Here is a 451,023-nt window from a genome sequence, read left to right as displayed (position 1 = left end):
CACGGTAGCATAGACGCTGCGGCTGACGAGACCGTCGCGCTCCAGCTTCTTTAGAACCTGCGACAGCACCTTCTGCGAAATGCCATCGATCTCGCGCTTCAGCTGATTGAAGCGCACCGGCTGTTCGTCAAGCTTGCCGAGCACCAGGACCGCCCATTTGTCGGCAAGCCGGTCCAGCACCAAGCGGGTCGGGCAAGTCTGGATATAGACGTCGTATTCCATCAGGCACGCCCCCACGGCGGTTTCCGGCCGGAAACCATGTCACCAAAACCTGCCTCCTTTACAGCATTTTTCTGGATTTATATCTAGTATCCATCCGCAATATGGTTTCATTTTGATACTAAGGAGCATGACGATGGCAGGCAAGATTCTGGTTCTCGGGGCAAATGGAACGATCGGCAGCAAGGTGGTGCGCGCGTTGATCGCAGCCGGGGAAACGGTCAAGGCAGCATCCCGCAAAGCGACGCCGGTCGAAGGCGCCGAAGCCGTCGCCTTCGACTACCAGGACGCCGCGACCTTTGGGCCTGCGCTAAATGGCGTCGACCGCATCTTTGTATTGACGCCGGGAGGTTACCTCGACCCGGTGAGCCTGCTCGGCCCGATCGTCACCGCTGCTGCCGCACGCGGCATCAAGATCGTGCTGATGACCGTCATCGGCGTCGACGCGGATGACAAGATCCCCTACCGCCAGCTCGAACTGCTTGTCGAAAAGACCGGCGCGCCCTTCGTCATCCTTCGCCCCAACTGGTTCTCCGACAACTTCCAGACCTACTGGATCGAGGGCATCCGCCATGGCGCTATCGCCGTGCCGGCGGCCGAGGGCAAGACGAGCTTCATCGATACGCGCGACATCGCCGAATGTGCGGCAGCCGCCCTCACGAGCGACGCCTTCAACGGACGCGCCTACAATCTCACCGGCCCGGAGGCGCTGAGCTACGACGAAGCCGCCGCGATCCTGTCGCGCGTCACCGGCAAACCGATCGCCTATGCACCGGTCGACGACGATACCTTCGTTGACATTCTGACAGCTGCCGGCGTGCCGGCGGACTATGCCCGCTTCCTTGCCTCCATCTTCTATCCGGTGCGCGAGGGCTGGGTCGCCAAACCGACCGGCGACGTGAAGACGATGACGGGCCATGAGCCGCGCAGCGTGGAGACCTACGCCAAGGACAACATCGCGGCGCTCAAAGGCTAGCCACTATCTGATCGCTCCCGCCCGCCGACTGGCGGGCGGCATGCCGACAGAGAACTATATATTCCTAAAGTTGCGGATGAAGCTTTTTGAAGTCCTGCGTCAACACGTCGCTGGATAGCCGCTGCTTAGTCGATCAATAAACTTGAGTATTTTACTCACATATCTTAACCGCATGCCCAAGTGGCCTCGCCCAAGGCCACATACATGCGGAGTTAATGATATGAAAAATAAGAATATTTTTATAGCTGCCCTGGCAAGCAGCACCCTGCTTTCAAGCCCTGCCCTGGCCGTTGACTTCCGCCCCCAGGCGGAGATCGAAGGCGGCTTCTTCAGCGGTGGTTCGGGTGCCAGTGGCGGCTTTTTCCTGCCCTTCGTGCTCGATTCGGGCAATGCGATTTTCATCGATACACGCGGCGCGATTGAAAATGACTCCGTCCGTCAGGGCTCGATCGGTGCGGGCTATCGCTTCCGCGCCAGCGATCAATGGGTGATCGGCGCCTATGGCTATTACGACTATCTGAAGAGCAGCTACGGCAACTCCTTCAGCCAGCTGTCCTTCGGCCTTGAGGCGTTGAGCGGCGACCTCGAAATGCGCGGCAACTTCTACCTGCCGCTGACGGGTGCCAAATCACTCAGCGCGTTCAATACGGCCTACGTGCGCGACCACGTTGCTCGTCTTCCAGGAAGGCAAGGAACGGGCGCGGCGCGGCATCGATGCCGAAATCGGCGGCCGGCTGCCGGTTGTTCGAGGAAGACTCCAAGGTGCAGCTCAAGGTCTTCGGCGGCAGCTACTGGTATGGCGGCCGCAACCTCGACGACATGTTCGGCGCCAAGCTGCGTGCGGAGCTGACCTTCGCCGACCTGCCCGGCCTCTCCGACGGCTCGACGGTTTCGCTCGGCGTCACCGGCACCTATGACAACGAGGACAAGCTCAAGGGCGCCGTCATGGCCCGGCTGCGCATTCCGTTCGGAGCGACCGGTTCGACCGGCAACGCCTTCGACCCGATGACGCAACGTGTCGAAAGGTCGACCAGGATCCACACCCACGCAGGCGCCACCGGCGACATCGAAGCGGCCCAGCTCGCCAACAGCGGCCGCAACGCCGGACGGGTCGTCACAGTTTCCTCGGCTTCGGGCAGTGCCTCTGATATCAACGCCCTGATCGGAGCTGCGGGCGCCAACGCGCTGATCCTCACCGACGGCAATCTCGGCGTCGACCAAGCGCTCGCACTCGGCAACGGCCAGACACTTCTCGGCGGCGGCGGTGCGCTTGCCGTGCGCGGCACAAGAAGCGGCGCGACGGCCACCTTCGTCAATGACGGCGCGGCCACGACGATCACCGGCTACAATCCGGCCCAGGACGTGATCGCGATGGCAAGCGGCAGCACGGTCTCGTCGCTTGCGGTCCGCGGCGGTCTCGCCGGCATCTCGGCGACCGATGCAGCGAACGTGACGATCGACAACGTCGATATTTCCGCCACCAATCACGACGGCATTCGCTTTACGCGGGTCAATGGCGCGCTGGTTCAGGACAGCCGCATCCACGATCTCTTCATCTGCGAAAACAACACGACCTGCGAATTCTCGATCTACAATCCGAACAAGGCGCCCTTTGCCGCCGTCAGCTCCGTCGGCAGCCGCCACGTGACAGTACGCGACACCTCGATCGACAAGGTGACCTACGGCGTCTTTGCCGGCGGCGAATTCAGGAAGGTCGGCCGGACAGACTATGAGCTGGTCACCGGCACGGAAAACGTCACGATCGACAACGTGACGATCAGCAACTCCCGCCGCGAAGGTGTGCTGCTCGTCGCAGGCAAGGATGTCAAACTCGATCGTGTCTCGGTCGACAATTCCAAGCAGGATCGCGACATGGATCTCGTGGTGCTCCAAGGCACTTCGAATGTCGCCATCAACGACATGCGGCTCATGGGCGGCATCAACGGCCTGATGCTCGTTTCCAGCCCGAACCTCGATGCGACGACTACCGACGTCAACGTAAAGGGCCTGACGGTCGACGGCACGCGCAATGCCGGCATCTTCTTCAATCCGGTCTCGGGCATCTCGCTTCAGGACGTCGCCGTTACCAATGCCGGCACCTATGGCGCCTACATCTACGGCAACGAATACGAGTTCCTGGGAGGACCGGTGCGCGACATCGTGCTGAAGAACATGACGGTCGACAAGGCCGGCAAGGCGGGCCTCTACTTCTCCGGTCCGACCGAGGACATTACGGGCAATGTCAGCGTCACCAACACGCCGAAGGATTGCCTGCTCGACAACGGCTGGTCGGCGGGAACGATCACCCAGTCGCCCGGCTCGGTGCTGACAGTCAACGCTACCAAACTCGACCAGGGCAACGCCGCGGCCCGTTGCCGATAACGCGCAAGCCACGCCCGGACAGCTGGGCGTGGCTTCTCTTTGTTCCGATCGGGTTGACCTATTCTGGTTGACGGCACTCGAAGGTGACCGGGTGGTCACCGGCGATGCGGGGGACCGCCCCTCCCGGTTTCCGGGACGGTGCCCTGTCAGACCGGCAGGCGGCAGACTGCGCCGACGAGCCTGGCAACGAGCGGTCGCACGAGAAGCACGCAGATGAAGGCGACGGGCATTGCCAGTCCGTAGGAGCTGAGCACGCGGGCCGGATAACCGGCATCGATGCCTGTGTTGGCGCCGACGATGACGCAGCACATCAGAAACGCCATGATCGCCGACATGAAGAAGGCAAAGGCGATGGGCGCCGCTCGGGGCGGCAACTTGCGGCGACGCGCGATCCGCGGAGCCGATAGGGTGTCTTCCATCAGAAGCTCTCCTGAGATGACCGAGGGGACCACCCCCTCGCTTCGGACCGAACTTATACGGATCGCGCTGCGGCGATGTAGGCCATTGCAGCCTCCTTCAGAAATAGGCAAAACCATCGAATAGATACCAATATTCGATGGATGGGATTATGGACACGCTGCGCGGGGTGGAGAGTTTCGTCAGAAGCGTCGAAGAGGGCAGCATCGCCGCGGCCGCGCGAAAGCTGGGGATCACCCCCGCATCGGCAAGCCAGAACATTGCTCGGCTTGAACGTACGCTCGGCAGTCGGCTGCTCAGCCGGACAACCCGCCAGCTCGGGCTCACCGAGAGCGGCAGGATCTATTACGAGCGGGTACGCGGTGTCGTTCATGAACTGGAGCTTGCAGCCGCTGCCGTCTCGGCGCTCAACGCCGAACCGCGCGGACCGCTCAAGATCGCTTCATCTGTCGCCTTCGGCCGCCATGTCGTGGCACCCCTGGTGCCGTCCTTCGCTGCCAAATATCCCGATGTCTCGATCGAACTCGTCGTCACCGATCGGGAGATCGACCATATCGGCGAAGGGATCGACATCAGCGTGCGCTTCGGTCTGCAACTGGAACAGGGCTTGATCGCCCGCAAGCTTGCTTCCGTGCCGATGATCATCTGCGCCGCGCCATCCTATCTGGAGCGGCGCGGCCGTCCGCAACGGCCGGAAGACCTCATCCACCACGATTGCCTCGTCTATCGCTATGCCGGGCACGGCCGCATCTTTCGCTGGGCATTCACCCGCGACGGCTTGCGCTTCGAGCCGGAACTGAAAGCGACGATCGTCAGCAACGACATCGACACGCTTGCCGAAATGGCGATCGCCGGCGCCGGCATCACCCGCCTCGGAGCCTTTATCGCAGCGCCGCTGATGGAGCGCGGCCTGGTCGTGCCGCTGTTTGGCGGCGCACCTCGCGAAGGCGTTGCCAACACCGACCACGAGCCCTTCGACTTCTATGCCTGCTTTGCCGATCGCCAGGCGGAAACACCGAAGGTTCGGGCGTTCATCGACCATGCGGTGCAGTCGCTCAAGGGCCGGTGGTAGCCGTCACAATCGCCCGGTAGCCACGCTATAAGGCGGGCACCGCCTGCGGGACATTCTGCTGGTCGGCTTCCTCCGCGAGCTTTGCCTCGCGGCGAAGCTTGAGTTTATTGCCGACTTCGACGATCGCATGGATCGCCGGCACGAATTCCTCACCGAGGTCGCTGAGCCTGTATTCGACCGAAGGCGGTGACGTTGGCACGATCCGCCGTTCGATCGCGCCTTTCTCCTCCATCTCCTTCAGTCGTGTGCTCAGCACCTTCGCCGATATCCCGGGGATATCAATCTTGAGCTCACTGAAGCGACGCGGACCGCCGCTCAGATACCAGATGATGTTGGGCGCCCAGGCGCCGCCGAGCATGACCATGCACTCGCCGACCGGGCAGGTAGGCGGCAAGGGGGCGGCCCTATTCTTTCGAATTTTCAAGCTACGGAAAAAGCGTCTCCGAGCAGATGGGCGCGCCCATCGGATAGCAGCGTCTCGACGTTGCCGAGGCGTTTGCCGACCTGCGCTGCGGCGGCTTCCTTTGCGTCGGCGCTCGCCGTCTTGCTGAACAGTGGCGAGAACGCCTTGTGCAATTCGGAAGCGATGAAGTTCAGTTGCTCCTGCAGGCGAGTGCGCTCCAGCGTACCGTTGGCGGGCGCCAGCCCGGCCTCAGGAAAACGGTCGGCAATATATTGCACGACGGCCGCACCCTCAGTGACGACGTCGCCGGTTTCCAGCATAAAGTTATCTCATATACAAAAGTTATCGCCTGAGGTTAACCAGCGCCGGCACATAGCCTTTGGGATTGATCGCCTTGAAATCGGCGCCGCCTTCGGTGAGGTGGGTCGTGGTGTCGACCTTGACGATCTCAAAATCGACGCCGGCCTCGCGCAGGCTGATATGGGGCGAGAGCGAGCAGGCGCCGGGGGCATAAAAAAGCTTCATGGCCAAATTCCTTTTGCAATGGTGGTCTCTGTCGAAGACGGGCGGAACCGTTACCGATGTTTCCGGTTTCCCCGCGGTAACTGGAGAATTTTGCCCATGTGCCCTTCGGCTTGCATTGCCGCCTGCACGGACGGGCGCTGGCCGACCCGTTGCATATAGGCTGTCAGGTGGGGCCAAGGGCCAAGCGAAATACCCGTGACGCTCGTCCAATTGACGACGGTGAAGAGATAGGCGTCGGCTAGCAGGTCTTCCATCCGAAGGCACTCTACGCTACGGCGACGGACGGCACCCTGCTGGAACTCGACATGGACAGGTATTTCCCTGTTGTCGACAAGCGTCCCTCGCCCGAAAGCCGTGGCGAGGAGCGCGCCGACCGGATCCTTTCGATCGAATTTGCGGGACCGGTGACGGCACTTGCGAAGGTTCAATGCGCTATCGGCGAAAAGGCCTTCACCGATCTTCTGTCTCTTGTCTTCGTAGACGGCCGCTGGCAGATCATCGCCAAGGTCTTCCACGACGACATCAAGCCCGCGAAATGAGGAGATGCAAATGCCCTATGTAAACATCAAGATCACCCGCGAGGGCGCGACCGCCGAACAGAAGGCCGCCCTCATCAAGGGCGTGACCGATCTGCTGCAAACGGTGCTCAACAAGGACCCCGCCACCACCTTCGTCGTCATCGACGAAGTAGCGCTCGAAGACTGGGGTGTCGGCGGACTGCCGGTTGACGAATACCGGCGAAAGGTCGGGGAAAAGTCCTAGCTGAACGAGGCCCCTTCTCCACCAAAGGAGGAAGGGGCAACTCAGCCGCCCGATGGCCAACATCCGTTGGGCGGCTCGTTTGCGCTTGATCGCTTTCGACAGGCTCTCTATCTCATTGTCTCCCGCCGCATTGATCCCGGAGACGCATCTTGTCCGTATTCAGCAACCTCCCCAAAGCTCCCGTCGCCGCAAAAAAGCCGGTGAGCGACACGCGCCACGGCATTACCCGCACCGATGACTACGCTTGGCTGCGCGCGGACAATTGGCAAGCGATGTTCCGCGATCCCTCGATCCTCGATCCGGAAATCCGCAAGCACCTGGAAGCGGAAAACGCCTATATGAACGCGGCCATGGACGACACGAAGGCGCTGCAGAAGGCGCTGTTTGCCGAGATGCGCGGCCGGATCAAGGAAGACGACAGCTCGATACCGGTCAAAGACGGCCCGTTTGCCTACGGCCACGCCTATGTCACCGGCGGCGAGCAGCCGCGTTACTTCCGCATTCCGCGCAACGGCGACCACAAGGACGAGGCGATCCGCCAACTGCTGCTCGACGGCGACAAGGAGGCCGAGGGCAAGGCTTATTTCCGCCTCGCGGGCCTCGACCACTCGACCGACCACAGCCTCGGCATCTGGGGCTATGACGACAAGGGCTCGGAATATTTCACGCTGAGGGTTCGCGATCTCTCCACCGGCGAGGACCTGACCGATATCATCGAGAACACCGGCGGTGGCGGCGCCTGGGCGCCGGACGGCAAGAGCTTCTTCTACACCGTGCTCGACGACAACCACCGGCCATCGAAGATCTTCCATCACGTGCTCGGCACCAGCCAGGCGGACGACCGGCTGGTCTATGAAGAGGACGATCCGGGCTTCTTCATGTCTGTCGGCGGCTCGCTGCTCGACGACTTCATCTACATCGACATCCATGACCACGAGACGAGCGAATATCGGCTGCTTTCGACCAGCGACCTGACGGCAGAACCGAAGCTCGTCGCCGAGCGCGTCACCGGTCTCGAATATTCGATGACCGAGGGCGGCGACGTCTTCTACATCCTGACCAACGCCGACGGCGCCAAGGACTTCAAGATCTTGGAAGCGCCGGTAAATGCACCGGGCAAAGAGAGCTGGCGCGAGGTGGTGCCGCACAAGCCGGGCACGCTGATCCTCAGCCACATGGCCTATGCCCGTCATCTCGTCTGGCTGCAGCGGCGTGAAGGTCTGCCGGAAATCGTCATCCGCGACCGAAAGACCGGCGAGGAACATGCGATCGCCTTTGCCGAAGAGGCCTATTCGCTCGGCCTTTCGGGTGCCGCCGAATACGATACCGACGTCATCCGCTTCTCCTACTCTTCGATGACGACGCCGTCGCAGCTCTTCGACTACGACATGGCGACGCGTCAACGCACGCTGCTGAAGACCCAGGAGGTGCCTTCCGGCCACAACCCGGACGACTATGTCACCCGGCGCGTCTTCGCCCCCTCCTGGGACGGCACTGAAGTGCCGGTGACGCTGCTCTATCGCAAGGACACGCCGCTCGACGGCTCCGCCCCCTGCCTGCTCTATGGCTATGGCGCCTACGGCATCACCATTCCGGCCGGCTTCAACACCAATTGCCTGTCGCTCGCCGATCGCGGCTTCGTCTACGCCATTGCCCACATTCGCGGCGGCAAGGATCGCGGCTTTGCCTGGTACGAAGACGGCAAGATGGCCAAGAAGACCAATACCTTCAAGGATTTCATCGCCGCCGCTGACTATCTGAATCAGCAGAAGTTCACATCCTACGCAAAGATCGTTGCCGAGGGCGGCTCGGCCGGCGGCATGCTGATGGGCGCTATCGCCAACATGGCTCCGGAGAAGTTCACCGGGATCATCGCCGCCGTGCCCTTCGTCGACGTGCTCAACACCATGCTCGACGACACGCTGCCGCTGACCCCGCCGGAATGGCCGGAATGGGGCAACCCGATCGAAAGCCGCGAATTCTACGACATCATCGCCGGCTACTCGCCCTACGACAATGTCGGCGCAAAGTCCTACCCGGCGATCCTCGCGCTCGGTGGCCTCACCGATCCGCGCGTCACCTATTGGGAGCCGGCAAAGTGGGTCGCGCGGCTGCGCGAGAAGACCACCGGCAGCGAACCGGTCCTGATGAAGACCAACATGGATGCCGGCCATGGCGGCGCGTCCGGGCGCTTCCAGCGGCTCGAAGAGATCGCCTTCGAGTATGCCTTTGCGATCAAGGTCGCCGGCAGGATGTAACCAGTGCGGGATGAGGAAAAGTGTATGCGGTTTTCCGCCCGCATCCCGCTCTAGCTTATGGAATCGATCACGATGGATTTGGGGTCGATCCGACCCAAAATCATCGTGATCTAGGAGGCACTGCCATGCCCGTCCATGTCGCCCTGCTCCGTGCCGTCAATGTCGGCGGCACGACTTCGCTCGCCATGGCAGACCTGAAGGCAATCTGCGAGGGGCTCGGCTTTGCCGACGTCAAGACCTACATCCAGAGCGGCAACGTCCTGTTCCGCTCGGATCTGCCGGCAGCCAAAGCAGCAGCAATGCTGGACGGCGCCCTTCTCGAAAAGTTTGGGAAGGCGCCGGGCGTGATGGTCCGGACCGGCGCACAATTGCAGGCGATCGCCGATCGCGCCCCTTTCCCGGACGCCAAACCCAACCTGCTGCACATCGTGTTCCTCTCGGAGCCCGCACCCGCGGACGCGCTCGACAAGCTTGTCGTCCCGGATGATGAGGAAGTGCGGTTGGCTGGACACGAAATCTACATTCATTTCCCCAATGGCTCGGGACGTTCGAAGCTCAAGCTGCCGGCGGCAAAGGCCGGCACCGCGCGCAACCTCAATACGGTGCGCAAGCTCGCCGCTTTGGCGCTTGAGATGGAAGGTTAGGCGGCGGCCGGCTGGAACAGCAGCCGGACCAGGGATCGGAGTACGAGCAACTGCTGCGGCAGGCTTTCGGGCTGCTTCAGCGCTTTCGACAGGATGATGCCGCCTTCGAGCACGGTCGAAACCATGTCGGCCAATTGATCGACATCCAGCGGTTCGCGGGGCCGATAGACGCGCATGATCTCCGCGAACATCGCGCCGAAGCGTCGACGCCACGCCAACGCCGCCTGCCGGTTGATTTCCTGAATCTCGCGATCGAAGGCGCGCTCCTGGGTACACATCACCGCAACCAGACATCCGGGGTGGCCGTTCGGCAGGTCGGACAGAGTTTCGGACAGCAGTTTCAAACCGAGCAGGAACGCCTGCAGCGGGTCGTCGGCCAACTGATGGGCTCGACCGAAGATCTCATCGTAGATGCGCTCGTCGTTCTCGATGTAGCGTTCGAGCAGCGCCCGGGCGAGTTCGTTCTTGTCACGGAAATGGTAGAAGAACCCGCTCTTGGTAATGCCGATCTCGGCGATCAGTTCGTCGATCGAGGTCGCGCCGAAACCCTTCGCCAGCACCGCCGCCTCCGCGGTGTCGAGGATTCTCGCTCGCGTTTCCTCACCCTTTCGCATTAGCGGCTGCCCTACCATTGGTGCGGTTTCCGACAACGAAGGGGCCATCAGCCGACGACGCCGTGACGGAACCAACGCAGTAAGTGACTGATTTCGCTACAATATGCGGATATATTAGCAATAGTATACCTTAAGTCGTCTAGTTTAGAAGACGATAAAAAGGCAGTAATTTACGTGGTTCTGCGGGATTGGAGGCGTCCCCGAGCCCCATCAGCAAGACTGAACCGGTGGAGACCGACATGGCCAAATACCGACGGAGCCTGCCACTCTTGAAGGGTGGGCTGTTCCTGAGCGACGGCGGCATGGAGACGACGCTGATTTTCCACGAAGGCGTCACGCTTCCACACTTCGCAGCCTTCGTGTTGCTTTCGACCGCCGATGGGCGGCGTCGGTTGCTGAGCTACTACGCGCGCTACCTCGCGATCGCTCAGCAACATGGCATCGGCTTCGTGCTCGATACGCCCACATGGCGGGCAAGCTCGGACTGGGGCGTAAAGCTTGGCTACAATGACGAGGCACTGGCCGTCACAAACCAGAATGCCGTCTACATGCTTGCGGAACTGCGCGGCGAATATGAGCGCCCGCAGGCACCGATCGTGCTCAGCGGGGCGATCGGGCCGCGTGGCGACGGCTACCGCCTGGGCCGTATGAGCCCTGACGAGGCCGAAGACTACCATTCGCCGCAAATCTCGGCCTTTGCCGTCAGCGATGCGGACATGGTGAGCGCCTATACGCTGACCAGCATCGACGAAGCGACCGGCATTGCCCGTGCGGCCCAGAGCCACGGCATGCCCTGCGCCATTTCCTTCACGGTGGAGACAAATGGTCGGCTACCGGACGGCCGCACGCTTCAGACAGCAATCGAGACCGTCGACGCTGCGACCGGCGGCTATCCGCACTACTACATGATCAACTGCGCCCATCCGAGCCACTTCGAAACAATCCTCGACGCCGAAGGCACCTGGACGCAACGCATTGCCGGCATCCGGGCCAACGCCTCGATGATGAGCCATGCTGAACTCGACAATAGCGAAACGCTCGATGCCGGCGATCCCGCCGACCTCGGGCAGCGGTACAGAACACTGACAGCGCATTTGCCACGATTGCGCATCCTCGGTGGCTGCTGCGGCACCGATCATCGCCATATCGCGGCAATCTGCGAGGCCTGCCTTCCACCGACGGCGCTGAGCGCCTGAGGCACGGGGCCTCGCCCTCCCGGCCCTCTCGCGAGTAATCGCGGGAGGGCGCCGCGTTTTTGGGCTCCCGCAAAGCCATAGTGTTAGGGATGAGGAATGCGTGCGCGGCTTTCCGCCCGCATCCCGCTCACTTCCAAGAATCGATCACGATGATTTTTGGCCGCGCCGACCCACAATCATCGTGATCTCGTGTAGACTTGGGCGGAAAGGACGGCCCCGGGTTATCCCGGCAGACGCCGTTGACCGCTTGATCATGAACTACGCTCCCCCCTCACCGACCGGAAATGCTGAAGCCTTTGTCTTCGACAACAGCTATGCGCGGCTGCCACAGCAGTTCTTCGCCCGCGTCGAGCCGACCCCTGTTGCCGAACCCTGGCTGATCAAGCTCAATAAGTCCCTGGCAGAGGAGCTCAGGCTCGACGTCGCCGCACTCGAGCGCGAAGGTGCACAGATCTTCTCCGGAAACCATGTGCCTGTTGGCGCCGAACCGCTTGCCATGGCCTATGCCGGCCATCAGTTCGGCACCTTCGTGCCGCAGCTTGGCGACGGCCGGGCGATCCTGCTCGGCGAAGTGATCGATCGAAACGGAACGCGGCGCGACATTCAGTTGAAGGGACCGGGCCAGACGCCGTTTTCACGCCGTGGCGACGGTCGCGCGGCGCTCGGGCCGGTGCTGCGCGAATATATCGTCAGCGAGGCGATGTTTGCCCTGGGTATCCCGACGACACGGGCGCTGGCGGCCGTCGTCACCGGCCAGCCCGTCTATCGCGAACAGATCCTGCCCGGCGCCATCGTTACGCGCGTTGCCGCGAGCCACATGCGCGTCGGCACCTTCCAGTTCTTCGCTGCGCGCGGCGACATGGCTTCGGTGAAGATCCTCGCCGATTACGCGATAGACCGGCACTATCCCGACATCAAGGACAAGGACCGGCCGTATCTCGCCTTCTTCAAGGCGGTGACCGCGCGCCAGGCGGAGCTGATCGCCCGCTGGTTGCATGTCGGTTTCATCCATGGCGTAATGAACACCGACAACATGACGATATCCGGCGAGACGATCGACTTCGGCCCCTGCGCCTTCATGGACGCCTACGACCCCAGGAAGGTGTTCTCCTCGATCGACCAGATCGGCCGTTATGCCTATGCGAGCCAACCCGGCATCGGCCAGTGGAACCTCGCCCGCCTCGCAGAGACCCTGGTGCCGCTCTTCGACGATAATGCGGACACGGCGGTCGAACTGGCCAACGATGCGCTCGGCGAATACGGCGCAATCTTCCAGCGCCATTGGCTGGACGGCATGCGGGCCAAGATCGGACTGGCCACGAGCGAAGAGAGCGATCTCGATCTCGTGCAATCACTGCTGACCGCCATGCACAAAGGCGAGGCCGATTTCACTCTCACCTTCCGGCGGCTGTGCGACAGTGCCCGCGATCCGGCAGGCGATGCGATGGTCAGCGCTACCTTTGCCTCGGCCGAGGCAATCCAGCCATGGCTTCAGGACTGGCGCCAACGGCTTTCCCGCGAAACGGCAACGCCCGAAGCGCGCTCGGCGGCGATGAAGGCCGTGAACCCCGCCTACATCCCCCGCAATCACCGCATCGAACAGGCGATCGCGGCGGCAACCGACGACGCGGACTTTTCGCTGTTCGAAGCGCTGATCGACGTCACCGCGAAGCCCTCCGAGGATCAACCGCAATTTGCCGCCTACCAGGAGCCGCCAAAGCCCGAAGAGGAAGTGCAGCGAACCTTCTGCGGCACTTGACCGCCGCCTGAAGCAAGCCAGCTGATGCAACGTCGCCTTGAAGCGATCCCGCACAGTTCCTCCGGTATTGATTCACCGAAATACTCTATCTTCTTGTTTTTGCGCGCTGCGAAGGCCGTGCCGCTTCTCTGGCAGCGGGTTGAGCCGAAGCGCATGTCAGCCTTGCCTTCAGCTACCTCGGCGCCTTGAGCACAACCCCATCGCATACCTCTAAATTTCCGCGCTGCGAAATTGTGGCTATTGAAAGGCAGGTGCGGCGCGTTAGGTGCTACCGGTAAGGGTGCCAAACGCGCCATTCCACACCAGGCTGCCGCGACGTTGCTTGCGACCGCCAGCTCCGAAACAGACCTGTCTCACGCGGCCCCGAACGGGGACCGGCGTTATGGAAAAAACCGTGCCGCGGCACCGTTCTTCAATGCGGGAGTTTCCATCATGCTCATCCTGACGGCCACCGTCTTCGCTCTCATCGGCCTCGTGCTCGGTGGCGGCGGGGCCAAGCTGCTGATACTCGGCGGCAGCCCCTACTACCTCGTCGTCGGTATCGGCTTCCTGCTGACGGCCGTGCTCCTGTTCATGCGGAAATCGGCGGCGATCTGGCTCTATGCGTTCATTATCGTCGGCTCGCTCGGCTGGGCGATCTCGGAAGTCGGATTCGACTGGTGGCAGCTTGGCCCGCGCGGCGGCGTCATCGTGCTTCTGGGGCTCTGGCTGCTGCTGCCGGCCGTCCGTCAGCCACTCGGCTTCCAGAGCCCTACGGGCGAGCGCTATGCGGTGAGCGCCTGGCCGCTGGCGATCGCCGTACTCATCTCGATCGGCGTGGCGGGCTATGCCCTGATGCTGGATCCGCACGATATCCGAGGCGATCTGCCAAGCGATATCGTTGCCGCCAACCCGCCGCTGGGAGGCTCGGTGCCTCCGGGCGAATGGCATCAATACGGGCGCACGCCGTTCGGTCAAAGGTATTCGCCGCTCAACCAGATCACGCCGGACAATGTCGGCAATCTGAGGGTTGCCTGGCAGTACCAGACCGGCGACGTCAAACGGCCCGACGACGTCGGGGAGACGACCTATCAGGTCACGCCGCTCAAGATCAAAGACACGCTCTATGCCTGCACCCCGCACAACTGGGCGATCGCGCTCGACGCGGCGACCGGCGAGGAGAAATGGAAGTATGATTCCAACTCGGGCATGAACCCCGACCGCCAGCACCAAACCTGCCGCGGCGTCACCTATTGGGCCGACCCGGTTGCCGCGCCGGGCAGCCCCTGCGCCGAGCGGGTCTACCTGCCGACCTCCGATGCGCGCCTGATCGCGCTCGACGCCGCGACCGGCTCCGTCTGCACCAGCTTTGCCGATAACGGCGTGCTGCATCTCGAAACGGGCATGAAGTACAATCCGGCCGGCTACTATTATTCGACGTCACCGCCAGTGGCCGTTGCCGGCAAGCTCATTGTCGGCGGCGCCGTCAACGACAACTACTCGACCCAGGAACAATCCGGCGTCATCCGCGCCTTCGATACCAACACCGGCGCACTGATCTGGAACTGGGACAGCGGCAATCCGGATGTGACGATGCCCCTTCCCGAGGGCCAGACCTATACGACCAACTCGCCAAACAGCTGGTCGGTGTTCAGCTACGACGAAGCGCTTGGCCTCGTCTACATCCCCATGGGCAACCAGGTGCCGGATCAGCTCGGCATGGGCCGCAGCGAGCACGTCGAGAAATACTCGTCCTCGATCGTCGCGCTCGACATCAACTCCGGCGCCGTGCGCTGGGTGCGCCAGACCGTGCACCACGACCTCTGGGACATGGACGTGCCGGCACAGCCAGCCCTGCTCGACATCACCAAGGAAGACGGCACCGTGGTGCCGGCGCTGGTCGGGCCGACGAAGCAAGGCGATATCTACGTGCTCGACCGCAGGAGCGGCGAGCCGATCATTCCGGTTGAGGAGGTTCAGGCGCCGGGCGGAGCGATCCCTGAGGATTTCACCGCGCCGACGCAGCCGGTCTCCGGCCTCACCTTCATGCCTGCGCCGCTGCAGGAGAAGGACATGTGGGGCGTCACGCTCTTCGACCAGCTTGCCTGCCGCATCGAGTTCCGGTCGCTGAAATACGAGGGGCGCTACACGCCGCCGTCGATCGAAGGGACGCTCGTCTATCCCGGCAACTTCGGCACCTTCAATTGGGGCTCCGTCGCCGTCGATCCGGAACGGCAGGTGATGTTCGGCATGCCGACCTATCTCGCCTTCACCTCGCGTTTGGTGCCTCGCGACCAGGTTCCGCCAAAGGGACAGGACGAGAAGGGGTCGGAACAGGGCCTCAACCGCAACGACGGCGCGCCCTATGGCGTCTTCATGGGCCCCTTCCTCGGGCCGCTCGGCATTCCCTGCCAGGCGCCGCCATGGGGTTATGTCGCCGGCGCGGATCTTCGAACCGGCAAGATCGCCTACAAGCACAAGAATGGCACCGTCGAGGACATGACGCCGCTGCCATTGCCGTTCAAGGTGGGTGTGCCGGGTATCGGCGGACCAATGATCACCAAGGGCGGCCTCGCCTTCCTTGGCGCCGCGGTCGACGACTATCTGCGCGCCTATGACCTGACGACCGGCCGCCAGCTCTGGGAGGCACGCCTGCCCGCCGGCGGCCAGTCGACACCGATGAGCTATGCGGTCGGCGACAAGCAGTATGTGCTGATCGTCGCCGGCGGTCACGGTTCGGTCGGCACCAGGCCAGGCGATTACATCATCGCCTACACTCTGCCTTGAGGCGCGAGAATCATCCCTAACTCTCGCTAGAAGGTTGCAGCGGCAAGCTCCGCGCAAGCCGGCAAAAGCAGCTTCCCCCGGACGACAGATTCCGGGGGATTCCCATGAAGATCGACAACAGCATCTCGAACTACTACTTCTCCCAGCGCCGCCAGCAGATGGGTACGGTTTCGCCGATCGAAGAGACCGGCACCGACGCGCGCCCGCGCCAAGCCCCGACGATTGCGCCGCCGTCGACGTCGAACGCGCTCTCCAACGCGCTGTGGGCGACCGCGACCCGCGACGAAACCGGTACCGCCTCGATCACGGACAAGGAAGGGGCGGCGCCCTCGGGCAACTCGGTCAGCGACGAGTTCCTGAAGCGGGCGAAGATGAGCCTGGCAGAACAGATCCGCGCGCAGATCCTGGAGTCGCTAGGTCTCAGCGAGGAAGACCTCAAGGCGATGGATTCCGAGCAGCGCAAGGCCGTCGAAGACGAAATCCGCCAGGCGATCGAACGTGCGATGGGTGTCGAAAAGCAACGCGATAACGCGGCCACCGACATTGCCGATAGCGCAAGTGACGCCCTCTAAAAAGGCGGCACTGCCGGACGGACTTGTCTCGTTCCGGCAATGGATGATATCCAGCCCTCCTCAAGAGACCAAGATCCGTGCGCCTGATCCGCTAGCGACGTTCATCGCCAGAAAATTCACCGAGCCGGGCCCGCCCTTCGGCGGCTTTTGGCATGGCATTTTTCCGGCCGCATGAACGCCTAACATTGACATGACCGTTCACCGGCCATCGCTGGGATCATCTACATGACAACCAAAGACGGAATCATTTCCGAAACCGGCAGCCTTCGCGCCGGCCCCTTCGACCTTGGCTATGCGATCGAGGGTAGCGGCACGCCGCTGCTCGTCGTCGGCAGTGCCATCTATTATCCGCGCACCTTCTCAAGGGCGCTTCGCGAAAAGCTGCGGCTGGTCTTCATCGACCATCGCGGCTTCGCGCCCGCATGGACGAAATATACCGCCGGCGACATCGGCTTCGAGACGGTGCTCGACGACCTCGACCGGCTGCGCGCGCATCTCGGTCTCGAGCGGTTTGCCATCCTCGGTCATTCCGGCCACGGCTACATGGCGCTCGAATATGCCAAACGGCACCCGGAGCGCATCAGCCATGTGGTTATGGTCGGGACCGGCCCGAGCCATTCGGCCCGCCACATGGCGCTCGCCGACCGGATCTGGGAGGAGACCGTCTCGCCCGAGCGTAAGGCGATCTTCGAACGGGAAATGGCCAAGCTTGGTGCCGACATCGCCGCGCGGCCGGAGGAGCGGTTCAAATCGCTGCTGATCCGGCTTGGCGCGAAGAGCTGGCATCAGCCGGACTTCGACGCGGCGTCGCTTTGGCTAGATGTCACCGTCAACAACGCGGTCTTCGATCATCTCTGGGGAGAGGTCTTTCGCGACATCGATATCCGCAAGGGGTTGAACGCGCTGACGGCACCTGTGCTGCTTGCACTTGGCCGATCGGATTATCTCGTCGTGCCGGCCTCCACCTGGGACGAGTACCGGGAGGACTTCGCGGACCTGACGGTGCAAACCTTCGAGAAGAGCGGCCACACACCGCAACTGGAGGAAAGCGATCTCTTCGATGAGGTCTTGCTCTCGTTCCTCGGTAACAAACCTGACTGCGGCTGAGCCGGGCCAGCATTGCTGCCGGGGCCACAGTCTCGGCATTCGGGAAGGGCCTAGATAGGCCCTTCCCTCCCACTGCCATTGACACAAGGCAGCGTGTCATTATCTATTGCTCCAGAAGCTATAGGTTTGAGGCGAGCATGTATTCCATCGGCGATCTCTCACGGCGCACCGGCGTCAAAATTCCTACGATCCGCTATTACGAGCAGATGGGGCTGATCGCGGCACCCGAACGGTCCGAAGGCAACCAGCGGCGCTATGTGAAAAGCGAGCTCGAGCGGCTGGCCTTCATCCGCCATGCGCGCGACCTCGGCCTGTCGATCGATTCCATCCGCGACTTGCTCGCCCTCAGCCAACACCCGGAGCGCCCGTGCGGCGAGGCCGACCGGATCGCCAGCGAGCATCTGGCGACCGTTCGCGAGAAGATCGCCCGGCTGAAGAAGCTGGAGCAGGAACTGGAACGCATCGTCGCCTGCGACGGCAACCACACGGTGGGTGACTGCTATGTGATCCGGGCCCTGGCCGACCACTCGATGTGCGAGAACGAGCACTGAGACTGCCGCGCCACGGTCGCTCGCGCGAAAAAATTCCCGTTGACAAAATCGCGAAAACGAACAATCTAGCGCCCATGATCAAGAACGCACCCATTTGCCGCGTGTATTTTTGGCTGTTCCGATAGGAGCGGCCTGCTGATCATATTCAACAAGGCCGCCATCAGGCGGCTTTTGTTTTTCCGGCTCCTGATGGCGAGAAAACCCGAGGAGCCAAGACATGCTACAGACCGCCATCCCTACCCTACATTCGACACCGGCAACGCGACCGCCGATGATCACCATCCGCTGCGCCAAGCAGCGCGACCTGCCGGAACTGCGCGACATGATCGCGGAACTTTCCGCCCATCACGGCGACGCGGCGCCGATCACGCCCGAACAGCTTGAACGCGATCTCTTCGGCCGCACGCCCTGGATCACGGCACTCGTTGCCGAGGCCGGCAATCGGCTGATCGGCTACGCGATCCTAGTGCCGATCTACCGGGCAGCCGAAGGTGCACGCGGCATGGAACTGCATCACCTCTTCGTTCGCCCTGAAAGCCGCGGCACCGGCATCGGCCGTCACCTCGTTGCCAAGGCGCGCGAGCAGGCGAAGATGGCCGGCTGCGACTTCCTTTCGGTCAGCGCCGCCACGGGCAACTTCCAGGCGCATCATTTCTACGAATCCGAACGTTTCGTGCCTCGTCCGGTGACCGGCATGCGCTATATGCAGAAGCTTGGATGAGGATCGAACGATGCGTCTTGCAATCGTGCTCTGTGAAGGCTTCGCCGATTGGGAATGTGCGCTGTTGATGGCGGCGGCGCGCACCCATCTCGGCATCGATGTCGAGGTCGCCACAGCCGACGGCGCACGCGTGACGTCGATGGGCGGGCTCGACGTCTCGGCGCATCTGTCGATCGACGCGCTCGATCCTGCGGGCTTCGATGGCTTGGTGATCTGCGGCGGATCGATCTGGGACACGAATGAGGCTCCTGATCTCTCGACAACGATCCGCGCTTTCGATCGCGACAAGCGGGTGGTCGCGGCCATCTGCGGTGGTGTCAATGCGCTCGCCACAAGCGGTCTTCTCAACGGCATCGACCACACCGGCAACAGCGCCGAAAGCCTTGCGGCGCTGCCCGGCTATCGCGGTGGGCCGCACTATCGCGATCAGTCGCAGGCACTGCGCAGCGGCCACGTCGTCACTGCCGCCGGAACCGCGCCGATCAGTTTTGCCGGCGAGATCCTGCACGGACTTGGACTTGGCTCGACGGAACTCGACGGCTTTCTCGCGCTCTACGGACACGAGCATCGGACGAATGAAAGCGGCAGCGTCGGCTGAGACTTGCGCTAGAGCGCCGTGCGTTCTTATGAACGCACAAAGGTCGCTCTAGCATTTTGATTCTAGAGCATCTTTCTGCCCACAGCGATTCCACTTGAGGGCAGGATGCTCTAGAGCCAGTTCGAGATCTGATTGAGCGGTTTCTTCACCTTGCCGGCGACTGGAACGGTCGCATCCGGGGCGGGAAAACCGACAACCAGGATCAGGAACGGCTTTTCACTTTCCGGTCGGCCACAGATCTCGTTGAGGAAATTCATCGGCGCCGGCGTATGGGTGAGCGTCGCGAGCCCGGCATGGTGCAGCGCCGTGATCAGGATGCCCGTGGCGATGCCGACGCTTTCATTGATGTAGTAGTTCTTCTTCAGGTCGCCCGGGTTGGGGCCGCCGCGCTTCTGCGAGAAGATGACGATCAGGTAGGGAGCGGTCTCAAGGAAAGGTTTGTCCTCGTCCGTGCCCAGTGGCGCCAATGCGTCGAGCCATTCCTGCGGCGCCTTATCCCGATAAAAGATGCGCTCTTCCTCTTCCGCCGCGCGGCGCACCTCGGCCTTGATCGCGGCGCTCTCTATGACCGTGAAATGCCAGGGCTGATGATTGGCGCCGCTCGGCGCCGTGCCGGCCGCCTTCAGACAGGTTTCTATGACCTCCCGCGGCACGGCGCGATCGCTGAAATAGCGGGTGGTGCGCCGACGGTTGATCTCTTCGTAGAAGTCAGCGGCACGCGTCGCCATCTCCTCGGGGCTGCGCTCGATCCACTGGTCATAGGGCACGGTCTCGTGTGGGCGCATTCAGTCTCCTCCTCGTTGTCCTGCAGCAACGCGCGCGCCTCTCGACGCACAAAGGTCGCTGCAGCACTTTGAATTCCTGCATGTTTTTCCCCTCAACCGGTGACGATCAGGGAAAGCATGCAGAAGGAGTTGAGCGCGCCTCGACGCGAAGATCAAGGGTCAGAGCGCCGGGACCGCCTTGAGATAGGCGGCAATCGCCTCCCGGTCGGCCGGCGTCAGTTTCGCCATGTTCTTCTGCACCTCGACCATCGAGCCGCCGACGGAATCGAATTCCGGCGTGAAACCGGTTTCGAGATACGAGGCGATATCCGAGGCACTCCAGCCGCCGATGCTCTTGGAGCCGGGTGTGATGTCGGGGATTCGGCCCTGGCCCTCCGGATTCGGCGCGCCGGCCAGCCACTGATCGGGCTCGAAACCGCCAATCGCATTACGGGGCGTATGGCACTCGCCGCAATGGCCCGGCCCCTCGACGAGATACTGGCCGCGGGCAAGCTTTGGATCGTTGGCGTCCACCGCGACGCGTGGCTTGTCTGTCAGGAACAGCAGCTTCCAGCCGCCCAATGCCACCCGCATGTTGTAGGGGAACGGCAGTTCGTGCGGCGGCGCCACGTCCGCGCTCTTCGGCAGGGTCTTCATGAAACCCCAGAGATCGTTGACGTCCTTGGTCGTCATGCGCGCATAGGAGCCATAGGGGAAGGACGGATAGAGATGCTCGCCGTTGCGTCCCACGCCGCGGGTCATCGCATTGCCGAAGTCCGCAAGCGTCCACCCGCCGATGCCGGCGGTCTCGTCAGGCGAGATGTTCGGCGCATGGAAGGTTCCGAACGGGCTCTTCAACGGGGCGCCGCCGGAAAGAACGAGACGAGCGTCACCTTCGGCGCCCCGCTTGGCGTGACAGCTCACGCAGCCGCCGGCCCAGAAAACCTGTTCGCCGTTGGCAAGATCCGGTTCCCCGAGCCCCTCCCAATGAGACGCACTCCACGGCGCCGGCTTCGTCAGCCACCAGAAGGCTGCTCCGCCGACGAGGCCCAGCACCACAAGACCCGAAATCAGCTTTCTCGTGCGACGCCCCATTGTCACCCCTCATGCCTAGCCGCAGGCGGACCGGCCCTAAATGCAGATAGAGGCACGCGGCTCAAAGTCGCGTGCCTCCCTTGTCAACATGATGCGACGTCGCCGCCCGTCAATCCTTCTTCAGGCGATAGCTCTCATGACAGCTGCCGCAGTCCTTGCCGATGCCGCCAAGGGCCGCGCCGACTCCGGCCTGGTCAGCCGGGAGCTGTGCCAGAACCGTCGCGGTATCCGTGCCGAGCTTGGCGGCCTTGGCCTTGAAGTCATCCATGTTTTCCCAGATCTTCGGGCTCGCCTCGGTCTCATGCCCCGTCTCCGAACCGGCCGGGAAATGGTCAGGGAAGGTCTTTATCGTTTCGCTGATCGTCGTCAGCGACGCTTTGACGACCTCGGCGTCATAAGGTTTCTCACCTTTGGCGATGCCGGCAAGCGCGCCGGTCGCCGCACCCACCTTTTTCATCAGCTGCTGACGAACCACCTGCGGCTCGTCGGCTGCCGTGACGGCAGTAACCCCCAGGCCCGCAAGAGCGGCAGCCAACATCAGTGCGCGTATTTTCATCAGGTTCTCCCGGTCAATCAAATCTGTTTGGCGAATCTGCCTGGCAAGCCTTCATGTCCAATGCGCCGGCATGATGTCATCTTGATTATTCTGCGGAAGTAACATTTTTTTGATGTGCTTGTTACGACAGCAGAATTTCCAATGATCGCCTCGTATTTCCGGGATTTCGACCGGTCAGAAGTATAAATATGACATTTATAATCATGTTTATACTTCACTCGCGGCCACGATGGACATCAGTTCGCCCAGCCCTGCCAGATGGTGAACGCCGCGACCAGAATGAGCACCAAGCCGGCGGCGCGGCCGATCCACATCGTTGCGCCGGGGCTGCCAACCAGGAAATCACGACCGCGGCCGGCGGCAAGCGCCAGGCCGCCATAGATCGCGAGCTGCGTTGTCGCGATCATTGCGGCCATGACCAGAGCCTGCGACCAGATCGGCCCAAACTGGGGTTTGAGGAACTGCGGATAGACCGCCAGCATGAAGAGATAGGCCTTGGGGTTCATCAGGCTCGTCAGCGCACCCTGCCGGAAACTCGCCCAGCGCGAGAGCTTCCCCGAGCCTTCGATGCCGCCGATGGTGATCGAACTCCTGACGAGCGAAAAGCCGATCCAGGCGATATAGGCAGCACCGGCGACGAGCAGCACGTTGAAGAGACCAGGCACCAGATGCAGGATGACGCTGACCCCGAGCGCCGCATAGAGCGTGTGCAGCACGCCGCCCGCCATGATGCCGGCCGTCGCCGACAGGCCGGAGGCCCGGCCGCCGGTCAGCGAGTTCGCCAGAACGAAGACCATGTCCATGCCCGGCACGATGATGATGCCGAACAGCAAGGTGAAGAAGAGCCAGAGATTTTCCGTGTAGGTCATGTCAGTTGTCCGTCGCCTGATTTTTCATTTCTCTATACGAATTGCTGTTTTTTCAATTCGTTGGCTGATGGTATAAATCCGGGCAACTGACAAGGTATTGTCAGGAGCGTTGACGACGGGAGCGGTTTTCGATGCGCAAGGCGGCACGGCTTTTCGAGATCATCCAGATCCTCAGGCTTGCGCGAAAGCCCGTGACCGGCGCGGCGATGGCCGAGACGCTGGAGGTGACGGTGCGCTCGATCTACCGCGATATCGCAGCACTTCAGGCGATGCGGGTGCCGATCGAGGGCGGCCGCGGCATCGGTTATATCCTCAGGCCCGGTTTCGACCTGCCGCCGCTGATGTTCTCGATCGAAGAAACGGAAGCGATCGCCGTGGCGCTGGCGCTGCTTTCACGGACCGGCGACGAAGAACTGAAGGCGGCAGCCGGCCGCGTCAACAAGAAGATCACTGCCGCGGTGCCCGAGCCGCTCCGGCTCGCCTTCCGTTCCCAGGCGCTGCATGCCTGGGGAACGATCACCCCTTCGCCCGCCGGCATCGATCTCGCTTTGGTGCGCCGGGCGATCCGCGACGAGCAGAAGCTCGAACTCAACTATCGCGACGAACTCGGCCGCGCGACGGAGCGGATGATCCGGCCCGTGGCGCTGATCTACTATTCCGAAACTGCCAACATCGTTGCCTGGTGCGAATTGCGGCAGGCTATCCGCAATTTCCGCGCCGACCGCGTCGAACATTGCGAGGCGGCGGGCGCATATTTTCCGAGCGAAGGCAACCGCCTGAGGGAACTCTGGGTCAGCGGCTGGAAAACGCCACCGACCGCGGCCTGACGCATCTATTGCCGGAGCGCAGCCCAAATGAAAAGACCCGGCGCAAGCGCCGGGTCCAAACGTCATGCACGGAAAACGAGCGACTTACTTGGCCGCGGCTTCGTACATTTCGAGCACGTAGTCCCAATTGATCAGGCTGTCGACGAAGGCTTCGAGATACTTCGGACGGGCGTTGCGGTAGTCGATATAATAGGAGTGTTCCCAGACATCGACGCCGAGGATCGGCGAAGCACCGTGAACGAGCGGGTTTTCGCCGTTCGGGGTCTTGGAGATCTCAAGCTTGCCGTTCTTGACCGAGAGCCAGGCCCAGCCCGAACCGAACTGGCCGGTGCCGGCAGCGATGAAGTCGGCGCGGAACTTATCGTAGCCGCCGAGATCGGACTTGATGGCCGCGTCGAGCTTGGCCGGCAGGCTGGTGCCGCCGCCGCCCTTCTTCATCCACTTCCAGAAGTGGATGTGGTTGTAGTGCTGGCCGGCATTGTTGAACAGCGGCTGGTTGGTGCCATAGGACTTCTTGACGACTTCCTCGAGCGACAGGTCGGCAAGGCCGGCTTCTTCAGCAAGCTTGTTGCCGTTGGTCACGTAAGCGAGGTGATGCTTGTCGTGGTGGTATTCCAGCGTCTCGCGCGACATGTAGGGCGCCAGCGCATCGTAGTCATAGGGAAGGTTCGGCAATTCGAAAGCCATGTGGGCATCTCCTCTTGGCATGGGATTTCGTCAGGTAAATCTGTGAGCGGGAACATAGGCACCGGCCCCCATGGAGGCAACCGATGCAATGCCAATTTTTCCTCAACCCACGGAATATACTTTCAACATCATTTTGAAAGCATGACACTTTCGAGCACATTGACGCCACGGTTTGCCTGCAGCCTCGCCGCTCTTGCAATCATGCACTAAGGATCACCCATGCCACAGCGCTTGCTCCCCGCTCTCGTTCTCTCCACTGCTGCGGCCTTCACCGCATCCGGTGCCGCGGCCTCTTCCGGCGATGCGTGGGAGACGTTCCGGGCAGAGGTTTCGAAGAAGTGCCTGGCGGCCGCCACCTCCCTGCAAAAGGCCAGCGCCGTCGTCGATCCCTTCGGCTCCGAGAGCTTCGGTCTGGCGCTGGTGATCGGTACGCCAAAGGGCTCCAAGGCCGCGGTCACGCAGATCTGCGTCTTCGACAAGAAAAAGAAGACGGTCGAACTCGGCGGCGAGCTTACGCCCGACGCGGTGAAGGTGGGCGTGCCGACAAAGAAGAAATAGCCGCGAGCCGACCTGGACCACGAACTGCCTGCCGTTTGCAGCCAGCTGCCGCCCGCCACAATGAGCTGCGAATCGACGGCCGCTCGTCGCTTGAGCTTCAACCGACCCGTTGATAAGTCTTGGTCATGGTGAGCGATACCTATGAGAGGATCCTGGACTCAGCCGAACACCTCATGGTGTCGCGGGGCTACAATGCGTTCAGCTATGCCGACATCTCGGGCGAACTGGGCGTCGGCAAGGCGACCATCCACCATCACTTCCCGACCAAGGCTGACCTTGCAGCTATGGTGCTTGCTCGCTACCGCAAGAGCAATCGGCGCCACGTCGAGGGATTGTTTGCCGCCGTCAGCGATCCGGTCGCGCGGCTTGAAGCCTATGTCGGCTACTGGGAAGACTGTATCGCCAGGCAGGATTTGCCCTTCTGCATAGGCGCCCTGCTCGCCTCGGAGTTACCCTCGCTGCCGGACGCTGTCGTTCAGCAGGTACGCGGTCATTTTGCCGACCTTTCAGGCTGGCTCGGCGCAGTGATCGAGGACGGCGTGGTCAGCGGCCATCTGAAGGCGGTGCGAGGGCCGAAGGCAGAGGCCGAGACCCTGATGGCCACGGTCCATGGTGCGATGCTTGCCGCGCGCGTCGCCGGTTCCGATCCGGCCGTTTTCTCCGCGATCGCCCGGCCCGCATTGGACCGGCTCAAGCCGACAGTCGAAGCTTGATCGCCGACCCGAAAGCGCCGGCGATGAAACGAGCATGTGCAGGGCGCTGTTCCCGCGGGAACGGTGGACTGTGCAGACCCGGGCTAAAGATCAAAACCAACGGACGCGATGGGCAGCTAAATCCATCGCGTCTCCTTTTCGCCAAGTTGCCGACCAACTAGTCGGTCGAAATCCGAAGGAGCAAGCTCATGGCAAATCCGCTTTCCACGCTCGGCATCATTCATACCGCAATCAGTCTCGCGCCCGTCGTTGCCGGCCTCTACGGCTTTGCCCGTTACGGCGCGATCGTGCCCGCCACCCGATCCGGCAAGATCTACCTCGCCACACTCGTCCTGGCGGTCCTGACCGCTGCCGGGCTTTCAAGCACCGGCGGCTTCAACGAGGGTCATGCGCTTGGCATCGTGACGCTGGCGGTCATCGCCGGCAGCTTGGCGATCGAACGGTTGGCCTTCGTTGGCCACCTGAAACCCTACCTGACGACGTTGGGCTTCTCCTTCAGCTATTTCCTGCTGATCGTGCCGGCAATCGCCGAGACTCTGAAGCGCCTGCCCGCCTCGCAACCGCTTGCCAGCGGGCCGGAATCGCCGATCGTGCAGACCACGCTGCTCGCCTGGCTGGTCATCTTCCTGGCAGGCCTGTCAGTCCAGGCCTACCTGATCCACAAGCGCGCCTTGGTCAGGGCGCGCGCTCCCCGCTCGTACTGAGTGCCCGAACCGACAGCCATTTTGCCCCAGCGCCGAGCGCCGGGGCATTGCATGTGAGCGTGCGTCAGACGTCGCGTGCTGCGTGCGCCCAATCCATGTAGAGATCGCGCGCCTTGGCGGCGACCGGGCCGGCCTGCAGGTCTCGGCTTTTGAGGCGCGTGACCGGCAGCACCTTGGAATAGTTGCCTGTGGTGAAGATCTCGTCGGCCGTTTCGAAGTCGGCCATGGTCAGTGTCGCCTCGACCACTTCGAAACCGGCTTCCCGTAGAAGCGTCATCACGCGGAAGCGGGTGATGCCGGCGAGGAAGGTGCGGTTGGCGGCCGGCGTATAGACGACGCCGTCCTTGACCAGGAAGACGTTGGAAGAACCGGTCTCGGCGATGTTGCCGAGCATGTCGCGCACCAGCGCATTGTCGAAGCCGCGCGAACGGGCCTCGGTCAGGACGCGCGCATTGTTTGGATAGAGGCAGCCGGCCTTGGCATCGGTCGGCATCGATTCCAGCGTCGGCCGGCGGAAGGGCGAGAGCGTCAGCGACGAGCCGCCATGGCCGTTGCCCATCGGCGCCTCGAACAGGCAGAGCGCGAAACGGGTCGATTCCGGGTCGATGGCGACGACGCCGGCAGCGCCGTGCTCGGCCCAATACATCGGCTTCACATAAAGCGCTGTCTTGCCGTCGAACTTCTTGGCACCCTCCCAGGTCAGCGCCTCGATCTCTTCCGCTGCCATCGTCGGCTTCAAACCAAGCGCCGTCGCCGAGCGGTTGACGCGCTGGCAATGCAGATCAAGGTCGGGCGCAACGCCGTCGAAGACGCGGGCGCCGTCAAACACCGTCGAACCCAGCCACATCGCGTGCGAGGTCGGGCCGATCAGCGGCGGGTTGCCCGAGAGCCATTCGCCATCGACATAGGTCCAGGTCACTGAGCGGGGGGATGTATCGACGGCCATCGGCGTCTCCTTCAGGTTTTTTGTTCTGCTTACTCGGCATAACCCGAAAAAACAGCATCGTGGTGAATGGGTATATCAAAAAATGTCATGGCGGCCATTCTGGTACCTGGATGGCCTCTCGCTTAGTCTCATGCGCAAAGGAAAGGGAAAGCCGTGCGCATCAAGCATCTGGACGAGGACGACGTGGATATCTTCCGCCGCATACGGCTGGAAGCGCTCAACCGCGAGCCACAAGCATTCGCCTCGACTACGGCAGACTGGGAGCGCCTTTCGACGGAGGAATGGCGGGCGCGGCTGACGACCAACGCCGTCTTTGCCGCTCTCGACGGGGACCAGCCTGTCGGCATCATGGGGCTGATGCGCGAGCGCGCGAGCCGGCTGGCGCACCGCGCCACGATCATCATGGTTTATGTGCGCGACGAAGCCCGCGGATCCGGCGTGGCGCGGCACCTTCTCACCCATCTGACCGGCCATGCCCGCGCGTCCGGCATCCGCCTGCTGGAACTGGTCGTACGCGCCGACAACCCGACGGCCATCCGCTTCTACGCGCGTGAAGGTTTTCACGAAATCGGCCGTGTCCCCGGCGGCATGCTCGACGGAGGCGTAGAGGTCGACGAAATTCTGATGGCGCGGCACATCGACGGCCGCGCCGCACCCGCATTGCAAGGAGCGCCCCGATGAAAGCCATGTATTACGACGCGTTCGAGAAGACGCCCGAAATCCGGACCCTTCCCGATCCGACCCCGACCGAAAACGGCGTCGTCATCAAGGTCGAGGCCACAGGGCTTTGCCGGTCCGACTGGCACGGTTGGATGGGCCATGACGCCGATATCCGGTTGCCCCACGTGCCGGGCCACGAGCTGGCGGGGGTTGTCACCGCCGCCGGCCGCGGCGTGATGCGCTACAAGGTCGGCGACCGGGTCACCGTGCCCTTCGTTTCCGGCTGCGGCCGCTGCGGCGAATGCCGCTCCGGCAACCAGCAGGTCTGCGAGGCACAGTTCCAGCCGGGCTTTACCCATTGGGGTTCTTTTGCCGAATATGTCGCGCTCGACTTTGCCGACCAGAACCTCGTGCATCTGCCCGAAAGCATGGACTTCACGACAGCCGCGAGCCTCGGTTGCCGCTTTGCCACCTCGTTTCGCGCCATCGCCGACCAGGCGAAGGTGAAGGGCGGCGAATGGGTCGCTGTACACGGCTGTGGCGGTGTGGGCCTGTCGGCGATCATGATCGCAGCAGCGCTCGGCGCCCAGCCGATCGCGATCGACATTGCCGAGGACAAGCTCGCCTTCGCGAAGACGCTCGGCGCGGTCGCAACCATCAACGGCCGAGAGGTCGAGGACGTGGCAGCGGCGGTGAAAGACATCACCGGCGGCGGCGCGCACGTCTCGATCGACGCGCTGGGCAACCCGGTGACCTGCTTCAACTCGATCAAGAATCTGCGCCGGCGTGGCCGCCACGTCCAGGTCGGCCTGATGCTCGGCGACCAGGCGACGCCGCAGATCCCGATGGCGCAGGTGATCGGCCATGAGCTCGAGATCTATGGCAGCCACGGCATGCAGGCCTGGCGCTACGACGCCATGCTGGCGATGATCGCCGACGGCAAGCTGAGGCCGCAACAATTGATCGGCCGGGAGATCTCGCTTGCAGAGGCGATCCCTGCGCTGACCGCCATGGACCGCGCAACCGACCTCGGCATCAGCGTCATCACGCGGTTCTGATAGCGCCATGGGCGGCCGGAAAAGCACCGTCTACGAAAGGGTGCCGGCAACGCCCATTCCGACTCACTCCCTCAATGCGCTAAACCTTGTTCCGGATCGGGGGCGAGGCAGATGACCATTACGAGACGGCGAAGATTGATCAAGCGTCAGCGCACCGGCACGGCGCTTGCCATTGCCGCGACGATCTCTTTCCTTGCCGGCATGACCGACGCGATCGGGCTCTTGAGCATTGGCGACTTCGTCTCCTTCATGAGCGGCAACACGACCCGGGCAGCGATCGCCCTCGGCGACGGTAATTTTATCGGCGCCTTGCTGCTCGTCGGCGCGCTCGGGGCGTTCATCATCGGCAACGCACTTGGCGTGATCGCAGCCGCGCGCCTCGGCGTCGTCGGCGTGCTCTCGACGGTCAGCCTCGTGCTGATGCTCTGCGCCGGTTTCGGGGCCCTTATGCCGCGGCCCTTCTATTTCTACGGCGTCGTGCTCGCCATGGGCCTGGTCAATGCGGCGGTCGAACATATCGAGGGCTTACCGATCGGGCTTACCTACGTGACGGGGGCACTTTCCCGCTTCGGGCGCGGTCTCGGCCGCTGGCTGCTCGGCAACAGGAACCGTCAGTGGCTGGTGCAAATCGTGCCCTGGCTCGGCATGTTCTCCGGCGCGGTCGCCGGCGCTCTTTTGCAGCGCCACTTCGGCGCGGCCTCGCTCTGGGCGTCCTTTGCGCTCGCCACCGGGCTCGCGCTTGCCACTGTTCTCGTGCCGTCTCGCTGGTCGCGGCGCTATATCCATTCGGGGTGAGCCTCAGCTCCAACGGCAGCTTTTCACCCCTCCCAAGATTTTGCCCTTAAGCGCGGCGGGGTTTCAGGGCAAAATCTGCAAAGAAGAATCACGAGCGAGGTCCTGCCATGGCGCTTGCGGCAGCCGTCACCACGGATGAACTCTATCATCCCATCCTCAAGACCAATCCGGCGCATCCGGCCGGATGGCCGATCCGGGCAATCGTCAGCTCACAGACCGAAGCGCGACACAATCGCGCGCTCTGGGCGCCAACGCACCTGATCTCGATCCGCGCTCCCGGCAGCCGACTGCTCTCGATGATCGAGCTGCCGCCGGAAAAGCATCTGGAACTCTTTTTCGGCGACACCACCGATCCGGACGAGCCGGATGCGGCGCGCCCGCAAGCCATCGAAGCCACCTTCGCCTTTGTCGACCACCTGCCCGAAGACGCCCATCTGCTCGTCCATTGCCTTCGGGGCATTGGGCGCGCGACCGCGCTCACCCTCGGCATTCTGGCGCGCTACATGCCACCGGAGGACGCCGCCGCCGCACTCCATGCGCTGCGCCCGGAGGCCAAGCCGAACAGGCATGTCGTCAACCTTTGCGACACGGCGCTCGGGCTCAAGGGCAAGCTCGCCAAGCAGGCACTGCGCTTCCCGGCGAAAGTCTGGAAACCAGCCAAAAGCTGAAGCTACTGCATGTCTCCTTAAATCGACTTCGATTTAAGGACAAAGACATGCAGAAAATCAAAGTGCTACAGCGACCTTTGCGCGTCTGATAAGACGCGCGGCGCTGTAGAAATCTGCAGCTTTGCCGCCAGCCGTTGTGCATCGCACAAAGATTTGACATGATCCCACGAAAGAACGGTGACAGTTGGCTGCCTGATCAGGCATGATGCTGTAAGCCTTTGTTTTCGGACGGGCTTTGACGGGAAGATTCGACCTTGCCCCGCCAGCGCCGAAGACAAAAGACGGGAGGAAAAGATGTCCCACGCGGCCTATGTGTTTGACGCCTACGGCACGCTCTTCGACGTGCATGCGGCTGTCCGGCGCCACGCGCAGGAGATCGGCCCGGACGGGCAGGCTTTTTCCGAACTCTGGCGGGCCAAGCAACTCGAATATTCCTGGGTGCGCTCGCTGATGGGCAGCTATCAGGATTTCTGGCAACTGACCGAACAGTCGCTCGACTTCGCCTTCGCACGGTTTCCCTCCGCCGACCCGAAACTTCGCAAGCGATTGCTCGATGCCTACTGGACGCTCGACTGCTATCCGGAAGTGCCGGCGGTTCTGAAGGGACTCAAGGAACGCGGCGCCCGCATCGCCATCCTCTCCAACGGTTCACCGGCCATGCTCGCCTCTGCGGTCCGCAACGCCGCACTCGACATCGTCATCGACGACGTCTTTTCCGTCGACGCGGTGAAGGCCTTCAAGACCGCGCCCGCCGTCTACGACATCGTCACCACCGGCTACCGGCTCTACCCGCATGCCGTCTCCTTCCAGTCGTCGAACCGCTGGGATATCGCCGGGGCGACGAAATTCGGGTTTCGCACCGTATGGATCAACCGGGCGGACATGCCGGACGAATATCGTGATCACGGGCCGGCGCTGATCCTGCCCTCTCTCGAAAGTCTGCAATTCGGTATCTGAAGGATCTCCCCATGGTCTGGTCGCCTGCGCAGTATCTGAAGTTCGAAGACGAACGCACGCGCCCAGCCAGAGATCTCCTCGCCCAAGTGCCCGAGCTCCCGAAGGCATCGCCTTCGACCTCGGCTGCGGCCCGGGCAACTCCACCGAGCTCATCCGCGACCGGTTTCCCGAGGCCACACTTTCAGGCCTCGACAGCGACGAGAATATGCTCGTTGCGGCGGCGAAGCGGCTGCCGGGCATCACCTTCGAAAAGGCGGATCTCGCAACCTGGGTCCCGCCTGCCGGCGCTTCGCTGTTTTACGGCAACGCTGTCTTTCAATGGCTGCCGAACCACCTCACGATCTTCGAAAGACTGATGGGGGCGCTCGCTTCAGGCGGCACGCTTGCGGTCCAGATGCCGGACAATCTCGGGGAGCTGAGCCATTTGCTGATGGAGGAGACAGCTCGCAGCTCGGCTTTCACTGACGCCTTTGCCGGCAAGACCGTCCGCCGCAATCCCATGCCGGGACCGGCAACCTATGTCGAATGCCTGGCGCCACAGGCCGCCAGCATCGAGGTCTGGCACACGATCTACTACCACCGGCTCGCCAATGCCGAAGCGATCGTCGAATGGGTAAAGGGGACCGGCCTCAGACCTTATCTCGATGCCTTGCCGGAAGATAAACGCGACGCCTTTGCTGCCGACTACACGGACCGGATCCGCGCTGCCTATCCGGCCATGAGCGACGGCAAGGTCCTTCTGCGCTTCCCGAGATTTTTCATCGTCGCGGTGAAGGCTTAGCGCCGGGCGACGCTACATGCGTTCGACCAGGAAATCGATGAAGGCACGGATACGGGCGGCGAGATGCTCATGTCCGGCATAGACGGCGTAGACCGTCTCGATCTCGCCCGACTGATAATATTCGAGCAGCGGCACGAGCGTTCCGGCTTCGAAGTCCGGCTCGACGTGGAAACGGCCGATCCGGCCAACGCCAATGCCGGCAAGGCAAAGCTGGCGGACGATCGAACCGCTCGAGACCTGCATGTTGCCGAAGACCGAGCGCAATTCCGCAGCCGGCTGCCCCGGCATGCGGAACGCCCATTCGTCGACGCTGCGACGGAAATTGAAGCGGATGCAATTGTGACCGTCGAGTTCATCGGGCGTATTCGGTGTCCCGTGCCTTTCCAGATAGGCGGGCGATGCGATCACGACCGGACGGCTTTCCATGAGCTTGCGTGCCTTTAGGGATGAATCGCGCAGCGGGCCGGTGCGGATCGCCACGTCGGCGCGCTCGCCGACGACGTCGATCATGCTGTCGGTCAGCGTCAGATCAAGCTGCACCTCCGGATAGCGGGCGAGGAACTCTGGTGCGAGCGGCATGATGTAGCGCTCGCCAAAGCCGACCGCGGCGTTCACCCGCAACAGCCCGCGCGGCGTCATGCGGCCGCCGGCAGCGACCAGTTGTTCGGTCTCTGCGATTTCCGTGAGAATCCGCTGGGCGCGTTGCAGATAGACTTCCCCCTCCGGCGTCAGTTGCAGCGTCCGGGTCGAACGCACGAGAAGCCGCGTGCCCAACCGGTCCTCGATGCGGGTCAACAGTTTGCTGACTGCCGACGGCGAAAGCTTCAGGCGCCGCGCAGCGGCCGAAAAGCTGCGGGTCTCCGAAACGGCAACGAAGACCTCCATTTCACCCGCCCGATTGTCCATGCATCACCTTTGAATCAAATTCACAGTCCTTTGTACCATTATGCTGATTATCATGATGAGTGCCAAGGCTCATATTCCGCCCGACTTCAACAACAACCAACGCGCCCGGTTCCTCCCAGCCGGGTGGGAAAGGTCTCGTCGTGCCTATTGCTATCCTTGCGCTGACGATCGCGGCCTATGCGATCGGAACAACGGAATTCGTGATCGTCGGTCTGCTGCCGACGGTCGCCACCGACCTCAATGTCACCCTGCCGCTCGCCGGCCTGATCGTCAGCGTCTATGCGCTCGGCGTCACCTTCGGCGCGCCGGTGCTGACGGCGCTCACCGGCCGGATCGAGCGCAAGCCGCTCCTGATCGGCCTGATGGCGCTGTTCATCGTCGGCAATGCTGCGGCCGCCCTGTCGCCGAGCTACGAACCGCTTCTCATTGCGCGGGTCATCTCCGCCTTTGCCCATGGCGTGTTCTTCTCGGTCGGCTCGACCATCGCTGCCGACCTCGTTCCGGAAGACCGGCGCGCATCGGCCATCGCCATGATGTTCATGGGCCTCACCGTCGCGATCGTCACCGGCGTGCCGCTCGGTACCTGGATCGGCCAGACCTTCGGCTGGCGCGCCACCTTCTGGGCCGTGACCGGTCTCGGCGTCATCGCGCTCACCGCGATCGTCGCCCTGCTGCCGAACACGCTCTCCAAGGCCCCGCCGGCCAAGCTTATCGACCAGGTGCGCGTGCTCGGGTCCGGCCGACTGCTGATCGTCTTTGCCATGACCGCGCTCGGCTACGGCGGCACCTTCGTCGCCTTCACCTTCCTCGCACCGATCCTGCAGGACATCACCGGTTTCTCGGAAGGCGCCGTCAGCCTGATCCTCGTGCTCTATGGCGTTGCGATCGCCATCGGCAACATTGCCGGCGGCAAGATCGCCAACCGCGATCCGGTCAAGGCGCTTATCGGCCTGTTTCTGGCCCAAGCGGCCGTGCTGGTGCTCTTCACCTTCACGGCCCCCTCGCCGGTCCTGACGCTGGTGACGCTCGCCGCGCTCGGCTTCCTGTCCTTCGCCAATGTGCCTGGCCTGCAGCTCTATGTCGTGCAGCTTGCCAAGCAGTACCGGCCGGGCGCCGTCGATGTCGCCTCGGCGCTGAATATCGCCGCCTTCAACCTCGGCATTGCCGTCGGTGCCTGGCTCGGTGGCTTGATCGTCGCCTCACCGCTCGGTCTCGGCATGACGCCCGTCATCGGCGCCCTGCTTGTCGCCGCCGCGCTGCTGCTCACGCTTTTGAGCGGCGTTCTTGATCGTCGGGCCGGCGCCGCCTACCAACCGGCTTGAACCGCCGCCCCTGAGGACCACCTATAGATCGTTCCTTTCTCGCCCGGCCATCCGGCCGGGCGCTCGCCAAGTACAGCAGGTCAAGTACAAGGAGTTACCCACCATGCATTCCGTCAATTCAAACGGTGCCAACATCCCGGCGCTCGGCTTCGGTACCTTCCGCATGCCCGGCGCCGACGTGCTGCGGGTGCTGCCGGAAGCGCTCAAGCTCGGCTTCCACCATGTCGACACGGCCCAGATCTACGGCAACGAGGCCGAGGTCGGCGAAGCCATCCACAATTCCGGCGTGTCGCGCGCCGACATCTTCCTCACCACCAAGGTCTGGGTCGACAAATATGCGCATCGCGACTTCCTCGCCTCGGTCGACGAGAGCCTGAAAAAGCTGAGGACCGACCATGTCGACCTGCTTCTCCTGCACTGGCCGGGCGGCAGTGACGTGCCGATGGCCGAGCGCATCGGCGCCCTCAACGAGGTACAGAAGGCCGGCAAGGTCCGTCATATCGGCGTCAGCAACTTCAACACGGCACAGATGGAAGAAGCGGTGAAGCTCAGCGACGCCCCGATCGCCACCAACCAGGTCGAATACCATCCCTATCTCGACCAGACCAAGGTGCTCGAGATCGCGCGCAAGCACGGCATGTCGATCACTGCCTACTACGCGATGGCGAACGGCAAGGTCCCGAACGATCCGCTGCTGAAGGAGATCGGCGCACGCCACGGCAAGACGGCCGCCCAGGTGGTGCTGCGCTGGCTGGTGCAGCAGAAGGACGTGATCACGCTTTCCAAGACCGCGACGATCGATCGGTTGAAGGAAAACTTCGCGATCTTCGACTTCGCGCTCGGCGACGGCGAGATGGCAGAGATCCACGCGCTTGCCCGCCCCGACGGTCGCATCGTCAATCCGGAAGGTCTGGCTCCGGTCTGGGACAAGGCCGCCTGATCTACTCTCTTGTAGTGGAGCGGGATGCGGGCGGAAAACCGCTCACACTTTTCCTCATCCCGCTCCGCCATTTCGCCGCCGGCCAATTCCCAGCCGGCGGCGGATACGATATGGACATGCCCCGCAGACACCGATCAGAGGGAGGGGGCGATGTCTTTGCATGAGGCGCAGACGAGCGATTTCGCTCCCGATTGGCCGGCGATCATCGCCGTCGTCCTGGGGGTCACCGCCTTCTCGGTGGCGCAGGGGCTCACCTATCCGCTGATCTCGCTTTCGCTTGAAAGCCGTGGCGTCTCTGCCGGAATGATCGGCCTCAATGCCATGGGCTTTGCCGCCGGTCTCGGCGTGGCGACCCTGCTTCTCGGCCGGTTGACGCGGCTTACCTCCGCCGACCGGCTGATCATCGCCAGTCTCTGCGGCTGCTCCATCTGCCTCGCGACGCTTGCCTCGACGTCAGAGCTTCCCATCTGGTTTATCGCCCGCTTCGCCCTCGGCTTCTTCGTCAGCATGGTGTTCATGCTCGGCGAAGCCTGGCTGAATACGGCCTGTCCCGACCGGCTGCGCGGTCGCGTTTCCGGCCTTTACGGCGCCGGCATGTGCGGCGGCTTTGCCGCCGGTCCGCTGGCGATCCCGTTGCTCGGCACCAGCGGCGGCCTCGGCTTTGCGCTGCTGGCGATCTATATCGCGCTCGTCGCCTTCCTCACCGGGCTCCTGACCATGGGCGCACGCACGCGCCCCGAACCTTCCTCGACACGCGACCTCTTCGCCTTCTTCAAGAAGGCACCGATGCTGATCCTCATGGTGCTGATCTTCGGCTTTGCCGATATCGCAGCGATCTCCGCCATGCCGGTCTACTTCGTCAAGACGGGCCACAGTCAGGCCTTTGCCGCGCTCAGCGTGACGGCGCTTGCGATCCCGACCGCGCTGGCGCAGCCCTTCATCGGCGTGCTTCTCGACCGGCTGCCGCGCCCCCGCGTGGCGATCTCAGCAGCCGCCGTCGCCGCCACCGGTTACCTTCTGGTGCCGTTCCTGTCTTCGAACGTGGCGTTGCTGCTAACATTCGCCTTCATCGGCGCCGCCAGCTTCGCGCTCTACACCGCCGCCCTGACGATGCTTGGCGAAGAATATCGTGGCAGCATGCTCGTTGCTGGCAGTGCCGCCTTCTCGCTCGCCTATGCCGCCGGCAGCGCTGCAGGGTCGGGCGCCACCGGCGCGCTGATGAACTTCATCGACCCTATCGCCGGCCCGCTCGGCGTGGGCGCCGTCCTCGTCATCTTCACGCTGATGTTTGCAGTGGCAGGGCGCCGTTAGGCCTCGGCGCAGCGCAAGGCAAGCGCCTCACCGAAAACACGGGCAGCCGGCCCGAGCGGCTCATCGATCCGATGCACGAGATAGGCCTCGGCACCGACCTGACTGTTGCGGCCAAGGGCCGTCGTCGGCATGCGCACCAGCCGGCCCTCTTCGAGATCCCGCTCCACCTGCCAGAGCGGCAGCCGGCCCCAACCGAGACCGGCGCGGATCATCGCATGTTTCGTATCCTGGCTGCTGACGCGACATGTCTGCGGCGAGAGCACGCCGAAATCCCGCCCCACCGTGCGCTGCGACGGATCGGACTGCACGATCTGAAGGTGGTCGGCAAGCGCGGCATTTTCGAGTGCGCCATCGCCGGCACTCAGCCCCAGAGGATGATGCGCGGCAACGACCGCAACGATCTGAACCGTCGAAAGCGCCTGGCGGGCGATTGCCGGATCGCGGAAATCTTCGCCGACCATGATGCCGAGGGTGAAGCGGCGTTCGACGAGGCCATCCAGCGGTCCGCCCAGCGGTGAAACCGCAAGCCTGATCGAAACATTGGGGTAGATCGTCCGCATCTCGTTCAGGGCCAACCCGACCGTCTCGATCGGGAAGAGCGTGTCGACGATCACGGAAAGCTCCAACTCGATGCCCTCGCCAAGCCCGCGCGCGCGGGCCCGCATAGCGTCCACCCGCAGCAGGATATCGCGGGCATTGGCAAGCAGCGCCTGCCCTTCCTGTGTCAACACCGGTCTGTGTCCGGAACGGTCGAATAGGGCGACGCCAAGCTCCGCCTCGAGATTGGCGATGGCGTGGCTGACCGCAGACTGCACGCGTGAGAGTTTCGCGGCACCCGCACGGAAACTCCCGCTTTCGGCGACGGTCACGAAGGTCCGCATCTGATCGAGTGTCAGGGCATCCAGCATGATCGATTCCATAGATCAACTTGATGAAATTTATATCACTTCAACAGATCATGGAAAGCATCCATCTTCTTTTCCGAACAGCAAGTGCTCAGCAGGAAGGAAGGCCCGATGGCCAGGATACTCGTGCTCTACTACTCATCCTACGGTCATATCGAGACGATGGCGGGGGCGGTTGCCGAGGGCGCGCGCGCCGCGGGCGCCACCGCCGTGCTCAAGCGGGTGCCCGAAATCGTGCCGGAAGCCGTTGCCATCAAGGCGGGCTACAAACGCGCTCAGGACGCGCCGGTCGCGACCGTCGCGGAACTGCCGGACTATGACGCGATCATCATCGGCACGCCGACACGCTTCGGCAACATGGCCGCGCAGATGAAAAACTTCCTCGATCAGGCGGGCGGTATCTGGGCGCGCGACGCCTTGGTCGGCCGCATCGGCAGCGTCTTCACCTCGACCGGAAGCCAGCATGGCGGCCAGGAATCGACGATCCTCGCCACCCATACCGTGCTTCTCCATCTCGGCATGGTGATTGCCGGCCTACCCTACAGCTTCAAGGGTCAGATGCGCATGGACGAAATCACCGGCGGCTCGCCCTACGGCGCCTCGACGCTCGCCGACGACGGCAACGGCGGCGACCGTCGGCCAAGCGCCAACGAGCTGGAAGGCGCACGCTTCCAGGGCCGCCACGTCGCAGACCTGGCGGCGGCGCTGGTCGCCGGTCGTGCGCGCGTTGCGGAGCTTGCCTGATGGCCACGGCCACAACCTTCGTTCGGGAGAGAACAGATTGGGCGGGCGTGATGACGGTTGTTGCCGCCGGCGTGGTCGCGGCCATGCAGGTCGGCAAGGGGCTGATTGCCGGTCCGTTGCTTCAGTCCGACCTCGGGCTCGATCTCCCCGCCCTCGGCTGGATCACCTCGGTCTTCGCCATCGTCGGCGTCGTCGGCGGCATGACGGCGGGCGCGTTCGTCGCGTCGGCCGGCGATCGGCGCCTGCTCGCCATCGGGATGGCCATGTTGGCCCTCGGCTCCTTCGGTGGAGCGGCCAGCCACGCCTTCGCGCTGCTTCTTCTGTCACGCATCGTCGAGGGCTTCGGGTTCCTGCTCGTCGTCGTCGCCGGTCCGGCCATCCTGATGCGCCTGGTGACATCGGATCGCCGCGACCTCGTCTTTTCGCTCTGGAGCTGCTTCATGCCCGCGGGCATGGCGGTCGCGATGTTGACCGGGCCACTTTTTGCCGATTGGCAAGCGATCTGGCGGAGCAACGGGCTGATCACGCTGGCAAGCCTGGTTTCCATCTTCCTGGCCGTGTCGCCGTCTCGGGAAACATCCAGCATCGCCGCCAGCTTCCGGGATGATGCGACCGAAACGCTTACAAGCCGCGGCCCGGTGCTGCTCTTCGTTCTATTTTCGCTCTACAGCCTGATGAGCTTCACGCTTTCCAGCTTCCTGCCGATCCTGTTGGTCCAGCGTATGCACGTCTCGCTCGGGACCGTCGGCCTCCTCAGCGCCATCATCACACTGGTGAACGTCATCGGCAATCTTGCCGCCGGCCATCTGCTGTCTCGCGGCTTTGCCCGCGGCCGGTTGATCGCCAGCGCTGCCTTGCTGACAGGTGTGTTCGGCCTTTGGATCTTCCTGAGCCAGTCAGGCGGAAATCTGATCTTCGGACTTTGCGTGCTGTTTTCCGCGATCGGCGGCCTGATCCCCGCCACGCTGATCTCGTCGGTGCCGATCCTGTCGCCGCGTCCGGCGCTTGCGCCGTTGGCAATGGGGCTGCTGATGCAGGGCAGCAATCTGGGGCAGCTCGTCGGGCCGGTCGCGGTCGGAACGGCGATCGAACGCTACGGCTGGTCCTCGGGCGCGGCCTTCATCGGCGTCGGCGCCCTTCTCTGCATCGTGCTTGCAAACACACTGGAGCAGGCCCTGCGAAGCAAGGCCCAACGGCGATGATGGCCTGCATGCAAAGAGCGAATCGCAAAGAAAAACCCACCGGCGGCAAACCGGTGGGTTCGGCATTTCCGGCGAATTGTCCGCGGATCAGACGAACTGGCTGAGGCCCGGAACCGAGGCGACGACTTCGTCGACCACTTCATCGCCTGCCTTTTCCTTGGCAAACGCGATGGTCTCCTTGGCGAGCGAGGTGATTTCGCCCATGCCGAGACCCTGGCTCATCAGCTGCTGGCCGAGCGCCATGACGCCGCCACCGCCGATGGCCGACATCAGGCCGCCGAGCAGACCGCCACCACCCGTGCCTTCGCCATTGTACTGGGCGATGAGCTCGGAGGCGCCCGGAATCGCTTCGATCATCTGGGCAACCGGGCCGTCAGCGGCTTCGCGCTGCAGGAAGCCGAGGATCATGCCGACAGCCTTTTCGGCCGTCGCCGGCTCGATGCCGACATTCTCAGCGACGCGCGTGACCAGTTCATTCATGGAAAAACTCCCTCACTTGGATTTTTGACGTTGACGTCAAGGTAAATGATCGCCCACCAAATAACAAGCCGTGAGCAGTGACTATCGGCCCGTCGATACCGCCGCTTTCCGGTCGCGGGTGGGCACAGCATTGTTGCCGGGCGCAACCGCAGCACCTATAACAGAAAACCAGGCACATTTCGATGACGGGCACTTGCGATCAACCGCGAACCGCCCGCTTTCATTGATGAAACGGAGATGAAGCCCACATGTTGGAAGAAGGCAAGCTCTTTATCGGCACCAGCCGCAAGCCTGATGATTCGATCAACAAGGGCGAGTATCTGGAGCTGAAGTTCGGCAACCGCCATGGCCTGATCACCGGCGCCACCGGAACCGGCAAGACCATCACCTTGCAGGTCCTCGCCGAAGGTTTTGCCAATGCCGGCGTCCCCGTCTTCTGCGCCGACGTCAAGGGCGATCTCTCCGGCATCGGCGCGATCGGCGAGCCCAAGGATTTCATCCTGAAGCGCGCCGAGCAGATCGGCCTGCCGACGAACCCTTACGAGTTCCAGGAATTCCCGGTCATCTTTTGGGATCTCTACGGCGAAAAGGGCCACCGCGTCCGCACCACCATGTCGGAAATGGGCCCCCTGCTCCTCTCACGGCTGATGAACGCGACCGATGCGCAGGAGGGCGTGCTCAACATCGCCTTCAAGATCGCCGACGAGGGCGGCCTGCCGCTGCTCGACCTGAAAGACCTGCAGGCGCTGCTCAACTACATGGGCGACAATGCCAGCGCGCTTTCCAATCAGTTCGGTTTCATCTCCAAGGCCTCGGTCGGCTCGATCCAACGCGAACTCCTGATCCTCGAGCAGCAGGGCGCCGAGCACTTCTTCGGTGAGCCGGCGCTGAAGATCACCGACATCATGCGCACGACCAATGACGGGCGCGGCGCGATCTCGGTGCTGGCGGCCGACAAGCTGATGATGAACCCGCGGCTCTACGCGACCTTCCTGCTTTGGCTGCTTTCGGAGCTGTTCGAGGAACTGCCCGAGGTGGGCGATCCGGACAAGCCGAAGCTGGTGTTCTTCTTCGACGAGGCGCATCTGCTTTTCAACGATGCGCCGAAGGTGCTGACGGAGCGCGTCGAACAGGTCGTGCGCCTGATCCGCTCCAAGGGCGTCGGCGTCTACTTCGTCACGCAAAACCCGCTCGACGTGCCGGAAACGATCCTCGGCCAGCTCGGCAACCGCGTTCAGCACGCGCTGCGCGCCTATACGCCGCGCGACCAGAAGGCGGTCAAGACGGCCGCCGACACCTTCCGCCCGAACCCGGACTTCGACTGCGCCACCGTGATCACCAATCTCGGCACCGGCGAGGCGCTGGTCTCGACGCTCGAAGGCAAGGGCGCGCCGTCGATGGTCGAGCGCACGCTGGTGCGCCCGCCGCAATCGCGCGTCGGTCCGCTGACCGAGGCCGAGCGGCAAAAGGTAATGGATGTGAGCCCGGTCCGCGGTCTCTATGACGAAGATTTCGACCGCGAATCGGCCTATGAGATGCTGACCGCGCGCGCCAAGAAGACGGCCGAAGCGCAGGCGCAAGCACAAGAACAGGCCGAACAGCAGACAACGGAAGCGAATACCGGCGGCAGCCGCTGGACGCTGCCCGGCTTCGGCGACGACGAGGCGGCGGCACCAGCGGGCAAGCAGGCGCGGCCACGCAGCTCCGGCTACCAGCGCGAGACGGTCGTCGAAGCCGCGATGAAATCGGTTGCTCGCACCGTCGCGACCCAGGTCGGCCGCGCCCTGGTGCGCGGCATCCTCGGCAGCCTCAGCCGACGCTGAACATAGCCGCGGCAACCGGCAATGCTTGAGGTCGATATTTTGCCCGCGCCCTGATTTCGATCGAGGCGCGTCGTTATTTTGAAAGGAACATTCGCATGGACGTTAAGGATTCGAACGGCGCCATCCTCCAGGACGGCGACAACGTTACCCTGATCAAGGATCTGAAGGTCAAGGGCACCTCTACGACGCTGAAGCGCGGCACGATGGTCAAGGGTATTCGCCTCACCGACAACCCTGACGAAGTCGAATGCCGGGTGGAGAAGATCAAGGGCCTGGTGCTGCGCACCGAGTTTCTGAAGAAGGCATAGCCCACGGCCGACGGCCTTCTCCGTCGGCAGCCACCTGATGCAGCGCCCGCGTGGAACATCATTATCCCTGACAACACAAAAGCCCGGCGGAACGATCCGCCGGGCTTTTGGATTCCGACTGGAATTCAAATATCAGGCGACCGTCAGCTTGACGTCGATATTGCCCTTGGTCGCGTGGCTATAGGGGCAAACGATATGCGCCTTCTGGACGAGGTCTTCGAGAACCGCCTTGTCGACGCCCGGAGACGTAATCTCGAGCGCGGCATCGATACCGAAGCCGGTGCCATCTTCGCGCGGACCAATGCCGACTGTTCCCGTCACTTTCGTGTCTTCCGGAAGCTTTACCTTCTCCTTGCCGGCGACGAACTTCAGGGCGCCGAGGAAGCAGGCCGAGTAGCCGGCGGCAAAGAGCTGTTCAGGATTGGTGCCGCGGGCGCCGTCGCCGCCAAGTTCCTTCGGCACAGTAAGGGTGACATCGAGAACGCCATCGGCGCTCTTGGCCTGGCCAGCACGGCCACCGGTTGCGGATGCAGTGGTGCGGTAGAGAATAGGCATTGGCGGTCTCCTTTGCGTTTCCAAGTGGATGAGGGTTAGATAGCGCAAAATTCAATTGCGTGCAAATTAATTTTGCAAATTGCATTTTCGCCCTGTTTTTGCGAGAATGCGACCATGGCAAACAAAGCGGCACATATAGATACCATTCCGGAGGAGGCGCTGTCGCTCGGCAAGCAGCTCTGCTTTGCCGTCTATTCGGCGGCGCATGCCTTCAATCGTGCCTACAAGCCGCTGCTCGATCGTTTCGGCCTCACCTACCCGCAATATCTCGTGCTGCTTGCGCTATGGCAACAGGACGAAAAGACGGTGAAGCGCATTGGCGAGGAGATAGGGCTCGATTCCGGAACGCTGTCGCCGCTTCTGAAACGCCTGGAGGCAGCCGGCTTTGTCGCGCGCCAGCGCGACCCAGGTGACGAGCGACAGGTAATCGTTCGCCTCACGGAGAAAGGCCGCGATTTGAAAAGCGAGGCCTTCGGTATTCTCATAGATATCGGCAAGGCTTCAGGCTGCAGCCTGGAAGAAGCGGGCGAAATCCGCGAGACGCTGCATCAGTTGACGCGGCAGCTCAATTCCGGCCACGGCGCGGACTGACTGCAACCGGATTTGCAGAGGCCGCCCCTCGTGACTGGAGGGATGCCGCGAGCGACGACGCCCGTGGTTGTTAGATGACGAGGATCGGCGCCTTGCCACGCACGCGATCGTAGAGGTCCATGACATCCTGGTTGAGCATGCGAACGCAGCCGGACGAGACGGCCTTGCCGATCGACTTCCATTCCGGCGTTCCGTGGACGCGGTAGAGCGTGTCCTGACCATTCTGGAAGATGTAGAGAGCGCGTGAACCGAGCGGGTTGTTGAGGCCCGGCGCCATGCCGCCGTTCTTGGCCGAATAGGGTTTCAGCTGCGGCTGGCGGGCGACCATGCTGTCCGGCGGGGTCCAGCGCGGCCACTTCTGCTTCCACTGGATGACGCCGCGGCCCGACCAGGCGAAACCTTCACGGCCGAGGCCGACGCCGTAGCGCAGTGCCTGGCCGCCCGGCTGGATCAGATAGAGGTAGCGGTCGCCGGTATCGACAACGATCGTTCCCGGCTGTTCGCCAAAGGGATCGCTGACCTCCTGACGATAGAAACGTGCATCGATCTGACGGAACGGTACCTCCGGCACCTGATAGCCGCCGTCGTACATGGAGGCATAAATGTCCGAAACATAGAGGCCCTGCGGCGGCAGACCGGTCGGAACTGGCCCTGGGCCATCCTGTCTTTCATAGATGCCTTCCGCGCGCGGATCGGTAAAGCGTCCTTCGAGCGCAGGATTGCGGAACACAGGCGCCGTCTCATAGCGGAAGACGTCCGTGTTCATCGAGGAGGTGCAGCCTGCAAGACCGGCGGAGGCAAGAGCCAATCCGGACGAGCGGAGAAACTGACGGCGGGAGAAGACGACTGAAGAGGACATCGAACTCTGAAGGGCTTGAGTGCGGCCTGAGGAGTGCTGCATGAAATTGCTTAACGAAATACTACGCACAGCCCCTCGGAATGGGGCGATGCTTGCATTTCCGGCTGGACCGAAGCTTGCGTCTTGGCGTGAAACGAAGAGAACTCAGACGCTGTGAGCGTTGAAACGTGGCTGGCGCATCAGTGTTTCAAAATCCGGCGCGGAGAGCGGCCGGCTGAAGAAATAGCCTTGGATCTCGTCACAGCCGCTCTGGCGCAGGAACTCGACCTGGGCCTGGTTTTCCACACCTTCGGCGATGACGCGCAGGCCAAGATTTTGGGCGAGTGAGATGATCGCCGCGGTGATCGCGTTGTCGTCGAGATCGACAGGAATATCCGCAACGAAGGACCGGTCGATCTTAAGGCGGCGCACCGGGAAGCGCTTCAAGGCGCTGAGGCTAGAATAGCCGGTGCCGAAATCGTCGATTGCCAGGTGCACGCCGATCGCCTGCAGCTCATGCATGGTGGCAATCGCCCCCGGCACGTCCTGCATGATCAGGCTTTCCGTCAGCTCGAGCTCGAGACAGCAGGGCTCAAGCCCGGTTTCGGCGAGAATTGCCGCCACGTGACCTGCCCAGTTGCGCTCGCGGAACTGGCGCGCCGAAACGTTGACGCTGACGATCAGCGGCGGCAGGCCGTCATCCTGCCAGTCCTTGGCCTGGCGGCAAGCGGCGCGCAGCACCCAGTCACCGATCGGCACGATCAGCCCGGTTTCTTCGGCAAGCGGAATGAACTCGGCCGGCGAAACCGTGCCGCGCTCTGGATGACGCCAACGAAGCAAGGCTTCGGCTGCGAAAACGCGGCCATTCGCAAGGTTCATCTGCGGCTGGAACTGCAGAAAGAATTCTTCATGTGCCAGCGCCCTGCGCAGCTCCTCCTGCTGACGCAGCTTCTCGTGCGCCTTGGCGGCCATTTCCTCGGTGAAGACCTGCAGATTGTTGCGCCCGAGCTCCTTGGCCCGATACATCGCCATGTCGGCATTGGCGAGCAGCTCGCCGACGGTCTTGCCCTGATTGGGAAAGCAGGCGACGCCCATGCTGCAGGTGACTTGCAGGCTTCGGCCCTCGATCTGCATCGGCCCCGCGATGGCGCGGCGAATATCTTCAAGCCTTGCCAGCACGACATCCCGTTCGCAGGGAAGGCCGTTCAGAAGCAGAATGAATTCGTCGCCGCCGACACGCACGACCATATCCGACTTGCGCACCGACGAGCGCATGCGGGAGGCGGTGACCTTCAACAGCTCGTCGCCGGCCGCATGGCCGAGCGTATCGTTGACCAGCTTGAAATTATCGAGATCGAGGAAGGCGAGCACCGCCCATTGACCGGTGCCGCGCAGGGCCTCCAGCGCCTCGGCGACCTGCTCCTCGAACAGCGCCCGGTTGGGCAGGCCCGTCAGCGCATCATGATGCGCCATGAAACTGATACGGTCCTCCGCGTGCTTGCGCTCGATTGCAATACCGGCGAGATGCGTCGCCATCGCAATCAGCTCCTTCTGCCCTTCATTGGGAACGCAAACCGCGCCGGAATAGAGCGCAAATGTGCCAAGCACCTTGCGGTCGCGCGAATGGACGGGAGTCGACCAGCAGGAGCGGAAACCATAGGGTCGAACGAGCTCGCGATAATCGTCCCAGAGAGGATCGGCGAGAATGTCCGAGACGATCACCTGTTCGCCGCGCCAGGCCGCCGTGCCGCAGGAGCCCATGTGAGGGCCGATCTCGACGCCATGGATCGTCGCGCAATAGCTCTCGTCGAGGCTTGGTGCCGCGCCATGGAACAGGTGGCGGCCATCGGCCGACAGCAACAGCACCGACCCCTTGATGCCAGGCATCAGCGCCTCGATCAGCAGGATCATGTCGCGGAAGAATTCGTCGAGCGGTCGGCTGTTGGCGATCATTTCCAGTAGGCGGGCCTGCCCTTCGAGCAGGCGTTCGGCCGCCTTTCTGTCGGAGATATCGCGCGACACGCCGACGACGCCGACAATCTCGCCGCGCTTGTTGCGCAGCGGCACCTTGGAGGTCATCAGCCAGCGGTCGCGGCCCTTGCTGACGATCGCCCGTTCCTCGATGCCGAAAATCGGTTCGCCGGTTTCGATGACGCGGCGCTCGATGTCGGCGATCGCCTGTGCCATGTGCGGCGGATGGAGATCGAAGTCGGTCTTGCCGACGATATCCTTGAGACCTTCCAGGCCGTTGTCGGCAACAGTCACCTGGTTGGCGATGAGGAACCGCCCTTCGACATCCTTGGCATAGATGTAGTCGGGCACATGGTTGATCATCGTCTCCAACCAGTAGTGGCGGTCGGCGATGTCGGGTTCGGTCGGAAAGATCCGCGCAACTTCTTCCGCCAGCCGATGGCTGGCATCGATCAGGCGACGTGTATCCTCGTTGCCGCCAGCATTTAAGGCGGCATATCGCGGATTGCGAGACGTGTTCTTCGCCAAGCAAGGCCTCCCGACGCGCTCAGCCGCGTCGCTGGTCGATCTTTCCCCACTTCACGTTAGCAAGAGTTAGCCCTTCCTAAATAACTTGTAGAAAAATCGTGCAGAGGTTGCAATCTCCAAGTTGCGTGCCTGAAAAGAAGGGGTGACGGCGCCACCCCTTCGTCGATTTCAGGACAGACGTCGGCGCGCCGCCGGCGCGAGCATCAGCAGTTGGTCGGCCACCACCATGATAACGATCGCAAGCCCCGTCAGCGGAAAAGTGAGGCCAAAGAAAATGGCCATGATCCACAATCCTGCATAGACACTGCGCTTCGGCGGCATCGGCGGCACCCCGACGCGCCCCGCCGGGCGACGCTTCCACCACATGACGACGGCGGAGAGCGAGATGAGCACGATGGACAGGCAGGCGGCAAGCATCAACAACTGATTGGCGCGCCCCCACTCCTGCCCCTTGTGCACGTTGATGCTCCATTCGATCGCCTTTCCGAGCGCCGGGTAATCGCCAAAGGCTACATCGACAAGCGGTTTGCCGGAGTACTGGTCGATGTGGATCGTGCGCTCCCGTGCGAGCTCGGCCGGAAAGATCGCGGCCGTGTAGACGCCGCTCTCATCGGTCGGGAGCGCCAGCTCATAGCCGGGCAGCATGCCGGCCTCATCGGCGATCGCGACCGCGCGGTCTATGCCGACCGGCTCGGCGCCGACGCCGCTCGACGTCGGGACCGGAGCATTCTCCATCAGCCAGTTCGCCCTGGGGAGGACATCGGTCGAAACCTTGGTCGAGGTTGGCACCTGGTCCCAAAGCACCGCGGGATAGCCGAGCCCCATGGCCGTCAGCTTGCCGTTGACGGTGGCGCCCCAGTAGCCGGACCACAGAAGACCGGAGAAGGCGAGGAAGACGATCAGCAGCCCGGCGACGATGCCGGTCACGGCATGAAGGTCACGCCAGAACACGCGGCGCGCGGGCGTGCCGCGCACGGTCAGCACACCGCCGGTCTGCTGGCGCGGCCACCAGAGATAAATGCCGGTGAAGACCAGCAGAATGGCAAAGCCCGCAACAATCTCGATGATCGTTTCGACCGACTTACCGAAATAGTCGAGGCTGTGCAGGTCCTCGACCACCTGATTGAACTCTTCCGTGGGCGCGACGTGATCGAGGATGGCGCCGGTATAGGGATCGACGAAGACCAGCATTTTGGCCTTGCCGATACCCACCGTGACGCGCGCCGAGCGATCGGCACCGGCGGGTGTGCGATAGGAGACGGCGGCGCTGCCGGGCACGGATTCGACAGCGGTGGCGACGATCGCCGAAGGCGGCAGCCGTTCGGTCCCGGCAGGCACGATGTTGCGATAGGCGAAGACGGTATCGTCGATCTCGTCGTTGAAGAGATAGAGGCCACCGGTGACGGCCAGGCTGATCATGAACGGGATGACGAGCAGGCCGGCAAAGAAGTGCCAGCGCCAGATGGCGCGATAGAGGGAAATGCCGCGCTCGGCGGCGACCGGCTGCGCTGCGGCGCCGGTAAAGGATGCGGTTGTCATGGGTTTCTCCGGGAAATCCGCATTATCGCGGCTTCGCCTCGTGATGGTCGGGTCGGTCGCGGATCACGGCCGGCGACGTCGAACAGCAGTTTCGACGCCTGGGAGGCCGTCAGCCGCCGCTCAAGCGGATATCAGGGAGAAACCCGATGGTGGCGCCCTAGGCCCTGTGCCGCCGCGGAGCGCACCGCGAACAAACAGAAGTTCATTGGCAGGAACCGACACATGCCAGGCGAGAGATAGCGGTGGTGCGGCGATCGGATACGGCGCCGGCAGATCAGCGGGGGCGACGAGGCAGCAGGACTGGCATCCATGGCCTTTCGTACCACCTTTTCCGTCGGCATCGTCGTGGCCGGTGAGGCAGAGATCGGCAAACGTTCCATCGGGAAGCGCGTAGGCGGTCGTATCAGGCGCAACCGGCATGGCGACCGCCGGCTGCTGGATCAGGGCCGAGATGACGAGGACAAGCGCGCAGAGCAAACGCGCCGCCATGTCCGTCAACCGATCGCCTAGAAACCGTCGCGCCAAAAGTGCCCCCAAAATCGACTGCGACAGCTAAAGACCAACGGCGCGAAAGGCAAGCGGGCAATGGGCCGCATGGCCTATCAAAAGATTTCATGTGTGGTATCAGCGGCGCCGGCTTTCGCCGTCCAGCACGCTTGGCTTAAGACAAGGTCACGGCAACGACGGGAGGACGACATGCTGACGATCTACGGAGTCTATCGCTCGCGCGCATCGCGCAATTACTGGATGGCGCGGGAGCTCGGAATCCCCTTCACGTCCGTTCCGGTCATCCAGGCGCGCCGGGTTGCAGATCCGCTTGCCGCCGATGCGCCCATCAACACCAAGTCGCCGGCCTTCCTCGCCGTCAACCCGATGGGTCTGATTCCGGCGATCGAAGACGACGGCGTCGTACTGACGGAATCGCTTGCCAACAATCTTTTCCTTGCGCGCAAATACGGCGGCCCGCTGGGACCGGCTGATATCCGTGAAGAGGGACTGATGGGCAACTGGACGATGTGGGCGGCGACGGAGGTCGAGCCGCATGCGGTGCAGATCATCCTCACCTACGACTACGGCACTGAGGAAACCGACCAAGGCAGGGCAACGATCACTACCTGCGCCAAGTCCCTCGACAAGGTGTTTACCCGCCTGGAAGAGCACCTCGACGGGCGCGACTACCTGGTTGGCGATCGCTTCACCGTAGCCGACCTCAACCTCGCGGAAGTCTTCCGCTACGCCATGAGCCAGAAACAGCTCTTCGAGAAGCATCCACGCGTTTCGGCCTGGCTTGCCCGCTGCCATGCCCGCCCGGCTTTCAAGGCGATGATGGAAGAGCGGCTGAAAGAGCCGGCGGATTGAGCCGTCCGGAGGGGGGCTCGTTTCAAGTGATCAGCGCATGGTCGCCGCGTCGAAGCGTACGCGCGGCGCCCTGAGATCGAGCAGGCGCATGCCCTCCTCCACCTCGTCACGAACCCAGCGCTTGAAGGCGGCTGCGGCCTTGCTTTCCCGCCGCGATGGCGAGCTGACGAAGTAGTGGCCGTAGCCGGTGCCCACGCGGATACCGAAGGGCACGACCAAACTGCCTTGGGTGATCGCGAAGCCGGCGAGCGTCTGCCAGGCGAGCATGACCCCCTGCCCCGAGATCGCCGCATCGAGCACCAGCGACGCCTCATTGAACGTGTGGCGCACGCTCATTTCGGCACCGGAGAGGCCGACTTCGCGAAGCCACACCTCCCAGCTGAACATCGAGTGACCGTCGATCACGGCCGGGAGCTTTAGAATATCTGCAGGTACACGCAAGTTCTCCGCCATGGCCGGCGAACAGACGGGAAAGACCTCCTGCTGCAACAGCAGTTCGGATTTCACACCAGGCCAATCGCCCGAGCCCACACGGATGCCGACATCCACATCTGATGTATCGAGATTGACGAGCTTGGTCGTGGCGTCGATGCGCAAGCGAATGTCGGGGTGGCGCTCGGCGAAACGGTTCAGCCGATAGACCAGCCAGCGGGCGGCAAAGACCGGTGCCACCGAGATCGTCAGCACCGACTCGTCGCGTCGCCGAGCCGAGGCCACGGCCTCCGCCAGCTCCTGAAAGGCGTTGCTGAGGCGGACGAGGAAACGCAGGCCAAAGTCGGTCGGGACGAGGCCGCGCGGCGTGCGCTCGAACAGGATGCGGCCAAGCTGGGCCTCCGCCTTGGCAATCTGCTGGCTGACGGCGCCTGAGGTCACGCCGAGCTCCTCGGCAGCAGCCGCCAACGAACCAAGGCGACCGGCCGCTTCCACGGCGCGAAGCCCGTTCAAATGGACGGAATTCAGATCTCTCATATAGTTTTCCTAAACCCGTTCGGTGCTATTCTCAATTGAAAAGACAGCGAGACAGGCAGATCATCCAAGCATCGAAAGGATGGGCCGCCATGTTGAAGCTTCTCTCGATGTTGACCGCATTCGCCACTTTTGAAAGTCGGAAGCAGGATACGCGACTAGCCTGGGCGCGTGACCCGCTGCAGCACCCGGATCTCGAGCGGATGGACGAACGCGAACTCGGTGATCTGCCCTTCCCCGGCTGGCCCTGGCCGCGCGCGGCCGAGTGCGCCAGCGACTGCCTGCAAGCCGGGGGCCGGTGACGGACAATGACCCTGTGATATGCTGACGGGATGAGCGAGGATCTCGACCGCAATTTCGCACGGGTCGTCAAGCTGGCGGAAGCCGCCGGCTTGCCGGAGGTTGCCATCGGCACCTCCTACGGCACGCCGGCACTGCTGGTGAAAGACAAGAGCTTCGTGCGCATGAAGGACGGCGACACGCTTGTCGTCATGTGTGCGCTCGAGGAAAAGGAATTGCTGCTGGAACTCGACCCGCAACTCTATTTCGAGACCGATCACTACAAAGGCTGGCCGGCGATGCTGGTTCGGCTTTCGGTGATCGACGACAAGAGCCTGACCGGGCGACTGGTTGCCGCCTGGCGCCAGAAGGCGCCAAAGCGGCTTGCTGCGAAACTCGCCGGCTGACCGCTTTCAGCTTCGATCCCCGACCTTGTAGATCAGGCAAACCTTGCCGTCATCGACCCTCTTCACGTCATCGAGTTGCACGTAGTGGCGCTGGGCGATGGTTTCGAACAGCGCCTTGCCCTTCCCCACCACCAGGGGATGGATGGTGAGACGCAATTCGTCGATCAGGCCGTGATCCATCAGGCTCGACACGGTGCGAGCGCCGCCGACGACATAGATGGTCCGACCCGGCTGGCGCCTTAGCTGCTCGATCTCGGCAGCATCGCGAACGATGGTGGCGTTGGCCCATTGCACCTCCGAGCGCTCTTTCGAGAGAACATAATGCGGCGTGCTCAAAGCAAAATCCGTATATTCGATCTCCTCCTGCGTCGGCACCTTGCCGGCAAACTCCAGCGGCGCATGCGGATTCTGTTTGATCGCGCTCCAATATTGCTCATAGCCCGAATACATGCCGCTCCCGAGGACGCAGGCATCGATCTCAGGCAGGAGTTCGAAGGTGTCCGACCAGGAATCGACCCAGTCCGTATAGCCATCCGGTCCATCGATCATCCCGTCGATGGACATCTGCATGCCGGCAACCACCTTGCGCATCGTCGTTGTCTCCCTGTTGGCGTTACGCAACAAGGACGTGCGCGCGGCGACTGAGCCGACATAGGCGGTAAAAATCTCGCGCCGGCGGCTGGCGGCATCCAATGAGCGGCCTTCCATTTCAGAGGTCGCGCCTATACCGGTGGAAGCTGACGGCCACACAGGTGTTCTTCCATGATCGTTCGCGACCGCCCCAGCCTTCTGAAACTGTTCTTCATCCTCAGAGGATCGGTCATTCAGCGGATCTTTCCGCAGGTGCTGTTCGTCTTCGGCCTTTCCGCCTTCGTCGTCTGGGCGCACCGTGCCGATCCCGGCATCGTTCCAAGCGTCAACAGCGGCCCTTTCGCCTTGCTCGGCATTGCGCTCTCGGTGTTCCTCGGTTTCCGCAACAACGCCTGCTATGACCGCTGGTGGGAGGCGCGGAAGGATTGGGGACAACTGATCTTCACGTCGCGCGATCTTGCCCGGCAGACACTGGTCCTGGTCGACGCCAAAGCTTCGGAGAATGCGGCGCGGCAACGGCTCCTCAACATCGCCATCGCCTTTGCTCACGCCCTGGTTGGCCACCTGCGACCGGGCAATCATGCAGCCAGGGCGCTCGCGCGACTGCCCGACGATCTCGCTCCCGGCTACAAGGCAAGCCGCAACGCGCCGGACTACCTCTTGCGTGAGATGGGCCGCGATCTCGCCGGCTTGCGTGCTTCGGACGCGATCAGCGACTTTCAGTGGGCCCAGTTGGACGGCACGGTCGGCAGGATGTCGGCGACGCTTGCCGCCTGCGAGCGCATCCGCAACACGCCGGTGCCTTTCGGCTACACGCTGCTCCTGCACCGCACCGCCTATCTTTTCTGCTTCCTGCTGCCCTTCGGCTTTGCCGATGCGCTCGGTTGGGCCACGCCCTTCGTCACGGCGCTGGTCGCCTACACCTTCTTCGGCCTCGATGCACTCGGGGACGAACTGGAGGAGCCGTTCGGCGTGTTGCCGAACGACCTGCCGATCATGGCGCTTGCCGAAACGATCGAGATCAACCTGCGCGAGGCGCTCGGCGAGACAGACCTTCCGCCCTTGCCGCAGCCCAAGGACTACATCCTGATGTAGCCCAGATGGTCGCGCGGCTCAGGCCTTGAGCGTGGCCAGGACCCGGGCAACGGCCGGACGCGCGGTCATGCGGTTGCGGTGATCCAAGATTTTCGGGAAACGCGCGGGATCCACACCGTCCGATTCGAGCCAGCCGGCGATGGTGAAAAGGTAGGGATCGGCAACCGAATAGGTCTCGCCCAGGACGAAGGGGCCTTCGAACATCTTGTTCTCGATCAGCTCGAAGCAGGCCGCCATGTTGGAGGCGACCTTGGCCTTCATTGCCTCGTGCGCCGCCGGATCGTCGGCCCAGCGCGCGCCGCGACGTCCATGGGCATGGGCGACATGCACCGTCGAGCAGAGATAGTTCATGAACGACTGCAACTGCGCAAAAGCAAAGGCATCGCCCCTTGGTGCGAGGTTCGATGCCGGATGTGTCTCGGCGATATAGGTGAGGATCGCCGGCGTTTCGGTGATGACGCCCCGGTCGGTCAACAGCGCCGGCACCCGGCCCTTCGGGTTTACCGCGAGATAGTCGGGCTTGGTCTGTTCGGCGGTCGAAAAATCGACGCGGCGCGCCTCGTAGTCAGCGCCCGCCTCTTCCAGCGCGATATGCGAAGCCAATGAGCAGGTGCCCGGGGCGTAGAACAATTTCAACACTTCAACTCTCCTCTGCGATCACGCGGATCGGACGACGTGGTGCCGACAGACCCGACCCTGCCCTATCATTCTGGCGGACGGAAGCGGAATGCGTGCGATGAACCGTGCGCTTCCTAACGTTTCAACTCCAGACCAAAGATCGGCGGCAGAAGAAAGGAAGTCAGCCCGATTGACAAGCCCGAACGGATTTCAATAGAAGATCATTGTTACGTTATAACATTATTCGGAGTTGCTTATGAAAACGCTCTTTTCAACCCTCATCGCTGCTGGCCTGTTTGCCGCCGTCGCCACACCCGCCTTCTCCCATGGCGCATGGATCGGCGAGCGCTGGGGAACGCTGGCGGTGATCTACGGCCACGGCCCAGCGGACGAACCCTATGATCCGGCCAAAGTGAAATCGGTCTCGGCCGTTGGCGAAGACGGTCAAGCGCTGCCGGTGACGATCGAGGCGGAAGACAATCACGCTAGGCTGAAACTCGATGGCAAGCCGGCGCTCGTCGCACTGGAGTTCGACAACGGCTATTGGAGCGAAGGCGCAGACGGCAAATGGGTGAACAAGCCCAGGAACGAGGTGCCCGGCGCCAAACAGGCGAGCCATTCGGTCAAATACAGCATCGCGCTGGTGCATGCGCATGGCGCACTGCCGGCCTTCCCGGCACAGCCGCTGCAGATCATCCCGCTCGACAACCCTGTTGGCCTGAAGCCGGGCGAGAAATTTCGCATCCGCCTATTGCTCGACGGCAAGCCGCTCGAAGGCAAGGAAATCACCCTCGACTATGCCGGATTGCCTGAGCTCGTCTCTGAAAAGACGAACGCGAATGGCGAAGCGGAAGTGACGCTGCGCAACGCCGGCGTCAACATTCTTGCCGTCAGCCACGCGATCCCGCTCGAAAGCAACATCGCCGCCGACAAGAAAGGTTTAACGGCCACGCTGACCTTCGTCGCCGAGCCGCACGTGCACGAATAGGCCTCCCGCCTCCCTCACCGCAATGCGGACCCAATCCTCGGGTTGGGGCCGAGATTGAGGTGGAGTTCAGAAGCACCGCCACGGCCCGGCAGGTATCCCTGCCAGGCCGTTTCCGGTCAGGCAACCAGCGCCTCGCCGCAACCGGGCACGTCTTCCAGGCGGTAGTAGACGGGAATGCCGCGCTCACGGGCGATGCGCACGTCGTTGTCGGCACCCTTGCTGTCACCCGGCAGACGCAGCACCGCGTCGCACAATGCCAGCAAGCGGCCGGCGACGGGATGGAAAATTTCCTCGTAGAGGTCGTCTCCGACCCGCTCGCCACCCGCCGCATTCCACACCGGCAGCGCCACCCATTCGCCGATGACAGGCACGTGCCCGGCCCGAAACAGCGCATAGGACGGCTCCTCCAGTCGCTTCAGGTTGGCGGCCATCTTGGCCGGGTCGTCTCCGGTTCCCGAGCGATAGGGCCCCGCGATCAAAATCAGCATGATCTTCTCCAAATTTTTGCACGAAATATCCAGATCATTCTGGAATATTCACGATATTTCGTGCAATATCGTGAAGAGTCAAGGAGGTATTCATGCTGACAACACAGAGACGGGCTTTGATTTCGGCACGGTTGGCGCGCGACGGCGAGATCGTCGCCAAGCGCCTGGCGGACGAACTGGACCTCTCGGAAGACACGATCCGGCGCGATCTCCGCGAGATGGCGGCGGAAGGTTTGCTGAAGCGCGTACATGGCGGCGCGCTGCCGCTGGTCCCGCCGCTACCAAACTTTACCGCACGGCAGGAGATTGCCGGCGACGTCAAACACCGGCTTGGGCGAAAGGCCGCGACGATGATCGAGGCGGGCCAGACGATCTTTCTCGACGGCGGCACGAGCAACGCGGAAATCGCGCGGGCACTGCCGCGGGAGATGCGGCTGACCGTCGTCACCCACAGCCCGACGATTGCCGCCGAGCTCGAACGCCACGAAGCCGAAGTGATCCTGATCGGTGGCCGGCTCTACAAACATTCGATGGTTGCGACGGGCGCGGCGGCGCTCACCGCCATCGCCGGCATCCGCATCGACCTGTTCTTCCTCGGCGTCACCGCCATTCATCCGGTTCACGGAGTTTCCACCGGCGACTTCGAGGAGGCGGCCGTCAAGCGCGCGATCCTCGCCCAGGCCGCCGACACCTATGTGCTGGCGACAGCGGAGAAATTCGACGCAGTTTCGCCACATCGCGTGGCCGGAATCGCCGATCTCGCCGGCTTCATCGTACCGGAGGAAATCGAGCGCGAGATGCTAACGCCCTTTGACGACGCGAGCGTCGTGATGATCGGCGCCTGACGGTGCCAGCGCGCCGAGGCTGTCCGTGAGGGCTGCGGGCGTGAACCGTCGCCCGCGAACCTCAGGCGGCGAAGGCGTCCGTGACCCTGACGTCGCCGACATGGATGCCGTTCCAGTTGTACATCGAGTGATTTGCCTGCGCCATCAGGGCCGCGTGCAGGTCCGGCTCATCCCTGAAGAAGCGCGCAAGCGTTGCCGCCACCATCGCTTCGGCGGCGCGGGTCGTGCCGTCCTCGCATTTCAGCGCGATGGCGATGCCCTTTTCCGGGATGGCGGCACAGAACACGCCTTCGGCACCGGTCTTGGCGAAGATGCGGCCGGGGGCCGTTTTCATCAGCCGGGTGCAGGCGCGCTTGGTTCCGGCCACGTAGAAGGGCTCGACCATGCAGGCCTCGATCAGCCGCCTGGAGGCCCGGGCGCGTTCGGGTCCAAGACCGACGCCGGTCGCCATCTTGGCAAACCCGTGCGCCAGGCCCTTGAGCGGAACGGCGTAGGTCGGGATCGAGCAGCCGTCGACCCCGCAATTGTCCGTGCCGAGGATCGCCCCGGTCAGGCTTTCCATCGTGCCGCGGATTTCCTGCTGCAGCGGATGCTCGTAGCCGACATAGCCCTTCACCTCGGTGCCCGAATGGCAGCAGGCGCAGATGAAGCCTGAATGCTTGCCGGAGCAGTTGTTATGAAGCGCCGTCGGCGCCTCCAGGCTGCGGGCCTGGCCGATCAAGGTCTTCTGGTCGGACGACCAATGGGCGCCGCATTCGAGCGCCGAGACGTCGAGGCCCGCCGCCGCGAGCATCTTTGCGGCAAGCTCTACATGCTCCGGCTCGCCGGAATGGGAGGAGCAGGCAAGAGCCAGTTCCCTGTTGCCGAAACCGTAGGCGTCGGCCGCACCGCTTTCCATCAAGGGCAGCCCTTGCATCGCCTTGCAGGCGGAGCGCGGGAAAACGGCGGTGTCAGTCTCACCGAGCGAAAAGACGGTCCGGCCATCGCCATCGACGGCGATCACAAGTCCGCGATGGCGACTTTCAACGAGGTTTCCGCGGGTGACTTCGACCAGAACGGGATTCGACATGCCTTGCCCTCAAATTTCCGAAATTGCTCCGTGCATTTAGCAGGAATCTTAAGCCAGGAAACGGAGTTTTCATGAAATTCGCCCGCAGGCTCGCCGCCGCCTTTCTCGTCATCTACCTGCTGCCGGCGCTAGCCTCGGCCGGCTGGTGGTACATGCAGGACCGGCCACAGAGCTGGCGCTCTGCCGACTGGTCCTCGGCGGGCATCCTGCCGAAAACAACCGAGAGCCCCGATGCGGCGATCTACGTCTTTTCGGCAACGACCGGCGGCATGAAGGGCGCCGTCGCCAGCCACGCCTGGATCGTGACCAAGGAACAGGGCGCCCTCGCCTACGATCGCTACGACAAGGTCGGCTGGGGCAAGCCGATCCGCCAGAACGCCTATCCGGCCGATGCGCGCTGGTATTCGAACGAGCCGAGATTGGTTGTTTCGATCACCGGAACCGAAGCCAGCCGGCTGATCCCGAAGATCGAAGCGGCGATCGCAAGCTATCCCTATGACGCACCCGGCGGCTATCGGATCTGGCCGGGCCCGAACTCCAACACCTTCGTCGCCCACGTGCTGCGCTCCGTGCCGGAACTCGGCGCCGTGCTGCCGCCCGACGCCGTCGGCCGCGATTATCTGCCGGAGGGCAAGTTGTTCCAGATCGATGCCGATGGCCGTGACATGCACGCCACGCTCTATGGCGTCGCCGGTATCTCGGCTGGTGTTCGCAGCGGCCTCGAACTGCACTTTTTCGGCCTCGTCGCCGGATTTGATTTCGCGAAGCCCGGCATCAAGATCCCGGCGCTCGGACGCTTCGGGGTGTGATCTGCAAAGTTCCAACAGTTGAGGCTGAAGGCCCGGACGTGGAATACCGAAAATGGAAAAGGGCCGCCCGAGGCGACCCTTCCCTGAGTTCTGGCCAAGTGAGTGGCCCGGGCTTTAGGCCCGAAGGAAGGCGGGGATCAAGCCGAGGGCTGCCTCGACGTGTTCACCTCTCCCATGCCCTTCACCAAGACCGAAATCTCATTAGACATTGGATCACCTTCCTTTCTGTTCGTTTCAGATGGCAACAAGGTAGGTGATCCCACGGTATTTGCAAGACCGACTAAGGTTTAATGGCGCAAATCACGTGGCGATCCGGGGATCACATGGACATGATGATCTTGCCGATATGGTCGCCGGTCTCCATCTCGCGATGCCCGTCCGCCACCTTGGCAAAGGGCAGCACGGAGTGGATCACCGGCGCGACCTTGCCCGCCTCGAGCAGCGGCCAGACCTTTGCCACCAGACCATCGCGGATCGCCTGCTTTTCCGCCGGCGTGCGCGGACGAAGGGCCGACCCCATCACATGCAGCCGCTTCGTCAGGATTGGCGCGATGTTCGCCGCCTCGACCTTGGCGCCGCCGAGGAAGGCGATGATCGACAGGCGGCCGTCCTTCGCCAGCGACGCGATGTTGCGGTCGAAGTAACGTCCGCCGACCATATCGAGGATGACGTCGACGCCGCGTCCATCCGTTTCTTCGACAACGACCGTTTTGAAGTCCTCTTCGCGATAGTTGATCGCGCGCTTGGCGCCGAGCGCCTCACAGGCCTGGCATTTCTCGGCGCTGCCGGCAGTGACGAAGACCTCGGCGCCGAAGGCCTTGGCAAGCTGGATGGCCGTCGTGCCGATGCCGCTGGAGCCGCCATGGATGAGGATCGTTTCGCCCGCCTTCAGGCCGGCCATGTCGAAGACATTGGCCCAGACGGTGAAGAAGGTTTCGGGCAGAGCCGCCGCCTTCACCGCGTCATAGCCCTTCGGCCAGGCCAGCGCCTGGGTTGCCGGGACTGCCGCATATTCCGCATAGCCGCCGCCGTTGGCGAGCGCGCAGACTTTATCGCCGATCCGAAATCCCTCCGCACCCGCACCCAGCGCCACGACCTCGCCCGCCACTTCGAGGCCGAGGATCGGGCTTGCGCCCGGCGGCGGCGGATAGTCGCCCTTGCGCTGCAAGACATCGGGACGGTTGATGCCGGCCGCCTCCACCCGAACGAGGATGTCGCCCGGTTTGATCTCAGGTAACGGTCCCTTTTTCAGGACCATGTTTTCCGGTCCGCCTGGGGCCGGAAGATCGACGAAATTCATTTCTGACGGAAGGGACATGGCACCACCTCATGCTGCTGATGCGCCACATCTAGCGCTGACGGCGTGCCGCGAAAAGGGTGGCGTCAGTATTGGCCGATCAGGGTTCGGCCGCCAGGAAGGACAGGATCTCGCCAGCCACCAGTGCCGGGCTTTCCCAATGAGGGTTGTGGCCATGGCCGGCCAAGCTGATCGAGCGCGCCGAGCCGATGGTTTCCGCCAGCAGCCGGCGATGCCCAGCGTCGAACAGCGGATCCTCACTGCCGCCGATCGCCAGCACCGGCAAACGCAACTGCCGCGCGGCGGCGCGAAGATCAGTCGCGGCAAGGCCATCGAGGATAGCGAGCCACGTCTGCGTCGGTATCTCTGCGGCCTCCTTGCGCATGTGCGCAAGGAACGCCGGGTCGACTGGTTGGTTGCAGGCGTGCCAGACATCGAAGAACGGGTGTTCCTGATCCAGCGGATCCTTCAACGCGCGGATCGCCCGCGCCGTTGGACTCCTCGCGTCGAGGCCCGGCTGCAGGCTGCCGGATAAAAGAACGAGGGCCCGGACCAGGTCCGGGCGAAGGGCGGCAAGCGCAATGGCGGTCATTGCCCCCATGGAATGGCCGATGACGACGATATCCCTCAGCGCCAGCCTATCGGCCAGACAAGCGAGATCCCGCGAAAAATCGGCGACCGTTGCCCCCGGCCCCGCCTGCGACGCGCCGTGGCCGGCGAGATCCGGAATGATCAGTCGATAGCCCACGAGGTGGGGCGCGACCAGCGAGAAAGAGCGGCTATTGTCGGAATAGCCGTGGAGCAGCAACAGCGCCGGCCCCTCGCCGCGATCGACATAGGCGAACTGGCGCCCGCCGGGCAGTTCGAGCCGCCGCTTCAGCGGCGACCAATCTTGCTGGTCGATGACGATCACAGTCCGAGCGCGGCCTTGACCGCGGCAAGCCCCGGCTGCCCGTCGAAGGTCGTCACCCCGGAAAGCCAGGCGTCGAGCCGCTGCGGCTCCTGCTCGATGGCCTTCTTGCCGGCCTCCTCCGGCGCCAGCCCGTCGCTCATCAGGGAACCCATGCCGCGGTTCTCGAAGTCGATATCGAAGCTCAGATTGTTGAGGAGCCTGGCGACATTCGGGCATTCCTGCAGGTAGCCCTTGCGCACCTGGGTCGAAACGGTCGCCGCGCCAAAGTCCGGTCCATAGAACTTGTCGCCGCCGGTCAGATACTTGATCGACAGGGCCGTGTTCATCGGATGCGGCGCCCAGCCCTGAAAGACGATGAAGGACTTGTCGCGAACCCGGCGCGTGACTTCCGCCAGCATGCCTTGCTCGCTTGATTCCACCACTTCCCAGCCATCAAGCCCGAGGCCCTGGTCCTTGACGGCATCCAGCATCAGCTGGTTGGAGCCGGGCTCGATGCCGTACATCTTCTTCTCGAATTTGTCGGCAAAGGTCTTCAGGTCGGCGAAATCCCGGACACCCGCCTCCCAGACATAGTCGGGCACGGCGAAGGTGTACTTGGCCCCATTCAGATTGGTGCGGACGGTTTCGACCGAACCGTCGTCCTTGTAGGGCTTGTAGTAGGCAACCATCGCCGGGTCCCAATAGCCGAGGAAGACGTCGAGATCGCCGCTGCGCAGGCTGGTGTAGATGACGTCAATGCCGAGCAGCTTGCTTTCGGGTTCATAACCCAATGCCTTGAGGACTGTCAGCCCGACGCCCGTGGTGAACGCCAGATCGTTCCAACCGGGCTCGGCCAGCCGGACTTGCCGACAGGATTGCGCCTCGCCGGCCAAGGCCGGAGAGGCGACGGCGACAACGGCAATGGTGGACATCAACAGTTTCAGCTTCGGCATCGCATCCTCCAGTTTGTCCATTCGGACTAATAATTGCCCCATGGGTCAACATTTGATCTTTCCGGAAAGTTTGTCAATGTGGGAATCGTTTGGAGGCGGCTGATGCGACTGACGAGGATAAGCGAGATCAGGCGGCGCGAGCTGCGCCGCGCGGCCTTTGAGGTGCTGCAGAAAGAGGGCATGGCCGGCGCGACGCTGGAGAAGGTCGCGACACACGCCGGCGCCTCCAAGGGCATCGTGCTGCATTATTTCGCCAACAAACAGGAGCTTTTCGAACATGCCATGCGCGAGGCGAACGCCGCGCTCAAGGAAGCGGTGGTCGTTCGGCTGAACCGCGCACGCACGCCGCGCGAGCGGCTTGAGGCGATCATTGAGGCGAACTTCGAGGAGCGCTTCTTCCAGCCTTCGGTCTGCCATGCCTGGCTTTCCCTTTGTGCCGAAGTTCCGCGCGAGCCGCAGCTTGCCCGCATCCAGAAGGTGATCCACGCGCGCATGCGCTCGAACCTGCTTTCCGCGCTCGTGGATCTGTTGCCGGCAGAAGACTGCGAGGCCGTGGCGCTCGGCATCACTTCATTGATCGACGGCCTTTGGCTTAGGCTCGGATTGCAATCGGAAGGGCTGACGCGCGACACGGCGCTTTCCCAGATGCGCGACTATCTCGCCCATCGCATACCCGCGACCTAAGCGATCCCGAAGACGGGAAATCAGCCGCCGAGTGCGTCAATGACAAGACCGGCTTCGTTGGTCTTGGCGCGGGATTTGATTTCGGCGATGCGGGCGCTGACGGCCTGGGCATCGGAGAAGACGAAGCCCTCCGGCAGCCCAAGGACGGCGATCGAGCAGCGCATCAGCGCGAATTCCTTCGGCGCACCGTCACGACCATGGCCGCTGATGCGGCCCTCGGCCTGGTGCTCCGCCGAGTAGAGCTGGCGCACGTCGGAGCGGAAATCGTCCAGCAGGCGGTTCAGCACCGCCTCCAGCTCCTCGACCGAACAGCCGCTGATGCCGACGAAGAAATCATCTCCCCCGACATGGCCGAGGAACTTCTGCTCGCCGATGAAGTGGCGGCGCAGGAGTGCGGCAAACAGCGTGATCGCGAGATCGCCCTTCTGGAAGCCGTAGGTGTCGTTGAACGGCTTGAAGTCGTCGAAGTCGCAATAGCAGAAATAGCGGGCCTGATCGCCGTCGAGGATCGCGTCCTGGACGTAATCGCGGATGGCGCGGTTGCCGGGCAGGCCCGTCAGCGGGTTCTGCTCCTGCGCCATCTTGAGCTGCTTTTCGTTGATGATCTTCAGAAGCGACGAGGCCGAAAGCGTACCGGCATAACGCATGTTCTCCGTCAGGATCAGGCAATCGCTTCCGTCCATGCCGGCGAAGATCTTCAGCATTTCATCGGCCGGCGTATCGAGATCGGCGATCGGTGCCGGGCTGACGAAATGCGAGATCCGCCGCTGGTAGATCCGGTTCTTGAGGAGATCACGGCCAAAGGGGTGATAGATCAGCTCCTTGACGTGATACTCATGCAGAATGCCGCGCGGCTCGCCATTGGCGTTCAGAACCGGGAAGAAGCCCTGGCGCGGGTTTCGCCGGAAGAGATCGAAGACGGAATCGAGTTCATCGCTTTCGCGCACCGTCGGCAGTTGCTCGATCTGCTTGCGGATCAGGATACTGTCGAGCGAGGACGAGGGTCGCCTCACGCTGACGCTCTGATCGAGATGCGGATAGGCGGGCAGAAGCTCGCTGAGATGGGTGGTCGGCCGGGCGACGTAATAGCCCTGCACGAGATCGCAGCCGAGGTCGCGGCAGGTGAGGAACTCCGCCTCCGTCTCGACGCCCTCGGCGATGACCCGCGTACCAAGCACATGCGCGGTGTTGACGGTGTGGCGCACGAGGTGGCGCTTGCGGGCGTCAGCCTCGATGCCGGAGATGAAGTGCCTGTCGATCTTCACGTAATCGACCGGCTGGTCGCAGAGCAGCTTCAGCCCGTTGAAGCCAGCCCCGAAATCGTCAATGGCGAGCTTGAAGCCGGCGAGCCGGAGATCGCGCACGAGCGCGGAGAAGTCCGGCATCTTGCCGCTGTCGAAACGCTCGGAAAGCTCGAAGCAGAGCGACGAAGGGGCGATACCGGCGCGCTTCAGATGGTTGACGAGGCGCTCGACGATGTCGCCCTCGCCGCCGACGAGGCGCGAGTCGAAATTCAGAAACAGGGTGCGGGCGGAATGATCGGGCAGCGTCGCGAAGCCGGCGACGGCGCGGCTGTTGATCATGTGCTCCAGCGCCAGCAATTGCCCGGCTTCTTCCGCCTTGTCGAGCAGTTCCAGCGGCGAGGCAAAGCCCAGTTTCTGGAAGCCGCGCATCAGCGATTCGTAACCGAAGACGGTGCCGGTCGCCGCTTCGGCGATCGGCTGGAAGGCACTCTCGATCACCAGCTTGGCAAGCGTGACGATCTGGTCGTCGCCGAACCGGCGCAACGAGAGGATTTCGGCGGGGGCGGCGGACATGCCGGGCTCCAGAGACAGGGGAACGGACGATCGGACGCCGGCAGCATGGCGGCCAACTGTCAACGAAGTCTTTCCCCATTATGAAGCTTTGATGAAAGCTATATGACAGTCGCTACCGCTCTCGATCTACTGCAAACATTCTAATGAAATCAGTAGTTTCATGAGCAATTGCTGCGATTGCCCGGGCGCCGATAACGGCCGCTTTCGTACGGCCGGGCACCCAGCTCGGAACCCCACAGGAAGGGGGCGGTTATCCCTTCGCCAGCACGCCGAAGGCGATCAGCGACAGGCCCTGCATCACCAGGTCGACGGCGAGGAAAAGGCCGAGGATCCAGAGGCTGTTGACCGGCCAGCCGGCGGCGATGATGAGACCGGCGGCAAGCGTGACCAGACCGCCGAGCGCCACCCATCCCCAGCCTTGTACTGGCCTGAGCTTGAGACCGACCCAGATGCGGAAGCAGCCGGCGACGATCAGGGCGATCGCCATCACGAAGGTCAGGAAGGACGAGGCAAGCAAGGGATTGATGAAGGCAAACAGGCCGGCGATCGTATAACAGGCGCCGCTGAGCCCCCAGTAAAGTACGCTGTCCCAGCCCTTGACCTGGAAGGCGTGGGCGAGATTGAAAAGCCCGCCGACCAGCATGATGATCCCGACATAATAGACCGAAGCGACCGTGGCCATCAGCAGATTGCCGAAGGCAAGACCACCACACATGATGAGCAGCACGCCAAGTGCTACGAACCATCCCCATTTGCGGGCAACCGCCGTCTTGTCGGCCTGATCGAATGCATGGGTCATTTCAACCTCCAGTCCTTCAGATCGCAGGATCGCTACCGGGAGGATTGAGCCGGATTTCTTCGAAAAAGGGAAGCGAAAACACCGAAGATTTTTATTGATTGATGAGTCAATCAAAAATAAACTGACTGCCGTCAAGGGAGAGACGGATGCCGAAGGTCGGAATGGAGCCAGTGCGCCGCAAGGCGCTGGTGGACGCAGCGCTTCGCGTGATCGGCGACCAGGGCACGCTGACCGTCACCATGTCCGAGATCGCCCGCCACGCCGGCGTCTCCCCTGCCCTTGCCCACCACTATTTCGGCAGCAAGGAACAATTGCTGATCGAGACGATCCGCAGCCTTCTACGGCAGCTGCGCGACGACACGGTGACGGCGCTTCGCACGGTGGCAGGCCCACGCGAAAGGTTGAGCGCCTTGATCCGCGTCTCCTTCCAGGCAAGCCAGTTCGCCCCAGATACGATTGCCGCATGGCTCGCCTTCTATTCGGAGGCGCAACGGTCTGAGGAGGTGCGGCGGCTGCTCGTCGTCTATGCCCGGCGCCTGCGCTCCAACCTCATGGCGAGCCTCAAGGCCCTTTGTGCCGACGATGACGCGGAACGCATCGCTGAAGGCGCTGCTGCGATGATCGACGGGCTTTATATCCGCCAGAGTCTGCGCTCCGCGCCGATCAGCATCGAAGCCTCGATCGCGCTCACGGAAGACTACGTCAGCTCGCACATCGATCGGCTCAAATACCAGGGAACGGCCGCATGACAGCAAGACCGAACATCCTGATCATCATGGTCGACCAGCTGAACGGAAAGCTCTTTCCGGACGGACCGGCCGCCTTCCTGCATGCGCCGAACCTGAAAGCGCTCGCCGCGCGCTCGGCCCGCTTTCGCAACAACTACACCTCGTCGCCGCTTTGCGCCCCTGCCCGCGCCTCGTTCATGGCCGGGCAATTGCCGAGCCGCACCCGCGTCTACGACAACGCTGCCGAGTACCAGTCCTCCATCCCGACCTATGCGCATCATCTGCGCCGCGCCGGCTACTACACGGCTCTGTCGGGCAAGATGCATTTCGTCGGGCCGGACCAGCTGCATGGCTTCGAGGAGCGGCTGACGACCGACATCTACCCGGCCGATTTCGGCTGGACGCCGGACTATCGCAAGCCCGGCGAGCGCATCGACTGGTGGTACCACAATCTCGGTTCCGTCACGGGTGCCGGAGTGGCCGAGATCACCAACCAGATGGAATATGACGACGAGGTCGCCTTCCTCGCCAATCAGAAGCTCTATCAGCTCTCGCGCGAAAACGACGACGCGACACGCCGTCCCTGGTGCCTGACCGTCTCCTTTACCCACCCGCACGATCCCTACGTGGCGCGCAAGAAATTCTGGGATCTCTACGAAAACTGCGAACATCTTCTTCCCGAGATCGGCATGCTGGCGGAGGACCAGCAGGATCCGCATTCCAGGCGCATCATGCATTCCTGCGACTACGTCAATTTCGACCTGACGGAGGACAATATCCGCCGTTCGCGCCGGGCCTACTTCGCCAATATCTCCTATCTCGACGAGAAGGTCGGAGAGCTCATCGACACGCTGACGCGCACGCGCATGCTCGACGACACGCTCATCCTTTTCTGCTCGGATCACGGCGACATGCTCGGCGAGCGCGGCCTATGGTTCAAGATGAACTTCTTCGAGGGTTCGGCCCGTGTGCCGCTGATGGTCGCCGGACCCGGCGTCGCGCCCGGCCTGCACCTCGCGCCAACCTCCAATCTCGACGTGACACCGACGCTTGCCGATCTCGCCGGCATATCCATGGACGAGGTGAAGCCGTGGACCGACGGCATCAGTCTCGTGCCCATGATCAACGGCGAGGAGCGTAGCGAGCCGGTGCTGATGGAATATGCGGCGGAAGCTTCTTACGCCCCGCTCGTCGCTATCCGCGAGGGCAAGTGGAAATACATCCACTGCGCGCTCGATCCGGATCAGCTCTACGATCTCGACGCCGACCCGCTGGAACTGAAGAACCTGGCGGCCCATCCGGAAACGCCGGTGCAGGCAGCGACTTTGCAGGCCTTCCGCGAGATGTGCGCCGCCCATTGGGACATGGAAGCTTTCGACGCCGCCGTGCGCGAAAGCCAGGCACGGCGCTGGGTGGTCTACGAGGCGCTCAGGAACGGCGCCTATTACCCCTGGGATCACCAGCCGCTGCAGAAGGCATCCGAGCGCTACATGCGCAACCATATGAACCTCGACAATCTCGAGGAATCCAAACGCTATCCGCGAGGAGAATGACATGAAAGCCCAACCGCAAGCCTCGCACTTCATCGACGGCGAATATGTCGAGGACATCGAAGGCACCGTCATCGAGAGCATCTATCCGGCAACCGGCGAAGTGATCGCGCGCTTGCACGCGGCAACGCCCGCCATCGTCGAAAAGGCGATCGCCGCGGCCAAGCGCGCCCAGCCGGAATGGGCCGCCATGAGCCCGACGGCGCGCGGCCGCATCCTCAAGCGCGCCGCCGAGATCATGCGCGAGCGCAACCGCGAGCTCTCCGAGCTCGAGACGCTCGATACCGGCAAGCCGATCCAGGAGACGATCGTCGCCGATCCGACGTCGGGTGCCGACAGTTTCGAATTCTTCGGTGGCGTGATCGCCACGGCGCTCAACGGCGACTATATCCCGCTTGGCGGCGACTTTGCCTATACCAAGCGCGTACCGCTCGGCGTCTGCGTGGGCATCGGCGCCTGGAACTACCCGCAGCAGATCGCCTGCTGGAAGGGTGCGCCAGCGCTTGCCGCCGGCAATGCCATGGTCTTCAAGCCTTCGGAGAACACGCCGCTCGGCGCGCTGAAGATCGCCGAGATCCTGGTCGAGGCCGGCCTGCCGAAGGGCCTCTACAACGTCATCCAGGGCGACCGCACCACCGGTCCGCTGCTCGTCAACCATCCCGATGTCGCCAAGGTGTCGCTGACCGGCTCGGTCCCGACGGGCAAGAAGGTGGCGGGTGCGGCGGCGGCCGAACTCAAGCACGTCACCATGGAGCTCGGCGGCAAGTCGCCGCTGATCGTCTTCGACGATGCCGATCTCGAAAGCGCCATCGGCGGCGCCATGCTCGGCAATTTCTATTCGACCGGCCAGGTCTGCTCCAACGGCACCCGCGTTTTCGTGCACAAGGGCATCAAGGAGCAGTTCCTCACCCGGCTGAAGGCCCGCACCGAGGCGATCGTCATCGGCGACCCGATGGACGAGGCAACGCAGCTCGGCCCCATGGTCTCGATGCCGCAGCGCGACAAGGTCTTCTCTTATATCGAAAAGGGCAAGGCCGAAGGCGCGCGGCTCGTGACCGGCGGCGGCATTCCGAATGCCGTCAACGCAGAAGGCACCTACATCCAGCCGACGGTTTTTGCCGACGTCACCGACGACATGACGATCGCGCGCGAAGAGATCTTCGGGCCGGTCATGTGCGTGCTCGATTTCGACGACGAGGCCGAGGTGATCGCGCGGGCCAATGCCACCGAATTCGGCCTTTCCGCCGGCGTCTTCACCGCCGACATCACCCGCGCGCACCGCGTGGTCGATCAGTTGGAAGCCGGGACGCTCTGGATCAACACGTACAATCTCTGCCCGGTGGAGATCCCGTTCGGCGGCTCAAAGCAGTCTGGCTTCGGCCGCGAGAATTCGGTCGCCGCGCTCAACCACTACAGCGAGTTGAAGACCGTCTATGTCGGCATGGGGCCGGTACAGGCGCCGTATTGAGAATTGAGGCCCCTCTATCGAGAGGCGGCTCCACCTCCCTCATCCTCGGGCGAGCGAAGCGAGTTCCGGGGATCCAGCAGCGCCACGTCTGTGGCGCACAAGAGTCTTCAAGCGACAGACGTCGCTTGGCTGGATTCCTGTGACAAGCACAGGAATGAGGGGTGAAAGCGCCAGATAGGTCGAACGCGAGACGCTAGAAGAAAGACCACGCTTATGCAGGCAGATTACATCATCATCGGCTCCGGCTCCGCCGGTTCGGCGCTCGCCTACCGCTTGTCCGAAGACGGCAAGAACACGGTGCTGGTGCTGGAATATGGCGGCTCGGATATCGGCCCCTTCATCCAGATGCCGGCGGCCCTTGCCTGGCCGATGAGCATGAAGCGCTACAACTGGGGCTATCTCTCCGAACCGGAACCGAATCTCAACAACCGGCGCATCACCGCGCCGCGGGGCAAGGTGATCGGCGGCTCCTCCTCGATCAACGGTCTCGTCTATGTGCGCGGCCATGCGGAAGACTACAACCGCTGGGACGAGCTCGGCGCACGCGGCTGGGCCTATGCGGACGTGCTTCCCTATTTCAAGCGCATGGAAAATTCGCATGGCGGCGAAGCGGGCTGGCGCGGCACCGACGGGCCGCTGCACGTCAAGCGCGGCCCGGTCCACAACCCGCTGTTCCACGCCTTCATCGAAGCGGGCCAACAGGCCGGCTTCGAACTCACCGACGATTACAACGGCTCGAAGCAGGAAGGCTTCGGGCTGATGGAGCAGACCGTCTGGCAGGGACGGCGCTGGTCGGCGGCGAACGCCTACCTGAAGCCGGCAATGAAACGGCAAAACGTCTCGCTCGTGCGCTGCTTCGCCCGCCGGATCATCATCGAGAACGGCCGGGCGACCGGGGTCGAGATCGAGCGCGGCGGCAAGATCGAGATCGTCAAGGCGAACCGTGAGGTGATCGTCTCGGCCTCGTCGTTCAATTCGCCGAAACTGCTGATGCTCTCGGGCATTGGTCCAGCACAGCACCTCAAGGACATGGGTATCGAGGTGAAGGTCGACCGGCCCGGCGTCGGCCAGAACCTGCAGGACCACATGGAGTTCTATTTCCAGCAGATTTCGACCAAGCCGGTGTCGCTCTATTCCTGGCTGCCGTGGTTCTGGCAGGGCGTTGCCGGCGCGCAATGGCTGTTCTTCAAGAAGGGCCTCGGCATCTCCAACCAGTTCGAGGCCTGCGCCTTCCTGCGCTCCGCACCCGGCGTCAAGCAGCCGGATATCCAGTACCACTTCCTGCCGGTGGCGATCAGCTACGACGGCAAGGCGGCCGCCAACACGCACGGCTTCCAGGTGCATGTCGGCTACAATCTTTCCAAGTCGCGCGGCAACGTCACGCTGCGCTCCTCCGATCCGATGGCCGATCCTGTCATCCGCTTCAATTATATGAGCCACCCGGAGGACTGGGAGAAGTTCCGCCACTGCGTGCGCCTCACCCGCGAGATCTTCGGCCAGAAGGCTTTCGACCACTATCGCGGTCCGGAGATCCAGCCGGGCGAGAAGGTGCAGTCGGACGAGCAGATCGACGAATTTCTGCGCGAGCACCTGGAAAGCGCCTATCACCCTTGCGGCACCTGCAAGATGGGCGCCAAGGACGATCCGATGGCGGTTGTCGATCCGGAAACCCGCGTCATCGGCGTCGATGGCCTGCGCGTCGCCGACAGCTCGATCTTCCCGCATGTGACCTACGGCAACCTCAACAGCCCGTCGATCATGACCGGCGAGAAGGCAGCCGACCACATTCTCGGCAAGCAGCCGCTGGCGCGCTCCAACCAGGAGCCGTGGATCAACCCGCGCTGGGAGGTCAGCGACCGATAAGGATCGCGTGCACCAGAGCGCCGTGCGTTCAGACGAACGCACGGCGCTCTAGCACTTTGATTCTAGAGCATCTTATCCGCTTTCAGTGATTCCACTTGAAAGCGGGATGCTCTAGGCGGCACTTTTTCCTCGCATTCGACAGCCGCAATGTCTGCGGCATGTCACGTTCGCCGACGCTATCTCGTCCTATCTTCTCGAGTGCCCGAGAAGAAGGAGACGAACATGACACCGAGGCTGGACCTGCTTGCCGTTACTCCAGCGGCAATGACATCATGGCTGCTCGTGCCTGCCGGCCATGCCATAGCCGATTGCCCCGAACGGCGATGGGGGGCGTGATGACCGACGAAGACGTCAGAACGACCTTCGAGCCGCTGCGTCCCCGACTGATCCGCATCGCCTATCGGATGCTGGGTTCGGTCAGCGAAGCCGAGGATGTCGTCCAGGAGGCATTCCTGCGCTGGCTCGACGCCGACCGCACCGCCGTCAAGGATTCGTCAGCCTTCCTGCGCCGCATCGTGACGCGACTTTGCCTCGATCAGTTGAAGTCGGCGCGGCACCGACGCGAGACCTATGTCGGACCATGGCTGCCGGAACCGGTCGTCGAGGAAAACGACGACCTCGACGACATCACCTTGCCACTGATGATGGCGCTGGAGCGCCTGTCGCCGCTCGAACGGGCCGCGTTTCTATTGCACGATGTCTTCGGCGTCAGCTTCGATGAAATCGGCGAGACGCTCAGCCGCAAACCGGCGACCTGCCGTCAACTTGCCAGCCGCGCCCGCGTCAATATCCGCAGCGCTCGTCGCCGCTTTGTCATGCCCCGGGAACAAGGCCTCGAAATCGCCTGCGCTTTCTTCGCGGCTTCGCGCAGCGGCGACATGCAGCAGCTTCGCTCGCTGCTCGCAACGGAGGCGATCGTCTATGCCGACGGCGGCGGCAAGACAGTGGCGCCGAGACGGCCAATCATGGGCTTCGACAAGGTCATGAAACTCCACGCGTCGCTGGCGCTGATCTTTGCGGAGACGATGTCGCGGCTCGTGCGCTACGACTTCATCAACGGGCTACCCGGTTTCATCACCATCGAAGACGGCGAGATCCTGCAGACAACCGCCCTTGAGATCGAACAGAACCGGATCACCGCCATCTATGTCACGCGCAATCCGGAGAAGCTCAAACATCTCCCGGAGACGCTGAGGCAGTTCGATGGTCACGCCATTCATTGAACGACAGTGACTGCGTCCTGACGATCGCACGCGGTCGCTACGGCATGTTTCCTTAAATCGTAGCCGATTTAAGGACAAAAACTTGCAGCAAGGCAAAGTGCTACAGCGACCTTTGCGCGTCTCATAAGAAGCGCGGCACTGTAGAGCCCACCGGCCCCATCAACCGATCCTGACCAGCGTTGCCTTCAACGTGCAACGCGCCGCCGGCGCGCGTCTTCGCTCGCGCGCTGCAGATCCATCACCCAAAACCAATGGAGACCAAACCATGAGCAACATATGCATCGCCGTTATCTATCACAGCGGCTACGGCCACACCGCACGTCAGGCGGAAGCCGTCAAAGCCGGAATCGAGCGGGTCGACGGCACGCAATGCCTGCTCTTGACCGTCGACGAAGCGCCGGACCGGTGGAACGATCTGCTCTCGGCTGAGGCGATCATCTTCGGCACGCCAACCTATGTCGGAGGCCCGTCGGCCGCGTTCAAATCTTTCCAGGAGGCAAGTTCGAACGCGGTGATGGCCAAAGGCTATCTCTGGAAAGACAAGATCGCCGCTGGCTTCACCAATTCGGGAACCGCTTCCGGCGACAAGCTCGCGACGCTGATGCAACTTGCACTCTTTGCTGCCCAACACGGCATGCACTGGATCAACCTCGATCTGCCGCCGGCCAACCACTCGACCACAGGATCGCCCGATGATCTCAACCGGCTGGGCTTCTGGCTGGGCGCGGGTGCCCAATCGAATGTCGACCAGGGCGCCGATCTCGCGCCGCCGCAATCCGATCTCGCCACCGCAAGGCATCTCGGGCAACGCGTGGCCGAAGCGGCGCTGCAGTTCGTGCGTGGTAGAGCGGTCGAGCAGGAGCCAGCCCTCCCCGCATGGAGAACGGCCAGCGACCGATAGAACCAGCATCAGAGAAAGCCGATCCAGCGCCCAGCCAGAAGCGCTGCCGGCCACACCGTCAGCGAGACGGCTGCCGGGATGCGAAGACGCCAAGAGACCGGGCCGCCATTTACGGCGGTCCGCCAGGCGGCGCCCATATGCACACTGACAGCGTTGACGGCACCGATCCCCAGCAGAGCGATCTTTGCGAGAAAGGCAGCATTCGTGACATAGGCCGCCGGGCGCACGCTGAAGAGGCAGAAGCCAGTGGTGATCGCCAATGCTAAGCCAACTGCCGCAGCACGCGACAGAAACGGTCCGAGCACTTCAAGCGAGGTGTTGCCGAAGAAACCGAGCAACCGTAAATCCAACGGCACGATAGCGCCGATGAGCAGGCCGATCGCAAGAATGTGGGCCGCATTGACCAAGAGATAGAGAAGCGCTGAACGCCTGAGCGCAGCGCCGACCGGCCAGCCGGCAATCCATTCGACGAGTTCCACCCCACTCATCCACCGGCCCGGATGCGTTCCGGATAGATGTCATAGGTCTTGCCGGAGACCGTGATGCGCACCGCTTTCATGCGCTTTTCGTTCGGGTCGAGCGAGCGGTTGCCGAGAACGACGACGGCATCACCGGCCTTGGCTGATCCCTCGACAAAGCCTGAGCGCTCCGTCTGCCGGGGATTGCCGAGTTCGACGTGCCACATGCCATCCGCGGTCGTTTCCACCTGCAAGGTCGGATGCGGCGGCGCCATCGATATTTCGCGGATGATGCCCTTGAGCTCGATTTGGTCGGCCTCGGCCCAGGACCATCCGTGATGGGCATAGGCGCCGGTGACCAGAAGCGCCGTCAGGATACCCGCTGCAACGCCACTGCGTGAAATGGCTTTTAACATGTGCCTGCTCCTTCGCCTGTTCGGAGAGGTGGCAGCTTGAACCCGAAGAACGATTTGCGGAAGGACGTGATCTTCAACACTTCTTGAGCATCGCCATCCAACAGCCTCCTGCGGTTGCGATGACCACGGGTTGCACTAACACTGCTCAACACCTTAAAATTTAGCCATTCTTAATCTCCGGTTGTTATGTCTAGATAAGACGGAGTGAACGCTGGGCGAACGTGCCATGAGGGCAGTTTCGCCGCGTAGTAACGCGTGCTCCATCCCCATCATCGTCATTACTCCCTGCCAAGGCGAGCTCGCTTCCCGATGACCATGCGGCCTTGTCCGCGGTCACCGGCCGAGGATGATTTGCCTTGCGGGCAACCGAGGAGCGTTTTTCATGACAATCAAAGCACGCCTGCTCGTGTGCTTGTCCCTGCTCGCCGTCGCCATGCTGGTCATGATCGTCACGGCTTTCAATGCGATGATATCGATCTCCAAGCGCACCGAATCGATCGTCGCCGACCGGCTGTTGCCGGTGGCGCAGCTCGATACCGTCGCCGACATGTACGCCGTCGAAATCGTCGATACGACCCACAAGATGCGAAGCGGCGCGCTTGGGTGGGCTGACGGCAAGGAGAAGATCAACGCGGCGCTTGCCACCATCGACGAACAATGGCGCGCCTATGAAGCAACGAGACTGACGCCTGAGGAAAAGAAGCTTGCGAAGACCTTCGACGCAGCCCGCGTCGGCAGCGAGCAGGCGGTCAGGGACATGCTCGAGATCATCGATCGACAGGACATCGCCGAGTTCGGCCGGTTTATCGACAGCCGCCTTTACGCGGCCATCGATCCGCTGGCCGAACCGATCGGCGCCCTGGTCAAGCTCCAGCTCGCGGAAGCCGACCAGGAGCTGGAGGCGGCCAAGGTGGAAAAGGACACCCTGACACGCTGGCAGGTCATGATCGCCGCCTTTGCCATCGCGCTTCTCGGGGCAACAGTCTGGTTCGTGGCCGCCGGTCTCTTTCGGCCGCTGACGCAGCTGTGCGAGGCCATGCGGCAGCTTGCAGCCGGCAACCTCAAGGCCACGATCTTCGGCGAAGGCCGCCGTGACGAGATCGGCCAGATGGCGGGTGCCGTCGCTGTCTTCCGCGACAATGCGCTCGAACGCCAGCGGCTCGAGCAGGAAGCGGAGGCGGGTCGAACACTTTCCGAACGCGAGCGCGAGCAGCGCGAGGCGCAGAAGGTCAAGGAAGCTGCCGAGATCCAGACCGCGGTCAATGCGCTCGGCTTCGGTCTCGACCGGCTGGCGGAAGGCGACCTCACCTATCGCATCGACACGCCGCTTGCCGAACGGCTCGACACGCTACGCACGAACTTCAACAGCTCCGTCACCAATCTCGAAGATGCGCTGCGCTCGGTCGGCGAGAACGCCCGCAGCATCAATGCCGGCGCCAGCGAAATCCGCTCTGCGGCCGGTGACCTTTCCAAGCGCACAGAACAGCAGGCGGCTTCGGTCGAGGAAACGGCGGCTGCACTGGACCAGATCGCGACCACCGTGGCGGATGCCAGCCGGCGTGCGGAGGAGGCAGGCACCTTGGTGACGCGCACCCGCGGTGCAGCAGAGAAGTCCGGCGAGATCGTCGGCAACGCCGTCACCGCGATGAGTGGCATCGAAGCCTCGTCGCGGGAAATCTCCAGCATCATCGGCGTCATCGACGACATCGCCTTTCAGACGAACCTCCTGGCGCTGAATGCCGGCGTCGAGGCGGCCCGCGCCGGCGAAGCCGGCAAGGGCTTTGCCGTCGTCGCTCAGGAGGTGCGCGAGCTCGCCCAGCGCTCGGCGCAGGCCGCCAAGGAGATCAAGGTGCTGATCGCCACATCTGGCCAGCAGGTCAAATCCGGCGTCACGCTGGTGCGCGAGACCGGCACGGCGCTCGAAAGCATCATCACCGAGGTCAAGGAGATCAGCAGTCACGTGACGGCGATCGTCGAAAGCGCCCGCGAACAGGCCGCCGGCATCCAGCAGATCAACACGGCGGTGAACGCGATCGATCAGGGAACGCAGCAGAACGCGGCAATGGTGGAGCAATCGACCGCCGCGAGCCATAGCCTCGCCCGCGAGGCCGGCGCGCTCAACGATCTGCTGATGCGCTTCAAGACGGGCAACGGCCAAGCGGCGGCACCACGCCTCGTGACGAGCGAGATTGCTGCCCCTTCGCCCGCACGCGCCCTGGGCCGCAAACTCGCCACGGCCTATCGCAGTGCCCCGCAGGCACAGGAGGCCGGCTGGGCAGCGTTCTGACGGTCTGGCTCTCCCCTTGGCAGGAGGCGCGGGCCCGCAAGGTTCGCGCCTCCTCTTCAAGGGTTGCCGTCGTAGCCATACAGTATAAAATCTAGTAAATTACTAGTCTATATTCGGTTTTTCGCTGCCTTTCGTTCTGAGAGGCAGATTTGCTCCAAACAAACAGCATTAGAAACCGCTATTTCTGTCCATTGTCGCATTGGGCTGCGATATTCCGACCAAGTTGGAACAGGACGCAGCCATGACCACGTCATCCCTCGAAACCACCGCCAAGGCACTGAACGAGATGCTCGAAGGCCTGGATCTCGCCGGTCGGCTGGCGCTTGTCGCAAGCCTTGAAGGGCAGGCCGTCTTCACGACCTCGCTCGGTATCGAGGATCAGGTGATTACCGCGGCCATCGGCGAGAACAAGCTGTCCATCAATGTCGCGACACTGGAGACCGGGCGCCTGTTCAACGAGACGGTCGCCCTTATCGAAAAGACCGAAGAAACCTACGGGATCCTGATCAAGCGCTACCATCCGGAACAGGCCGACATCGACGCCTATGCGGCGCGCTATGGCCTCAACGGCTTTTACGAGAGCGTCGAGGCCCGGCATGCCTGTTGTGACGTGCGCAAGCTGAAGCCGCTTGCGCGCGCGCTCGAAGGGGCAACCTTCTGGGTCACCGGCCTGCGTCGGGGCCAGTCGGGCAATCGCGCATCGACCCCGTTCGCGGAAGCTGATGCCGAACGTGGCCTCATCAAGATCAACCCGCTGGCGGACTGGGACATCGAGACCATCCGTGCTTCCGTCGCCGCCAATGCCGTTCCGGTCAACCCGCTGCACGCCCGCGGCTATCCGTCGATCGGCTGCGAGCCCTGTACCCGCGCCATCAAGCCCGGCGAGCCGGAGCGCGCCGGCCGCTGGTGGTGGGAAAACGACGAGAAGCGCGAATGTGGTCTGCACGTTCCGGAAGCTGCCGCCAGTTCCATCATCCCGAATTCGAGCAGCGCCGCCTGAGGCTGGCGCGCTCGTCTGAAGACAAATCCTCCCGGAGACTGAAATGCCCCATATCCATCCGGAAACGGAACTGCACAATCCGCAGAGCGCCAAGCCGCCGCTCGATCCGCATCTGAAGGCACTCGAGAACGAAGCGATCCACATCTTCCGCGAAGTGGCCGCCGAGTTCGAACGCCCGGTCATGCTCTATTCGATCGGCAAGGACTCCTCGGTGCTGTTGCACCTCGCCCGTAAGGCCTTCTATCCCGGCCGCGTGCCCTTCCCGCTGTTGCACGTCAACACCGGCTGGAAGTTCGCCGAGATGATCACGTTTCGCAACGAGATCGTCGAGCGCTACGACCTCGACCTGATCGAGCACATCAACCCGCGCGGTGCTGCCGAGAACGTCACGCCCTTCAGCCACGGTTCGGCGCTCTACACCGACATCATGAAGACCGAGGCGCTGCGCCAGGCGCTCGACGCCGGCCAGTTCGACGCGGCCTTCGGCGGCGCGCGGCGCGACGAGGAAGCAAGCCGTGCCAAGGAACGCATCTATTCGTTCCGCACGCCGGATCATCGCTGGGATCCGCGCAACCAGCGCCCGGAACTTTGGAACGTCTATAACGGCATGATCCGCAAGGGCGAAAGCGTGCGGGCCTTCCCGCTCTCGAACTGGACCGAAGTCGACATCTGGCGCTACATCCAGGCAGAAGAGATCCCGATCGTGCCGCTTTACTTCGCTGAGAAGCGCCCGATCGTCGAACGCGACGGCATGATGATCCTGGCCGAAGACCCGCGCCTCGAACTGCTGCCAGGCGAAACCAAGCGCGAGGAAGTGATCCGCTTCCGCACCCTCGGCTGCTTCCCGCTGACCGGCGCCATCCGCTCCAGCGCGACGACACTCGACGACATCATTTCCGAACTCGAAACGGCGACCGTATCCGAACGCCAGGGCCGCGCCATCGACCGCGACCAGTCCGGCTCGATGGAAAAGAAAAAACGCGAAGGATATTTCTGATGACTGCTCCCGCAACCGCGAATGCCGTTGAGCACGTTGCTGCCGGCGAGGTTCTGGCCTTTCCGGCGCAGGAGCCGGCGCGCGCCGCGCGTGACAGCCGCCCGCTTCGCCTCATCACCTGCGGCTCGGTCGATGACGGCAAGTCGACGCTGATCGGTCGCCTGCTCTGGGACACCAAGGCGGTCAAGGAAGACCAGGCCGCGACGCTCCAGCGCGATTCCAACGGCAAGCAGAACGATCTCGGCCTGCCCGACTTCGCGCTGCTCCTCGACGGCCTGCAGGCCGAGCGTGAACAGGGCATCACCATTGATGTCGCCTATCGCTATTTCTCGACCGACAAGCGCTCCTTTATCGTCGCCGACACGCCCGGCCACGAGCAATATACCCGCAACATGGCGACGGGCGCCTCGACCGCCGACCTCGCCGTGCTGCTGGTCGATGCCCGCGTCGGCCTACTCGAGCAGACCCGCCGGCATGCGACGATCGCAACGCTGATGGGCATCAAGCAGTTCGTACTGGCGGTCAACAAGATCGACCTCACCGACTACGATCGCGCCCGCTTCGAAGAGATCAACCACGAGTTCCGGGAACTGGCATTGTCGCTTGGCGTGCGTCAGGTCACCGCTATTCCCGTCTCGGCTCTGAAGGGCGAGAATGTCGTCTATGACGGCCGCGCCTCCATGCCCTGGTATGACGGCCCGACGCTGATCGAAGTGCTGGAACTGGCAACCACCCGTTCGGCCCAGACCGTCGGCTTCCGCCTGCCGGTACAGCGCGTCTCGCGGCCCGGCGAAAGCTTCCGCGGCTATCAGGGCACGGTTGCCGGTGGCTCGGTGAAGCCGGGCGACAGTGTCGTCATCCTGCCCTCCGGCATGGTGGCCAACGTCACCAAGATCGTCACCTTCGACCTCGTGCGCAACGCCGCCGTCGCCGGCGACGCGATCACGCTCGTGCTCGACCGCCAGGTGGACGTGTCGCGCGGCGACATGATCGTGGCGATCGACAGCCAGCCGCTGACAGGCCTTGCCTTCGATGCCCAGCTCGTTGCCCTGCAGCCGGAAGGCATCCAGCCGGGCAAGCGCTACTGGCTGAAGAGCGGCAGCCGCCGCCAGCGCGTCCAGATCCAGCCGGCAAGCCAGCTCGACCTTAAGACCGGCAAGTGGGACCATGCCGAGCAGCTGCCGATGAACGCCATTGGCAAGGTGCATCTCGCCTTCGACGAACAGGCGGTCTTCGACACCTACGAGCAGAACCGCACGACCGGCGCCTTCATCCTGATCGATCCGGACACCAACAACACGGTGGCTGGCGGCATGATTACGGCCAAGCGCTCGGCACTCGGCGGCATCCACACGGAAGACGCCCGCGTCATCCTCTCGCTGCCGGCGGACCTCGCCGACCAGCTGATGGCGACCGAACTCTTCGCGGGCCGCCGCGAGGAGGCCGAAATCCGACGCGTAAGCGCCGGCAAGGCGGTCGAGATCATCGACGATATCGACGGCTGATCGAAAGCCGCAGCACACGCAAAAAAGGGGCCCCGAACAGGGCCCCTTTTTCGTTGCTGAAACCGCGGTTGCTACCGGTCGATTTGGGCCTTTTCAAACAAGTCCGTCGCCCTATCTCCCTGGCGCATGGGAGAAGCACCATGAAAATGGAACATCAAGGCGACGATGCGAGGCAAAAAGGCTTTCGCGGGCGCATGGTATCGATCGAAGCATTTGCCCGGAAATATCGGCTCGATGCGGAGGAAGCCGAGCGACTGGAGAACCAGTTCGGTCCGGTCGCCGGCGAAATAGACCTGCTGCAGGCGGCCAGGCGCAACGGCATGCCGGAGGAGTGAACTCCTGCCGGCATTCATCATCAAAGCTGCTGCTCAATCGCCGGGAGAACCATCGTCAACGGCGCCGGTTCGGCGTGCTGCCAAAGCTGATAACCGACGACGCTGCCAAGTATGGCTGTCCATATGGCGATCTCGCGAAACGTGAGTATCGGTTCCTTCAACATCTGAGCCTCTCGGGCAAGAACAAGTGTTGAGAGAAATATCGCCCTGATTGTTCACTTTGATAAGACATCATTCCGTGAACACGTCGTTTCAAAGTGAACAATAAAGCTGCGCATTGCTGCTGCAAGCGTGATCCGGCGCTGTTGAATCCGCTTCCCTGCGGGAGGCTCTCCGACGCCCTGAAGTCGCCACCGTCCCAAAACGGGACAGGGCTGGCAATCGCTTCACCTTGACCCGAAATCGCACAGATCGCACCTTTTCATCCGTCTCCGCATTCGTAAGTTGGCGCGTCGATCATGAGGATCGATAGGGCTGTTTCACCGTTCCTGGACGTTGTGGGACAGTCCGCCTGACCGTGGACCGGCAGCAAGGTTCCTGTCCGGCATGGGCGCTCTTCCCTGGCCTCTCCCCCGCCACAGCACCCCATCCATGCGGCGTATCGATGGACAGAACCGACCTCTCCGGCGTATCTGGACGACTTTCGCGCAACGATGCGCCGAATCAGGGGAGACGAGAAGGTGAGCACGGACAAGCAACCGGAAACCACCGTGAAGGTCGAGAAACGCATCAACGGCAAATGGTGCTTCGTTATCAAGTATCGCGGCGTCACCTATCCCGCCCAGGGCAATTTCACGTCGATGCTGCAAGCGCAGGCCGCGGCCCAATCGGCGCTAAAGACGCTCGAAGGGCAGGGCTGACAAGCGGACGGGGCGTTGCCATATCGACAATGGAAACGCTCTCCTGCTGCTGCCTGTCCGCTGCGCCCGCCTGGTCCCTACTCGACTGCGGAGCGGATGATGTTGCAGAGCCCCTCCTGCACCACCTGTTTGGTGGCCACCTGCCCCACCTGAATATCGAACATCGCATCAACCCGCGTGCCTGAACCGCGCTTGCGGGCAACGACGCGTAGCGTCTGCAGCCGTCCGGAGCCGGCGGTATCCTGATAGGCCTCGATGGTCCCGAGCGACTTGTTGATCTCGATACCCGAAAATCCTTCCGCCGCGACGCCCTGCGCCATCCGCTGCAAGGCGGCCTCGGGCTTCAGCTTCGGAAACTCCTGCCAGGTCTTGTAATAGACCGGCGTCACCAGCGGCACGCCCGAAGCCTTGAAATTCTTCTCGCAGCTCTGCGCCGCCGCCACCGAATGGCAGGCCAGAAGCAGAACCGCTGCAATGAATAGATGCTTGATCGACATTCCCGTTCCTCGTCGTCATTGATCGAATGACGGGAACCTAGAACCTTCGCCTTCGCGCAGACAGGCCGACCCGGGTGCGAATGCACGGCTATTCGACCAACGGCTTCGAGGGAGCGACGAACGGCTAAGATGGAGGACGAGTGGGCGTAAAAGATCGACGCCGGAACAGGCGCGCAAAACGCAAGCGCATACGCTGCGGCGCCGAGCGGCATGCAAGGGAATGATCGGGTAAAGGATTGATTTGGCTGGTCGGAGTGGCAAGATTCGAACTTGCGACCCCCACGTCCCGAACGTGGTGCGCTACCAGACTGCGCTACACTCCGTGACCAGCGGCGCCTCTATAGAACAGGCATTTTGATTTCACAAGCGCCTATCTCGAAAAACCTTGCGCCTTTTTCAAAAAACTTGTGACGGTGGAAAACTCTTGCGGAAATTGCCGTTTTCCGGGGGCGGCGGCGCCAGAAAGCCCGCCCGATAGGGACTTTGTGCAACGCTTCATATTTTCCTGAAACGCAAGGCGCGGCGTGGATTTCCTTTCGCCTGGTTTGGCGCTAGAGGCACAACGGAAAGCGCGGAAAACCAGGGGATACGGGCTTCCGCGCCATGCCTATTTCAGAACGAGAACCAAAGGGACAGAAACATGAACTTCCGTATGATGACGGTGGCGGGCCTTGCGCTCGTGCTTGCCGGCTGCACGACGACCGGAACGGGGATCTCCAAGAACGCGGTCGAAGCGCGTTGGCTCGGCCAGCCGGCCGGCGGCTTCTTCGCTCAATACGGTCCGCCGATCTCCGACGTCGAAAGCGGCAGCTCCACCGTCTATAGCTGGAAGGGCGGCTACAAGACCCGCAAGGTCCCGGCGCAGTACGAAACCACCAAGGACGGCAAGCGCGGCAAGCGCATCTCGTCGGCACGCACGGAGTATCTGAGCTGCTCGGTCCAGCTTACCGTCTCGTCCGACTATGTCATCCGCTCGGTCCGCATTGCCGGCGACCGCAAGCGTGCCGATGGCCCGAGCTGGTGCGAAGAGTTCCTGGGCGCGCCGGCGCAGACCAAGCCGGCCGCAACCGCAAGCTAAACGCCAAGAAACAAAAAAGCCCGCCGGTGAAAATCGGCGGGCTTTTTCTATGGAAAGAATGTCGAACTCAGCTGCTGCTGTTGTCCTCGACGGGTGCGTCGGGACCGTTCTTCTTGATCGAGTCGATGGCGTTCTGCGCGCTGGCCTTGGTCTTGTAGCCCTCGGTCGAGAACATCACTTCGCTGTTGTACTTGAAGCGAACCCGGTATTCACCAGCCTTGTCTTTGTAGATTTCGAATTTGTGAGCCATCTTCTCCCTCATACAAGTAGGAATCACCGAAACTAGCGTGTCAGTTGCAGCGTGACTTGACAAGAGTGCAAGTAGAGGCCCGGCCCAAAGCTGGGTTTGGCCGTTCGGGATCGGACGATTGGAAGAATGTGGCTGGGGCGCCAGGATTCGAACCTGGGAATGCCGGTACCAAAAACCGGTGCCTTACCGCTTGGCGACGCCCCAACTGGACTGACGGAAAAACAAGCCCGCCAAATCGAGCGCCTGATTATCAAAGCTCGCCGTCCGTCACAATCACTAAGTTGACACTAAGTTGGTTTTTCGGCGGATTTGTCGATCAGCTGTGCAAAAGGCCGGCGAGCACACCGCGACACAACGTCTGCCGCTGCCGCCTGCACCCTTCCCTTCCTGCATCGCACCTCCTATTGTCCCGCCGAAATGGAGAAGATCATGAGCCAGTTTCGCGCCCGCCCTCCTGCCGTTCCGAGCGTGCTCGTCGATGACGCGGTGGTGCGTATTACCCGCTGGGATTTCGAGCCCGGCGCCGATACGGGCCACCACGTGCACGGTCTCGGCTATGTCGTCGTGCCGATGACCGACTGCCAGTTCCTGCTCGAGGAGGAAGGCGGCAGCCGCCGTGTCGATATCGCCAAGGGAGCGGCCTATCGCCGCGAGGCGGGCATGGCGCACAATGTCGTCAATGCCGGAGCCGAGCCGATGTCGTTCATCGAGATCGAATACAAGTGAAAGCCAGGAAGAGACGCATGCAGGGCCCGGACTTCGATCTCGATTTCAAGCCGGCCCACGGCGAGGCCGTGACAGTTGCGGACGATGTGCAGCGCATCACCGTCAACAATCCCGGCCCCTTCACCTTCCACGGCACCAACAGCTATATCGCCGGAAAGCGTTCCGTTGCGGTGATCGACCCCGGCCCGGATGACGAGGCGCATTTTCAGGCGCTGATGGCGGCCCTTGCCGGCCGTGAGGTCACCCATATCGCCGTCAGCCATACGCATCGCGACCACTCGCCACTTGCGCGCCGGCTGAAGGCCGCGACCGGTGCGCTGATCGTCGGCGAAGGCCCGCACCGCTCCGCCCGCCCGTTGCATACGGGCGAGACCAATCCATTCGCCGAGAGTTCGGACATGGAGTTCGCCCCCGATCTCGTGCTTGCCGATGGCGGGCGGATCGAGGGCGATGGCTGGAGCCTGACGGGGCTGACGACGCCCGGCCACACGGCCAACCATATGGCCTTCGCACTCGACGGCACCGGTATCCTCTTTTCCGCGGACCACGTCATGGCCTGGGCGACGACGATCGTCGCGCCGCCGGACGGCGCCATGGCGGACTACATGGCCTCGCTTGAAAAACTGCTCTACCGCGACGAGCATCTCTACCTGCCCGGCCATGGCGGGCCGGTGACCGAGCCCGCCTCGTTTCTTCGGGGCTTGCGCGCCCACCGCAAGATGCGCGAACGTGCCGTGCTCGAACGTATTCGCGCCGGCGACAGCCATATCCCGGATATGGTCAAGGTCATCTATGCCTCGACCGATGTCCGGCTGCATGGGGCGGCGGCACTTTCGGTCCTTGCCCATCTGGAAGACCTGATCGAGCAAGGGCGGGTCGAGACCGATGGGCCGCCCTCGCTCCTTGGCGCCTACCGGCTGGCGGCTGGCGGAGCCGGCTGACCATGCGGCGGGTCGCCTACAGCTATCGCAGCGATGCCACGGTGCCTGCCTTTGCCGACGACAATCCCGTAATCGTCTTCGACGGCGAATGCATTTTCTGTTCCGGCTGGGTGCGTTTCCTGCTTCGCCATGACCGGCGGGCGCAATATCGCTATCTCACGGCGCAGTCGCCGCTTGGCCAGGCGCTCTATCGGCACTACGGCCTCGACGCCAGCAGCTTCGAAAGCAACATCCTGATCGAGGACGGCGTCGCCCGCTTCAAATCCGACGGCTCGATGCGGACGCTTGCGCGGCTCGGCCTGCCATGGTCGCTGGTGAACGTCTGCCGTATCCTGCCCGCTGCCCTTCGCGACCCACTCTATGATCTCGTGGCGAGAAACCGCTATCGCATCGCCGGGCGCCGTCAGAGTTGCATGGTGCCGACGCCCGAGGAGCGTGGCCGCTTCATCGCATGACGACGGAAATCATGGTCCAACAGCAGAGCCTCTACCGGCGGATCCTCGGACGCGATTGGGATCGCGTGCCGGCCTCGATCCAAGCCCTGCATGACAGGTCGGAAGGACACGCCACCTTTCGCGGACGTGCGGTCGTCGAGCGAGGCGGATCGATCTGGGCCCGCCTTGTCGCCTCTGTCTTCGGCTTTCCCAGCGCCGGTGCGGATGTGCCGGTCGAAATCCGCTTCGCCTGCGGCAATGGTCGGGAGGTCTGGACCCGGCGCTTCGGCGAAAAGATCCTGCGCAGTTCGCAGCAGAAGGTAGAGAAGCGAAACGAACAACTGCTGGCGGAGGATTTCGGACCGTTCCGCATCCTGTGTGCCTTGGAGCCTGCAGAAGATCGACTGCACCTCGCGGTTCGCGCCTGGTCCTTCCTCGGCCTCCCGCTTCCCTTGCGGCTCGCGCCGGGCGGTCGGACGTTCGAGGAAGATCGCGACGGCCTGTTTCACTTCCATGTGGAGGTCGAAAGCCCCTTGACCGGCTTGATCGTGCGCTATCGCGGCTGGCTTGCACCAGCCGATGAGTCGACGTCGTTGCGGGCGCCCGCCCTCGACCGAAAAGCTACCGCTCAATTCGATGGCCGCGGCGCCGCCGTGAACGACTGACGTCTCCTGGCGGTACTCTGCCGATCAATCGCCGGCAATGCCGAGCAGCTCGGCATCGAGCGCCCGCAGGAACTGATCAGCGAAGGCGGCGCCCATGCCGAGGTCATGCGGGCCATAGCGGGAGGCGACACGCAGGTCGACGAAGGTCGTTTCGGCCTCTTCGCGCAGCCGGATCAACACATCGAAACGGAAGCCGGCGATCAGCGTGCGCCATTCGCCCTGGAGCACGACGTCGCTGGCGCGGCGCCCCGCAATCGCCCCTTCGAGCGAGAGTTCCGGCCGCGCCGCCGGCACCGGTACGTTCTCCGGTTCGACGGTCGTCTCCGCCCCGGCATTCGGCCGTACGGTCAGATCCTCGAGATCGGCGCGGGCGTTTTCGACGCCAAGCTCCTCGGTGATGCCGACGCGGTTCTGTTCGATGACGGTGCGCACGCCCTGGTAAACGCGGTCGAGTGCGCCATCGTAGCGCCGGCCGGTGAGGCCCGGATAGGCAAGGATCTGCGCTTCCCGGTCCTCGGGCGTCACAGCGCCCTTGCGTTTCAGCCAGCTCTCTTCGGTCTGCGGTACCTTGAGCCATGGCGGCGGCGTCACCGTGTCGGTGCTGACATCGTAGATCGCCGGGCGGGTCAGATATTGCACGACGCCGAAGCCGATGAAACCGAGCGCCGGCGCGGCATAGACAAGAGCCGCAGCAGACGCGAGGCCGCCGATCGCGGCGACCTGCCAGAGGCGTGCAAGACCGACGACGGCAAGCAATACGCCGAGCAGCGCGAAAATGCCGGACAGGCCGACAAGAGCCAGGAAATGCGGTGTCGTCAGTGGCCCGAAGCGGTGCGCCAGCAGCGAGAGCACAAAGAGCACGAAGGAGACACGGGCGAAGCGACGCGCCCAATGGGCGGCATAGGAATAGGGACGCTCGTACCGGACCATCATGTAGTTGAATCAATCCCCTGCCGCGAAACAGATCGCATTCTTAGACCATGCCCCGTGCCGTGAAAACAGGCAATGCCCAGTCGGCCGCCGCGCCGCGGGCCACGCCTGAGGCTTCGCCGCAAAATCGCCATTCTCGTTAACCACCTATCAACACATGGGAATGTGCCCGCGCGCCCAAGAATCGGCCGGCGCGGAGTTTCAATCGGAGGCAACGGCCGCGCACGGCTTCATGCGAGAGTACGCGGCGATCGACGGAGAACCGACATGGGCGCATCGCAGGCAGCCGTGGCCATTGCCACCCCTACCCCTCTTCCCCCGCGTGACGGCGGAGTTCCGATGGGGCTCTTCGAGCTCGAACTCTCCCTCGACGGCTTTTCCGGAAACAAGGACGATTTCGCTGGTTTTGTCCGGACCGTTGCCGACAATGCCGGCGGCGAGTTTCTGTTTGCATTGCCTGCTTCGGAACTGGTCGAAGATTGCCTGAGTGTCGCCGTGCTCCGGCTTGGCGAACAGGACAGCGAAACATCGATCCTGTTTGCCTGCCTTGATGAGCAGGGCACGACCATCCGCCTCGAGCACCCGGGCGATGGCACGCGAGACCTCGAGCGCTTTGCCGAGTCCTTCGTCGGCGTGCTCGAACGCATGTGATCGCCGCCTGCCGGCGGCGGTGCAAACTGGCTTCAATCGAAAAACCTACGCGCTGCCGTGCCGGTGCTGGCGTGCTGATCACGTCGGGCCAAGCCTCAGAAAACCAACTTTCAGGACGACATCGTACGCCTTGCGTCTCCCCTGCGTGCGACCGCGCGCCTGCCGCAGAATTGGCGTGATCCGCTTCGATTTTTGGCGCAACTCCCTATATTAATTGCGATTCGAGACATGGACCCGAAGGCGGCACGCGCCGGCACTCAGGAGGCACGAACACCATGACGACCCGATTGACGATGCTCGTCGCAGCCGCCCTGCTGCTGACGGCGTGCCAGACGACGACACCTGAGGAACGGCGCATCGCCGACGGCAACACCTGCGCCTCCTACGGTTTCCGCCGCGGCACCGACGCCTTTGCCACCTGCCTGCAACGCATCGAACTCGACCGGCGCGCTGAATCGCGCGCCTTCCGCTATCAGAACGACGTGATGATGTGGGGCTGGGACCGCCCCGTCGTCATCATGCGCTGACGGAGGCGTTCAACCGAAGCAACCGGTAATGTCGCGGCTCGACGATCAGCGTATCAAGGCGACCCGGGCGCACAAGCCCGGGTCGCCAAGGAAGGCTACAGGCGGAGGGTCTTGACCGCGTTACCCCGCTCCAGCTCCTTGCTGGCCATGAACAAGGCCGTCTTTTCTTGCTGCTCGTTCCCGGCGGCGATGAGATCCAGAATGGCTTGAAGCCTGCGGATTGCAGTTGCCTTGTTGCGATGCTGCGATCGCTCCTCTCGGCAAACGACCGTGTGGCCCGTGGGGACATGCGTCGCCCGCACGGCGCTATCGGTGGTGTTTTGATGCTGGCCACCGGGCCCGCCGGCCCGCAAGGTTTCGAAGCGCAAATCCCCAAGCTCGATCGTCGGTACGACGCCCGCGCCGGAAAGATCCACTTGCCGGACACCAACAAACCAGTTCTGTCGTTGATGCCCTTTTCTAACCGGGCTCTTGAAAACAAAGCGAATCGTCCCGCAATAGGCTCTTGCCAAATCTTCGGATCGAGCGCCTGCCATCGTGACGATTGCGGATTTTGGACCGAACGCATCCGGTTGCCCGCCAAGGGCCAGGTCAAAGCTGCAGCCGTTGACCTTCGCTTCCTTGCCCAAGATGTCGATCAGCGCGGCCATGGCAATGCGACATTCCACCGGACCGTTGCCGGAGGTCAGAAAGAGCGTTACTTCACCCATGGCGCATCCTCCTTATCGTCGTCCGCTCCCACTTCGTTTTCTCGCGCACCCGTTCCTGCGGCTGCACGTTCTTGTAGGTGACGAGCGGCTTCATCGCCGCGATCGGTCGAATAAGCCCGAACGCCTCGAGGTCTGCGACAACCTTAGCGGCATCCTTGTAGGCGCCGGCCGCCTCCTCGATCAGCAGGTTGCGATCCTCGCAGATTGCGAGACCACCCCAGGCATTGATGCGCAAGGCATCACGCTCGGAGCGATTGCCACCCACGCGGCCGTGCATGGCCTTACGGTCATATTTCCGCCCCGCACCGTGCGAGATGCCCCAATGCGATCGCTCCGCACCGGCCAGGGCGCGCACCAGAAAGCTTCGCGTTGCGCGCGATCCAGCGACCGGCGCGACGGCATCCTCACCGATTGCGGCCGCGCCCTTATAGTGCAGGAAGCCCGACGCCGTGGCCCGCACCAGGTTGTGCGGGATATCGGCAACCAGCGACAGATCGGCGCGCAACGTCCGCGCTGCCCGCTCCGCCACCATTCGCCGGTTAAGCGAAGCCCATCGAACGCACTCGCCGCTTCCGGCGAGCCATTCAACGGCGGCGGCCGAACCGGCAGCCAGACCGTCCCGCAAGTGTTCTGTGCCGAGCGTGCGACCGAAAAGATTGGCGCCCAGCGAACGCGAGCCCGAGTGGACCAGAAGATAGAGCTTCTGCCGGTCGGCCACACTTTCCGCCTCGTCCTCGAACACTTCGTCCACGGCCTGCAGCTCACAGAAGTGGTTGCCGCCGCCGATGGTGCCGAGGGATTGCGGGCCCATGTCAGGCGAAAGATCGTGCTCCGCCAGGCGGGTTGCCATGTCGCCGAGATCGATCTGCTCCAGCCTGCGCAGTTGCTCGGCCGCCTTTTCGACCTTGAATTTGCGCAGCGGCAAGGAGAGCTCGAAGAATGACATGCCGCAGCCGATATCGTTGCCGATCAGCTGCGGGTAGAGCCGCTGCGAAAGCGCGACCATGCCGACGGGGCCATACTTGCCCGGGTGCAGATCCGGGAAACCGGCGACCGAGATCATGCCGGGGAGACTGGCAATTCCCGCCAGTTGATGAACTGCCGCGCCTTCAATCCAGCTGCCGGCAGTAAAATAATGCGTGACGGTCGCTCTGCGCGCACCATCGTCGCCTTCGGGGACGATGTCCCCAAAAGAATGATTGCCCATGAAAAATAATCCAGAACAGGGTCAAACAGCCGGCACATTGGCCAGCAGGACGGGCCCTTTCAGCGCATCAACGCTGATTAGCCGCGAAGCCCCAAGGGGCGTGTGGAAACGCACTGCGTCATTTTCCGCTCCCGTTCTGAACAAACCGCTATGCACATGCATAGCGAATGATCGCCCGCGCCGATACGGCGCGAACGAGGCGCTGATGCACTATCCGCTCGCCGCTTGCAACCAGGAATGCAGGGCTCCGATAAACCGGCGTCCGCGCGTTGCATCGTTGCAACACGCAGAGGGCGCCCCTACCCCTTGCCGTTGATCGCTGCTTGGGCGGCGGCAAGACGGGCAATCGGCACGCGGAACGGCGAGCAGGAGACGTAGTCGAGACCGGCGTCCTCGCAGAAGCGGATCGAGGCCGGGTCGCCGCCATGTTCGCCGCAGATGCCGAGCTTCAGACCGTTCTTGGTCCGTCGTCCGCGTTCGGCGGCGATCTGGATCAGTTCGCCGACACCTTCGAAATCGAGCGAGACGAAGGGGTCCTGCTCGATGATGCCCTTCTGCTGGTAGGTCGCCAGGAACTGCGAGGCGTCGTCGCGCGAGATGCCGAAGGTCGTCTGCGTCAGGTCGTTGGTGCCGAAAGAGAAGAAGTCAGCCGCTTCGGCGATTACGCCGGCGCGGAGTGCTGCGCGCGGCAGTTCGATCATCGTACCCACGAGATAGTCGATGCCGATGCCGGCCTCGCCGATCACTTCCTTGGCGACCGCATCGATGCGCTCCTTGACGTAGTCAAGCTCGGCCCGGAGGCCGACCAGCGGCACCATGATTTCGGGAACGACGGCCGCGCCGGTTTCGCGGGCGGCCTCCACCGCGGCCTCGAAGATCGCGCGCGCCTGCATCTCGGCGATCTCAGGATAGGAGATTGCCAGACGGCACCCACGATGGCCGAGCATCGGGTTGAACTCGTGCAGCTCGTCGACACGCTGGCGCAGTGCCGACGGATCGAGCGAAAGTGCGCCGGCAACATCGGCGATCTCTTCGTCGGTCTTCGGCAAGAACTCGTGCAGCGGCGGGTCGAGCAGGCGGATCGTCACCGGCAGGCCATGCATGATCGAGAAGAGCTCGGCGAAATCCGAGCGCTGCATCGGCAGGAGCTTGGCGAGTGCCAAGCGCCGGCCGGCCTCGTCGTCGGCGAGGATCATCTCGCGCATGACGTTGATGCGGTCATCCTCGAAGAACATGTGCTCGGTGCGGCAGAGGCCGATGCCCTCGGCGCCGAATGAGCGCGCCGCGCGCGCATCCGCCGGGGTTTCGGCATTGGTTCTGACAGTCATGCGGCGGCTGGCATCCGCCCAGGCCATGATCTTGCCGAAGTCGCCGGAAAGCTCCGGTTGCAGCATGGCGATCGACCCTTTCAGCACCTGACCGGACGAGCCGTCGATGGTGATGACGTCGCCCTTGCGGAGCGTCACGCTTCCGGCCGTCAGCAATTCGTTGCGAAGATCGACGCGGATGCTGCCGGCGCCGGAAACGCAAGGCGTGCCCATGCCGCGGGCAACGACAGCCGCATGGCTGGTCATGCCGCCGCGGGTCGTCAGGATGCCTTCGGCGGCGTGCATGCCGTGAATGTCTTCCGGGCTGGTCTCGACGCGCACGAGTATGACCTTGCGGCCTTCCTTGTCGGCCTGCACCGCCTCCTCGGAGGTAAAGACGATTTCACCGGTCGCAGCACCTGGCGAGGCCGGCAGGCCGGAGCCGATGATGTCGCGCCGCGCATGCGGATCGATCGTCGGATGCAGCAGCTGGTCGAGCGAGGCCGGATCGATGCGGGCGACGGCCTCCTGCTCGGAAATCAGGCCCTCCTCCGCCATATCGACGGCGATCTTCAGCGCCGCCTTGGCGGTGCGCTTGCCCGAGCGCGTCTGCAGCATCCAGAGCGTGCCGCGCTCGATGGTGAATTCGAGATCCTGCATGTCGCGGTAGTGCCGCTCGAGCGTATCACAGATCGACCGAAACTCGGCGAAGGCTTCCGGCATCAGCTTTTCGAGCGACGGCTTGTCGGAACCGGAGGCGAGACGCGCGGCCTCGGTGATGTTTTGCGGCGTGCGAATGCCGGCAACAACGTCTTCGCCTTGCGCGTTGACGAGGAACTCGCCGTAGAGTTCGCTCTCGCCGGTCGACGGATTGCGGGTGAAGGCGACACCGGTTGCCGACGAATTGCCGAGATTGCCGAAGACCATCGCCTGGACGTTGACCGCCGTGCCCCAGGCAGCCGGAATTCCGTGCAGATGACGATAGGTCACCGCGCGCGCGTTCATCCAGCTTGAGAAGACGGCGCCGATGGCGCCCCAGAGCTGTACTTCCGGATCCTGCGGAAACGGCTCGCCGAGCGCCTCTTCGATCGCTTCCTTGTAGCGGGTGATGACATGCTGCCACTCGACCGCGGAAAGCTCGGTGTCCTGTTCGTGGCCGAGCCGCGCCTTCTCATCTTCGAGGATTTCCTCGAAGACGTCGTGATCGACGCCCATGACCACGTCGCCATACATCTGAATGAAGCGGCGGTAGCTGTCCCAGGCAAAACGCGCGTCGCCGGCGTCATGACCGAGCGCGTGCACCGACTCGTCGTTGAGCCCAAGATTGAGAACCGTATCCATCATGCCCGGCATCGAGGCGCGGGCACCGGAGCGAACCGAAAGCAACAAGGGATGGCTGGTGTCGCCGAAGACGCGGCCCGTCACCTCCTCCATCCGGCGGATACCCTCGCGCACCTGATCGTGCAGGCCGTCAGGCATTTGCCTGTCGTTATCGAAGAAGTTGTTACAGGCATCGGTGACGATGGTCAGGCCAGGCGGCACCGGCAAGCCGAGGTTGCACATCTCGGCAAGGTTTGCGCCCTTGCCACCCAACCGCTCGCGGTCACCTGCACGTCCTTCGGCCTTGCCCCCACCGAAGGTGTAAACCCATTTCGTCATGCCTGCTCTCCACCCAGATACAGTGTTTTATGACGATTTACAGTATATGCTTCAGGCTGAAAATGCATCCGGCGAAGATTTATGCTGCACCGCATCATTTTCTGTAACAATGCAACATATTGGCAGGCCGAGGGGCAGAACCCGCACAACATGGGCTTTGCCTCTTATATCGGCACCACAAATGCCCGCCAGAGGCTTGAGTGTCGACATTGCCCGATCCATTATAAAAACCTAATATAAATGCACGCGATGGGGCGCATCCAAGAATATCCCGTCATGGCAATCCGTTTCAGTCCCGTGGGCTTGGAGGGTAGGTCATGCAATGGCGTGCGAAAGTGAGATCCTGGCTCCTCTCGGTCGCGATGGTCTTGCTCGTGGTCGGGCATGGCCTCGCCGAGGAGAGCGGCAAGCGGCTTGCGCTCGTCGTCGGCATGACGAACTACGTGGCGGCAGGAACGCTGCCCAACGCCTCACGCGACGCCGAAGCATTCGGCACCTTCCTCAACGGGCAGGGATTTGAAACCGATCTTGTGCTCAACGCAGATCGCAGGGGCCTTGCGGCCGCGCTTTCAAGCTTTTCGCGCAAAATCGGCCCGGAGGATGTCGCCCTCTTCTATTACGCCGGCCATGGCATGCAGTTGCACGGCGAGAACTTCCTCATCGGGACGGATGCGAAGCTCGAGAGCGAGTTCGATGTTCCCGCCGAAACCATAGCCCTGTCCGAGATCATTACCGCGCTGGAGAAACGTGCCCGGATATCGATGATCTTCCTCGATGCCTGCCGCAACAACCCGCTCGCCAACCGGCTGAATACCGAAGTCGAAGGTGCCACCCGAGGCGGCGCGACCAGAGGGTTGGCGCCGATCGAGACCCAGGGTGCCGGCACGCTCGTCGCCTTTGCCGCCGCGCCCGGGCAAGTGGCCGCCGATGGAACCGACGGGCACTCGCCGTTTACGCGCGCTCTGATCGCCAATCTCTCCGGCGCCGGCCTGGAGGTCAGCACTGCCTTCAAACGCGTCGTTCGCGACGTGCGCAAGGAAACGCAGGGCAAGCAGCAGCCTCAGATCCTGTCGTCGCTTTCGCTCGAATTCTATTTCGGACCGGAAGCGGCCGCGCCGCAGATCCAGGCCGCCCTGCCGGCCGCACAGGCGCCGGCCACGGAACCCGTGGACACTGAGGCAGAAGAGGATTTCAAGAAGGCGTTGAGGATCGGCACGCCTCGGATCTGGCACTTCTTCATCGAAAAGCATCGCACCGGCGAATATGCGGAACTCGCTCGCCAGACGCTGGCACAGATCGAGCCCGCGGCGGTGCGCAACCAGTCTCATCTGCCACAATCCGTCGAAGCACGGCTGTTGCCGGACAAAGACAAGCGGCGAAACGTCCAGCTCGCACTTGCCGCCCAGGGATTTGCGGCGGGCACGGCCGATGGAGTTTTCGGTGGACAGACGCGCGAAGCGATCAAACTCTTCCAAAGCACCAACCGCCAGCCGGCGAGCGGTTTCATTACCGAGCGCACCGCAGCAGCCCTCGGCATCAAGGTCAATGACAGCGCGGAAGGCATCTACAGCGCGACCAAAGCCCGACGCTACGATGTTGCCAATCTCGAAGGTCTCGAAACCGATAAACGTGTTCTGGAGGCTTTAACCTGCCTGCGCCACTTCGATACCGTATACGGCGTGTTCGGCGGGCATCTCTATGTCGCCGTGCAAACGGGAACGATTCTGGCGGTTTACGCGCGCGGGATCGCCAGCGGTTGCGGTGCGCATCTTGCGGCCATTTCCTCTCAAGAAGAGAACACTTTCGTCGCCTCGCTTTTCAACGCCGACCAAAGGTTCTTCCAGACGGGCTACGATCCCACCGGAAACGTCAGCTACAAGATGGGCCCATGGATCGGCCTTACGCAAGATCCACAAGGCAAGGAGCCCAAGGGCGGCTGGCACTGGGATAACGGCAAGCCGCTGACCTACACGAAATGGTTCCAGGACATGCCGAACGAAGGCAAGAAGGGCGACGATATCGGCATGTACTACGCGCATCGCAACGGCAGAGCCGACACGAAGTCCGTCTATGTCGACACCTGGGACGATATGGGGCCAACGGACGGTACGGGCGGTCTCATTCTCGAATTCGAGTGACCGCCTGGACCACCGCGCAGGTCGGCAGGCCCGCATAACTGGATAAATCACAATTATCTAATACAATTCACGCGATGGGGACGCATCCATGAATATCCCGTCATGGCAATCCGTTTCAGTCTCGAGGGCTCGGAGGGTAGGTCATGAAATGGCGTGCGGATCTGAGATTTTGGCTCCTCTCGGCGCTGATGGTCCTATTTGCTGCAGGGAACGCTCTTGCCGAAGGAAGTGGCAAACGGCTGGCGCTGATCGTCGGCATGAGCAACTACGTCGTTGCCGGAACGCTGCCCAATGCCTCACGTGATGCCGAAGCGTTTGACGCCTTCCTCAAGGGCCAGGGATTTGAAACCGACCTCGTGCTCAACGCGGATCGCAAGGGTCTCGCCGGCGCGCTTTCAAACTTTTCGCGCAAGATCGGGCCTGAAGACACAGCCCTGTTCTACTACGCCGGGCACGGCATGCAGCTGCGCGGCGAAAACTTCCTCGTCGGGACCGATGCAAAGCTTGAGAGCGAATTCGACGTCCCGGCCGAAACCGTAGCGCTTTCCGAGATCATCAATGCACTGGAGAAACGTGCCAGGATATCGATGGTCTTCCTCGACGCCTGCCGCAACAACCCACTCGCCGAAAGACTCACGCGCGAAGTTGAGGGTGCCACCCGCGGCGGCGCAACCAGAGGATTGGCGCCGATCGAGACCCAGGGTGGCGGAACGCTCGTCGCCTTCGCCGCCGCCCCTGGCCAGGTCGCAGCCGACGGAACCGACGGACATTCGCCGTTCACCCGCGCGCTGATCGCCAATCTCTCCGGCGCTGGCCTTGAGGTCGGCACCGCTTTCAAGCGGGTCGTTCGCGACGTGCGCAAGGAAACGCAGGGCAAACAGCAGCCGCAAATCCTGTCCTCCCTGTCGCTGGAATTCTACTTCGGGCCGGAGATGATAGTGCCGCATACCAATGCCACCCTGCCTGCAATACAGGCACCGGCAGTCGACCCGGCTGCGCTTGGGGCGGAAGCGGATTTCAAGAAGGCCCTGAGGATCGGCACGCCACGGATCTGGCACTTCTTCGTCGAAAAGCACCGCACCGGCGAGTATGCGCAACTCGCGCGCCAGACACTGGCACAGATCGAACCCGCAGCGGTGCGCAACCAGTCGCATCTTCCGCTGTCGGTAGAAGCGCGGCTCTTGCCGGACAAGCAACAGCGCAAAAACGTCCAGCTAGCACTCGCAGCCAAGGGCTTTGCATCCGGCGTGGCCGACGGCGTTTTCGGCGGACAGACACGCGAAGCGATCAAACGCTTCCAAAGCACCAACCGTCAGCCGGCGAGCGGTTTCATCACCGAGCTCACTGCAGCAGCCCTTGGCATAAAGGTCAACGACAGGGCAGAGGGCATATACAGTTCAACGACGGCGCGAATCTATGACATCGACGACCTTACCGGGCTCGAAACAGACGAGCGTGTCCTTGCCGCCATCAAATGCCTGGGTCACGAACCGTCCGTCTATGGTGCTTTCGGGGGCCATCTCTATGTCGTGGCACGAACGGGATCGACTCGCGCACCCTATGCCGAAACCGTCGCCAAGAACTGCGGCACATATCTTGCCTCGATCACATCGGACGCGGAAAATGCCTTTATCGCATCGCTGTTTAACGCCGACCCGGGCTTTTTCGATATGGGCTACTACGCTCCGGACAACATCAGCTACAAAATCGGGCCGTGGATTGGCCTGGTTCAGGACCCGCAAGGCAAAGAGCCAAAAGGCGGCTGGCACTGGGACAGCGGCGAGGCGATGACTTACACAAAATGGGTCCCAGGCGCGCCATACGAATTCAAGCCGGGCGCCGATTCCGCGATGTATTTTACCCAGCGTGACGGCCGGCAAGACATGAGGAGTACCTACCTCAACACGTGGCAAGACATGGGGCTCATCAACATGTCCCCGAGCCTCGTTCTTGAATTTGAGTAGTCACGCATATCGATTCCGGCGATGGGGTGCATTCAAGAATGTCCCGTCATGGCAATCCGTTCAGGCTCAGAGGCTCGGAGGGTAGGTCATGAAATGGCGTACAAAACTCACGTCCTGGGTCTCCTCGGCCCTGATCGTCCTGCTTGCAGTCGGGCACGCCCTCGCCGAGGAGGACGGCAAACGGTTGGCGCTGATCGTCGGCATGAGCAACTACGTCGTTGCAGGTATTCTGCCCAATGCTTCGCGCGACGCCGAAGCGTTCAAGACCTTCCTCGATGACCAGGGCTTTGAGGCCGACCTCGTGCTCAATACAAATCGTAGGGGTCTCGCCGAGGCGCTTGCGCGCTTTTCGCGCAAGATCGGCCCCAAAGACGTTGCACTGTTTTACTACGCCGGACATGGCATGCAGCTGCACGGCGATAATTTCCTTGTCGCAACCGATGCGAGGCTCGAAAGCGAATTCGACGTGCCAGCCGAAACCATGGCACTCTCCGAAATTGTCAACGCGTTGGAAAAGCGTGCGAAGATCTCGCTGATCTTCCTCGATGCCTGCCGCGACAATCCGCTCGCAGACCGGCTCAATCGCGAAGTGGAGGGCGCAAGCCGCGGTGGCGCCATCAGGGGGCTCGCACCGATTGACACACAGGGTGCAGGCACGCTCGTGGCCTTTGCCGCGGCACCCGGACAGGTCGCTGCAGACGGCACCGACGGGCACTCACCCTTTACCCGTGCGCTGATCGCCAATCTCTCCGGCCCTGGCCTTGAAATCGGCACGGCCTTCAAGCGCGTGATCCGGGAAGTACGCTCAGAGACGGACGGGAAACAGTCACCGCAGATTCTGTCTTCGCTCGATCTGGAGTTCTATCTCGGCCGCGACACAGCCGTTAGAGAGCCTGCCCATTCGGCGGCGACCACCGTGGATCTCGCCGCGCTCGACTTTGGCAAGGCGATGCGTGTCGACACCATTCGAACCTGGAAACGCTTCATCGCCAAACATGGCAGCGGCAGCTACGCCGACGCAGCCCGCCAATCCGTTCGGCGTCTCGGAGCAATTGACGACCTGCGGTCGCCATTGGTAGCGATGGCGCAGGAGCAAAAGGTGTTCGACAGCAGGGAAAAGCGTTCAAGCGCGCAAGAGGCATTGCGCAGCGAAGGGTTCGATACGGGCCAGACAGACGGGACCTTCGGTGGCCAGACGCGCCGGGCGGTAACCTCGTTTCAGACAGCCCGCGGTCTGACGCAATCCGGATTTCTCGACCAGGAGACCAGCGCCGCCCTGGGCCTGGGATTTGCTCGCGTCGACCACCAAATCCTCTCGGCTGCAATCGCACGCCGCTATGATGCCGCCGATCTCGAGGGGCTTGAGGATGCGGCAGTGGTGGCCATGGTGCGTTGCCTGTCGCCGTTGTCCTTGACCTACGGCATGTTCGACGGGCGCCTCTACGCGGCCGCCTACAATGCGCAGCAGATCAGCTGGCAGGAAGCCAAGGCGACTGCCGAACGCTGCGGCGGTCACCTTGCCACGATTGAATCCAGTGACGAAAATGCGTTCGTCGCCTCGCTGGTAAACACGGACGCCAGGTTCTTCAACAGCCTGTTCGAAGGCGGGGAACATCGCCGCGTCGGACCCTGGCTCGGGCTCGTCAACGAGAACGGCATCGGCGACGCATGGACCTGGGTGACGGGCGCCGTTGTCACCTACAGCAGGTGGTTCAGGCGACCGCCGGAGAAGGCAGGCGCTGCGACGCTATATGCGGCATATCGCGCAAACAAAGTTCCCCTGGCCGCCTACATCGATACCTGGGGAGCGCGCGATGCATTGCGGCCGGTGCCGGGGTTCATCACCGAATTCGAGTGAGTGGCTACACCACTTCCCTCAACCGCTCTGCCGTCTGCAGGTCGACGGAGACGAGTTGGGACACGCCCTGCTCGGCCATGGTCACGCCGAAGAGGCGGTTCATGCGGGCCATGGTGATCGGGTTGTGGGTGATGATGATGAAGCGGGTCTCGGTCGAGGCCGCCATCTCGTCCATCAGGTTGCAGTAGCGCTCGACATTGTGATCGTCGAGCGGTGCATCCACTTCGTCGAGCACGCAGATCGGCGCCGGATTGGTGAGGAATACCGCAAAGATCAGCGCCATCGCCGTCAGCGCCTGCTCACCGCCCGAAAGCAGCGTCATGGTCTGCGGCTTCTTGCCCGGCGGGCGAGCGAGGATTTCCAGGCCTGCCTCCAGCGGATCGTCGCTCTCGATCAGTTGCAGCTCGGCGGTGCCGCCGCCGAAGAGGTGGGTGAAGAGCCGCTGGAACTGCACGTTGACCACATCAAACGCGGCGATCAGGCGCTCGCGGCCCTCGCGGTTCAGGTTCTGGATGGCGCTCCTGAGCTTGCGGATCGCCTCGATGACGTCGTCGCGCTCCCTAAGGAGAAGAGCAAGCTTTTCGGAAAGCTCCTTCTGCTCCTCTTCTGCGCGCAGGTTGACGGCGCCAAGCCGTTCGCGTTCGATCTTCAGCCGTTCGAGTTCGCGCTCGATGTTGCGCATGTCCGGCATCGCCGCATCGACAGCGAGCCCGGTCAGGCGCATCACCTCGTGCGGCGCACAGGAGAGCGCTTCCTGGATGCGCGCTTCGATTTCGACACGGCGCTCACGGGCCGAAACCAGCCGCTCCTCTGCGCGGCCACGCTTCTCGCGCGATTCCGCCAGCTCGGAGAGCGCCGTCGCCGCCAGCCGATCCGCCTCGCGCTGGTGATTTTCGGCCTCGGCGAGAAGGTCGGCCGCCTCGCGCCGTGCCGCTTCGGCCTTCTGCAATTCGTTCATCAACGCACGGCGCTTGTCGTCGAACTCGTCGGGCGCGTCGATCAGTTCCTCCACTTCGTCGCGGGCTTCCGCTTCGCGGTCACGCAGCGTGGAGATATGCTCTTCGGCGCTCGCGGCGCGCGCCTTCCAGGTCTGGCGCTCGTTGGTTATCGCGGTGATGCGCCGCTGGCGGGCCTCGTTCTCGCGCGCCAGACCGTCATGTGCGGCACGGGCCTCGGCAACGGCGGCGCGATCGGCGGCGACATCGGCCGTCTGGGTGCGCAGTTTCAATTCGAGTTCGGAGAGATCGGGCGCATCCGCCAGTGCGTCGTTGGCCGTCTCGATCTGCTCGGCCACTTCCTCGACCTGGACCTCGATCTGGCTGCGCGTTTCCGCCAACACCGCACGGCGGCGAGCAAGATCGCCGGAGGCGCGCTCGGCGGCAGCAAGGGCGTCACGGGCTTCAGCTAGCTGCCGCGTGATCATGCGCTGCGCATCGCGCGAGAGCCGCAGTCTTTCGTCTTCGGCGCGGATGCGCGTACCGGCGGCCGCGAGTTCGGCCTCGGCGCGACGCAGCGCCTCTGCTGCGCCCTCGGCTTCGGCATCGAGTTCTGCCAGCCGGTTCTTCTGGGCCAGTCGCAGGGCGGCCGCACTCGGCGCCTCGGAGCCGGTCACGTGCCCGTCCCAGCGCCAGACGGAGCCCTGCTTGGTGACGAGGCTCTGGCCCGGCTTCAACAGCGGCAGCAGCCGTTCCGCGTCCGCTTCGCTTGCGACAATGCCGATCTGCTTCAGCGCGCGGGTCAGCGCATCCGGTGCTTTCACGTGCGCAATCAGCGACGTAACGCCCTCCGGCAGGCCGGCGTCGCCGGCATGATCTCCCGGGGCGCGCCAATGGGCCGGCGCGTCCGTTTCGAGCGGTGAATCGAGATCGTCGCCAAGGGCTGCGCCGAGCGCGATTTCGAAGCCTCGGTCGACCTTCATCTCCTCGACGACGGCGGGATAGGTGCCGCCCGATGCCGCTTCCAGCATCCGCCGGATCGTGCGCGCTTCGGTTTCGATGCCGTTGAGAGTAGCGCGTGAACGATCAACAGGCGGACGCGCCTCGACCTCGGCGCGGCGCGCCTCTGCCAGAGCCTCCTCGATCGCAAGCACATTGATTTCCGCTTCTTCGAGCGCGGCCTCGGCAACCTCGACTTGGCCCTGTTTCTCATGCGGATCGGGAAGTGCGGCCATCTGCCGGTTTAGCTCGTCGAGATCGCGCGACTGATCGGCGAGCTGACGCGCAAGCCGGGCCTGGCGCTCCGAGAGATCGCGCAGCGTGCGCTCGAGCTGGTTGCGACCGGCGTGTGCCTCGGCACGTTCGGCCGTCAGCCGCGCCAACAGCGCTTCGTTGCCGGCAAGCTTTTCGTTCGCCTCTTCCAGCCGCTCGCGTGCTTCCGTCGCACGGTCATCGGCCTCGGCCAGCATGTCGCTGAGTTCGGCTTCTTCTTCGTCGAGCCGCGCCAGGATGCCGGCATTGTCGACGACAAGCCTCTCTTCGCGGGCGATGTCTTCGGCAAGCTGCGCCAGACGGCGCTGCAACTCGTCGCGCCGCCTGAGGATACGGCCGGCATCCTCTTCAAGCTGCGAGCGGGCGATCTGCAGGCGTTGCAAGGCGGCGGCGAACCGCGCCTCGTTCTCGCGCAACTCCGGCAGCTTCAGGCTGGCAATCGCCTGATCCTTCGCCGCCTGCATCTGCGCTTGCGCCTTTTCCGCGACCAGCGCCGTGATCTGATTGAGCTGGCTCGTCGCCTCGGCCTCCGCCTCCTTGGCGTGCACCCAGCGGATATGGAACAGGATCGCCTCGTGCTTGCGGATATCGGCCGAAAGCATCTTGAAGCGATTGGCCTGACGCGACTGGCGCTTGAGGCTCTCGATCTGGCTTTCGAGCTGCGAGGTTACGTCGTCGAGGCGTTCAAGGTTGGTTTCCGCTGCCCGGAGGCGCAGTTCCGCCTCATGGCGGCGCGAGTGCAGTCCGGAAATGCCGGCTGCTTCTTCGAGGAGTTGCCGACGCGCCTGCGGTTTGGCGGCGATCAGCTCGCCGATACGCCCCTGCCCGACCATCGACGGCGAGCGCGCGCCCGTGGAGGCGTCGGCAAAGAGGAGCTGCACATCCTTGGCGCGCGCCTCCTTGCCGTTGATGCGGTAGACGGAGCCCTGTTCGCGCTCGATGCGGCGCGTCACCTGGATCTCGTCACTGTCGTTGAAGGCGGCCGGTGCCGTGCGATCGCCGTTGTCGAGATAGAGGCCGACTTCCGCCGTGTTGCGCGCCGGACGGTTGCCGGATCCGGAAAAGATCACGTCGTCCATGCCGGAGGCGCGCATGTTCTTGTAGGAGTTTTCCCCCATCACCCAGCGCAGCGCTTCGACGAGGTTCGACTTGCCGCAACCATTCGGCCCGACGACGCCGGTCAGGCCCCGCTCGATGATGAACTCGGTCGGTTCGACGAAGGATTTGAAGCCAAGCAGGCGGAGCTTGTTGAACTTCATGCGGGAGACGCTGGGGTGGAGTACCCCCCTCTACCGCGCGGCAAAACGAAAAAAACGGGCGCACGGCTGCTGCCGTCGCCCGTTTTCAGGAAAAGCGAAGGATCAGAGCTTGCTGTCGATGAGGGCCGACATAACGTCAACCGACATGTCCCCCGAATAGTGCTCACCATTGACGAAGAAGGTCGGCGTCGACTGTACGCCGAAATCCTTTGCGCCCCGCTGCATGACAGAGTTCACATCATCCAGAAGTTTTTGGTTCGTCAAGCAGGCCTCGAAGCTCTCCTGTGTAAAACCGGCGAGTTTGGACATTTGCAGCAGTGCATCGCGGCCGTTCTGGGCTGCGGCCCACTGCTGCTGCTGCTTGAAGAGCATGGAGACCATCGGGAAATACTGGCCTTCCGGTGCGCAGCGCGCCAGCATGAAGGCCGCGGCCGCGCGCGGATCGAACGGGAATTCGCGCACGATGAAGCGGACCTTGCCGCTGTCGATGTATTTCGTCTTGATCGCTTCGAACGTGTTGTTGTGGAAGGCCGCGCAGTGCGGGCAGGTCATCGACATGTATTCGACGATGGTGACCGGCGCATTGGCTTCGCCCAGCGCCATTTCAGGCAGGGCGCCCGGCTCGAGCAGCTTGGCCTGATCGACCGAACCTTCCGACGAAGGAAGCTCGACCTTCACGGGGGCGGCCGTCGACTGAGCGACTTCGGTGCCTGCAGCCGGCTTTGCCTCGGTGCTTGCCGGGGTCGTGGCCGTCGATGCCGTGGTGATGGCGTCCGTAGCGGGCTTTGCCGCCGTCTCGCTCGCCTCGGTCGGCGCGGTCGATGCCGTTTCCTTCTTTTCGTCGCTGCAGGCAGCAAGCACCAGGGCGACGGTTGCGATGGCGGCACCGCTGAGCAGGTGTTTCGTAAGGTTCATTGCGGAAGCGGACATGAATTTTACCCGTGTTCGGAGGGAATTGTGGTGCGGATTCGATATCTTGCTGCGCGCAGGGCGGCAAGTGGCCGGGAGTCAACAGAATTCAAAGAATTGTGACCGGCTGATGGCTCTATCGCCGACGCGGCGCGAGCACTGCCGTCCCAAGCCGACGCAAAGCCGCCTTCAGTTCTTCGCTCTCTATGCCCTCGACCATCGCCTCCAGCCGGCGCGCGGGCTCGCCCGAAAGCGGCTTCGGCTTGCCACGGTGTTTGTGCTGCGGCGACACGGGCTTCTGAACGATGCGCAGTTGGCCGATGGCATAGAAACCGAAGAAACCGTTGATGCGCTGGATCAGTTCGCCCTGGGCATGGGTCAGGAAGAGCGCACGTGCGCCTTCACAAGCGACCGTCAACACGCCCGGCTGGTAGCCGCCCTCGCCCGAGATTTCCGAGGCGCGGCGCGGCCAGGCGATCTTTTCCGGCCGCGTGCAATCGGCGAAGCCTTCCCCGGCAATTTCGTCCCAGGAGCCGAGCAGCATGGTGTTGATGCCTGCCCGCTTGGCGAGGACGGGGTCGATCAGGCCGTTGGCGACTTCGCTGATCTGGACGACACCCTTGCGGGGCTTCTGCTCACTCACGAAAGCGACTTTCTGTATGCAACGTCGATTGAGCCTTGATGCCGCGGCTCCGCTTCGCCAAGTATAGGCCGGAAAGAGAACTCCCGGCAAATCATGCACGATTCAATCCCAGCGGCCGACGCCGCTCCCCTACTTTTGGAATGGTACGACAGGCACCACCGCGACCTGCCCTGGCGGGTCTCTCCGCCTATGGCGAGCCGAGGGATCGTTGCCGATCCCTATCACGTCTGGCTGTCGGAGGTCATGCTGCAGCAGACGACGGTCCAGGCAGTGAAGGCCTATTTCGAGAAGTTCCTGTCGCTGTGGCCGACAGTCGAGGACCTGGCGCACGCCGAGAACGAGGACGTGATGAAGGCCTGGGCCGGGCTCGGCTATTATGCCCGTGCCCGCAACCTGAAGAAATGTGCCGAAGCCGTCGCGAACAGTCACGGTGGCCGTTTTCCCGACACGGAAGACGGGCTGAAATCCCTTCCGGGCATCGGCGATTACACCGCAGCCGCGATCGCGGCGATTGCCTTCAATCGCAAGAGCGCCGTACTCGACGGAAATGTCGAGCGGGTGATCTCGCGCCTCTATGCGATCGAAGCGCCCCTGCCGGCAGCGAAGCCCGAAATGCGGGCGCGCGTCGCCATCCTCACGCCTGATGATCGTCCGGGCGATTTCGCCCAGGCGATGATGGACCTCGGCGCGACGATCTGCACGCCGAAGCGGCCTGCCTGCTCGCTCTGTCCCTTCCGTGCGCACTGTCGCGCACTCTCGGTTGCCGATCCCGAGACCTTTCCGAGCAAGGCGCAGAAGAAAGAAAAGCCACTTCGGCGCGGCGCGGCCTTCGTCGCGATCGATGCCGACAATGCCGTCTATCTGCGCAAGCGGGTCGAAACCGGCCTTCTTGGCGGCATGACCGAGGTACCCGGCACCGACTGGACATCGCGACAGGACGGCGACACCTCGCTCGCCTCCCAACCCTTCGTTGCGCCCTGGGAAGACTGCGGAACCATCAGCCACGTCTTCACACATTTCGAGTTGCGTCTCTCCGTCTACCGCGCCAATGTCGCGCGCGCCGGAACGGAGGGCGACGGCTGGTGGGAACCCGTTCACTCCCTCGGGGCCCAGGCGCTGCCGACGGTCATGAAAAAGGCGATCACCCAGGCGATCCCTGACGCCTTCAAGGCTGAACGCTGAAAGATCGAGCAAGGAATGCAGCTATGAGCAGCATCGATATCCGCCATATCGTCTTCGACATCGGCAAGGTGCTGATCCACTATGACCCCAACCTGCCCTATAGCCGCATCATTCCGGACGAGGCCGAGCGCGAATGGTTCTTCGCCAATGTCTGCACCCATGACTGGAACATCGAGCAGGACCGTGGCCGCCCCTGGGAGGAAGCCGAAGCGCTTTTGATCAAAGACCATCCGGAACGCGAAGAGCAGATCCGTGCGTTCCGCAAGCATTGGCAGGAGATGGTGCCGCACGCCTATGTCGAAACGGTCTCGCTGCTGGAGCGGCTGATCGCCGAAGGGCGCGACGTGACCATGCTGACCAATTTCGCCTCTGATACGTTCCGTGAGGCCCAGCAGCTCTATCCCTTCCTGACATTGCCGCGCGGCGTCACGGTTTCGGGCGACGTGAAGCTAATCAAACCCGATATTGCCATCTACGAGACGCACACCCGCACCTTCGGGCTTACCCCCTCGGCCACGCTCTTCATCGACGACAGCGTGCCGAATGTCGAAGCCGCACGGCTCGCCGGCTGGCATGCGGTACACTTCGTCGATCCGGAGAAACTGAAGGCCGACCTCGTCGCCTACGGCATCCATCCCTGACGCAGGCCGTCTCGCCGAAAACCAGCCGATGGCCAGCTAAGTTGCGGTATCGTCAGCTTTCGGCTGAAACCATGCGCCACACCACCCAGCCAGCAAGCGCTGCGACCACCAGCCAGATGCATAGGATCGCGACCAGACCGCCGCGGCTGGACGGGCGCCCCTCCTGTGCCGTCGCCCGCTCCCGAAATTCGTGCATCAGCGCCGGCGGCACGAGACGCACCGCCAACAGGATGCCGAGCGGAACGATGACCAGATCATCAAGGTAGCCGAGCACCGGAATGAAATCGGGGATCAAGTCGACCGGCGACAGCGCATAGGCCGCCACGGCGCCGGCAACGAATTTCGCTGAAAGCGGCGTTCGAGGATCTCGTGCAGCGAACCAGAGTGCTACGACGTCGCGTTTGATTTGACGCGCCCATTGCTTCACGCGCTTGAGTCGATCGGGAGAGGTCATGCGGAAGGCACCCCATGTTCGGGTGAAGACTGGCTTCTCCGAACCCTATTTCCGGACGCAAGGACTGGCAATCAGGCGAAGCTTCGTTGCCTATCGCGTCAACCCGGCAAGCGTACCGGAAACATACAAATGCCCGGAATCCCCTTTTCGAGGATTCCGGGCATTTAAAGCACTCCTTCCGGGACTGAAGGTACAAAAACCGGTCGGAGCGCTTTTCGAAGGATCCGGCGAACTGGTTGATCAGTTCAGCTTTGCCAGATCATTTCGAATGACGGTTCTGAGTTCGTCGATGGGCTTCAGGGTGTTCCCGTCTTCGAAGTGCCAGAATGTCCATCCGTTGCATGCATCAAGCCCCTGGACCTTGGCGCCCAGGCGGTGAATTGAGCCGGCCTCGCCGCCGGAAGCGACCGTGCCGTCGGCGCGGACGATCGCGCTGTAGCGGCGCTTGGCGTCCGTGAGCACCGTGCCGGGCTTGATCAGCCCGCTTTCGATCAGCGTGTTGAAGGCGACACGCGGTTCGGCCTTCTTGCCGGTCATCACCGACAGCATGGCCTTGCCGAGCGGTTCGACCGCGTCGATGCGTGCCGATGCCGCGTCGATATAATCCTGCTCGCGCTCGATGCCGACGAAATGGCGGCCGAGGCGCTTGGCGACGGCACCGGTCGTGCCGGAGCCGAAGAAGGGATCGAGCACGACGTCGCCAGGCTTGGTGGAGGCCATGAGGATACGGGCGAGCAGTGCTTCCGGCTTCTGCGTCGGATGCACCTTCTTGCCGTCGTCGCCCTTCAAGCGCTCGTGACCGGAGCAGATCGGAAACAGCCAGTCGGAGCGCATCTGCACGTCGTCATTGGCCGCCTTCATCGCATCGTAGTTGAAGGTGTAGCCCTTGGCATTTGCGTTCGGCGTCGCCCAGATCAGCGTTTCATGGGCGTTCTGGAACCGGCGACCCTTGAAGTTCGGCATCGGGTTGGTCTTGCGCCAGATGATATCGTTGAGGATCCAGAAGTGCAGGTCCTGCAGGATGGCGCCGACGCGGAAGATGTTGTGGTAGGAGCCGATGACCCAGAGCGTGCCGGTCGGCTTCAGCACGCGGCGGCAGGCGAGCAGCCAGGCGCGGGTGAAGGCGTCATAGGCCTCGAAGGAGGCGAACTGATCCCACTCGTCATCGACGGCATCGACCACCGACTGATCGGGACGGGTCAGCATGCCGCCGAGCTGGAGGTTGTAGGGCGGGTCGGCGAAAACGACGTCGACCGAATTGTCGGGAAGCGCATTGAGCGCCGCAACGCAGTCACCCTTGATGATGCTGTCGAGCCAGCCCAGCGGGCGGGTGGAACGGGAGACTTCGGCAAGCGAAACAACTGAAGACATGGACAACTCGCAAATACGCTTACTCGGAACGGACTATGGAGCTTATGGTTACCGAAGATGGTTACCAAAGCCTGAAGGCCGTTCCGAAAAAGTTCGTATTCACGCCATGTTAGTGAGAACTTTTGCAGCGGCGTTTCATTTGGCGTCGTGAAACGTGCGGCTGTCGGCCGGCGCTTCACGGCGCTCGTTCAGCCCGTAATCACGGATGACGGAGGCGATGCGCAGGCGATAGTCGGCAAAGACGCCATGGCGTCCCGCATCCTGCGCAGCGCGATGTTCGGCGCCGTTCCGCCAAGCCTTCACCGCCTCCTCGTCGCGCCAGAAGGATAGGGACAGCACCTTGTCGGGATTGGCGAGACTCTGGAACCGCTCGATCGAGATGAAACCATCGATGTCGTCGAGCAGTGGGCGCAGATCGGCGGCAATGCCGAGATAGGTGTCGCGACAACCCTCGGCCGGCAGGACTTCGAAGATGACGGCAATCATGTTTCACTTACCTCCGGCAGGCATAGATACGTTCTTCAGGAAGATTCGCTCCTCCTTTAGGATAAACCGCTCGCGGCGGGAAAAGGCGTAATTCTCTCGGCCGAGCGGATCGGCGGCAAGCCGGGCGCGATAGGCCTCGTAAGCCGCGAGGCTCTCGATGTTGTAGACCCCGTAGGCCGTTGTCGCCGAACCCTCGTGTGGTCCGAAATAGCCGATGAGATCAGCGCCGCAGCGCGGGATCGCCTCGCCCCAGTTGCGCGAATAGGTGGCGAACTCCTCCTTCTTGAAGGGATCGATTTCGTAGCGGATGAAGCAGGTGATCATCGTCGTCTCCTTGTGGCCACGGCATTTTGCGGGCCTTCGATGAGTGGAGTATGCCCGCTTGTTCGATAGGGATGCTTCGACTACGATCGAAGTATGAAGGAAGGTCCTGACATCGCTCTCATCGGATCGCTGATCGGCGATCCCGCCCGCGCCAACATGCTGACGGCGCTGATGGCCGGCCGTGCCCTGACGGCGACCGAACTTGCGACCCACGCCGGCATCACGCTGCAGACCGCCAGTTCCCACCTTTCCAAACTCGAAGCCGGTGGCCTGCTCACCCAGCGCAAGCAGGGACGGCACCGCTATTTCCAACTCGCGGAAGACGAAGTCGGGCTGATGCTCGAGAACCTGATGGGTTTTGCCGCCAGCCGCGGCATGAACCGCCATCGACCAGGCCCTAAGGATCCGGCGCTCCGGAAGGCGCGCGTCTGCTACAACCATCTCGCCGGCGACTATGGCGTACGCATGTATGACAGCCTGATTGCCGAGAAGCAGATCGAGATCACCGGTGACGACCTGGCGCTGACGCCGGCCGGCCAGAGCCGGATCGAGGCGCTCGGCATCGACTATGCGGCACTGAAAAAATCTCGCCGGCCGATCTGCCGCACCTGTCTCGACTGGAGCGAGCGTCGCTCGCATCTCGCGGGAGTTCTGGGCGAAGCGCTGCTGACGCTGTTCATCGACAAGGGCTGGGCAAAACGCGAGGCCAACAGCCGCGCCATCCGCTTTACGGCCAATGGCGACAAGGCGTTTTCGGAGCTGTTCCCGCAGTAGTGGCTGCGCGTCTCAATCGACGCAATTCCGGACGGAAAACCGCTTCACACTTTTCCTGGAATTGCTTCGTAGTTAACGCAATTCCGGACGGAAAACCGTCTCACACTTTTCCTGGAATTGCTGCTAGCCGACGATCGAGAAGGCTTCGCGGGTTTCGCCGGCCGCTGTCCTCACCGGCGTCTTCCCGATCCATCCAACATGGCGTTCCAGGATCTTTGCAGCCTCGTCGCCGCGGCCTTCGCGCAAGGCTGCGAGGATCGCGCGGTGATCGTGGTCGGTGCGCGCTTCCCAGCTCGTGCGCCAGGCAGAGAAGAGAAAACGGGCGCTTGCCGCATGCAGATCGTCGATCGCGGCCAAGAGCCTCGGCATGCCGCAGGGCTGCAGGATCAATCGGTGAAAGGCGCGGTTCGCCGCTTCCCAGGAGCGCACGTCGCGCGAGGTGTCGGCGGCGACCGTCGCCGCTTCGGCCCGATCAAGGATCGCCGGCGTCAAATGCGGGATCGCATGGCGTAGAGCCAGAACCTCGAGAACCGCGCGCATCTCCGCAACCTCCCTCACCTCCTTGAGATCGAAGGAGGCGACGCGGACGCCGCGGCGCGGTTCGCTGACGGCAAGCCCCTGGGCCTCCAGCCGCCGAAAAGCCTCGCGAACGGGAACGTGGCTCGCGCCGAATTCCTCGGCGATGTGATCCTGCCGCAAGCGCTCCCCGGGCATCAAAATGCCGGAGATGATCCTCTCGGCGAGTGCCCTGCTGATGCGACTTGCAAGTGTGTCGTCCTGTTGCTTTTCCATCGCCTACAGATAGAGCCGCGAAACAATACTGTCGAGCAAGCGGAACAGCGGTTTCGATAATTTCCAAAGGTTGAGCTTTCGGCCGCCTTCGTATAAAGCTCTGGCGTACGAAAGCCCCGCGCCGCGCAAGCTATCCTCCCCCTGCCTGCGGCGCCTTCTTCTCCCAGGGAACTGTTTCAAATGTCCGGTATCGATCTCATCATTTTTGATTGCGACGGCGTTCTCGTCGATTCCGAAATCATCGCTTCGGAAGTCGAAGCCGCGCTGCTCACCGAAGCGGGTTATCCGATCAGCGTCGAAGAAATGGCGGAGCGTTTTGCCGGCATGACCTGGCACAACACGCTGTTGCAGATCGAGAAGGAAGCGAGCATCCCGCTTTCCGCGTCGCTGATCGGCAAGGTAGACACCATTCTCGACGAACGTCTGGAGCGCGACGTCAAGATCATCGACGGCGTCAAGCCGATGCTGCTGCAGCTCACACTGCCCCATTGCATCTGCTCGAACTCCACCTCGGCGCGCCTCGCCATGATGCTCGGCAAGGTCGGCATCAAGGACCACTTCGGCCCGCGCATCTACTCGGCGCGCGACCTCGGACCCGATCGCGTCAAGCCGAAGCCGGACATCTTCCTGCACGGTGCCAAGCAGATGGGCGTGGACCCGTCGCGGGTGCTGGTCATCGAGGACTCGGTGCATGGTATCCACGGCGCGCGTGCCGCCGGCATGCGCGTCGTCGGCTTCACCGGCGGCTCCCACACCTTCCCGTCGCATGCCGACAAGTTGACGGAAGCCGGCGCGGAGACCGTGATCTCGCGCATGACGGCCCTTCCGGGCGTGATCGCAGCACTTTCCGAATGGTCGGAATCGCTGACAGCCTGAGACGCCGCGGCCGACCGATTTTGCCCCCTTTCGCCCCGGCCTTCAGCCGGAGCGGGAAAGAAGCCTTCGGCCACCACGGCAGGCGTCCAATTAGGCGTCGAGGGACACGATGACACATTGCAGTCGCGTCGCGTCCCCTAGAAAATCTCCCCGGTTTTCGAAAAGCCGCGCACGAGGGCCATATCAAGCAAGCCCCATCAGGGGTATTTCTAGGAGGAAACACTATGCGTCTTTCAATGTTGACAGGCCTGACCCTGGCGGCCAGCGTCGCCTTCGGCCCGCTCGCCTTTGCCGATATCACCGTTGGCGTCATCACGCCGCTCACCGGCCCGGTCGCGGCCTATGGCGAGCAGGTGAAGAACGGGGCGGAAACGGCCGCTGAAGAGATCAACAAGGCTGGCGGCATCAACGGCGAGAAGATCGTCCTGAAGCTGCTCGACGATGCCGGTGATCCGAAGCAGGCCGTTTCGGTTGCCAACCAGGCGGCCGGCGAAGGCATCCGCTACGTCGTCGGCCCGGTGCTTTCGGGCACCTCGATGGCGGCTTCCGACGTTCTCGCCGAGAACGGCATTCTGATGGTGACGCCGACGGCAACGACGCCTGACCTCACCACCCGCGGCCTCTGGAACGTGCTGCGCACCTGCGGCCGCGACGACCAGCAGGCTGAAGTCGCTGCCGCCTATGTGGTCAAGAACCTCAAGGACAAGAAGATCGCCGTGCTGCACGACAAGGCACCCTACGGCAAGGGTCTCGCTGACGGCTTCAAGAAGGCGATCAACGCAGGCGGCATCACCGAGGTCGTCTATGAAGGCCTAAACCCGGGCGACAAGGACTTCAGCGCCATCGTCACCCGCCTGAAGTCCGAGAATGTCGATGTCGTCTACTTCGGTGGCTATCATCCGGAAGGCGGCCTGCTCGCACGCCAGATGCACGACCAGAGCGTAAAGGCACAGATCTTCGGCGGCGACGGCCTGTCGAACACCGAATTCTGGGCAATCGGCGGCGAAGCTGCGACCGGTACGGTCTACACCAACGCCAGCGACGCGACCCGCAACCCGGCATCGGCTCCGGCCGTCGAAGCGCTGAAGGCGAAGAACATCCCGGCCGAAGCCTTCACTCTCAACGCCTATGCCGCCGTGCAGGTGTTGAAGGCTGGCATCGAGAAGGCCGGCTCCGCCGAAGACGCGACTGCGGTTGCCACTGCGATCAAGTCCGGCGAAGCCATCGACACGGTGCTCGGCAAGCTGACCTATGGCGAAGCCGGCGACCTAACCTCGCAGGCTTTCTCGCTCTACAAGTGGGAAGGCGGCAAGAGCGTTCCGGCTGAGTAAGCTAGAACGCGATATAAAATAGAAACGCCGGGGCTTGCCCCGGCGTTTTTGTTTGCAGGCTGCAATCGCAGCTTACTTTTTCTTGCCCTTTGCCGGCGGACCTTCGTCGAAGCCGACATAGACCGTGGCATTGGAACCGGACCCTGCCGGTAGCGTCACGTCGGCCTTGGTGAAGACGAACTGCGTCGAACCGGTCGAAGGAATTTCGACCGCATGCTGCGTCAGCTCGGAATAGAGCGTCTTGTCGTCGTCGGTCGCAGCCACGCGGATCGGCATGGTGATCTTGCCGGGACCGCCGGCGGGACCGCTGACGACGCGGCCCTGGACCACGACAGTAATGGTTATCGCGCTCTCGCTCTGCACGCATTGGCGCGTCGTGTCGGCAAGAGAGGCTTGGTAGACGAGCTTCGACGGGTCGTTTTTGGCACCCTTGGCGTAGCTGGTGAACACATTTGTGCCGTCACGCAGGACGACCTGCGGGCATGCCGCCTGGACGACGGCTGGCGTCGGAGCGGTGGCGCTGCCGCCCGCATCGATCGCTCCGCCGGATTGCGTCTTGTTGCAGCCGGCGAGGACCGCGAGAAAAGATATTGCGAGAACAGGCCGGGATACTTTGCCAAACACGTTGAACAACCTCTGCTGGACCGGTTGAAACTCCTTGACCGAAATCTCGGCCGGAAGACCTTTCATGGCCTTCGGGCATCGTCTATAGCAGCGACAAACTGAAAAATCGATTGGGTCGGCGTGTCCCTTCCGAATTTTCCGAAACCTGATCTACGGTCGGAAATTGCGTCGGTGACAAGAATAGATGCAGACTTTGTCAAGGACTGACGCAATAAGACGGGCAAACCGCGGCGCCGCTTTCTAGGGTCGTCGCGATCGGCAGGTGGGACGAAGGACAATCATGGTGAAGTATATCTCGACGCGCGGCGAAGCCGCTCCTCTCGGCTTCTGCGACGCACTGCTTGCCGGTCTTGCGCGCGATGGCGGTCTTTATCTCCCCAAGGAATGGCCGAAGTTTTCGAAGAAGGAAATCCGCGGCTTGCGCGGCAAATCCTATCAGGAGATCGCGTTCGCCGTCCTCGAGCCCTTCACCAACGGTGAGATCCCGGCGGCCAAGTTCCGCGAAATGATCGACGAAGCCTACGCCACCTTCCGCCACCCGGCCGTGGCTCCGCTCGTCCAGACCGGCCCGAATTCTTTCGTCATGGAGCTGTTCCACGGCTCGACGCTCGCCTTCAAGGACGTGGCGATGCAACTGCTTGCGCGGTTGATGGACTACGTGCTCGCCGAGCGCGACGAGCGCGCCACCATCGTCGGCGCGACCTCGGGCGACACCGGCGGTGCGGCGATCGACGCCTTTGCCGGACGCGAACGCACCGACATCTTCATCCTTTTCCCGCACGGCAAGGTCTCGCCGGTGCAGCAGCGGCAGATGACGACGTCGAAGGCATCAAACGTTCACGCCATCGCCGTCAAGGGCAACTTCGACGATTGCCAGAACCTCGTCAAAGCCATGTTCAACGACGGAGCCTTCCGCGATCGCGTCAAGCTTTCGGGTGTCAACTCGATCAACTGGGCGCGCATCATGGCCCAGATCGTCTATTATTTCACCGCTTCGGTCGCGCTCGGCGGGCCGGATCGCAAGATCTCCTTCACGGTTCCCACCGGCAACTTCGGCGACATCTTCGCCGGTTACGTCGCCAAGCGCATGGGCCTGCCGATCGACAAGCTGGTGATCGCCACCAATGAAAACGACATCCTCGCCCGCACGCTGAAGACCGGACGCTACGAGATGCGCGACGTCAAGGCGACCACCGCACCGTCGATGGACATCCAGATCTCGTCGAACTTCGAACGGCTTCTGTTCGAGGCGAACGACCGTGATCCGGGCGAAGTGCGCGCGGCAATGGACGGCCTCAAGCAGTCCGGTTCCTTCACCATTCGCGATAAGGCGCTGAAGGCCATCCGCAAGGAATTCCGCGCTGGCCGCGCCTCGCAGAAGGAAGTGGCCAAGACGATCGCCAAGACGCTGGAGAAAACCGGCTATCTGCTTGATCCCCACAGCGCTGTCGGCGTCTTCGTCGCCGCCAAGCACGAGAAGCCGTCCGCCCCCATGGTGACGCTCGCCACCGCCCATCCGGCGAAATTCCCGGACGCGGTAAAATCGGCCAGTGGTATTGACCCGGCGCTTCCGACGTGGCTTGCTGACCTGATGAACAGGGAGGAGCGTTTCGATATCCTGGATGCGGACCTGAAGAGCGTCGAGACCTTTATCGGCGAGCGCACCCGTCTCCGGGGGTAAGAACGAGAAGAAACGTATGATGAAAGTTGAGTGCACCCGGCTCCCTTCCGGGTTGACGGTGGTAACCGAGCAGATGCCGCATCTCGAAAGCGTGGCGCTCGGGGTGTGGATCAAGTCCGGTTCGCGCAATGAAACCCTGGGCGAACATGGCATTGCCCACCTGCTGGAGCACATGGCTTTCAAGGGCACCGCGCGGCGCACCGCCCGCCAGATTGCCGAGGAAATCGAAAATGTCGGCGGCGAAGTCAACGCCGCCACGTCGACCGAGACGACGTCCTACTACGCCCGTGTCCTCAAGGACCATGTGCCGCTGGCGGTCGACATTCTCGCCGATATTCTCACCGAATCCACTTTCGACGACGAGGAGCTGCGGCGCGAGAAGCACGTGATCCTGCAGGAGATCGGCGCTGCCGACGACACGCCGGATGACGTGGTCTTCGACCGTTTCGCCGAGACCGCCTATCGCAACCAGACGGTCGGACGCCCGATCCTCGGCACGCCCGAGACGGTCATGTCGTTCTCCGCCGATCAGATCCGCCACTATCTCGGCCGCAATTACACGACCGACCGCATGTTCGTGGTCGCCGCCGGCGCCGTTGAACACGACGCGTTCGTTCGCCAGGTCGAGGAACGCTTCTCCTCGCTGCCGCGCACGCCGATCGCGACCCCGGTGCTCGAAACCGCCCGCTACACCGGCGGAGAAAGCCGCGAGACGCGCGACCTGATGGACGCGCAGGTCCTGATCGGCTTCGAAGGCAAGGCCTATCACGCCCGCGACTTCTATTGCTCGCAGATCCTCGCCAACATCCTCGGCGGCGGCATGTCCTCCCGCCTCTTCCAGGAAGTGCGCGAACATCGCGGCCTCTGTTATTCGGTCTATGCCTTCCATTGGGGCTTTTCCGACACCGGTATCTTCGGTGTGCACGCGGCAACCGGCGGCGAGAACCTGCCGGAACTGATGCCCGTCATCGTCGACGAACTGCGTAAGTCCTCGATGAACATCGAGCAGCAGGAAATCGAGCGGGCCCGCGCCCAGATCCGTGCACAATTGCTGATGGGCCAGGAAAGCCCGGCCGCCCGCGCCGGCCAGATCGCCCGCCAGATGATGCTCTACGGCCGCCCGATCCCCAACGAAGAACTGATGGAGCGCCTGTCCGGCATTACCATCGAACGCCTGACCGATCTTGCCGGCCGGCTGTTCTTCGATACGACGCCGACGCTCTCGGCGATCGGCCCGCTGGAGCAGCTTGCCCCGATGGGCGACATCCTGTCGACATTGACCGGCAAGGCCGCCGTACCGCACGCCGTCGCCAGCTAAACAGGCCCAGATCATTTCATGGTTTCATCGAAACCGTGAAATGAACTTGCCGTTTCGAGGCTAGTGCATGTCTCCTTAAATCGACCTCGACTTAAGGACAAAGACATGCAGAAAATCAAAGTGCTGCAGCGACCTTTGCGCGTCTAATATGGCGCGCGGCGCTGCAGGCAACTCTTGGCGGAAAGCGTTTGCCACTTTTCCTGAAATTGCCCCGGGCCGCCGAGGATGCAAACATCGTATCCAAATGGTGAAGTCTTTGCGTCTTTTCGCAAATTCGGATTCGATTTGCGCGCAAAGTTGTGCAACGTTTCGGTTTGTGACAGCGCAAAGGCGCGCTGCCGGGCGGATGATAAAAGGTCCCCGCACGCAAACTGGACGGCCTCGGAGGCAGCTATGACACGATCGGTTTTTCGGTTCCTGTCGCGGCAGCCGGAGGCGATCGAAATTGCCGACCAGAATTATCTGCTGCGGCTCCCGCGCTATGCCGATTATCGCCAATGGTACCAGCTCAGAAGCGAGAGCCGCGCCTTCCTGGAGCCTTGGGAACCATCCTGGCGTACTGACGAGATGACCGAGAGTTCCTTTCGCAGCCGGGTCATCCGCAACGAACAGGAATATTCGTCCGGCCAGGCCGTGCCGCTCTTTCTTTTCCACAAGCCAGACGAGACGCTGCTCGGCGGGCTGACCATCGGCCACATTCGCCGCGGCGCCGGGCAAAACTGCATGATCGGCTACTGGATGGGCGCGCGCCACGCCGGCAAGGGCCATATGTACGCGGCCCTGAGGCTCGCTATTCCCTACATCTTTTCGACCCTTGAGTTGCACCGTATTGAAGCAGCCTGTATTCCGGACAACTCAAGAAGCATCCGGCTCCTTGAAAAGGCCGGTTTTGAGCGTGAAGGCTACTTAAGACAGTACTTGAGAATCAATGGCCAGTGGCGAGACCACGTGCTCTTTTCTCTCCTGTCCGACGATGCCCTACCGAACAGGAATATGCCCCTTTGATGCCTCTAGCCCGCTCGCCCTTCGCCTGGTCAGCCTCGAAGCTGGCAGCGTTTCTGATTGCGCTCACGACGTTTTTCTGCGCGCTCGGCGGTGCGGCCCAGGCTCTGGAGCCGGTGAAGATTTCGCGCGAGGACACCGCGCTCGACCTGACGGCGACAACCGAGATCTACAGCGGCCGCAACGAGGCCTTCCAGGTCTCGACGGCACCCGGAACCGACGGCATCGTGCGCCGCATCGAAGTGCGCTCCAGCAGCGAAGACCATCAGGGCGACTGGGCGGTGTTCGCGCTCGCCAACGTTTCGGCCGAGCCGCTTGACCGCGTGATCGTGGCGCCGCATTTCCGGCTGGTGAATTCCAAGCTCTTCTGGCCGGATCTCGGCTCCAAGCGCATCCTTTCGATCACGCCCAGCGAAGGCTTCGCGCTCAGCCGCGAGCCGAGCGACGAGGCGGACGTCTTCCGCATCACGCTGGCGCCGGGCGTCATCATCACCTTCGTCGCCGAACTCGCGACGCCGGAGCTGCCACAAATCTATCTGTGGGAGCCGGACTCCTACAAGGACACGGTCAACGCCTTCACACTCTACCGCGGCATCGTGCTTGGCATTGCCGGCCTGCTCGCGGTGTTCCTGACCATTCTTTTCGTCGTCAAGGGAACCTCGATGCTGCCGGCAACGGCGGCGCTCGCCTGGGCGGTTCTCGCCTATATCTGCGTCGATTTCGGCTTCCTGTCGAAGCTCATCAGCGTCACCGCAGGCGACGAACGAATATGGCGAGCGGGCACCGAGGTTTTCCTCGCGGCGGGCCTCGTGATCTTCCTGTTCACCTATCTCAATCTCAACCGCTGGCACCAGCATCTGGGTTACGCCACGCTCGCCTGGATCCTGGGCCTCGGCCTGCTTTTCGGCGTCGCCGTCTATGATCCGGCGATTGCGTCCGGCATCGCCCGCCTCTCCTTCGCGCTGACGGCAACCGTCGGGATCGTGCTGATCGCCTATCTCGGCTTCAACCGCTACGACCGCGCAATCCTTCTGGTGCCCGCCTGGCTGCTCATACTCGTCTGGCTCTTCGGCGCGTGGCTGACCGTCACCGGCCAGCTCGCCAACGACATCGTGCAGCCGGCGCTCGGCGGCGGTCTCGTCCTCATCGTGCTCCTGATCGGCTTCACCGTCATGCAGCATGCGGTTGCCGGCAGCGGCTACCAGCAGGGCCTGTTCTCGGATCTCGAACGCCAGTCGCTCGCGCTCACCGGCTCCGGCGACACCGTCTGGGACTGGGACGTCGCCCGCGACCGCGTGGTGACCATGCCCGATATCTCGACGCAGCTCGGCTTGTCGCTCGGCAGCATGCACGGCCCCTTGCGCAACTGGTTGCCGCGTCTGCACCCCGATGATCGCGACCGCTTCCGGGCGACGCTCGACGTGCTTCTGGAGCGCCGCCGCGGCAAGCTCAATCATGAATTCCGCGTGCGCGCCGAGGACGGCCACTATCACTGGCTTTCCATTCGCGCCCGGCCAGTGCTCGGCGCCAACGGCGAAATCATCCGCTGTGTCGGCACTATCATCGACATCACCGAACAGCGCAATTCCGTGGAGCGTCTGCTGCACAACGCGCTGCTCGACAATCTGACCGGCCTTCCGAACCGCCAGGTCTTCCTCGACCGGCTGCAGGCGATCCTGCTGATGGCCGACGGCAGCAATTCGGTGCGCCCGACGGTGCTCGCAATCGACATCGACCGCTACAAGCAGGTCAATGATCTCCTGGGCATCGCCGCCGGCGACAACATCCTGATCGCCTTGACGCGACGGTTGCGGCGGCTCCTGCGCCCGCAGGACACGCTTGCCCGCCTCGGCGGCGACCAGTTCGGCCTGATCCTGATGTCGGAGCGCGATCCCGCCAAGGTCGCGGATTTCGCCGACGCGGTGAGCAAGGCGATCATGGTGCCGCTCAACTACGGCAACCGCGAAATCAACCTGACGGCTTCGATCGGCCTCGTCTCCTGGCTCGACCAGGAGCAAAGCGCAGCAGGCCTGCTCGACGATGCCGAGCTCGCCATGTTCCGGGCGAAAAAGGAAGGCGGCAATCGTGTCGAGCCCTTCCGCCCTGCTTTCCGTACTTCTGGATCGGACCGGCTTCAGCTCGAAGCCGATCTCAAGCGGGCGATCGAACGCAAGGAGCTCTCGCTGGTCTATCAGCCGATCGTCCGGCTGAATGATGCCGAGATCGCCGGTTTCGAAGCGCTGATGCGCTGGGATCATCCGAAGCGCGGCAACATCTCGCCGACCGAGTTCATTCCGATTGCCGAGAATTCCGACCTCATCAACCAACTCGGCATGTTCGCCTTCGACAAGGCAACGAGCGATCTGACGGAATGGCAAGTCCAGGCCGGCGACCTGCCGATCTTCGTCTCGATCAACCTTTCGAGCGCGCAGCTGCTCAACAACGAGCTCTATGACGACGTCCGCGCAATTCTCACCAAAAACCGCTGCGATCCCGCCAAGGTGAAGATGGAACTGACGGAATCGCTGGTGATGGAAAATCCCGAGCAGGCCCGTCTCGTTCTCGAAAAGCTGAAGGAAGCCGGATTGAAACTGGCACTCGACGACTTCGGTACCGGCCATTCGTCGCTTTCCTACCTCACCCGCTTCCCCTTCGACACGATCAAGATCGACAAGGCGCTGGTGCGCGACCCGAGCGACAAGCGCGGCATCCTGCTGCGCTCGGTGATCACCATGGCGCGTGAGCTCGACATGCAGGTGGTGGCAGAGGGTATCGAATCCGAAGACGATGCGATCCAGCTTTCACAGATGGGCTGTGACTACGGCCAGAGCTTCCTCTTCGGCCCGCCGATCGGCTCGGAATCGATCCAGCGACTGTTGAAGGAGCGCTTTCCGCTGATGAAGCGGGCGTGAGTTCGGCAACACGACGCCGCTCAGCGCGCAGATCGCCATAAGCCCGTCGGCTACAGCCCGGCGGGCTTTTCATTTCAGCATGAATGATTGAAGAACGCCGGCTAAGACGGCGATCAGGCGTGACCTGCGTCCACCGAGAGCATCGCGGCCGACACGCCCATCAGCGCCAGCGCCCGGTCGTATTTGTCGTCCAGCGCCTTGTCGAAGATCAGTTCCTCGCGTGCCGGGCTCGTGAGCCAGCCGTTCTGGGTGATTTCCGCCTCGAGCTGCCCCGGACCCCAGCCGGCATAGCCGAGCATCATCGTCGCCCTGACTGGCCCCTCCCCGCGCGAAATGGCGCGGACGATATCAAGCGTTGCCGTCAGGCAGATGTCATCGCTGACCGGAATGCTGGAATCGCTCAGATAGTCGTCGGAATGCAGCACGAAGCCGCGCCCGGTCTCAACCGGTCCGCCGGCCTGAATCTGGAAGTCTCGTGTCATCTGCGGAAGCCGGATCGCCTCTTCCTCGTCGAGAATATCGAGGTGGAGCAACACGTCCGGAAAGGTCAGTTGTTGAGGCCGATTGAGCACAAAGCCCATCGCGCCGTCGTCTGAATGGGCACAGATGAAGATCACCGTGCGGGCGAAATTGGCATCAAACATTCCCGGCATGGCGATCAGGAATTGACCGTCAAGGAAACCTCGCTCCCGTCTCTTCTGCGCCATCGGAGTCGACATCATGGGAACAGCCTACCAATTCACCGCGAAATGAAAAGCGCCTCAGCGTCGCGGCCGGGAAATATTGCACGCACGACGTTCACTTCGCCGTGTCCGATCAAGCGATTATGATCGTTGCTCTCTTCGCTGCGTCTGGAGCAGCATCGGCAAAAGCGATATTGCTTCCGACATGATCCAGCGCTCCACACATCAGAACATGGCCCAGTTCATTGGCGCGGCAAGCCTCATCGCCGCTTTTTTTCTTACCGTCGCTGCACAGGCGGCCACCAGCGACTGGGTGACCTCTCCAGGCGGCATGATCCGCCTCGTCGCAGCCCAACCCAGGCAGGATGGTACGATCCCCGCAACGCTCGAAGTCAAGCTTAACGCTGGCTGGAAGACCTATTGGCGCGAGCCCGGCGCAAGCGGCATCCCTCCGCAGGTGACGATCGATCCGGCGAGCGGCGTCGTACTCGAGAAGGTCGGCTTCCCCGTGCCGAAGACGTTCGACGATGGCGTGGTGCGCTATGTCGGCTACGACAAGTCGGTCGCTTTCCCGCTGACGCTGAAGCGCGTCCAGGGCACGGGCGACATCAATATTCGCGCCTCAGTGTTTCTCGGCATCTGCGAGGACATCTGCATCCCGGTCCAGGGCGAGTTGACGCTGGCGCTGAAGCAGGGCGATTTCGACAATCCGCTCGACAGCGCGCGCATCGATGACGCCGTTGCCGCCCTGCCGGAAGCGCCGTCCAAGGACTTTGCCGTCACGGCGAGCCGCTATGATGCGGAAAAAACCGTGCTGCACCTCTCCGTGCACTTGCCTGATGGCGCGGACCATCCGGAGCTGTTCTTGGCCGGCCCCTCCGGCGTTTCTTTCGGCAAGCCCGAGATCGCGATCGAGGGCGAGGCGGGCCTCAGCGCAGCCGTCCCGGTTCGCCTCTCCGGCAAGGACAGGGAACTCAAGGGCAAGCCGATCGTTGTCACCATACGGGCCAAGGGCCGCAGCATGGAGACGACCCTTGCCTTTGACTAGGCCGCATCTATAGTCCGCCGAGTTCTCCGACGAGTGCGGAGAAACGAAGACGCAAGCAACGCAAGGAGAGTGCCGTGACCATTGCCGTCGGAGACAAACTGCCAGCCGCAACCTTCAAGGAAAAAACCGCCGACGGTCCGGTGGAGGTCACCACCGATCAGCTCTTCGCGGGCAAGCGCGTCGTGCTCTTCGCCGTTCCAGGTGCCTTCACGCCCACCTGCTCGCTCAACCATCTGCCAGGTTACCTCGAAAACCGCGACGCGATCCTTGCCCGCGGCATCGACGATATCGCCGTGGTCTCGGTCAACGACCTGCATGTGATGGGTGCCTGGGCAACCGCATCCGGCGGCATGGGCAAGATCCACTTCCTTTCCGACTGGAACGCCGCTTTCACCAAGGCACTCGGCATGGACATCGACCTTTCGGCCGGCACGCTTGGCGTCCGCTCGAAGCGCTATTCGATGCTGGTGGAAGACGGCGTGGTGAAGTCGCTCAATCTCGAAGAAAGCCCGGGACAGGCGACCGTTTCCGGCGCTGCCGCGATGCTCGAGCAGCTCTGAGCGCGGAAGTACGTGCAAATGGAAACGGGCCTCAACGGGCCCGTTTTTCATTTCACGAGTAGAGAGTCCGGACGGCGCCCCTTCTTGTAGGGTTCCATGCCCTTGCGGGCGAGCTCGTCGGCGCGCTCGTTTTCCGGATGGCCGGCGTGGCCCTTGACCCAATGCCAGGTCACCTTGTGTCGGCGGTTGGCTTCGTCCAGCGCCTGCCAGAGTTCGCCATTCTTCACCGGCTTCTTGTCCGCGGTTTTCCAGCCGTTCTTCTTCCAGCCGTGGATCCACTTGGAGATGCCGTCCATCACATATTTGCTGTCGGTATGGAGATCGACCTCGCAGGCGCTCTTCAGCGCATCGAGCGCCGAGATCGCCGCCAACAATTCCATGCGGTTGTTGGTCGTCTCGGCTTCGCCGCCGGAGAGTTCTTTTTCCACCTCGCCGTAGCGCAGCACGGCGCCCCAGCCGCCCGGCCCCGGATTGCCGGAGCAGGCGCCGTCCGTGAAGATGTCGACGTGTTTCATGCCCGGCCCTCTTCGCGTCTCAGGCCGTATTCAGCGCTCGAAGCGATGGCGCGGTGGAAGCGGATCTTCGTCAGATATTCGAGCGGATCTTTCTTGACCACGAGCGCGCCGGCAGGCGTCATCAGCCAATCATAGAGCCGCGTCAGGAAGAAGCGCAGCGCCGAGCCGCGGCAGAGCAGCGGCAGGGCGTCGACCTCCGCCGGCGTCAGCTTGCGCACGCTCTCGTAGCCCGAAAGCATCGCCATGCCCTTGGTGATGTTGTAGGAGCCGTTTTTCTCGAAGCACCAGGAATTCAGGCAAACGGCAACGTCATAGGCGAGATAGTCGTTGCAGGCGAAGTAGAAGTCGATCAGGCCGGAAAGCTGGTCGCCGAGGAAGAAGACATTGTCCGGGAAGAGATCGGCGTGGATGACGCCATCCGGCAAGGACTGCGGCCAATGACGTTCCAGATGCTCGAGTTCCGCCGATATCTCGTCCTTGAGACCCGACTGCACCTCGTCCGCGCGCGCCTCTGAATTGACCCAGAGTGGCCGCCAGCCGCCAACCGAAAGCGCATTGGTGCGCTTCAGCGCGAAGCCTTCGCCGGCAAGATGCATGGCGGCAAGCGCCTTGCCGACCTCGTGGCAGTGTTTTGCCTCGGGCTTCCTCAGCCACATGCCTTCGAGGAAGGAGATGACGGCGGCAGGGCGGCCGGAGAGCTCACCGAGCAGCTTGCCATCTGCCCGCGGCAGAGGTAGCGGGCAGGACAGGCCGCCGTCGGCCAGATGGTGCATCAATCCCAGGAAGAATGGCAGGTCATCGGCGTTCACCCGCTTCTCGTAAAGCGTGAGAATGTAGGAACCCTTGGTCGTGTGCATCAGGAAATTGGAATTCTCGACGCCCTCGGCGATCCCCTTGTAGGAGGTCAGCTGACCGACGTCATAGGCGGTGAGAAAACGGGAGAGATCGTCTTCCGTGATATCGGTGTAAACTGCCAAGGGCTTCCACTCTCAAGAAAATGCGGGCAAGAAATGTGATTATTCGCCGTTGACGAAGGCCATGTCGGCTGCTGTCAGCGGCACATGGCGGATCTCGCGGTTGACGAGGAAGTTTTCGTTTTCCTCGACCGTATCGGCAAGTTCCACCTTCGCGTCGTAACGTTCGCGGAATGCCTCGATGATCTCGTTGACGATCACTTCGGGCGCCGAGGCGCCGGCCGACAAACCTACCGTCGAGATATCGCCCATCTCATCCCAGTCGATTTCCGATGCACGCTGCACGAGCACGGACTTCTTCGCGCCGGCCCGCAGCGCCACTTCGACCAGTCGCTTGGAATTGGAAGAGTTGGGCGCGCCGACGACGAGGAACAGGTCGCAGCCCGGCGCTGCCTGCTTCACCGCCTCCTGACGGTTGGTGGTGGCGTAACAGATCGAATCTGCAGCAGGCGCCGTCAGGTTCGGAAAGCGCTCGTGCAGCCGCTTGATGACGCCGGCCGTATCGTCGACCGACAGCGTCGTCTGGGTGACGAAGCCGAGATTGTCCGGGTCCGGCGGCCGGTAGACGTCGGCATCTTCGACCGTTTCGACGAGCGACACGGCGCCTTCCGGCAACTGCCCCATGGTGCCGATGACTTCCGGATGGCCGGCATGACCGATCAAGACGACGTGGCGGCCGAGACGGTTGTGGCGCATCGCCTGCTTGTGGACCTTGGAGACCAGCGGGCAGGTGGCGTCGAGATAAAAGAGATTGCGGGCGTCAGCATCCGCAGGCACCGACTTCGGCACGCCATGGGCCGAGAAGACCACCGGCTGCTTGCGGTGCTCCGGCGGGATCTCGTCGAGCTCTTCGACGAAGATCGCGCCCTTGGCCTCAAGGCCCTCGACGACATAGCGATTGTGCACGATCTCGTGGCGGACATAGACGGGCGCGCCGAACTCCTTCAGCGCCAGGACGACGATCTGGATCGCCCGGTCGACGCCGGCGCAAAAACCGCGCGGCCCGCACAGGCGAATGGTGATCGGGGATTTTGCTGCCGCTGATGATGCCATGGATCAGAATGCCATTAGAAGGAAAACAAGCGCTGCGATCGCCGGGCCGCCCTGGATTAAGAGGATGCGCGGCTTGACCGACCACGCGCCATATATAGCGGCAACGATCACGCACACAAGGAAGAACACCTTCAGCTCGAAGGCAAAGGACGGTTCCGACTGGATCAACGACCAGACAGGCCAGCCGCGAGAAAACCATTGTAGAGACCCTGGTTCGCCGCAAGGACGCGTGTTGTCTCCGCTTGCTCCGGTGTCATGCGGAAGACAGCCCTTCCCCGAGGTCCTGTCCACAGAAACATCTCGAGCACAAGAAAGCCGACATGCAGCAATCCCGTCAACGCAATCAGAGTGTTCGCGAAAATCGCCATCCTTGTTCCCCGCTGTCGATCCTTCAGCAGGGTTAGCACGGCGGCGCCGTCCGGGCTATCGCCCGCGGCGCGCCACGTAAATGCCGCTGACCAGCACCAAAGCTGCCGCCAACCCATACCAGGTCAGCGCGTATTGCAGATGGTTGTTGGGTAGGTCGAACTGGGTAACGCCGCCGATCGGCAGGCCGCCAGGGTTGGGTGTCGCATCGGCATCGACGAACATCGGCAGCACCTTGTCGGCCGGAAGACCGACCGATGATGCCATTGTGTCGAGATCCTTCCAGTAGAAGATGTTCTTGGCGAGATCATTGTCCGGAACGAGCGATGACGGCTTTTCGGTGAGCTTCGGCCTTGCGAGGCCGTTGATGCCAACGAAGGCCGGAAGCTCACCCGCGAGACGGGTCGACGAATCCTTCTGTTCGAAGGGCACGAAGCCGCGATTGACGAAGAGCACGCGGCCATCGTCGAGCGTCAGCGGCGTGAAGACGTAATAGCCGGTGCGGCCGTTAAATGTCGCGAAGAAATGCCGCTCCTTGCTGTGATCGAAGGTGCCTGTAACCGTGACGGTGCGGTAATCGATATCCACGCCGTCAGCGAGCATCTTCTCGATGTCGCCAAGCGACACCGGAGGCGCCGACCGACGCTCCTGGATCGCTGTCAGCAGGCCTTCCTTCCAGTGCAGTCGCTGCATCTGCCAGGTGCCGAGCGAGATAAGGATGGCGAAGGCGACTACGAGCAAAAGGAAGGCGCCGAGACGTCCGAAAAGGCTGCGCTTCTTGACTTCGATCTCAGCCACGATCGATTTCGCCCGGGCGCGCATTGTTGCGGTACTGCAGGTTGATCAGGACGCCCTTCAGCATGCGTGTCAGTCCGAGGCTGAGGATGGTCGCGAGCGGGATCCACAACAGGAAATGCAGCCACAGCGGTGGGCTGAAATTGACCTCCGCCCAAAGCGCCGCGCCGACGACGACGAAGCCGACGATCAGGATGACAAAGACCACCGGGCCATCGCCGGCATCGGCAAAGCGATAGTCCAGGTCGCAGCTTGTGCAGGCCGGTTTGACCTTGAGGAAGCCGTCGAACAGCCTGCCCTGGCCGCAGCGCGGGCAAAGCCCCTTGATCCCTGTCATCACCGGGTCCACCGGCGGGAAATGTGCCTTGTCTTCGCTCACGGCTTGATCTCGATTGGCGTGTTGTTGGGGACCATCGTCCAGATTTCTTCCATTTCGGCATTGGTAACGGCAATGCAGCCATTCGTCCAATCGAAGCGCTGCGTCAAAAACGCCAGCCAACCGAAATAATTGGGCTGGCCATGGATCATGATCATGCCGCCGGGATCGACCCCATTTGCGACCGCGGCCTTTGTATCTTCCGGCGCCGGATAGGAGACGTGGATGGACTTGTAGTAGCCGCTTCCCGGATTGCGCCAATCGAGGAGATAGAGCCCTTCCGGCGTCCTCTCGTCGCCTTCCTGCCGCTTGTGACCAACGGGGTTTCCGCCGAGCGCGACCGCATATTCGCGGATCAACTGGCCACCGTGGAAGAGCTGCAAGAGCCGCCGTTCCTTGTGGACGACGACCCTATCCGCAACGTCGGCCGCCGCAGCCGAGACGGAGCCGGCCAGCACCACCATGACCATGATCGACGCAACCCGCATTTCGCCCCCCCGTCGCGTTGCCATCATCACAAGCCACCTAAAGAACAAGGCGGCTGCATGGCTGCAACCGCCCTGTTCATAAAGATCGAGATGCTCGCGCTTAGCCGTGAGCGATCGGCGCACCCCAGCTGCCCCAGATGTAGATGGAGAAGAAGAGGAAGAGCCAGACGACGTCAACGAAGTGCCAGTACCAGGCGGCCGCTTCGAAGCCGAAGTGCTGCTTGGGCGTGAAATCGCCGCGCAGGGCACGGATGAGGCAGACGAGCAGGAAGATCGTGCCGACCAGAACGTGGAAGCCGTGGAAGCCGGTCGCCATGAAGAAGGTCGCGCCGTAGATCGAGTCCTTGAAGGCGAACGGAGCGTGGGCGTATTCGTAGCCCTGAACGAAGGAGAACAGCACGCCGAGCGCGACCGTCAGCATCAGGCCCGAGATCAGGCCCTTGCGGTCGTTGTGCAGGAGCGCGTGGTGTGCCCAGGTGACCGTCGTGCCCGAAAGCAGCAGGATGACGGTGTTGTAGAGCGGCAGGTGCCACGGATCGAGCACTTCGATACCCTTCGGCGGCCAGACGCCGCCGGTGAAGGTGGCGCGGGTTGCCTGGATGGCTTCGCCCGGGAACAGGCTCGCATCGAAGAAGGCCCAGAACCAGGCCACGAAGAACATCACTTCCGAAGCGATGAACATGATCATGCCGTAGCGCAGGTGCAGCGACACGACACGGGTGTGGTGGCCTTCATGCGCTTCCTTCACCGTGTCCGACCACCAGCCGAACATGGTGTAGAGAACGATGATCAGACCGGCGAGCAGGATCCAGACGTTGGCGAGCTCGAGGCCGAAGATCTTCAGCGAGCTGCCCGCGAGGTAGCGCATGTAGCAGATGCCGCCGAACGCCATGACGAAGGCGCCGATCGAGGCAAGCAACGGCCAGGGGCTCGGGTCGATGATGTGGTAGTCGTGATTCTTCTGATGCGCACCGGCCATGTCAGTAATCCCCGAAATGTCTCTCTCTTGTCGCCCTTTCGGCATAGCCGAAAAGGACCTCCAGTCAAAGTTTGTTCTCTTCCGTCTTCACCTGCGCCACCGGTTTCGACGGTTCGCGCGGGTAGAAGGTGTAGGAAAGCGTCAACGTCTTGATGTCCTTGGTCTCCACCGCCTTGACTATCTCCGGATCGACGAAGAATACCACCGGCATCTCCATCTCCTCTCCCGGCTGCAGCGTCGTCTCGGTGAAGCAGAAGCACTGTACCTTGTTGAAATAGGCACCGGCCTGCATCGGCGTGACGTTGAAGGTCGCCTGGCCCGTCGTCGGCTTCGACGACAGGTTCTTCGCCCGGTACATCACCTGCACGGTTTCACCGATGCGGATATCGATGTCGCGCTGGACCGGCTTGAACTCCCAGGGCAGACCGCCCGAGGTGTTCGCGTCGAAGGTGACCCTCACCTTCTCGTCCAGGATTACGTCCGAAGCCTGCTCGACGCGCTGCGTCGTACCGTTATAGCCGGTGACGCGGCAGAACATGTCGTAGAGCGGCACGGCGGCATAGGCCATGCCGACCATGCCGGCGACGAAGGCAAGGCAAGTGCCGACGACGACGCGGTTCGAGCGCTGTTTGGGCGTGGTTTCCGATGAACTCGTCATGCCATCCCGCCTCAGTTGACCATGCCGTTGCCGAACTTGATCAGCGTGACGATGTAGAACAGGACGACAAGCCCGAAGAGGACGAAGCCGAGCGCGATGTTGCGACCGCGGCGCGATTTCTTCTGGGCATCAGTGAGCTTGACGGTTTCCATCAGGCAATACTCCCGGCGTGCAGCCAGATATTGACGATCAGGTGATCCGCCATCAGGGCGGAGAAGATCACGAACAGATACATGATCGAGAAGGCAAACAGCTTCTTGGCGGGCAGCATGCGCTCATCCGCTTCCGGCATGCGCAGCACGCCGATCGAATACCAGATGAAGCCGAGACCGAGTGCCGCTGCCACGAGGCCGTAACCGATGCTCGCGAAACCGAGCAAGGTGGGACAGATACCGATCAGCGCGGTCAGCACGGCATAGATGACGATCTGCTTCTTGGTGGTCGCCTGGCCGCAGACATTCGGCATCATCGGCACGCCGACGGCGCCATAGTCGCCCATCTTGAAGAGGGCAAGCGCCCAGAAGTGGGCTGGCGTCCACAGGAAGGTAATCAGGAAGAGAACGATGCTTTCGATCGAGACGGCGCCGGTGACACAGGCCCAGCCGATCATCGGCGGGAAAGCACCGGCCGCACCGCCGATGACGATGTTCTGCGGCGTCGAGCGCTTCAGCCACATCGTGTAGATGACCACGTAGAAGAATATGGTGAAGGCGAGCAACCCGGCTGCGAGCCAATTGACGGCGAGCCCGAGGATGATCACGGAAAAGGCGGAGAGCGTCAGACCGAAAGCCAGCGCTTCCTGCGGCAGGATCTTGCCTGCCGGGATCGGGCGCTTGGCGGTACGGCTCATGACTGCGTCGATATCGGCGTCATACCACATGTTCAGCGCACCGGAGGCGCCGGCGCCGACGGCGATGCAGAGAATAGCGATGAAGCCGATGAAGGGATTGATGTGGCCCGGCGCGAGCACCAGCCCGGCGAGTGCCGTAAAGACGACGAGGGACATGACACGCGGCTTCAGAAGCTCGAAATAATCGCGCGCAGAGGCTTCGGACAGGCGCGCAACGCCTTCCATGCCGACTGCTTCGTGATTGTCGATGACCGTCATGTCGTGTCCCTGTGCAAGTCCCGGCCGCAATGGCCGTGTGTCGCCGGTTTCCCGGCGGGGTGAAGCCGCCGGAACCGGCGGCTTCTGTTCGTTGCCCGTCACTTGATGCGCGGGAGCTGCTCCCACTGGTGGAACGGCGGCGGCGAAGACAGCTGCCATTCCAGAGTGTTCGCGCCCTCGCCCCACGGGTTGTCGCCTGCGACGCGCTTCTTGGCGAAGGCTTCGAAGACGCCGAAGAGGAAGATCAGCACGCCGACGGCTGCGATGTAGGAGCCGTAGGACGAAACCATGTTCCAGCCGGCATAGGCGTCCGGATAGTCGATGTAGCGGCGCGGCATGCCGGCGAGGCCGAGGAAGTGCTGCGGGAAGAAGATCAGGTTCACGCCAATGAACATGACCCAGAAGTGCAGCTTGCCGACGAACTCGGAGTACATGTAGCCGGTCATCTTCGGGAACCAGTAGTACCAGGCCGCGAAGATCGCGAAGACGGCGCCGAGCGACAGAACGTAGTGGAAGTGAGCAACCACGTAGTAGGTGTCGTGCAGCGAACGGTCGAGGCCGGCGTTGGCGAGCTGAACGCCCGTGACGCCACCGACGGTGAACAGGAAGATGAAGCCGATCGCCCAGACCATCGGGGTCGTGAAGCGGATCGAACCACCCCACATCGTCGCGATCCACGAGAAGATCTTAACGCCGGTCGGAACAGCGATAACCATCGTCGCGAAGACGAAGTAGCGCTGCGTGTCGAGCGACATGCCGACGGTGTACATGTGGTGCGCCCACACGATGAAGCCGACGGCGCCGATCGCGACCATGGCGTAGGCCATGCCGAGGTAGCCGAAGATCGGCTTGCGCGAGAAGGTGGAAACGATGTGGCTGACGATGCCGAAGCCCGGCAGGATCAGGATGTACACTTCCGGGTGACCGAAGAACCAGAACAGGTGCTGGAACAGGATCGGGTCGCCGCCGCCTTCAGGCGCAAAGAAGGCCGTGCCGAAGTTGCGGTCGGTGAGCAGCATGGTGATGCCGCCTGCCAGAACCGGCAGCGAGAGCAGCAGCAGGAAGGCGGTGATCAGAACCGACCAGGCAAAGAGCGGCATCTTGTGCAGCGTCATGCCCGGAGCGCGCATGTTCAGGATCGTGGTGATGAAGTTGATCGCACCGAGGATCGAGGATGCGCCGGCGATGTGCAGGCCGAGGATCACGAAATCCATGGCCGGCCCGGGCATGCCCGATGTCGAGAATGGCGGATAGATCGTCCACCCGCCGCCTGCACCATAGGCACCGGCCGGTCCCTCGACGAACATCGACAGGAGCACCAGCAGGAAGGCCGGGATGATCAGCCAGAAGGAGATGTTGTTCATGCGCGGGAACGCCATGTCCGGCGCACCGATCATGATCGGAACCATCCAGTTGGCGAAGCCGCCGATCAGCGCGGGCATGACCATGAAGAAGATCATGATGAGCGCGTGCGCGGTCGTGAACACGTTGAACATGTGCTTGCCGCCGTCGATGGCAGCATCGCCCTCGAAACCGTAGACCATCTGTGCCAGACCGTGAAAGATCTGGATGCCCGGCTCCTGCAGTTCGGCGCGCATGAACACCGAGAGCGTGCCGCCGATGATGCCCGCGAAAATCGCGAAGATCAGGTACAGCGTGCCGATGTCCTTGTGGTTGGTCGACAGGAACCAGCGCTGAAAGAAGCTCAGAGGCTTATGCGCATGGTCTGCGTGGCCATGATCGGAGTGATCATGGCGTTGATCGTGATGAACGGCTGTTCCAGCCATGGGTCGAGCTCCCCTTCCGATTACTGTGCGGCGTTTGCGGCGACGTCGACGGTCTTGGCCGCATCGATGGACGCCATGAGCGCCTTGTTCGCATCGCCAAGATTGGTAGCGGCGGCTGCGAGCCAGGTGTCGTATTTTTCCTGCGAAACAACGCGGATCGCGATCGGCATATAGGCGTGATCCTTGCCGCAGAGCTCGGAACACTGGCCGTAGTACAGACCTTCGCGGTCAGCCTTGAACCAGGTTTCGTTCAAGCGGCCGGGAACGGCATCGATCTTTACGCCGAAGGCAGGCATTGCGAAGGCATGGATCACGTCGGCGGCGGTGACGAGGACACGAACCGTCTTGCCGACCGGAATGACAACTTCGTTGTCGACGGCGAGCAGGCGCGGATATTCCTTCTTGTCTTCCTTGCCGAGGGCGGCGCGATCTTCATCCTTCACCAGCAGGCTGTCGAAGGAGAGCGGGCTTTCGCCGACTTCATATTCATAGGACCAGTACCACTGGTTGCCGGTCGCCTTGACCGTCAGGTCCGGATTGGCCGGCGGCGTGAGCTGCGCGGTCAGGAGCTGGAAGGACGGAATGGCGAGGAAAAGAAGCACGATGACCGGACCGACGGTCCAGACGACTTCGATGGCGGTGTTGTGGCTGGTCTTGGAGGGAACCGGGTTAGCACTCTCGCGGAACTTGACCACGACGATGATCAGCAGGAGGAGAACGAAGAGGGTGATCGGAATGATGAACCACAGGGTATAATGTTCAAACCACGTGATTTCTTCCATGATGCCCGTAGCGGCCGACTGAAAGTTCGTCTGCCAATCGACAGGCTTGTCAGCAAAGGCGCTCGAAGCAAAAAGCAGACAGGCAAGCGCTGCCAGAACTGCATAAGCCTTGTTTTTCACAATATGTCTCCCCAATGCGCTTGATCAGGATCAAACCGGAACGCAGAATCCCTGCGATACTGCTGCGCTTCAAACCACAGTTTGTCCGATGCCGCAACATCTGACCAATCAACCCCATGCGGCATTTTTGCACAAACGCATCTTTTCACACAGGCACCCCTTAGAAGCCGTCACGAATCGACTTATATGACGTCTTCCGCGCCCCTAAAGGCGCGATCGCACGCGGTTCGCGCGGCAACACACGGGATAGGGCGTTAACCCGCCCAATTTCCGCCATATGACGCTGGAATGTGCCCCGCAGGGCTTTTCATTTATTCCCGCGCGCTTCAAGAATAGCCCTGATGATTCGACGTTTTGAGGTTTACATGGGCCTGCCCCTCTTTTCGCGACTGTCGGCCTTCGCCGCCTTCGGCCTTGCCGTTCTCGCTCTCCCCGCTCAGAGCCTGGCCCAGCAGCCCGCCGGAACACCCGGCACGGTCAAGTCCAACCACGGCGCGTGGTCGATCGTTTGCGATCAGCCGGCAGGCGCATCCACCGACCAGTGCGCGCTGATGCAGAACGTCATTGCCGAGGACCGGCCGGAAGTCGGCCTGTCGGTGGTCGTGCTGAAGACGGCGGACCGCAAGGCGAAGATCCTGCGCGTGCTCGCTCCGCTCGGCGTGCTGCTGCCAAACGGCCTCGGCCTCAACGTCGACGGCAAGGATATCGGCCGCGCCTACTTCGTGCGCTGCTTCTCCGACGGCTGCTATGCGGAAGTCGTGCTTGAAGATGAATTGCTGAAGACCTTCCGCTCCGGCGCGACGGCGACCTTCATCGTCTTCCAGTCGCCGGAAGAAGGCATCGGCATCCCGGTCGATCTCAAGGGCTTCGGCGAAGGCTACGACGCGTTGCCCTGACCGGTCGCCGGACCCCACACAAACAAGACACAGGGCCGCGCTCGAGCGCGGCTTTTTTATTGGCAGCCGCCGGCACAAACGACAAAGCCCGGATCGACGATCCGGGCTTTGTCGTATTCAGAGACGTCAAGCTTTAGATGATGTCGGTTCCGGCGATCTTGATGCCGAAGCCTTCGAGGCCGACATAGTGGCGCTCCCGCGAGGCAAGAAGGCGGATAGAGCTGATGCCGAGATCTTTCAGGATCTGGGCGCCGAGGCCGATTTCCAGCCATTCGTTCTCGCGCGCCTGCGCCTCGTCATGTGCTTCACGATCGTGTTTGCCCTTGCGGGCCGTTTGCGACACGCCGACGCCGACCGAGCCTTCGCGCAGGTAGACGATGACCCCCCTGCCCTCGTCGGCAATGCGCTTCATGACGCGATCGATCTGGCAGTCCTTGCCGAACACGTCGGCGCCGACATTTTCGAGGTGCAGGCGGACCGGGATATCGACGCCGTCGCGAATATCGCCGAAGACGACGGCGAGATGCTGCATCGGATCCCAGGGCAGCGAATAGGAATGCCCCTTCGCCGCACCGTAGGGCGTTTCGATATCGAAGGATCCGCCCTGCTCGATCAGGGTTTCCTTGCGCTGGCGGTAGGCGATGAGGTCGGCGACCGAAACCTGTTTCAGCCCATGGGTCTCGGCAAAGCTCGCGACCTGCGGTCCGCGCATGACGGTGCCGTCATCGTTGACGAGTTCGCAGATGACGCCGATCGGCGGCAGGCTTGCGAGCTTGCAGAGGTCGACGGCGGCTTCCGTGTGACCGGAGCGCATGAGAACGCCGCCTTCGCGGGCGACCAACGGGAAGATGTGGCCCGGGCGAACGAAGTCCGTCGGCCCGACATTGGGGTTGGCGAGGTTGCGCACCGTCAACGTACGGTCATCGGCGGAAATGCCGGTCGTGGTGCCGTGCTTGAAATCGACCGAGACGGTGAAGGCCGTCGTATGGGCAGAATCGTTTTCAGCAACCATGGCATTGAGGTTGAGGCGTTTCGCCTCCTCGCGCGGCATCGGCGTGCAGACGATGCCCGACGTGTGGCGCACGATGAAGGCCATCTTCTCCGGCGTGCAATGCACCGCGGCGACGATCAAATCGCCCTCGTTCTCGCGGCCGTCATCATCGGTCACGACAACGATTTCGCCGGCCTCGAAGGCGCGGATGGCGTCGACGACACGCTTCTGGTCATAGGACATGGTGCTCTTCCCGAAATAGAGGGCGAATTACTTACAGCGCCGCGCGTCTCGTAGACGAGCAAAGGTCGCTGTAACACTTTAAGTTGCTGCATAATTTTGTCCTTAAATCGATTCCGATTTAAGGAATTATGCAGTAAGCCGGCCGGTCTGGCCGCGGTCACGCAGGTAGTGATCGGCGATCGTGCAGGCAAGCATCGCCTCGCCGATCGGCACGGCGCGGATGCCGACGCAGGGGTCGTGGCGGCCCTTGGTGCGGACATCGACTTCCTTGCCATCGCTGTCGACCGAGCGGCGCTCGGTGAGGATCGACGACGTCGGCTTGATGGCAAAACGCGCGATCACGGGTTCGCCGGTGGCGATGCCGCCGAGAATACCGCCGGCATGATTGGAGAGGAAGACCGGCTTGCCGTCGGCGCCGATGCGCATCTCGTCGGCGTTCTCCTCACCGGTGATCTCGGCCGCACCGAAGCCGTTGCCGATCTCGACGCCTTTGACGGCGTTGATCGACATCAGGTTGGAGGCAATGTCCTGATCGAGCTTGGCATAGATCGGCGCGCCGATGCCGGCGGGCACGCCCTCGGCGACCACTTCGACGACGGCGCCGATCGAGGAGCCGGCCTTGCGGATGCCGTCGAGATATTCCTCCCAAACCGGCACGATCTCCGGATCCGGCGCGAAGAAGGGGTTGTTGCCCACCTCGGCCCAATCCCAGTTGGCCCGGTTGATCTTGTGTTTGCCGATCTGGACGAGGGCGCCGCGCACGACGAGCCCCGGAACGACCTTGCGGGCGATGCCGCCGGCGGCAACGCGCGCCGCGGTCTCGCGCGCCGAGGAACGGCCGCCGCCGCGATAGTCGCGGATGCCGTATTTCAGATCATAGGTGTAGTCGGCGTGGCCAGGACGGTAACGCTTGGCGATCTCGGAATAGTCCTTCGAACGCTGGTCGGTGTTCTCGATCAGCATGGAGATCGGCGTCCCGGTCGAGATCATCGTCTCGCCGTCCTCGTCGAACATCACGCCGGAGAGCACCTTGACGAGATCATCCTCGCGGCGCTGCGTCACGAAACGCGACTGCCCGGGCTTGCGCTTGTCGAGCCAGGCCTGAAGTTCGGCGAGCGTGAAACGGACGCCGGGCGGGCAACCATCCACCACGCAGCCAAGCGCCGGGCCGTGGCTTTCGCCCCAGGTGGTGACGCGGAAGAGGTGACCGAAAGTGTTATGCGACATGAAGGCTACCGGACCTTAAGCAAGCAACGGCCGTACGTTTCGTACGCGGATGCCCTCTCTTAGTGGAAAGCCGGGGGCGGGGAAAGACTTTTGCGCCTACCGCCGTCGCTTCGTCACGACGCCAGGCGCAGGCCGCGGTCGGTCGCAAAGGCGAGGAACTTCTCCGCGCTCAACGGCCGGGAGAAGGCATAGCCCTGCAGGACGTCGCAGCCGAGGATGCCGAGCATCTCCGCATGTGCCATCGTCTCGACACCTTCGGCAACGGTCTCGATGTTGAGCGAGCGGGCGATCTCGATGATCGAACGGACCAGGGCCTGCTCCCGCCGCGCGCTCAGAACCGGAACGACGAGCTGCCGATCGATCTTCAGCCGCTTCGGCTTGATCTTCAGCAGGCTGACGATCGAGGTATGACCGGTGCCGAAGTCATCGAGCTCGATATCGATGCCGAGTTTCTTGATACCTTCGATGTTGGTGGCAACGATGTCGTCGCTCTCGTCGAGGAAGATCGATTCCACCAGTTCGAAACAGATCTGGCCGGGCGCGATGCTCAAGCCTTCGAGCGAGGACAGCAGATCATCCTCCTGAAGCCGCTTCGCCGAAACGTTGACGGAAATCTTGGGAACTCTGAGGCCGGCGGCCGCCCAGCGCATGTGGTCGATCAGCGATTTCTCCAGCACGAGGCGATCAAGCGCCGCCATGACATTCAATTCCTCCGCGATGCCAAGGAAACGATCCGGCGTCAGGATGCCCTCACGCGGGTGGTTCCAGCGCACCAGCGCCTCCACCCCGCACAGCGCAAGCGTGGTCGCGTCGAACTGTGGCTGATACCAGGGTTCGAACTCGTCCCGTTCGATGCCTTCGAGGATCTCGTCGGCGATCCGCTTGGCCGTCACCACTTCGGCCTGCAACACCTCGGTGAAGAACTGATAACGATTACGGCCCGCCTCCTTGGCCCGGTAGAGCGCGATATCGGCATTGACGAGCAGCTTGCGCGCATCGATCTCCGCGCCACGGCCCACCGCCACACCGATGCTGACACCGAAGCGGCAGGGAAAACCGTTGTAATCGACCGGCTGGCGCATCGCGGCGATGATCCGGTCACAGCGCGCCGCCAGCGCCGCCTCGCCCGGCGCACCGGTGACCGCGACCACGAACTCATCACCACCGATGCGGGCGATGATATCGCCGGGCCGGATATTTGCCCGGAGGATTTCGGAAGCGTGGATCAGCATGGCGTCCCCGGCTGCGTGGCCGAGCGTGTCATTGATCTGCTTGAAACGGTCGAGATCGATATGGAGGATGGCGATATCCTCGAGATCACCGGCCCTCGCCAGCCGCTCCAGCGCCTTGTCGAGCATGCGGCGATTTCCAAGACCGGTCAGGGGATCGTGCAGGGCGTTGTGCTCGATCCGTACCCGCGCCTGCTCCAACTCGGCGTTCTTCGCATCCGCCATCGCCTTGGCTGCCCGCAACTGCTCGGTCATCAGCACGTCTTCGGTGACGTCGAGCGCCATGCCGACGAATTTGCGTGCGCCATCCGGCGCCACATGAAGCTTGCCGACCGACCGGATGTGGCGGACGCCGCCAGCCGGCAGAAACACGCGCGCCTGGTGCACATAGGTCTCGTCCGCCGCGATTGCGCGGTTGACCGCGTCCAGCGCCGGCGCCCGATCATCGGGATGAAGCGCGGTGAGCCATGTCTCCTCGTTGGTGGTCCCATCGGTGTAGACGAGGCCGTAGAGCTGGTGCATGCGGTCGTCCCAATAGGTCAGTCCGCTATCGAGGTCCGCCTCCCACATGCCGCATCGATAGGAATCGAGTGCCAGGTCGAGCCGGCGTGAAAGCAGTTCAAGATCCTGCTCACGCTCGTAAAGACCTTTCAGTGCCTGTTCGAGCTCGAGGTTCTGTTGATCGACCTGGGCCTTGGCCGCAGTCAGCCGCTCGGTCTTCATAACGTCGTCTGTGACGTCCCAACTGATGCCGGTGACCTTTGCGCGCCCATCGGCGCCGCGGTGGCTGGATCCGACGTTGCGGATGTGGCGCAAGGTTCCGTCAGACAGCACGACCCGGTATTGCGAGCGATATTCCAGGCCGTCGTCCAGGCTGCGGAACAGCGCGTTGGCGGCGATGCCGATGTCCTCCGGATGCACTGTTGCGCGCCACTCCTCATAGGTCGGTTCCTCCAGATGGACCTCCAGCCCATGCAGGTGGAACATGCGATCGTCCCAGGAGCGCTGCTGCGTTTCGACGTCGATCTCCCAGACGCCGATCTTGGACGCGTCGAGCGCGAGGTTCAGCCGGTGGGAGAGCGTCATCACCTCCCCTTCCCGCGCTTTCAGCTTGGCAATGTTGCGCTGCCGTTCGTTGAAGAGCCCGCCGGTCAAGAGGATCGGGATTACCACGATTGCGACAGCGGCGGCGATCGCCAAGCGAATGGCATCGATGTTTTCGGGAAGCTGGTCCCACTCGCCAACCGGCATGGCTGCGAGCTCCCAAGCGCCACCCGCCAGATCCAGCCGACGCGTCACCGGTGCCTTGCGGAAAAGCGCGTCGTCGCCGAAGAACGCATCCTGGATCCGCTCCTGCTCGGAGATATCCCTGATCGCGAGGTGAACGTCGACGTGGCGATGATCCTTCGTCAGTTCCGGCGTTTCGCTGCCCGCCTCCAAGAGGCGCGCGGCGCGATAGAGCGCCCTTTCATCGATGATGGCCTCGACATAGCCCCAGCGCTCCATCCGTCCCTGGATCTTGGAAAAGACAGGCAAGAAAAGCTCGAAGCCGTTGCGGCCGCTCGGCAAGCGAATGGGGCCGATCATCACGGGTCTCACCGTCGACGATGCGCGTTCTATCGCGTGCCTTGTCGCGCCGAACCTGTTGAAATCGGTGCCGACGAACCATTGCTGGCTTTCACGCGGAAAGGCGATCCGCACAACACCGGCGGGCGCAGCCGAAGCGCGCACCATCTGCGGGTTCTGGAGAAGAAGCTTCGTTGCCATGACGGTAAAATCGTCAGGCGTCATCGCCGGGTGCACGCCGATGCTGTTGGCAAATCCGTTCAGCGCGGCGATGTTGGTGTTTATCTCCGATTGCAACCGGTTGGCGATGAGGTTCAGTTCGTTCTCGACATCGATCCTGAGGTCACTCTGGAAGTTTTCGCGATTCTGCCGCTCATAGACGTACCCGCCGGCAAACACGACGAGGCCGGCGATCGCCGCTGGTATGAGCGATGGTTTCGCAAATCTGGCTGCCGCCCGAATGCGCTGGCGCAGAACGTCGATGATCTTCAATCTTTTCCCCTCGATCCCCAACCAAAGGTAGCGAGCGAACCTTAAGATTGGCTTTCGTCACAAATCCTTGGAAAACCCTATGATTCATGGGGAAATCAATATTCCGCCTCCCCTACTTCGACGCTCCCCCGCTTGAAAAAAACGATGTCGCCGTCCAGTCTTGCGGCGTCGGACAGGCCATCAAAAAACCGGGGCCTGACGGCCAAAAGCCAAGTTACAAGGCAATTTTTGCCACAATCGGGGACCAAGGGTGATGACAAGAATGTTCGCAGAATCGTTGAAAAGGGCAAGAAAGATGCGTTTTGTCATTGCCGCGCTCATGGCCGCCGCCGGCTTGCTTTCGCCTTTGTCCGCTCTTGCGGAAAGCGCCGACGTGGAAGCGACCATTACGGGTGTCGACACCGAACGTCTCAGCCTGCAGCTCGATGACGGCAAGAGCTACCAGGCACCCGAAGAATTCAATTTCGAGGGCCTGAAGGAGGGCGTGAAGGTGCTGGTCTTCTATACCGAAGTCGATGGCAAGCGGGTCATCAACGACCTCGAAATCGTACAGTAAGCAGCGACCCGTCCCTCAGATCACGCAATTCCGGACGGGAAACCGTTCCATACTTTTCCTGGCATTGCTTTGGGGCGGGTTATCGTTCCGGCCGTCAGATCCAGCCGATGGCACCGCCGGAAATGCGCAGAAGGCGATCCTGCGGGATCGCCGCAGACGCAGCCTCTTCGGCCTCCATTTCTCCAAAGAGCTTGAAAAGCGATCGGATGACACCGCCGTGGCTGACGCAGACGGTCGGCTTCGTCACGTCCTTTAGCCAGGCGGCAACACGCCAGGACAGGATTTCGTAACTCTCGGCATCAGGTCCCGGCGGAATGAAGTCCCACTTCACCGCGCGCCGTTCGGCGATCCTTTGCGGCGCCGAGCGCTTGAGCTCGGGAAGCGTGTGCCCTTCCCAGTCACCGAAGGATACCTCCTTCAGCCGTTCGTCGGTACGGTAGGCGGCGGGATCGAGCCCCATCGCCAGCCTCACGCGCTCCATAGTCTCGCGCGTGCGGCCAAGCGGGCTCGCGACGAAATCGAAATGCGCGGCGTCGGTGCCGAGGATACCGGCAAGTGCTGCGCCATTGCCGGTCGCCTGCTGGCGACCGAAATCATTGAGCGGGATATCCTTCTGCCCCTGGAGCCGGCTTTCGGCATTCCAGTCGGTCTGTCCGTGACGGATCACATAGATCAGCACAACATGTCTCCGGGCAGCGGGGCCGTCGAACCGGCAACGTGCCGATCAGTCCTTGATCACGGAGATATCGGGCGCGTCCACCGCCTTCATGCCGACGACATGGTAACCGCTGTCGGCGTGGTGGACTTCACCGGTGACCGAACGCGACAGGTCGGAGAGCATGTAGAGGCCGACGTCGCCGACTTCCTCGATCGTCACGGTGCGGCGCAGCGGCGCGTTGTACTCGTTCCACTTGAGGATATAGCGGAAGTCGCCGATGCCGGAGGCGGCCAGGGTCTTGATCGGGCCGGCGGAAATGGCGTTGACGCGAATGTTCTTCGGGCCGAGGTCGACCGCGAGGTACTTCACGCTGGCTTCGAGCGCAGCCTTGGCCACACCCATGACGTTGTAGTTCGGCATGACCTTTTCGGCGCCGTAGTAGGTCAGGGTCAGCATCGAGCCGCCATCGGTCATCAGCTTTTCAGCGCGACGGGCAACCGCGGTGAACGAGTAGACCGAAATCTGCATCGTCTTGGCGAAGTTCTCGGGCGAGGTATCGACGTAGCGGCCGGTGAGTTCGTCCTTGTCGGAGAAACCGATCGCGTGCACCACGAAATCGATCTTGCCCCATTGCTTTTCGAGCGTATCGAAGACGGCGTCGATGCTGGCTTCGTCGCTAACGTCGCAATGGCCGGCCATGAAGCCGTCGATCTCGGCGAGCAGCGGCTCGACGCGCTTCTTGAGCGCATCGCCCTGATAGGTCAACGCAACTTCACCACCCTGCGCGTGGATGGCCTTGGCAATGCCCCATGCGATGGAACGGTTGTTTGCAACGCCCATAATGACGCCGCGTTTGCCCTTCATCAGACCGGATGCCTGAGCCATGGTAAGTCCCCAATACTATTTCCAGCAACGGCCGGCGCCGGTGCCAAAGTTCACAAATGTCATACACACCCCACCGAACGGGTGCGGCAAATTGTCGAGAATTGCCTATGGCATAGTGGCAAGGGTGGTTCAAGCGCGCCTGAGATCAGGAACTGTTAGTCCCCGTAATATTGGTTCAAAGTGTCAGCGAACTGTCACAAATCGACCGTCACAGATAGAATCCGTCGCGCTGCGACTTCATCAGATCGGTCACCTTCTCATCCGGCGTGTCTTTCAGGACCAGCCGCAGCTCCACCAGGAGATCGCCATGGGTCCCGTAGGTTCCGGGCAGGCCCTGGCCTGCGAGACGGACGATCTTGTCCGAACCGGACCAGGCCGGCACGACGACGGTGACCGGACCAACCGGCGTCTCGATGCGCTCCTCGCAGCCAAGGACGGCACCCTGCAGATCGATCGGCAGGGTCGTGAGTAAGTCAAGACCGCGGGTGCGGAAGGTGCCGCTCTGATCGACCCTGAGTGTGACGACGACATCGCCGCGGCTCATGCCGGTGACGCGATAACCCTGTTCCGCCAGGCGAATGGTCTGCCCATCGACGGCACCCGGGGGAATTTGAACCTTCAGGCTCTCGCCATCCGGAAGTTCGACCGTCAGGCGCTGGCGATTGATCAGGTCCTGGATGCTGACAGCCAGATCGACGGTAAGGTCGGGCACCTTCTCGGCGGTCTTTGCTGCGCGGCCGCGGATACGCCGGACGATGGCTGCGACGAGTTCGGCTGCGGGCGCTGCGGCGCGCTGCATGAGCGGCGTATCCGTCCTGGCGACGGCTTCCGGCTGCGCATCGGCCGCAGGTTCAGGCTTTGCCTCGGCAGCTTGAGCCGGGCGTTCCGGCTCCTTGGCCGCTGCCGGTTTCGGCGCGGGCTTGGGCGATGGGTTCGACGCCGGCTTCGGCGACGACCGGGCCGATTTGGCACGTGCTTCGGCGCCGAAGATCTGCGAGATGGCGTCCTCGGCAGTCTCCGCGTCGACGGGCGCCTCCTCCTGGACATTGCCACGCATCTTTGCCTTCATCGCCTCCATGCGACGAAGCTCGGCCTCGCGGCGCGCATAGTCGTAGCGGCTCCTGAGCTTCGGATCGCGCAGAAGCTCGTAGGCCTTGCCTGCCTCGGCAAAGCGCTCGGCGGCGGTGGGATCGTCCTGGTTATGGTCCGGATGCACGGCCTTTGCCAGCGAACGCCAGGCCGCCTTGATTTCGTCCTGCCCGGCGTTGCGCCGGACACCGAGGATCGCATAGGGATCACGCATGGCTTCTACCATCTTCTCTGATCGGCGGCCTCTCCCTGATGCCCGCCTTATGCCCCGATTGAAGGCGTCATTGCCGCCCGTCCACTGAGCACCGATGATCCGGAGAACTTGCTAAATAGTGGTTAGCCGCAACGGCGCCACCGGCTCTGGAATGAGCGCCGCGGACGATCGTTCGCATTTTTAGAGAATTGTGGTTAATCGCCGATTGCCGCGCTATCTCAGGCGCGCGGGCCGAAGCTCGTCAGATACCAGGCGCCATCGCCGCCCTGGCACGTGCTGCCGTCGAACTTTGCTATGCCCTCGTAGGAATGGCGCGTCGTGGTGAAGCGGCGGCAGAGCATACCGCTCGCGCGGTCTTCCTGAATGATGCTGATGACACCGGCGCTGCCGGAAGTCGCGTTGGCCCAGGGGATCGGGTTGATCGAGCCGCCACCGAGTTCGGCCGATGTCACGGCATTACGAACCATCACGGCGTCGGAGAGGCCATCGGAGGTCTTGGCAACGGGAACGGTGCCCGTCGAGACCGTGCGGTCGACGCCGCTGCCAAAGAAATCGAGACCCGCGCCCATGCAGCCGGAAAGCGACAGGACCGGCAGGCAAATTGCCGCGCCACGCAGCAAGGCGAAGGAATACCCCTTCTTGGTATCGATCCACTTTGCTATGTCTTGCACGGCAATCCTGTCAGACTCGCTGGAGCCGCACGCTGCTCGAGAAGGTCAACGTACAGGCTCCGACATTTTTGATGCGGAAATACCGGTCGGGCTCATCCCGAAGCATTTCCGCGCCAGACATCACGGCATTGGAAGGCAATAATGGCGGCGAATGAGTTAACAAGCGGTGACTTCACCGAATCAAATGAGCCCTTTTCCCTGTTTGGCACATGGCTGAAGGACGCGGAAGGCAGCGAAATCAACGACCCGAACGCGGTTGCGCTCGCCACCGTCGACAGCGACGGATTGCCGAATGTCCGCATGGTTTTGCTGAAGGGCTTCGACGAACGCGGCTTCGTTTTCTACACGAATTTCGAGAGCCAGAAGGGCCAGGAAATCCTTGGCGCCCGCAAGGCAGCCATGTGCTTCCACTGGAAATCCCTGAGGCGTCAGGTGCGCGTGCGCGGTCCGGTCGAGATCGTGACCGACGAAGAGGCAGACGAATACTTCAAGAGCCGGCCGCGCGGCAGCCGCATCGGCGCCTGGGCATCGAAACAGTCACGCCCGCTTGAAGGCCGCTTCGCACTGGAAAAGGCCGTCGCCGAATACACCGCCCGCCACGCGCTCGGCGAGATCCCGCGCCCGAGCTATTGGTCCGGCTTCCGCATCCGCCCGACCTCGATCGAATTCTGGCACGACCGCCCGTTCCGGCTGCATGACCGGATGGAGTTCCGTCGCGCAACACCCGAAGGCGGCTGGGAAAAGGTGCGCATGTACCCTTAATTGGCGGCCGTTCAGGCGCCCGCCAAGCGGAATGGGATGCCGGACGCCAGCGCCGAGACGTAACGTGCCCGCTGGAAATGACCATTCAGCGAAATGCGCGGCAACGCATGAAGGCTGAATTTCGCGCGTTCGACGAGCGTGCCGGGCTGGGTGGTGACCGCGAGGGAAAAACCGAGATCGGCGACGATGCGATGATCGCGTGCCGAGACGGCTGGTGCGTCGCCATAGGGATAGGCGAAGGCCAGAGGCTGCCGGCCGGTAATGGCCTCGACACGCTCCGCCGACTGGCGAATTTCTCGCCTTGCGTCGTCGCCGCTCAGGCGCGCGATTGGGCGATGGCTGATCGTGTGCGCGCCGAGGCTGGCCAGCGGGCTTTCGATCAACCGCCGAAGCCCTGTCTGATCCAAAGTCAGCCGTTCGGTAATCGCCAGCGGATCGATGCCGTGTTCGATCGCTACGGCGTTCAGCAATGCAATGGCCGTCGCTTCATCGCGGCTATGAACGACCGCCGCGACACGATTGAAGGCCGTCTGCTTGTCCGCAGTCGTATGCGTTGGCAGCGTCTCGACACCGTGACCGAAGTCGAACCGCAGCGTCTCCTTCGTCGCGAGCACGTCGGCGAGCGTTTCCCACCAGAGCGTATGGGTTCGATCGATGAAGCCCCCAGTGACAAACACGGTGAAGGGTGCGGCATGGCGCTCGAACACGGGCAGCGCATGCACGAGATTGTTCCGGTAGCCGTCATCAAGCGTAAGACAGGCGATCGGCCCGCCTCCGGCGGCCAGCGCATCCGGCAACTGTTCGAGCGGGACGAAGCGATAGCCGTCACGCTTCAGTGTCGTCAAAGCTGCGTCGAGGAATTCCGGCGTGATCTCCAGATGGGCGTTGGGATCGAAGGCACGCGCAAGCCTCGGCCGGACATGGTGCAGCGTGAAGATCGCCCCCTTGCCGCGCGCACCACCCATCAGCCCGACGCGGCTCAGCCCTCCGGCGACCTCCAGTCCGCCGGCGATGGCGGCGCGGCGAACAATTGTCGCGATCGTGCTCTTGATGTTCGGCCCCATGTTTCCCCGCGGCATACAGGCCTGGAAAGTTAACGGCGAGGGCGTTAAACCTTGTTGAACGGAGAGGACATTCATTGGCCATTTACCACGGCCCCGAAAACAGGGCGGGACCGCCACATTCCGCCCTAAAGTTGCAACAAAGACACGCACCTTGTCACAAAACGAAACAGCTTTGCGCCCGGCCGACGGCGCTTTCCGACGGGGATCGACATGAAAACTTTGCGCTGCCTCCTGCTTGCGATCTTCGCTTTCGCGCTTGGGTCCGCAACGGCAATCGCCGGAACCGCCTCGCTGGTACTGGATGCGCGCACCGGCAAAGTCCTCTCGGCCGAAAACCCTGACGTGCTCAACCATCCGGCCTCGCTGACCAAGATGATGACGGTCTACATGACCTTCGAGGCGCTGCGGCGCGGCGAACTTTCGTGGGACAGCAAAATCAAGGTCTCGAAGACGGCGGCGGCCAAGCCGCCGATGCGCCTAGGCCTCAAGCCCGACATGACCATCACGGTCCGCGAGGCGGTGCTCGGCATGATCGTACGTTCGGGCAACGATGCCGCGACGGCAATGGCGGAAAAGCTCGGAGGGTCGGAGGCAAACTTTGCCAGGATGATGACCGCCAAGGCGCGGCAGCTCGGCATGCACAAGACGGTCTTCATCAACGCCTCCGGTTTGCCGGCCAGCCAGCAGGTGACGACAGCGCGTGAGATGGCGACGCTTGCCGTCGCGCTGATGCGCGACTTTCCCAGGGAATACCGGCTGTTTGCCACCGAGAGCTTCAGCTTCCGCGGCCGCAAGGTCCGCGGCCACAACAATCTGATGTATCGCTACGAGGGCATGGACGGCATCAAGACCGGCTATACCAACGCTTCCGGCTTCAATCTCGTCAGCGCCGTCAAGGACGGCAATCGCCGGGTGGTCGGCGTCGTGCTCGGTGGGCGGTCGGCGCGCAGCCGCGATGCCAAGATGGCGGCACTTCTCGATCGCCATGTCGGCAAGGCTTCGACGAAGACCGGGCGGCAGCTGGTCGCGTCCACCCGCGGCGGGAAGGTGGTCGAAACGCCGGTCGAGGTGGCGTCGGCGGCGACATCGGACGTTCCGATGCCCTTTGCCGCGCCCCAGCGGGCGAAGCAGGATTCCGTTGCCGCTTTGATTGCGGCGACATCCACAGCCGCTATACCTGCGGAACGTCCCACCGAGGTGGCCGAGATCGAAACGACGGCCGCAGCACCTGCTGCAGCTGGCGGCTGGCAGATCCAGATTTCGGCGGCACCGTCTGCCGAGGCAGCCCGCATGCTGCTCGCTCAGGCACGCTCCGAAGCCGGCGCTCCCCTCGCCGGAGCCACACCCTACACTGAAGCGGTCGGCAAGGGCGCCAATGCGATCTACCGCGCCCGCTTCGTCGGCTTCTCGAGCCGGGACGCTGCGGCCGCGGCCTGCGATGCGCTCAAGCAGCGCTCCTATGATTGCATGATGCTGCCGTCACGCGGGTGAGCGGAGGCGGCGACAGAGGCAGCCCTCATCAAGTTTCCGCGATGATCCTGCGGAAACGATTGGCGAGCCACCAGTCACATTGCTCCTCGCTGTAGCCAAGGAGCAGTCCTTCCTCGCGCTCATCTTCCGCGGCGCCGCACGATCTCGCCAGCATCCCCGTTGAACCTGAGTTCGTGGCTTGGCGTGGCGGTCTCCGGTGACAGAAATCACAGCTTGAAGACCGCTATCGCTATCCTTACGCCTGCGTGCCGCCGACGGTGATCTGATCCATGCGCAGATGCGGCTGGCCGACGCCAACAGGCACCCACTGGCCGGCCTTGCCGCAATTGCCGATGCCGGTGTCGAGCTTCGTGTCGTTGCCGACCATGGTCACGCGCTTCATGGCGTCCGGGCCATTGCCGATCAGCATGGCGCCCTTCACCGGCGCACCGATCTTGCCGTTTTCTATGAGATAGGCCTCGGTGCAGCCGAAGACGAACTTGCCGGAGGTGATGTCCACCTGGCCGCCGCCGAAGGAAACGGCATAGATGCCCTTTTTGACGGAAGCGACGATTTCCTCCGGCGTCCTGTCGCCTGAGAGCATGTAGGTGTTGGTCATGCGCGGCATCGGCACATGGGCGTAGCCCTGACGGCGGCCATTGCCGGTGGGCTGCATGCCCATCAGCCGGGCGTTCTGGCGGTCCTGCATGTAGCCGACGAGCTTGCCGTCCTCGATCAGCACGTTGTAGCCGGACGGCGTGCCTTCGTCGTCGATGGAAATGGAGCCCCGGCGCGCCTCGATGGTGCCATCGTCGACGACAGTGACGCCCTTGGCAGCGACCTGCTCGCCCAAAAGGCCGGCGAAAGCCGACGTTTTCTTGCGGTTGAAATCACCTTCGAGGCCATGGCCTACAGCCTCATGCAGCATAACGCCGGGCCAGCCGGAGGCGAGCACCACGTCCATGGTGCCGGCCGGTGCATCGATCGCGTCGAGATTGACCAGCGCCTGGCGCAGCGCCTCGTCGGCACCCATCTTCCAGTTTTCCTCGGTGACGAAATCGCCGAAGCCGCGACGCCCGCCGGTGCCGAAGGAACCACTTTCCTGGCGGTCGCCGTCACCGGTGACGACAGAGATGTTGATGCGGGTCATCGGCCTGACGTCATGCACGCGGTGGCCGTCGGCGCGGAGGATGTCGACAACCTGCCAGCTTGCCGCGATCGACGCCGTCACCTGGCGAACCTTGGGATCCTTGGCGCGCAGATAGGCGTCGATCTCCTGCAGCAGGGCAACCTTCGCCTCGAAGCTCGGCTCGCCGATCGGGTTCTCGTCGCCATAGAGCTTTTTGTTGGTGCGCTGCGGCGCGGCCGCATAGGAGCCGGCATAGCCGCGGGTGACCTGCGCCACCGCATCGGAAGCACGGCGAAGCGCCGACAGCGAAAGCTCGCCTGAATGGGCATAACCGACTGCCTCGCCGGCGACGGCGCGGAGGCCGAAGCCCTGATCGGTGTTGAAGCTGCCGCCCTTCAGGCGGCCGTTGTCGAAGGACAGCACCTCGGCTTGCGCATGTTCAAGAAAGAGCTCGCCGTCGTCGGCGCCGGCGAGCGTCTCCGAGAGAACCTTGCGGATCGTTGCCTCGTCGGCATCGAAGAGGCTCATCAGATCGGTGTTCATGGTGGTGCGCTCCCGCGTCGAGAAATTCTATCGCCTCCATTTAGGAAGGCCGCGGGTTCAAGCCAAGGAAAATATCACGTAAGCGATGCGTCCCAGCCTTCGAGGCGCTCCACTTTTTCGACGCCGGCAAAACGGGCAACACGCTCGAGCTCCGCATCGATGCGCTCCAGGCGGCCTGCCGACGCGCGGACGCCCGTCTCGAGCCAGAGCTTGCGCACGTCGAGGCTGCCGCGCTTGCGGTCCGCCTTCATGTCGATGCGGCCAATCATCCGGTCACCTTCGATCAGTGGAAAGACATAGTAGCCGTATTCGCGCTTGGCCTCGGGCACGAAGATCTCGATGCGATAGAAGAAGCCGAACAGCCGCTCCGTGCGGTTGCGGTCGCGCAGCAGCGGGTCGAAGGGGCTGAGCACCCGGACACGGCCCGGAGGTTCCGGGATATCGCCGAGCGCTTGCGGAAAACCGGTGAAGGCGAAGGCGGCGCGCGGGCGGCCACCATCGATCGCCTCGATCAACACTTCGCAAAGTTCATCGCGATGCTCGGCAACCCAGGTCTTCGCCTCGTCGGGGGATACGAGATCCCAGAAGGCGGCGATCTCGCCGTGGGTGGCAAAGCCCAGGCGTTCGAGCGCACTGCGGCAAGCCCAATCGATGAATTCCTGGTGGCTGACGTCGCCATCCTGATGATGCGGCGGGATCACCCGCTCGGTCAGATCATAGACCTTCTGGAAATTCTCACGCCGCGCGATCGCCAGTTTTCCGGTGCGCCAGAGCACTTCGAGTGCGGTCTTCGAGGGATGCCAGTTCCACCAGCCACCGGATTCGTGCTCGGCTTCCTTGAGGTCGCGCGCCAGCACCGGTCCGCCCTCGGCGATGCGCTGATATGTTTCGTCGCAGCCTTTTTCGAAGCCCTCGCCGCGCCATTTTTGCCAGCGCTCGACGATCGTCTCGCCTTCCCATTTGAAGCGGTGCTTCCAGTAGCGGAAGAAGCTGCTCGGAATGATCGAGGCGTCGTGCGTCCAGTGCTCGAACAGGTCTCGATCATCTTCCAGAAGCGCCGTCAGATGTTCGCGGCGATAGGTCTGGTTGCGAGCAAACAGGATCTGGTGATGGGCGCGCTCGACCGTGGCGATGCTGTCCACCTGCACGAAGCCGATGTCGTGGATGAGCTTCAGCAGCCCCTCCTTGCCGAGCGCGCGGTTCGGAGCGCCGGAAAGGCCCTGCTTGGCGAGGAAGATGCGACGGGCGTCGCTGTTGGAAAGGCGAATCGTCATGGCGATAAGAATAGGCTTTTATTCCCATAATTCAAACTGGAGCAGGATGAGGAAATGTGTGCGCCGTGTTCTGCTCGCATCTCGGTCCCGCTCCACCGCATTGCCCTTGTTGTCGGACTTGGCCTATAGAGCACCCCGAAAGCGGCGCGGGCCGAAGATAGCGAGGGACGGAATGGACATCCGCTTTACCGATTGCGCGGTCCGCTTCGGCGAGCGGGTGGCCTTGCACCCACTGAACTTGGCGCTCAGTGAAAAGCGCGTCGGTATCATCGGTCTCAACGGTTCCGGCAAGACCACTTTCGCCCGGCTGATCAATGGCCTGGTCAAGCCTTCCTCGGGTCGAGTGACGGTCAACGGGCTGAACACGGTCGAAGACGATCGCGCCGTGCTTTCCGAAGCCGGCTTTATCTTCCAGAACCCGCAGCACCAGCTGATCATGCCCATCGTTGCCGAGGACATCGCCTTCGGCTTGAAGAACCGCGGGCTTCCTCGCGAGGAAATCGACCGCCGCATGCAAGGCGCGCTGTCGCGCTTCGGTATCGAACATCTGGCACGACGGCGTGTGCACGAGCTTTCGGGCGGCGAGACGCAGCTCGTCGCCATGGCAAGCGTCGTCGTCACCGATCCGAAAATCCTCATCCTCGATGAGCCGACGAACCAGCTCGACCTGCGCAATCGACGCCGCGTCGCCGAAACGATCGAGGGGCTGCCGGAGGATACGGTGGTGATCACCCACGATCTTGCACTCGTCGAAAACGTCGACCGGCTGCTGCTCTTCCACGAGGGGCGGCTTGCGGCCGACGGCGACCCGCGCGAGACGATCCGCCGCTACCATGAGATCGCCGGATGCTGACGAGCCTGCACATCGAAGGCGACAGCCTGCTGCACCGCCTGCCGGTGAGAGTGAAGCTCATTGCACTCGTAGCCCTGAGCATCGTCCTCTTCCTCAGCGGTTCACTGGTGCTGCAGGCGATCGCCTTCGTCCTTGCCGCCGGCCTCTATCTTTCCGTCGGGCTCCCCCTGAAGGAGGCAATCGCGCGCGTCGGCTTCGTCTTCCTGACGATCTTCTTTCTGGCCGCGGTCAACCTTTTTCTGCTGCCGGTCGGCGAGGTCGCGACCCTGACGCTGAGGCTGATGGCCCTGGTGCTGTTTGCGGCCGCCGTCACGGCGACGACGACGATCAGCGCCTTCATGGACGAGATCACCATCCTGCTGATGCCGCTCGAACGGCTGGGCTTGATGCGGGCGGCCGATGTCAGCCTGGCGCTCGGGCTGGTGCTGCGCTTCGTGCCCGACATCTTCGCGCGCTACGAGGCGATCCGCGAGGCGCACCGCGCCCGCGGCCTGCCGATCCGACCGTTGACGATCATCGGGCCGCTGATCATCCTGACGCTCAAAGATGCCGACACCATCGCTGCGGCAATTGACGCGCGCGGATTTCGTCGCCAATAGATGCGAAAAATCTAATACACAGGGAACCGAACGTCATGAACACCAGAGATCTCGTCCTCATCGCCCTCTTCGCCGCGATCGTCGTCGTGCTCGGCCTCATTCCGCCGATCACGCTCGGCTTCATTCCGGTACCGATCACCGCCCAGTCGATGGGCGTGATGCTCGCCGGGTGCATTCTCGGCGCCAAGCGCGGCGCACTCGCCTTTCTGCTGTTCCTGCTTCTGGTCGCCATCGGCCTGCCGGTGCTCTCGGGCGGTCGCGGCGGTCTTGCCGTGTTGGCCGGCCCGTCCGGCGGCTTCATCATCGGCTGGGTCGTCGCCACCTTCGTCACCGGCCTGATTGCCGAGCGCGCGGTGCGCGAGGGCCAGGCGGAAACGCGCCAGTTCATCGGCTTCTTCCTCGCCTCCGTCCTCGGCGGCATCGTCGTGCTTTATGCAATCGGCATGCCCTGGGTTTCGGCGGTTACCGGCACGCCGCTCCTGACCGTCGCCACCGGTTCGCTCGCCTTCATCCCGGGCGACCTCTTGAAGGCAGCGATCGCTACGCTGGCAGCCCGCGCCGTCTACGCCGGCTATCCGCTGCTGCCGGCACGCGCCTGAGCCGATGCCGTTTGCCGCCGCGATCCATCGCCACGCGGACGAACATCCGTATGCCCCGGCCTTCCGTATGGAGGGCCGGGTTTTCACTTTCGATGAGCTGAAGCGCTTCGCCGGACAGCTCGTTGCGGCATTCGACGATTTGGCGGGGGTTGCCGGGCACCGCAGCGTGCTTGGCGCCCGCGCATGCCTGATCGTACTTGAGGCCGGCAATCATCCACTCTTCGCCGCCGCCTTTCTCGCCGCCACCAGCCAAGGTAACTGTGTCGCGCTCATCGACCCGCATCTGCCGGCCGCAACCCGCCAGGCCATGCGCGATCGTCTGTCTCCCGATCTGATCGTCAGCGCCAATGGCGCGGACTTGTCTCTTCACGCTCCGGCAAGCGGCGAGACGCGATCCTTCCGCGAGAGCAACGGCAAAGAGCGAGCGCCACTCGCAGCCGGCAAAGAAAGCGAGCCGTTTCTGGTCGTTTTCACCTCGGGAACGACCGGCGCGCCGAAAGCGATCATCCGTGATCGCGGCTCGTGGCGCAGGAGCCTGGCCACCGGCGCGCGCTTTTTCGGCATCGACCATGGCACCCGCACCTTTGCTCCCGGTCCGCTAGCGCACGGGCTGACGCTCTACGCGCTCGCCGAAACGCTCTGCGCCGGCGCCGAATTCATCGGGGCGGCTCATTTCGACGCAGCGCGAGCGCTGACCATCATCGAGACGGAGAAAGTGCAACGCCTGGTGCTGGTACCGACGATGCTGCGGCGGCTCTGCGCAGCGGCCGCGAACAGACCGCAGGCCTGCGTCACACATATCACGGTCGCCGGCGCCAAACTGACGGCGAGTGACCGCGCTGTCGCCGCACTCGCTTTTCCGAAGGCGGAGGTCATCGAATATTACGGCGCCTCGGAACTGGGCTTCATCAGCGTCGCAACAAAGGACGACACCGCTTCGGCCACCGCCGTCGGCAGCGCCTTTCCCGGCGTTGCGCTAAGCATTCGCAATGACACAGGGGATGAAGTGCCCATGGGCGAAACGGGGACGATCTTCGTTGACAGCGCCCTCATCTCCGACGGTTATGTCGGGCAAAGCGATGGCGCCGGCTTCCGTCGTCTTGGCGAGCTTGCGACGGTGGGCGATATTGGCTTCCTCGACGACGACGGTACGCTTCATCTTCTCGGGCGCGCCGGCGGCATGGTTCTGTCGGGCGGCAACAACATCTACCCGCAGGAAGTGGAGGCGACACTTGTCGCCTACCCTGACGTTCACGCTGCGCTCGTCCTCGGGCTCGATCATCCGGACCTCGGCAGCGAACTCGTCGCCGTCATCGAGCCGGAGGGCAGCATATTTGACCGAGACGCACTTGAGCGTCATCTCGCTGCCCATCTGCCGCGCTACAAACATCCGCGCCGCATCTGGCTCTGCCCGAAGATGCCAATGACGCAGTCGGGCAAGGTGGCGGCGGGCACGCTCAGGCAATGGATCGCGGATGGAAACGATGCTCTCGAACTCATCGACTGAGCCGGCACGCATACCGGTGATCATCGCCGCGCTCCGGACGCCAATCGGCCGGGTCAACGGCACGCTTCGCGATATCGAACCGTCGCAGCTGGCAACACCGCTGATCGCCCGTATTCTCGGCGACGTCGGGCTTGAAGCGACCGAGATCGACGACGTCATTCTCGGCAATGCCGCAAACAGCGCCGGCAATCTCGCCCGGCTCGCAGCGCTCGAAGCAGGCCTGCCGGTCTCGACGCCGGGCGTGACCGTCGATCGGCAATGCGGCTCCGGGCTGGAGGCGATCGCGCTCGCGGCGCGGATGATCCAGGCGGGTGCCGGCCGCTTCTACCTGGCCGGCGGGACCGAGAGCGCCAGCCGCGCGCATATCCGTCTGAGGCCGCCGCTGGAGCGCGGCGGCGAGCTCGCGCCCGTCAAGCGCGCCCGCATGGCGCCGGACGAGATCGGCGATCCGGACATGGGCGTCGCCGCCGAAAACGTCGCGACCGCCTGTAGGATCTCTCGCGAACGGCAGGATACCTTTGCGCTTCAAAGCCATCGCCGCGCCGTTGAAGCCGAGCTTGCCGGCCGTTTCGTCCGCGAGATCGTGCCGATCGAGACGGCGGCGGGCTTTGTGTCTCGCGATGAGTGCCCGCGTCCGAACGCGTCGATGGAAACACTGCAGCGGCTGAAGCCGGTCTTCGTCGAGGGTGGCACGGTGACCGCCGGCAATGCCTGCCCGATCAATGATGGCGCGGCCGTGGTGCTGGTGACCAGCCTTGCCGAGGCCCAGCGACTTCGCGTTCCCTTCATGCTCGAATTCGTCGATGCCGCGACGGCCGGCGTCCATCCCAATCTCCTCGGTCTCGGCCCCGTGCCGGCTATACAGAAGCTGAAAGTGCGGCAACCCGCGCTCGATCCGGCCAAGGTCGATTTCATCGAATTCAACGAGGCCTTCGCTTCACAGGTGCTTGGCAGTCTCGACCAGCTCGATATTGCGGAGGAAAGGGTCAATCTCGATGGCGGCGCCATCGCGCTCGGCCATCCCTATGGCGCATCAGGAGCAATCCTTGCGGTCCGGCTTTTCTCGCAAATGTCGACCGCGCCCGCCGGCACCGAAGGACTGGCGATGATGGGCGTTGGCGGCGGCATGGGCATCGTCGCCCTGTTTCGCGCCGTCTGAGCGCGCGCAGTTCCAGACGGAAAACCGTTTCGCACTTTTCCTGCAATCGTAGCTGGAGGGTACGCAATTGCGGACGGAAAACCGCTTCGCACTTTTCCTGCAATCGTACTGAAGGGTGCGCAATTGCGGACGGAAAACCGCTTCGCACTTTTCCTGCAATTGCTTTGGTTCAGACCGTATAGGCCGCCAGCCATTCCCGTGTCGCGGTCGGCAGCGGCAGCGGAGTGTGGCGTTGCGGATCGACCGCCACCCAGACGACCTCCACTTCCGCCACAAGTTGGCCGCGCGCCTCGACCTTGACGGCAAAACTGATCGAGCTGCCGCCGATCTTTGTTACGTTGACGGTAAAGCGGGCCGGTTCGTCGTAGCGCAGGCCGCGGTGATAGACGCAGGCCGAGCGGCGCACGAGATAGCTCGGCTCGTTCACCACATGCGGGCGGTGGCGCCAGAGACTGGAAAGGGCTGCTTCCGCATGGGCATAATAGGCGGCATTGTGCATATGGCCGTGCATGTCTATATCGCGAAAAGGAATACGGATTTCCGTAACGTTCTCCAGCTCCCTGCCGTCCATGCGAGGCTCCCCGACGATGCGCTCCACCCTCGTTAGACAGTTCGGCGACCCCCGGCAAGTGATTGCGCTCGTCGATGGGGAACGCGTCGCACCGGGACCGGGCGAAGTCGAAGTAGCGCTGTCGCTTGCCGCCATCAACCCGTCCGATCTCATCCCGGTGACCGGCGCCTACAGCGCCCGCACCACCCTGCCCTTCGTTCCGGGCTTCGAGGGCTTCGGTACGGTGACGCGCGTCGGCGGCGGCGTGACTTCCCTGAAACCCGGCGACCGCGTGGTACCGATCGGCGCCAGCGGCCTCTGGCAGGAGTATCTGCTGCGACCGGCCGAATGGTGTTTCACACTGCCCGACGACATCAGTGAGACCGATGCCGCGACCTGCTACGTCAATCCGCTGACGGCGCTGCAGCTGATCGAGGCACTGCGCGCGCATTTCGGCGCGCTCGACCGGCGCCGCATCGGCGTCACGGCGGCAGGGTCCGCGATCGGCGGGATGCTGATGAAGCTGCTTGCCGGCGAAGGGGCGAAGGCCATTGGCATCGTTCGCAGACAACGCAGCGCCGAGCGGCTTGCAAGCGAGGTTCCCGGCCACGTCGTTCTTGGCGACGAGAGCCGCATACCCGAACTCCGGCTCGACGCGATCATCGACGCCGTCGGCGGTCCGTTTGCCGGCGATCTCATTCTTCGCACCCTCGAACCCGGCGGCGCCTTCATCCAGTACGGGGCGCTGAGCGGCGTGCCGGTATCTCACGCAGTGATCCAGTCGCGGCCGGATATCCGCTTCTCGTTCCTGTGGCTCCGCACCTGGGTGCATTCGGCCGGACGGCTCGCGATTGAGGCCGCCTTTGCGAAAAGTTTCGACGGCCTGCGCACCGGTCTCTTTTCCAGCCGGATCGCGGAGATCTATCCATTGAGCCAGCTCGGCGCGGCGCTTGCGCATCAGGCAGATGCGGGCCGCGACGGCAAACTGCTGCTCGATCCGCGCTGTTGAAAATTCCGCCTTTCGACTGCCTCGCCATGGACCTTGCAGGGTGACAGCACTAGGTTTCGCGACATGACCACGTTCCTCTATGAAAATCCGGTCTTTCTGGAACACGAGGTTCCGGAGGGGCATCCCGAACGGCCGGACCGGCTGAAGGCGCTGAACCTTGCGCTCGAACATCCGAACTTCGCCGATCTCAAGCGGATCGAGGCGAAGAAGGCGAGCGAAGATCTCGTTCTGCTCGTTCACCCGGAAGAACACCTGCGTAACGTCAAGCGCGCCATCCCGGAGGAAGGCCTCAACCATTTCGAGGCGGATACCTATGCCAGCCCCTTAAGCCTCGACGCCGCCTTAACGGGCATCGGCGGGGCGACTGCGGCCGTCGACGCGGTCTTTTCCGGCGAGGCCGACAACGCCTTCATCGCGGCGCGCCCGCCGGGACACCACGCCGAGAAAAACAAGGCGATGGGCTTCTGCCTGTTCAACACGGTGGCGATTGCCGCCCGGTACGCCCAGAAGGCCCATGGCGCCGAGCGCGTCGCGATCGTCGACTGGGACGTGCACCACGGCAACGGCACGCAGGACATTTTCTGGAACGATCCGTCCGTGCTCTTCTGCTCGACGCACCAGATGCCGCTTTATCCCGGCACCGGCGCCAAGGACGAGACGGGCGTCAAGGGCAACATCGTCAACGCGCCGCTGTCGCCGAACATGGGCAGCGAGCAATTCCGCGAGGCGTTCCGCAGCCGCGTGCTTGCGGCGCTCACCAATTTCCGGCCGGACTTCATCCTGATTTCCGCCGGCTTCGACGCCCATCACCGCGATCCGCTGGCGCAGATCAACCTCGTCGCCGAGGATTTCGACTGGGCGACGGGACGCCTGCACGAGATCGCCGACCGCAGCGCCGGCAACCGCATGGTCAGCCTGCTCGAAGGCGGCTATGACCTTCAAGGCCTGGCCGAATCGGCCGGCCTGCATATCTCAAGACTGATGAGAGGGTAACCATGAACAACACCACGCAACCGGACGTTTCCGCCCTCACCTTCGAGCAGGCCGTCGAGGAACTGGAGCGGATCGTCTCGGCGCTGGAGCGCGGCGACGTCGCCCTCGACAAGTCGATCGAGATCTACGAGCGCGGCGAAGCGCTGAAGAAGCATTGCGAGGCGCTGCTGAAGGCTGCCGAAGACCGCATCGAAAAGATCCGCCTCGACCGGGCCGGCAAACCGCAGGGCGTGGAGCCGCTCGACGCCGATTGAGAAGCGGATTGATTGCTCCGCGGAAACGCTTCGTATCGGATTGGTCCCTAGCCGCCTCACCGCGCAGGCGCTAGTTATTGATATGACAGCAAGAAACGGGAGCACGCGCCATGTCTTTCTTTCCAGGCCCCGATCCGCTCGCCGGCGACAAGCCCGCCTGCGACGCCATCGAACATCTGATCGTTCCGCGCACCAGCGATATCGGCGGGCTGCAGGTTCGCCGCGCCCTGCCGTCGGCGAAGCGGCGCCTGGTCGGTCCCTTCATCTTCTTCGACCGCATGGGCCCGGCGCTGCTCCGCGCCGGCGAGGCGATCGACGTGCGCCCGCATCCGCATATCGGGCTTTCGACCGTCACCTATCTCTTCGACGGCGAAATCAAGCATCGCGACAGCCTCGGCACCGAGATGGTGATCCGCCCCGGCGACGTGAACCTGATGACCGCGGGCCGCGGCATCGTGCATTCCGAGCGCTCGCCCGAAAACCAGCGCGGCCACGCGCGCTCGATCTCCGGCTTGCAAACCTGGCTGGCACTACCCGACCACAAGGAAGAAATCGACCCGATTTTCAGCCACACCGAGGAGCGCATGCTGCCGCATATGAGCGATGACGGCATCAAGGCGCGGGTGGTCCTCGGCAATTTCGAAGGCGCGAAGTCGCCCGTCTCGGTCTTCACCGACACCATCTATGTCGACCTCAACATCGCTCCGGGCAAAAGCGCCCCCTTTGCCGCACAGTGGGAAGAACGCGCGCTCTACATTCTCTCCGGCGAGGCGATCATCGCCGGCGACCACTTTGCCGACAACCAGCTGCTCGTCTTCCGTCCGGGCGACGAGATCACGGTGACCGCCGGGCCTGAGGGCTGTCACGTCATGCTCTTCGGCGGTGCAGCACTTGGCTCCGCCCGCCACATCTGGTGGAACTTCGTCTCCTCCTCCAAAGAGCGCATCGAGAAGGCCAAGGAAGAGTGGCGCACCGGCCGCTTCGACATCGTGCCTGGCGACGAGGAAGAATTTGTTCCCCTGCCCGAAAGCTGATCTCGACCGCAAGTAGAACGGCATGAGCGCATAAAACCGCGCAACATTGCCTCATGGCGCTTGAATCGATTTCGATTCACAGAATCATGCGCTAGTCTCTTGGTTGACGACGCAGGAACGCCTAATTTTGCATTCAGCAACGATTGCGTCTAAAGAGCCGCTTCGACGGTACCACCAACTATCGCGCGCCTGATCCCACGGCGCGCATGAGGCATGCAGCGTGACACAACTGCCAACCAATCCGATGCCGGCTACTCCCTTGCTCGACAAGGTGACTTTCCCCGACGATCTGAAGAAGATCGACGACAAGGATCTGCCGCAGCTTGCCGGTGAGGTCCGAGCGGAAATGATCGACGCGGTGTCGCGCACCGGCGGCCATCTCGGCGCCGGCCTCGGCGTTGTCGAACTGACGATTGCCATCCACAAGGTCTTCAACACGCCGGATGACCGGCTGATCTTCGACGTCGGCCACCAGTGCTACCCGCACAAGATCCTGACCGGCCGTCGCGACCGCATCCGGACGCTGCGCCAGGAAGGCGGCCTTTCCGGCTTCACCCGCCGTGCCGAGAGCGAATACGACCCCTTCGGCGCCGCCCATTCCTCGACCTCGATTTCCGCCGGCCTCGGCATGGCGGTCGCCGCCGATCTCGACGGCAAGAACCGCAACGTCATCGCCGTCATCGGCGACGGCGCGCTTTCGGCCGGCATGGCCTATGAGGCGCTCAACAATGCCGGCGCGCTCGACGCCCGCCTGATCGTCATCCTCAACGACAACGACATGTCGATCGCGCCGCCGACCGGCGCGATGAGCGCCTATCTGGCACGCCTTGCCTCGGGCCGCACCTATATGGGCATCCGCGAGGTCGGCAAGAAGCTGACCGCCTATCTCGGCAAGACCGTCGACCGGGCGATCACCCGCGCTGTCGAGCATGCCCGCGGTTACGTCACCGGCGGCACGCTCTTCGAAGAGATGGGCTTCTACCATATCGGCCCGATCGACGGGCACTCCTTCGACCATCTCCTGCCCGTGCTGCGCAATGTGCGCGACAATGCCAAAGGTCCGGTGCTGATCCATGTGGTGACGCAGAAGGGCAAGGGCTATCCGCCGGCGGAAGCCGCGGCCGACAAGTATCACGGGGTCAACAAGTTCGACGTCATCACCGGCGCCCAGGCGAAGGCTAAGCCGAATGCGCCGGCCTATACCTCGGTCTTTGCCGATGCGCTGACGCAGGAAGCCGGTTTCGACGACAAGATCGTCGCCGTCACCGCCGCAATGCCGTCCGGCACCGGTCTCGACAAATTCGCCAAGGTCCATCCGTCGCGCTGCTTCGACGTCGGCATTGCCGAGCAGCACGCCGTAACCTTTGCCGCCGGTCTTGCTTCCGAAGGCTACAAGCCCTTTGCAGCGCTTTACTCCACCTTCCTCCAGCGTGGCTACGACCAGGTGGTGCACGATGTAGCGATCCAGGGCCTGCCCGTGCGCTTCCCGATCGATCGCGCCGGCTTCGTCGGCGCCGACGGTCCGACCCATGCCGGTTCGTTCGACACGACCTATCTGGCGACGCTGCCCGGTTTCGTGGTGATGGCTGCCGCGGACGAGGCGGAGCTCAAGCACATGGTGCGCACTGCCGCCGCCTATGATGCCGGCCCGATCTCGTTCCGTTATCCGCGCGGCGAAGGCGTCGGCGTCGAAATGCCCGAGCGCGGCCAGATTCTCGAGATCGGCAAGGGCCGCGTCGTCAAGCAAGGATCGAAGGTGGCGTTGCTTTCCTTCGGCACGCGCCTTGCCGACTGTCTGCTGGCCGCCGAAGACCTCGACGCCGCCGGCCTTTCGACGACCGTTGCCGACGCCCGCTTCGCCAAGCCGCTTGACCATGACCTCATCCGCCAGCTGGCCCGTAACCATGAGGTGCTGACCACCATCGAGGAAGGCGCCGTCGGCGGCTTCGCCAGCCATGTGCTGCAGTTTCTCGCTGAAGACGGCCTGCTCGACGGCGGCCTCAAGGTCCGCCCGATGGTCATGCCCGACATCTGGATGGAGCAGGCCAAGCCCGAAGCGATGTATGCCGCCGCCGGTCTCGACCGTGCCGGCATCGTCTCTACTGTTTTCAAGGCGCTCGGCCAGAAGCAGGATATCGGCATCGGCGCTGCCGGCTGACACGAACGGCGCCCCGTTTAAAAGCAAAACCCCGGCTCTGGTCGGGGTTTTGCTTTTTGTGGATACCGTCGGAGTTCCCGTCTGCGCCATCGCTGTGTTCCCACGAGACAAAGATCTGCGGGGTTGAACCACTCGGCGGAGGCAACTGGTGTAGCGTGGCGCAGGCGGCGGACGGTAAGTATTCCCCGATTTCTTGGGTTTCCTAGCTGTTAAGCCCAAAGCGGGTCATCGCTCCGAGCGCGAGGGGCTTGCCATTGGGGCGGCAAGTCGCCATGAGAAGCACATGTCAGAAGAACGCCAGAATGAAGAACACAGAAACAGGGTGCGCCTGGATCAGTTGCTGCTCAACACGGGACTGGTCGCCAGCCGCGCCCGCGCCCGAGACGCGATCCAGCGCGGCACCGTCAAGGTCGATGGCCGCACAGTGACCAAGCCGTCATTGATGTTCGCCGAAAGCGTGACGATCACCATTGATGACCCGGCGCAGGACTATGTCTCCCGCGCGGCGCTGAAACTTGTCGCGGCACTCGATCATTTCGCGCTCGATCCCTCGGGCGAAAGCTGTCTCGATATCGGTGCCTCGACCGGCGGCTTCACCGAAGTGCTGTTGAAGCGCGGGGCAGAGCACGTGGTTGCCATCGACGTCGGTCACGGCCAGATCCATCCGCGCATCGAAGGTGACCCGCGTGTCACCAGCATCGAGGGCCTCAACGCCCGCGCGATGACTGAGGACGACGTCGACAACCGAGAAGTCACCTTCGTCGTCTCGGACGTCTCGTTCATCTCGCTGAAGCTCGCCCTCCCCCCGGCGCTCGAGATGGCGCTTCCCGGCGCGCACTGCATCCTGCTGGTCAAGCCTCAGTTCGAGGCCGGCCGCGACGCGATCAGCAAGGCGGGGCTGCTCAAGGACCCCGACAGCGCGCCGGCCGTTGCTGCCGAACTCGAGCGTTGGCTCGTGGAGGACATGGGCTGGCAGAGCCTCGGCCTCATCCCCTCGCCCATTGCCGGCGGCGACGGCAATGTCGAATTCCTGCTGGCGGGCAAGAAGCCATGAGCACCGAGACCGTCACCATCAACCGGCTCGGCGCCCAGGGCGACGGTATTGCAGAAGGCCCTGACGGGCCGATCTATGCGCCCTTCACGCTGCCCGGCGAAAGTGTGGCGCTCGCGGTCAACAAGTCGCACGGCACGCTGATCTCGCTGAGGGAACCGTCACCCGAGCGCATCGAGCCGCACTGTCGGCATTTCGGGCCCGATGGTGTCAACGGCACCTGCGGCGGCTGCACGCTGCAGCATGCGTCGGACACGCTCTATCACGGCTTCAAGCGCGATCTCGTCATCGCTGCCTTGAAGTCGAAAGGCCTGAAGCCCGAGGTGGCCCCCCTCATTACCGCCCAGCCGGGCCAGCGCCGGCGCGCGGTCTTCACTGCCCGCAAGACCGAGAAGGATCTGCTTCTCGGTTTCAACCAGGCCGAAAGCCACCACATCGTCGCGATCTCCGAATGTCCGATCGCGAGCCCGGGCATCGTCTCGAAGCTCGCAACCATCGCCAGAATCGGCACGGCGATGGCCGTCAATGCCGAGCCTTTCCGTATCACCGTGCTCGAAACGCTCTCCGGCCTCGACCTCGCTGTCGATGGCATCAAGAAGCTCGACGACCGCGAGCGCCGCCGCACGGTCGAAGCGGTGCTTGGCGAGCGTGGCATCGCCCGCGTCAGCCTCAATGGCGAAATCATCGTCGAGCCGGTGAGACCGGTGATCGATTTCGGCGGCGTTTCCGTTTCACCGCCCCCAGGCAGCTTCACCCAGGCGACGGCGCAAGCCGAGGAAGCGATGGCGAAGCTGGTGCTCGACCATCTCGGCAAGGCCAAGCGCGTCGCCGATCTCTTTGCCGGCTGCGGCACCTTCGCACTGCGCATCGCCCGCAAGGCGCGCGTTCATGCGGTCGAGGGCGAGGACAAGGCGCTCAAGGCGCTCGATTTCGCCGCGCGCAACACGCAAGGGCTGAAGCCCGTGACGATCGAAAAGCGCGACCTCTTCCGCCGCCCGGTCATGGCGCAGGAGTTGAAGGTCTTTGACGCGATCGTCTTCGACCCGCCGCGGGCCGGCGCCGAGGCGCAATGCCAAGAGATCGCCCGCTCCGGCGTCAAGAAGATCGTGGCCGTTTCCTGCAATCCGGTCACGCTGGCCCGCGACCTCTCGATCCTGACCGCCGCCGGCTACCGCATCACCTCGGTGACGCCGATCGACCAGTTCCTCTGGTCGTCTCATGTCGAGGCGGTGGCGACACTGGAGAAATAAGACAAGGCCGAGAAGTCGGCGGACGGCGTCAAGAACACCCCAATGACAAGGGCCCGGTTTCCCGGGCCTTTGTCATGTCAGGCTTGAAGCACTTGCGACACCGATTCACGACAGTGGTCTTATCGCTTTGTTATTGCAGCGTTCTGTCGATGGCCACGCTGAGCTCCGCTCAAGCTGCGCGACGACGGCCACCACTTACCGTCGGCACTTCGCCGAGGTTGAACTGGGCGAGCAGCGCATTGAGCGAAGCGGCTTCGGAGGCGAGACCATGGCTTGCCGCCGTCTGCTCTTCCACCATCGCCGCGTTCTGCTGGGTGCCCTGGTCCATGGTGTTGACGGCCGTGTTGATCTCCTGAAGACCCGTCGACTGTTCGCGCGTCGCGGTCACGATTGCGCTCACGTGCTTGTTGATCTCCTGGACTTCGGCGACGATCGTCTCCAACGCCTTGCCGGTATCGCCGACGAGCGTCACGCCGTTGCGCACCTGGTTGCCCGAGGTGGTGATCAGCGCCTTGATCTCCTTGGCGGCATTGGCCGAACGCTGGGCAAGCTCGCGCACTTCCTGGGCGACGACGGCAAAGCCCTTGCCGGCCTCGCCGGCACGGGCGGCTTCGACGCCGGCGTTCAGCGCCAGCAGGTTCGTCTGGAAGGCGATGTCGTCGATGACGCCGATGATGTTGGAGATTTCGCCCGAAGACTTCTCGATCGCGTGCATCGCCTCGACAGCGTTCGCAACGACTTCGCCTGATTTCTCGGCGCCGGCACGGGTGCGGGCAACGAGAGCGCCGACTTCCTCGGCCCGGCGGGCGGAATCCTTGACGGTCGTGGTGATCTCTTCCAGAGCAGCAGCAGTCTCTTCGACCGAGGCTGCCTGCTGCTCGGTGCGGCGGGCAAGATCGTCGGCGGCCGAGCGGATTTCCGTTGCACCGGCATCGATGCCTCGGGCGTTGGCGCCGACAGCGCGGAGCGTGTCGTGCAGCTTGGCGACCGAGTTGTTGAAGTCGGCCCTTAGACGGTCAAGGCGATCGGCGAACGGGTTGTCGATCCGGTAAGCGAGATCGCCTTCGGCCAGGCGGCCGAGGCCGGACGCCAGACCATCGACGGCCTGCTGGATCTCAGCTGCATCCCGCGCCTTCTGCGCCTCGCGCTCCAGACGCTCACGTTCCGACAGCGAACGGTTCGCATCCGCTTCGTTTTCGAGCTGCATCTTCGCAATCGTCGCGTCCCGCAGAACGCGCAGCGAGCGGGCGAGATCGCCGATTTCGTCCTTGCGCTCGGCCTCCGACAGGTCGACGTCGGTCTCGCCAGCGGCAATCTGGCCGGTAACGCCAATGACGTTGGCGACGCGCTTGCGGAAGCGGCTGGCGAGCGTCCAACCGGCAAGGATCAGGATCAAGGCCGCGACCGCGATCACCGCGATGGAGATCATCGCCAAATGGGACAGGCCGGCAAAGACCGTTGCCTGGGGCACGGACACCACGACGTACCAGGTCGTATCCGGCAGGAGCTTCACCGGCACGGCGACGGCGATGTGAACCGAGCCATCCGTATGCGTGATTTCGATCGCGTGTTCGGTCTTGCCCAGAAGCTGTCCCCAACCACCGGCTTCAAGCCCGGTGTCCTTGAGCGACTTTCCGAGGAAGGTCTGGTCTGGATGGCTGATGATGCTGCCGCCCTGGCTGATGAGCGAGACGAAACCGTCGCCGAACGGCGCCAGCTTGCCGAGTTCCTTGGAGAGCTCACCAAGGGCCATGTCCACGCCGTCGACACCGACGAAGGCATTGTCGAGCTTCAGTGGCACCATGATCGACGTCATCAGCACGTCCTGGCCGTTGATCTTGTAGAAATAGGGCTCGGTGATCATGTCACGGCCGGTCTTCTTGGGGACCTGATAGTAGTCGCCCGCGCCCGGCTTGTCGTAATCGACCAGCGCCTCGTGAACAATCTTATCCCCCGAGCGGGCGATGTAGGGAACATACCGGCCGCTGGCGTCATGGCCCGGCTTGCCCGCATACTCCGCGTCCTTGCCATCGAAGGCATTTGGTTCCCAACCGGTGCTGAGGCCGACGGCCAAGGGGTTGTCGGCAATCAGCTTCTTCAGCAGTGCCACCGTGCCTTCGCGCGAGGCGGTGCCGCCGTCTTTCATGGCATAGAGGGCGGAACGCATATTGTTCGCCAGCGTCTTGGTTTCTGCGAACCTCGCCTCAACATTCGCAGCGCTGGTATAGGCGGCGTTAGTCATCTCAGCGATGCTGCGTTCCTTCAGCTGCTGATAGGATAGCCAGAACACGATGGCGGCCGTGACCATACAGGTCAAAAGGCCAGTCATCACAATGGCAAACATGTTTCGTGCCGTCGCAGTCTTGAGAATCACCGTTCGTCTCCCTTCGCGCGATCGCTTGAAAAAGCAGATCGCGAGCAAACTTCGAACGCGTGAAGGAAAGCCGAAACACGCGCAGCGTGAGGCAGGTGTCTGGAACACATCGGCTGCCCCGAGGCGACCTTTTCGGGAGATGGACTCTATCGGCGGATGTGCGGTGCGAAGTCATTTCGCGGCAGTCGAAAGGTATGCTTCGACACTTTATCAAACCGTAAAAAAGGAAAGACGGAACAACGAATTAGGGCACGCCGACCGATTTTCGAGAAGCGGGCGCCAAAACGCAAAGACCCGGAGTTGCGCTCCGGGTCTTGTTTCGCATTTAAGGTGTTTTTTTGCCTATGCAGCGCGGCGACGCGGTGCCGGCGCATAGGTACTCTGGGTATCGCCGAGGTTGAACTGGGCGAGCAGCGCATTGAGCGAAGCGGCTTCGGAGGCAAGACCATGGCTTGCCGCCGTCTGCTCTTCCACCATCGCCGCGTTCTGCTGGGTGCCCTGGTCCATGGTGTTGACGGCCGTGTTGATCTCCTGAAGACCCGTCGACTGTTCGCGCGTCGCGGTCACGATTGCGCTCACGTGCTTGTTGATCTCCTGGACTTCGGCGACGATCGTCTCCAACGCCTTGCCGGTATCGCCGACGAGCGTCACGCCGTTGCGCACCTGGTTGCCCGAGGTGGTGATCAGCGCCTTGATCTCCTTGGCGGCATTGGCCGAACGCTGGGCAAGCTCGCGCACTTCCTGGGCGACGACGGCAAAGCCCTTGCCGGCCTCGCCGGCACGGGCGGCTTCGACGCCGGCGTTCAGCGCCAGCAGGTTCGTCTGGAAGGCGATGTCGTCGATGACGCCGATGATGTTGGAGATTTCGCCCGAAGACTTCTCGATCGCGTGCATCGCCTCGACAGCGTTCGCAACGACTTCGCCGGACTTCTCGGCACCGGCACGGGTGCGGGCAACGAGAGCGCCGACTTCCTCGGCCCGGCGGGCGGAGTCCTTGACGGTCGTGGTGATCTCTTCCAGAGCCGCAGCAGTCTCTTCGACCGAGGCTGCCTGCTGCTCGGTGCGGCGGGCAAGATCGTCGGCGGCCGAGCGGATTTCCGTTGCACCGGCATCGATGCCGCGGGCGTTGGCGCCGACAGCGCGGAGCGTGTCGTGCAGCTTGGCGACCGAGTTGTTGAAGTCGGCGCGCAACCGATCGAGGCGATCGGCAAACGGGTTGTCGATGCGGTAAGCGAGATCGCCCTCGGCAAGGCGGCCGAGGCCGGACGCCAGACCATCGACGGCCTGCTGGATCTCAGCTGCATCCCGCGCCTTCTGCGCCTCGCGCTCCAGACGTTCACGTTCCGACAGCGAACGGTTCGCATCCGCTTCGCTTTCGAGACGGGCACGCTCGACGGCATTCGCCTTGAAGATGGCGACGGCCGCGGCCATCGAGCCGATCTGGTCGGTACGCTCTTCGCCGGGAATTTCGACGTTGTGGTTGCCCGAAGCGAGCTTCTCCATCGCGCCGGTCATCTCCGTCACCGGACGGATGACCAGACGGTTGAGGAAGGTCGCAAGGAAGACCAGCATCACGCCGACGGCCAGGATGGTGGCGATGGTGGCGGCGATGCGGAACTGGTCGATCGCCGAGTAGGCGGCGTCGGCATCAATGACGAAGCCGACATACCATTCGACCGACGGCAGACCCTGGACCGGAACGAAGCTCACCAGCATCGGCTTGCCGCCGAGCTCGGTGTTCATGATGCCGGAGCCGATCGTCGGCGTGTCGATCGGGAAGGCGTCGGTGAGCGACTTGGTGACGAGCTTGGCATCCGGATGCACGAGGATCTGGCCGTCCTTGCTGGCGAGGAAGGCGAAGCCTTCACCGCCGACATCGACGCCCTTGATCATTGCCACCAGCGTATCGAGCGAAAAGTCGCTGGCCGCAACGCCATAGAGCTTGCCATCACGCTTGACCGGGACGGCGGCGCTGATGATCAGCGCGCCACTGGAGGCGTCGACATAGGGCTCGGTCAAGACGCGGGCGTCGGCCTTGACGGCCTGCTGGTACCAGGGGCGCTGGCGCGGATCGTAGCCGGCCGGCATCGGATTGTCCGGCCAGGTGATGAACTTGCCGCTTTCATTGCCGACATAGGTCGACATGAACTCGCTGGTCAGAACGTCGTTCTTCAGGATCGGCTGGATGGCGCTATCGTCCGCGACGTTGCCGGTGGCATTGGCCACCATCGCCGTCAGCGTAACGCGGCCGTTCAGCCACTTGGCGACGCTCTGGGCGGCCTGCGTGCCGGATGAGGCAATGTTCTCCTCGACGGCCTTGGTCGTGGTGCCACGCTGCAGCGTGTCGATGTAAACGGAAAAGCCGGCAAAGGCGCCGACAACGACACAGGACGCGGCAACCAGAATGCGCGTCATGAGGTTCGATCGCTTGGACAAGATGGGCTCCCAATGGGTGCCGGCGCTCACCGCCGGACATGAGCTCTCGATGATTTTCGCGCAGCACCCTTCGCCCGTCTGGATGACGGCGAGCAGATGCGTACGGAAAACGTTGAACATGCCAGAAGGCGGAGCCAGCCATGCTTCATGCGGCTGGGGCCTCTCAAAATGAGGATAGGCCTATCGCGCCGCACGCTAGCGATCGCTATTTAAGAACAAATTAAAATTGAACTATGCAAGTTCGCGATGCCGACGGCAACGCGATCTTTACTGTCCGGAGGCTAGGACATCCCCCCGAACGCAAAACGGGCGCCGTTCGGCACCCGTATCTCGCCTCGCAATGGGCAAGACGTATCAGCGGCGCATAAAGGCCTCGAATGCGGCACGCGCCTCGGCACTCTTCAACTGCGCGGCGAAATGCTTGGCTTCCTCGTCGATGCGCGCAAGAACGTCGTTGCGGTCGCCACGGACGAGGTCGCGGGCGATGCGAAGCGCTTCCGGCGGCTTTTTGGCGAGACGGGCGGCGAGTGCCAGCGTTTCTTCTTCCACCGCGTCCTGGCCGACGATCTTCCAGATCAGCCCTGCGTCCAACGCACCTTTGGCATCGAGCGGCTCGCCCGCCGCAAGCAAGGCGAAAGCCCGCTGATGGCCCATGATGCGCGGCGCTATCAGGCTCGACGCGGCTTCCGGCACCAGCGCCAGATCGACGAAGGGCGTCTTGAACAGCGAACGTTCAGAGGAGATCGTCAGGTCGCAATGCAGATGGATCGTCGTGCCGATGCCGATCGCCAGGCCATCGACGCCCGAGACGATGGGTTTGGTTGCGGTCGCCAGCGCCTTCAGGAACTCGATCACCTCCATGCCCATGGAGCCACCCATGGCGAAGGCGAGAAAATCGGCCATGTCGTTGCCGGCGGAGAAACAACCATCGGTGCCCAGGAAGGCGGTGGCGCGCACGGCCGGATCGCTTGAGGCAACCGTCAGCGCATTGGTCATCTTCGCGTACATGTCGCGAGTGATGGCGTTCTTCTTTTCCGGCCGGTTGAAGCGGATCACCTGGACGCCGGGATAGGCTTCCGGCCGCTCGATGAGCACGTGGTCGGTCATGACAATTCCTCTCAAGCCAGAACGGCGCGGGCGACGGCCAGGCTGTCGGCGCCGTTGACGACACGATCCTTCAGGGCGGTCGTTTCCGCCAGGAGGTTTTCGGCGGTGAAGCGGCAGAGTGCGATGCGCTGGTCTTCCTTGCCGTCAGCCACTTCGGCCAGACCGCCCTTCGCCAGATAGGCGCCGCTCAGCGTCAGGCCGAACAGGCGCTGATAGGCCGTCGCGCCAGCGAGCGCTTCGGCGAGCTTGCCGCCGGCGACGGCCGCGATCAGCCACTCCGTCGCAGCCGAAAGATCATCCAGTGCCGCATCAAGGCGCGCCGCCGTCTCGCCGAAACCATTCCGGTTCGAGGCGCGCACGGCCTGCGCGATCTCGCGCAGTTCGCCGATGAAGCCGCGCACATGCGCGCCGTCGGAGAGCGGCAGCTTGCGGGTGACGAGATCGATCGCCTGGATGCCGTTGGTGCCCTCGTAGATCGGGGCGATGCGGGCGTCCCGCAGGTAGCGGGCGGCACCGGTTTCCTCGATAAAGCCCATGCCGCCATGCACCTGGATGCCCATCGAGGCGACGTCGACGCCGGCGTCGGTCGAGAAGGACTTGGCAATCGGCGTCAGCAGGCTGGAGCGCTCCTGCCAGTATTTTGCTTTTTCGCCTTCAGCCGCATGCGCCATGTCGACGGCGTGGGCACAGGCATAGGAGATCGCGCGCGACCCTTGCGTCAGCGCCTTCATCGTCAGAAGCGTGCGGGCGACATCGGGATGCTCGATGATCGGGCTCATGCCCTGCCCCGTCCAGCCGGGCGCTTTGCCCTGGGTGCGTTCCTTGGCAAAGGCGATCGCCTTCTGGGTGGCGGCGTCTGCGATGGCGACGCCCTGCATGCCGACGGCGAGACGCGCATTGTTCATCATGGTGAACATGCAGGCGAGACCGCGGTTTTCCTCGCCGATCAGATAGCCGATCGCGCCCTTCTCTGCGCCGAACTTGCCGTCGCCGTAGATCATCGTGCAGGTCGGCGAACCGTGGATGCCGAGCTTGTGTTCGAGCGAATGGCAGAAGAGATCATTGCGTTCGCCGAGCGAACCGTCATCCTTGACCAGGAACTTCGGCACCAGGAAGAGCGAAATACCCCTCGTCCCCGCCGGCGCGTCGGGAAGCCGGGCGAGCACCAGATGGATGATGTTGTCGGTGAAGTCGTGTTCGCCCCAGGTGATGAAGATCTTCTGGCCGAAGATGCGGTAGGTGCCGTCGTCGCGGCGCTCGGCGCGGGTCTTCAGCACGCCGAGATCGGAGCCGGCATGCGGCTCGGTCAGGTTCATCGTGCCGGTCCATTCGCCAGAGACCATCTTCGGCAGATAGGTGGCTTTCAGCGCTTCAGAGCCGTGCTTTTCCAGCGCCTCGACGGCGCCCATGGTGAGTGTCGGACCAAGCGCGAAGGCCATGGAGCCGGCGTTCCACATCTCCATGGCGGCGACATGCAGCATGTGCGGCAGGTTCTGGCCGCCGAATTCTTCTGGAGCCGTCAACCCGTTCCAGCCGCCAGCGATCCAATTGTGATAGAGGTCACGCCAGCCATCCGGCGTCTCGACCTTTCCTTCGACCAGACGCGAGCCCTGACGGTCGCCGACGTCGCCGAGGGGCGCCACCTCCTCCGTCGCGAATCGGCCCGCTTCCGACAGGATGGCATCGACCAGATCTTCGCCGAGGTCGCCGAGCGCACCCGATTGCAGCGCGTCGCCCATGCCTGCCACGTGTTTCAGCGTAAACGCGATCTCGTCGACGGGTGCCTTGTACATGATGATCCTCCCAGATAGCCAGGTCGCGCAGGGCGCATCCTCGTTGCGCCGAACACTATTGATTTTTACGTAAACGTCAACGTCAATTGCCGCACTCTGCCACGACGTCGCGCCGCTTCGACTGTAACAAAACTGTCATCAACGGCGCATAGAAGCCAAGGCATAAGGCTTTTGCCAAGGCGTTCAGATGAACCTGATTTCCCCCGAAATACCCGGCATCGTCTGGGCCTATCGTTTCCTGCCAGGCGAAAGCCGCTGCCAGCGCATCGCCACCGACGCTTCGGTCGACAGCCTGCTGACTGGCGAAGGATGGGTCTGGGTTCATCTGGCGCTCTCCGATGCACGCACGCCTGCCCTCATCGAGCGGATCGGCAACCTTCCGCCACTCGCGGTCACCGCGCTGACCAGCCACGACACGCAGGCCGCGATTACGGTTTCGGATGATATCGTACACGGCACGCTCGTCGACTTCGAGCGCACCTTCGATGCCGTGACCAAGACGATCGGCTGGCTGCATTTCGCCGTCAGCGACCGGATCATCATCACCACCCGTCTGCATCCGTTGCGCAGCATCGACCGCGTCAAGGCGGCCGTGGAGAAGAGCACGAAATGTGCCCGCCCGATCGACCTCTTCGAGATGATCGTGATCGAGTTCCAGCGCACATTGATCTCGCTGGTTCTGGAATTGACCGAGGAACTGAACGTCATCGAGGATCATGTCTATGGCGCGGCCGGACATCGCCAGCAGCCAGGCCTTGCGCCGCTCCGCCGCACGGTGGTGCGGCTTCATCGGCATCTGCGCACGATCCTGGCTTTGCTGAGGCGGGCGGCCGCCTCGGATGAAGACGAGGTGCCCCCCGGTTTCATCGACGTTGCCGAGCGGCTTTCCGACCGGCTCGAGGCGGTCGACCGCGACGTCTTCGCTTTGCAGGAACGGGCACGACTGCTGCACGAAGAAATCGACAGCAAGATCTCCTCGGAAACCAACCGCCACCTCTACATCCTGTCGCTGATGACCGCATTCCTGCTGCCGCCGACGCTCGTGACCGGTTTCTTCGGCATGAACACCGGGGCGCTCCCCTTCGCCGACGGCACCGGCACGCTCTATGCGGCGCTGTTCATCGCACTTTCCATGGCCTTTGCCTGGTGGATCCTCAGGCGGATCGGCATTCTTTGAATGTCAGAGAAAAGGCCGGCAGCGAAAGCCCCCGGCCCTGCTCACCCCTTAGCTATAGGGCGAATAGCACTGCTGGCGCGGGCCGCCATAGGGCTGATAACTATTGTCATAGGCCCTGTAGGACCGGTACCGGTTGGCGCACCATTGCACATGGCGGCTGCCGTAGACGGGAGCCGGACGCTCGTAGCGCGGCGGCTGGGCGATTGCCCCGCCGATGATCACGCCGGTGCCGAAGGCGGCCATCGGGTACCACCAACCGTTATAGTAACGGTATCCCGGACGGCGGTAGTTATAACCGCGGTAGCCATTGTAGTAGTAATAGTTGCCGCGGCGTTCATACCCCGGCCTGCGATACTGAACGTTCGTCGCCTCGTTCTGCCGCTCGACGCGAGGCGGCGTCGGCATGAACGCCTGCGACGGGGCCGCGGACGTCAACAGAACTGCCGCGGCAATAATCGCAGAAAACCACCGGCTCTTCCCGGTCTTCAGCAAAGTCTTCATCAAAACCTCCATAACCGAATCCACGCTCCGCAGGGTGCCAAAAAATCGGGCGACCACGGGAACTTCAGCCTCTGCGTGATTTCACCCGGTTCGCTGCAAAACCGGGGATGACCCTCAGCCGGGAAAACCGAAACCAGCCAGCAACGCATAAGTCACCGGTTTTGTTCCATCTTCAGACATCGCGGCTGCTGCGGATCAATAGCTGCAGATCGGCAGCAGTGACGGCTTCGGCGCATTCGTTCATCCGCCTGTCGGCGTCGAAGGCATCACGCGACACACCAATATTATGCAAGGCATTGCTCATATACAGCCGGAGGTCGGTATACTTTCGCGCGCCGCTCCAGCACAGTCCGCCTCGGGGGCTGGGATTTACGATACATTAACGATACTGTCGGCAATCTCAGAGAATGGCAAAGCGGTATATCTCCACCACAGGGATGATTCTGCGCCTCGCGACCTTTCTAGGTCTGGCTTTCGCGGCGGCGATCGCACGCGCCGGTGAACTGGAACCCTGGAAGACCAAGTCCAACGCCATCATCGTCGATGCCTATGAGATGAACAGCATCGACTGGGAAACGATGCTTGCGGACAAGCGCATCTCCGGCTTCATCGCCAAGGCCTCCGATGGCCTGCCCGAGAGCTTCTCCTGCACCGGCGACCACAACGGCGACACCTTCAACCACTGCAAGACCATGTGGCGCAAATACGCCGTCAGCCGTGAGCTCTACCAGACCCGGCGCATGATCGCCCGCACACACGGGCTGCTGTGGGGTGCCTACCATCTCGCCCGTCCCGGCAATCCCGTCGACCAGGCGAACCATTTCCTCGACTACGCCGAGCCGCGCGACGACGAGTTGATGGTCCTCGATCTCGAGGGCATCGATGCGGAGAAATACATGTCGCTAGAGGATGCCGCGATTTTCGCCGGCCACGTCAAGACCCGCACCGGACGTTATCCGATCCTCTATACCAACCACATCACGGCCAAATATATCGCCGCGCACCGCGCCAAGCACCGGCTGCTGTCGCGCCTGCCGCTCTGGTACGCGCGCTACAAGCCGGATATCCGCCAGGTCTTCCCGATGGGCAATTGGGAAAGCTATGCGTTGTGGCAGTTCTCGTCCGGCATCAATTGCGGCAAACGGCGTTGCCCCTACCGCGTGCCAGGGACGCTCGACGATATCGACGTGAATGTCGCTGCAAAGTCGCCGCTAGCGCTGAAAGCGATTTGGGCGCAGGGTGCCTTGCTACCTGAAAAGCCATTGCCGCTCACCCTCGTTGCTCAAGCCGAGCAGGGGACGGGCATGCACGCGGTCGCACGGGCCTCCGCAACGCTTGGCGAGCCGCTGCTCGTCAGCCGTGCCGGTGCCACGAGCGGCGCCGGCAGCGGCGTCGACAGGCTGGTGACGGGCTCGATCGACTTCGCTCGCCACGAGCGCGCCCTACAGGTGGCGGTCGCCGCCGATGACGCGGCACAGGGCGGTTGTATCGGCGCGGTTGCCAATGCCGACAATCTACGGCGCGTTGCAATCAAGCCTGCGCCCTGCAACACGCCCTGATCCTTCAGGCTTCGATCTGGACATCTCCCAGCGGCCGCGAGCAACAGGCGAGGATGTAACCCTCGTCGATCTCGTCATCGAGAATACCGCCATTGTGGTTCATCTCGACCTCGCCCGCGACCTTCATCACCCGGCAGGTGCCGCAGATACCGCCCTCGCAGGCAGCGCCGATCCTCACACCGTTGGCGCGTGCCGTCTGCAGGATCGTTTGGCCGGGTTTCGCCTCGACCTCCTTGCCGCTCATGGTGAAGGCGACCTTGGCCGCCTGAACCTCACCATCATCGCCGGCACCGGCGCGCACGGCGATCTCTTCCGCGGCAGGTGCTGCCGCCGGCTGGAAGCTCTCCTCGTGATAGCGGGCCATGTCGAAGCCGGCTGCCTTCAGCATCTCGCGCACACCGCGCATGAACGGTTCCGGACCGCAGCAGAACACCGTGCGCTCCTGGAAGTCGGGAGCGAGCAACGGTAGCTTGGCACCGTCGATGCGGCCGCGCAGGCCGTGCCAGCCGTGACGCGCCTCGTGCCCTTCGACGATGAAGCCGAGATTCAGCCCGGACATCTGTGTCGCCAGAACCTCGAGCTCCGAGCGAAACAGAAGGTCGTCCGGCCGGCGAGCACAGGAGATGAAGGTGACATCGGTCTCCGGCACGCAGTCGGCCATCCAGCGCGTCATCGACATCATCGGGGTGATGCCGGATCCGGCGGAGATAAACAGGTACTTTTCGCCGGGATGACGGACGAAGCTGAAATCTCCGAGCGGTCCAAAAGCCCGGAGCTTCATGCCCGGCTTCAGGTGATCGAACATCCAGCGGGTGCCGACGCTGTCGGCCTGCGCCTTCACCGTGACGGCAATCGACAGCGGTCGCGATGGCGTCGACGACAGGGTGTAGGTGCGCATGACCGGTTCGTCGGCGACCGGCAATTCGAGGGTGACGAACTGGCCGGGCAGATAACGAAACCAGGCGGGCTTCTCCGCACGGAAGGTGAAGGTCATGACATCGGCGGTTTCGACAACCGCCGATGTGCATTCGAGCATCTGCTGCCGGTCGATCCAGACATGCAGTTCGTCGAAATGATGGAAGGAGGACGCCATCTGCATGTCAGGCGACCTTTGAGAGCGGAGCCGCATCGCCCTGCAGGCGCTGCTCCATGAACTTGCAGTACCATTCGACGAACTGCATCACGCCACCCTCGTGCTCCGGCGAATACGGACCGGGCTCATAGGCCGGCGAGCGGATGCCGAAGGCATTTTCCTCGACGATCTGGCGATCCTGGTCGTTGGTCTCGGTCCAGACATGAGTCAGATCCTCGAGCGTGTAGTCGACACCTTCGACCGCGTCCTTGTGGACCAGCCACTTCGTTGTCACCTGCGTGAGTTCCGGCCCCAGCGGCAACACGCGGAAGGTGATGGCGTGATCCGAAAGCACGTGGTTCCAGGTCGTGGGGTAGTGGAACATCAGGAGCGTGCCGATCTGCTTCTGCCTGACATCGGCCGACAGCGCCCTTTTTACGGCGGGCGCACCCGACATGGTGTAGCTTTCGGCATTATCGACCAGCGGCATGCGCGCGGCGCGGAACTGGCCGGTCGGCGACATCCGGAACTCGCTCGGCAGGCCCTCGGCCTCGCACTTCGCCCAATGGGCGGCAATCACCGGATCGTCCTTGGCGCCCTGCACCCCGGTCGCGGTCGGCGCTTCCGGATAGGTCCGGCAGAGTTCGGGGTGATTGGCGGCGCAGTGGTAGCACTCGCGGTTGTTCTCCCAAACGAGCTTCCAGTTGCCCTTTTCGATGATGGTGCTTTCGAAGGCGACCTTGGTCTCTCCCAGCCGGTGCGGCGCGAGGTAGGGGAATGCCAGCTCGCGGAAGGCGGCGAAATCCGCCGGCGTCTCCGACAGGTTGATGAAGATGTAGCCGCCGACCGTTTCGCAATGGATCTGCTTCAGGCTGTGGGCAGCCTTGTCGAAGTCCTCGCCCATCTGGCGCGCAAAGAGCAGCGAGCCGTCGAGCTCATAGGTCCATTGATGATAGGGACAGACGAGCTTCGCCGAAGAGCCCTTGTGCTGCGTGCAGACGCGGGAGCCGCGGTGGCGGCAGGAGTTGTGGAGCGCGCGGATCGTGCCCTGGCGATCGCGGGTGATGACGACGGGATAGTCGCCGACCTGGACGGTGAAATAGTTGCCGGCCCGCGGGATTTCGCAATCGTGGCCGATGAACAGCCAATCCCGATACCAGATGTTTTCCAGGTCCTGCCGGTAATAGTCGGGGTCGATGTAGAAGGCCCGATCGAGGCTGTAGCCGTCACGCCGGCCCTTCAGCTTGCGAAGCATATCGGTCTTGGTATCCATGTCCTGTCCTCATGCGCCATGTTTCGGAGAGGCAGGACAGGAACCCGCATGGGCGCACGCCCATGCGTTTTAGGCTCCGATCCGGCTGCCCGCCGCAACCCGTTACGGTTATGTCTGTCAAGGCTGGTTTCCGGGCTCAGGAGCCGTCCTTCGAAGGACCAGCCCGGCGCCTTCCCGGACGGAAAACCGTCCAGTGGCCTTTTGCCGAGGCTTTCGCTCCACCACCGTTGCGGGGGCAGCGCCGGGATTTGACCGGCTTCCCAATTCTCCGCCTTCCCCTTTGGAAGACGACACCTTGAGTAAGGATATGTAAGCGCGGAAGGCGCCTCGGCAGGCGCCGGATAGCGACATTCAATTCCAGAATGACGACACGATCGAAACCGCCTTTTGGAAACGGATGCGAGAATTTTTCACTTTATAAACATATAGATAGATCAAAAATTGGGCAGATGCCGTCTTTTGTGACTGACATGACGCAGACACAGGAAGGCTTCGCCCGTTTGCGACATTCCCATGAATGTGCAGGGGCATCTTCCGCGAACGAAAGGAAATCCTTCATTAACCATAAGCCACTAGGCTTGCCGGCGGACGAAGATGTCCGGCAGGCAGATGGCACACTGACGATCATGGCAAAGTTCAGATATTACGACGCTGCGGCCGAGAAGCCGCCGGCGGTCATGCCGAAGACGGCCGTTCACACCGAGTTTCTGCGCACCGGCAGGATCAACCGCCGGCAATGGCTGCCGAGCGAGCGACGGTATCTGAGCTACGAAGAAGTCGCGGACAGGACCGGCAAGAAGCTCGCGACCGCCGGTGACACGACGCACAAGCGGATCAACGGCTTTCATGCCTCGATCCAGTTTCCCAAGCTGATTTTCCACCGCACGCTCGTCGGCAAGCCGCATCTCGGCTATTGCCATGTGACGGCGGCGCGGACGGCGGTCACGCCTTCCAAGGACATCACCTGGTCGTTCTACTTCGCCAATTTCTTCAGCGACCTTGGTGATGAGACGCATTTCTTCGACCGTATCCAGAGCGGCTATTCCCGCATGTATTTCGCGGTCGCGATCGAGCCGAACGCCGAAGACGGACAGATGGTCATCAACCGCAACGTCCGCGACAACGGGCTCCTCTTCCGCACGGACGACCCCAAGGTTGCTCTCAAGAACGTGCTGATGCTGGGTGCCCGGGACTCCGCGCTGCGCCGCATCATCCGCAGTCTCTGAGGCAGCAACCGAACGCCCCAAAAAAAATCGTTCTGTTTTCCCGGCACGTCCGTTAAGGAAGCGTCGGAAAGGAAACGGCATGGCAGAGATCATCGACACAGGCAGGGAACCGGACCGCGCGATCGAACGCGCCTGCGCCGTTCTTGCCGAAGGCGAACCGGTCGCGATTCCCACCGAAACCGTCTATGGCCTTGCCGCCGACGCCACCAATCCCGATGCGATCAGCCGCATCTACGAGATGAAGGGCCGGCCGCGCTTCAATCCGCTGATCTCGCATGTCTCCGACATGGCGATGGCCGAGGCCCATGTGCGCTTCGACCCGATTTCCCGACGCCTGGCGGAAACCTTCTGGCCCGGACCCCTGACGCTGATCTTGCCGCAGCGGCCCGATAGCAGCGTGCATGCGCTGGCCTCGGCCGGCCTCGACACGCTTGGCATCCGCATGCCCGACGGCTTTTCGCGCCGGGTGATCGCCCGCTTCGGGCGGCCGCTCGCAGCGCCCAGCGCCAACACCTCGGGCAAGATCAGCCCGACCAGTGCGGTCCATGTCGATGCGGATCTCGGCGAAAAGCTGAAACTGATCCTCGACGCAGGCCCGGCCGAAATCGGCTTGGAGTCCACGATCATCAAGGTCGATGGCGACGAGATCCGGCTGCTCCGCCCCGGCGGCCTCGATGCCGCAGAAATCGAGCGCCTGCTCGATCGTCCGGTGATCCGACCGGAAACGGCGGGAGCAACGATCGAGGCGCCGGGCATGCTGGCCTCCCACTACGCGCCCGGCGCGGCCGTCAGGCTCGATGTTGCCGATGTGCGTGCAGGCGAGGCCTTGATCCGCTACGGCGGCGGCCGGATCGCCGGCGAGGAACAGGCGGCCATCGTTCTCGATCTCAGCCCGACCGGAAATCTTCACGAAGCGGCAGCCAATCTCTTCGACTACATGAAGCGGGCCGACGCCAGCGGCGCTGCGACGATCGCCTTCGGGCCGATCCCTTCGGAAGGATTGGGAGAAGCGATCATCGACCGGCTGCAGCGTGCGGCGGCGCCGCGAGGGTGAGATCGCGTGCGGCTTCTCCTCCGCACCCCGCCCTCACCGGACGGCCGCGATTGCGGTTATGATCGCAGCCGATAGGAACCGAGGATCGTGTCTTCAGATCGACCGATCCGATAGCGCGCTCAAGCGCAGTGCGAAGGCAGACTCATGACGACCCTTCCCTCTCCTGAACTCATCGCCTCCTTCGTCGAGATCGTCGGCAGCGCCAATGCGCTCACCGCCGAAGCGGACAAGGCGCGCTATCTCGTCGAATCCCGCGGGCTCTTTCGCGGCACGACGCCGATGGTGCTTCGCCCCGGTTCGGTCGACGAGGTCTCTCGCATCATGAAACTCGCCAGCGCGACCCGCACCGCGATCGTACCGCAGGGCGGCAACACCGGCCACGTGGCCGGACAGATCCCGCGGGAAGGCAAAGCGGACATCGTGCTTTCGCTCGAACGGCTGAACCGGATTCGCGACGTGGATCCGGTCGGCAACGTGATCGTCGCGGACGCCGGATGCATTCTCGCCGACATCCAGAAGGCGGCGGACGATCACAATCGCCTGTTCCCGCTGTCGCTCGGATCGGAAGGCTCCGCGCGTATCGGCGGCAATCTCTCCACCAATGCCGGCGGCACGGCGGTGCTCGCCTATGGCAACATGCGCCAGCTCTGCCTCGGCCTCGAGGTCGTGTTGCCAACCGGCGAAATTTGGGACGGGCTGCGCCGGCTGAAGAAGGACAATACCGGCTACGACATGCGCGACCTCTTCATCGGCGCCGAGGGCACGCTCGGCGTCATCACCGGCGCGGTGCTCAAGCTATTCCCGAAACCGCTTGGACATCAGGTAGCCTTCGCCGGTGTCGGCAGTGTGGAGCATGCGCTCGCTCTCTTCGAAAAGGCCGCCAGCCTTTGCGGGCCGGCGCTGACCGGCTTCGAGCTGATGCCGCGCCTCGGCGTCGAATTCACGACGAAACATATTCCCGGCGTTCGCGACCCGATGGACACCGTCCATCCTTGGTACGCGCTGATCGACATCTCGACCTCGGATTCGGCCGAAAGCGCCGAGCGCATGGTCAACGACCTCCTGGAACAGGGCTTTGCCGCCGGTCTGGTCGAAAACGCCGTGATCGCCGCCAACGAGACGCAAGGCAAGGCGCTGTGGCATATGCGCGAAAGCATGTCGCCGGCGCAGAAACCCGAGGGCGGCTCGATCAAGCACGACGTTTCAGTGCCCGTTTCCAGCATTCCTGCCTTCATGAAGGAGGCGGACGCCGCCGTCATGAAGGCGATCCCAGGCGCGCGCATCTGCTCTTTCGGCCACATGGGCGACGGCAACATCCACTACAACATCTCGCAGCCGGTCGGCGCCGACAAGCAGGCCTTCCTCGATCGCTGGCGCGAGATCAACGCGATCGTGCACGGTATCGTTCTGAGATATAACGGCTCGATCTCGGCCGAACACGGCATAGGCCAGCTGAAGCGCGACGAGCTCGCAGAAATCCGCGCACCGATCGAGATCGAGCTGATGCAACGGATCAAGCACGCCTTCGATCCGGCGGGCATCATGAACCCTGACAAGGTGCTGCGCGCCGACCGGTGAAGCGGGCAGTCTTCTGCGGCAGGCTTAAGCACCTGCCGCAAAGGGCTCGCTGCACTTCAGGCGACCCGCGTCAGCGACCGCCTGCGCGCAACTGCGAAAGAGACAGGAGCGTCTCGGCGCTGACGCCACCTCCGCCGCTACCGCTGAGGATCGCCAGCCCCGGTGAGACGTCCGTGTTGTTTTCGACGTCATAAAGTGCCGTGAACCGCTGCAGGAGCTTCTCGAGCTTCGCGGGATCCTGCAGATCCTTGATGTTGACGACGCGCTCGATATAGGCGGCCTGCGCCTCGATCTTGGCGTTCTGCAGCCCCTCCGGCATGCTGTAGGCCGTCTTGATAACCTGGAACAGGGCGGTCTCGGCCAGGATGTCGTAAGCCGTGTTGATCTCCGGGGCCTTGCGCTTGAAATAGAGCGCCAGGCGAACGCCGCCGTTGTCGGCGCCTTCGGACTCCTCGAGCGACTGATTGAGATAGAGGTCGACCGTGGTGATCAATCCGCGCCGGGTCTGGATCTGGCCGGCCTCGCCCCGGACGATCTTGCCGTCTGTGTCGAAGTTGAAGGAGGCGACGATCCCGCGGTACTTCAGCCCGTTCGGATCGGTATTGATGAAGCTCTTGGGATCGTCCAGGTTGGACGTGAACATGTCCTTGAGGTATTCGGTCTTGACCGTTCCCGGATCGATGCCGGACCCGACGAGCACGAAATCGACCAGCCGCCGGTTCGCCAGGAAGGCGTCGAGCGTCTCGATCTTCTCGATCTCGGCCGTGTAGTACTTGGCTTCCTCCTGCGCCTTGACCTTGGCGACCTTCTTCTCTTCATCCGTGCCGAACCGGGACTTGGCGATCACATAGGCCTTGGCCGTATTCATGATGTCGGCTTCGCTCTGTGCGAGCTTTGGTGCGCCGAGCGTGCCGTCCGGATTGAAGTTGAATGCCTTTACCAGCTTGACGTAGCGCTCATCGCGCAGCGTGTTGGCATAGCTTCTGGGATCGTTGAGGTCGCTGGTCAGAATCCGCTTCAGCGTTCGGCTGCTCAGATCCTCATTCTCGAGGCCGAAAGCACGCAGCATGAATTTCTTCATGTCGTTGTTGGCGAGCAATTCATCGACCGATTTCATCGTGCCGATCAGGAGTTTGAAGCGTTTGACCAGCGCTTCGTCCTCGGCATCACTCTTGTCGTTGTAGCGCACCATGTAGCCGTCGGACGTCGTCTTCATCTGGTCCGCATCCTGCGCGGTCTTGCCGGCTGGCAGCGTACCGTCACTCTGGAAGTTGAAGGCGGCCAGCATCTTCTTGTAGGCGGCGTTGTATTCGCCGCCATATTTGTTGACGTAGCTCTCCGGGTCGTTGATGTCGCTGGTGAGGATGTTTTCGACCGTAGACGGCATCGTCGTCGCGGACGGCAAGCCGAAGGCGGTGATGATGTAGTTGAGCAGGCGGCTATCGGCGACCAGGTCCGAGACCTTGGTAATGCTGCCGATCTTCTGCTCGTAGTATTCCTTGTTGAGCAGCGCCCCGGCGCCGGTCAGTCGCGCAGCGCCCGACGGTGTGACGCCGGGCCTCACGAAGACATAGGCCTCGTTGAGCAGCGCCTTCTTTTCGTCGCTGATCGCCTTCTCGCCGGCAGGCACGCTGCCGTCGGCATTGAAATTGAATGTCGAGGCGAGTTGGATATAGATATCGAGACCGCTGATCTGCCTGGCAAGCGTGTTGACCTCCAGGGAGAGCTGCGCCTTCAGCGCCGGCGCCTGGTCGCGCGGCGGCAGCCGTGCATCGAGGTCGGTGACGATTGCGTTCTGCTCATCGATCTTCGTCTGGATGGCAGGCTTGTCGGCATCGGGCGCCGCGGCCAGTTGGGCTGTCAGGCTGACGATCTGGGCGAGAGCGGTGTCGCGCGCGCCGAGATCCGTCAGCTGCTTGCTCGCTTCGGTCAACCGCGTCTTGGCTGCCGTCTGGTTGGCGGTCAAGGTCGCGGGATCGCTGGTCAACGCATTGCGAACTTCCGTGTACGAAAAGGTCTTCGGGTTCAGTCCGAACACGGTGAAGGCAAAGGAGCGCAGCTTTTCGTTGCCCAGGAACTGGTCGACATCGGTGACCAGATCCATGGCCGCGCCAAAATAGGCCATCTCTTGCCGCATGACTGTATCGAGATCGTTGATGCGGTCGTTGTAGAGGCCGATCAGCGCATCCTGCTGTGCGCTGGTTTGAGCCACCGCGGTTGCCGAACTGAAGTTGAAGGCCTGCGCAAAATTGCGGTAGCGTTCATCCGTGAGACGGTTGGCAAAACTGTTATCGTCCTTCAGGTCACTTTCCAGAACCTTGCGCATGAAGGCCTTGGCATAGGTCATGTCCTCCAGGCCATGCGCCTTCATCGCGTAGGAGTAGAGCCGGTAGTCGTCGAGGAACGCGTCGACGGTTTTCACGCGGTCGATGTTTTCCCGGTAATATTGGGCCTCGCGCGCGATCTGCGGCTGCTGGGCAACACGATTGAGGCTGCTGCGCAAATCACGCGTGATGCGACTATAGTCGAGATAGGTCGATACCATGCCTGGCCACGTCGGTTACCCATGGGGCGGCCGAACCAACCCCGAAACAGAATTCTGACGCGTCATGATTGCAGCACTGGCTTGTGTGTGGCTTTTGGCCGGCCGCCGACAGGCCGCTTGTTGCGTCCGATCGGAACAAGACCGTCCGACCCGTTGACGAAACAGAAACCCTGAGCGGTCGGCTTTTGCTAACCATCGAAAAACGCAAAGTTTTCTTAACCGCGATTCTTAAGCCGTTCGGAAAGGGGGGCGCCTATTCTCAGCCCATAGAGGACGAAAAAGTCCCGACGAGAAGACCGGAAACGGCTCTCAAGGAAAAACAAGGGCGATTGAAATGCGCAACACACTCTCTCAACCCGCATGGGTCGAAAACACGCTCCGTCTTGATCCGAAGCGCTTTCCACAGCAGGCAAGCTACGCCTTGCGCGGTCACACGGGTAATGTCACGATCAGCCTGGACGAGCGTGGCGCAGTTCTGCGCAAGGTGCTACCATCGAGCGGCCTGCCGCTTTCGATCGCACTGCCGGCGCGGGCATTCAAAGGGGTCGCGGCTCGCGCGATCGATCACGGCGACGGAGACGTTACAGTGACGCTGGAACTTCATCACGACGACCCGGACCTCTGCGTTCCGCTGCTCGTCGCACACGACCTGTCCGACATCGCGGCCGACTGGCGCGCCTGGGCGGAGGCCTATCGCATTCCCATGCTGATGGTCGAAGCGGATGGCGTCGCAAGGCCCCTCGAAGAGCATCTCGGCGACGTGCGCACCGCGCCGGTCAAGCCGCGGCGCCGCCACTCCTTCTTCGCCGAGCGCCGGCCGCGTTTCCTCGTGCGCCGTTCCACCGGCACGCTTGGCGTTCACATGAAGATCGACGGGCGCGAGATCATCGCCCGCAGCTAATTCCGCAGCAGTACCTCCAGCGCAACAGCCGGCCGTTCCCTGCGGCCGGCTGTTGTCGTTTGATCTCCGCGCTGCCGATTTTGGGGCTGCCGATTTTGGGATGCCGTTGCGGACGGCAAGCCATTTCACAGGTTTTCTGGGATTGCTCGAGATGTTCCCACGGAAACAGCTCCGCCGCCTTCTTCGTGCCATATCGGGTTCATAGCCAAGATCACGAAAGAAGGAGAAACCTGATGCGCAAGCATATCGTCGCCGCCGTTGCTGTCATCCTGTCCAGCTTCCGTGCGCGTCACGAGGCGAAGGAGCGCAAGGCCGCCCGCGAGATCAGCTGGGCCTGAAGCTTCTGCGGCCCGCCACTACAGCGCCGCGCGTCTTTTCAGACGCGCAAAGGTCGCTGTAGCACTTTCAGGGCTGCATGTTTTTACCCTTAAACCGGCTACGTTTTAAGGAAACATGCAGAAGCGGGACGGACCGAATGCATGAAAGAGGATCCTCCGCCGCGACGGAGGATTTTTCATATCAGGCGAACAAGAAACGCCAGCACCAGGCCGACAAAGATGATCAGGCCCACGACCCCATTGAACTTGAACAGCGCCAGGCATTGCGCCGGATCGTGGATGTTCAGCACCAGGATCTGATAGGTCAGCATCGCCGCCGCAATCAGAAGTCCGATATAGGCAATGGCGCCGGCACCGGCAGCCACGAAGGACATAAGCAACAGCAGCGTCGCGATGCCATAAAGGCCGATCAGCCACGGACGCGGATTTTCGCCGAACCGCCTTGCCGTCGAACGCACGCCGATCAGCTCGTCGTCCTCCCGGTCCTGGTAGGCGTAGATCGTGTCATAGCCGATCGTCCAGGCAATCGCCGCACCGTAGAGCAGCACGGCTGCCAGCGACAGTGTGCCGAACGCGGCTGCCCAACCCATCAGCGCGCCCCAGGAGAAGGCGAGGCCCAGGAAGAATTGCGGCCAATCGGTAAACCGCTTGGCGAAGGGATAGATTGCGACGATCGCCAGCGACAGGATGCCGAGCACGATCGAGAAAGTATTGAACTGCAGCAGTACGACAAGGCCGACGAGCGCCTGCAGCACCATGAACACCTTCGCCTGAAGACGCGAAACGCGTCCCGACGGCAGCGGCCGCGAGCGGGTGCGCGCAACCTCCATATCGATGTCGTGGTCGACGATGTCGTTGTAGGTGCACCCGGCGCCGCGCATGGCAATCGCGCCGGCGGTGAACAGGAAGCAATGATACAGGAAGCGGCCGAACGAGAATTCTTCGGTGCCCGCCGCTGCGCCCGTCGCCAGCGCCACGGACCAGAGGCAGGGCAACAGCAGCAATTGCCAGCCGATCGGACGATCCCAACGGGCAAGCTGCGCATAGGGCCAGAGCGCACGCGGCAGCACGCGATAAACCCAGTTGTTGGAGGGCGCGTCGTGGACGCGGCCGGAATCGGCGGAGAACGTGTTCATCCCCCTGTTTGACGCCGCCCGTCCGGCCGGTCAAGCGGCGAGATCGTCGCGGCGCCGGACCAGCGCAATGTCAGGGAAGGGTGAAGTCGAAGCGGTAGGTCGCCGACAGACCGACCAGGACCTGGTTGCGGCTGCCACGCTCTTGAACGAGGCTGGAATCGGCGGCAGGGCCAAGCAGGCGCCGATACTCGGCATAGGCACTCGTCTCAAGCTTCTCCGTTGCCTGCCAGGTGATCGCGGCGCCGACGCCGGCGGATCCGACGCCGCCATGCGGATAATACGTGGCGAGGCCGGATGCGGCAGACTCGCGGTCGTTCACGCCATAATAGGCGCCGTAGTAGTCGCTGGTCGCAGCGGTCAGGCGTGGACCGCCGGAGATGCGGACATTGCTGCTGACATCGGTGAAGGCGTCGGCCGCAACGTCGGCGACGATACCGTGGTGGCTGCGAATGCCCTGGCGAACTTCGGCGCGCACCCGCAGCCAGTCCGTCGGATAAACCTCCGCAAAGCCGCCGACTTCACCGCCGAACTTGATCGGATCGAGGCCCCTCAGGTCGCTGGACGTGCCGGCGTCGCGCTCGAAGATCAGCTTGCCGACGAGACCGGCGCGGAAACTTCCTTGGTCGACCAGCGCATAGGACATGTTGTCGTTGCGCGAGGAGAAGCGGACCGAGCTGCCGGCCTTGCCGAGCGAGATCAGGGGCGCGACCTGGAACATGCGCTTCGAGGCGCCTTCATACTTCGGGCCGAGGAAGCCGGTGGCACCGACCTTCAGATACCAGTCACCGGACCAGAAATACTGGCCGTCACCGGCAGAGGCGGCGTTGGCCGACAGCAAAAGGGTTCCAGAAAGGAGGACGAGAGAACGGATACGCAAGAAACAACTCCGGAAGAATCATTCGCCGGGGCGAAGTTTGACCGTGCCGTTGCGCCGAGGGAGGGAGGTGGGCAGGAACGACACGAGGGCGGTTTATTGCGGCTTGTTCCTACGATTCCGTTAACCAGGTCAATTCAACCTTCCTTTGCCATACCCGGTTGGCGAACCCCGGTCACTGGCCAAGATAGGTCTTGAGATAGACGCTCGGCGGGCTGCCGAGCATGCGGCGAAACATGGTGGTGAAGGCCGCGACATTCTCATAGCCGGCATCAAGGGCCACATTGGTGATTGGCTCGCCATCGGCAAGGAGCGGCAAGGAAGCGAAGATACAGGCCTGTTGGCGCCAGGTGACAAAGCTAACGCCCGTCTCCTTGCGGAAGAACCGCGTGAATGATCGCCGGCTGAGGCGCATGCGATCCGCCCACTGGTCGATGCTCGCTGCCGCCGATGGCGCCTGCAGGAACTGTCGGCACAGCGCCGCGAGCTTCTCGTCGCGCGGAAACGGCAGGCCGAGCGGGCGTTCCTGCAGTCGGCCGATTTCTTCCAGAAGCAGATCCGTGACCAGTTGTTCGCGCCGCTCCGACATCGTCTCGTTCTCGACGCTGACGAGCGCATCGACAAGGCTGCCGGCGAGCGGATTGATTTCCATGACCATCGGCCGTTCGGCGCGCAGCAGTTCCGGCGCGAAGTAGATCGAGTGCATGCGCACGTCACTGATCATCTCGGCCGAGTGCTCCATACCGGCCGGGATCAGCAGGGCATGGCCGGGCGGAACCATCCACCGCCCGCGCTCGGTGCGCATCAGCACGACGCCGCCACGCGCCCACCAGAGCTGCGTGCGCGTATGGCTGTGGAAGGGAACCAGAAGACCGGCGCTATAGTCTCGTCCGAGCGCCAGCACCGGGGCGTTTCCCGTCTCGACCCAATCGAGGTTCCGGAAGTGATCGTCATCGGGAAGCTGCGGCAAGGGATATCGGCGGATCGGCATTTGGCCCACTCACGAAAGAAATCGACCAGATCACAAAAGCAGGCCAATCGCAACCTCAGTACAGATAGCCCTTGCCGCATACAACCTTCGAGACGGCAAGGAATCACCCATGTCTACCGTGACCTCAACTTCCGGGATTTCGCCGGAAAAGACGGCTTTCTCCGTCATCCTGGCCGTCAGCTTCTGCCATATGCTGAACGACATCATGCAGTCGCTGCTGACCGCGCTTTATCCGCTGCTCAAGGCGAACTATTCGCTCGATTTCGTGCAGATCGGCCTCTTGACCTTTACCTTCCAGCTGACGGCGTCGATGCTGCAGCCGGCCGTCGGCATCATCACCGACCGCTGGGCGCTGCCCTATTCGCTGCCGCTCGCCATGCTTTCGACCTGCAGCGGCCTGATCCTGCTGGCAAATGCGCATGACTTCTGGGTCCTGCTGGTGGCAGCGAGCCTGATCGGCATCGGTTCGGCGATCTTCCATCCGGAATCGTCCCGCATCGCCCGCCTCGCCTCCGGCGGTCGCCACGGATTGGCGCAATCGCTGTTCCAGGTGGGCGGCAATGCCGGCAGCGCCATGGGTCCGCTGCTTGCCGCCTTCATCGTCATTCCCTTCGGTCAGGGAAGCCTCAGCTGGTTCTCGATCGTCGCGATCATCGGCTTCTTCGTGCTCTCCTGGGTCAGCACCTGGCATGTGCGCCATCGCCGCACCACGATGAGCCGGCCGGCGCCGAGCCGCGCCCTTCCGCTGCCGAAGGGGCGGGTCATGTGGGCGGTCGCCGTGCTCGTGCTCCTGACCGCCACCAAGAACGTCTACATGGCGAGCATCTCCAGCTACTTCACCTTCTTCGTCATCGAGAAGTTCGGCATCGACGTGCAGCAGGCGCAGCTCATGCTGTTCCTCTTCCTCGGCGCGGCCGCGGCCGGAACCTTCCTCGGCGGGCCGATCGGTGACCGTTACGGCGCCCGCTTCGTCATCTGGTTCTCGATCCTCGGCGTCATCCCCTTCGCCTTGCTGCTGCCCTATGCGAACCTCTTCTGGACCGGCGTCCTGTCGGTCATCATCGGCCTGATCTTCTCCTCGGCCTTCTCGGCGATCGTCGTCTTCGCCCAGGAGCTGGTGCCGGGTCGGGTGGGGCTGATCGCCGGCGTCTTCTTCGGTTTCGCCTTCGGCTTCGGCGGCATGGGCGCGGCCGTGCTCGGCATCTTTGCCGACCGGCAGGGCATCGAGTTCGTCTACACCATCTGCTCCTATTTGCCGCTGCTTGGCATCCTCACGATCCTGCTGCCGAAGATCCCCACGCGATAGGCTCTTCGCGCCGAAATCGCTTCCGTTTTTCACCGGGCGCTGCCATGCGACGCCCGGTTTTCGTCTTGCGCCACAAGCAGCACGCGACACCCCATCCCCGTCGCAGCCCCACGTAATCATTCATCAATTTTTGCGCGCTACGGTCGTCTGACGGGCTTGGGCAGGGGTATAGAATGCAGGGGCGAACGGCGATTCCGGCCTTTCTGGCGACGTTGCTATTTGCAACGGCGGCACCGGCCGAGACCCTGAACCTGCTGATCTGGGAATCTTATATCGACCAGAAGATCCTTGATCGCTGGACGTCGATAACAGGCGTCGCGGTGCACCAGGTCTATTACGATAGCGGCGACACCCGCGACGAGGTGCTGGCCGACCCGAACAGCCGCGTCGACCTGGTGGTAACCGGCGAAAACAGCGCCGCCCTCTTCGGTCGCAAGGGCGTGCTCGAAAAGCTCGACGAGACCAACGTCGCCTCGCTGCGGGACTATGACGAAAGCTGGCGCAAGCGCTGCTCGGGCCGAGGCCTGCCCTATCTTTGGGGCACGATGGGCATCCTCTACCGATCGGACGTCGTTCGGGAGGCGCCGGCCTCCTGGCAGGATCTCATGCGTCCAGCCCCGGCGCTCGCGAAGCATGTCGCCATGTACGACGACCACAACGAGGCCTTCGTCGCGCCGCTGATGCTGCTCGGCCAATCGATCAACACCAACGACAGCGCCACCTTGAAGGCCGCCTTCGACCTGATGAAGGAACAGGCGCCCTCGGTGCTCACCTACGAATATATCATCAGCTCGATCCAGAACCCGACGGTCAGCAAGGACATCTATATGGCGCTGGGCTATAGCGGCGACCAGCACGTGCTGAACGACAAGGCAGGTACGCCCGGCGTCTGGCGCTACGCCGTTCCCAAGGAAGGCACGCTTTCCTGGCTCGATTGCATGTCGGTCGTCGCCAAATCGCCGAACAAGGACCGCGCGCTCGCTCTCCTCGACTATCTCGGTTCGCCGGGCAGTGCTGCCGCGAACGCGCTGGCGCTCAACATGCCGACGGCAAGCCGGGCAGCCTATGCGCTCCTGCCGGAAGAAGTCCGCGCCGACCCCGCCATCTACCCCTCACCCGACATCCTGGCCAAGAGCCAGTATCAACAGGAACTGTCCACAGAGTCGGTGCAATTGCGCCGACGCATCATCAGCACATTGGCGAACTTCCAGTGAATCTCGGCAAACGCGCGCTCATCCTGATCTTCCCCGTCGTTCTCGCTGGCTACCTGCTGGCGGCAGTCTCGGTCCACGTCACGCAGAGCCGCTCCATCCGCGCGCTCGAACACGCCAAACTGTCGCAGCGCCTGGAACATGCGGCCGCCGTGTTCCAGAACGAGATCGGCCGCAGCAAGGGCTTCCTCAATGCGCTCTTGAACGGCAACTCGCTGCGCCAGTATGTGTCCGAAACGGATGAGAACTACCGCGCCAATGCGCTTGGTGTCAGGCTGCAGGAAAGCATCAAATCACTCCTGGACGACCCGACGGGCTACGTGTCGCTGGCGCTGCTGACTTCCGATCTGAAGACGGACTACTATTTCGAAAACAGCTGGGACCCCTTCGCCCAGATCGACGAGGCCCAGCTCAACCTCGCCCGCCGCTTGATCCGCGAAGACACGCTCGCCGACTGGACCTATCTTTACGAAGCGGGACAAAGACCACGCATCGTTTATTCCTTCTTCCTCGATCCGGTCGCCTTCACCCGGCCGCTGCCGAGCAAGAAATCGAGCGCTCTGCTCGTCCAGGTCGCGATCCAGCCGGACCGCTTCCTCGACATGCAGCAGGCACTGAAGAAGGAATACGGCTCCGACATCGTGCTCCAGCCCTGGCCGCTGGCGATTACCGAAGACCTTTCGGCAAGCGTTCATCTCGGGCCCTCGCTCTATGCGACGCTCACGGTTTCGAGCGAACATTTCGATGCGCTGTTGGCCAGGCAGAAGATCCTGCTGGCGCTCGGCGCCGTGGCGATGAGCCTGTTCTCGATCTGGCTGATCATCATGCTGATCCGCCGCTTCATTACCGACCCGATCGCAAGCCTCGACGCCAACGTGATGGCGGTGATGGTGGGCGCGCGCGACGAGATCCGCGACATGGAGGAGAAAGGCGAGATCGGGCGGCTGACGGAAAATATCCGCGAATTGCATCGGCAGTCGGTGCAATCGCTGAAACTCGTGCAACGCAGTTCCTGGACCGACACCCTGACCGGCATCAGCAACCGCGGCCATTTCAACGCGCTTGCCGCCGGCGCCGTGCGCGAGGCAATCGCCGCCGGCGAGAAGTGCAGCCTGCTGTTTATCGACATCGACAACTTCAAGTTCGTCAATGACAAGCACGGCCACGAGATCGGCGACGAGCTCCTGAAGACGCTGGCCGTCCGCATCGGCGAGTGTGTCGATGCCATTACCGAGCGGCGCGGCCAGAAGCCGGCCATTCTTGCCCGCCTCTCCGGCGACGAATTCGCCGTTTTCGTGCGATCGCGACCCGGCGACGGAACGGTCCGGGAAATCTCGGCCGCCATTCTGGGATTGTTCGAGGACGGCTTCGAAGTCTCCGACAAGCGCTACCCGGTGACCGCAAGCATCGGCGCGGCGATCTGCCCGGACGATGCGACCAACCTTGCCGAGCTGATTTCGAATGCCGATGCCGCGATGTATCAGGCGAAGACCAGCGGCAAGAACCGTTCGGCCCGTTTCTCGCGCGCGCTTCACGATAAGCGCACGCGGCTGCGCCAGATCCAGGACGAGCTGCGCGCGCTCGATCCGGACGAACAGTTCCATCTCGTCTACATGCCGATGGTCGACACCGAAGGCCGCGTCACCGGCTGCGAAGCGCTGCTGCGCTGGTACTCGCCGGTCCTCGGCAATGTTACCCCGGATGAATTCGTGCCGATCGCCGAAAGCTCCGGTCTCTTCACCAAGATCGACTGGTGGGTGATCAACAAGGCGATGTCCGATTGCCGGCAGCTCAAGGCGCTGTTCGGCCCGGAAACGGTGCTGGCAATCAACATCTCCTCGGCCGAACTGCACTCCAAGGCGATTGCCGACCATTTCTCTGACTGCCTGGAGCGACATGGGCTGGAGGCGCGTTCGATCGAGATCGAGCTCACCGAAACCTTCGCCGTCAAGTTCAGCGACCAGCTTCGCCGCAACATCGACGCCCTGCGCCAGAATGGCTTCCGCCTTTCGATCGACGATTTCGGCGCCGGCTACACGTCCGTGCAGCAGATCATCGAATACACGGCCGATACTATCAAGCTCGACCGGGCGCTGGTCTCGAACCTCACCGCGTCGCAGTCGCTGCCGGTGCTCAAGGCGCTCATCGCGCTCTGCCACGCCAAGGACGTCGCCGTCGTCGGCGAAGGCATCGACACGCCAGAGAAGCTCTCGATGCTGACTGCAGCCGGCTGCGATCTGTTCCAGGGCTATCTCATCAGCAAGCCGCTGCCGATTGAAGATCTCGGCATCTGGGCGCTGACGCGCACAGCCCGCTACGCGCACGACGAAGGGCTGGATGACGTACAAACTCGGCAGGCCATCGCCTGAACGGTGGCGATTGCGGGAATCGCTGCCTGGACTCCCGTTTTCCCTTGACCTTGCCGCCCTGCCGTCCTAACCGCAGCGCAGCAATTTCGGGATATCGGGGGCTGCAATGAAGGTTCTTCTCATCGGATCGGGTGGGCGCGAGCACGCCCTTGCATGGAAGATTGCGCAGTCTCCCAAACTGACGAAGCTCTACGCGGCACCGGGCAATCCCGGCATCGCCGAAGAAGCTGTCATCGTCGCGCTCGACACGGACGATCATGCGGCCGTCACCGATTTCTGCCGCAAGGAAGCAATCGATTTCGTCGTGGTCGGTCCTGAGGGCCCGTTGGTCGCCGGTCTCGCCGACGTCCTGCGCGCAGCCGGCATCGCCGTCTTCGGCCCGTCTGCCGCCGCCGCCCAGCTCGAAGGCTCCAAGGGCTTCACCAAGGATCTTTGCGCCCGCTACGACATTCCGACCGGCGCCTATGGCCGCTTCACCGATGCCGAAAGCGCCAAGGCCTATGTGCGCGCCCAGGGTGTGCCCATCGTGATCAAGGCAGATGGCCTGGCAGCCGGCAAGGGTGTCACCGTCGCCATGGCGCTCGATGAGGCGCTCGCTGCCGTCGACGATTGTTTTGCCGGCGCTTTTGGTGCTGCCGGCGCCGAAGTGGTGGTCGAGGCCTATCTCGATGGTGAGGAAGCAAGCTTCTTCTGCCTGTGCGACGGCAAGACCGCGCTGGCGCTTGCCTCCGCGCAGGATCACAAGCGCGTCGGCGACGGCGATACCGGGCCGAATACCGGCGGCATGGGCGCCTACTCGCCCGCTCCGGTCATGACGGCCGAGATGATCGAGCGCACGATGAAGGAGATCATCGAGCCGACGATGCGCGGCATGGCGGAAAGCGGCCATCCCTTTTCCGGCGTCTTCTTTGCCGGCCTGATGATCACCGCCAAGGGCCCGGAGCTAATCGAATACAATGTCCGCTTCGGCGACCCGGAATGCCAGGTGCTGATGATGCGGATGAAGAGCGATCTTCTCCCGTTGCTCTATGCCGCGGCGACCGGCACGCTCGCAGGCATGGTGGCCGATTGGCGCGAGGAGACGGCGCTGACCGTCGTGATGGCCTCCAAGGGCTATCCTGGCAGCTACGCCAAGAACACGCCGATCACCGCCCTGCCCGTGGCCTCGGCCACCACCAAGGTGTTCCACGCTGGCACAGCGATGAAGGATGGCGCCCTGGTCGCGACCGGTGGCCGCGTGCTCAACATCACCGCAACGGGCGCAAATGCAGGCACGGCCAAGGACAGAGCCTATGCGGCGGTCTCGGCCGTTTCCTGGGACAACGGCTTCTACCGGCACGATATCGGCTGGCGTGCGGTTGCACGCGAGAAAGCGTGATCCGGAGCGGAACTCATTTCCGGATCATTCTATTTTTACCAATTCTCCTGACGGGAAAGTAAGGGAGTGCGCATATTCTCGCCGCTAACAATTGCGGGAGAAAGCGTATGCGCCTGTTGCTGATCACCACCGTCCTCGGGCTTGCCGCCGGCAACGCAGAGGCGTCGTCGATCGAGGCGCTCGCGTCGGGCACGACCGACAACGCCAGTGTCGCCACCGTCTCCTGCGCCGCGTGCCCGCCGCTGCAGTCGAAGAAGAAGGTGACCTATGTGGTACCCACGATCGCTGCGGGCGACGAAACGGTCGAGCTCAAGAAAATCAACGGCGAGATGAAGATGGTGCGCACCGAAGCCTGGCTCGGTGGCTCCCCGGTCGTCTTTGTCAGCAAGCCTTCGCAGGAGATCATCAAGGCGGCTTCCGCCGACAGTGATGCCTCCCCGACGGTCGTCGTCTCGACGAATGCGGACGACCAGAACCCGGTGGCGGACGACGCGAAGATGATCGCGATCGACCAGACCGCAAAGACCGCCGCGGTCACGCCGATCGGCGCCTCCATGGGCGGCACGGTTGCACCGCCAACCGAAGACGGCTCACAGCAATTTGATCCGTCCACCCTCGAACTTCGGCTAGACTGATCTCCTATCGGGAAAGTTCCCTGCCCGCTCAGCTGTCCCCTGCATGCAAGGCTGACGGGCGTTTCGCTGCACAGCGAGAGATTGCGCCCCTGAGAGAAGCAGGGGCGCAATCTTTTATTGTGGGCCTTCCAATCCTTCGATCCGCGCGACCAGCGCCTCGATCTGCCTGTCCGAATAGACTTCGATGCCATTGCCGGCGAGCAATGCTGCCGTCACACCTTCGCCCGGATGGCGAGCGCCGGAAAAGCTGCCGTCATAGACGAAGCCGGATCCGCAGGACGGGCTGCCATCGATCAGCAGCGCAAAACGACAGCCGGTTTCCTTCGCCAGCGAAAGCGCGTTTTCGGCGGCCCGCACGAAGTCTTCGGTCATATCGCGGCCGTTGATCTCCACCACCCTCGCCTCGCCTTCGAGCACATCCTTGCCGACGGCGCCTGAAGCAATTTCCGCTGGCAGGCGCGGCACCGGCATGCCGGCAGACATTTCCGGACAGATGGTCACGAGACGGCCTTCGGCGCGCCAGCGATCGACCGCCGGATGAATGAGCGGTTTCGACTGACCGTCATAACGGACGGCATGGCCCATGAGACAGGCGCTGACGAGGATCTTTGCGGGCATATGCCTTCCTACTCCGAGGCGGGATGGTCATCAAGCGCGATCCCGACCCTACAGCGCCGCGCTGCATGAATTCGTCCTCAAATCGAGGTCGATTTGAGACATGCAGTGAGCAGCCACGCGCGTCAGATCCAGCGATCGTTTTCCGCCGTGCGTTCGCCGCCCTCATGGCCGGTGTTGAGGGTGCCGCGCGGCTCGATCAGCAGCATCTTCACCTCGCGCTCCGCATAGGGCTTGTGCTCGACGCCCTTCGGCACGACGTACATCTCTCCTGGCCCAAGCGTCACCGACCCGTCGTGGAAATCGATGCGCAGTGTACCTTCAAGCACGATGAACGCCTCGTCGGTATCCTTGTGATCATGCCAGATGAAGTCGCCCTCGATACGCACGATCTTGAACTGATAATCATTGAGTTCGGCAATGACGCGCGGCTGCCACTGATCGCTGAAGAGCGAGAGTTTTTCGGCGAAATTGATCGGCTTGTGGGTCCTCGTCGCGGTATCCATCGGCTGTCTCCATCTGCGTGATGGAGACAGGTTATAGGTCGCCTCACGGCGACCCGCTTGAACGTTTGTGCGGGAGCAACAGCGGATGCTTCCGGAGCCGGCAGCCGACCGCTTCGCCTTAGCCTGCGATCTTGGAGAAGTCCGCGACAGTGCCGGTTGCTGAACGGATCAGGCCAAGCAGCGCCAGGCGGTTCGCACGGATCGCGGCATCGTCATCATTGACCAGCACGTCGTTGAAGAACTGATCGACCGGTTCGCGCAGCCTTGCCAGCGCTTCCATCGCCGAACGGAAGTCTTCCTTGGCGATCGCGTTGCGCGCTTCGCCCGAGCCGGTTTCGACGGCCTGGTGCAGCGCCTTTTCGGCATCGAGACGGAAGAGGCCGGCATCGACAGCGTCGGCGACGGTCGTTCCCTTCTTCTCTTCGGCCGCGAGAATCTGGGTCGCACGCTTGGTGCCGGCCAGGAGGTTGCGGCCTTCCTCGTCGGTGATAAAGGCCGTTAGCGCCTCGACGCGGCGGGCAATCATCAGGAGGTCGTCCGAATCCGACGTCAGAACCGCGTCGATCAGGTCGTGACGGGCGCCGAGATCGCGCAGATAGACCTTGAGGCGGTCATGGAAGAAGGAGAGCAGATCGGCGGAAACATCGCCTGCAAGCGCCGGCTTCTGTGCTCGGAGAGCAACGAGCGCGGCTTCGAAGGCCGGGAGCAACGCCAGGCGCGCCTTTCCTTCCAGGATCAGGCGGATAACGCCGAGTGCCGCGCGGCGAAGCGCATAGGGATCCTTCGAGCCAGTCGGCTTTTCGTCGATCGCCCAGAAGCCGACGAGCGTGTCGAGCTTGTCGGCAAGCGCGACGGTCACCGCCACCGGATCGGTCGGCACGCGATCGGACGGGCCCTGAGGCTTGTAATGATCCTCGAGCGCATCGGCAACCGACTGCTCTTCGCCTTGAAGCAGCGCGTATTTGTGACCCATGATGCCCTGAAGCTCGGGGAATTCACCGACCGCTTCGGTGCGCAGGTCCGCCTTGGCGAGCACCACGGCGCGGTCGACGAGCTTCTGATCCGCGCCGATCACCTTGGCGAGTTCGGTGGCAAGCGCCCGGATGCGGGCGACGCGTTCGCCCTGCGTGCCGAGCTTGGCGTGGAAGGTGACGTTCAGCGCGTCGAGCTTGGCCATGCGCTGGTCGAGCGGCTTCTTGAGATCGAGAGCGAACTTTTCCGCCGACGCTTCCAGCGTTTCGAGATCCGGCAGGTTGCCCTGGTCGCGGTGCCAGAAATGGGCGGCGTCCGAAAGGCGGGCGCGCACGACCTTGCCGTTGCCGTGCACGATCTCTTTACCGCCGTCCTTCGCCTCGATGTTCGAAACGAGGATGAACTTGTTGGAGAGCGTTTCGGCGCCAGGTGCGCGGGTGACGAAGCACTTCTGGTTGGTCTTGATGGTCAGACGGATGATTTCCGAGGGAATTTCGAGATAGGCATCCTCGAAGCTGCCCATCAGCACCTGCGGCCATTCGACGAGGCCGGAGACCTCTTCCAGGAGACCCTCGTCCTCGACGAGCTCCAGGCCATTGGCGAAGGCGACGTTACGCGCGTCGGCAAGGATCATTTCCTTGCGGCGCTCGCCATCGAGGACGACCTTCGCCTTTTCGAGCTTCTCGGCGTAGTCGGCAAAGCGGCGAACCGTAATCGCCTCAGGCGCGTGGAAACGGTGCCCATAGGTGACGTTCGAGGCAACGATGCCGTCGACTTCAAACGGGATCACATGCGTTTCCTCGGTTTCCGAGCCGAAGGTGCAGACGATCGACTGCAGCGGGCGGACCCAGCGAAGCGCACCGGGCTTTGCCGACGCAACGCCGGAGCGCATCGGCTTCGGCCAGGGGAAATTGCGGATGATGCCGGGCATCGCCTCGGCGATGATCTCTTCGGCCGGACGGCCCGGCTTGACGATATGGGCGACGTAGAAATCGCCCTTCTTCGGATCGCTGTGGACATGCGCCTCGCTGATCGAGGAGAGACCGGCGCCACGCAGGAAGCCTTCGATCGCCTTCTCGTTGGCGTCGGTGCGCGGGCCCTTGCGCTCTTCGCGAATATCGGCGGAGCGGGCGTTGAGGCCACGGATATCGAGCGTCAGCCGGCGCGGCGTCCAATATTCGCGCGCACCCTCATAGGTCAGGCCCGCCTCGACCAGGGCATCGGTCAGCAGCTTCTTGAGGTCGCCGGCCGCCTTGCGCTGCAGGCGGGCAGGAATTTCCTCGGAGCGGAGTTCGATAAGAAGATCGGGCATGGGAGCGACTTTTTCTGTTCCTGACGGTTGCGGCGGACTTAGCAATCTCTGGCAAGAATGTCACCAAGCTCGTCGATGAATTTGGCGGGACGCCTGCGTTTGGGGCCGGTTTCACCAGCCGCCGCCGCCACCACCGCCGCCACCGCCGCCGGAGAAGCCGCCGCCGGTCGAAAAGCCTGACGATGACGATTTGGGCGGCGGAGGCAGGGACGAGGTCATCGTGTCCGCCATCGAGCCGGCAAAGCCGCCGATACGGTCGCCGAATGTGCTCGAGCCGAAGCTGTCGCCGTGGTACCAGCTCGGCTGATAGGCGGCTGCGGCCGCCGCTCCGGCAGCCGCGGCAAGCAGCCAGCGATCGAAGGTCGCGGTCCAGGGCTTTTCAACGCCGAGCGCTACCGCATAAGGCAGAAGCGTCTCGAAATGCCGGGGCGACATTTCAGGTGCGCCCTGCATGTTCATCCGGTCCTTTTCGGCGAGCGTCATGTACTGCCTAAGCCCGTCGATACCATCCATCATCCGCGTGCCGAGCGGCGTCGGCGCACCCATCAGGAAGAAGAACAACACGTTGACGAGGACGATGGCGCCGATCACGAACAACAGCGGCAACTCATCGGTTTCGGCTGCCGAGTAGAAGACGGCTGCGAGGATCGCCGAGAAGATCGTGAAGGCCACGAAGCCGATGAAGGCGACCACCACGATCGACATGATCCGGCTCATCAGGCTCTTCTCACGGCGCAGCGACTTGCCGAATGAGACGGCGAGGATCGACACGAAGAAGGCGATGAAGACGGGAACGATTAGCAGCGGCAAGCTGTCTTCGCTGAGATCGCCGAAGAGGAAGACCGCCGCGACCGCCAGGACCGACAGGACGACCCCGGCGACGATGTAGCCGCTGTTCGCCAGGTAGTACTTGCCGCGATGCTCGCGCTCCATGGCATTGCGAAAATCCGCACCGGTCGCCTGCACTCGTGTGCCATGAGCGCGATCGATCGTGAGCGTGCCGCCGGCCGCATTGACCGCCTTCATGACGGCCGCTTCGCCGGTCGGCAGTTTTTCGTTGCTTCCCTTGCCGGTGGCGGCGATGACGATGGCGTTCTTGAGATCTTCGAGAACCACGTGGCCCTTGACCGCGAGGTTGAGTGCTGCCGCCGACAGTGCGGTCCAGCCTTCGCCGGAAAAACCCTTGTTGTCGATGTAGTTGACCAGCGCCGGCGAGATGCCTTCCGGCGGATCCCAGCGCGGCACCATGACGCCGCGGTCCGGGTCACGCCCGACCCGCAACCAGGCCTGGCTGTAGTAGATGAGGACGAGGACGAGCCCGGCACCGGCGATGACAAGCGCGAGGTGGTCACGCAGCCACCAGGCGTTCTCCTGGCTGGAGGACGGCCGGTCGATGCTGCCCTTCGGCATCTTGATGGCGATCGTCAGCCCTTCGCGCGGATCGAGACGGCGGGTGGTGGCGAAAAAGATCTCGCTGCCGTCCCGCGAGGCTCGGGCGTCCTTGCCGGTCGCGCCGTAGCCGCCGGTGAAGAAATCGAGTGCTTCGGCCCTGACGCCTTCCGGTAGGGTCACCGTGGCGCTCGCCTCGTCGATCGGGAAATCCCACTCCGTGCCGGTCACGTTCCAGTAGAGTTCGTCGTGATCGTCGAAGAAACGGATCTGCCGGCCGGTCTCATAAGTGAACTGGAAGGTGTGCTCTCCCGGCTCAAGAAAGACCTCGGCCGATCCGGTGTAGATGCGGATGCCGCCGCTGATCGTCTCGGTGCGGTACGGCTCCTCCTCGCCGTCGCGCTCGACCGAAAGCAGCTTGAAGTCCACCTTGCTGCGCTTGCCCTTCGCATCGGTGAAGGTCAAAGGCAGGTCACGGTAGATGCCCCGGCGGATCTTGTCGCCCTCGACCGTCGCCGTGATCGTCTCGGTGACCGTCATCGTGCCGTCCTTGGCAAGGTCGATGACGGAGCGATAGGCGGAGAAGACTTCCTCCGCCCGCCCGATACCCGCCGTCGCCAGCAAAAGAACCAGAACGGCGAATGCGGCAGCGAGACGGGCCATGCGGATCAAGCTTTCTTCCGGTTGAGGGTCAAGTTCCGGTTGGGGGTCAAGGCGTGGCGATTTGATAAGTTAGAGCGGGATGCGGGCGGAAAACGGCATACACTTTTCCTCATCCCGCTCTCGATCACGGCCGATCGCCGGTGAATTCGACGCCGAGGGATGCGAGCGCGTCCCAATAGGCCGGATAGGTCTTGGCGACGCAGCCAGGGTCCTCGATGGTGATGCCATGGATCTTCAGGCCGGCAAGCGCGAAGCTCATGGCGATGCGGTGATCGGCGAAGGTGTCGATCGAGGCCGGCAAGGTCTGGCCGGCAAGACCCGGGTCGGAAGAGACGATGAGGTCGTCGCCTTCCTCATGCGCAAGGTCCGGCCGGATGGCGGTGAGGCCGAGCGACAGCGCGCGCACGCGGTCGCATTCCTTGACGCGCAGATTGGCGAGACCGACGAAGCGCACCGGCGTGTTGTTGAAGGCGGCGAGCACCGCGATCGTCGGGATCGCGTCCTGCATCTGCGAACCGTCGATGACAGCAGGCAGGTTCGGGAAGCTTGAGATCACCGCATGGGCGCGCGCATCCGGCTGGGAGAAGGCCGTTGCCGGGACGCCTAGGTCGATGGCGCCGCCGGTCAGCACTTCCGCCGCCCAGAGATAGGTTGCAGCCGACGCGTCAGGCTCGATGACATAGTCGGCCGCACGATAACCGGTCGGGGCGACCTGCCAGACGGACGGGCTCACCTGCTCGACCTCGGCCCCGAAGGCGCGCATGGCGGCAACCGTCAGGTCGATGTAACCACGCGCGCCGATCTCGTCGCCGGCAAGCTCGATGCTGACAGGCCCCTTGGCGCCCGGAGCCGCCATCAGCAAGGCAGAGACATACTGGCTGGAAAGGCCGGCATCGATGACGACGCGGCCGGCCGGAAAGCCGCCGGTGCCCTTGACGGTGACCGGCGGGCAGCCGGTCTCGGAGGTGACCTCGACGCCGAGGGCGCCGAGTGCTTCGACCAGCGGCTTGATCGGGCGCTTGCGCATATGCTGGTCGCCGTCGACGACGACTGTGCCATCGACGAGAGCGGCCGCCGCCGTCAGGAAGCGCGTCGCCGTTCCGGCATTGCCGAGGAACAGCGGTGCAGCCGGCGGGAGCAGCTTGCCCGTGCTGGTCACGACGAATGTGGTTTCATCCGGCTCGCTGACCTCGACACCCATCGCCCTGAGCGCATCCGCCATGTAGCGGGTGTCGTCGCTCTTCAGCGCACCCGTCAATCGGCTCGTGCCTTTCGCAAGGCCGGCCAGCAAAAGCGCGCGGTTGGTGATCGACTTCGAGCCCGGCGGGCGCACATGGCCGCGCAGCGGATGGTCGGTCGGCAGGATGGTCAGCTTCTTCATGGTATCGGTGGTCATCGAATGAGGTCTCTTGATGCGAATGAGCCGCGGCGGGAGCCCGCGGCCGGGATGTTCGTGGCGATCGGAACCGCGGATGGAAAGGTCAGAACTTGACCTGCGGCACCGCGCGATCGGCTTCGTTGGTGATCTCGAAATAGCCGGCTTTGACGAAACGGAAGGCGTTGGCGATCAGGTTCGACGGAAAGCTCTCGACCTTGACATTGAGATCGCGGGCAGCGCCGTTGTAATAGCGGCGCGACATCTGGATCTCGCCCTCGATCGTCTCCAGTGAGCGCTGCAGTTCGGCGAAATTCTCGTTGGCCTTCAGATCCGGATAGGCTTCGGCAAGCGCGAACAGCTTGCCGAGCGCCTGGGACAGCGCGCCTTCGGCCTGAGCCCGCCCCTCGACATCGCCTGATGGCACAGCTTGCGCCCGGTTGCGCATGGCGATCACCTCTTCCAGCGTCGACTTCTCGTGCGCCGCGTAGCCCTTCACGGTTTCGATCAGGTTGGGGATGAGATCGGCGCGACGCTTCAGCTGCACATCGATCCCGGACCAGGCCTCCTCGGCGATCTGCCGTGCCTTGACGAGACCGTTATAGACGAAAACCAGATACAGGATCACGACGACGGCGATTGCCAGACCGATCATAGGGTGCCCTCCAAAATTGCCCGGCCGAGATTAGCACCGGCTTTCAAGCTGCAAAGGCCTTTCTACCGCAATTGCGCGGAGAAACGCACTCCTCCCCAACTGTCGCTGCGAACGGAGGCAATGCGCATACCCCTCGTGAACACAGTGTTCGCGTGCGGCGTCCAATCCCTGTTCCTGCGGGAACGGCAGCATTGCTGACCTTCAGCCATATTCCAGTCCAGAGAGAAACTCCTGGAAAACGAAGCTAAGGTCATGAAAACGTTCGCAACCCTCATCAACGCAATCGCCTTCACGGCGCTTTTCGTTGCCTATGCGAACGTGTCCATCGCAGAGGAAAAGCCCGTCGGCGTTCGTCGCGCCTTGCAGACCTACGCTGGTCAGATCTACACCGGCGCCTACCCCACGCTGGATCAGGCCAGCAAGGCCGCCGCCATCGTCAAAGTTGTTTGATCACGCAAGGATACGGCCGGCGATATGCTCGGCGGCCTCATTGGCGCCAAGCGTCGTTACATCGATCTCGACTACCGCGTGACCATTGCCCCGCAGCAATCTGTGTTTGGCCCTAAGGTCCAAAAGGATCGCAGGATCGGTCAGCTTGTTTTGCTTTGACCGCCCGGCCCGTGTCAGCCTCTTGAGATTTTCCTCGACATCGCAATCGATGACCACCGCCACGAAGCGGGCGCCGCGCAGGCGCGCAAGCTCGGCGTAGTCTTCGAAGGCGCGGGTGTCGGAGGCGTCATCCGAGAGCGCATCGGTAAAAACGAAGGATTGTTCTGCCGGCGCCCTCGCCAAATGGTCCAACACACTCTCACGGATCGCCGCGCGCAGAGATCGATAGAGCGGTGTGCCGCGCGCAAACAGCGCCTCGGCCGGATTGATCAGCGTGTGGTTGTCGGCAAGCCGCGCGCCCAGCCTTTCGGCCAGATGGCGCGCGATCGTCAGCTTGCCGGTTCCCGGCCAGCCGTTGATGTGAACGACGAGGCCGGACGGTTGCGTGGTCAAGCCGCGTCCCGGTTGAAGTTCGCGCCACCAGCGTCGGTCAGCAGGAAGGCTTCGCCGCAGGCCTTGGCCAGCGTACGGACGCGCAGGATGTAGCTCTGGCGTTCGGTGACCGAGATGACGCCACGGGCATCGAGCAGGTTGAAGACGTGGCTCGCCTTGATGCACTGGTCATAGGCGGGGAAGACGCATTTGTGCAGCTGATTGTTGCTGTGATCGCCGGGTGCGCCGGCCGCCAGCAACGCCTGGCACTCCGCTTCGGCATCGATGAAGTGCTGATGCAGCATGGCGGTGTTGGCGTATTCGAAATTGTAGCGCGAATATTCCTGTTCGGCCTGCAGGAAAACGTCGCCATAGCTGATCTTCTCGGCGCCTTCGCGGCCGTTGAAGTTCAGGTCGTAGACGTTGTCGACGCCCTGAACGTACATGGCGAGACGCTCGAGACCATAGGTCAGTTCACCGGATACCGGCGAGCATTCGATGCCGCAGACCTGCTGGAAATAGGTGAACTGCGACACTTCCATGCCGTCGCACCAGCACTCCCAGCCGAGGCCCCAGGCGCCGAGCGTCGGGCTTTCCCAGTCGTCCTCGACAAAGCGGATATCGTGCAGCAGCGGATCGAGGCCGATCGCCTCCAACGAGCCGAGATAGAGCTCCTGCAGGTTGGACGGGTTCGGCTTCAAGAGCACCTGGTACTGATAGTAGTGCTGCAGGCGGTTCGGGTTTTCGCCGTAGCGGCCGTCGGTCGGGCGACGCGACGGCTGCACATAGGCGGCACGCCAGGGGCGCGGACCAAGCGCGCGCAGGGTCGTTGCCGGATGGAAGGTACCGGCGCCCACTTCCATGTCGTAGGGCTGCAGGACGGCGCAACCCTTGTCGGCCCAGTAGTTGTGCAAAGTCAGGATCAGGGCCTGAAACGAGCGCTTCGGGTTCATATGATCGGGCAGAGTGGTCATGGATCGCGTCCGGATTTCTTCATAAAAATTGAGCCGGACAGGTGCCACGCCTGATGAGAAGGGTCAAGCAACTACAGCGCCGGCCCGCCAATTAGACGCGCCGGAGCCTCCGCGCCCTTTGATCTCGCTACTCGTCGTCGCGTTTCAGCCTGTACTCACCGGTCTCCGGATCCTGGACCAGCGTGCCCTGCGCCCCGGTCCGCTCCTCGCGGCGGGTCTGTTCACGCTGGCGCGTCAATTTCTGCGCGTCGGCCACGAACTTGCGATAACCGAGCCAGAAGATGAAACCTGCGATCAGGAGCAGGATGAGTTGCGGCATTTTTCCTCCAAGGCCATGGCGCGCGGGCTAGGGCGTTTCCGATCAAAGGAGCCGGTGAACGCCCTATCTCATTGTTTCTACGCGATTCCGGGTGCGAAACCGTCTTACAATTTCGCTGGAATTGCTTGGGCTCAAAGCCCGAACCGCGCCCACAATGCCCTTTCCTCGATTGCTTCGGCAAGACCCGCTGCCGCCGACGCCGCCAAGGGCTCGACAAGGGCGCCGGCAACGGCCGTGCCGGTCTGCCGTCGGCCGAAAAGGCTGCGCACCGGCTGGATGAGTTCTAGCCGCGCCTTGTCGCCGTAACGCTTCTTCACCTCGCCGCGCAGATCGCCGAGACCATCGATAAGCCCCAGTTCCAATCCGCGCCGACCGGTCCAGAAAAGGCCGGAGAAGATATCCGGATCATCGGCGAGCATCTGTCCGCGACGCGCCTTCACCATCTGGATGAAGGTATCATGGATGTCGAGCTGCAGGTTCTTCAGAAACGCGATGTCCTGCTCCTTTTCCGGCTGGAACGGGTCGAGCATCACCTTGTTTTCGCCGGCGGTATAAACGCGCCGCTCGACACCGATCTTCTTCAGGAGTTCCGGAAAGCCGAAACCGCCGGAGACGACGCCGATCGAGCCGACGATCGAGGTCGGATCGGCGATGATCTCGTCACCGGCGAGCGCGATCATGTAGCCGCCAGACGCTGCAACGTCCTCGACGAAGATCAGGACGCGCTTCTTCTTCTCCTGGGCGAGATCCCGGATGCGCTGGTAGATCAGGCGCGACTGCACCGGGGAGCCGCCGGGCGAATTGACGGAGATCGTAACAGCAGGTGCTTCCTTAATTGCAAAGGCCTTTTCCAGCAGCGGTGCCGCCGTTGCTAGGTTGAGCGCCGGCCGGAATTGCCCGCCGCCGGCCATGATCGCACCGTGAAGCCGGACAACGGGGATCGTCACGCCTTCCCTGCGAAATCGCCTCGGCAACAACCGTCTCAGGAACGCCTTCATTTCAACTCCTGCCTACTGGATCGCCTTGGAGCAGCGTGAGGAAAACCGCATGGCACCTTTCCTCATGCCGCTCCGATGGCCAAGTGTATTGGCCCATCCATGGCATGTATGCACTGCCACGACAAACGCAATGCCGCATACGGTAAATCAGCGGCGGCGATAGGCGGCGCGACCATTGTTGAGGTCGTCGACATGATCGGCGAAACGATGCCCCTCCTCATGCATGACGAGTGGCGCGCGCAACACCAGCCGCTTGCGGCTCTGCTTGATCGCCGTCACCAGGATGCGCACCGCGTTTTCGCCGACGCGCGGATGCAGCGCCGTGATCTCGATGCCGCCGAAGCGGCGGCCGCAGGCGGCGATGATCTCGGCGATCGATTCCGGCCGGGCAACCAACGACAGTTGCCCGCCCGGCTTCATGATCGCACCGGCCGTCTTCACCCAGACCTCGAAGAGCCCGTCGCTCATCGCATGGGCCTCAGCCTTGAGGCTGTCCGGCGTCTTTCGGTCGGAAGCGTCGTTGAAGGGCGGGTTCATGATCACGTGGTCGAAGCTGTCATCCGCCAGACCCGCCGCGACACGGGCCTTGCCGGCAAGCGAAACGTCGGTCTCCAGTACCGAGACCCGCGAAGCAAAGCGGGCATTCTCAGCCAGCAGCAGGCTGCGACGGGCATAGTCCGCCATGACCGGTGAGCGCTCCACCAGCACCACCTCCGCAGCTGCGATCCGCGAAGCGACGGCCATGCCGGCGGCGCCCGCACCGGCGCCAAGATCGGCGATGCGGCAGGGATGATCCGAGGAAACGAGCGATGCCAGCAGCATCGCGTCCATACCGGAGCGATGTCCCTGCCCCCGCGGCTGAACGACATGGAACTTGCCGCGATGGAAGGCATCGACGGTTTCGGTTGCGGCCGCCAGCACTGGGTCCGAGTTCACGACCGCAACTCCGCCTCGAGCCCGGCGTCGATCAGGATCCGCCGCGCAGCTTCCGCGTCCTCGTCCGCGACCAGAAAACGGCGGGGCAGCAGGCCGAGCGAGCCTTCCAGAATGCTCATCCCCTGATCGGCGATGAGACTTGCGATGCCGGCATCCTTCATCAGGCTCTCGGCAAAGGAGAGCACGACGGCATCGTTGGTACGGATCAATTCCTTCATCCGGCGGTTTTTCCTGTCCTATTTCAGCAAGCGGGACAATTCGCCTCTTGCCGCACGGGACACCCCTTCCTATTGTCGAAAGCGACAATGAAAACAGGAGTCCCGGTGTGGGCGTAGTGATACCGCTGGAAGACAGCAAAAACAAACAGGCGTCCGTTAAGCCGCTCGTCGACCTGACAGCGCCGGACATGGAGCGCGTCAACCAGCTCATCCTGTCGAAGGCCGGTTCCGACGTTCAGATGATTCCCGAAGTCGCCAACCACCTGATTTCTTCCGGCGGCAAGCGCCTGCGCCCGATGCTGACGCTCGCCTCCGCCTCGATGTTCGGTTACGAAGGCGACGCCCACGTCAAGCTCGCCACCAGCGTCGAATTCATGCATACGGCGACGCTGCTGCACGACGATGTCGTCGACGAAAGCGACCTTCGCCGCGGCAAGTCCACCGCGCGCACGATCTGGGGCAACCAGGCGAGTGTTCTTGTCGGCGACTTCCTGCTCGGCCAGGCCTTCCGCATGATGGTCGATGTCGGCTCGCTCGACGCGCTCGATGTGCTCTCGACCGCGGCTTCCGTCATCGCCGAAGGCGAAGTTCTCCAGCTTTCCGTCGCCAAGAACATGGAAACGACCGAGGACGATTATCTTCAGGTCATCCGCGCGAAGACCGCCGCACTCTTTGCCGCTGCCGCCGAAGTCGGACCGATCGTCGCCCAGACGAGCAAATCCGACCGTAATGCGCTGAAATCCTACGGCATGAACCTTGGCCTCGCCTTCCAGCTCGTCGACGACGTGCTCGATTATGGCGGCTCGTCGAGCGACCTCGGCAAGAATGTCGGCGACGACTTCCGCGAAGGAAAGATCACGCTTCCGGTGATCCTGTCCTACCGCCGCGGAACGGCGGAAGACCGGGCCTTCTGGCGCGAGGCGATCGAAGGCGGCGACAGCAGCGATCAGAACCTCGAAAAGGCGCTCGGCCTGATCAAGCGCTACGGCGGCTTGAGCGACACCATCGCGCGCGCCCAGCACTACGGCACGATTGCCCGTGATGCGCTGGCACCGCTGCCGGCGTCACCCTGGAAGTCGGCGCTCACGGAAGTGATCGACTTCTGCATCGACCGGGTAAGCTGACGGGACCTCAACCCTACCGGGACGACCGACAGGATTTTCTTGCCGCATTGCGCCAAAAAAGCCATTCTGTTCCTCAAGAGTTGTGCTGGGCTATATGTGGCTGACTCCGGAAACAACCCTCAGTGGTGCGCAAGACCGAGCAATCGGCACGAAAGGTTTGACATGCGGCAATTGACGATCCTCCGCCTCCTTAGCGGCGCAGCACTGCTGGCTCTCGCCGCAGTCAGCGGCAGCCACCAGGCCTTCGCGGAAGACAAGGTCGCCGCTGTCGAGGAAAGCGAACCCTTTGACATCAAGACGGTGAACACTTTCGCCGGCGCCTTCCTCGCTGCCCGCACCGCCGATACGGACCGCGACTTCGCGTCCGCCACCGAGCTCTACAAGATCGCGCTGCAGTTCGAACCAAACAACAACGACGTCAAGCAGCGGCTGATGATCACCCTGCTGATGGCCGGCCAGTTCGATGAAGGCGCCAAGATTGCCGAGCAGCTGAAGTCAGACCCGGCCGTCGAGCGCATCACCACCGTGATCCGCGCGATCGAAGCGATCCGCAAGCGCGAGTATCGCAATGCGCAGAAACTCCTGAACTACCAAGGCCCCAACGATCTCGACCGGCTGATGAACGGCCTGCTTTCCGCCTGGGCGAAGTTCGGCCAGGGCAAGCCGAAGGAAGCGCTGGCGCAGATCAACGGCCTGGAAGGCCCCGACTGGTTCCGCGTGTTCAAGAACTATCACGCCGGCGCGATCGCGGTTGCCGCGGGCGACAAGCAGACCGCACGGACCAGGCTCAACGATGCCATTCTGGATCGGGAAGGCGGAAGTGCTGCGCCTGACACCTTCATGCGGGCGGTCGAAGCGCTGGCTCGTTTCGAGGCGCGCGAAGGCAACAAGCAGAAGGCGCTCGATACCGTCGCCGTCGGCGAGAACATGGTCAACAACTACACGCCGCTGCAGGCGCTGAGGACCGACATCGAGAACGGTGTTCCGCAAGAACAGCAGGTCAAGAATGCCAGCCAGGGCGCTGCGGCCGTGCTCTTCTCGATTGGTGCTGCGCTCAATCGCGACGGCGCCGAGGATATCGTTTCGCTCTATCTGCAGACCGCCCGCCGGCTCGACCCCGACAGCGCCGACATCCTCGTGATGCTCGGCGGCATCGCCGAAAACCTGAAGAAGCCGAACGAGGCGATCGAACTCTACAAGGCTATCCCGGAGACCTCGCCGATGCGGCGCGTCTCTGAACTGCAACTCGGCCTGAGCTTGGCCAGCATCGGCAAAGTCGACGAAGCGAAGAAGCACCTGAAAGCGCTGATCGACGTCGATCCGAAGAACATCCGCAACTATCTCGCCTATGGCAGCGTGCTCTCCGACGCCAAGGACTACAAGGAGATGGGCACGCTCTACGACCAGGCCGTCGAACAGATCGGACCGGTGCCGAAGCGCAGCGACTGGACCGTGTTCTTCCAGCGCGGCATTGCCTACGAGCGCCAGAAGCTTTGGGACAAGGCCGAACCGAGCTTCAAGAAAGCGCTGGAACTCAACCCGGACCAGCCGCAGGTTTTGAACTATCTCGGCTATTCCTGGGTCGACATGAACATCAATCTCGACGAAGGCCTCGAGATGATCCGCAAGGCGGTCGAACTGAAGCCCGACGACGGCTACATCGTCGATTCGCTCGGCTGGGCCTATTTCCGCATGAACCGCTTCGACGATGCGGTGGTGGAACTGGAAAAAGCGGCTGAACTGATGGCCGGCGACCCGACGATCAACGATCACCTCGGTGACGCATACTGGCGCGTCGGCCGCAAGCTCGAAGCGGTGTTCCAATGGACACAGACGCTTGAGCTGAAGCCCGAGGAAGCCGAGATCCCGAAGATCAAGGCGAAGATCGAAAACGGCCTGCCGCCGCTGAAGGAAGAGGTTCCGGCCTCCGCCGATGCCAAGGAAACCGCGCCGAAGAAGGTGACCCCGGAAGCGGAAGCGCCGGCGCCGGACAAGAAGTCCTGATCGATCCATGATTGATGACGGCATCGCGGGCTTCACGCTGACGCGCGCGGCGCCCGCAAAGATCAATCTGGCGCTCCACGTCGTCGGCCAGCGGGCCGACGGCCACCACCTTCTCGAAAGCCTCGTCACCTTTGCCGATCGCGGCGACCGGATCGGCTTTGCATCGGCAGACGCCGACCTCTTTACCGTGTCGGGGCCCTTTGCCGCAGAACTGCCAATGGATGCCAGCGCCCAGGGCGGCAATCTGGTCCTAAAGGCGCGAGATGTCCTGCGTGAGGAACTGCGGTCCCGCAACCTCGCCGCTGCCGGCCCTGTTCATCTGCATCTCGAAAAGAATTTGCCCCTCGCTTCCGGCATCGGCGGCGGTTCCGCCGACGCGGCGGCGACGCTTCTTGGGCTTCTCCAACTTTGGCACGCCGCGATCGAACCCTCCCGCCTCGATGCAATGGCATTGGCGCTCGGCGCCGACGTACCGATGTGCCTCGCCGGCATTCCTCTCGTGGCGAAAGGCATCGGTGAGGACATCACGCCGCTTGCCGACCTTCCATCCCTGCCCCTCGTACTGGTCAATCCGCTCGTTGCCGTTTCGACGCCGGTGGTGTTCCGGACGCTCGCGAACAAGACCAATGCGCCGCTCGTTTTGCCTCAGGCTTCGGGAACGCTCGACGCGTGGCTGGCGGCAATGGCAACGATGCGCAACGATCTGCAGCCGCCGGCGCAGCAGCTGCAGCCTGTCATCGGCGACGTCTGCCAGTCGCTGATGGAGGCCGGGGCCCTGCTGGTTCGGATGTCGGGCTCAGGCGCCACTTGCTTCGGCATTTTCGACAACGGTGAGCGTGCGGCTGCGACAGCGCGTACTCTTTCGGAGGCGCAGCCCGGCTGGTACGTTCTCGCCTGCAACACGATAGGAAGAGGCAAGTAGAATGGCTGGCATCGACGAAAAACGCCCCTTCGTTCCCGTCGGAATTGCTGTCCTCACGGTGTCCGACACCCGCACGCTCGCCGACGACAAATCGGGCGACACGCTGGAGGCGCGGGTGCGCGACGCAGGTCATCGCCTGGAAGCGCGCGCGATCGTGCCGGACGATCGGGCGCAGATTTACGACCAGGTGAAGGCCTGGACGCTCGAACCGACGATCGACGTGGTGATCACGACCGGTGGCACGGGCTTCACCGGCCGGGACGTGACGCCGGAGGCGCTGGAGCCGCTGTTCGAAAAGCGCATGGACGGCTTCTCCGAGGTTTTCCATCGGATCTCCTACGAGAAGATCGGCACCTCGACGATCCAGTCACGCGCAACTGGCGGCGTTGCCAACGCCACCTTCATTTTCGTTCTGCCCGGCTCACCCGGCGCCTGCCGCGATGCGTGGGACGGCATATTGAAGCAGCAGCTCGATTACCGGCACATACCCTGCAATTTCGTCGAGATCATGCCCCGGCTCGACGAGCACCTCAAACGCGGTTAAGCCCGGATCCTCCACGTCCCATCGCACTTTCGGCCCGTCTGTTACCTTTGGAACTGACAGCCATTTTTCGTGCCTTTAGCGTCCGATCATCAGCCCACCGAAGATCGGACGCCGCACGTTTCTCTTCAGGCTGCAAAGACGCCTCCCCGCCGATATCCCCGGGCGGGGAGAACAAGGGGATACGACGTGCAGCCAGAATGCTGCCCGGCAAGAAATTTACCAGACAAGGTCATTTGAGAGCCACCTTGAGGTGCCGTCCCCTGGGACTGGCACCTTTTTAGTGCACAGCGATCAGGAGCGTCCCGGCGTCGGCTTGCTTTCGGTGACGACCCAGGCCGGAACGAGCTCCGTCGAGAGTTTGCGGACCGCCCGGACATTCGTCATGTCGCCGAGGCATCGATTGCCATCGGCCGCTGCGAGCGCATCATGTTTGTTCACCAGGAAACCCGTTTCCAGCGGCTTTCTTCGCCGGATCAGGCGGCGGAAGAACGGTTTGCGGTGCATTCTGGAATCGGAGAAGCGCGCGGGCGCCCTGTTGAGCGAGACGTATTCAGCAAGCTCGTCGATCCACCGGCCGATCGGACGGGCACCGGGTTCGAGCAGCATCAGCCATTCGCCGCGCGCCGAACGCACGACGTCGCCGAGATTCCAATCGACGTGAAAGCGGCAGCCGGCCGCTTCCGCCACACGCGACGAGCCGTCCTTGGAGCCGTGATCGAGGACAATCACATCACTGACGAGGCCCTCCACGGCGCCGGCGACGAGCACCGACAGCGTCTGCACCAGCTCGGCTTCGTTGTCCCGCGTTTCCATGATGATCGTCAGCATAGCCCGTCCTACCGCATCACACTCACAATTGCTACACGCACTGCTGGCTTGGCTGAAAACCAAACCGGGGAGCACGAAACTCCAAACGTACTGCTCCCGCTTTTTGTTCTTGAATTGTTCTCGTATTCGGGATAGGAAAATAATCAGAACAAAACGGGATCAAAGATCTGATTCCGGGGAGATTCCAATGAACGAGCTGTCTCAGATCAGGCAGGGTGCGCTTGCGCCCGCCAATACGGCAGATGTCGCCGAAGCGATGATGAGCGCAACAGGCTTGCGGATCGATATCGACCGCCGCCGCGGACGCGGCGCCGGGCTCAACACGTCCGGCCGCTTCGAGCCGCAGGCGCGGGAAAGCTTCGACGACGGCTGGGAAAGCCTGGAAGATCTGCCCCCCTTCAAGACCGAAGTCCAGGTCGAGAAGCCGCGGACGGTGATCACCCGCAACGAATCTCCCGATATCTCCTTTGACCGTTCGATCAACCCCTATCGCGGATGCGAGCACGGCTGCATCTATTGTTTCGCCCGCCCCACACACGCCTTCATGGGCCTGTCGGCGGGTCTGGATTTCGAGGCGAAGCTCTTCGCCAAGCCGGATGCCGCGCGGCTCCTGGAGCGCGAACTGGCGCGACCGGATTACAAGGTCAGGCCAATCGCCATCGGCACCAACACCGATCCCTATCAGCCGATTGAAAAGGAATGGCGCATCATGCGCCAGATCCTCGAAGTGCTGAGGGACGCCAACCACCCGGTCATGATCGTCACCAAATCGGCGATGGTCACCCGCGATATCGACATTCTCGCGCCGATGGCCGAGAAGGGACTGGCGCGGGTCGGCATTTCAGTCACCACGCTCGAGCGCAAGCTGGCGAGGACAATGGAGCCCCGCGCCGCAACGCCACCCAAGCGGCTGGAGGCGATGCGTGCCATTGCCGAGGCCGGCATCCCCGCCGGGGTTCTCGTCTCTCCGATCATCCCGGCGCTCAACGACCATGAGATCGAGCGGGTTCTCGAAGCGGCAAGGACGGCCGGTGCGACGGAGGCGAGCTATGTGCTGTTGCGCTTGCCGCTCGAAGTCAGCCCGCTGTTTCGTGACTGGCTTCTGCGCAACTATCCGGACCGCTACCGCCACGTCATGTCGCTCGTCCGCTCCATGCGTGGCGGCAAGGACTATGACGCCGAGTTCGGCAAGCGCATGAAAGGCGCCGGCCCCTATGCCTGGCAGATCGGCCGCCGCTTCGATCTCGCCACCAAGCGCCTCGGCTTCAACCCGACACGCCGCCAGCTTCGCGACGATCTGTTCGTGCCGCCGCTCGGAACGGGGGTGCAGCTCTCGCTTCTTTGAAGGTTTTCCGGAATGGCCTGCGTGATGGCTGTTCCGGGTTTGTGGCCAGCGATAGGCACCGAGGATGCCCGGGCAATGGGGGAGTTTTCGTCACCGCCCCTCAGGCAAGCCGGTGTGAACGCTAGAAGGTCGCAAAACAGTTCCGGTGCCCCGCCCCCGCCTGGGGCATCGGCCATCCCCCCCGTCCGCCGCCGCACTCGGACCTGGGGGCTTGAAGAGAATCGGTCGATCATGCGAATTAGACTTATGTCTCGCAGGTCGTCCGATTCTCCCCTTTTTCCCGATATCATCGAAGCACCCGATTTCAGTTTTGAACTCTCGGCAAGAGGTGATGGATATTGGCCGGTCGCCGGCGCCGATGAAGCTGGTCGCGGCCCGCTCGCAGGACCGGTCGTAGCGGCCGCGGTCATTCTCAATCCCGACGCCATTCCCGAGGGCCTCGATGACAGCAAGAAGCTCAGCGCGCAGGCGCGCGAGAAGCTGTTCGACGAAATCCTCGCGACATCGGAGGTATCGATCGCCTCGGCCTCGGCCGGCACGATCGATGCCACGGATATCCGCAAGGCAAGCCTGGAGGCGATGCGACGCGCAGTGGCGGGTCTTCCCTCGACCGTACGCTTCGTACTCGTCGACGGCCGCGACGTGCCGCCCGGGCTTTCATGCCATGCCAAGGCAGTCGTAAAGGGCGACGCACGGTCGCTATCGATCGCCGCCGCTTCGATCGTCGCCAAGGTTACGCGCGATCGTATGATGGCTCGCGCCGACCTCGCGCATCCCGGCTACGGCTTTGCGCTCCATGCCGGCTACGCGACCGTAACCCACCGGCGCGCCATAGAAACGCATGGTCCCTGCGCCCTGCACCGCATGAGCTTTCGCCCTCTGCGGCGGGACTAGTAGCGGCTGAGCAGTTCTTGGGAGCGCCGGCTCCGTCTCGCCCGTTTGCAGAAGAAATCTTGTCTGAGACACCAGCGCGTGCCCCCATAAGGTCACGCGCCGACGAATATGCGCGCGCGTAAAGTTTTAACGGGGTCACCGGCGCCGCGTGAGGCGGCCCGCCGTGAACCGGGGGCATGCGCGCTATCGTCTCAGCGATCGCCCGGTGTAACCCCGGGAGGCCGGCGCCTGCAGCCAAACCCGGTGCATGGCCCAAACAAAAAGCCCCGCACAGGGCGGGGCTTTTCAAATCCGGAATGTCCTGAGGACTAGTTCAGGCGTGCCTTGACTTCGCCAAGCGCCTTCGTGAACAGATCGCTCTGTGCACCGGCGTCGGCCTTGGCGGCGACGACCTTCTCGGCAGCGGCAATCGCCAGATCGACGGCAGCGGAACGGACGGCGTTGATCGCGTCGCTTTCAGCCTGCTTGATCTTCTGCTCCGAGAGAGCCGTGCGGCGAGCAACGTATTCCTCGGTCTTCTGCTTGGCTTCCGCCGTCAGCATTTCGGCTTCGCGCTGAGCGGCAGCGACGATACCGGCAGCTTCCGCTTCGGCATCCTTACGCTTGCGCTGGTACTCGGCGACAAGGCTCTGTGCTTCTTCTCGCAGACGCTTGGCTTCGGTCAGCTCGTTGCCGATCTTTTCGGCGCGGGCGTCGAGCGCCTTGCCGATCATGCCCGGAACCTTGAGATAGGCGATCAGGACGAAGAACAGGATCAGGCCGACGAGGGCATAGAAGGTCGCATCAAGATGCATGGTTCAGTGCTCCTCAGTTACCGGCCGATGCCTTGACGGCAGCGGTGATCTCGGCCTTGGTGACGGTTCCACCGATCAGCTGCTTGACGACAGCGGTCGCGGTTTCCTCAGCGATGGCGCCGACGTCAGCCAGTGCCTTTGCCTTGATGTCGGCGATGCGGTCTTCCGCAGCCGAAATCTTCTTGGCGAGATCGGCTTCGACGGCCGTGCGGTCTGCATTGGCCTTGGCCTTTGCGGATTCGCGAGCGTCGTCAGCGATCTTGTGACCCTTGGACTTGGCCGTTGCCAGATCCTGCTCGTAGGAAGCGATGGCCGCGTCGGCTTCGCCTTTGAGGCGGGACGCTTCATCGAGATCCTGAGCGATCCGATCGTGACGGGTTTCGAGAATTCCGCCGATACGCGGAATGATGACCTTCGACATCAGGATATAGAAGAGGCCGAACGTGATCGCGAGCCAAAGCAGCTGCGATGCGAAATGGGTCGAATCGAAGGGCGGGAACACGCCGGAGCCAGCCTCGCCTTCGTGGGCCACACCCGTTTCGGTGTGCACCTCACCGGCCGCAGCGGCATCGTGTGCTTCGGCGCCTTCAGTGGTGGTTGACTGCTGGGCATAGGCCGCGGTCACAAACATGCTCACCTCCAGGTGCACTCAAGAATATGCGCGGCCGCGGCCTTTTGACGGGCCGCGGCCGAAACTCCAGCCGATATTAGACGGCGAAGAGGAGGAGCAGGGCTACGAGCAGCGAGAAGATGCCCAGAGCTTCCGTAACGGCGAAGCCGAATACGAGGCGGCCGAACTGACCGTCAGCAGCCGACGGGTTGCGCAGTGCGCCGGACAGGTAGCTGCCGAAGATGTTGCCGAGGCCGAGAGCCGTGCCGGCCATACCGAGGCAAGCGAGACCTGCGCCGATGTACTTTGCTGCTTCCGCTTCCATGTTTGAACTCCTTCGAATGGTGTTGCGGCTTAGGATTGTGCTTCCGGCGGAGGGCCGGCCGAAAGCAAGCGACTGTTATTCCTTAGTGGCTTCCGGGATGGACAGCGTCGTTGAGGTACATGCAGGTCAGTACCGCAAAGACATAGGCCTGGAGGAAGCAGACGAGGAACTCAAGACCGGTGATGGCGACGGTCATGATGAGCGGCAGGATCGCGCCACCGATGCCGAGCGCGCCAAGGGCGCTGAGCGACGTGACGAAGCCTGCAAAGACCTTCAGCGTGATGTGGCCGGCCAGCATGTTGGCGAAAAGACGGACCGAGAGGCTGATGGGGCGGGAAAGGAACGAGATGATTTCGATCGCGACGACAAGCGGCAGAAGCACGCCAGGAACACCATGCGGCACGAAAAGCTTCAGGAAACCGAAACCGTGCTTGTAGAAACCATAGAGAATGACGGTACCGATCACAAACAGCGCCAGTGCGAAGGTGACGATGATCTGGCTGGTGATCGTGAAGAAGTACGGGAACATGCCGAGCAGGTTCGCCGTCAGGATGAACATGAACAGCGAGAACACCATCGGGAAGAACTTCATGCCGCCGCTGCCGGCGCCTTCGCGCAGCATCGAGGCGATGAACTCGTAGGACATTTCGGAGACCGACTGCATGCGGTTCGGGATCAGACCGCGCTGCGACGTCGTCAGATACAGGAAGCCTGCGGCAGCACCCACGGTCGCGACCATGAACAGCGACGCATTGGTGAAGGAAAAGTCAATTCCGCCAATCTCGATCGGGACAATCTTGTTGACCAGGAACTGGTGGGTCGGATCGTTTGACACCGCGCTTCTCTTTCGTTCTGCCCGCCCAAGAGCGGAAACCGTTTTCTTCGGGACAACGCCTCAGTGGGCGTCTCCGTCCTTCTTGTCATCCTCAGGGCCGCCTCTTCCAGCTTCCGGTGTTGCCACCATACCGGCCGAGCGCAGCACATTCAGCACGCCAGCGCAGAAGCCAAGAAGCAGGAGGATGATCATGCCCCACGGCCCTGTACCCGCAAAGTGGTCCAAAAGATAGCCCAGAAACGCGCCGACAACGATGCCGGCGATGAATTCGCTCGACAGCTTCATCGCCGCCGCATAGCCCTTACGGCTTTCGGCGGCACGGGCCTCCGCTGCATCAGACGTATGAGGCTTCTTGGCCTCAATCTTATCGCCGAGCTGCTTCAGCCGCGCTTCCAGACTTTCTTCAGGTTTCTCCGCCACGTGGCCACTCCCTTGCCGTCCTGATCGGGTCTCAGACCGCGATTTCGGTCATACAATAGGCCATCGTTCAAGCCACGTTTCGGCCCCATTTGAAGTCGCGCGCAACATAGTTTTAGGCACCCGCATAGTCAAGGCATGCGGGCAGCTTGACCGTGGACAATATTATTACGATAATTCAAATAGTTAGAATTGCAAAGCACGATCCGCGACAAGGTTGTCGCAGGATTCCTGCACTCTGTCGGCTGGAATCTCGGTTCTACGGGTTAGACAGGAAAAGACGGCGGAATCGCGCCAGGCGCCGATCAACTCCAGCCGCCGCCATAGGTCCGGTAGAAGATGTGCATACCGATCTTGCCGACCCGCTTCATCGTCTTTGCCCAGGGCGGATTGACGTAGGTCGCATGGTAATGGGTGGCAGAGCCCACTTCTGGCAGCCAGATCTTGCCGGCCGTGACCGCCATCGCGACTTCCTTGGCCATTTTCCAGTGCGAGCGCGAATAGATCAGGTCCCGGATCATGTCGCAGGCGAAGGAAAACTGGCAACGGTTGCGCCAGGTCTTGTTCTGATAGACGACGCCGCAGATGGTTTTCGGATAGGTCGGATTGCGGACGCGATTGAGAATCACTTGAGCGACGGCCGCCTGGCCCTTGAGCGACTCGCTGCGCGCTTCGAAATAGATGCCTTCGGCCAGGCAGGCCTGCTCTTCCTTGCTGAATACGGCCGAGGGCAGCACCGTTGCCGCCCAAGCGTGGTCGTCAGGCGCGATTTCGGGAATGAAGCGGCCAGCGTTCTTGTCCTCGCGCAGGATCGAATCGAAGGGTGATTCACGCGCATAGTCCGGCTCGGGCCGGACGTAAGCAGTCGCAAGAATGTCGGGCTTGTCGTTCGTCACGAGCTTGGCCAGCATCGGCGAAACGCCGGGATCCGCCTTTGGCGGCTTCTTTCCATAGAAGGCCGTGGCGATCTCGATCTCCTTGCCCTTGATGCGCGCCTTGGCGAAGACCATTTTCTCGCCCTCCTCGAAGCGCGGCTCCGTGAGGGAACTCGTGCGCTGCAGGATGGAGCCGGCGCTGAAATCCTTGGGCGGCGTCATCGGCGTGACGGCGACGATGCGTCCCTTCTTGTCGCGGCGGTTGATACGCTCTTCGTCTGGCGTGCCGGAATGCTTGGTCTCGGACGTGAGTGCGACATGGCTGCCGTCGGGCATGTTGATGCCGGCGCCGCCATCGAGCGCGCCCGTCGTGATCGGATCGGCAAAGACCATCTCGACTTCGTGGATCGAGCCCGCCGGCGACGGCGTCATGTACATGCGCCAGCGCTCACCGCCACGATTGATGCCGGAAAGAAAGGTCGCGAGATCCGCATAGGCCGCTACGGAAGGGAAGCCGAGATAGAGCGCGAGGCCGATGATTGCAGGCGCCATCCACGTGGACACGTTCAGGCGAGACTTTTGACGCAGGTTCCGACTCTTACGCACCAACCGACTCCACGCAACGCTTGACGAACGGCACGGCTTTGCCCGCGCCGACAAGAAGCCAGCGTCGGAGATTCCGCGCGGGAAGCTAAGACAATGAGGCGGCCGGACACCCCGCCGGAGCCGCTTCGTTCGAGCTTTGAAAATGAAGCATTAACCTTGATGTTTGGTTAATGCAGCCTCGCTGAAGAACACGGCCGTCATAACGCGAACGGAGCCGCCCCGGCCGGGAACAGCTCCGTTTTATCCGACTGTGTGCGCGAAGCCCCTGCCCGGCACACCCGGTTGAGGGACGCGAGGATCAGATGATGACGTGCGAGCCGAGTTCGACGACTCGGTTGGTCGGCAGGCGGAAATAGTCCGAGGGGTCGATCGCCGCATTGGCCAGTGCGATGAACAGCCGGTCTTGCCAATGAGGCATGCCGGATTCGGCATCGGGCACGAGCTTGCGGCGACCGAGATAGAAGGAGGTCGACATGATGTCGAACTTCAGCCCCGATTTGCGGAAAAGGCCGAGCGCCTGCGAGACGTTCTGCGTTTCCATGAAGCCGAAGCGCATCTCGAGCAGCGTGAAGCGATCCGAAAGCGGCTGCATGCTCACCCGCTCCGACTTCGGCACTTTCGGCGTGTTGGCGGTACGGATCGTCAGAATGAAGTTCTGATTGTGCAGCACATGATTGTGCTTGATGTTATGGAGCAGCGCGGCCGGGGTCGACTCCGGATCGCTCGTCAGGAACACGGCCGTGCCGGGAACGGCCACCGGTGCATGCTCGCTCTTGCGCTCGATCGACTTGATGAAGCTTGCAAGTGGAATGTCGATGTGGCGCGTCTTGGCGTGCAGGATCTCGGTTCCGCGCCGCCAGGTCCACATGATGACGATGAAGGTGGCGGCGATCAGCACCGGCACGTAACCGCCGTCGTGAATCTTCAGCATGTTGGCGCCGAGGAAGATGAACTCAAGCCCAAACAGCGGCAGCAACACCGCCGCCGCCCAGAGCCCGGACCAATTCCAGCGCGTGCGCAGGAACTCGAACGAAAGCACCGTCGTCACCACCATCGCGCCGGTGACCGAGATGCCGTAGGCGGTGGCGAGCGATTCGGACGAACCGAAGACGAAGACGAGCGCCATGACGCCGAACATCAGCAGCGTGTTGACGTTCGGAAGATAGATCTGGCCCGTATGCGTCTCCGACGTGTGGAAGATCGCCATGCGCGGCAGGAAGCCCAGGTGGATCGCCTGACGTGTCAGCGAAAAGGCCCCTGTTATCACCGCCTGGCTGGCAATAATGGTCGCCGCCGTCGCCAGGATGACGACCGGTAGCAGCGCCCATTTCGGGAACATCAGGAAGAACGGATCGGACATCGCTTCCGGGTTCTGCAGCACGAAGGCACCTTGCCCCAGATAGTTGAGGGTCAGCGCCGGGAAGACGACCAGGAACCAGGCCCATTGGATCGGTCGGCGACCGAAATGTCCGAGGTCGGCGTAGAGCGCCTCCGCACCCGTCACCGTCAGGAAAACGGCGCCAAGGACGATGATGCCGACATAGCCTTCATTCAGCATGAAGCTCACGGCATAGTAAGGATTGAAGGCCTTGAAGATCGTCAGGTCGTCGGAAATGTGGACGAGGCCGATCCAGCCCATCACCAGGAACCAGACCAGCGTGATCGGCCCGAAGAAGTTGGAGACGGCCGCCGTTCCCTTGGACTGCACCGCAAACAGCATGAGCAGGATGACCACCGCGATCGGAACCACGTATTCCGATAGCGCCGGCGTCACCAGCTTCAGACCTTCGACCGCGGAAAGAACGGACAAGGCCGGCGTGATCATCGCATCGCCGATGAAAAGTGCTGCACCCGCGATCCCCATGAAGAAGAGGATCGATGCGTGCCCGTTGGCGGACTTCATCAGAAGAGCGAGCAACGACAGCGTGCCGCCCTCCCCCTGGTTGTCGGCGCGCAGCAGGAACAGCACATACTTGATCGTGACGATAATCGTCAGCGTCCAGATCATCAGCGAGATCAGGCCGATGATCTCCACGTCGGTCACGCCGTCGTGGGAAACCGGGCGCAGCGCTTCGCGAAAGGCATAGAGCGGGCTGGTGCCGATATCGCCGTAGACGACACCGATCGAGCCAAGCCCGAGGATCAGCAGGCGTCGCAGATCCTTCGGCTCGTGGGAGGGGGCATGCGGTTGGGTCATGCAAACCTACTGGCGTTCACAGCCAGCCTTTCCAGCGGAAAAAGAAAAAGGGGATGACGGCCGATATCACCATCGCCGCAATCGCCCAGGGATAGCCGAAGTGCCATTCCAGTTCGGGCATAACGCGGAAGTTCATGCCGTAGACCGAAGCGACCAGGGTCGGCGGCAGCAGGACGACCGATGCGATCGAGAAAATCTTGATGATGGCGTTCTGCTCGACGTTGATCAGACCCAGCGACGCATCAAGCAGGAAGGTGATGTTGCCGGAAATGAAACTTGCGTGCTCGGAAAGCGACTGGATGTCGCGGGAGATCGAACGGCAGAGTTCGCGCGTGTCCTTGTCTTCCTGCACCTCCGGAACAGTGTAGACGAAGGTCAGCAGGCGCGAGAGCGAGGCAAGGCTGTCACGCGTCTTGGCGACGAGGCGATGATGGCCAGCGACATCACGCAAGCGCGCCTCGAGATAATGCGGCGACCGGCGCTTGCCTGCAGCCTTGTCGCTGAAGACGTCGATCGACAGATCGTCGATCTTGGTGACCGCCTGCTCGAGAATCTCGGCGGTTCGGTCGGCGACCGTTTCCAGAAGCCGGGTCAGGACAACCGCGCCATCGCGGCAACCGCCCGGGAAGCGATGCATCGATGTCTTGAAGAGGGTGAACGACCGGGGCTCGGCATAGCGGATGGTGACAAGCCGGCCACCCGACAGGATGAAGCCGACATCCGTCAGTCCGGGGATATCCGTATCCGAACGGAACACCAGTGACGCCGTCATGAACACGGCACTCTCCTCGACATAGAGGCGGCTCGACGGTTCGATGTCCTTCAGATCGTCGCGTGTTGGGATGGAAATGCCGAGAAGCTTCTCCATCATCAGGTCTTCTGCCTTGGTGGGTTCGACCAGATCCAGCCAGATGACATCGGGACGCAATTTTTCGGGTGGTTCGGCCGGTGTCAGAACGACGGCTGTCCCATCGGCGCAATAGCCGGTGATCATGCGACCGTCCTCGTCATGCGAAGCTGACAGCGCCGCCCGTCTTCCGAGACGCGCAAGGGTCGCTGTAACACATTGAGCGGCTGCATAATTTTATCCTTAAATCGATTCCGATCTAAGCAATCATGCAGCGTGCCGAACCGCGAAGGCGAAAGGTCGTGCGCCACAAAATACCCGCAATAGAAATCCATCGGATGGAGCGTTCCGCCAGTCAGGACAAAGTCTTCAACTCAGTCATCGCGCGAGGCCAAAATCTCCGGCGAGCGGGCGTCAAGTTGGGCACCTTCGCAAGTGCGGCAAGGCATATGGCGCAACGCAAACGCAAAATCAATGCCCCCTTGCAATCCAGCACGCGGGCATGTGCCGCCATACCGGCACCACCCTACCGCATGTTTGCTTAAATCAAAATCGAATCAAGGGCAAAACGATTCAGTGCCGAGCGTCACGTCATGCCTGACGTGCAAAGTCGCTGCAGCGCCTTGAGTTGCGGCCTGTTCCGGAACGGGGAGAACCGCGGCCCGGAAAGACCAGACGGCCTCCCTGCAAACCGTCACTCGAAGACAATGGTCGGCGCGGCGCGGCTCTTGTCCTGCTGCGCGGCGGATATCTGATCCCAGACCTTGGTGGCGATATCGCGATAGACACGCGCGATCTCACCGCTCGGGTCGGACGCGACGAGCGGTGTCCCGGCGTCCGACGTTTCGCGAATTCCCATGGTCAGGGGCACTTCGCCGAGGAACGGGACGCCGATGCGCTCGGCTTCCTTGCGCGCACCGCCATGGCCGAAGATATCGTAGCGCTTGCCGGTGTCGGGCGCGATGAAATAGCTCATGTTCTCGACGATGCCGAGAACCGGGACTTCTACCTTGCGGAACATGGCGAGGCCCTTGCGGGCATCGATCAGCGCCAGATCCTGCGGCGTCGAGACGATGACGGCGCCGGCGAGCGGCACCTGCTGGGCCATGGTGAGCTGGGCGTCGCCCGTGCCGGGGGGCATGTCGACGACCAGCACATCGAGATCGCCCCAGGCGACTTCCCGCAGCATCTGCAGCAGGGCCGACTGGATCATCGGTCCGCGCCAGATCATCGCCACTTCCTCATCGACGAGGAAGCCCATGGACATGACCTTGAGACCGTAATTCTCCATCGGGCGGATAAGGCGCCCTTCGATCTGTTGCGGCCTTCCGGAAATCTTCAGAAGGCGTGGCATCGACGGGCCGTAGATATCGGCATCGAGCAGGCCAACCCTCAGGCCATTTGCCTTCAGCGCCAGCGCCAGGTTGACCGAGGTCGTCGACTTGCCGACACCGCCCTTGCCGGAGGCGACAGCGATGATGGCGCCGACGCCCGGAATTCCAGCCTTGGCCGGCGGGCCGCCGGCGGGACGCGGCGCATGGGAATGGCCGGCATGAGGCGCTGCCGAGGGCTGCGGACGCTGCACCGGGGCGCCGGCGGGCGCCGCCTTGCGGTCGGCTGTCAGTGCAACCATGGCCGCCGTGATCCCCGGGATGTCGCGCACGACGCGCTCGGCTGCGGCCCGCATCGGCTCCAGTTCCTTGGCGCGGTCGGCCGGCACGGTGATCGAGAAATAGGCCTTGCCATCGGAGATGAAGACATCAGACACAAGTCCGAGGTCGACGATGTTGCCTTCCATGCCCGGGCCACGCACCGTGCGCAGCTTCTCAAGGACCACTTCTTTCGTGACTTCCGGCATCGCGCCCTCTCATTCTTTTGTTATCCCTTAGATAGTCGAGGCGGGGCGCTTCGCCAATGCGACATAACGGAAAAAGGAAGGGCCACCGTCCACCCCGGTGTCCGTACATCCGGGATCACCTTGAGGCGGGCAGTGGCCCTTTCGATCGCGACCTTCGTGGGCGCTGTCTTCTTTTTAGTCCCCTCTGGACATGCCAATAGAAATGCAGGATGCGTGCCAGATTCAAATTCGCCAAGAATATCAAGCAATTTCAAATAGATGATCGATTCTGCAACATTCAAGGCGGCCAGAGCATCTGCCCAGATTCTGAGCAGCTCTGTGCAAATCGTCCAAGGATGGAGCAATTCGGCTGCGGCGGTGGGCGATCTCAGCGGGATAGGAACGCAGGCGCGGCGATTGCGGCAGCCTTCGTGATCGCAACGGAGACGGAGGGCACGCGAGAAGAGGAAAACGGCCTTCGACGCCGGGAGGGCTAGCTGATGTAGCCCTTCTTCATCGCCTTTACGACCGCTTGGGTGCGGTTCACGGCGTCGAGCTTCTTGGTCACGTGATTGAGGTAGTGATTGACCGTATGTTCGGAGAGCCCGAGGATGCCGGCGATCTCGGCACTGGTCTTTCCGGCCGCCGTCCAGCTCAGGCACTGGATCTCGCGCTCCGAAAGCGCCGCGCCGCTGCTCTTCCACACAGAGCCGATCTCGGCGAGGCGATTGTAGACATGGATCGCAATCATCTGCAGTTCCATGGTCACCGTCATCGGCAATTCGACCAGCGGGCCCATGAGAATGACCGCGCCGCGGCCACCCTCGGCGTCGTGAACAGGGAAATAGCTTGCCTGGAAGATACCGTTCTCGCGCAGCATCGCGATGTACTCGGCCGCCGTCTCCGGCTTGCCGCCCTCGCCTTCCCAGGCGTCCAGCGTCACCTGGAACGGCGTCGTCGTCTCGCGCAGGCGGCGCACGCCGGTGCTGAAGCGCAGCATCGACAGGCTGTCATATTTGTTCAGCAGTTCCGCCGGCATATTGGAGATGACCGTGCTCGCGGCCAGCCGCTCCACGTCGATCGAGGGGATCGAGCAGATCAGAAAGGTCTTGAAGCCAAAGACCTGCGTGATCCGCCGCATATAGCGGATGATATCGAACTGGGTCTCAAGCTTTGCGATCTCGGACGCGAAATCACCGCCCCGGGGCAGATCTGCGTCAGTCATCCCGGTCGTCATCGTATCCTGCATTCGCGCGTTCCATGGCATTCATCAAGTATCAAATAGACCGAGCGGCCTGCCAATGCCAACAGATGATCGAGATTCCCTGCCTCCTCGGCCCAAAAGTCTGTGTATTTCTCTCGCGAAGCGCAGACCGTGCCGTTCGCTTCAGGCGCAGCCGGCACCGATCTCAATTGATGAGACCAGCGCGCATGGCCTTGGCGACGGTCTGGACGCGGTTGACCGAATCCAGCTTGCGCGTCGCACGATTGAGGTAATGGTTGACCGTATACTCGGACAGCGCCAGGATTTTCGCCATCTCACTGGTGGTCTTGCCAGCAGCCGCCCAGCGCAGGCACTCCACCTCGCGGCGCGAAAGACTGCCCGGCCCGCGCCGATCGCGGTCGCGGTCGCGAACTTCCATGTACTTGCTATAGAGCAGGCCCGCCCACAGATTGAGTTCCTGCAACTCATCGTTCGAGACGACGGAACGATCACCGCCAAAAGCGATGGCCGCGCGATGGCCGCTCGCATCATGTACCGGCAGATAGAGGCCACGCGGCATGTTCGCCTGTTCAAAGACACAAATGGCCGCATCGCCCTTGCCGTCGGACCGACGGCGCGCCAGCTGATGCGCGTCATAGGTGAAGGGAATGGTGCTGCGGCGCAGGCGCTGGATCACCGGGCTGCCACTAATCAGGCCAGCGCTGTCATACCCCTGCAAGAACGCGGTCGGATAATTGGTCATAAGTGCATTGGCCGTCAGGCTGCTGCAGCCCGTCTCCGGAACTGCAAGAACCAGAAAGCCGCGGAAGCCATAGGCATCCGCTACCTGGGCGATCACTCGCCGAAAGTCTTCTTCGCAACAGATTGGCCCCCTGATGCTCCGCCCATCAGGAAGCGTCAATGACGACAAATTCGCGCTGAAATCGATCATCTTCCGCCCTTCTCCACATCCGGCGCCAAAGAAAGGCCGGCCGCTGACGCCGCATGAAGACCACGTCAATAATTCTATAAATACCAAAACCAAACCAGACTAAGACCATCCACGAACCTGAGTCTGATATATTAAAGCTATCGAGCTTGACGCGCCGCGTCCAGTCGATGTTTCTAATTTACCGTAAAGTGAATTCAAGGTCCACCACGTCCGGGCCCAAGCCGGATCGCGGCCTCCTCGGCAATCGCCCGAGCCGCTTCGCGCACAGGTGCCGCCCAAGCCACCAGTTGCTCCATGCTCACCCTGTAGGCCGGCCCCGTCACCGATATCCCCGCCGCAAGCTCGCTACCGGGGATAGCAATGGGTGCAGCCACGCAACGAATCTCGGCTTCATGCTCCTCGCGATCGAAGGCATGGCCGTCGCGCCTGATCTCTTCGACTTCCGCCAGCAGCGTCGCCGCCGAACGATGCGTGTGCGAAGTGAAAGGGTGAAACGCGGTTCTCGCCAGCACATGCTTCAGCACCGGCTGCGCCAGCAAAGACAACGCTGCCTTGCCGATGCCGGTGCAATAGGCGGGCGAGGCCTTGCCAATCTGCGAGCTCATGCGCACCGTCTGACGGCTCTCGACCTTGTCGACATAGACGATCTCCGTTTCGCGCAGGATGCCGAGATGCACGGTCTCGCCGGTCAATTCGTGCAGGCGCTGCAGGTGCGGTTCGGCAACGTCGCGAAAGCGGTTGGCAGACCAGGAACGATAGGCAAGCGTCAGCAGCCGGAGGCCGGGCTCATAGGAGAGATCCCGGCGCTGAATGAGCAGCCCTTCCTCGACGAGGTGGCTGAGCAACCGGTGCAATGTGCCGCGCGGCTGGCCGGATCGGGCAAGAATATCGGTAAAGCGCTGCGGGCCGTCTGCCGTGACCACCGCTTCCAGCACGGCAATCGCCTTGCCGAGCGTGCCGGTACCGGCCTCCCCTCGCCCCTCGTCCGCCACCATCATGTCGTTTGTCATCGTCGTTCGCTTGTCTTCAAGTGGCGTCGCGTCGCGCGCCTGATCTTGACAAGATAGACGCTTCGACACGATAATTCCACATACTAAAATCAAGTTCCAAATAATGGAACAAATCATAGGCTTAAAACGGTCTTACGAGGGAATGAGGGACATGCCGGCGCCCAAGGCACAATTTCACGATTTGCGCGACCGCTGCGTGCTGGTAACCGGCGGCGGCTCGGGCATCGGCGCGGCCCTGGTCGAGGGCTTCGTGCGCCAGGGCGCGCGGGTCGCCTTCGCCGATATCGACGAGCGGGCAAGTGCCGAGCTCGTCGAACGGCTTGCTGATCAAACGGGCTACAAGCCGCATTTCATCCCCGGCGACCTGCGCGATATCGAAGCGGTGCGTCATACGGCGGAAGCGGCGGCAGCATCGCTCGGTGCGATCCATGTGCTCGTCAACAATGCGGCGCGCGATGATCGCCAGGCATTGGAAGCCGTGACTGAAGAGATCTGGGACGAAAGCCAGGCCGTCAATCTCAGGCACCTCTTCTTCATGAGCCAGTCGATCGTGCCGCACATGCGGCAAGCGGGCGGCGGTTCGATCGTCAATTTCTCCTCGATCGCCTTTCTGCTCAACATGGGCGAGATTCCAGCCTATGCCACGGCGAAGGCCGGTATCGTCGGTCTGACCAAATCGCTCGCCGGCAGGCTCGGGCCCGACAATATCCGCGTCAACGCAATCCTGCCCGGCATGATCGTCACCGAACGGCAGAAGCGGCTGTGGCTGAACGACGTGGCGATCGCCGAGATGCAGGAAAGGCAGTGCCTGAAACGCAGCCTAACCGCCGACGATCTCGTCGGGCCCTGCCTTTACCTCGCGTCGGACTGCTCCGCGGGCATGACGGCGCAAACAATGATCATCGATGGAGGCGCACTGTGATGACGGCAGCCTATTATGCGGCAGTCGACTGGGGAACGACGAGTTTCCGACTGTGGATCATCGGCGAGGATGGCTCGGTGCTTGCCGAACGCCGCAGCGGCGAAGGCATGACGACCGCCAGCAAGGCCGGTTTCCACACGATCCTGGAACGCCACCTCGCTGCCGTCGACGCGCCGAGCCACCTGCCGGCGATCATCTGCGGCATGGCCGGCGCCAAGCAGGGCTGGGTCGAGGCCGGCTATATTGATACCCCCGCGGCCCTTGCCGACATCGCTTCCCATGCGGTTGCGGTGCCGGATCGCGATCGTGACATCCGCATCCTGCCGGGTCTCGCGCAACGCGACATGCGGCACCCGGACGTCATGCGCGGCGAGGAGACGCAATTGCTCGGCGCTGCCGGCGAACTCGGCCGCGGCCGACACCTCGTCTGCATGCCGGGCACGCACAGCAAATGGGTTCGCCTCGAAGACGGCGCCGTGAGCGGCTTTTCCACTTTCATGACCGGCGAACTGTTCGACGTGATTTCGAAGCACTCGATCCTCAGCCACTCGATCGCAGATGCCCATGCGTTTTCCGGCGATCACCCTGCCTTCGCGGCGGCGGTAGCCGAGGCACGCACCAATCCCGCCTTGGGGACCAGCTTGGTCTTCGGCGCGCGCGCCGGACAATTGCTGCACGGCGCCAGTGCGACCGACGCCAAGGCCTTGTTGTCGGGCACGTTGATCGGCCTTGAGATCGCCGGCGCGCTGGCGTCAGCCAAGACGATCGACAGCATCTGCCTCGTGGCCTCCGGTTCACTCGGTACACTTTATCAAGCCGCGCTTGAAAGCCTCGACCGCCCGCTTCGGGTCGTCGACGCCGACACGGCAGTCCGCGCCGGCCTTTCGACCGCCGCCCAGGCGATCTGGCCTCTCTGAACGAAAGACAAGCTCATGACCCGCATTCCCTTCCCGCCGATGAAGTACCCGCTGATCGCGATCCTGCGTGGCCTCAAGCCCGAGGAGACCGAAGGCGTCGTCGGGGCGCTGATCGAAACCGGCTTCACTGCGATCGAGATCCCGCTGAACTCCCCCGATCCGTTCCGCTCGATCGAGACGGCGGTGAAAATGGCACCGGAAAATTGCCTGATCGGCGCCGGCACGGTGCTGACGACGGCACAGGTGGAGCAGCTTGCCGATGTCGGGGGCCAATTGATGGTCAGCCCGAACGTCGAACCGGCGGTGATTTCGCTTGCGGCACAGAAGGGCATGGTTACCATGCCCGGCGTGCTCACCCCGACCGAGGCGCTTTCGGCCGCGGCAGCGGGCGCGACCGGCCTCAAGTTCTTCCCGGCAAGCGTGCTCGGGCCATCGGGCATTACCGCGATCCGCGCGATCCTGCCGCCCGACCTCGAGATTGCCGCCGTCGGTGGCGTTTCCGATGCCAACTTCGGCGACTACGCCAAGGCCGGCATTCGCAGCTTCGGCCTCGGCTCGAGCCTCTACAAGCCGGGCATGAGCGGCGCCGAAGTCCGCGAACGCGCCGTCGCAACGATCAAGGCCTATGACGCCGTCTACGGAGCACGCTGATGAGCGATACCATTCCTTTTTCCGGCAGCATCCTTTGCGAATCGCCCTCGATTCTCGGGGAAGGCCCGACCTATGACCCCGTCAGCGGCACCGCCTGGTGGTTCAACATCAAGGGCCAGGAACTGCATGAGCTACATCTCGAAACCGGCCGCAAGACTGTACATAACCTGCCATTCCTCGGCAGCGTGCTTGCCGTCATCGATCCATCCCGGCAACTGATTGCCTCCGATCAGGGGCTTTTCCTCAGGGATACGCAGACAGGCACCTTCAGCCTCCTGACCACGCTTGAGGACAAGCCCGGCAATCGCTCGAACGACGGCCGCGTGCACGCTTCCGGTTCGCTGTGGATCGGCACCATGGGCCGCAGCGCCGAGAAGGGCGCCGGCGCGATCTATCACGTCGCCGGCACGAAGGTGACGAAGCTCTACGACAGGATCACCATTCCCAACAGCATCTGCTTTTCGCCGGATGGGACCATCGCCTACTTCGTCGACACCGACATCAACCACCTGATGCGCGTCGATATCGATGCCGAGACCGGGCTGCCGAAGGGTGAACCTAGCCTGCTAGTCGACAGTAGTGGCGAAGCCGGCGGCATCGACGGCTCCGTGTGCGATGCCGATGGTCTGATATGGAATGCCCGCTGGGGCAGCAGCACGGTCGACGTCTACAGGCCCGACGGTGCACGGATCGCGCGCTACGCGATGCCGGCAACGCAGCCGAGCTGCACGGCCTTCATCGGGGCGAAGGCCGACCGCATGTTGGTGACATCCGCCTGGCAAGACCTGGACGATGCAGCGCGCGTGGCCGATCCGCATGCCGGCATGACCTTCGATCTCGGCGTCAGCGTCAACGGCCGGTTTGAACCATCGTTCCGCCTCTGAGCGGAAGCGCGACTAACCTCTTGGCGAAGCGCCAATAAAAAGTCATACAATTCGGCCACGCGTTTCATCGCATGGTGAGGAGGAAGCTCGCATGAGCGAAAAGAAGAAAGAACTGCGCAGCCGTCACTGGTACGGCGGCACCGACAAGGATGGATTTATCCATCGCTCCTGGATGAAGAACCAGGGATTTCCGGACCACGTTTTCGACGGCCGTCCGATTATCGGTATCTGCAACACCTGGTCCGAGCTGACGCCCTGCAACAGCCACCTTCGCATCCTTGCCGAAGGGGTGAAGCGCGGCGTCTGGGAAGCCGGCGGCTTCCCGGTCGAGTTCCCGGTGTCTTCGCTCGGCGAGACGCAGATGCGTCCGACCGCGATGCTCTTCCGCAACCTGCTCGCCATGGACGTCGAAGAGGCGATCCGCGCCTATGGCATCGACGGCGTGGTTCTGCTCGGCGGCTGCGACAAGACGACGCCAGGCCAGCTCATGGGTGCGGCCTCCGTCGACCTGCCGACCATCGTCGTCTCCTCCGGACCGATGCTGAACGGCAAATGGAAGGGCAAGGACATCGGCTCCGGCACGGATGTCTGGAAGTTCTCCGAGGCCGTGCGCGCCGGCGAAATGAGCATGCAGGAATTCATGGCGGCCGAAAGCGGCATGTCGCGCTCGCCGGGCGTGTGCATGACGATGGGCACCGCCACCACCATGGCCTCGATCGTCGAGGCGATGGGGCTGTCGCTGCCGACCAACGCGGCGCTTCCCGCCGTCGACGCCCGCCGCATGGCGCTGTCGCACATGACGGGCAAGCGCATCGTCGAGATGGTGCATGAAGACCTGCGCCTGTCGAAGGTGCTGACCAAGAAGAATTTCGAGAACGGCATCATCGCCAATGCCGCCGTCGGCGGCTCGACAAATGCTGTCGTTCACATGCTGGCGATCGCCGGCCGTGCCGGCGTCGATCTCTGTCTCGAGGACTTCGACCGCGTCGGCAGCCAGGTTCCGTGCATCGTCAACTGCATGCCGTCGGGCAAGTATCTGATCGAAGACCTCGCCTATGCCGGCGGCCTGCCGGCGGTGATGAACCGCATCCAGCATCTGCTGCATGCCGATGCACCGACCGTCTTCGGCGTGCCGATCAGCAAGTACTGGGAAGATGCCGAGGTCTATAACGACGACGTCATCCGGCCGCTCGACAATCCGCTGCGCGCTGCAGCCGGCATCCGCGTTCTCAAGGGCAACCTTGCGCCGAACGGCGCCGTCATCAAGCCATCGGCGGCGAGCGAGCATCTGCTCGTTCATGAAGGCCCGGCCTATGTCTTCGAAACGATCGAGGAACTGAAGGCGAAGATCGACGATCCGGATCTGCCGGTGACCGAGGATACCATTCTCGTGCTCAAGGGCTGCGGACCGAAAGGCTATCCGGGCATGGCCGAGGTCGGCAACATGCCGATCCCGCGGCGGCTGGTGGAAAAAGGCGTGCGCGATATGGTGCGCGTTTCGGATGCCCGCATGTCCGGCACCGCCTTCGGCACCGTGGTCTTGCATGTCAGCCCGGAATCGAATGCCGGCGGGCCGCTCGCCATCGTCAAAACCGGCGATCGTATCCGCCTCGACGCGATGAAGGGCGAACTCAACTTGATGATCAGCGAGGAAGAGTTTGCGACGCGCATGGCCGCCTGGCAGGCGCCGCCGCAGAAATGGACGCGCGGCTACTACAAGCTCTACCAGGATACGGTGCTGCAGGCCGACAAGGGCGCAGACCTGGATTTCCTCGTCGGCGGCAGCGGCAGCGAGGTTCTGCGCGAAAGCCACTGACGACGACGCGTCGCAACGGTAATTCGCGAAGTGTTCAGATACCCCGCCACTCCGGCGGGGTATTTTTATCCGGCGAGCGGATGCGAATTGAAGGGGCGTGTTGCAGCCGATGCCGTGACGGGCGAACTCAGACGCGACCAGATCTGAACGCCGTAAAGCGCCAGACCAAGGGCAATGAAGAACTCCTTGTATTCGGTCGGGTCCCAGAGCCGAACGAGCAGTGAAGCCTGCAGGATAAACAGCTCCTGGATGGCAACAATCAGGACGGCGCCGATCGTCAGCACGATGAACTCGCGCCAGTGACCCGCCTTCAACGCGATATCCGCAATCACCAGCAGCATGATCACGGTCATCATCACCATCATCTGCGTCGGCAGTATGCTCCAGTTGTCGCTGTTGAAGGCGGCCATAGGCGCACTTGCCACCAGCACGAGCACGCCCGGCGCGAAGGCGTCGAGCCGGCCAAGGCTCACGCCCTTGCGAAGGTGGAGCCAAATGAAGGGCGCAAGCGTCAGCAGCACGAAACTGCCGGTGTAGTAGAGCAACTCGGAAAAGCCGGTTGAAATGTTGTGCAGGTTCAACTCCTGCTGCTTGTTGACGGCCAGGAGCCCTTCCGGCGTTGAGATGCCGAAGATGCGCTGCATCCAGGATATCTCCTCCATGCCAATCACGAAGAAGCCGGCGCTCAGAAGCGCCGCGGCGCTTGCGGCGATCCACGCAAGCCGCTCTCCCCCGGCGAGGGCTGCACGAAGCTGGCCCGTGGCCGCTGCGGCAAGGAACCCGCTGACGATGAAGATCAGCAGGGCGGACGACCACTCGACCAGGCCGTCCTCGCGCGCCAGGACACTGAAAACTTTCGGATCGATCGCGAAGACCAGTGCCATGAGCGTCGCAAGCGTCCATGTCGCCGCGCAGATCCACAGCTCGCGACGCGAGGCCAGCCGGAGCACCGGCTCTCCGAGCCTGGAGACATCGCGGGTAAACCCCTGAACCGCGGCGAGCGACAGGCTGAGCGCGACCCAGGCATGCCAGAGGCTATAGGGCTGAGCCTGAGGCGCACGCTCGGAAAAATAGCGAGCGCCGAAAAGGTTGCGCTCGATGGAAACGAGAGCGGCCATCGCCAGGACAGACAGGAGGGAGACCGAAAGAAAGCGCCGCGGCAGAAACATGGTGATGTCGTCCAGGATGACAGGACGAAGCAGCTCTGCGTTCTATATCCTGTGTTCCGGGAAGTATCTGCAAGAACAATCAAGAATCCGTCAACGAATAGAAGACCATTATAAACCTCTAAAATACCTGAGTGCAGAATATAGAGACAACTCCCGTGATAAATTGGCCGGTAATCTCCCGCTAAGTTCCAAAGGACATCGGGGATGAACGCAAGTGCGGCCTTACCCATTGAGATTTTGACTGTTTTTTCCGGAACCGTTTGGGCGCTTAGGCGTTGACGTCATATCACCGGTGCGGTGGATCTGGCGACAGCAGCCAGGCCCGTACCTTGATCTGAAACGTCAAGGAAAGGCAGTTTGACATGACTAAGAAACTCGTAACAACCGTCGCGGCTGGCGCGCTCTTCGCGGGTCTTGCTGTCGCCCCGGTAGCTTACACCCAGGATACGACGCAGCCTCAGCCCGACCAGACGCAGACCATGCAGCCGGCACCGACCACGGAAGCTCCGGCTAACGAGGCTCAGACGACGACGCCTCCGGCCGCAGGTGAAGCACCTGCCGACGTCGCGAAGTCGGATGCCACCTATCTGACCGAGCAGGCGAGCGACCAGATTGCAGCCAGCACCTATATGGGCCAGACCGTCTACAATGCCGGTGACGAGAGCATCGGTGAGATCAACGACCTGATCATCAAGAAGGATGGTGCCGTCGAGGCGGCCGTGATCGGCGTCGGTGGCTTCCTGGGTCTGGGCGAAAAGAATGTTGCGGTCCCGTTTGATCGCATCGCGATCGCCGAACAGCCCAATACGGACGCATTGAAGCTGACAACGACGGAAACCGCCGACACGCTGAAGGCGGCACCGGAGTTCAAGACAAAGGCGCAGCAGGTGGCCGAGCAGAACGCCAACCAGCCGGTTGACACCTCGACGACCTCTTCGACGGGCACGGCACCGGCTCAGCCGCAGCAGTAATCAGTATCAGGCTGTCTTCAGTGCACCTACAGAGAGCGGCGGTACCCATCGCCGCTCTATCCTTGTTCAAACGGGCTTTGCTCAGACGAGCACTCCATAACGAAGGGCGTCATAGATGCCCGCATGGATGTTGCGGCTGGACACGGCGTCGCCGATCCGGAACATGTCGAAGCCGGCCGCGGGGTTTCGCTGCGGGATCGGGTTCTCGCCGCGAAGCAGGGCCTTGTAATCGACAGCGCCCAGATTGCGCGACAGCGGCTTCAGTTCACGATAGAGCTCATCCATCGGCAACGTACCGTGCTCGACCACGACCTGGGCCACGCGCCGTTCGACGACGGCCTTCCCCGAAAAGTCCGACCCCAGCGTCGCAATCAGCCCATTGGCATCGCGGCGGACGGATTTCAGCCGCGTGTTGATCGTCACCCGGACATTGTGCTCGGCGAAGGCGGCCGCATAGGGCACATGGTTCATGCCGCCGATCTCCGGCGCGAACATGCGTTCGGGCGAAACGATCTCGAGCTCGACGTCGGCACGCGCGATCAGTTCGGCAGCCGTCATGCCGCTATGGGCACCGTTGTCGTCATAGAGCAGCACCGGGCCTTCCGGCTTCACCGCTCCGGCTATGATATCCCAGCTCGACACCACCAGGTCGTCGCCTGCATCGAGCGCAGGATTTTGCGCAATACCGCCGGTCGCAACGACGACGAGATCAGGGGCACGTTCCTCTATGTCGTCCACGCCGGCAAAGACGTTGTAGTGGATTGGAACGCCCAACCGCTCCAGCTCGGCCAGCCGCCAGTCGACGATGCCGATCAGTTCGCGGCGCCGCGGATTGCGCTGCGCCAGTAATATCTGGCCGCCGGCTGCTCCCGTCGCCTCCAGCACCTCGACCTGGTGGCCGCGCTCGGCAAGCACCCGGGCGGCTTCGAGCCCGGCCGGACCGGCGCCGACGACGACCGCCTTGCGTTTCGGCCCTTTGCTCTTCCGGATGACGTGCGGCACGATCGCCTCGCGCCCGGTCGCAGCGTTGTGGATACAGAGCGCCCCGCCGCCTTCATAGATACGGTCGAGACAGTAGGTCGCGCCAACGCAGGGACGGATTTCCGCCTCCCTGCCCTCTTCGATCTTCCGGACGATATGCGGGTCGGCGATATGGGCGCGGGTCATGCCGACCATGTCGAGCTTGCCTTCGGCAATCGCGTGGCGGGCGGTCGCGACATCGGCGATGCGCGCGGCATGAAAGACCGGAAACTTCGTCGCCGCCCTCACCTCGCCGGCGAAATCGAGATGCGGCGATGCGGCCATGCCCTGGATCGGAATGACCTTGGTCAACGGCGCGTCATGATCGATATGGCCTCGAATGATGTTGAGGAAGTCGACCCTGCCGGAACCCGCCAGCCGCCGGGCGATTTCGATGCCCTCCTCCTTTGAGAGCCCCTTGTCCCAATCCTCGTCTGCGACCATGCGGATGCCGACGATGAAATCCGCGCCGACGGAGGCGCGGATTGCGTCGAGCACCATGTTGGTGAACCGCAGCCGGTTGTCGAGCGAGCCGCCGAAATCGTCGTCACGATGGTTCGTCGCCGGTGACCAGAAGCCATCCATCAGGTGGCCATAGGCCTCGAGCTCGATGCCGTCGAGGCCGGCGGCCTGCATGCGCGCGGCGGCCGCCGCATAGTCGCCGACGATACGCTCGATATCCCAGTCCTCGATCTCCTTGGGAAAGGAGCGGTGCGCGGCTTCACGCACCGGCGATGCGGAGAGAACTGGCAGCCAGTCACCCTTGTTCCAGCCGGTGCGGCGCCCGAGATGGGTGAGCTGGATCATCACCGCGCAATCATGCTCGTGACAGTCGTCGGCGATCTTCTTCAGCCACGGCACGATCTCGTCCGAATAGGCGTAGAGATTGCCAAAAGCCGGCGGCGAATCCTCAGACACGATCGCCGAGCCCGCGGTCATCGTCAGCGCCATGCCGCCCTTGGCCTTTTCCAGGTGATAAAGCCTGTAGCGATCCTTCGGCATGCCGTCTTCGGAATAGGCCGGCTCGTGCGCCGTCGACATGATCCGGTTCTTGAGCGTCAGATGCTTGAGGCGATAGGGCTGGAGCAGCGGGTCTTTCGATAGTGTCATTTCATATTCCTTGAGACGCGACGGATCGTGCCGGTTTCGTCAGTACCAGGCATCCGCCATGCTCTCCTTGCGGCGCGTGACATAATCGATCAGCGCCTCGTCGAGCGCCACGTCCAGCGGCGGCGCTTCGTATTCGGCAAGCGTCTTCTTCCAGGCGCGGTTGGCGCGTGTTGCCATATCGGTCTCGCCCTCCTCGACCCACTTCTCGAACGGTTCGTTGTCGGAGAGCGCCGAATCCCAGAAGGCCGTCTGGTAATTGCGCATGGTGTGATCGCAACCGAGGAAGTGGCTGCCGGGACCGACCTGCAGGAAGGCGTCCATCGCCAGCGTGTTGTCGTCGACGACGACGCCGGCGAGATAGGAATGCAGCGCGCCGCAGAAGTCCGTGTCCATGACAAACTTCTCGTAGGACATGGCGAGCAGCCCATCGACGAAACCGGCCGAATGCAGAATGAAATTGGCGCCGCAATGCACCGCCGACAGCATCGACATCGCGCCTTCCTGCATCGCCTGCGCGTCGGGCAGCTTCGAATTGGAGAAGTTGCCGGCGCAGCGCAGCGGCAGGCCGAGCCGGCGTGCGAGCTGGCCGACGACCATGCTGCCGATCGCCGGCTCCGGCGTGCCGAAGGTCGGCGAACCCGAGCGTAGCGACATGGACGACAGGAAATTGCCGAAAATGACCGGTGCACCCTTGCGTTCGAGCTGGGTCAGCGCACAGCCGGCGAGCGTTTCGGCATAGGACTGGGCGATGGCGCCGGCATTGGTGACCGGCCCCATGGCGCCGCCCAGAATAAAGGGCACGATGACCGCCGCCTGGTTTGCGCGCGCATAGGCGCGCAACGATTTCGTCATCGTCCCGTCCCAGACCAGCGGCGAGTTGACGTTGACGTTGCCGAGGATGACGCAGTTGCGGTCGACGAAATCGCGGCCGAAAAGAATGCGTGCCATCTCGATCGAGTCCGCGGCCCGCTCTTCGGCCGTGATCGAACCCATGAAGGCGCGGTCGGAATATTTGATGTGGCTGTAGACCATGTCGAGGTGGCGCTTGTTGACGGGCACATCGACCGGCTCGCAGATCGTGCCGCCGGAATGGTGCAGCCATGGGCTCGATTGCGCCAGCTTGATCAAATTGCGGAAGTCCTCGATCGTGCCGTAGCGCCGGCCCTTGTCGAGATCCATGACGAAGGGCGACCCATAGGCCGGGGAGAAGACGACGTTGTTGCCGCCGATCTCGACATTGCGGACGGGATTGCGGGCATGCTGGGTGAACTGCCGTGGTGCCGAGGCGACGATTTCCTTGAGCATACCGGGCTCGAAGGTTACGCGCACGCCATCAATCTTGGCGCCGGCCCGCTTCCAATGGGCGAGCGCCTCGGGGTCGTCGCGGAACTCGATGCCGACCTCGGCAAGGATACGATCGGCGACCGCTTCGATACGCAGCAGGCTCTCTTCGCCGAGGATATCGTAGGTCGGGATGTTGCGGACGATGTAGGGAACGCCGAAGCTTCGGCCCGCGCCTTCGCGCCGTTGCGGTCTTGAGCCCCGCGTCCGTCTCGGTGCCGCCTCGCCCGCTACCATTGCCGTGTCCATGCTCACATCCTCCCATCATCTGAGATGATGCTATTGACGAAAAATTCCATTGTAACGCTGGAAAAATTCGAGCCATGCGATAAGCATGATTTATGGAAAACCTGCGCCGCCTGCTTCCCTCCGCCGCCAGCCTCATCGTTTTCGAGGCGGCCGGCCGTCACCAGAACTTCACCCGAGCCGCCAGCGAGCTCGGCATGACGCAGGCGGCAGTCTCCTACGCCATCCGCGGCCTCGAAGACCAGTTGGGCGTGCCGCTGTTTCACCGCGTGCACCGGGCGGTGGAACTGACCGAGGCGGGAGAGAAGTTTCACGCCGACGTGTCGGTCGGTCTGTCGCGCATTCAGAAGTCGGCCGAGGACATCCGCGCCAAGGGCCGCGAAACCAACGTGACGCTTGCGGCGTCGACCGCCTTTGCCTCGATGTGGATGCTGCCGCGCCTCAACCGCATGCGCGAGGACCTGCCGGAGATCGACCTTCGCATCCAGACGAGCGTGCGCGATCTCGATCTTGAGGAGGATCCGATCCCGCTCGGCATCCGCGGCGGCGACCCCAGCCACTGGCCGCGCTATCATGCCGCCCAGCTCGCCGAGGAGGTCGTCAACGCCGTCGCAACGCCGGCCTATATCGAGGAGCACGGGCTGCCGGGGACCGCAGCCGACCTGCAGCGGCACAACCTCATTCATCTCGAGGAACCGGTGCGACGGGCCTGCGACTGGACCGAATGGTTTGCGAGCGCCGGCCTCACCTATCCCAAACAGGCACGCCGCCTGACGATCAACGATTATGTTCTGGTCATGCAGGCGGTGCTCGCGGGCGAAGGCGTGGCGCTCGGCTGGGAACACCTGATCAACCCGCAGATCCGCTCCGGCGCCCTGATGCCGGTCGCCGGACACGTGCTCAAGACCGGTCTCGCCTTTTATGTCGTCTGGCCGCGGTCACGCGAACTCAACGCCCAGGCAAAACGGGTCCGCGACTGGTTGTTGGAAGAGGGGCGTCGGGATCGCGTGGCGCTCTCGGGAACCGGTGAATAGACCGATCAGGCCTGGACCGAAACACCGCTATAACGATCGGAAAGGTAGCGCATCGTCGCCACGGCATCGGCCGGTTTTCCATAGAAGTAGCCCTGCCCGAGGCCGCAACCGAGCGCCTTCAGCTTCAAGGCTTCGGAAAAGTCCTCGATGCCTTCAGCGACGACTTCCAGTTCGAGGCCCTCGCACATCGAGACGATCGCCTTGATGATGTGTTCCGAAGCACGGTCGGCGGAAATGCGCGAGACGAAGGCGCGATCGATTTTGACCTTGTCGAAAGAAAAATCGCGAAGGCGACCCAGGCTCGACTGCCCGGTGCCGAAGTCGTCGAGCGAGACGCGCACGCCGGCGGCACGCAGTTCCGCAACGATCTTCTGGGCGATGTCGGCATCGGCCATGACAGCCGTCTCGGTGATCTCCAGTTCCAATCGCCTGGGATCGAGGCCGATCTGATGGATGATCGACAGCAACCGGTGGCTGGTCGCCGGATCCATGAGCTGCGCCGAGGAGAGATTGAAGGAGAGGAAAAGCTCCTTCGGCCAGGAGAGCGCCGCATGCGCCGCCTTGCGCAACAGCACTTCAGCGAGAGATTCGATAAACCCGCGCTCCTCGGCCAGCGGCACGAAAACAGCCGGGGAAACATAGCCGAGATCGGCGTCGCACCAGCGCGCCAGGGCTTCGAAACCGACGACTGCATCATTGCGCAGATCGACGATCGGCTGGAAATGCACGTCGACCTCATTGGCGATGATGGCATTGCGCAGCGCCTGCTCGAGCTGCGTTGCGCGCTTCATTTCCTGAGCGATTTCCTGCGAATAGACGGTGATCTGGCCACGGCCGCGCCGCTTCGAACGATAGAGTGCTGTATCTGCGCTCTTCAGCAGATCCTCGAACACTTCTCCGGCAAAGGGGTAGACCGCAAATCCGAAGGACGCGGACAGACGCACATGGCGGTCGCCGAGATCGAAGGGCGCCGACAGCACCTCCTTCAACATCTGCCCGACCTTCTCCGCCCCCTTGCGCTCGAAGACGAGCGGCAGGACGAAGGCGAACTCGTCACTTTCCGAACGGGTGATCGTCGCCCCCTCGGGCGCGCAGGCTTTCAGCCGGTAGGCCACCTGGCAGAGGATCTCGTCACCAGCCGCCGGCCCGAACAGGTCATTGATCGGCTTGAAACCATCGATATTGGCAAGGCCGATGGTGAAGGGCGCGGGATCGCTTGCACGCTCCCTGGCGAGATCCAGCACGGTCTGGCGCAGGCAGCGGGAATTACCGAGCCCCGTCAATAGATCGACGTTGCCCGTCACGGCGGGCATCTCGAGGCCGATGCGATGATAGGGGGTCTCAACCGCCGTCATTGCCGCGTCTCCGCAGCTCGGTCAGCAGTATGCGGGCGACGACGCTCCGCTGCCGGCGAAACCGAACGCCACGGCGCGAACCGGCAATGTCGTTCCGACACGGTCCGGACATGGGCAACGGGATGGGCGCAATGCATTCGGGCGGGCTCTACACTTTAACGGCAATTCGGTGCAGACGATCGCAATCGGCGGTTAACAATCCGATATCGCTCTGCTCCTAGATCTGCCATTAGCCTCCCCAATTCTAGCGAGTTGACACGTCTTTCATTCAACCTGCCGTTCGCATCGCCTTTGCCGGCATGAATTTTCTAAGCACCGCCTCGATCATGTCGGGGCTCACGGGCTTCATGATATGGTCGTCCATGCCCGATGCGTTGCACTGCTGCAGGTCGATATCCAGCGCCTGCGCGGTGACCGCGATGATCGGCGTTTTCTGCCCTCTGGTATTTTCTGCCGACCGGATGGCGACCGTGGCATCGAAGCCGTTCATGATCGGCATCGAGACGTCCATCAGCACCAGAGCCGGTTGCAGTTCATGCCAGAGCTCGACGGCCTCGCGGCCGTTGGCGGCGATCCGATGCGAGACGCCGAGCCCCTCCAGGATTTGCGTGAACACGAACTGGTTGATCTGATTGTCTTCGGCAACGAGCACGTCGACCTGTGGCGTCGGCGGCGGTGCAGCAATCCCCTCGCCTTCAAACGACAACGACCAATCGGGCTGCAGCGTCGGAGACGCCGTAGTCCGCTCGGAGCAGACGCGGAACACTTCGGCCAGCACCGCAGCGCCGTCCTGCTGCGCGGAAAGCGGCAGGACCGGGCAATGACGCCAGGCCGAAACGATCTGCTGTCTCTCGGAAAACGCCAGGTCGAGAAGCAGGACATCGAGCTTGATGCCGGCGTCCTCGACCGCATGTCCGAAGGCACGAAGCTCACCCGCATCGCGAACAGCGCAGGCGTCGAGCCCAGAGCCACGCAGACGCCCGACGAGCCGGTCTTCCATCGCCCGGTCGGTCGTGGCAACCAGGACACGAAGACCGCGGGCCGGCAAGGTCTCGATCATCGATCCCGCTTCCACGAGTTGCTGGACATTCAGCGCCCGGAACGGGTCGTAGAAATTCTGCGCCGCCGCGAAGATGCTGTAATCGCGGATCTGCAGGCCAACTTCGGCCGGAGGTTCATCGCTACTCTGATGCAAGAGGGCGATATCGGTGACGTCGTTCATGCAGGTCACGACGAAATGACGGCCGGGCATGCCGACGCGGTACTTGCGCGTGAGCACCCAGAGATCGCTGCCATCGGCGCGCACGATGTGCTCGGCCTGCGAGTATGGCTTGCCGGTCTCGAGCACCATGCGGTCGGACTGCTCGAAACGTTCGGCAAGCTCGCTTTCGACCAGATCCCAGGCGGAACGGCCGAGAATGGCATCCTGCTGCAGATCATGGATCAGGCAGAAGGCCTTGTTGACGGCGATATAGTTGAGGTTGCGATCCTTGACGCAGATCGGATTGGGCTGGGCATCGAGGATCTGTTCGGTCAGCTCGACGCGCTCCAGGTCCGTCTGAAGCTGCTCGTCGCGCTTCTTCTGATCGGAAACGTCACTGATCGACAGGATGCCGATGCCGCTCGATAGCCGACGCTTGCGCATCGAAACCCAGCGGGTACGGCCGGCGCGCTCGACGCTTTCGTAACGTTCGCGCCAGTGCAGCGCCATATGCTCGGCAATCCAGTCCTCGCGATTGGTGCGGCGGCGGCTGCTTTCCGGAACGGTGCCCGGGCGAACGCCGGTGTCATAAACGGCGCCGAGAAAATCTCGCAGACGCGTGCCCGGCATCAGGATTTCCGACGGCACAGGGAAGAACTGCAGCATCGTGCGGCTGGCAAAGAGAATGGTGTCGTCTCGACTGCAGACAAGCACAGCGATGCCGAGTGCGTCGCAGCTCGACTCCAGAATGATCCGGTTGATGTCCGCGCCGTTCGACGCCCCATCGCTCATTGCGCTGTCCTCACTCGCCTACCGCATGCTTCAATCGTCCCCGATCTGAGGAAACATGCGGCCATTCACAGTGCTACAGCGACCTCAGCGCGCCCAGTAGGACGCGCGGCGCTGCGGCGGCGGTTCATTTCGGGACATGCTGGGAAGGCCTTGGCAGGCGTCTCTTCGAGCGGCGGGAGTACGGCGTCCAGCTACGCCGCAATGCTCAAAAGACAAAACCCGTGATCATTCAGGTTGTTGTGGAAAATCGCAGCAGAGTGTTAAGGGGCGATTAAACCGCCCGCTCATTTTTCCGCAACGAAGACCGCGTTCATTTAAGGCCGCGGACGAGGCGCCATTTCCCCTTTCGTTTCCCAAGCGAATCCGGGAAAATAGGACATGGCCATCAAGCAACTTTCAGAAACCCTCATCAACCAGATCGCCGCCGGCGAAGTCATCGAACGCCCCGCCAGCGCCGCCAAGGAACTGATTGAGAACGCCCTCGACGCCGGCGCCACGCGCATCGAAATCGCGACCGCAGGCGGCGGCAAGACGCTCCTGCGCGTGACCGACAATGGCTCAGGCATGACGCCGAACGATCTCGAACTGGCGGTGCGCCGGCACTGTACGTCGAAGCTCGACGACAGCCTGTTCGACATTCGCACGCTCGGCTTTCGGGGCGAGGCGCTGCCTTCGATCGGCTCGGTCGCTCGCCTCTCGATCACCACACGCACGGTCGGCGCCACTGAAGGCGCGGTCATCGCCGTCACCGGCGGCAAGACCGATCCGGTTCGCCCGTCACCCGCCAATACCGGCACGGTTGTCGAGGTGCGCGACCTCTTCTTCGCGACGCCGGCGCGGCTGAAATTCATGAAGTCCGAGAAGGCGGAAGCGGCGGCGATCTCCGAGATCGTACGCCGCATGGCGATCGCCTTCCCGGCGGTCCGCTTCGTGCTCTCCGGCAGCGACCGCTCGACGCTGGAATTCCCGGCGACCGGCGACGATCGTCTGGCGCGCATGGCCCAGGTGCTCGGCAAGGATTTCCGCGACAACGCGATCGAAATCGATGCGACACGCGAAGATGTCGGGCTCACCGGCTTTGCCGGCGTGCCGACCTACAATCGCGGCAACTCGCTGCAGCAATATGTCTTCGTCAATGGCCGCCCGGTGCAGGACAAGCTGTTGCTGTCGGCGATCCGGGCCGCCTATTCCGAAACGATCCCGAGCGGCCGCTATCCGGTCGCGGTGCTGTCGATCGCGCTCGACCCGGCGCTCGTCGACGTCAACGTGCATCCGGCGAAATCCGATGTGCGCTTCCGCGACCCGGGCCTCATCCGCGGGCTGATCATCGGTGCCATCCGCGAGGCGCTGACGCGCGAAGGCGACCGGGCGGCAACCACCGGCGCCAGTGGTCTGATGCGGGCCTTCCGAGCGGAGTCCTATCGGCCGCAGGCGCCGTGGAAGCCGGAAACTTCGCCATCACGACCCATGCAATTCGAGACGGTGAACGGCCGCTTCTCCGAACAGCCGCAGGCGAGCTTCGCTGCTTTTGCGGCACCATCGGCACGGACTGGCGCCCCGTCCGAGCGTGAGGCAGCGGTCGCGCAACAGGAAACGCCGGCACCGCCATCCTTCCCGCTCGGCGCGGTCAGGGCGCAGCTCCATGAGAACTACATCGTCGCCCAGACGAATGACGGCCTCGTCATCGTCGACCAGCATGCCGCCCATGAGCGGCTGGTGTTCGAGGCGATGCGCACGGCGCTGCATTCACGGCCCGTCGCGGCGCAGGCTTTGCTGATCCCGGAAATCGTCGATCTGGCCGAAGACGATTGCGACCGGCTGATGGCGCATGCGGCGGAGTTCGCCCGCCTTGGCCTTGCCATCGAACGCTTCGGCCCGGGGGCGATCGCCGTGCGCGAGACGCCTGCCATGCTCGGCGAAATGGATGCCGTCGGCCTGGTGCGCCAGCTTGCCGACGAACTTGCCGAATGGGACACCGCCAACGGCCTCACAAGCCGGCTCGAATATCTTGCCGCGACGATGGCCTGCCATGGATCGGTGCGCTCCGGCCGACGCATGCGCACCGAGGAAATGAACGCTTTGCTGCGGCAGATGGAGGCGACGCCCGGCTCCGGCCAATGCAACCACGGGCGGCCGACCTATATCGAGCTCAAGCTTTCCGATATTGAACGGCTGTTCGGCCGAAGCTGATCGCGCGCGGCGGCGAAATGCGGCTGGCATTTTGCCGGATGGCGAGCTAGACCAGAGAACAGACCACAGAGACGCGATAGGCAACGAACATGATGAACCGGTTTGAAGGAAGCGCGTCGCGCGAGGCGAAAATCCGTTATCTCGACGGCGACTTTCAGATCATTCTCGCCGGCTCGCATGTGATCTGCGCGATGACCGGCAAGACCATTCCCGTCGACGAGCTGCGCTACTGGAGCGTCGCCCGGCAGGAAGCCTATGTCGATGCGGAAGCCTCGCTCGAGGCGGAAAAGCGCGCCGGCGCGCTGCCGAACCAGCGCCGCTAAGGCTCAGCCCGGCTTCTCCCACACCGATAAGTGATTACTTGCTCGCGCCTTCGCGCAGCTTTCGCGCGCGCGCGGCAGCAAGTGCCGTCTCGATAATCTTCTTGGGCGCCATAGGGTCGTCGAAGCGCACGTCGATTTCGATCACGCGGCTGGCCGCGGCCAGCTCGGCGGCGCGGCCATGGCCGGGCTCGAGCCGAACCATGTCCTTGGCGGTCGTGACAAGCGTGCAGCCCAAGGCCGCCGCTCGATCGAGCAGGTCGGCGATCTCGTCGTCGGAGAAATGGTGATGATCCGGAAAGCTGCGGGTTTCCTCGACGACAGCACCGGTCTCGCGCACCGTGCGGTAGAATTTCTCCGGATCGGCGATACCGGCCCAGGCAAGGACCTTGACGCCTTTCAGCGACCCGTCGTCGAGCCTCACCACATCGGCCTCGTAGATCTGCTTTCCGGCGCGGGCTGCGCGGCGGATCAGGGCATCGGCCTCCGTGCCGCCGCCGATCTTCAGCAATGCCGTGGCGTGCCGAAGTTGATTGGGCAGCGGCGCCCGCACCGGGCCTGCCGGCACCAGATAGCCGTTGCCGATGCCGCGGCGCGAGTCGATCACCAAAAGGGCAAAGTCGAAGGCGAGCCGCGCGCTCTGGAAGCCGTCGTCCATGATGATGATATCGACACCTTCCTTCACCAAGCGGCGAGCGCCATCGACACGGCGGCGGCAGACGACGGTCAACGCCTCACGCGCCAGAAGCAGGGGCTCGTCGCCGACATCGCGCGCACGGTGATGCTCCGGATCGACGACGGTCGTCACGTCGAGCGAGCCGCCATAGCCGCGGCTCAGGAACCCGGGTTTCAACCCTTTCTGACGGATGACGCGGGCAAGCGCGATCGCGGTCGGCGTCTTGCCGGCGCCGCCGACGGTGAAGTTGCCGATGCAGATGACCGGAACCGGAACCGAGGCTCGATGGGCGCGGTCCATGCGCAGGCCGGCAATGCGGCCATATACCCATGAAAACGGCCACAACGCGCGCGCGCGCCAATCCGCCTTTGTCCACCAGAATGGCGGCGCTTCCGATACCATCTTCGTTCCGCGGCCCCCAGCCGGTGTCGTCCATCCGCTCCGGGAGGACATATGTCGTTCTTACCGCCGGAAGCCGACGGATCGCCCAAAAAACGTCAGAATGTGAAAAAACGCAAGCTATGGATACGATTGCAGCGACCTGGGCCGGCGGCCGCGAGGCAAAATCGCCTGTCGACAGACAAGTGCTTCACGCTTTTCCCGGATTGGCGACTAGAGCATCCCGCTTTCAAGCGGAATCACGTGACAGCGGAAAGATGCTCTAGAAACAAAGTACTAGAGCGTCCTTAGTGCGTTCATCTGAACGCACGGCGCTCTAGAGGACAGCCTCAAGTTCGGTGATGTCGGCAAGGCAATGGTCCGAGGCCGCCGCGAGCGACTGGCGCGAACCGGTCCCGGTCAGCACCGCGACCGTCATGCCGACGCCGGCACTGCGGCCCATGTGCATGTCGTGATTGTTGTCGCCGACGACGACGACCTGATGCGGCTCCAAGCCTGTTGCGGCACAAAAGCCGAGCACCATGCCAGGCTCCGGCTTGACGCCGTAGCCGCTGTCATAACCCGCTACATAATGCAGGTAACCATCGAAACCGAAGCGTTTGGCGGTCTCGCGGATCGATTTTTCGTTGTCGCTGGAGGCGACCCCAAGCCGATAGCCCTTGGCATGCAGACCGGCGAAGAATGTGCCAAGATCGGTGACCGGGACGGCATATTCCGCCGAGCGCGCGAACAGGCTGTCGAACAGGGTGGTGAGATCCGCCACGGTAAAGGGCGCGCCCGCCCCCACGAAACCGGTCGCGATCTCAACCGTGTTGCCCGCCGCAAGCAGGCTGTCAGGCAGTACATGGCCGGTGTCGGCGTCCATGCCGCCCGCTTTCAGCAATACGCGGGCCAATGCCTCATCACCCTTGGCCGCAAGCCGTGCCAGCTCATAGTTCACCGGCACCCAGCTCTTTGCGTAGTCGAGCAGGGTTCCGTCCTTGTCGAACAGGATGCCGGCTATGGCCTTGGGTGCGGTCATGATGAGGGATCGTCTCCTGTTTGTGTCAGCTTTCGGTCGGGGGATTGAGACGCGCCTTGACGATGAGCGGATTGATATAGGGCTCGAGCCCCTTCATCGTCGCCGACAGAGCGCCGCGCATCTCTTGCACGGTTTCGAGGCCGGCATCGATCATCGAGCGACGCATGTCGTCGTTGGCGAGCAGATAGTTGACGCCCTTCGCCAGCATCTCGACGTCGCGCACGATCTTGGCGCTGCCGTTCTTTGCAAGCGTCTGATAAGTCTCGCGAAAATTCTGCACATTGCCGCCGGACAGGATAGCGCAGCCGAGCATCGCCGGCTCCAGCGGGTTCTGGCCGCCTTCGGCAAAGAGCGAGCGGCCGACAAAGGCGACTTCGGTCAGGCGCAGATAGAGGCCCATTTCACCGATGGTGTCGCCGAGGAAGACATCGACATCCGGCGTCAGCGGATCACGCCGCGTGCGCCGCGCGACCTTCAGGCCCTTGGCCGTCAGCGCCGCCTCGATCGCATCACTGCGCTCGGGATGGCGCGGCACGATGATCGTCAGGAGGCCGGTGCGTTCCTTCAGCGCGCGGTGCACGACGCCGGCAGCGTTTTCCTCGCCGTCGAAGGTCGAGATCGCCGCCCAGGTCTTCCGCGTGCCGATCTGCTGCTCATACTCCTTCAGCGCCAGCGGATCATGCGGCGGCGCATCAGTGTCGACCTTCAGATTGCCGGAGACCATGACCGGCAGCGCGCCGAGCGTGCGGAAGCGCTCCGCATCGACGTCGGACTGGGCGATGACCAGCGCCAGGTTTTCAAAAAGCGCGTCGGCAAGCGCCGGCCGCCGCTTCCACCGGGCGAAGGTGCGATCGGACAGACGGCCGTTCACCAGAACCTGCGGAATATGGCGCCGGCCGAGCTCCAGGATGGTCATCGGCCAGATTTCGGACTCGGCGATGATCGCGAGATCCGGCTCCCAATAGTTCAGAAACCGGCTGACCGCCGGCTTGAAATCGAGCGGGACATACTGGTGGATGACGCCTGTTCCCAGGCGCTGGGCAACGACACGTGCCGAGGTCATCGTACCCGTCGTCAGCACGACATTGATGCCGCGCCTGCGGATTTCCTTGATCAATGGGATGACCGCATTGGTCTCGCCGACACTGGCGGCGTGAAACCAGACGAGCGGGCCTTGCGGCCGCGGTGCGCTCGCATGGCCGTAGCGCTCGCGACGGCGAGCCGGATCCTCCTTGCCCTTCGCCGCGCGAATGGCAAGGTAGGACCAAACCAGGGGATAGATGGCCGAGCCGATCCAGCGATAGCTGGAGAGCGCCAGGCGCGCGCGAAAGCTGCTCATGACGAGACACCTTCCCCAGCCGTCTCAGCGGCGAGAAACTTAGGGGCGACTGGCATGCGGGTTTGCGCCGCGCATCCCGACCTCATCGGCATCAGCCGTTTTCCGGGTCGAGCAGACGATGCATGTGGACGATGAAATAGCGCATGTGAGCGTTGTCGACGGTCATCTGCGCCTTGGATTTCCAGGCAACGAGAGCGCTATCGTAGTCCGGGTAGATGCCGACGATATCGAGCTTGTCCAGATCGCGGAAGTGGACGTCCGTCAGCGTGGTGAGTTCACCGCCAAAGACGAGGTGCAGACGTTGTTTCTTCTCGGATTCGTGAGCCATCGGAATTCCATTTTTCTTTTTGGGTATGGGCGTTGATTTGAGGCATTCGGCCCCAAAGGTCAATGGGGCTCCATCGACCGCGATGCGGCGATCAGGCCTGGCAAGAGCGGCTTTGCCGCTGCGCAGAGAACGCCGTGAACGACGCTGGAGCGATTGTAGGACAAGGGCTGCTCGTCGAGATCGACGAGCGCGCCACCGGCCCGGGCGAGAATGAGATCGGCCGCAGCCAGATCCCAATCATGGGAATTCTTCTTCACCAGCGTACCGTCGATCCGCCCGTCGGCAACCATGGCCAGCCGATAGGCAAGCGACGGAACATGCGGCACGCGCGTGACGGTGTTGCGATAGACGGCCGGAAGCTTGCCGACCGTATCTTCGGCGGCCGCCAGATGCAGCGTTTCCCCGGCCTTTGCCTCTCGCACCGAGATCGCCGTGCCGTTCTTCAGCGCGCTACCGCCGGCGACCGCCTCGAAGAGTTCGTCAAGCGCCGGGGCATAGAGGACGCCGGCGACGGGCTGCCCCCGGTGGACGACGGCAACACTGACGCACCAGAGCTCCTTGCCGGCGATGAAGGCACGCGTGCCATCGATCGGATCGACGACGAAGACCGTTTCGCGGGTAAGGCGGCTGGAATCATCGTCGGTCTCTTCCGACAGCCAGCCGTAGTGGGGCCGCGCCGCAAGCAGCCGCGTCTTCAGCACATCGTTTGCCGCCAGATCCGCTTCGCTGACCGGCGAGCGGCCCTCGTTCTTCCAGCGGACATCGGGCGCTTTGCGAAAATAACCGAGCGCCGTTTCGCCGGCGACGACCGCGGCGGCTCGGATCAATTCGAGATCCGGCTTCCAGTCCGCGCCCGATGGTGCTGTGTCAAACATTCAAAACCCCGTCAGCCCGCCTCTCCTATAGCACGAGAGCCGGATCGGCGCGGGTCCCCGCGCCGGTTTGTCTTCGGCCTGTTTAGAGACCAGCGAGCGTCATGCCCTCGATGGCAAGCGTCGGTGCGGCAACGCCGAACTTGCGATCGATGTCGTCTGCCGGCGTCAATGCCATGAACATGTCCTTGAGATTGGACGCGATCGTCACCTCGGAGACGGCAAAGGTGAGTTCGCCGTTCTCGATCCAGAAGCCGGAGGCGCCGCGGCTGTATTCGCCGGTCACCATGTTGACGCCCTGGCCGATCAGTTCGGTCACGTAGAAGCCGTTGCCAACACCGCGGATCAGATCCTCACGCGAGATCGAACCCGGCTCGAGCGCCAGATTGGTCGAGGCCGGGTTGACCGTCGGGCCGCCGCGCACACCGCGGCCGTTGGTCTCCAGACCGAGTTCGGCAGCGGCGGAGGTCGACAGGAACCAATGGTTCAGCACGCCATCCTCGACCATCGCCAGCTTCGAACCGCTGACGCCCTCGCCGTCGAAGGGACGCGAAGAGGAGCCGCGCACGATCAGCGGGTCGTCGGTCACCGAAAGACCCGCCTTCATCACCTGCTTGCCCATCCGGTCACGCAGGAAGCTCGTCTTGCGGGCGACGGCCGCACCGTTGATCGCGCCCGCCAGATGGCCGACGAAGCCGCGCGCCATGCGCGGATCGAAAACGACGGTGACGTTTTTGGCCGTCGGCACCTGGCGCGGATTGAGGCGCGCGACCGCACGTTCGCCCGCAAGGCGGCCGATCTCCTCGGCCGGCCGGAGATCACCGACATAGAGGCGGCTGTCGAAATCGTAGTCGCGCTCCATCTTCGTGCCTTCGCCGGCAATCGCGCTGACGGAGCAACCGAAACGGGTCGCCATGTAGGAGCCGGAGAAACCGTGCGAGGTAACGAGAACCAGACCGCCCATGCCGGCCGAAGCGCCGGCACCGCTGGAGTTGGTGACGCCTGAGACCGCAAGTGCTGCCTCTTCGGCAGCCAATGCCGCTTCCGTCAACGAATCCGTGGAAACGGCGGTGGGGTCGAAGAGGTCGAGGTCGGGATAGGAGCTTGCCAGCCGGTCCGCATCGGCGAGCGAGGCAAAGGGATCCTCCGGCGAAGCCTTGGCCATGGCGACGGCGCGTTCGGCGAGCAGCTTCAGATCAAAGCCCGGATTGGCCGAAACGCTGGCGACGCGTCGCCCGACGAATACTCGGAGCGAGAAATCGTCGCTTTCGGAGGCTTCCGTCGCTTCGACCTTGCCGAGGCGCACGGAGACGGAACGGGAGCGCCCGCGTACCACCACCGCATCCGCCGCATCGGCGCCGGCCTTGCGGGCGAGGTCCACGAGTTCGGAGGCGCGTTTTTCGAGGTCGGCAGAATCGATCGTGTCTGACATGATGTAGCCTTTCATTCCTGCCCCATTTATTGTGCAGTGACGCAGGCATCAAGGGCATCGGCCTGATTCCCGCCCATACACCGCAAATGACCGCTCTCGAAAGCTCCCTCATCGGGGCCGGGTGCCCAATAGTGAAAGCCGCAGGCATGGCAACGACACCGATCATCTATTCTCAGGCGCTGATGCTGCTCGGCGGCGCAGTGGTCGCCGCACCAATCTTCAAGCGGCTCGGCCTCGGCACTATCCTCGGCTATCTCTGCGCCGGCGTGCTCATCGGTCCGGTCGCCCAAAGCATCACCGATGGCGAGCAGATCCTGCATGTCTCGGAGCTCGGCGTCGTGTTCCTGCTGTTCATCATCGGCCTCGAATTGAAACCGTCACGTCTCTGGCAGATGCGGCGCGATATCTTCGGCCTCGGCACGGCTCAGGTCGTGCTGACCGGCATCGTGCTCTCTTCCATGATCTATGCCCTCGGGCTCCTCGGCCAGGGCGGCAGCATCATCGCCGGCTTCGGCCTGGCGCTGTCGTCGACCGCCTTTGCCATGCAGATCCTCGACGAGGGCAACGACCGCAACACCCGCTACGGGCAGCGATCCTTCTCCATTCTCCTGCTGCAGGATCTCGCGATCGTGCCGCTGCTGGCGCTGATCCCGCTTATGGCGGCGCAAGCGCCTGAGGATACGACACCGCCGCTCGAGGATTTTGCGATCGCCACCACAGCGATCGTCGTGCTCTTCGCTGCCGGCCGCTACCTCGTTAACCCCCTGTTCCAGATCATCGGCCGCACGGGCGCCCGCGACGTCATGATCGCCGCCGCCCTGCTCGTCGTCATGGGCGCGGCGACCATGATGCAGCTTGCCGGACTCTCCATGGCGATGGGTGCCTTCCTCGCGGGTGTGCTCTTGGCGGAATCCTCCTATCGCCATGAACTCGAAGCGGATATCGAACCGTTCCGCGGTATCCTGCAGGCTCTGTTCTTCATGGCCGTCGGTCTGTCGCTGGAGCTTGGCGTCATCGTCGAGCGCTACCAGCTGATCATCATCGCCGTGCCGCTCTTGATGGCGTTGAAGAGCCTGGTGCTCTACTGGCTCTGCCGGCTCACCGGATCACACCACAACGACGCGGTGCGCATCAGCCTGCTCCTGCCGCAGGGCGGCGAATTCGGCTTCGTGCTGTTCACCGCGGCGGCAACCGCTGGCGTCTTCTCGGATGGCGACGCCTCGTTGCTGGTTGCGATCGTGACGCTGTCGATGGCGCTGACGCCGCTTGCCTCCATGCTGGCCGCAAAGCTGATGCACGAACAGGACGAGATGGACGAGGAGATCGAAGAAGATTTCGACGGCGCCAATGCCGACGTGCTGATGATCGGCTTTTCCCGCTTCGGCCAGATCGCGGCGCAGATCCTGCTCGCCGGCGGCCGCGACGTGACGATCATCGACCATTCGGCCGCACGCGTGCGCCAGGCCGCGACCTTCGGTTTCCGTATCTATTTCGGCGACGGCAATCGTCTCGACGTGCTGCGCGCGGCCGGCATCGAGCGGGCCAAGATCGTCGCCGTCTGTACCCAAAAGAAGGAAACGACCGACCACATCATCGACCTCGTGCAGTCCGAATATCCAAATGCACGCATCTACGCCCGCTCCTACGACCGCCTGCATACGCTGGAACTGCGCGCCAAAGGCGTCGACTACGAATTGCGCGAGACTTTCGAGTCCGGCCTGCTCTTCGGCCGCAAGACACTGGAGGCTTTGGGGGTCGGCGACGACGAGGCAATCGCCATCATGGACGACATCCGCAAGCGCGACGAGGCCCGGCTCGTGCTGCAGGAGGCCGAAGGCATCACCGCCGGTCGCGACATGCTGCATTCGCGTCCCGTCAGGCCGGAGCCGCTGGTCAAGCCGAAGCGCGAGGTCGATCACTCCCAGGAGACGGGCGAACGGATCCTGCCGGGGCTTCCTGCCGACGAGCGCGAGAGCGCGTAGTCTCGCTCAGGCGAACCGCCCCTCAGTCGTCGGCGTTCACTTGAGCGTCGGCGCCCGCATCCGCTCGTCGAGCGCCCGTTTCAGCTGGTCCTTGATGGCGACGGTTCCGTTCAGCACGTCCTGGGCCCGCAGAAAATCCATCACCCGGTAGCGGCCGACATCGGGGCGCAGCAGGATATCCGGTGCCCCTTCCTTGAGCTTCATCGCGATGATCGACTGCATCATCAACTGGCTCGCACCGAACAGGCTGTCGATGCGGCTCGGGATCGTCTTGCCGTCGCCGTCAGGACCACCGACGACGTCGACGGCGATGACGATGTCCGCCAGGCCGCGCAGATGATCGAAGGGGATAGGGTTGTAGATGCCGCCGTCGATCATCACGCGCCCGCCGATCTTCACCGGGATGAAGATCGCCGGCAGGGCAGCGGAGGCAGCCAGCGCCTGCCACAGGTCACCCTTTTCGCAGATATGTTCTGTCTGGCCGTAATAGTCGGTAGCGACCACCTTGAGCGGAATGCCTAGATCCGAGAACTTCGGCGGAATGGCCTCGGGCAGAAAAGCCCTGAGAACGCGCTCGACATTGAATTGCCCGAAACGAAAACCGTTCGCCATGGCTTCGGAAAGGCTCGACGGCCGCAATTGCCAGAGCCGATTGAGGACCTCGCGGCGATGGCCGATGGTCGAGAGCGTGTGGCCCCTGATCTCTTCGCCGCGCATGCCGGCCGCCATGCCGGCACCCATGATTGCGCCTATCGAAGAGCCGGCGATCGCCACCGGGCGAATGCCGAGCTCGTCCAGGGCCTCGATGACGTGAATATGCGCAAGCCCGCGCGCGCCGCCGCCGCCAAGCGCCAGGGCCACCGTCGGTTGGCTCGTCACCTGCGTCGGCGCCTTCGTCATCGAAAGATCCTGCTTCATCGGCATGTCCTCCGCTTCTGCATGATTCCCTAAAGCGGAATCATTTTAAGGACAAATTATGCAGAAGGTCGCCGTAAGGCGCGGGATAAGGAAACGTGTATGGTCGGCGTCAGCCTATCTTCGCAAAGAAATCGAAAATATGACGGTCAGGCACCGCGGAAGCGGTAGAAATGCATGCGTGTATCGCCGAAGGCTCTGACATCGAGCCGCTCGAACACGGCCGTCGGCGCGGGCTGAACATCCGCCCGCTCTTCGAGGATCACCAGTGCATCGGGGACGAGCCAGTTGCCGGCGGCGGCAGATTCCAGCGCCTTCTCGCCGAGACCCTTCGCGTAGGGCGGATCGGCGAAAACCAGATGAAACGGCTCCATGGTTCCGACGCCGCCGAGGCTGGTCGCATCACGGCGGAAGACCTTGGCTCGGCCCTGGAGGCCGAGCGTTTCGATGTTCGTCTGCAGAAGTCCCCTGCCCTCGACGCCCTGCTCGACGAAGAGTGCCTGCCGGCACCCGCGTGAGAGAGCCTCGAAGCCAACGGCGCCGGTGCCCGCAAAAAGGTCGAGCACCCGGGTGCCGTCGAGCGCCTCCGGATAGGAATGGCTCAGGATGTTGAACAGGCTTTCGCGCGTCCGGTCCGTGGTCGGACGGATATCGTTGGACTTGGGGGTCGCAAGGCTGCGCCCCCGAAACTCTCCACCGACGATACGCACCGCCGCTTAGTTTCCTCTGCCGCGCGGCTTGCCGCCGCCGGCCGGGCGTCCGCCACCACCGGAGCGTCCAGCGCCGCCGGGGCGCCCACCGCCGGGTTTGCCGCCGCCGGGCTTGCCACCGCGCGGACCGCCAGTGCGTTCGCCAAAGGACTTTCCACCGGACGGCTTGCCCCCGAAGGACTTGCCGCGGGGTTTATCGCCGAACGGACGGTCCCCGCCTTCACGGCGCGGCGGACGATCGCCCTCGGCGCGTGGGGCTCTTGGCTTGTCGGAATAGCTGCGCGGGCCGCCGTCGGCGCGGGCAGGCCGATCACCGAACGGTCGGTCTCCACCTTCGCGGCGTGGCGGACGATCGCCCTCGGCACGCGGGGTCCTCGGCTTGTCGGAATAGCTGCGTGGACCACCCTCGGAGCGGGCAGGTCGATCACCACGCGGGCGGTCGCCACCTTCGCGGCGGGCAGGCCGGTCGCCATCGGCGCGCGGGAACCGCGGCTTGTCGGAGAAGCTGCGCGGCCCGCCTTCAGAACGAGCAGGACGGTCGCCGCCTTCACGGCGCGCAGGACGGTCACCGTGATCGCGCGACCTGCGGTCTCCCGCGTCGCCCGCCTTGCGCCGACCGAAGCCGCCATCCCGGCCCTCGTCCTTGCCGCGACGGGCAGGCTCGCTGGCGCTGATCCATTCGCCCTCTTCGTCGCGACGCTTGACCGGCGCGGCCGCAGCGGGACGATCGAAGTCCCTGTGCGAGCCGCCCTTGCGGTCCGGGTCGAACTTGCCGGATGTCTTCGTCGCAAAGCCATCCTTGCTGCGACCGTAGCGCTTGGTCTTCGGCGCGCCTTCCGGACGCTCGCGACGGGCGGGCTTCTCCGTGGCGTCGCCTTCAGCGGATTTCGGCTTCTTTTCGGCCAGCGGACGGGCGCCCGGCGCCATCCAGACATTGGCGGTGCGGGCGCGCTGCGCCGGCGCGCGCTTCGGCCGGTCCTCAAACTTGGCGTCACGGTCGTCGCGGGAGCCGCCCTTGCCACGAGGACCGTCCTTGCGGCCGCCGTCACGGCGATCGTCGCGACGCGTGTCGAGCCGGGCCAGAGCACGCTCGCGCTTGTCCTCCGGCTTTTCCCAGCGGTTGGCACGTTCAGGCCGGCGCGTATCGGCGGTATCATCCTCCGGCGCGTCGCCGGCTACGGTCGCTGCCTGATCGTTGTAAAGCGGTGCGTCGAAGTTTGCCTTGGCATCCTCGATCAGGCGCGGCCCGAGCTGATCGCGGAGCGTCCGGCCACGGATTTCCTGGACATGTCCCTCCGGCAGTTCGCCGAGCTGGAAGGGTCCATAGGAAATGCGGATGAGGCGGTTGACGTCGAGACCGAGCGCGCCGAGCACGTTCTTGATCTCGCGGTTCTTGCCTTCGCGCAGCCCCATGGTGATCCAAACGTTCGAGCCCTGCACCCGGTCCAGCGTCGCCTCGATCGCGCCATAGAGCACGCCGTCGACGGCGATGCCGTCCTTCAGCCGGTCGAGCGCTTCCTGATCGATCTCGCCGTGGGCGCGAACGCGGTAGCGGCGCAGCCAGCCGGTCGACGGTAGTTCGAGCACACGGGCAAGACCACCATCGTTGGTCAAAAGCAGCAGGCCCTCGGTGTTGATGTCGAGGCGGCCGATCGACAGAACGCGCGGCAGTTCGTCGGGCAGGTTTTCGAATACGGTTGGGCGGCCTTCCGGATCGGCATTGGTGGTCACTAGGCCGGCCGGCTTGTGGTAGAGCCAGAGGCGCGTGCGCTCGATGCCGCGGATCGGCTGACCATCGACCTCGATCGCATCGGCAAGCGTCGCGTTGACGACCGGCGTATCGAGAATGACGCCGTTGAGCTTGATGCGGCCTTCCATGATCATGCGCTCGACGTCGCGGCGCGAGGCGACGCCGGCGCGCGCCAGGATCTTGGAGATGCGCTGCGGTTCGTCGACACCCGGAGCAGCCGCGTTCGGGCGCTCCCTGGCCGGACGCGAAGCGCCGGTCTTTGGTCCGAAGGACTTGGGGCCGTCAGCCCTCGGTCCGGAGGTCTTGGCGCCAAATGTCTTCGGGCCTGCAACCTTTTTCGGTGCTCCAGCCTTCTTGTCGGCGAAATGCGGTTTCTTGTCCCGGCCGGCGGACTTGCCGCCAGGCCGTGTGGCCTTGTCTTTGGATGTCATTTGTGTTGCCTGCCTTTTGCGGCTGTCCTATCAGGTCGCGGCCCGTGGGTTAAGAGAAATTATTGTTTGAGCGATGGCTGAGACGACACACTTCATGGATGTGGCCCTTGAGGAGGCCAGGAAGGCGGCAGAACGCGGCGAAGTGCCGATCGGCGCCGTGGTCGTTTTCGATGGCCAGATCGTCTCCCGCGCCGGCAATCGCACCCGTGAACTCAACGACGTGACTGCACATGCGGAGATTGTCGCCATCCGCGAGGCTGCTGCCGTCCTCAAGGACGAAAGGCTGACGGGCGCCGATCTCTACGTCACCCTCGAACCCTGCACCATGTGCGCCGCGGCGATTTCGTTCGCCCGCATCCGCCGCCTCTACTACGGCGCGGACGATCCGAAGGGCGGCGCGGTCGACAGCGGCGTGCGCTTCTTCGGTTCTCCCACCTGCCATCACGTGCCGGACGTTTATTCGGGCCTCGCCGAGCGCGAGGCTGCCGACCTTCTCAGGAATTTCTTCGCCGGCAAGCGGTGAAACCAATCCCGACTCTGAACGCGAGCCCGTTTCAGATTTTCTTGAGGTCGCCTCAGTCGGCCGCGAAGCTTTCGAGGGCCGCGCCGGAGAGACGGTAGCGCGTCCATTCGGACATCGGCTCGGCACCGACCGCCTCGTAGACCCGTATCGCCGGCTCGTTCCAGTCGAGCACGCTCCATTCGAAGCGGCCGCAGCCTTCCTTGACGGCAATTTTCGCCAGATGCTTCAGCAGCATCTTGCCAGCGCCGGAGCCACGGCAATCCGGCGTAACGTAAAGGTCCTCAAGGTAGAGACCCTTGCGTGCCTGCCAGGTCGAATAGTTGTAGAACCACATGGCGAAGCCTGCGGGCTTGCCGTCCTTCTCGCAGATCACGGCGCGGGTAATGGAACCCGGACCAAAGAGCGAGGCCTGCAACATCTCGACCGTCGCCTCGACTGCGTCGGGCTCCTTCTCGTAGATGGCAAGTTCGGTGATGAAGCGCAGAATGGTCTGCGCGTCTTCCGGGCGAGCGTCGCGAATGCTGATCGTCATGGCTTATGCGCTGCTTAGAAAGGCCAATACCACTTGGAGCCGGAATTCTTGATCTGCGCCTCCTTCTTGCGGCGGCGCTCCTTGTCCTTCTCCGGCTCGCCGAGTTCGGTCTCGGTACCCTCCGGCAGGCGGCGGTAATCAAGCGGCGGATCGCTGAGGAAGCGTCGCTTGTCGGAATAGGCGCCCATCTCGATCTTACGGCCTGCGCGATAAGCTTCCTGCTGCTCCTTGGCCGAGAGCCGGCGGCCGTTGGCGCTAGCCTTGGCAAGCGGGGAAACGTAGTTCGGGTTGTTCTTGTTCGCGTCGGCCTCTTCGCGCAGACGGTTGCGAACCTCTTCCGGAGACTCGACCCATTCCGGGTTAGCCTCACGGCTGGCAAGCGACTTCTGCGGCTCGACGAGAGCAGTCTGCTGCGCCGACGGCGGCAGAACGAGGCCGGGGCGCGGCTGATACTTGACCGGATCACGCTTCGGCGGGCCGAAGCTGGCGACGCTGCCGAGGTCGTCCATGAGCTGTTCGCCGGCGGTCTTGTCCGTGCCATAGGTCGGGCCGCCGATGCAGCCCGAAAGCACCAGGCCGCTCGTCAAAATGGCGGCCACGCTGGCAAACACTCGCAACTCTCGCGTCATTTCCATGAGATTCCTTCCAGCCGGCCACCGGTCAGCGCGGCCACTCAAGCGCCCATGGCGGAGAAATCCGCCAAATTTCGGGCAGGTTTTACCGGATGAACGCAACGAGTGCAATTCATCCGGTAACAATGCGTTAAGCCTTGAAACCAAGTTCGCGCAAGGCAGCGGCGTCACGGGCCGACACGTCGGGGTAGATCGGGTCGGAACCGACATCGGTCGTGATCCGCCAGGAGCGGGCGCATTTCTGGCCTTCGGCAAGCTTCGGCACGACGCTCACCTTGGCCACGTCGGCAAGGCGGAACGCATCCGCAGGGCCTTCCGCGGCTTCGATCACGATGCCCGACGTGATGCAGATCTCGGCGAAGTCCTGGCCTTCCAGCGCCTTCAAGAGTTCCGGATCGGCGACGTAGACGACCGGAGCCGCTTCCAGCGACGAGCCGATGCGCTTGTCCTTGCGCTCGATCTCGAGCGCACCGGTGACAACGGTGCGGACCGTACGGATCTTGTCCCACTTGGCTTCGAGCGCATCGTTCTTCCATTCCGCCGGGATCGCCGGGAACTGTTCGAGATGCACCGAAACCGCATCGGGCTTCCGCGACAGCCAGGCTTCTTCCGAGGTGAACGGCAGCATCGGCGCCAGCCACAGGACGAGGCAATCGAAGAGCTTGCGGATGACGGCGAGTGCCGAACGGCGGCGCAGGCTCGACGGCGCATCGCAGTAGAGCGCGTCCTTGCGCACGTCGAAATAGAAAGCCGAGAGCTCGACGTTCGAGAAATCGATCAACGCACGGGCGATCTTCTTGAAGTCGAAGGCATCGTAGCCTTCGCGCACAAGCTGATCGAGTTCCGCCAGCCGATGCAGCATCAGCTTTTCGAGTTCCGGCATGTCGGCATAGGCGATCTCTTCACCCTTGTCGTGGGCAAGCGTGCCGAGCATCCAGCGGACCGTGTTGCGCAGCTTGCGATAGGCGTCGATGTTGGTCTGGATGATCGTCTTGCCGAGACGCTGATCCTCCCAATAGTCCGTCGTCATCACCCACAGGCGCAGGATATCGGCGCCGGCATCCTTCATCACCTCCTGCGGTGTGACGGTGTTGCCCTTGGACTTCGACATCTTCTCGCCCTTCTCATCCATGGTGAAGCCATGGGTGACAACGGCGTTGTAGGGCGCGCGGCCGCGCGTCGCGCAGGCCTCGAGCAGCGAGGAATGGAACCAGCCGCGATGCTGGTCCGAACCTTCGAGATAGACGTCGGCCGGCCACTTCAGGTCCGGACGGTCTTCGAGCGTGAAGGTGTGGGTCGAACCGGAATCGAACCACACGTCGAGGATGTCCATCACCTGGTGCCACTTTTCGTGGTCGTGGTCGTTGCCGAGGAAGCGATCCTTGGCACCTTCGGCAAACCAGGCATCGGCGCCCTCCTGCTCGAACGCGTCGAGGATGCGGGCGTTGACGGCCTCGTCGATCAGGATCTCGCCCTGGTCGTCGGCAAAGATCGCGATCGGCACGCCCCAGGCGCGCTGACGCGAGAGCACCCAGTCCGGGCGTCCCTCGATCATCGCGCGCAGGCGGTTCTGGCCGGCGCCGGGAACGAAGCGGGTGTCGTCGATGGCCGAAAGCGCACGCGAACGCAGCGTTGTGCCGTCGCCGAACGCCTTGTCCATATAGACGAACCATTGCGGCGTGTTGCGGAAGATGACCGGCTTCTTGGAACGCCAGGAATGCGGATAGGAGTGTTTCAGGCGGCCGCGGGCAAAGAGCGCATGACGGGCGATCAGCGCCTTGATGACGCGATCGTTGGCGTCGCCCTTCTTGCCCTTGTCGTCGATGACGCGGCCGGCGCCACCTTCGGCATCGGGACCGAAGCCATGGGCGTCGGCAGTGAAGTAGCCGGCATCGTCGACCGTGAACGGGATCGCCGAGGAGATACCGCGGGCTTCGAGCGCGCGGGCACTGTCCATCCAGGCATCAAAGTCCTCGCGGCCGTGACCGGGGGCGGTGTGCACGAAGCCGGTGCCGGCATCGTCGGTGACATGATCGCCATCGAGCAGCGGCACCTTGAAAGCGTAACCGCCACCGAGACCATGCAGCGGATGGGCGCAGGTGACGGCAGAAAGCTCGTTGGCCTCAAGGTCGCGAACGAAATTGAAGGTGAGCTTGGCCTTGGCTGCGGATTCGTCGGCCAGGCGCTTGGCGAAGATCAACTTCTCGCCCGGCTGCGGGCCGAAGTCGTTCTCGGCGGTCGCCACTTCATAGAGGCCATAGGCATAACGCGACGAGAAGGCGATGGCGCGGTTGCCCGGGATGGTCCAGGGCGTTGTCGTCCAGATCACGACGAAGGCGCCGGAAAGCGCGTCCGGACCTTCGGTGACCGGGAACTTCACCCAGATCATGTCGCTCTCGACATCGGCATATTCGACTTCGGCTTCGGCAAGCGCGGTGCGCTCGACGACCGACCACATGACCGGCTTGGAGCCGCGGTAGAGCTGGCCGAGCTTGGCGATCTTCATCAATTCGCCGGCGATGCGGGCTTCCGCATGGAAGTTCATCGTCGTGTAGGGATTGTCGAAGTCGCCCTCGATGCCGAGGCGCTTGAACTCCTCGGCCTGGACCTGGATCCAGCCGGAGGCGAAATCACGGCATTCCTTGCGGAATTCGTTGACAGGGACCTCGTCCTTGTTCTGGCCCTTCTCGCGGTACTTCTCCTCGATCTTCCACTCGATCGGCAGACCGTGGCAGTCCCAGCCGGGCACATAGTTGGCGTCAAAGCCGCGCATCTGGAACGAGCGGTTGATGACGTCCTTGAGGATCTTGTTCAGCGCGTGGCCGATGTGGATGTTGCCGTTGGCATAGGGCGGGCCGTCATGCAGCACGAACTTGTCGCGGCCGGCGGCCGATGCGCGCAGCTTCTTGTAGAGGCCCATCTGCTGCCAGCGGGCCACCGTTTCCGGCTCCTTCTGCGGCAGGCCGGCGCGCATCGGGAATTCCGTCTGCGGCAGATAGAGGGTCGAGGAGTAGTCGATCTTTTCAGCGGTGTCGGTCATGGTCTTTGCAATCGCTTCTTCGCGCGAGGGGCCGCGCATACGAAATGGGCTCGGTATCGAGAGATGACTGGGGCGTCGGAAACGCCGAAATCCCGGACCTTCCGGCTGACTAAAGCGCGCGGAAGGCCGGGCCAATAATTCGCTGATCGATGATCAATCGACGGTGCCGGGTCATGGTGGCCGGTTGTTTAAGGCGTTTTCGGGCTTTTGAAAAGGTCCGCCGCCACAGCAACGCCGAAATCTTTTATCGGGCGAAGTTGAGCTTGCGGTCGATGTCGCCGAGCGGCTGCACACCGGAGAGCAACGCCCGCGCCTCTGCCTCGTCCTGGCGGATCTGCGCCACCAGCGGATCGAGCCCGTCGAATTTCAGCTCGTCGCGCAGGTGGCCGAAGAAGGTGACCGCACAGATCTCGCCGTAGAGATTGCCCGAAAAGTCGAAGACGAAGGTTTCGAGCAAGGGCTCACCGTCGCTATCGACTGTCGGGCGGCGCCCGAAGCTCGCGACGCCGTCGTAGAGCGAGCCGTCGGCCCGACGGAAACGCACGGCGTATATGCCAGGCCTCAGTTCCACCTCGGGCGCAAGCCGCATATTGGCGGTGGGAAAGCCGAGTTCGCGGCCGAGCTTCTTGCCGCCGATCACTTCCGCCTCGACCAGATAGCGATAGCCGAGCATGCCGGCAGCTTGCGAGACATCACCTTCGCCAAGCAGCGAGCGCACGTAACTGGACGAGATGACCGATGCGTTTTCGTCGCGGAAGGCATCGACGAGCGTCACGCCAAATCCGTTATCGCCGCCGGCCGCCATCAGGAAGGCGGGGCCGCCCTCGCGCCCCTTGCCGAAGTGAAAATCGAAACCGGTGACGACATGCGAGGCGTGCAGCCATTCGAGCAGGATACGGTGGATAAAATCCGATGCGGAAAGCTGCGAGAAGGTGCGGTCGAACGGATACTCGATGACGGCGCCGAAACCCATGCCTTCGAGAATGCGCGCCTTCAGCGGTGCCGGCGTCAGTCGGAAGACCGGGGTTTCCGGACGGAACACGGTTCTCGGATGCGGCTCGAAGGTCAGCACGAGCGCCGGCACACCGCGCGCATTGGCCTCCTCCAGCGCCCGATTGAGCACCGACTGGTGACCACGGTGCACGCCGTCGAAGTTACCGATCGCGACGACGCCGCCGCGCAGATGCTGCGGAAGCGGATCACGGGTCTCGTTGCGATGAAAAACCGTCATCTCCGTCTTCCCGTCAGGCGAGCCGCGGCATCCAATATTTCGGCGACGCGCCTTCCTTCTTCAGGAAGGCGGCGAGCTTCGCCTCGTCGGTGCGGCTTTCGTTCATGTATTCCTGGGCGTGGATACCGGCACTGATATAGAGCAGATCGAAGCCGGCATCCTGGGCACCCTTGACGTCCGTCGGCATGCCGTCGCCAACGGCGATGACACGCGACAGGTCAAGCGCGCCGCGAACGGCCTTCGCCTCGGTCAGCGCCGCACGGTAGATGGCGATATAGGGCTTGCCGGCAATGCGCGCCTCGCCACCGAGCTCTTCATAGAGCTTGGCGATTGCGCCGGCACAGGGGATCAGCCTGTGGCCGCGCTCGACCACCAGATCCGGATTGGCACAGATGAACGGGATCTTGCGCTTGGCAAGCCCCGTCAGTGTCGCGCGGTAATGCTCCGGCGTTTCGGTTTCGTCGTCATAGAAGCCGGCACAAACGACCGTCTCAGCATCTTCCGACGAAACGATCTGCGTTCCCAGGCCTTCGAGCAGCGGCAGGTCGCGCTCGGCACCGATGAAGAAGATCTTTTTGGCGGCGGCGGCGATCAGCGCGCGGGTCACATCGCCCGAGGTCACGATCCGGTCGTAGGCTTCGTCCGGCACGCCGAGACCGCGGATCTGGATCTTCACACCCGGATGCGGACGCGGCGAGTTGGTGATCAGCACCACAGTCAGGCCGGCGGCACGCGCCTCGGCCAACGCCTCGCAAGCGGAGGCAAAGGCCTGCACGCCGTTATGAAGAACGCCCCAGACATCGCACAGCACCACGTCGTAGCGCGCAGCGATTTCCCGAAAACTGTTGATCCTTGCGGCCATTCTGGCTTCCTGCAAACACGGTTTCCGGCTTGCATGGCAAGGAAGGCAGGAGATTACAAGTCTCGGCGCCCGAAAAAGGCGCCCCCTCCCAAGGATTCCGGCGGTGTCGGGCGTCAAAGAAAAGTGCATTGCCGATGCCGCCCGCTTCGCCAAAGCACTTTGTAGCGGTTATCAACCGTCAAAATCCCGCCAATGCCATTCGTCGACGCGATCGCCTACATTTCGCCAAGAATGGGGCTAGGCTGCCTACGCCCTCGCCTGCTGCGCTCGCCCAAGGCTACTGCCGCCGGCAAAAAATCTAGGCGCCGATCCTTGACTCACCCCATACCCAGGCTTATCTCGGCATCGCTAGCACTCGATAAATGAGAGTGCTAACACCCATCCATCGGGTCGATCAGCGATCCGTAATGTCATTTGATCGAGGGATTAGACTAATGGCAAGCACCAACTTCCGCCCGCTGCACGACCGCGTCGTCGTTCGCCGCGTCGAGTCTGAAGAGAAGACCAAGGGCGGTATCATCATTCCGGACACCGCCAAGGAAAAGCCGCAGGAAGGCGAAATCGTCGCCGTCGGTTCGGGCGCCCGTGACGAAAGCGGCAAGGTTGTTGCTCTCGACGTCAAGGCTGGCGACCGCGTTCTGTTCGGCAAGTGGTCGGGCACCGAAGTCAAGATCAACGGCGAAGACCTTCTGATCATGAAGGAAGCCGACATCATGGGCATCAGGGTCGGCTGATCAGCCGTCGTCCACCAAAGCTGCCTGACGGTGATTTATGACAACCAATGGGCAATGAGCCCGGGAGTTTTCTCTAATGGCTGCAAAAGAAATCAAGTTCGGCCGCACCGCGCGCGAAAAGATGCTGCGTGGCGTCGACATCCTCGCTGACGCGGTAAAGGTCACGCTCGGCCCGAAGGGTCGTAACGTCATCATCGACAAGTCCTTCGGCGCTCCGCGCATCACCAAGGACGGCGTATCGGTCGCCAAGGAAATCGAACTCGAAGACAAGTTCGAAAACATGGGCGCCCAGATGGTCCGCGAAGTTGCTTCGAAGACCAACGACATCGCCGGCGACGGCACCACGACTGCAACCGTTCTTGCCCAGGCGATCGTTCGCGAAGGCGCCAAGGCCGTTGCTGCCGGCATGAACCCGATGGACCTGAAGCGCGGTATCGACCTCGCCGTCACCGAAGTCGTCAAGGATCTCCAGGCCAAGGCCAAGAAGATCAACACTTCGGAAGAAGTCGCACAGGTCGGCACGATCTCGGCAAACGGCGAGCGTCAGATCGGCCTCGACATTGCTGAAGCGATGCAGAAGGTCGGCAACGAAGGCGTCATCACGGTTGAAGAAGCCAAGACCGCCGAAACCGAACTCGAAGTCGTCGAAGGCATGCAGTTCGACCGCGGCTACCTCAGCCCCTACTTCGTCACCAACCCGGAAAAGATGGTCGTTGAGTTCGAGGACCCCTTCATCCTCATCCACGAGAAGAAGCTCTCGAACCTCCAGGCCATGCTCCCGGTTCTCGAAGCTGTCGTTCAGACCGGCAAGCCGCTCCTGATCATCGCTGAAGACGTAGAAGGCGAAGCTCTTGCAACGCTCGTCGTCAACAAGCTGCGTGGCGGCCTGAAGATTGCTGCTGTCAAGGCTCCGGGCTTCGGCGATCGCCGCAAGGCCATGCTCGAAGACATCGCCATCCTGACGGGCGGCACCGTGATCTCCGAAGACCTCGGCATCAAGCTCGAAAACGTCACGCTCGACATGCTCGGCCGTGCGAAGAAGGTTTCGATCTCCAAGGAAAACACGACGATCGTCGACGGCGCCGGCCAGAAGGCCGACATCGAAGGCCGCGTTGCCCAGATCAAGGCCCAGATCGAAGAAACCACCTCCGACTACGACCGCGAAAAGCTGCAGGAACGTCTTGCCAAGCTCGCTGGCGGCGTTGCCGTGATCCGCGTTGGCGGCTCGACGGAAGTCGAAGTGAAGGAAAAGAAGGACCGCATCGACGACGCTCTCAACGCGACGCGCGCTGCTGTTCAGGAAGGCATCGTACCGGGCGGCGGCGTTGCCCTGCTGCGTTCTTCCGTCAAGATCACCGTCAAGGGTGCCAACGACGACCAGGAAGCCGGCATCAACATCGTTCGTCGCGCTCTGCAGGCTCCGGCCCGCCAGATCGCAGAGAACGCTGGTGACGAAGCTTCGATCGTTGTCGGCAAGATCCTCGACAAGGACCAGGACAACTTCGGCTACAACGCCCAGACCGGCGAATATGGCGACATGATCGCCATGGGCATCATCGACCCGGTCAAGGTCGTTCGCACCGCCCTTCAGGACGCAGCTTCGGTTGCCGGCCTCCTCGTCACGACGGAAGCCATGATCGCCGAACTGCCGAAGAAGGATGCACCTGCTGGCATGCCGGGCGGCATGGGCGGCATGGGTGGAATGGACATGATGTGATAAGGCGATAGCCTTTTCACATTAGCGATCCATCCGGATCGGAAGGGCGGCCCTCGGGTCGCCCTTTCTCGTTTTTTATCAATGCCGTTCGCGGCTGGGCGAGCCCCCCGCCAATCTCTCCGCAGAAAAAAGCCGCCGGTTGTAGTCCGGTTTCAAAAAACCGTTGAAGTCGAAAAAAAACGAACTATAACAGCGCCCCAAGTGGGCGGAGATTGATGGGAGATCGGGTAGCGAACTCAAGCGGGCGAACAATCGCCGAAGCTTTTTCGCACTAACCGAACATCCGAGACCTCTTCGAGAATATCACGAAAAGCATATAAGTATTTAATCGCAAATTGAGCCGACCTCCCCGACGAAATTACTTCGTAGGCGAGCTTCATTACTATCTCGCGACCTTTCGAGTTGAACAAACGCCCGCAATAGGTGGCGTGTACTCTTGCATTGGTTGATGGTTGGGCGGAATTTGCACAATAGGACGTGTTTCCTGGGGCGTCGAAGACGATGTCCAGGAATGCTGCTGGGGTAGACCGTGTTCAAGATCACGAGAGCAAATTCCGTTCCCCTCGGCTCTCCGGGACAGCCGCACCTCGACCTGCCACATCATGAGTTCCTGCAACAGTTCTGTGCGGCGGAAGGCTGGTCGGGCGACTTGTCCACGGGGCTGTTCCGGCTTGGCGAGAAAGCTGCCGCCATCCATGGCCTGCGCGACGGCGAATGCGGCCTGCTCAACTTCGTGCGCTGCTACGACCCAGCCGACCGCAACCACGTGCTCGAGCTTTTCGAGCAGGCGGCGACAAGCTGCTCATCCTTCTGCTTTTCGACGACGATCGCACTCGAAGAGCACGGCCAGAAACAGCCGCTGTTCTGCATCGGCGAATCCTCAGGCCTCGAACAGCGCTATTCCGGCACGATAACGGGTGTCTTCTTCTTCCCGCGCTTCGTGGTGGAAGGCGCCGGCCGGACGTTGCTGCGGCAATAGCGCAAGCCTGACCCGGCCGACAGTTCGCGCAGACAAGGCGCTCGCCATGGACGCGACCCTCGCGATGATGACGTCCGCCGATCAGGCGGCGGCCGCCTCTTCGTCGCCGCTGAACAGGAGCGTTATCGGGGCCGGCCGGCCGAGCAGATAGCCCTGTGCCTCGTCGCAGCCTTCCGCCTGCAGGATATCGAGCTGCGTCTGCGTCTCGACGCCCTCGGCAAGGACCGGCACCGACAGGCTCTGTCCGAGCGCCAGGATGGCGCGGACGATCGCCTTGGCCTGCGGGCTGCCCTCCACTTCCCACATGAAGCTCTTGTCGAGCTTGATCTTGTCGAAGGGGAAGGAGCGGAGCGTTTCAAGCGACGAGTACCCGGTGCCGAAATCGTCGATCGCGATCGTCACGCCGAGCTCCTTGATCTGACGCAGGGTCAGCAGGGCGCGCTCCTTGTCGTCGATGATCGTCGACTCCGTGATCTCAAGCTCCAACCGGTTCGGATTGAGCCCGGTCTCGGCAAGCACGTCCTGCACCAGGCTGACGATATCGCCATTGGCGAGCTGGACCGGCGACAGGTTGACCGCGATCTTGTGGTTGCTCTCCCAGCCAGCCGCCTCGCGGCAGGCTTCGCGCAGCACCCACTCGCCGATCGGCAGGATTGCACCGCACTCTTCGGCGAGTGGAATGAATTCGCTGGGCGGCACCATGCCGCGTTCGGGATGATGCCAGCGCAGGAGCACCTCGTAGCCGATGACGACGCCGGTCATCACCGACTTCTGCACCTGGTAGTGCAGAGCAAGCTGCTTCTTGTCGACGGAATCCCAGAGATCGTTGGCAAGTGCGCGCCGCTGGCGGGCAGCCTCGTCCATCGAAACCTCGTAGAAGCAGACGGTCTGGTTGAGCGCGGCCTTCGCCCGGTACATCGCAAGGTCGGCATTGTTGATCAGCGTATCGGCCGTTTCCGCATCCTGCGGGTAGATGGCGACGCCCATGCTGCCGCCGGACTTCAGCTCGAAATCGCCGAAGCGCATTTCCTCGTGCAAGCTCTTCTCGATCCGCCGCAGGAAGTCGTTGAGTTCGGCCAGTTCCTCGAAGCGTTTGACCGCGGCGAACTCGTCGCCGCCGAGGCGCGCCACGAACTCGCCTTCCTGCAACAGGCCCTTCACGCGCTGGGCAATCGTCACCAGCACGAAATCGCCGGCGGCATGACCGTGCAGGTCGTTGACTTCCTTGAATTTGTTGAGGTCGATGCCGATGACGGCAACCTTGCGGTTGAACCAGGCGGCCGCATCCAGTTCCTCTTCGAGGTAGCTGCTGAACTGCAACCGGTTCGGCAGGCCCGTCAGGCTGTCGTGACGCGCAAGGAAGGTGATCTGTTCCTCGGTATCCAGGCGCTCGGTAATGTCTTCATAGGTGCTGACCCAGCCACCATCGGGCAGCGTGCGGTGCTTGGTCAGGATCGAGCGGCCGTTGGCGAGCTTCTCGACGATATCGCCACCGCCCTTGCCGACCATTTCGATCCGGTGTTTCTGATAGAGTTCCTCGGCCTTGGCTCGCGCAATTTCGGGCTCGGCGTAAATGCGGGCGAAGACGATATCGACGATCTCGCGGAAGGTCAGGCCTTTGCCGGCAAGCGTTTCGGAGAAGCCGAAGATCTCGCGGCAGCGTCGGTTCGACAGGAGCAGCCGGTCATCGCTATCGAACAGGCAGATACCCTGCGACATGTTCTCGAGCGCGACATCGAGGTTGTTGCTGACCTCGGCAATGCGATCGGCATCGGCCTTCGCCTTGGTGGTGTCCTTGACGATCTTGATGAAGCCGGCGTGCTTGCCCTCCTCGTCCAAGAACGGATCGATCACCACATGCGCCCAGAAGCGAGAGCCGTCCTTGCGATAGCGCCAACCCTCGTTCTCAAACTTGCCCTCGACCATGGCAACCTCAAGCGCGCGGCGCGGCAGGCCATCGCGCTGATCGTCGTCCGAATAGAAGCAGGCGAAATTCTTGCCGATGATTTCCTCGGCGGCATAACCCTTGTTGGCCTCGGCGCCGGCATTCCAGCTCGCCACGCGGCCATCGACGTCGAGCATGTAGATCGCGTAGTCCTTCACGCTGCGGACGAAGCGCGTGAACTCCCGTTCGGTTGCGGCGGCGGAGAGCTCGGCATGATGGGCAAAGCCGGCGGCAACCAGCACCAGGGACAGAAGGAAGAAGGCGGTTCCGGCAATGACGAAGGCGAGCAAGTGCGGCTGGATCATGCCTTCATAGGTCGGGGTGATGAGACCGACTTCGATCGTCACGGCGCCCATGGCGGTGAAGTGCAGCGCGACGATGCCGAGCGTCATCAGGAGCGTCGCGATGATCTTCGCCTTCAGCGGCTTGCCCATACAGGCAATCGTGCCGAGTGCGCCGATGTCGAACAGCGAGCCGAGCACGATCGACGCGACAACGAGCGTGGCGTCCCAGCGCAGGTTGCCGGGAACATCGAGGGCCGCCATGCCGAGGAAATGCATGCAGGCAACACCGGCGCCGAGCACCAGGCCGCCGGCAATCCACGCCTGCCGATCCTGCACGCAGGTCGCGATCAGCAGCGCCGTCGTGGTCAGCACGATCGCAACGGCCAACGACAGGGCCGTCAGGTCCGTCTGGTAGCCAAGGACGACCCCGGGGTCGTAGGCAAGCATGGCGATGAAGTGGGTGGCCCAGATGCCGAAGCCGCTGGCAATGCCTGCAGCCACCGCCCAGATCGTCCGCGCCTTGCCGGAAGATCCACGCGCGCGCTGCAACAGCGCCACCGCGCCGTAGCTGGACAGGAAGCATATGAGCGCCGCCAACGCGACCAGCTTCGGATTATGCTCCACCACGAGGCATGTAAGAACCTTGAACATCGCAATCGCCTAAATCAACAACCGCCGGGGGAAACGAGACCTTTCGCCTCCAGTTAAGCGGCCTGTGTTGACGTCAGGTGATTTAAGGAAATGATAAATCGTCGCTCCGGCGCACAGTTGCGTGGCAAAACAGTCGTTTCGTCGTTAACGAAATTTGAAATCGGACCGCCTGCAAGTTGCAGCAGGTGGAAAGCGCGGCCAGGCGCGGTCCCGCTCAGGGCTGGGATAGCAGCGCCTTGAGGTCCGATTGCGGATCGGCAATGACGGCCCGGTCGGGATTGATGCCGGTTTCCAAGAGTTTCTTGCCCGTCACATAGGCCTTGGCGTCATTGATCGCATCGACCGCCACGAAGCGTCCCTGCCTAAAGTACCAGACGGACACACTGCCCTCGCGCTGACCGGGCCTGACGATGGTTTCGTCATGACCGAGTCCAAAGCCGGCGATCTGCAGCTTGACGTCGTACTGGTCGGACCAGAACCAGGGCTTGGGTTCGTAGGGGTGTTCGCTACCGGCGAGGATTGCCGCAACGGCCTCGGCCTGCTCGACGGCGTTCTGCACCGATTCCAGCCGGATGCGCAGGTCCTCCCAGGGAAGCACGGCACAATCGCCCATAGCGAAAATCGCCGGGTCGGCAGTTCGCCCGAAGGCATCGACGACGATGCCGCCGGCGGCTTCGAGGCCGGCATCATGCGCCAGGCGGTCATTGGCGGTGACACCGATCCCGACAATGACGACGTCGACCGGCAAGGTGGACCCGTCGGAAAGTTCCGCTGCGGTCACCCGCCCGCTTTCGCCGACGAGACGATTGAGGCCGGTCCCCTCGCGGATATCGACGCCGCGGGCGTTGTGAATATCGCGCACCAGGCCGGATGTCGCCGACGAGGCAACGCGCTGCAGGATGCGGTCGGCCATCTCGATGACCGTGACCTCGAGCCCGCAGGTCCGGGCGACCGCCGCCGCTTCAAGACCGATATAACCGCCGCCGACGACCAGGGCGCGACGGCCGGGCTTCATTTCCTCGGCAAGGCGATCCGCATCCCGGAAGTCGCGCACGACGAACACGCCCTCGAGATCCCCGCCGACGGAAGCCGGCAACCGGCGCGGCGTGGCGCCGGTCGCAAAGGCGAGCACCTCGTATTCGAGCGAGGTCCCGTCGCTGAGCGTCACGCGCTTGCCGGCGCGATCAAGGCCGGTCACGGTCGTCTCGAGCCGTATGTCGACATTGTGCTCGCCGTACCAGGCCTCCGGCCGATAGAGCAGCCGGTCGAGGCTCATCTCGCGCAACAGGTATTTCTTGGAAAGCGGTGGGCGTTGATAGGGCAGGCTCGCTTCGGAGGCGACGATGGTGATCGGCCGCTCGTCCTTGAGGGCACGCAGCTTGGCAACCAGGGCAAAGGCGGCCTGACCGCCACCGACAACTACAAGCCTTCCCGACACGCTTCTCACCTGCTTCTTATTCGTCTGTACAGCAAGGCCTAGCCTTGCGCCCGAGCTTCGTCAACTCAGGCACAGGGCTGTCGTGAATGCTATTCCTTGCGCGGCACTTCCATGCCCTTTAGAGCCGCCGGGCGCGACAGACCGCGCTCGACCCAGGCCATCACGTTCGGGAAGCTCTTGTAATCCAGGACCTCGGCGCCGCCATAGAACCTGCGAGCGCCTTCGACCCAGGGGTAGGTGGCGATGTCGGCGATCGTGTAATCGTCATCCATCAGCCATTGCCGCCCCTCAAGACGCGCTTCCAGCACACCGAGAAGGCGCTTCGCTTCGTCACGGTAGCGCTCGACGGGATAGGAATTGTTGGCAACCTTGTCGGCAGCGAACTTGAAGAAATGGCCGAACTGACCGAGCATCGGGCCAATGCCGCCCATCTGGAACATCACCCAGCTGATCGTCTGGTAGCGAGCGGCCGCGTCGGCCGGCAGCAGCTTGCCGGTCTTTTCCGCCAGATAGATGAGGATCGCGCCGGACTCGAAGAGACCGATCGGCTTTCCATCCGGGCCATTGGGATCGATGATCGCCGGGATGCGGCCATTCGGATTGAGCGAGACGAACTCCGGCGATTTCTGCTCGTTGGCATCGAAGGCGACCCTGTGAGGCTCGTAGGCGAGACCCAGCTCTTCGAGTGCGATCGAGACCTTCACGCCGTTTGGCGTCGGCAGCGAATAAAGTTGGATAATATCCGGGTTTTTCGCCGGCCAGCGCTTGGTGATCGGAAAGGCGGAAAGATCGGCCATGAAGGTCTCCTGGAAACGAAGCGGCAAGGGCGCCGTCTGCACGCCTTACATAGGAGCGGAGGGCGCGCTTTGTGAGGGCCCTACTTTAATTTTTGCAGTCCGCGAGGCCAGCGAGATAGCCGAAGGCTCCGCCCTGCCCCGTTCGCAGCGTCAAAGCACGCCGCGAACCGCCGCAATAACCCGTGCCACGACCGGATCGCCGTCATGCGCCGATTTACGCGCCCGCACTAGGCAGGCCTCGGAACGCAGGATCACGCCGTCCGTCAGGATCTTCAGATGGTTCGCCTTCAGCGTCGAGCCGGTCGAGGTGATATCGACGATGATGTCGGCCGAGCCGGACGCCGGCGCGCCTTCGGTCGCACCGAGGCTTTCAACGATGCGATAGAGCTGGATGCCGTGGCTTCCCGAGAAATGGTTCTGCGTCAGCCGCCAGTACTTGGTCGCGATCGCCAGGCGGCGGCCATGGCGGGCACGAAAGTCGGCGGCAACGTCGCCGAGATCGGCCATGGTGTCGACGTCGTACCAGATCTCCGGCACTGCGACGACGACATCGGCATGACCGAAGCCGAGACGGGCGCAGAACTCGACGCGGGCATCGGCATTGGCGAGCCCCTCGCGCACCAGGTCTTCGCCGGTGACGCCGAAATCGATCGAGCCGTTGCCGAGTTCCCGCGAGATCTCGGAGGCCGACAGGAACGCGATCTCCACATCATCAGAACCTTCGACCCGGCCGCGATAGGAGCGATCGTTGCCGACGGCGACGATCTTCATTCCGGCCCGTTCGAAGATCGCCGAGGCGTCATCCTTCATCCGGCCTTTGGACGGCAGCGCGATGGTGATGGTCATTGAACGCCTCCCTGGGAGGTAATCGCCTTTTCGATGCGGTCGAGCCAGAGCGAGAACCCGACGGCGGGAATGTGTTCGCGGGCGCCGAGCAGCGTCAGCAGCCGGTCAAAGCGACCTCCGCCGGCCAGAACTGCCTGAATGCCGGCGACTTCGACCTCGAAGACGAGGCCTGTGTAATAGTCGAGCGGACGACCGAAGGCCGCGCGGTAGCGGATCGCGCCGATGTCGGCACCGGCCGCGGAAAGTGCTGCGACACGGGCATCGAAGCGGGCGAGCGCCTCATCGAGCTTGAGGCCGGACTTCTGCGCGAAGGCGAAGAGTGCCGCCGGAGCATCGGCGAGCGGAACGTCGAGCGCCAGGAACGCGCCAACCTGGTCCAGCGTCTTGCGATCGAGCTGCGTGTTCGCCAGCTCCATCTTTTCCTTCAGCCGCCGGGCGATGTCCTGCGGCGAGCGGCTGGCATTGGTGGAGTAGCCGGTCGATTCCATCGTTTCGGCGATATGGGCGATGAGGCGGGCTTCATCCTCAAGCAATCCGTCCATCGACAGGCGCACGACCTCGGGACCGAAGACACCGACCGTCCGCGGATGAGCGAGTTCGGTGAGCAGCTTCTGCAGGTGCTTCTGGTCGCCAAAGGCATGGATCAGCCGCTTCTGCCAGCCGGCCGGCAGGCCGCAGGCGCCGACGACGGCTTCGAACACCGCCTGGTCACCGAGCGTCACGTTGAGACCCCGGCCCGGCAAGCGGTTGGCAACGACACGCATCGCGTCACCGACAATGCGTGCATCGGCTGTGGCGATATCCGTATCGCCGAGATCCTCGATGCCGGCCTGGTAAAATTCGTTGCCGCCCTCGCGGCGCTGGCGGAAGACCTCGCCGAGATAGGCGTAGCGCTTCGGCGTGCCGGTCACCGTCTCGATGTGGCGCAGGCAGACGGGAATGGTGAATTCCGGGCGCAGGCAGAGGCTCTCGCCGGTCTCGCTCTCGGTCATGAAGATACGGCGGCGCAGATCCTCGCCGGCCATGGCGAGGAAGGGTTCGGCCGGCTGGATCACCGGTGTGTCGACACGCAGCGTGGCGAGGCTTTCGAAGTCGGCAAGCAGATCGTCGGCGAAGGCAGGCAGATTGATGAGGGCCATGATCGTCAGCCCCTTGCCCGATCCTCGGCCTGCGCCGCCAGCATTTCGCGTACCTTTTCGACCAGCTCGGCCACAGGCACGGAAACCTGGGCCACGCGCGCCTCGCGCCAGGCCGCATTGTCCTCGATCTCGCCCGACAGGCGCTTGCCCTCGATCAGGTCCTTGATCTGCACGAGACCGGCGGCGCGTTCGTCGCCACCCTGGATGATCGCCAGCGGCGAGCCGCGGCGGTCGGCATATTTCAGCTGATCGCCAAAATTCTTCTTGTTGCCCTGATACATTTCGGCGCGGATGCCGGCATGGCGCAACTGCTGCACGAAGCGCTGGTAGTGGCCCATGCTCTCGATGTCGCGGTCCATGACACAGACGACGACCGGGGCGAGCACTTCCGACGCGCCGAGCTTGCCGAGGTTCTTGAGCGCCGTCATCAGACGGGAAACGCCGATCGAGAAACCGGTGGCCGGCACCGGCTGGCCCATGAAGCGCGAGACGAGGCCATCATAGCGGCCGCCACCGCCAACCGAACCGAAGACGACCTTCTCGCCCTTCTCGTTGGTGACGGCAAACTGCAACTCGGCCTCGAAAACCGGGCCGGTATAGTATTCAAGACCACGCACGACCGAGGGGTCGATCTTGATGCGGTCAGCCTCGTAGCCGACGCTCAGCACCAGACTGCGGATGGTGTTCAGTTCTTCGACGCCTTCGCCGCCCTTCGACGTTCCCGCAACGAGGGCCGCGAGCTCGGCAGCGCTTTCGGCGTAGTCCTTGATGCCGACGAAGAAGAGCACCTTGTCGATCTGTTCGCCGTTGAGGCCCGCGCCCTTGGTGAAGTCGCCGCTCTCATCCTTGCGGCCTTCGCCGAGCAGGAGCCGCACGCCTTCGGTGCCGAACTTGTCAAGCTTGTCGATGGCGCGCAGCACCGTCAGGCGCGCGTTCGCCTTGTCGTCACCGCCAAGACCGATCGCCTCCATGACGCCGTCGAGCACCTTGCGGTTATTGACGCGGATCACGTAGTCGCCGCGCGCGATGCCGAGGGCTTCCATGGTGTCGGCCATCATCATGCACATTTCCGCATCCGCCTGGACGCCGGCGGCACCGACCGTATCGGCGTCGAACTGCATGAACTGGCGGAAGCGGCCCGGGCCCGGCTTCTCATTGCGGAAGACGTAGCCGGCACGGTAGGTGCGGAACGGAAGCTGGATCTCATTGAAGTTTTCGGCAACGTGACGGGCGAGCGGCGCCGTCAGGTCGTAGCGCAGCGACATCCACTGGTCGTCGTCGTCCGTCAGCGAGAAGACGCCTTCGTTCGGCCGGTCGCTGTCCGGCAGGAACTTGCCGAGCGCATCAGTATATTCGAACAGCGGCGTTTCGACCGGATCGAAACCATAATGCTCGTAGACAGCCCGGATCTTGCCGATCATTTCGTCGGTCGCACGGATATCGGCGGCGGAGCGATCGACAAAGCCGCGCGGAAGGCGCGCCTTGAGCTTCTGCGGTTTCTTCTGTTTCTCGGTCATGGGAGCATTCCGGACTGTCAGCGTGTTGGCTGCTTTCCCTATCGGATCAAGTGGGGGGCGGCAAGGGTTTGGACCGCGCAAAGCGCGCGTTGCGCCGGTCGTAGCAAGCGATGCGGGGTACTCGGCGCGAGACGAAGCTGGAGCCGGCTGTCTCGACGTATCGATCGGATCGGGTTGACTTCAACCATAAGGCGCATTAAATCGCCCGCAATCACTAAAAGTTTATCACCCGATCGATCGCCGACGTTTCGATCATGGAGATCATCGGCTAATTTCGGTCCGGAGCATTACCCGCAGGTCACTCCGGATGCAATGAGAGCATCGGACCCAATACCCCAACGGCAAAATGGAACGGCGAACCATTTCATCGGGAATGGCGGATTTCTGCGGAGACGTCTCGCGGTCGGCGCGAAGAGAGGGATGGGCATCATGTTGAGATTCAGGACACCTGGCTGCGGGACGATCCGGCCCGGACATCTGGGCGCACATCACAATTGGATGCGGGGCCTCGACGAGGGGACCTACCTCATCGAAGCCTGGCGCTGCGATCTCGCGACCGGCATTTTCCAGCTCGGCCAAAATACCGCCGCCTTGCTCGGCATCTCCGCTCCTTCCTGCGGCATCATCGATCTGGTTCGCGCCTATGACCGCAAGGATCGCCCAACCGTGCTCAACATACTCGAACAGGCGACCGCCTCGTCATCCTCGTTCTGCTTTACCGCCATGGTGCGCGCGCCGACATCGCAAGCGGCGCAGCTTATCTGCGTCGGTCGGTCCGTGCTCGATACGCCAACCGGCGAGGAACTGCTGCAAGGCGTCTTCGCCTTTCCGCGCGAGCGCGTGATGCTCTGCGCTTGAGCGCAAAGCTTGAAACCGCGGACACTTTTCCCTGGGTTAAAGCAGCTCTATGAAGCGCCTCGCTGGCGCTCCCTCACCGGGAAACGCCCATCGCCAAGCTGACGACGGGCGCATCAATCAGGCCACGCGAGCCCTGGGTCTTGCGAGCTTGCCACGCAGTTCCTCGACAACCACGCGGCAATGGCAGCCTTCGATGTGATCGTTGACGAGGCCCATGGCCTGCATGAAGGCGTAGATCGTCGTCGGGCCGACGAAGGTCCAGCCGCGCTTCTTCAGGTCCTTGGAAATCCGCGTCGAGGTCGGGGTCGTAGGATTGGCAACGATCGCCTCGTAGGTCACCTGTTTCGGGCGCTCTTCCGCGGCGGGTTCATAGGACCAGAAATAGCCCGCGAGCGAACCGAACTCCTGCCTGAGCTCCTGGGCGCGGCGCGCATTGTTGATGGTCGAGACAATCTTGCCGCGGTGGCGCACGATGCCCGTGTCTGCCAGGCAGCGCTCGATATCCGTCTCATCGAATGTCGCGACCTTATCGAAATCGAAACCGGAAAAGGCCGCGCGGAACGCCTCGCGCTTGCGCAGGATCGTCAGCCATGACAGGCCGGACTGGAACCCTTCGAGGCAGATCTTCTCGAACAGGCGGCGATCGTCGGTGACCGGACGGCCCCATTCGTCGTCATGATAGCGACGGTAGTCGTCGAGATTGCCCTGCCAGGCGCAGCGCTGAAGTCCGTCCTCGCCGATCACTATGCCCTTGACCGTCATCGCTTACCTCGCTCCATCCCGTTCATTTCCCTGCCTTTACCATTTGCAAACCAGATTCCTAAAGCGGCGGATAACCCTACCCAAAGCTTTATCGGCGCCTTCGCCTTTTAATGAAGCGCCGTTTACCATTCGGTGGCCCCCCGGTGACACGATCGCGCCATTGCCAAGGCGCATACCCCCCCGCTCGAGCGTCCGGTTCTTCGGCTGTCTGCGCCCCCTTGATGAATTTCGGCGAAAGGTAGCGAGTCCGTCCGATGTTGAAAAAATCCCTTCTTTTAGCAGTCTCCCTGCTGACCCTCGTCGCCGCTCCCGCCGTGGCGCAGGATCGGTATCAGAACCGGCCTCCGGTGGTCGTCAGCCCCGACCTCACCGCCCCCTGGGTAATGCAGCTCGGCGGGCAGCAGGCCCGCACGCGGCAGGTCATCTACCGGCAGCAGATTCCGGCAGCCACCCGAAAACAGTATTATCAGGGACAGGTCGCACAGCCGCAGGTCAAGCGCCGCACCATCAACCCGCTGATCCAGCCGGCCAACGCCATGCGCGCCCAGCGGCCGGTCAAGTCGAAATTCGACCCGCAATACCTGCCGCAGACGGTCGCCTATGAGAGCAAGGAAAAGCCGGGCACGATCGTCATCGATACGAACAACCGCTTTCTCTATCTGGTGACTGGCAACGGCGAGGCACGGCGCTATGGCGTCGGCGTCGGCAAGCCGGGGTTCGAATGGGCAGGCGCCCACAAGGTCACCCGCAAGGCGGAGTGGCCGAGCTGGACGCCGCCGCAGGAGATGATCAGCCGCGAGGCCTCCAAGGGCCACTACCTGCCGGCGCGCATGGACGGCGGCCCGGAAAACCCGCTTGGCGCGCGCGCCATGTATCTCGGCTCGACGCTCTATCGAATCCACGGCACCAATGCGCCCTGGACGATTGGCTATGCCGTTTCCTCCGGCTGCATCCGCATGCGCAATGAAGACGTCGTCGACCTTTACGAGCGCGTGAAGGTGGGCACGAAGGTTATCGTCATATAATTGGAGCATAGCATAGAATATTCCCTCCCCCTCGCACGTTTTGCTATTGCCTATGCGTGATTTTCAGGCAACAGCAGCATGAACAGATATAAGTTCGGCGGTCCGCCGGCTGTATGGCAGGCTTGAACTTCGGCGCATTTTGCTTAGCCTGCCTGCAACGAGGGTTAGAGGGAATCGTATATGAAGCGTCATGCCAGCAAAGTGGTCGCGATCGCCATCGCGACCAGCACTATTCTTGCCGCCGCCAGCGCCTCGGCTTTCACGCCGACGCCGGCCACAGGCCCTAAGGTCAAATCATCAGACGTTGTACTCGTGGCCACGCCGAAGAAGCCGGCAAAGCAATACTGGCGCACCAAGGTTCGCTTCCGCACCGACGAAGCCCCCGGCACGATCATCGTCGATACCAACAACAAGTATCTTTACTACATCGACGGCCCGAACCGCGCGACGCGCTACGGCATCGGTGTCGGCCGCGACGGCTTCGGCTGGTCGGGTGTCGTGAAGGTTGGCCGCAAGGCCGAATGGCCGACCTGGACACCGCCGGCGGAGATGCGCCAGCGCGAGGCTGCCAAGGGCCGCATCCTGCCGGTCACCCAGGAAGGCGGCATCGACAACCCGCTCGGCGCCCGCGCCATGTATCTCTACAAGGGCGGCCGCGACACGATCTTCCGGATCCATGGCACCAACCAGCCCTGGACCATCGGCCAGAACATGTCATCCGGATGCATCCGCATGATGAACGACGACGTGGAACACCTCTACGACCGGGCCGACATCGGCACCAAGGTCATCGTCATCGGCCCCGGCAGCAAAGCCGGCGACACCTATTTCGACGATCGCGGCGTCGACATCTTCCGCCAGATCTTCGGCGGCTGACGGTCATCGACCATGCACAGTTTGAAAGGCCGGTTCCTCACGGAGCCGGCCTTTTGCCTGTCCATCAGAGCCCCTTGGGCTTTGCTCCACCATAGGCCCAGTCGAGCAGTTCGACCGTATGCAGGATGGGGATCGCAGTGCCGCTGGCGATCTGGGTAATGCAGCCGATATTGCCGGTCGCGATCGCATCCGGCTTCGTCGCCTCGATGTTCTTGACCTTGCGCGCCTTCAGTTTCGCCGAGATTTCCGGCTGCAGGATGTTGTAGGTGCCGGCCGAACCGCAGCAGAGGTGGCCTTCGGCCGGATCGCGGACGACGAAGCCAGCACGCTTCAAAAGCTGCTTCGGCGCCACGGTGATCTTCTGGCCATGCTGCATGGAGCAGGCGGAATGATAGGCAAGCGTCATGCCCCTCGCATCCTGTTCCGGCAGGTCTAGCGTAGACAGGTACTCGGTGATGTCTTTTGCCAGCGCCGAGACACGTGCCGCCTTTTCCGCATACTCAGGATCGAGCCGCAGCATGTGGCCGTAGTCCTTGATCGTCGTTCCGCAGCCCGAAGCGGTGACGACGATGGCATCGAGCCCGCCCTCGTCTGCGACCTTCAGCCAGGCGTCGACGTTGCGGCGCGCCGCCTCAAGCGCCTGGTTCTCGCGGCCCATGTGGTGCACCAGGGCGCCGCAACAGCCTTCGCCGGCCGAAACAACCACCTCGACACCAAAGCGCGTCAAAAGACGGATCGTCGCCTCGTTGATCTCCGGCTTTAGCACCGGCTGCGCGCATCCGGACAGGAGCGCGACACGACCGACACGTTTTCCCTGCGCCGTGTGGACGCCGGGCACGGCGGAAGTGGAGGGCTGCGGCACGGCGCTTGGCGCGAGATCGAGCATGACGCCGAAGGTCTTCAGCAACGGCATGCGCTTCATCATCCCTGCGAAGGGCCGGGCAAGGCCGACCGCCTTCAGCGACAGGCGGAAGCGCGCGGGATAGGGCAGCACCGCCGCCAGCACGGAACGCGCCAATCTATCCCTAAACGGGCGCCGATAGGTGTTTTCGATGTGGACGCGCGCATGGTCGACCAGATGCATGTAGTCGACGCCGGAGGGACAGGTGGTTGCGCAGGCGAGACAGGAGAGACAGCGGTCAATGTGGGTGACCGTTTCCTTGTCGGCCGCCCTGCCGTTTTCCAGCATGTCCTTGATGAGATAGATGCGCCCGCGCGGACTATCGAGTTCGTCGCCGAGCGTCACATAGGTCGGACAGGTGGCGGTGCAGAAGCCGCAGTGCACGCATTTGCGCAGGATGGCCTCGGATTCGGCCACATGCGGGTCGGCAAGCTGCGCGGGGGTAAAATTGGTCTGCAAACGCGAACTCCACTTTCCGGTTCCGCGGTAACGGGCACTTGCGACGTGCTTCGGTCACCGCGGCATTCTCATTTCAGCATCCTTCGACCGGACCCGGTTTCCGGGTTTGCGCCGTGGTCTACACCATCCAGCTTTCGGGATTGGTGATCGGCTCCTGGCGCGCGGCCCGTTGCAGGCCGACGACGCAGCGCACGACGATCCAGACGGCGGTGGCGATGAAACCGAGAACGCCGATCAACAGCACCGTCAGCAGCAACGATATTACGCCGAACAACAGGGCGATCCAAAAGGTCCGGATCGCCCATTCATAGTGCGTCTGGACCCACGGCGCACCCTTGCCGCGATTGAGATAGGCCATCACCACGCCGATGATCGGAGTGATCCCCACCGCAAAGCCCACGAGATAAAGGACATAGATCACCTGGACATTGATCTTGCCCGGCTCCAGCCAGCGATCAGTCTCGCGGGAAAACGGTGTCTGCGGACCATTATCGCTCATCAACTCCTCCCATGTTCACCGCCGTCGCCTCAGGAGACCGCAGCCATGCGGCCCGGATTGAAGATCCGGTGCGGGTCGAACTTCGCGCGGACGCGCTCGCTCAATTGTGCCACGGCCAAGGGTTGTGGTTCAAACGATGGAATGGCGGCACGATAACCTTCTTCGGCCCTGACCAGCGTTGCATGTCCGCCACCGAGAACCTTGATATAGCGACGCACGAGTTCCGCTTCTGGGTCGGCCTCCATGCGCAGCCAGACGAGACCGCCCTGCCAGTCATAGAAGGCATCGACGCCGGTCTGCAACCGGAGCGCCGCCACCAATTGATGGCCGAGCGACGGGGCGACGGAGACGCGCCAGAGCGGCTTCCTGGTGCCGTCGGCATAGGGTTTGACGTCGCGGATCTCGGCCCAGAGCTGCCGAGTCTGCGGCGCATCGAGCCGGGTCACCGCACCGAAGCGGCCGACCGCGTTCGTCAGTTTTTCAGCCCGGAGCGCAACCGATGCCTCCAGTCCTTCGAGCCGTAGTACCGTCGCGGCGCCGTCCGGAAGCCCGCCATCCAGGAACCGCCCACGCACGCTCTCCGGCAGATGTGCGGCACCCGAAACCTCCACCGTCTGCGCCATCGCCTCGGCCATGACCGCCGCGGCTTCGGCATCGTTGAGCCCGGAGACCACAATGGTCTCAGACGCTGGCGGCAGCGGCAGGACGCGGAAGGTGACTTCGGTGAGGATGCCGAGCGTGCCGTGCGAGCCGGCCAAAAGCTTGACCAGATCCAGGCCGGTGACGTTCTTCATCACCCGTCCGCCGGCCTTGATTGCCTCCCCCTCACCGTTGACGAAGCGAACGCCGAGCAGGCTGTCGCGGGCGGCACCGGCGACATAGCGCCTGGGGCCGGACACGTTGGCGGCGAAGACCCCGCCGATCGTCGGCTCGCCCGACGCGGCGAAAATCGGCCGATGGTCCATCGGTTCGAAGGCAAGCATCTGCCGGTTTTCCGCCAGTGCCTCTTCGATCGCGCGCAGCGGCGTCCCCGAAAGCGCGGTGATCGTCATCTCGGCCGGATTGTAGCTGACGATGCCGGACAAGCGGCGCGTCGACAGTACCCGGTCGGCACGCACGGGATTGCCAAGACCCGAGCGCGTGTTGCCGCCGATCACCGCGAGCGAAGCCCTATCGGCCGCCATCGCGCGAACGACGGTCGCAATCCCCTCTTCGCTTGCCGGTTCGAAATGCACGATCATGCGGCGGGACGCCCTTCGAGCGGGAAGACCTTGGACGGGTTCAGGATCCATTGCGGATCGAAGGCGGCCCGTGCCGCCATCTGCTGGTCGAGGTCGATCCGGTTGTACTGGTGCAGCATGAGGTCCCGCTTTTCGATGCCCACGCCGTGCTCGCCCGTCAGGCAACCGCCGGCGTCAACACAGAGCTTGAGGATATCGTTGCCGGCGGCTTCGGCGCGCGCCGCATCCTCCGGGTCGTTGATGTTGTAGAGGATCAGCGGATGCATGTTGCCGTCGCCGGCGTGGAAGACATTGGCGACGCGCAGGCCGTAGCTCGCAACGATCTCACCGGTGCGACGCAGCACATGCGAAAGCTGGCTGAGCGGCACCGTACCGTCCATGCAGATATAATCGGCGATGCGGCCGGTGGCACCGAAGGCGGATTTCCGGCCTTTCCAGATCGCAGCCGCTTCCATGGCCGACTGGCACTCCTTGATCGTCGCCACCCCATGACGGCGCGCGACCGCAACGATACCGGCAAGCGTCGCATCCATTTCCGGCTCGGAGCCTTCGACTTCGACGATCAGCAACGCTTCGACATCGAGCGGATAGCCGGCATGGGCGAAGGCTTCGCAGATCTCGATCGCCGGCTTGTCCATGAACTCGATCGCGACGGGGATGATACCGGAGCCGATGACATCGGCGACGCAAGCGCCGGCCGCTTCGGAAGAGGCAAAGCCGAAGAGCACGGGACGAGCGCCCTCCGGCTTGGCAATCAGTCGCACTGTCGCCTCAGTAACGATGCTGAGCTGCCCCTCGGAACCGCAGACGAGGCCGAGCAGATCGTAGCCCGCCGAATCCAGCCCCTTGCCGCCGAGCTCTATGACCGTGCCATCGAACAGCACCATCTTCACGCCGAGCAGATTGTTGGTGGTGACGCCGTATTTCAGGCAATGGGCGCCGCCGGAATTCATGCCGATGTTGCCGCCGATCGTGCAGGCAAGCTGCGAACTCGGGTCCGGCGCGTAGAAGAAGCCGTCAGCTGAAACCGCCTCGGAAATATTGAGATTGGTGACGCCTGCCTGGACGGTGGCAGTGCGATTGAAGACGTCGATATCGAGTATGCGCGACATCTTCGAAAGGCCGATGACGACCGCATCCTCCTGCGGGATGGCACCGCCCGAAAGCGAGGTTCCAGCGCCGCGCGGCACGACCGGGATGCCATAGCGGCTGCAATATTTGAGAAGGGCTGCGACCTGCTCGGTCGTCTCCGGCAGCGCGACGGCAAGCGGCACGCGACGATAGGCGATAAAGGCATCGGTCTCAAACGGCTTCAGCCCGCGCTCGTCGCTGATCAGACAGCCCTCGGGCAACAGGTCGGCGAGATCGGCGACGATCTCGCCGCGCCGGGCGATAACAGCCTGTTTCGGTTGCAGAAAACCGATCGTCTCCGCCATCAGTTTCTCCCGCCGCATGTCAATTGGTCTATTTTCTTTACCACTAGGCTAGAGTCCCTGCAAATGCTATTGAGCTTTTCCGTTTTGGAAACAATGGCAACGATTGATGACGAATTTAGGCGATCTTGAGATTTTTGCACGGGTCGTTTCCACCGGCAGCATGTCGGCAGCGGGGCGGGCGCTGGGGTTTTCCCCAGCTGTGATCTCCAAACGCATCAAGAGGCTCGAAGATCGCCTCGGAACGCGGCTTCTGCAGCGCACGACACGCCAGATCTCTCTGACCGAAGCCGGCCAGGGGTTCTACGATCGCGTACTCGGCATTCTCTCGGGCATCGAGGAGGCCGAGGCCTATGCCTCCGGACGCTCGTCGCATGCGCTCGGCGTGCTCAGAATCTCAGCGCCCACCTCCTTCGGCCGGATGCACATCGCGCCGCACCTGACGAAGTTCATGAAGGACCATCCGGAACTGAAACTGCACATCGTGCTGACGGACGAATTCACGGATATCGTCGCGGACGGCTTCGACATGGCGGTCAGGATCGGCGAATTGGTGGATTCGTCCCTGGTCGCACGGAAACTTGCGCCCGTCCGCCGGCTGCTCTGCGCCTCGCCGGAATACATTGCCCGCAATGGTGCGCCGACGGAAATTGGCGACCTCGCAGACCATCTCTGCCTGCCGGCGCACAACAACGACAACTGGAAGCTTGAAGGGCCGGAAGGCGCGCTGGTCTGGCACCCGGAGGGGCCGCTCGTGACCAATTCCTCCGAGATCGTGCGCGCCGCCGTCATCGCCGGCGCGGGCATTGCGCTGCGCTCCACCTGGGACATCGGCCCGGAATTGCGCAGCGGCCAGCTGGTACAGGTGCTGCCGCAATGGGAGGGTTCGAAGCAACTGACGCTCTCGGCCGTTTACCCGAGCCGGCAGTTCCTGCCGGCCAAGGTGCGCCTTTTCATCGACTACCTGGCCGGGCTTTACGGGCCGATCCCCTATTGGGAGCAGTAGTTTTGTTTCTGGCAACTCCGGACGCAAAACCGCTGCACACTTTGCTGGAATTGCTTGTTTCTCGCAATTCCCGACGCAAAACCGCTGCACACTTTTGTTGGAATTGCTTGTTTCTCGCAATTCCCGACGCAAAACCGCTGCACACTTTTGTTGGAATTGCTTACTTGTGCTCACCTTCCTCGTGATGGCGGCGGATGCGGCGCACGATCAGCCAGACGCCGGCAACGGCGAAGGGAACGGCAAGGCCAGTCAAGAGGCCCGGATCGATCGGCAGCTCGTGGCTGACGGCCTTGGCGAGATAGCCGAACAGGCCAACGACGTAGTAGGAAATGGCGGCGACCGACAGGCCTTCGACGGTCTGCTGCAGGCGTAGCTGCAGCTTGGCGCGCCGGTCCATCGAGTTCAAAAGCGCGCTGTTCTGCCGTTCGAGCTCAACATCGACCCAGCTTCTGAGAAGAGCGGTGGCGCGGGCGAGCTTGCGCGACAGGTTGGCCTGGCGCTCCTCGACCGACTGGCAGGTGCGCATCGCCGGCGCGAGGCGTCGTTCGAGGAAGGTACCGATGGTCTCGTAGCCCGGAAGCGGCGTCTCGGAGAGCGTGCGAATGCGCTCCTGCACGATGCCGTAATAGGCGCGGCTGGCGCCGAAGCGATAGAGGCTGAGCGCGGCACCCGCCTCGAGGTCGGCGGCAAGCCGGGTAATCTCGGCCAGCATGTCGTCGGCCTCCTCGCGCACATTTTCCTTCATGCGCTGGGTGATTCCGGTCAAGCCATCCTCGGTCCGGCGGATCTCCGGCGACAGCGACTGGGCGAGCGGCAGGCCCATCATCGCCAGTGTCCGGTAGGTCTCGATATCGAGCAGGCGCTGAATGAGCGCGCCGGTGCCTGCCTCGGTCATGCCACGGTCGATAACCAGTATCTGGGTCAGGCCGTCGCCGTTCTGGCGGAAGTCGGTGACGATTACCGCCTGGCCGTTCTTGGTTTCGCTGTAGCAGAGGCTCGTCGGATCGAAGAGCCCGATCGCGTCACGGGTTTCGGGCGTGTCCGGCCGGATCTCCAGGCGGATGCCCGAGATCAGCGAGCCCGGCGGCGAAAAGCCGTCGCCGAAGGGATGGATCGGCACCTCGCCGCCGAACTGCTCCGGCGGCGGCGCATCCCAGAAGTAGGTGGAGAACTCGGTGTGACGCTCCCAACGCAACGTGCCCTGCCCCCAGGGCATTGCATGATGGTTCGCGTCCCGCCCCGGCGGTGCGATGCCGCGTGCGCGCGACAGCTCCGACAACACGGCATGATCGACGATCGAGCCGCCATCCGTCAGGAAGGCGAGCTGAAAGATCACCCGCGGCGTGGTGACCAGCGCATAGGGGCGCGAATGAACCTCGCCCAAGGCCAAGGCGCGCATCGGCGCCACCGGAAATGCAAAACTACCCTTTGCCATGAAGCGCTCTTGTCCCCCTCACGCGTTCATCACGACTCTCTTATCAATCGAACGAGCAAAAGAAAAAGGACGCATTGCCGCAGTTTGACTTTTGTCAGCCGCACAAAGTGGACAAGCAAATTGACCACTTGCCGCCGGCTGCCTAGATTGCGGCGCAGAGCGGTGCGAGCAACCTAGGCGCGGATTTCCGTCCCCTCCCGCTCTAACCTATGAGAATCATGATCAATTTTGGGCCGAAAAGACCGAAATTCATCGTGATCCGGGAGACCAAGACGTGACCGACGACCAGATCGACCTCTTCGCCCGCATCAGCCACAGCCGCACGGCGGACGAAGTCGTGCATCAGATCGAGCTCCTGATCCTCGAAGGCGTGCTGCGCGACGGCGATCGTTTACCGGGCGAAAGGGAGCTTTCCAAACGCTTCGACGTATCGAGGCCGATCCTGCGCGAGGCGCTCAAGGAACTCGAAGGACGCGGCCTGGTCGAAAGCCACCATGGCGGCGGCACCTTCGTCGCCGATGTCGTAGGGAAGATTTTCTCCAGGCCGCTGATCGACCTGATTGCCCGTCATCACAAGGCGACCCAGGATTATCTCGAATACCGGCGCGAGCTGGAGGGCCTGACCGCAGAACTGGCCGCCACCCGCGCCACGGATTTCGACCGGGACATCCTGACCAGGATCATCGAGCGCATGCGTACAGCGCACGCCGCCGGCGACTTCGAGGCGGAGCTCGAGGCCGATATCGAGCTGCACCAGGCAATCGGTGAGAGCGCCCACAACATCATCCTGATGCATACGCTGCGCGCCTGTTATCGGCTGCTTCAGCAGGGCATCTTCTTTCACCGCAACTCGGTTTTCGATGCACCGGGCGCGCGCGATCGGCTGCTTGGCCAGCACGAGGCGATCTACGACGCGATCATGGCGAGGGATCCGGCGAAAGCAAAGGCCGCGTCGCAGAACCATATCGACTTCGTTGCCGCCGCAACCCGCGAGGCGGAGCGCACCGGCGAATGGAACCGTATCGCCCGCCTGCGCTTGCAGCAGCGCGACCGCGCGAACTGACGGAGCAGGCCTACGCCCACTTGCCCGCGATTGGCAAACCGACGCGGAAACACCATATCCTGTCGTATCTGGACAACAGTTCAGCGGAAAGCTGACTGCATATCCGGCTGCCCGCTGGCCGCGACATTTACACGCAACAGGACGCTGCCATACTGGCTTTAACAGAAAACAAGAACACTGATTCGTCGAGAGGAGCGCAGACGACCTTGAACTTCTTGAACAGACTCGCATCCGATGTCCAACTGATGTTGCGCCGCCCGGCGCGCATGCAATATGCCGCGCTCTGCTATCGGATCCGCAAGAAGACCAAGGCCCTCGAAATTCTCATGATCACCAGCCGCGACACCGGCCGCTGGGTCATTCCCAAGGGATGGCCGATGCAAGGCAAGCGCGCCCACGAGGTGGCCGAGCGCGAGGCCTACGAAGAGGCCGGCGTCAAAGGGCACGTGCAGAAGTCGACGATCGGATTCTATCTCTACCAGAAGCGCATGGACCATGGCCTGAAGATTTCGGTCAAGGTGCAGGTCCACGCGCTGGAAGTCGACGACCTCGCAAAGCACTTCCCCGAGGAAGGCCGCCGGCAACTCGAATGGGTCGACTACAAGGAGGCCGCTTCACGGGTGGCCGAGCCATCGTTGAAGGACCTCATCCTCGCCTTTGGCGAACGCATGGCGGCGCCGCCTGCGTCGATGCTGAAGGCTGCGAACGGCTAGCCTTCCGGGCCATCCCCCCGGGCACGCAATGCCCCTGAATGCGGGTTCCCGACGCACGCGGCACCGATGTCCATCAAATCCACTTGAATGCTTGTTGCAGTGGCCTTAGTGGCCATGGTGACAATGGAGTTCCAGGCAGTGGCACAGCCGCGCATACGCCTCGCAAAACAGACGATTGACAAAGACCTCGACAAGCTGAGCCTTGCCGAAGAGGCGTCGCAGCATGTCCGCCGCAGCCTGGCGGCGCCGGCGCTCGCCGGCCTCTTTCTGCTCCTCAGCATGGCCTTTGCCGCGAGTTTCGTGACCCATTCTGCGAGCGCGCCGATCATCATCGCCGCGGCAGCGATCGCCGGCTACATGGCCATGAACATCGGCGCCAACGACGTGACCAACAACGTTGGTGCGGCCGTCGGCGCCAAAGCGATGTCGATGGCGACGGCGCTCATCATCGCTGCCATCTTCGAGATCGCCGGCGCGATGCTTGCCGGGCGCGAGGTCGCGCTGACGATCGAAGCAGGCATCGTCTACGGCGAAGATGTGCTCGGCCCGCAAGCGATCATCTGGATCATGATGTCGGCACTCGCTTCGGCTGCGGCCTGGATCAATATCGCCACCTATTCAGGGGCGCCTGTATCCACCACACACTCGATCATCGGCGGCATCGTCGGCGCCGGCATTGCCGCGGCCGGTTTTTCCAGCGTCCAATGGTGGTCGCTTGCCGGCATCACTTTGAGCTGGTCGATCTCGCCGCTTCTCGGCGGCGCAATTGCCGCCGCATTCCTCGCCTTCCTCAAGGAATTCATCATCTACCGCGAGGACAAGATCGCTGCCGCAAGGCGATGGATGCCGGTCATTCTCAGTGTCACCGCGGGCTGCTTCACCGCATACCTCGCGGAGATTGCCCTAGTTCAGGTTGCGGCAATCTCTTTGCCAACAGGACTCAGCCTGGGCGTCATCATCGGTACTGCCGTCTATTTCCTGACCAAGCCGTGGATCTACAAACAGTCAGAGGGGCTGGACAACCGCAACCAGTCACTTCGCAAACTATTTCGCGCGCCGCTCATTCTGGCTGCAGCACTTCTCTCCTTCGCGCATGGCGCCAACGACGTCTCCAACGCAATCGGCCCGTTATCCGCGATCGTTTCGGCCCTGGACGGCGTCATCACCACGGAGAAATCGCCGGCTCCCTTGTGGGAACTGGCGATCGGCGCGCTCGGCATTTCGATCGGTCTTCTGCTCTATGGCCCGAAGCTTATCCGCGTCGTCGGTCAGGAAATCACCAAGCTCAATCCGATGCGCGCCTTCTGCGTCGCGCTCGCCACCGCGGTCACGGTGCTTTTGGCATCGGCGCTCGGACTGCCGATCAGTTCGACCCACACGGCCGTGGGTGCCGTCTTCGGCGTCGGCTTCTTCCGTGAATGGTACATCCGCAATTCCAAGCGTCGCCTACAATATGTCCGACAGCGCACAGGGCAGGCCGACTTCATGGAAACGGAAGAAACCAACTTCGCCGAAGTCCGGCGCCGGCGCCTTGTACGCCGTTCGCATTTCCTGACGATCGTCGGCGCCTGGGTCATCACCGTTCCCGCCTCGGCCGCGCTATCGGCCGTCCTCTACCTCATCCTCTCCAGCATTTTCATGTGAAGGCCCCGATATGCGCGCCAATTTTCGCATGCAGCGACTGTTCGTCGAACATACCCTCAATGCGGGCTCCGCCCACGAGGCGACCAAGGAGCAGTTCAACTACCTGGTCAACGTTCTTCGCTATGAGGAAGGCTCCTCGATCCTCGTCTTCAACGGACGTGACGGCGAGTGGCGTGCGGAACTCTCCTTCGCCAGCAAGAAGAAGCTGGTGCTGACCGCTGTCGAGCAGACGCGCCCGCAGCCCGAACCTTGCGATCTTGTCTATCTTTTCGCGCCGCTGAAGGTCGGCAGGCTCGACTATCTCGTGCAGAAGGCCGTCGAAATGGGCGCAGGCGTGCTGCAGCCGGTCATGACGCAGCATGTGCAGGGCAAGCTCGGCAGCATCGAGCGCGTGCGCGCCAACGTCATCGAGGCGGCCGAACAATGCGGCGTGCTCGGCATTCCCGATGTCGAGGAGCCGCGACGACTGGAGGACGTGCTGGCCACCTGGCCCACCGACCGACGCATCATCTTCTGCGACGAAGGCAGCGACAGCCAGAACCCGTTGCCAATTCTCGCCGCCGTCAAGGAGAAGAAACTCGCTTTGCTGATCGGTCCGGAAGGCGGTTTCTCCGAGACAGAGCGAACGTTGCTGCGCAGCCTCGATTTCGTCAGCAGCATTCCGCTTGGACCGCGGATCCTCAGGGCCGACACCGCCGCTGTCGCAGCCATGGCGGTCATCCAGGCGACTGTCGGCGACTGGCGATAGCCGGTCGCTCCGCAGCAAACCGGGAGCCGCTCGTTCTCCTAGAAGATGGCTCCTAGAAGAAGGGGACCTCTCAACACAAGGTATGGTTGGGTCGACGATACCCAGTTCCACGGAGCTTGCTCCAGCGCAAGCAATCGTCCTACTTTTTTTGATGAGATCTTGAAAGAAATTGACTTGCACCGCACCTGAATACGGTTCAAGCAGCCTTCATCAACTCCCGCTATCCAGTGGGAGCCGCCCAAACAAAAGAAGACGCTCATGGCCCGAGATACCACCGACCAGACGCCGGTAACCTCTGTCGCTGACCTGACCGCCTATCTGGCAGAAGGTTCGAAACCGGAGGAGCGGTTCCGGATCGGCACGGAGCACGAAAAGTTCGCCTTCTTTAAGGCGGACAACAGCCCCGTCCCCTATTTCGGCGAGGCCAGCATCCAGGCGCTTCTGAATGGAATGGCCGCAAAGAGCGGCTGGGAACCGATCGTCGACCAAGGCAACATCATCGGCCTTGCCGAGCAGTCGGGCAATGGCGCGATCTCGCTGGAGCCGGGCGGCCAGTTCGAGCTTTCCGGCGCGCCGCTCGAAAACCTGCACCAGACCTGCAAGGAATCGAACCAGCATTTGGCGGTTCTGCGCGAAGTCGCCGAACCGCTCGGCATCCGTTTCCTCGGCATCGGCGGCAGCCCGAAGTGGACCTTCGCCGAGACACCGCGCATGCCGAAATCGCGTTATGGCATCATGAGCCGCTACATGCCCAAGGTCGGCACCAGGGGCCTCGACATGATGTACCGCACCTGCACGATCCAGGTGAATCTCGACTTTTCCTCCGAAGAGGACATGCGCCGCAAGATGCAGGTGTCCTTGAAGCTGCAGCCGCTTTCGACGGCGCTGTTTGCGAGCTCGCCCTTTACCGACGGCAAACCGAACGGGCTGCTCTCCTGGCGCGGCGATATCTGGCGCGACACCGACAACCAGCGCGCCGGCCTGCTGCCGTCCGCCTTCCGTCCGGATTTCGGCTTCGCCGACTATGTCGAATGGGCACTCGACGTGCCGATGTACTTCGTCGTGCGCGACGGCCACTACCATGACTGTACCCACGTCACCTTCCGCCAGTTCATGGGCGGCGCGCTGAAGGGCGAGATCGCCGACTGGCAGCCGAACATGGGCGACTGGACCAACCACCTTTCGACGCTGTTCCCCGACGTTCGGCTGAAGCGCTTCCTCGAAATGCGCGGCGCCGACGGCGGCCCGTGGCGGCGGATCTGTGCGCTGCCGGCCTTCTGGGTCGGCCTGCTCTATGATCGCGAAGCGCTCGATGCCGCCGAGACACTGACCCGCGACTGGACCCTCGAAGAGGTGAGCGCGATGCGCGACGCCGTTCCGGTTCAGGCGCTTGCGACAAGGTTCCGCACCGGCACCCTCTACGACATCGCCCGCGAAGTCATCGCCATTTCGCGCGGCGGCCTGAAGCGCCGCAACCGGCTGAACGGGGATGGCGTCGACGAAAGCCAGTTCCTCGCGCCACTCGACGAGGTGCTCGCCAAGAAGGCGACGCTCGCCGAAGACCTGCTGGCACTCTACAATGGTCGCTGGAACGGCTCGGTCGATCCGGTTTTCGCCGAATACCAATATTGAGGCGCCCGCTAGGCGCTCTCAAAAAGCGGTTTCCAGCCCCCGATTTCCCGTTATAGTGCAAGGATATGCGTCGCTTACAGCGCCGCGCGTCGAGATGCCGAAGGGGAACTGGGATGGCACCGCTTTTTGACATGTTCGCACAGGCCCAGAATGGTAAGGCCATCGAACTGATGGCTCAACAATTCGGCCTCGCCCAGGAGCAGATGACGAAGGCGACGGCAGCGTTGCTGCCCGCCTTCTCGGCCGCCTTCAAGCGCAACACGGCCAATCCATATGATTTCGGCGCGTTGCTCACGGCGCTCGGCAGCGGCAACTACGCCAAATACTTCGAAGACATGAGCCAGGCCTTCACGCCACAGGGCATGGTCGACGGCAACGGTGTTCTCGGACAGCTGTTCGGATCGAAGGAAATGTCGCGCGCGATCGCCGCGCAGGCCGCGCAGGTCACCGGCATCAGCCAGGAGATCTACAAGCAGATGCTGCCGGTCATGGCCGATACGCTGATGGGCGGACTGTTCAAGCAGACGACCGGGCAATTCGCCGCCGCAAGCGACGCCTTCGCCAACAACCCGATGGCAGCGGCGATGCGCCAGTGGATGGAAGCGGCCGGCTTTGCCAAGAAGCCGGAACCGCAGCCGAACCCCTTCGACAACCCCTTCACGCAGGCGATGCAGGGCTTCTTTGGCATGGCCAAGAAGGAAGAGAAGGCCAAGACATCAGACGTCTTTGCCGACAACCCCTTCGTCAAGGCATTTCAGGACATGATGCAGGCGGGCGCCGCCGGCGCGCAGAAGCCGGCATCGGACAATCCGGCCCTTGCCCAGTTCTCCCAGGTGATGAACAGCATGTTCGACACCGGGCTGGAAATGCAGAAGGAATATCAGAAGAACGTCGAGTCGCTGTTCGATATCTACAAGACCGGACCCGGCGCAAAAAGCTGAAACGCCCTTCCCTGACCACGCCTCCGTTGGACGGCGCAACCTTCTGCGCCAGAGAGGGCGCGCGCGCCCTTGCGCAAATTTCAAAAGAAAAAGGCCCGGTACATGTCTTGGTCATGTACCGGGCCAAGCGGCAGGGTCTATTGGCTCTACCCTGCGGGGAACGTTTGGGCGCGCGACCTCTAACGATCAGCAGCGCCGAACTCTGAAATTCGCAGCATGATCCGCGGCGGCGGCTGGCTTTCGCGGATCATGCTCGACTGGCACACCCTAAGCGGCGGGATGCGCCGTGAAGCGGGCCGAGGATGCGGTTTCCCGCTTTCATCCCGCTCCAACTCGTCAACGGTCAGTCGTGGCGGGTCCCCTTGTAGAAGAGGCTCGCCCGGTTTCGCGAAGCGCGCGTCAGGTAACTCGCCGGATTGTCGAAGAAGGGCGAGGTGATCGCCTCGCGCACATCTTCTCGCTTTAGCCCCATATCGAGGAGCTGGCGGTCATCCATGTCATTCAGACGGCCGATCGCATATCGGTTTCGGAGCTGGTGCCACGCGGACGTGAGCATGCCTGTCACGCCGACGGCGCGGGACTGCTTTCCTGCAACGAAGTCGAGATCGAGGACGTGCTGTGTCGTGCGCATGACAATTCTCCTTTTCAGGCACGAAGAGGCCCATCCCCTGCGGGGAGGTCAAACGCAGGGGCGGGCCAAAGGGTTTGGGAATCGCCGGCGAAATTGCCGGCCGGGGATCGATGAATTTGCCCCTAATTGATCGCAAATCCTTATTGATCAGTCCAACGAATGTTTTTAATGATATTCATCAAACAATTTTATGGATGCATCACGGCCATGTCCGCACCGCTCGATATCGACCAGCTCCAGACCTTTGTCGCGATCGCCGACACGGGCAGTTTCACCAAGGCGGCCGACCGGGTCTTCAAGACTCAATCCGCCGTGTCGATGCAGATGCGCCGCCTGGAAGAGCGCATCGGCAAGGCGCTGTTCATGAAGGATGGCCGCGGCAACCGGCTGACGGTCGAAGGCGACCGTCTGCTCAATTTCGCCCGCCGGATGATCCGCCTCAACAATGAAGCGATCGCCTCCTTTGACGACAACCGTCTTGAAGGAACGCTCCGCATCGGCACGCCCGACGACTACGCCGACCGCTACATGCCCGAGATCATCATGCGGTTTGCCAAGACGCATCCGAATGTCGAGCTCTATATCATCTGCGAACCTTCGGTGGATCTCGCCGAGAAGATGGCGAAGGGCGACCTCGACATCGCGCTCGTCACGCACAATCCGCGTGCACGCGCCTCGGATGTCGTGCGGACCGAACCGCTCTGCTGGGTGAGCTCGATCAACCATCCGCTGCCGGAAAACGCGCCGATCCCGCTCGCCGTCGGCCGGCGCGACTGCCTCTGGCGGCAGGCTGCCTGCGCGGCACTCGACGCGACCGGCCGCGAATACCAGATCCTGTTCACAAGCTGGTCGTCGACGGTCGTCGCCGCGGCCGTGCTTGCCGGCATGGCCGTCTCGGTCCTGCCGGAATCGGCGCTCCGCCCCGGCATGAAGGTGCTGACGCTCGCCGACGGCTTCCCGGCGCTGGCACCGGTGCAGATCGGCATCATGAAGCGGCCGGGCCTTTCGCCCTCGCTCTCCAACGCGATCAGCAACCACATCACCGCCTGCCTCGACAACATCACGCCGATCAGCGCCAATGACGACCTCGAAGCCGACATTAAGGGCTTCCCGCGCTATCCGCGCCTGCGGCAGAGCCACATGCTGCCGGGCTGGTAAGAGCCGGTAGAAACCAAAAAAGGGCCACGCACCGACAGGTACGTGGCCTTTTTCTTTTCCGAAGACTGGCGCCCGCTTCGAGCGCCCGTCCAGCTCACTCCGCAGCCGTGCCGATCGCCTCGGCCTCATAACGATGCGCTGCACGAAGAGCCACACGTACGCCGGCCTCATAGTCAGGATGGACAAGCTTGAAATGGGCAAGCTGACGCTCGACGATCATCCCCGGCACCCCGCCCATGGCGGCCGCGATATTGGAGAACAGCCGCGCCTTCTGTCCCGCATCGAACAGGTTGAAGAGCGCCCGCGGCTGGCTGTGGTCGTCGTTGCCTTCACGGTGGTCGTAGCGGGCCATATCGCCGCTGATGCGCAACGGCGGCTCCATCGCGGAAGGCTGCTCGACCGGGCCGTTGAACGAGTTCGGCTCGTAATAGGCATCCGGATTGCCGGTCTGGATGCCGCCGAACGTGTTCATCTGGCCATCACGGTGATAGTGATGCACCGGGCATTTCGGTCGGTTGACCGGGATGTGCTCGTAGTGTGTGCCGAGCCGATAGCGGTGGGCATCGGCATAGGAGAAGAGCCGCGCCTGCAGCATCTTGTCCGGCGAGAAGCCGATGCCGGGCACGATGTTCGACGGCGAGAAGGCGGCGTTCTCGACCTCGGCGAAGTAGTTCTCCGGGTTGCGGTTGAGCTCCAGCACGCCGACCTCGATCGGCGGATAGTCCGCATGCGGCCAGACCTTGGTGACGTCGAAGGGATTGTAGGGTGTCTTCTCCGCGTCGAGTTCCGGCATGATCTGCACCTGCAGCGTCCAGCGCGGATAGTTGCCCTCCTCGATCGCGCCATAGAGCGCTTCCTGATAGCTTTCGCGCGTCCGGCCGATCACCTCGGCGGCCTCGGCATTGGTGTAGTGCTTGTGGCCATGCTGGGTCTTGAAGTGGAACTTCACCCAATAGCGCTCGCCGGCGTCGTTCCAGAAGGAGAAGGTGTGCGAACCGTAGCCGTTCATGTGCAACGGCGATACCGGACATCCGCGATCGGACATCAGGATCGTGACCTGGTGCAGGCTTTCCGGCGAAAGCGACCAAAAATCCCACATGGCGGTCGCCGAACGCAGGTTGGTCTTCGGGTGGCGCTTCTGTGTGTGGATGAAATCCGGGAACTTGTAGGCATCGCGGACGAAGAAGATCGGCGTGTTGTTGCCGACGAGATCCCAATTGCCTTCCGGCGTATAGAACTTCAGCGCGAAACCGCGCACGTCGCGTTCGGCGTCGGCGGCGCCGAGTTCACCGGCAACGGTGGAGAAGCGCGCCAGCATCGGGGTCTCGGTGCCCGGTTGCAGAACCTTGGCCTTGGTGTATTTGGAGATATCGCCGGTGATCTTCAGTGTGCCATAGGCGCCCCAGCCCTTGGCGTGCACCGCGCGCTCGGGAATGCGCTCGCGGTTTTGATGCGACAGTTTTTCGATAAGCTGGTAGTCCTGCATCATGACGCCGCCGCGCGGACCGGCCGTCAGCGAATTCTGGTTGTCGGGCACCGGCGCTCCGGCACTCGTCGTCAATATGGGTCGATCTGACATCGCGTCCTCCTGTCAAAGGGTTCGCGCCCGGGAGATCGGACAGGCCGAACCGCCTTCCCGACAGCAGCCTGAGAAGGCTGCCAGCCGCCACTCCGGCGGCGCTCAAAGCCCGGACGCCTTGGCCAGACGGTTTTCCCACAGAGGTTCGATAATCTCCAATTGCATATAAATTAAAAATCGATAAGATTTTCTTATCATGCTTACACTTCGACAGATGCGCTATTTCGAGGCTCTTGCCTCCGCTCGCCACTTCGGCAAGGCCGCCGAACTGGTCCATGTCAGCCAGCCGGCGCTCTCTGCCCAGATCATGGAAATGGAAAACCACCTGGGGGTGAAACTGGTGGAGCGCAGCCGCAGCGGCGTTTTCCTCACCCGCAAGGGTGAAGAGGTTTTGGCCCGCACCCGCGCCATCCTCGCCGAGGTGGACATGCTGGAGCAGAGCGCACGCGCCAGCTCCGGCACGCTCGAAGGGCGGATCCGCATCGGCGTCATTCCGACGCTTGCGCCCTATCTCGTGCCGCGGCTGGTGCCGCATCTGCGCCGCGTCTATCCGGCGATCGAGATCGAGTTGAAGGAATCGGTGACATCAAGGCTGGTCGCCGATCTCGGCGAGGGTCTGCTGGACGCTGTCGTTGCCGCCCTGCCGATCGAAACCGATGGCCTCTCGACGAAACCGCTCTTTTCCGACCGCTTCTACATGGCGATGGCGGACGACGAGCGAAACATCCTGATGTCACCGCTGACCGAGGATCAGGTGGATGTCGAACAGCTGCTCCTGCTCGAAGAAGGCCATTGCCTGCGCGACCAGGCGCTCGCCGTCTGCAGCACCGCGGGCAAACGCCGCCTCGTCTCGTTCGGCGCGACCTCGATGACGACGCTCCTGCAGATGGTTGCCAATGGCATGGGCATGACGCTGATCCCTGAAATCGCCATCGCGACCGAGGCCGCACGCAATTCGATCCGCATCGTGCCCTTCGCCGCACCCGAGCCGGCGCGCGAGATCGGCCTCGTCTGGCGGCGCAGCAGTCCGCGCGAGCGCGACATGGAAGCGCTCGCAACGGCAATCAGCGACTGCGCCGACGATATTATCCGGGCGGCTGCCGCCTGAGTTAAGACGGGCTCAGGCGAGCTTGGCCTTCAGGAATTCCACCGTCCGGCCCCAGGCGAGATCGGCGGCAGCCTTGTCGTAGCGGGCGGCCGAGGTGTCGTTGTTGAAGGCATGGTTGACGCCGTCATAGACATAGATCGTCGCGTCCTTGCCGTCGTCTTTCAGCGCCTTTTGATAGGCGTCGATGCCGGCATTGATGCGTTCGTCGAGCCCGGCATAGTGCAGCAGCAGCGCGGCTTTGATATTCGGCACATCCTCCGCCTTGGGCTGCGCGCCGTAATAGGCGACGCCGGCCTTGAGATCGGGCGAGCCGACCGCGAGCCGGTTGACAAGACCGCCTCCCCAGCAGAAGCCGATGGCACCAACCTTCCCCGTCGATTGCTGGTGCCCTTCCAGGAAGGCCACGGTCGCAACTGCGTTCGCCGTCGTTGCTGCCGCATCCAGCGCGCCGATCATCTCGCGTGCCTTGTCCTCGTCCGTCGGCGTTCCACCCGACGGCGACAGGAAGTCCGGTGCAAGCGCCAGGAAGCCTTCGAGCGCCATCCGTCGCGCAACGTCGCGGATATGCGGATTGAGCCCGCGGTTCTCGTGAATGACGATCACCGCCGGCAGTTTTCCGCTCACCTCCGCTGGGCGAACGAGGTACCCCTTCATGTCGCCGCCAGCCCCAGGGTAAGAGATATCCTCGCCGGTGATACGGGTATCGGTCGCCGCAACGATTTCCGCCTTGGCGCCGTTGGCGGCAAGCAGCGGCGCGATCGCCGCGGCTGCAGCCGCGGAACCGGCCAGTCCGGTGAGCTTTTCCATGAAGCGGCGGCGATCGAGGGTCAGATGCGTATATTCGTCATAGGCGTCAATCATCGCCTGTGTGATTGTCGGTTCCTGCATATCAGCCTCCTTCGGTTCGTTCTCCCGCGGCGGCAGACAGAACCGCCCGCGACAGAATAGGTCGGCGGGCGGTTGCGAACATACAAACTTGCGTTACTGCTGCGTGTTTTGTTTTGGCCGATCAGCCGTTGAGATCGAGCACGATCCGACCGTCGATCTTGCCTTCCTCCATGCGCTTGAAGATCGCGTTGATGTTCTCGATCTTGTCCCAGGTGAAGTGCGAGGCGACCTTGCCTTCGCCGGCGAACTCCAGCGACTCCTCGAGATCCTGGCGCGTGCCGACGATCGAACCGCGGATCGTGATGCGCTTCAGTACCGTATCGAAGATCGGCAGGCACATCTGGCCTGGTGGCAGGCCGACGAGCGCCATGGTCCCCTTGGAGCGCAGCATGTTGAACGCCTGCTCCATCGCCTTGGGTGCCACCGCCGTCACCAGTGCGCCGTGCACGCCGCCGGTCGCCTTCTGAACCTGCTCGACCGCGTCCTTGTCACGCGCATCGACGACGAGGTCAGCACCGAGTTTTCGCGCAAGCGCCAACTTGTCCGGGAAGATATCGACGGCGGCGACATGCATGCCCATTGCCTTGGCATATTGCACCGCCATGTGGCCGAGCCCGCCGATGCCGGAAATCAGCGCCCATTCGCCAGGACGCACTTCGGTTTCCTTCAGGCCCTTATAGACGGTGACGCCGGCGCAGAGGATCGGTGCGGCCGGTCCGAATTCAAGCTTTGCCGGCAGGCGCCCGACAAAATCCGGATCGGCAAGGCCGTATTGGGCAAAGGTGCCGTTGACGGAGTAGCCGGTGTTCTGCTGGCTGCCGCAGAGCGTTTCCCAGCCGGTACGGCAGGGCGTGCAACCGCCGCAGGCCGTGTGCAGCCACGGCACGCCGACGCGGTCGCCTTCCTTCAGGTGTGTGACGCCGCTGCCAAGCTTGGCGACATAACCGACGCCTTCGTGTCCGGGGATAAAAGGCGGCTTCGGTTTTACCGGCCAATCGCCGTTGGCGGCGTGCAGGTCCGTATGGCAGACACCGGTCGCTTCGTATTTGATCAGCACCTGGCCGGGGCCCGGCTCCGGTATCGGCACATCCTCGATTACCAGCGGCTTGCCGAATTCGCGTACCACGGCGGCTTTCATCGTTGCGGTCATCTCGTCCTCCGATGCGTTGTCGTCCAACTCGGAAAGACTACCCGCAAAGGCGGCATCGGGTATTTGATACGCATCAAGGCGCGAGGATTGTTCGCGCAGACTGTCTCAGATTTGCGCCAATTCGCTTGGGGTGCGAACCGGGATCAGCTCATCGCCATCCAGACGGCAAGCCACACCCACATGGCGAAAAGCGTCGCGACGCCGCCCATGAACAGCGGGCGGCGATAGCGGATGCGGTTGTTCGTGACATGTACGAAGGCGTGCACGTAGCGCAGGACGACGAAAAGCCAGGCAAGCGCGAGGGAGACGATGTTGTCGGCCTCGGTGATGTAGAGCAGCACGCAGCAGACGTAGAAGAGAACGGGCAGCTCGAACTGGTTGGCGATGCTGTTCTTCACCACCAGGCTTTCGCCCGGCTCGTCACGGTTCTCGCGAAACTGGGCCGCATGCACCTTACCGGCGCGCACCAGCCGCCTGCGGCGGAAGGATAGGAGAGCGTAGAGGCAGAAGACGAGAAAGACATGGACCACGATCGGCCAGAAGATCTCGAAACCCGTCATGCGCTGCTCCCTGAAAAAAGCTTATTCTGAAAAACACTTAATCTGAAAAGGCGAAGGGCGCCGCGAGATGACGCGGCGCCCTTCGAATGCAATCGCGATCAGTGCGCGCCCGGATAGTTCGGGCTTTCGCGGGTGATCGTCACGTCATGGGCGTGGCTTTCGCGAAGGCCGGCGCCGGAGATACGTACGAACTGCGCGCGCTCCTGGTATTCCTTGATGGTCGGGCCACCGACATAGCCCATGGAGGCCTTGAGGCCGCCGGCGAGCTGGTGGAGCACGCCTGCAACCGGGCCCTTGTAAGGAACCTGGCCTTCGATGCCTTCCGGAACGAGCTTCAGCGTGTCGCGTACTTCCGCCTGGAAGTAGCGGTCCGCCGAGCCACGGGCCATGGCGCCGACGGAACCCATGCCGCGATAGGCCTTGAAGGAACGGCCCTGGTAGAGGAACACTTCGCCCGGGCTTTCATCGGTACCGGCAAGCAGCGAGCCGATCATGACGGCCGAAGCGCCGGCGGCGATCGCCTTGGCGAGGTCGCCGGAGAACTTGATGCCGCCGTCGGCGATGACCGGAATGCCGGCAGCCTGGGCAGCTTCGACGGCGCTCATGATCGCGGCCAGCTGCGGAACGCCGACACCGGCGACGATGCGGGTGGTGCAGATCGAGCCCGGGCCGATGCCGACCTTGACCGCATCCGCACCGGCATCGATCAGCGCCTTGGTGCCGGCGGCAGTGGCGACGTTGCCCGCCATGATGCGAACGGAGTTGGAGAGCTTCTTGACGCGGGCGACGGCGTCGAGCACGCGCTGCGAGTGGCCGTGGGCGGTGTCGACGACGATCAGGTCGACGCCGGCATCGATCAGACGCTCCGCACGCTCAAAACCATCGTCACCGACGGAGATGGCGGCGGCGGCACGAAGGCGCCCTTGTGCATCCTTCGAGGCGTTCGGGTTGAGCTGCGCCTTCTCGATGTCCTTGACGGTTATGAGACCGACGCAGCGACCGTCGGCGTCGACGACCAAAAGCTTCTCGATGCGGTGCGCGTGCAGGAGGCGCTTGGCTTCCTGCTGGTCGACGCTTTCCTTGACCGTGACCAGGTTCTCATGGGTCATCAGCTCATGGATCTTCTGGTTTGGATCGGAAGCGAAGCGGACGTCACGGTTGGTGAGGATGCCGACGAGACGACCCTGTTTCTGGCCACCGGCGCCGCCGTTCTCGACGACCGGGATACCGGAAATGCCGTGCTGCTTCATGAGGCCCAGCGCATCGGCGAGCTTGGCGTCGGGGCCGATCGTCACCGGGTTGACGACCATGCCGCTTTCGAACTTCTTGACCTGACGAACCTCTTCGGCCTGCTCGGCCGGCGTCAGGTTGCGGTGGATGACGCCGATGCCGCCGGCCTGTGCCATGGCGATCGCGAGGCGCCCTTCGGTCACCGTGTCCATCGCCGAAGACAGGATCGGCAGGTTGAGGTCAATGTCCTGCGCAATGGTTGTTGCGATATTGGTCTGACCCGGCATGACTTCGGAATGTCCGGGCAGGAGCAGGACGTCGTCGAAGGTCAAAGCCTCCAGACCAGTTGCCGTTTCGATGATGCGCGCCATGGCCAATTCCCTTCAATAAACGAAAACCCCCGGGGACGGGCTGCGATTTGTCCACCGGGCGACTTCAAAGCGTGTCTTGGAAGTTGGCGAGGGCTCGTAACACGGATATGTCAGGATGAAAATAGCCAAAGCCTGGAAATGTCCCGCCTTCGGCCGATATTTGTTGCAGAGCAGCAATTTCGCGAGATGCAGCCCCTCACCCGGCTCGATACCGATCAGATATCGAGCTGATAGCTGACGGGAACGAAGCGGTAGCCTTCGCCCTGCTTCTCGACGAAGCCGACGGCCGGGAACGGCATGTGGTAGCCGATGAAGGGCAGCCGCTCGCTGGCGATCATGTCGAAAACCCTACGGCGCGTCTCGGCCGCCTTCGTCTTGTCCATGTCGAAGCGCACTTCCCAATCGGGGCGCTGCAGCGCCAGCACATAGTGGTTGGCGGTATCGGCCGTCAGCATCATGCCCTTGCCGTCGGAATCGAGGCGGAACACCATGTGACCCGGCGAATGACCGAAGGCGGCGACGGCCGAGATACCGGGCACGACCTCGGCGCCGTCGCCGATGAAAGTCGTCTTCTCCGCCAGCGGCACTATCTTCTCCAGCACCGCCTTGTGCCCCGTTTTCCGCCGGCGTGCCTGCTCGTGCCGGGTCCTTCCAGAAGGCATATTCGGTTTCACCCATCACGTAGCGGGCATTGGCGAATGCCGGCTTGCCGGCCTCCATGAGGCCGCCGATGTGATCGCCGTGCATATGGGTCACCACCACGACCGAGACCTGCTCCGGCGCATAGCCGGCGGCGCGGATGCCTTCGGCAAGGCGGCCCATACCGGCCTCGCGGCCGCCCTCGCCCATGCCGGTATCGAAGAGCACGACATCCGTTCCGGTATCGACGAGAACCGGCGAGAAACTGTTGACCAACGCTTCGGTCGGCAGAAAGTTCTGTTGCAGCAGTTCCGCCACCGCCTGCTGCGACTGGTTGGTGCCATAGATCTCATGCGGTTTCTCGGTGACGCGTGCGCCGTCATTGACCACGATGACCTTGAAGGCTCCGAGCTTGAGAGATCGGATCGGAGGAGCGCTTTTCATGTCCGTGTTTTCCGCCTTTTCCTCAGCCACCGCAGCACCTGTCAGCAGCGACGGCGCCGCGAGCACCCCAGACGTGCCCGCCCCCATCAAGGTCCGGCGCTTCATCGACATCTCACTCATGGTCCATCCCACTTCGTTGCCCTGTTGAATCCGGTTGCCCCATGGACAACTGGGCCAGAAGTAGCGTCTTGACAGCAAAGGCCAGCCGGGATCACAGGCTTTTGATCCGCAATCACCGGTTTCGCCCCGACAAAAGCCATCACCGGCATTAGCTTCTCACTATCGCTGGCCGTCTTCGAAGCACATTCCATGAACCGTATCGTCCCGATGATCCTTGCCGTCGCTCTTTTCATGGAGCAGATGGATTCGACCGTAATTTCCACGTCGCTGCCGGCAATCGCCCGCGACATCGGCGTCGGGCCGATCACGCTCAAGCTGGCGCTGACCGCCTATATGGTGTCTCTTGCGATCTTCATTCCCTTGAGCGGCTGGATGGCGGACCGCTTCGGCGCCAAGAAGATTTTCCGCGCGGCGATCCTCGTCTTCATCGCCGGTTCCATTTTCTGCGCCATCTCCAACAGCCTTGTCGCCTTCGTCTTCTCGCGCTTTCTGCAGGGCATGGGCGGAGCGATGATGACGCCGGTCGCCCGCCTGGTGCTGGTGCGCGGCACGCCGCGCAGCGAACTCGTCTCGGCCATGGCGCTTCTGACAATTCCAGCGCTTGTCGGGCCGCTCGCCGGACCGCCGCTCGGCGGCTTCATCACCACCTATTTCTCCTGGCACTGGATCTTCCTGATCAACGTGCCTGTCGGCATCGCCGGCTACATCCTTTCCGGCATCTATCTGCCCAAAATGGAGCCGCGCGATCCTCCACCGGTCGACGCTCTCGGTTTCCTGCTCGGCGGCATCGCCGCCTCCGGCATCGTCTTCGGCCTGTCGGTGATCAGCCTGCCGGCCCTACCGCCGATCGTCGGTATCGCTTCGGTGGTCGTCGGCGTGGTCGCGACCCTGCTCTACATCCGCCATGCCCGCCGCCATCCGGCACCGGTTCTCGACCTCAACCTCTTCAAGGACAGCGCCTTTCGCGCCGCCTCGATCGGCGGCACGATCTTTCGCATCTCGGTCGGCGCGGTGCCTTTCCTGATGCCCTTGATGCTGCAGGTGGGCTTCGGGCTCAACCCGTTCCAGTCCGGCATGATCACCTTCATCGGCGCGGTCGGAGCCATCACTACCAAGTTCTACGCGCGGCGCGTGCTCGCCTTCGCCGGCTTCCGTACGACCCTGATCCTCGCCGCAATCCTCGCTGCGATTACCACCTTCGCCAATGGCTTCTTCACGCCGGCGACGCCCTATCTGGTGATGATCACCATCCTGCTGATTGCAGGCTTCGCCCGTTCCTTCTTCTTTACCAGCGTCAACGCGCTTTCCTTCGCCGATATCGACGATGCGGACGCCAGCAAGGCGACCTCGATGAGCGCGGTGCTGCAGCAGATCAGCCTGGCGCTCGGCGTCGCCGTTGCCGGCGCGATCCTGGAAATCGAGACCAAACTCAGCGGCGGCCCGCTGCAGCTCGACGATTTCCACACCGCCTTCATGATCATCGCCGGCGCCAACCTGATCGCGGCGATCCCGTTCCTGACCATGGCGAAGAACGCCGGCGCCTCGGTTTCCGGGCACCGGCTACCAGTGCGCGAAGTCGAGTCGGCCGCGGGGAAGTAAGGATATTTCAGGGAAACGCGCGGCGATTTTCCGTCCGAAAGGACGGCGCCATAGCGAGTTTATTCAGGGCGCTCGCACACGGCGGCGATCTTGTTGCCGTCGAGATCGCGAACCCACGTGCCGTAGAAGTTCGCGTGGAACGGGCGCAGCCCCGGCGCACCCTCGTCCGTGCCGCCATTGGCAAGGGCTGCCGCGTGGAAGGCATCGACGGCTGAGCGCGTCTCGGCGTCAAACGCGATGCTCACGCCGTTGCCGTAGGTGGCGGGCGCGCGGTTGAAGGGCGTCACCACCCAGAAGCGGATGCGGTCGCCCGCAGCACCATAGCCGATTTCGGTTTCGTCCTGCCGCTGACGGTGATAGCCGAGCGCTGGCAGCACCGCGTCATAGAACGCGCCGGCGCGTTCGAGATCCTTGGTGCCAACGGTCACGTAGAGCAGCATGCTATTCCGCCGCCTCGTCTTCGGCTTCCGTCTCGCTGGCGGCCTTCTGGCGCCCCTTGAAGCCCTTGGCGAGCAGGAACATTTCGACCGATTCGGACCGCGACGATGCCGGCTTCACATGGATGACCTGACGGAAATTCTGCTTGAGCATATTGAGCAGTTCGCGCTCCGTGCCGCCCTGGAAGGTCTTCGCCAGGAAATGCCCGCCCTCGGCAAGCACGTCGACGGCGAAATAGGCGGCGACCTCGCAGAGATGCATGGTGCGCAGGTGGTCGGTCTGGCGGTGTCCGGTCGTCGGTGCCGCCATGTCCGAAATCACCAGATCCGGCGTACCGCCGATCGCTTCCTTGAGCTTTTCCGGCGCTTCAGGGTCGAGGAAGTCCATCTGCAGAATACGCACGCCCGGGATCGGGTCCACTTCGAGGAAGTCGATCGCCGCAACGCGGGGATCGGCATCGGTCGAATTGGTGACCTTGGCGGCGATCTGCGTCCAGCTTCCGGGGGCGGCACCGAGGTCGATGATGCGGCGAGCGCCGTTCAGGATCTTGTGCTTCTCGTCGATCTCCAAAAGCTTGAACGCCGCACGGGCGCGATAGCCCTCGAGCTGGGCGCGCTGCACATAGGGATCGTTGATGTGGCGCTCCAGCCAGCGGCGGGAGGATGCCTTGAGCTTGCCCTTCTTGACCTTCTGGCCAAGCTTGCGGCCGCTGCGGTTGCCGCCAACAGGGGGTTTCGTCATGCCTTGTTTCCTTCCTGGCTGCCGGCGTTGGCGCCGCGCTGGTGACGGCGCGGCCGCGAGCGGCGCCAGGCTCCGTCGTCCGCCATCATATCGGTGAGCAGCCCTTCGCGCAGGCCGCGATCGGCGACACGCATGCGCGTCGACGGCCAGCGGCGGCGGATCGCTTCGAGGATCGCACAGCCGGCCAGCACCAGGTCGGCACGATCCGGACCGATGCAGGGATTGGCGGCACGCGCATTGAAATCCCAGGAGAGCAGGCGCGCCTGCATGGCGGAGACTTCGTCATCGGTGAGCCACAGGCCATCGACGCGGCGGCGATCGTAGCGCGGCAGGTCGAGATGCACGCCGGCAAGTGTCGTGACCGTGCCGGATGTGCCGATCAGGTGGAAGCCGCTGCCGGAGGCGCCGTTTGCCAGCGCCTCGACCGGTGGGCTGTCGAAGCGGGAGAGCATGCCCTCCACCTCCTGCACCATCGCCTCGAAGCTTGCCGGCGTCACGTGCTGGCCGCCATGGCGCTCGGAGAGCGTGACGACGCCGACCGGCAGCGAGGTCCAGTGGGTGATGTGATTGGCAAGCCGGTTCGACCTGGAATCGCCGATGCGGATGACGGCGATCTCGGACGAGCCGCCGCCGATATCGAAGAGCACGACCGAACGGGTCTCGCGATCGACGAGCGACGAGCAGCCGGAGACGGCAAGCCGCGCTTCGGTTTCGCGGTTGATGATCTCGAGATCAAGGCCGGTCTCCCGCGCCACCCGCTCAAGGAAGCTTTCGCCGTTTTCGGCGGCGCGCGCGGCCTCCGTCGCGATCAGGCGGCTGCGGCGAATCGTGCGGGCACCGAGCTTCGAGGCGCAGATCTTCAACGCTTCGACCGCGCGCTCCATCGCCTCGTCTGACAACCGGCCGCTGGCACCGAGCCCCTCGCCCAGGCGAACGATGCGCGAAAAGGCGTCGACCACCCGGAACTGGCCGGGGCGCGTCGGCTGAGCGATCAAAAGCCGGCAATTGTTGGTGCCGAGGTCAAGCGCGGCATAAAGCGGCGCCGGAGGTTCGCTGTCGGCAACATAGGGCGCGCGCGGTTGATCGGCGCGCTGGCCCGGCCGCTGCTGTGACGCCGTCTGCCCGTTGGAGGCGGAGGGCCCCGATCGCCCATTGCCGCCATCGGTAGCCCTTTGCTGGGCCGGCTGGCGCTCGCCGCTCGTGAGCGGACGCCCCTGGAGCCCACGGCGATGCCGCGCCTTCTTGCTGCGCTTGTGGCCCTTGCGCTCGCCGAGCGACGACTCAACGAGTTGCGCGCTGCCGCCCTGCGGCGCGGACGCGACTGCGGCCTGTTGTTTTGCGGATTTCGAACGACGACGCCGTTTGCGCTTGCGCGCCGGTTCCGCCTCGTTCTCTCCTGCGGGACGCCCTGCCATGCCGGCAGTGCCGGGCTGGCTGGCAATTGCAGACGGCGAAGCAGACGACTTGCGTCGTTTCCGCTTGCCCTTGCCGTTGCGCGGACCGAGCTTCGATCCATCACTGCGGCCTGCTGCCGACGCCCCGGATTCGGACGGCTTTTCGCCGTGATCGGGGTCTTTCACTTGTCTCAACCATGGCGCCGCGCAAGCCCAGGGGCCGCTCAAGGCGCTCTCTCGATTTTCGTTGGCGCGACTGTACCAGCGCCAGCCCCATTCGCCAAACTGTTTTTGACTGCGCCGCCAAGGGCTAAGCCCGCATACCGCCAACATTGCAGACGGCGATCCCGATCAGCCTCTTTTGTTCGGCACGCTCACCTATGCCGTTCGCCCACAAATGCGCGGCACCACGACGTACCGTCGGCACCGGCAAATCGGTGCAAAAGATCCGGCCGCCACATCGAGATCGCATTTTTTTGCCAAAAGGTATTTGCATTGGTCGCGCTTTTGTTTATAAGCCCGCCACACCGACGCGACGGGCAGCGCCCGCCAGCGACCTTGGGGAATAGGTTAACGGTAGACCAGCGGACTCTGACTCCGTTAGTCCTGGTTCGAATCCAGGTTCCCCAGCCATTCAATATTCTTCGTTATATTTCAATTATTTGTAGATCCCGCCATCTAGGCATCCGGAACAGTTGACCACCCCATATTTCCGGATAACCTGGCGTTAAAGCATCAACGCAATAAGAGTCATCGAATATGCTCGGGCGGGCCATCTCTAGGCTGCCCATTCTCAACGCCCACGCATTTCATGCAGGCGAGTACCGTAAAGATCGGCAATGCCTACCGCCCCCCCTTCTCCAAGCGACGATTGAGGGTGCGTTGAGACGGAAGGTCGCGCCGAAGGTGAGCATGACGCCCCACCGCGCACGATGAGCCACCTACATTAATCCAAGTCTCTGATGGCAATTCGAATCACACGCGCGACAAGCGAAGCTATAAGAAAGAAAATGATTCCCAGCTGGCTTGTCTCCATGGCCAAACTTATATTTCCGGTTATCGGACCGATTAGCGTTGCTTTCTCAACAGGATCCGAAATGTCGATCGCGCCCAAAATCCACAGCGCTTCCGACATGCCATATATTGTGCCAAAAAAACCGATATAGGGAACGAGATCGATCCAAAACTCGGCAGCGTTTACCGCAACAAGAACGCTAGAAAACCCAAGCATAGACAGCAATATCTCAAATAAGAACACAAGTATGCAAAATACACAGGCCGCGATGATTATCTGCTCTACAGTGCCTGAAATCAATCTTAGTTGCCAATATTCGTTGCCCCAAGTGGAAACCCCATGGCATTCATCAACCAATTGGGAAGTTCGCAGCGCCAAATCTCTGGCGTCTTCGTCTGAGATGACCTGCTTTCCTTGGGTTGAAAGTGACCGCGCCAGTGCTCGAAGCTCGGCATTGAGCGGGCCTCGTGGGCGTTCAAAAACAATATCACGATTGAATCGGAAGAGCGCGCCTTGCGAGTTAAGCGCTACTATTGGAATTTCCCTCAGCAAACCAAATCTATTGGGCTCATCAACTACCGAGGGATCTATTTCGATCCGCAGCTTTATTCCACCTGGGCCCATCTTAGTCTCGGCTAACCACACACGCCTAAATTCTGAAGTTTGCGCAACAAGTTGGCAGCTTGCCTCATCCTTCCCCTTAGTTATCAAGAACCGGAGGTGAAAGGGATTCTCGACGGATGACACATCTTCCTGAATAAGATTGAAGCTGTCGAAGTAAAGTCTGCCGCTTTCTGTCCACCAAGCATAAAGGTAAACCGTTATTAGCCAAGATACCCCAAGCAGTATTGGTAAAGCAACCATATGAACAATCGCGAAGGTGCGTCTATTCATCTATAGAACTCCGCAAGCGATAAGAGCAAATGGCACAATAGAGTCGTTCCCATACTGAACAACCCGCGATACAGCCTCCTCAACTTTTGTTGGAAGAGAAAGGCCTGGAGGAATAACCCCAACAGATCTCAAGCGCTCAGAAAACTGATCTGGGCTACAAAGGTGAAATGAAACAACATTCTTGCTAAACCTGTCAAACAAGCTAACCACGTTATCTGCTCCGTAGCTCCCCACGATACCAATAGGACCAAGTACGGAAACACTTGACGGCTTTGCGCTGAATACCATAGCTACTGACGGCCAAGCTAACGCCTCAACCGGCTCACCCAGCGGGAAACCTTGAACATTACCTACTGTAACTCGGTAACCTGTGGATGATATCAATCCTTCCACCGAGGATGCAGACGACAAACGAAACACAATCAGATATGGCACCTGCTTGTCGTCTAGTCGAAGACTACCTATGCATCCAACGGATTCCGGAAAAATGTCGCGAGCATTGAGGATGATTTCCTTTATGCCAAGGTTGAGCCGATCGGGAGAAACAATCGTGGCCAATCCGTCTGCGCGCTTAGCTGGAGGAGCGGAGAATAGGTTAGTGCTTCCGTCCAAGTATACTTCGCAAGCTGTCTTGCTCCGCAGATTCACAAGGTCAAAGGTCGCGGTCTCTCCTTGAAGGACAATCGCGATCTCTGCGCATCTAAAGAGAACCACCTGCACCGGTTCGTGTGTGTGCTGCCAGCCGTTCCTCTCCAAGCTAGTTAGCACGTCGACGCTCGCGGTGTCCGGCGCAGGGTAGCATTCCCCGGCGTTGCTACGGTGCGCCGAGATCAACGGAAATAACAGGTGTATCACCAAAAACCAAAGGTACCACCTTTTCCACGGACTGTGATGGAGAGAGCACCGCATCGATCTTCGCCGTTGTTTGAGATTGAAGGAACTTTGGAGACAACACGTTTGTAGGAAAGAAGGTCAAAGCCAATTTCTTGTCAGCGCGCGACGGGAACACTATGAGATAGCCATCATAGGACGGCGAAATCCGAACCCGGTCGGCTTGAACCACCTGTTTGCCTTCAGTAACTAGAAAGCCCAGCTCAACCAGCTGCGTGAGCGCGACTTGCTCAAGTCCTGCTTTCTTCACAAACTCCTTTTTGTCTATCGATAGCGAGATACTAATCAAGGATCCTTGGTTAGTAACTTCGCTCGACAAGTCGCTATCTGGTTGAACAAATTGAAGGATAAAAAACGCCACCGATATCATGACAAAAAAGTCCAGCATGATAATCGCCAAGGTCTTGTTCATTGTACTTTGGCCAAGCCCCCGGAAACCAGTTCCTCGAGGTTCGTCGTCTCAATCGAGCCATCCCTACGCACTAAGAGTTGGAATTCTCGTAGCGGGTGATCGGGTATCGCTCCGTCGGAGTCAATCGTGAGCCAGCCATGAGCCTTCCCCCGCTCCGCCGCCATCTCAAAGTGGTTGTAAGCAACCAGCGTCTTGGAAACTGCACCCTTGGCAGAAAATGTCACTACTGAAATCGTGGACGGATGAGGGAACCGAAGGCCAAGCGCTGTCCCCTTATTCTGTAGGCCACAGGCACAGGTATATATCGCTATCCGCAGCGGCTCTTTTAAGTCCGTTAGGTATCCGGCGATGGATATATCGAAACCAACTTCGGCGCCCTTCTTGCGTGAAATTATTACCTTCTGAAGTGCAAGCGCCTGCTTTACGTCCTCATAGGCAGCATCATCGCTTATGAGAAACGAGTTCGCCTTTTCGCCACTCGCCACTGTAACTCGATCAGGCGGCCCTAGATCCCAAGAAGTCCGAGTGCCATCCATGTAGTGATAGCTCTTCGGATCTGCAGAGACAGGGCAGTTGCTACCCTTATCGCGGCTAGCTCCCATATCCAACATGAGTGACCCCACCTGAATATAATCCACGTGATTTGTCGTATCATTAGCAGTCTGAAGCTGGCGAAAGTCGATGGCGTAAAATTGCGCTACGGTAACCGGATCCGATGTTCCACTTGAGATTCCAGACACGATGTACTGAAGCATGAACAGCAAACACAGTATAACGAAAGCTTCGATGAGAACCACATTTCCCTTTTTGCCGGTCGACAAAGGCTACTCGCCTACTGGCTTTTCTGCAGACGACGCTACGTAGGCTCCATCTCTAGCCTCAAATAGCGCCACCGCGGATGCTCGTGTGGGAAAAGTTCCTTTGAAATTTAGCAGTACAAAGTTCCCGCTTGTGTCGATGGACCAGTCTGAAAGCGCTGTTAAATCGGTAAGTTTAAGATCTTCCGCCCAAACGCCCGGTCCTCCGGTTTTCGCTTTCGATAGCTCGATCTTGACAATCTGTTCAGCAGTATCAACCTGAACCACGATGAGGACTTTTTCGGCACCATTAAACATGAGCAGTAGGTTGCCTTTTGGTGCCTTTGACTCGACCGTGGTGAAGCCTTGCGGGCCAAACTTATTCTGGGCGGCGGTTGCGTCTACTCCACCTTTCCCCTTCTGGTCTGCGTCTTTTACTTTTGCGGCAGAGTTTGTCGGCTGCTCGTCCTCTTGACCGGCCACGGCTGCTGCATCACTACCGGGTTGCCCTCCCGGCTTTTGTCTCTTCTTTTTTCCCATTCCCTCCAAGATCATCGCGAATCCGCCAGCGACCAAGGCCCATCCCTGTGGAATGCCAAAGTAGAAGACCACGATCAGCCCTGCCGCGATCATGATCAAGCCTGAGATGATGGCCCATGTATCGACACCTTGCTTCGCTTCGTCGGTCTTTCTCTTATCATTTACTTTTTGGTCCTTCTGTTCCTGGTTTTTCTTGAGGAGCTCTTCTCTCTTCGAGTCACCAGGCTTGTATTTCTGTTCAATTTCCTTTGCCTGTTTTTCTAACTCCTCTATGTCTTTACCAAGCTTATCGCTTTTCTGAGCTAACTGAGTCGAGAGCGCCTGCGCTTCCCCTTGACATTTCAAGTAGGCCTCTCCGTTAACCCCTTTCAACTGGGCCTCGAAAGGCTTCAACTTTTCAGCCTTTGCCTTGTCGTCCCCTTGTTTGCTATCAGCAATTGCAAACGCCCCTTCTACCGCACCGAGAGGTGATCCGAGTTGCTGCATGCAACGTGTCCAGAATTCAGGCGAGATATAGCCCTCGTATTCACCTCGCTGGACTTTGATGCTGAAGCTCCGGAGGGATTGCTTCGACCGTTCGATGCTACCCATAATCGACGACAGATCTGTGCGAACCTGGTCGCTTGTTGGAGTGTCCGGCGTCTTTTGGTTTTGGTAGTCCTCCATTGGTTTCTTTAGGTCGCCGAGAGCCTTCACGAGGTCTGTTAGTTCTGGGGCGTCAATGTTGTCCATTCGGAGCAGTGACGCTAAATCGACTCTAAACTCCTCGCCCACGAGGTATGTCCAAAGCTTTTCGTATGGGGTTTGGGCGTAGAGGCTGAGTGGGACGAGGCAGAGCGTCGCCACGAGAACAACATGCATGCTCTTTGACAAGATGTTGGCTAAGCAGTCAAATGGAGTACGGATAGCGCGTCGACGGGAAAACATGGACTTTCTCCATGATTGGTTGTATATAGAAAAACACAGACCCGAGACAGAAGCAATCACAAAATGCAGTATAGATATTTACTAAACTCGAGCAGCTATGCTTTAATAAAGCTTAGCCATCAGTACTAGATTGACTTTCGCATTATATTTATCTTGATGCCTTACATCGTAGTAGATTTTGGTTTGGCCGGTCACTGTTTTCAGACTAATTATCCATCTCAACTTCAGTCACGCCAAATCTACCTGCCAGCCCGCTCTGGATATTTATAATTTACTTAAAAATCAACCATTTCAATGGAAAGAGTCAACCGCATCCTTAGGTTCTGGCGTCGGCCAGCTGAAACGCTTGCCTGGGCGGGTGTTGGGAATGGCAGCGATCCTAGGGACTGCTCGTCCACTTCCATCAAATCCCTCGAATATGCTATGCCGAGGGCTGAGCCTTGGCCAATGCCCGCACGAGACGCTTGGCCATGCTGCTCGGCTCGGCAACGGGACCTTCAGCCGTCGATCGAATTTCATGGAGCCACTTCTGCTCCTCCTTCGTCATAGGCGTGCCAAGCATCCGTTCGAAAAGGCGAATTGCTTCCTCATCGTAGAACTGGCGCGCGGCCAAGCGGAAGAGCTGCCGTGCATCACAGCCCAGAACCGCGGCAGTCTCCTCGACGCGATCAAGGGGAAGCTTGGCTTCTCCGCGTAAGACCAGATGGAAGAGCGGGCTTGCCAGAACGCTGCCCGAAGGGACCGGCACCGACACTTCTGCGATCCGCATCTTCAGGAAAGCGACGAGATCAATAGTACGGTTAATATTAGTCATTGATAGCTCCTGCGCTTGCATCGATACTTCATTTATAGCGCGCAACAGTTGGGGCAGCTGAGCTCCCTTCGATCTGGCAAAAGAACCGTCGATCCGGTCAGTCGACGTCGAAGTTGTCGGGGCGCATATTTCGCTCGATCAGTTCCATGGCCGGCCCGACACAAGACTGCGCAAGACACATCAGAAGGACACGCCGTTCATCACGTTCATTGAGTTGAAGGGCCTCTACAACGTCAGGTAGCTGAGAAAGTGGCAGTTTCGAGTAGCCTCGTAGATAACGGGTCAAAGTGGATTTCTGGATGAAGCCAGCGTCGCGTACAAAGTCAGCTCGGTCCACGCCAAGTTCATCGATCCGTTCCTCGATCAGTCGAGCGAGCGCGATCCTCGCATCAACCTTGGGCATCAACATGTCCTCGATTCGCTGGGTTAGATTTGTGCTTCTTTCTCCAGCTCCGTAACATCGCGTTGACCTTCGGCTGTACACGCCCGCGTGCCTTCTCGCGCTCCATCCCTTGCAGAAGGAGCGTGTCGTAATCCGTCATCTCATGACGGAGGAAAGTCTGCATGGTGATGCCGACGGCCTGGCCTAATGGAGCATCTTGCCAGTCTCTCCCGGCTATTTCGCTGGCGAAATATGAGACAGCAAAATCGGGGCAGCCCGGATGATGATGTCGGATGTGCTGCTCTATCGCAGCCACAGGGAATTTTGCCATGTCGCCCTCCAGTAAAGAGGACGTCTATATATTACGATGTGCGGACGATTGATACGAAAGTAAGTAATTACTTAAGTAGTTTGTCCACAGATTTCGCCATAACAGCCTAATTACTTGGGAAGAGAGCTTTCGGGCGTTAGACCAGCGCCAACACACCAAGCACGAAGTCCTAGATAAAGTCCTTTTGTGCGACGGGGATGCCTTCCGTATCGGCGAGCTCCGGGCGTCCTATCCTCCTCAGCCGACGAGCTGAATGCTCCTTTTGATTGCATTTCTACCTTTACATACAATCTACTTGACCTTTACATAGGTAAAGGTATGGAGCGCAAACTCCGTAGAAATAGCTATTCGAAGGGTGAAAATGTAAAGGTGCGACTGGTGAAGAACCCTGCATTTCCCGGCGCAACCTTGACAGAACTTTCCGCAAACTTGACGAAAATGACGGTTTTCGCAGTTTTCGGAAAAACGTAAAGGTCACTGTGCTTCAACGCCTTGATGACCGGCATACTTTCGTCGTCAAAACTGGACTGCTTCAACCGATAGTTTTGAGGGATGGACCGCTGCCCCGTCCAGAGCGGGCTACACGCTCATGGAAGGCCTTACCAGGCCAACCCGAAAACATATCCGCGAGCAGAAACGATCCGGCTTCGGCAGTGAGTCAAAAGAGCGAAAAAACACTGGTTGCTAGCATCGACGCAGCGACCGTGGCCATGGTGCTGAGATCGACCACGATATGTCCGCCGGTATTCAGAGGAGCATCGGTGGAGAAAACCGTCTCTATCTTGGTACGATGTGCCACACCGGCCCTCCTCCCGTTGCTGGCCGGTTCGGAAACCGGCCAGTCGAGGGTCAGTTAAAGGGCGATCGCTGCGATCTCGCGCCGGACGCGGGTAACGTCTTCGCTCATTTCGTAGTAATACGCAGCCTTCTCCAATTCGTTACGAAGCCAGTCGAGTGCGGCGATTGCGGCGTTGGTATTACCCCGATGAATCTTCTGCTCGTCGGTCAGGTCGTCCCAATCGTTGGCATCGCCAACCCAGTTGTCCCGGCTGTCGCGCTCCATAATATCGCCTTCGAAAGTGTCAGGGTGGTAGTCGGCGATCTTCCGTAGCACAGCGGCTTCCTGCGGATCGGTGTCGTCGAGCTGGCGAGCATGGAGCAGATAGTGCTCCCGGATGGAGAACACCATTCCTGCAGATCCCGTCTTTTTCGCGACCTCCTCCGGATAGGGAAGCATGAAGTGGGCACAATTCATATCGGGGATGACAGGTTCAGACATTTGAAATCCTTCGAATCTAAGGTCCGGCCCAATGCCGGAAACCTTTGTGGATTTCCCAAGATTTATAGCTCCTTGAACATCGCATACCGTGGACCGAGACCAGTTCCGAAAACAATTCGGTTGCCATTAAGGACACTCCTTGTCGTCATGTGGTATTTATAGCGAGAAAGCCACGCGCCCGCGGTGAAAGTTGAGGCTTTTCAGTCACAGCATGAGAGCATCCAGCCTACACCGCGGATGCACTCAACGTCTTAGAGGCTCAGCAAGTCGCCATCGCATCGGGCGGCGCCTAAAGCTGCCGCCCCACCATCCGCACTGGTTAGCTCGTGGTGTCGTTGCAATGGCGCTCACTGATCCGGTCGAGTCCCTCAGCCATTTCCCGATCCTGCTCCATCACATTTCCATCCAGCAGATAGAGAACACGATCCAGCGGGAGCGTGGTTCCTTCCAAGCCGAGTTCCCGGGCCTCCAATAAGGAGAACATCACGACCGCGACGCTCTTCTGGGCCGTGGGCGACGTGCTCCTGTTCTCATCGGTCGTATGATCGGTCGCGCGTACGTTATCGTTCAACATGATTTTGCTCCTACGGGTCGCCGGTATGGCGAATAGGTTGGAGCACCAGGCTGAAAGTCTTTCTCGTTCGCCCGTGTAGTTTCAGAACGTTGCTTGCCATGCTGTGCCCCTTTGTCTTCGCAGGGACTTTTAGCGAAACACCGATGGCGATGCACAGAAATATGTGCTTTTCCGGCAACAGTCAGCGGTTTCGACACTCGACCCCTTTCAGTTGGCTTGTTTGATCCGAGCCAGGAATCAGCTTACCCACACATCGGAGTGCGCACGAAACCAGAGCAGAGAAATGCGTTGAGATACGATGTCCCCCTTTATCGTGATAAGGGAATGAAAAAGCCAATAATCCTGACCTACGTCGAAAAGACACTCAGGAGCTCGCAGGCGCGCTTGATCAACCGGACGACGCTGACCCCGCAGATCGATCTCGAAGCCTACCAGTGCCGCGCTGTGATCGATTGGATCGACATCCATTTCGAGCTGTCTCGGCGCACGCAGCATTGGCACTTGAACGATCGCATTGAAAAGCTCACCGGCCGAAAGGAGTATCCCGAGGCTCTGGACAGTGGTGAGGGGAAGACGGCTACTCGATACAAGCTGCGTGTCCAAGAGCCAGACTTCCAGAACGTCCGGAAGGTGCTCGATGAGCTTGAGAGCGTGTATGGCTTCGTTGCGCCAGCTACGATCAGTGGGATCGAAGTCAGTATCGACTTCTACCCAAAAACGCCGAGCGAGGAAGCAAGAGCACAGATGCACGGGGTTCTGGTCCGGCACTTCTTCCCAACCACCCGCGTATTGAGGAGCAATCTGATGTGGCCGCGGTTCATGCCGGGCAGTATCAAGAAAACAGACTACACCATAGGTCGCAACGAAAGCGATGAAAGCCTCGACATAGGAGACCGCATGACGCCGGGACTGGACCGCCCGGCACTCTACGGTTCAACCTACTACGTGGGTGAGCGAGATGATCCACGAGCCTTCTGGCGCATCCAGAACAAGGTCCTGGACAAGCAGAACAATGCTGCAGGCACCCGGGATAAGCTAGCTGACGACAAGAAGCGTATCCGGATCGAGGTTGCTCTTGGACAGGAAGGCTGCCGAGAAATTGGGCTCCAACAGTTTGGCGATCTTGAAGCAGTGGGGATCACGCGCCTGCAGAAAGGCTTCTTCCAGTTCATGAAGCCGACTTTCGCGATCGTCCGGCCGGGGAGTGCTCGCCCAGGATCAGCGGCAGTCAAGCGGAAGGTCGAGGAAAACCGAAGGGAAAGGTTTCTGAACGCGGGCGTGCTGGGGCTGCAGATCCGCGAAGATGCGAGAGACGAACTGCGGGCGCTGGAAATGCGAAAAATCAGAAGATGGCATAGGACAAGCGGAAGTAAGATGCCGCCCAAGATGAGAGCGGGCGCCGGCGCCTACGGAACGATGATCGCGTACGAAGAGCTGACCAGGATGGTGGAGCGGGCTTTGGCTGGGCTTCAGAGGAAGGTGCGGAGAGAGATGGGTGTTTAGGTGATCTACTAAGGTCGAGTAAGTCTTCGTATAACAAGTTATTAGGCCTGATCCCGATCCGTTTATCAATAACCATGACAGATAGGCTCAGCAGCGGACCAACAGCGTTTAGCGGCTCGACATTCTTCGGGAAAAACTTGCTTCCTCTCCGAACGAACCAAGAGAATAACAAAAATCGATGCTCGCCGTCGCGGTTCATTATTCCTCGCTGAAGAAGTCCTCGTCTAGCCGCTTGAACTCAACGGTCCGGTAGCCTCGCACTCCGACATCATGCTCAATCATCAGATCAGTTAGCTCTTGGCCGTCGATTAGAATGACACGTTGTGCGAGGTGCTTGACGTAATCGCGGGCAGGTTGGCTGAAGGTCGAGGTGGTGACGAAGACGCCTTTGGTAGCGCCAAGACCGACGAGGCTACCGACGAAGCCATTGACGTCAGGACGGCCTACCGGATTGCTGGGAGCATAACGCTTCGCCTGCACATAGATGCGGTCTAGGCCAAGGCGATCCTCGTTTACAATCCCGTCCACCCCACCATCGCCGGTGCGTCCGAGTTGGGCAGCGGCATTTTTATGGCTGCCGCCGTATCCCATGGACACCAGCAGATCGACGATAAGCTGCTCAAAAAAAGTTGGGCTGTTTGAGAGGATGCGTTCGAGAAGCTCGTCACGCAGGGCCGCCGCTAGCGCGGCGTGGGCATCGTCGATTTGCTCTTCCGGGGTAGTATTGGGAGGAGTTACCGCGACGGGCTTAGTGGTGACGCCTTCTTCTTCGATAGCGCTACCCTCGTTCCTGTAGAACTCGCGGAATTCCGGCTCACGCATTAGAAGGGCAACATCGATCCGCTCAGGCGCGGCAGCCAGGAGTGCTTTGCCCTTATCAGTCGCGATAAAACGGCCTCGTACAGGCGACGAGATCAGGCCGGCCTTACTCATGTAAAACTTGGCCCAGTGAATTCGGTTGTGCAAAACACGCTGTCGCCCGCTCGGGAGAAGCTCGTCTCGCTGCTCCGGTGTCAACGCCAAGTCATCGGCTATGCGCTCTGCAACGTCGGCGACCCGTGCTTCTCCGTCAGCGGCAGCGCGCAAGACCGGTAGCATGAGTGTCTGGTAGTCGGGAATCATGGATCTCGCGCCCTGTGCAAAGGATTGGTGGTGATTTTCAGGCACCGGTGTCAGGCGCTCCTCACCACGTCCATAAGCCGAGAATAATCTGTGACGACATCATACTTCACCTGATCGGTAGTCACCTTGCTGCCAACCTCCTCGAAGAACCGGCGGGCGCACTCGATCTTTGTGGTCTCGAATTCTCGCATCTTCAGGGACGACAGGGTGCCCTTGGTCTCTGCGACGAAATAGATATGCCTCACGGAGCCTTCCTTGAACGAGATCGCCCAGTCCGGATTGTAGTCGCCGACGGGCGTCGGGATCGCGAACCCCCTGGGAAGTTTGGCATAGACGACGATCTCGTTGCTTGTATCCAACTGCTCGACGAAACGGCGCTCGGTGTCAGAATCGAGGAGCGCGTAGTCGTACACGTGCTTCTTCAGCTTCTCGCTCGCCCTGGAGAAGTCCTGAACGGTCTGGCTCGCGGTAAAGATATCCGTCTCGTATCGCTCCGATACCGCATCGTAGGTGAGGCGCTCGATCACCATCGAGGCCTTTTGCTCGATGATCAAACGCGAAGCTTCACTGATAAAGTGCTCCGGGTTCTGTTTGAATTGGTTGAAGACGTTCGACTGGATCTTCGACAGGATCTCCGCGATGGTCTGCCGCGTGAGCTGCGTGCCCTCGGCGAGCTTTGCCAGAAGATCGTACTTCACCAGCGATGTGACGCTATCGGCCTGATAGGTTGCCTGCTCCTTCTCGCGGAAGCTCTTGCCGTCGCCAATCGTGTCGTAGGTCAGGCCGTCCTGCTGGATCCCGCTCGTGACGGTATATTGCAGTGGGGTCACGCGAAGATGACTGTCGATTGCGCCGGCACTCTTGCGGATCAGCTCGCTGGGATCGAACTCGACCCGATATACGGCCTTCTGGTTGATCCTGCTCCAGAGCTCCTGGAACTCCTTGCGGTGGAAGTTGTCGTTCAAGGGATTGATCTTCGAGCGGCGGTCATCTTGCAGCTTCGGCAACTGCCGTTCATTAAAGACGCCATCCACGAGGTCCAGGATCTGGTCCGTGTAGGGCTTCAGATCATCGGGCAGCTCTGCAATCGTGCCGCTTTGACGGGCGGTCTGGTATTTTTCGGTGATGTTCTTCTGACGGTCGACGTACCCGTTTTGCACGAGGAAGAACTCGATACCTGCCGCCATGTCGGACGATACCTCGACGGTTCCATCCTCGGCGTGCAGCACCTTGCCCTTGAAATACTCTTCATTCGCCTGGCGCGGACGCGCTGTAAGCGCCTCGACCATCTCTTTCTGCAAGGCGTCAACGAAGTTCCTGTAACTCTCGCTGGCGACAACTGTCAGCACGTTGATGTCATGCACCGTGGCGGGATAATCCATCCGGTCGCCATTCTGATCGACGCTCAAGCGCAAGCCACGCCCGACTTCCTGCCGGCGCGAGATTGTGTTGTCACTATGCTTCAGCATGCACATAACGAAGACATTCGGGTTGTCCCATCCCTCGCGCAAAGCCGAATGCGAGAAGATGAACCGGGTTGGCTCCGCGAACGAAAGCAGCCGTTCCTTGTCTTTCAGGATGAGGTCGTAGGCGTCCGAATCTTCAGACTGCCCTTTGTTGTCCCCCGTCTTGGCGACGTCGGGGTCCTTCAGGCGATTGGTCTTTTTGTCGATCGAGAAATACCCATTGTGGGTCTTCGCAGCGTCGATGCAGGCCAGATATTTCCGGTAGGCTTCGTTGTCGATCGCCAGCTCCGACAGATATTCCTCCTTCAGGAGCGTATACTCTTCCTCGAAGACGCGGGCATACTCGCCCTTCTCGTCGGCCTGGGCGTAGTCGCGATACTTCACCACCTCGTCGATGAAGACGAGCGATAGCACCTTGATGCCGCGGGAGAAGAGCTGCCTCTCCTTGTCGAAATGCGCCTTGATGGTCTCTCTGATCTGGATGCGGCGAATATCGCGCTCCGAGACGTCGCCGTTGGCTTCGCCAGCCTTGAGCACGACGCCATTCGTGAACTCGACCGTTTCGCTGACCGCATCGATCTGGCTAATCGTGAAGCCGCGATATTGGTCCAGGTCACCCGACTCGACGAACAGATCATCCCGGAACTCCAGGCGCCGAAGCTGCCGCTTGATCTCACCGGACGCCAGCTTCACCTCCAACTCGACGCGGGCAACAGGTGCCTTCTTCGAGATGTCGATCCCTTCGAGATAGAGGTAAGCATTTGTGCCTGCCAGCCCGCGGGTATGGATTCCGCGGACGGCGATTTTCTTCACCAGCTTCTGGTTATAGGCGTCGAGCGCGTCTAGCCGGTGGATGCGGCTGTGCTGCGCCCTGTGGGTAGCTGAGTAGCGCAGGATCATCAGTGGCTTGAACTTCGGCAGAGCCTCTGTCGTTGCCGCGCCTTCCATCTTCTGCGGCTCGTCGAGGATCAGTATGGGCCGGTTCGAGGCGATGACGTCGATCGGCTTTCGCGACTGGAAGTCGTCCAGCTCGTCATAGATGCGACGATTGTCGGCGCCCCGCGCGTTGAACGCCTGGATGTTGATGATCATCACGTTGATGCCGGCATCGGACGAGAAGCTCTCCAGCTCATGCAGGCGCTTGGAATTGTAGATGAAGAACCGAGCCTTTTTGCCATAGCTCTCGGTGAAATGGTCGGCTGTGATCTGTAGCGACTTGGCAACGCCTTCGCGAATGGCGATGGACGGCACCATGACGATGAATTTCGACCAGCCATAGCGCTTGTTCATTTCGAAAATGGTCTTGATGTAGCAGTAGGTCTTGCCTGTCCCAGTCTCCATCTCGACGTCCAGATGAACGCGGGTCGCAGCAAGGGCGTCCCTCTTGTAAGATGCAGCCACAGGCACGCGCTCACCACGGTTGTTGAAGGTGGTGAAGTCCGTCAGAGACTGCGACAGAGGCAGATTCTGACGCCGCTGGACCTTCTGGATGTTCTCCAGGATCTGTGTCTCGCTGAGCGCAAAATCGGCATTCTTGAAGCCTTCCTCAAACGCGCTCGCCTGTGCCTTCCGACCGGGGTCGATCCGATAGCTGAGGCCATCGTTCCTCGGCTGACCCGCGAAGCAATCAATGACTGCATCCACGGCGTTGGTTTGGTACGGCTGGAGCTTGAATTTTAACTTCATGGGAAGTCGGCTTTCTTAAATTTCTTTCGTAGCTCTCTTACGGCTTTCGTAGAATGTTCACTGTTTAGTCCGTCAGGCGCCATTCGGGAGTAGCTTTGGATCCGGCATTGTAAATTCGTCCCTTTATCCTCAAGCCGCTCAAAAGATTGCCTATTTTGTTTCTTTTCTGCGAATCGTCGAGCGCTTCGCTGAGCTTATTCCGGAGAAGGTCGTCGATTTCCTTTCTTGAAGCCTGGCCAAACTCTCTTAGAAATCCGACGATCATTTCCTCATAGTGGTGGTCATCGAATGCCCGCGTCTTGATATAGCGAGCCTTCTGAGACGTCGCATTCGCTACGCTGGCAGATATGAAGAAATTCGGCTTTCGGCCTTCGATCAGATGATTTCGGCGCAAGTGGCGAACTGCATCGTCGGTGATCGGTAGCTGCTTCTGTACCCGGTCCAAAGCAAGGACATCTGCCAACGGCAGCCCGGTCTGCTGCATGAGAAGCTGGCTATAAGCGGGATCGACAACCCTTCCATGGATTGTCAGGCGGACAACATTGGGCTCGCTGAGGTCGTAGTCCGGCAGGGGAAAGAAGCGCTGGCGCTGCCGACGATAAATATCCTGAATGCCGTAACCCATATGGTCGATCATGTTCAGTTCCGTCATCGCCTGGGTCAGGAACGGGTTTCGATAGCGCCGGGGCACGCGGTCGTGCAGGACATAGTCCTCGGGCTGCCCCTCGAAGAAACCACCCTCATTCTCCATAATCAGTCGATCCGGTCGCTCAGTCACGATAACACGCGCCAGGCGAGCATAGTCCTGATGGGCAATGCAGTTGTGCAGCGCTTCAAGAACGACTTTCTGATCGTATTTCGCCACCTCGTGGGCAAGCAGTTCGTTTTCCGGAAGCAGTCGGAGCTGAATGTTGCGGATGCGGGCAAAGACCTGTGACGACGTCAGCAGGAAGGGCGGCCCGAAATGCTCGTAGGCGCGCTCTTCGCCTTCGAGCTTCCAGGTAATCTCCACAGGATGCGGATTGAGCCTCCAGGCGGATTCGGGCTTGCCCAGCAGCAGAAGGGCGGCACGGGTTATCGCACCGTCCTGCGTTAGCCTTGCTCTGTTGAGGAAGGTTGCATCGCTCCAGCCGATGACTTCTTCTGGGCTAAAGCGGTTCGCATGTTTAGCAACGAAACGCGCGCGGGCCACCTTCAACGCTTGCGGATCGAGGTCGGCAAGGGTAGCGCCTTGGACAAGCTGGGCCGTCCAATCGTGGGCCAAGGTCTGCTGGCGGATATCATCCAACTTGTCGAGCCCGAGAGACACCAAGCTCTCGTTAGCGCGCGCATAGTAGTGACCTTTCCATGCGATCGGTATGCCCCGTGGCGCGGCCGGGATCTCAAAGAGGATGACACGACCCGCCGGATGATCGAGTTCGTAGATGTTGCGAAAAGTGACGCTGGGTTCCGTGCCTTGAGCAACCTGAAGCTTCAGGCCGTGCAATCGTTCCGGCTCTCGGCGGTAATCTGTACCCACAACTGCCCGTGTCTTGTTGCTGACGCCGAAGACAAGCCACCCGCCCTCGAGACTGCGCAAGTTAGCTTCATTGCTGAGTGCTGAAAAATACTCACCAATCTTATCGGTGTCATAGTCGCTGCCCGCCTGCTTAAACTCAGCAACCTCGTTTTCCCAGGTGCTGATCAGCCGATCAAGCAAGTCCTTCAGCGCCAACGGATCCATGTCAGATGCTCTTCACCTCAGTGGAAGGTGAAAGCTGGCGGAAAATCTGCTCGACGTTGATCTTCACCGCGTCCGAGACGAAGCCGTTGTCGCGGAAGACGACACGCAGCGGCTCGCGCTTTGCCAGGTCTTTGACAAGTTCCTCGGTTACGCCCTTATCGAAGCAGGCGACGAGAGCATTGTCGTCGACGAAGAACACGGTCTTGTTCTGCACGGTCTCGCGACGGATCGGAAGCGTCAGGTCGACACCCCAATCAACCAGCACCTGGAACAACAGGTCTTCGGCCGTCCGATCCTCTTTGACGTTGTCGACCATATCCAGCAAGTCGCCTTGCTTCAGCTCGTCAGGGCGGTAGTAGACGTCCTTCATGTTCGACGTGTCGATCGCTAGGACGCGGAAGCCGACGTCCTTGTTCCAATCTGATTGAGCTTCTTCCCGGAGAATCCTGTTGCCAGAACGACGAATGCGCTCTTTCGAAATCTCAGCGATGTTTGGCCTTAGTCCAGCCTTCATGCAGAAATTGTAGGCCTCCTTTGCGTCCTTGCTGTCCTGTCCGATCTCCTCCGGATACTGAATACTTATGAAACGGCGACGCCCACCCTCACGCCGCGCCAGTTCCATAACAGCTTGAGCAAGTGTGGAAGATCCCGCAAAGAGATCAACGCTCAGATCGTCCGCTCCTGTTGCAAAAGATAAAAGCCTTTCCATCAACACTACCGGTTTCGGATTGGAGAAAACCTTACTTGCTTCAGGAAACAGCGCCCTGAGGTCATACGCGCCCGACCTTCCGTCCAAATCGAAAACGCTAGAGAGTTTATCCTCAAATTCTGAGGCATAGACCTTAAGCTCAATTAGTTTGCTTTCGTCATCACCAAATAGCACCCGCCCTTCCGACAAGAGACGCTTCATTGTCTCTTCCGGAAAACGATACCCCATAAGGGGTTGCTTGCATGGTTTGCCAGTCTCCGGGTGAGGGACATCATAGCGGTATCCCTCTTTTCCCGGGTTATGGACGCTACGACTTCCGGCATACACCCCATGCGCATCGATAAACTTGTAATCAGCGAGAGGGCCCAATTGAGACTTGTTTTCCCGATACCAGGAGGAGTACGCCACCTGCAAATCGTCTATGTTTCTGTGTTGCGCAACCAGGTCGCCGCCCACTCGCAATAGGACGTCTTTGATGTCCGAAACTGAACTTTTCCAAACACCTTCCAAGGTCGCTTTGCTTTTGGCAAAAACGTGTATGCTCTCATGTTCTATTGCTACGTTCGTCGGATTATTGTCCGTCGCGTTCTTCCAGATCAGAGTTCCAACGAAATTGCTCTCCCCGAAAATCTCATTGCAGATGTGAAGAACATTTGCGGTTTCAGCATCGTCGATTGAGATCATTATCACGCCGTTTGGAGCCAAAAGATTCTTCGCGACGCGGAGCCTCTGATAGATCATGCTCAGCCAATCGGAATGGAAGCGCCCATTAGCTTCAGTGTTTGCAATCAACCGATTATCAGATTCATCAACCTGGTTTGTTTTCTCAAGATATTCATATGTATTTCCGACGAAATCATCTCTGTATACGAGATTATTTCCCTTTTTCCGATTATATGGCGGATCGGCGTATATAAGCTTAACCTCACCGAGATAGATCTCCTGAAGAAGCTTGAGAGCTTCCAGATTGTCCCCTTCAATGAAGAGGTTTCGGGTGGATTCGAAGTTCACACTCTCCCGAATTGCAGGACGAAGAGTCTTGGCGATGGGCGCATTCGAGGCCAGTAGTGCCTCTCGCTTCCCCGGCCAGTCCAGCCGATAACGCTCCTGCGGTCCTTCCACGATGCTGTCGCTCAACTCCTGACGAAGCTGGTCAAAATCCACTGACAGATACAGTTGCCCCGTCGCCCCGTCGCGCGCCTCGGTCACGCAGCCAGGGAATAGGTCGCGGATCTTGGCGATGTTGTCCTGACTCAAGTCCGGACTGTGCATCTTCAGCTTTTCCATAAATCACTTCTTTCCAATTTCTACGACGTCGTATTTCCAGCCAAAGTAGCTGTAGAGGAAGTCACCCGATCCTTCTCGGTCGGTCAATTTCGCGCGAATCTTGAAAACTGTCCCTACAGGATAATTGCGGCTTAGGCTTTTCGAACATTCGACATGCATGGTGACCGGAAAGCCCTGTCCGGGACGAGGACGGACGTGGACGTCACCGTGTAGACCTGACGTGCGGTTTGGACGATAACTTTCGACTAACACCATCCGATAAGGTTCATTCGCCTTCGCCATCCATACCTCCACTCAACCTTCTCAACTCTTCCCTCGCAGTGCGCAGCTCGGCATTGATCGTCACACGCTTGTTGAATTGTTTCTCACGAGCCAAACGCGCGATGATCCTTTCAACCTCGCGGGTCTTCGCCTTCATCGCCTCTAGGTGTGCAATCTTGGCTTCCAGCGAGAGAGGCTCGACAGCAGGCGGTGCGGCGAACGATGCCTGCGTGGCTTCCGCAAAGCCGGTTGTAGCGCCAGGAGCTAACTGGGCTGTCTGCCCCTCGACTAACGGGCTGAGGAGCTGCTCGTAAAGAGCGCCCATATTGAGCGCTACCGGCAACGCCGTTCGAGGCGTAGTATCCGGAAGCCACTCGCTCTCGAAATAGTCCCCCAGCACCCATTTCGTGCTGTCGGCTTCGCTCGGCCGTTTATATGCAGCGGCGAGCTTAACCTTGCCACCGTGCGTCAGCTCGAACAGCAGCGGGAACGGGATAGCCCGATCGATGGCACGCAGCGCATCGAAGCTGAGGTCCTTTTCCCGTTGCATGATCCGAAACACCTGGATTTCGGCAACCGCCTTGGTCGCTGGCAGATTGATCGTCTCGGGGGCCAGCTTGTGCGACCAGACGATCTGATCCACCTCACGCACGAACAGGTCCTTGAGGGCGGTGGTGGCGCCCACATGCTCATAGATCTTGTTTTTGGGGATCACGCGCCCGAAAGCGCTGGCGCGGGGCCAATCGTAAAGGGTCACGACGCGGCTCCCTCGACGCGAAGGAAGGCAATCAGCTCGAAATCGTCCAGCCCCTTGATCGTATGGGTCAGCGCGGTCGTGCGGCCACCGCTGAACAGGCTGTCTATGTCCTTCTCTTCCTTCACCTCGATCATCGAGCGAATCGCCTGGCTCAGCAGATCCGAATAGCGCCCCATCTGACGGCCATCCTCTGTGCGCTCATTGAAGAGGCGGCAGACATCCGGGATCGGCTCGGCCCGCCCCTTGCAACTGCTGCGGATCAGGTCGAGCAGCCTCTTGACCTCGGTGTGGTCGGCGACGATGTCGCCGCCGTCATCGATGTAGACTAGGTAGAAGGGATGGAGGCGGTTCTGCTGGTTGATGTTCACACTGTCGTGGATGTTCTTAAGCGCGAAAATCACGCCGGGCCACAGCCCAAGCTCCTCTGCAGCCGGCACGACCGCGTGCATGCCGAAGGGCACGTTCTCGAGGTCACCATTCTCCTTCACATAGTTGAGCAGGTCCATGCGGAAATCGTTGAGGCCAAGGTCGGTGATCGAGATGCCGGCCTTAACGTCTTCCAGCTCGATCACCTCTTCCTGCATCCGCTTGAGCTGTTCCTTGCGGTAGGTAATGTCGCTGGACTTGGCGGTGAGCACATTGTCGTCGCCGGTCGCGGTGACGTCGGCAATCACCATCCGGTTTTCAACGCGCTCCTTGAGATTGATATATTCGTCCAGCGTGATGTCAGGCCAGTAGTTCACGAGTTGGATCTGATCGTTGGGTGAGCCGATACGGTCGATACGTCCGAAGCGCTGGATGATCCTGACCGGGTTCCAGTGAATGTCATAATTAACCAGAAAATCGCAGTCCTGCAGGTTCTGACCTTCTGAGATGCAGTCTGTGCCGATCAGGATATCCAGCTCGGCAGTCTCATGGGGAAGGACGACAGCCTTTTCCTTGGAGCGGGGTGAGAACAGGGTGAGCACGCTTTGGAAGTCGTAGGACTTCTTGAGTGTGGTCTTCGGGGCACTCGAGCCTGTGACCTGACCCACATGCAGGCCAAGGCCATGGGCGAATGGCGCGAGGTTTTCATAGAGGTAGTTCGCTGTGTCGGCGAATGCCGTGAAAACGATGACCTTCCGGTTGCCGGGGTTGAGCGGTTCCGCGACCTTCTGCGTGAGGAGCGAAATCAGGTGCTGAAGCTTGGCGTCGTCTTCTGGAGCCACCTTGTCCATTGACGCGATCAGAGCTTCGATCAAGGCGCGATCCGCCGCGAGATCATGCTTCCAGGACGGCAGGTCCATGTCGCCAAGGCTGATCTGCACCTTCTTGCCGACGGTGAACTCGTCGAGCCCGCTCAGGTCATCATCCTCCGGATCGAAGTCGCTGATGTCTTCCAGGTGGTCGCTGATGCTCCCGCCGCGTCCTGTTCTCTCGTACTCAGCGATGGCATCGAGCGCACGCGTGACGTTACCGCCAAGAGCTCGCAGGGTGAGCCGGAAGGCCTCAACGGAGCTTTCGAGGCGCTTAAGAAGGTTGGTCGTCATAAGCGCCTGAAGGCTGCGCTCTCGGTCGGCTTGCCGGAGTTTCCCGCGGCCGCCTTCGACCTGGGTGTCGTAGATCTCCTCGTACTTCTTGAGCCTGCTCGGCAGGATGTAACTGATCGGTGCATAGACCGCGAGCTTCAGCACCGACAGCTGGCTGAAGATCTCGTTCAAGCCCATCACATCCGGTCGCTGCGTGATCGGGCAGTGGAACGACAGTGGCTTACGGCGCTGGGGGAATTTGCCGATGTCCTTCGTGTCGTAGAAGGTCTCGATGTGTTTTCGCGACCGCGCGATGGTCACGGCGTCGAGCAGTTCGAAGAAGTCGAAATCCAGCGTCCGCAGGATCGAGGCAGCCGTTCGCTCCTCTGGCGGCAGCGCCGACCATTCGTTGAACGCCTTCTGGGCGCGCCGGAAGATCTCCTCGACGCTGGTCTGCGACTTTAGGCTCTTGCTGAGTGCGTCCGACTGCCCTTCATAGGCGAGAGCGAGCTGATTGCGCAGATCGTTGAAGCGGTTGTTCACCGGCGTCGCCGAGAGCATCAGCACCTTGGTCTTCACTCCCGCACGGATGACCTTGTTCATCAGCTTCTGGTAACGGGTCTCCCGATCTTTGTAGACGTCGTTGTTCCGGAAGTTGTGGGACTCGTCGATCACCACGAGATCGTAGTTACCCCAGTTCACCCGGTTCAGAGGAATGCCGAACGACTCTCCCGATGTGCGCGACAGATCGGTGTGGCAGAGGACGTCATAGTTGAAGCGATCCTTGGCGAAGATGTTGGTGGTGAGATTGGTGTTGTAGTTCCGCCAATTGTCCGCCAGCTTCTTCGGACAAAGCACCAGCACAGACCTGTTGCGAAGCTCGTAATATTTGATGACAGCAAGAGCCGTGAACGTTTTCCCGAGACCGACAGAGTCCGCCAGGATGCAGCCGTTATAGGTCTCAAGCTTGTTGATGATCCCCGTCGCCGCGTCCCGCTGGTAATTGAAAAGCTTGTTCCAGACGATGCTATCCTGATAGCCGGTCAGGTCATTCGGCAACACATCCTCATCGACGTCCTCCAGGAACTCGCGGAAAATATTGTAGAGCATCAGGAAATAGACGCGTTCGGGAGCATTCTCCTGATACACAGACTCGATGTGGTCGCAGATGGCGTCCGTGACGTCTTTTAGCTTATCTGCATCGTTCCAAATTTGGTTAAAGAGCTGGAGGTAGACCTCGGCATGGGCCGGCTCATCCATCCGGGTCACAAAGTTCGAGACGGCATTGCCCTTCTGATAGCCGAGGTCGACCGCCGTGAACCCGCTTATCGGCATATAGGCAACTGCCGCAGCACCGGTGTCCACATGTGCAAACGGCTGCATTGCTGCTAGTGTCGCGTTAGATTTGAACCGCGCCTTCTTCCGGATCCATTCCGCGCATTCTCGCGCTACGGCCCGCTGAGTCAGCTTGTTGCGGAGCTTAATTTCGAACTCGGTGCCATAGAGGCTGCTCTCCCTGCCGGCCTTCGGGATGAAGAACTCACGCCTCTCCTTTCGCAGCCGATCCGTCGCATCCGTCGGCACAAAAGTTGGCGACGTAAAAATGAATTGCAGACTTTCAAGCTTGGAGAGCTCTGACTTCAGCGCTTCGAATGCGTAGATCGAGAAGCACGATGCAGCGATCTTTACTCGCGAGCCGCGAGCGAGCGTTTCCTTCAAGTCATCACCAAGCAGTAGCGAGGTGTTATCCAGAATCTTCATATCGACCCGCATTCCGCTGTGACGGCTCAAATACAATCAGATATCAATGGCTAATTGCATCGATGAGTTGTGTCTATATCGCAAGCTGTTTAAGTCACGGTGAAAACCCCGAATTCAGGAAGAAGGGTCAACGACCGAGATGCGCTCTCAGGCCGTTTCAATGTCGGTCTTTAAGTGGTCCAACATTAATCCTGGATAAGCGATCGAGTTAATGAGCTCAACTCGTTGGTTAAGCATACCCTGTGGCAACGTTCCATAGCGCTGCGTCATTGAGCCCGCTGTGTGACCTAAGATGAAGCCAAACTGCTCATCCAGATAGCCTGCGCGTCGAAGAGCGTCCGCGGCTCCGTGACGAAAACTGTAAAGAGAAAGGCCGCGCCCTTCCTTCAAACCAATCTTTATCAGGTAGCGTGGGAAATCTCGGCTGAAGTCAGCGATCATCTGCCCCCGTTCATTGCGTTCAGCGGTTGGGAAGAGCCGCTTTTCACCGCCTTGTTTCAGTTCAGCGTGGTAACGAAGGAAACCAAGCCTCGCGAGCTCGGGGTGAACAGGAACTACTCGCATAGATCCATCGGTCTTAACGCTTTTGTTTCCCTCTCCTTCTGTGGTGATGTGCATGATCCAGTGCACACCTTCCTGACGCACGTCACTAATGGCGAGCTGGGCAATCTCGCCCGGGCGCGCGCCGGAGAAGAGCATCACAAGCGGCACCCAGTAACGATGATCGCGGATTTGTACGTTTCCCTGCTTGCTCCAAAAGCGAGGAGCTTTGTCCGATTGGCAGCCGGTAAAAAATGGCGATCTGAAAAGGGCGTTCATTTCGTCGACGGTGAACGGCTTTGTTGTCTTGTCCTTTGACTTCTTCAAAAACATGTCGGATGCCGGGTTCTGCGTCAGATAGCCGTGGTTGGTCATCCATGTGCAAAATGCGCTAAAGCCCGATAAATAACGATTCACGGTCGTCGAGCTGATCACAGGCTTTCCGACTGTTTTATTGTGCTCAACAATCTGCGTGATAGTCATTCCCTGAAAAGCCTTCGTTTCCGTCGCTTTTACTGGGTACTGAAGCAGGAGAGCCTTCCACTCGCGAGCAGCCTTCTTATCGATTCGGTGAGCAGGGAATGTGGAGCCAACGTATTCGACAAACAGTCCGACGTCACGGCGAGCCTGCGCCAAGGTGTCCTGCTTGATTTGGTTCGGGTTCTCGCGCGCGTAAATTTCGAAGAGCTCCATGATCGTTTCTCCAGGAGGAGCGGCTTCATGGACCGGGCGGTTCACAGGCTTGACGATGGGATCCTTGGGCGCCCCGGTAAAGTCTCCCTTATCGCGCTCAAGAGTTCGCTGCAGACCTTCGATCTCAGCACGCGCCATCGATGCACACAGATCGCGGTAATGGTCCGATCCTGGTTCGACGAGCAGGTTATTTTGCTTGATGAAAATCTCGACCGCTGGCTCGATAAGCCGGACATCTCCTGAACCGACTGCGGCCTTGAGGGCCGTCAGGCGACGGGATCGCAGGTTCGCGTCGTCGTCACGCGCTCGAAGCATCAGTTCATGGTCTACATAGGCATTGATCATGGCATACGGGTTTTCGCCGTTTATCTTTCCCTCGTCGATCAGGCCGTAGAGCCTCTGCAACTCCGCATCAATCTGAGCGCGGGTCGGCATGCGCTGCTGTTTTCGATCATACCGTTCAATTGTCGTCTCATAGTGCTGCCAAACTGCAAGTCCGCTATCGTCAGCTGTGATCTCGCGCCGTGCACGGATTTCCTCGAACTCCGTTCGCCAAGCCTCGACGACGGGCCAGAGGCGCTTCTTCGCCTCGTTCTCATCCTTGGTGCGGAGTGACTTCTTGCGCGTCGTGGTGCCGTAGTGGCTCACCAGATCGAGCGGCACATCCAGCCTCGCGTAGTAGGTCGCTCCACGTCTCTCGAGATACGTAACCCTTGCCAATTTTGCCCATCCGTAGCACTATTCCGGAACACCCAACCGGAACAGTCCTAGAAAATAAGCTTTTTATTTGCAATAGGTTGTTGCACATCAAAGGCTTGAGAGAAGTTGGATTATTTTCCAGGTTCCCCAGCCAAACTCTTCCTGCAATTGAACCAAATTTACGGCGAAACGAGTGCCCGCGGCCCAGCGGCATCGCGCCTTGTCTCGCGCGCAATCTGCCCGATGGCAGTCCGCCAAGCTTAGAAAGCCAGGGCGCAGCCGTCCTTGCGCGGGTCCGAGCCCGCCTGCAGCACGCCGTTGACCGAATCGATCATAATCGCCTGGCCGCCGCCGTGCGGCATCTCGGCGCTCTTGATCTCGTGGCCGAGTGCGGCGAGCCCTTTCAGCACGTCCTCGCGGATGCCGCGTTCGGCCTCGAAGCGGCCCATCTGGTGGAAACCGCGGGCGCAGTCGATCGCTTCCTGCACGTTCATGCCGAAATCGACGATGTTGGTCAGCACATGGCTCTGCCCGACCGGCTGGAAGCCGCCCCCCATCACCCCGAAGGAGAGCCACGGCTTGCCCTCCTTCATCGCCATGGCCGGAATGATGGTGTGCAGCGGGCGTTTGCGCGGCCCCACGCAATTGGGGTGGGCGGGATCGACGCGAAAGCCGACGCCGCGGTTCTGCAGCAGAACACCGGTCTTCGGGCTGCTGAGGCCGGTGCCGTAAGGCCAGAACAGCGAATTGATGAAGGAACAGGCGTTGCCCTTTTCGTCGACGACGCCGATGTAGACGGTGTCGCGATAGGTGGTGGCACCGGCTGGACCAACCGCCGGCATGGCCTTCTTCAGGTCGATGCGGCCGCGCAAATCGTCGGCAAAGGCGGCTGAAAGCAGCTTTTGCACCGGCACATCGGCAAAGTCGGGGTCGGCGACATACCTGTCACGCGCCTGGAAGGCCAGCCTCGTGGCCTCGGCTTCGATATGGAAACGTTCGACGCCGACCGGATCGTATCGACCCAGATCGAAGCCGCTGAGGATATTGAGCATCAGCAAGGTGGTAATGCCGACGCCGCTTGGCGGGATTTCCAGAAGTTCTATGCCGCGATAGGTCGTGGAAATCGGATCGACCCAGAAGGCCTCCTGCGTGGCGAAATCGTCGAGCGCGTGCATGCCGCCGAGGCTGCGCAGGTAGCCCACCATGTCCTCGGCGACCCAGCCTGAATAGAAACCATCGCGGCCCTTGGCGGCGATCTCCCGCAGGACTTTCGCGTGCTCGGGCTGGCGGAAGACCTCACCGGTCCGCAGGGCGCGACCGTCCTTCAACCACATGCGGGCGCTGTTGGGGTCCGCCTTCAGCTTGTCTTCGTTGCGGTTCCAATCGACGGCGACCCTTTCGGTGACCGCAAATCCCTCCTCCGCGTGGCGGATGGCGGGCTGCAGCAGTTCACCGAGCGGCATGGAACCGAAACGCCGGTTCAGCTTGCTCCAAGCATCGACCGCGCCGGGGATGGTGACGGCGTGCACCGAGGTGAGCGGGATCTCGTTCAGTCCCTGTTTCAGCAGGTGTTCGGCGGTGAGGCCCTCGGGCGCGCGACCCGAACCGTTGAGGCCATAGACCCGACCGCCATCGGCGAGATTGGTGCCGGCGGGGGCGAAGAGAACGAAATTGTCGCCGCCGATGCCGGTCGAGCCCGGCTCGACCACGCATTGCACGGCGCAGGCGGCAATCGCGGCGTCGGCGGCATTGCCGCCGCGACGCAGAATCTCGATGGCGGCGAGCGTGGCAAGGGCGTGCGACGTGGCGGCGGCGCCATGCCGGCCCATGACGACGGAGCGGCCAGGCAAGTGCAGGTCACGCATGGAACGGGAACTCCCGGGAACAACGACAACTCAGGCTCGCGAGCCTATGCGCCTGCCGGGCGGATGAAAAGGCCGATGTTGACGCGCCGGGGGACTGGTGCGGCGCATCCTGCAGAGGCGATTGGCGGGAGAACACGTCCGGGCTGCCCAAAGCTACGCAGCAGGCGCATAATAGCTCACTTGCAAGCGATCACAGGCGGAGGACGGCCCATGTTCGATGCTGGCAGAAAGACGGACGCCGAATATGCGATCGAGTATATCCAGGAAAATCCGGAAGCCGGTCTTTGTTGCGAGGATCGGCGCTGGTGGATTACGCCAAACGCGAACGAAACCGATCGGCAGATCCTGTTTCTCGACGCCGCAGAGGCAGAACGGCTGAAGGACGATGCGCGGCTTCAAGTCGTGCCCGACATCGCCCACCCCGGCCGCGCTCTCTGGGTCATGCGGAAGATGACATAGCCGCCCGCGACCGGAATAGGTCGGGCAACGGAAGCGGCCGGTCGCGCTAAAGCAGGCCGCGTCCCGCGAGGTTGCGCATCAGCGCCGCAGCACCGAAATTCCAGGGCGCGCATTCCGTCGAAAGCCTGACGGTGTTGGTCAGCCGGCCGAGTTCGGCATTGGCAATCGTCACCACGTCGCCAAGCTTGTGGGTAAAACCCTGGCCGGGTTCGTCGCGGTCTTCGACAGGGGCAAAGAGCGTGCCCATGAACAGCATGACGCCATCGGGATATTGGTGGTGCGGACCGATGGTCTGGGCGACGAGATCGAGCGGATCGCGGCTGATCTCCGCCATCGAGCTTCGGCCGGTGAGCCGGTAGCCGTCCTCCCCTTCGACAAGCAGGGTGAGCTCGGCCTTGCGGACATCGTCGATCGTGTAGGTTTCGTCGAACAGGCGAATGAAGGGGCCGATGGCGCAGGAGGCATTGTTGTCCTTAGCCTTGCCGAGAAGCAGCGCGGAGCGGCCCTCAATGTCGCGCAGGTTGACGTCGTTGCCGAGTGTTGCGCCCTTGACCTGGCCTCTGGAGCAGACCGCGAGCACGATCTCCGGCTCCGGATTGTTCCAGCGCGAGGCAGGGTGCAGACCGACAGCGGCACCAGGGCCGACCGCCGAGAGCACCTGGGCCTTGGTGAAGACTTCGGCATCCGGGCCGATGCCCACTTCCAGATATTGCGACCAGACGCCCTCCTCCTGGAGCGCTGCCTTGACGCGGGCTGCTTCCGCCGAGCCGGGCTTCAGGTTGCGCAGGCTGTCACCGATGACGGCGGTGACGCGGCTGCGGATCGCTTCGGCGCGGGACGCATCGCCCGCCGCCCTCTCCTCGATGACGCGCTCGATCATCGAGCGCGCGAAGGTGACGCCACAGGCCTTCACTGCTTGCAGGTCCGAGGGCGCGATGAGATGGAGGGTCGATGCATCCGCTTTCCGCGCGAGACACTCTTCAAGCGAGGCAAGCCGCTCGCCGGCTACGGAGCGCACATGCGCGACCGGATCCGGGAGCTCAAGCAGGTCGCGCATCGTCGGCGTTGCCTTCGAGGTGATGTCGAACAGAGCGCCGTCGCGGATCGTGACAAGCGACGGCCCGCCGAGATCGGGACGCCAGACGCGGCCGACAAAAGTGCCCTTGCCAAACGCTGTATCGCTCATGCCGCCCATCCTCCGTGCGCACTCTATTTCTTGCAGCCGAGAAGGGAGATGTAAAGCCGACGGCAGCGCGCAAGCGTCCCTTGGGTTGTAGCGTCCGGAACATTGCATATTTTCACGCGTTTACGGTTATGCCACGCGCCCTCCGGGCGCCCTTGTCGCTTCGCGACGGCGCGAAATCCGCTGCCTACGGCTGCCCGGAAGGTTCAGGAGCAGTCGCCTGAGGCCAGGAGGACGCCAAGAAAAGGATGAACGCAATGAACCAGCACGAAGAGTTCAAGGAAAAGCCGGTGATCGATCCGGTGACAGGGCAGCCTCTGCCGCAGACGCAAGCGCAGATGAGCGATGTGCCTCCGGCCCGGTCGGGGCGCAGCAACTGGCCGATCGTCATCATCCTGCTCGCCGGTCTGGTGTTGGCGCTGATCGCCTGGCTGCCGGCTGAACTGAGCCGGGATACCGCCGATACCGCGGCACCGCCGCCGACTACGGACCAGCCGGCAACGGGTCAGGCAACTCCGGACACGACGGCACCGGGTACCGCGACACCAGGCACGACGGGTCGGGTTACTCCGCCGGCCGATAGCAGCACGGCGCCCTCTGGTGAAACGACGACCCAGCCGGCGCCCGAAGCGACGCCGCAGCAAGGCACCCCGACGCCCGAAACGCAGGGTTCGACCCCGAACTCGACGCCGGGCACCACGCCCGGCATGACCCAGCCGGCACAATAACGGCTGACCGACGGCCTTGGCTGGAGGGCTCTCCCTCCGGCCATTGACGCTTTAAGACAAGCGCTCAGTTCGGCCGCTCAGTTCGGCCGCTCAGTTCGGCTTGATCGATGCCGCGACCATGGCGTCCCAGCCGGCGGCGGCGCAGTCGGCGATCGCCAGCAAGGTTTCCCGTGTTGCCCCGTCGCGGGCTTCGATCGACATTCCATGCTGGAGCGAGGCGACATAGGCCGCGATTGCCGCGCACGGCGTGCCCTCAGGCAGATCGCCGTCCGCAACGCCGCGCTCAAGCCGCCGCTCCAGTGCGACCTGCTTCTCAAGCCGGCGCGCCTTCAACGCCTCACAGACCTCCGCATCCCCGCCCGCCATCTGCGGCGCCGAAAGCACGACCATGCAGCCGCGCGGCTCCGCGCCGCGGGTGAAATTGTCAGCGGTCCGTCTCAAGAGGTCATGGACCGCCGCCTTGGCCGTTGGGGCCGTTTCCAGCTCATCCCAGATGCCGGCGCCGTCCGTCCGGCCATAGAGATCGACGGCCTCGATGAAGAGCTGTGCCTTGCTGCCGAAGGCGGCGTAGAGGCTCGGCGGTTTCAGCCCCATCGCCTGGGTCAGATCGGTTAGCGACGTGTTGTCGTAGCCCTTGTCCCAGAAGAGCCGCATGGCGCTCGCGAGCGCCTCCTCTCGGGAAAAATTGCGTGGACGGCCACGGCTCGACATCGGAACGGCTCCTTTCTGTATCGATCAATACATAAATCGCTTGACAGCGACTGGCAAGTCGTCTCTCCATATATGTATCGATCACTACAGATATGGAGAGACCAGTGACGAGCTTAAAAAACAAGGTGGCTCTGGTGACGGGCGGCAGTCGCGGCATCGGCGCGGCGATCGCAAAACGTCTGGCGGATGAAGGCGCAACCGTCGCGGTGACCTACAGCCAGTCCAAGGCAAAGGCTGAGGCACTGGTGGCGGAGATCACCAAGGGCGGCGGCAGGGCGCTGGCGATTCTGGCGGACAACCGCGATCCGGGCGCGGTCGAGGCTGCTGTCGGCGCGGTTGCCGAGAAGCACGGCCGCATCGACATCCTCGTCAACAATGCCGGCGTGTTCGATGCCGGAACAGTGACGGAGGTGACTGCCGAGGATTTCGACCGGACGATCGACGTCAATGTGAAGGCGGTGTTCCTTGCAACGCGTGCTGCAGCGGCGCACATGCCCGAGGGCGGACGCGTCATCTCGATCGGCAGCAACCTTGCCGCCCGCGTTCCGTGGCCGGGGATGAGCCTCTATGTGCTGAGCAAATCCGCGCTCGTCGGCTTTACCAAGGCGGTGGCGCGGGACCTCGGGCCGAGGGGCATTACCGTCAACATCGTCCATCCCGGTTCGACCGATACCGACATGAACCCCGCCGATGGTGAGCACGCCGGTCCGCAGCGCGGGCTGATGGCCATTCCCCGCTTCAACGACGCCACAGACGTGGCGGGTCTCGTCACCTGGCTTGCGGGCCCCGATAGCCGCGGCGTCACCGGCGCCGAATTCACCATCGACGGCGGCACCAACGCCTAGACCGGCTTGTCAAAAGCAAACAAGGCCGGAAGCATTACTCCGGCCTCGTTCAAACATTGCCGGGCAGCCTCCCGCACGTGGCTTATTCTCCTTGAAACGGTGCAATTCCGGGAGAAAACCGCTTCGCACTTTTCCTGGACTTGCTTTAGACGAGGAAACGCTCCGGCCGGTAGGGCGCGATGTCGATGACCGTCTTTTCCCCGGTCATCGCTTCCGCCAGTGCCCGGCCGGTGACTGGCCCGAGCGTCATGCCGTGATGCGCATGGCCGAAGGCAAACCACAGGCCTTCGTGGCGCGGCGCCCTGCCGATAACGGGCATCATATCCGGCGTGCAGGGGCGCGCGCCCATCCACGGCTCTTCGTCGCGGCGTTCGGCAAGCGGGAAGAATTCGCGCGCCACCCGTTCGGCGCGGGTCAATTGTACCGGCGTCTTCGGCGCATCGCGCCAGGCGAATTCGGCGCCGGTCGTCAGACGGATGCCGCGCAGCATCGGCGCCAGGAAATAGCCTTTCTCGGCATCAAGCACCCAGTTGTTGAGCTGCGCGCCCTCCTGCATGCCATAGTGCATGTGGTAGCCGCGCTTGACCGCGAGCGGGATATGGTAGCCGAGCTTGCGAGTGACCGTGTCGGCCCAAGGACCGAGCGCCACGACGACTTCGCGGGTCTCGAGCGGGCCCTCCGGTGTCGCGACGCGCCAACCGGGACCTTCGAGGATATGTTCAGTCGTGGCTGCGTCGCCGGAAACGAGGCGCCCGCCCAGCGATTGGAAATAGGCGAGATAAGCCTTGTTGAGACTGTGCGGGTCGCGGATCGACCAGGGATCGCTCCAGCGCAGACCGCCGACGAGATCAGCCTTGATGGACGGTTCGATCGTCTTCAGTTCGCTTGAAGACAGTTTCTGGTGATTGACGCCGAAGCCAGCCGAAAGCTTCTCCGCCTCCTTGTAGGCCGAATCGCGCTGCTTCTCGGTGCGGAAAACCTTCATCCAGCCGTCTTTACGGATGAGTTCGCCCGCGCCTGACGCCGCGATCAGGTCCTGGTGTTCGCTGATCGAATGCTCGATCAGCGGCGCATAGAGATGGGCGATGCGTTGGTGCTGGGTAAAGCCCGAATGCCACCAGTACCGCGCCAGGAACGGCACCAGCCCCGGCAAGGCCCGGAAATGATAGGACGCGTCGATCGTGTTGTTCAGCGCGTAACGGAAGAGCGCGCCGAAATCATGCGGGAAGCCATAGGGAAACACACCCTCGCGCTGGATCAGCCCCGCATTGCCGTAGGAGGTTTCCTCGCCGGCGCCGCGACGGTCGAGAAGCACCACCGACTTGCCGCGCCGCGCCAGATGGATGGCGGTGGAGATACCGACGATGCCGGCGCCGAGAACCACTACGTCAGTCTTCATTTGCAGCTGCCCCGTTTTCCGATCAAGACAAGCCGCGGCTTTGCTCGAGCCACGGCGCCAACGTCATTTCTTCTTCAGCGAGCGGCTGGAGAGGATGATCTGCTCGACGAGCAGTTCCAGCGATTTCATGATCTTCGGTATCCTCAAGGCAAAAGCGGCGGTATCGGCATCAATAGCCAAGCGGGCCTGCAAGGGCAAGCAAGGCGAGCCGACGGAGCGGACCTGCGGATGCAAGAAGGGCGACGTTGCCGCCGCCCATGTCCAACTACCTTGCGTTTGCGACCGCTCCGTCAGCCTCGACGCACCAGGCCCGCGACCAGCGAAATCACCAGGAAGACGAGGAAGAGGAAGAAAAGGACCTGCGCGATACCCGCCGAGGTACCCGCAACGCCACCGAAACCAAGTACACCCGCTATGATTGCCACAACGAGGAAGACAAGCGCATAGTATAACATAGCAATTCTCCTTGCCAGGATTACTGCAAAGCAAACGCCACAACTATCACTTTGTTCCAAATATCTTATGAAATGCGCTCTGAGAAAATCTTCATTCCCACGGACATTAACCATTCATTTACCATGATAGACAAAAGAGTCCCAAATCGAGACGGTTTGTACCGGAAATGCCCGGAACATTCGAGATACTCTGACGTTCCTCCTCCATGGAATATGCAGGGTCGAAATGAAGATGCCGATAGCACATATCTGGAAAACGGCGGTTGCAGCGGGTCGGGAGAGAAAAGATCTCCAGGCTGGCAATCTTCACATCGGTAAGACGATGCGCGATCTTTACGTCAATAGCAGCGAAGATCAGAGTGCGAAACTCGAACATCTTCTCGAACAACTTCGCCGGCGCGAACGGATGGCACAGAAGAAATAACCAAGCTTCCGCAAGACAATTGAAAAGCCGCCGCGGCCAGGGCCGGGCGGTTTTTCTTATGTCATCGCCTGTCTTCTTCTGTTTGCAACTTTACGCACCTCTGGTTGCCGAGCTTGTGTCGACCCTTTTCCTAGCGCCGTGACATCCACTCGTCGATCTGACGCTCCGCCTCGTCGCGTGCGACCCCGTAGCGGGCCTGAATACGCCCCGCAAGCTCCTGCCGACGACCATCGATGACGTCGAGATCGTCGTTGGTGAGCTTGCCCCATTGCGCCTGCACCTTGCCTTTCAGTTCATGCCATTTGCCTTCGACGATATCCCAATTCATTGCTTTGCCTTTCGGTTTGATGGGCCGCCACACGCGCGGCCCGTGAACTCAGTTGCGGGTCTTCGCATGGCTGTCGTGGCGCGCGGCAACCGTGTAACTGCCATCATCGACCTGCACCTTGACCTGCAAGCGGCCCGCAGGAGTGACGTGCCATTCGATGGTCGCGTCCTCGACAAGCAGAGCCGGGTCAACCTCGGCGCAGGCACCATAGGCGTGCTTGAAGGCCCCGGCGGTCGCCTTGGTCGCCGGCGAAAGCAGTTCGCGGCATTCGTCTACGGTTTCGAACGCCTCGGTCGGCGCCGGCACCTCGCGGCAGGCGTCCGTGGCCTGCATGCAGCCGACCAGGACCATGATGGCAGCTATGTGTTCCATGGGCATGCTCCCCAACGTCAAACTTGAGAACGGCAAACGGGGACGACTGCCCTCCTGTTCCACCGGACGAGATCTAATTTTTGTTGGAACCTTTGCCCACGTAGCGCGTTCGCCGCGCCCATGCCTCGCGCTTCAGATGCGCATGGACGCCGTTCCGGCAGCCGTCGCTGCCGGCGAGAGATGCTATGCCGGACCGGCGGCTATGGAACAAAACGCAGCAGTCGTCGTTTTCGCAACGATAACAAGTGCTGCGACTGCGGCCGAGCGATGGAGGAGATGCTGGGAGGCAAGGACACACCACACGTAGCTCGCCCATTGCGAGCAAGTCAAAGCTGGCCAATGACGCGGCACCGGGTGCGACAGATGCCTCATTGTCGTCATTCTGTTCGTCATCAGTCCCGACAAATCAATTTCAAGTAACCGATTCTATGTTCAACAGAGCAACCGGATAGGAACGCGTCATGAAGAAGATACTGATCGTAGCAAGCCTCATTCTCCCGCTGGCCGCCTGCACGCAAACAGAAAAGGGTGCGGCAATCGGCGCAACCGGTGGCGCCATTGTCGGCGGCGCAGCAACGGGCAATGTCAGAGGTGCTGCCGTGGGCGCAGCGATCGGCGGCGTTGCCGGTGCACTCATCGGGAATGCCAACGAACCGGGCCGCTGCATCTATCGCGACCGCTACGGCCGCCGCTATGAGGCCGCCTGCTGATCGGCACGAACAATGGAGAAACGGGCCTTGGCCCGTTTCTTCCGTTAAGGCGGGTTAGGCTCAAGGCCCGCGCTCAGCCGCCGCCGCTTCCGCTTTCTCCAGCTTTTCAAGCAGATCGACGAAGAGCTCAGGAACCGGCTCCTGTTCCAGCGCTTGATAGAGCGCCTTCAATCTGGCGCCGATCAGCCCGTGGGCATCCGAATTTTCCGCGGCCACACCCGGTCCTCCGCCCTGCCCTTCCCGTCTTTCGGTCCCGTCGTCCATGTTCTGAATCTACCGCCGCTTGCGGCCTTCCCGTTGTTTTCCACCCATCCGCACAGAAGACCGCCTGGCGAGTGTGCCGGATTTGCTCTAGGCCGAAAAACGTGTTCAAAACCATTCACGTATTCCGCCAGATGTCCCCTATCCTCAGAAAACAAACGAATCGTATTGCACCTAAGGAAGTCGTTGATGTCCCTTTCGACCCGGATCGCGCCACACCTGCCCTTCCTGCGCCGCTACGCCCGCGCCGTCACCGGTTCGCAGGCCGCGGGTGACGGATATGTGGCCGCCGTTCTCGAAGCCCTCATCGAGGACATCGGCCTCTTCCCGGATACGTCGAACGATCGAATCAGCCTCTACAAACTATTCTGCTCGCAGTTCGAGAAGATTTCGATCGATCTGACCGAAAACGCCTCGCCCTTTGCCTGGGAACAACAGGCGGCCGCGAACCTGTCGCTGATCGCGCCTGCGCCGCGCCAAGCCTTCCTGCTCGTCTCGGTCGAAGGCTTCTCGATCGCCGATGCGGCGGAGATCATGGGTCTGAGCCAGGGCGAATTTTCGAAGCTCTTGACGGTTGCCTCGGAAGACATCTCACGCCAGGTCGCAACCGATGTGTTGATCATCGAGGACGAGCCGCTGATCGCGCTCGACATCGAAGACATGGTGACAAGCCTCGGCCACAGGGTGACGGGCATCGCCCGCACCCATACTGAGGCGTTGGATCTCTATCGCAAGACATCCCCGAGGATGGTGCTCGCCGACATCCAGCTCGCCGATGGCAGCTCGGGCATCGATGCCGTCAACGAAATCCTCACTCAGGCGACGGTGCCGGTGATCTTCATCACCGCCTTCCCCGAGCGACTGCTCACTGGCAAGCGGCCGGAACCGGCCTTCCTCGTGACCAAGCCGTTCAATCCGGACATGGTGAAGGCTCTGATCAGTCAGGCGTTGTTCTTCGACGAGCACGCCCGCTCGGCTCGGCGCTGATCTTTCCCCTTCAGCCAGGCAGTTGCCGTTCCGGCGGCTGCTCACGGATTTCTTCGACGATTGCAAGGACGATGAGAGAAAGCGGCAGCGCCAGCATGGCGCCGACCGCGCCCCACATCCAGGTCCAGAAGACGATCGCAATGAACACCAGAAACGGATTCACCTCGAGTTCACTGCCGAGGATGGCCGGAATGGCGAGATTTTCCATGGCCAGGTGAACGACGAAGAAAGCCACGGCCGGCGCCAGCGCCAGCCACAGCACCTCGTGCGTCATCAGCCCGCCGACGACAAGGCTCAGCGTCATCACCGTCACGCCGAGATAGGGAATGAAGCTTGAGACAAAAGCAAACAGGCCCCAGAGCGGCGGCATGGCGAGGCCACCGACGAGTGCGATGACCATCGTCACAGTTCCGAGTGCCAGATAGATCAGGCTGGCGATGGAGAAGTACCGCGCCAGTGCATCTTCAATGGCATTCATGATGCGGATGGCGCTGAGGCGCTGCTCGCGGCCGGCAAAGGCGAGAATGATGGCTTTGCGCAGTTCCAGCCGGCCAAGCAGAAACAAACCGAGCGCTGCGAGAAAGATCAAAGTCTGTACGAGGGCCGGTGTCAGTCCCCCGACGGTGGCAGCGAGCATCGGGCCGGCGTTCTTCATAACGGTATCGGCAATCGCATCGTTCCCTACGCTCCGCGCGACCGCCAGCCGCAACCACTCAAACCGGTCGACAAAGGGCATGATGCGCGCCACGACGCCCTCGGCAAGCTTCGGCGCTTCGGAGGCGAGTGCCGTCAGCGGGCCGAGCAATGCGTTGACGAGGAAGGACAGACCGATCACGAAAATCATCGCCAGCAGCAGGCCGCCGAAGATCGGCGGCAAACCATAGCGCGCCAGTGCGTCAGCCGTGCGCCCGAGAACGATACCGACAACGATCGCGAGCGTGATGGGCAGCAGGATCGTCTCCATGGTGTAGATGGCAGCGGACCCGGCAATGACGAAGAGGCCGACGATGCTCCAGGCAACCATCAGATCGATACCGTCACGCCGCGGCGCGGTCGACGGCGCCGCCGTCGCAACGGCCGCCTCCTCTTCGACAATGCGTCTTGCGCGCTTGTACTCGTGTGAAGCACCGGCTCGCCGCAAGGTTTCCAAGATCACGCCTCGCTGTCCCTCAGGCATGCCTCGCTGTCCTTCATGCACGGACGCGCGACTGCCGTCCGGTCTTGCGGGCAGGACATCGAACTGCCCAGCCGCAGGCTTCGCCTCAGATTGCGGCACGCCGCCTGGATCGCGCTCGATCAATGACGTTCCGGTGGAAAGATATGCAGGGTCAGCGAGAGCAGACCGAGGCCGAGAATGATGACGAGCAAGGTGTTAGCGACACCCGCAGCGGTGTCCGGAATGAGACCGAAAGCGATCAGGACGCCCGCGAAAAGAAGGACACAGACCCGTGGTAGCCAATAGAGCATAGACAGTCCTCCCAAAGGTTGGCCCGGTTTTTTGGCCAGATTCTTGGTTCGGACGATAACGTGCGGGCTCGCCAATTGGTTCCCTGCGCGACCCAAGCGGCGCCACGAAAAACGCCGCCGGACAGGAGGTCCGACGGCGCTGAAAGCGTGATGCGGAAAAGCCCGTACCGCAGGGCTTAGGCGGCAGCGACGACGATGACCTCGACGAGGTATTCCGGGGTCGCAAGCTTGGCTTCGCCGGTAGCGCGCGCGGGGGTATGGCCCTGCGGAGCCCAGGCATCCCAGACGGAGTTCATCTTCGGGAAATCGGCCATGTCGGCAAGCCAGATGGTGGCCGAGAGGATGCGGGTCTTGTCGGTGCCGGCGAGCGCCAGAAGACGGTCGACTTCGGCAAGCGCCTGCTTCGTCTGCGTCACGACATCGTCACCGGCGTTACCGACCTGGCCGGCGAGGTAAACGGTGTTGTTGTAGACCACGGCCTGGCTCATACGGGGGCCGGTTTCGAAACGCTTGATTTCCATGATCGTGTTCCTGAGGTTGGGCCGAACGGTCGTCCGGCCGAAAAGCGGCTGCCCGCCGCCCAGAGGCGAGAAGTGAAGGCGGCGCGACACCTCTACACCATCGTGTCTTGATGTCAAAGAAGCCGGGCAGTGGCTGCCCGGCTTCTCTTGTTTCCTCGGCGAAAATCAGCGGTGATGGATCAGGCCGCCTGCTTCTTCTTCGCCAATCGTGCCTTGATGCTCTCCACGTCCGCACGCGGCGTCGCGGCAAACAGCGTCCTGGTATAGCTGTGTTTCGGATCGGCGAAGACCTCGTCACGGCTGCCATATTCGACGGCTTCGCCGAAATACATCACCATGACGTCGTCGGCGATGTAACGCACGACCGAGAGGTCATGGCTGATGAAGACGTAGGTCAGCTTGAGCTCGTCCTGCAGATCGGCGAGCAGGTTCAAGACCTGTGCCTGAACCGAAAGGTCGAGCGCCGATACCGGCTCGTCGAGCACCAGCAGCTTCGGGTTCAGCATCAGCGCGCGCGCAATGGCGATACGCTGGCGCTGGCCACCGGAGAACATGTGCGGGTAGCGGTTGAAGTGCAGGTCGGTGAGACCGACCTTCTTCAACATCGTCATCGCCCGATCGCGACGCTCGTCGGCGGGCGTATCGGTATTGATGACCAGCGGCTCCATCAGGATGTCGCCGATCTTCTGACGCGGGTTGAGCGAGCCGTAAGGGTTCTGGAAGACGATCTGCACCTTGCGGCGCATCTCCGGCGTCATGTCGCCCTTGGCGATGTCGATCTTCTTGCCTTCGATCAACAGCTCGCCCGAGGTCGCCGGGTCGATCAGAGTGAGGATGCGGCCAAGCGTGGACTTGCCGCAGCCGCTCTCGCCGACGATCGCCAGCGTCTTGCCCTGTTCGACGCTGAAGCTCACGCCCTTCAAGGCATGAACGGTCTTTGCCTTCTTTATAAGGCCGCCGGGGATATGGTAGTCGCGCACCAGGTTGCGCGCTTCAAGGATCACGCTCATTGGGCCGCTCCTTCATCGACGAAGAGTTCGGAGATCGTCGGCAGACGATCGCCGGTCGCGTTGTCCGGCAAAGCCGCCAGAAGTGCGCGGGTATAGTTGCTCTTCGGATTTTCGAAGAGCGTCAGCACGTCGGCCTCTTCCATCTTGCGGCCCTTGTACTGCACGACCACCCGGTCGGCGGTCTCCGCGACCACGCCCATGTTGTGCGTGATCATGATCAGGCCCATCTTGTGCTCGGCCTGCAGCTTCATCAGCAGGTCGAGGATCTGCTTCTGGATCGTCACGTCGAGCGCGGTGGTCGGCTCGTCGGCGATCAGAAGCTTCGGGTTGCAGGCGATCGCGATCGCGATCATCACACGCTGGCACTGGCCGCCCGACATCTGATGCGGGAAGTGACCGAGCCGCTCGGCCGGATCGGGAATGCCGACCGCCTCGAACAGTTCGATGGCGCGCTTGCGGCGGCCGGCCTTGTCGAGACCCATGTGGATGCGCAGCACTTCCTCGATCTGGAAGCCGACGGTGAAGCACGGGTTGAGGCTGGCGATCGGCTCCTGGAAGATCATGGCAATATCCTTGCCGATGATCTTGCGTCGCTCGTTCGCCGACATGCCCAAGAGGTCGCGGCCGTTGAAGGTGAGCTTGTCGGCCGTCACCTTCGCCGTCCAGGGCAGAAGTCCCATGGCGGCCAGCATCGACACGGACTTGCCCGAGCCGCTCTCGCCGACGATCGCCAGAACCTCGCGTTCGTGGACCTTCATGGAGACGCCGTTGACGGCGCGGAAGGGACCGGCGGCCGTCTGGAATTCGACGACCAGGTTTTCGATTTCGAGAAGCGCCATGATCAGGACCTCTTCAGCTTGGGATCGAGAGCATCGCGCAGGCCGTCCCCCATCAGGTTGATTGCCAGCACCGTGATCAGGATCGCGATACCCGGAAGCGTGACCACCCACCAGTGGCTGCTGATGAACTCGCGGGCCTCGGCGAGCATCGTGCCCCATTCCGGTGTCGGCGGCTGGGCGCCCATGCCGAGGAAGCCGAGGGCTGCAGCGTCGAGAATGGCGCTCGAGAAGGAGAGCGTCGCCTGGACGATCAGCGGCGCCATGCAGTTGGGCAGGATCGTCTTGAACATCAGGCGGCCATGTCCGGCGCCGGCGACCTTGGCGGCAACCACGTAGTCACGGGTCTTTTCGCTCATGACGGCCGCACGCGTCAGGCGCACGAAGTGCGGCTGGAAGACGAGCGCGATCGCGATCATGGCGTTGACGAGGCCCGGCCCAAGAACCGCGACAAGAACCAGGGCGAGCAGCAGCGACGGGAAGGCGAGGATGATGTCCATCACGCGCATGATGACGGTATCGACCCAGCCACGGAAGTAGCCGGCGATGACGCCAAGCGCGATGCCGCCGACGAGCGACAACGTCGTCACGATGACGCCGACGAACAGCGAGAAGCGCGTGCCGTAGATCAGACGGGACAGCATGTCGCGGCCGACGGCGTCGGTACCGAGCAGGTAGGCGGCGCGGCCGCCCTCCTGCCAGACCGGCGGAACCAGAACCGCATCACGGTACTGCGCCACCGGATCATGGGGCGCGATCCACGGCGCAAAGACCGCCAGCAGGACGAGGAGCAGGAAGAACACGAGGCCGATGACAGCGCCGCGGTTCTCGGAGAAATAATACCAGAACTCGGCCAGTCGCGCCCGGCGGGACGGATCGGTCGAAACGGCGCTTGTTGCAGCAGCTTGAGACATGACGCCCTCCTTAGTGCCGGATACGCGGATTGATCAGACCGTAGAGCAGGTCGACGATGAGATTGACCACCATGATCACCGCAGCGATGACCAGCAGGCCCCCCTGGATGACGGCGTAGTCACGACGCGACACCGAATCCACCATCCACTTGCCGATACCCGGCCACGAGAAGATCGTCTCCGTCAGGATCGCGCCGGCGAGCATGACGCCCACCTGCAGACCGATGGTGGTGACCACCGGGATCAACGCGTTGCGCAGCGCATGGACGCCAACGACGCGGAAGGTCGAAAGGCCCTTGGCGCGCGCCGTGCGGACGTAATCTTCAGAGAGGACTTCAAGCATCGCCGAGCGCGTCTGGCGCGCGATGACCGCAAGCGGAATGGTGCCAAGCACGATCGTCGGCAGGATCAGGTGGCTGACCGCCGACTTGAAGGCGCCGGCCTGGCCGGACAACAGCGAGTCGATCAGCATGAAACCGGTAACCGGCGGGAAGAAGTACATCAGCGAGATACGGCCCGAGACCGGCGTCCACTGCAGCATGCCGGAGACCAGCATGATGAGCAGCAGGCCCCACCAGAAGATCGGCATGGAGAAGCCGACGAGTGCGGTGCCCATCATCGCCTGGTCGATGGCCGAGCCGCGCTTGATCGCCGCAATCACGCCGGCCGGAATGCCGAGGATGATCGCAAACAGGATCGCGCAGAGCGAAAGCTCGACGGTGGCCGGGAACAGCTCGAAGAACTGGTCGATGACCGGCTTCTTGGTCACGATCGAAGTACCGAAATCCCCGTGGAGCACGCCCCAGAGATAGTCGAGGTACTGAACCACGATCGGCCGGTCGAAACCGAGCGCATGTGAAATTTCCGCATGCCGCTCCGGCGACATGACGCGCTCGCCCGAAAGCAGCGCAACCGGATCGCCCGGAAGCAGGCGAATGAAGGAGAAGGCGATGATGGAGACCCCGACGAAGGTCGGTATCAGGACAGCCAATCGCCCCAAGAGAAATCGGAACATGTTAAACCCCGCGCCATGTTGCCGCGGCATTGTATCCCGCCGCTGGCACCACTGCATGCTTTCCCACTTAACGGCGAAGCATACAGCAAGTCGAAATGCCACAGCGACCTTTTGCGCTCCAGGAGGAACTCGGGTCGCTATAGTGGATGCAAAGAGGGGCGCTTGCCCTTGGCAAACGCCCCCTTAAGGATCAGTTAACTAAATTACTCGGTGATGTCCACGCCGTCGAAGGCAAAATCGCCGAGCGGGCTCTGAACGAAGCCCTCGACATTCTTGCGCATCGGCACGACGGAGAGCGAGTGGTCGATCGTCGCCCACGGCGCCTCGCGCTTGAAGACGGCCTGGGCCTCTTCGTAGAGCTTGGTGCGCTCGGCGATATCCGAGGTTTCCTTCGCCTTCTTCACGAGGGTGTCGAATTCCTGGTTGCACCACTGCGCACGGTTGTTGCCGCCGACAGCATTGCAGCCGAGAAGCGTGTCGAGGAAGTTGTCCGGGTCGCCGTTGTCGCCGGTCCAGCCGAGGATGACGGCACCGTCACGATCCTTCGCCTTGGACTTGTCGAGGTATTCGGCCCATTCGTAAGAGACGATCTCGACCTTGACGCCGACCTTGGCGAAGTCCGACTGCATCAGTTCAGCTGCGCGGCGAGCGTTCAGCATGTACGGACGCGAAACCGGCATTGCCCAGAGCTTCATCGACAGGTCCTTGACGCCTGCGTCCTCGAGCATCTTCTTGGCTGCTTCCGGCTCGTAGGTGTCGTCTTCAAGCTTGTCGTTGTAGGACCACATCGTCGGCGGGATCGGGTTGACGGCCGGCTGGGCAGCGCCCTGGAAGACGGCGTCGACGATTGCCTGCTTGTTGATCGCCTTGTTCAGCGCCTTGCGCACTTCCGGCTTGTCGAACGGAGCCTGGGTCGTGTTGTAGGCGAGGTAGGCGACGTTGAGGCCGGCCTGTTCCATGACCTTCAGGTTCGGGTCAGCCTTCATCTTTTCGACGTCGGCAGCGTTCGGATACGGCATCAGGTGGCATTCGCCGGCCTGGAGCTTCTGGAAGCGAACCGAAGCGTCGGTGGTGATTGCGAAGACGAGGTCGTCGATCTTCTGCTTGCCGCCCCAGTAGTCCGGGTTCGCCTTGTAGCGGATGACAGCATCCTGCTGGTACGCGACGAAGGCGAACGGACCGGTGCCGAGCGGCATCTGGTTCATCTGCTCCATCTTGCCGTCAGCCTGCAGCTTGTCGGCATATTCCTTCGACAGGATCGAAGCGAACGGCATCGCGATATTGGCGAGGAACGGAGCTTCCTTGCGCGTCAGGGTGAACTTGACGGTCAGGTCGTCAACCTTTTCGACCGACTTGATGACTTCCGGGAAGCCCATGCCGGCTGCGTATTCCCACGAAGCGCCGGTGATGTACTTGTTCCACGGATTGTCGGCCTTCAGCTGGCGCTCATAGGAGAACACCACGTCGTCGGCGGTCAGCTCGCGGGTCGGCGTGAAGAACTCGGTCGTCTGGAACTTGACGCCCGGACGCAGCTTGAACGTGTATACGAGACCGTCGTCGGAAATCGTCCAGCTCTCGGCAAGGCCCGGCTCGACTTCGGTCGTGCCCTTCTTGAACTCGAGCAGGCGGTTGTAGACCGTGTGTGCCGCCGCGTCGAACGTCGTGCCGGCGGTATACAGGCCCGGGTCAAAACCCTCAGGCGAACCTTCCGAGCAATAGACGAACGTCTTCGACCAGGCAGAGCCGGCCATCAGCGTGGCAAGCGCCGTCGCTGCAAACAGAGTAGTGAGCTTTTTCATGAGCTTTGCTTCCCAGATTTGTTTTTGTTCTCGTGTTTTCCTGACGCGGAATGCCGTTGCCCCCCGGTCAAGGCCGGATGGAACGACATTTGGCGTCGCATTGCAATAAGTCGCCGCATAAATTTGTCTATGCGAAAAATTCGCCCGCAGGTAGAGCCGGGATCTCTGTCCACTGTTTTAGAATCGACTGACGAATCAATGCAGCGCGACACCTTCGAACCAAGGCTTCCCGGCTGTTTCCGCAGGGTTTACAACGTGCCTTGTTCGTCCCTCCACCGGGGCTAGTCTCGCCCCGGATGCCCGCCTTTATTCTAGCGCGAACGGCGGGCCTGCGGAATACACGATCATCCGCCTCACGAGAGTGAGATTCGGTACCGACAGGTTTCCGTCAATCCCAAGATACTATGGTAGAAATCACCAACAGGATTGTGCAATAGAATGTATACAAAACTCGGGGGAGACAATCGACGTGCCCAGACGTCCTTGGGAGGGACTGGCAGCCGCCTTTTACAGTTTGCCGTCTTTCGGCAGGTTTGCCGAGGGACGGGCATGATGCTTGCTGCCAGCAATGCCGGCGCCGATCTTTGCCGGTTGATCGCTCCGGCGCGCCGGATAGACTGCCGCGCGACGACAAGGGGATAGCCATTCCGTGGCGGCTTTGCTGGAAAATCACAGGCGATACGATCTTCGCGACGAACTTGAGAAAGCGCTGAACCGCGTAGACTTCTTCCGCATCTTCCACACGATGGCGCTCAGGTTCGGCTTCAGCCATTTCGGCATTCTTCAGCTCGGCAACGAGAACGACGCGTGCATGCTGTCCACCCGCCTGGTGCTGCATGATCTTCCCTCCGGGCTTGCCGAGGAATACGACAAGCGCCACCGCTTCGGTGACTCCCTCTTCTACAAGACGCTGCACCGGTCGGCGATTTCCTCCGTCTGGCGGACGGACGACCCGGGCTGCGACACCAGCCAGAATTTGCTCGTGCAGCTCGGTTTCGAGCTGCTGCTCAGCGTGCCCGTGCATACGGCTGCCACCGGCGCGCGCTACGCCGTTCTCTTTCTCGGTGATGGCGATGACATCGGCCGCACCGAGCATGTCGAAGTCGCCTATGACGCGGTCTCAGCCTTCGACTACTTCTATCGCATCGCGCTGGCCAACAAGACCGGCATGGGCCTAACGCCGCGGGAGACCGAAATTCTCAAGTGGATCTCGCACGGGAAGACGGCAAGCGAGATCGCTCTCATCGTTTCCGTGTCGGAGCACACCGTGAATTCCCACACCGCAACGATCCTGAAAAAGCTTGATGTCGTCAACCGCACCCAGATGGTGGCGAAGGCGATCCGAGAACAGATCATCCAGTGACAGCCGATGCGTGGTATCCCACTACACCACGCCCAACGAACAGGACGCCTGCAAATCAGCAAGGGTATCGGTCATGACGCGAAAAGCTCACATCCTGCTCGTTGACGACGATCCGACTGAAAACCTGATCCTGCGCGCCTTGATCCGCAAGGTGAGCAATATCGAGATCGAGCTGCATTACTGCCAGACGATGGAGGGCGCGCTGGAGTTCCTGCGCTCGGGCAAGCCGGTGTCGATGATCCTCCTGGACAACCGACTTCAGCCGCAGCGCGATTTCCGCGAGACCGTGCCGGCGCTTCGGCACCAGGGTTACATCGGGCCGATCGGGGTGATTTCGGCGTCGCTCGCCGATCCCTACTTTCAGAATCTGGAGGAGTACGGTGCCGACTTCCGCATCGACAAGGCGGAAATCGACCCGACCGCGATCGATTTCATATTGCGGGAATATCTGCCGCAGGGGTGAACCCAGCGAAGCTCCGCTACAGCGCCGCGCGTTCTATCAGACGCGCAAAGGTCGCTGTAGCACTTTGATTTGCTGCATATCTTTGTCCTTAAAACGAGGTCGATTTAAGGTGACATGCACTAGGCCCTGGATCGTCAGGCAGCCGTGGTCTGCGGACGCTTCGTTTCTTCGAGACCGAGCAGGAAGTTGATCTGGGGACGCGCCTTGACGAGGTCGTCGATCGTGTAGCCCTGAAGCACCTCAAAGAAGGCGTTGAGCGCCTTGCGGAGCGCCGAATTGAGGCCACAGCTATCGACGAGCGGACAGTCGATCTCGCCGGCCTCGAAGCATTCCGCCATGGCGAAGCTGTCTTCCGTTACCTTGACGACATCGAACAGGGTGATGGCGGATGCGGGCTTCGGCAGGCGCACGCCGCCATTGCGGCCGCGGACGGTCTCGACAAGGCCGGCCTTGGTCAGCGGCTGCAGGATCTTGAAGAGAAACAACTCGGAAACGCCATAGGCCCTGGCGATTTCGGGAATGCGGCTGAGCTTTTCTCCGTTGGCGGCGCAGTACATCAACATGCGAACCGCGTAGTTCGTTTGTTTCGTCAGACGCATCATTCACTCCGGCATTCGAGAGGTTCACGAGTTCATCATATAGGACGGATCGTAGTTTGGAACAATTCCAAAAAGCTCGAAAATTCACTTCTTGTTGAGTGTTAACCGTTTCCCGATTGACTGTTCTGGGCGCTGAGGTCAAGAAAGATGAGCATTTTTGTTAACTTAGCTCAAACAAGAAAATGGAGGAAGCGATGTCCGTTTCAAGAGCAGCGATGGGCGTTTTGTCCCTGACGGCAACCCTGCTTACGACGAGCGCCGCCTGGGCCGACGGTGAGGTCAATATCTATTCCTACCGGCAGCCCGATCTGATCAAGCCGCTGCTCGACGCCTTCACCAAGGAAACCGGCATCACCACCAACGTGCTCTTCCTCGACAAGGGCCTCGTCGAGCGCATCCAGGCCGAAGGCGCCAACTCGCCGGCCGACGTGATCCTGACGGTCGACATCAGCCGCCTGACCGAAGCCAAGGACGCAGGCGTCACCCAGCCGGTCGTCAACGAGACGATCAGCAAGGACATCCCGGCACATTTCCGCGATCCTGACGGCAACTGGTTCGGCCTCACCACGCGCGGCCGCGTCGTCTACGCTTCCAAGGACCGCGTCGCCCAGGACGACATCACCTATGAAGAACTTGCCGATCCGAAGTGGAAGGGCAAGATCTGCACCCGCGACGGCCAGCACTCCTACAACATCGGCCTGTTCGCCTCGATGATCGCCCACCATGGCGAAGCCGAAACCGAGAAGTGGCTGACGGGCCTCAAGAACAATCTCGCCAAAAAGCCCGACGGCGGCGACCGCGACCAGGCCAAAGCGATTCTCGCCGGCGAATGCGACCTCGCACTCGGCAACACCTACTATGTCGGTCTGATGCTGACCAACGAGAAGGAGCCGGAACAGAAGGATTGGGCTGCCGCCATCAAGGTGCTCTTCCCGAACGCCAAGGACCGCGGCACGCACGTCAACATCTCGGGCATGGCACTCGCCAAGAACGCCCCGAACAAGGACAACGCGCTGAAGCTGATGGAATTCCTGTCGGAAGGCGAAGCCCAGAAGATCTACGCCGAGCAGGTCTACGAATATCCGGTGCTCCCGGGTGCCGAGCCCTCCGACGTGGTCAAGTCCTTCGGCACGATCAAGCCCGACGAGCTGCCGTTGGCCGACATTGCCGCCAACCGCAAGAAGGCATCGGAACTGGTCGACAAGGTCGGCTACAACGACGGTCCGCAGGACTGATCAAAACCATCGCATGAATTGGAGGCAGCGGGCCGTGTGCCCGCTGTTTTCGTTTTGATGACAGCATCGCGCCTTATGTGGCGACGCGGCTCGACGGGCAGAGGCCTACTGACCCTGCGCCCTCAGTTCGCCGGCATAATCGAGGATCGCCTTGCGCCGTTCCGGCGTGCCGGGATGGGTCGCCAAGATGCTGGTATCGGAACTGTCGCCAAGCTCCTTTTCGAGCAGGTCGAAGAACCGTGCGATCGCGGTTGGGTCACGCTTGGCCTTCAGCATCAGTTCCACCGAATGCCGATCCGCCGCCCCTTCCGCGCTACGCGAATAGGAGAGCGTAAGGAGGCCAGCGCCCTGCACCAGAATGTCTTCAGCACCGGACCCGATGTCGCCGCCGATCATCATGATCAGCCCGGCGACGCCGGCGGCACGGTAGATCTGCCGCAGGCTATGCTCGAGCTCGACGTGACCGATCTCGTGCGCCAGCACACCGACGATCATTTCGGTATCGTCGCCGGCAAGCTCGATCAGCTCATCGGTGACAATCAGCGTGCCGTCGGGTAGCGCGAAGGCATTCGGGCCGATGGTGCCACCCTTGCGGAAGTTGAGGCTATATCCGCCCTCGCCGCGATCGGACTGGCGCGCGATCGCGTTGAACCCGTCACGGATCTTGTTCTGCCGCTCAGCTGCAAGCGCCGACGTGTCGAGCAGCGTTCGATCCATTGTTTCCAAGGTGCTTGCCGACATGATCTTCGGCACGATCGGCGGCGTCACCAGCACGGCGACTTCGACGAGCGCCGGCACGGCATAACGATAGATGGCCACGCCGCAGAGCACGGTCGCCAAAACGACCGCGATCAGGCGCGGGTGGAAACGCTCCCACTCGTGGACGAGACTGGTTTTTCCCTTCCGTTTGAGGAAGCGATCCATGGCGTCGTTGTCGGTCGTCTCGAACAGCGAACCGTCGGGAAACTCGACACGACGCGGAATGGCGCCGACAGGCGCGGAAATGTCGACGGCGGCAAGCACGCCGCCTGCAAGTTCGACACCGTCCTCACCCAAGGCCTTGACGCCGCCGCCATCTTCGATCAGCCGCGAGGGCACCGACCGGCTGGAACCGGCCGGATGCCACTCGCCAACAGCAATCTCTGTGACGCTAGAAGCCAAAGTCGAAGCCTTCGAAATCCATGAACTCCGAACCAACGGCCGAACCTTCCTGGGCGATCTTGTCGAACATCTCGCCGACATTACCTTCGAAATGTACACCCGTATGTTCATTGACATAGCGCGTCATGCGCACCGCAGCCCAGGGACGCATCAGGCCCAGTGTGAAGAGGGTGACGATCACGTTGGTGATCGCGATCCAGGCGTAACGGCCCCGCGACAGATCGCTCGTCAGCTGATGCTTGCCATCGAAGGTCGTTGCCGACCAGGCGACGTTGCGAACGCCAGCACGATAGAACAGCGTCGCGACCCCGAAGATCGAGAAGAACGCGATGTAGCCGATGACGAACACCGCAATCAGCGAAACCTGCATTTCCGGGGTGGCCACATAGGAACCGTCGAACAGCGTCATGATCACGGCCAGGTTGAGGAAACCGATAAAGGCGATGATCAGCAGGCCAGCAACGATGATGGCCGCCGACAGGAACCAGGACTTGTAGATCGCACCGACCGATGGATCGGTCGTAAATGCCCTTTGTCCGTAACGCAGGTTGCTGCCGATGTAGCGGTAGGACCAGCGGCTGGCGAGCGGCACCAGGATTCCGAGCGTCAGAACCGAGATGACCGGACCGACGATAAAGGCGAGGAACGCACCACCGACGCCGCCGACGAAATCGAACCGCACATTGCGATAGCTGGTGACGCGGGCGCTGAAACGCAGGCCCCTAACGACCAGCCACGGCACGAAGACCACCAGCAGCAGCGCAAGGATGATGCCGGCGATCGGTACGAAGGTCAGCATGACGTTGTAGAAAATCAGGTAGGCGAACACGATCACCCGGCCGATCAGGATCTGCTTGCCCTTCGCATGATATTCGAAGGCGCGCCCGAGCAGCACAGTATTGCCATAGAAATAGCGGTTGCGGCGGACTTTTGCCCAGGCGGAATAGATGCCGAGCGTGATGATCGTCAGCAGCACGTTGACGATCCAGATGCCAAAATACTCTTTTCCGCTACCGCTGAACGACAGGCGGTGGAAATTGTCCGGTACCCTCTGCGTCGACGTCCCTTGCATCGACGCCGTTTCGGCCACGACCATGATAAAACCTCTCAATGAAATCAGCTTGCGGCCGCCCGCTAACAGACAGGCGCCGCGTTGCGACAGGATGACGTCATTTGTGAACCCAGCGAACTGTGGCTATCCCCCCGGATGAGCCTTCCATGCAAAAGAACGATCGAAATGCCTGCAATATTCGACCGAGGCGCGAATCAATTTTCAGCGCCTCGGGGATATCAAATTAGTTGCAGCGCAGCATGGCATGCAACAGGAAAGGAGCTCCCGAGGGAGGTCCCCGGCGCGCAACAAAAAAGGGCCTCCCGAAGGAGGCCCTGGAGGCGGGAGGATCTTTGTCCCGTCGTTACTTCATCGTCGGCATGACGAACTCGGCACCATCCTTGATGCCCGAGGGCCAGCGCTCGGTGATGGTCTTCGTGCGGGTCCAGAACTTGATCGAGTCCGGGCCATGCTGGTTCAGGTCGCCGAAGGACGAGGACTTCCAGCCGCCAAAGGAGTGGTAGGCGAGCGGAACCGGGATCGGCACGTTGACGCCAACCATGCCGATGTTGATGCGCGAGGCGAAGTCGCGGGCCGCATCGCCGTCACGGGTGTAGATCGCGACGCCGTTGCCATATTCGTGCTTCATCGGCAGGTCGAGGGCTTCCTCGTAGTTCTTGGCGCGAACGACCGAGAGAACCGGTCCGAAGATTTCCGTCTTGTAGATGTCCATGTCCGGGGTGACATGGTCGAACAGGCAGCCGCCGATGAAGTGGCCGTTTTCATAGCCCTGCAGCTTGAAGTCGCGGCCGTCGACCACGAGCTCAGCACCCTGCTCGACACCGCTGTCGATCAGGCTTCTGATGCGCTGTTCGGCTTCCTTGGTGACGACCGGACCCATGTCGGCCTTTTCGTCGGTGTAGGGACCGATGCGCAGGCTTTCGACCATCGGGGTCAGCTTCTGAATCAGGCGGTTGGCGGTTTCTTCACCGACCGGGACGGCAACCGAGATCGCCATGCAGCGCTCGCCGGCCGAGCCGTAGCCGGCGCCCATCAGCGCATTGGCGGCCTGGTCGAGATCGGCGTCGGGCATGATGATCATGTGGTTCTTGGCGCCGCCGAAGCACTGGGCGCGCTTGCCGTTCATCGCTGCCGTGCCATAGACGTAGCGGGCAATCGGGGTCGAGCCGACGAAGGTAACGGCGGCAATATCCGGATGGGTCAAGATCGCGTCGACGGCGCCCTTGTCGCCGTTGACGACGTTGAGGATACCTGCCGGCAGGCCGGCTTCAATCATCAGTTCTGCGAGGCGCATCGGAACGGACGGGTCACGCTCGGACGGCTTCAGGATGAAGGCGTTGCCGCAGGCGATCGCCGGGGCGAACATCCACATCGGGATCATCGCCGGGAAGTTGAACGGCGTGATGCCGGCGCCGATGCCGACGGCCTGGCGGATCGAGTACATGTCGATGCCGGGGCCTGCACCTTCGGTAAATTCGCTCTTCTGCAGATGCGGAATGCCGATGACGAATTCGCAGACTTCGAGGCCGCGGACGAGGTCACCTTTGGCGTCTTCGACGGTCTTGCCGTGTTCGCGCGAGAGGATCTCGGCGAGTTCGTTCATATGCGTGTTCAGGAGCTCGACGAACTTCATGAAGACGCGGGCACGGCGCTGCGGGTTGGTGGCCGCCCATTTCGGCTGCGCCGCCTTGGCGCTTTCGACCGCTGCCGCAAGCTCCGCCTCGCTTGCGAGCGCAACGGTGCCCTGCACTTCGCCGGTTGCCGGGTTGAAGATGTTGCTGACGCGACCGCTCTTGCCGGCGACGCGCTTGCCATCGATGAAATGACCGAGTTCGTACATGGTTGGTTCCTCCAGACCTTGATTGTGGCGGCATGATCGCACTACGATTTCAACAAAGCAATTTCCGATATTCAGCAACCGTTGTGCAAAAACTAAAGTCCATGATGTTGAGACGAGGTATCTGCCTATGAATTGGGACGATGTGAGAATGTTTCTAGCCGTGGCGCGCACCGGGCAGATCCTGGCGGCATCGAAGCGGCTCGGCGTCAACCATGCCACGCTCAGCCGCCGGGTGACGGCGCTCGAGGAAACCTTGAAGACCCGGCTTCTCGTGCGCCGGCCGAATGGCTGCGAGCTGACCGCCGAAGGGGAAATCTTCCTGACGGCAGCCGAGCGGATGGAGACGGAGATGCTGGCGGCGCAATCGCAGATCGGCCGGATCGACACGGCGATCGCCGGCACGGTGCGCATCGGCGCGCCCGACGGCTTCGGCGTCTCGTTCCTGGCGCCGCGCCTTGGGCGGCTGACGGCCCGCTATCCGGAGCTGAAGCTGCAGCTGGTGCCGGTGCCGCGTTCCTTTTCGCTGTCGCAGCGCGAGGCCGATATTGCAATCACCATCGAGCGACCGGAACAGGGGCGCCTCGTCTCCTCGAAGCTTACGGATTACACGCTCGGTCTTTACGCCTCATCGGACTACCTGGAAAAACACGGGACGCCGCAGACGATTGACGATCTGAGGGAACATCGCCGCATCGGCTATGTCGAGGACCTGATCTTCACGCCATCTCTGAATTTCTCCGCCGAGATCATGCGAAGCTGGGACGCCTCGTTCGAGATCTCCAGCGCCACCGGCCAGACGGAAGCCGTGCGCTCCAGCGCCGGCATCGGCATCCTGCACAACTATATCGCCCGCCACACGCCGGAGCTCAAACGCATCCTGCCGGAAACGACGATCCGCCGCGCCTATTGGACCACCTATCACGAAAGCGCCCGGGACCTCGTGCGCGTGCGCACGGTGGTCACCTTCCTGCAGGAATTGGTAACGGCGGAACATCAGATCTTCGTCTGAGACCGGACCGGGCCAGGATGCACGAGAGACGGCGCGTCCGCGGGGCGCACGAGCACGATCAACGGGAGCGGCGCACCGAGGCGCTTCAAACGAGAAAGAGAAGAAATAAGGAGAATGGTACGGTTTCCAGAAGCCGTTTTTTTGTCCCACATTTTTCGAAGTGCCTGAGTTTGCTTGCTTTTCAGAATTCCTGCGGGCCCACCATGCGTCACATCGCATCGTAAACTCTGAAGTCTGAAACTGCGGGCTCTGGGACGCAAATCCCCAAAGCCCGCAAATTAAGGCTTACGGCTGCAGATTGACGGTAAGCTTTGCGATTTCACCGTTAAAGGCGAACGGGACCTGATAATCAGTTTCATCTACACCTGTGCGAGTATCGACGCCCACATCGAAAGTCTCATCCCAAGGCATGAGCGCCGGGATCGTGTGTGGTATTTTCGTGTTCGCGACCTCCTTGCCGTCCACCTTCAGGACGCCAGTGCCGCCCTTGCCCATGCCGGGTCCGTCAGATTTGAAATCGAACACCAGCGTGTGCTTGCCGGATGAAAGGGTGTCCTGCCCCTCCCAACGGAAGCGCTCCATATTGACGAAGTTGTACAGAAATACGGGTTTGCCCTTGAGGAGATAGAACCCGTATCCACCGAAGCGCCCCCCCGTGGTGACGAGCATACCTTCGCCGCCGTTTTCGGGAACGGTTACCTCTGCGGTGATCGTGTAGGATTTGTTGATGACGTTGGGTGCATTGCTTGTCGGAATACCTGGCATCACGCCGGCGTAGCTGAACTCCTTCCGTCCGGCGGTGGCGCTCGGCCGTGGCGTCTCAAGGCGTTCCAGGATCGAGTTGTCCAATGGGAAGACGTCGTACTTCGCCGCTTCCATCAGAAACAGTTCCTGCATCTGGTGCAATTTTTCCGGCATTTTTGCAGCAAGGTCGTTGTTCTGGGAATAGTCCTCAGTGAGGTTGTACAGTTCCCATTTATAGCCATCGACGACGTCCGGCATCGCCGTCGTGCCCATCAACCACGGCGCTGCTGGTGGTGTCGTGCAGGCATACCAGCCATCGCTGTAGATGCCGCGATTGCCGAACATTTCAAAGTATTGCGTTTTGCGGGCAGATGAGGCTTGGGCATTGTCCCATGTATAGGCCATGCTCACGCCTTCGATCGGTTTCTGCGCAACGCCATCGACCATAACCGGGGCGGTTATGCCTGTTGCTTCGAGGATCGTAGGAACGATATCGATCATGTGGTGGAACTGAGTGCGAACTCCACCGGCTTCCTTGATCCGTGCGGGCCAGGACATCGCCATGCCCTGACGCGTGCCGCCGAAGTGCGAAGCAACCTGCTTCGTCCATTTGAACGGCGTGTCAAACGCCCATGACCAGGCAACCGACATATGCGGATAGGTTTGGTTGGAGCCCCATTTATCATAGAACGCCATCTGCTCTGCGACCGGCATCTGCATGCCTTCGATCGTGATCAGTTCGTTCGGGGTTCCGAGCACGCTTCCTTCGGCGCTGGTGCCGTTGTCACCTTCAATGTAGATGACGAGGGTGTTGTCGAGCTTACCCAGATCATCGACGGCCTGGATAACCCGCCCGATCTCATGGTCCGAGTAGGCCACGTAGGCAGCAAACACCTCAGCCTGGTGCGCGAACAGCTTCTTGCTCTCTTCGTCGAGAGAATCCCATTTCGGGAGGCTCTCTGGCCATTCGGTTAGCTGCGTGTTGGCGGGAATGACGCCGAGCTTTTTCTGATTGGCGAAAATCTGCTCGCGCAACTCGTTCCACCCCATGTCAAACTTGCCCTTGAACTTGTCGATCCATTCCTTGGTTGGATGGTGGGGGGCATGAGTGGCACCGGGCACGTAGTAAACGAGGAACGGCTTGTCGGGTGCTGCCGCATTTAGCTGCTTTATATGATCAATGGCGTTGTCGGCCGTGTCCGTTATGAGGTTGTAGTCGGGCTTACCGGTCCAGGGGAAAATCTGGGTGGTGTTCTGGAACAGGTACGGCTCCCATTGATTGGTGTCGCCACCCATGAACCCATAGAAGTAGTCGAAGCCCATACCCGTCGGCCATTGATCGAACGGACCAGCGGCGCTGTACTGAAAAGCGGGCGTGTTGTGGTTCTTTCCGAACCAGGACGTGGCGTAGCCGTTCTGCTTCAGGATCTCGCCGATCGTAGCGTTCTCTATGCCGATGATCGAGTCATAGCCGGGATAGCCGGTTGCCTGCTCGGAGATGACGCCGAAACCCGCTGAATGGTGATTGCGGCCGGTGATAAGCGCGGCGCGCGACGGCGAGCAGAGCGCGGTGGAATGGAACTGCGTAAAGCGCAACCCCGCGTTTGCGACACGGTCGAGTGCCGGCGTGGGGATCACGCCTCCGAAAGTGCCCGCAACGCCGTATCCAGCGTCATCGGTCATGATCAGAAGGATGTTCGGGGCGCCCTTTCGGGGGACGATCTGCGGTGGCCAATAGGGTTTTGAGGCTTTCGCGTCGAGGCCGATTTCTCCACCGAACGCCGCCGGCGGGTTCGGTAGATATCGACCGTCGATCGTCGTTGTTGCGCTGGGCGAACCCAATTCACCCGTGGTTTCCTGCGCATTGGCATTGAAATTCGAAGCTGCCGTCAAACTCAAGGTGGCAAGAAAGAGCGTACCTAGTCTTAGCATGTCGCTTCTCCTCCGGTGAAAAAAAGAGAATTACAGAATGCTAAAATTAGGCAAGGTTGTAACAGTTACGAAGCCGGTTCGCATGCCCTGCGGACTGGGTGTCAGCGTGGGACAATCTGAGGGAAACGCATAACGTTGCGTGGGGACGACACTGCGATAGGTTCTTTAGATTTCAAACGCTTATCAGCTGCATCGGCATCATCTGCGGTGCAAACTACTATGCAAAATCTCACCCCCTCCGCCCGCCGATGAGAACACTCCAAGGCGATGCTGACGCGATCATTCGCACGCTGCTCGCCGACCGCACGCACCTGCGCTGACAGCTAGCGCTCGCCGAGACCTCGGCGCGCACCAGCTTAGCTCGAGGATGGCGTCCTCGCGGCGACAGGCAAACCGTACGTAGCACATGAGCGACGAGACGACCAGAAGTGCCAGTCAGGGCTCCATACGGAACCAAGGCCCATGTGCCATCCACACGACTAAAAGATGCTTCCAAACAGCGCGGAATAGACAATCACGGCTATCGCGAGCGTAAACCCAAGCGCGACGAACAGTCGGGTGAAATCGTACGTATAGAATCGAGCGAGAGTAAAGTTCCTCACGGCGACCTCCTAATTTTCATTTTGGTTGCGATGCCAGTGCACGGCGTCCACAGCAACTCAGGACAATGAGCGACTGCAATTCGTACCGACCTTGCCTACGAGACCTGCCGGAACTTGGATATCGGTCATGATTGCGGCTACGAATTCATCGCGTTTCGCACGATTGTCGAAGCCTTTGATTGCAGCGAGGTCCGTGCTTCTGGCAGTAGCCATTCGTCCTGCTGCGCTTGAACAGATGCCCGCAAATGCATCCACCTGAGCGGTTTCCGCCGCCCGCGTGCTGGCAGTCGTGGTCGTAAGCCATCCAGCATTGAAACCGACAATCGGCGCCGCGAAAAGCCCAATGCCTAAACCAATGGCGTAGGGTCTTGTCCATTCAAAAATTCGATCGAGTGTCATGACTTTGCTCCCTCTAATCAGGTGATTATCGGGATCGTTACAGGCCCGCGCTCGGACCATGAGCCAATGGCAATCCAGATTTTCCAGTTTGCGCTTTAAAAACGTCAATGTAAACAATCAAGAATCGATGTTAATGTGAAATATTCGATATTTAATTATTGATACTAATATTTATAGAAATACATAATTCTTGATCTTTCTCTGGATTTATATATATCAACTGACGTCGAATTCTCCAGAATTTTTTCATGAGTCCGTCTAATACTCCCAAAATATCTTGGTAAAGCCTCAATCATCGGATACAGATTAAACGTCGTTCTTAGGCCAGCTTGGCTTTTTGCTTCGTCAGAGGCTCCAGACCGCCAAACTCACCAATCATCGATCCTTGACGGCAGTTGTTCGCGCTGCATTGGCGCCAGACCAGCCCGATTTGGCTAAACCTTGCGAACGGCGTTCGCCATAAGAAAGGGGGCAGTATGTTTACCCGTACGAAATACCGAACCGTCCATTTCGATGAACCGTTCTGGATGCCAGGCCTCTGCGAGATGGTGGCCCCGGGCGACTACGAAGTTGATGAGGACGAGGAGTTGATTGAAGGCATCTCCTGGCTGGCTTATCGCCGCGTGGCGACCCTCATCAAGCTGCCGGCGACGGTCGAGAACAAATACCAAATGCGACTTGTTGCCATCGATCCTGAGGAGCTTGAAGGCCTCATCGCAGTGGACCGCGACAGGCACGCAATCTCCCTCTCGCCCAAATCGGAGAGACAGCAATTCGATGGGTAACGGCGTTTGCCGCTTGGCTCGTCAGTTAGCCCCAAAAGTCGAACGAAGATGTCGGCCTATGCGACCGAAACCTATCGCCCTCATCACAGAAGTAAGGATGCATCGGTGCTGTTCAGACGATTTTCTTCAGGAAGCCATCCAGAGAGACAGACGGCTTTGAACATTGGAACACACACCGAAACCGAGGTTAGGGACGCGATATGAAAAATAGCGACGAAGAACACGCACTCGCCATTAGTGTATGGGAATCGGAAGGCGGGGCGCCCAACAGATCCATGAGGCTCTATCAATACGGACGCCGCGTCGAATGCGACAGGTCGTACACCATCTACCATGTGTTCACGGGCGTGCCGGCAAAGATCGGTTCATGGACGATGACGGGGCTCAGCCAAAAGAATGCGGCGCGGGCTCTGCGTACTCTCAACACGCCCTAAAGCATGTCGCGCAAAAAGTGCGCAGCGGTTTGGCGATAGCGACACGCGTGAAATCAAACTGTCGAAGCGCGTTGCACGAGGCCGTTTAAACGCGACGCGCCCCGGGGCACCCGCAGATGTTCAACAATTGAAAGAGAGGCTCTATGCACGGGTACTCCGATGATATCGTCCCGGCATTGAGTGAGACCGAAATTGGCGTGCTCCGGCGCGTATTTGACGCGGCTTGTGCTGAGTGCGGAATATCGCGGCAGGGCCAACAAATTCAGCGGCTGGCGCAATTTCTCATGACCGAGTTCCGCCTCTACCCACTGGACGAAGAGGCGCTGCTGACAGCCGCACGGGCATTCTATTGCAAACAGAAACGTAAGCCCGGCAGCTCGGAATAATGTCGCCTATTTCGCGGGAAGGCGCTTGTTTCCAATTAATCAAATAACACCTTGGGCCCACCCCTCGGAGGAGAAGTACAAACTGCCGAACATGGCCAGAGCACGGCTATAGTCGATCACAAACAAAATAAGAAAGGAAGAAAACCATGAGATCGTACATTGGAAGCTTCGGATATCAATTCAGATTCGTTGACTTCATGATCCGGTCATCGCTTGCGATTTCCCTTGGGGTCATAATCTATATCACATTCTATGGAGTTTTCTGGTGAAAGCTCGTCACGAACGAGTCCACCGCTCATCGCGCCGCTTGGCTGACGCCCATCCGCCGCGCCTACTGGACCACCTATCACGAAAGCGCCCACGAGCTCGTGCGCGTGCGCACAGTCGTGGCTTTCCTGTAGGAACTGGTGACGGCGGAACATCAGATCTTCGTCTGACACGCCTGAAACGGAGAAATCCGCCACAATCGCGCGTCGGCAACCCGGCGGCCTCGTCGAGCGAATTTTCGCTATCAATGTGCGACTTGTGAAGCGGCCGCCATCAGTTCCTTGGGATTGAGCGCCTGGCACATATTTTGACCCTGGTCCTCAACTTCTGTAAAGCTCCAGCGCACCACACCTTCTCGATCGAGCAGAAAATGGCCGACAAGCTGCATATGACCGGGTGTCCTCACCTGCTGATCGGCGTCTGTGATTTCGTACCCATCCTTTTCGCTCAGAAGATCGCCGGCGGTTGCCGGGTCCATCGGTTCAGGCAATTCCCCCGGCCGATCGACCCGCATCGTCTTGACCAGGTCCATTCCGACCTTGTGTGGCCAGTCGGTTTCATCCTCCGTGAACTCGAGGAGGGGTAAGCCGAAGGCGCGGTGTGACGCCCGCTCCGGGTCGGATGCAGCAAGAAGGCCGGGGATCGGATGATAGCGGAAATAGAGCCGCGCGCGTTCGACCGGGGTGTTCACCACCGCCAGAGAGTCCACGCCTTTTTCGCGCAAAGCCGGGTTTAACTGTGCCATTGCCGCGACATGGCGACGGCAGAAGGGACATAACAGGCCCCGATACAACCCGACCAACAATGGACGACGGCCGCGAAAATCATCAAGGGCGATCTTGCCCTCGCGTGAGATCGCATCCAGCACAAAGTTCGGAGCCTGGTCGCCCAGTCGTAGCGGATGGTCCTGATATTGTGGAGACATGGTCAACCTCCTCGCCCGAAGGACCAATAAAGAAGAGGCCGCACAGCGGCGCACGGCCTGACCTCTCGTCTTAGCGTATAGCCAGGATCAACCTGAGAATGGTCCCACATTGGCTCGCGAGCAAGCAGTAAACGGTGAATCGTGCCACGGGACGCTACCCCGGCGAAGCCGCATGGACTTATGACACGCGCCCCTCCCCTCGTTGACGAGCGATGGTCCAGAAGCGATGGATCAGAGCGTCTCAGAACGCATGCTGTCCGGTGTCGCATCTAAAGGGAAATGCCGGCTTCCCGTAGTCCATCCACGAGGCGGCCGAGCACGGCAGGGTCCCGATAGGGCAAGGCCCGTTTGAGGTGGTCGATGGAGAAGTTCGGGTTGACCTCGAACACCTCGTGCCAATAGCGCCGCGCCTCCTCGTGACGCCCGGTGCGACCGTAGAGGCAGGCGAGATAGAAGCGCGTCATGTCGGATCGCGGCGCCAGCGCCAGCCGGCGTATGAAGGCGATCTCGGCCTCGTCGAAACGGCCGAGGTTCAGCAAGGTCCGCCCAAGGAAATGCAGCGACAGGTCGAACTGCGGATCGAGCCGATGCGCCCGCGTATAGAACGGCAGCGCGTCTTCGAACTGGCTCTGAAAATCCCGGATCGTGCCGAGGGCGGTATGGCCACCGGCGGAATTGGGATCGAGCTTGATCATCCGTTGGGCGGCGCTTTCGGCCTCATCGAAACGCCGCATCCAGCAGAGCGCGATTGACAGCGCGTGATAGCCATGCGGCTCGTTGTCGTCGGTATCAACAGCCTTCTGCGCCAGTTCCAAGGCACGCTCCAGATTGTCCACCGTCCCGCCGTTCCATCGGTTGATGAAATCGGTCAAGGCGATGATCGAGAGGGACGCGTAGGCGGCTGCCAAACCCGGATCGATGGCGATAGCGCGCTCGAGCATGCTGCGCGCCTCCGCTGACGACACGGCATCGAACCGCAGAATGGCCTGACGGGACCGGACGAGCAGATCATAGGATTCCGGATCGACCTTACCGCGGCTTTCGCGTCGCTCTTCCTCGCCGGCCGTCAGCTTCACCTTGAGCGCCGTGACGATGGTGCGGGTCACTTCGTCCTGAACCTCGAAAATGTCTTCGATGCCGCGGTCGTAGCGCTCGGCCCAGAGATGACCGCCCGTCGTGCCGTCGATCATCTGGGCGTTGATGCGGATGCGGTTGGCGGCGCGGCGCACGCTGCCTTCAAGAACATAGCGCACACCAAGTTCCTGGCTCACCTTGCGGATATCCGGCGACTTGCCCTTGTAGGCAAAGGAGGAATTGCGGGCGATGACGAAGAGGCCGGAAACCTTCGAGAGATCGGTGATGATGTCCTCGGTGATGCCGTCGGCGAAATAACCCTGCTCCGGATCGCCGGACATGTTGTCGAACGGCAGCACGGCGATCGAGGGCCGAGCCGGTAGCTGCGGCGGAGTTTCGGCGACGACCTCGACAGAAGCGCCCGCGTATTCGTCCGGCGACCAGCTCCAGATGTGCACCGGGCGTTCGATGTTCTTGACCTCGTGGTGACCGCTGTCGGTGAAGCGGAGGTCGATGCGGCCGTGCATATATTCATGAACACCATCCGAGATGGCGACGCCGCCGGGTCTGGCGAGCGCCTCGATCCGGGCCGCGACATTCACGCCATCACCATAGAGATCGCTGTCGGCGACCATGATGTCGCCCATATTGACGCCGACGCGAAGCACGATCGCCTGGTCCGCCGGGACATCCCTGTTTGCGGCCATCATTTCCCGCTGAAGTGCTGCGGCGCATTCGACGGCATTGACGGCGCTGGAGAATTCGACGAGCACGCCGTCCCCTGTCGTCTTGAAGACCCGGCCCTGGTGGGTGGCGACGAGCGGCTCCAGCACCTCTTTCCACCGCGCCATGAGCCGCGTGTAGGTGCTCGTCTCGTCACGCTCCATCAGCCGGCTGTAGCCGACGACGTCAGCAGCCAGGATGGCGGCGAGTCTGCGCTTGATGGATTCGTTGGCCATGGATTGCGGCGCCTTCCGAGAATCCTTTCTCAAAATTTTACCGGCGGATGGCCCCAATGTCTATTCAGTCTGCGGTCGGTCTGCGGCTTGCCTGTTCACGCCTGAGACCCGCCATAGGCAGTTGGCCCAACTGGACCGTCTCTCATCCACCTCGGGCGGCAGCCATGCAGCCGATTAGCCCGATTTGGGTAGCGCAGCGGCAGGAACAGGGAGTTGTCTTCCTGCGTTTCTGCTCCATCGGAAAAACCCTGTGCGATGGCTCAGGGCGACCGCGATGAACAGGCGGCCCGCCCCAGAAGCGGTTCGCATACCGAATTGAGGAAGGAGGATGGAACGATGCTTGTCGCTGTTACGGGCCGGCCAATCCTGCCGGGTGAATTCATCAAGATCGAAGACGTCTTCAGGGATGCGATTAGAGAGAGAAATCTTCCGCGCCGCTCATCGGAGGCTAAGGAGCTGGCAGTCCGGCTGTTCGAGCTTTACCAGAATGGCGTCGATGACGTGGTGGCGCTGAGAGCGATGGCCAAGCTGTTCTGAGCGCGCGATGTTTGCGGCGATGGCTGCTACGCAAGCGCTTCAATATCAATGAGATAAGAAGGAAATGGTACGGTTGGTGGGAATCGAACCTACGACCTCAGGTGCCACAAACCTGCGCTCTAACCAACTGAGCTACAACCGCACTGCTCGCGACATGTGTGTCGCTTGGCGGCTCACATACGGAGACTTCCGTCGCTTTGCAAGCCTTAACTTGAGATTATCCTGCAAAAAGACCGGATGGCAACCCATCCGGTCTTTTTGGATTTCGGCGCGCCCGGCAGATCCGGTGGCGACAAGGTCTGTCGCTACCCGCCAGGCAGCACAGTCGGTCGGCTTAGACCTTCTTGAAGGAGGACATTGCCTTTTCGGCAGCTTCCTTGCCCGGCTTTGCGACGTTCTCGGCAACCTTCTTGGTCGCTTCCTGCATCGACTTGGCCTGCTCGACGGCAAGCTCGGCCTGCTTGCGGACAAAGCTCGTCTGCAGTTCGACAAACTCGGAGAGCGACTTCACGCCGAGCAGCGCTTCCATGTGCGAGAGCGAGTTTTCCGCATTGGTGCGCAGCGCGTCGATCGCCTTGAGGCCGATTTCGACGGTGCCGGTCTGAGCGCTTTCAAGCGTGGCTTCGACGGTCTTCGTCGCCTCTTCGGCGGCGGTCTTCATCTTGGCATAGGCTTCCTTCGACTGGGCGGCACCCTTTTCCGCGAAATCGCGGAAGCTGTCGGTGATCTTCGCCGGGTCGAACGAGGAAAGGGAAAATACGTCGTCGGTCTTCTTGGTAGCCATGAAAGCGCTCCTTGGTGTCAGGCCCTCTTCTGAGGCGCCGTTGCTTGATGCGCACTATATAGTCGATCTCCTTGTGCATTGCAATAAAATTGTGCAGCGCACAAAAACCCGGGCATTAACCTTTCGCGGTGAAAGCCGGGACGAAGCTTCGGGCCTCGCTGGACCCCCGCGGATCCGCCGGGTATTAATAGAGTGTTAACCCGTAAGCGATCCGTCAATAGGCCCGTTCATGCCCGCGAGACAGTATCCTTTCATCGACATCGCCGTGCATGCGCGGGTGCGAGAGCATTTCGCCCGTGGCGATGCGGCGATCCTGTTTTCGCGGGACTTCGCACGCATCCTCTGGGCAAACGATCAGGGCGCCGCGTTCTTCGGTGCCGGATCGATCTATGACTTCATCGATGCAGGACCGGAACAGAACGATCTTTCGCTGCGCCAGTTGCGCGCCGCAGCCGCGCAACTCGTGCGCGTTGGCGATCGCCGCCAGCTTTCGATCCGCAAGTACTCGGGCTTTCGCGGCACGCCGCTCAATGTCGCCGTCGAAATGATCCGCGTTCGGCCGGACGAGGATGCCGTGCTCTTCACCGCGCCGCATGTAGGCGCACCGCTTTCGATCGAAGATCGGGCCGCACGCATGATCGCCGGCCTGGACGGCCCCGACACCCACATGGCCGTGCTCGACAGCGAGGGCGCCGTTGTTGCGCATTCCTCGGGTTTTCCCGACCTCGGCATGTCGGACGAGACGCGCAAGCAACTCGTCGTCGCGGTCTCGCGCGACCACGACTGGCTGATCAAACGGCCGGTCGCCACCCGCAAGGGCCATCTGCCGGCAGCCGTCGGCAAGATCGCCGACGATCCGTCGCTGCACCTGCTCTTTGCCGTCGAGACCATTCTCGGCACTCTCGACCCCGAGGAACACTCTCCTGCAGCCGAGCAAGCGCCGGTGTTGCCGCCCGTCCAGGATCAGGGTCCGGACGAAAGCGAGATTGCGACCGACGCCGAATTGGCAACCGACGAAATGGGCGACGAACCGGCCGCAAGCCTGGCGCCGCGCGAGCCGTTGGAAACGGCTGACGAACCCGACGCATCGGACGTCGAACAGCAGATCGACAACGGTGTCGAGGTCACGGATGAAGTGGGCGTCCTGGCGGACGCTGTCATCGAGCCGGAGCCGTCCAGTACCGCCGACGAGACGACAATTGCACCGTCCGCGGACGAACCCGACGCAGAGGACCTGAGCGTCGAGACCACTGAAATCGCTGCCGAAGCGGCTGTCGTCGAGGCAGCCGAAGACGAAACGGCCGAAATCACCGAAGTGGACAAGGCTGCCGGGGAGCCGGCGGAGTTCGTCTTCACGCCCGGCGGTCGTGCAGTGCGTTTCGTCTGGAAAATCGATGCCGAGGGCCGCTTCAGCGAAATCTCCGAGGAATTCGCAACCGCGGTCGGCCCGCGCGCGGCCGACGTGATTGGCGCAAGCTTCACCGAAGTCGCGGTACGCTACGACCTCGACCGCGACCACAAGATCGGCACGCTGCTGCAGCGACGCGACACCTGGTCCGGCAAGACGATTTTCTGGCCCATTCAAGGCACGAGCCTCAAGGTTCCGGTCGATCTTGCGGCTTTACCCACCTATTCCCGCTCGCGCGAATTCGACGGCTTCCGCGGTTTCGGCATCGTGCGCCTGGCCGATGCCGTCGAGGACGAGAACGCCAACGGCCTGGCGCTCGGCCTCACCGAGGCGGAGACGGACGAGCCCCTGCCAGAACGGGCCGAGAGCGAAAGTCCAGCCGGCGAGGCTGAGGCCGAAGGCCGGGTTGCGGCCGGACCGCAGGCCGAAGAACAACCGTCGCCCGCACCTGAACCTGCGACAGAGACTATCACGGGTGAAAGCAGCGCTGGCGAACCCGAAGACCTGCCGCTTTTCTCGGTCGTGCCGGAAGCAACGGAACTTCCACCTGAAGAGGAAAGCCTTGTCGAAGAGCCCACGCCCCCCTCGAATCCCTTCCAGGGCGAGCGCCCGGTGCTGCGCGTCGTCGAGACACCAGGCCGGCGAACCTCCGACAAGGTCGTCGAGCTTGAGCAGCACCGCGCGGCGAACGGGCTGACACGCGGCGAACAGGCGGCCTTTCGCGAGATCGCCCGGCAACTGGGCGAGAATTTCGGCAAGCCGCCGGAAGAGGAAGAAGAGGAAGAAGCCGCGTCGGAAAGCGGCAAAACAGTCAGCGCGACAACAGGCGAGCCCCTCCCCTCGAGCGAGAACGACGACACCGCTTCGCTGCAGCCCCCGTTGGACGAGCCGGAAATTGAGGGCGCAGCGCCTGTCGAGGCAAGCGGAAGCGAAACCGAGCTTGACGCGGAGACACGCGACACCGCCAGCGAGACCGACGTCCAGCAGCAAACGGCCGATATCGGTCTTAGCGGCGAGATCCTCGACAGCCTGCCGATCGGCATGCTCGTCCATCGCGGCGAGCAATTGCTGCATGCCAATCCGGAGTTCCTGCGGCTCACGGCCTATAGCGATCTCGACGCGTTCGCACAGGAAGGCGGCATAGACGCGCTGTTTGCCAATGGCGAAGAGGCGATCGATGGCGAACCGGACGGCACGATGACGTTGATCCGCAAGGACGGCCAATTGCGGCCGGTCACCGCCCGCCTGCACTCGATCCGCTGGGGCGGCAACAGCGCGCTGATGCTGGCCCTGACGCCGGCAAGCGCGCCAAGCGTCCAACCGGCCAAGGGTGACGAGGCGGGGGCAGGCGGCGAACAGGTCGACCGCCTGAAGACGGAAATCGACGAGCTCAAATCCATTCTGGAAACGGCCACCGATGGCGTGGTCGTTCTCGGCCACGACGGCGATATCCGCTCGGTGAACCGTTCGGCGAGCGCGCTCTTCAACTATGACGAGGGCGAGATCCGCGGCAAACCCTTCGCGGCGCTCTTTGCCCATGAAAGCCAGAAGGCCGTGATCGACTACCTGCACGGTCTTTCCGGCCACGGCGTGGCAAGCGTGCTGAACGACGGCCGCGAGGTGATCGGGCGGGAGGCCAATGGCGGCTTCATCCCTCTGTTCATGACCATCGGAAGGCTTTCGGCATCGAACGGCTTCTGCGCCGTGATCCGCGACATCACCCAGTGGAAGCGGACGGAGGAAGAGCTCCGGAACGCCAAGCGCGCGGCGGAAACGGCAAACGCCCACAAGACCGAATTCCTTGCCCGCGTCAGCCACGAGATCCGCACGCCGCTCAACGCGATCATCGGCTTCTCCGACATGATGGCGAGTGAGCATTTCGGCCCGGTCGGCCACCCGCGCTATATCGAATATGCCGGCGACATCGGCCGCTCCGGCCGCCATGTGCTCGATATCGTCAACGATCTCCTGGATATCTCGAAGATCGAAGCCGGAGAGATGGAGCTCGACTTCGGCGCCGTCGAGATCAACGAGGCGGTTTCCGAGGCCGTGTCTCTCGTCCAGCCCCAGGCCAACAGCCAGCGCGTCATCATCCGCACCTCGCTTTCGGCAGCCGTGCCGAACGTCGTCGCCGATGGCCGCTCGATCAAGCAGATCGCGCTCAATATCCTGGCCAATGCCATTCGCTTCACGCCCTCGGGCGGTCAGATCGTCGTGTCGACTTCCTACGAGGCGAACGGCAGCGTCATCCTGCGGATCCGCGACACCGGCGTCGGCATGACGCGCAACGAGCTGGACCAGGCGATGAAGCCATTCCGACAGGTGACGACGGGCGCACGCAAGCGCGGCGACGGCACCGGGCTCGGCCTGCCGCTGACGAAGGCCATGGCCGAAGCGAACCGGGCGCACTTCTCGATCACCTCCGCGCCGAACGAAGGCACACTGGTGGAAATCTCCTTCCCGTCACAACGCGTCTTGGCGAACTGAGACCGGATGTTATAAGGAAATGTTGACTCACGGTGGCCAGTTTGCTGGCTGCCGGTTAGCTATTCCTGCCGTCTCGCTTCGGAATCGATCGATTGCAGTCCATCACTCAGAGAACAAAGCGGCGTCTTGCACGTGCAGGAACCGGTCTTTCCCATCCTCTCCTGGCGACCTGGGCCGGCCTGACGTCGGTGATCGTGCTGATGCCGATCATTGCGATCGCGTGGCTCGCTGTTTCGGGCGGGGGCGGCAACTGGCCGCATCTCATGGAAAACGTCATTCCGCGCGCAACCGGGCGAACGCTGCTCCTCGTTTCGCTGACCGGTGCCACCACGGCAATCATCGGCATCCTGACCGCCTGGCTGGTGGCAAGCTGCGAGTTTCCGCTTCGCCGATTTCTTTCCGCCGCCCTGGTGCTGCCGCTCGCCATCCCCGCCTATCTTGCGGCCTATGCCTTCGGTGAGCTCTTCACCTTCACCGGGCCGGTGCAGAGCCTGATCCGCTTGATCTTCGGCTTCAAGACGAGCCGCGACTATTGGTTTCCGGATATCCGCTCGCTCGGCGGCGCGGTGCTGGTGCTGAGCTCGGTGCTCTATCCCTACATCTACCTCGCCTGCCGCTCGATGTTCCTGATGCAGGGACGGGCGGCTGCGGACGTCGCGCGCACGCTCGGCGCCGGTCCGCTGAAAGTGTTCTTCCGCATCCAGATCCCGATGGCGCGCCCGGCGATCATGATCGGCCTGACGCTGGTTGCGATGGAGACCTTGAACGATATCGGTGCCGTCGAATTCCTCGGCGTGCAGACGCTGACCTTCTCGATCTTCGATACCTGGCTGAACCGCGGCAGTCTTGCGGGCGCCGCGCAGATCGCCTGCATCATGCTGGTCTTCGTCATCGGCCTGATGATGATCGAACGGGCCGCACGCCGTCGCCAGCGTTTTTCCAGCCAGAAGACGACCTCAGCCGTCCACGACGCCGTCCGGCTGTCGCTGACCGGCTGGAAGAAGTGGGCGGCAATGTTCGCCTGCCTGCTGCCCGTCCTCTCCGGTTTCGCCGTGCCGTTCTTCATCCTCGGCAATTTTGCCCTGAAGCGGATCGACCAGTTCGTGGAGCCTCGCCTTCTGAACGCGCTCTTCCACAGCATCCTGGTTTCGGGCGCGACGGCGATGGCCACGGTGCTGCTCGGCTTCGTGCTGGCCTATGCGGCGCGCACCGGGCACTCCCGCGTCTCCGACACGGCCGGGCGGCTCGCCTCCTTCGGCTACGGTGTGCCCGGCACGGTGCTGGCGATCGGCGTGCTCTTTCCGCTGGCCGCTCTCGACAATGCGATCGACGCCGGCATGCGGGAAACCTTCGGCATCTCCACCGGCCTGATGATGACCGGCACCGGCTTTGCCATCATTTATGCCTGCAGCGTGCGCTTTCTGACCATGGCGGAAGGTACGCTCGAAGCCGGCTTCCAGAAGCTCTCTCCGCATCTCGACATGGCCGCGCGCGCGCTCGGGCGCACGGGCGGACAGACCCTGCGCACCGTGTTGCTGCCGATGATGCGCCCAGCTGTTCTGACTGCGGCCCTGCTCGTCTTCATCGAAACGATGAAGGAGCTATCCGCCACGATCATGCTGCGCCCCTTCAACTTCAACACGCTCGCCACCCTCGTCTACGAGGATGCCTCGCGGGCGAAGGTGGAGGATGCTTCGGTCGCCGCCATGATCATCGTCATCGCCGGCATGATCCCGGTCATTGCCGTGTCGCGGTCTCTCGAAGGCCGATCCTGATAGGTATCGGGAAGCCCGCCCTGCGAGTTTCTGACGGCAGCAACGGCTTAAAAAAAAAGGTGGCTGGGAGGCCACCTCGATAATCGAATGCTAAACCAACAAGTGCTCGAGAAGGGATGACATCATGTCTGCGGCGGCATCGCTGCCGAGCGCCGACTTACATCGACCGGCCTCAAGTTGACATGACCATGCGCCCCCAATTCTTAACAAGACCTTACCAGGCGGCTCCGCAATTTTAGTGATTTTTCAGCAAGTCTGAAGGCGTGGTTAATTCGGGGAGCGCCAACAAGTTAACGCGCCCTCAATTTTTAAGGGCCTCGAGCCCGGCAAAAAGGTCGAGCGCCTCGGGGTTGGCGAGCGCCTCCTTGTTCTTCACCGGACGGCCGTGCACGACGTCACGAACGGCAAGCTCGACGATCTTGCCCGACTTGGTGCGGGGGATGTCGGCGACCGCGATCACCTTCGCCGGCACGTGGCGCGGCGACGCGCCGATGCGGATGCGGTTCTTGATCGCCTTGGTCAGATCGTCGGTGAGCGCGATACCAGATGCGAGGCGAACGAAGAGAACGACGCGCACGTCGTCTTCCCAATCCTGCCCGATGCAGAGGGCTTCTGCGACCTCCTCCATCTGCTCGACCTGATTGTAGATCTCCGCGGTACCGATGCGCACGCCGCCGGGGTTCAACGTCGCGTCGGAGCGGCCGTGAATGATGATGCCGCCATGTTCGGTCCATTCGGCAAAGTCGCCATGGCACCAGATATTGTCGAAGCGCTCGAAATAGGCGGCGCGATACTTGGCGCCCTCCGGGTCGTTCCAGAACATCACCGGCATCGACGGGAACGCCTTGGTGCAGACGAGCTCGCCCTTTTCACCGCGCACGGATTGCCCCTCGTCGTTCCAAACGTCGACCGCCAATCCGAGGCCGGGCCCCTGGATCTCGCCGCGCCAGACCGGCTTCAAGGGATTGCCGAGAACGAAGCAGGAGACGATATCGGTGCCGCCGGAGATCGAGGCGAGCTGGACGTCCGACTTGATGCCTTCGTAGACAAAGGAGAAGCCTTCCGGCGACAAGGGCGAACCGGTGGAGGTGAGCAGCCTCAGGGTGGAGAGGTCATGGGTCTTGGCCGGCACGAAGCCGCCCTTGCGGACCGCATCGATGTACTTGGCCGAGGTGCCGAACACGGCGAACTTCTCGGCGGCGGCATAGTCGAAGAGCACGTTGCCGTCGGGATAGAAGGGCGATCCGTCGAAGAGGCACAGCGTGGCGCCCACCGCCAGGCCGGAAACCAGCCAGTTCCACATCATCCAGCCGCAGGTGGTGAAGTAGAAGAGCTTTTCGCCGCGGCGCAGGCCACAATGGAAACGGTGCTCCTTCAGGTGCTGCAGCAAGGTGCCGCCGGCCGAATGAACGATGCACTTCGGAACACCCGTCGTGCCCGACGAAAACAGCACATAGAGCGGATGGCTGAACGGAAGCCGTTCGAACGTCAGCGTCTTCGCCTCGAACGGCGCGATGAAATCTCCGAGAGTCTTGCCGCCCGCGATCGAGGCCGCAAGCGCTGCGCTGTCGCCGGCATAGGGTATGATCAGCGCCGGCACTGCAAGGCTCGCGGAGACCGCGCGCACCTTCGCGTCGACGTCCTGGCGCTTGCCGTTATACCAGTAGCCGTCGCAGGCGATGAACAGCTTCGGCGCGATCTGGCCGAACCGATCGAGAACGCCCTGCTCGCCGAAATCGGGAGAGCAGGACGACCAGATCGCCCCGATCGAGGCGGTCGCCAGCATCAGCGCGATGGTTTCCGGCATGTTCGGCATCATCGCCGCGACGCGATCGCCCGGGCCGATGCCCTGCGCTTTCAGCGCCTGCTGCAGTCGCGACACCAAAGCACGCAGATCATTCCACGACAGGCGGTAGTCGACCTTGTCCTCACTGCGGAAGACAAGCGCATCGCCATCGCCGGTTTCGCGAAGCAGGTTCTCCGCGAAGTTCAGTTTCGCTTCGGGGAAGAAACGGGCATCGAGCATCCGGTCGCCATTGACGAGGGCAGTCGCGCCACGCTCGCCGACGACGTTGCAATGCTCCCAGACGGCGGTCCAGAAGTCACCACGCTCGGCCACCGACCATGCATGGAACGCGTCATAATCCGCAAAGGTTCTGCCGAAGCGTTCGCTGCACCAGGCGATGAATTCAGCCATGGGGCTATGCGCACGGATCTCGGGACTCGGAACCCACAACGGCTGCTCTGCTTGCATGCTTTCCTCCACTCCTACTCCATGCTCTCTATACCATGCTGCATCGCAAAATAAACAGTACCTGCAGTCGTCTCGGCATCGCGCCGGCGACATTTACCTGTCTGTTTCCTGTCCGTCGCATTTGATTTCTGAAGACCGAAGGCCTATCCAACATGCGAGATCCAAGCGATGGCGACCGGGCAGACATGACACGGAATTTCCTGCATAAGATGCGCGACGCACGCCTGCGGTCGCGGCTCAGCCGTCGCCACTTCCTGTGGGCCGCAGCGATCGGAGTGGGGCTTGCTGTCGCCTACAATGCCGCACTGCCTCTGCTGATTTCGACCGCCGACGTGCGCCCGACGGTGGAGCACATGCTCGACGCCTGGTCAGGTGGGAAAAGCCGGATAACAGGCAATCCCGAGATCAGCTTCTGGCCGGAACCGACCCTCATCCTGCGCTCCGCGACGATCGAGACGGCAGATGGCACATCGCGCAAGCTCGTGCATATCGGCAGCATAACCGCGTCCTTCAGCCTGCTTTCAGCCATCGATGGCGACCCGGACCTCGAGGACATCCGCTTGATCGAGCCGGTCGTCGCGCTGGAAAGGCGGACGGATGGCACGCTCAACTGGCAACGCCCACACTGGTTGACTGTGCCGGAGCGATCGACCTCCGGCGACGATACGCCCTTCGGTGACGTCACGGTCGAAAACGGACGCCTGCAGGTCATCGATCTCATTACCAATCAGACCCGTGAATTTTCCGGCATCTCCGGAACGGTCAAGTGGCCGTCCTTCTCCGAGCCTCTGGGCGCCCAGTTCTCGGGCAGCCTTGGTGGACAGCTGGTGACCTGGACGCTCGACTGCAACGAACCGCTGGCGCTTCTTGCCGGCCGCGATACGACGCTCAGGACATCGCTGACCTCAACGCCATTGAACCTCTCTTTCGAAGGCGTCGGCAGTCTCTCACAAACACCGATCAGTTCGGGCCGGCTCCAGCTTTCGACCGCATCCCTGCAAACGCTGGCGGCCTGGTTCGAGGGCAAAGCCGAGCGTGCCCTGCCCGACAGCAGTTTCAACCTCAGCGCCAATGTCACGACTGGTGATAGCTCCCTGAAGCTCGACGATCTGCAGTTTGCTCTGGGCGGCGCCAACGCGACCGGTGTTCTCGACGTCTCCACGCCAGCCAACGATACGCCCCGTATTGAGGGCACGCTCGCCTTCGACCGCATCGGCCTCAACGGTTTGCAACCCCTCATCGATCAATTGCCGGTGGAGCCTGACGACATCGCCAAGCAGCTCGGTGACGCTTTCGCGCGGACCTGGCGTGCCGATGTCCGCCTGTCGGCGCAGGAGGCATTGGTCGGCCCGCTGCGGCTTGTGGATGTGGCGGCCGGCATCATCATCGACCATGGGCGCGCTTCCATCGACATCGCCGACAGCACCTATGCCAATGGCCGGCTCAGTGGCCGGATCGCCGTCTCGGAAGCGGGGTTGGCAAAGGGCGGCAAACTCGAACTTGTCCTGAAAAATGCCGACCTCGCCGCAGCGCTCGCGGACTTCGGGTTTACCGGCCCGATCCCGTCCGGCCGCGGCAACGTCAACTTCGACCTGGTGACCGAGCATCCGTTCTGGACTGAGCAGGCGGCCGAGGCTTCGGGCCGCATCAGGCTCTCGCTCGCCAACGGCACCCTCTCCAGTTTCGACGCAAACGCCTTTGCGGACCTGGTCAGGGCGGGAGAGTTCTTCTCGCTGGCTCAGGCGAGCGATGGCAGCTTCGCTTTCCAGACGGCCGACATCGAAGCCAGTTTCGGCCAGGGGTCGGCGCGGCTGAACCAGGCGCTTTTCACCGGCAAAACCGGCAGCCTCTCGGTCAATGGCGTCATTCCCTATCGCACCGGCAGCCTGGCACTCGCCGGCACGTTCATCGACACACTCAATGCCGGACAAAGGCTGCGCTTCTTCGTCGGCGGGTCCTGGCCGAATGCGGTGATCTCGCCCCTATCGGTCCTCGGCGAACCCAACTGAAAACGGCCGGCGTCGAGACACCGGCCGTTGGCTTGCGGTTCATAACCGGACAAAAGCCGCTTCACGCCAAGCGTGGAGCTTCTCCCGCTCAGGATTGCGCAAAGGCAGCCCGCTCGTCGCGCTCGCGCTGTGCCTCACGCTGCTTGGTGACGATGGAGGCAACGACGACCCCGATTGCGACAATGCCGATGAGAATGGTGCAGATCGCATTGATTTCCGGCGTCACGCCGAGCCGCACCTGGCTGTAGATCTTCATCGGCAGCGTCGTGGCGCCCGGTCCCGTCGTGAAGCTCGAAATCACCAGATCATCCAGCGACAGCGTGAAGGCCAGCACCCAGCCGGAAAACACCGCCGGGACCTGTTCGATAACCGGCAGCGTGATCGCAAAGAAGGTGCGGACCGGGGTGGCGCCGAGATCGAGCGCTGCCTCTTCGATCGACTGGTCGAAGCTTAAGAGCCGCGACTGCACGACCACGGCGACGAAGCACATGGTGAAGGTGATATGCGCCAGCGTGATCGTCCAGAAGCCGCGGTCAAGGCCGATGGCGACGAAGAGCAGCAGCAGCGACAGACCGGTGATCACCTCGGGCATGACGAGCGGCGCATAGACCATGCCGGAAAATAGCATGCGGCCGCGAAAACGCGTGTAGCGAACGAGCGCCAGCGCCGCGAGCGTCCCGAGCACCGTTGCGCAGGTTGCCGAGATCAGCGCGACGCGGATCGTCACCCAGGCGGCATCGAGCAGCGCCTGATTGTGCCAGAGCTGCGTGTACCATTTGGTCGAAAAACCGGCCCAGACCGTGACGAGCTTCGACTCGTTGAACGAGAAGATCACCAGAAGCACGATCGGCAGGTAGAGGAACCCGAAGCCGAGCACGATCGAGGCGATGTTGAAGCGAGACCAGGTACCCATCTCCTACCTCCCCTCGCTGTCGGCTTTGGCCTGCGCGTTCTGGAAATAGACGATCGGCAGCACCAGGATCAGAAGCAGAATCGTCGCCACTGCCGAGGATACCGGCCAGTCGCGGTTGGCGTTGAACTCGTTCCAGAGGGTCTTGCCGATCATCAGCGTTTCCGAGCCGCCGAGCAGGTCGGGGATAACGAATTCGCCGACGGCCGGGATGAAGACGAGCAGGCAGCCGGCGACGACGCCCGCGAGCGAGAGCGGGAAGGTCACGCGCCAGAAGGCCGTAAACGGCGTGCAGCCGAGGTCGAGTGCCGCTTCGGTCAGCGTGTGGTCCATCTTCTCGAGCGACGAATAGATCGGCAGCACCATGAAGGGCAGATAGGAATAGACGATGCCGATATAGATCGCCCAGTTGGTGTTGAGGATGATCAACGGCTGATCGATGACGTTGATACTCATCAGGAACTGATTGAGCAGGCCCTCGGGCTTCAGGATCGCGATCCAGGCGTAGACGCGGATCAGGAAGCTCGTCCAGAACGGCAGGATCACCAGCATCAAGAGCGTCGGCCGAATGGTCTTCGGTGCCTTCGCCATGCCGTAGGCGACCGGATAGGCGATCAGCAGCGTCAGGACAGTCGAAACCGCCGCGATGATGACGCTCGATACATAGGCGTTGAAGTAGAGGACGTCTTCCGTCAGCCAGACATAGTTGTCGAACGAGAACTCCCGCGCCTTTTCAAGGATTCCGGACAGGCCGCCAAAGAGATCGAAGACCGGCGTATAGGGCGGCATCGCCACTGCCGTCTGCGACAGCGAGATGCGGAAGACGATGAAGAAGGGGATGAGGAAGAAAAACAGCAGCCAGGCATAGGGGATGATGATGACGAGGCGGCTGAAGAGAGCGGATGCGACGCGTGTCATGGTCTCAATCCTTCAGAACGACGCCGGCGTCTTCGCCGAAGGAAATCCAGACCTCCTGGTCGTAGCCGAGCGGATCCTCAACCGCGCGCACCGCATTCAGCGACGACGCCTTGATCACGCGTCCGTCCTTCAGGCGCACGTGGAAGACGGTCATGTCGCCGAGATAACCGATATCCCAGATCTCCCCCTGGACGGCGTTGACGGGCGCGTGTGCCGGCGGCTGGCGGCTGACACGAATCTTTTCCGGGCGGACGGCGACGGCGGACTTGCCGCCTGTAGCCGGTCTTTCGGGCGACGCCATGCGGATCGGGAAGCCGTTGGTGCCTTCAAGGCGCACGTAGCCGCCGTCAGCCCCGCCGACCGCTCCCTCGAAAATGTTGACGTCGCCGATGAAGTCCGCGACGAAACGGGAATTCGGCGCCTCATAGATCTCGGCCGGGGTCGCGACCTGGATGACCTTGCCGTGGCTCATGACCGCGATGCGGTCGGCCATGGTCATCGCCTCCTCCTGGTCGTGGGTCACCACGACGAAGGTGAGGCCGAGTTCCTGCTGCAGGTCCATCAGTTCGAACTGGGTTTCCTCACGCAGCTTCTTGTCGAGCGCGCCGAGCGGCTCGTCGAGGAGCAGCACCTTCGGCCGCTTGGCAAGCGAACGGGCGAGCGCGACGCGCTGACGCTGGCCGCCGGAAAGCTGGTGCGGCTTGCGCTGGGAAAACTTTTCGAGCTTCACCAGCTTCAGCATCTGCGCGACGCGCGCAGCGATATCCGCTTTCGGCATGCCGTCCTGCTTGAGGCCGAAGGCGATGTTGTTCTCGACCGTCATGTGCGGAAAGAGCGCGTAGGACTGGAACATCATGTTGACCGGCCGCCGGTAGGGCGGGATGCCGGCGAGGCTCTGCCCGTCGAGAATGATCTCACCCGACGTCGGCTGCTCGAAGCCGGCAAGCATGCGCAGGAGCGTCGACTTCCCGCAGCCCGACGCGCCGAGGAGCGCAAAGAACTCGCGTGTGTAGATATCAAGCGAAAGGTCGTCGACGGCGGTGAAATCGCCGAACCGCTTTGTCACGTTCTTGACGGAAATGAATGGCTTGGAAGCGGGATCCGCCCAGGGGGCAAAGGACCGCCGAATACTGCCGAGAGACTTCATCATCTATCCCCGAATGATACAGCCGATTGGGCGCTCTTGTTTTCCCCGGCGCCCATTAAGAAAATTGCCCGGATTTTGAGGTCCGGGCAATTCGTTTTCCGCTCTTACTGGCCGGTTACGACCTTTGTCCAGAGTCGGGTCAATACCCTCTGTTCCTTCGCCTCGAAGGGCGTCACCGTGAACAGTTTCTGCATCACCTCTTCCGACGGATAGATGGCGGTATCCTCCAGAACGGCCTTGTCGAGGAACTGCTGCGAGGCCTTGTTGCCGTTGGCGTAGAAGACGTAGTTCGATGCCTTGGCGACGACTTCCGGCTTCATCATGTAGTTGAGGAAGGCATGGGCTTCCTCAACGTGCTGTGCATCGGCAGGGATCGCCAACATGTCGAACCACATCTGCGCGCCCTGCGACGGGATCGCATAGTCGACGGTCACGCCGGCCTTCGCTTCGGCCGCACGGTCGCGGGCTTGGAAGACGTCGCCGGAGAAACCGACCGCAAGGCAGATGTCGCCGTTGGCGAGCGCGTTGATGTATTCCGACGAATGGAACTTGCGCACGTTGGGACGGATGCTTGCCAGGAGTTCGGCCGCCTTTTCCAGATCGGCAGCATCGTGGCTATCCGGATTAAGGCCGAGATAGGCAAGCGCCGACGGCATGACGTCGGTCGGGGAATCGAGGATGTGGATGCCGCAATCCTTGAACTTCGCCGCCAGTTCCGGCTTGAAGATCACGTCCCAGTTGGGCTTCTCGTCCGTGCCGAGGATCGCCTTCATCTTGTCGACGTTGTAGCCGATGCCGGTGGTGCCCCACATGTAGTCGACGGCGTATTCGTTGCCCGGATCGTACTTGGCCGTACGCTCCATGATCACGTCCCACATATTGGAAAGGTTCGGCAGCTTCGACTTGTCGAGCTTCTGGAACACGCCGGCGGCGATCTGCCGCTGCAGGAAGGTTGCCGTCGGCACGACCACGTCGTAACCCGAACCGCCCGCGAGCAGCTTCGTCTCCAGGATCTCGTTGGAATCGAAGACGTCGTAGACGACCTTGATGCCGGTCTCCTTGGTGAAGTCTTCCAGAATGCTGCTGTCGATGTAATCCGACCAGTTGTAGACGTTGACTACGCGCTCCTGCGCCGAGGCCAGCATGGTCGAACCGGCCAGTACGGCTGCCGCCAGGGTTGTGACGATGAGCTTGGACATACAACTCCCCTTTTGATTTTTCGTATCGGGCCCGGCATGCCGGGACACCGTCCAATCCGCTTCGCTCAGGCCGGAGGTTAGGCATGTTTCTCGATAACCTCAAGCGCTTTCGTGCCAACAAAAAGGCGCCGCCGTATCGGTCGGTGTTTTTCACAAGCCAAGGAAAAACGGGCACTTATGGCAAGCCGCCGGGCGGCTGCTTAAACCGGGCGCCACCGCTCGCCGCAGTTAACCATGTCGATGCTCGACATGTACGGACCGACGTTTACAATTGATTAACCATGATCACCGTGCGATTTTCTCGCCGGTTGTGTATCAAGGCTTGGGTATTGCGATGGGCGAGAAGATCGTTGGCGAGAAGGCCACAGGCGGGCGGGACCGCAGGATCGACCCCAAGGAATTGAAACGCCTTTCGGTGCTCGAGCCGCGAAAGGCACTGGGCGCAATCGCGTTCGACTGGGCGATGATCGCAGCGGCGATCGCCGTCAGCGAATATGCCGGCAATCCGCTGGTCTATCTGCTCGCCGTTGTGCTGATCGCCGGACGCATGCATGCGCTCGGCTGCATGATCCACGAGGCAGCGCATTACCGCATCATCCCCAACAGAAAACTCAGCGACTGGATGAGCGATCTCGTGCTCGCCTGGCCGGTGCTTGCCACCGTCGACGGCTATCGCCAGAACCATCTCACGCACCACCAGCATGCCAATACCGACGAGGATCCGGACTGGACGGCGAAGCTCGGCATGCCGCAATTCACCTTCCCGCAGAAGCTTGCTCGCGGCATTACACAGTTGCTTGGCTACCTCGTTGCGGTCAATTCGCTGCGCGACATGCTGCACATGGCCAAACGCATGGGAAAGAACGACCGCTCGACGCTTCAATACAAGCTGCTGCGCATCGGCTTCTATGTGGCCGCCGCGGCGATCTTCACGCTGCTCGGCATCTGGCGGGAAGTGGCGCTCTACTGGGTGGTGCCGTTCCTCACCTTCTTCTGCCTGTTCCTTTATATACGCAGCGTCGCCGAGCACTTTGGCAGCATGGACTATAGCGACGAACTAACGAGTTCACGCACGGTCTATCCGTATGCCTGGGAGAAGCTGTTCTTCGCCCCCCACAACATCAATTATCACCTTGAGCACCACCTCTATCCGGGCGTGCCCTTCTACAACCTGCCGGAGCTGCACGCGATCCTGATGCGCAACAAGGCCTATGCGGACAAGGCGCATATCACCCGCGGATACACCACGGGGCTGCCGGCGGAATGCTTCGCGCCGGATGCACCGCTGCTGCCGAACCAGCACCCCGTCAGTTATTGAAAATCGAAAACGCTGAGCCCGGTCGCCATTTCATCGAGCCCCAGCGGCCGCGTGACCGGCGGCTCGGCGCGTGCCAGACAGCCCTGCCGTTCACAGAGCCGGCAGGCGGCACCAATCGCGACCGCCGGCGGCATCCCCGCACCGTAGACCACCTCATCAGCGAAGGACGCTTCGCAACCGAGGAGCAGGGCCGTGCGCCGAACCCGCTCCTGAAACGCCGCCTGCGGGCCATCCAGCGTGCGCGCCACCGTCAGAAACGCAGCGCCATCGGGCATTCCGACACGATCGACCAGAACCTGCCCCGGCACCGAGAAGGCGGCGTGGATATTGAGCTTCGGACAGCCGCCGCCGAATTTCGCCTGCGGGAAGCCTGAAGCGCCGGCCCGCCGCAAGCGGTGGCCGGCATGGTCGATCTCCATCAGAAAGAAGGGCACGCCTTGTGCGCCCGGCCGCTGCAGCATGGTCAGCCGATTGGCGGCCTGCTCGAAGGAGACCTGAAAGCGCGCACGCAGCACGTCGACATCATACTTCGCGCGCTGCGCGGCGGCGAGGAAGGCGGCATAGGGCATCATCAGCGCATGCGCGCCATAGCGCGCAAGCTCGAAACGGGCGATGCGGCGCGCCTCCGCCGTCGAGAAACGCAAAGGCTCGAGTTCGGCGATGATCGCCTCATGGCAGGCGATCGATACGGCCTCCATGGCGATCTCGCGGAGCTGGTCATAGGGCGATAGCCGCTCGGAGATGAAGAGGCGCATGGAATGCCGGTCGAAACGGCGGCGCAGATTGGGCATGGCATGCACCGGCAGGCTGCGCACCACCAGGCCATGCTCCTTCTTCAGCCAGTTCCTGAGAGCACCCACGAGATCATCGCCTGGCGACAGCGCCTCATGAAAGGCTTCCGCCGCTGCCTCGATCGCAGCAAAATGATTGGGCCGCGCCTCGAAGGTCTCGCGCACCTCGTCCATCGGCAGCCGCGTGCCCGAAAGCGCCTCCATATGCCCCTGCCCCGCCAGCAGGTCGGCGAGATCCTTCAGGCGTGCTGCCTGCTCGCGATAGGCGCGATAGAGCTTGACGACACCGCCGGCGGCATTGGGGGCGGCTTCCGCCACCTCGATCAGCTCCTGCTCTCCGGGCAGTTCGGCTGACAGCAGCGGATCGGCGAAGACCTCGCGCAATTGCGAGAGGCTGCCACCGGTTTCTCCCTGCAGCTCGTCGAGATCGACCTTGTAGACCGACGCGAGTTTCAAAAGCAGCTGAACAGTCAACGGCCGCTGATTGCGCTCGATCAGATTGAGGTAGGACGGCGAGATGCCGAGAGCCTCGGCCATGGCCGTCTGCGTCAGCGAGAGACCGTTGCGAATACGCCTGACCCGCGGACCGGCGAAGATCTTGTTCTCGGCCATTTGTAACTACCTTTACAATTTGCAACGAACGCGACACTTTACATTTTTTACAAATTTACTTCGCACTTCTGTCAAAGGCAAGACAAGATAACCCTTTTGATCGCGCCATTTCATTGTTTCCAATAGCCGAATATCGCAGCGCAATGTAAAACCTGTCACATGAACTCGAAACACAAAGCGCCGTGCGACGAAAGTCGAATGGAAGTCCGATTTTGACAGGAGGATGTAATGACTGATTTTTACAAGCTCGTTCCCAGCGCACCGCAAGGCCGCTTCGATGGCGTCGAACGCCCCTATACCGCCGAGACCGTGAAGCGGCTGCGCGGGTCGGTCGAAATCCGCTATTCGCTGGCCGAAATGGGCGCGAACCGCTTGTGGAAACTCATTCACGAGGATGACTTCGTCAACGCGCTTGGAGCGCTCTCCGGCAACCAGGCCATGCAGATGGTCCGCGCCGGCCTGAAGGCGATCTATCTCTCCGGCTGGCAGGTTGCTGCCGACGCCAACACCGCTTCGGCAATGTATCCGGACCAGTCGCTCTATCCTGCCAATGCGGCGCCCGAGCTCGCAAAGCGCATCAACCGCACGCTGCAGCGTGCGGACCAGATCGAGACCTCCGAAGGCAAGGGTCTTTCGGTCGACACCTGGTTCGCGCCGATCGTTGCCGATGCGGAAGCCGGTTTCGGTGGCCCGCTCAATGCCTTCGAGATCATGAAGGCCTTCATCGAGGCAGGTGCTGCCGGCGTCCACTACGAGGACCAGCTCGCGTCTGAAAAGAAGTGCGGCCATCTCGGCGGCAAGGTTCTGATCCCGACGGCCGCCCATATCCGCAACCTGAACGCAGCAAGGCTTGCCGCCGACGTCATGGGTACGGCGACGCTGGTCATCGCCCGTACGGATGCGGAAGCGGCAAAGCTGCTCACTTCCGATATTGACGAGCGCGACCGTCCCTTCGTCGACTATGACGCCGGACGTACGGTCGAAGGTTTCTACCAGGTGAAGAACGGGCTGGAGCCCTGCATCGCCCGGGCCATCGCCTATGCACCGCATTGCGACCTCATCTGGTGCGAGACCTCCAAGCCAGATCTGGAGCAGGCCCGCAAGTTCGCCGAAGGCGTACACAAGGCGCATCCGGGCAAGCTGCTCGCCTACAACTGCTCGCCGTCGTTCAACTGGAAGAAGAACCTCGACGACGCGACGATCGCCAAGTTCCAGCGCGAGCTGGGCGCGATGGGCTACAAGTTCCAGTTCATCACGCTTGCCGGCTTCCACCAGCTGAACTTCGGCATGTTCGAACTGGCGCGCGGCTACAAGGCGAGACAGATGGCCGCCTATTCGGAACTGCAGGAAGCGGAATTCGCAGCCGAGGTCAACGGCTACACCGCAACCAAACACCAGCGCGAAGTGGGCACCGGCTATTTCGACGCCGTTTCGATGGCGATTACCGGTGGCCAGTCCTCAACGACCGCGATGAAGGAATCGACCGAGCACGACCAGTTCCGCCCGGCCGCAGAGTGAAAGCCCGGCGGGAGCGCGGCAATCCCTGCCCGCTGCGCTCCTGCCGATCCTCATAAATCAGAGCGGGACACGGACGGAAACCGCAGACACTCTTCCGCATCCCACTCTAGCCTCGAACCTCAAGGAGAAGTCCAATGACAGTCCAGACACGCGTCAAGGAACGGGCCGAGGAACAGTCTTCGGCGATGACCCCGGACCAGCAGGCAGCGATCCGTATGGTCGCCAACGACCTGCACCGCCTCAACCAGTCCGTCATGAAAGCCGTCGATGCCGGCGTTTCGGTCGAGCTCGTTCGCTCGGCCCGCCACCACGGCGGTGAAGGCAACTGGGGCGACCTCCTGATCCCGGTCATCGTGACCCAGGGCAGGCCATGACACTCGTTGCTGTGACGCTTGGGATGGCCTTGCTTTCATCCGTCTCGCTTCGTCCGCTCGCTGCATCTTTCGTCCGAAGCACAATTTATCGTTGAACATCATTGAAACTGCAGCGCGAGATCTCGGCGCACAAGATCGGAAAGGCCGGCAGCGATGCCGGCCTTTCCGTGCTCGCGGTGATCGTTCACGATGCAACGATCACCGGCAACCCACTATTTCAGGTTGATCGAACCGCCCGCTCCTGCTTATATTAGCCGAACCTACCTTAGGCAGAGGTGCGCATGCATCGATCGACGAAAGCTGCCGATACGGCCGAACTGACGGAGTTGATCTACGGCGCCGCTTTCGGCGACTGCGGCTGGCAGGACTTTCTTGACCGGCTGACCACGACGATGCCCGGCGGGCGCTCGGCGCTCCACTACCACGATCTCACATCGCCAGCGGCATGCGTGCCCTATGTCTCCGGCTTTACGCCGGAGGCGATCGATCAGTTCAACAGCCATTTCGCGGCGATCAATCCCTGGATACCGAAGTCCGTGCTCGTGCCCGTGGGCCGCGGTCTCGCCGGCGAACACATTGTCTCGCGCGCGGATCTGGTGAAGTCGGAATTCTACAATGACTGGCTGAAGGGCCAGACCGGCTGCGAGACCACCGTCGGCGTCACCATCGTGCGCAGTGCGACGCGCACATTGCTCGTATCGACCTGTACATCGTCCACGGACGAGGAACTCAACCGGCAGGCGGCCGATCAATATACCCTTCTTGCCCCTCATCTGAAACGCGCCTTCGATTTCCTGCGCCGACGGGACCTGATGATGGCCGAACAGCATGAGGGCCAGACGCTTCTCGATACGATCGGCGTCGGCGTCATTTATGTCGGCGACAATCTTCGCATCCGCTCGATGAACGTCAACGCCGAACGCATGGCGGCGAAGGGTTCTCCGTTTCGCGTCACGATCGGCGGACGCTTGTTCATGGACGAACCGGAAGCCAACGCGGCACTGGAGCTTCTGGCCTCACCGGTCGGCACTCCCGCACAGCCGCAGGTTCGCATCGTCAGGACCGCGGAGGATGGCGCCTTTCGGATCACGCTCGTCCGGCGAAGCGCCAGTATCTTCACCGAACTCCTCGATGGCCCCACCGTCGCGGTGCTGGTCGAGCCGGCGTCCTCGCTGGTTTTTGACCAACGCCTCACCCACCTGAAAGACAGCTACGGCCTCACGCCGGCCGAAATCCGCATCGCGTCAGGCGTCGTTGCCGGCCTGACGCTGAAGGAAATGTCGCATGCCAACGGCGTCAGCTACGAGACGATCCGTACGCAGCTTAAAAGCATCTATGCCAAGACCCGGGTCAATTCGCAGGCCGCCCTCGTCAAGCTCCTGATGCGCTGACCGAAGGCGCCAGAACCCACGACCCGTCGTGCTGGATGCGGGCCGGTCGCGCGTGCTCAGCCGCGACGCGGCCGTTTTCCGGCAAAGACGTCGGCGTGGCTACGCAACAGCTTCGTCATGCGATCGACCACTGTGCGGATTTCCTTTCGGTGGCGGTCCTCGTTGTTCATCACGATCCATTGCCGATGCCTGAGCGCCGGGATTTCGTCACCCGCCCGCTCCAACATCGGATCGAGATCGCCGATGAAACAGGGAAGCACGGCGCACCCGGCGCCGGCACGGGCGAGATCCAGGAGCGAACGCGGCCGTGTGATCGTCGCGACGATCCTGCCCTCTGGCTGCTGGTGAGGCCAGCGAAGATAGGCCGAGATCGCCTCCTCTTCGCCCACGGCCACCCACCGACTGTTGGCAGCTGACGCTGCGTTCTTCTGGCGATAGGCGGCGTAGGCGACGTCACCGATCAGGCTCGCCGCCAGATAGCTTTCCTCGGGCTCGAAAGCACGGATGCCGATATCGGTCTCACGATAGGCGAGGCTTGCCCGTGTCTCGCCGACCGTTATCGCCAGGCTGAAACCATCCCTCTCGCTGCAAAGTGCCGGGAAATTCTCGGCAAGCAGCCAGGCATTCCAGGTGCCGACGGTGATGCGGACCGTCGCGCCTTCACCCTCACGCCGCCAGCTCTCGACCCGGCGCGCCGCCGCCTCCATCTCCTGCAACTGCTCGAAGAGGAGTTCGCCGTCGCCGGTGAGCTGATAGCCGGTCTGGCTGCGCAGGAACAGGGCGCGGCCCGTCCGCTCCTCGAGCTCCAGCATCCGCCGCCCGACCGTGGCCGGACTCGAACCGAGCGCCTGTGCCGCGCCGGTCAGGCCGCCGGTGCGCGCCACGCTCATGAAACAGCGGTAGATATCCCAGTCCATGTTTTTCATTGCTGAAAAATATAGGGCGATATCCGGTGTATGTAAAACTGCTTTTGATGCATAAAAGAGGTGATGCCCACCAACTGAGGAGCATCACCATGGAAATGATGGCAATGGTCTATATCGCCGACATGGCCTTGAAAAACCGGCGTTGGGACGAAGACTTCGATCCGAAGCCACCGGGATATCTTCGGCGCCTCTTTAACGCCCTGTCCGTCAGGATTGCCCAGCGGCGCATGAGGCGCCTTGGCGCTGAAAAAAAGAGCACCGAGGAGCCCTGCGGCCACGCGGTGCAATGTTAGCCCCTGCCCTTGTTATGTCGCACGGCGATACCGGTTTGCCGTGCCTTCGCCTGAAGGCGGAGCGTCCGCCGTCAGCGAATTCGATTGCCGGCCGCCTCAGGCCGCCCGGTAATTGTAGTCGTCTGCCTGCGGCTCCAGCCGGAACTGCTCGACAAGCATCATCAACGTGTCGGCCTGGTGCGCGAGCGACCGGCTCGTCGCCGTCGCTTCCTCGACCATGGAAGCGTTCTGCTGTGTCATCTGGTCCATCTGGTTGACCGAGCCGTTGACCTCGTTGAGCGCAACGGCCTGATCGCGGCTAGCGGTCGCGATCATCTCCACATGCTGGCTGACGGTGACGATCTGCGCGCTGATCGATGCCAGCACTTCGCCCGTTTCCTTGACCAGGTGCGAACCGGCATTGACCTCGTTCGTCGACTTGTTGATGAGCCCCTTGATCTCGCGCGCGGCCTCTGCCGAACGCTGCGCCAGTTCACGCACTTCCTGGGCGACAACGGCAAAGCCCTTGCCTGCTTCACCCGCACGCGCCGCCTCGATGCCGGCGTTCAGCGCCAACAGGTTCGTCTGGAAGGCGATGTCGTCGATCACCTCGATGATCTGCTCGATCTGGCGCGAGGCCTCCTCGATGCGTCCCATGGCGGCGATCGCGTTGGTGACGACGGTCGCCGAGCTGTCGGCGCTGCGCTTCGTCTGGATCACGGCATGGTTGGCTTCGCCGGCACGCTCGGCCGAAGAGCGAACGGTCACGGTGATCTGGTCGACCGCAGCGGCGGTTTCTTCAAGCGATGCCGCCTGGGCTTCCGTTCGCTTCGACAGCGAGTCGGCGGCATGATGCATGCTTGAACCGCTTTCCTGGATCGCCTGCGCATTGGCACGGATCTGGGAGAGCGTGTCCTGCAGCCGGATCAGCGAGCCGTTGAAGTCCTCGCGCAACTGTTCGAGACGACCGTGGAACGGAACCTCGATCTGGCGCGAGAGGTCGCCCTGCGCGAGACGGCCGAGACCGGCTGCAAGCTCGCTGACGGCCAGATCGATCTGACGATCGAGCTCCCGCTTTTCCCGATCGTTGCGGCTGCGCTCCATCTCGGCGCGAGTACGCTGCTCTTCGCTCTCGGCCTCGATGCGCACCTTGGAAAGCGCGTTCTCCTTGAAGACGCCGAGCGCGCGCGCCATGTCGCCGATTTCGTCACGACGGGCGTCGCCGTCGATCGCCGTGTCGAGGCGGCCATCGGCGAGGCGCCGCATGGCAGCGGTGATCTGACCGATCGGCTTCTTCAGCGTCAGCGTCAACGCAATGCCGGCAAGCAGCGCGATGACGACGCCGCCGACGGTTGCGGCCACCGAGATCTGGTTTGCTTCCTGGCGTTCTGTTCCGGCGGCCACCTTCTGCTGCTCGGCAAAGCCGGTGAGATCGCCCCAGATCTGGTCGATCGATTGGCCGGCAGCGTCGAAGTCGGCGGTCCGCTTGACGGTGATTTCGACGAGCGCTGCGGCATCCTTCTTCATCGCCGTCAGGATCGGCATCAGCGTATCGGCGATCTTGTCGAAGGAAGCGCCGTCACTGGCAACACCACGCAGCGTCGCCATGTTCTGTTGAACGGCAAGCGACTTGTCGAGCAGCTTCTGGCGGTTCTCTTCGTTCGTCTGCCCCATGAAAGTCGCAGCGGAAATCTGGATGTCCGTGATCGACGCGGCGAGCCGGCGGGTTGCGGTCAGCACCGATTCCGTCGTGACGATCTGCTCGTCGAGCTCGGCGAAGATCCGCGTCGCGTCACGCATCTTGCCGACCGACGCCGCCTCCAGTCGGAAGCTCGCAGTGCGGAAACGGTCGACATATTTGGAGATGCCGGCAAGCGTCTCCGGGCCGGCCGGCGCCTTCAGCAGCGAACCGATCTCGCTCGAGGCCGACGTGATCGTTTCGGCAAGCGACTTCTCGTCCTTCGGCAGAAGACGGAAGATGTCACGCTCGGTACGGCCGATCATCGGGAAGCGTTCCTTGACCGCCTTCAGCTTGTCGTCGACGGTGATCGCCTTGCTGACCTCGGTGCCGAATTCGTTGAAGAAGCGGCTGGCGCGCATCAGCTTTTCGGCTTCGCGCAACATGGTCTTGGCAGCGTTTTCGTTCTTCCGCACGGCGTATTGCAGCCGGTTCGATTCCTCGTTGATCTTGGAGCGCTCGATCAGCAGCGCGTCGAGGTTTGCCGCCATCGCTGCGCGCAGCTCCTGCTCGCCGACATGCAGCTTCCAGAGGCCATCAATGCGTGCCTCGATGTCGTTTGTCGCGGCGATTGCGGCCGTCAACTCGTCCTGACCACTCTGGCCGGCGACCTGCGCGGCCGTCGCCGCAAGCACGTCCTTCTGAGCCGAAATCTTCGACTGGACGGCTTGCCTGGTTTCCTCGGTCGTCGAATGCAGGAAGGCGTTCATGCCCGCATAGACATCCTTGAAGCCGCTCAATGTCTGCAGCACGCTGTTGGAAATCTCCATGCGGCCCTGAAGCAGGCCGGATGCATAGAGGCCGGTGATACCGACAGCACAGATGCTGACGACGAAGGGCAGGATGAAAAAGAGCACCTTCGTCTGGATCTTGAAACGGGCAAGAATTCTATCAATGAACATTGAAAACACCTTGGCTCGCAGCTCGCATTCGCCTCCCCCGGCAGCTCGAGACGTCTCCGCCTTCAACGACAGGGCGTGAAGGTGCGAGCGATCGAGAGCCACCCGATGCGCAAACAGGCTGATGTTTTTCGGAAAATCATACGGCGCACGCCGCAAGTCCGTCGGCAATCATTGCGGATCCGCGTCACCACTCCTAGGCAACGTGGACCTGACGAACTCACATCGTCGCACTATCCAATTTGAACGATTAAAATTTATATAAGCGCGTTTCGCCTGCGGTAGAAAATCCGAAGGGCGCGGGGCGCTTCAATGGCGCCCGAGGAACCGGCCGTCTAGGGCCGGTTGCCTGAGATCAGAACCAAAGGGCCGGAACGGTTGCGAGCGCAGCTACAGCGAAGAAAGCGATGAGGGCGAGGCGCGTGATCGCGGCCTTCTGCTGACGGCTTTCATCGGTGCGGGCGACCGCGATGGCGCGGGGACGGCGGCGTGGTTGGTTCATGGCATCCTGTCCTTGTCACATTCACCGGCAACCATCGGCCCGGATGAACCGGCTTGCCAGTCACACGTATATTGCAGCCATGCCGTGGCGGAGGAAAGTCAAAAAATAGGAAACAGTGTTATTTCCGTTTACGCGACAATCCGATCACACCAACCGCCGGCTGTGCCGACGAGAAACAAGGTTCGATCAGACCCGTTAACAATCGCTGAAGCACGACCCACCAAAAGCGGGGAGATCAGGCGTCCTGCCCGGCAGCAAAGCCCGATGCCCAGGCCCATTGGAAATTGTAGCCGCCGAGCCAGCCGGCCACATCGACGCATTCGCCGATGAAGTAGAGCCCCGGCACCGCCTTCGCCTGCATCGTCTTGGAATCGAGCCCTTTGGTATCGACGCCGCCGAGCGTGACCTCGGCCGTGCGATAGCCTTCCGATCCGGCGGGCTTGATCGTCCAGGCCTGGATCGAGGCCGAAAGCTGGTTGATCGTCTTGTCCGAGAGGTCGGCAAGCTGACGGCCGGTCAGCTTCGCGCCGTCGGCGAAAAACTGTGCGAGCCGGCGCGGCAGGATATCGCCAAGCGCCGTCTGCACCGCCTGCTTACCGTGGGTGCGGCGGATCTCCTTGAGGATCGCGGCGATGTCGATATCGGGCATCAGCCGCAACTCGATCTCCTGTCCCTCGCGCCAATAGGAAGAGATCTGCAGGATCGCCGGGCCGCTCAGGCCACGATGGGTGATCAGCACCGCCTCGCGAAAGGCCGCCTTGCCGAACCGGGCTTCGGCGTCGGCTGCGACACCCGCCAGTTCGCCGATCGTTTCGAGTTGCGCCGGATCGAGGGTCAGCGGCACGAGGCCCGGCCGCGTTTCGACGATGCCAAGGCCGAACTGCTCGGCGATCCGGTAGGCGAGCCCGGTCGCACCCATCTTCGGGATCGACTTGCCGCCGCTGGCTATGACGAGCGATTGGGCATCGATGGGCCCCTCATCCGTCATGACGCGGAAGCCCGCCCCGTGGCGTTCGACGCTTTCGATCGTTGTCTCCAGCCGCAACTCGGCGTGCACATCACGCATTTCCGCGAGCAGCATCCTGATGATGTCCTTGGCCGAGTGGTCGCAGAAGAGCTGGCCGAGCGTCTTTTCGTGCCAGGCGATGCCGTGCTTTTCGACCAAGGCCAGGAAATCGCGCGGCGTATAACGCGCCAGTGCCGACTTGCAGAAATGCGGGTTGGCCGAAAGGAAATTCTTCGGCCCCGCATGGATATTGGTGAAGTTGCAGCGACCACCGCCGGAGATGCGGATCTTCTCGCCGGGTGCCTTGGCATGGTCGAGCACAGCCGCGCAGCGGCCGCGCTTGCCCGCTTCGATGGCGCACATCATGCCCGCAGCACCGGCGCCGATGATGACCACATCCTTCTTCTCAGCCACGAAACACCCCAGCTCTTTTGTCTTTCCTTCCCGGTGGCAAAGAAGAAAGTCAATGACCAAGCCCATCTAGCCAATTGCCAATCTGTGGTTATGATGCGTCATCCGAAGCCAAAACCGGTGATTTATGCCCTCCAAGAGAAGTGCTGCCCAACAAACAACGAAAATCAGCAAAACTTCGAAAATACCCCCCGCCTTGCACTCCCTCCGCGGTGTGAAGACCTGGAAGGAAGCCACGGACTGGCTCAAGATCCGCGGCATCGAAGACGTCGAATGCATCACGCCCGACCTTGCCGGCGTGCCGCGCGGCAAGATGATGCCGACCTCGAAATTCACTTCCAACACCTCGCTGGCGCTCCCCTCGGCCGTCTACCGGCATACGATCTCGGGCGAGTATCCTGACGAAACCGGGCAGTTCCGCTACGATTCGCGCGACAGCGACATCAAGCTCGTGCCTGATCTCTCGACGCTTTCGGTCGTGCCCTGGGAGACCGACCCGACGGCGCAGGTGATCTGCGACATCGTCGGTTCGCAGGGCGAGCAGATCAGCTACACACCGCGCAACGTCCTGAAGCGCGTGGTCGACCTTTACAAGAAGAAGGGCTGGAAACCGGTCGTCGCACCGGAAATCGAATTCTACCTCGTCGCCACCAATGACGACCCTGACTATCCCCTGCATCCACCGAAGGGTCGCTCCGGTCGCTCGATCCTTGGCGGTCAGGGCTATTCGATTGCCGGCATCAACGAGTTCGACGAGCTGATCGACGACATCTACCACTTCTCCGAGAAGCAGGGTCTCGAAATCGACACGCTGATCCATGAAGAGGGACCGGCGCAGCTCGAGATCAACCTTCGCCACGGCGACCCGATCGAGCTGGCCGACCAGGTCTTCCTGTTCAAGCGCACGATCCGCGAGGCGGCGCTGAAACACGGCATCTATGCCACCTTCATGGCCAAGCCGATGCAGGGCCAGCCGGGTTCGGCGATGCACATCCACCAGTCAGTGGTCGAAATCAACACCGGCCGGAACCTGTTCTCCAACCCGGATGGATCGGCATCGAAGGAATTCTTCCACTTCATCGGCGGCATGCAGCACTACGTGCCGCGCACGCTGGTCATGATGGCGCCCTATGTGAACTCCTTCCGACGGCTGACGCCCGACATGTCGGCGCCGGTTAATACTGCCTGGGGCTACGACAACCGCACGACCGCCTTCCGCATCCCGGTGTCGGAACCGGTCGCCCGGCGTATCGAAAACCGGCTGCCGAGCTCGGATGCCAACCCCTATCTGGCGCTCGCGGCCTCGCTTGCCTGCGGTTATCTCGGCATCGTCGAAGAGCGGGAGCCGACGGCACCGACCGAGGACACGGCCAACGAGGGCGAGATCGACCTGCCGCGCGGCCTGCTTGAGGCCGTGGCGCTGCTGGAATCGGCACCATCGCTTGCGGAGGTGCTGAGCCCAGAGTTCATCGCCATCTATGCCGGCGTCAAACGTGGCGAGTTCGAGACCTTCATGCAGGTCATCAGTCCCTGGGAACGCGAATTCCTGCTTCTCAACGTCTGACCTCAGAGGTTCTCCATGCCCTGGCAAAGCCCGATCTCGCCCGGTTACTCCTGGTATGAGGCGACCGTTCCGGATCGACCGGAGTATCCCGCCATGCCGGGATCGCGAAAGGCCAATGTCGCGATCGTCGGCGGCGGCTATACCGGGCTGCAGGCCGCCTGGAACCTTGCGCGGCAGGGCGTCGACGTCACCTTGATCGACGCCTGCCGCTTCGGCGACGGTGCCTCCGGCCGCAATGGCGGCCAGTTCGGCACCGGGCAGCGCGCCTGGGCGGACGAGACCGAGACAAGCCTTGGTCATGAGCGGGCACAGGCGCTGTTCGACATGGCGGAGAATGCTAAGCGCTACGTGCTCGACTTCGCAAACACACACGAAATCGACATCGAGTTCGTGCCCGGTCAGCTCTCGGTCGGCCACAAGAAGAGCCTCGAAAAAGACTATCGCGACCATGCGGAAGCGATGGCAACGCGCTTCGGCTATCCGCATCTCTCCTTCATGGATCGCGAGGAAACCGCAAGCCGGCTCGGATCGAGCCATTACCACTTCGGCATCCGCGATGCCGGCACCGGCCATATCCACCCGATGAAGCTGCTGGTGGGCCTTGCGAAACAGGCCGCCCTTGCCGGTGCCAATCTCTTCGAGCAGACGAAGGCTCTGAAGATCGACCGGAACTCGGGCGCGATCGTCATCACCACTGACCGCGGCACGATCACTGCCGATCGCGTGCTTGTCGCCTGCAACGCCTATATCGGCAATCTCGAGCCGGTGAGCGCCAGCCACGTCATGCCGATCCGCTCCTTCATCGGCGCAACGACGGTGCTTTCCGACCACCCAAAGGTCATTCCCGGCGGCGAATCGGTCGATGATTCGCGCTTCGTCGTGCGTTATTTCCGCAAGTCTCGGGACGGGCGGCTGCTCTTCGGAGGCCGTGAGGCCTATACCGCTGACAATCCGCTCGATATCTCGACCCACATCCGCCGGCAGATCAGCGAGATCTATCCGGAACTTGCCAATATCGAGATCACCCATGCCTGGGGCGGCTCGGTCGGCATCACCATGCCGCGCACACCCTTCTGTCGCGAAGTGATGCCCGGCGTCACCTCGATCGGCGGCTATTCCGGCCACGGTGTGATGCTCTCCAACTATTGCGGCAAGCTCTATGCCGACCTGGCGCTCGGCAAGGATACCGAGCTCGATCTACTGAAAGCCCTGAAAATCCCGGCTTTTCCCGGTGGTACACGGTTCCGCTCCGCCCTTCTCTTCCTCGCGTTAAGCTGGTACGCATTACGCGACAGGTTCTGAGAAGCCCTCGCGGCGGCATTTTATTGCGCCGCACCCTAGCGCATTTAAATCGATTAGATTATATGTGTCCGTGACCTGAACAGATCGAGATATCCCATGAGCAGCCAGATCATTCCCGTCGAACCATTTGACTATGTGGTGTTCGGGGGCACCGGCGATCTTGCGGAGCGCAAGCTGTTGCCGGCGCTCTATCACCGGCAACTGGAAGGCCAGATCACCGAGCCGACCCGCATCATCGGGGCGTCGCGCGCAGCACTCAGCCATGAGGACTACCGCAAATTCGCCGTCGATGCGCTGAAGGAACATCTGAAGGCTGATGAGTACAAGGAAGAGGAAGTCGCCAAGTTCGCCGCGCGCCTGTTCTATGTTTCTGTAGACGCCAAATCGGACCAGGGCTGGGATGCGCTGAAGAAGATCCTCGAAGAGGGCAAGGAGCGTATCCGCGCCTTCTATCTCGCCGTCGGCCCGGCGATCTTCGGCGACATTTCCGAACGCATCCGCGATCACAAGCTGATCACCAAGAATACCCGCATCGTCGTCGAAAAGCCGATCGGCCGCGACCTCGCATCGGCGACCGAGCTCAACGACACGATCGGCAAGGTCTTCCGCGAAGAGCAGATCTTCCGCATCGATCACTATCTCGGCAAGGAGACGGTGCAGAACCTGATGGCGCTGCGCTTTGCCAATGCGCTCTACGAGCCGCTGTGGAACTCCGCCCATATCGACCACGTGCAGATCACCGTGGCGGAAGCCGTCGGCCTCGAAAACCGCGCCGGCTATTACGACAAGGCCGGCGCGCTGCGCGACATGGTGCAGAACCACATTCTGCAGCTCGTCTGCTTCGTCGCCATGGAAGCGCCGACCTCGATGGACGCGGAAGCGGTCCGCGACGAAAAGCTCAAGGTTCTGCGCGCGCTGAAGCCGATCACCTCGTCCAACGTCGAACAGGTGACGGTGCGCGGCCAGTACCGCGCCGGCGCCTCTGCCGGCGGTCCGGTCAAGGGCTATCTCGAAGAGCTCGAAGGCGGCGTTTCGAACACCGAGACCTTCGTGGCGATCAAGGCCGAGGTCAGCAACTGGCGCTGGGCCGGCGTGCCCTTCTACATCCGTACAGGCAAGCGCCTTGCCGGCCGCATGTCGGAAATCGTCATCACCTTCAAGCAGATTCCGCACTCGATCTTCGACAACAACGCCGGCCGTATCTCCGCCAACCAGCTGGTCATTCGCCTGCAGCCGAACGAAGGCGTGAAGCAGTCGCTGATGATCAAGGATCCTGGCCCGGGCGGCATGCGCCTGCGTAACGTTTCGCTCGATATGAGCTTTGCCGAGGCATTTGCCGTGCGCAATGCCGACGCCTATGAGCGGCTGCTCTTCGACGTCGTCCGCAACAACCAGACGCTGTTCGTACGCCGCGACGAGGTCGAGGCCGCATGGAAGTGGGTCGACCCGATCCTGAAGGCCTGGGAGGAAACCGGGCAGCAGGTTCAGGGCTATACTGCCGGCACCTGGGGTCCGAGCCAGTCGATCGCGCTGATCGAGCGCGACGGCCGCACTTGGAACGATGCGATATAGGTGCGACCATGACGACAGAGCTTCATACATTCGAAAACGGTGCGGCACTCGCAGAGGGCTTGGCTGACGCCGTAAGCAGCGCACTTTCTGCCGGCATTGCAGCACGCGGTTCGGCGAGCATCGCAGTCTCCGGCGGCTCGACCCCCAAGGCTTTCTTCAAGGCGCTGTCCAAAAAGGACATCGCCTGGGACAAGGTAACCGTGACGCTCGTTGACGAACGTTTCGTGCCGCCGGAAAGTGATCGCTCCAACCATGGCCTGGTTGCCAGCAACCTGCTTCAGGACAAGGCGGCCGCGGCCAAGTTCCTGCCGCTCTACCATGCGGCCCCGACCGCCGAGGCGGCCGCTGAAATCGCAAGCCGGGAAACGGCAGCAATCGGCGCGCCGTTCGACGTCGCCATTCTCGGCATGGGAACGGACGGGCACACCGCGTCGTTCTTCCCGGGCGGATCGCAACTCGCGCGTGCCGTCGATCCGGCGACGCCGCGCGGCGTGATCACCATGGAGGCGGAAGGTGCCGGCGAAACCCGCCTGACGCTGACCTTCGCCAGCCTTCAGGATGCGCGGCTTCTGGTGCTGCACATCGAAGGCGAAGGCAAGAAGACCGTTCTCGCCAAGGCTGAAGAGGCCGGCGACGAGAAGGACATGCCGATCCGCGCGATGCTGCGCCGTGCCGCATCGCCGGTGCAGATTTATTGGGCGCCGTAGCGCGTCGCCCGTTCCTGTGAACGCGCGACGGACGCTCTAGATCGAATGATGTTGGGTCGAACCGACCCAATAGGAACTTTGGAGACACGTTCAGCCGATGGCGCCCCATCGGAACGGAAGCGTGTTTCTGAGAAATGCCGGGACGCAACCTGCGTTCTCCCAAGCTAAGCGCGTTCCGGACCGATGACTGGATGAAGATGAGGAGCTTCAAGGCTCCGGAACAGGATTTGCCATGTCCGCCGATTCCCGCATTGCCGCGATCACCGCTCGCATCGTCGAGCGCTCGAAACCGCACCGCGAACCCTATCTCGACCGCGTCCGCCGGGCGGCGTCGAGCGGCCCGCACCGCAGCGTGCTCGGCTGCGGCAACCTTGCGCACGGGTTTGCCGTCTGTTCCCCCGCCGAGAAGGTGGCGCTTGCGGGCGACCGCGTGGCCAATCTCGGCATCATCACCTCCTATAACGACATGCTCTCGGCGCACCAGCCGTTCGAGACCTATCCGGCACTGATCCGCGATGCGGCGCGCGAAGCGGGCGGCGTCGCACAGGTTGCCGGCGGTGTGCCGGCCATGTGCGATGGCGTCACCCAGGGGCAGCCGGGCATGGAGCTCTCGCTCTTCTCGCGCGACCTGATCGCCATGGCTGCGGGCGTCGGCCTGTCGCACAACATGTTCGATTCCACTGTCTATCTCGGCGTCTGCGACAAGATCGTACCGGGTCTCGTCATTGCGGCGCTGACCTTCGGCCATCTGCCCGCCATCTTCGTGCCCGCAGGTCCGATGACCTCGGGCCTCCCGAACGACGAGAAGGCGCGGGTGCGCCAGCTCTTCGCCGAAGGCAAGGTCGGCCGCGACGAGCTTCTCGAAGCAGAGTCCAAGTCCTACCACGGGCCGGGCACCTGCACCTTCTATGGCACGGCCAATTCCAACCAGATGCTGATGGAGATTATGGGCTTCCACCTGCCCGGCGCCTCCTTCATCAATCCCGGCACGCCGCTGCGCGACGCGCTGACGAAGGAAGCCGCCAAGCGGGCGCTGGCGATCACCGCCATGGGCAACGAGTTCACCCCCGCCGGCGAGATGATCGACGAGCGCTCGATCGTCAACGGCGTCGTCGGCCTGCATGCGACCGGCGGCTCGACCAACCACACGATGCACCTCGTCGCCATGGCGCGTGCCGCCGGCATCGTGCTCACCTGGCAGGATATCTCCGAGCTTTCGGATATCGTGCCGCTACTCGCGCGCGTCTATCCGAACGGCCTTGCCGATGTGAACCACTTCCATGCCGCCGGCGGCATGGGCTTCCTGATCAGCCAGTTGCTGCGGGGCGGGCTGCTGCACGATGACGTGCGCACCGTCGTCGGCCAGGGCCTCGATGCCTACAAGATCGACGTTCGGCTTGGAGCCGACGGCGGCGTCGAGCGCGTGCCGACACCGAAGGAAAGCGCCGACCCGAAGGTGCTTGCGACCATCGACCAACCCTTCCAGCATACCGGCGGCCTGAAGATGCTGACCGGCAATCTCGGCAAGGCGGTCATCAAGATTTCAGCCGTGAAACCGGATCGCCACGTCATCGAGGCCCCGGCCAAGATCTTCCACGATCAGGCCGAACTGAACGCCGCCTTCAAGGCCGGCAAGCTCGAGGGCGATTTCGTTGCCGTCGTGCGCTTCCAGGGCCCGAAGGCGAACGGCATGCCGGAGCTGCACAAGCTGACGACCGTGCTCGGTATCCTGCAGGATCGCGGCCAGCGCGTCGCCATCCTCACCGACGGGCGCATGTCTGGCGCCTCCGGCAAGGTACCGGCGGCGATCCATGTGACACCGGAAGCCAAGGACGGCGGCCCGATCGCCCGGATCCAGGAAGGCGATATCGTGCGTATCGACGCGGTCGCCGGGACGATCGAGGTGCTGGTCGAGGACATCGCGCTGAAGACGCGGGTACCTGCGCATGCCGACCTCTCGGACAACGATTTCGGCATGGGCCGTGAGCTTTTCGCGCCGTTCCGGGCGATTGCAGGTGCTGCCGACCACGGAGCGAGCGTTCTCTTCCACTAGGACGCAAATAGCGCCGCCTCCTGAGCCGGGGCGGCGCTCTTTTCTAGCGAACTTTTCTTCGAGGCCGCGGCGAGCTCTCCGCCCTCACTGCCCGCTTACGGCAGCGGACCGGGGAACATGTCATTGCGCCCATCGTAGCGCTCGATCTCCAGCGTAAATACATCGACGCCTTCGATGCAGCGGGCATTGATGGAGATCTTGTTGTCCGGATAGCCGCTGCGCATGATCGCCGTCGAGCAGGTCGGGCAGAACTGGTGCCCCTCATTGAGACCGCGCCAGATGTAGCTCGACAGCCGACGCTTCTCGGTGAGCAGCTTCACCTTGGCGGCGTCCACCTTCCAATGCAGGAAGCCGGAGCGCCGGCAGGTCGAACAGTTGCATTCGACGAGGCCGGTAAGCTCCTCGTCAACCTCGACTGCGATGTCGCCGCAATGGCAGGAAAGCCGATAGGGTCGCTGCATGGTTCCGGTCCCACCTGTTGAAGAAGACCGCAACCATTCATTGCGCCGACAGGACGGTCAAGCCCCACACCTCAAGCCGCGTTCGGCCTCAGCGATAGATATCGAGCGTTCGGTTGCGATGGTTCGGATGGGTGCTGTAAACGAAGATGCGATTGAGATCGCGGTCGGTCAGCAGGCGGAGGAACCGCGCTTCGATGACGTTGTTGGCATGCACGCGCTTCAGCAGGCAGCCGACCATCTGGATGCGGGCACTCGGGATATCGAGATAGAAGTTCTGCGGAAGCTGATACTGCGTCAGGATACTGATGACGGCGCCGCTTTTGGAGAGCTTGATGATCTCGCAGCGGCGGGAACTCAGCTGCGTCATGCCCTTCTCGGTATATTCGATGCGCGCCTCGTTCCGTGTGTCCTCCATCGGAAAGTTCGCTTCCCGATCGTACATGAAGGACTCTTCCTTGTTCAGGAAGTGCTGCTGCATTGCGGGCGCCGCGCCTCTCATCGATATGCCTTTCCTATCCCCTTTTGAAACAGATTAGCGGCAGAGATTTAACAGAGGGTTTGATCCGTAGGTTGCATTGAAAAAACCCGCCCGATTTTACGGGCGGGTCGAGATGACCAATTGTTCGTTAGACAAATCCGGACGGAGGGCCGCTACGCACTTTTCCTGGAACTGATCTTCCAAGCCGCAAGTCCGGACGGAAAACCGCTACGCACTTTTCCTGGAATTGATCTTCCAGGCCGCAATTCCGGACGGAAAACCGCTGCGCACTTTTCCTGGAATTGCTTAGGCGCGATAGCTGCGACCGTCAGCATCGAACAGGTGCAGCTTGGCCTTGTCGGCGGTGAAGCGCACCTTGTCGCCGCGATGAACCGGCAGGATGCCGGGGATCTTGGCGATGATCGGCTCCTTGTCGACCAGACCTTCGATATAGAGCAGCGTCACTTCGCCAAGTGCCTCGACGATGGCGACCGTGCCCTCGAACAGGAAGTCCTCGCCAGTGGAGACCTGCAGGTCTTCCGGCCGGACGCCGAAGCTCGCCATCTTGCCGTTCTGCGATGCGTCCGTGGCTATATCGAGCGTGACGCTCTTGCCGCCGGTCAGCTTCACCGTGGTCTGCGCGCCGGTGGCGGTAATCGCCGAGGGGATGATGTTCATCGCCGGCGAGCCGATGAAGCGCGCGACGAAGAGATTGGCCGGCCGCTCGTAAAGTTCCAGCGGCGCACCCACCTGCTCGATATGGCCCTGCGACAGCACGACGATGCGGTCGGCGAGCGTCATCGCCTCCACCTGGTCGTGGGTGACATAGATCATCGTGGTATCAGCCATCTGCTCGTTGAGCTTGGCGATCTCGATGCGGGTGGCAACGCGCAAGGCCGCGTCGAGGTTCGACAGCGGCTCGTCGAACAAGAAGACCTTGGGGTCGCGGCAGATCGCCCTGCCGATCGCAACGCGCTGGCGTTGACCGCCCGAAAGCGCTTTCGGCAGACGATCAAGGTATTTGGTGAGCTGCAGGATATCGGCGGCCGCGCGCACGCGCCGGTCGATCTCCTCTTTCGATTCCTTGGCAATCCGCATGCCGAAGGCCATGTTGTCGTAGACGGTCATATGCGGATAGAGCGCATAGGACTGGAACACCATGGCGATGCCGCGCTTCGACGGCGGCACGGTGTTGACGCGTTCGCCATCGATGAACATGTCGCCGCCGGTGATCTCCTCGAGACCCGCGATCATGCGCAGCAGCGTCGACTTTCCGCAGCCGGACGGACCGACGAAGACGATGAACTCGCCCTGCTTGATGTCGAGATTGATGCCGTGAATGACATCGACCGCGCCGTAGGACTTGCGGATATCTTTAAGCAGCAGACCCGTCATTGCACCCTCCCCTTCGGTTCTTCCCGTCAGTTCTTGCTCTCATCATTGTTCAGCCGGCGTCACACCAACCGGGCGAAGTACGCGCCCCAGGCCGGCAGGTTGACCGTTCTGTCCTTCACTTCGGCTGCAAAGCCGTGCCCTTCAAGCGCGGCGACCGGTTCGTTCGGCAGCGTGGCCGCAGCCGGCGTACCGCTCATGTTGAACAGGCAGAAAAGCTTCTCGTTGCCATAGCTGCGCACGAAGGCGAGCACCTGTCCATCCGTGTTCAGGAACTCGATCTCGCCCTTGGCGAAAGCCGGATGCGCCTTGCGGAAATGCAGGAAGCGGCGGTAGTGCTCGAGCACCGACGCCTGGTCGCCCTGCTGCGCCGATACGGCGCGTTGGAGGTGCTCTGCCGGCACGGGCAGCCAGGGTTTCGCGCTGCCGAAGCCGCCATTGACCGCGGATCCGTCCCAGACCATCGGTGTACGGCAGCCATCGCGGCCCTTGAAGTCGGGCCAGAACTGGATGCCATAGGGATCCTTCAGGTCCTCATAGGCGAGTTCGGCTTCGCTCAGCGCCAGCTCCTCGCCCTGATAGATGCAGACCGAGCCGCGCAGCGACATCAAGAGGCTCGCAAGCAGCTTTGCATGCGCGTCGCGATCGGCAACGCCAGCGCCCCAGCGGCTGACATGGCGCACGACGTCGTGGTTGGAGAAGGCCCAGCAGGCCCAGCCCTCGGGCGCTGCCTTCTGGAAATTGCGGAGAACCTCGGCGACGGTCGCCGGTGTCAGCGGATCGGGCGCTAGGAATTCGAAGGCGTAGCACATCTGCATCTTGTCGCCGCCGGAAGTGTATTCGCCGGCGATCTCCAGGCCGCGCTGGCTGTCACCGACCTCGCCAACAGCGGCAATCGCCGGAAACTCGTCCATGACGGCGCGGAACCGCTTCAGGAATGCCAGGTTCTCCGGCTGGTTCTTATCGTAGAGATGTTCCTGATAGTTGTACGGGTTGACCGCCGGTGCGGTCTGGGCGTTGCGGCGTTCCGGCGCCAGCGCCGGATTGTCGCGCAGCTGCTTGTCGTGGAAGTAGAAGTTGATGGTATCGAGGCGGAAGCCGTCGACGCCGCGCTCCAGCCAGAAACGCTCGACACCAAGCAGCGCTTCCTGAACTTCCGTATTGTGCAGGTTGAGATCCGGCTGCGAGGTCAGGAAGTTGTGCAGGTAATATTGCAGGCGCGTCGGATCCCATGCCCAGGCCGAGCCGCCGAAGATCGACAGCCAGTTGTTAGGCGGGGTGCCATCCGGCTTGGAGTCGGCCCAGACGTACCAGTCGGCCTTGGCGTTGGTCCGGCTTGCGCGGCTTTCGACGAACCAGGGATGCTGATCCGAGGTATGCGAGAGAACGAGGTCGATCATCACCCGGATGCCGAGGCGGTGCGCTTCCGCGATCACGGCGTCGAAATCGGCAAGGCTGCCGAAGATCTGGTCGACATCGGTGTAGTTGGAGACGTCGTAACCGAAGTCCTTCATCGGCGAGGTGAAGAACGGCGAAATCCAGATTGCGTCGGCGCCGAGGGCGGCAATGTGCGGCAACCGGGCAACGATGCCCTTGAGGTCGCCGATGCCGTCGCCGTTGGAGTCCTGGTAGGAGCGCGGGTAGATCTGGTAGATCACCGCGCCGCGCCACCAGTCCCGATCCGGCTGCAAAGTGGAAGTGCTCATTTCGGTCATGCTCATTTTCTCTGGAGGTCCTTGATAGTCAGCCGCCCTTGACCGAGCCCGCCAGCAGACCGCGCACGAGATAGCGCTGCAGGCTGAAGAAGACGATCAGCGGAACGATGATGGTAATGAAGGCGGAAGCCGTCAGGATTTCCCAGTTGCCGCCGCGGGAACCGAGCAGGTTGATGAGCCGGCCGGTCAGAACCAGTTCATCGGGGCCTGCGCCCAGGAATACGATCGCCACCAGCAGGTCGTTCCAGGTCCACAGGAACTGGAAGATCGCGAAGGAGGCGAGCGCCGGGAAGGACAGCGGCAGAATGATCTTGACGAAGATATCGAAATCGCTGGCACCGTCGACGCGGGCGGATTCCATGATTTCGCGCGGCAGGCCGGCCATGTAGTTGCGAAGCAGATAGATCGCCAGCGGCAGGCCGAACCCGGTATGGGCCAGCCAGATGCCGACATAGGTCTTGGCCGGCACGCCCAGGATCGTGCCAACGCCGTTGTAGAGCTTCAGCAGCGGGATCAGCGACATCTGCAGCGGCACGACGAGAAGACCGACGACCACGGCGATCAGGATCGCCCGGCCGGGGAACGGCATCCAGGCAAGCGCATAGGCGGCGAAGGCCGCGATCATGATCGGGATGATCGTCGCGGGTACGGCAACCGTGAGCGAATTGATGAAGGAGCGGCCGATGCCCTCAGCGCTTAACACCTCGACATAGTTGTCGAAGGTAAAGCGCGGCGGCGAAGACGCGGTGACGAAGACGCGCTGGCCGCGCGAACCCTCCATCTTCTTGTCGGAAACGATCTCGAAATTGCCGTCGGCCTGAACGGTCAGCTTTTCGCCGTCGTTGAGTTCGGCGGTTTCGCCGGCCTTGAACGCAGTCGGCTCGCGGCTGTTAAAGCCGAAGGCGGAGATTTGGCCCGGCTGACCTTCGAGCAGGTTGCCGGAGATCACGAACTTGCCTTCGCGCTCGACCTGGCTTTCTGGGCCTGGCGCACGGACGACGGTGTTCTGCGACGAGGTCGAAAGTGCGGTCCACCAGCCGGAAACGGCGAGCTGATCCTTGTCGCGCAGAGACGAGATCAACAGGCCGGCGGTCGGCAACGTCCAGAGCGCGACGATCAAAAGGACCGAGAGGTGGACCACCCACATGAGGGGTGAGCGTGTCGCTGGATTCATCTCAGTGCCCCTTCATTTCCTTGGCCGCATTGCGGATGTTCCAGACCATGATCGGAATGACGAGGATCATGATGACGACGGCGATCGCCGCACCGCGGCCAAAGTCGCCGCCCCCGCGGAACATCCAGTCGAACATGAGGTTGGCGAGCACCTGGCTCTGCCATTGGCCGTTGGTCATCGCCAGCACGATGTCGAAGACCTTCAGCACGAGAATGGTGATGGTCGTCCAGACGACGGCGATCGTGCCCCAGATCTGCGGCACCATAATCTTGAAGAAGATCTGCCAGCCATTGGCGCCGTCGATGACAGCGGCTTCGATCGTTTCCTCAGGGATGCCGCGAAGGGCAGCGGACAGGATGACCATCGCAAAGCCCGTCTGGATCCAGACGAGGATCGCCATCAGGAAGAAATTGTTCCAGAAGGGCAGCGTGATCCAGGCCTGCGGCGCGCCGCCGAAGGCGACGACGATGGCGTTCAGGAGGCCGATCTGCTCTGCGCCTTCGGGACGGAAATCGTAGATGAACTTCCAGATGACCGCGGCACCGACGAACGAGATCGCCATCGGCATGAAGATCAGCGTCTTGGCGATGTTGCCCCACCAGATGCGGTCGGTGAGTGCTGCGATGACCAGGCCGAAGAAGGTCGCGAGCGCTGGAACGACCAGCAGCCAGAGGAAATTATTGTAGATCGACTGGCGGAACTCACCGTCGTTGACCATCCAGGCATAGTTGCTGACGCCGACGAAGTTCTGTCCGGCGCGATCATGGACGCTGTACCAGAGCGACATGAAGACGGGATAGATAAGGTACACTGTCAGCGCAAGGAGCGCTGGTCCCAGAAACAACCACGGACGGATGGCGTTGGTGATACGCAGATTTCTTGACGCGACGGCACCTGATTTTCCCTTCGACGGGAACATCAGGTCGAGAATGAAACTGGTTCCCCAGAAATAGGCGGCGCAGCCGATGACCCCGCCCAACATGAACCCTGCAGCCTTCAAAAGCTGAAACAACATGACATGTCCCTCCCCCTCGGTGCACGGTCGCGTGCAGGGCTGGCGATTGTCGCCGTTCTCATTGGGGTGCGCTGCTTCTCATAGACGAAGGCGGGAAGCGAACGGAAAACCGCATACACTTTTCCTCTGCCCGCCTCTGCAGCGAACCCGGATCGGCAACGGGCGGCATCGCCGCCGCCCGTCATCCGGTTCTTACTTGATGGCGTCCCACGCCTTCTGCACGCCATCGGCGACATCTGCCGACGACTTGCCGCCGACGAAATCGACCATGCCGGTCCAGAACGCGCCCGCACCGATCTTGCCCGGCATCAGGTCGGAACCGTCGAAGCGGAAGGTGGTGGCGTTGAGCAGGATCTCGCCCTGCTTCTTCAGCGGCGGGTTGCCGTAGGTGTCGACGTTGACGCTCTTGTACGGCGTGAGGAAGCTCGTCTGCGCCATCCAGACTTCATGGGCGATCGGCGTCTTCAGGAATTCGATGAAGGCGCGCGCGGCCGGCGTGTCCTTGGTGATCATCGCCAGCGTACCGGCGCCGAGCACCGGATTGCCGAGCTCCTTCTTGCTCTCGTAGGGCGGCATGTAGAAGAAGTCGGCGTCCTCGCCGATCTTGGTGCCCTCAGGGAAGAAGGATGGGATGAACGACGCCTGGTGGTGCAGGTAGCACTTCGGCGGCGAGGCAAAGAGGCCCTTCGGGCTGTCGCGGAAGTCGGTGGAGGCAACGGCTGCAGCGCCGCCATCGACGAACTTGTCGTTCTTGGCAAACCAGCCGAACTCGTCGATCGCACCGACGACAGCCGGATCGGTGAAGGGAATCTCGTTCTTGACCCACTTGTCGTAGACATCAGCCGGCTGGGTGCGCAGCATCATGTCTTCCACCCAGTCGGTCGCCGGCCAGCCGGTCGCGCCGCCCGAGCCGAGGCCGATGCACCATGGCTTGCCGCCGTCAGCGGCGATCTTCTCGGTCAGCGCCTTCAGCTCTTCCATGGTCTTCGGCACTTCGTAGCCGGCATCCTCGAAGTTTTCGGGCGAGTACCAGACGAGCGACTTCACGTCGATCTTGTAGGGAAATGCATAGAGCGCGGCATTGCCGTCCTTGCCCTTGTAGGTCGAAAGATCGACCCAGGACTGGCCGGCGGCGTAGTTGTCGAGCAGCCACTTCTGGGTGTCGTCGCCGAGCGGCGTCAGGTAACCCTTGGAGGCGAGATCGCCGATCAGACCCGGCTGCGGGAGGACCGAGATTTCGGCCGGGCTGCCGGCCTGGGTGTCGATGACGATCTGCTGCTCATAGTTTTCCGAGGACGAATATTTGATCTCGGCGCCCGTCGCTTCGGTGAAGTAGGCATAGACGCTCTTGAACAGCGCCTCGTCCTCACCGCGCCAGGGGCCGAAGATCGTCAGCGTCTGGCCCTTGAGGTCATGACCCTTCTTGAACTCCTCGAAGCTCGCCCAGTTGAACTTCGAATCCTCGCCCGGCTTGAACTTGAGGTCAGCGGCGCCGGCAGCACCTGCCAACAGGGCAAACGCCGCCACGCCCAACAGCAATGATCTCTTCACGTTCTTCTCCTCCCAAAGATGAACCCGGATCCCACCGGGCAGACGATGATGCGCGAAAATTCAAAGCGCTTTGAGTTCGCTAACAAACCATTGCGACACGCGAGGAGTCAAGAGATTTCCCATCCCTGTCCTCAATGCGACGAATTTGTGCTTTGCGGTAACGTTTTGCACCGCGCAATGGTTGAATTCCGCTTTGTTGCTCGAAAAACGGATGCTACACCAACCCGAGGCGCTGGGACCAAACACCAAAAATCATACGGATATCCAAAGCGCTTTGGGAGGAATCCTGACCATGGCGGTCAATCTCAAGCAACTTGCGGAACTGCTCGGCCTGTCCCAGACGACGGTCAGCCGCGCATTGAACGGCTATCCGGAAGTGAATGCCGAGACCCGTCAGCGCGTGCTGCAGGCCGTGCGCGAGACCGGCTACAGGCCGAACCGCGCCGCCCAGCGACTGGCCACCGGCAGAGCCTTCTCCATCGGCATGGTCATGCCGATCGCGCCCGGTATCGATTCCGACGTGCATTTCGGCGAGTTCCTGGCGGGGCTTGCGGAAGAAGCGGTCAAGCACGACTTCCATTTCGTGCTCAATCCGAGTGCGCCGGAGGACGAGGAAGTGACGTTCCGGCGGCTGGCAGCAAGCGGCAACGTCGATGCCCTGTTTCTTGCCTATATGCGCGCCAACGACCCGCGCATTGCCATGCTGAAGTCGCTATCGATCCCGTTTCTCGTCCACGGGCGCTCGATCGGCGAAAGCCGCGACTACCCCTTCCTCGACATCGACAACACCAGTGCCTTCTACGATGCGGCGCGACTTCTCATTCAACTCGGGCATCAACGGATCGCGCTGATCAATGGCCCGGAGTATCTGACTTTTTCCATCCGCCGCCAGAAGGGAATGCTCAGGGCGCTTACCGAACACGGCCTCACGCTCGACGAGGCGCTGGTCGAACATTCGCTGATGACCGACGAGCACGGCTACCGCAGCATGCAGCGCTTCCTGCAGCATGCGCAGCCGCCGACCGCGGTGCTCTGCTCCAGTACGGTGCTGGCGCTCGGCGCCGTCCGGGCGATCAATCAGGCGGGCTTGAAAATCGGCGAGGACATCTCGCTGATCGCCCATGACGACGTGCTGCCGATGCTGAAGCCTGAGAATTTCAGCGTGCCGCTGACGACGACACGCTCGTCGCTCAGGGCGGCCGGAGCCCGGATTGCCACACGGTTGATCGGCGGAATCCTGAAACGTGGCGACTATCCGGAACAGGAACTCTGGCGCGCCGAACTGATCGTGCGCGCCTCGACCGGGCCCGCCCCGCAAAAATGAGAACGCGCCGCAATCGCGACGCGTCTCGTCATTCGATGTGAGCAGGAATTAGAAGCGCGGCGGCTTGCGGCCAGCCTTGCGGTGAGCGGCAATCACGGTGTTGGCCATCAGCATGGCGATGGTCATCGGGCCCACACCGCCCGGCACTGGGGTAATCACGCTTGCGACCTCGGCGGCCTCGGCAAAGGCGACGTCGCCAACCAGCTTGGATTTGCCCTCGCCCTTTTCCGGCGCCGGCACGCGGTTGATGCCAACGTCGATCACGGTCGCGCCGGGCTTCACCCAGTCAGCCTTCACCATCTCTGGGCGGCCAACGGCGGCAACGAGGATATCCGCATTGCGGCAGACGGCGGCCAGGTCCTTGGTGCGCGAATGCGCCGTCGTCACCGTCGCATTGGCGGCGAGCAACAGCGCCGACATCGGCTTGCCGAAGAGGTTCGAACGGCCGATGACGACAGCGTTCAGCCCCGAGAGGTCATCGCCGTGTGTCTGGCGCACGAACACCATGGCGCCGGCCGGCGTGCAGGAGACGAGACCGCCTTCGAGATCGCCCGTCGCGAGCTTGCCGGCATTGACGATATGCAGGCCGTCGACGTCCTTTTCCGGAAGGATCGACTGGATGATCGGCTCGGAGTTCAGGTGCTTCGGCAGCGGCAGCTGCACGAGGATGCCGTGAATGGCGGGATCCGCATTGAGCTCCGCAACCAGCGCGGCGAGTTCTTCCTGCGTGGTTGCCTCCGACAGTGTGTGCTGGATCGACAGGAAGCCGCACTCCTTGGCCATCTTGCTCTTCGAGGAAACATAGGCGTGGCTTGCCGGATCGTCGCCGACGATCACGACGGCAAGGCCTGCGCGAACACCGGCATCCGTCTCGAGCGCCTTGGTCGCGGCCTTCACAGTCTCGATGACCGAAGCGGCGACTTTCTTGCCATCAATCACAGTCGTCACGGCATGTTCCTCCTGGCTTCCTGTTCACGCGGCACACTCTAATTCGCCCGAGAAAAGGCGATGGCCTCAAAGCGCCCTATGCTGTTCCAAACGCATAAATGCAAGAGGCGGCTACGAGGTTGGCGGATGTTTCGCTCCGCCGCGCGGCATTTCCTTTCACGGGTGAGAGGAGAGACGGCTTCGCTCAAAATCATGAGAGAGCGATCGCAACGTCGCAGAGTCGGGGAATAGAGCCCACCTGTCGGCGATGGCCTAGCCGCGTGCCAGCTTTTGAAGGGAGTAGTGTTCGACGCGGGTTCTCAGCGCTCGAAGATCTTCCTGGACCTTGGCGATTTCGGTATCGTTCTCCGCTTCCGCGTATGGTGGCGTGCGCCGGACCGTAGCCCCCTCAGCTTCGCCACGACGCGCAGCGGCGTAGGCGGCTGTCAGCGATTGAGCATGATGCGCCGCTGGGCTGAACGGCGGCGGTAGATCGGACTTGGCAGGAGTGGGATCGGCCTGCGGCTGCTTGCGCGGCGAAGGTTCGGGATCGCCCTCCGGCTCTGGCGGCTCCGGATCCTGATCGCGCCGCGGCTCTGCACCAGGGCCGGCAAACAAACCGCGCATGCTGCGGTAGATGCCGAGCAAAACGCCGAGGCCGAAGCCGGCGAAGAATCCGGCCATGGTGGCGGCAATCACGATGATCTTGCGCGAAGGACCCTTCGCCTGCAGCGCAGGCTCGGCCTTCGAGATCACCCGGATGTTCTTCGCCGTCAGCTTTTCCTCTTCGCGCGTTTCGCCGGCGCGCTTGAGGAAGGATTCGTAAATTGCGCGGGTGGCCGCGGCTTTCCGCTGCAGCTCACGCAGTTCGACGAACTCGGCGGAAGAATCGATCTGCCGCGCCTTCTGCACCGCAAGCTGCTGCAGCAGATCCTGCTCGGTGCGCTGGGCGCGATCAAGCTCGGTCCCGGCCGCGGCGGCAATGCGGCGCAGTTCGTTGCCGATTTCGGAGCGCGAGGCCTCCAGCGCCTGCTGGGTGGCGATCCGTTGCGGGTGGCGTGGTCCGAGGCTCGCGTCAAGCGCACTCAATTGCGCCCTGGTCGCGGCAAATTGCTTGCGCAGTTCGGACAGCGCCAGCGAGCTGATTTCCTCCGGATAGGCCCCGGTCAAAACGTCGTTCAGCTGCACCTTGCCGGAGGCTTCCGCTTTCGCTTTTGCTTCGGCGATGCGGTTGCGGGCGGCGGCCACCTGGTCGCTGAGGCTCAGGAGCTGCTTGTCGGCGATCAGCTCGCCGCCGGCGCCGACGATGTCATAGCTCGCCTTATAGTCCTCGACCGCCTTCTCGGCCGCATCGAGCTCGGCCTTCAATTCCTTGATGCGGACGTCGAGCGCCACCGTTGTTTTCTGGAAGAAGCCGGATTGCGCTGCGGTTTCTTCACCGAGAAAAGTTTCGACCAGCCGGTTGGTGATGAGCGCAGATTTCTCCGGGTCGCGCGTCTGCGCCTCGACCGTGACGATGAAGGTCTTCGGGTCGCGCCAAACCTGGATGGCCTCGCTCAGCTTCTTCAGCATACGGGCGGACGCGTCGCCGCCGGCCTTTCCTGCGAATTCCGGATCCTTCTCGAGATCGAGGCCGGTTGCAACCTTCTCCATGACGGTGCGCGAGCGCAGCACTTCAAGCTGGCTGTCGACGAGCGCGAGAATGCCTTCGGTCGCCAGCGATTGTTTCGACAGATCCGAATCCGTCAGCCGCACCTCGCGCGGATCGATGTAGAGCTTGCTTTCGGACACGTAGACGCTGGGTGTGGAAAGCGCGAGCAGTATGCCGCCCACAGCACCGAGCGCGGTCGTCGCAATAATGATCTTGCGCAGTTGCCAGACGGAGCGCAGGACGGTCTTGATGTCGACGAGAGGACGGTCACCGGGTGCGTCGGTGGCGGGCGCGGCTGCCGCCTGGGCATCGTCCCGGCTATCGGTCAACCATTGTACCAGCCTGTCGCCCATGCCGCTCAGGGCGCGACGATGCTTGGCCGCTCCACTCGCTCCCTTCGAGGCTTTCTCGCCGATTGTCGCTTGCGCCGCGGAACGGGTCGCCTCCCGAGCGCCGGACTGGCCTTCGGCTGCGGACAGGCGATTGAGCAGAGGAGAATTGGCCGCGGAAGCGCCGACCGCACGGGGCTTTTGCGCGCGCGCGGAACCGCGCGTGTCCTCGGCTACGAAATCGAGCAACGATGCACGCGGAACCGGGCGTTTCTCGTCGTCGATGTTGAACATGACTGATCCCGCGGCTGCCGAGACGGCGAATTCCGAATAGTGAAGCCAACCTAAGGAAACATGGAAAACAAATGGTTAATTTCTGCGGATCGACGTGCGCAAACGGGTCAATCTCACGCCTTATTAAGCTTTCCCGCCTATGACGGAAGGCAGCAAAGCAGTTCCAGCAAAATGCGACACGCGCCGTGCGCTCGGAACTCAGCATAAACAAAGAGATAGAGCGCTTCCAACGGCCATGCCGGGAGACGCGCTATTGGAACGTCGGCCGTGCCTCATCGCGTCAAAGCGCTTTATCTCCGCCACCAGGCGCTGATCCACGCCTACCTCTCCATGACCGGAGGTTCGGCCGGGCGGCTTGTGCTGTCGCTCGTCTACTTCATCGCCGTCGCGAACACGCTTGTCATCGCCGATTTTGGTCTCTTTGCCACAGCGTCAGCCGCCGGCATCATGATCTCGCGGGTGCTTGCCTTCGGCTTCATGTCGCCGCTCTACCGGGTCGCCACCGTAAAGCCCCTGCTGGTCGGGACCTACAGCGCCGGCTTCCTGGTGGGTGCGGTGCTCTCGCTTCCCCTGATCGCGATCATCTGCACCATTACCTTCCTCGCCCTTTTTTCCCGGGACATGACGGCGAGCGCCTTTTCTGCCTTCATGCTGGCGGAAATCATCTGCTGGCGCGGACTGGAAACCGCGGTCATCGTGCTGAATGGCCTTGGCCGTTTCGGGCGCGGGGCGCTGCTCGTGGTGATCGGTACGGCGATCCGCACCGGTGCTGCATTGCTCTTTACTCTCCTATCCTGGAAGACGCTTGAGGCCTGGTCCTATTTCTACCTGGCTGCGAACGCACTTGGCCTCGTCGTGGCGCTTTTGTGGTTCTACCCTCGCGTCCGGCTGCGCTGGAAGCCCAGGCTCTATTTCCGGCGCTGGTCGGATTCCGTTTCCGTCGCCGGTGCCGAGGTGCTGTTCTACATTCAGTCGGAATTCGACAAGATCGCCGTGCTTGCCATCGGCGGTCCGGCGGTTTCCGGCCTTTATGCCATCCTGATGCGGCTTGCGGACCTGACGGCGCTTCCGGTGCGGTCGTTCAACACCCTGCTCGTCCAGCGCATCATGCGTACGCCCGAGGCGATCGCGCGCTGGCGGATCAGGTTGTCGATCGAACTCCTGGTGGCGCTGGCTTCGTTTGTCGCCATCGCGGCCATGGCTCTCTATCTCTGGATCTTCCCGAACGGCCTCGGCCGCAACGTCTCCGCCGCTGCTCCGATCATCGCGATGATCCTTCTCGTTCCCTCGTTCCGCAACCTGATCGAGTATCACTCCGAGCTGCTCTATGCGACGGGCCGGACGGTGCGGCGCATGCTCAACCTGCTGATCGCCGGCGTGGTCAAGGTGGCTCTGCTGGTGCTGTTGCTGCGGACAACGACGGATGTTGCCGCATGGGCGCCGTCGCTCAACGCGATCTTCTTCGCGCTCTACGCCCTCTCCTTCGTCCTGACCTACACGGCACTCAGGAAGCCGGCTGAACGCGTCATCTGACGCCGGTCAAACCTTCAGGCGGCGAGTTCGACCACCGCCCGGCGGATGTCGTCGAGGTCGTGCCCGACGAAGGATTGAACGCCGATGCCGATCTGGTGCGGCTCCATATCCTTCAGGAAGTCCCTGAGACCGGAGAGGTCCTGCCGGTAGCTGTCCTCGAACCAGAGCACGTGACAGAGCGCGGCATCGGAGGGCACATGCCCCTCCCCGCCGAGCACCTCGTCGACGAAGCGGCCATAGATCGTGCATTCGGAGAATGCGCGGGTCCGCGTGATCGCCCGAACCCAATTGCGGCCGTGCTGCGCCTCGATATGGTCGAGCAGCTTCCGGCACGTATCCGTGCGCCAGGCGATCAGCGTGTTGATGTAGTCATTGGCCGGCAGGCTGTAGGGGCCGATGCCAAGAAGGCGATCGGAATGGGCGAGCCATTCGAGATGGTTGGAGCGCATATGCGCGTCGATCGCGCCATCCTTGCGGTAGAGCGTCAGCCGGTCCGCCTGCCAAAGGCTGGCGGGATCGAAGGCGCGCAGGAAGACGACGTCGGAGTCGACCGCAAACATCGCCGGCTCGTCGATATGCCGTGCGAGCGCCAGGCGACGAAGCTGCTGCGCATGCCAGCCACGCAACGGCAGACCGAAGGGGCTGAGCCACACTTTCCTGCGGCCGGCGGATAGCGGATCCGTAACCGGATGCAGCCACCAGGGCAAAAGATCGCCCTCGCTGACAACCACCCGCCGCGCCCCTTCGAGTTGCCGGAAGAGCGTCACGTCGAAATCGGCGACCAGCAGATAGTGTTTCCAATCGCCCTGAAGCTTGCGGTCCATGCTTTCGCACATGAGCCGGCAACGCTCGAAATCGTTCGCATAGGACGCTGTGACAACCGCAGTGCGCATGGTCTGACCGTTCACGATGTCCCCGTTCGAAGGCTGGTGTCGGCGATCGTTTCGCGCGAACGTCCCGAGAGTTTGTGCCAGAGGACATGGCACAGGAAAAGCGGGTTTCCGAGAACGTAGCGGCGCCACATGCGCCGCGGTTCCATCGCCAGACGGAAGAACCACTCCAGCCGCAGCCGGCGCAGGAATTTCGGCGCCCGCGGAAACTCCTCCGCGACGAAGTCGAAGAGCGCACCGACGGAAATGACCAACCGGGCATCCTGAGGGCCGACATGGGCATCGACCCATTTCTCCTGGCCCGGACTGCCCATCGCGACCAAAAGGATATCGGCCTTCAACGCGCGGACTTCAGCGAGAATCTCCCGGGACCGTTCCCGGTCGAAGAAACCATCGGAAACCGGCAGGAACTCGTGCCACGGCGCATGCGCCTGAAAATTCTCGGCGGCGCGCGCGAGTACCTTCGGCCGCGCGCCGATCATGGCGATGCGCAGCGGTCTTTCGACATAGGTCAGCAGTGACGGCACGAAGTCCGTGCCATTCAGATTGGCAGGAAACATGCGGCCGTAAAAAAGATAGGAAGCGATATCGACGCCGTGCCCATCCGGAAAGACAACCTGGCGCGCCAGCGCCGCACGGTATTCTCCGTCGCGCATCATCAGGTTGGCATTGTTGGCATTGAGGAAGGCAAGGACCGTTTGCCCGCCCGGCCGCGAAAGCGCTTCTGCAGCAAAGGCGAAAGCCTTCGCCCAGCCGAGATCGACGACCGGCATTCCGAGGATCAGACGCCGCGACACGGAAGCGTTGTTTGAGGCAACGATTTTCGTCACGATCGTCCCCCTTCATGAATCGTCAAGTCCGGCGGCAGCGACGGCCCGTCCGCTGCGCTCGCAGGCGCAAGGCCCGCCAGCACATTGCGCATCACCCGCATCAGCCGCACTTTCTGGGCACGGTGGAAGACCGAGCCGTCGAGACGCTGACGATCGCCGGCCCGCACCTTGGCAACCTTGTCGACCAAGAGGCGCGCGAATTCCGAGGGATCATCGGCCGCGGAGCAATTGTCGGGGATAGCCTCGATGCCACGCAACGACGCCTGCGTCGCGACGCAGGGCATGCCGAGTTCGAAGGTCTCGAGGCTCTTCAGCTGCACGCCGGTGCCGCCACGGCTGATGAGCGGGACGACCGCGCTTTCGGTGACGAAGGCGCGCGCGTCCGGCACCCTGCCTACGAAGTGGACACCGGGATGGGAGACCGTCGGCACGCCATCCATCTGCCCGGCGATCGCGATCGTCATATCCTCCGGCAAATGCGGGACGACCTCGGCGAGGAACCAGTCGAGGCCCAGCCTGTTCGGCCGCCAGCTCCATGTGCCGATCAGGCCGAGATCGTGCTGGAGGTCTTGATCAGGTTCGCCGGTCCGAGCCGCCGGCGCGTCCCAGCCCGTTACCAGCGGCAGAACGAAGGCACGCTCACTGACAGCGCGGCCGAAACCGAAACGATCCGCCTCGGCAAAAGTCCAGACAGCAACCGCATTGTGCGCCAGGTGCTGCTCGTAGTGCTCGAGATATTGCGCTTCGCGCCGGAAGAGAAAGCGCTCGATGGTGCCCTTTGCCCGCTCGGCACTCTCGAAGGCGGAATCCGCCTCGACATTGTGGGCGACATAGACCGACGGATAGGGTCGGAAGACCTGCGCGAAGGCGGCCGGCAATTGCACCGAATTGAGCACCAACCCATCGAATGGGGCGAGGCTGTCGAGGATCGACTGGATCCGGTTTGCCGATATCGTAAGCATCTTGCCGGATGAAACCGATGTGCGGTTGAGGAAGGCGGTCGCGAGCCAGCGCAGCTTCTGAAGCGTGCCGACCTTGGCATTGGTTACCTCGAGTTCGCCGAGGAGGTGCATCTCGCAATCGAGCGCGGGTGTTTGTCCGGGCTGGAGAAAACCGATGACGCTGACCCGGTGACCGAGCGCACGAAGGCCGTCGAGCACGGCCCGGTTGGCGATGTCGAAGCCGGACGCCGGATTGGCGACGGGAACGAGCGAGGAAACCAGGACAAGATGCATTTTGCCACACGTCATGAATGGAGCTGGGCACTTCTTTAACAGCATGGGGTGAAAGAGCGCTTAAAGCCCCCTTTCAAAATCTGCCGTCCGGGTTCAGCATCTGTTTAGGAAGATTTGTTGTATTGCACATCAATTTTGCTTGCACAGGTTTCGCCATGACGTCGACCGGCCAGGACATTTCCGTCTACTTCCGGACAGAGCTGGAGGACGCCGGCGACATCGAACTCGTCGTCGTGCTGCCGACGTTTCGCCGGCCCGAACACGTCGTCAAGTCGCTGAAAACCATTGTTTCCCAGAGGCCTGATGTCTCCTTCGCCACGGTCGTCGTGGAGAACGACGATGAAGGACTGGCCGGCGCTCAGGCCGCCAAGGACTTTTTCCTGGGCCATCCCTCCGAATCGATCGTCATCGTCGCGCATCAGCGTGGCAACTGCCATGCCTACAATGCCGGCTGGTCGATGGCGCTCGAAACCTATCCGAACCTCAAGGCGATCGCGATCATCGATGACGACGAGGTCGCGGCACCCGAGTGGCTCGATTGCCTCATCACGGTACAGGAAACGACGGGCGCCGACATGGTCGGCGGGCCGCAGCTCCCGGTCTTCGAGGGCGACGGCGGGCAGAAGTGGAAGCGCCACCCGGTTTTCACGCCCCACTATGACACGAGCGGACCGGTGCCGATCCTCTATTCCTCGGGCAACGTTCTCGTTACCCGGCCGGTGCTCGACAGGATGCCGCGGCCGTTCCTGGACCCGGCTTTCAACTTTATCGGCGGCGGCGATGCGGATTTCTACAGCCGCAGCAAGGAACAGGGCTTCTGCTTCGCCTGGGCGGCGGATGCCTGGGTCGCCGAAACCGTGCCGGCGCGCCGCACGAGCGCATCCTGGATCCGGGCGCGCAGCCTGCGCAATGGCGCGATCTCGACGATGCTCGAACATCGACGCGACCCAAGTTTCGGCGGGCGGATGCGAACCTTCGGCAAATCGCTGGCGCTGCTCGGCGCTTCGATCCCACGCGGCATCGAGCTCTGGAGCAAGAGCGGGCTGGCAAGCGCCGGGCTCTATCATTTCTATGTGGCGATCGGCCGGTTGATGGCCGAGTTTGGCCTCGTCAACGAACAGTACCGCACGCCGGAGAAAAACTGACGGCAGTAGCATTTGCAGGAGCGCATCCAGGAAAAGCCTGGAGCGGCCTCCGCCCGGAATTCCGCGACGTCAAAAAGGAAATGGTCGAGGTCGGAAAGCGAGCGGACAAAGCGCTCGCGTTTCTCCGGTCAATGCGAGCTGCTTGCCTTGACCGCGCCTTCCGGCAGCTTGTCGCTGGCGACATGGCCGTTCTTGTCGACGATTGGAACCGGCTTCTGCCGCGGCACGTTCTGGCTGTTGGCGACGCGCTTGACGTCGTCCTTGGTGAGGTATTCGAGCTGCTCGACGAGCACCTCCGTGATCACCTCTTCACCGAGCTTCTTGTTCAGGCCATCCTTCACCGTGGTCTTGAAGGTTGGCAGATCGAAGGTGCCGGTATCGGCAACGTCGATGAACTTCGAGCCGACGAGCAGATCGTAAAGCACGTCGGTGACCATCTGCCGGAGCGGAGCACGGAGATTGTTGATCCCCTCCTTGGTCGCAGAGAAGGAAAGCTTCGTGAGGAAATAGCCCTGGACCGAGCCTTCCTTGATCACCGGAATGGTGATCATCTCACCGGGAACATATTGCTCCGACGCGCGACGAGCGGCCTCGCCGTCCGTGACGACGGGCGCCGAAGCGCTTTGCATCGAAAAATAGACTGATCCGAGCGTGACCGCGCAGACCCAGACCCCGGTGAGAATGAGCTTGAGCATCAGAAATCGCTATAGCGGAACTGCGCTTCGGAATAGATGCCGTCCGCATCGGCATCCTGTGCAGCCGTCTTCAGGAGATCGACGACGGAGCGAACCGCTTCGAGATGCGCTTCCACCTTCTGCGAGTTGATCGCCAGCTTGTCGCGCAGATGACGAGCATGCGACGAGAAGGTCGACGACGTCTCCCCCGGCTGCATGTCGCGATGCAACATCGTCAGTTCGTAGAGGCAACGACTCTTATGTGCGTTCGACGTCTTGATGTCGAATTCCGGGTCGAGACCGATGCGGCTGTTCTCGTTGTCGAGGATCATTTCCAGTCGCCCGAGCACGTTCTGGATCCGGACGTCATTGGATGCCACAGCTTCCATGAATCAACTCCCAATTAGATCACGATAATTTTGGGTCGGATCGACTCGAAATTATAAACGTGATCGATTCCAATGAATTAGAGCGGGATGCGGGCGGAGAACCGCATACACTTTTCCTCATTCCGCTCTAGGCTTGCTTGTTCTTGTCGTCTTCAGGCGTAAAGCCGGTCAGCGTCTTGCGCTCATATTCCTGCACGAGGCTTGCGGCGAGGTTTCGGCTGTTGCCATCGAGCGAGGCCTGGACCCGATCGGTCGCGCTGCCGCTCGCCAGCTGATCGGCGATGCCGATGCCGCCGCTCTTCGAGATGACGTCGCCGATCTGCTCGGCCATCATGCTCTTCCAGATATCGCCTGCGTTCCCTTTACCGAACACGTTCTCGCTGTCGGTCGGCAACATCGACTTCACGAAGTTCTGCAGCACCATGGCCTCGAACTTTCGATAGGTTTCAGGGATCTTCTTCTGCTCGACGCGGTTGTTGATATCGCCGAGCCCGGTCGAGCCCTCGGAAGAATTGAGGATGTTGACGGCGGCGGTGAAACCGTTGCCGTTTTCCGCGAGGCTCGTCGCCTTGAAAGCCGCACGATTGGCCTTCAGCCGCGCCTGCGCTTCCTGCACCTCGGTCGGGTCGGCGGCGCGCACGACATCCATCACCAGATCGCTGGGCGGAGAGATGGCCATGACGAATCCTCTCAAAATCGAGCCTGCATCGACCAGGGGCGATGCACAAAGGCAATAGTCGGACCGGCATCGCTCCACCGTCGGAGCATCCCCGGATGGCGTACTATCGCCCGTCAACCTTACCGGAAGCTGGCGCCTGCCCGGTAACGTGTTGATCGATCAGGTCATAGATGGAGTTGTCGGCTTCCTCGCGCTCCTCGGACTGGCGCGCTTCCTTCATGTTTTCCTCGAGCCGGTCGGCCTTTGCCCGTTCCCTCAGCATCCGCGCTTCATGCGTCTGCTGGATGCCGAGCAACATCTGGTCCTTCTGCACCAGACGCCCGACCTGCGAGGAATAGTGGCCGGAGAACATGCGATGCATCGGATGGGCCGAACCCATGGCATCGACGACCACGTCGATCGTCTCGGCCAAGGCCTCGCGTTGGCGCACCATCTCGACATAGTCGGCCTCGGCCATCTGCTCGAGATGGCGCTGGACGGCAACCAGGCGCTTGAGCTTCTGCGAACGGGTCTTCATCTGGCTATCCTCCCTGCATGACCGGCGCGAAACCGTCGCCGAACAGGCGCAGCATTGCGGCAATGCCGAGATAGAGCAGGAACATGCCGCCCATGATCAGATAGGGCTGCGAAATGAAGTAGATCGGGATCTGCGGGGCGAGCTTGTTGACCATGCCGATCGCTACGTTGAAAAGCAGGCCGTAGATGACGAAGGGGCTCGCGAGCCTCAGCATGATCATGAAGGTCTGCGCCAGCGAGTCCGTGAGCGTGATCAGCACGCCTTGCGGATCGAAGGCGGTACCGATCGGCATGGCGCGATAGGATTGCACGATCGCCTCGATCATCACGTGATGGAAATCGAGCATGAAGAGCACCATCAACCCGGCGAAGCTGATGAGGCTGGTCAACTGGTTTTCCGGCGTGTCCTCAATCACATCCGACGAGGGCGGGGAGCTGAAGCCCATCAACATGGTGATCGCCGCGCCGGCGAACTGCAGCCCGAGCACATAGTAGCGGGCGACGAGCCCCATGACCACGCCGACGGCCGTCTCGGCGGCGATCAGGTAGATGTAGGTATGCCCCTTGCCGGTCACCTCAGGATAGATGTCCGTCCACATGACCGGCAGGATCGCCATGGACACCGCGACCGCGATGAACAGCCGGACCTGCATTGGAACGCGGGCAGAAGAAAACCCGGGCATGATCATGATGCAACCACCGATCCGGCAAAAGGCCGCGAACAGCGCAAGCACCGAGCCCTCCGGGTCGGTGATCATGAAACTGAGCCGATGATCTTGATCTCGAGGCCCTTGGCAAGCTCGACATGCGAGAGCACGGGCAAAGTGGCAAAGAGACGCTCGATGATCATGCGAACATAAGAGCGGGATTCGGGCGAACTTACCAGTACGAAGGGCATGCCGCGATCGAGATGTTCACGGATAACTTTGGTCGCCTGTTCGCTGAATTCTTCCAGATGGCGCGGGTCGATGTCGAACTCGACGACTTCGCCCTTGGCGTCGCGCTTCAGTGCCTGGTGGAAGACCATGTCCCACTTGTTGCCGAGCCGCAGCACGCGCAGGACGCCATTGTCGGCGAGGTCGCCGCAAAGCTGCTGCGACATGCGCACGCGCACGTGCTCGACGATCTGTTCGGTCTTGCGCACATGCGGCGCAAGTTCGGCAACCGCTTCGAGGATCAGGTGCAGGTTGCGGATCGAGACGCGCTCAGCAAGCAGCAGCTTCAACACGGCCTGCAGGCCGGAATAGGACATGTGCGAGGTGCAAATTTCGTCGGCAAGCTTGCGGTATTCCGGATCGAGCCGTTCGATCAGCACCTTCACGTCCTTGTAGGAAAGCAGGTGCGGCAGGTTGTTGCGAATGACCTCGCTCAAATGCGTCAGCACTACCGAGACGTTATCGATCGGGTGGAAGCCTTCGCGCTTCAGGTCTTCGGTGAAGGTTTCGAGGATAGAAACCGCCGGCATGCCGAAGGCGGGTTCGCGGATCTCGTCGCCCGGCACGCTCGGCCGGCGGCCGCCGCCTGTCACCACCAGCACTTCGCCGACACGCACAGTGTTCGAGGCGATCGTCGTACCGTGGATACGGATATGATAGGCCTTGTCCGGAATGCTGATGTCGTCGGACACCTTGATTTCGGGAATGACGAGGCCGTATTGCCCGGCGAATTTGCGGCGCATCTTACCGACGCGGAAGGCCAGTTCCTGGTGGGCGCCGAGCAGGCGCGTCGAGACCTGTTTGCCGAGGAGAAGCTCGATCTCGGCGGTCTTCAGCACCGATTTGACGGAATCCGCCTCGCCTTCCTTGGTCTGCTGGACCTTGGCGGCCTCCTCGGCGCGGCGGGCCGCATTGGCCGCTTCGATCTGGCGCGGCACGAGCCAGCTCAGAAACGCCATGCCGCCGCCGAGAACGGCGAAGGGTAGGAACGGCAGGCCGGGGACGACCGCCAGGAGAATGATCAGACCGGAGGCGACCATCAGCGCCTTCGGATAGCCACCGAGCTGGCCGACGACGGCCTGATCGGTCGAACCCGAAGTACCACCGCGCGACACGAGCAGGCCGGCGGCGAGCGAGACGATCAGCGCCGGGATCTGCGAGACGAGACCGTCGCCGACCGAGAGCTTGACGAAGACGTCGGCCGCTTCTCCGATCGGCATGCCGTGGCGGAGATAGCCGATAATGATGCCGCCGAAGATGTTGATCGCGGTGATGATGAGGCCGGCGATCGCATCGCCGCGCACGAATTTCGAGGCACCGTCCATCGAGCCGTAGAAGGAGCTTTCCTCTTCGAGTTCGCGGCGGCGGCGCTGGGCCTCCTTTTCGTCGATCAGGCCGGCCGAGAGGTCGGCGTCGATCGACATCTGCTTGCCTGGGATCGCATCGAGGGTGAAGCGCGCGCCAACTTCGGCGATACGCGTCGCACCCTTGGTGATGACGATGAAGTTCACGGTGATCAGGATCAGGAAGACGATCAGACCGATGACGAAATCGCCGGACATGACGAGGCTGGCAAAGCCCGAAATGACGCCACCGGCAGCACCATGACCTTCATGGCCATGCGAAAGGATGACGCGGGTCGTGGCGATGTTCAGCGCCAGACGCACCATGGTCGAGATCAGCAGAATCGTCGGGAATGAGGAGAACTCGAGCGGGCGCTGGATCCACAGCGAGACCATCAGGATCAGAACCGAAAAGGCGATCGAAAACGCCAGCCCCATGTCGATCAGGAACGGTGGAATGGGCAGGAAGAGGATCGACAGGATCATCACGATGCCGAGCGCAAAGCCGACGTCGCGGCCCTTCGGTGCGACTTTCGGGATGATCAGCGCTGCTTGTTGTGCCATGTCTCTTCCGTCTCATCATGAGAACAAGGCAGCATTCACACGCGCTGCCCCACTATAGAGACGGAGATACCGGTCCAAGCTTGTGCGAGGGTTTCACGGCCGCACGTGCAGATCGCCCCGCACTGCGAGCGGATCAGAAACCGGATTGGATGCGCGAGAAGATGATGTCGGTGAAGATCGAGATCTGGGCGCCGATGAAGGGCGCGGACACCGCAACGGTGATCATGACCGCAAGGATCTTCGGGACGAACGTGAGGGTCATTTCCTGGACCTGGGTCAGCGCCTGAATGAAGGCGATGACAACGCCGACGATCATGGCGGCGAGAACGGCGGGGCCCGAGGCCACGATCACGGTCCAGATCGCAGCCTGTACAATATCGAGGGCATCCGCCTCATTCATGGATGTGTCACTTCACCTTGACGCCCGGGCCGATAACAAGCTCCTTGCCGCTATCCAGCACCGCAATGATTCCGTCAGAGTATAGTTTCACTTCCTTAACCACGCCAGTGGTCTTGCCGTCCTCGCTGGTGACGGTGCGTCCGATCACGGCATCGGCTTCGCTCAGCGACGTGCGCTGGAGGAGGCTCTCGAGGTTCTTGTTGGTCTTGATCGTCTGTTCCACCTGCGAAAAGGTCGCGAGCTGGGCGATCTGCTGGGTCGCATCCATAGGTTGCGTCGGATCCTGGTTTTTCATCTGGGCGACCAGCAGCTTCAGGAAGCTCTCGTAGTTGAGCGATGCCTTGGCCGCGTCGCCGCCCGAATCCTGGCCGGAAACGATCGGGGTGTAGCTGTTGTTGTTGACGCCGCTTACCGCCACGGTGCGATCTCCTTGCGAATCTGCTCGACCGTCGCCGGCGTGATTTCCTGCGTGTTGAGAATGCGGTCTTCGATCGCGTAGAGGCCACGGATCGCTTTCAGCGCCTCGAATGCGCGGCCGTTGGTGACGAGACCGTCGACGCGCTTCAGTTCGGCCAGAATCTCTTCGTTCTTGAAGCAGTTGAGCAGCATGACGACCGACTTGCGGAACATGGCGGTCGACTGTTCCGCACCTTCCGGATTGATGAGGATCATCTGCGCGATGAAGTAGAGCTGCTTCAGCGGCGTCGTCGCGTCTTCCGGCTGCAGCACGTGGTTTTCGAGCAGGAAGGTCACGTCGTTCAGAAATTCGACTGCGACCTTGCGGTCAACGCGAAGCACCGCGCCGTTAACAAAAATCCGTTCGCCCGACTTCAGCGAAATACGCAGTGTGCTCTTCATTTCAGTCCATCCCTGATGATGGTGGTAATGTCAATTATGCCCTGGAAGTTGGAGGATTCGCGTTTGCGGATCTTCTCTGTCTCGTTGAGTATCCAGATGGCGATCGAAATCAGATTGGCGCGCAGCTCTTCGTTGAGCTGGTTTTCCGGAGCGCGCAGATCCTCGATGAAGCGGATCCACAGGCGCCGGGTGAAGTAGATGGCCTCGATGGCCTCTCTCGAATACCCTTTCTGCTGTTTCGCTGCTTCCATGAGCGCGATCGAGCGATCGAGTACCTGCCGTTCTCGATTTTTGGAGTCGGCGACGCCGTCCTCCATGATCTCGGCATAGGAAAACTGATACATTCAGACATCCTTCATGTTTGTCCGGTTCCCCATACTAGAGGAAATTGAGCAAGCTCATCTGCTGTAGTCGTGACGTTAGTGTATAGGACGTTTCCAACTGCACCTTTAGCGTGTTGATCCGGGTCGATGTCTCGATCGGATCGACGCCCTCGATGTCGGCGACATGCGTGTTGACGAGCTTGAGCTGCGCTTCGATGGAGGTATTCGCCTTCTTGACGCGCGCTTCAGAGATACCGAGCGAGCTGCGCTCCGCGTTGAGGCCGGCAATCCCCTGTTCCGCGTAGTCGAGGGCTGCGACGCCAATGGCCGAGCGCACCTCAGGCGTTACGTTCTTGTCCATCAGTTCAGCGGCGATCACGCTTGCCACCGCGAACATCCGGAAACCCTTGGTATTGGCGTTGGTCGAGCTCTCGATGACTTCGCTGGTGCTGATCCGGCTCGTCATGTTCTGGTTCGAAGCGTCGGACCAGTTGGCATCCCAGCCAGGTCCGGTGAACATCGGTTCGACGGTGTTCTTGATGAAGTCCTGCATTTGCGTGACGGAGAACTGGTTCATGCCGGTCAGCGGCGGAACCTGCGCAGCCATGAAGGTCGAGAGTGCATTGTCGAAAGCAGTCTTGGCGGCCGACGGCGGTGTCGTGTCGTAGTCGGCAACCGGCTTGGCATCCGTGTTGATGCCCGAAAACAGGAACTCGCCATTGAAAGAAGTGTTGGCCGCAGCAGTAAAGGTCTGCAGCGCGCCCATGATCTCGGTCTTCTGGATCTTCAACTGGCTGGCAGCATCGTTGCCCTTGTAGGTGACGAGCGTGTCGCGCACCTTTTCCGCCGCCTTCGCCATGGTCTCGAGAGCGCCCTGCGAACCAGAGAGACGCTGGGTCACGACCGAGTTCGTGCTCTTCATCGAGTTCAGCCGGTCCAGCTCGCGCTGAAGGTTGAGTGAACGCGACGCCGTCGCACCAAGCGCCAGGCCAACGTCATAGTGGCGGCCGGTGGTCTGCTCCTGGGTGAGTTTGAGCAGCTCCGACTGATTCTGCTGGATCGTCAGGCGCATTGCGCTCTGGATCGCCAGATTAGAAACGTAGGACGTCTTCATGATTACCTCACGGCTTCCATAAGGGCTGCCATCATGGCATCCACGGTACTGACCAGCTTGGCCGATGCTTTGTAGGATTGTTCGAGATCGAGCAGCAGCGACAGTTCTTCATCGATGCTGACGCCCGTCTGCTTGCTGAGTGCTTCCTGGGTGCGCGCAAGCATTGCCTGCTTGTTGTCGTCCGCGGTCGAGGCCGTCTTGCGTGTCTGCTCGAGCCAGCCGACCGAACCGGTCGCAAAGTTCAAAAGGCTGCTATTGCTATCGAGGCCCGTCGACGGGGCGAACGACATGTTCTCCCCCATCTTGTTGATGAAGCCGTCGAGCAGCGCGGTATAGCCGGGGCTCGGATTGGCCGCACCGCCCGGGTTCGACACCACGCCATTGAAGCCGCCGTCTCGCAGCAGCAACGGGTTTGCTTTGGCCAAGGCGTTGACGGTGATCTTGGACGCCATGCCGGGGACGACGGTGCCCGTTGGCGGAACGCCAGCACTTCCCCAGGTGAACAGACCGGGCTGATACGCGATTGCCGGCGGGTTGCCTTCCTTGAAAAGCTCGACCAGACCGCGCGCGATCTCGTCCAGCTGCGACTGGAACTTCGGCGCGATATCGTCGCGCAGCTGCACCAGGCTCGCGAGCTTGCCCTTGGCTGTCGTGTCCGCGCCGGTTCCGGCTGCGATCGGCACGCCATCGACGAAAATCTTGTTTCCTGTGACGGTGGCGTCGAATGTGGTGGTAGGAGCGAAAGTGACCTGACGCGGAATGTTCTCGAAGAGCACCGTGCCGTCGGTGGTGAAGATCACCGTATCGCTGTTGCCGCGCGTGACGGTGGAGATGCCGATGATCTCCGAAACCTGCTTCAGGATCTTGTCGCGCTGGTCGAGCGCGTCGCTGGCGTCACTGCCTAGGGCCGTCGCCGACTTGACGGCGTTGTTGGCCTTCTCGAAATCCGCCAGCAAGCCGTTCAGCTTGTCGACCTCAAGGGCGATTTCCTTGTCGGCATCCTTGCGCAGATCCTGCACCGTGGTGGAGGTCTTGTTGAGCGAGTCGGCGAGATCCTGCGCATCGGAGACCGCCGTCGCCGCGATCGTCTTGTTTCCCGGCGTTGCGGCCAAGGTCTGCAGGCTGTTGCGGAAATCGGAAAGCAGCTTCGACGGCGCCGTTTCATAGTTGTTGCCGCCGAGCGCCGACTTCAGCAGTTCCAGCCCGTCGCGAAGCCGGGCCTGGCCCGAGGCTTCGCCGATGCTGGCGATGCTCTGCTTGAGCAACGCCTCGTTCTGGGCCCGGTAAATAGATACGACCTGCGCCCCGTTCGGCGTGCTGCCCAAGAGAGCGAGACGACGCGAATAATCCGCATTGCCCGCATTCGCGATGTTCTTCGACACGGTCGCGGTCTGCTGCGCCGTATTGCTGAAGGCCTGCTGTGCGATGGATATTGCGGAGGACAGCGACATGACGCGGACCGTATCTCTTTCAATTACCGTTTCAGGTTGACCAGCACGTCAAGCAGGTCCGAGGCGGTCTGGAACACCTTGGAGTTTGCCGTGTAGTTGCGCTGCGCCTCGATCATCGAGGTCAGTTCGTTGGCGATGTCGACGTTGGAGTTTTCAAGCGCCTTGGACTGGATGTTGCCGAATGCCCCGGAGCCGGCAAAACCGGTGACGATGACGCCGGAATCGGTGCCCTGCGAATAGACGTTGCCCGATTCCGGCTGCAGCTTGTCCGGGCTCTGCACGGTCGCCAGCGCGATGCGATACTTCGGGACGAGGTTGCCGTCGCCGTACTTGACGTAGACGATGCCTTCCTTGTCGATCTCGAAGCCCGACATCTTGCTCGGCTTGCTGCCGTCGATGCCGCCGCCGGTGCTGGTGAAGTCACCGCCGAGCTGCGTGGTCTTAGTGGTGTCGATCGTCAGAGCGCCGAGATTGGCGCCGGTGCCCGGCAGGTTGTTGATAGCCGTCGTCGTCAGTGTGGCAGGGACCGCGCCGGTGCGCTTGCCGGCCGCGTCGAAAGTCATGACCTGAGAGCCGATCACACCGGTGATCGGCGGGCCGGCCGAGTAAGTCGCCCGGTCGCGGATCTCCAGCGACCACTCATTGACGTTGGTTTTCTTGTAGACGAAATCGAGGATACGGGTGTTGCCCTGGCTGTCATAGACGACGAGCGAGGTCGGCTTTTCGTCGCCGATCGCTGCACCCGACGGCAGGTTGGCTTCCATCGCGCCCTTGGTCGAACCGGAGGCCACCAGGCCTTCGTCCTTGAGCTTGACCTGCGTCAAGCCGTCAAAGCCGTTGACAACAACCGTCGGATCAGCGCCGGCCTTGTATTCGTAACCCATCAGCGTGAAGCCGGCGGTGTTGACGAGGTTGCCGTCCTTGTCGGGGACGAAGGAGCCGGCACGCGTCAGGAAATTCTGGCCGCCATTGCCCTGGACGATGAAGAAGCCGCCACCGTTGATGGCCAAGTCACTTGCCGACGTCGTGTAGCTCGTGCCGCCCTGCTGCGAGATGCTGTAGCGCACCTGGGTCTCGACGCCGCCGGAATTGTAGTTGCCGCCGCCCGAAGGCAGGATCATCGACGAGAACTCGGTCGAGGCGCGCTTGTAGCCCGTCGTGTTCGCGTTCGCGATGTTTTCGGCGACCGTGCCGAGACGGTTGGACTGGGCGTTCATACCGGACACGCCCGTTCTCATGCTGCCATAGAGACTCATATCGGATCCTCATTTCCTTGTTACGGCGACACTAGGAAGCGGGCCTTGCGTGAACCTGTCTTGGTTCGGCGCCCGCTCAACCGCGTGGCGTTCAGTTCCAGTCGATGCAGTAGCCAAGGAAGCGCTTGGAATCGATCGGATCGAAGCCGAGCTTCTTGCGCAGTTTCTTGCGCAGCTTGCTGATGTGGCTCTCGACGACGTTTTCTTCGACATCCTCGTCGAAGATCCCGTAGATCGCGTTGAAGATCTGCGACTTGGATACGCGGCGGCCGCGGTTTGCGACCAAATACTCGAGAATCCGCCGTTCGCGGCGCGGCAGGGCGAAGACGTCGCCGTTGATCTCGGGATCACGACCGTCGGCAAAGACGCGGATCGGACCAATGTCGGTGAAGTTGGTAATCGCCTTCAGGCGGCGGCGGATTGCGGCGACGCGGGCGAGGATTTCGCGGGGGTGAACCGGCTTGCGCACGACGTCGTCGACGCCACAATCAAAGAGCGCAAGCGTGTTTTCGAGAGAGGGGGTGTCGCTGACGGCGATGACGGGCGCCATCGACCGGTCGCGGATGGCACGAGGCAGTGCGAAGGTGGCGTCGCCCTGACCGATCAGGAAGGCCTCGACGGCATCGATATCCGAATCAGCCGCCGCGTTTACCCACTCACCAAACTCCCTGGGGTCGAAGCCCGTCGAGGGAATTCCTTCACGCCCGAAGAGCGACGTATAGCCGTCCTTCACAAGCTCTCTTTCATCAACCACTACGATCATTCGCCCGCCTCCGAATCAGTATGGCTCCGCACTGATCGAGAGGTACGAATCGAGGGATTCATGAACAACTAGAGGAAGTTACTGGGTGGAATTAATAATTGATTAACCATGTTTCGCCGATTTGATCTATATCTAGTGGCACCCCGTTAACAGCGGCACTAAAATAATGTGGAAAAGTTAACGGACTGCGACAAATCCGCTTGCCGTCACATTGTCCACGCATTGTCGCCACAATGCGGCAACGCCTTCAAAAATGCAATCATGGGTTGTTCATTGACAGAACTGCGTGGCGTTCGGCGTCCACTTGCCGTAGCCCGTCGCGACGAGATTCGCGATCACCCGACAGACATATTTCTTCTGCGCCGGGTCGTTGTTCGGGCCCGCGTGATAGCGGGCAACAGCCATAGTCCAAGTCTCATGCTTGGCGTGCAGATTGGCCAAGAAGCGCGCGGCATATTCGACATTCTTGCGCGGGTCAAGCATCTCCTGCGGCGAGCTGAAATGCTCGCCATGGAAGTAATAGTTGATCTGCATGCAGCCAAGATCGATGAGCTTGGCGCCCTGCGCACGGGCATTGCCGAACTGCGTGAGAACGTCCTGTTCACTGGTGCCAAAATGGGCCTTGCCTTCGATGTTCATCGCATAGGGCTGCAGCGAGCCCTTGCGGCCAGTTTCGGTCAGCCCGACGGAATAGAGTATCCCGGCAGGGATGTCGTATTTCGCCGCGGCGTTCATGATCTCGCGTTCGCAGACGCCGGCGCTGGCCAAGGCACTACATGTAGACGTGACCAGTGCGAGAGCGCTCAGTGCCGGCAGCCGCATCGTCCGTCCCGCCATTGCCAACCCACCTTTCCGCCATCGAAGCCTGGCCGTCGTCCTGTCGCTGCTGACGTCCCTGGCCGTTCCCGTCAGCCCGCTCGCGTCCCTGCTGCCCGGCCTGGGTTTGTGCCTGAGCCTGCGAGCCTCCGCCCGAGGACGTGTCGCCGCCCGAATTGAACACGATGTTGACCTGGTCGACCGCGAAGCCCTGCGCACGCAGGGCCTTCACCATCTCGCTCTGGTCGTCGCGCAACTGCCGGAACGCTTCGCCGGTCTCCACCTTCAGCTCGACCTGCAATTCGTCATCCTTGAGCCTCAGCGTGGCGGTGACGAGACCGAGCTCGATCGGATGGAGCTGGATCTTCAGCGTGTTCAGCGTCTTGCCGGCCTGGGTCCAGGCGCCTGGCTGGCTGAGTGCCGCGCTCGGCTGCAACGGGCTGGCGCCGACTTCGCCTGCGATCGCGTCCGCCACGGCGCTCGTGTTCGGATTCACCGAGATGCCCAGGTAGCGCCGAGCCTCAAGTACCGTGACGTTCTCGACCTTGGCAGCCTGCGAACGGGTGCCGTCGAAAGCAGCCTCTCCGTCCTTGGAAAGGCTCATGGTTACGGCCTGTCCCTTGCCGTCGGCCCGTGCGAAGCGGAAGAGCCGATCCGTATCGGCCTCGCCTGCCGTAGCTTCGGCCTTGGCGCCGTGCTCGCCGGTCCCAGCGACATGCATGCCTGCAGCCTCGCCCGTGCCAGTCGCCGGCTGACGGCCGGCCTTGGTCGTTTCGCCGAGAGCCTGCCCGACTGCCTGGCCGCCGCCGAGCAGCGTCAACAGGTCATCCATATCCATCTTCGATGCCGACGTCGCTTCGCCGCCCTCGCCATTGGCGGCATCGGCGTCGCCTGCCGCCGTCGTTTCGCCGTTTGCCTGCGCCTTTGCCAGCCGCTCCGCAAGGTCGGCAATGCGCTCTGCGAGTTCGTCCGGGACGGTCGCGTTGCTCAAACCGGCCGGATCCGCGTTCGCCTTGGCCGTATCGGCCTTGTTCCCCGTGCGACGCGCGCCAAGGTCGCGTTCCGTTGCTGGGAAACGGTCGTGGGGCGCGTGTTCGCCAAGTGCCTGTTCGTCGCGGCCGATGGCAATGCTGCGCGCCGCCGCGCCGTGCCTGCCGGCGCTCTTGGCAATGTTGTCCTTGTCGATCAAGGCTCCAGCCTCCGTGTCGTCGCCGGCAGCGGTGTCGCCGAGGCCTTTGCCGGTTCCCGCCTGATCATTCGCCTTCTGCCGTCCAGCATTTGCCACGGCGTCCTCGAAGGCACCGCCCAAGGCGCCATCCGCCTGCTCCTTGCCGCCGGCGCGCCCATTTCCCTTGCCGGCAGGGGCCGGGGGCAGACCACGCAGGCTATCATCAAGAGCCCTCATTTCCCTTCTCCCTTCAGGAGAGCATCGATCTCTTCGATCTTCGACCTCCCCTTCGCCACGAACCCGTCGTGTTCGGGATCGCCGGCCGCGCCAGCGTCGATTTCCGCCGTGCCTTCGGCTGCGGCCACCGGGATCGGCGTATTGCCGAAGGGGCTTAGGCCACTGCCTGTCTCCTCACCCGCTTCCGAGATGTCGGCTTCGACCGGTCTATCGGGTTTAGACGCAAACGCTTGCGTGAGGCTTTCATCATTCGGCGGCCTGACGACCGCATCTGCGACGGCTCTTGCGGCATCACGCAGCGCGCGGTCGCGTGGCGAAAGCTCCGCATCCGGTATCGCTGCTATGCTCGCTGTCGCGGCGAACACGTCGCTGGAGGGAACGGACGCCAGGCCCGCATAGAAACCGGCGAGCACTTTCGGCTGCATCGCGCCGTCGGCACCAAGCGCTTCTGCCCGCTCAGAAGCCTGTTTCGCCAATGCCTGCTTGCCGGCAATCGCTGCGCGCCGGGCGACACGCAGATAGACCTCGCGCTGGCGCGGCGCGTCCATGAAGTCGAGAATCTCGGAGATCCGCCCCTGGGCTTCTCCGTCGAAATGCGCGACGGCAAGCTCGACGAAGACGTCGGCGAACTGGCTGGCATAGGGAGACGTCAGGTAGCGGCGCGCATAGGTCAGCGCGTAGTGAAAGCCCTTGTCCGGCGCGTCGGCCTGCACCGCCAGGAACACGGAGCGACGCAAGGCCGCCTCCTCGATGATCGTGCCGGGAGCCGTCAAACGCGCCCAGTCGTAGTACTTCATCGCCGCAACCGGATCCTGCTGCGAGGTCGCATTGCCAAGAATGAGATAGAGATAGGGACCGATGCGGGCGTTTCGATATTCCGGGGCAGCCTTGGACAGGTTCTCGACGATCAGACCACCCTTGCCGTTCAGATACTGCCGTAGCGCTTCGGTCACGCGGGAATCGAAATTGCCGGCCACGTCATGATCCGAAAGGTACTTCAGCGTCTCGGGATTGCCGCCGCTCATCGCATAGACAAGCGCCGCATCGACGTTGCGCGGGTCGCTAAACACCGAGGCATCGGCGGCGCGCAACCGCTTGTCGATCGCCCCGAGCATGAAACGCTGCATCTCGATCGCGGAGTGATCGCCGAGCACCACGGAGTCCTGCACATATTGCAGCGACCGGATCATCTTGAAGGGTGCGAGTTCCTCGATATCGTTCGCCCTGGCGCTCCCGATTGCAAACGGGGTCGCCAGCACGCAGCAGGTCATCAGGATCGATCGCAGGCGTCTCAGCATCATGTTTAACCCGGAGCCGATTGCAGCAGGATCTCGATGCGCCGGTTGCCCGGCGCATAGGGATCAGCCGGGATCTGCAACCGCCGGTCGGCGAAGCCAGTGATCTGGCTGACGCGGTCTTCCTTCAGACCACCGCGAACGAGCATGTAATAGGCACTCTGGGCGCGTGCGGCGGAGAGCCGCCAGTTGTCATAGGTACCGTCCTTGAACGGGCGACCGTCGGTGTGGCCGCGGATCGCGACAGCACCCTGCCGCTCGGCGAGCAGATGGCCGATCTTTTCCATCGCCAGTACCAGTTCCTTCTGCGGCACGGCCGATCCGATGGCGAACATCTGCGCGTCCGTGCGCTCGCTGATCGTAACCATGAGACCGCCTTCAGCCGGGGTCACCACAAGGCCTTCCGCCAACTGGCCTGCCTCGCCGGCAAGTTGCTTCTTGAGCTCGGCCTGGAGTTCTTCGGCCTGTTTCTCCGCGGTCGCCTCGGCCGTGTCGGTCTTCGGCTTGTCGCCGGCGTCGCTCTCGGCCGTTTTGTCCGTGCCGTCTCCTGCCTTCGCCTGCTCCGCCTGTTTTTCATCCTCGGTCTTGTCGACCGCGGGCGCGCCACCTGCCTGCATCGCAGATGCCGCGGCGAGCGCCACGTCGCTCTTGGTCGTATTGCCCGCTTCGGTCAGTTCGACCTGTTTGGTCCAGAAATCCGGATCGAACGGATCGCGATAGGCTTCGCCGCCGTCGGCGCCGGTTGCCGGACCGGACTGAGCCGCTCCGCCCTCACCCTTCACGCTGATGTTGGCCTGCTGGCCGACTTCGCGGGCGATTTCGGAGAGCACCGAATAGGGGTTCTCGAAGAAGTCTGCGTCGGAATACTTCGTTTCTTCGCCCGAGGTCGCCGTCAACTGGTCGCCGGTCTTGGCCGACCCACCGGACTTTTCCTGCTCGCCATCGACCTTGGAGCGCTGCTGCGTCTCCTCGCCCTGCGCATCCTTCGCCGGATCCTTCAAGCCGCGTTCGGCAGGCTTCTGGTCGGTCAATTGCACCGGATTGAAATAGGAGGCGATCGCCGCCTTCGTTTCCTCGTTGGCAGCGTTGATCAGCCACATGACGAGGAAGAAGGCCATCATTGCCGTCATGAAGTCGGCATAGGCGATCTTCCACGAGCCGCCGTGATGCCCGTCATGGCCACCGTTGTGGCGCTTGACGATAATGATCTCATGTTTGCCGTTGTGATGGTTTTCGTCGCTCATGCGAGAACTTTCCGGACGGTATCGGCCCAGGCGGCCATGCGTGTCACCAGGATCGCACCGTCCATTTCGACAGCGAGATCGATGTCGTCGGTTTCGACGTGGCGGAACAAAGGCATGTCCTCCCCGAGCTGGCGCTTCAGCGCCTCGAAGAGTTGGGTTGGGCCCTTGACGACGAGGGTGCAACCTTCGCCGGCCACCAGGCCCTGCTTAATCATCTGCGCCATATCGGCGACGGCGCGCTGCAGGAGGGCATCCTCCATGACCGGCGCAAGAACCCGAGCGGTCTGGTCTCCGAGCGCGGCCACCAGACTGTCGGCCATGTCGGCAAAACGCTCTGCCAGGCGGTTGGCGGTCTCTGCTTCGAGGCGTTGGGTCAAGGCCGCGAGCTCGGCCGCATGGGCCGCCTGCAGGTCGGCAATCTGGCGCTCGTGTTCGAAGACGAGCTCGGCCGTCGCCTCGGCGCGGCCTTCTGCGAAGGCGCGTCGGCGCTCCGCGTCGATGTCAATCTCTGGCATGGCTGGCCTCGCGCCGAGGCGGTCGCCATCGGCATAGTCGCTGTCCAGATCGGGGAAATATTTTTGGGGCATCAGCGACAGCTCGACTTTCGGCGCGCTGAAATCCTTGAGGTAGCGGGAGAGCATCGCACTCATGACCGGTCACTCGCGGCGGCGCAGCGATGCGGCAATCCCCGTCTGATCACGAGACGGCACCCTCTGGCGCGGATTTCCATGGCTCCTGGCACTGCTGACATGTCTCCCACGGGTCCAGCCGCGGATGCGAAGAACCCAACATTCTTGACGTACATCGGCGATGTTCGGGCTAGTCGTTCCCGGAGCGATCCGATGCAGGCGGCGGCCAAGATTCATTTTGGCCGGCAGTCATGCGACAGGACTGCGAGAGAAGGCTATTCGGTCAAACTTGTGCGAAAATGAATGTGTTGGACCGCGCCAGGGCAATTAGCGCGGTCCAACCGTTTCCACCGGGTGCCGTGACCGACGACGTGGCAGAACTCAAACTTTGCCGCCCCCATTCCGGGAAAGCGGAAGCGTTTTGGCGGATCCGCCGGGCGCAGCCGGCCACTCTCCGCCGATGCGCCTTACTGTTGGAACAGGCGCAGGATGTTCTCGGAGTTCGTATTGGCGATCGAGAGCGCCTGGATGCCGAGTTGCTGTTGCGTCTGCAGTGCCTTGAGGCGCGTCGATTCCTCGTTCATGTCGGCATCGACCAGGCGACCGACACCCTTGTCGATCGTATCCATCAGGTTGGCGATGAAACTTTCCTGCATGTCGATGCGCTTGGTGATGGCGCCGAGCGTGGAGCCGGCATCGGTCAACTGGCCGAGGATGTGGTCGACGACGCGGATCATGTCGTCCATCTGGGCGTCGGTGGTCGCTGCCGTCAGCTTGACTTCCGACGAGGTCGCATTCGGGGTGGTCACCGGTGCGCCGATCAGGTGGAAAAGCTTGGCCGAGGTGCCGACCGGCGACGTGAGCAGCGAGGCGTCGTAGCTTCTGGTCAGGAGGCCACGGCTCGCGTTGGCCGTATCGATCAGCATGGATTGCGCCGTGTCGAAGTCGAGCGTGGTGACCGACACGTTGCCGTTGGCATCGCGGTTGAACGAGGCAACGATCGACTTGGTGCCGACGGAAGCCGCATTCGCGTTATAGAGCCAGTTTTCGCTGGAGAAGGATGCGGACTGCGCGGCAGCCAGGAGCTGGTTCTTGAGTTCGGTGATTTCCTTGTCGATCTTCAGCTTGTCGACGCCCGGCTCGCGCGCGGCAACCAGCTTGCGCTTGATCTCGCTGACGACGTCGATCGACGAATTCATCGCCGCATAGGCCGTGTCGATCTTGGCTGCACCGAGGCCAAGTGCGTCTTCGACGGTCGACAGCGCCGCATTGTCGGAGCGCATGGTGGTCGCGATCGACCAGTAGGCGGCATTATCCGCAGCGGTCTGCACGCGGTAGCCGGAGGAAATCCGATCCTGGACCTCGGCCATGTCGGTATTGATGGAACGCAAGGTCTGAAGCGCCGCCATGGCGGCGGTATTGGTCATGATGCTGGTCATTGGTCACCTGCCCGGAATGAATTTCTGAAGACATTCCGGAGTGCAGAACCGGCAGCGATGGGACTGGCATCATGCGAATCGCCCCTGTTTTGCCCTGGAGGCGACCCTTCGCTCTTAACCAATATGTAACGATTGCATGGTTAACAAATGGTTAACGCCGTTAGTAAGTCGGTAACAAAGGTGAACAAAAATAAGGGAATATGGATGAAAGGTTAAAGGCGGATCGCGCACCCTGCCTGACACGCCTGGGAAAGTTTGAAGCGCAAAACGAAAAAGGCCGCACGACCCCGTTGGGCGTGCGACCTTTCTGCTGTGTGCGCAAGAGGGGCGAAAAGTCGCCCGTCTTGCCTGTCGTTCGCTTAGCGGAACAGCGACAGGATGTTCTGCGAGTTGGTGTTGGCGATCGTGAGCGCCTGGATACCGAGCTGCTGCTGTGTCTGCAGAGCCTTCAGGCGGGTCGACTCTTCGTTCATGTCAGCATCGACGAGGCGGCCAACGCCCTTCTCGATCGAGTCCGAGAGGTCGCGGACGAAGTTCTGCTGCAGTTCAACGCGGCTGTTGAGCGCACCGAGATCGGCAGCAGCGTCGGTCATCTGCAGAAGCGTTGCGTCAACGCCCGAGATGGCTTCTGCCAGAGCGCCCATCGTCATGTTGGTGATGTCGAGCGACAGCACGCTGTAGCCGGTCGTAACCGTCGCACCGTTGGTCGCCAGCTTGTATTCCATGTAGCTGGATAGCAGGCCGGTGCCGCCGGTCGTAACGTTAGCGCCGGTGGCGTCGACCTGGATCAGCGAGCTCTTGTTCGTGTCGAACTGGAGCGTCGTCAGGCTGACGTTGCCCTGGGCGTCGCGGTTGAACGAACCGACGATCGACTTGGTGGCAGCCGTGTTGTTGGCGTCGTTGTAGACCCAGTTTTCGCCGGAGAACGAAGCCGACTTGGCAATGCTCACGAGCTGGCTCTGCAGCTCCTTGATTTCTTTCTGGATCTTGCTCTTGTCGACGCCCGGCTCGCTGGCGGCAACCAGCTTTTTCTTGATCTCGTCGACGACGTCCTTGGAGTTTTCCATGGCCGTGTAGGCAACGTCGGTCTTGGCAGCGCCGAGGCCAAGAGCGTCTTCAACGGTCGAGAGTGCCTTGTTGTCCGAACGCATGGTGGTTGCGATCGACCAGTAAGCGGCGTTGTCCGCAGCGCTACCGACGCGCAGGCCCGATGAGATGCGGTCCTGGGTGGTTTCCATCGAGGAATTGATCGAACGCAGGGTCTGAAGAGCCGACATTGCGGCGGTGTTCGTCATGATGCTGGTCATTGGCTGAGTGCCCCTTGTTGGCTGATTTGGAATGAAAAGGGACATTCCGGGATTACCGGGAAGCAGCGGTCAGCCTCATGCCTGTTAATGTTGATTAACCCGCCGTTTCGTTGGCCACAGAAAACACCATCGTGGTTAACAAATGCTGAAGCTCAGTCGATAATTTCGGCACGTGTGGCTGAAATAGACCAACAAAAAACCGCGCCTCCTGCGAAGCGCGGTTTCGATTTTCTGCCGTCGGGCGCGAGCCGGAACCCGCGCCGCCTGGCGCCCGATTAACGGAACAGCGACAGGATGTTCTGCGAGTTCGAGTTGGCGATCGTGAGCGCCTGGATACCGAGCTGCTGCTGTGTCTGCAGAGCCTTCAGGCGGGTCGACTCTTCGTTCATGTCAGCGTCGACGAGCTTGCCGATGCCCTTCTCGATCGAGTCCGAGAGGTCCTGAACGAAGTTCTTCTGCAGTTCAACGCGGCTGTTGAGCGCACCGAGATCGGCAGCAGCGTCGGTCATCTGCAGGAGCGTCGCATCAACGCCCGAGATGGCTTCGGCCAGCGCGCCCACCGTCATGTTGGTGATGTCGAGCGACAGCACGCTGTAGCCGGTCGTAACCGTCGCACCGTTGGTTGCCAGCTTGTATTCCATGTAGCTGGAGAGCAGGCCGGTGCCGCCGGTCGTGACGTTAGCGCCGGTGGCGTCGACCTGGATCAGCGAGCTCTTGTTCGTATCGAACTGGAGCGTCGTCAGGCTGACATTGCCCTGGGCGTCGCGGTTGAACGAACCGACGATCGACTTGGTGGCAGCCGTGTTGTTGGCGTCGTTGTAGACCCAGTTTTCGCCGGAGAACGAAGCCGACTTGGAAATGCTGATGAGCTGGTTCTGCAGCTCCTTGATTTCCTTCTGGATCTTGCTCTTGTCAACACCCGGCTCGCTGGCGGCAACCAGCTTCTTCTTGATCTCGTCGACGACGTCCTTGGAGTTTTCCATGGCCGTGTAGGCAACGTCGGTCTTGGCAGCGCCGAGGCCGAGAGCGTCCTGAACCGTGCCGAGAGCTTTGTTGTCCGAACGCATGGTGGTCGCGATCGACCAGTAAGCGGCGTTGTCGGCAGCGGAACCGACGCGCAGGCCCGACGAGATGCGGTCCTGGGTGGTTTCCATATCCGAATTGATCGAACGCAGAGTGGAGAGAGCCGCCATTGCGGCGGTGTTCGTCATGATGCTGGTCATTGGCTGAGTGCCCCTTGTTGGCAATACTCGTGAAAAAGGGACATTCCGGGAGCTACCGGGAAGCAGCGGTCAGCCTCATGCCTGTTAACCGGTTGTTGTTGTTGGTTAACCCGCTCCTTCGATGGACACAGCAAACACCATCGTGGTTAACGGCAACCTAAGACGCCGCGATTATTTTTCGAAACGCTCCAACATCCGATTTGGCACAACAAAAAACCGCGCCTCTTGCGAAGCGCGGTTTCGATTTTCTGCAGTCGGGCGCGAGCCGGAACCCGCGCCGCCCGGCGCTCGATTAACGGAACAGCGACAGGATGTTCTGCGAGTTCGAGTTGGCGATCGAGAGCGCCTGGATGCCGAGCTGCTGCTGCGTCTGCAGAGCCTTCAGGCGGGTTGACTCTTCGTTCATGTCAGCGTCGACGAGCTTGCCGATGCCCTTCTCGATCGAGTCCGAGAGGTCCTGAACGAAGTTCTTCTGCAGCTCGACGCGGCTGTTGAGCGCACCGAGGTCGGAAGCGGCGTCGGTCATCTGCAGCAGCGTTGCGTCAACGCCCGAGATGGCTTCTGCCAGAGCACCGGTGGTCATGTTGGTGATGTCCATCGACAGCACGCTGTAGCCGGTCGTAACCGTCGAACCGTTGGTCGCCAGCTTGTATTCCATGTAGCTGGAGAGCAGGCCGGTGCCGCCGGTCGTAACGTTAGCGCCGGTGGCGTCGACCTGGATCAGCGAGCTCTTGTTCGTGTCGAACTGGAGCTGCGTCAGGCTGACGTTGCCCTGGTTGTCGCGGTTGAACGAACCGACGATCGACTTGGTGGCAGCCGTGTTGTTGGCGTCGTTGTAGACCCAGTTTTCGCCGGAGAACGAAGCCGACTTCGCGATGCTCACGAGCTGGTTCTGCAGCTCCTTGACTTCCTTCTGGATCTTGCTCTTGTCAACACCCGGCTCGCTGGCGGCAACCAGCTTCTTCTTGATCTCGTCGACGACGTTCTTGGAGTTTTCCATGGCCGTGTAGGCAACGTCGGTCTTGGCAGCGCCGAGGCCGAGTGCGTCCTGAACGGTCGAGAGCGCCTTGTTGTCCGAACGCATGGTGGTCGCGATCGACCAGTAAGCGGCGTTGTCGGCAGCGGAACCGACGCGCAGGCCCGACGAGATGCGGTCCTGGGTGGTTTCCATATCCGAATTGATCGAACGCAGGGTAGCGAGAGCGCCCATTGCGGCGGAATTGGTCATGATGCTCGTCATTAGAGTGTCCCTTTATTACTTAAGACGATTGGGGGACATACCGGACTGTTTACACTACCGGTGATGATGGATCGGCTTCATGCCTCTCGGTTCCAACGACTTTCTCGGAAGAAACCAAACCCGTCATGTGAGGCCGAATATCGAGCCCAATGCTTGCGAATTCCTTAAATGCCAAAGCGGTCTCAGCGAGAGATAATTTATACTTAACAACGCCTTAAGTGGACGGTCCGGGTCACCAAACGCGCCGTTCGAATGGCCCCTTGCGAGACAGGACCAGGCTTTGATCGGGGTTGACCGCGTCATGCCTGAGGCAAGCTCGCATTACTACGATGGCCACGAGACCTACTTTGCGACATCGAGGTGCCAAGCCTTTGATGCCGGCAGCCCAGACGACGGAGCTATCAGTGAACGCCCAAGCCATTTTCTCGACCGCTTCCCGGCAATATCAGAAAGGCCAGTACACGGACGCGCTCGACCAGCTCAACATCCTGATGAATATCAATCGGGATACGAAGACCTTTGTGCTGCTCGCCAAGGTTCTGCTGAAGCTCGGCTTCAAGCCCGAGGCGGCACGCGCCTACCAGCTCGCTGGAGAGGCCGGCGGTTCGCGGTCGCAGGACTATCTGACCGAGGCGATGAAACTCTATTTCGTCAATGGACACGAGGACGAAGCTCTGGCCATCGGCCTCCCGCTGCTGGAGAAAGCCAAGACGGATCCGGAGATCGCATTCATCATTGCTTCGATCTTCCTCAAGCGCGACCAGAAGGAAATCCTCGGCCTGTTCAAGGCACCGCTGTCGACCAGCGCCAATCGCCATCATCAATCGCTGGCATTCAAACTTTTGACAGCCGATGTCAACGATGCGCTAGACCGTGAGGCCGTCGCAAATCTCTTCAAGACGCACCCCAAGAACACGACATTGCGCTCCGCCTATCTCGTCTATGCCCGCGAGGCAAACGACTTTGCCGAAGTCGAGAAACACAGCCGCGACATCGACCGAGCGCTGAGGCTCGGCGAGGCGGATATCCTCGCCGCCGAGGCGCCCTATTACCATATCACCTGGTGCGGCGACGAACGGCTGAACCGGATTGCCGGCGCACAGCACCGTCCCTTCCCTGCCGGACTGACGGAAGCCCGCCGCGCCATGCCACATGCCTGGAACGACCGCATCCGTATCGGCTATGTCTCTTCCGACTTCTGGCACGACCACGCGACCATGAAGCTGCTCGCAGCCGTGCTCACGGCGCACGATCGCTCGCGTTTCGATATCACTCTCTTCTGCCACACATCGCCCAACAACGTCGTGCGCGACGACGGGTCCCGCGAAAAGTGGGGCAAGATCGTTTCCATCAACGACCTTAGCGATGACCAAGCGGCGGAGGTCATCCGTTCCGAGAACATCGACATTCTTGTCGACCTCAAAGGACACACGCTCGAGAGCCGGGTGAACATCTTCAACCGGCAGACCGCTCCGGTTCAGGTGAGCTGGCTCGGCTTTCCCGGGACGACGGTCAATGTCGACCTCGACTACATCATCGGCGACCCCCATGTCCTGCCGGATGGCAGCGAACCGCACTACTACGAGAAATACTGCCGGCTTCCCGACACCTATCAGCCGAACGACCCTCTCAACCGCCCGCTGCCGCAGCCATTGTCGCGTCGCCAGCTCGGCCTTCCCGAGGATGTATTCGTCTTCGCGTCGTTCAACGCCAACCGCAAGATCTCGTTGCAGACCATCAACCTGTGGATCGAGATCCTTCAGCAGACCCCGGACAGCGTGCTCTGGCTGATGTGCAGCCGCCCGGATGCGCGAGCGAACATCATCGCAAAGTTCAAGAGTGCCGGCCTCGACACCAAGCGCATCATCGTCTGCCCCAAGGTCCTCTATCAAGACCACATCAGCCGTATCCCGGTCGCCGACATCGGTCTCGACACCTATCCCTATAACGGCCACACGACGACCTCGGAACAGCTCTGGGCCGGCCTTCCGGTGCTGACCTTCAAAGGCACCAACTTCGCCTCACGCGTGAGTGAGAGCCTGCTCAACGCCATTGGCGTGCCGGAACTCGTAGCCGCCGGGCCGGAGGACTATGTTCGCGAGGCGGTCGCGCTCTACAACAACCGAGACAGGATCGCCGACTATCGAAAGACCCTCGAGGAGAACCGGTTCCGCATGCCGTTGTTCGATGCCGAACGCTTCTGCCGCCACCTGGAACAGGGCTACGAAATGATGGCTGACCGCGCGAAGAGAGGTCTGGTACCGGATCACATCGACGTTCCGGCGCTACCGGCGCGGACTGGCTCGTTCGAGCGCTGAGCGATCCGACACTCGACCCCGAACGACGAAAGGCAGCGCCAAGGCGCTGCCTTTTTTGTTTGCGCTTTTCGAAGCGCTCAAACCTTTTGCGGGTTTCGGTAATTCGCGGACAGGGTTTCCATTAAATCCCGGACAGCGATTTCACTAAATCCGGGACAGCATTTCCGCTAATTCCCGGACAGCGATTCCGGTAAATCCCGGACAGTCTTTCGGCGATTAAAACATCGACTTTCGCACGCGCCGTTTTTGCCATTCTGGACCCCGATTTGAGAGGGGTGCGGGGAATGGCGAGACGGAAGCAGGCGAGACTTATTGACGTGAAGGACATTCGATCGATATTGCGACTGACGCACGAACAGGGGCTTTCGGTTCGTGCGATATCGGAACGGCTGAAGATCAGCAAAACGACCATTTCGACCTACCTGCTGCGGGCGCGTGAGGCCGGGCTGACGGGCTGGCCGTTGCCGCCTGGGCTTGACGAGGACGCTGTGTTGCAGCGTCGCCTGTTCCATCGTCGCGGCCGCCCGCCCCAGGACATGCACGCGCCAGACTGGGGCCAGATCGCCAGTGAACTAAAGCGAAAGGGCGTGACGCTGACGCTGTTGTGGCAGGAATATCGCGAGCGGCACCCCAACGGTTATGGATACACATGGTTCTGTGAGCGTTTCGCCGCTTTCGAACAACGCGCCAGCGCCACTTTCCGCAATCGCCACACCGCCGGCGCGGCGATGCAGACCGACTATGCTGGCCACACCGTCCCCGTCATTGATCCGGCGACGGGCGAGATCCGGCCGGCGCAGATCTTCGTCGCGGTTCTGCCGGCCTCCTTGTACACCTTCGCCTATGCGAGCTTCACTCAACGGCTGCCAGACTGGATCGAGGGTCAGCAACGGGCGTTGAGCTTCTTCGGTGGCGTGACCAAGGCGATCGTCTGCGACAACCTCAAGGCCGGCGTTGCCAAGCCCTTGTGGTTCGAGCCGACCATCAACGCCACTTTTGCAGCATTCGCCGAACATTACGACACGACGGTCCTGCCGACCCGCCCAAAACGGCCGAAGGACAAAGCCAAGGTCGAAGGCAGCGTTCTGATCGTTGAGCGCTGGATCCTGGCGCGACTGAGGAATGAGCGCTTCTTCAGCCTCGCTGATCTCAACGTGCGGATCAGCCAGCTCCTCGACGATCTCAATAACCGGCCGATGCGGCGTGTTGGCAAATCCCGACATCAACTCTTCGAGGCGATCGAACGCGAAGCGCTCGCCCCCTTGCCAGCAACGCCATTCGAATATTCCGAATGGAAATCGGCAAAGGTTCATCCCGACTATCATGTCGAGGTCGATAAGGCCTTCTACTCCGTGCCGCACCGCCTGATCGGCCGCCAGGTCGATGTCCGGCTTACAAGCCGGATTGTCGAGGTCTTCCATGATCACCAACGTGTCGCCAGTCACCGCCGGACGTCGCAGCGGGCTGGTCACGTCACCGTCAACGAACACATGCCCAAGACGCATCAGCACTATGCCAACACCACTCCGGCGAGCCTGATCAAACAGGCCGCAAAGATTGGCCGCAACGCTGCGATCCTGATCGAACGGCTGATGCGCGACAGGCCCCATCCCCAGCAGGGATACCGCGCCGCTCAAGGCGTTCTATCACTCGCGCGCCGGTACGGACCTGAGCGTCTTGAAGCCGCGTGCGATCGGGCGCTGACGATCAATGCGACCAGCTATTCCTCCGTCAGCACCATCCTCAAATCCGGCCTCGATCAAGCTCCACCAGCCGCCGAGCCGGTCAAGCCTGCCCCGCCGCATGGCAACATCCGCGGCAGTTCCTATTACCAGTGAAGAAAGGAAGACACTTGAATGCTCACACATCCAACCCTCGACCAGATGCACGCACTCGGTCTATCCGGCATGGCAGCAGCTTATCGTGAACTGGCCAATCAGCCCGAGGGCAGCGATCTCAACCGCGACGAATGGCTGGGTCTGATGCTCGACCGGGAGATGGCCGTGCGCGGTGACAAGCGCCTGACCAACCGGCTTGCAATCGCCAAACTGCGCTTCCCCGACGCTTGCATCGAGAACATCGACTTCGCCGCCCATCGCGGCCTTGACCGCAGACAGCTTCTCTCCCTGGCACAAGGCGAATGGCTCAAAGCCCATGAGCACTTGATCCTGACCGGACAAACGGGAACCGGCAAAACCTGGCTTGCCTGTGCCATCGGACGGCAGGCGGCCCGCCTCGACTATTCCGTTCTCTATGTCCGGATGCCTCGTCTCTTCGAGGATTTGGCCCTGGCGCGCCTCGACGGTCGGTTCCCTCGATTGGTCGACAAGCTCGCACGTGTTCAACTGCTCATCTTGGATGACTGGGGAACCCATGCGCTCAGCGATCAGCAGCGGCTGGATCTCCTGGAAATCTTCGAAGAGCGCTACCGCAGGAAATCAACTCTGATCACCGCCCAACTCCCCGTGGCGCAGTGGCACGAGATGATCGGGGAACCAACTATCGCTGACGCCATCCTCGATCGCATCGTTCACAACTCTCACCGAATTGCGCTCGAAGGCGATAGCATGAGGAAGCAAAAGCAATCCTCGCTCTTGACCGAAACGCGAAACGCCGAAATCAATAACAAATGACATCAACCAGGCGAACGAAAGTCGATCCCGCGAGACTGTCCGCGATTTAGTGAAACGACTGTCCGGGATTTACCGGAATCGCTGTCCCGTTAATCCGAAATCCGCAAACCTTTGATGACGGGTATCTAGCTGAAGGAGCGCACCAGGCTGCCGACGAGCAAATTCCATCCGTCGATCAGCACGAAGAACAGGATCTTGAAGGGCAGCGAGATCGCCGTCGGCGGCAGCATCATCATGCCCATGGCCATGGTGATGGTGGCAACGATCAGGTCGATCACCAAGAATGGCAGCATGATCAAGAAGCCGATTTCGAAGCCGCGGCGAATTTCGGAGATCATGAAGGCCGGCACGACAGCGCGCAGATCCACCTTGTCGTCCACGACCACCGTCTGGCCCTTTTCCTTGGCAATATCGATGAAGAGCTGCAGGTCCTTATCACGGGTGTTGGCGAGCATGAATTCGCGGAACGGCTCGCTGATCCGCGGGATCGCCTCGGCCTCGGTGATCTGGTTCTTCATGAGCGGATCGATGCCGTCGCGCCATGCGCGATCGAAGGTCGGCCCCATGACATAGAAGGTCATGAACAGGGCCAGCGACACCATGATCATGTTGGACGGCGTGGTCGCGAGGCCCATGCCGGTGCGCAGGATCGCAAAGGCGATCACGAAGCGCGGAAAGCTGGTGACCATGATCAGGATGCCTGGGGCCACCGACAGAACGGTCAGAAGACCGAAAGTGCGGATGATCCACGAGGCGGCCGACCCGTCGATAGGTGTATTCAGGATATCAGAGGGAAAACTCTGGGCGCCGGCAATACCGGACATCGCCATCATGGCGACTATGAAGGCGACAAGCCGGACCATTTATCGAATCATTGGATGACGAAGGTTCTGAACATCACATTGGTTACGCGCCCATCGGAGCGCAGGTCAACCCGCTCTTGAATGTCATCCCGGAGATATTGAAAGCCGCGCGGCCCCTGAATCTGCTGCAGCGAGACCGTCTTCAGATAGGCGGCGATATCCTGGTGGATCTGTTCCGCCAGTTTGGGATCGGGCGCGCCGTCGAACTGCAGCGCCACCTCGAGCCGTATCCAGTTCTCCGAAGGATAGGCAAGGTTGGTGGTGATCGGCTCCAGCTGAACGACACCGTTTGCTTCGGTCGCGAGCTTCGGCAGGCCCTCTTCGCCCGTGGCGTTGGCGGCCGGTTCCTTGGTCGCCTCGACCTGCTCCTTCGGCGGAGGCGGCGCGAGCAGGCCGCCGACCAGCCAGCCGCCGCCGCCGGCAACGAGCGTCAGCACGGCGACGATCGCGATGGTCATCACCTTTGACGGCGACTTCGGCGCGGTGGCGGTATCCAATTCTTCCATCTTGCCGTTCCCTGCCGATCAGATCGGCGAAAATAGGTCCATGAACTGCTGGCCGTAGGGCGGCTGCTGCACCTCGGTCAAGCGACCGCGGCCGCCATAGGAGATGCGTGCCTCGGCGATGCGGTCGTAGTTGATGACGTTCTCGGCATCGACATCCCGCGGCCGCACGATGCCGGCAACGTTGAGGATGCGCAGTTCGTGATTGACGCGCACTTCCTGCGAACCGCTGATCAAGAGGTTGCCGTTTTCGAGAACTCCGGTCACGACTGCGGCGACGAGCACCCTCAGCTTTTCCGAACGCTCGGTCGTGCCGTCGCCCTCGGTCTTGGTATTCGACCCATATTTCAGGTCGCCCTCCCAGCCGAAATCGCTGGCCTCCGACTTGCCGTTGGCACCGACGTTGAAGCCACTGCTGTTCTTGCGGCTGCGATCCGTCTTGTTGTCGAAGGTAGCGCCTTCATTGATCTTGATGTCGACCGTGAGGATGTCGCCGACATTGATCGCGCGCGCGTCCTTGAACAGGGCGGCCTGCTGGTCGTTCCAGAGCGAGTAGCCACTTACCACCTGGCGCGGCTGCTTCGGATACATGGCAAGCTGCGGCGTCTGGGAATATTGCAGACCGCTGCCGATCGGGCTCATCGAAGGCGCCCGACCAATCTCGTTGAACGCCTGGTTCTGACACCCGGCAAGGAGACCCGCCGTCAGCACGGCCGTTAGACGCATTTTCATGATGGTTCCTTCGAGGTGTTCGGGTCGCTGGCGCTCGAGATGATATTGGTAAGGATCGCCGCCCTTTCGTCCGTCATTTCGCTGAGGATCAGAGACGACTGTCGCGGCGGCAGCTGCATGACGATCGCAGCGGCGATCTCCGGATTGACCATTTCCAGCTTGCCGGCAGCCGCATCCGGCTTCATCGTCTTGTAGATGTCGACAAGACCGAGCTGGGCCTGTTTCAAAAAGTCGTTGCGGCGTTTCAGCCAGTCCTCGTATTCGTCGCGTCGCTTCTCCAGCGTGGCGATGCGTTCATCGATGCTTGCCTGCAAGGTCTCGAGGTCCTTGCGCTGCAGCACGTAGCGCTGGTCGCGGGCGGCGTCGGCAATATTCGTGCAGAACTGTTGGATCTCATTCTGCGTCGCGTCGGTTGCCGGAGGCGCGGTAACGTCCTGGGCGAAGGCGCCGGGCATCGTCAGCATCGAAGCGGCGGCCGCGCCGACAAGCAACAGATTGCGGACCTTGCCGAAAGATGGGTTCATGTTCGCCGTCATTGCAGCACTAGCTCCGCTTGAAGGGCCCCGGCCGTTTTGATGCTTTGCAGGATGGCGATGATGCCGTCCGGCTTGACACCGATGTTGTTAAGGCCGGCGACGAGCGAGCGAAGGCTCGATCCGTTGAGGATCGCCACCGTGCCGCCATCGGACTGCGCGTTGATGGTGGTGTTCGGTTCCACCTCCGTTCGTCCACGCGAGAATGGCAGCGGCTGAACCACCGTCGGCGTCTCGCTGACCTCGACGGTCAGGGTGCCGTAGCTCACCGCCACCTCGTTGATGCGAACGTCCTGGCCAATCACGATCGTGCCGGTGCGTTCGTTGATGACGACGCGGGCCGGGACGTCCGTCTCGATCACGATGTTTTCGATATCGGCCATCAGCCGAGCGAGATCGGCCATCTTCGGCTTTTCGACGAGCACGGATTGGGAATCGCGTGCCTCGGCAATGCGACCGCCATATTGCTGGGCGGCATATTTGTTGATCGCCGCAGCCATGCCGACAGCCGTCGAGAAGTCCGGGTTGCGCAGTTGCAGAACGAGGTTGAAGCCGTCCTTGAACTTGGACGGCAGCTCGCGCTCGATGATTGCGCCATTGGGCACGCGCCCGGCCGTCGTCACACCCTGGTTGAGGGTTGCCGCATCGCCCTGCGCGGCAAAGCCCGTCACGACGACGGACCCTTGCGCGACTGCATAGATCTGGCCGTCCGCGCCGGAGAGCGAGGTCATCACCAGGGTGCCGCCGCGAAGCGAGGTGGAATCGCCGAGCGACCCTACGGTCACATCGACGCGGCTGCCGGGGCTTGCGAACGGCGGCAGCGTCGCCGTCACCAGAACGGCCGCAACGTTGCGCGTGCGGGAATCGCCGCCCTGGGTGGAGATGCCGAGATTCTGCAGCATCGCGCGGATCGACTGGTCGGTGAACGGCGAGGCACGCAGGCTGTCGCCGGTTCCCTGAAGGCCGACGACGAGGCCATAGCCGATGAGCTGGTTGTCGCGTCCCGCCTGGAGCGAGGCGACGTCCTTGATCCTGGACGCGCCGAAAGCCGGCGTCAGCGCCGTCGAGATCGCGACGGCCAGCGTCAGGAACCATTTGCAGGCAAGCATTTTCATTTCGCCACCACATGGACAGTGCCGTCGGCCATTACCGTTCCGGAAACGATGATGCCGGTATCGATGTTGCGCGCCCGGATCAGTTCGCCGACGGTGGCATCCTGGAGCGGTGATCCGGCGGCGCTGATAGTCAGGCCGCCATTGCTGAAGACGAGGCGCACGGTGGAGCCGCGCTCGACGGCATACTGCTCGCGCAGTGCGTTTGCGAGGATCACCCGACCGGGCAGAAGCGTGCGCTTGGTGACCTTGCCATCGATTTCGTTGAGGGTCCTGATGTAGCCGTCCGCGAGATCGGGGTTGGTAACGTCGACAACCTCGACGCGGCTGCGGTCGATCGTTTCGCCCGGATAGATCGTCCGGGTCGGGATCACCGCGGTTGGCCGCTCCGCGAGGCTCGCCGAAGGCAACAGGAAAGTGGCGGCAAGCAAGGCGCCAGCCGCCAGACGAAGCGCCTTGGATGCGCTGTCGCCCTTCGATACCTTGATGTCTGCGGATCGGCGAAACATCATGTTTGCCCCCTCTTTCGTTACCTGAGGTTCTTGCTCACCGTGGCCGCCATTTCATCGGCCGCCTGGATGATCTTGGAGTTCATCTCGTAGGCGCGCTGGGCCGAGATCAGGTCGGTGATTTCCTTCACCGGATCGACGTTGGACGCCTCGAGATACTTCTGCTTGATCTGCGCGAAGCCCGGGTCCGCCGGCGTGCCGACGATCGCGTCGCCGGAAGCCGGGGTCTGCTTGAAGAGGTTGTCACCCTGCGGCTCGAGACCGGCCTCGTTGACGAAGTTGGCGATCGTCAGCTGACCGATTTCCTGCATCGCGGGATCGTTGCCGATGCGCACCATCACCTGGCCGGAGCTGGTGAAGGCGATTTCCGTCGCATCCTGCGGAACCGTGATGCCGGGGACGACCGTGTAACCGTCGATGGTCACGAGCTGGCCCTGGGCATTCTTGTTGAAGGCGCCGGAGCGCGTATAAACCGTCTCGCCATCTGGCGTCTCGACCTGGAACCAGCCGCGGCCCATCAGCGCCAGGTCATAGTCGTTACCAGTGTTGACCATGCTGCCCTGGATATGCAGGTTGCGCACGGCAGCCGTCTGGACGCCGAGGCCGATGATCGCGCCTTCCGGTACGATGGCCTGGTTGGAGCGGTTCGGCACGCCCTGGGCGCGCTCGGTCTGATAAAGCAAATCGGAGAATTCTGCGCGGGCGCGCTTGTAACCGGTCGTGTTGATGTTCGCGATGTTGTTCGCGATCACTTCGAGGTTCAGCTGCTGGGCGTTCATGCCGGTTGCGGCAATGGAAAGGGCCTTCATGTCTCGTTCCTTCAGATCTGCATGCGCGCGATTTCGAGGTAGGCGGTGACCACCTTGTCGCGGATGGCGAGTGCTGTCTGGAGCGACTGTTCGGCGTTCATGACAGCATCGACAACTTCACGGGTGTTTGCCTGACCGCGGATGCCGTCGAGCGATGCGCCCTCGGCCTTTTTCATCGCGTTGATTGTGTCGGTCGCCATATCCCCGAGGACCGAGGCGAAGCTTTGCCCCTGCGGCACGCCCGGCGTGGCGGCCGGCATGCCGAAGATCGACGACGAGGAGGATGTGGAACGGGTACCGTCGGTCTCTTTGGTGACCGAGAACGCGCCGAGGGATTTGACTGCATCGATCATTATTGCGAGGCTCTCAACAGGTCGATTGTCTGGGAAATCAGATCGCGGGACTGCTTGATGGTCTGGAGATTGGCCTCGTAAGCGCGGTTGGCTTCGCGCATGTCGGCCATCTCAACCAGGATGTTCACGTTCGGCATCTTGACCATGCCCTTCTCGTCGGCCGCCGGATTGCCCGGATCGAACTCGATGTTGTAGTCCGAATCATCCGTGCCTTGCCGTTCGATCTCGACAAGCGAGGCGCCGCTTGCCCGGTCGACTTCGGCAGCAAAGCTGATGGTCTTGCGGCGGTAGGGTTCCGAACCCGGCGTGTCGCCGGTCGAGCGGGCGTTGGCGATGTTTTCGGAGACGATACGCAGACGGGTCGATTCCGCCTGGAGGCCGGAAGCCGATACCTTGAGGGCTGAGGTCAATGGATCCATGGTTCTTACTTCCGTACCGTCATCAGCATCATGCGGTGAAACGCCTTCACAAGCCCGGCGCTGAGCTCGTAGTCGCGCTTGATCTCGCCGGTCTTCATCATTTCCTGCTCGATCGCGACGCTATTGCCGGACTGCTGGATCTGCACACCGTCGACCATGCCGACTTCGGCAACCTGCGAGGCTTCGAGGCCTTCGGTAAAATGCGCCTTGTGGGTCGCGGCCATCTGCATGCCGGTATCCTGCAGCACGCTTTCGAACGGCTTGACGTCCTTCGCCTTGTAATGCGGCGTGTTCGCATTGGCGATGTTGCCGGCCACCACGTTCTGGCGAACGGTCAGCCACTGGGCCTGCCGGGACGCGAGTTCGAAAAGCTGAATCGGTTGCATCAAAAGCTCCATGCTTGGTGATGCGAACCTAGGCCGGTAATCTTGCGTGGGACTTTCGTCGGAGGTCGCTGCGGTCCGGACGCTTGCATTCCGCTTCGGGCGAACAGCAGCGCGCCGCGCATCCGAAGCGATACGCGACCATCAACTCTGACGATGGGCTGCTAAATCAGTTGGCCTGGTAGACTTCGCCTGACGAGGTGATCATCACCCAGTGGCCGTCTCGCTGCTCGAGCGTGGCAAGCCGGGTGTTGTCAGGCAGGAACGAGCCGATGCGCACGATATACATGCCGCTCGCATCCTCGATCAGCGCCCGGCCATTGGCGACATGCATCAGCTTGAAGCCGGACTTGCCCGGAAAGGGCTGTGACAGCCCCTCTTCCGCAGCCGACCCTTCGGGACCCGGACCGCCGGCGATGCCGGGCACGGTCGCCGTCGTCAGCTGGTCGATCGCCGCCATGGTCTCGCCGTCCGCGTCGGGCATTGCCAGCGGCGAAACCGAGACGACGTTGCGGGCGGCGCGCTCCGGCAGATCGCGGGTGGAACCCTGCCAGAGCGGCGGCATGGTGAACTTGTCCTGGTGGAAGAAGGCGTACCAGGGAAAGAAAGTCGCAAAGGCGGCAAGCGCGACGCCGGTCGCGGCCAGGAACTTGTCGGTCATCGGCATGCGGCTGCTTCGCTTGCGCTGATGAACCATTTCGTCCGCATCGTAATCGGTCACCGCCATCACCTCGCTCTCGCGCCCGGTTGATTGCCCATCGCCGCCGCCTTCAATGCATTGGCGAGATCGGCAAAGGCGTCCTGCGCCGGGCGCTCACCGGCGGTCTGCGTCAGGACGTCATAGATAACCGGCACCTGCTTGATCGCCATGTCGAGGTCGGGATCGCCACCGGGGCGGTAACCGCCGATCAGGCGAAGATCGCGGGTTTCCTCGAAGCGGTGGATCAGCGCCTTCAACCGCGACACCAGCTTTTCCTGGTCGGGAGTCCAGGCCTTGCGCGCCAGGCGCGAGATGGAGGCGAGTGGATTGATCGGCGGATAGCGCCCCTCTTCCGCAAGACTGCGTTCGAGCACGATGTGACCGTCGAGGATGCCACGCGTCGAATCGGCGACCGGGTCGTTGTGGTTGTCACCGTCGACAAGGATGGAGATGATCGCCGTGATCGTGCCTGAGCCTTCGGTACCGGGACCGGCGCGCTCCAGCAGCCGCGGCAGCTCGGTGAAAACGGAGGCCGGGTAACCGCGGGCAATCGGCGGCTCGCCCGAGGCCGTCGCCACTTCGCGGATCGCGTGTGCGAAACGGGTGACGCTGTCGACGATCAGCAGCACGTTGTCGCCATTGTCGCGATAGTGCTCGGCGATGGTGACGGCGGTCAGTGGCGCCATCTTGCGCAGCATCGGGCTTTCGTCGCTGGTTGCCACCACCGCGACCGACTTTGCGAGATTGTCGCCAAGCGTATCCTCGATAAACTCGCGCACTTCGCGGCCGCGCTCGCCGACGAGCGCGATCACCACCTTGTCGAAGGCGTCTGCGCGCGCCAGCATGGAGAGCAGCGTCGACTTGCCGACGCCGGAGCCGGCGAAGATGCCGAGACGCTGGCCGAGGCAGAGGGGCGAAAAGATGTCGATCGCCCTGACCCCGGTGAGAAAGCCCTTCTCGACCCGCTTGCGGCTCATCGACGGCGGCGCGGTGTTGGAGATCGAGCGGCGCACATCGCCCTGCAGCAGCGGCCCGAGACCATCGATCGGCTCGCCGAGCGCATTGATGGCGCGGCCGCACCATTGATCGGTCGGCGCGACGCGGAAGGCACCTTTGCGGATCACGGTGTCATGGATGCCGATCGGATCGCCGGGTTCGATCGGGCAGACGACCACCCGCTCCGGTTCGACCCGCACGACTTCGCCGAGATGGGTTCCGGTGACGCTCTTGTGGGCGACGAAATCACCGAGCCGCACATGCCGCGAAAGGCCGGTCACCGTGTAGTGACCGGGCGAAATCGTCTGCACGTGTCCGCCCGGAGCGATCGAGAATTCGGGCTTTGCGTAGCGCTCGACCAGACCGGCAAGTGCTGCCAGAGAGGTCGATCCCGCGCTTGTCTTCAGGCCTTCGCGTTGCATGCCGGTACCCGTCAGAAATTAGCGACTGCCGCCGAGCGTCTTGACCGCTTCTTCGAGCGATCCCTCGCTGTCACGCAACAGGCCAGTGATGTTGTCGAAGGCGCGCGTGACCATGATCAGCTGCGACATTTCCTGGATGGCATTGACGTTGGATTCCTCGACGAAGCCCTGCATCACACCGACATCGAAGCGATCGACCACCGGCTCGGCCTGCGCCGTCGGCTGAACAGCACTGTTGTCGAGGCGCATGAAACCCTTGCTGAAATCTGCCTCATAGAGACCGAGCGAG

The 451,023-nt window shown here is 62.1% G+C and carries 422 protein-coding genes, 4 tRNA genes, 3 pseudogenes and 1 riboswitch (2 of these 430 running past the window's edge); of the genes and pseudogenes, 172 read left to right on the top strand and 257 right to left on the bottom strand.

From position 1 onward, the window contains the following. On the bottom strand, positions 1–222 hold the 5' portion of the coding sequence (locus tag ACN9MO_RS03475; protein ID WP_057250447.1) for a winged helix-turn-helix transcriptional regulator. 135 nt of this gene lie to the left of the window's left edge; only the first 222 of its 357 coding nucleotides appear in the window; its start codon is at positions 220–222; its stop codon lies off the left edge, out of view. A gap of 133 nt (positions 223–355) precedes the next feature. On the opposite strand from ACN9MO_RS03475, the gene ACN9MO_RS03470 reads away from it, so the two are divergent. The 3 genes from ACN9MO_RS03470 to ACN9MO_RS03460 all read left to right on the top strand — a co-directional run bounded on the left by ACN9MO_RS03470 (position 356) and on the right by ACN9MO_RS03460 (position 3,577). Further along, positions 356–1,195, top strand: a complete 840-nt coding sequence (locus ACN9MO_RS03470; protein WP_057250449.1) for an SDR family oxidoreductase — start codon at positions 356–358, stop codon at positions 1,193–1,195. Between the two features lie 220 nt (positions 1,196–1,415). Beyond that, on the top strand, positions 1,416–2,045 hold the full coding sequence (locus ACN9MO_RS03465) for an inverse autotransporter beta domain-containing protein (protein ID WP_162733632.1): 630 nt from the start codon (positions 1,416–1,418) through the stop codon (positions 2,043–2,045). Beyond that, on the top strand, positions 1,958–3,577 hold the full coding sequence (locus ACN9MO_RS03460) for a right-handed parallel beta-helix repeat-containing protein (RefSeq protein ID WP_162733633.1): 1,620 nt from the start codon (positions 1,958–1,960) through the stop codon (positions 3,575–3,577). Before ACN9MO_RS03465 ends, ACN9MO_RS03460 begins: the two co-directional genes overlap by 88 nt. A 146-nt stretch (positions 3,578–3,723) precedes the next feature. On the opposite strand, the gene ACN9MO_RS03455 is transcribed toward ACN9MO_RS03460, so the two are convergent. Next, the gene (locus ACN9MO_RS03455) at positions 3,724–3,996 is read right to left on the bottom strand and encodes a DUF2798 domain-containing protein (protein WP_057250454.1); all 273 of its coding nucleotides are present in this window, start codon (positions 3,994–3,996) and stop codon (positions 3,724–3,726) included. 149 nt (positions 3,997–4,145) lie between these two features. Here ACN9MO_RS03455 and ACN9MO_RS03450 point away from each other — a divergent pair, with 149 nt between their 5' ends. Then, a complete protein-coding gene (locus ACN9MO_RS03450) occupies positions 4,146–5,066 on the top strand; it encodes a LysR family transcriptional regulator (protein ID WP_057250456.1) in 921 nt (306 codons plus the stop codon). A gap of 25 nt (positions 5,067–5,091) precedes the next feature. Here ACN9MO_RS03450 and ACN9MO_RS03445 read toward each other — a convergent pair whose 3' ends face one another. The 3 genes from ACN9MO_RS03445 to ACN9MO_RS03435 all read right to left on the bottom strand — a co-directional run bounded on the left by ACN9MO_RS03445 (position 5,092) and on the right by ACN9MO_RS03435 (position 5,994). Then, positions 5,092–5,424 (bottom strand): winged helix-turn-helix transcriptional regulator, encoded by a 333-nt coding sequence (locus tag ACN9MO_RS03445; RefSeq protein WP_286161429.1) that lies wholly within the window; start codon positions 5,422–5,424, stop codon positions 5,092–5,094. 62 nt (positions 5,425–5,486) lie between these two features. Continuing rightward, a complete protein-coding gene (locus ACN9MO_RS03440) occupies positions 5,487–5,789 on the bottom strand; it encodes a hypothetical protein (protein WP_425986570.1) in 303 nt (100 codons plus the stop codon). Positions 5,790–5,811: 22 nt separating this feature from the next. Then, positions 5,812–5,994, bottom strand: coding sequence for a hypothetical protein (locus tag ACN9MO_RS03435; RefSeq protein WP_425986567.1), 183 nt, complete (start codon positions 5,992–5,994; stop codon positions 5,812–5,814). A gap of 290 nt (positions 5,995–6,284) precedes the next feature. On the opposite strand from ACN9MO_RS03435, the gene ACN9MO_RS03430 reads away from it, so the two are divergent. From ACN9MO_RS03430 to ACN9MO_RS03415, 4 genes are all read left to right on the top strand, one after another. Next, on the top strand, positions 6,285–6,533 hold the full coding sequence (locus tag ACN9MO_RS03430; protein WP_113132804.1) for a nuclear transport factor 2 family protein: 249 nt from the start codon (positions 6,285–6,287) through the stop codon (positions 6,531–6,533). Positions 6,534–6,543: 10 nt separating this feature from the next. Next, the gene (locus ACN9MO_RS03425) at positions 6,544–6,756 is read left to right on the top strand and encodes a tautomerase family protein (RefSeq protein WP_093232110.1); all 213 of its coding nucleotides are present in this window, start codon (positions 6,544–6,546) and stop codon (positions 6,754–6,756) included. Positions 6,757–6,905: 149 nt separating this feature from the next. Continuing rightward, positions 6,906–9,014 (top strand): S9 family peptidase, encoded by a 2,109-nt coding sequence (locus ACN9MO_RS03420; RefSeq protein WP_113132805.1) that lies wholly within the window; start codon positions 6,906–6,908, stop codon positions 9,012–9,014. 125 nt (positions 9,015–9,139) lie between these two features. Next, positions 9,140–9,658, top strand: a complete 519-nt coding sequence (locus tag ACN9MO_RS03415) for a DUF1697 domain-containing protein (RefSeq protein ID WP_113132806.1) — start codon at positions 9,140–9,142, stop codon at positions 9,656–9,658. Here ACN9MO_RS03415 and ACN9MO_RS03410 read toward each other — a convergent pair. Further along, positions 9,655–10,272, bottom strand: coding sequence for a TetR/AcrR family transcriptional regulator (locus ACN9MO_RS03410; RefSeq protein WP_057250469.1), 618 nt, complete (start codon positions 10,270–10,272; stop codon positions 9,655–9,657). The genes ACN9MO_RS03415 and ACN9MO_RS03410 overlap by 4 nt on opposite strands. A gap of 239 nt (positions 10,273–10,511) precedes the next feature. On the opposite strand from ACN9MO_RS03410, the gene ACN9MO_RS03405 reads away from it, so the two are divergent. The 8 genes from ACN9MO_RS03405 (at position 10,512) to ACN9MO_RS03370 (ending at position 19,542) form a co-directional block, all read left to right on the top strand. Further along, complete coding sequence (locus tag ACN9MO_RS03405) at positions 10,512–11,468, top strand: homocysteine S-methyltransferase family protein (RefSeq protein WP_057250471.1); 957 nt, start codon at positions 10,512–10,514, stop codon at positions 11,466–11,468. Positions 11,469–11,721: 253 nt separating this feature from the next. Next, complete coding sequence (locus ACN9MO_RS03400; protein ID WP_058320517.1) at positions 11,722–13,227, top strand: protein adenylyltransferase SelO; 1,506 nt, start codon at positions 11,722–11,724, stop codon at positions 13,225–13,227. 432 nt (positions 13,228–13,659) lie between these two features. Beyond that, positions 13,660–15,993, top strand: coding sequence for a glucose/quinate/shikimate family membrane-bound PQQ-dependent dehydrogenase (locus ACN9MO_RS03395; RefSeq protein ID WP_425986560.1), 2,334 nt, complete (start codon positions 13,660–13,662; stop codon positions 15,991–15,993). Positions 15,994–16,097: 104 nt separating this feature from the next. Continuing rightward, a complete protein-coding gene (locus ACN9MO_RS03390) occupies positions 16,098–16,565 on the top strand; it encodes a hypothetical protein (protein ID WP_113132807.1) in 468 nt (155 codons plus the stop codon). 225 nt (positions 16,566–16,790) lie between these two features. After that, positions 16,791–17,672 (top strand): alpha/beta fold hydrolase, encoded by an 882-nt coding sequence (locus ACN9MO_RS03385; protein WP_113132808.1) that lies wholly within the window; start codon positions 16,791–16,793, stop codon positions 17,670–17,672. 137 nt (positions 17,673–17,809) lie between these two features. After that, positions 17,810–18,223 carry a MerR family transcriptional regulator gene (locus ACN9MO_RS03380; RefSeq protein ID WP_113132809.1) on the top strand — a complete coding sequence of 138 codons (414 nt, stop codon included), beginning with the start codon at positions 17,810–17,812 and terminating at the stop codon, positions 18,221–18,223. Between the two features lie 217 nt (positions 18,224–18,440). After that, positions 18,441–18,944 carry a GNAT family N-acetyltransferase gene (locus tag ACN9MO_RS03375; protein ID WP_113132810.1) on the top strand — a complete coding sequence of 168 codons (504 nt, stop codon included), beginning with the start codon at positions 18,441–18,443 and terminating at the stop codon, positions 18,942–18,944. A 10-nt stretch (positions 18,945–18,954) separates the two neighbouring features. After that, the gene (locus ACN9MO_RS03370; protein WP_113132811.1) at positions 18,955–19,542 is read left to right on the top strand and encodes a DJ-1/PfpI family protein; all 588 of its coding nucleotides are present in this window, start codon (positions 18,955–18,957) and stop codon (positions 19,540–19,542) included. A gap of 110 nt (positions 19,543–19,652) precedes the next feature. Here ACN9MO_RS03370 and ACN9MO_RS03365 read toward each other — a convergent pair whose 3' ends face one another. The 4 genes from ACN9MO_RS03365 to ACN9MO_RS03350 all read right to left on the bottom strand — a co-directional run bounded on the left by ACN9MO_RS03365 (position 19,653) and on the right by ACN9MO_RS03350 (position 22,826). After that, positions 19,653–20,327, bottom strand: coding sequence for a nitroreductase family protein (locus ACN9MO_RS03365; RefSeq protein ID WP_110879821.1), 675 nt, complete (start codon positions 20,325–20,327; stop codon positions 19,653–19,655). A 159-nt stretch (positions 20,328–20,486) separates the two neighbouring features. Next, a complete protein-coding gene (locus ACN9MO_RS03360; RefSeq protein WP_112947591.1) occupies positions 20,487–21,401 on the bottom strand; it encodes a c-type cytochrome in 915 nt (304 codons plus the stop codon). Positions 21,402–21,510: 109 nt separating this feature from the next. Then, positions 21,511–21,957 carry a c-type cytochrome gene (locus ACN9MO_RS03355; RefSeq protein WP_110879819.1) on the bottom strand — a complete coding sequence of 149 codons (447 nt, stop codon included), beginning with the start codon at positions 21,955–21,957 and terminating at the stop codon, positions 21,511–21,513. A 236-nt stretch (positions 21,958–22,193) separates the two neighbouring features. Next, positions 22,194–22,826 carry a LysE family translocator gene (locus tag ACN9MO_RS03350; protein WP_113132812.1) on the bottom strand — a complete coding sequence of 211 codons (633 nt, stop codon included), beginning with the start codon at positions 22,824–22,826 and terminating at the stop codon, positions 22,194–22,196. A 131-nt stretch (positions 22,827–22,957) separates the two neighbouring features. On the opposite strand from ACN9MO_RS03350, the gene ACN9MO_RS03345 reads away from it, so the two are divergent. Next, positions 22,958–23,653, top strand: a complete 696-nt coding sequence (locus tag ACN9MO_RS03345; protein WP_113132813.1) for a helix-turn-helix transcriptional regulator — start codon at positions 22,958–22,960, stop codon at positions 23,651–23,653. A gap of 84 nt (positions 23,654–23,737) precedes the next feature. Here the strand turns inward: ACN9MO_RS03345 and ACN9MO_RS03340 are convergent, their stop codons facing one another. After that, entirely contained in the window at positions 23,738–24,340 is a 603-nt protein-coding gene (locus ACN9MO_RS03340; RefSeq protein ID WP_057250491.1) for a superoxide dismutase, read from the bottom strand. A gap of 219 nt (positions 24,341–24,559) precedes the next feature. Between ACN9MO_RS03340 and ACN9MO_RS03335 the strand changes: the two genes are divergently transcribed. The 3 genes from ACN9MO_RS03335 to ACN9MO_RS03325 all read left to right on the top strand — a co-directional run bounded on the left by ACN9MO_RS03335 (position 24,560) and on the right by ACN9MO_RS03325 (position 26,315). After that, on the top strand, positions 24,560–24,898 hold the full coding sequence (locus ACN9MO_RS03335; protein ID WP_058325545.1) for a hypothetical protein: 339 nt from the start codon (positions 24,560–24,562) through the stop codon (positions 24,896–24,898). A 125-nt stretch (positions 24,899–25,023) separates the two neighbouring features. Beyond that, on the top strand, positions 25,024–25,611 hold the full coding sequence (locus ACN9MO_RS03330; protein ID WP_057250495.1) for a TetR/AcrR family transcriptional regulator: 588 nt from the start codon (positions 25,024–25,026) through the stop codon (positions 25,609–25,611). 188 nt (positions 25,612–25,799) lie between these two features. Beyond that, on the top strand, positions 25,800–26,315 hold the full coding sequence (locus tag ACN9MO_RS03325; RefSeq protein ID WP_112995373.1) for a hypothetical protein: 516 nt from the start codon (positions 25,800–25,802) through the stop codon (positions 26,313–26,315). 64 nt (positions 26,316–26,379) lie between these two features. On the opposite strand, the gene ACN9MO_RS03320 is transcribed toward ACN9MO_RS03325, so the two are convergent. Continuing rightward, complete coding sequence (locus ACN9MO_RS03320) at positions 26,380–27,261, bottom strand: branched-chain amino acid aminotransferase (protein WP_113132814.1); 882 nt, start codon at positions 27,259–27,261, stop codon at positions 26,380–26,382. A gap of 153 nt (positions 27,262–27,414) precedes the next feature. Between ACN9MO_RS03320 and ACN9MO_RS03315 the strand changes: the two genes are divergently transcribed. From ACN9MO_RS03315 to tam, 6 genes and pseudogenes are all read left to right on the top strand, one after another. Further along, entirely contained in the window at positions 27,415–27,942 is a 528-nt protein-coding gene (locus ACN9MO_RS03315; protein WP_113132815.1) for a GNAT family N-acetyltransferase, read from the top strand. Beyond that, positions 27,939–28,979, top strand: a complete 1,041-nt coding sequence (locus ACN9MO_RS03310; RefSeq protein ID WP_113132816.1) for a zinc-dependent alcohol dehydrogenase family protein — start codon at positions 27,939–27,941, stop codon at positions 28,977–28,979. The genes ACN9MO_RS03315 and ACN9MO_RS03310 overlap by 4 nt, the downstream gene beginning before the upstream one ends. 111 nt (positions 28,980–29,090) lie before the next feature. Next, the gene (locus ACN9MO_RS03305; RefSeq protein WP_113132817.1) at positions 29,091–29,774 is read left to right on the top strand and encodes a YoaK family protein; all 684 of its coding nucleotides are present in this window, start codon (positions 29,091–29,093) and stop codon (positions 29,772–29,774) included. 107 nt (positions 29,775–29,881) lie between these two features. Next, positions 29,882–30,442, top strand: coding sequence for a phosphatase (locus ACN9MO_RS03300; RefSeq protein ID WP_112995370.1), 561 nt, complete (start codon positions 29,882–29,884; stop codon positions 30,440–30,442). A 294-nt stretch (positions 30,443–30,736) separates the two neighbouring features. Further along, positions 30,737–31,399, top strand: a complete 663-nt coding sequence (locus ACN9MO_RS03295; protein ID WP_113132818.1) for a haloacid dehalogenase type II — start codon at positions 30,737–30,739, stop codon at positions 31,397–31,399. Positions 31,400–31,410: 11 nt separating this feature from the next. Continuing rightward, a pseudogene (gene tam, locus ACN9MO_RS03290) lies at positions 31,411–32,180 on the top strand (trans-aconitate 2-methyltransferase). 12 nt (positions 32,181–32,192) lie between these two features. Here tam and ACN9MO_RS03285 read toward each other — a convergent pair. After that, complete coding sequence (locus tag ACN9MO_RS03285; protein ID WP_113132819.1) at positions 32,193–33,086, bottom strand: LysR family transcriptional regulator; 894 nt, start codon at positions 33,084–33,086, stop codon at positions 32,193–32,195. A gap of 140 nt (positions 33,087–33,226) precedes the next feature. On the opposite strand from ACN9MO_RS03285, the gene ACN9MO_RS03280 reads away from it, so the two are divergent. From ACN9MO_RS03280 to ACN9MO_RS03270, 3 genes are all read left to right on the top strand, one after another. After that, positions 33,227–34,408 carry an MFS transporter gene (locus ACN9MO_RS03280; protein ID WP_058325535.1) on the top strand — a complete coding sequence of 394 codons (1,182 nt, stop codon included), beginning with the start codon at positions 33,227–33,229 and terminating at the stop codon, positions 34,406–34,408. 103 nt (positions 34,409–34,511) lie between these two features. Continuing rightward, a complete protein-coding gene (locus tag ACN9MO_RS03275) occupies positions 34,512–35,348 on the top strand; it encodes an aldo/keto reductase (RefSeq protein WP_058320335.1) in 837 nt (278 codons plus the stop codon). A gap of 150 nt (positions 35,349–35,498) precedes the next feature. Beyond that, positions 35,499–36,659, top strand: coding sequence for an MFS transporter (locus ACN9MO_RS03270; protein ID WP_113132820.1), 1,161 nt, complete (start codon positions 35,499–35,501; stop codon positions 36,657–36,659). Here the strand turns inward: ACN9MO_RS03270 and ACN9MO_RS03265 are convergent. Next, a complete protein-coding gene (locus ACN9MO_RS03265; RefSeq protein WP_113132876.1) occupies positions 36,656–37,567 on the bottom strand; it encodes a LysR family transcriptional regulator in 912 nt (303 codons plus the stop codon). The genes ACN9MO_RS03270 and ACN9MO_RS03265 overlap by 4 nt on opposite strands. 108 nt (positions 37,568–37,675) lie before the next feature. On the opposite strand from ACN9MO_RS03265, the gene wrbA reads away from it, so the two are divergent. Further along, complete coding sequence (gene wrbA, locus ACN9MO_RS03260) at positions 37,676–38,308, top strand: NAD(P)H:quinone oxidoreductase (RefSeq protein ID WP_058320337.1); 633 nt, start codon at positions 37,676–37,678, stop codon at positions 38,306–38,308. Next, positions 38,308–39,510 (top strand): CynX/NimT family MFS transporter, encoded by a 1,203-nt coding sequence (locus ACN9MO_RS03255; RefSeq protein WP_218372958.1) that lies wholly within the window; start codon positions 38,308–38,310, stop codon positions 39,508–39,510. Before wrbA ends, ACN9MO_RS03255 begins: the two co-directional genes overlap by 1 nt. Positions 39,511–39,597: 87 nt before the next feature. Here ACN9MO_RS03255 and ACN9MO_RS03250 read toward each other — a convergent pair whose 3' ends face one another. After that, positions 39,598–39,990 carry a DUF2780 domain-containing protein gene (locus tag ACN9MO_RS03250; RefSeq protein WP_057250522.1) on the bottom strand — a complete coding sequence of 131 codons (393 nt, stop codon included), beginning with the start codon at positions 39,988–39,990 and terminating at the stop codon, positions 39,598–39,600. Positions 39,991–40,238: 248 nt separating this feature from the next. On the opposite strand from ACN9MO_RS03250, the gene ACN9MO_RS03245 reads away from it, so the two are divergent. Both ACN9MO_RS03245 and ACN9MO_RS03240 read left to right on the top strand, forming a co-directional pair. After that, on the top strand, positions 40,239–41,813 hold the full coding sequence (locus tag ACN9MO_RS03245; RefSeq protein WP_057250524.1) for a helicase HerA-like C-terminal domain-containing protein: 1,575 nt from the start codon (positions 40,239–40,241) through the stop codon (positions 41,811–41,813). Between the two features lie 95 nt (positions 41,814–41,908). Continuing rightward, on the top strand, positions 41,909–42,121 hold the full coding sequence (locus tag ACN9MO_RS03240) for an alkylphosphonate utilization protein (protein WP_057250526.1): 213 nt from the start codon (positions 41,909–41,911) through the stop codon (positions 42,119–42,121). 132 nt (positions 42,122–42,253) lie between these two features. Here ACN9MO_RS03240 and ACN9MO_RS03235 read toward each other — a convergent pair whose 3' ends face one another. Next, complete coding sequence (locus tag ACN9MO_RS03235; RefSeq protein ID WP_057250528.1) at positions 42,254–42,676, bottom strand: organic hydroperoxide resistance protein; 423 nt, start codon at positions 42,674–42,676, stop codon at positions 42,254–42,256. Between the two features lie 114 nt (positions 42,677–42,790). On the opposite strand from ACN9MO_RS03235, the gene ACN9MO_RS03230 reads away from it, so the two are divergent. Next, on the top strand, positions 42,791–43,267 hold the full coding sequence (locus tag ACN9MO_RS03230; protein WP_113132821.1) for a MarR family transcriptional regulator: 477 nt from the start codon (positions 42,791–42,793) through the stop codon (positions 43,265–43,267). Between the two features lie 70 nt (positions 43,268–43,337). On the opposite strand, the gene ACN9MO_RS03225 is transcribed toward ACN9MO_RS03230, so the two are convergent. The 4 genes from ACN9MO_RS03225 to ACN9MO_RS03210 all read right to left on the bottom strand — a co-directional run bounded on the left by ACN9MO_RS03225 (position 43,338) and on the right by ACN9MO_RS03210 (position 48,632). After that, a complete protein-coding gene (locus tag ACN9MO_RS03225) occupies positions 43,338–44,126 on the bottom strand; it encodes a L,D-transpeptidase family protein (protein ID WP_058325530.1) in 789 nt (262 codons plus the stop codon). A 144-nt stretch (positions 44,127–44,270) separates the two neighbouring features. Then, complete coding sequence (locus ACN9MO_RS03220) at positions 44,271–46,604, bottom strand: putative bifunctional diguanylate cyclase/phosphodiesterase (RefSeq protein WP_113132822.1); 2,334 nt, start codon at positions 46,602–46,604, stop codon at positions 44,271–44,273. Between the two features lie 168 nt (positions 46,605–46,772). Then, positions 46,773–48,143, bottom strand: coding sequence for a PepSY-associated TM helix domain-containing protein (locus ACN9MO_RS03215; protein ID WP_058320338.1), 1,371 nt, complete (start codon positions 48,141–48,143; stop codon positions 46,773–46,775). A 120-nt stretch (positions 48,144–48,263) separates the two neighbouring features. Next, positions 48,264–48,632 carry a hypothetical protein gene (locus ACN9MO_RS03210; protein ID WP_162733634.1) on the bottom strand — a complete coding sequence of 123 codons (369 nt, stop codon included), beginning with the start codon at positions 48,630–48,632 and terminating at the stop codon, positions 48,264–48,266. A gap of 207 nt (positions 48,633–48,839) precedes the next feature. Between ACN9MO_RS03210 and ACN9MO_RS03205 the strand changes: the two genes are divergently transcribed. After that, a complete protein-coding gene (locus ACN9MO_RS03205) occupies positions 48,840–49,502 on the top strand; it encodes a glutathione S-transferase family protein (RefSeq protein WP_057250540.1) in 663 nt (220 codons plus the stop codon). Positions 49,503–49,532: 30 nt separating this feature from the next. On the opposite strand, the gene ACN9MO_RS03200 is transcribed toward ACN9MO_RS03205, so the two are convergent. Further along, a complete protein-coding gene (locus tag ACN9MO_RS03200) occupies positions 49,533–50,471 on the bottom strand; it encodes a LysR substrate-binding domain-containing protein (RefSeq protein WP_058320341.1) in 939 nt (312 codons plus the stop codon). A gap of 89 nt (positions 50,472–50,560) precedes the next feature. Between ACN9MO_RS03200 and ACN9MO_RS03195 the strand changes: the two genes are divergently transcribed. Continuing rightward, positions 50,561–50,770 carry a hypothetical protein gene (locus ACN9MO_RS03195; protein ID WP_057250544.1) on the top strand — a complete coding sequence of 70 codons (210 nt, stop codon included), beginning with the start codon at positions 50,561–50,563 and terminating at the stop codon, positions 50,768–50,770. 30 nt (positions 50,771–50,800) lie between these two features. Continuing rightward, a complete protein-coding gene (locus ACN9MO_RS03190) occupies positions 50,801–51,154 on the top strand; it encodes an MmcQ/YjbR family DNA-binding protein (protein WP_057250546.1) in 354 nt (117 codons plus the stop codon). Between the two features lie 6 nt (positions 51,155–51,160). On the opposite strand, the gene ACN9MO_RS03185 is transcribed toward ACN9MO_RS03190, so the two are convergent. Next, positions 51,161–51,847 (bottom strand): dihydrofolate reductase family protein, encoded by a 687-nt coding sequence (locus ACN9MO_RS03185; RefSeq protein ID WP_425986530.1) that lies wholly within the window; start codon positions 51,845–51,847, stop codon positions 51,161–51,163. A gap of 69 nt (positions 51,848–51,916) precedes the next feature. Here ACN9MO_RS03185 and ACN9MO_RS03180 point away from each other — a divergent pair, with 69 nt between their 5' ends. Then, positions 51,917–52,840, top strand: a complete 924-nt coding sequence (locus tag ACN9MO_RS03180; protein WP_110879800.1) for a bestrophin family protein — start codon at positions 51,917–51,919, stop codon at positions 52,838–52,840. 18 nt (positions 52,841–52,858) lie between these two features. On the opposite strand, the gene ACN9MO_RS03175 is transcribed toward ACN9MO_RS03180, so the two are convergent. After that, on the bottom strand, positions 52,859–53,479 hold the full coding sequence (locus tag ACN9MO_RS03175) for a glutathione S-transferase N-terminal domain-containing protein (protein WP_113132823.1): 621 nt from the start codon (positions 53,477–53,479) through the stop codon (positions 52,859–52,861). 235 nt (positions 53,480–53,714) lie between these two features. Here ACN9MO_RS03175 and ACN9MO_RS03170 point away from each other — a divergent pair, with 235 nt between their 5' ends. Next, positions 53,715–54,446, top strand: coding sequence for a DUF4198 domain-containing protein (locus tag ACN9MO_RS03170; protein ID WP_113132824.1), 732 nt, complete (start codon positions 53,715–53,717; stop codon positions 54,444–54,446). A gap of 116 nt (positions 54,447–54,562) precedes the next feature. Here the strand turns inward: ACN9MO_RS03170 and ACN9MO_RS03165 are convergent, their stop codons facing one another. After that, entirely contained in the window at positions 54,563–54,934 is a 372-nt protein-coding gene (locus ACN9MO_RS03165; RefSeq protein WP_113132825.1) for a DUF4406 domain-containing protein, read from the bottom strand. 92 nt (positions 54,935–55,026) lie between these two features. On the opposite strand from ACN9MO_RS03165, the gene ACN9MO_RS03160 reads away from it, so the two are divergent. Next, complete coding sequence (locus ACN9MO_RS03160) at positions 55,027–55,779, top strand: DeoR/GlpR family DNA-binding transcription regulator (protein ID WP_113132826.1); 753 nt, start codon at positions 55,027–55,029, stop codon at positions 55,777–55,779. Positions 55,780–55,840: 61 nt separating this feature from the next. On the opposite strand, the gene ACN9MO_RS03155 is transcribed toward ACN9MO_RS03160, so the two are convergent. Continuing rightward, complete coding sequence (locus ACN9MO_RS03155; RefSeq protein WP_113132827.1) at positions 55,841–56,848, bottom strand: asparaginase; 1,008 nt, start codon at positions 56,846–56,848, stop codon at positions 55,841–55,843. A 71-nt stretch (positions 56,849–56,919) separates the two neighbouring features. On the opposite strand from ACN9MO_RS03155, the gene ACN9MO_RS03150 reads away from it, so the two are divergent. Then, positions 56,920–57,657: a DUF3750 domain-containing protein gene (locus ACN9MO_RS03150; protein WP_113132828.1), complete on the top strand. Its 738-nt coding sequence runs from the start codon at positions 56,920–56,922 to the stop codon at positions 57,655–57,657. A gap of 319 nt (positions 57,658–57,976) precedes the next feature. Here ACN9MO_RS03150 and ACN9MO_RS03145 read toward each other — a convergent pair whose 3' ends face one another. From ACN9MO_RS03145 to choX, 3 genes are all read right to left on the bottom strand, one after another. Further along, complete coding sequence (locus ACN9MO_RS03145) at positions 57,977–58,975, bottom strand: NAD(P)H-quinone oxidoreductase (RefSeq protein WP_113132829.1); 999 nt, start codon at positions 58,973–58,975, stop codon at positions 57,977–57,979. 79 nt (positions 58,976–59,054) lie between these two features. Then, a complete protein-coding gene (locus ACN9MO_RS03140) occupies positions 59,055–59,867 on the bottom strand; it encodes an alpha/beta fold hydrolase (protein WP_063893296.1) in 813 nt (270 codons plus the stop codon). Then, positions 59,864–60,799: a choline ABC transporter substrate-binding protein gene (gene choX, locus ACN9MO_RS03135; protein WP_113132879.1), complete on the bottom strand. Its 936-nt coding sequence runs from the start codon at positions 60,797–60,799 to the stop codon at positions 59,864–59,866. The genes ACN9MO_RS03140 and choX overlap by 4 nt, the downstream gene beginning before the upstream one ends. 102 nt (positions 60,800–60,901) lie before the next feature. Here choX and betI (ACN9MO_RS03130) point away from each other — a divergent pair, with 102 nt between their 5' ends. Further along, positions 60,902–61,483 carry a choline-binding transcriptional repressor BetI gene (betI, locus tag ACN9MO_RS03130; protein WP_058325519.1) on the top strand — a complete coding sequence of 194 codons (582 nt, stop codon included), beginning with the start codon at positions 60,902–60,904 and terminating at the stop codon, positions 61,481–61,483. A 20-nt stretch (positions 61,484–61,503) separates the two neighbouring features. Here betI (ACN9MO_RS03130) and ACN9MO_RS03125 read toward each other — a convergent pair whose 3' ends face one another. Then, positions 61,504–63,300 (bottom strand): EAL domain-containing protein, encoded by a 1,797-nt coding sequence (locus ACN9MO_RS03125; protein ID WP_425986520.1) that lies wholly within the window; start codon positions 63,298–63,300, stop codon positions 61,504–61,506. Between the two features lie 250 nt (positions 63,301–63,550). Further along, positions 63,551–64,099 (bottom strand): HdeD family acid-resistance protein, encoded by a 549-nt coding sequence (locus ACN9MO_RS03120; protein WP_065372575.1) that lies wholly within the window; start codon positions 64,097–64,099, stop codon positions 63,551–63,553. Between the two features lie 146 nt (positions 64,100–64,245). Here ACN9MO_RS03120 and betI (ACN9MO_RS03115) point away from each other — a divergent pair, with 146 nt between their 5' ends. The 6 genes from betI (ACN9MO_RS03115) to ACN9MO_RS03090 all read left to right on the top strand — a co-directional run bounded on the left by betI (ACN9MO_RS03115) (position 64,246) and on the right by ACN9MO_RS03090 (position 71,832). Beyond that, the gene (gene betI / locus ACN9MO_RS03115) at positions 64,246–64,848 is read left to right on the top strand and encodes a transcriptional regulator BetI (RefSeq protein WP_057250573.1); all 603 of its coding nucleotides are present in this window, start codon (positions 64,246–64,248) and stop codon (positions 64,846–64,848) included. Beyond that, the gene (betC, locus tag ACN9MO_RS03110; protein WP_113132832.1) at positions 64,845–66,380 is read left to right on the top strand and encodes a choline-sulfatase; all 1,536 of its coding nucleotides are present in this window, start codon (positions 64,845–64,847) and stop codon (positions 66,378–66,380) included. Before betI (ACN9MO_RS03115) ends, betC begins: the two co-directional genes overlap by 4 nt. 1 nt (position 66,381) lies before the next feature. Further along, positions 66,382–67,845 carry a betaine-aldehyde dehydrogenase gene (gene betB, locus ACN9MO_RS03105; protein ID WP_113132833.1) on the top strand — a complete coding sequence of 488 codons (1,464 nt, stop codon included), beginning with the start codon at positions 66,382–66,384 and terminating at the stop codon, positions 67,843–67,845. Positions 67,846–68,058: 213 nt separating this feature from the next. Continuing rightward, on the top strand, positions 68,059–69,708 hold the full coding sequence (gene betA / locus ACN9MO_RS03100; protein WP_057250580.1) for a choline dehydrogenase: 1,650 nt from the start codon (positions 68,059–68,061) through the stop codon (positions 69,706–69,708). A 335-nt stretch (positions 69,709–70,043) separates the two neighbouring features. Further along, complete coding sequence (locus tag ACN9MO_RS03095) at positions 70,044–70,931, top strand: sigma-70 family RNA polymerase sigma factor (protein ID WP_162733635.1); 888 nt, start codon at positions 70,044–70,046, stop codon at positions 70,929–70,931. Between the two features lie 265 nt (positions 70,932–71,196). Beyond that, positions 71,197–71,832: a flavodoxin family protein gene (locus ACN9MO_RS03090; RefSeq protein ID WP_113132835.1), complete on the top strand. Its 636-nt coding sequence runs from the start codon at positions 71,197–71,199 to the stop codon at positions 71,830–71,832. Positions 71,833–71,840: 8 nt separating this feature from the next. Here ACN9MO_RS03090 and ACN9MO_RS03085 read toward each other — a convergent pair whose 3' ends face one another. Both ACN9MO_RS03085 and ACN9MO_RS03080 read right to left on the bottom strand, forming a co-directional pair. Beyond that, complete coding sequence (locus ACN9MO_RS03085) at positions 71,841–72,320, bottom strand: DUF2214 domain-containing protein (RefSeq protein ID WP_113132836.1); 480 nt, start codon at positions 72,318–72,320, stop codon at positions 71,841–71,843. Next, positions 72,317–72,706, bottom strand: coding sequence for a DUF6152 family protein (locus ACN9MO_RS03080; protein ID WP_113132837.1), 390 nt, complete (start codon positions 72,704–72,706; stop codon positions 72,317–72,319). Before ACN9MO_RS03080 ends, ACN9MO_RS03085 begins: the two co-directional genes overlap by 4 nt. Positions 72,707–73,088: 382 nt before the next feature. On the opposite strand from ACN9MO_RS03080, the gene ACN9MO_RS03075 reads away from it, so the two are divergent. The 5 genes from ACN9MO_RS03075 to ACN9MO_RS03055 all read left to right on the top strand — a co-directional run bounded on the left by ACN9MO_RS03075 (position 73,089) and on the right by ACN9MO_RS03055 (position 78,830). Further along, positions 73,089–74,993, top strand: coding sequence for a methyl-accepting chemotaxis protein (locus ACN9MO_RS03075; protein ID WP_113132838.1), 1,905 nt, complete (start codon positions 73,089–73,091; stop codon positions 74,991–74,993). 241 nt (positions 74,994–75,234) lie between these two features. Beyond that, entirely contained in the window at positions 75,235–75,993 is a 759-nt protein-coding gene (locus tag ACN9MO_RS03070; RefSeq protein WP_113132839.1) for a phosphoadenylyl-sulfate reductase, read from the top strand. Between the two features lie 43 nt (positions 75,994–76,036). Further along, positions 76,037–76,990: a sulfate adenylyltransferase subunit CysD gene (gene cysD, locus ACN9MO_RS03065; RefSeq protein WP_113132840.1), complete on the top strand. Its 954-nt coding sequence runs from the start codon at positions 76,037–76,039 to the stop codon at positions 76,988–76,990. After that, positions 76,990–78,495: a sulfate adenylyltransferase subunit CysN gene (gene cysN, locus ACN9MO_RS03060; RefSeq protein ID WP_113132841.1), complete on the top strand. Its 1,506-nt coding sequence runs from the start codon at positions 76,990–76,992 to the stop codon at positions 78,493–78,495. Before cysD ends, cysN begins: the two co-directional genes overlap by 1 nt. Before the next feature lie 140 nt (positions 78,496–78,635). Continuing rightward, entirely contained in the window at positions 78,636–78,830 is a 195-nt protein-coding gene (locus ACN9MO_RS03055) for a hypothetical protein (protein WP_113132842.1), read from the top strand. 20 nt (positions 78,831–78,850) lie between these two features. Here the strand turns inward: ACN9MO_RS03055 and ACN9MO_RS03050 are convergent, their stop codons facing one another. After that, the gene (locus ACN9MO_RS03050) at positions 78,851–78,994 is read right to left on the bottom strand and encodes a hypothetical protein (protein WP_176707513.1); all 144 of its coding nucleotides are present in this window, start codon (positions 78,992–78,994) and stop codon (positions 78,851–78,853) included. A 516-nt stretch (positions 78,995–79,510) separates the two neighbouring features. Here ACN9MO_RS03050 and ACN9MO_RS03045 point away from each other — a divergent pair. Continuing rightward, complete coding sequence (locus ACN9MO_RS03045) at positions 79,511–79,690, top strand: hypothetical protein (protein WP_058320352.1); 180 nt, start codon at positions 79,511–79,513, stop codon at positions 79,688–79,690. Positions 79,691–79,767: 77 nt separating this feature from the next. On the opposite strand, the gene ACN9MO_RS03040 is transcribed toward ACN9MO_RS03045, so the two are convergent. Together ACN9MO_RS03040 and ACN9MO_RS03035 are read right to left on the bottom strand one after the other, a co-directional pair. Next, positions 79,768–80,187: a hypothetical protein gene (locus ACN9MO_RS03040; RefSeq protein WP_373419798.1), complete on the bottom strand. Its 420-nt coding sequence runs from the start codon at positions 80,185–80,187 to the stop codon at positions 79,768–79,770. A gap of 246 nt (positions 80,188–80,433) precedes the next feature. Continuing rightward, a tRNA-Pro gene (locus ACN9MO_RS03035) sits at positions 80,434–80,510 on the bottom strand. Between the two features lie 317 nt (positions 80,511–80,827). On the opposite strand from ACN9MO_RS03035, the gene ACN9MO_RS03030 reads away from it, so the two are divergent. Further along, positions 80,828–81,265 carry a hypothetical protein gene (locus tag ACN9MO_RS03030; RefSeq protein ID WP_113132843.1) on the top strand — a complete coding sequence of 146 codons (438 nt, stop codon included), beginning with the start codon at positions 80,828–80,830 and terminating at the stop codon, positions 81,263–81,265. Positions 81,266–81,332: 67 nt separating this feature from the next. Here ACN9MO_RS03030 and ACN9MO_RS03025 read toward each other — a convergent pair whose 3' ends face one another. Then, positions 81,333–81,515 carry a YegP family protein gene (locus tag ACN9MO_RS03025; RefSeq protein WP_057250604.1) on the bottom strand — a complete coding sequence of 61 codons (183 nt, stop codon included), beginning with the start codon at positions 81,513–81,515 and terminating at the stop codon, positions 81,333–81,335. A gap of 129 nt (positions 81,516–81,644) precedes the next feature. Continuing rightward, positions 81,645–81,719 (bottom strand) — tRNA-Gln (locus ACN9MO_RS03020). Between the two features lie 225 nt (positions 81,720–81,944). Between ACN9MO_RS03020 and ACN9MO_RS03015 the strand changes: the two genes are divergently transcribed. From ACN9MO_RS03015 to ACN9MO_RS03000, 4 genes are read left to right on the top strand one after another with little or no spacing between them, the layout of a single operon-like run. Next, entirely contained in the window at positions 81,945–82,241 is a 297-nt protein-coding gene (locus tag ACN9MO_RS03015; RefSeq protein WP_065372590.1) for a cupin domain-containing protein, read from the top strand. Between the two features lie 17 nt (positions 82,242–82,258). Continuing rightward, positions 82,259–83,182 (top strand): MBL fold metallo-hydrolase, encoded by a 924-nt coding sequence (locus ACN9MO_RS03010; protein WP_113132844.1) that lies wholly within the window; start codon positions 82,259–82,261, stop codon positions 83,180–83,182. 2 nt (positions 83,183–83,184) lie between these two features. Continuing rightward, positions 83,185–83,637, top strand: coding sequence for a thiol-disulfide oxidoreductase DCC family protein (locus tag ACN9MO_RS03005; protein ID WP_113132845.1), 453 nt, complete (start codon positions 83,185–83,187; stop codon positions 83,635–83,637). Continuing rightward, entirely contained in the window at positions 83,634–84,281 is a 648-nt protein-coding gene (locus ACN9MO_RS03000) for a DUF4166 domain-containing protein (RefSeq protein WP_113132846.1), read from the top strand. Before ACN9MO_RS03005 ends, ACN9MO_RS03000 begins: the two co-directional genes overlap by 4 nt. 24 nt (positions 84,282–84,305) lie before the next feature. Here ACN9MO_RS03000 and ACN9MO_RS02995 read toward each other — a convergent pair whose 3' ends face one another. Next, positions 84,306–85,214: a DUF1499 domain-containing protein gene (locus ACN9MO_RS02995; RefSeq protein WP_058320358.1), complete on the bottom strand. Its 909-nt coding sequence runs from the start codon at positions 85,212–85,214 to the stop codon at positions 84,306–84,308. 264 nt (positions 85,215–85,478) lie between these two features. On the opposite strand from ACN9MO_RS02995, the gene ACN9MO_RS02990 reads away from it, so the two are divergent. After that, complete coding sequence (locus tag ACN9MO_RS02990; protein ID WP_058320359.1) at positions 85,479–85,862, top strand: hypothetical protein; 384 nt, start codon at positions 85,479–85,481, stop codon at positions 85,860–85,862. 275 nt (positions 85,863–86,137) lie between these two features. Further along, positions 86,138–86,389 (top strand): hypothetical protein, encoded by a 252-nt coding sequence (locus ACN9MO_RS02985; protein ID WP_110878088.1) that lies wholly within the window; start codon positions 86,138–86,140, stop codon positions 86,387–86,389. A 95-nt stretch (positions 86,390–86,484) separates the two neighbouring features. Here ACN9MO_RS02985 and prfH read toward each other — a convergent pair whose 3' ends face one another. The 4 genes from prfH to ACN9MO_RS02965 all read right to left on the bottom strand — a co-directional run bounded on the left by prfH (position 86,485) and on the right by ACN9MO_RS02965 (position 91,482). Continuing rightward, positions 86,485–87,099, bottom strand: a complete 615-nt coding sequence (prfH, locus tag ACN9MO_RS02980) for a peptide chain release factor H (RefSeq protein WP_113132847.1) — start codon at positions 87,097–87,099, stop codon at positions 86,485–86,487. Next, positions 87,092–88,306 (bottom strand): RNA ligase RtcB family protein, encoded by a 1,215-nt coding sequence (locus ACN9MO_RS02975; protein WP_113132848.1) that lies wholly within the window; start codon positions 88,304–88,306, stop codon positions 87,092–87,094. Before ACN9MO_RS02975 ends, prfH begins: the two co-directional genes overlap by 8 nt. A 299-nt stretch (positions 88,307–88,605) precedes the next feature. Continuing rightward, positions 88,606–91,272 (bottom strand): pyruvate, phosphate dikinase, encoded by a 2,667-nt coding sequence (gene ppdK / locus ACN9MO_RS02970; protein ID WP_113132849.1) that lies wholly within the window; start codon positions 91,270–91,272, stop codon positions 88,606–88,608. Positions 91,273–91,323: 51 nt separating this feature from the next. Further along, positions 91,324–91,482 (bottom strand): hypothetical protein, encoded by a 159-nt coding sequence (locus ACN9MO_RS02965; RefSeq protein ID WP_425986498.1) that lies wholly within the window; start codon positions 91,480–91,482, stop codon positions 91,324–91,326. 107 nt (positions 91,483–91,589) lie between these two features. Between ACN9MO_RS02965 and ACN9MO_RS02960 the strand changes: the two genes are divergently transcribed. From ACN9MO_RS02960 to ACN9MO_RS02950, 3 genes are all read left to right on the top strand, one after another. Next, on the top strand, positions 91,590–93,410 hold the full coding sequence (locus ACN9MO_RS02960; protein ID WP_425986496.1) for a caspase family protein: 1,821 nt from the start codon (positions 91,590–91,592) through the stop codon (positions 93,408–93,410). A gap of 143 nt (positions 93,411–93,553) precedes the next feature. Further along, positions 93,554–95,374, top strand: coding sequence for a caspase family protein (locus ACN9MO_RS02955; RefSeq protein ID WP_058325503.1), 1,821 nt, complete (start codon positions 93,554–93,556; stop codon positions 95,372–95,374). Positions 95,375–95,462: 88 nt separating this feature from the next. Next, on the top strand, positions 95,463–97,232 hold the full coding sequence (locus ACN9MO_RS02950) for a caspase family protein (RefSeq protein WP_113132851.1): 1,770 nt from the start codon (positions 95,463–95,465) through the stop codon (positions 97,230–97,232). A gap of 4 nt (positions 97,233–97,236) precedes the next feature. On the opposite strand, the gene smc is transcribed toward ACN9MO_RS02950, so the two are convergent. From smc to ACN9MO_RS02935, 3 genes are all read right to left on the bottom strand, one after another. Continuing rightward, positions 97,237–100,698, bottom strand: coding sequence for a chromosome segregation protein SMC (gene smc, locus ACN9MO_RS02945; protein WP_113132852.1), 3,462 nt, complete (start codon positions 100,696–100,698; stop codon positions 97,237–97,239). A 102-nt stretch (positions 100,699–100,800) separates the two neighbouring features. Next, complete coding sequence (locus ACN9MO_RS02940) at positions 100,801–101,628, bottom strand: DsbA family protein (protein WP_113132853.1); 828 nt, start codon at positions 101,626–101,628, stop codon at positions 100,801–100,803. Positions 101,629–101,743: 115 nt separating this feature from the next. Next, entirely contained in the window at positions 101,744–102,250 is a 507-nt protein-coding gene (locus tag ACN9MO_RS02935) for a DUF721 domain-containing protein (RefSeq protein WP_057250635.1), read from the bottom strand. A gap of 93 nt (positions 102,251–102,343) precedes the next feature. Between ACN9MO_RS02935 and mutY the strand changes: the two genes are divergently transcribed. Continuing rightward, positions 102,344–103,432 carry an A/G-specific adenine glycosylase gene (mutY, locus tag ACN9MO_RS02930; protein ID WP_113132854.1) on the top strand — a complete coding sequence of 363 codons (1,089 nt, stop codon included), beginning with the start codon at positions 102,344–102,346 and terminating at the stop codon, positions 103,430–103,432. 23 nt (positions 103,433–103,455) lie between these two features. Continuing rightward, positions 103,456–104,073 carry an HAD family hydrolase gene (locus ACN9MO_RS02925; protein WP_058320368.1) on the top strand — a complete coding sequence of 206 codons (618 nt, stop codon included), beginning with the start codon at positions 103,456–103,458 and terminating at the stop codon, positions 104,071–104,073. 52 nt (positions 104,074–104,125) lie between these two features. On the opposite strand, the gene ACN9MO_RS02920 is transcribed toward ACN9MO_RS02925, so the two are convergent. From ACN9MO_RS02920 to ACN9MO_RS02905, 4 genes are all read right to left on the bottom strand, one after another. After that, positions 104,126–104,527, bottom strand: a complete 402-nt coding sequence (locus ACN9MO_RS02920; RefSeq protein ID WP_057250641.1) for a YkvA family protein — start codon at positions 104,525–104,527, stop codon at positions 104,126–104,128. Between the two features lie 240 nt (positions 104,528–104,767). Next, a complete protein-coding gene (locus ACN9MO_RS02915; protein WP_057250643.1) occupies positions 104,768–105,898 on the bottom strand; it encodes a site-specific DNA-methyltransferase in 1,131 nt (376 codons plus the stop codon). A gap of 135 nt (positions 105,899–106,033) precedes the next feature. Next, on the bottom strand, positions 106,034–106,384 hold the full coding sequence (locus tag ACN9MO_RS02910) for an antibiotic biosynthesis monooxygenase family protein (protein WP_112995335.1): 351 nt from the start codon (positions 106,382–106,384) through the stop codon (positions 106,034–106,036). Positions 106,385–106,387: 3 nt separating this feature from the next. Continuing rightward, positions 106,388–106,708, bottom strand: coding sequence for an NIPSNAP family protein (locus ACN9MO_RS02905; RefSeq protein WP_057250647.1), 321 nt, complete (start codon positions 106,706–106,708; stop codon positions 106,388–106,390). Positions 106,709–106,801: 93 nt separating this feature from the next. Here ACN9MO_RS02905 and ACN9MO_RS02900 point away from each other — a divergent pair, with 93 nt between their 5' ends. Continuing rightward, positions 106,802–107,482 carry a winged helix-turn-helix domain-containing protein gene (locus ACN9MO_RS02900; protein ID WP_113132855.1) on the top strand — a complete coding sequence of 227 codons (681 nt, stop codon included), beginning with the start codon at positions 106,802–106,804 and terminating at the stop codon, positions 107,480–107,482. Between the two features lie 123 nt (positions 107,483–107,605). Here the strand turns inward: ACN9MO_RS02900 and ACN9MO_RS02895 are convergent, their stop codons facing one another. Beyond that, a complete protein-coding gene (locus tag ACN9MO_RS02895; RefSeq protein WP_057250651.1) occupies positions 107,606–108,274 on the bottom strand; it encodes a GntR family transcriptional regulator in 669 nt (222 codons plus the stop codon). Between the two features lie 180 nt (positions 108,275–108,454). Between ACN9MO_RS02895 and ACN9MO_RS02890 the strand changes: the two genes are divergently transcribed. Continuing rightward, a complete protein-coding gene (locus tag ACN9MO_RS02890) occupies positions 108,455–109,150 on the top strand; it encodes an HAD family hydrolase (RefSeq protein ID WP_057250653.1) in 696 nt (231 codons plus the stop codon). 224 nt (positions 109,151–109,374) lie between these two features. Then, positions 109,375–110,481, top strand: coding sequence for an ABC transporter substrate-binding protein (locus ACN9MO_RS02885; protein WP_113132856.1), 1,107 nt, complete (start codon positions 109,375–109,377; stop codon positions 110,479–110,481). 72 nt (positions 110,482–110,553) lie between these two features. Here ACN9MO_RS02885 and ACN9MO_RS02880 read toward each other — a convergent pair whose 3' ends face one another. Next, a complete protein-coding gene (locus ACN9MO_RS02880) occupies positions 110,554–111,105 on the bottom strand; it encodes a hypothetical protein (protein ID WP_113132880.1) in 552 nt (183 codons plus the stop codon). Between the two features lie 280 nt (positions 111,106–111,385). Here ACN9MO_RS02880 and thrC point away from each other — a divergent pair, with 280 nt between their 5' ends. The 4 genes from thrC to ACN9MO_RS02860 all read left to right on the top strand — a co-directional run bounded on the left by thrC (position 111,386) and on the right by ACN9MO_RS02860 (position 118,018). Continuing rightward, positions 111,386–112,786, top strand: coding sequence for a threonine synthase (thrC, locus tag ACN9MO_RS02875; protein WP_113132857.1), 1,401 nt, complete (start codon positions 111,386–111,388; stop codon positions 112,784–112,786). 16 nt (positions 112,787–112,802) lie between these two features. Then, positions 112,803–114,104: a M16 family metallopeptidase gene (locus ACN9MO_RS02870; protein ID WP_113132858.1), complete on the top strand. Its 1,302-nt coding sequence runs from the start codon at positions 112,803–112,805 to the stop codon at positions 114,102–114,104. Between the two features lie 393 nt (positions 114,105–114,497). Continuing rightward, on the top strand, positions 114,498–115,109 hold the full coding sequence (locus ACN9MO_RS02865) for a GNAT family N-acetyltransferase (protein ID WP_057250658.1): 612 nt from the start codon (positions 114,498–114,500) through the stop codon (positions 115,107–115,109). Beyond that, positions 115,109–118,018 carry an EAL domain-containing protein gene (locus tag ACN9MO_RS02860; RefSeq protein WP_110878080.1) on the top strand — a complete coding sequence of 970 codons (2,910 nt, stop codon included), beginning with the start codon at positions 115,109–115,111 and terminating at the stop codon, positions 118,016–118,018. Before ACN9MO_RS02865 ends, ACN9MO_RS02860 begins: the two co-directional genes overlap by 1 nt. 113 nt (positions 118,019–118,131) lie before the next feature. Here the strand turns inward: ACN9MO_RS02860 and ACN9MO_RS02855 are convergent, their stop codons facing one another. Continuing rightward, a complete protein-coding gene (locus ACN9MO_RS02855) occupies positions 118,132–118,737 on the bottom strand; it encodes a YqgE/AlgH family protein (protein WP_057251089.1) in 606 nt (201 codons plus the stop codon). Positions 118,738–118,906: 169 nt separating this feature from the next. On the opposite strand from ACN9MO_RS02855, the gene ACN9MO_RS02850 reads away from it, so the two are divergent. Beyond that, the gene (locus ACN9MO_RS02850; protein WP_113132859.1) at positions 118,907–119,749 is read left to right on the top strand and encodes a protein-disulfide reductase DsbD domain-containing protein; all 843 of its coding nucleotides are present in this window, start codon (positions 118,907–118,909) and stop codon (positions 119,747–119,749) included. 74 nt (positions 119,750–119,823) lie between these two features. After that, complete coding sequence (locus ACN9MO_RS02845; protein WP_057250664.1) at positions 119,824–120,309, top strand: peroxiredoxin; 486 nt, start codon at positions 119,824–119,826, stop codon at positions 120,307–120,309. Between the two features lie 47 nt (positions 120,310–120,356). On the opposite strand, the gene rnhA is transcribed toward ACN9MO_RS02845, so the two are convergent. The 13 genes and pseudogenes from rnhA to coxB form a co-directional block, all read right to left on the bottom strand. Continuing rightward, the gene (gene rnhA, locus ACN9MO_RS02840) at positions 120,357–120,824 is read right to left on the bottom strand and encodes a ribonuclease HI (protein WP_057250667.1); all 468 of its coding nucleotides are present in this window, start codon (positions 120,822–120,824) and stop codon (positions 120,357–120,359) included. Next, a complete protein-coding gene (locus ACN9MO_RS02835; RefSeq protein ID WP_058325493.1) occupies positions 120,821–121,801 on the bottom strand; it encodes a homoserine kinase in 981 nt (326 codons plus the stop codon). Before ACN9MO_RS02835 ends, rnhA begins: the two co-directional genes overlap by 4 nt. Before the next feature lie 39 nt (positions 121,802–121,840). Continuing rightward, positions 121,841–122,851 carry a 4-hydroxy-3-methylbut-2-enyl diphosphate reductase gene (gene ispH, locus ACN9MO_RS02830; protein ID WP_113132860.1) on the bottom strand — a complete coding sequence of 337 codons (1,011 nt, stop codon included), beginning with the start codon at positions 122,849–122,851 and terminating at the stop codon, positions 121,841–121,843. 3 nt (positions 122,852–122,854) lie between these two features. After that, a pseudogene (locus tag ACN9MO_RS02825) lies at positions 122,855–123,219 on the bottom strand (DUF1304 domain-containing protein). Between the two features lie 55 nt (positions 123,220–123,274). After that, entirely contained in the window at positions 123,275–124,039 is a 765-nt protein-coding gene (locus tag ACN9MO_RS02820) for an SURF1 family protein (RefSeq protein ID WP_113132862.1), read from the bottom strand. After that, positions 124,008–124,391, bottom strand: a complete 384-nt coding sequence (locus ACN9MO_RS02815) for a DUF983 domain-containing protein (protein ID WP_113132863.1) — start codon at positions 124,389–124,391, stop codon at positions 124,008–124,010. Before ACN9MO_RS02815 ends, ACN9MO_RS02820 begins: the two co-directional genes overlap by 32 nt. Then, a complete protein-coding gene (locus ACN9MO_RS02810) occupies positions 124,388–124,876 on the bottom strand; it encodes a L,D-transpeptidase family protein (protein WP_113132864.1) in 489 nt (162 codons plus the stop codon). The genes ACN9MO_RS02815 and ACN9MO_RS02810 overlap by 4 nt, the downstream gene beginning before the upstream one ends. Positions 124,877–124,976: 100 nt before the next feature. Continuing rightward, the gene (locus ACN9MO_RS02805) at positions 124,977–125,855 is read right to left on the bottom strand and encodes a cytochrome c oxidase subunit 3 (protein ID WP_057250682.1); all 879 of its coding nucleotides are present in this window, start codon (positions 125,853–125,855) and stop codon (positions 124,977–124,979) included. A gap of 64 nt (positions 125,856–125,919) precedes the next feature. Beyond that, positions 125,920–126,513 carry a cytochrome c oxidase assembly protein gene (locus ACN9MO_RS02800; RefSeq protein WP_058325488.1) on the bottom strand — a complete coding sequence of 198 codons (594 nt, stop codon included), beginning with the start codon at positions 126,511–126,513 and terminating at the stop codon, positions 125,920–125,922. Positions 126,514–126,524: 11 nt separating this feature from the next. Further along, a complete protein-coding gene (locus ACN9MO_RS02795) occupies positions 126,525–126,665 on the bottom strand; it encodes a hypothetical protein (RefSeq protein WP_043619862.1) in 141 nt (46 codons plus the stop codon). Next, entirely contained in the window at positions 126,665–127,621 is a 957-nt protein-coding gene (locus ACN9MO_RS02790) for a heme o synthase (RefSeq protein ID WP_058320526.1), read from the bottom strand. The genes ACN9MO_RS02795 and ACN9MO_RS02790 overlap by 1 nt, the downstream gene beginning before the upstream one ends. Before the next feature lie 98 nt (positions 127,622–127,719). Further along, entirely contained in the window at positions 127,720–129,408 is a 1,689-nt protein-coding gene (ctaD, locus tag ACN9MO_RS02785; protein ID WP_057250686.1) for a cytochrome c oxidase subunit I, read from the bottom strand. Between the two features lie 20 nt (positions 129,409–129,428). Beyond that, positions 129,429–130,310, bottom strand: a complete 882-nt coding sequence (coxB, locus tag ACN9MO_RS02780) for a cytochrome c oxidase subunit II (RefSeq protein WP_057250688.1) — start codon at positions 130,308–130,310, stop codon at positions 129,429–129,431. 365 nt (positions 130,311–130,675) lie between these two features. Here coxB and ACN9MO_RS02775 point away from each other — a divergent pair, with 365 nt between their 5' ends. Further along, positions 130,676–131,206, top strand: a complete 531-nt coding sequence (locus ACN9MO_RS02775; protein WP_057250690.1) for an invasion associated locus B family protein — start codon at positions 130,676–130,678, stop codon at positions 131,204–131,206. A gap of 133 nt (positions 131,207–131,339) precedes the next feature. Here ACN9MO_RS02775 and ribB read toward each other — a convergent pair whose 3' ends face one another. The 3 genes from ribB to ACN9MO_RS02760 all read right to left on the bottom strand — a co-directional run bounded on the left by ribB (position 131,340) and on the right by ACN9MO_RS02760 (position 136,954). Then, complete coding sequence (gene ribB, locus ACN9MO_RS02770) at positions 131,340–132,440, bottom strand: 3,4-dihydroxy-2-butanone-4-phosphate synthase (RefSeq protein WP_057250692.1); 1,101 nt, start codon at positions 132,438–132,440, stop codon at positions 131,340–131,342. Between the two features lie 126 nt (positions 132,441–132,566). Then, complete coding sequence (gene aroC / locus ACN9MO_RS02765) at positions 132,567–133,667, bottom strand: chorismate synthase (protein WP_058320384.1); 1,101 nt, start codon at positions 133,665–133,667, stop codon at positions 132,567–132,569. 113 nt (positions 133,668–133,780) lie between these two features. Next, a complete protein-coding gene (locus tag ACN9MO_RS02760) occupies positions 133,781–136,954 on the bottom strand; it encodes a bifunctional diguanylate cyclase/phosphodiesterase (protein ID WP_425986469.1) in 3,174 nt (1,057 codons plus the stop codon). 295 nt (positions 136,955–137,249) lie between these two features. Between ACN9MO_RS02760 and ACN9MO_RS02755 the strand changes: the two genes are divergently transcribed. Beyond that, on the top strand, positions 137,250–137,510 hold the full coding sequence (locus ACN9MO_RS02755) for a DUF1344 domain-containing protein (RefSeq protein WP_057250698.1): 261 nt from the start codon (positions 137,250–137,252) through the stop codon (positions 137,508–137,510). A 94-nt stretch (positions 137,511–137,604) separates the two neighbouring features. On the opposite strand, the gene ACN9MO_RS02750 is transcribed toward ACN9MO_RS02755, so the two are convergent. The 4 genes from ACN9MO_RS02750 to ACN9MO_RS02735 all read right to left on the bottom strand — a co-directional run bounded on the left by ACN9MO_RS02750 (position 137,605) and on the right by ACN9MO_RS02735 (position 141,027). Next, positions 137,605–138,189, bottom strand: a complete 585-nt coding sequence (locus ACN9MO_RS02750) for a histidine phosphatase family protein (protein ID WP_058320385.1) — start codon at positions 138,187–138,189, stop codon at positions 137,605–137,607. A gap of 45 nt (positions 138,190–138,234) precedes the next feature. Further along, positions 138,235–139,053: an enoyl-ACP reductase FabI gene (gene fabI / locus ACN9MO_RS02745; protein WP_113132865.1), complete on the bottom strand. Its 819-nt coding sequence runs from the start codon at positions 139,051–139,053 to the stop codon at positions 138,235–138,237. A 208-nt stretch (positions 139,054–139,261) separates the two neighbouring features. After that, positions 139,262–140,368: a DnaJ C-terminal domain-containing protein gene (locus ACN9MO_RS02740; protein WP_110878074.1), complete on the bottom strand. Its 1,107-nt coding sequence runs from the start codon at positions 140,366–140,368 to the stop codon at positions 139,262–139,264. A 206-nt stretch (positions 140,369–140,574) separates the two neighbouring features. Further along, positions 140,575–141,027, bottom strand: a complete 453-nt coding sequence (locus ACN9MO_RS02735; RefSeq protein ID WP_110878073.1) for an RT0821/Lpp0805 family surface protein — start codon at positions 141,025–141,027, stop codon at positions 140,575–140,577. Positions 141,028–141,168: 141 nt separating this feature from the next. Here ACN9MO_RS02735 and pdxH point away from each other — a divergent pair, with 141 nt between their 5' ends. Next, entirely contained in the window at positions 141,169–141,789 is a 621-nt protein-coding gene (pdxH, locus tag ACN9MO_RS02730; protein WP_057250709.1) for a pyridoxamine 5'-phosphate oxidase, read from the top strand. An 11-nt stretch (positions 141,790–141,800) separates the two neighbouring features. Here pdxH and ACN9MO_RS02725 read toward each other — a convergent pair whose 3' ends face one another. Continuing rightward, the gene (locus ACN9MO_RS02725) at positions 141,801–142,841 is read right to left on the bottom strand and encodes a polysaccharide deacetylase family protein (protein WP_425987115.1); all 1,041 of its coding nucleotides are present in this window, start codon (positions 142,839–142,841) and stop codon (positions 141,801–141,803) included. Between the two features lie 231 nt (positions 142,842–143,072). On the opposite strand from ACN9MO_RS02725, the gene ACN9MO_RS02720 reads away from it, so the two are divergent. After that, positions 143,073–144,344, top strand: coding sequence for a serine hydrolase (locus tag ACN9MO_RS02720; RefSeq protein ID WP_425987114.1), 1,272 nt, complete (start codon positions 143,073–143,075; stop codon positions 144,342–144,344). Positions 144,345–144,579: 235 nt separating this feature from the next. Here ACN9MO_RS02720 and tldD read toward each other — a convergent pair whose 3' ends face one another. Both tldD and ACN9MO_RS02710 read right to left on the bottom strand, forming a co-directional pair. Then, positions 144,580–145,995: a metalloprotease TldD gene (tldD, locus tag ACN9MO_RS02715; protein ID WP_113132868.1), complete on the bottom strand. Its 1,416-nt coding sequence runs from the start codon at positions 145,993–145,995 to the stop codon at positions 144,580–144,582. A gap of 74 nt (positions 145,996–146,069) precedes the next feature. After that, a complete protein-coding gene (locus ACN9MO_RS02710; RefSeq protein WP_113132869.1) occupies positions 146,070–147,269 on the bottom strand; it encodes a winged helix-turn-helix domain-containing protein in 1,200 nt (399 codons plus the stop codon). A 172-nt stretch (positions 147,270–147,441) separates the two neighbouring features. On the opposite strand from ACN9MO_RS02710, the gene ACN9MO_RS02705 reads away from it, so the two are divergent. The 5 genes from ACN9MO_RS02705 to ACN9MO_RS02685 are packed head-to-tail and all read left to right on the top strand — an operon-like array spanning position 147,442 to position 151,986. After that, entirely contained in the window at positions 147,442–148,122 is a 681-nt protein-coding gene (locus ACN9MO_RS02705) for an energy-coupling factor ABC transporter ATP-binding protein (protein WP_057250717.1), read from the top strand. Then, positions 148,116–148,721, top strand: coding sequence for an energy-coupling factor transporter transmembrane component T family protein (locus ACN9MO_RS02700; RefSeq protein ID WP_113132870.1), 606 nt, complete (start codon positions 148,116–148,118; stop codon positions 148,719–148,721). The genes ACN9MO_RS02705 and ACN9MO_RS02700 overlap by 7 nt, the downstream gene beginning before the upstream one ends. 35 nt (positions 148,722–148,756) lie before the next feature. After that, positions 148,757–149,320 carry a biotin transporter BioY gene (locus tag ACN9MO_RS02695; RefSeq protein ID WP_057250719.1) on the top strand — a complete coding sequence of 188 codons (564 nt, stop codon included), beginning with the start codon at positions 148,757–148,759 and terminating at the stop codon, positions 149,318–149,320. Positions 149,321–149,324: 4 nt separating this feature from the next. Continuing rightward, entirely contained in the window at positions 149,325–150,827 is a 1,503-nt protein-coding gene (locus ACN9MO_RS02690) for an AMP-binding protein (protein WP_113132871.1), read from the top strand. Beyond that, positions 150,805–151,986 (top strand): thiolase family protein, encoded by a 1,182-nt coding sequence (locus tag ACN9MO_RS02685; RefSeq protein WP_113132882.1) that lies wholly within the window; start codon positions 150,805–150,807, stop codon positions 151,984–151,986. The genes ACN9MO_RS02690 and ACN9MO_RS02685 overlap by 23 nt, the downstream gene beginning before the upstream one ends. 169 nt (positions 151,987–152,155) lie before the next feature. Here ACN9MO_RS02685 and ACN9MO_RS02680 read toward each other — a convergent pair whose 3' ends face one another. Further along, the gene (locus ACN9MO_RS02680; RefSeq protein WP_057250723.1) at positions 152,156–152,557 is read right to left on the bottom strand and encodes an acyl-CoA thioesterase; all 402 of its coding nucleotides are present in this window, start codon (positions 152,555–152,557) and stop codon (positions 152,156–152,158) included. Between the two features lie 16 nt (positions 152,558–152,573). On the opposite strand from ACN9MO_RS02680, the gene ACN9MO_RS02675 reads away from it, so the two are divergent. From ACN9MO_RS02675 to ACN9MO_RS02645, 7 genes are all read left to right on the top strand, one after another. After that, positions 152,574–153,545 (top strand): zinc-dependent alcohol dehydrogenase family protein, encoded by a 972-nt coding sequence (locus ACN9MO_RS02675; protein WP_113132872.1) that lies wholly within the window; start codon positions 152,574–152,576, stop codon positions 153,543–153,545. A 63-nt stretch (positions 153,546–153,608) separates the two neighbouring features. Continuing rightward, positions 153,609–154,538 (top strand): histone deacetylase family protein, encoded by a 930-nt coding sequence (locus tag ACN9MO_RS02670; RefSeq protein WP_057250726.1) that lies wholly within the window; start codon positions 153,609–153,611, stop codon positions 154,536–154,538. A gap of 2 nt (positions 154,539–154,540) precedes the next feature. Beyond that, the gene (locus ACN9MO_RS02665) at positions 154,541–154,792 is read left to right on the top strand and encodes an exodeoxyribonuclease VII small subunit (RefSeq protein WP_058320395.1); all 252 of its coding nucleotides are present in this window, start codon (positions 154,541–154,543) and stop codon (positions 154,790–154,792) included. Positions 154,793–154,902: 110 nt separating this feature from the next. Further along, positions 154,903–155,826: a pirin family protein gene (locus ACN9MO_RS02660; protein WP_057250730.1), complete on the top strand. Its 924-nt coding sequence runs from the start codon at positions 154,903–154,905 to the stop codon at positions 155,824–155,826. Between the two features lie 244 nt (positions 155,827–156,070). Next, complete coding sequence (gene dxs, locus ACN9MO_RS02655; RefSeq protein ID WP_162733638.1) at positions 156,071–157,984, top strand: 1-deoxy-D-xylulose-5-phosphate synthase; 1,914 nt, start codon at positions 156,071–156,073, stop codon at positions 157,982–157,984. A 283-nt stretch (positions 157,985–158,267) separates the two neighbouring features. After that, complete coding sequence (locus ACN9MO_RS02650) at positions 158,268–159,038, top strand: TlyA family RNA methyltransferase (protein ID WP_058320397.1); 771 nt, start codon at positions 158,268–158,270, stop codon at positions 159,036–159,038. Next, a complete protein-coding gene (locus ACN9MO_RS02645; protein ID WP_058320398.1) occupies positions 159,035–160,285 on the top strand; it encodes a class I SAM-dependent RNA methyltransferase in 1,251 nt (416 codons plus the stop codon). Before ACN9MO_RS02650 ends, ACN9MO_RS02645 begins: the two co-directional genes overlap by 4 nt. A gap of 169 nt (positions 160,286–160,454) precedes the next feature. Here the strand turns inward: ACN9MO_RS02645 and ACN9MO_RS02640 are convergent, their stop codons facing one another. The 4 genes from ACN9MO_RS02640 to ACN9MO_RS02625 all read right to left on the bottom strand — a co-directional run bounded on the left by ACN9MO_RS02640 (position 160,455) and on the right by ACN9MO_RS02625 (position 167,995). Next, on the bottom strand, positions 160,455–162,659 hold the full coding sequence (locus ACN9MO_RS02640) for a methyl-accepting chemotaxis protein (protein WP_425986453.1): 2,205 nt from the start codon (positions 162,657–162,659) through the stop codon (positions 160,455–160,457). A 342-nt stretch (positions 162,660–163,001) separates the two neighbouring features. Continuing rightward, positions 163,002–165,074 carry a methyl-accepting chemotaxis protein McpU gene (mcpU, locus tag ACN9MO_RS02635; protein WP_425987113.1) on the bottom strand — a complete coding sequence of 691 codons (2,073 nt, stop codon included), beginning with the start codon at positions 165,072–165,074 and terminating at the stop codon, positions 163,002–163,004. Positions 165,075–165,449: 375 nt separating this feature from the next. Continuing rightward, the gene (locus ACN9MO_RS02630) at positions 165,450–166,202 is read right to left on the bottom strand and encodes a crotonase/enoyl-CoA hydratase family protein (protein WP_058320399.1); all 753 of its coding nucleotides are present in this window, start codon (positions 166,200–166,202) and stop codon (positions 165,450–165,452) included. A gap of 11 nt (positions 166,203–166,213) precedes the next feature. Continuing rightward, positions 166,214–167,995 (bottom strand): acyl-CoA dehydrogenase, encoded by a 1,782-nt coding sequence (locus tag ACN9MO_RS02625; RefSeq protein ID WP_058320400.1) that lies wholly within the window; start codon positions 167,993–167,995, stop codon positions 166,214–166,216. Between the two features lie 187 nt (positions 167,996–168,182). On the opposite strand from ACN9MO_RS02625, the gene ACN9MO_RS02620 reads away from it, so the two are divergent. Beyond that, entirely contained in the window at positions 168,183–169,172 is a 990-nt protein-coding gene (locus tag ACN9MO_RS02620; RefSeq protein ID WP_110878064.1) for a transporter, read from the top strand. Positions 169,173–169,220: 48 nt separating this feature from the next. Here ACN9MO_RS02620 and ACN9MO_RS02615 read toward each other — a convergent pair whose 3' ends face one another. Then, complete coding sequence (locus tag ACN9MO_RS02615) at positions 169,221–169,673, bottom strand: BA14K family protein (RefSeq protein ID WP_113131938.1); 453 nt, start codon at positions 169,671–169,673, stop codon at positions 169,221–169,223. 407 nt (positions 169,674–170,080) lie between these two features. On the opposite strand from ACN9MO_RS02615, the pseudogene ACN9MO_RS02610 reads away from it, so the two are divergent. Next, a pseudogene (locus ACN9MO_RS02610) lies at positions 170,081–171,091 on the top strand (glycoside hydrolase family 25 protein); the annotation flags it as partial. 145 nt (positions 171,092–171,236) lie between these two features. Here the strand turns inward: ACN9MO_RS02610 and ACN9MO_RS02605 are convergent. Both ACN9MO_RS02605 and ACN9MO_RS02600 read right to left on the bottom strand, forming a co-directional pair. Continuing rightward, positions 171,237–172,331, bottom strand: a complete 1,095-nt coding sequence (locus ACN9MO_RS02605) for a hybrid-cluster NAD(P)-dependent oxidoreductase (RefSeq protein WP_057250745.1) — start codon at positions 172,329–172,331, stop codon at positions 171,237–171,239. Between the two features lies 1 nt (position 172,332). After that, positions 172,333–173,577 carry an aromatic ring-hydroxylating oxygenase subunit alpha gene (locus ACN9MO_RS02600; RefSeq protein WP_057250748.1) on the bottom strand — a complete coding sequence of 415 codons (1,245 nt, stop codon included), beginning with the start codon at positions 173,575–173,577 and terminating at the stop codon, positions 172,333–172,335. A 104-nt stretch (positions 173,578–173,681) separates the two neighbouring features. Further along, a riboswitch (cobalamin riboswitch) is annotated at positions 173,682–173,890 on the bottom strand. 313 nt (positions 173,891–174,203) lie between these two features. On the opposite strand from ACN9MO_RS02600, the gene ACN9MO_RS02595 reads away from it, so the two are divergent. From ACN9MO_RS02595 to ACN9MO_RS02585, 3 genes are all read left to right on the top strand, one after another. Continuing rightward, entirely contained in the window at positions 174,204–174,803 is a 600-nt protein-coding gene (locus ACN9MO_RS02595; protein ID WP_057251094.1) for a DUF6656 family protein, read from the top strand. Between the two features lie 79 nt (positions 174,804–174,882). After that, positions 174,883–175,857 (top strand): L-threonylcarbamoyladenylate synthase, encoded by a 975-nt coding sequence (locus ACN9MO_RS02590; RefSeq protein ID WP_057250750.1) that lies wholly within the window; start codon positions 174,883–174,885, stop codon positions 175,855–175,857. A 144-nt stretch (positions 175,858–176,001) separates the two neighbouring features. After that, complete coding sequence (locus ACN9MO_RS02585; RefSeq protein WP_113131939.1) at positions 176,002–177,435, top strand: FAD-binding oxidoreductase; 1,434 nt, start codon at positions 176,002–176,004, stop codon at positions 177,433–177,435. Positions 177,436–177,505: 70 nt separating this feature from the next. Here ACN9MO_RS02585 and ACN9MO_RS02580 read toward each other — a convergent pair whose 3' ends face one another. Continuing rightward, a complete protein-coding gene (locus tag ACN9MO_RS02580; protein ID WP_113131940.1) occupies positions 177,506–179,980 on the bottom strand; it encodes a DUF1217 domain-containing protein in 2,475 nt (824 codons plus the stop codon). Positions 179,981–180,314: 334 nt separating this feature from the next. Between ACN9MO_RS02580 and ACN9MO_RS02575 the strand changes: the two genes are divergently transcribed. Next, on the top strand, positions 180,315–180,881 hold the full coding sequence (locus ACN9MO_RS02575) for a DUF6101 family protein (RefSeq protein ID WP_057250756.1): 567 nt from the start codon (positions 180,315–180,317) through the stop codon (positions 180,879–180,881). Between the two features lie 514 nt (positions 180,882–181,395). Here the strand turns inward: ACN9MO_RS02575 and ubiA are convergent. From ubiA to ACN9MO_RS02560, 3 genes are all read right to left on the bottom strand, one after another. Next, positions 181,396–182,355 (bottom strand): 4-hydroxybenzoate octaprenyltransferase, encoded by a 960-nt coding sequence (gene ubiA, locus ACN9MO_RS02570; protein ID WP_093232052.1) that lies wholly within the window; start codon positions 182,353–182,355, stop codon positions 181,396–181,398. 70 nt (positions 182,356–182,425) lie between these two features. Further along, a complete protein-coding gene (locus ACN9MO_RS02565; protein WP_112996380.1) occupies positions 182,426–183,232 on the bottom strand; it encodes a MipA/OmpV family protein in 807 nt (268 codons plus the stop codon). 172 nt (positions 183,233–183,404) lie between these two features. Beyond that, positions 183,405–184,220, bottom strand: coding sequence for an AraC family transcriptional regulator (locus ACN9MO_RS02560; protein ID WP_057250763.1), 816 nt, complete (start codon positions 184,218–184,220; stop codon positions 183,405–183,407). A 109-nt stretch (positions 184,221–184,329) separates the two neighbouring features. Between ACN9MO_RS02560 and ACN9MO_RS02555 the strand changes: the two genes are divergently transcribed. The 5 genes from ACN9MO_RS02555 (at position 184,330) to ACN9MO_RS02535 (ending at position 191,119) form a co-directional block, all read left to right on the top strand. After that, positions 184,330–185,526: an MFS transporter gene (locus tag ACN9MO_RS02555; protein ID WP_113131941.1), complete on the top strand. Its 1,197-nt coding sequence runs from the start codon at positions 184,330–184,332 to the stop codon at positions 185,524–185,526. Between the two features lie 173 nt (positions 185,527–185,699). After that, the gene (locus tag ACN9MO_RS02550) at positions 185,700–186,740 is read left to right on the top strand and encodes a polyamine ABC transporter substrate-binding protein (protein WP_057250767.1); all 1,041 of its coding nucleotides are present in this window, start codon (positions 185,700–185,702) and stop codon (positions 186,738–186,740) included. Then, on the top strand, positions 186,737–189,106 hold the full coding sequence (locus tag ACN9MO_RS02545) for a bifunctional diguanylate cyclase/phosphodiesterase (protein ID WP_113131942.1): 2,370 nt from the start codon (positions 186,737–186,739) through the stop codon (positions 189,104–189,106). The genes ACN9MO_RS02550 and ACN9MO_RS02545 overlap by 4 nt, the downstream gene beginning before the upstream one ends. 106 nt (positions 189,107–189,212) lie before the next feature. Further along, positions 189,213–190,484 carry a phosphoribosylamine--glycine ligase gene (gene purD, locus ACN9MO_RS02540; protein WP_113131943.1) on the top strand — a complete coding sequence of 424 codons (1,272 nt, stop codon included), beginning with the start codon at positions 189,213–189,215 and terminating at the stop codon, positions 190,482–190,484. Positions 190,485–190,591: 107 nt separating this feature from the next. Further along, a complete protein-coding gene (locus tag ACN9MO_RS02535) occupies positions 190,592–191,119 on the top strand; it encodes a plant virulence effector HPE1-like domain-containing protein (protein ID WP_113131944.1) in 528 nt (175 codons plus the stop codon). 114 nt (positions 191,120–191,233) lie between these two features. Here ACN9MO_RS02535 and ACN9MO_RS02530 read toward each other — a convergent pair whose 3' ends face one another. From ACN9MO_RS02530 to ACN9MO_RS02505, 6 genes are all read right to left on the bottom strand, one after another. After that, positions 191,234–191,737 (bottom strand): DUF523 domain-containing protein, encoded by a 504-nt coding sequence (locus tag ACN9MO_RS02530; RefSeq protein WP_113131945.1) that lies wholly within the window; start codon positions 191,735–191,737, stop codon positions 191,234–191,236. A gap of 122 nt (positions 191,738–191,859) precedes the next feature. Continuing rightward, a complete protein-coding gene (locus tag ACN9MO_RS02525; protein ID WP_110878056.1) occupies positions 191,860–192,240 on the bottom strand; it encodes a cupin domain-containing protein in 381 nt (126 codons plus the stop codon). Positions 192,241–192,358: 118 nt separating this feature from the next. Continuing rightward, positions 192,359–194,524 carry a glycine--tRNA ligase subunit beta gene (gene glyS / locus ACN9MO_RS02520; RefSeq protein ID WP_113131946.1) on the bottom strand — a complete coding sequence of 722 codons (2,166 nt, stop codon included), beginning with the start codon at positions 194,522–194,524 and terminating at the stop codon, positions 192,359–192,361. 111 nt (positions 194,525–194,635) lie between these two features. Then, the gene (locus tag ACN9MO_RS02515; RefSeq protein WP_113131950.1) at positions 194,636–196,576 is read right to left on the bottom strand and encodes a DUF2207 domain-containing protein; all 1,941 of its coding nucleotides are present in this window, start codon (positions 196,574–196,576) and stop codon (positions 194,636–194,638) included. 124 nt (positions 196,577–196,700) lie between these two features. Further along, on the bottom strand, positions 196,701–197,972 hold the full coding sequence (locus ACN9MO_RS02510; RefSeq protein ID WP_112996389.1) for a 3-phosphoshikimate 1-carboxyvinyltransferase: 1,272 nt from the start codon (positions 197,970–197,972) through the stop codon (positions 196,701–196,703). A gap of 85 nt (positions 197,973–198,057) precedes the next feature. Then, positions 198,058–198,606, bottom strand: coding sequence for a LemA family protein (locus tag ACN9MO_RS02505; RefSeq protein ID WP_058320413.1), 549 nt, complete (start codon positions 198,604–198,606; stop codon positions 198,058–198,060). A gap of 252 nt (positions 198,607–198,858) precedes the next feature. On the opposite strand from ACN9MO_RS02505, the gene ACN9MO_RS02500 reads away from it, so the two are divergent. Next, a complete protein-coding gene (locus tag ACN9MO_RS02500; protein WP_058320414.1) occupies positions 198,859–199,056 on the top strand; it encodes a hypothetical protein in 198 nt (65 codons plus the stop codon). Here the strand turns inward: ACN9MO_RS02500 and ACN9MO_RS02495 are convergent, their stop codons facing one another. The 6 genes from ACN9MO_RS02495 to ACN9MO_RS02470 form a co-directional block, all read right to left on the bottom strand. Next, a complete protein-coding gene (locus ACN9MO_RS02495; RefSeq protein WP_113480193.1) occupies positions 199,057–199,608 on the bottom strand; it encodes an AAA family ATPase in 552 nt (183 codons plus the stop codon). After that, entirely contained in the window at positions 199,605–200,561 is a 957-nt protein-coding gene (locus tag ACN9MO_RS02490) for a glycine--tRNA ligase subunit alpha (protein ID WP_058320416.1), read from the bottom strand. Before ACN9MO_RS02490 ends, ACN9MO_RS02495 begins: the two co-directional genes overlap by 4 nt. A 127-nt stretch (positions 200,562–200,688) precedes the next feature. Continuing rightward, entirely contained in the window at positions 200,689–200,880 is a 192-nt protein-coding gene (locus ACN9MO_RS02485) for a hypothetical protein (protein ID WP_113131948.1), read from the bottom strand. Positions 200,881–201,011: 131 nt separating this feature from the next. Continuing rightward, positions 201,012–201,878, bottom strand: a complete 867-nt coding sequence (locus tag ACN9MO_RS02480; protein ID WP_057250793.1) for a S49 family peptidase — start codon at positions 201,876–201,878, stop codon at positions 201,012–201,014. Between the two features lie 147 nt (positions 201,879–202,025). Continuing rightward, a complete protein-coding gene (locus ACN9MO_RS02475) occupies positions 202,026–202,814 on the bottom strand; it encodes a tRNA1(Val) (adenine(37)-N6)-methyltransferase (RefSeq protein ID WP_425986429.1) in 789 nt (262 codons plus the stop codon). Continuing rightward, positions 202,811–203,032: a DUF2007 domain-containing protein gene (locus ACN9MO_RS02470; RefSeq protein ID WP_057250796.1), complete on the bottom strand. Its 222-nt coding sequence runs from the start codon at positions 203,030–203,032 to the stop codon at positions 202,811–202,813. The genes ACN9MO_RS02475 and ACN9MO_RS02470 overlap by 4 nt, the downstream gene beginning before the upstream one ends. Positions 203,033–203,139: 107 nt before the next feature. On the opposite strand from ACN9MO_RS02470, the gene ACN9MO_RS02465 reads away from it, so the two are divergent. The 4 genes from ACN9MO_RS02465 (at position 203,140) to moaB (ending at position 207,626) form a co-directional block, all read left to right on the top strand. Then, positions 203,140–204,156 carry a polyprenyl synthetase family protein gene (locus tag ACN9MO_RS02465; protein WP_058320418.1) on the top strand — a complete coding sequence of 339 codons (1,017 nt, stop codon included), beginning with the start codon at positions 203,140–203,142 and terminating at the stop codon, positions 204,154–204,156. 162 nt (positions 204,157–204,318) lie between these two features. Further along, on the top strand, positions 204,319–206,160 hold the full coding sequence (locus ACN9MO_RS02460) for a tetratricopeptide repeat protein (RefSeq protein ID WP_058325458.1): 1,842 nt from the start codon (positions 204,319–204,321) through the stop codon (positions 206,158–206,160). 7 nt (positions 206,161–206,167) lie between these two features. Further along, positions 206,168–207,082 carry a 4-(cytidine 5'-diphospho)-2-C-methyl-D-erythritol kinase gene (locus tag ACN9MO_RS02455; protein ID WP_057250802.1) on the top strand — a complete coding sequence of 305 codons (915 nt, stop codon included), beginning with the start codon at positions 206,168–206,170 and terminating at the stop codon, positions 207,080–207,082. A 1-nt stretch (position 207,083) separates the two neighbouring features. Next, entirely contained in the window at positions 207,084–207,626 is a 543-nt protein-coding gene (gene moaB / locus ACN9MO_RS02450) for a molybdenum cofactor biosynthesis protein B (RefSeq protein WP_113131949.1), read from the top strand. A 291-nt stretch (positions 207,627–207,917) separates the two neighbouring features. On the opposite strand, the gene ACN9MO_RS02445 is transcribed toward moaB, so the two are convergent. Next, a complete protein-coding gene (locus ACN9MO_RS02445) occupies positions 207,918–208,454 on the bottom strand; it encodes a hypothetical protein (RefSeq protein ID WP_058320419.1) in 537 nt (178 codons plus the stop codon). Positions 208,455–208,641: 187 nt separating this feature from the next. On the opposite strand from ACN9MO_RS02445, the gene ACN9MO_RS02440 reads away from it, so the two are divergent. Then, entirely contained in the window at positions 208,642–209,799 is a 1,158-nt protein-coding gene (locus tag ACN9MO_RS02440) for a PA0069 family radical SAM protein (protein ID WP_057250809.1), read from the top strand. A 246-nt stretch (positions 209,800–210,045) separates the two neighbouring features. After that, entirely contained in the window at positions 210,046–210,693 is a 648-nt protein-coding gene (locus tag ACN9MO_RS02435; protein WP_113133189.1) for a ribonuclease HII, read from the top strand. Between the two features lie 308 nt (positions 210,694–211,001). On the opposite strand, the gene ACN9MO_RS02430 is transcribed toward ACN9MO_RS02435, so the two are convergent. The 12 genes from ACN9MO_RS02430 to ACN9MO_RS02375 all read right to left on the bottom strand — a co-directional run bounded on the left by ACN9MO_RS02430 (position 211,002) and on the right by ACN9MO_RS02375 (position 223,202). Next, positions 211,002–211,487: a F0F1 ATP synthase subunit B gene (locus tag ACN9MO_RS02430; protein ID WP_057250812.1), complete on the bottom strand. Its 486-nt coding sequence runs from the start codon at positions 211,485–211,487 to the stop codon at positions 211,002–211,004. A gap of 13 nt (positions 211,488–211,500) precedes the next feature. Then, positions 211,501–212,118 carry a F0F1 ATP synthase subunit B gene (locus ACN9MO_RS02425; RefSeq protein WP_057250814.1) on the bottom strand — a complete coding sequence of 206 codons (618 nt, stop codon included), beginning with the start codon at positions 212,116–212,118 and terminating at the stop codon, positions 211,501–211,503. 76 nt (positions 212,119–212,194) lie between these two features. Further along, the gene (locus ACN9MO_RS02420; RefSeq protein ID WP_025426100.1) at positions 212,195–212,422 is read right to left on the bottom strand and encodes a F0F1 ATP synthase subunit C; all 228 of its coding nucleotides are present in this window, start codon (positions 212,420–212,422) and stop codon (positions 212,195–212,197) included. Between the two features lie 82 nt (positions 212,423–212,504). Further along, on the bottom strand, positions 212,505–213,257 hold the full coding sequence (locus ACN9MO_RS02415) for a F0F1 ATP synthase subunit A (RefSeq protein WP_057250816.1): 753 nt from the start codon (positions 213,255–213,257) through the stop codon (positions 212,505–212,507). A 60-nt stretch (positions 213,258–213,317) separates the two neighbouring features. Beyond that, a complete protein-coding gene (locus ACN9MO_RS02410; protein WP_057250817.1) occupies positions 213,318–213,677 on the bottom strand; it encodes an AtpZ/AtpI family protein in 360 nt (119 codons plus the stop codon). Positions 213,678–213,979: 302 nt separating this feature from the next. Beyond that, entirely contained in the window at positions 213,980–215,101 is a 1,122-nt protein-coding gene (locus ACN9MO_RS02405; protein WP_057250819.1) for a cell wall hydrolase, read from the bottom strand. 352 nt (positions 215,102–215,453) lie between these two features. Beyond that, on the bottom strand, positions 215,454–217,352 hold the full coding sequence (locus ACN9MO_RS02400; RefSeq protein ID WP_057250821.1) for a potassium transporter Kup: 1,899 nt from the start codon (positions 217,350–217,352) through the stop codon (positions 215,454–215,456). 16 nt (positions 217,353–217,368) lie between these two features. Then, positions 217,369–218,346, bottom strand: coding sequence for a magnesium transporter CorA family protein (locus tag ACN9MO_RS02395; protein ID WP_093232039.1), 978 nt, complete (start codon positions 218,344–218,346; stop codon positions 217,369–217,371). A gap of 547 nt (positions 218,347–218,893) precedes the next feature. Further along, a complete protein-coding gene (locus ACN9MO_RS02390) occupies positions 218,894–220,057 on the bottom strand; it encodes an Mrp/NBP35 family ATP-binding protein (RefSeq protein ID WP_110878044.1) in 1,164 nt (387 codons plus the stop codon). Positions 220,058–220,529: 472 nt separating this feature from the next. Then, a complete protein-coding gene (locus tag ACN9MO_RS02385; protein ID WP_057250827.1) occupies positions 220,530–221,303 on the bottom strand; it encodes a LuxR family transcriptional regulator in 774 nt (257 codons plus the stop codon). Positions 221,304–221,445: 142 nt separating this feature from the next. Next, positions 221,446–222,192: a helix-turn-helix transcriptional regulator gene (locus ACN9MO_RS02380; RefSeq protein ID WP_113133191.1), complete on the bottom strand. Its 747-nt coding sequence runs from the start codon at positions 222,190–222,192 to the stop codon at positions 221,446–221,448. Positions 222,193–222,386: 194 nt separating this feature from the next. After that, positions 222,387–223,202 (bottom strand): IclR family transcriptional regulator, encoded by an 816-nt coding sequence (locus tag ACN9MO_RS02375; RefSeq protein WP_162764915.1) that lies wholly within the window; start codon positions 223,200–223,202, stop codon positions 222,387–222,389. A 151-nt stretch (positions 223,203–223,353) separates the two neighbouring features. Between ACN9MO_RS02375 and ACN9MO_RS02370 the strand changes: the two genes are divergently transcribed. The 5 genes from ACN9MO_RS02370 to ACN9MO_RS02350 all read left to right on the top strand — a co-directional run bounded on the left by ACN9MO_RS02370 (position 223,354) and on the right by ACN9MO_RS02350 (position 228,392). Next, positions 223,354–224,124, top strand: a complete 771-nt coding sequence (locus ACN9MO_RS02370) for an SDR family NAD(P)-dependent oxidoreductase (protein WP_057251097.1) — start codon at positions 223,354–223,356, stop codon at positions 224,122–224,124. Next, entirely contained in the window at positions 224,124–225,041 is a 918-nt protein-coding gene (locus ACN9MO_RS02365) for a 2-dehydro-3-deoxygalactonokinase (protein WP_057250831.1), read from the top strand. The genes ACN9MO_RS02370 and ACN9MO_RS02365 overlap by 1 nt, the downstream gene beginning before the upstream one ends. 15 nt (positions 225,042–225,056) lie before the next feature. Beyond that, positions 225,057–225,692, top strand: a complete 636-nt coding sequence (locus ACN9MO_RS02360) for a 2-dehydro-3-deoxy-6-phosphogalactonate aldolase (RefSeq protein ID WP_057250833.1) — start codon at positions 225,057–225,059, stop codon at positions 225,690–225,692. Then, positions 225,692–226,576, top strand: a complete 885-nt coding sequence (locus ACN9MO_RS02355; RefSeq protein ID WP_113133192.1) for an SMP-30/gluconolactonase/LRE family protein — start codon at positions 225,692–225,694, stop codon at positions 226,574–226,576. The genes ACN9MO_RS02360 and ACN9MO_RS02355 overlap by 1 nt, the downstream gene beginning before the upstream one ends. A 91-nt stretch (positions 226,577–226,667) precedes the next feature. Continuing rightward, the gene (locus ACN9MO_RS02350) at positions 226,668–228,392 is read left to right on the top strand and encodes an IlvD/Edd family dehydratase (RefSeq protein WP_113133193.1); all 1,725 of its coding nucleotides are present in this window, start codon (positions 226,668–226,670) and stop codon (positions 228,390–228,392) included. Positions 228,393–228,457: 65 nt separating this feature from the next. Here the strand turns inward: ACN9MO_RS02350 and ACN9MO_RS02345 are convergent, their stop codons facing one another. Continuing rightward, on the bottom strand, positions 228,458–229,561 hold the full coding sequence (locus tag ACN9MO_RS02345) for a hypothetical protein (RefSeq protein ID WP_113133194.1): 1,104 nt from the start codon (positions 229,559–229,561) through the stop codon (positions 228,458–228,460). A 362-nt stretch (positions 229,562–229,923) separates the two neighbouring features. Between ACN9MO_RS02345 and ACN9MO_RS02340 the strand changes: the two genes are divergently transcribed. Next, positions 229,924–230,532 carry a PRC-barrel domain-containing protein gene (locus ACN9MO_RS02340; protein WP_058320429.1) on the top strand — a complete coding sequence of 203 codons (609 nt, stop codon included), beginning with the start codon at positions 229,924–229,926 and terminating at the stop codon, positions 230,530–230,532. Between the two features lie 81 nt (positions 230,533–230,613). On the opposite strand, the gene ACN9MO_RS02335 is transcribed toward ACN9MO_RS02340, so the two are convergent. Further along, positions 230,614–232,662: an NADH:flavin oxidoreductase gene (locus ACN9MO_RS02335; protein ID WP_113133195.1), complete on the bottom strand. Its 2,049-nt coding sequence runs from the start codon at positions 232,660–232,662 to the stop codon at positions 230,614–230,616. A gap of 39 nt (positions 232,663–232,701) precedes the next feature. Then, positions 232,702–234,252 (bottom strand): trimethylamine methyltransferase family protein, encoded by a 1,551-nt coding sequence (locus ACN9MO_RS02330; protein ID WP_113133196.1) that lies wholly within the window; start codon positions 234,250–234,252, stop codon positions 232,702–232,704. 92 nt (positions 234,253–234,344) lie between these two features. Here ACN9MO_RS02330 and ACN9MO_RS02325 point away from each other — a divergent pair, with 92 nt between their 5' ends. Beyond that, complete coding sequence (locus tag ACN9MO_RS02325) at positions 234,345–235,283, top strand: LysR substrate-binding domain-containing protein (protein ID WP_113133197.1); 939 nt, start codon at positions 234,345–234,347, stop codon at positions 235,281–235,283. Positions 235,284–235,288: 5 nt separating this feature from the next. Here ACN9MO_RS02325 and ACN9MO_RS02320 read toward each other — a convergent pair whose 3' ends face one another. Together ACN9MO_RS02320 and ACN9MO_RS02315 are read right to left on the bottom strand one after the other, a co-directional pair. Continuing rightward, entirely contained in the window at positions 235,289–236,596 is a 1,308-nt protein-coding gene (locus ACN9MO_RS02320; RefSeq protein WP_057251098.1) for a putative bifunctional diguanylate cyclase/phosphodiesterase, read from the bottom strand. 310 nt (positions 236,597–236,906) lie between these two features. Beyond that, the gene (locus ACN9MO_RS02315; protein WP_113133198.1) at positions 236,907–238,631 is read right to left on the bottom strand and encodes a response regulator; all 1,725 of its coding nucleotides are present in this window, start codon (positions 238,629–238,631) and stop codon (positions 236,907–236,909) included. Between the two features lie 378 nt (positions 238,632–239,009). On the opposite strand from ACN9MO_RS02315, the gene mutL reads away from it, so the two are divergent. Together mutL and ACN9MO_RS02305 are read left to right on the top strand one after the other, a co-directional pair. Further along, positions 239,010–240,821 (top strand): DNA mismatch repair endonuclease MutL, encoded by a 1,812-nt coding sequence (gene mutL / locus ACN9MO_RS02310; protein ID WP_113133199.1) that lies wholly within the window; start codon positions 239,010–239,012, stop codon positions 240,819–240,821. An 89-nt stretch (positions 240,822–240,910) separates the two neighbouring features. Further along, a complete protein-coding gene (locus ACN9MO_RS02305; protein ID WP_057250852.1) occupies positions 240,911–241,144 on the top strand; it encodes a DUF2093 domain-containing protein in 234 nt (77 codons plus the stop codon). A 34-nt stretch (positions 241,145–241,178) separates the two neighbouring features. Here ACN9MO_RS02305 and lpxK read toward each other — a convergent pair whose 3' ends face one another. The 6 genes from lpxK to ACN9MO_RS02275 form a co-directional block, all read right to left on the bottom strand. Further along, positions 241,179–242,219: a tetraacyldisaccharide 4'-kinase gene (gene lpxK / locus ACN9MO_RS02300; protein WP_113133200.1), complete on the bottom strand. Its 1,041-nt coding sequence runs from the start codon at positions 242,217–242,219 to the stop codon at positions 241,179–241,181. Positions 242,220–242,532: 313 nt separating this feature from the next. Next, entirely contained in the window at positions 242,533–243,237 is a 705-nt protein-coding gene (locus ACN9MO_RS02295; RefSeq protein WP_057250856.1) for an HAD family hydrolase, read from the bottom strand. A 25-nt stretch (positions 243,238–243,262) separates the two neighbouring features. After that, on the bottom strand, positions 243,263–244,576 hold the full coding sequence (gene waaA / locus ACN9MO_RS02290) for a lipid IV(A) 3-deoxy-D-manno-octulosonic acid transferase (protein ID WP_058320436.1): 1,314 nt from the start codon (positions 244,574–244,576) through the stop codon (positions 243,263–243,265). A gap of 91 nt (positions 244,577–244,667) precedes the next feature. Next, on the bottom strand, positions 244,668–244,904 hold the full coding sequence (locus ACN9MO_RS02285; RefSeq protein WP_057250859.1) for a DUF4170 domain-containing protein: 237 nt from the start codon (positions 244,902–244,904) through the stop codon (positions 244,668–244,670). Positions 244,905–244,963: 59 nt separating this feature from the next. Then, entirely contained in the window at positions 244,964–245,779 is an 816-nt protein-coding gene (locus ACN9MO_RS02280; protein WP_113133201.1) for a 3'(2'),5'-bisphosphate nucleotidase CysQ, read from the bottom strand. An 82-nt stretch (positions 245,780–245,861) separates the two neighbouring features. Then, on the bottom strand, positions 245,862–247,208 hold the full coding sequence (locus tag ACN9MO_RS02275) for a TldD/PmbA family protein (protein WP_113133251.1): 1,347 nt from the start codon (positions 247,206–247,208) through the stop codon (positions 245,862–245,864). A 146-nt stretch (positions 247,209–247,354) separates the two neighbouring features. Here ACN9MO_RS02275 and ACN9MO_RS02270 point away from each other — a divergent pair, with 146 nt between their 5' ends. Then, positions 247,355–249,190: a monovalent cation:proton antiporter-2 (CPA2) family protein gene (locus tag ACN9MO_RS02270; protein ID WP_057250861.1), complete on the top strand. Its 1,836-nt coding sequence runs from the start codon at positions 247,355–247,357 to the stop codon at positions 249,188–249,190. Positions 249,191–249,226: 36 nt separating this feature from the next. Here ACN9MO_RS02270 and ACN9MO_RS02265 read toward each other — a convergent pair whose 3' ends face one another. The 3 genes from ACN9MO_RS02265 to ACN9MO_RS02255 all read right to left on the bottom strand — a co-directional run bounded on the left by ACN9MO_RS02265 (position 249,227) and on the right by ACN9MO_RS02255 (position 252,996). Continuing rightward, a complete protein-coding gene (locus tag ACN9MO_RS02265; protein ID WP_057250862.1) occupies positions 249,227–250,108 on the bottom strand; it encodes a patatin-like phospholipase family protein in 882 nt (293 codons plus the stop codon). Between the two features lie 146 nt (positions 250,109–250,254). Then, positions 250,255–250,815: a 16S rRNA (guanine(966)-N(2))-methyltransferase RsmD gene (gene rsmD / locus ACN9MO_RS02260; RefSeq protein WP_057250863.1), complete on the bottom strand. Its 561-nt coding sequence runs from the start codon at positions 250,813–250,815 to the stop codon at positions 250,255–250,257. 6 nt (positions 250,816–250,821) lie between these two features. After that, on the bottom strand, positions 250,822–252,996 hold the full coding sequence (locus ACN9MO_RS02255) for a pseudouridine synthase (RefSeq protein WP_425986396.1): 2,175 nt from the start codon (positions 252,994–252,996) through the stop codon (positions 250,822–250,824). A 73-nt stretch (positions 252,997–253,069) separates the two neighbouring features. On the opposite strand from ACN9MO_RS02255, the gene ACN9MO_RS02250 reads away from it, so the two are divergent. Continuing rightward, positions 253,070–253,519, top strand: a complete 450-nt coding sequence (locus ACN9MO_RS02250; protein WP_057250867.1) for a nucleoside deaminase — start codon at positions 253,070–253,072, stop codon at positions 253,517–253,519. A 52-nt stretch (positions 253,520–253,571) separates the two neighbouring features. Here ACN9MO_RS02250 and ACN9MO_RS02245 read toward each other — a convergent pair whose 3' ends face one another. The 5 genes from ACN9MO_RS02245 to ACN9MO_RS02225 form a co-directional block, all read right to left on the bottom strand. Further along, positions 253,572–254,051, bottom strand: coding sequence for a GNAT family N-acetyltransferase (locus tag ACN9MO_RS02245; protein ID WP_057250869.1), 480 nt, complete (start codon positions 254,049–254,051; stop codon positions 253,572–253,574). 14 nt (positions 254,052–254,065) lie between these two features. Beyond that, on the bottom strand, positions 254,066–254,686 hold the full coding sequence (locus ACN9MO_RS02240) for a hypothetical protein (protein WP_057250871.1): 621 nt from the start codon (positions 254,684–254,686) through the stop codon (positions 254,066–254,068). A gap of 127 nt (positions 254,687–254,813) precedes the next feature. Further along, positions 254,814–257,723, bottom strand: coding sequence for an isoleucine--tRNA ligase (gene ileS / locus ACN9MO_RS02235; RefSeq protein ID WP_110878128.1), 2,910 nt, complete (start codon positions 257,721–257,723; stop codon positions 254,814–254,816). 244 nt (positions 257,724–257,967) lie between these two features. Then, complete coding sequence (locus ACN9MO_RS02230; RefSeq protein ID WP_058325440.1) at positions 257,968–258,954, bottom strand: bifunctional riboflavin kinase/FAD synthetase; 987 nt, start codon at positions 258,952–258,954, stop codon at positions 257,968–257,970. A 13-nt stretch (positions 258,955–258,967) separates the two neighbouring features. Next, positions 258,968–259,816, bottom strand: a complete 849-nt coding sequence (locus ACN9MO_RS02225) for a TIGR01459 family HAD-type hydrolase (protein WP_057250874.1) — start codon at positions 259,814–259,816, stop codon at positions 258,968–258,970. Between the two features lie 434 nt (positions 259,817–260,250). Between ACN9MO_RS02225 and groES the strand changes: the two genes are divergently transcribed. The 3 genes from groES to ACN9MO_RS02210 all read left to right on the top strand — a co-directional run bounded on the left by groES (position 260,251) and on the right by ACN9MO_RS02210 (position 263,246). After that, entirely contained in the window at positions 260,251–260,550 is a 300-nt protein-coding gene (groES, locus tag ACN9MO_RS02220) for a co-chaperone GroES (protein ID WP_425986389.1), read from the top strand. A gap of 76 nt (positions 260,551–260,626) precedes the next feature. Then, positions 260,627–262,267, top strand: a complete 1,641-nt coding sequence (groL, locus tag ACN9MO_RS02215) for a chaperonin GroEL (RefSeq protein ID WP_425986386.1) — start codon at positions 260,627–260,629, stop codon at positions 262,265–262,267. Positions 262,268–262,796: 529 nt separating this feature from the next. Further along, positions 262,797–263,246 carry a hypothetical protein gene (locus ACN9MO_RS02210; RefSeq protein WP_113133202.1) on the top strand — a complete coding sequence of 150 codons (450 nt, stop codon included), beginning with the start codon at positions 262,797–262,799 and terminating at the stop codon, positions 263,244–263,246. 81 nt (positions 263,247–263,327) lie between these two features. Here ACN9MO_RS02210 and ACN9MO_RS02205 read toward each other — a convergent pair whose 3' ends face one another. From ACN9MO_RS02205 to hisS, 6 genes are all read right to left on the bottom strand, one after another. Continuing rightward, positions 263,328–266,126, bottom strand: coding sequence for an EAL domain-containing protein (locus tag ACN9MO_RS02205; RefSeq protein ID WP_113133203.1), 2,799 nt, complete (start codon positions 266,124–266,126; stop codon positions 263,328–263,330). A gap of 214 nt (positions 266,127–266,340) precedes the next feature. Continuing rightward, positions 266,341–267,564, bottom strand: a complete 1,224-nt coding sequence (locus ACN9MO_RS02200; protein ID WP_113133204.1) for an FAD-dependent oxidoreductase — start codon at positions 267,562–267,564, stop codon at positions 266,341–266,343. An 89-nt stretch (positions 267,565–267,653) separates the two neighbouring features. Then, entirely contained in the window at positions 267,654–268,361 is a 708-nt protein-coding gene (locus ACN9MO_RS02195) for a glutathione binding-like protein (protein ID WP_113133205.1), read from the bottom strand. Between the two features lie 150 nt (positions 268,362–268,511). Further along, on the bottom strand, positions 268,512–269,207 hold the full coding sequence (gene hisG, locus ACN9MO_RS02190) for an ATP phosphoribosyltransferase (RefSeq protein ID WP_112994556.1): 696 nt from the start codon (positions 269,205–269,207) through the stop codon (positions 268,512–268,514). Continuing rightward, positions 269,204–270,346, bottom strand: coding sequence for an ATP phosphoribosyltransferase regulatory subunit (locus ACN9MO_RS02185; RefSeq protein ID WP_113133206.1), 1,143 nt, complete (start codon positions 270,344–270,346; stop codon positions 269,204–269,206). The genes hisG and ACN9MO_RS02185 overlap by 4 nt, the downstream gene beginning before the upstream one ends. A gap of 5 nt (positions 270,347–270,351) precedes the next feature. Then, positions 270,352–271,863, bottom strand: coding sequence for a histidine--tRNA ligase (gene hisS / locus ACN9MO_RS02180; RefSeq protein WP_113133207.1), 1,512 nt, complete (start codon positions 271,861–271,863; stop codon positions 270,352–270,354). A 429-nt stretch (positions 271,864–272,292) separates the two neighbouring features. Between hisS and ACN9MO_RS02175 the strand changes: the two genes are divergently transcribed. Further along, entirely contained in the window at positions 272,293–272,721 is a 429-nt protein-coding gene (locus ACN9MO_RS02175; RefSeq protein ID WP_113133253.1) for a hypothetical protein, read from the top strand. Positions 272,722–272,838: 117 nt separating this feature from the next. Here the strand turns inward: ACN9MO_RS02175 and ACN9MO_RS02170 are convergent, their stop codons facing one another. Next, positions 272,839–273,483: a DNA-3-methyladenine glycosylase I gene (locus tag ACN9MO_RS02170; protein ID WP_058325435.1), complete on the bottom strand. Its 645-nt coding sequence runs from the start codon at positions 273,481–273,483 to the stop codon at positions 272,839–272,841. A 254-nt stretch (positions 273,484–273,737) separates the two neighbouring features. Between ACN9MO_RS02170 and ACN9MO_RS02165 the strand changes: the two genes are divergently transcribed. Both ACN9MO_RS02165 and ACN9MO_RS02160 read left to right on the top strand, forming a co-directional pair. Beyond that, positions 273,738–274,508, top strand: a complete 771-nt coding sequence (locus ACN9MO_RS02165; protein ID WP_093232012.1) for a L,D-transpeptidase — start codon at positions 273,738–273,740, stop codon at positions 274,506–274,508. A 180-nt stretch (positions 274,509–274,688) separates the two neighbouring features. After that, entirely contained in the window at positions 274,689–275,384 is a 696-nt protein-coding gene (locus ACN9MO_RS02160; RefSeq protein WP_093232011.1) for a L,D-transpeptidase, read from the top strand. Positions 275,385–275,448: 64 nt separating this feature from the next. Here the strand turns inward: ACN9MO_RS02160 and glcF are convergent, their stop codons facing one another. The 4 genes from glcF to ACN9MO_RS02140 form a co-directional block, all read right to left on the bottom strand. After that, complete coding sequence (gene glcF, locus ACN9MO_RS02155; protein WP_113133208.1) at positions 275,449–276,744, bottom strand: glycolate oxidase subunit GlcF; 1,296 nt, start codon at positions 276,742–276,744, stop codon at positions 275,449–275,451. A gap of 118 nt (positions 276,745–276,862) precedes the next feature. After that, positions 276,863–277,243, bottom strand: a complete 381-nt coding sequence (locus ACN9MO_RS02150) for a DUF4870 family protein (protein WP_057250898.1) — start codon at positions 277,241–277,243, stop codon at positions 276,863–276,865. A 29-nt stretch (positions 277,244–277,272) separates the two neighbouring features. After that, positions 277,273–278,484 carry a glycolate oxidase subunit GlcE gene (glcE, locus tag ACN9MO_RS02145; RefSeq protein ID WP_113133209.1) on the bottom strand — a complete coding sequence of 404 codons (1,212 nt, stop codon included), beginning with the start codon at positions 278,482–278,484 and terminating at the stop codon, positions 277,273–277,275. Continuing rightward, a complete protein-coding gene (locus ACN9MO_RS02140) occupies positions 278,481–279,920 on the bottom strand; it encodes an FAD-linked oxidase C-terminal domain-containing protein (protein ID WP_113133210.1) in 1,440 nt (479 codons plus the stop codon). Before ACN9MO_RS02140 ends, glcE begins: the two co-directional genes overlap by 4 nt. 106 nt (positions 279,921–280,026) lie before the next feature. On the opposite strand from ACN9MO_RS02140, the gene ACN9MO_RS02135 reads away from it, so the two are divergent. Next, positions 280,027–280,923 (top strand): LysR family transcriptional regulator, encoded by an 897-nt coding sequence (locus ACN9MO_RS02135; RefSeq protein WP_113133211.1) that lies wholly within the window; start codon positions 280,027–280,029, stop codon positions 280,921–280,923. Positions 280,924–281,083: 160 nt separating this feature from the next. On the opposite strand, the gene ACN9MO_RS02130 is transcribed toward ACN9MO_RS02135, so the two are convergent. Further along, positions 281,084–282,358, bottom strand: a complete 1,275-nt coding sequence (locus tag ACN9MO_RS02130; RefSeq protein ID WP_057250905.1) for a DUF3422 family protein — start codon at positions 282,356–282,358, stop codon at positions 281,084–281,086. 274 nt (positions 282,359–282,632) lie between these two features. Between ACN9MO_RS02130 and ACN9MO_RS02125 the strand changes: the two genes are divergently transcribed. From ACN9MO_RS02125 to ACN9MO_RS02100, 6 genes are all read left to right on the top strand, one after another. Then, positions 282,633–283,421, top strand: coding sequence for a FadR/GntR family transcriptional regulator (locus ACN9MO_RS02125; RefSeq protein WP_082615829.1), 789 nt, complete (start codon positions 282,633–282,635; stop codon positions 283,419–283,421). A gap of 206 nt (positions 283,422–283,627) precedes the next feature. Next, positions 283,628–284,134 (top strand): NUDIX hydrolase, encoded by a 507-nt coding sequence (locus ACN9MO_RS02120; protein ID WP_113133212.1) that lies wholly within the window; start codon positions 283,628–283,630, stop codon positions 284,132–284,134. Between the two features lie 138 nt (positions 284,135–284,272). Further along, complete coding sequence (locus ACN9MO_RS02115) at positions 284,273–285,778, top strand: inorganic phosphate transporter (RefSeq protein WP_113133254.1); 1,506 nt, start codon at positions 284,273–284,275, stop codon at positions 285,776–285,778. Between the two features lie 10 nt (positions 285,779–285,788). Further along, complete coding sequence (locus tag ACN9MO_RS02110; RefSeq protein WP_057250909.1) at positions 285,789–286,526, top strand: 16S rRNA (uracil(1498)-N(3))-methyltransferase; 738 nt, start codon at positions 285,789–285,791, stop codon at positions 286,524–286,526. 258 nt (positions 286,527–286,784) lie between these two features. Next, a complete protein-coding gene (locus ACN9MO_RS02105; protein WP_112994565.1) occupies positions 286,785–288,158 on the top strand; it encodes a glutamate--cysteine ligase in 1,374 nt (457 codons plus the stop codon). A gap of 113 nt (positions 288,159–288,271) precedes the next feature. After that, positions 288,272–289,099, top strand: coding sequence for a DUF937 domain-containing protein (locus ACN9MO_RS02100; RefSeq protein ID WP_058325431.1), 828 nt, complete (start codon positions 288,272–288,274; stop codon positions 289,097–289,099). Positions 289,100–289,442: 343 nt separating this feature from the next. Here the strand turns inward: ACN9MO_RS02100 and ACN9MO_RS02095 are convergent, their stop codons facing one another. Then, positions 289,443–289,730 (bottom strand): DUF1127 domain-containing protein, encoded by a 288-nt coding sequence (locus ACN9MO_RS02095; RefSeq protein WP_057250915.1) that lies wholly within the window; start codon positions 289,728–289,730, stop codon positions 289,443–289,445. A gap of 207 nt (positions 289,731–289,937) precedes the next feature. On the opposite strand from ACN9MO_RS02095, the gene ACN9MO_RS02090 reads away from it, so the two are divergent. Further along, positions 289,938–290,888: a LysR substrate-binding domain-containing protein gene (locus tag ACN9MO_RS02090; protein ID WP_034800917.1), complete on the top strand. Its 951-nt coding sequence runs from the start codon at positions 289,938–289,940 to the stop codon at positions 290,886–290,888. A 94-nt stretch (positions 290,889–290,982) separates the two neighbouring features. Here ACN9MO_RS02090 and katA read toward each other — a convergent pair whose 3' ends face one another. Further along, positions 290,983–292,467 (bottom strand): catalase KatA, encoded by a 1,485-nt coding sequence (katA, locus tag ACN9MO_RS02085; protein ID WP_113133213.1) that lies wholly within the window; start codon positions 292,465–292,467, stop codon positions 290,983–290,985. A gap of 196 nt (positions 292,468–292,663) precedes the next feature. Here katA and ACN9MO_RS02080 point away from each other — a divergent pair, with 196 nt between their 5' ends. Continuing rightward, complete coding sequence (locus ACN9MO_RS02080) at positions 292,664–293,575, top strand: hydrogen peroxide-inducible genes activator (protein WP_113133214.1); 912 nt, start codon at positions 292,664–292,666, stop codon at positions 293,573–293,575. Positions 293,576–293,587: 12 nt separating this feature from the next. Here ACN9MO_RS02080 and ACN9MO_RS02075 read toward each other — a convergent pair whose 3' ends face one another. The 6 genes from ACN9MO_RS02075 to ACN9MO_RS02050 all read right to left on the bottom strand — a co-directional run bounded on the left by ACN9MO_RS02075 (position 293,588) and on the right by ACN9MO_RS02050 (position 298,977). Continuing rightward, a complete protein-coding gene (locus ACN9MO_RS02075; protein WP_110878014.1) occupies positions 293,588–294,463 on the bottom strand; it encodes a dienelactone hydrolase family protein in 876 nt (291 codons plus the stop codon). A 121-nt stretch (positions 294,464–294,584) separates the two neighbouring features. Then, a complete protein-coding gene (gene adhP, locus ACN9MO_RS02070) occupies positions 294,585–295,613 on the bottom strand; it encodes an alcohol dehydrogenase AdhP (protein ID WP_058320456.1) in 1,029 nt (342 codons plus the stop codon). A gap of 143 nt (positions 295,614–295,756) precedes the next feature. Further along, entirely contained in the window at positions 295,757–296,173 is a 417-nt protein-coding gene (locus ACN9MO_RS02065) for an MAPEG family protein (protein ID WP_058320457.1), read from the bottom strand. Between the two features lie 98 nt (positions 296,174–296,271). After that, complete coding sequence (gene guaB, locus ACN9MO_RS02060; RefSeq protein ID WP_057250925.1) at positions 296,272–297,774, bottom strand: IMP dehydrogenase; 1,503 nt, start codon at positions 297,772–297,774, stop codon at positions 296,272–296,274. 215 nt (positions 297,775–297,989) lie between these two features. After that, complete coding sequence (locus ACN9MO_RS02055) at positions 297,990–298,157, bottom strand: hypothetical protein (protein WP_162733670.1); 168 nt, start codon at positions 298,155–298,157, stop codon at positions 297,990–297,992. Beyond that, a complete protein-coding gene (locus ACN9MO_RS02050) occupies positions 298,123–298,977 on the bottom strand; it encodes an MBL fold metallo-hydrolase (RefSeq protein ID WP_113133215.1) in 855 nt (284 codons plus the stop codon). Before ACN9MO_RS02050 ends, ACN9MO_RS02055 begins: the two co-directional genes overlap by 35 nt. A 189-nt stretch (positions 298,978–299,166) precedes the next feature. Between ACN9MO_RS02050 and ACN9MO_RS02045 the strand changes: the two genes are divergently transcribed. Then, positions 299,167–300,576: a DHA2 family efflux MFS transporter permease subunit gene (locus tag ACN9MO_RS02045; protein WP_113133216.1), complete on the top strand. Its 1,410-nt coding sequence runs from the start codon at positions 299,167–299,169 to the stop codon at positions 300,574–300,576. 59 nt (positions 300,577–300,635) lie between these two features. Here ACN9MO_RS02045 and ACN9MO_RS02040 read toward each other — a convergent pair whose 3' ends face one another. Genes ACN9MO_RS02040 through ACN9MO_RS02030 form a run of 3 tightly spaced genes read right to left on the bottom strand, consistent with a single transcriptional unit; the run spans position 300,636 to position 303,335 of the window. Then, positions 300,636–301,016, bottom strand: a complete 381-nt coding sequence (locus ACN9MO_RS02040) for a VOC family protein (RefSeq protein WP_113133217.1) — start codon at positions 301,014–301,016, stop codon at positions 300,636–300,638. 1 nt (position 301,017) lies between these two features. After that, entirely contained in the window at positions 301,018–301,755 is a 738-nt protein-coding gene (locus tag ACN9MO_RS02035; protein WP_057250931.1) for an RlmE family RNA methyltransferase, read from the bottom strand. Beyond that, positions 301,752–303,335, bottom strand: coding sequence for a Ppx/GppA phosphatase family protein (locus ACN9MO_RS02030; RefSeq protein WP_057250933.1), 1,584 nt, complete (start codon positions 303,333–303,335; stop codon positions 301,752–301,754). Before ACN9MO_RS02030 ends, ACN9MO_RS02035 begins: the two co-directional genes overlap by 4 nt. 373 nt (positions 303,336–303,708) lie before the next feature. Here ACN9MO_RS02030 and ACN9MO_RS02025 point away from each other — a divergent pair. Continuing rightward, positions 303,709–303,782, top strand: a tRNA-Gln gene (locus ACN9MO_RS02025). Between the two features lie 313 nt (positions 303,783–304,095). Here ACN9MO_RS02025 and ACN9MO_RS02020 read toward each other — a convergent pair. From ACN9MO_RS02020 to ACN9MO_RS01970, 11 genes are all read right to left on the bottom strand, one after another. Then, positions 304,096–305,058: a MotA/TolQ/ExbB proton channel family protein gene (locus ACN9MO_RS02020; RefSeq protein ID WP_113479818.1), complete on the bottom strand. Its 963-nt coding sequence runs from the start codon at positions 305,056–305,058 to the stop codon at positions 304,096–304,098. Beyond that, positions 305,059–305,616 carry a hypothetical protein gene (locus ACN9MO_RS02015; RefSeq protein ID WP_162764883.1) on the bottom strand — a complete coding sequence of 186 codons (558 nt, stop codon included), beginning with the start codon at positions 305,614–305,616 and terminating at the stop codon, positions 305,059–305,061. A gap of 256 nt (positions 305,617–305,872) precedes the next feature. Next, entirely contained in the window at positions 305,873–306,361 is a 489-nt protein-coding gene (locus tag ACN9MO_RS02010; RefSeq protein ID WP_113479817.1) for a hypothetical protein, read from the bottom strand. Further along, the gene (locus tag ACN9MO_RS02005) at positions 306,358–307,182 is read right to left on the bottom strand and encodes a hypothetical protein (protein ID WP_162764882.1); all 825 of its coding nucleotides are present in this window, start codon (positions 307,180–307,182) and stop codon (positions 306,358–306,360) included. The genes ACN9MO_RS02010 and ACN9MO_RS02005 overlap by 4 nt, the downstream gene beginning before the upstream one ends. Before the next feature lie 3 nt (positions 307,183–307,185). After that, entirely contained in the window at positions 307,186–308,625 is a 1,440-nt protein-coding gene (locus tag ACN9MO_RS02000; RefSeq protein ID WP_113479815.1) for a hypothetical protein, read from the bottom strand. Between the two features lie 421 nt (positions 308,626–309,046). Next, on the bottom strand, positions 309,047–309,460 hold the full coding sequence (locus ACN9MO_RS01995) for a hypothetical protein (protein WP_113479814.1): 414 nt from the start codon (positions 309,458–309,460) through the stop codon (positions 309,047–309,049). A gap of 76 nt (positions 309,461–309,536) precedes the next feature. Next, positions 309,537–309,842 carry an MVB12 family protein gene (locus ACN9MO_RS01990; protein ID WP_162764881.1) on the bottom strand — a complete coding sequence of 102 codons (306 nt, stop codon included), beginning with the start codon at positions 309,840–309,842 and terminating at the stop codon, positions 309,537–309,539. After that, the gene (locus tag ACN9MO_RS01985) at positions 309,829–310,152 is read right to left on the bottom strand and encodes a DUF2293 domain-containing protein (protein ID WP_113479812.1); all 324 of its coding nucleotides are present in this window, start codon (positions 310,150–310,152) and stop codon (positions 309,829–309,831) included. Before ACN9MO_RS01985 ends, ACN9MO_RS01990 begins: the two co-directional genes overlap by 14 nt. Before the next feature lie 658 nt (positions 310,153–310,810). Continuing rightward, the gene (locus ACN9MO_RS01980; protein WP_162764880.1) at positions 310,811–310,951 is read right to left on the bottom strand and encodes a hypothetical protein; all 141 of its coding nucleotides are present in this window, start codon (positions 310,949–310,951) and stop codon (positions 310,811–310,813) included. Between the two features lie 54 nt (positions 310,952–311,005). Beyond that, complete coding sequence (locus ACN9MO_RS01975) at positions 311,006–311,431, bottom strand: hypothetical protein (RefSeq protein WP_162764879.1); 426 nt, start codon at positions 311,429–311,431, stop codon at positions 311,006–311,008. A 319-nt stretch (positions 311,432–311,750) separates the two neighbouring features. Continuing rightward, a complete protein-coding gene (locus ACN9MO_RS01970; protein ID WP_113479809.1) occupies positions 311,751–312,005 on the bottom strand; it encodes a hypothetical protein in 255 nt (84 codons plus the stop codon). A 288-nt stretch (positions 312,006–312,293) separates the two neighbouring features. Between ACN9MO_RS01970 and ACN9MO_RS01965 the strand changes: the two genes are divergently transcribed. Then, a complete protein-coding gene (locus ACN9MO_RS01965; protein ID WP_425986353.1) occupies positions 312,294–313,508 on the top strand; it encodes a hypothetical protein in 1,215 nt (404 codons plus the stop codon). Positions 313,509–313,706: 198 nt separating this feature from the next. Here ACN9MO_RS01965 and ACN9MO_RS01960 read toward each other — a convergent pair whose 3' ends face one another. The 9 genes from ACN9MO_RS01960 to ggt form a co-directional block, all read right to left on the bottom strand. Then, positions 313,707–314,630 carry a restriction endonuclease gene (locus tag ACN9MO_RS01960; RefSeq protein ID WP_113479709.1) on the bottom strand — a complete coding sequence of 308 codons (924 nt, stop codon included), beginning with the start codon at positions 314,628–314,630 and terminating at the stop codon, positions 313,707–313,709. Positions 314,631–314,680: 50 nt separating this feature from the next. Beyond that, positions 314,681–317,782 carry a DEAD/DEAH box helicase family protein gene (locus tag ACN9MO_RS01955; protein ID WP_113479710.1) on the bottom strand — a complete coding sequence of 1,034 codons (3,102 nt, stop codon included), beginning with the start codon at positions 317,780–317,782 and terminating at the stop codon, positions 314,681–314,683. 64 nt (positions 317,783–317,846) lie between these two features. After that, positions 317,847–319,505 (bottom strand): RNA-binding domain-containing protein, encoded by a 1,659-nt coding sequence (locus ACN9MO_RS01950; RefSeq protein WP_113479711.1) that lies wholly within the window; start codon positions 319,503–319,505, stop codon positions 317,847–317,849. Between the two features lies 1 nt (position 319,506). Continuing rightward, complete coding sequence (locus tag ACN9MO_RS01945) at positions 319,507–321,501, bottom strand: DNA methyltransferase (protein ID WP_113479712.1); 1,995 nt, start codon at positions 321,499–321,501, stop codon at positions 319,507–319,509. Between the two features lie 3 nt (positions 321,502–321,504). After that, positions 321,505–321,783, bottom strand: a complete 279-nt coding sequence (locus tag ACN9MO_RS01940) for a hypothetical protein (RefSeq protein WP_113479713.1) — start codon at positions 321,781–321,783, stop codon at positions 321,505–321,507. Further along, a complete protein-coding gene (locus ACN9MO_RS01935) occupies positions 321,767–322,519 on the bottom strand; it encodes a DUF4391 domain-containing protein (RefSeq protein WP_113479714.1) in 753 nt (250 codons plus the stop codon). Before ACN9MO_RS01935 ends, ACN9MO_RS01940 begins: the two co-directional genes overlap by 17 nt. Further along, positions 322,516–325,788, bottom strand: a complete 3,273-nt coding sequence (locus ACN9MO_RS01930; protein ID WP_113479718.1) for a helicase-related protein — start codon at positions 325,786–325,788, stop codon at positions 322,516–322,518. Before ACN9MO_RS01930 ends, ACN9MO_RS01935 begins: the two co-directional genes overlap by 4 nt. 147 nt (positions 325,789–325,935) lie before the next feature. After that, positions 325,936–327,684 carry a DUF6538 domain-containing protein gene (locus ACN9MO_RS01925; RefSeq protein ID WP_425986345.1) on the bottom strand — a complete coding sequence of 583 codons (1,749 nt, stop codon included), beginning with the start codon at positions 327,682–327,684 and terminating at the stop codon, positions 325,936–325,938. A 296-nt stretch (positions 327,685–327,980) separates the two neighbouring features. Continuing rightward, the gene (gene ggt, locus ACN9MO_RS01920) at positions 327,981–329,585 is read right to left on the bottom strand and encodes a gamma-glutamyltransferase (RefSeq protein ID WP_113133219.1); all 1,605 of its coding nucleotides are present in this window, start codon (positions 329,583–329,585) and stop codon (positions 327,981–327,983) included. A gap of 210 nt (positions 329,586–329,795) precedes the next feature. Between ggt and ACN9MO_RS01915 the strand changes: the two genes are divergently transcribed. Next, complete coding sequence (locus tag ACN9MO_RS01915) at positions 329,796–330,044, top strand: hypothetical protein (RefSeq protein WP_057250937.1); 249 nt, start codon at positions 329,796–329,798, stop codon at positions 330,042–330,044. A 46-nt stretch (positions 330,045–330,090) separates the two neighbouring features. Here ACN9MO_RS01915 and ACN9MO_RS01910 read toward each other — a convergent pair whose 3' ends face one another. After that, positions 330,091–331,239: a fumarylacetoacetate hydrolase family protein gene (locus tag ACN9MO_RS01910; protein ID WP_425986341.1), complete on the bottom strand. Its 1,149-nt coding sequence runs from the start codon at positions 331,237–331,239 to the stop codon at positions 330,091–330,093. A gap of 245 nt (positions 331,240–331,484) precedes the next feature. Between ACN9MO_RS01910 and ACN9MO_RS01905 the strand changes: the two genes are divergently transcribed. Continuing rightward, positions 331,485–331,955, top strand: a complete 471-nt coding sequence (locus ACN9MO_RS01905) for a hypothetical protein (RefSeq protein ID WP_057251687.1) — start codon at positions 331,485–331,487, stop codon at positions 331,953–331,955. Positions 331,956–332,045: 90 nt separating this feature from the next. On the opposite strand, the gene ACN9MO_RS01900 is transcribed toward ACN9MO_RS01905, so the two are convergent. After that, positions 332,046–332,666 carry a TetR/AcrR family transcriptional regulator gene (locus tag ACN9MO_RS01900; RefSeq protein ID WP_058320464.1) on the bottom strand — a complete coding sequence of 207 codons (621 nt, stop codon included), beginning with the start codon at positions 332,664–332,666 and terminating at the stop codon, positions 332,046–332,048. Between the two features lie 92 nt (positions 332,667–332,758). On the opposite strand from ACN9MO_RS01900, the gene ACN9MO_RS01895 reads away from it, so the two are divergent. Continuing rightward, positions 332,759–333,511, top strand: coding sequence for an SDR family NAD(P)-dependent oxidoreductase (locus ACN9MO_RS01895; RefSeq protein WP_058320465.1), 753 nt, complete (start codon positions 332,759–332,761; stop codon positions 333,509–333,511). 145 nt (positions 333,512–333,656) lie between these two features. On the opposite strand, the gene ACN9MO_RS01890 is transcribed toward ACN9MO_RS01895, so the two are convergent. Then, positions 333,657–334,910: an NAD(P)/FAD-dependent oxidoreductase gene (locus ACN9MO_RS01890; protein WP_093231988.1), complete on the bottom strand. Its 1,254-nt coding sequence runs from the start codon at positions 334,908–334,910 to the stop codon at positions 333,657–333,659. 290 nt (positions 334,911–335,200) lie between these two features. Beyond that, positions 335,201–335,365, bottom strand: coding sequence for a DUF1328 domain-containing protein (locus tag ACN9MO_RS01885; protein ID WP_065372751.1), 165 nt, complete (start codon positions 335,363–335,365; stop codon positions 335,201–335,203). Between the two features lie 226 nt (positions 335,366–335,591). Here ACN9MO_RS01885 and ACN9MO_RS01880 point away from each other — a divergent pair, with 226 nt between their 5' ends. Further along, positions 335,592–335,789 carry a hypothetical protein gene (locus tag ACN9MO_RS01880; RefSeq protein WP_113133221.1) on the top strand — a complete coding sequence of 66 codons (198 nt, stop codon included), beginning with the start codon at positions 335,592–335,594 and terminating at the stop codon, positions 335,787–335,789. A 130-nt stretch (positions 335,790–335,919) separates the two neighbouring features. Here ACN9MO_RS01880 and ACN9MO_RS01875 read toward each other — a convergent pair whose 3' ends face one another. Next, positions 335,920–336,117 carry a CsbD family protein gene (locus ACN9MO_RS01875; RefSeq protein ID WP_057250941.1) on the bottom strand — a complete coding sequence of 66 codons (198 nt, stop codon included), beginning with the start codon at positions 336,115–336,117 and terminating at the stop codon, positions 335,920–335,922. 48 nt (positions 336,118–336,165) lie between these two features. Next, positions 336,166–336,489: a hypothetical protein gene (locus ACN9MO_RS01870; protein WP_113133222.1), complete on the bottom strand. Its 324-nt coding sequence runs from the start codon at positions 336,487–336,489 to the stop codon at positions 336,166–336,168. Positions 336,490–336,950: 461 nt separating this feature from the next. Between ACN9MO_RS01870 and ACN9MO_RS01865 the strand changes: the two genes are divergently transcribed. After that, on the top strand, positions 336,951–337,199 hold the full coding sequence (locus tag ACN9MO_RS01865; RefSeq protein WP_034800856.1) for a glycine zipper domain-containing protein: 249 nt from the start codon (positions 336,951–336,953) through the stop codon (positions 337,197–337,199). Positions 337,200–337,259: 60 nt separating this feature from the next. Here the strand turns inward: ACN9MO_RS01865 and ACN9MO_RS01860 are convergent, their stop codons facing one another. After that, positions 337,260–337,415 (bottom strand): NepR family anti-sigma factor, encoded by a 156-nt coding sequence (locus ACN9MO_RS01860; RefSeq protein ID WP_244495600.1) that lies wholly within the window; start codon positions 337,413–337,415, stop codon positions 337,260–337,262. Between the two features lie 234 nt (positions 337,416–337,649). Here ACN9MO_RS01860 and ACN9MO_RS01855 point away from each other — a divergent pair, with 234 nt between their 5' ends. Further along, on the top strand, positions 337,650–338,447 hold the full coding sequence (locus ACN9MO_RS01855; protein ID WP_058320468.1) for a response regulator: 798 nt from the start codon (positions 337,650–337,652) through the stop codon (positions 338,445–338,447). 10 nt (positions 338,448–338,457) lie between these two features. On the opposite strand, the gene ACN9MO_RS01850 is transcribed toward ACN9MO_RS01855, so the two are convergent. The 8 genes from ACN9MO_RS01850 to ACN9MO_RS01815 all read right to left on the bottom strand — a co-directional run bounded on the left by ACN9MO_RS01850 (position 338,458) and on the right by ACN9MO_RS01815 (position 346,009). Beyond that, positions 338,458–339,588 carry an AI-2E family transporter gene (locus ACN9MO_RS01850; protein WP_373419808.1) on the bottom strand — a complete coding sequence of 377 codons (1,131 nt, stop codon included), beginning with the start codon at positions 339,586–339,588 and terminating at the stop codon, positions 338,458–338,460. A gap of 155 nt (positions 339,589–339,743) precedes the next feature. After that, positions 339,744–339,914: a hypothetical protein gene (locus ACN9MO_RS01845; protein WP_093231984.1), complete on the bottom strand. Its 171-nt coding sequence runs from the start codon at positions 339,912–339,914 to the stop codon at positions 339,744–339,746. Positions 339,915–340,090: 176 nt separating this feature from the next. Continuing rightward, positions 340,091–340,435 (bottom strand): RidA family protein, encoded by a 345-nt coding sequence (locus tag ACN9MO_RS01840; protein WP_057250950.1) that lies wholly within the window; start codon positions 340,433–340,435, stop codon positions 340,091–340,093. 179 nt (positions 340,436–340,614) lie between these two features. Next, positions 340,615–341,445 carry an ABC transporter ATP-binding protein gene (locus ACN9MO_RS01835; RefSeq protein WP_057250951.1) on the bottom strand — a complete coding sequence of 277 codons (831 nt, stop codon included), beginning with the start codon at positions 341,443–341,445 and terminating at the stop codon, positions 340,615–340,617. Beyond that, positions 341,442–342,284, bottom strand: a complete 843-nt coding sequence (locus ACN9MO_RS01830) for an ABC transporter ATP-binding protein (RefSeq protein ID WP_082615831.1) — start codon at positions 342,282–342,284, stop codon at positions 341,442–341,444. Before ACN9MO_RS01830 ends, ACN9MO_RS01835 begins: the two co-directional genes overlap by 4 nt. A gap of 2 nt (positions 342,285–342,286) precedes the next feature. Beyond that, positions 342,287–343,195 carry an ABC transporter permease subunit gene (locus ACN9MO_RS01825; protein WP_113133224.1) on the bottom strand — a complete coding sequence of 303 codons (909 nt, stop codon included), beginning with the start codon at positions 343,193–343,195 and terminating at the stop codon, positions 342,287–342,289. Positions 343,196–343,205: 10 nt separating this feature from the next. Next, positions 343,206–344,210: an ABC transporter permease subunit gene (locus ACN9MO_RS01820; protein ID WP_057250955.1), complete on the bottom strand. Its 1,005-nt coding sequence runs from the start codon at positions 344,208–344,210 to the stop codon at positions 343,206–343,208. A 203-nt stretch (positions 344,211–344,413) separates the two neighbouring features. After that, positions 344,414–346,009 (bottom strand): ABC transporter substrate-binding protein, encoded by a 1,596-nt coding sequence (locus ACN9MO_RS01815; RefSeq protein WP_057250957.1) that lies wholly within the window; start codon positions 346,007–346,009, stop codon positions 344,414–344,416. Positions 346,010–346,658: 649 nt separating this feature from the next. Here ACN9MO_RS01815 and ACN9MO_RS01810 point away from each other — a divergent pair. Both ACN9MO_RS01810 and ACN9MO_RS01805 read left to right on the top strand, forming a co-directional pair. After that, positions 346,659–347,372 carry a helix-turn-helix domain-containing protein gene (locus tag ACN9MO_RS01810; protein ID WP_113133225.1) on the top strand — a complete coding sequence of 238 codons (714 nt, stop codon included), beginning with the start codon at positions 346,659–346,661 and terminating at the stop codon, positions 347,370–347,372. A 73-nt stretch (positions 347,373–347,445) separates the two neighbouring features. Beyond that, positions 347,446–347,835: a response regulator gene (locus tag ACN9MO_RS01805; protein ID WP_057250960.1), complete on the top strand. Its 390-nt coding sequence runs from the start codon at positions 347,446–347,448 to the stop codon at positions 347,833–347,835. 134 nt (positions 347,836–347,969) lie between these two features. Here the strand turns inward: ACN9MO_RS01805 and rirA are convergent, their stop codons facing one another. Next, positions 347,970–348,434: an iron-responsive transcriptional regulator RirA gene (gene rirA / locus ACN9MO_RS01800; protein ID WP_057251106.1), complete on the bottom strand. Its 465-nt coding sequence runs from the start codon at positions 348,432–348,434 to the stop codon at positions 347,970–347,972. 215 nt (positions 348,435–348,649) lie between these two features. Between rirA and ACN9MO_RS01795 the strand changes: the two genes are divergently transcribed. After that, on the top strand, positions 348,650–349,669 hold the full coding sequence (locus ACN9MO_RS01795) for a Fe(3+) ABC transporter substrate-binding protein (RefSeq protein ID WP_057250963.1): 1,020 nt from the start codon (positions 348,650–348,652) through the stop codon (positions 349,667–349,669). Between the two features lie 105 nt (positions 349,670–349,774). On the opposite strand, the gene ACN9MO_RS01790 is transcribed toward ACN9MO_RS01795, so the two are convergent. From ACN9MO_RS01790 to ACN9MO_RS01780, 3 genes are all read right to left on the bottom strand, one after another. Continuing rightward, positions 349,775–350,830, bottom strand: coding sequence for a M48 family metallopeptidase (locus ACN9MO_RS01790; RefSeq protein ID WP_162733672.1), 1,056 nt, complete (start codon positions 350,828–350,830; stop codon positions 349,775–349,777). Continuing rightward, complete coding sequence (locus tag ACN9MO_RS01785; RefSeq protein WP_113133227.1) at positions 350,820–351,926, bottom strand: YjgN family protein; 1,107 nt, start codon at positions 351,924–351,926, stop codon at positions 350,820–350,822. Before ACN9MO_RS01785 ends, ACN9MO_RS01790 begins: the two co-directional genes overlap by 11 nt. A gap of 319 nt (positions 351,927–352,245) precedes the next feature. Further along, on the bottom strand, positions 352,246–353,742 hold the full coding sequence (locus ACN9MO_RS01780; RefSeq protein ID WP_058325416.1) for a CoA-acylating methylmalonate-semialdehyde dehydrogenase: 1,497 nt from the start codon (positions 353,740–353,742) through the stop codon (positions 352,246–352,248). 127 nt (positions 353,743–353,869) lie between these two features. Between ACN9MO_RS01780 and ACN9MO_RS01775 the strand changes: the two genes are divergently transcribed. Continuing rightward, positions 353,870–354,751: a LysR family transcriptional regulator gene (locus ACN9MO_RS01775; RefSeq protein ID WP_058325415.1), complete on the top strand. Its 882-nt coding sequence runs from the start codon at positions 353,870–353,872 to the stop codon at positions 354,749–354,751. Positions 354,752–355,036: 285 nt separating this feature from the next. On the opposite strand, the gene ACN9MO_RS01770 is transcribed toward ACN9MO_RS01775, so the two are convergent. Together ACN9MO_RS01770 and ACN9MO_RS01765 are read right to left on the bottom strand one after the other, a co-directional pair. Then, the gene (locus tag ACN9MO_RS01770; RefSeq protein WP_110877998.1) at positions 355,037–357,427 is read right to left on the bottom strand and encodes an arylsulfatase; all 2,391 of its coding nucleotides are present in this window, start codon (positions 357,425–357,427) and stop codon (positions 355,037–355,039) included. 659 nt (positions 357,428–358,086) lie between these two features. Continuing rightward, positions 358,087–358,428, bottom strand: coding sequence for a hypothetical protein (locus ACN9MO_RS01765; protein WP_057251108.1), 342 nt, complete (start codon positions 358,426–358,428; stop codon positions 358,087–358,089). 476 nt (positions 358,429–358,904) lie between these two features. On the opposite strand from ACN9MO_RS01765, the gene ACN9MO_RS01760 reads away from it, so the two are divergent. Beyond that, entirely contained in the window at positions 358,905–359,213 is a 309-nt protein-coding gene (locus tag ACN9MO_RS01760; RefSeq protein WP_058320540.1) for a hypothetical protein, read from the top strand. Between the two features lie 577 nt (positions 359,214–359,790). Next, positions 359,791–360,033, top strand: coding sequence for a hypothetical protein (locus tag ACN9MO_RS01755; protein ID WP_057250975.1), 243 nt, complete (start codon positions 359,791–359,793; stop codon positions 360,031–360,033). Between the two features lie 511 nt (positions 360,034–360,544). Here the strand turns inward: ACN9MO_RS01755 and ACN9MO_RS01750 are convergent. Together ACN9MO_RS01750 and ACN9MO_RS01745 are read right to left on the bottom strand one after the other, a co-directional pair. Next, positions 360,545–361,225 (bottom strand): peroxiredoxin-like family protein, encoded by a 681-nt coding sequence (locus ACN9MO_RS01750; RefSeq protein ID WP_058325413.1) that lies wholly within the window; start codon positions 361,223–361,225, stop codon positions 360,545–360,547. 269 nt (positions 361,226–361,494) lie between these two features. Continuing rightward, positions 361,495–363,258, bottom strand: a complete 1,764-nt coding sequence (locus tag ACN9MO_RS01745; RefSeq protein WP_113133228.1) for an adenylate/guanylate cyclase domain-containing protein — start codon at positions 363,256–363,258, stop codon at positions 361,495–361,497. Positions 363,259–363,513: 255 nt separating this feature from the next. Between ACN9MO_RS01745 and ACN9MO_RS01740 the strand changes: the two genes are divergently transcribed. Next, positions 363,514–363,795, top strand: a complete 282-nt coding sequence (locus tag ACN9MO_RS01740) for a hypothetical protein (RefSeq protein ID WP_058325411.1) — start codon at positions 363,514–363,516, stop codon at positions 363,793–363,795. 65 nt (positions 363,796–363,860) lie between these two features. Here ACN9MO_RS01740 and ACN9MO_RS01735 read toward each other — a convergent pair. Both ACN9MO_RS01735 and ACN9MO_RS01730 read right to left on the bottom strand, forming a co-directional pair. After that, a tRNA-His gene (locus ACN9MO_RS01735) sits at positions 363,861–363,937 on the bottom strand. A gap of 192 nt (positions 363,938–364,129) precedes the next feature. Next, positions 364,130–364,579, bottom strand: coding sequence for a phasin (locus ACN9MO_RS01730; protein ID WP_057250983.1), 450 nt, complete (start codon positions 364,577–364,579; stop codon positions 364,130–364,132). Positions 364,580–364,808: 229 nt separating this feature from the next. Between ACN9MO_RS01730 and ACN9MO_RS01725 the strand changes: the two genes are divergently transcribed. Both ACN9MO_RS01725 and ACN9MO_RS01720 read left to right on the top strand, forming a co-directional pair. Beyond that, positions 364,809–368,474 carry a PAS domain S-box protein gene (locus tag ACN9MO_RS01725; RefSeq protein WP_113133229.1) on the top strand — a complete coding sequence of 1,222 codons (3,666 nt, stop codon included), beginning with the start codon at positions 364,809–364,811 and terminating at the stop codon, positions 368,472–368,474. A gap of 200 nt (positions 368,475–368,674) precedes the next feature. After that, a complete protein-coding gene (locus ACN9MO_RS01720; protein ID WP_245299033.1) occupies positions 368,675–370,249 on the top strand; it encodes an ABC transporter permease in 1,575 nt (524 codons plus the stop codon). A gap of 301 nt (positions 370,250–370,550) precedes the next feature. Here ACN9MO_RS01720 and ACN9MO_RS01715 read toward each other — a convergent pair whose 3' ends face one another. Then, entirely contained in the window at positions 370,551–372,503 is a 1,953-nt protein-coding gene (locus ACN9MO_RS01715) for an acetoacetate--CoA ligase (protein ID WP_113133230.1), read from the bottom strand. A gap of 185 nt (positions 372,504–372,688) precedes the next feature. Between ACN9MO_RS01715 and ACN9MO_RS01710 the strand changes: the two genes are divergently transcribed. Continuing rightward, positions 372,689–374,512, top strand: a complete 1,824-nt coding sequence (locus ACN9MO_RS01710) for an AsmA family protein (protein WP_113133255.1) — start codon at positions 372,689–372,691, stop codon at positions 374,510–374,512. An 88-nt stretch (positions 374,513–374,600) separates the two neighbouring features. On the opposite strand, the gene ACN9MO_RS01705 is transcribed toward ACN9MO_RS01710, so the two are convergent. The 4 genes from ACN9MO_RS01705 to ACN9MO_RS01690 all read right to left on the bottom strand — a co-directional run bounded on the left by ACN9MO_RS01705 (position 374,601) and on the right by ACN9MO_RS01690 (position 378,686). Next, the gene (locus ACN9MO_RS01705; RefSeq protein WP_425986314.1) at positions 374,601–375,425 is read right to left on the bottom strand and encodes an ABC transporter permease subunit; all 825 of its coding nucleotides are present in this window, start codon (positions 375,423–375,425) and stop codon (positions 374,601–374,603) included. A 3-nt stretch (positions 375,426–375,428) separates the two neighbouring features. Then, positions 375,429–376,340 carry an ABC transporter permease subunit gene (locus ACN9MO_RS01700; protein ID WP_113133231.1) on the bottom strand — a complete coding sequence of 304 codons (912 nt, stop codon included), beginning with the start codon at positions 376,338–376,340 and terminating at the stop codon, positions 375,429–375,431. 4 nt (positions 376,341–376,344) lie between these two features. Next, the gene (locus ACN9MO_RS01695) at positions 376,345–377,487 is read right to left on the bottom strand and encodes an ABC transporter ATP-binding protein (RefSeq protein ID WP_057250995.1); all 1,143 of its coding nucleotides are present in this window, start codon (positions 377,485–377,487) and stop codon (positions 376,345–376,347) included. 104 nt (positions 377,488–377,591) lie between these two features. Continuing rightward, positions 377,592–378,686 (bottom strand): polyamine ABC transporter substrate-binding protein, encoded by a 1,095-nt coding sequence (locus ACN9MO_RS01690; RefSeq protein ID WP_058325406.1) that lies wholly within the window; start codon positions 378,684–378,686, stop codon positions 377,592–377,594. Positions 378,687–378,769: 83 nt separating this feature from the next. On the opposite strand from ACN9MO_RS01690, the gene ACN9MO_RS01685 reads away from it, so the two are divergent. Beyond that, entirely contained in the window at positions 378,770–378,961 is a 192-nt protein-coding gene (locus ACN9MO_RS01685; RefSeq protein ID WP_425986310.1) for a hypothetical protein, read from the top strand. A gap of 59 nt (positions 378,962–379,020) precedes the next feature. Continuing rightward, positions 379,021–380,004, top strand: a complete 984-nt coding sequence (locus ACN9MO_RS01680; RefSeq protein WP_113133232.1) for a fatty acid desaturase family protein — start codon at positions 379,021–379,023, stop codon at positions 380,002–380,004. Here the strand turns inward: ACN9MO_RS01680 and ACN9MO_RS01675 are convergent. Then, positions 379,998–381,407 (bottom strand): XRE family transcriptional regulator, encoded by a 1,410-nt coding sequence (locus tag ACN9MO_RS01675; protein WP_113133233.1) that lies wholly within the window; start codon positions 381,405–381,407, stop codon positions 379,998–380,000. The genes ACN9MO_RS01680 and ACN9MO_RS01675 overlap by 7 nt on opposite strands. Positions 381,408–381,635: 228 nt before the next feature. On the opposite strand from ACN9MO_RS01675, the gene aceA reads away from it, so the two are divergent. From aceA to ACN9MO_RS01655, 4 genes are all read left to right on the top strand, one after another. Next, positions 381,636–382,925 carry an isocitrate lyase gene (gene aceA / locus ACN9MO_RS01670; protein ID WP_058325404.1) on the top strand — a complete coding sequence of 430 codons (1,290 nt, stop codon included), beginning with the start codon at positions 381,636–381,638 and terminating at the stop codon, positions 382,923–382,925. A gap of 134 nt (positions 382,926–383,059) precedes the next feature. Continuing rightward, a complete protein-coding gene (locus ACN9MO_RS01665; protein WP_034800815.1) occupies positions 383,060–383,299 on the top strand; it encodes a hypothetical protein in 240 nt (79 codons plus the stop codon). 101 nt (positions 383,300–383,400) lie between these two features. Further along, on the top strand, positions 383,401–383,553 hold the full coding sequence (locus ACN9MO_RS01660) for a hypothetical protein (protein ID WP_162733674.1): 153 nt from the start codon (positions 383,401–383,403) through the stop codon (positions 383,551–383,553). Positions 383,554–383,580: 27 nt separating this feature from the next. Next, positions 383,581–384,690, top strand: a complete 1,110-nt coding sequence (locus ACN9MO_RS01655; RefSeq protein WP_113133234.1) for a LuxR C-terminal-related transcriptional regulator — start codon at positions 383,581–383,583, stop codon at positions 384,688–384,690. A 56-nt stretch (positions 384,691–384,746) separates the two neighbouring features. On the opposite strand, the gene ACN9MO_RS01650 is transcribed toward ACN9MO_RS01655, so the two are convergent. Then, entirely contained in the window at positions 384,747–385,616 is an 870-nt protein-coding gene (locus tag ACN9MO_RS01650; protein WP_113133235.1) for a LysR family transcriptional regulator, read from the bottom strand. A gap of 89 nt (positions 385,617–385,705) precedes the next feature. Between ACN9MO_RS01650 and ACN9MO_RS01645 the strand changes: the two genes are divergently transcribed. Then, complete coding sequence (locus ACN9MO_RS01645) at positions 385,706–385,909, top strand: hypothetical protein (protein WP_113133236.1); 204 nt, start codon at positions 385,706–385,708, stop codon at positions 385,907–385,909. Positions 385,910–386,005: 96 nt separating this feature from the next. Here the strand turns inward: ACN9MO_RS01645 and ACN9MO_RS01640 are convergent, their stop codons facing one another. The 3 genes from ACN9MO_RS01640 to ACN9MO_RS01630 all read right to left on the bottom strand — a co-directional run bounded on the left by ACN9MO_RS01640 (position 386,006) and on the right by ACN9MO_RS01630 (position 390,447). Continuing rightward, a complete protein-coding gene (locus tag ACN9MO_RS01640; RefSeq protein ID WP_057251009.1) occupies positions 386,006–388,528 on the bottom strand; it encodes a methyl-accepting chemotaxis protein in 2,523 nt (840 codons plus the stop codon). A 352-nt stretch (positions 388,529–388,880) separates the two neighbouring features. Then, positions 388,881–389,027, bottom strand: coding sequence for a hypothetical protein (locus ACN9MO_RS01635; RefSeq protein WP_197417228.1), 147 nt, complete (start codon positions 389,025–389,027; stop codon positions 388,881–388,883). A gap of 235 nt (positions 389,028–389,262) precedes the next feature. Beyond that, positions 389,263–390,447 (bottom strand): NAD(P)/FAD-dependent oxidoreductase, encoded by a 1,185-nt coding sequence (locus ACN9MO_RS01630; protein ID WP_113133256.1) that lies wholly within the window; start codon positions 390,445–390,447, stop codon positions 389,263–389,265. Between the two features lie 124 nt (positions 390,448–390,571). Here ACN9MO_RS01630 and ACN9MO_RS01625 point away from each other — a divergent pair, with 124 nt between their 5' ends. The 5 genes from ACN9MO_RS01625 (at position 390,572) to edd (ending at position 397,642) form a co-directional block, all read left to right on the top strand. After that, a complete protein-coding gene (locus ACN9MO_RS01625; protein WP_113133237.1) occupies positions 390,572–392,008 on the top strand; it encodes a glutamine synthetase family protein in 1,437 nt (478 codons plus the stop codon). A 15-nt stretch (positions 392,009–392,023) separates the two neighbouring features. After that, the gene (locus tag ACN9MO_RS01620) at positions 392,024–393,310 is read left to right on the top strand and encodes an NAD(P)/FAD-dependent oxidoreductase (protein ID WP_113133238.1); all 1,287 of its coding nucleotides are present in this window, start codon (positions 392,024–392,026) and stop codon (positions 393,308–393,310) included. Between the two features lie 96 nt (positions 393,311–393,406). Further along, on the top strand, positions 393,407–394,882 hold the full coding sequence (gene zwf, locus ACN9MO_RS01615; RefSeq protein WP_057251016.1) for a glucose-6-phosphate dehydrogenase: 1,476 nt from the start codon (positions 393,407–393,409) through the stop codon (positions 394,880–394,882). 8 nt (positions 394,883–394,890) lie between these two features. Beyond that, positions 394,891–395,589 carry a 6-phosphogluconolactonase gene (gene pgl / locus ACN9MO_RS01610; protein ID WP_113133239.1) on the top strand — a complete coding sequence of 233 codons (699 nt, stop codon included), beginning with the start codon at positions 394,891–394,893 and terminating at the stop codon, positions 395,587–395,589. Between the two features lie 232 nt (positions 395,590–395,821). After that, positions 395,822–397,642: a phosphogluconate dehydratase gene (edd, locus tag ACN9MO_RS01605; RefSeq protein ID WP_058320482.1), complete on the top strand. Its 1,821-nt coding sequence runs from the start codon at positions 395,822–395,824 to the stop codon at positions 397,640–397,642. A 95-nt stretch (positions 397,643–397,737) separates the two neighbouring features. On the opposite strand, the gene ACN9MO_RS01600 is transcribed toward edd, so the two are convergent. The 7 genes from ACN9MO_RS01600 to ACN9MO_RS01570 all read right to left on the bottom strand — a co-directional run bounded on the left by ACN9MO_RS01600 (position 397,738) and on the right by ACN9MO_RS01570 (position 405,428). Then, positions 397,738–398,103 carry a GFA family protein gene (locus ACN9MO_RS01600; RefSeq protein ID WP_113133240.1) on the bottom strand — a complete coding sequence of 122 codons (366 nt, stop codon included), beginning with the start codon at positions 398,101–398,103 and terminating at the stop codon, positions 397,738–397,740. 88 nt (positions 398,104–398,191) lie between these two features. Then, complete coding sequence (locus tag ACN9MO_RS01595; protein ID WP_057251024.1) at positions 398,192–398,602, bottom strand: hypothetical protein; 411 nt, start codon at positions 398,600–398,602, stop codon at positions 398,192–398,194. 285 nt (positions 398,603–398,887) lie between these two features. Then, the gene (locus ACN9MO_RS01590; RefSeq protein ID WP_058320484.1) at positions 398,888–399,976 is read right to left on the bottom strand and encodes an ABC transporter ATP-binding protein; all 1,089 of its coding nucleotides are present in this window, start codon (positions 399,974–399,976) and stop codon (positions 398,888–398,890) included. A gap of 59 nt (positions 399,977–400,035) precedes the next feature. After that, positions 400,036–401,694, bottom strand: coding sequence for an alpha-glucosidase family protein (locus tag ACN9MO_RS01585; protein WP_058320485.1), 1,659 nt, complete (start codon positions 401,692–401,694; stop codon positions 400,036–400,038). A 22-nt stretch (positions 401,695–401,716) separates the two neighbouring features. Then, positions 401,717–402,862 carry a carbohydrate ABC transporter permease gene (locus ACN9MO_RS01580; protein WP_113133241.1) on the bottom strand — a complete coding sequence of 382 codons (1,146 nt, stop codon included), beginning with the start codon at positions 402,860–402,862 and terminating at the stop codon, positions 401,717–401,719. Between the two features lies 1 nt (position 402,863). Next, a complete protein-coding gene (locus tag ACN9MO_RS01575) occupies positions 402,864–403,877 on the bottom strand; it encodes a carbohydrate ABC transporter permease (RefSeq protein ID WP_093231965.1) in 1,014 nt (337 codons plus the stop codon). A 192-nt stretch (positions 403,878–404,069) separates the two neighbouring features. Then, positions 404,070–405,428, bottom strand: a complete 1,359-nt coding sequence (locus tag ACN9MO_RS01570) for an ABC transporter substrate-binding protein (protein WP_057251032.1) — start codon at positions 405,426–405,428, stop codon at positions 404,070–404,072. A 292-nt stretch (positions 405,429–405,720) separates the two neighbouring features. Between ACN9MO_RS01570 and ACN9MO_RS01565 the strand changes: the two genes are divergently transcribed. Continuing rightward, positions 405,721–406,752 carry a LacI family DNA-binding transcriptional regulator gene (locus ACN9MO_RS01565; protein WP_057251034.1) on the top strand — a complete coding sequence of 344 codons (1,032 nt, stop codon included), beginning with the start codon at positions 405,721–405,723 and terminating at the stop codon, positions 406,750–406,752. Positions 406,753–406,800: 48 nt separating this feature from the next. Here ACN9MO_RS01565 and folD read toward each other — a convergent pair whose 3' ends face one another. Both folD and ACN9MO_RS01555 read right to left on the bottom strand, forming a co-directional pair. After that, complete coding sequence (folD, locus tag ACN9MO_RS01560; RefSeq protein ID WP_113133242.1) at positions 406,801–407,700, bottom strand: bifunctional methylenetetrahydrofolate dehydrogenase/methenyltetrahydrofolate cyclohydrolase FolD; 900 nt, start codon at positions 407,698–407,700, stop codon at positions 406,801–406,803. Between the two features lie 252 nt (positions 407,701–407,952). Further along, the gene (locus ACN9MO_RS01555; RefSeq protein ID WP_113133243.1) at positions 407,953–409,953 is read right to left on the bottom strand and encodes a GumC family protein; all 2,001 of its coding nucleotides are present in this window, start codon (positions 409,951–409,953) and stop codon (positions 407,953–407,955) included. A 267-nt stretch (positions 409,954–410,220) separates the two neighbouring features. Between ACN9MO_RS01555 and ACN9MO_RS01550 the strand changes: the two genes are divergently transcribed. Further along, positions 410,221–411,486 carry a lipopolysaccharide biosynthesis protein gene (locus ACN9MO_RS01550; protein ID WP_113133244.1) on the top strand — a complete coding sequence of 422 codons (1,266 nt, stop codon included), beginning with the start codon at positions 410,221–410,223 and terminating at the stop codon, positions 411,484–411,486. Between the two features lie 14 nt (positions 411,487–411,500). Here ACN9MO_RS01550 and ACN9MO_RS01545 read toward each other — a convergent pair whose 3' ends face one another. Genes ACN9MO_RS01545 through ACN9MO_RS01535 form a run of 3 tightly spaced genes read right to left on the bottom strand, consistent with a single transcriptional unit; the run spans position 411,501 to position 414,441 of the window. After that, on the bottom strand, positions 411,501–412,394 hold the full coding sequence (locus tag ACN9MO_RS01545; protein WP_425986292.1) for a DUF6492 family protein: 894 nt from the start codon (positions 412,392–412,394) through the stop codon (positions 411,501–411,503). Continuing rightward, positions 412,391–413,206 carry a WecB/TagA/CpsF family glycosyltransferase gene (locus ACN9MO_RS01540; protein ID WP_425986289.1) on the bottom strand — a complete coding sequence of 272 codons (816 nt, stop codon included), beginning with the start codon at positions 413,204–413,206 and terminating at the stop codon, positions 412,391–412,393. The genes ACN9MO_RS01545 and ACN9MO_RS01540 overlap by 4 nt, the downstream gene beginning before the upstream one ends. Continuing rightward, entirely contained in the window at positions 413,203–414,441 is a 1,239-nt protein-coding gene (locus tag ACN9MO_RS01535; RefSeq protein ID WP_162733675.1) for a glycosyltransferase family 4 protein, read from the bottom strand. Before ACN9MO_RS01535 ends, ACN9MO_RS01540 begins: the two co-directional genes overlap by 4 nt. A 155-nt stretch (positions 414,442–414,596) precedes the next feature. Between ACN9MO_RS01535 and ACN9MO_RS01530 the strand changes: the two genes are divergently transcribed. Further along, on the top strand, positions 414,597–415,586 hold the full coding sequence (locus ACN9MO_RS01530; RefSeq protein ID WP_113133258.1) for a glycosyltransferase: 990 nt from the start codon (positions 414,597–414,599) through the stop codon (positions 415,584–415,586). 128 nt (positions 415,587–415,714) lie between these two features. On the opposite strand, the gene ACN9MO_RS01525 is transcribed toward ACN9MO_RS01530, so the two are convergent. The 23 genes from ACN9MO_RS01525 to ACN9MO_RS01415 form a co-directional block, all read right to left on the bottom strand. Continuing rightward, positions 415,715–416,281: a hypothetical protein gene (locus ACN9MO_RS01525; RefSeq protein ID WP_058325392.1), complete on the bottom strand. Its 567-nt coding sequence runs from the start codon at positions 416,279–416,281 to the stop codon at positions 415,715–415,717. Then, the gene (locus tag ACN9MO_RS01520) at positions 416,281–416,649 is read right to left on the bottom strand and encodes a hypothetical protein (protein ID WP_057251045.1); all 369 of its coding nucleotides are present in this window, start codon (positions 416,647–416,649) and stop codon (positions 416,281–416,283) included. The genes ACN9MO_RS01525 and ACN9MO_RS01520 overlap by 1 nt, the downstream gene beginning before the upstream one ends. A gap of 127 nt (positions 416,650–416,776) precedes the next feature. Beyond that, positions 416,777–417,328 (bottom strand): rod-binding protein, encoded by a 552-nt coding sequence (locus tag ACN9MO_RS01515; protein ID WP_058320492.1) that lies wholly within the window; start codon positions 417,326–417,328, stop codon positions 416,777–416,779. A 103-nt stretch (positions 417,329–417,431) separates the two neighbouring features. After that, positions 417,432–417,845 (bottom strand): hypothetical protein, encoded by a 414-nt coding sequence (locus ACN9MO_RS01510; RefSeq protein ID WP_058320493.1) that lies wholly within the window; start codon positions 417,843–417,845, stop codon positions 417,432–417,434. A gap of 4 nt (positions 417,846–417,849) precedes the next feature. Then, positions 417,850–418,602 (bottom strand): flagellar biosynthetic protein FliR, encoded by a 753-nt coding sequence (fliR, locus tag ACN9MO_RS01505; RefSeq protein ID WP_058320494.1) that lies wholly within the window; start codon positions 418,600–418,602, stop codon positions 417,850–417,852. Then, on the bottom strand, positions 418,599–420,686 hold the full coding sequence (flhA, locus tag ACN9MO_RS01500) for a flagellar biosynthesis protein FlhA (RefSeq protein WP_058320495.1): 2,088 nt from the start codon (positions 420,684–420,686) through the stop codon (positions 418,599–418,601). The genes fliR and flhA overlap by 4 nt, the downstream gene beginning before the upstream one ends. Positions 420,687–420,819: 133 nt before the next feature. After that, the gene (gene fliQ, locus ACN9MO_RS01495) at positions 420,820–421,086 is read right to left on the bottom strand and encodes a flagellar biosynthesis protein FliQ (RefSeq protein ID WP_043624946.1); all 267 of its coding nucleotides are present in this window, start codon (positions 421,084–421,086) and stop codon (positions 420,820–420,822) included. 7 nt (positions 421,087–421,093) lie between these two features. After that, the gene (gene flgD, locus ACN9MO_RS01490) at positions 421,094–421,504 is read right to left on the bottom strand and encodes a flagellar hook assembly protein FlgD (protein ID WP_057251055.1); all 411 of its coding nucleotides are present in this window, start codon (positions 421,502–421,504) and stop codon (positions 421,094–421,096) included. Then, a complete protein-coding gene (gene flbT, locus ACN9MO_RS01485; RefSeq protein ID WP_025425943.1) occupies positions 421,495–421,944 on the bottom strand; it encodes a flagellar biosynthesis repressor FlbT in 450 nt (149 codons plus the stop codon). Before flbT ends, flgD begins: the two co-directional genes overlap by 10 nt. Then, positions 421,941–422,288 (bottom strand): flagellar biosynthesis regulator FlaF, encoded by a 348-nt coding sequence (gene flaF, locus ACN9MO_RS01480; RefSeq protein ID WP_034800744.1) that lies wholly within the window; start codon positions 422,286–422,288, stop codon positions 421,941–421,943. Before flaF ends, flbT begins: the two co-directional genes overlap by 4 nt. A 34-nt stretch (positions 422,289–422,322) precedes the next feature. Next, the gene (locus ACN9MO_RS01475) at positions 422,323–423,381 is read right to left on the bottom strand and encodes a flagellar hook-associated family protein (RefSeq protein ID WP_057251057.1); all 1,059 of its coding nucleotides are present in this window, start codon (positions 423,379–423,381) and stop codon (positions 422,323–422,325) included. A 2-nt stretch (positions 423,382–423,383) separates the two neighbouring features. Further along, on the bottom strand, positions 423,384–424,832 hold the full coding sequence (gene flgK / locus ACN9MO_RS01470) for a flagellar hook-associated protein FlgK (protein WP_113133246.1): 1,449 nt from the start codon (positions 424,830–424,832) through the stop codon (positions 423,384–423,386). A 23-nt stretch (positions 424,833–424,855) separates the two neighbouring features. Continuing rightward, positions 424,856–426,088 carry a flagellar hook protein FlgE gene (locus tag ACN9MO_RS01465; protein ID WP_058325389.1) on the bottom strand — a complete coding sequence of 411 codons (1,233 nt, stop codon included), beginning with the start codon at positions 426,086–426,088 and terminating at the stop codon, positions 424,856–424,858. A gap of 91 nt (positions 426,089–426,179) precedes the next feature. After that, positions 426,180–426,851 carry a transcriptional activator Rem gene (gene rem / locus ACN9MO_RS01460; protein ID WP_057251062.1) on the bottom strand — a complete coding sequence of 224 codons (672 nt, stop codon included), beginning with the start codon at positions 426,849–426,851 and terminating at the stop codon, positions 426,180–426,182. A gap of 270 nt (positions 426,852–427,121) precedes the next feature. Continuing rightward, positions 427,122–427,673: a lytic transglycosylase domain-containing protein gene (locus ACN9MO_RS01455; RefSeq protein WP_162733676.1), complete on the bottom strand. Its 552-nt coding sequence runs from the start codon at positions 427,671–427,673 to the stop codon at positions 427,122–427,124. Continuing rightward, on the bottom strand, positions 427,624–429,072 hold the full coding sequence (locus tag ACN9MO_RS01450; RefSeq protein ID WP_113133248.1) for a flagellar hook-length control protein FliK: 1,449 nt from the start codon (positions 429,070–429,072) through the stop codon (positions 427,624–427,626). The genes ACN9MO_RS01455 and ACN9MO_RS01450 overlap by 50 nt, the downstream gene beginning before the upstream one ends. Beyond that, on the bottom strand, positions 429,069–430,370 hold the full coding sequence (gene motC / locus ACN9MO_RS01445; RefSeq protein WP_113133259.1) for a chemotaxis protein MotC: 1,302 nt from the start codon (positions 430,368–430,370) through the stop codon (positions 429,069–429,071). The genes ACN9MO_RS01450 and motC overlap by 4 nt, the downstream gene beginning before the upstream one ends. A gap of 5 nt (positions 430,371–430,375) precedes the next feature. Further along, positions 430,376–431,611, bottom strand: a complete 1,236-nt coding sequence (locus ACN9MO_RS01440) for a MotB family protein (RefSeq protein ID WP_113133249.1) — start codon at positions 431,609–431,611, stop codon at positions 430,376–430,378. Continuing rightward, the gene (locus ACN9MO_RS01435; protein ID WP_058325386.1) at positions 431,608–432,261 is read right to left on the bottom strand and encodes a hypothetical protein; all 654 of its coding nucleotides are present in this window, start codon (positions 432,259–432,261) and stop codon (positions 431,608–431,610) included. Before ACN9MO_RS01435 ends, ACN9MO_RS01440 begins: the two co-directional genes overlap by 4 nt. A 446-nt stretch (positions 432,262–432,707) precedes the next feature. Continuing rightward, complete coding sequence (locus tag ACN9MO_RS01430; RefSeq protein ID WP_058320502.1) at positions 432,708–433,679, bottom strand: flagellin; 972 nt, start codon at positions 433,677–433,679, stop codon at positions 432,708–432,710. A 359-nt stretch (positions 433,680–434,038) separates the two neighbouring features. Continuing rightward, positions 434,039–434,986, bottom strand: a complete 948-nt coding sequence (locus ACN9MO_RS01425) for a flagellin (RefSeq protein WP_058325385.1) — start codon at positions 434,984–434,986, stop codon at positions 434,039–434,041. Between the two features lie 275 nt (positions 434,987–435,261). Continuing rightward, complete coding sequence (locus ACN9MO_RS01420; protein WP_192494620.1) at positions 435,262–436,209, bottom strand: flagellin; 948 nt, start codon at positions 436,207–436,209, stop codon at positions 435,262–435,264. Between the two features lie 292 nt (positions 436,210–436,501). Next, positions 436,502–437,449, bottom strand: a complete 948-nt coding sequence (locus ACN9MO_RS01415; protein ID WP_113479948.1) for a flagellin — start codon at positions 437,447–437,449, stop codon at positions 436,502–436,504. A 374-nt stretch (positions 437,450–437,823) separates the two neighbouring features. Between ACN9MO_RS01415 and ACN9MO_RS01410 the strand changes: the two genes are divergently transcribed. From ACN9MO_RS01410 to istB, 3 genes are all read left to right on the top strand, one after another. Next, the gene (locus ACN9MO_RS01410; RefSeq protein WP_113133725.1) at positions 437,824–439,767 is read left to right on the top strand and encodes a glycosyl transferase; all 1,944 of its coding nucleotides are present in this window, start codon (positions 437,824–437,826) and stop codon (positions 439,765–439,767) included. A gap of 284 nt (positions 439,768–440,051) precedes the next feature. Further along, positions 440,052–441,605, top strand: a complete 1,554-nt coding sequence (gene istA, locus ACN9MO_RS01405; RefSeq protein ID WP_425986271.1) for an IS21 family transposase — start codon at positions 440,052–440,054, stop codon at positions 441,603–441,605. Between the two features lie 18 nt (positions 441,606–441,623). Next, on the top strand, positions 441,624–442,400 hold the full coding sequence (istB, locus tag ACN9MO_RS01400; RefSeq protein WP_425986268.1) for an IS21-like element helper ATPase IstB: 777 nt from the start codon (positions 441,624–441,626) through the stop codon (positions 442,398–442,400). A 125-nt stretch (positions 442,401–442,525) separates the two neighbouring features. Here istB and fliP read toward each other — a convergent pair whose 3' ends face one another. The 13 genes from fliP to flgF form a co-directional block, all read right to left on the bottom strand. Continuing rightward, positions 442,526–443,263, bottom strand: coding sequence for a flagellar type III secretion system pore protein FliP (gene fliP, locus ACN9MO_RS01395; protein ID WP_057248216.1), 738 nt, complete (start codon positions 443,261–443,263; stop codon positions 442,526–442,528). An 8-nt stretch (positions 443,264–443,271) separates the two neighbouring features. After that, on the bottom strand, positions 443,272–443,769 hold the full coding sequence (locus tag ACN9MO_RS01390; protein ID WP_113132134.1) for a flagellar basal body-associated FliL family protein: 498 nt from the start codon (positions 443,767–443,769) through the stop codon (positions 443,272–443,274). A gap of 18 nt (positions 443,770–443,787) precedes the next feature. Beyond that, complete coding sequence (gene flgH, locus ACN9MO_RS01385) at positions 443,788–444,498, bottom strand: flagellar basal body L-ring protein FlgH (RefSeq protein WP_057248214.1); 711 nt, start codon at positions 444,496–444,498, stop codon at positions 443,788–443,790. After that, a complete protein-coding gene (locus ACN9MO_RS01380; protein ID WP_373419912.1) occupies positions 444,495–445,022 on the bottom strand; it encodes a MotE family protein in 528 nt (175 codons plus the stop codon). The genes flgH and ACN9MO_RS01380 overlap by 4 nt, the downstream gene beginning before the upstream one ends. Positions 445,023–445,030: 8 nt before the next feature. Then, entirely contained in the window at positions 445,031–446,146 is a 1,116-nt protein-coding gene (locus tag ACN9MO_RS01375) for a flagellar basal body P-ring protein FlgI (protein ID WP_057248212.1), read from the bottom strand. Next, a complete protein-coding gene (flgA, locus tag ACN9MO_RS01370; protein ID WP_113132133.1) occupies positions 446,143–446,655 on the bottom strand; it encodes a flagellar basal body P-ring formation chaperone FlgA in 513 nt (170 codons plus the stop codon). The genes ACN9MO_RS01375 and flgA overlap by 4 nt, the downstream gene beginning before the upstream one ends. Positions 446,656–446,672: 17 nt before the next feature. Next, on the bottom strand, positions 446,673–447,461 hold the full coding sequence (gene flgG, locus ACN9MO_RS01365) for a flagellar basal-body rod protein FlgG (protein ID WP_057248211.1): 789 nt from the start codon (positions 447,459–447,461) through the stop codon (positions 446,673–446,675). Between the two features lie 11 nt (positions 447,462–447,472). Continuing rightward, on the bottom strand, positions 447,473–447,814 hold the full coding sequence (locus ACN9MO_RS01360; RefSeq protein WP_057248210.1) for a flagellar hook-basal body complex protein FliE: 342 nt from the start codon (positions 447,812–447,814) through the stop codon (positions 447,473–447,475). Beyond that, the gene (gene flgC / locus ACN9MO_RS01355; RefSeq protein WP_057248209.1) at positions 447,814–448,233 is read right to left on the bottom strand and encodes a flagellar basal body rod protein FlgC; all 420 of its coding nucleotides are present in this window, start codon (positions 448,231–448,233) and stop codon (positions 447,814–447,816) included. Before flgC ends, ACN9MO_RS01360 begins: the two co-directional genes overlap by 1 nt. 5 nt (positions 448,234–448,238) lie before the next feature. Further along, positions 448,239–448,619 (bottom strand): flagellar basal body rod protein FlgB, encoded by a 381-nt coding sequence (gene flgB / locus ACN9MO_RS01350; protein ID WP_057248268.1) that lies wholly within the window; start codon positions 448,617–448,619, stop codon positions 448,239–448,241. Positions 448,620–448,785: 166 nt separating this feature from the next. Next, positions 448,786–449,343: a flagellar protein gene (locus ACN9MO_RS01345; protein ID WP_113132132.1), complete on the bottom strand. Its 558-nt coding sequence runs from the start codon at positions 449,341–449,343 to the stop codon at positions 448,786–448,788. Further along, positions 449,343–450,734 (bottom strand): flagellar protein export ATPase FliI, encoded by a 1,392-nt coding sequence (gene fliI, locus ACN9MO_RS01340; RefSeq protein ID WP_058323545.1) that lies wholly within the window; start codon positions 450,732–450,734, stop codon positions 449,343–449,345. The genes ACN9MO_RS01345 and fliI overlap by 1 nt, the downstream gene beginning before the upstream one ends. 18 nt (positions 450,735–450,752) lie before the next feature. Then, positions 450,753–451,023: the 3' portion of a flagellar basal-body rod protein FlgF gene (gene flgF / locus ACN9MO_RS01335; protein WP_057248206.1), read on the bottom strand. 455 nt of this gene lie beyond the right edge of the window; 271 of the gene's 726 nt are visible here — the last part of the coding sequence; the start codon falls outside the window, past its right edge — the gene reads right to left on this strand; it ends in the stop codon at positions 450,753–450,755.

Source organism: Ensifer sp. R-19 (genome assembly GCF_049905105.1).
Lineage (GTDB): Bacteria > Pseudomonadota > Alphaproteobacteria > Rhizobiales > Rhizobiaceae > Ensifer.
This window is presented reverse-complemented; position numbering and strand designations above follow the sequence as displayed.

What these genes read in the sequence shown, in the direction of transcription:
- ACN9MO_RS01380 (WP_373419912.1), bottom strand. Translation starts at nt 445,022, where the DNA reads ATGAACCCATCTTTCGGCAAGGTCCGCAATCTGTTGCTTGTCGGCGCG.
- ACN9MO_RS02110 (WP_057250909.1), top strand. Translation starts at nt 285,789, where the DNA reads ATGCGCGCCAATTTTCGCATGCAGCGACTGTTCGTCGAACATACCCTC.
- ACN9MO_RS02065 (WP_058320457.1), bottom strand. Translation starts at nt 296,173, where the DNA reads ATGACGGGTTTCGAGATCTTCTGGCCGATCGTGGTCCATGTCTTTCTC.
- ACN9MO_RS01595 (WP_057251024.1), bottom strand. Translation starts at nt 398,602, where the DNA reads ATGAGAGGCGCGGCGCCCGCAATGCAGCAGCACTTCCTGAACAAGGAA.
- ACN9MO_RS01775 (WP_058325415.1), top strand. Translation starts at nt 353,870, where the DNA reads ATGAATTGGGACGATGTGAGAATGTTTCTAGCCGTGGCGCGCACCGGG.
- ACN9MO_RS02335 (WP_113133195.1), bottom strand. Translation starts at nt 232,662, where the DNA reads ATGACACTATCGAAAGACCCGCTGCTCCAGCCCTATCGCCTCAAGCAT.
- ACN9MO_RS01410 (WP_113133725.1), top strand. Translation starts at nt 437,824, where the DNA reads ATGCCGGCAGCCCAGACGACGGAGCTATCAGTGAACGCCCAAGCCATT.
- rirA (WP_057251106.1), bottom strand. Translation starts at nt 348,434, where the DNA reads ATGCGTCTGACGAAACAAACGAACTACGCGGTTCGCATGTTGATGTAC.
- ACN9MO_RS01730 (WP_057250983.1), bottom strand. Translation starts at nt 364,579, where the DNA reads ATGGCTACCAAGAAGACCGACGACGTATTTTCCCTTTCCTCGTTCGAC.
- ACN9MO_RS02675 (WP_113132872.1), top strand. Translation starts at nt 152,574, where the DNA reads ATGCGCTCCACCCTCGTTAGACAGTTCGGCGACCCCCGGCAAGTGATT.
- ACN9MO_RS01975 (WP_162764879.1), bottom strand. Translation starts at nt 311,431, where the DNA reads ATGTCTGAACCTGTCATCCCCGATATGAATTGTGCCCACTTCATGCTT.
- rnhA (WP_057250667.1), bottom strand. Translation starts at nt 120,824, where the DNA reads ATGAAACACGTCGACATCTTCACGGACGGCGCCTGCTCCGGCAATCCG.
- ACN9MO_RS02090 (WP_034800917.1), top strand. Translation starts at nt 289,938, where the DNA reads ATGTCCGCACCGCTCGATATCGACCAGCTCCAGACCTTTGTCGCGATC.
- ACN9MO_RS02010 (WP_113479817.1), bottom strand. Translation starts at nt 306,361, where the DNA reads ATGAACAAGACCTTGGCGATTATCATGCTGGACTTTTTTGTCATGATA.
- ACN9MO_RS01845 (WP_093231984.1), bottom strand. Translation starts at nt 339,914, where the DNA reads ATGCTCTATTGGCTACCACGGGTCTGTGTCCTTCTTTTCGCGGGCGTC.
- ACN9MO_RS02470 (WP_057250796.1), bottom strand. Translation starts at nt 203,032, where the DNA reads ATGAAGGAATTGATCCGTACCAACGATGCCGTCGTGCTCTCCTTTGCC.
- ACN9MO_RS02645 (WP_058320398.1), top strand. Translation starts at nt 159,035, where the DNA reads ATGAGCACCGAGACCGTCACCATCAACCGGCTCGGCGCCCAGGGCGAC.
- lpxK (WP_113133200.1), bottom strand. Translation starts at nt 242,219, where the DNA reads ATGGTATCGGAAGCGCCGCCATTCTGGTGGACAAAGGCGGATTGGCGC.
- ACN9MO_RS03235 (WP_057250528.1), bottom strand. Translation starts at nt 42,676, where the DNA reads ATGCCTATTCTCTACCGCACCACTGCATCCGCAACCGGTGGCCGTGCT.
- betA (WP_057250580.1), top strand. Translation starts at nt 68,059, where the DNA reads ATGCAGGCAGATTACATCATCATCGGCTCCGGCTCCGCCGGTTCGGCG.
- ACN9MO_RS02150 (WP_057250898.1), bottom strand. Translation starts at nt 277,243, where the DNA reads ATGAGCGATAATGGTCCGCAGACACCGTTTTCCCGCGAGACTGATCGC.
- ACN9MO_RS03075 (WP_113132838.1), top strand. Translation starts at nt 73,089, where the DNA reads ATGACAATCAAAGCACGCCTGCTCGTGTGCTTGTCCCTGCTCGCCGTC.
- ACN9MO_RS02855 (WP_057251089.1), bottom strand. Translation starts at nt 118,737, where the DNA reads ATGTCGACTCCGATGGCGCAGAAGAGACGGGAGCGAGGTTTCCTTGAC.
- ACN9MO_RS03350 (WP_113132812.1), bottom strand. Translation starts at nt 22,826, where the DNA reads ATGACCTACACGGAAAATCTCTGGCTCTTCTTCACCTTGCTGTTCGGC.
- ACN9MO_RS01795 (WP_057250963.1), top strand. Translation starts at nt 348,650, where the DNA reads ATGGGCGTTTTGTCCCTGACGGCAACCCTGCTTACGACGAGCGCCGCC.
- ACN9MO_RS03050 (WP_176707513.1), bottom strand. Translation starts at nt 78,994, where the DNA reads ATGTTGAAGGAACCGATACTCACGTTTCGCGAGATCGCCATATGGACA.
- ACN9MO_RS03455 (WP_057250454.1), bottom strand. Translation starts at nt 3,996, where the DNA reads ATGGAAGACACCCTATCGGCTCCGCGGATCGCGCGTCGCCGCAAGTTG.
- ACN9MO_RS02620 (WP_110878064.1), top strand. Translation starts at nt 168,183, where the DNA reads ATGAACCTGATTTCCCCCGAAATACCCGGCATCGTCTGGGCCTATCGT.
- betI (WP_057250573.1), top strand. Translation starts at nt 64,246, where the DNA reads ATGCCGAAGGTCGGAATGGAGCCAGTGCGCCGCAAGGCGCTGGTGGAC.
- ACN9MO_RS02225 (WP_057250874.1), bottom strand. Translation starts at nt 259,816, where the DNA reads ATGGCCGCAAGGATCAACAGTTTTCGGGAAATCGCTGCGCGCTACGAC.
- ACN9MO_RS03360 (WP_112947591.1), bottom strand. Translation starts at nt 21,401, where the DNA reads ATGGGGCGTCGCACGAGAAAGCTGATTTCGGGTCTTGTGGTGCTGGGC.
- betC (WP_113132832.1), top strand. Translation starts at nt 64,845, where the DNA reads ATGACAGCAAGACCGAACATCCTGATCATCATGGTCGACCAGCTGAAC.
- ACN9MO_RS03295 (WP_113132818.1), top strand. Translation starts at nt 30,737, where the DNA reads ATGTCCCACGCGGCCTATGTGTTTGACGCCTACGGCACGCTCTTCGAC.
- ACN9MO_RS02420 (WP_025426100.1), bottom strand. Translation starts at nt 212,422, where the DNA reads ATGGAAGCGGAAGCAGCAAAGTACATCGGCGCAGGTCTCGCTTGCCTC.
- ACN9MO_RS02705 (WP_057250717.1), top strand. Translation starts at nt 147,442, where the DNA reads ATGGACATCCGCTTTACCGATTGCGCGGTCCGCTTCGGCGAGCGGGTG.
- ACN9MO_RS02740 (WP_110878074.1), bottom strand. Translation starts at nt 140,368, where the DNA reads ATGGTAGAAGCCATGCGTGATCCCTATGCGATCCTCGGTGTCCGGCGC.
- ACN9MO_RS02515 (WP_113131950.1), bottom strand. Translation starts at nt 196,576, where the DNA reads ATGGCCCGTCTCGCTGCCGCATTCGCCGTTCTGGTTCTTTTGCTGGCG.
- ACN9MO_RS03450 (WP_057250456.1), top strand. Translation starts at nt 4,146, where the DNA reads ATGGACACGCTGCGCGGGGTGGAGAGTTTCGTCAGAAGCGTCGAAGAG.
- ACN9MO_RS03270 (WP_113132820.1), top strand. Translation starts at nt 35,499, where the DNA reads ATGTCTTTGCATGAGGCGCAGACGAGCGATTTCGCTCCCGATTGGCCG.
- ACN9MO_RS02530 (WP_113131945.1), bottom strand. Translation starts at nt 191,737, where the DNA reads ATGCCCGCAAAGATCCTCGTCAGCGCCTGTCTCATGGGCCATGCCGTC.
- ACN9MO_RS02240 (WP_057250871.1), bottom strand. Translation starts at nt 254,686, where the DNA reads ATGGAAATGACGCGAGAGTTGCGAGTGTTTGCCAGCGTGGCCGCCATT.
- ACN9MO_RS02440 (WP_057250809.1), top strand. Translation starts at nt 208,642, where the DNA reads ATGAACGAGCTGTCTCAGATCAGGCAGGGTGCGCTTGCGCCCGCCAAT.
- ACN9MO_RS03285 (WP_113132819.1), bottom strand. Translation starts at nt 33,086, where the DNA reads ATGGACAATCGGGCGGGTGAAATGGAGGTCTTCGTTGCCGTTTCGGAG.
- ACN9MO_RS03200 (WP_058320341.1), bottom strand. Translation starts at nt 50,471, where the DNA reads ATGAGAGATCTGAATTCCGTCCATTTGAACGGGCTTCGCGCCGTGGAA.
- ACN9MO_RS01785 (WP_113133227.1), bottom strand. Translation starts at nt 351,926, where the DNA reads ATGGTCGTGGCCGAAACGGCGTCGATGCAAGGGACGTCGACGCAGAGG.
- motC (WP_113133259.1), bottom strand. Translation starts at nt 430,370, where the DNA reads ATGCTGAGACGCCTGCGATCGATCCTGATGACCTGCTGCGTGCTGGCG.
- dxs (WP_162733638.1), top strand. Translation starts at nt 156,071, where the DNA reads ATGCCGGCTACTCCCTTGCTCGACAAGGTGACTTTCCCCGACGATCTG.
- waaA (WP_058320436.1), bottom strand. Translation starts at nt 244,576, where the DNA reads ATGAGCAGCTTTCGCGCGCGCCTGGCGCTCTCCAGCTATCGCTGGATC.
- ACN9MO_RS01580 (WP_113133241.1), bottom strand. Translation starts at nt 402,862, where the DNA reads ATGAATCCAGCGACACGCTCACCCCTCATGTGGGTGGTCCACCTCTCG.
- ACN9MO_RS03375 (WP_113132810.1), top strand. Translation starts at nt 18,441, where the DNA reads ATGCTACAGACCGCCATCCCTACCCTACATTCGACACCGGCAACGCGA.
- ACN9MO_RS01430 (WP_058320502.1), bottom strand. Translation starts at nt 433,679, where the DNA reads ATGACCAGCATCATGACCAATACCGCCGCCATGGCGGCGCTTCAGACC.
- ACN9MO_RS03390 (WP_113132807.1), top strand. Translation starts at nt 16,098, where the DNA reads ATGAAGATCGACAACAGCATCTCGAACTACTACTTCTCCCAGCGCCGC.
- ACN9MO_RS03305 (WP_113132817.1), top strand. Translation starts at nt 29,091, where the DNA reads ATGACCATTACGAGACGGCGAAGATTGATCAAGCGTCAGCGCACCGGC.
- ACN9MO_RS02135 (WP_113133211.1), top strand. Translation starts at nt 280,027, where the DNA reads ATGACGAATTTAGGCGATCTTGAGATTTTTGCACGGGTCGTTTCCACC.
- ACN9MO_RS02550 (WP_057250767.1), top strand. Translation starts at nt 185,700, where the DNA reads ATGCAGGGGCGAACGGCGATTCCGGCCTTTCTGGCGACGTTGCTATTT.
- cysN (WP_113132841.1), top strand. Translation starts at nt 76,990, where the DNA reads ATGACTGCTCCCGCAACCGCGAATGCCGTTGAGCACGTTGCTGCCGGC.
- ACN9MO_RS03055 (WP_113132842.1), top strand. Translation starts at nt 78,636, where the DNA reads ATGAAAATGGAACATCAAGGCGACGATGCGAGGCAAAAAGGCTTTCGC.
- ACN9MO_RS03070 (WP_113132839.1), top strand. Translation starts at nt 75,235, where the DNA reads ATGACCACGTCATCCCTCGAAACCACCGCCAAGGCACTGAACGAGATG.
- ACN9MO_RS02695 (WP_057250719.1), top strand. Translation starts at nt 148,757, where the DNA reads ATGAACACCAGAGATCTCGTCCTCATCGCCCTCTTCGCCGCGATCGTC.
- ACN9MO_RS01515 (WP_058320492.1), bottom strand. Translation starts at nt 417,328, where the DNA reads ATGGCCATCTCTCCGCCCAGCGATCTGGTGATGGATGTCGTGCGCGCC.
- ACN9MO_RS01855 (WP_058320468.1), top strand. Translation starts at nt 337,650, where the DNA reads ATGTCCCTTTCGACCCGGATCGCGCCACACCTGCCCTTCCTGCGCCGC.
- flgG (WP_057248211.1), bottom strand. Translation starts at nt 447,461, where the DNA reads ATGAAGGCCCTTTCCATTGCCGCAACCGGCATGAACGCCCAGCAGCTG.
- ACN9MO_RS01880 (WP_113133221.1), top strand. Translation starts at nt 335,592, where the DNA reads ATGAAGATGCCGATAGCACATATCTGGAAAACGGCGGTTGCAGCGGGT.
- ACN9MO_RS02885 (WP_113132856.1), top strand. Translation starts at nt 109,375, where the DNA reads ATGCGTCTTTCAATGTTGACAGGCCTGACCCTGGCGGCCAGCGTCGCC.
- ACN9MO_RS02140 (WP_113133210.1), bottom strand. Translation starts at nt 279,920, where the DNA reads ATGGCGGAGACGATCGGTTTTCTGCAACCGAAACAGGCTGTTATCGCC.
- ACN9MO_RS03120 (WP_065372575.1), bottom strand. Translation starts at nt 64,099, where the DNA reads ATGACCCATGCATTCGATCAGGCCGACAAGACGGCGGTTGCCCGCAAA.
- ACN9MO_RS02525 (WP_110878056.1), bottom strand. Translation starts at nt 192,240, where the DNA reads ATGGATACCGCGACGAGGACCCACAAGCCGATCAATTTCGCCGAAAAA.
- ACN9MO_RS02650 (WP_058320397.1), top strand. Translation starts at nt 158,268, where the DNA reads ATGTCAGAAGAACGCCAGAATGAAGAACACAGAAACAGGGTGCGCCTG.
- ACN9MO_RS01390 (WP_113132134.1), bottom strand. Translation starts at nt 443,769, where the DNA reads ATGGAAGAATTGGATACCGCCACCGCGCCGAAGTCGCCGTCAAAGGTG.
- ACN9MO_RS02270 (WP_057250861.1), top strand. Translation starts at nt 247,355, where the DNA reads ATGGCAACGACACCGATCATCTATTCTCAGGCGCTGATGCTGCTCGGC.
- ACN9MO_RS03090 (WP_113132835.1), top strand. Translation starts at nt 71,197, where the DNA reads ATGAGCAACATATGCATCGCCGTTATCTATCACAGCGGCTACGGCCAC.
- ACN9MO_RS03005 (WP_113132845.1), top strand. Translation starts at nt 83,185, where the DNA reads ATGCGGCGGGTCGCCTACAGCTATCGCAGCGATGCCACGGTGCCTGCC.
- ACN9MO_RS01590 (WP_058320484.1), bottom strand. Translation starts at nt 399,976, where the DNA reads ATGACGGGTCTGCTGCTTAAAGATATCCGCAAGTCCTACGGCGCGGTC.
- groL (WP_425986386.1), top strand. Translation starts at nt 260,627, where the DNA reads ATGGCTGCAAAAGAAATCAAGTTCGGCCGCACCGCGCGCGAAAAGATG.
- ACN9MO_RS02000 (WP_113479815.1), bottom strand. Translation starts at nt 308,625, where the DNA reads ATGTTTTCCCGTCGACGCGCTATCCGTACTCCATTTGACTGCTTAGCC.
- ACN9MO_RS03340 (WP_057250491.1), bottom strand. Translation starts at nt 24,340, where the DNA reads ATGGCTTTCGAATTGCCGAACCTTCCCTATGACTACGATGCGCTGGCG.
- hisS (WP_113133207.1), bottom strand. Translation starts at nt 271,863, where the DNA reads ATGACCGAGAAACAGAAGAAACCGCAGAAGCTCAAGGCGCGCCTTCCG.
- ACN9MO_RS01895 (WP_058320465.1), top strand. Translation starts at nt 332,759, where the DNA reads ATGGAGAGACCAGTGACGAGCTTAAAAAACAAGGTGGCTCTGGTGACG.
- ACN9MO_RS02245 (WP_057250869.1), bottom strand. Translation starts at nt 254,051, where the DNA reads ATGACGATCAGCATTCGCGACGCTCGCCCGGAAGACGCGCAGACCATT.
- ACN9MO_RS01710 (WP_113133255.1), top strand. Translation starts at nt 372,689, where the DNA reads ATGACACGGAATTTCCTGCATAAGATGCGCGACGCACGCCTGCGGTCG.
- ACN9MO_RS02755 (WP_057250698.1), top strand. Translation starts at nt 137,250, where the DNA reads ATGCGTTTTGTCATTGCCGCGCTCATGGCCGCCGCCGGCTTGCTTTCG.
- ACN9MO_RS03395 (WP_425986560.1), top strand. Translation starts at nt 13,660, where the DNA reads ATGCTCATCCTGACGGCCACCGTCTTCGCTCTCATCGGCCTCGTGCTC.
- ACN9MO_RS01655 (WP_113133234.1), top strand. Translation starts at nt 383,581, where the DNA reads ATGCATCGATCGACGAAAGCTGCCGATACGGCCGAACTGACGGAGTTG.
- purD (WP_113131943.1), top strand. Translation starts at nt 189,213, where the DNA reads ATGAAGGTTCTTCTCATCGGATCGGGTGGGCGCGAGCACGCCCTTGCA.
- ACN9MO_RS02670 (WP_057250726.1), top strand. Translation starts at nt 153,609, where the DNA reads ATGACCACGTTCCTCTATGAAAATCCGGTCTTTCTGGAACACGAGGTT.
- flgK (WP_113133246.1), bottom strand. Translation starts at nt 424,832, where the DNA reads ATGTCGCTGTCCTCCGCAATATCCATCGCACAGCAGGCCTTCAGCAAT.
- ACN9MO_RS02360 (WP_057250833.1), top strand. Translation starts at nt 225,057, where the DNA reads ATGACCCGCATTCCCTTCCCGCCGATGAAGTACCCGCTGATCGCGATC.
- pgl (WP_113133239.1), top strand. Translation starts at nt 394,891, where the DNA reads ATGACGACAGAGCTTCATACATTCGAAAACGGTGCGGCACTCGCAGAG.
- ACN9MO_RS03245 (WP_057250524.1), top strand. Translation starts at nt 40,239, where the DNA reads ATGTTGGAAGAAGGCAAGCTCTTTATCGGCACCAGCCGCAAGCCTGAT.
- mcpU (WP_425987113.1), bottom strand. Translation starts at nt 165,074, where the DNA reads ATGACGCGCATTCTGGTTGCCGCGTCCTGTGTCGTTGTCGGCGCCTTT.
- ACN9MO_RS01650 (WP_113133235.1), bottom strand. Translation starts at nt 385,616, where the DNA reads ATGAAAAACATGGACTGGGATATCTACCGCTGTTTCATGAGCGTGGCG.
- ACN9MO_RS02890 (WP_057250653.1), top strand. Translation starts at nt 108,455, where the DNA reads ATGTCCGGTATCGATCTCATCATTTTTGATTGCGACGGCGTTCTCGTC.
- ACN9MO_RS03000 (WP_113132846.1), top strand. Translation starts at nt 83,634, where the DNA reads ATGACGACGGAAATCATGGTCCAACAGCAGAGCCTCTACCGGCGGATC.
- ACN9MO_RS02895 (WP_057250651.1), bottom strand. Translation starts at nt 108,274, where the DNA reads ATGGAAAAGCAACAGGACGACACACTTGCAAGTCGCATCAGCAGGGCA.
- ACN9MO_RS01945 (WP_113479712.1), bottom strand. Translation starts at nt 321,501, where the DNA reads ATGGAAAAGCTGAAGATGCACAGTCCGGACTTGAGTCAGGACAACATC.
- ACN9MO_RS02460 (WP_058325458.1), top strand. Translation starts at nt 204,319, where the DNA reads ATGCGGCAATTGACGATCCTCCGCCTCCTTAGCGGCGCAGCACTGCTG.
- ACN9MO_RS02660 (WP_057250730.1), top strand. Translation starts at nt 154,903, where the DNA reads ATGTCTTTCTTTCCAGGCCCCGATCCGCTCGCCGGCGACAAGCCCGCC.
- ACN9MO_RS03410 (WP_057250469.1), bottom strand. Translation starts at nt 10,272, where the DNA reads ATGCGAAAGGGTGAGGAAACGCGAGCGAGAATCCTCGACACCGCGGAG.
- ACN9MO_RS02965 (WP_425986498.1), bottom strand. Translation starts at nt 91,482, where the DNA reads ATGTCGACACTCAAGCCTCTGGCGGGCATTTGTGGTGCCGATATAAGA.
- ACN9MO_RS01665 (WP_034800815.1), top strand. Translation starts at nt 383,060, where the DNA reads ATGACAGTCCAGACACGCGTCAAGGAACGGGCCGAGGAACAGTCTTCG.
- ACN9MO_RS01680 (WP_113133232.1), top strand. Translation starts at nt 379,021, where the DNA reads ATGGGCGAGAAGATCGTTGGCGAGAAGGCCACAGGCGGGCGGGACCGC.
- ACN9MO_RS02255 (WP_425986396.1), bottom strand. Translation starts at nt 252,996, where the DNA reads ATGACATCCAAAGACAAGGCCACACGGCCTGGCGGCAAGTCCGCCGGC.
- ACN9MO_RS02455 (WP_057250802.1), top strand. Translation starts at nt 206,168, where the DNA reads ATGATTGATGACGGCATCGCGGGCTTCACGCTGACGCGCGCGGCGCCC.
- ACN9MO_RS01720 (WP_245299033.1), top strand. Translation starts at nt 368,675, where the DNA reads ATGCCGATCATTGCGATCGCGTGGCTCGCTGTTTCGGGCGGGGGCGGC.
- flgH (WP_057248214.1), bottom strand. Translation starts at nt 444,498, where the DNA reads ATGAAAATGCGTCTAACGGCCGTGCTGACGGCGGGTCTCCTTGCCGGG.
- ACN9MO_RS01455 (WP_162733676.1), bottom strand. Translation starts at nt 427,673, where the DNA reads ATGCGGCTGCCGGCACTGAGCGCTCTCGCACTGGTCACGTCTACATGT.
- ACN9MO_RS02050 (WP_113133215.1), bottom strand. Translation starts at nt 298,977, where the DNA reads ATGAGTGAGATGTCGATGAAGCGCCGGACCTTGATGGGGGCGGGCACG.
- ACN9MO_RS03330 (WP_057250495.1), top strand. Translation starts at nt 25,024, where the DNA reads ATGGTGAGCGATACCTATGAGAGGATCCTGGACTCAGCCGAACACCTC.
- ACN9MO_RS01825 (WP_113133224.1), bottom strand. Translation starts at nt 343,195, where the DNA reads ATGTCTCAAGCTGCTGCAACAAGCGCCGTTTCGACCGATCCGTCCCGC.
- ACN9MO_RS01805 (WP_057250960.1), top strand. Translation starts at nt 347,446, where the DNA reads ATGACGCGAAAAGCTCACATCCTGCTCGTTGACGACGATCCGACTGAA.
- ACN9MO_RS01770 (WP_110877998.1), bottom strand. Translation starts at nt 357,427, where the DNA reads ATGCTAAGACTAGGTACGCTCTTTCTTGCCACCTTGAGTTTGACGGCA.
- ACN9MO_RS01685 (WP_425986310.1), top strand. Translation starts at nt 378,770, where the DNA reads ATGTTTCTCGATAACCTCAAGCGCTTTCGTGCCAACAAAAAGGCGCCG.
- ACN9MO_RS02940 (WP_113132853.1), bottom strand. Translation starts at nt 101,628, where the DNA reads ATGTCCGCTTCCGCAATGAACCTTACGAAACACCTGCTCAGCGGTGCC.
- ACN9MO_RS03165 (WP_113132825.1), bottom strand. Translation starts at nt 54,934, where the DNA reads ATGCTGATTTTGATCGCGGGGCCCTATCGCTCGGGAACCGGAGACGAC.
- ACN9MO_RS02095 (WP_057250915.1), bottom strand. Translation starts at nt 289,730, where the DNA reads ATGCGCACGACACAGCACGTCCTCGATCTCGACTTCGTTGCAGGAAAG.
- ACN9MO_RS01555 (WP_113133243.1), bottom strand. Translation starts at nt 409,953, where the DNA reads ATGTTCAACATCGACGACGAGAAACGCCCGGTTCCGCGTGCATCGTTG.
- ACN9MO_RS02195 (WP_113133205.1), bottom strand. Translation starts at nt 268,361, where the DNA reads ATGGCCGATCTTTCCGCCTTTCCGATCACCAAGCGCTGGCCGGCGAAA.
- ACN9MO_RS03310 (WP_113132816.1), top strand. Translation starts at nt 27,939, where the DNA reads ATGAAAGCCATGTATTACGACGCGTTCGAGAAGACGCCCGAAATCCGG.
- hisG (WP_112994556.1), bottom strand. Translation starts at nt 269,207, where the DNA reads ATGACCATCACCATCGCGCTGCCGTCCAAAGGCCGGATGAAGGATGAC.
- ACN9MO_RS01475 (WP_057251057.1), bottom strand. Translation starts at nt 423,381, where the DNA reads ATGAAGACGTCCTACGTTTCTAATCTGGCGATCCAGAGCGCAATGCGC.
- ACN9MO_RS02805 (WP_057250682.1), bottom strand. Translation starts at nt 125,855, where the DNA reads ATGGCCGGTGCGCATCAGAAGAATCACGACTACCACATCATCGACCCG.
- ACN9MO_RS03215 (WP_058320338.1), bottom strand. Translation starts at nt 48,143, where the DNA reads ATGACAACCGCATCCTTTACCGGCGCCGCAGCGCAGCCGGTCGCCGCC.
- ACN9MO_RS02315 (WP_113133198.1), bottom strand. Translation starts at nt 238,631, where the DNA reads ATGAGCGATGGGGCGTCGAACGGCGCGGACATCAACCGGATCATTCTG.
- ACN9MO_RS03160 (WP_113132826.1), top strand. Translation starts at nt 55,027, where the DNA reads ATGCTGACAACACAGAGACGGGCTTTGATTTCGGCACGGTTGGCGCGC.
- ACN9MO_RS02175 (WP_113133253.1), top strand. Translation starts at nt 272,293, where the DNA reads ATGTTGAGATTCAGGACACCTGGCTGCGGGACGATCCGGCCCGGACAT.
- ACN9MO_RS01575 (WP_093231965.1), bottom strand. Translation starts at nt 403,877, where the DNA reads ATGTTGTTTCAGCTTTTGAAGGCTGCAGGGTTCATGTTGGGCGGGGTC.
- ACN9MO_RS01420 (WP_192494620.1), bottom strand. Translation starts at nt 436,209, where the DNA reads ATGACCAGCATCATGACGAACACCGCCGCAATGGCGGCTCTCTCCACT.
- ACN9MO_RS01585 (WP_058320485.1), bottom strand. Translation starts at nt 401,694, where the DNA reads ATGAGCATGACCGAAATGAGCACTTCCACTTTGCAGCCGGATCGGGAC.
- ACN9MO_RS01750 (WP_058325413.1), bottom strand. Translation starts at nt 361,225, where the DNA reads ATGTCTCCACAATATCAGGACCATCCGCTACGACTGGGCGACCAGGCT.
- ACN9MO_RS01530 (WP_113133258.1), top strand. Translation starts at nt 414,597, where the DNA reads ATGACGTCGACCGGCCAGGACATTTCCGTCTACTTCCGGACAGAGCTG.
- ACN9MO_RS03445 (WP_286161429.1), bottom strand. Translation starts at nt 5,424, where the DNA reads ATGCTCGGCGGCGCCTGGGCGCCCAACATCATCTGGTATCTGAGCGGC.
- ACN9MO_RS01700 (WP_113133231.1), bottom strand. Translation starts at nt 376,340, where the DNA reads ATGACACGCGTCGCATCCGCTCTCTTCAGCCGCCTCGTCATCATCATC.
- ACN9MO_RS03210 (WP_162733634.1), bottom strand. Translation starts at nt 48,632, where the DNA reads ATGGCGGCGCGTTTGCTCTGCGCGCTTGTCCTCGTCATCTCGGCCCTG.
- ACN9MO_RS02275 (WP_113133251.1), bottom strand. Translation starts at nt 247,208, where the DNA reads ATGTCAGACACGATCGATTCTGCCGACCTCGAAAAACGCGCCTCCGAA.
- flgA (WP_113132133.1), bottom strand. Translation starts at nt 446,655, where the DNA reads ATGATGTTTCGCCGATCCGCAGACATCAAGGTATCGAAGGGCGACAGC.
- flbT (WP_025425943.1), bottom strand. Translation starts at nt 421,944, where the DNA reads ATGAAGAGCACACTGCGTATTTCGCTGAAGTCGGGCGAACGGATTTTT.
- ACN9MO_RS02630 (WP_058320399.1), bottom strand. Translation starts at nt 166,202, where the DNA reads ATGACCGACCACGTGCTCATCGAGCGGCCGGAAGCCTATCCCGGCGTC.
- betB (WP_113132833.1), top strand. Translation starts at nt 66,382, where the DNA reads ATGAAAGCCCAACCGCAAGCCTCGCACTTCATCGACGGCGAATATGTC.
- ppdK (WP_113132849.1), bottom strand. Translation starts at nt 91,272, where the DNA reads ATGACGAAATGGGTTTACACCTTCGGTGGGGGCAAGGCCGAAGGACGT.
- ACN9MO_RS01600 (WP_113133240.1), bottom strand. Translation starts at nt 398,103, where the DNA reads ATGCAGCGACCCTATCGGCTTTCCTGCCATTGCGGCGACATCGCAGTC.
- cysD (WP_113132840.1), top strand. Translation starts at nt 76,037, where the DNA reads ATGCCCCATATCCATCCGGAAACGGAACTGCACAATCCGCAGAGCGCC.
- ACN9MO_RS02365 (WP_057250831.1), top strand. Translation starts at nt 224,124, where the DNA reads ATGACGGCAGCCTATTATGCGGCAGTCGACTGGGGAACGACGAGTTTC.
- katA (WP_113133213.1), bottom strand. Translation starts at nt 292,467, where the DNA reads ATGTCAGATCGACCCATATTGACGACGAGTGCCGGAGCGCCGGTGCCC.
- ACN9MO_RS01745 (WP_113133228.1), bottom strand. Translation starts at nt 363,258, where the DNA reads ATGGCCAACGAATCCATCAAGCGCAGACTCGCCGCCATCCTGGCTGCT.
- fliR (WP_058320494.1), bottom strand. Translation starts at nt 418,602, where the DNA reads ATGATCACCGACCCGGAGGGCTCGGTGCTTGCGCTGTTCGCGGCCTTT.
- ACN9MO_RS02185 (WP_113133206.1), bottom strand. Translation starts at nt 270,346, where the DNA reads ATGGCCCTCATCAATCTGCCTGCCTTCGCCGACGATCTGCTTGCCGAC.
- ACN9MO_RS02285 (WP_057250859.1), bottom strand. Translation starts at nt 244,904, where the DNA reads ATGGCTCACGAATCCGAGAAGAAACAACGTCTGCACCTCGTCTTTGGC.
- flgB (WP_057248268.1), bottom strand. Translation starts at nt 448,619, where the DNA reads ATGCAACCGATTCAGCTTTTCGAACTCGCGTCCCGGCAGGCCCAGTGG.
- ACN9MO_RS01510 (WP_058320493.1), bottom strand. Translation starts at nt 417,845, where the DNA reads ATGAAGACCCGTTCGCAGAAGCTCAAGCGCCTGGTTGCCGTCCAGCGC.
- ACN9MO_RS01360 (WP_057248210.1), bottom strand. Translation starts at nt 447,814, where the DNA reads ATGATCGATGCAGTCAAATCCCTCGGCGCGTTCTCGGTCACCAAAGAG.
- fabI (WP_113132865.1), bottom strand. Translation starts at nt 139,053, where the DNA reads ATGGCTCAGGCATCCGGTCTGATGAAGGGCAAACGCGGCGTCATTATG.
- istB (WP_425986268.1), top strand. Translation starts at nt 441,624, where the DNA reads ATGCTCACACATCCAACCCTCGACCAGATGCACGCACTCGGTCTATCC.
- ACN9MO_RS01900 (WP_058320464.1), bottom strand. Translation starts at nt 332,666, where the DNA reads ATGTCGAGCCGTGGCCGTCCACGCAATTTTTCCCGAGAGGAGGCGCTC.
- ACN9MO_RS02425 (WP_057250814.1), bottom strand. Translation starts at nt 212,118, where the DNA reads ATGTTTGTGACCGCGGCCTATGCCCAGCAGTCAACCACCACTGAAGGC.
- ACN9MO_RS02100 (WP_058325431.1), top strand. Translation starts at nt 288,272, where the DNA reads ATGGCACCGCTTTTTGACATGTTCGCACAGGCCCAGAATGGTAAGGCC.
- ACN9MO_RS01435 (WP_058325386.1), bottom strand. Translation starts at nt 432,261, where the DNA reads ATGAGTGCGATGCTCTCCCGCTACCTCAAGGATTTCAGCGCGCCGAAA.
- ACN9MO_RS02075 (WP_110878014.1), bottom strand. Translation starts at nt 294,463, where the DNA reads ATGCAGGAACCGACAATCACACAGGCGATGATTGACGCCTATGACGAA.
- flgC (WP_057248209.1), bottom strand. Translation starts at nt 448,233, where the DNA reads ATGGATCCATTGACCTCAGCCCTCAAGGTATCGGCTTCCGGCCTCCAG.
- ACN9MO_RS02575 (WP_057250756.1), top strand. Translation starts at nt 180,315, where the DNA reads ATGCGCAACACACTCTCTCAACCCGCATGGGTCGAAAACACGCTCCGT.
- ACN9MO_RS02080 (WP_113133214.1), top strand. Translation starts at nt 292,664, where the DNA reads ATGCTTACACTTCGACAGATGCGCTATTTCGAGGCTCTTGCCTCCGCT.
- ACN9MO_RS01970 (WP_113479809.1), bottom strand. Translation starts at nt 312,005, where the DNA reads ATGTTGAACGATAACGTACGCGCGACCGATCATACGACCGATGAGAAC.
- ACN9MO_RS01345 (WP_113132132.1), bottom strand. Translation starts at nt 449,343, where the DNA reads ATGGCGGTGACCGATTACGATGCGGACGAAATGGTTCATCAGCGCAAG.
- ACN9MO_RS02960 (WP_425986496.1), top strand. Translation starts at nt 91,590, where the DNA reads ATGCAATGGCGTGCGAAAGTGAGATCCTGGCTCCTCTCGGTCGCGATG.
- ACN9MO_RS03040 (WP_373419798.1), bottom strand. Translation starts at nt 80,187, where the DNA reads ATGTCGATCAAGCATCTATTCATTGCAGCGGTTCTGCTTCTGGCCTGC.
- ACN9MO_RS02345 (WP_113133194.1), bottom strand. Translation starts at nt 229,561, where the DNA reads ATGTTTCTGCCGCGGCGCTTTCTTTCGGTCTCCCTCCTGTCTGTCCTG.
- ACN9MO_RS02280 (WP_113133201.1), bottom strand. Translation starts at nt 245,779, where the DNA reads ATGTTTGACACAGCACCATCGGGCGCGGACTGGAAGCCGGATCTCGAA.
- ACN9MO_RS02435 (WP_113133189.1), top strand. Translation starts at nt 210,046, where the DNA reads ATGTCTCGCAGGTCGTCCGATTCTCCCCTTTTTCCCGATATCATCGAA.
- ACN9MO_RS02340 (WP_058320429.1), top strand. Translation starts at nt 229,924, where the DNA reads ATGACTAAGAAACTCGTAACAACCGTCGCGGCTGGCGCGCTCTTCGCG.
- ACN9MO_RS01695 (WP_057250995.1), bottom strand. Translation starts at nt 377,487, where the DNA reads ATGAAGTCTCTCGGCAGTATTCGGCGGTCCTTTGCCCCCTGGGCGGAT.
- ACN9MO_RS01440 (WP_113133249.1), bottom strand. Translation starts at nt 431,611, where the DNA reads ATGAGCGACGAAAACCATCACAACGGCAAACATGAGATCATTATCGTC.
- ACN9MO_RS01645 (WP_113133236.1), top strand. Translation starts at nt 385,706, where the DNA reads ATGGAAATGATGGCAATGGTCTATATCGCCGACATGGCCTTGAAAAAC.
- ACN9MO_RS02205 (WP_113133203.1), bottom strand. Translation starts at nt 266,126, where the DNA reads ATGTTCAAGGTTCTTACATGCCTCGTGGTGGAGCATAATCCGAAGCTG.
- ACN9MO_RS02950 (WP_113132851.1), top strand. Translation starts at nt 95,463, where the DNA reads ATGAAATGGCGTACAAAACTCACGTCCTGGGTCTCCTCGGCCCTGATC.
- ACN9MO_RS03170 (WP_113132824.1), top strand. Translation starts at nt 53,715, where the DNA reads ATGAAAACGCTCTTTTCAACCCTCATCGCTGCTGGCCTGTTTGCCGCC.
- ACN9MO_RS03230 (WP_113132821.1), top strand. Translation starts at nt 42,791, where the DNA reads ATGGCAAACAAAGCGGCACATATAGATACCATTCCGGAGGAGGCGCTG.
- ACN9MO_RS02915 (WP_057250643.1), bottom strand. Translation starts at nt 105,898, where the DNA reads ATGTCTTCAGTTGTTTCGCTTGCCGAAGTCTCCCGTTCCACCCGCCCG.
- ACN9MO_RS02055 (WP_162733670.1), bottom strand. Translation starts at nt 298,157, where the DNA reads ATGGACAAGACGAAGGCGGCCGAGACGCGCCGTAGGGTTTTCGACATG.
- ACN9MO_RS01915 (WP_057250937.1), top strand. Translation starts at nt 329,796, where the DNA reads ATGTTCGATGCTGGCAGAAAGACGGACGCCGAATATGCGATCGAGTAT.
- ACN9MO_RS03400 (WP_058320517.1), top strand. Translation starts at nt 11,722, where the DNA reads ATGAACTACGCTCCCCCCTCACCGACCGGAAATGCTGAAGCCTTTGTC.
- ACN9MO_RS02775 (WP_057250690.1), top strand. Translation starts at nt 130,676, where the DNA reads ATGGGCCTGCCCCTCTTTTCGCGACTGTCGGCCTTCGCCGCCTTCGGC.
- mutL (WP_113133199.1), top strand. Translation starts at nt 239,010, where the DNA reads ATGGCCATCAAGCAACTTTCAGAAACCCTCATCAACCAGATCGCCGCC.
- ACN9MO_RS02685 (WP_113132882.1), top strand. Translation starts at nt 150,805, where the DNA reads ATGCTCTCGAACTCATCGACTGAGCCGGCACGCATACCGGTGATCATC.
- ACN9MO_RS02505 (WP_058320413.1), bottom strand. Translation starts at nt 198,606, where the DNA reads ATGATCGGTCTGGCAATCGCCGTCGTCGTGATCCTGTATCTGGTTTTC.
- ACN9MO_RS01865 (WP_034800856.1), top strand. Translation starts at nt 336,951, where the DNA reads ATGAAGAAGATACTGATCGTAGCAAGCCTCATTCTCCCGCTGGCCGCC.
- ACN9MO_RS02295 (WP_057250856.1), bottom strand. Translation starts at nt 243,237, where the DNA reads ATGACCGCACCCAAGGCCATAGCCGGCATCCTGTTCGACAAGGACGGA.
- ACN9MO_RS02580 (WP_113131940.1), bottom strand. Translation starts at nt 179,980, where the DNA reads ATGGTATCGACCTATCTCGACTATAGTCGCATCACGCGTGATTTGCGC.
- ACN9MO_RS03180 (WP_110879800.1), top strand. Translation starts at nt 51,917, where the DNA reads ATGATCGTTCGCGACCGCCCCAGCCTTCTGAAACTGTTCTTCATCCTC.
- ACN9MO_RS03440 (WP_425986570.1), bottom strand. Translation starts at nt 5,789, where the DNA reads ATGCTGGAAACCGGCGACGTCGTCACTGAGGGTGCGGCCGTCGTGCAA.
- ACN9MO_RS02395 (WP_093232039.1), bottom strand. Translation starts at nt 218,346, where the DNA reads ATGATCACCGGCTATTGCGCCGATGGGACAGCCGTCGTTCTGACACCG.
- ACN9MO_RS03300 (WP_112995370.1), top strand. Translation starts at nt 29,882, where the DNA reads ATGGCGCTTGCGGCAGCCGTCACCACGGATGAACTCTATCATCCCATC.
- ACN9MO_RS01375 (WP_057248212.1), bottom strand. Translation starts at nt 446,146, where the DNA reads ATGAAAATGCTTGCCTGCAAATGGTTCCTGACGCTGGCCGTCGCGATC.
- ACN9MO_RS01715 (WP_113133230.1), bottom strand. Translation starts at nt 372,503, where the DNA reads ATGCAAGCAGAGCAGCCGTTGTGGGTTCCGAGTCCCGAGATCCGTGCG.
- ACN9MO_RS03380 (WP_113132809.1), top strand. Translation starts at nt 17,810, where the DNA reads ATGTATTCCATCGGCGATCTCTCACGGCGCACCGGCGTCAAAATTCCT.
- ACN9MO_RS01905 (WP_057251687.1), top strand. Translation starts at nt 331,485, where the DNA reads ATGAACCAGCACGAAGAGTTCAAGGAAAAGCCGGTGATCGATCCGGTG.
- ACN9MO_RS03195 (WP_057250544.1), top strand. Translation starts at nt 50,561, where the DNA reads ATGTTGAAGCTTCTCTCGATGTTGACCGCATTCGCCACTTTTGAAAGT.
- ACN9MO_RS02600 (WP_057250748.1), bottom strand. Translation starts at nt 173,577, where the DNA reads ATGGATACCAAGACCGATATGCTTCGCAAGCTGAAGGGCCGGCGTGAC.
- ACN9MO_RS02130 (WP_057250905.1), bottom strand. Translation starts at nt 282,358, where the DNA reads ATGGCAAAGGGTAGTTTTGCATTTCCGGTGGCGCCGATGCGCGCCTTG.
- ACN9MO_RS02490 (WP_058320416.1), bottom strand. Translation starts at nt 200,561, where the DNA reads ATGACCACTCTGCCCGATCATATGAACCCGAAGCGCTCGTTTCAGGCC.
- ACN9MO_RS03370 (WP_113132811.1), top strand. Translation starts at nt 18,955, where the DNA reads ATGCGTCTTGCAATCGTGCTCTGTGAAGGCTTCGCCGATTGGGAATGT.
- ACN9MO_RS02385 (WP_057250827.1), bottom strand. Translation starts at nt 221,303, where the DNA reads ATGCCATGGAACGCGCGAATGCAGGATACGATGACGACCGGGATGACT.
- ACN9MO_RS03250 (WP_057250522.1), bottom strand. Translation starts at nt 39,990, where the DNA reads ATGAATGAACTGGTCACGCGCGTCGCTGAGAATGTCGGCATCGAGCCG.
- smc (WP_113132852.1), bottom strand. Translation starts at nt 100,698, where the DNA reads ATGAAGTTCAACAAGCTCCGCCTGCTTGGCTTCAAATCCTTCGTCGAA.
- ACN9MO_RS02800 (WP_058325488.1), bottom strand. Translation starts at nt 126,513, where the DNA reads ATGACGAGTTCATCGGAAACCACGCCCAAACAGCGCTCGAACCGCGTC.
- betI (WP_058325519.1), top strand. Translation starts at nt 60,902, where the DNA reads ATGCGACTGACGAGGATAAGCGAGATCAGGCGGCGCGAGCTGCGCCGC.
- ACN9MO_RS02370 (WP_057251097.1), top strand. Translation starts at nt 223,354, where the DNA reads ATGCCGGCGCCCAAGGCACAATTTCACGATTTGCGCGACCGCTGCGTG.
- ileS (WP_110878128.1), bottom strand. Translation starts at nt 257,723, where the DNA reads ATGACCGACACCGCTGAAAAGATCGACTACTCCTCGACCCTCTATCTG.
- groES (WP_425986389.1), top strand. Translation starts at nt 260,251, where the DNA reads ATGGCAAGCACCAACTTCCGCCCGCTGCACGACCGCGTCGTCGTTCGC.
- ACN9MO_RS01425 (WP_058325385.1), bottom strand. Translation starts at nt 434,986, where the DNA reads ATGACCAGCATCATGACGAACACCGCCGCAATGTCGGCTCTTCAGACC.
- ACN9MO_RS03265 (WP_113132876.1), bottom strand. Translation starts at nt 37,567, where the DNA reads ATGCTGGATGCCCTGACACTCGATCAGATGCGGACCTTCGTGACCGTC.
- ACN9MO_RS02535 (WP_113131944.1), top strand. Translation starts at nt 190,592, where the DNA reads ATGCGCCTGTTGCTGATCACCACCGTCCTCGGGCTTGCCGCCGGCAAC.
- ACN9MO_RS02560 (WP_057250763.1), bottom strand. Translation starts at nt 184,220, where the DNA reads ATGCCGATCCGCCGATATCCCTTGCCGCAGCTTCCCGATGACGATCAC.
- ACN9MO_RS02040 (WP_113133217.1), bottom strand. Translation starts at nt 301,016, where the DNA reads ATGCTGCTCTACGTGACCGTTGGCACCAAGGATCTCGAACGCGCCGGC.
- ACN9MO_RS03425 (WP_093232110.1), top strand. Translation starts at nt 6,544, where the DNA reads ATGCCCTATGTAAACATCAAGATCACCCGCGAGGGCGCGACCGCCGAA.
- ACN9MO_RS01725 (WP_113133229.1), top strand. Translation starts at nt 364,809, where the DNA reads ATGCCCGCGAGACAGTATCCTTTCATCGACATCGCCGTGCATGCGCGG.
- prfH (WP_113132847.1), bottom strand. Translation starts at nt 87,099, where the DNA reads ATGGGTGAAGTAACGCTCTTTCTGACCTCCGGCAACGGTCCGGTGGAA.
- guaB (WP_057250925.1), bottom strand. Translation starts at nt 297,774, where the DNA reads ATGGCGCGCATCATCGAAACGGCAACTGGTCTGGAGGCTTTGACCTTC.
- ACN9MO_RS03385 (WP_113132808.1), top strand. Translation starts at nt 16,791, where the DNA reads ATGACAACCAAAGACGGAATCATTTCCGAAACCGGCAGCCTTCGCGCC.
- choX (WP_113132879.1), bottom strand. Translation starts at nt 60,799, where the DNA reads ATGCCGAAGCTGAAACTGTTGATGTCCACCATTGCCGTTGTCGCCGTC.
- ACN9MO_RS01780 (WP_058325416.1), bottom strand. Translation starts at nt 353,742, where the DNA reads ATGTACGAACTCGGTCATTTCATCGATGGCAAGCGCGTCGCCGGCAAG.
- ggt (WP_113133219.1), bottom strand. Translation starts at nt 329,585, where the DNA reads ATGCGTGACCTGCACTTGCCTGGCCGCTCCGTCGTCATGGGCCGGCAT.
- ACN9MO_RS03240 (WP_057250526.1), top strand. Translation starts at nt 41,909, where the DNA reads ATGGACGTTAAGGATTCGAACGGCGCCATCCTCCAGGACGGCGACAAC.
- ACN9MO_RS02905 (WP_057250647.1), bottom strand. Translation starts at nt 106,708, where the DNA reads ATGATCACCTGCTTCATCCGCTACGAAATCGATCCCTTCAAGAAGGAG.
- ACN9MO_RS02710 (WP_113132869.1), bottom strand. Translation starts at nt 147,269, where the DNA reads ATGACGATTCGCCTTTCCAACAGCGACGCCCGTCGCATCTTCCTCGCC.
- ACN9MO_RS03470 (WP_057250449.1), top strand. Translation starts at nt 356, where the DNA reads ATGGCAGGCAAGATTCTGGTTCTCGGGGCAAATGGAACGATCGGCAGC.
- ACN9MO_RS02400 (WP_057250821.1), bottom strand. Translation starts at nt 217,352, where the DNA reads ATGACCCAACCGCATGCCCCCTCCCACGAGCCGAAGGATCTGCGACGC.
- fliP (WP_057248216.1), bottom strand. Translation starts at nt 443,263, where the DNA reads ATGGTCCGGCTTGTCGCCTTCATAGTCGCCATGATGGCGATGTCCGGT.
- ACN9MO_RS01640 (WP_057251009.1), bottom strand. Translation starts at nt 388,528, where the DNA reads ATGTTCATTGATAGAATTCTTGCCCGTTTCAAGATCCAGACGAAGGTG.
- ACN9MO_RS01705 (WP_425986314.1), bottom strand. Translation starts at nt 375,425, where the DNA reads ATGGGTACCTGGTCTCGCTTCAACATCGCCTCGATCGTGCTCGGCTTC.
- ACN9MO_RS02790 (WP_058320526.1), bottom strand. Translation starts at nt 127,621, where the DNA reads ATGACGGTCATCGACAATCACGAAGCAGTCGGCATGGAAGGCGTTGCG.
- thrC (WP_113132857.1), top strand. Translation starts at nt 111,386, where the DNA reads ATGGTGAAGTATATCTCGACGCGCGGCGAAGCCGCTCCTCTCGGCTTC.
- pdxH (WP_057250709.1), top strand. Translation starts at nt 141,169, where the DNA reads ATGGCGGCGAATGAGTTAACAAGCGGTGACTTCACCGAATCAAATGAG.
- zwf (WP_057251016.1), top strand. Translation starts at nt 393,407, where the DNA reads ATGAGCAGCCAGATCATTCCCGTCGAACCATTTGACTATGTGGTGTTC.
- ACN9MO_RS01535 (WP_162733675.1), bottom strand. Translation starts at nt 414,441, where the DNA reads ATGCATCTTGTCCTGGTTTCCTCGCTCGTTCCCGTCGCCAATCCGGCG.
- ACN9MO_RS03325 (WP_112995373.1), top strand. Translation starts at nt 25,800, where the DNA reads ATGGCAAATCCGCTTTCCACGCTCGGCATCATTCATACCGCAATCAGT.
- ACN9MO_RS02160 (WP_093232011.1), top strand. Translation starts at nt 274,689, where the DNA reads ATGAAGCGTCATGCCAGCAAAGTGGTCGCGATCGCCATCGCGACCAGC.
- ubiA (WP_093232052.1), bottom strand. Translation starts at nt 182,355, where the DNA reads ATGAACACGTTCTCCGCCGATTCCGGCCGCGTCCACGACGCGCCCTCC.
- ACN9MO_RS02680 (WP_057250723.1), bottom strand. Translation starts at nt 152,557, where the DNA reads ATGGACGGCAGGGAGCTGGAGAACGTTACGGAAATCCGTATTCCTTTT.
- ACN9MO_RS02035 (WP_057250931.1), bottom strand. Translation starts at nt 301,755, where the DNA reads ATGACGAAACCCCCTGTTGGCGGCAACCGCAGCGGCCGCAAGCTTGGC.
- ACN9MO_RS02700 (WP_113132870.1), top strand. Translation starts at nt 148,116, where the DNA reads ATGCTGACGAGCCTGCACATCGAAGGCGACAGCCTGCTGCACCGCCTG.
- ACN9MO_RS02850 (WP_113132859.1), top strand. Translation starts at nt 118,907, where the DNA reads ATGATCCAGCGCTCCACACATCAGAACATGGCCCAGTTCATTGGCGCG.
- ACN9MO_RS01830 (WP_082615831.1), bottom strand. Translation starts at nt 342,284, where the DNA reads ATGGCGCTTCTCGAAATCGAAAACCTGGTCGTCGAATTCCAGACGGCC.
- ACN9MO_RS02480 (WP_057250793.1), bottom strand. Translation starts at nt 201,878, where the DNA reads ATGAAGGCGTTCCTGAGACGGTTGTTGCCGAGGCGATTTCGCAGGGAA.
- istA (WP_425986271.1), top strand. Translation starts at nt 440,052, where the DNA reads ATGGCGAGACGGAAGCAGGCGAGACTTATTGACGTGAAGGACATTCGA.
- ACN9MO_RS02870 (WP_113132858.1), top strand. Translation starts at nt 112,803, where the DNA reads ATGATGAAAGTTGAGTGCACCCGGCTCCCTTCCGGGTTGACGGTGGTA.
- ACN9MO_RS02500 (WP_058320414.1), top strand. Translation starts at nt 198,859, where the DNA reads ATGAAAACGTTCGCAACCCTCATCAACGCAATCGCCTTCACGGCGCTT.
- rem (WP_057251062.1), bottom strand. Translation starts at nt 426,851, where the DNA reads ATGATCGTAGTGGTTGATGAAAGAGAGCTTGTGAAGGACGGCTATACG.
- ACN9MO_RS02595 (WP_057251094.1), top strand. Translation starts at nt 174,204, where the DNA reads ATGGCAAAGTTCAGATATTACGACGCTGCGGCCGAGAAGCCGCCGGCG.
- ACN9MO_RS01990 (WP_162764881.1), bottom strand. Translation starts at nt 309,842, where the DNA reads ATGCCCAAGGTTGATGCGAGGATCGCGCTCGCTCGACTGATCGAGGAA.
- ACN9MO_RS03010 (WP_113132844.1), top strand. Translation starts at nt 82,259, where the DNA reads ATGCAGGGCCCGGACTTCGATCTCGATTTCAAGCCGGCCCACGGCGAG.
- ACN9MO_RS02355 (WP_113133192.1), top strand. Translation starts at nt 225,692, where the DNA reads ATGAGCGATACCATTCCTTTTTCCGGCAGCATCCTTTGCGAATCGCCC.
- ACN9MO_RS02615 (WP_113131938.1), bottom strand. Translation starts at nt 169,673, where the DNA reads ATGAAGACTTTGCTGAAGACCGGGAAGAGCCGGTGGTTTTCTGCGATT.
- ACN9MO_RS01820 (WP_057250955.1), bottom strand. Translation starts at nt 344,210, where the DNA reads ATGTTCCGATTTCTCTTGGGGCGATTGGCTGTCCTGATACCGACCTTC.
- ACN9MO_RS01870 (WP_113133222.1), bottom strand. Translation starts at nt 336,489, where the DNA reads ATGGAACACATAGCTGCCATCATGGTCCTGGTCGGCTGCATGCAGGCC.
- ACN9MO_RS01675 (WP_113133233.1), bottom strand. Translation starts at nt 381,407, where the DNA reads ATGGCCGAGAACAAGATCTTCGCCGGTCCGCGGGTCAGGCGTATTCGC.
- ACN9MO_RS03345 (WP_113132813.1), top strand. Translation starts at nt 22,958, where the DNA reads ATGCGCAAGGCGGCACGGCTTTTCGAGATCATCCAGATCCTCAGGCTT.
- ACN9MO_RS03355 (WP_110879819.1), bottom strand. Translation starts at nt 21,957, where the DNA reads ATGAAAATACGCGCACTGATGTTGGCTGCCGCTCTTGCGGGCCTGGGG.
- ACN9MO_RS01635 (WP_197417228.1), bottom strand. Translation starts at nt 389,027, where the DNA reads ATGAACCAACCACGCCGCCGTCCCCGCGCCATCGCGGTCGCCCGCACC.
- ACN9MO_RS01960 (WP_113479709.1), bottom strand. Translation starts at nt 314,630, where the DNA reads ATGATTCCCGACTACCAGACACTCATGCTACCGGTCTTGCGCGCTGCC.
- ACN9MO_RS03365 (WP_110879821.1), bottom strand. Translation starts at nt 20,327, where the DNA reads ATGCGCCCACACGAGACCGTGCCCTATGACCAGTGGATCGAGCGCAGC.
- ACN9MO_RS01890 (WP_093231988.1), bottom strand. Translation starts at nt 334,910, where the DNA reads ATGAAGACTGACGTAGTGGTTCTCGGCGCCGGCATCGTCGGTATCTCC.
- ACN9MO_RS02045 (WP_113133216.1), top strand. Translation starts at nt 299,167, where the DNA reads ATGAACCGTATCGTCCCGATGATCCTTGCCGTCGCTCTTTTCATGGAG.
- ACN9MO_RS01995 (WP_113479814.1), bottom strand. Translation starts at nt 309,460, where the DNA reads ATGCAAGCGCAGGAGCTATCAATGACTAATATTAACCGTACTATTGAT.
- ACN9MO_RS03155 (WP_113132827.1), bottom strand. Translation starts at nt 56,848, where the DNA reads ATGTCGAATCCCGTTCTGGTCGAAGTCACCCGCGGAAACCTCGTTGAA.
- ACN9MO_RS03205 (WP_057250540.1), top strand. Translation starts at nt 48,840, where the DNA reads ATGCTGACGATCTACGGAGTCTATCGCTCGCGCGCATCGCGCAATTAC.
- ACN9MO_RS03275 (WP_058320335.1), top strand. Translation starts at nt 34,512, where the DNA reads ATGCATTCCGTCAATTCAAACGGTGCCAACATCCCGGCGCTCGGCTTC.
- ACN9MO_RS02820 (WP_113132862.1), bottom strand. Translation starts at nt 124,039, where the DNA reads ATGCGCGCCCGGGCGAAATCGATCGTGGCTGAGATCGAAGTCAAGAAG.
- glcE (WP_113133209.1), bottom strand. Translation starts at nt 278,484, where the DNA reads ATGATCGTGCATTTCGAACCGGCAAGCGAAGAGGGGATTGCGACCGTC.
- edd (WP_058320482.1), top strand. Translation starts at nt 395,822, where the DNA reads ATGTCCGCCGATTCCCGCATTGCCGCGATCACCGCTCGCATCGTCGAG.
- ctaD (WP_057250686.1), bottom strand. Translation starts at nt 129,408, where the DNA reads ATGGCTGGAACAGCCGTTCATCACGATCAACGCCATGATCACTCCGAT.
- ACN9MO_RS01760 (WP_058320540.1), top strand. Translation starts at nt 358,905, where the DNA reads ATGTTTACCCGTACGAAATACCGAACCGTCCATTTCGATGAACCGTTC.
- ACN9MO_RS02020 (WP_113479818.1), bottom strand. Translation starts at nt 305,058, where the DNA reads ATGAATAGACGCACCTTCGCGATTGTTCATATGGTTGCTTTACCAATA.
- ACN9MO_RS03125 (WP_425986520.1), bottom strand. Translation starts at nt 63,300, where the DNA reads ATGTCCGCCGCCCCCGCCGAAATCCTCTCGTTGCGCCGGTTCGGCGAC.
- ACN9MO_RS03435 (WP_425986567.1), bottom strand. Translation starts at nt 5,994, where the DNA reads ATGAAGCTTTTTTATGCCCCCGGCGCCTGCTCGCTCTCGCCCCATATC.
- ACN9MO_RS03080 (WP_113132837.1), bottom strand. Translation starts at nt 72,706, where the DNA reads ATGTTAAAAGCCATTTCACGCAGTGGCGTTGCAGCGGGTATCCTGACG.
- ACN9MO_RS01955 (WP_113479710.1), bottom strand. Translation starts at nt 317,782, where the DNA reads ATGAAGTTAAAATTCAAGCTCCAGCCGTACCAAACCAACGCCGTGGAT.
- ACN9MO_RS01940 (WP_113479713.1), bottom strand. Translation starts at nt 321,783, where the DNA reads ATGGCGAAGGCGAATGAACCTTATCGGATGGTGTTAGTCGAAAGTTAT.
- ACN9MO_RS03030 (WP_113132843.1), top strand. Translation starts at nt 80,828, where the DNA reads ATGAACTTCCGTATGATGACGGTGGCGGGCCTTGCGCTCGTGCTTGCC.
- ACN9MO_RS03095 (WP_162733635.1), top strand. Translation starts at nt 70,044, where the DNA reads ATGACCGACGAAGACGTCAGAACGACCTTCGAGCCGCTGCGTCCCCGA.
- ACN9MO_RS02665 (WP_058320395.1), top strand. Translation starts at nt 154,541, where the DNA reads ATGAACAACACCACGCAACCGGACGTTTCCGCCCTCACCTTCGAGCAG.
- ACN9MO_RS02985 (WP_110878088.1), top strand. Translation starts at nt 86,138, where the DNA reads ATGACGACCCGATTGACGATGCTCGTCGCAGCCGCCCTGCTGCTGACG.
- ACN9MO_RS01465 (WP_058325389.1), bottom strand. Translation starts at nt 426,088, where the DNA reads ATGAGTCTCTATGGCAGCATGAGAACGGGCGTGTCCGGTATGAACGCC.
- ACN9MO_RS01885 (WP_065372751.1), bottom strand. Translation starts at nt 335,365, where the DNA reads ATGTTATACTATGCGCTTGTCTTCCTCGTTGTGGCAATCATAGCGGGT.
- ACN9MO_RS01450 (WP_113133248.1), bottom strand. Translation starts at nt 429,072, where the DNA reads ATGAGGGCTCTTGATGATAGCCTGCGTGGTCTGCCCCCGGCCCCTGCC.
- ACN9MO_RS01620 (WP_113133238.1), top strand. Translation starts at nt 392,024, where the DNA reads ATGCCCTGGCAAAGCCCGATCTCGCCCGGTTACTCCTGGTATGAGGCG.
- ACN9MO_RS01755 (WP_057250975.1), top strand. Translation starts at nt 359,791, where the DNA reads ATGCACGGGTACTCCGATGATATCGTCCCGGCATTGAGTGAGACCGAA.
- ACN9MO_RS02865 (WP_057250658.1), top strand. Translation starts at nt 114,498, where the DNA reads ATGACACGATCGGTTTTTCGGTTCCTGTCGCGGCAGCCGGAGGCGATC.
- ACN9MO_RS02900 (WP_113132855.1), top strand. Translation starts at nt 106,802, where the DNA reads ATGAAGGAAGGTCCTGACATCGCTCTCATCGGATCGCTGATCGGCGAT.
- ACN9MO_RS02925 (WP_058320368.1), top strand. Translation starts at nt 103,456, where the DNA reads ATGAGCAGCATCGATATCCGCCATATCGTCTTCGACATCGGCAAGGTG.
- ACN9MO_RS01875 (WP_057250941.1), bottom strand. Translation starts at nt 336,117, where the DNA reads ATGAATTGGGATATCGTCGAAGGCAAATGGCATGAACTGAAAGGCAAG.
- ACN9MO_RS03225 (WP_058325530.1), bottom strand. Translation starts at nt 44,126, where the DNA reads ATGTCCTCTTCAGTCGTCTTCTCCCGCCGTCAGTTTCTCCGCTCGTCC.
- ACN9MO_RS03145 (WP_113132829.1), bottom strand. Translation starts at nt 58,975, where the DNA reads ATGTCCCTTCCGTCAGAAATGAATTTCGTCGATCTTCCGGCCCCAGGC.
- ACN9MO_RS02405 (WP_057250819.1), bottom strand. Translation starts at nt 215,101, where the DNA reads ATGGCGCCTGCAATCATCGGCCTCGCGCTCTATCTCGGCTTCCCTTCC.
- flhA (WP_058320495.1), bottom strand. Translation starts at nt 420,686, where the DNA reads ATGGCACAACAAGCAGCGCTGATCATCCCGAAAGTCGCACCGAAGGGC.
- ACN9MO_RS02510 (WP_112996389.1), bottom strand. Translation starts at nt 197,972, where the DNA reads ATGACCACCGATACCATGAAGAAGCTGACCATCCTGCCGACCGACCAT.
- ACN9MO_RS03150 (WP_113132828.1), top strand. Translation starts at nt 56,920, where the DNA reads ATGAAATTCGCCCGCAGGCTCGCCGCCGCCTTTCTCGTCATCTACCTG.
- ACN9MO_RS02305 (WP_057250852.1), top strand. Translation starts at nt 240,911, where the DNA reads ATGATGAACCGGTTTGAAGGAAGCGCGTCGCGCGAGGCGAAAATCCGT.
- ACN9MO_RS01520 (WP_057251045.1), bottom strand. Translation starts at nt 416,649, where the DNA reads ATGGAAGCTGTGGCATCCAATGACGTCCGGATCCAGAACGTGCTCGGG.
- ACN9MO_RS02605 (WP_057250745.1), bottom strand. Translation starts at nt 172,331, where the DNA reads ATGCAGATGGCGTCCTCCTTCCATCATTTCGACGAACTGCATGTCTGG.
- ACN9MO_RS02350 (WP_113133193.1), top strand. Translation starts at nt 226,668, where the DNA reads ATGAGCGAAAAGAAGAAAGAACTGCGCAGCCGTCACTGGTACGGCGGC.
- ACN9MO_RS02320 (WP_057251098.1), bottom strand. Translation starts at nt 236,596, where the DNA reads ATGCCCGCCGTGACGGGCAACGTCGATCTATTGACGGGGCTCGGTAAT.
- ACN9MO_RS03255 (WP_218372958.1), top strand. Translation starts at nt 38,308, where the DNA reads ATGGCCACGGCCACAACCTTCGTTCGGGAGAGAACAGATTGGGCGGGC.
- ACN9MO_RS01985 (WP_113479812.1), bottom strand. Translation starts at nt 310,152, where the DNA reads ATGGCAAAATTCCCTGTGGCTGCGATAGAGCAGCACATCCGACATCAT.
- ACN9MO_RS01415 (WP_113479948.1), bottom strand. Translation starts at nt 437,449, where the DNA reads ATGACGAGCATCATGACCAATTCCGCCGCAATGGGCGCTCTCGCTACC.
- ACN9MO_RS03335 (WP_058325545.1), top strand. Translation starts at nt 24,560, where the DNA reads ATGCCACAGCGCTTGCTCCCCGCTCTCGTTCTCTCCACTGCTGCGGCC.
- ACN9MO_RS02430 (WP_057250812.1), bottom strand. Translation starts at nt 211,487, where the DNA reads ATGCATCTTGATGCGACCTTCTATGCCCTCGTCGGCCTGATCCTGTTC.
- ACN9MO_RS03190 (WP_057250546.1), top strand. Translation starts at nt 50,801, where the DNA reads ATGAGCGAGGATCTCGACCGCAATTTCGCACGGGTCGTCAAGCTGGCG.
- ACN9MO_RS02390 (WP_110878044.1), bottom strand. Translation starts at nt 220,057, where the DNA reads ATGCCGGAAGTCACGAAAGAAGTGGTCCTTGAGAAGCTGCGCACGGTG.
- ACN9MO_RS01910 (WP_425986341.1), bottom strand. Translation starts at nt 331,239, where the DNA reads ATGGGCGGCATGAGCGATACAGCGTTTGGCAAGGGCACTTTTGTCGGC.
- ACN9MO_RS02810 (WP_113132864.1), bottom strand. Translation starts at nt 124,876, where the DNA reads ATGCGGGTTGCGTCGATCATGGTCATGGTGGTGCTGGCCGGCTCCGTC.
- ACN9MO_RS02170 (WP_058325435.1), bottom strand. Translation starts at nt 273,483, where the DNA reads ATGACGGTCAAGGGCATAGTGATCGGCGAGGACGGACTTCAGCGCTGC.
- aceA (WP_058325404.1), top strand. Translation starts at nt 381,636, where the DNA reads ATGACTGATTTTTACAAGCTCGTTCCCAGCGCACCGCAAGGCCGCTTC.
- ACN9MO_RS02995 (WP_058320358.1), bottom strand. Translation starts at nt 85,214, where the DNA reads ATGATGGTCCGGTACGAGCGTCCCTATTCCTATGCCGCCCATTGGGCG.
- ACN9MO_RS02380 (WP_113133191.1), bottom strand. Translation starts at nt 222,192, where the DNA reads ATGATCGATTTCAGCGCGAATTTGTCGTCATTGACGCTTCCTGATGGG.
- ribB (WP_057250692.1), bottom strand. Translation starts at nt 132,440, where the DNA reads ATGTCCTATGACCAGAAGCGTGTCGTCGACGCCATCCGCGCCTTCGAG.
- ACN9MO_RS02975 (WP_113132848.1), bottom strand. Translation starts at nt 88,306, where the DNA reads ATGGGCAATCATTCTTTTGGGGACATCGTCCCCGAAGGCGACGATGGT.
- ACN9MO_RS02955 (WP_058325503.1), top strand. Translation starts at nt 93,554, where the DNA reads ATGAAATGGCGTGCGGATCTGAGATTTTGGCTCCTCTCGGCGCTGATG.
- ACN9MO_RS02105 (WP_112994565.1), top strand. Translation starts at nt 286,785, where the DNA reads ATGGCCCGAGATACCACCGACCAGACGCCGGTAACCTCTGTCGCTGAC.
- ACN9MO_RS02920 (WP_057250641.1), bottom strand. Translation starts at nt 104,527, where the DNA reads ATGACCTCTCCCGATCGACTCAAGCGCGTGAAGCAATGGGCGCGTCAA.
- tldD (WP_113132868.1), bottom strand. Translation starts at nt 145,995, where the DNA reads ATGAACACCGATCTGATGAGCCTCTTCGATGCCGACGAGGCAACGATC.
- fliI (WP_058323545.1), bottom strand. Translation starts at nt 450,734, where the DNA reads ATGCAACGCGAAGGCCTGAAGACAAGCGCGGGATCGACCTCTCTGGCA.
- ACN9MO_RS02795 (WP_043619862.1), bottom strand. Translation starts at nt 126,665, where the DNA reads ATGGAAACCGTCAAGCTCACTGATGCCCAGAAGAAATCGCGCCGCGGT.
- ACN9MO_RS02265 (WP_057250862.1), bottom strand. Translation starts at nt 250,108, where the DNA reads ATGAAGCAGGATCTTTCGATGACGAAGGCGCCGACGCAGGTGACGAGC.
- aroC (WP_058320384.1), bottom strand. Translation starts at nt 133,667, where the DNA reads ATGTCGCATAACACTTTCGGTCACCTCTTCCGCGTCACCACCTGGGGC.
- ACN9MO_RS03320 (WP_113132814.1), bottom strand. Translation starts at nt 27,261, where the DNA reads ATGGCCGTCGATACATCCCCCCGCTCAGTGACCTGGACCTATGTCGAT.
- ACN9MO_RS02375 (WP_162764915.1), bottom strand. Translation starts at nt 223,202, where the DNA reads ATGACAAACGACATGATGGTGGCGGACGAGGGGCGAGGGGAGGCCGGT.
- ACN9MO_RS02250 (WP_057250867.1), top strand. Translation starts at nt 253,070, where the DNA reads ATGGCTGAGACGACACACTTCATGGATGTGGCCCTTGAGGAGGCCAGG.
- ACN9MO_RS02555 (WP_113131941.1), top strand. Translation starts at nt 184,330, where the DNA reads ATGTCTACCGTGACCTCAACTTCCGGGATTTCGCCGGAAAAGACGGCT.
- ACN9MO_RS03015 (WP_065372590.1), top strand. Translation starts at nt 81,945, where the DNA reads ATGAGCCAGTTTCGCGCCCGCCCTCCTGCCGTTCCGAGCGTGCTCGTC.
- ACN9MO_RS01525 (WP_058325392.1), bottom strand. Translation starts at nt 416,281, where the DNA reads ATGCTCAAGCTCATTCTCACCGGGGTCTGGGTCTGCGCGGTCACGCTC.
- ACN9MO_RS01835 (WP_057250951.1), bottom strand. Translation starts at nt 341,445, where the DNA reads ATGAGCGTGATCCTTGAAGCGCGCAACCTGGTGCGCGACTACCATATC.
- ACN9MO_RS01765 (WP_057251108.1), bottom strand. Translation starts at nt 358,428, where the DNA reads ATGACACTCGATCGAATTTTTGAATGGACAAGACCCTACGCCATTGGT.
- adhP (WP_058320456.1), bottom strand. Translation starts at nt 295,613, where the DNA reads ATGACCGCAACGATGAAAGCCGCCGTGGTACGCGAATTCGGCAAGCCG.
- ACN9MO_RS02330 (WP_113133196.1), bottom strand. Translation starts at nt 234,252, where the DNA reads ATGGACACGGCAATGGTAGCGGGCGAGGCGGCACCGAGACGGACGCGG.
- ACN9MO_RS02165 (WP_093232012.1), top strand. Translation starts at nt 273,738, where the DNA reads ATGTTGAAAAAATCCCTTCTTTTAGCAGTCTCCCTGCTGACCCTCGTC.
- ACN9MO_RS02325 (WP_113133197.1), top strand. Translation starts at nt 234,345, where the DNA reads ATGGAAAACCTGCGCCGCCTGCTTCCCTCCGCCGCCAGCCTCATCGTT.
- ACN9MO_RS02625 (WP_058320400.1), bottom strand. Translation starts at nt 167,995, where the DNA reads ATGTACAAGGCACCCGTCGACGAGATCGCGTTTACGCTGAAACACGTG.
- ACN9MO_RS01740 (WP_058325411.1), top strand. Translation starts at nt 363,514, where the DNA reads ATGGCTCAGGGCGACCGCGATGAACAGGCGGCCCGCCCCAGAAGCGGT.
- ACN9MO_RS01930 (WP_113479718.1), bottom strand. Translation starts at nt 325,788, where the DNA reads ATGAAGATTCTGGATAACACCTCGCTACTGCTTGGTGATGACTTGAAG.
- ACN9MO_RS02445 (WP_058320419.1), bottom strand. Translation starts at nt 208,454, where the DNA reads ATGCTGACGATCATCATGGAAACGCGGGACAACGAAGCCGAGCTGGTG.
- ACN9MO_RS03465 (WP_162733632.1), top strand. Translation starts at nt 1,416, where the DNA reads ATGAAAAATAAGAATATTTTTATAGCTGCCCTGGCAAGCAGCACCCTG.
- ACN9MO_RS02990 (WP_058320359.1), top strand. Translation starts at nt 85,479, where the DNA reads ATGGGCGCATCGCAGGCAGCCGTGGCCATTGCCACCCCTACCCCTCTT.
- ACN9MO_RS01565 (WP_057251034.1), top strand. Translation starts at nt 405,721, where the DNA reads ATGGCGGTCAATCTCAAGCAACTTGCGGAACTGCTCGGCCTGTCCCAG.
- ACN9MO_RS03025 (WP_057250604.1), bottom strand. Translation starts at nt 81,515, where the DNA reads ATGGCTCACAAATTCGAAATCTACAAAGACAAGGCTGGTGAATACCGG.
- mutY (WP_113132854.1), top strand. Translation starts at nt 102,344, where the DNA reads ATGCACGATTCAATCCCAGCGGCCGACGCCGCTCCCCTACTTTTGGAA.
- ispH (WP_113132860.1), bottom strand. Translation starts at nt 122,851, where the DNA reads ATGGCATCATCAGCGGCAGCAAAATCCCCGATCACCATTCGCCTGTGC.
- ACN9MO_RS03405 (WP_057250471.1), top strand. Translation starts at nt 10,512, where the DNA reads ATGGCCAAATACCGACGGAGCCTGCCACTCTTGAAGGGTGGGCTGTTC.
- fliQ (WP_043624946.1), bottom strand. Translation starts at nt 421,086, where the DNA reads ATGAATGAGGCGGATGCCCTCGATATTGTACAGGCTGCGATCTGGACC.
- flaF (WP_034800744.1), bottom strand. Translation starts at nt 422,288, where the DNA reads ATGTATCAGTTTTCCTATGCCGAGATCATGGAGGACGGCGTCGCCGAC.
- ACN9MO_RS01690 (WP_058325406.1), bottom strand. Translation starts at nt 378,686, where the DNA reads ATGTCCAAGCTCATCGTCACAACCCTGGCGGCAGCCGTACTGGCCGGT.
- ACN9MO_RS02230 (WP_058325440.1), bottom strand. Translation starts at nt 258,954, where the DNA reads ATGACGGTTTTTCATCGCAACGAGACCCGTGATCCGCTTCCGCAGCAT.
- ACN9MO_RS02485 (WP_113131948.1), bottom strand. Translation starts at nt 200,880, where the DNA reads ATGCCGCAACTCATCCTGCTCCTGATCGCAGGTTTCATCTTCTGGCTC.
- ACN9MO_RS01840 (WP_057250950.1), bottom strand. Translation starts at nt 340,435, where the DNA reads ATGGAAATCAAGCGTTTCGAAACCGGCCCCCGTATGAGCCAGGCCGTG.
- ACN9MO_RS01625 (WP_113133237.1), top strand. Translation starts at nt 390,572, where the DNA reads ATGCCCTCCAAGAGAAGTGCTGCCCAACAAACAACGAAAATCAGCAAA.
- ACN9MO_RS02910 (WP_112995335.1), bottom strand. Translation starts at nt 106,384, where the DNA reads ATGATTGCCGTCATCTTCGAAGTCCTGCCGGCCGAGGGTTGTCGCGAC.
- ACN9MO_RS03085 (WP_113132836.1), bottom strand. Translation starts at nt 72,320, where the DNA reads ATGAGTGGGGTGGAACTCGTCGAATGGATTGCCGGCTGGCCGGTCGGC.
- ACN9MO_RS02590 (WP_057250750.1), top strand. Translation starts at nt 174,883, where the DNA reads ATGGCAGAGATCATCGACACAGGCAGGGAACCGGACCGCGCGATCGAA.
- ACN9MO_RS02860 (WP_110878080.1), top strand. Translation starts at nt 115,109, where the DNA reads ATGCCTCTAGCCCGCTCGCCCTTCGCCTGGTCAGCCTCGAAGCTGGCA.
- wrbA (WP_058320337.1), top strand. Translation starts at nt 37,676, where the DNA reads ATGGCCAGGATACTCGTGCTCTACTACTCATCCTACGGTCATATCGAG.
- ACN9MO_RS01815 (WP_057250957.1), bottom strand. Translation starts at nt 346,009, where the DNA reads ATGAAAAAGCTCACTACTCTGTTTGCAGCGACGGCGCTTGCCACGCTG.
- glyS (WP_113131946.1), bottom strand. Translation starts at nt 194,524, where the DNA reads ATGCCCGATCTTCTTATCGAACTCCGCTCCGAGGAAATTCCTGCCCGC.
- ACN9MO_RS01950 (WP_113479711.1), bottom strand. Translation starts at nt 319,505, where the DNA reads ATGGATCCGTTGGCGCTGAAGGACTTGCTTGATCGGCTGATCAGCACC.
- ACN9MO_RS02690 (WP_113132871.1), top strand. Translation starts at nt 149,325, where the DNA reads ATGCCGTTTGCCGCCGCGATCCATCGCCACGCGGACGAACATCCGTAT.
- moaB (WP_113131949.1), top strand. Translation starts at nt 207,084, where the DNA reads ATGGCTGGCATCGACGAAAAACGCCCCTTCGTTCCCGTCGGAATTGCT.
- ACN9MO_RS02585 (WP_113131939.1), top strand. Translation starts at nt 176,002, where the DNA reads ATGACGACCCTTCCCTCTCCTGAACTCATCGCCTCCTTCGTCGAGATC.
- ACN9MO_RS03415 (WP_113132806.1), top strand. Translation starts at nt 9,140, where the DNA reads ATGCCCGTCCATGTCGCCCTGCTCCGTGCCGTCAATGTCGGCGGCACG.